Here is a 461373-nt window from a genome sequence, read left to right on the forward strand (position 1 = left end):
CTCCTCATGCAGACGACGGGTGGCGTGTTGGTCGATGTCAATCATGATAGCATCAGCCTGGCAGAAGTTGTTCTCTCCCCAAAAGTTGCAGTTGGAGACGCTGCATTTGACAATTGGTTTGTCTTGGCTCATTTTTTTATCACCTCGACTACTATTGTCTCCCCGCCACAAACCCGATATTCTCCGCTAAAATGCCAGATGATGACATGATCCCTCCCCGTTAATTTCTGACTGAAAACACAAAAAAACCGCCACAAGGGCGGTTTCGTTCAATATCATATTAAAATTCAAACGTTAGTTAAGCGTGATTCCGTTGATTTTGCATACGGCGCTGAGTCAGGTAATCACTTTCGTAGTATGCCAGATCATCGCGCAATTCTTCGTACGTTTTGGAAACCTCAAGAATGACATCCCGCACTGCACGAATTGGCTTGTCACGAAAACGAATGGCATCTTGTCCTGTGTAAGCGTATCTTCCGTCTTCCGAATAACATTCATTTTTGGGATAGAAAAAGCTGTTTACGCATTGGTGATACGTATTATAAAGAGCCTTTTCGGCAAAATCGACATCAAAGTTGGCACGACGCAGCACAACGCCAAGTTTTTCGTAAGAAACTTCAGAAAAAACGAGTAAATGACGGAGATCTGAAAGAAATCCTTTGTAGAAGACTGTTGATTCTTCCGTCTGATTCTGATCCAGTTCAGGCAAAGCATTCTCATTCAAAAATTTTTCAATCCGATCGATAGCCGGTTTTAACTTTTCCCTAGTTGACTCACATGTTTTCTGTACATTGGCTGCTGACATAAAGGTAGCTCCCCCTTAAATAAGTCCTTACATATAGGTCGGCCAACGGTGGTTTTCCCCTGACCTTTGAATTCTCAGCTATAATCCTACCATAAAAAGTTGACGAGCGGTATCCCTTAATCATGCTTTCCGTTTCTGCCATTGAACATGCCTATTATACGCAGTCAGACTCGAACTTGTTTGCATAAAACGTTCCACTTTTTCTAACGATAGATATAACCAGTGACAACGATGAAGCACTGTTAATGACTGTCCAAAAATGAACGAAGGAGGATCCATCCGCCATGGCCAGACCGAAATGGATTAACTGGGCCCTTGCAGCTGGTGCGGGAGCACTCGCCCTGACACTTTTGCTTCCAACATCAAATCGTACCGAGCCCAAACCTAGTGCCCTGTCCGATTCTGCTCATGAAGAGCACACGAGTAAACAGCGTCTGAAAGTGCAGGATGTCAAAGCAACCGATCTTCTGACCCGCATGGATGCCAAGCAACATCTCAGTATCATGTTGGAGAAAACCGCCACAATGAATGCCGCGCAGGTGAATCGATATGTGAATGATCTCCAAGGCTCACATGAACATATCAGATCCATTCATCTGATGAATATCAATGGCTCTTTTGACAAACCGTTAGATAAGGCTTCCACACTAGGAAGCAAGCTGGAACAACAGAAGCTTCAACATGCACTGAACCTTGCCAAAAAAGCGGTAAACAAACGTCAAAGTTTCGAATCCTCTTCTTTTCCTTTGGGAAAAGAAAAATATTTTGTTATGGGGCAACCCTCCAAAGATGGCAAACGAGCTGTAGTTGCCTTGTTCAGCCAGAATGTATTAAATGCAGTTGAACAACATCAACGCAAAAATCTGCGTATGATCCCTTATCCGCGTGAGGGTAAATTCAAGATTGAGTCTGTTCACCCGGATACACTTAACGAAATCACAGTGAAAACCGGACATGATAACGCCAATGCCAGTCATTTTTACGAAAATGAAATCGTTATCCGATTCCGCCAGGATCCCAGTGAACGGGATATGCGTATCATTAAATCTGATCTAAGAATGCAATCTGCGCGCAAGCTGGGATACACGTATGTTTTTCGGTCAGAAGACATGAGTTACAAGCAATTGCATAGCTATTTCGAAAGCAAATGGAATCCACTTTATATGGAACCCCACTACATGTATTTAACCAATGATACCGTAACTGAACAAACCGATGTTACGATACCCAATGACATTTTGTTCTCCGATTATCAGTGGAACCTGCCTGCGATTGAGACAAACAGAGGTTGGAATATTACCAGGGGAAACAAAGATGTCATCGTTGCAGTCGTTGACACGGGGGTTGATATGAATCACCCTGACCTAAAGGGCAAACTCCTCGAAGGTTATAATGTGGTCGAGCCGGGAAGCAAACCGATGGATGATGTGGGACATGGCACACATGTCGCAGGCATTATCGGTGCTATTGTCAACAATAATGAAGGCGTGGCAGGCATGAGCTGGTATAACAAGGTACTACCGGTTAAAGTACTCGACAACTCGGGTTCAGGTACCACGTATGCCGTTGCCGAAGGTATCATCTGGGCAGCCGATCATGGAGCCAAAGTGATCAACATGAGTCTGGGCAATTATGCTGATGCACAATTTCTTCATGATGCCGTTAAATATGCTTTTGATCGGGATATCGTCCTGATTGCAGCCACGGGAAATGATAATACAGAACGTCCAGGATACCCTGCTGCTTATCCGGAAGTATTTGCCGTATCAGCTACCGACCCGGATATGAGCAAAGCTTCCTACTCCAACTATGGGGATTATGTGGATGTGATGGCTCCGGGTTCGAGTATCGCCAGTACCTATCCAAACAATCAGTATGCGGCCTTGTCCGGAACGTCCATGGCTAGCCCCCATGTAGCCGCACTTGCAGGTTTGATTCGTTCGTTAAACCCGGATTTGACCAACACAGAAGTGATGGATTTGATGCGTCAAAGTGTTATTGACCTCGGTGATCCGGGTCACGATAAGTATTTTGGATATGGGCAAATCGATGTCTATAAGGCATTGCAAGCCGCATCAGGCAACAGCGCTCCTTTGCAGTTCTGGCCGCAACATGTCAGACAACAAATGGATAATACAATGAAGAAGTATACCCATTAACCGTAATAACACTAATCAGTAAAAAACAAAAGCAGCTGCGCCCCGGGGCGTACGCTGCTCTTTGATTTATATTCAATTCCCCGGGGCACCCGCTGCAATTAGCGCTTGCGTGAAGATGTGCGGGCTTTACTTGATTTTTTCACGGATTTTTTCTTCGCATTGTGACTGGATACATAGCAAGGATCTTCTTCTTTGACAACAACAGGATACATGTGGTGATGAATCGGAACACAGTGATGTTTTTTGATTACTTCGATCGGGTGGATTACAGGCACGATTTGTGGGATGTAGTAATCCTCAACAACCTGGATTGGGTCACAGACAATCGGGCAAAGCGGTGGACAGTAATGGTTCATTTCAAAACCAACTCCCTTTCTGGTGATACTATAACCTATTGCAGCAGGTCGAAAGTGGATTGGATGTATGTCCATACTCCGAAAAATTATATGAGCGGTAGCCTGTCCGCCACTGCCCCACCCTGCCCAGGTGTCACACTAGCAATGACTCCGCACAGTACACGAAGACCCTCACACAAAAGCTCCACACTCGTAACCGTGAAGCAGATGCGCAGACTTGGTGTATCCATCTCCCCTACATAACAGGCGGAACCCGGCAGGAAAGAGACCCCTGCAGCCAAGGACTGATGATGCAGCTCACGCATATCCAGGTTGCTCGGAAGTTGGAGCCACAGATTGAGTCCTCCCTCTGGCAAACGCCATTGCATTCCCATAGGAGCATGCTCTTCCAGCACTTCAGATGCGGCACGCAAACGAGAATACAATTCATCCCTCAATCGGGATACATAGGCACCGTACTGATTCTGAATGAAAGATTGCAATGCCTTTTGTGTAAGCAACGGACTACCCAGATCCGCCGTTGACTTCGCAGCCACAAGCCGGGTCAGTACACTTCCATCAGCGATAGCACAGGCTATGCGGCAACCGGGAGAGAGCACCTTGCTGAAGCTTTTGATATATACGACATGGCCTGACCCATCCATCGATTTAATGGAAGCTGGCGGAGGGTCCCGAAAATAAAGATCTGCAAATGGATCATCCTCCAGGATGAGGCAGTGGTAGCTTTGCGCGAGATTCAGAAGCTGTGCCCGCCTTCTCGCACTCATCGTAATACCTGTTGGATTATGATAAGTCGGGATCGTATAGATGAGTTTGGGCGGATAGGTATCACATAATCGGGTCAACAGATCGATACGCATGCCTTCGTCATCCATCGGGACCGTAATGATCTTCGCACCTCTACTCGTAAATACATCAATGGCTCCGGTATAGCTTGGCGCCTCCATATATACAACATCCCCAGGTCCAATAAAAGTCCGGGCCACAAGATCAATCCCCTGCTGAGCACCACTTGTGATTAGCATGCGTTCAGGTACTACCTGTAGTCCACGTTCGGCAAAATGTTCGGCGAAGATCTGTCTGAGCTCCCGATCTCCCTGAAAAGATCCGTACGCCGCCATACGCTCTGCATGGTCAGAGGAGAGCCGGTAGGCACTGTCAATAATCTCGCGTGTAGGCAGCAGTTCAGGCTGAATCGCTGACATATGTAGTTCATACCGTACTTGAGGGGACGTATCGAAATGTCTCCAGAGCTGCGCTCGGGGTAAATAATCCACAAGTGCCATCTGCCAATTCCATGACGTACCGGATTCACTGTTAAGATGATTACGCTTGGCTCGATCCACATCCTCCATCGAATCCGCGTTTAGAGTACCTCTTACATAACAACCTTTCCCCTGAGAGCAGGTGATCAGTTGAATCGCTTCGAGTTCAGCATACGCTTTGGATACAGTGACCAGGCTAACACCCAAATCTGTGGTCATTTTGCGAACAGAAGGAAGTCGGGTTCCGGGTTCAATGAGTCCTGATCTGATACGATCGGCAATTGTTAGTGCAATCTGCACGTACAATTTGGTACTGCTTCCCCGCTTTAATTCAATATGCATGGTTGCGCCCCCAACTGTTATGATCTTCATTTTACTGTTATAGTGCAGTCCGTCTATTATAGTTTATAATATCAGTATAACAGTGAATAACAGGAGATGAGAATAACATGAGTATCCCATGGTCCAAAATGGCACAAAATACCCCGTCCTCTGTCGTTCGCGACATGCTCCAGGCCGCTCAGGCACCTGGAATGATCTCGCTAGCCGGTGGATTACCAGCCCAGACTTCTTTTCCGCTGGAAGCCATTCGTGTTGCGTATGAAAAAGTATTTATGAGCGGAGCAGCCGCTCTTCAATATGCAGAGACTGAGGGCTACCGTCCTCTTCGCGCCAAAATCGCCGAACGTCTCGAATCCAAGGGCATTCCCGCTTCACCTGATCATATGCTTCTCACTACGGGTTCACAGCAATCTATTGACTTGGTCTGCCGCATCCTTCTTGACCCGGGTGACCGCGTATTAGTTGAATCACCAACCTACCTCGCTGCTCTGCAAGTCATCCATTCCTATCAAGCTGAATCTCACGGCGTAGCCTGTGATGATCACGGCATGTTGCCTGAGTCTCTGGAGGAACAGCTCCAGTTGCATCGTCCAAAACTGGTCTATATTAACCCCACGTTCTCCAATCCTACGGGAAAAGTATGGTCTCGAGAAAGAAGAAAGCAGGCTGTGGATCTGTGCCGCAAGTACGGCGTACTTATTTTGGAAGATGACCCCTATGGTGAAATCCGGTTCAATCCAGAGCAATTGGATGTCCCTGCTCTCGCAGAACTGGATGCCGTATCCTATGATGGCCCTTCCAATGTTATCTACACAAGTACATTCTCCAAAACGGTAGCACCAGGCCTTCGTACGGGCTGGATACTGGCTGCTCCCGATATTGTTAAAATGGCAGCACGCGCCAAACAAGGCGCCGACTTGCATTCCAGCAGCATTGACCAAAGAGCGCTTCATGCGCTGCTTGAATCTTTCGATCTGGATGCGCATATTCGTCATATTTCAAAGGATTATGAACAACGGATGAAAACACTGACCACTCTCATGGCAGCCAAGTCATGGGAAGGCATCTCATGGAATTCACCACAAGGTGGCATGTTCTTGTGGCTGCAACTACCAGAAGGCATGCTGGCAAGCAATCTATTCACTTACGGTATCCAGGAGAAAGTGTGCATTGTTCCGGGTGATTCCTTCTATGCAGGTACACCAGAGTTAAACCGCATGCGAATCAACTTTACTCATACAGACCCTGAGCTTCTTCCTGAAGCCGTGGAAAGAATGGATCGCGCCATCCAACGCTGGCACGCTTCGTTAACATCGGACAGTGTTGTTACACTGTAATGAACTGTCATAAACGTTGCCCTATATTTTGCGTATGACATTGATTAGGACGTGTCTGAAAACACCAGGCACGTCCAAAACTTGATATGAGCAACAAAAAAAAGGCGGCAGGCCCGAGAATATCGGAACTGCCACCTTTTTTTATAGTATAGAACCTGTCATCAACAGGAATTATGTTTATCCAGATATGCATGGGTCCTTCTGATCAGTCAGGCCATCGGTGAATCACACGGATTGTCCTCGACTGATAGGTGGACTACACTGTAATACTGTTGTTGCAGTTAGGAAAGCTTACCGTAAGCCGGGTTCTGTGCTCTTCGTGGTTCATACGGGAACTACCCTCCCACCAGAAGCGACAATCATCTATCTAGGCCATACATTGCTGCACAGCTCAAGCGACCAACCTAGACACACCTCGGGCTAAGGCTGCCTCCTCCGAAGAGGCGACTGTGTCCCATTAGGTCTTGCTCCAGATGGGGTTTACCAGGAACGAAGTCACCAGCGTTCCTCGGGGTCTCTTACACCTCGGTTCCATCCTTGCCTGTGCCGGAAAATCCGGCCATCGGCGGTCCATTTCTGTGGCACTATCCTTCAACTCGCGCTGACTGGACGTTATCCAGCATCCTGCCCTGTGGAGCCCGGACTTTCCTCTCGTGGCAACAAAGGCCACCAGCGATTGTCTGTCAAGCTTTCCGAACAACATTACATAGTATACAGGCATTTGGGTTCCCAGACAAGCTTAATATTACTGGGAATCACACAGCAACTGTCTTTTTAGATAAACTGGAATACCTCCGTATTGACCTCTGAAGCTGTAACTTGCGTATCATATCGTTTCTCTTCCAAACGGGAACGAAGCCAATCAGCCGTTTTTGGTTTCATAATCTTCTCGGAATTATGACCTGGGTCGATGATACACATGCCTGCCATTAACGCATCATGAGCCGTGTGATAATCAATATCTCCGGTCACAATAACATCCGCACCTTTGAAGCGGGCAGTGAGCGCGTAACGGCTGCCCGAACCGCCAAGAACCGCTGCTTTTTTGATCTGCTTGTTCAGATCTCCGACAACACGTACATGAGGCACATTGAATTGGGTCTTCACGACCTCCACAAGCTCACCTAATGTCTTAGGCTCCCTAAGGGGTCCCAAGCGCCCCAGACCAAGCGTACGGCCCTTTAAATCCATTGCATAGAGATCGTAGGCCACTTCCTCATACGGATGAGCCTTAAGCATCGCCTGAACGACCTTACTTCTCAGACTTTGGGGTACGATGGTCTCAATCCGCATTTCTTCCACACGTTCCATCTGCCCTTGGGTTCCGATAAACGGCTCAGTCCCTTCACCAGGTACAAACGTTCCTGTACCTTCCGTGTTGAAGCTGCACTTGTTGTATTGGCCGATACTCCCCGCTCCGGCTTCAAGAACCGCTTGAAGCACCTGTTCATGATGCGTACGTGGGACAAATACAGCCAGCTTGTACAGATGATCTGTGTGTACATCTTCCAACGATTCTTTACTGTCGATGCCAAGTGCCTCGGCCATCCAGTCATTCATACCACCCTCGGCCACATCCAGGTTCGTATGACTGATATAAACAGCAATATCATGCTTAATCAGCTTTTCATACAATTTACCCATAGGTGTATCTGTACTCAGTGACTTAACTGGTCTGAAAATGATGGCGTGATGCGCGATAATCAGGTTGGCACCGATGCGAATCGCTTCATCCACTACTTCATTCGTTACATCCAATGCAACTAACACATGGCTGATTTCTTTTTGCAAACTGCCGAGCTGTAGACCAATCCGGTCATCCGGTACAGCCAGATGTTTGGGAGCGAGCTGCTCCATCAGTTGAATTACAGTTTGACCTTTGGCAAACATGCCAAAACCTCCTTCAAGTTTGCGATAAGACGCTCTACCTCAGCCGCCTTGTCCCGAGAAGAATCCTGATCGGATTTGGAGATGGAGTTTACAACCCCTTGCAATTTGATGATCTCACTTTCCCATTTCGCAAAAAATACATCCGTTGGACGATCCACCAAATAGGGTCCCATCCGCAGCAGCAAATCTTCCGTCAATTCTGCCCCGCCTTGAAGCGGACGTGCACGATACACTTCTTCATTTGCAATCGGGCTTACGGATTGTGGCATCGCCGTTATAATCTCGTAGATCTTGCCATCTTCTTCGAGCAACTGTTCTGCTACAACCACCCAGTGATGCTCCAGCAACCAGCGTCTGAGAATATCCTCTCCCACATTCGGTTGCAAAATAAGTAACTGCACTCCATCCAGTTTGGATAAACCTCGGTCCAAAATGGAGGCAATGAGAGCACCACCCATACCTGCAATGGTGATGACATCCACTTCTCCCGCAGAGATCACATCCAATCCGTCTCCACGGCGTACCGTTATTTTTTCTTTCAGGCCAGCATCACTGACTTGTTTGCATGCAGCATCATAAGGGCCAGGATTAACTTCCCCGGCTACTGCACTCGCGGCTTTCCCACTGCGGATTGCGGCTACTGGCAGCAGCGCGTGGTCTGAACCGATATCAGCCATGCGGCTACCATCGGGAATTTGATCATGTATTCGCTGTAATCGATTCGAAAGTTTCATGAAGCACCTACACCATTCATTTAATTTATTGATTTGCATTGAACAAGGAAAAGCGATAAAATAAAATCCAATCAAACATTTCAAGGATGAATTTCCAAAACCAAGAAATCAAGACGTTCAAATTAAAAATAAAGGAGACCCCGCCGCCGCTAATGCGTCTTGCGGAAAGTCTCCCGTAGTTCAATTATTCGAGGAAATCCTTGAGTCGTTTACTACGACTCGGGTGACGCAATTTACGAAGAGCCTTGGCTTCGATCTGACGGATACGCTCACGCGTAACACCAAACACCTTGCCGACTTCCTCCAGTGTTCTCGTCCGTCCATCGTCCAGACCAAAACGTAGACGAAGCACGTTCTCTTCACGTTCAGTCAGTGTATCCAACACATCTTCGAGCTGTTCTTTCAGCAACTCATACGCAGCAGCATCCGCCGGAGCAAGTGCTTCCTGATCCTCAATGAAGTCACCCAGATGGGAATCATCTTCCTCACCGATCGGTGTTTCCAGAGAAACCGGTTCCTGTGCAATCTTCGTAATTTCACGAACTTTCTCCACACTCAGATCCATCTCAGCAGCGATTTCTTCCGGTGTCGGTTCACGCCCAAGTTCCTGCAACAGCTGACGGGATACCCGGATCAGCTTATTAATCGTCTCCACCATATGCACAGGGATACGAATGGTACGCGCCTGGTCAGCAATAGCACGAGTAATGGCTTGACGGATCCACCATGTGGCATACGTACTGAACTTATATCCTTTTTTGTGGTCGAACTTCTCAACCGCTTTGATCAGGCCCATATTACCTTCCTGGATCAAATCAAGGAATAACATTCCACGTCCAACGTAACGCTTGGCGATACTGACTACGAGTCGAAGGTTCGCTTCAGCCAGACGACGCTTGGCTTCTTCATCCCCGTTCTCAATCCGTTTAGCCAGTTGTACTTCGTCATCTGCCGACAACAATGGCACACGACCAATTTCCTTGAGATACATACGGACAGGGTCATTGATTTTGATTCCTGGCGGCAAGCTCAGATCATCATCAAAGTGGAATTCGTCCTCTCCCTCTCTGGTGTTGTTTTCGGAATCTTCACTAGGACGAAGTGTAACCTCTTCATCGTTTTCATTCACTACATCAATACCCAGATCGCTCAGTTGCTCGTAGAACTCATCCATTTGCTCTGCATCCTGCTCAAAAGGAGAGAGTTTCTCTATAATTTCCTTGTAATTCAGCGAAGCTCTTTTCTTACCTGATTCAATCAATTGATCTTTAACCTGATCCAGTGTCAATTCTGTTTCTAGTTCAGTATGCTGATCATTCGCCATAACTCGACTCCCTCCTCCCTAGAAACATCTAATCATCAGACGTTCACTGTCTCTCTAGGGCAATCATTTCAATTGCGATCTGTGCCGCGCGTACAGAATCACCTGCCCGCTCTGCAGCAATCATTTCTTCTTTTTTCAAATCGTACTCTTTCTTACGTGGATACTTCAGCACTTCCCTGATGCAATCATCGAGCATTTGAATACTCCATTCACCTGGACCATCCATCATCGAGATTGAACTGACCGTTTTTTCCAAACGATCGTCATGCAGTGAAGACATAAAACGACTTGTATCCGACGGTTTGCCTTGCGCATAGTAGGCATATAGATAAGCAGCAATAGCTGCATGATCATCCAAGTTAAAAGCTTCACCAAGATGCTCATTCACGTACTGGGCAGCCTCATCATCCTGTAACATCCAGGCAATCAGTTTGCGTTCAGCAGCGTGATAAGCCGGCAACAGATTAGGTGTAGGCACCTGCCTATTTTGTTGCCTACCATTATTCCACCTTTTCGGGTTATTATCCCCATACTGTAGGTTATTTTTCATCGCCTCCCGTTCTTCATTACACTCCTGCTTCAATGTTTCGAACGATACGTCCACTTCTGCAGCCAGTTCACGAAGATACACTTCCCTCTCTGTTGGAGAAGGCAAGGGGGCAATCAATTTTACTGCTTCTTTCGAATAGGCGATTTGTCCGCCACCCTCTAGCAGTATATGGCTTTTTTTTAAGTTTATAAGTTTAAATTTTGTAGTTGTCACGGCACCGTCCACAATCTGGTTTCGGAACCGTTCACCACCATGCTTCCGGATAAAGTCATCCGGGTCAAGTCCCTCGGGTATGAGAGCCACTTTGACCTGCAATCCGGCTTCCTCAAGAATGGGGAAGTTTTTCAGTGCAGCAGCCTGTCCTGCTTTGTCGCCGTCATAACATATGATGACTTCGTCGCACATGCCTTTGAGCATCAGTGCCTGATTCTCGGTTAGCGCAGTACCCATTGCAGCTACACCATTCTGGATGTCCTGATCCCATGCGGAGATGACATCACCATATCCCTCGAACAAAATGGCTTGTCTTTGTTTGCGAATTGCATTTTTGGCCTGATGCAGATTATAGAGAACACGGCTTTTGTTAAATAACCGGGTTTCCGGTGAATTTAGATATTTCGGTTGCCCATCTCCCAATATGCGTCCTGCAAATGCAATTGGCTTACCGCTCCTGCCATTAATCGGGAACATGATCCGGTCTCGGAATCGGTCCACATATCCCTGACCTTCATTTCGCGGAGATAGAAGTCCACCCTTTTCCATTTCTTCGAGCGGATAATTACGTTTTTCAAGAAATTGTACCAGTGTGTCCCAACGATTTGGTGCGAAACCAATCTGGAACTGGTCAATCAACTTGTCGCCAAAACCTCTGGAGCGTAAATATTCCATGGCTGACTTGCCGTGCTCTGTATTTTTCAACAAAAAATGATACAGCTTCGCGGTAAGCTCATAAGCCTCCAACAGACGTTCAGTCTCCGGATTCACATGAGCAGATTCACGCCCTTGCCAGTCCCCCATAGAGATGTGACTTTCTTCCGCCATCGTTTTGACAGCCTCGGGAAAGGATAACCCTTCGATTTCCATCCTGAATTTGATGGCATTTCCACCCGTGCCGCAACCGTAGCAGTAGAAAATTTGTTTCTCAGGTGTAACGGTGAACGAAGGCGTCTTCTCGGAATGAAAAGGACAGAGGCCTTTCATATACTTCCCCTGCTTGGTCAGATGCACAAATCGGCTCACCGTATCGACAATATCATTCTGCTGCAACACCGATTCAATAATACTTTCGGGTATACCGCCTTGTCCGGTACTCATCTCTGGCCACCTTCATCTCTTCAACACGTAAATATAATTCGATAAACTTACACATTCTCCTGCAAATCTTTTAAAAGTTTTGTCAGTTTATGTTGAAAAATTTCACGATCCTGCTCTGTGAAAGGCTTTGGGCCTTTCCCGTAGTGGCCTCTTTTTCGTGCTTTGGCCGCAGTATGACGAGAATCCAACATGAAATCAATGTCACGGTCGTTAAACTCACGACCACGAAAGGATAAAACATAACAACGTTTGCCGAGCGCAAGTGCCGCAAGTCCATAGTCCTGAGTGATAACCACATCATATGGCTTAATATGATTAGCAATATAGAGATCTGCGCTCTGATCACTGCGATCCACTTGCACGGTACGCACCCCTTCTCCCCCTTGAAGCAAATGATCAAATGAAGAGACTAACAGTACAGGGATGTTGAAAAGGCGAGCGGTTTGCGCAATCTCGGTTTTGACCGGGCAAGCATCACCATCCACAACAATATGACGTACATTCAACTCACTCAAACTCAGACCACCCGGTTTCATAAAATAGCTGCATATTGTAATATACGACCCCGGCCAGGCAAAATCCTTCTGCCACAACAAGGGAAATCAAAGGCTAAAATACGGAGCGGTTGTCAAAAATACATTTCACAACCCGTTCCGTATATTTATACCCTCATATATCCTTCTTTAATACTGAATTTTAGCTTTGCTCCAAGTCTGTTGAAATACGCCCAATTACCAAACCAACTTGGAAAAATCAGCAAATCCTTTCAAGTCGCGATCAATAGCCGCAAGCAAGGCAAGTCGATTCGCACGGACAGCCTCATCTTCAGCCATAACCATGACCGAATCGAAGAATGAGGTAATCCCATCTTTCCAAGCTGATGCAATAGCCAGTGCTTCAGCAGCATCATGCTGAGTCAATGCCTGACGATATTCTGCATTCGTTCTACTCCATGACTCGTGTAGCTGACGCTCTCCATCTTCTGTGAACAGTTCTGGATGTACAGAAGCAGTGGATGCTTTGGCAGCCAGGTTACCCACACGGTTGAACGATTCAACCGTTGTTTTGAATGCGTCTCCTGTCAGAACAGCAGCCATCAACGCTTCACCTTTTGGAACTACAGCACTAATATCATCGAATCCGGAAGAGATTACGGCATCCACTACGTCGTAACGAACGGTTTCAGACAACAATTTTTTCACACGAAGACCAAAGAAGTCTTGCAAGTCTTTACGCACCTCTTCATCTGCACGTTTCAACAGGTTCATCTGTGCATGTACTTGAAGTGCTACTCCGAATACGTCTGACAATGTCAGCGGAAGCTTGTGATCCAGCAAAATCTGTACAATACCTGCAGCCTGACGGCGCAGTGCATACGGATCTTGAGATCCCGTTGGAATGATGTTAATGGAGAAACAACCCACGATTGTATCCATTTTGTCCGCAGCACTCACAATGGCACCGACAAGAGACGCAGGGGATTGATCTCCAGCGAAACGTGGCTGATAGTGTTCAAATACCGCTTTGGCCACTTCTTCTTTTTCACCGGATTTACGAGCGTAATCCTCACCCATCACACCTTGCAGTTCCGGGAATTCACCCACCATCAGTGTCACCAGATCGAATTTGCAGATATCTGCTGAGCGGCTGACCGACTCGGCAACATCAGCGGATACTTGCAATTTAGCAGCAATCCCATCAGCAATTTTGCGAATACGGCGCACTTTATCTCCAACCGTTCCCAGCTCTTCCTGGAAGACGATACTTTCCAGCTTCGACAATGCATCCTTAATCTGTAACTTCTGGTCTTCCTCATAGAAGAACTTGGCATCAGACAGACGTGCACGCAGTACTTTCTCATTCCCTTTTGCAATAACATCCAGTGAATCACTTCCACCGTTACGTACTGTCACGAAGAATGGCAACAATTGTCCTTCATTGTCCAGTACAGGGAAATAACGCTGATGCTCACGCATGGAAGTAATCAATACTTCTTGCGGAATATTCAAGAATGAAGAATCGAATGTCCCGAACAATACGGTAGGTGTTTCCACCAGGAACAGGACTTCCTCTAACAAATCTTCCTTAATCGCAATATCCCATTTCTTCTCACTAGCCAGTGCTTGAATCTGGGATACAATCATCTGTTCACGTTCCTGAATATCTGCAATGACATGCTCTGAACGCAGCACTTCAACGTATGAAGACGGAGTGGAGATCACGGCCTCCTTACCGAGGAAACGATGTCCGCGAGTTACATTACCCGACTTCACACCTGTCACTTCCAGATCGATGACATCACTGCCCAGCATAGCCACAATCCAGCGGATTGGACGTACAAATTTGAAATCATAGGAAGCCCAACGCATGAATTTCGGGAACGTCATGGCATGCAATACAGAAAGCAATCCTTCGCCAATCACAGAAGCCGTCTCCACACCTTTACTGGACTTCATTGCATAGATATATTCGACACCGTTCAGTTCCTTGAATGTGAACTGGTCCGGTTCAACACCTTGACTGCGCGCGAAACCGAGTGCAGCCTTGCTCCAATTGCCACTGTCGTCCAGGGCAATTTTGCGTGAAGGACCTTTTACTTCTTCCTCTATATCTTCCTGCTTATCAGCCACATTCTGGATCAAAACAGCCAGTCGGCGAGGTGTAGCATACGCATTCACTTCACCATAAGCAATGCGGGATGCATCAAGCCATTTCACGACACGCTCTTGCAGCTGTGCAATCGCTGCGCGCATGAAACGTGCGGGTACTTCTTCCAGTCCGATTTCAAACAACAGATCCTTAGACATGCTCGGCTCCCCCTTTCTTGATCAGCGGGAAGCCTAGCTTCTCACGCTCTTCCATATATGTTGCAGCGACTTGGCGAGCCAGATTACGGACACGTGTGATGTAACCCGTACGTTCCGTTACACTGATGGCTCCACGTGCATCCAACAGATTAAATGTGTGGGAACATTTCAACACATAGTCATATGCCGGGAACACCAGATGCTGTGCCATAGCCTTGTTTGCTTCTTCTTCATGCATGTTGAAGAGTGTAAACAGCATTTTGACATCAGATACTTCAAACGTATATTTAGAGTGTTCGAATTCTGGCTGACGGAATACATCACCATAAGTGATACCTTCCACCCACTCCAGATCAAACACATTTTCTTTATCCTGAATGTAAGAAGCCAAACGCTCCATACCATACGTAATTTCAACAGCTACCGGATTTGTCTCAATTCCACCAACCTGTTGGAAATACGTAAATTGCGTAATTTCCATTCCGTCCAACCAAACTTCCCAACCAAGACCTGCACAACCAAGGGAAGGATTCTCCCAGTTATCTTCGACAAACCGAATATCATGTTTGAGCGGATCAATACCCAGGCGCTTCAGACTTTCCAAGTAAATTTCCTGAATATTGTCTGGAGAAGGCTTGATGATTACCTGGAACTGGTGATGCTGGTACAGCCGGTTAGGGTTCTCGCCATAACGTCCGTCCGAAGGACGACGGGAAGGCTCCACATAGGCCACTTTCCAAGGTTCGGGTCCAAGCGAACGCAAAAAGGTCATCGGGTTCATCGTACCTGCCCCTTTTTCCGTATCGTATGGCTGGACAATAATACAGTTATGCTCGGCCCAGAATTGTTGCAGCGTTAGAATCATCTGCTGAAAATTCATAATCATGCTCCTTTTCGATGGTTTGTTGGCAAGCTTAGAACGGTGCAGACAACAATAAATAGCCCCCGTCCTACGCCTGTTGTACAGACGTAGGGACGAGAGCTATTCCCGCGGTTCCACCCTACTTGGCTTGGATCAAACAAGATGATCCTGTTCGTTCCAGCCCACTTTTCCGTGTCCATTCATGCTCCCGAGTGCCGTTTCAAAGACCGATTCAGCCAGGCTTCCACCATCCCCGGCTCGCTCATCCATGATTGCAAGTGTCATACAACGACTTGTCTCCATAAATGCAATAAATCCAGACTTCTACTCTCTCGTTCAATGCATGTCTCATAAAGAGAAATTATATTTCATAATATATAAAATCTAGTATGAAGTCAAGATATAGTTTCACTCCCACAAAAACGCCTCAAATCCCGTACTTCTCCATCTGATCGAGGAAAGAACGGGATTTAAGATTCAGACCAAGCTGATGATCCATAAAAGCACGCATCAGCTTTTTGATCTCATCACGGGTAGACTCACTCACTGATATATTTCCCAAACGCTGCAGATCCAACTGTGCGAACAAACGTAACAATTTCAGAGCCTTTGGACTGACTGACATCGCTGGAGGATCGAAATGTTTGCATGCACGACACAGGACACCACCAAGTCTTGGACTTACAAACAACTGCTCATCCGGTCGCTCCTGATTGCAGGAGATGCACTCGTCAAACTGCGGACCATAACCGGCTGCCTGTAATATCTTCATTTCGTACAGACTTGTTATGACAATCGGATCTTTCTCCTCCTTCAACGCTTGCAAGCACGCCTTCAACTGCTTGAACCAAAAAGCACCTGTCTCTTCATCCTGAAGTACACGATCCAATAGTTCACACGCATAAGAAGCATAAGAGGCCTTGACCAGATCTTCACGCAACTCATGATAGGATTCAACAATTTCTCCAGCGTTCAGTGTGCCTAGACCTGTATTGCGAAAATATACATATTGACCATACGTAAACGGCTGCACCAGTGCAGCATGTCGGCTCTTGGGCTTTTTGGCACCGCGGACGAGTACCCCTACTTTCCCGCCGCTTTCGGTGCAAAGCGTAATGATTTTGTTCCCTTCGCCGTAGTCCATGCTGCGGATGACAATCCCTTCCACCCTGTATAGCATGCCTCGTCACCTAACCATTCCCGAATCAGCCAATTATCCTTCGGCTTCTTCATCTTCAATCACTTCCCTTGCATGATCCGACTCCTGTCCTAACGAGTTACACGCCTCGGTATATAACAAATAGGACTCTACATCCCCCGTCATCGCAAAAACCTTCCACGAAAAATCTCGCATCGGAATTTCATCCTCTCTTCGGAAATGACGTCTGCATCTACCAAATAGGATGGAGTCTTGCAAGGTAAACTATGTGTTGCAATTACTGGATACAAATCCGGTGATTATTCGCGGCCAAAGCCAAGATCACGCAGAACTCGATCCTGATTTCTCCAGTCTTTTTTCACTTTAACCCACAGATCCATGAAAATTTTGGAGCCGAGCAAATTTTGGATATCATGACGAGCTCGTTTACCCACTTCTTTCAAAAGGGCACCCTGCTTCCCGATGATGATTCCTTTTTGCGAATCCCGTTCCACAAAAATGACGGCTGAGATATAAACGACACCGTTATCTTGTACTTTCATATCCTCAATCGTTACCGCGATGGAGTGTGGTACTTCTTCGCGAGTCATCTGCAAAATTTTCTCACGAATCAATTCCGCACATACAAACTGCTCTGGATGGTCAGTAACCTGGTCATCCGGATAGTACTGTGGACCTTCTGGCAAATACTTGCCGAGCTGTTCCAATAAGGTGCTTACATTACTGCCGAGCATGGCAGAAACAGGCACGATTTCAGCGAAATCATGTAACTTGCGATACTCCTCGATAAGAGGAAGCAGCGCTTCCGGCTCGATTTTGTCAATTTTATTCATGACAAGAATGACCGGTGTACGGATATTTTTCAACTGTTCCGCAATATAACGGTCACCGCCACCCATACCTTCCGAAGCGTCAATCAGGAATAGTGCTGCTTCCACTTCTCCAAGCGTGTTCAGAGCAGTCTGATTCATGTAATCGCCCAGTTTGGATTGACGTTTGTGAATCCCCGGGGTATCGAGGAATACGATTTGCTGATGTTCGGATGTGTACACACCATGAATTTTATTACGAGTGGTTTGCGGCTTGTCCGACATGATCGCGATTTTCTGTCCGATCACCTGGTTCATCAGTGTGGATTTACCTACGTTCGGACGTCCAATAATAGCTACAAAACCGGATTTAAATGCTTGTTTTTTCATATGTTCCTCCTCAGGCGCCTAGGCCTGGAATATTGGTTTATTTTTTGGCAGAATTTAGATCAGAAGGCCCAAAAGCCCAAGGTAACAGTTCAGCAACGGTGGTCTCTTGCAGATCACCTTTCATATTCCCCAAGATGACTTTCATATCGGGTTCACACAGCTCGTACATCACCTGACGACATACACCACATGGAGCAATCGGACCATCCGTATCTCCCACAATGGCAATCGCTTTGAAGCTGCGAGGTTTCTGCCCACCTGCGATGGCACTGAACATCGCTGTACGTTCAGCACAGTTGCCTGGAGTATACGCAGCATTCTCAATATTACAACCATGATGCACATGTCCTTCACTGTCAAGCAAAGCTGCACCTACACCAAAATGGGAGTAAGGCGTATATGCCTTCGTACGCGCCTTAATTGCCTCCTGCATGAGCAAATCATTATCCATTAATATTCTCTCCCTTAGGGTGCAATATAAAGTTACTACCTACGAATTAAGTTCAACCAAAGCCAATGTTACACTAGCCACTCCGAGTCCAGAATAACCCTTCGATCGCTGTTATCCCCAGATTTTTTGATTCACTTTTTCAAAGTGAAAATCCGGTGATAAGCATATGCTTCCGATGTAGCTTTCTTTCAGAAAGCTTTTAGGCGAACGCTTCGCTTCTACAGGTTTATTTCTGTCCTCTTCGTTATCGTGTAACGTCTACAAGTTCAACTTAAACAAGGTCTAACTTTATAAAGTTGTGTAGTATTAAAATCACAGAACGAATCAAAATCAGTAAAGACCCAGCCAGCTCATCACCGGCTTAATAAAAACGATACAACCGATGATGACGGCGAATACCGCAGCCAGCAGAACTGCCCCGGCCGCGGTATCCTTCGCCGCTTTTGCCAGCGGATGGATATGGGGATGTGCCAAATCAACTGCAGCCTCTACAGCCGTATTCATCAATTCAGTCACAAGGACCAAAAAGACAGCGGTCAGCACAAACATCCAATCCGTTCTTGAGATTCTGAAAAAAAATCCGGCTACACACATCAAAATAGCCACTCCCGTGTGAACTCTCACATTACGCTGAGTCCGCAACCCATATGCGATTCCTTCCGCAGCATTGCGGAATACCAGACCCCAGGAGCGCCTTTTCATTATCGTGTCAACCCGGCCTGGGCCAATACCGCTTCTTGTTTACCCATCATTTCAGCCTCACTTGCCTCATCCTGATGGTCATATCCGAGAAGGTGTAAAAAACCATGGACAAACAGAAAACCAAGTTCACGTTCAAAAGAGTGTCCATACTCCTCGCTTTGCAGGATGGTCCGTGGTACGGAAATGATGATGTCTCCAAGAACATCCGGCATTTCTTCCATTTCTTCATCTTCGTCAAGCTCATAGATAATATCAAGCTCTTCATCCACCGTTTCGTTCATCGCAAAAGACAATACATCCGTAGGACGGTCAATACCGCGATAATCACGATTCAACTCATGGATCTGTTCATCGTTCACAAAAGTCAGAGCCACTTCCCCGTCTGCAACACCTTCCGCTTCTCCGGCGAGATTCAGCAACTGTTCCAGCATCGCAATCATCGGTTCTGTAATTTCTTTATCCTGTTGTTCATTATTCCATGCCAGATTAAGACTCATTCTTTCATAACTCCTGTCTGCTCAATATTAGAGGTTCTTCAAAAAGTGAAATCAACCCGCTTCGGGTGAAGTCGGCTTTGGTTTCTTAATCTCCTCCGGATATTCTATCCTGGAGTGGAAGATACCCATCACCGTTTCCTTCAATGTTCTGGCGACGATATCCAGTTCGCGCATCGTAAGATCACAATCATTGAATTGATGATCGTCCAATCGTCCTTTAATAATCTTCTCAATCATGGATTCCACTTGCTCCACGGTCGGTTTGCGCAAAGATCTCACAGCAGCCTCCACACTATCGGCAATGCCAACAATAGCAGATTCCTTGGACTGCGCCTTCGGCCCAGGGTAACGGAAATCTTCTTCCGTAAAATCAGGTTCAACTCCCGCTTCTTCCGCCTGACGCAGTGCTTTGTGATAGAAAAAGTGGAGAAAGGTCGTTCCGTGATGCTGTTCCGCAATATCCCGAATAGGTTTAGGCAGCTTGTAATCCTTCTGCATTTCCACCCCATCGCGTGCATGAGCAACAATAATGGATTTGCTCAGTTTTGGATCAATTGAATCATGCGGGTTCTCCATATTGTTCTGATTCTCAATAAAATAGATGGGACGCTTCGTCTTGCCAATATCATGATAATATGAACCCACTCGGCACAGCAATCCGTTAGCTCCAATGGCTTCTGCTGCAGCTTCGGACAGATTCCCCACCATAACGCTGTGATGATAGGTACCCGGTGTCTCCGTAAGCAACTTGCGTAGAAGGGGATGGTTCGGATTAGACAGTTCCACCAGTTTGAGTGCTGACAAGATACCAAACGATGTTTCGAAAAATGGCATCAGCCCAATGACCAGTATGGCTGTCAAAACGCCCCCCGCAAATGCAAACCCAACGCCATACAATGTCGTAGTTCGGTTCCAATCGCCCGAGTCAATCAAAGCCAGGGTGAAGACGGCTATCGACCCGAACAGACAGACCATAATAGCCCCTTTCAGGATCGTAGATCGCTGACTGGCCTTATGGGTAGCGAAAATCGCAACAAACGACACGAGCACGGCGAAGAATCCTAATTCAAAGTCAAAAAGTTGACCCTGATGGGTGTTCAAAATGATGCTGGATAACATACCGATCAAGATCGAACATACAAAGGCAAGTGACGTATCCAGCAGCAGTGCAATTAACATTGCCCCTACCGCAACAGGTGCAAGGAAGCCTACATACGACCTCTCATTGGTTTGAATAATCGCCGTCACATGCATAACCACTATCGTAATAATAAAAATGAGAACAAGCATCAACAGCTGCGCATTATTATATTTGAAATGCGTTCCACTGCATTGCTGAATATACATCAGAATTGCTGCCGACAACAGGCAGGAAAACATAAGAAGACCAAGCTGTGGCCAGTAGTTGACTTCGTTTTTCAGCAAATCATTCTCACCCAGCAAAGTATACATCTCCGGGGTGATCATCTCACCTTTGGCAACTAAGGTGTCCCCTTGCTTGATAAAGACGGTTTGCGTGTTCTCACGTGCCTGAACCTTCGCTTCCTTGGTTCCCTCTTCATCGTAGAAGCGGTTAGCGGTCACTACGAGGCGGGCAAGCTCTTGCACTACCTCACGTTGCGTACGCTTACTAAGAGAGCTGACACTTACCATTTCGGCTACTTTGGCACGGGCAGTGGTTGCATCGCTGATCTGATCCGTCATTAACCGGGAAACAATATCCCTCGCAACTGGTTTCATCTCCTGGATATCATCCGATGTCAGGCGCGAGATTTTAATGTAGGTTTCTTCGGGAATACGGTAACTTTGCTCCTGTACCACATTTCTGATCTCTTCCAACAGAGTCTCGGAGTATGTACCGGCTTTCCGATTATTATTGATATAGTTGGTCACAAAGTCCTTATGACGCTGCGGAATTTCATCCCGATAAATATCAATCTTGTCCTGACTTGAAATCTGATCATCCTGATTCAATCGATCTACACGATCAAGCAGGGTTGTCATCAGATTTTCGTTTCGCATCTGCACGATCTGAAATATCGGCTGTACGCGTTCAGCAGCTTCTTCCTGCGCTTTGAGTGTAGCCTTGTTGTTCGGAATCTGCATGGGCGCAGCAATATCCACTTCACTCCGTGTACCTTCCTGAATATCATACCGCTCAGGGAGCAGCTTGGAAGCCAGACTCACGTAGAAAAGAATCACCAGAAACAAAAACAGAAGATAGCGTGCCCACACGCTATACTTCCATCCTGTAGCCTTATTCTGAAAAGATTTGCCTTTTGACGGTTCCTTCGAGGTCACTTTAGACAATCCCTTTCTATGCTTGATTTTCTGCGGCGTGGTTGTAAGCCACGATAATTTTCTGGACGAGAGAATGCCGCACAACATCTTGCTCGGCAAAATGCACAAATCCGATCTCTTCAACTTCGTTCAAGATCGTATTCGCTTCCACAAGCCCGGATTTCTTACCACGCGGTAAATCAATCTGTGTCACGTCTCCGGTAATAACCATTTTGGATCCAAAACCAAGACGGGTCAGAAACATCTTCATCTGTTCCGGCGTTGTGTTCTGTGCTTCATCGAGAATGATGAACGAGTCATCCAAGGTACGCCCCCGCATGTAGGCGAGTGGTGCAATTTCGATTAACCCACGCTCCAGTGCCTTCGCTGTCTGTTCTTGTCCCATAACGTCATACAGGGCATCGTACAGTGGTCGCAGATACGGGTCTACCTTTTCCTGAAGATCACCTGGCAAAAACCCAAGACTCTCGCCCGCTTCAACCGCAGGCCGTGTAAGTACAATGCGTTTGACGCTGCCCTCTTTGATTGCGGCAACAGCCAGTACAACAGCAAGGTAAGTTTTACCCGTACCGGCAGGACCAATGCCAAATACAATATCACGTTTTTTAATTGTAGTTACATAGTGCTTCTGTCCAATGGTTTTGACACGGATTGGTTTACCTCGGTATGTCGTCGTAATCTCGCCCTTGAACAAGTCCAGTAGCTGGTCTGCCCGCATATCCTTGGCAAGTTCAATTGCATACTTCACATCTCTTTCAGTTAACACATATCCGTTGCGTATCAATTGCAGTAACACATCAAATAATTGTTCAAGCGATTCCACCTGCTGTGTGCTGCCAAAAATCACAATTTCCGCTTCGCGGGATGCAATCTGGGCGGGAATCTCGGATTCAATCAGTTTAAGAAAAGTATCTTGGGGTCCAAAAAGAGATTGACCCTCTCCCGCACTCTGGAGCGAGATTTGTATGCTGCGTGTTTGCTCTGACAAATATCCTCATTCTCCTTGACTATGGACTAGCGGAAGTTCCTCCGCAATGCTTTCTTCTACTTCAAATAAGACTTTCATATAAACTTTACCATTCTCTTTCTTCTCATGCAAAATTTTTTCACTTATAATTTTCGTTCCTTTACCGTTTTTGGCAATAATATCGTTCCTTGCTCCTTCTAATCCTTTCGTTCTGGCCCATTCTATCGTCTGCTGCTCCTCATGCTCTCGAGTCTCCAGATCTTTCTCTGTCAGCCAACCCATCGGGAGTGTGAAGGATCGCCACGTCAATGGTCTGTGACTACTCTCGGTATCAAATGAACTGAACGGTGTACTTCCGTACCCCCACAGTTGGATCGCCCATTTTCCCAGTACCATGTAAAAACGTTCTTTGCTCTCACCTGTCATTGTGTTATGTTTTTGCACCAACGGGACCTCTACCTGATACTCACGCCATACCAGACCACGAACTTCGCCTTTGGCAACGATGGTTTTGGTGTTCTCCTCATCCCCGAGAATCCCCGATATTAATACCTGACCCTTTTTGACACGCATGTCCTTCTGAACAACAGGGCGTCCCTGCTCCGCATAGATTTGAGTGACAACAGCATCTGATTTGCTGATCAGATGTCGGGGATTCAGTAATGGCTCGCGCTTGGGTTGCGCCGATTCCACGACCTGAATGGTAATGGTTGTCCCCTCTTTGCTCACGCCAATCCAGGTTACATCCGGAAGAGCGAGCGCAAGCTGTCTGGAGAGCTTGTCTTGGCTTGGCAAGCGGAACCCCCATTGGAAAGGATATATCCCCTCTTTCTTCGCTGCTGCGAGCACCTCGTCCGTAGGAATGGTAACGTTACCCTTGACCTCTACATCCCATACCATGGATGACAACACAAACAAAGCTGCTACAAAAAACAGCATTCCCCCAAGAAAGAACTTCCTGCGTAATAATCGGGCTGCAAAAAAGGGGAAACCGCTGCGGTGGGTCACTTTCACCCTGCAGCCTGTCCGTTTCAACACAGGACGCAGCCTGAAAAAATGCGGCAGCAGAATGTTCATCTCTGCCACGCGTCCATCGTGAGCACGCAGGTTCCACACTTCCAATCCCTGCTCTGCCACCGTGTTGATCAATGTTTCAATGTCTCCCCCAGTGACCGTGATTCGGACTGCTCCCCGCAGTTTATACAGACTGGGCTGCTTCATCCGTTCCCCTCCACTCCATTCATATGAATATCCAGAATCGTTCCTTCAACAGCTACTTCATCCGGCAAAATGTTACGTATCACCAAGGCAGTTCCTTTGATCTCCAATTGGCCTTGGGAAAGAGCCAACACGATGCGATCCGGGGTGAAATGGATGACACCGCGATGATTCTCTATATACAGTTGCTTACTGCCGATCAGGGTTAACCGTGGCATATCATAAAGCACATCCTGCGGCAGATCCAACACTTCACTGGTCCATCTGCGCAGCTTGCGGCTGATCCGGGTCATTCGAAGGTCTTCCCCCTTCCTCTACAGTTCAACTTATGCGCAGATTCATGAATTTATGAAAATTCCGGGGCGTGTTAGATACGAATGTTGAGAAAAATGGAGAGAACACAGAAAAAGCCGTCTCCGGCGGCTTGATGCTCACCAGAGACGGCTCTATTTCCGTCCAACAGTTTAACTTCTTTACAGTTTCCCTCTTGTACCAAACGGTTGCTTGGAACGGGGCGGACCCAATACTTCTGCCCATATGACGCCCTTACGAATATCTTCAGGACGAAGTTGGGAATTTCCCGAATCACTTGTGTCAACTTGATCCCAACTAGAATCAGACACAACTGGTTTGTTCGAAGGAGAAAAGCGATTTAGCCTTTCATGAATCAAACGTTGTTGCTTTTCAAATTCTTTGTTCTGTTGGTCAAGCGAACGTTCCATTGCTCCACTAAAATCTCGACTACCTACCTCATCTAAGGTACGTGAAGAAGTTACAGGTCCCACATTGGGCTGATTGTGAGGAGCTTCATCATACTGGTTTTCATAAGGTTCATCATACTGATTGTCATAGGTTTCATCGTAACGAGTCTCACCTGCCGCCTCAGTCCGCGAAGATTGCTGCTTAGAGGTCTGCGCGGGCGAACGCGGGGAGTTGCCACTGCCACCGAAGGTTGGCATCCCGTTTCCAGGTCGCTTTTTGTTCGGATCGGCCGATTTGGCCGCTTTTCCCAAGAAGGAAAAGAGGGCAAAGCCAATAACAGCTACAATATACAGATTATTAAAAATCCATTCAAATAGGCCCATATGCACTCACCGCCTATCTTCCGTTTTTGGAATCACCCTGATCGTTGGAATTCGAACCTTCACCAGGTTTTCCCAATGTATTACGCATTTGAGTATCCGCTTCAATATTTTTTAGATTCATGTAATCCATAACACCAATTTTCCCACTACGCAAAGCCTCTGCCATTGCTAGTGGTACTGCGGATTCCGATTCAACCACGCGTGCTCTCATTTCTACAACGCGTGCTTTCATCTCTTGCTCTTGTGCTACGGCCATTGCACGACGTTCTTCGGCTTTTGCCTGAGCGATTCGTTTGTCAGCTTCTGCTTGCTCCGTTTGCAAGAATGCACCAATGTTTTTACCTACATCAACGTCCGCAATATCAATAGACAGAATTTCAAACGCAGTCCCTGAATCCAGTCCTTTGGACAAGACCGTACGAGAGATCATATCCGGATTTTCAAGAACGTCTTTGTGAGAGTTGGAGGAACCGTTCGTACTTACGATACCTTCACCAACACGGGCGATAATTGTCTCTTCACCAGCACCACCGACAAGTCGGTCAATATTGGCACGAACTGTAATTCTTGCTCGAACATTAACTTCAATACCATCTTTGGCTACTGCGGAAACGACTGGCGTTTCAATTACTCGAGGATTTACACTCATTTGTACAGCTTGCAATACGTCACGACCTGCGAGGTCAATGGCAGCAGCACGTTCAAATTCCAGTGGAATGTTTGCACGTTGTGCAGCAATTAGGGCGTTTACAACACGGTCAACGTTACCACCCGCCAGAAAGTGACTCTCCAGTTGGTTCATTGACAATTGAAGACCCGCTTTGGTTGCTTTGATCATTGGATTGACAATTCGACTAGGCGTTACACGTCTAAGTCTCATTGCAACCAGGGTAATAATGCTGACACGCACACCGGATGCGATTGCCGAGATCCAGAGCATTACTGGGAAAAAGCTGAAAAATACGCTCAATACGATAATACCTACTACCGCAATGAGCAAAATCGTGATTGTAGAAGTGTCCATGTGATAATTCCTCCATTTGCAATTTGAATTTGATAAAGACAGTCAGAGAAGACATTCATGAGTGCGCTGCTAAATGAAAAAATGATGCACCATCTCGCTGGCAGCTTCAGCTTAAATGGTTATGTACATTGCCGAAGCGTTATTCCGCTTCGGCCATAAAGCGAGTTACACCGGCAAAGCTTGCTGAACCACAATCCGGGTACCTTCCGCTTTAATCACAATAATCGGTGTATCAACTGGAATGAAGTCACCATCGGTCACAACATCAATTCGTTCGCCATCAAACATCGCTGTTCCAGATGGGCGAAGCGGTGTCAGACTGATTCCTTGCAGTCCAATCAACTCTTTGCGTTCCGTAGCAGATGAGTATCCACGTTCCGAAGAGAGACTGTCACTCAGGATAAATCGATTCCATATCCCTCGATCTTTAAACAGCACTGCAATAATAGCAATAACTACCACTGCTGCTCCGAAAGCAATACCCAATGACACAAATGCATCGCTTGTATCATAAGCAGCCCTCACAACACCTGCTACTAGTGCAATGGATCCCAGAATACCAAGAATACCCATGCTTGGGATGAACATCTCTAGAATCATCAGGATGAGTCCGACAGTAAATAGCACCCATGTCTCTGCTCCGGCAAATCCCGCAATGTAATTACCCGAGAAATACAACACGAAACACACGATACCCACAATACCAGGAACTCCAAAACCAGGAACGATCAATTCAATGGCCACACCTGCGATTCCAAGGAATAGAAGTACAGTCATGACAACGGGATTGGTCAGAAAAGATGAGATATTCTCCGCTGTCGTTCGTTCCACCTTAAATACATCATCCTGACTGTATCCGAGCCAAGCTGCTGCTTCTTCCGGTGTGTTGCTGATGTGGTCGGCATAACCAACTTTCAGCGCTTCTTCAGCCGAGAGAGCAATAATCTCACCTTTTTGCTTGGTTTTATTGATCTCTGGCATTTCAACAACGATGTTAACATCCGTCATTCCAGCTGCAATCTTGCCATCACGACCACTGATTTCAGCCGCTCCCTGCATTTTGCTTTTCCAGAATGCAACAAGCTTTGGATCATCAACATGTTTACCCGTACTGTCCACCATGGCTGCCGCACCAATCATACTGCCTGGTGACATTACGATCTTATCTGCATTCAGGGCCAGAAAACTTCCGGCTGAAGCAGCATCTCCACGGACAAATGCAACAGTCTCAATCGGACTGTCCTTGATTAGGATACCCAACGCTTCCGCAGTGTCTACACGACCTCCTGGCGTATTGATATCAAGAACGATCAGGCCAGCGTTCATCTTTTCCGCTTCCTTGAACCCACGTTCCATGAACTTGCCAAGTCCCTGCTCGATTGGTTTATCAACCGGAATAATATATACGGCGCCACTCTTCTCAGCTGCATGCGCTGACGGTGATCCAATCCAGACAGGAAGCAACAGCGTCAGCAGCATTAAGAGCATCAATGGCCCCGTAAGCTTCTTCCGGCGCTTTCCCTTCACAATAGTCCCCCCTTTTCCATTAATGTTATACTGTCCAGCTTATGGTATTTATTACGTGCAATGCAACATTTCGTTTCAAAATCTTAAAATTATATTTGAAAACTTGATCAATTGCAAGAATATAAAACCATAATCATATATATTAACCATTAAAAAGAAATTCGACTTCCTAAGAACATCCTGAATTAAAATAAATGGAAAAAACACCTTCTGACAAGTCAGAAGGTGTTTATTGATTTGCTTTATTGCAGGAATTGTTGAACTGCTTGATTCACCAGTTTGCCGTCCGCTTTGCCTTTAACTTTCGGCATAAGGGCCGCCATAACTTTCCCCATCTCGGCTTTCGAAGAAGCACCGGTTTCCTGGATGGTCTGCTGTACAATAACTTTAATTTCTTCTTCGGAAAGCTGTGCGGGAAGGTACTGGATGAGTACTTCAATTTCCGCTTTTGCATTTGCCGCGAGGTCTTCACGGCCCGCTTTGTCAAATTCTTGGAGGGCATCTTTGCGCTGTTTGATTTCACGACTCAGAATATCAAGCACTTCGTTGTCATCCAAATCTCTTTTCAAATCTATTTCAAGATTCTTGATCGTCGAACGAATCAACCGAATGTTGGAGAGTCTGAACTTGTCCTTACTCTTCATCGCTTGCTTCATATCTTCGTTCAATCGTTCGCTAAGATTCATGTAGTTAAAATCCTCCTAAAACTTTCTCTTACGAGCAGCCTCGGACTTTTTCTTGCGCTTTACGCTTGGCTTCTCATAATGCTTACGTTTCTTCACCTCAGCCAATACGCCATCTTTAGCGATGGAGCGTTTAAAACGACGAAGTGCAGCATCAATAGTCTCGTTTTTGCGAACTTTAGTTTCAGACACCAGTTTTCCCTCCCTCCGACCAGACCGTCCAAGAGCAATAACACGGTTCATCATCTTTCATTATAGGCGAAAGGTAATAAAGGTGTCAACCTCAATGTAATGATCACTTATTTATATGAGCGTTTGGTCACATATCCATGGACTTCATGCATATGACTAAATCCTCAATAGTAGTACCCATTAGCTCGTTATTGGTGAGAATCCGATAGGCTTGTTAACACGCCAAGTCTTGTACCACCCAACAAATGATAATGCAGATGATGAACAGTTTGTTCTCCATCCTTACCACAATTGTTGATTAAGCGATATCCTGTTTCATCCACGCCAAGACGCTTGGCTGCTTCTTGAGCAGCCAGATGGATCTCACCGATCAAAGGCAGATCTTCTGCAGTAACTTCATTCATGGAAGCAATATGTTTCTTCGGAATGACAAGCACATGTGTCGGTGCAGCGGGCTGGATGTCATGAAACACGATAACATGGTCATTCTCCAGTACTTTATTGGAGGGAATGGTGCCCTCTACAATTTTGCAAAATAAGCAATCCATAGTTCATACCCTCCTTTGTATCCCAATGTATGTATTCCCTTCTATCATACTAGAAGTACAAACTCACGTCCAATGTCCAGTCACACAATCAGGTGATCTATGTCAACTCTGCATCTCCTATAAATGTCGGCAAGAATTGGGGCTCACGGATGGTTTGACTCGTATCTCATTTGGATCGAGGTTGTTGAGGATTTACTTGAGGATCTGAAACTTGCATTAAGTTAAGGGCGTTCTGCAGTCCATGCTGAGCTGATACTCGCGTATGGAAATTGACCATTTTCTAAGGAACACAGAACCTCTTAATTGGGGCTCAGGCTCTCATTTCAAAATTATAAGGAACATCAGACACGTTATTTCCCAAAATAACCTCACAACAATGCTGGAAATGGCTGTTTATCCGGTTATAGCGTGTCCCAGATTCTTTAGATTGCTGCTGACGCTTCAAAACCTTGTAGAAGATGCCTCAGATTCTTTAGTGCTCACATCATGCTCTTCTCCTCCAACCGTAAGGCATGAGAACAGCATCAATTTCACCCGAAACGAAGCTTCTTATTGGAATAGAGTATTAAATAGAGAATTAAAGCCATGCGGTGTCTTGATTGTTGCTCACACATGGGTACATTCTCGCTTTTCGCATATTCAGAATACGATTCGCCGTTTGCTGCTACGAACACGTGAAGGCTCGCTTCTGCTTTCAGCAGGTTAACTACACGGTATATGCCATTCCACTTATCATCGACCTTTCCCTAATTAGGATCCAAAAAAAGGTCATGCCTTACAGAAGTTCGCTTCTGCAAAAGCATGACCTTTGGGATGTTCGGTATGTTGCCAGTTGTATTGCAATGACAGGTCGCGATACATCAGGCTGAGACTCCGTATGTGATAAAACCGCTCTATTTCATACTGCATGGTAGTTTCTTTCCACGAATGAAACATATTCATCCTGAGCTGTTCTTTTTCAAAGGCGTTAAGGAACATGAAAATGACTCACTGTTCGTATGCCTTTATTTCTTAATTTCAATAGTACGGTAAAAGGGTTAACGCCGTAAGCGCAAATAACGGAAGCACCAGACGGTTAAAACGTCTGCGGCCATAACCATAATATGGATAAGGCGTAGGGTAGCCGTAACCTGGATAAAATCCGCGAGTATGACCTATTGGATAGTTCCCTCCAGGCATGGCATTTGGAGCCCAGTTCGCATGATTCATCATGGCTTCCGGTCCAACGGGAACAGCCAGGTAGATCATTTCGTCATCCACATTTTCCATAATGCCATCGTAGTGCATACCGTCATTCATCTGTACACATACGTAACGGTGCATGTGTTCCTTGCATAATTTCTTCGCTTCCACTTTTTCCACTTGCCAACGCCTCCCTGATTCTGCTCTTGATCACCTTTTCATGGTATTCAGAACTGGGCGAATTGACACTACCGACGAGAAAACACAAAAAAAGAAGCACCCCGTGAGCGGCTTCCTTAGAAGTCTGCTGCGCGGACATCTATTCAGGATACGTCCTGATCAGATGTCCGCCGGGGTACTTAAATAAGGTTTGTCGGCTTAACTGTAGTATAACAGCGGGATGAACCTGTATCTGTGATGAAACTCACTCCGTTATGTCATACAAGCAAGAAAATTATTCGGTAATAGTGCGTGTTCAAAAGGTCTTTTTAGCACCAAAAAGATGGGATAAAGCCAGAAATGTCGTAAGGAGCGTAAAAAGCTACGTGAGCAACTGCAATGTTTCCCCAGGCATCAATATAAGCCCCTACTTATTTCGGCTATACTTCATATTCGATGTTGAGGATGATGCTGCCGCCAGACACCCTTCGTAATCAAGAGCGGACTTTTTGAACAACCTCAGGCTTGGACTATAAGAAGCGCTTCTATCCGTGATATTGCTTACATCGTTTCCCGCTACAGGGTCTCCAAGACCACCCGTGAGCCGTTTCCGGCCTCACCTGCCGGAATCACCACAAGCTTGCGCGGCAAGCGTGCACGCAGTTCAGGCACGTGACTGATAACACCAACAGCTAATCGGTCGTCATGCAATTTTTCCAGAGACGTAATGACAGTATCCAACAGCTCAGGGTCAAGTGTACCGAACCCTTCATCCAGGAAGAAGAATTGAAGCGGGTACTGACCTCGCAGCTGAATCTGGGCCGACAGCGCCAAGGCCAGTGACAACGAAGTCAAAAACGTCTCGCCACCGGATAACGTCGATACCGGTCGTTTGACTCCTCCGTTGGCATCATCACAGATCACAAAACCACCACCGGAATCCACCTCCAGTGAATAACGTTGTTTGGTCAGGAAGCGCAGACGCTGAGATGCCGCATGACTGACCTGCATCAGTTGTTCCTCTGCAATATATTCAACAAATGCATTACCTCTGAATGCGGATTGAAGTTTGCTGAGCAGTTCGCCTTGACGGCTGACCTCCAACCTCTTGTTCTCCAGTTCGGTCCAGCGAACATGTCGCTGCTCCACATCCTCCAGATCACGTTCTGCACGTGCTTTCGCACGTAGGGCAGCCTCATCCTGAGCCCGGACCTGCTGCAAACGTTCAGTGCAGGCTAACCACTGCTCCTCCGATACAACTGCACCACCCAGCTTTTGTTCCAGTTCACGCAATTGGGATGCCAGTTCACGCTCACGTTCACGGTGCTGCTGGATCTCGCCCGCCAGTTGTTCCGCTTCCTGGGAAGGCATCGCCGCGGACACAACGGCATCATCCGAGTCGAAAGGGGATTGTTCCAGCAATTGATTCCACCGTTCCTGTGCTTGTTGCAGATGCTCTGTTGCCGAGGCGGCAGCCTGCTGAGCCATGACATCTTTCTTGGCTGATTCCTGCTTCAGATGATCCGCTTCTTTGAAGCGTTGTGCTGACTCCGCAGCTTCTTTGCGCAGTCCATCCAGACGAGCCTGAGCCGCAGCAATCAGGTCTTCTACCCGCTGCTCCCCAACCCACTGGCGCAAGCGTTCTTCTTTCTCAGCGAGCAGTTTGTTATTGCCCTGCCACTGCGTTTGCCACTGGATCAGTTGTTTGTCCAATTCCACCAACTTCTGCTGAAGCGATTGAATGATCTGATCTTTTTCCTCAAGGAAGGTCACGCTTTTATTCAGACGTTCCTTGATGTCTTCGGCGCGCGCATCGCGCTCCTGCATCGCCTGATAGAGGGCCTTGGCCTCCTCCTGAGCGATGCCCGGCAGTTCCGCGGTCCAGCGGCCCTGCAAGGCAGCCGCTGCAGCCTCGCTCTCGGCCAGCTTGCGCTCCGCCTGGGCGAGCCCGGCACGACCGGCCTCTTGCGCAGCTGCCGCTTCCATGCGGCGCTGCTGCGCGCCCACAGCCGCCTGCTGCAACGCGGCGGCTTCGGCCTGGAGCGGCGCTGCTGCGGTAGCCAGCGCCTGCGCGGCTTCGCGCAGCGCAGCGGCACGCGATGCCCAGCTTGCCGGGGAGCGCCCGTATTCGGGCGACCCGGCGGGCTCGGGCTCCGCTGCCGCAGGCGCGGCCTCGGCTGCGGCAGGAGCTTCGCCGGCCGCAGCGCCAAGCTGCGGCAGCAGGCTGCGACGTTCGTGCAGCTGCTGGCGCAGCCCAAAGCGCAGCTCCTGCAGCTCCGCGTGCAGGCTGCGCAGCAGTTCCAGGTCCGCATCGCCTGCGTGCGGACCTTCTCCCGGCGGCGCAGCCGGGAGCGGGTGATGCGGCGAGCCGCACACCGGGCACGGCTCGCCATCGCGCAGCTCGGCGCGCAAGGCGGAGGACAGCTGGTGCAGCTCTTGCTCGCGCATCGTGCCACGCAGCTGTTCCTCCGCAAGGGCCAGCAGGCGCTGTTCGCGGCTGATGTCCTGCTCACAGGCAAGCAAGGCCTCAAGACCCGCTGACGCCTGTTCCACGAGATGCTGACGCTGATCACTCAGGCGTCTCTCTTCCTCAGCCGCCGCCTTCAGCTTGTCGGCTCCCTGACCTGCCGACTGCTTATAGGCTTGCATGTCAGCCTTGTTTTGCTGCAATTGCTCCGCAGCAGTATCCACACGATGCTTCAGTTCAAGCGCCGCCTGAAGAAGCCTGCGTTCCTCTGACTTCACTTCATTCGGCGTGAGGCTCTCCTGTAGTTCCTCACGCCGTTTGCGCCCGCGCTGCTGCAGCTCCTTTTCCTTTTCAAGTTGCTGTCCCAGCGCGGTCTGTTCGCCCTGCCCCTGTTCCAGAAACTGAGCAAGGCGCGAGCAATCGGCTTGAAGCCCATCCCGTTCCCGTTGCAGCTCTTTCGCTTGTTCGAGCTGCTCCAGGCGCAGCATAAGTTTCGGTTCTTCCTCAGTCAATTGCTTACGTGACGTCTCGGCCTTCTCCGATTCCTGAATAGCCACACGTTCATGTTCCAGAGCTTGCTGATGAGCCGTCTCGGCAATATCCTGCCGCTGCTTCTGTGTAGCTGTAGCATCTCGAACCGTCTGCAACGCAGGCAGTATGGCATCTGCCGCAACGGATTGTTTCAGCCGTTGTTCGCCCGCCTCAACCTGTGGCTCCAGAGCCTTCAGCTTCTGCTGTTCATCTGTACGAGCCTGCCGTTCGTGACTTAACTCACGAATTTTACCCAGTTGTTCGGCTTCCTTTGCAGCTTCATCCAGCGCTTTGCGGGACAATTCAGACTGCTGAACAGCAGCTTGAAGAAGACGTTTCGTCTCATCCAATGTTTCCTTGCTGGCATTGCCAAGTCCCTGTTGCTCCGCAGCAAGGGATTGGTGAACCATATCATTATCCTTGACCCGCCGACTTAATTTGATGGCCAACTGGTCCCCATACTTCTCCAAATGGAATAATCGTTGCAGCATCTGGCGACGCTCACTGCCTTTGAGTGACAAAAACTCGGCAAACTTCCCTTGCGGAAGCACCACTGCCCGTGTAAAATCATCCATCTTCAAACCAATTACATCTTCAACACAGCGATTCACATCTGCCAATTTGTCGGCAAGTACCTGCTCTTCGCCATTGACCGTCTCTATGAATTTGCTGATCGTGTTACTTACCGACACTTCATTATTTCGTTTGAAACGTCGCTCTACCTGGAACCTTCGCGTGCCTTCAGTCGACATCAATTCAAATGTAAAAGCAACCGACAACGAATCCTCTGCATGATTCATAATGCCCTGCGTCCCATTCACCGCACGTTCCACTTTGCCATACATGGCGAGTGTGATGGCATCAAGCAAGGAAGATTTACCACTGCCCGTTGGACCGAAAATACCGAATAGACCCGTCTCCGTCAGCACGGTAAAATCAATCTCCTGCATCTCCCGATAACTTTGAAGTCCGGCAACTTTCAGTAGAATTGGCTTCATCTTTCCTCGACCTCCTCACGCAGACCCGGCTCGTCTTCATCCACAAGTTCAAGGAAAAGCTGTACCAGGCTGTCTTCCGGCTGTGCGCCGCCTGTCTGACGCTGATAGAATTTACGGAATAGTTCATGTACCGGCAGCTCGGATCGTTGCTCCAAAAGTCCTGCTGCAGCCATCTCGGGATACACCGGGCGAATATGAATGATCCCTTCATGTGATTTTCGCAGCTGTTGAATCTCCTTCAGAGACATTGCCTCGTCCAGCCATACTTCCATGTCAATAAAAGCCTGCGGATCACGTCCCTCTTCCAGCCAGCGATATACTTCTGCCAGACCGCCACGTGCCTTCCAGCGAACAAGCGGACGCCCGGACGTCAACAAAACTTCTTCTACCTGTGCAGCTCCGCCCGGGGCCAGATCAACCATCGTGACAGACTTGCTCTGTCCAGCTTCCGAGAAGCTGTAGGCCAGAGGCGAACCGCTATATCGAATTACACCGTCACCTTTGACAGCCTGAGCACGATGAAGATGCCCAAGCGCCGTGTATTGTGCACCAGTCGATAAAGACGAAGGGTCCACCGTGTAGGCCCCACCGATCTGAATCGGACGTTCCGAATCACTCTCAAGTCCGCCGAGCACATAGATATGGCTCATGGCCAAGTTCACGGTATCCGGGCGGAAGGAAGCTGCCAGACGCTGCATTAACATACCCACCCGGTGACTATATGCCTGGCGAAGCACATTTTCGTCCCCATCCGTTGTCAGCAATTCATTCAATCTGGCTTCAGAAGGATAAGGTAATGCCGCAATCTGTCCAGTCTCTCCGGTACGCTTGGCATGGATGGTCACTGCTTCTGAAGTAGGCATACCTACGAGTGTAATGCCCTGCCTGTTCACAAGTGGCGTAACAGAAGCTACACGTTCTGGCTGATCATGATTGCCTGCAATGACCACGAGAGGTCTTCCATGCTCCGTCAGACGCGCTGCAGCTTCATAAAAAAGCTGCTCCGCCGCTGCGGGAGGATTCACCGAATCATACACATCTCCAGCCATCAATATGGCATCCGCCTGCTGCTCATCCGCCAGTCTGACGAGTTCATCAACGAAATCCTCCTGTTCACGCAGTCGGCTTCGTCCTTCCAGCGTTTTTCCCAAATGCCAGTCCCCTGTGTGCAAAATACGCATCGTCCGTTCCACCCCTCTCCCATGTGATATCCATGGTTCTGATTCCGATCAAGTTCTTTTACAGTTTCACTGCATGTCCACCATCAAAAAAGTACAGCCATTTCCGGTCAACTTTCCGACCTAATATATCTTCAATCGCCCGTCCATACAGATCGAGCTGGAAGCGATAGTTTTTGGTGAGTTCACCCAAACCACCACGATGCTCCAACACCCGATCTGTCTTGTAATCGAGCAAAACAAGCTCACCGTCAACCTCATACAGACAATCGATAATTCCCTGTACAAGCACTGTTTCATTTTCAATCGTTGCCTTCATTTTGCTATCTATATTTAGTGCCTGCATATCTGAATTCGATGCCCGTTCATGTAACCATTCCACAGGAGACTGATGTGCCGGAAGCCCATATACAAAAGGGATCTCCCGTTTTACCCAATCTGCACGCAATAATTCTTCCCCGGGTTCTGTATTGAAAAATCCGGTCAGTTCTTCGGGTTCGATCGCCTCAACATGATGGGGCAGCAGAATCTGAAGCTTAATCAACCGCTCAATGGTCTGTTCAACAACCTGTGAGTCAATGGTTGTTGATCCATCCACAGGAAGATGCTGCATCAACGTATGATACACGTTCCCCCGTTCTGCCCCTGTCAGTTGGTTCTCACCCATAAATTTTGGACGACGAAGATGCAATTTGAATGACGTACCCAAAGATCCCGCATCCGAAACGTTCATCGTACCGTCTGAACCTGACCCCAACCCAATCCCATGCTCGTTCAATTCACTGGATAAGCCATGTAGTGCATGGCCTGCTTCATCGTTGGTGTAATGGTTTCCCGGGTTGTTCTGATCCAATAATGTCTCCGACTGTTCTCCCAGTTCCTCCATTACCTCTACAGACTGGATGTCCTGCATCGAAAGCAACGTTTTCAACTCCGTGACAGATGTACTGGCTGCCACTTGAGTTGCCGCTTCATAGGCATATGTCCACGAAAGGCGTTGATCAACCTCGTGAATCAGCCGTGTCTCTTCTTGTTGCAGAGCTACCGTATCTGCACCTGTATCTGCAATGTTTTGGTTCACCGTATCTTGTGCATTCATCGTGAGCTCTTCTACAGTTGAGGATGTAACCAATTTCACGGGCTGAACCGCTTTTAGCGCAGCAATTCGTTCTTTCCGCACCACCGTCATCCCGTCTTCTTCTCCCAGAGTCTGATCCACCACATGATCACGGGATACCTGATCGGCGGAAATAATAGAAATTGCCCATCGTGATTGATCATCTGCAAGACAGGACGAGAACGAATCATTGCTTCCAGCAAGTTCACGCAGCACAGCCGCATCTGGATGCCTCATTAAGGATGGTCCAATCCAGTCCAAGTAACTCCGTCCAGCAGCCAGCAGGTAGTCTGGCAATGCCAGTTCAGTACTGTCCTTGACCTGAGACCACGCCAACGCTTTTTTCGCCGCATCTTTTACAGTACCCAGCAAAATCATTTTCTCTTTAGGACGGGTCAACGCAACGTACAACACACGCATCTCTTCAGCAAGCAATTCAAATTGCGCGCGACGACGAATCGCCAGATTGGCTAGTGTAGGATAGGCAACCCGGTTCTCACGATCCACAAACCTCGGACCAAATCCCAGTTCCTTATGCATGAGAAACGGTGCGTTCAGATCCTGTTGATTGAACATCTTGGATATGCCACCGACAAAAACGATCGGAAACTCCAGACCCTTACTCCGGTGAATCGTCATGATACGTACAGCGTTGTCCTGCTCACCGGAACTACCCGCTACAGTCCCCAGGTCTCCTCCGTTGTCCCGCAATCTTGAGACATAGGTCAGGAAACGGAACAAGCCGCGATTTGCAGTTGATTCCTCATATTGTCGTGCGCGATCGTACAATGCCTTAAGATTACTTTGACGTTGCAATCCTCCGGGAAGACCACCAACCCAGTCCAAATACCCGGTTTCTCGGTACATACGCCAGATCAGTTCACTCAGACTGCCTTGTCTTGCCTCAAGTCTCCACTGCTGCAATTGACGCAAAAAGAGAATTAACTTTTGCTGCAACGCCGAGCCTGAAATCTCCGTAACGCCCATATCCTCGCTTGCATGTCCAGTAAAACCAGCATCTTGAATTCCTTCTGTATGCACATCGAATTCATATCCATGGTCAAGAATCTCTGCTTCGACAGAAGCGGCTGTCTCCCGCTGTCCTTGTTCCATCTCTGACCAGGCTTCCGGCCACTGCAACTGGACGATATTGGAATCAGGATGATTTTCCTGCCGGGATTGTTGTACGTCATTAGTGGAAGAATCGCCCCATTCCCCAGCAGCCGTTATAACTGCATCATAGAATGACTGTCTTTTGTCACCGAGCCGAATCTGTGCCAGTTCTTCTTCATCCAATCCAACAATCGGGGAACGAAGCACGGAAGCGAGCGGAATATCCTGCCTTGGATTATCAACAAGCTGAAGCATAGACATCATGATTTCCACTTCCGTGGCCTGGAAGTACCCCTTGCTCTGTTCTCCTCCAGCAGGAATTCCCTGCTGTCTGAACTCCTCAATCATGAGCGGAGCCCACATCAAGGTTGAACGCAGCAAGATGACCATGTCACCGTAACGTGCCGGGCGCATCGTTTGCAGGGCTTTGTCGTACACATGGAGGGCAGGTTGGTCCGTATCTCCAACCATCTCACGAATACGCCTTGCGATTGCCCGTGCTTCCAAATGGGCTGTCTCAAGTTCGGCACTTTCCAGTTCTGCGGAGACCGCTGCATCCCCGTTCTCATCCGTACTCTCTGTCAGATCAGGACCGCCGCCCTGACGATCAATCAGCATAAGTTCAGGTGTATACGCCTCATCGCCAAGCGTTTCTGACGGGAACGTAGCCCCATATGCCAGTTGAGCACGTTCATCGTAAGCAATCTCTGCCACACCTTCGTTCATGAGTTGCCGGAATATCATATTGACCGAATGCACGACTTCCGCACGACTGCGGAAATTACGTGCCAGATCAATACGTTGACCTGTACGATTCGGGCGATCTTCACCATTTCTGTCCTCATGCGTGTTCGCTCCGTACTGACGATACTTGTTCATAAACAGACCTGGCTCAGCCAACCGGAACCGGTAGATACTCTGTTTGACATCACCTACCATGAATCGGTTACCCGGGTTTTCTCTGGAGATCAGTTTCACGATATCTTCCTGAACCGTATTGGTATCCTGATATTCATCAAGCAACACCTCATCGAATCGCGAACGATATTCCATAGCCGCATCGGAAGGCATCGAGAGTTCAGGCGTTGAATCCTCATGTCGCAAAATGTGAAGACAATAATGCTCCAGATCACTGAAGTCCACTTGCCCACGTTCCTGTTTGGCCTGCCGATAACGTTCTCCAAATGTACTCACCAACCTCGACAACTCCTGCATGAGTGGTGCCGCCTGCTCCAGCTCCTGCCAGAACGAAAACGCACTTCTTCCGAACAATGAGCCTTTCAGGTCGGAAACTGCCTTTTTCGCAGCCTCTCGGAGTTCCTTCACTTGATCCTGTAAAACCGGGTCCGTTTGATCCTTTTTGCAGGGTTTCAATTTGCCAAATGCCGCGGGTTGAAACACTTCGGGCAACTTTTCCCACGGCATTACCTGGGTCGCAGACAGCAGCTCCTCCACCATCACCAGATCTTCTTTTAACGTATCTGCATACGGTGCAGGGCCTTCAGGCTGCATGGAAATATGGATGCCTTGGCGGAGCAGTCCTGCAGCACCACTTAAAGCAAGAGCAGCATCACGCATAATACTCTGAACCCATGCTGAATGCCCCAGCTCCTCCACACTCTCCACCTGAAAAGCGGATGCCATCTCTGAGAGCCAATGATCCGGCCAGGAATGGCTGCGGGAGAAATCATACAAGCGTTGCACCAGTCGATGCATGGCATCATCGTTTCGTTCTCCACTGAACCAGTCCACTAATTCACGGAATGTACTGCCTTCATCTTCTTCGCCATACTTTTCCTCAAAGAGTTCTTCCAGCAGTTCTTGCCGCATGATTTCAGCTTCATTTTCATTCAGGATACGGAAAGCCGGGTTCAACGGAATCTGCTGGTAGTACCGGCGAATGACTTCCATACAGAATGAATGCAATGTGGTAATGGATGCCCGCCCAAGCAGGGACAGTTGCTTACGCAGATGTTCTTCTCCAGGCTGTTCTTCAAGCGCACGTTCCAACGCTTCCCGAATCCGTTGTTTCATCTCGGCGGCGGCGGCTTTGGTAAACGTAGCTACAAGCAACCGATCCACACTAAATCCTTGGGAGGGATCAGCGATCTTGCGAATAATACGTTCAACCAATACGGCTGTTTTGCCCGATCCCGCCGCAGCAGCAACCAGAATATCTTCTCCGCTTTCCGAGATCGCACTCCACTGATCGTCACTCCAGAAGCTTCCTTCCGGTTTAGGCATATTCGTCATGATGTTTCCCCTCCCTTGGTGTGAGATAACATATCCCAGATTTGCTGTTTGCCCGGTTTGGCAAGCAGATTATATTCATTTCCTTCTATATTCTCATCAAACTGACAAACAGGCTTATATGGACAGAACGTGCATGCCACTTCCTGCTGAATACGATAAGGCTCAATCGCCACATCCCCATCCGTAATCCGGGTACCAATCTCGCGGATGTTACTGCGAACTGAAGCAAGCAGCGTATCCCATTGCTCTGGCGTAGCTACAGCGGCGCTGCTATAAAAGCTGCCATCTGCTTTAAGAGCAACCGGAATTATGGCCGAATATCCCTTATCCAGGGTATTGTCCATTTGCGTGATAGCATCCCGGTCCGCCAGCAGCAGACCTTTCATTTTGAACCGTTTCAGCAGTTCTTGTCCGGCTTGCTCCGATGTCATACCGTTTGCGGATTGCAACAGCGGGTTATGCACATGGAAATACAGCGTTCCTCCAGGCATCGCCGTTTCTCCAAGCCATTCCTCGGCAGCACTAAGCAGCACCTCCAGATAGGTGAGCATCTGCAATGACAGACCATAGTACACTTCATGCAGCTTGAGGTCCGTCTGGCTTGATTTATAGTCAATGACACGGAGGAGCAGACCATTCTCGCCTTCTGCCACATCCACACGGTCAATCCGACCCACAATCTCCATCACACAGCCGTTCTCCAGTTCAAAACGCAGAGGCGGCAGTGTTTTATCCGGTCCAAAATCAAGCTCCAGCCCAATCGGTTCAAAACTTCCACGTCTGGACTGTTCACCCAGAATAACGGAAGCCCGGCTAACAATATCCTTCAATTTGCGGAAAATATAACCGTATCGCTTAGTGCTTAGCAAAATCTCCCCTTGCAGCTGTGGTGCAATCTGCTCCACCGTTTGCTCGGCTTCCTTACGACATTGGTCTGGGGTCAAGCTGCCCCAACTACGATTTTCTTCACGCAAACGCATAGCCAGCTGACTTAGTGCAGCATGAAATAATTGTCCGATATCAGGAGCCTGAAGGCGGTACAATTGCCGTTCTTTGAGGCGCAGCCCATGCGAAGCAAAATGCGAGAATGGACAAGCTACGAACCGCTCCATTCGCGAGACACTCGTCCTTACCTCTGTGCCATACAGTCTGCGACTGGTGGCTGTACGTAGTGGCAATGCCCGATTACGATAAAAGATTGATCCCATCAACCGTTCCAGCTGAGGTCTGCTTGTCTCCTGAGATACATGCCAATTGTAGACCGCCCACCACATTTCAGGGATGTCTTCTCCGCGACGCCATTTACGCAATTGTCCAATGAGCGCAGACAGACTCTGACCCGGATGGGTGACATACGACCAATGGAATTCTTCCGAGTTCACAACCGGTGGTTGGGCAAGCAATGGCTGTTCTTGTAGACCAAACATTTTCCGTACATGGCGGACAATCTCGGAAGGAAGCAGTGCTTTTCCCTCATCATCAGCAACCGGGTAACTCAACCACAATTGGTTGCTTGCCGCTGTAAGTGCCGTATAGATCAGAAAACGTTCATCCAACATTTGCCTCGTTGCACCTGGTCCAAGCGCTACACCTCTTTCCGTCAGTAACGCTCTCTCCAGTTCCGTTAATACGCCATCATCCTGAGGTACAGCTGGCAATTCACCATCAACTGCACCAAGGATAAATACGTATTTGATGTCCTGAAGACGTGTACGGTCCATGGAACCAACCAATACCTGATCAAGTGCGGGTGGTACCAGACCCAGCTTCAGTTCCGTTAATCCGGTCTCAATCATCCCGGCAAACAGAGTGATATCCAACCGTTCATTGCCCATCATATCTACCATCTGATCCAATAGATCCAGCACAGCTCCCCACATCTGCCGATGTTCTCTCGACCGTTCTGGGTCACCTTGAGTCTTAGCTTCAGCAGACATCTGTTCCAGCTTCCATGGAATCTCGGCCTCTTCCAGCAGTCTGTATAGTGCCTCGCATTGAGCTTTGGCTGTCTTTGCTTTTTTCATCCGTTTCTCAAAAGCACCCAAGGCATCTGTAATGACCGCTCGACAACGCTCCATTAAAGAAAGCATTTGGTCCCGTCCACGACTACGGCCATCCTGACCATTGTCTTCCAGCGACAGGCTGGGTACATACTTCCACGGCTTGCCGTCAGTCCAGCGATACCCATGAATACCACAAGCCAGCACATAATTCTCAAGCTGGTCCATATCTTCACGAGTGATGGAACCATCACGCGGAAGCAGCAGATCCGTTTTGACACAGCGAAATACATCCTCGTAACGCCAGTGGCGCCGAACAATATCCAGTGCGGAACGGATAAATTCGGATAATGGGTGATGAAGTTCATTTCTTCTGCGGTCCAGAAAGACAGGTACACCATAGTCCCTGAATAACGGTTCAGCTATATCAGCGTAGGTATCCAACTGACGAACAAGTACTGCCATATCCCGATAACGCGCACCTTCGTTTTGCGCCAGACGCCGCATCTCACGGAGTGCTCCCTCCATCTCAGCTCGTCGGTTCTCCGCTGCAACTAGGCGGATTCCTGAATCAGTACCATCACCTTTCCAACGAATTCGGCGGTCAAAACCAGCCTCCAGATGAGCAAGTCCCGGACGATCCTTGTATCTAGGTGGAATCTCCGAATCTAGCACGGTGATATCGCTCGGTGCACCCAGTTCTTCAGCCATCCCTTTCAAACGCGCATAGGCACTTGCCGTTGGATAGAACAGTTCCAGTTCTCCAGGCAGTGCGCCGTGATCATATGGACGATCCAATGTCAGTGCAATCGTCACGGAAGAGCACTGCAACATCAGGCGACCGATCACACTCATCTCCTGTGGCGTGAATCCCTGAAAACCATCAATCCAGATCTGAGCATCCTGCAGTAATGTACTTTCCGACAAACGATCTGTCAGCTCGGTCAACGTGTCTTCATCATCAATATATAAATTGGTCAGTTCCTGTTCATAGTCACGATAGATCAGATTCAAGTCATGCAACTTGTCCTCCAGAATTGGCGAAGAGGATGAGGTATACCCTCCAGACAACCCTTCTTCCAGCAAAGATGGATCAACTTCATAACGTTTAAACTCACTATATAAGTCATTTAATTCGCCTATAAAACCCAGCTGGCTGCCGGATGCACCAAACAGCTTCAATTCTTCCTTACGACGCTGGATGACCTTATAGAGCAGCATCTTTTTGCCTTCGGCTCCGATTGGAATACGAGCAGAACCGCCTGCTTCCTGCATTATGCGGTAAGCTAATCGGCGAAAGCCGAGCACTTCTGCACGCATGGTACCTTTAATTGCTCCAGAAGACACCAATGCCTGCTCTGTTCGAAAGGAACTCTGTTCGGGAACGAGTAAAATCAAAGGTTTACCTTGCGGCTCCTTTTGAAGCAAGGATGTAATTTCCCGGGTAATCAGCGAGCTTTTGCCGCTGCCTGCCCGGCCAATAAGAAAACGAACGGACATGTCTAATCCTCCAAACCACACGTACAAGATTTTAATTCCCAGTATAACATATCTGACTTGGTTCGGAACATACGTTTGCCACTATCCGGTAAAACCGGAGACTCTCTCCGTTAACACGGCAAAAAGCCCGCAGCTGTTCACACTGTGGACTTTTAACCGAAAGTATCATTCATTTAAACTTCACTTTATCTCACGAAGAATTAAAAAAAGTAAAAAGAGACTTCTCTAATTCTTTTTGCTGCGCACCTCGAAAATAGCAAATTTGAGGTAATGTCCTTCATCCACGCCCAAAATTTGCGGGTGGTCCTTACCGGCTGCCTTCCAGTCGATCAGACGAAGCACTTTGCCAGCATCTTCCGCTGCATCAGCAATCGTATCCAGGAAGAGGTCTGGACGCATGTGGTATGAACAGCTGGCGGTTACCAAATATCCGCCCTCATTGACCAGTTTCATTCCTTGCAGGTTGATATCCTTATATCCACGGCATGCGCCTTTGACTGCTGATTTCGTCTTGGCAAACGCTGGGGGATCGAGGATCACTACATCAAACGTTTTACCGCCAGCTGCAAGCGCTTTGGAAGTATCTACTTTTTGTTCGCCAGCACGCGCACGTGCAGTACGTTCATCCAGTCCTTTCACTTGTTCACGCAAGTACTGGAATGCATCGGCAACTACGAATTCGACACGGTCGGTGAAACCATTCAGTTCGACATTCGTTCGTGCACTTTCAATGGCATGCTCCGATATATCAAGACAAGTCACTTTCTTGGCTCCATATTTGCAAGCATTTAACGTGAAGCTGCCCGTGTGTGAGAAGCACTCCAGTACGGTGGCACCATCCCAATAAGGGAATGTAACTACCTTACCGCTTTTATTCACAGGCAAGAGCTGCTCTGTGCCGTCCTGCTCAGTCGTTTGGAGTGTGATTCCACTCTTATAGCCCCAACCCTTCATAAGCGGTTCGATCGCTGCACGATTCTCACGTTGGTCGAAGAAGTAACCTGTCTTCTGTCCTTCCACGATATCGACTTTAATGAGTAGTCCATTCTCGGTAACGGTGACATGTCTTGGGCATTCTCCATACAGTGGACCTTTGGTCTGCTCCAAACCTTCCAGTTCACGAATTGAGACGTCACTGCGCTCATATATGCCTTCAGGCTGCATCACTTCAATGAGTGCTTGAACGATGGCTTCACGGCAACGATCCATGCCAAGTGTAAGCAACTGTACAACGAGGATGCTACCGAATCGGTCAACGATCAATCCGGGCAGAAAATCAGCTTCCCCATAAACGAGACGGTACGCTTCTCCATCCTGGATAAAACGTTCCCGATGACGCAAGCAATCGCGAAAACGCGCTACAAAGAATGCCGTATCCATCTGTTCGGACTCCAGGGGTTGATAAGCTACAACCCTTACCGTGATCTGAGATGCGGGATTGTAATAACCTGTCGCCAGATAGCGACCTTGATGATTCAATACATTGACTAGATCTCCCGGCTCCGGGTTTCCGTCAACCGAGGCAATTTCGTTGTTAAAAATCCATGGATGTGCATGTTCAAGCCGCTTTTTGCGACTGCGTTCGAGTGTAACTGATGGCAAGGTAGATCCACTTCTTTCATAGTTAGTTGAAAAGATAGGTTTGGTGCAAAGGAGACGCTACGGCGACGAATTGTTCCTCTGATCGCTGTTATCCCCAGATTTTTCGATTCCCTTTCTTTAAAAAGGAAAATCCGGGGATAAAGGCGAGCGCTTCGCTTCTTCGGTAACAATTTCGTCTTCTTCGCTACGTTTGCACGAATCACCGTATCTTTCGAATTGGGGTGCAGCAATTAGGTGGCGTTTCGGTTACGAATCGATCTTCCGATCGCTGTTGTCTCCAGATTTTTTTGATTCCCTTCTTTAAAGGGAAAATCCGGAGACAGCATATGCTTTCGATGTAGCTTTCTTTCAGAAAGCTTTTAGGCGCACGCTTCGCTTCTTCAGATTCGATTTCGTCCCCTCCACTACACTTGCACAAAGCACCGTATCTTTCGAATTGGGGTGCAGCAATTGAAATACTTGAATTGTGGGAGGCTGGCTTCCCTCTGAATTCCTTTAGGCTTGTCATGGTTGTCTCTATTTACTCATAGGATGAGGTAAGGAACCGGACGGAAGGAATGATGTTTCTATGTTTAGAGATGTAATATTGCCCCTACTCTATGGGCTTATTATCTTTTTTGGTGGCATGAAGCTGATGGAGACGGCATTGCAGCGCATGGCAGGGCCCATGTTGGCAGGTTGGCTCAATCGTGCCACCTCTGCTCCGTGGAAAGGCATGGCCTTCAGTGCAGGTGCAACGGCCTTGTTACAGAGCAGTACGGCTGTCACCGTACTCACCATTGGACTGGCGAATGCCCGATTAATCACCTATGGACGCACACTCGGCATCATCCTCGGCACCAACATCGGGACATGTCTGACGACGGAGCTGGTGGGACTGCAGATCGGACGCGCTTCCCTGCCATTGCTTGTCCTGTCGCTGACGGGCTGGGCCATGTTTGTTGTGCTTGGAGAACGCAATCTGGCCGCGCCTGAGCGCACACGCCGGACTTTGTTTAACATCCAGTACAGCTTCCTGGCAGCTGCGGGATTTGCACTTGTCATGACAGGCATACAGGTGATGCAATCCATTGCCTTACCCTTGCGGAGCATGGGTGTATTTCAATGGTTTCTCGACCGCTCGGCCGACAGCTTGTGGTGGGGCTTCCTGGCAGGTGCCTGTCTTACGGCGCTCATTCACAGCAGCGCAGCTGTCATTAGCATGGCGATTACGCTCGCAGCCACAGGGGTATTGCCTGTGGAGATCGGCATCGCCATTGTGATCGGGTCCAACGTGGGGACCTGCATCACCGCTGTGATCGCTGCCGCGGGCGGCGCATCCGCGGGCAAATTTGTCGCAACCTCCCATGTTGTATTAAACATTGCGGGAGCGCTGCTCTTTATGCCGCTGATCGGCCAGCTGCATGCAGCTTCGGCCTGGCTGTCAGCGGACAACGGGGCACAGATTGCGCATGCCCAGACCCTTTTTAACATCACCAGTTCACTGCTTGCTTTGCCATTCTGTTACTTGCCCATCTGGCACAAAAAACCACCGGTTCACGCCCCTGCGGCGAAGTCACCCGGGGCTTGATGATCAAACTGTCCATGCCCACAGATCGCGCGGCTAACTAACCAGAATTATGATGCGTTATACGTTAACGCCTAACTTGTTCAGGGCTACACGCAAGATATCATCGTTATTATCATATCCGCTCTGCTGCTGTCTGGACCATGCTTCTTCCGGAGCATACCAATCCACACCTTTGATTTCTTCAATCTGAGGCTGTAGATCACCACTCTCGGCTTCTACGAGATAATAATGAACTTCCTTGTCCACCGGGCCAAAGTCTGCATGTTGGTACGTATATGCAATGATATCAACTGGCTCTACAATACGACCCACCATACCTGTCTCTTCCAAAATCTCGCGCAGTGCCGTCTGTTCGATTGTTTCTCCATCTTCCATTTTGCCCTTGGCGAGAGTTGTTTTACCATAACGATCTACGATAAGCTGAATTTGAAGACGTCCGTCTTCCCCTTTTCTATACACAACTCCGCCTGCTGAAATTTCTTTTTTGTTCATCGTACTCTCCCCCATCGACTTCAATATCTTATTTTTTGCAAAAGAAGGACCTCATCTCCCCGGGTAAGCTCCCCAAGGAAATGAAATCCTTGTTTCTGACGCCTCGATCACATCGCGGCGGACTTCAGATTATCTTCCAACACCCGTACCAGCGTAGCCTGACTCTCGTTGACACCAGCTTCAACGACTTTGACTCGGCACACTTTACCGACCATATCCATGGTTCCGTCAAAGACCAGTTGAATGTAGTTGTCGCTATAACCGTGCAGCTTGCCACTTCCCTCACGACCCTTGGCTTCACCTTCGGGAATAACATCAAGTACCTGTCCAACAAACTGCTTAGCGTACTCCAGCTGCATCTGCTCAGACAACTCAATCAGTTCATGCACACGTGCATTTTTGACCTCTTCGTCCACCTGATCTTCCATTCGTGCTGCTGGCGTACCCGTACGCTTGGAATAAGGGAATACGTGCATTTCGGAGAAACCGATCTTCCGCATCAGCTCATAGCCATTCCGATACATCTCATCGGTCTCACCTGGAAATCCAACAATAATGTCTGTTGTAATCGCCACATCCGGCATCGCTTCCCGAATGCGAAGCATCTTGTTGTAAAACTCTTCTGTCGTATATTTGCGGCGCATGCGTTTCAACACCGTATCATCCCCCGCTTGCAGCGGAATATGGAAGTGACGAACGAGTTTATCCGAACGTTGGATCACGTCGAGCATGCGGTCATCGATCTGACTAGCTTCAATCGAGCTGATTCGAATACGCTCCAAACCTTCCACCTTGTCCAGATCCCACAGCAGATCGGTGAGATCATAATTCTCCATGTCATCGCCATAACCACCTGTATGAATACCCGTCAGAACAATCTCCTTGTATCCGGCGTGTACGAGTTGATGCGCCTGTTGAATAATGCTGCTTGCCTCACGGCTGCGTGAAAGCCCCCGAGACCACGGAATAATGCAGAATGTACAGAAGTTATTGCAACCATCCTGAATCTTCAGGAATGCGCGGGTACGGTCAGCAAAATCCGGTACGTCCATTTCTTCAAACACACGGGTTTTCATAATATTACGCACCGCGTTAACCGGTTGACGGGACTCCTGAATTTCATTAACATATGGCAAAATCTTGTCACGGTCCTGTGTACCGATAACCAGATCCACCCCAGGGATGTCCAGAATCTCTGCCGGAGAAGTCTGCGCATAGCAGCCTGTAACAGCCACGATCGCCTCCGGGTTGCGCCGAATGGCACGACGAATAATTTGACGGCTCTTTTTGTCGCCGGTATTGGTTACTGTACAAGTATTAATCAAGTATACGTCCGCTGTCTGTTCATCAAAGTCCACTTGATCGTAACCTTCGTTTTTGAACAATTGCCAAATCGCCTCTGTATCATAGAAATTAACTTTGCAGCCTAAGGTGTAAAACGCCACGGATGGCATAATTACATTCCTCCCATTTCTCCGGATTCATATAGCACGCAAGTTAGTGCTGCCATTCCAGCTGTCTCAGCACGCAAAATGCGTTTGCCCAGTCCAACAGATACAGCACCTGCCTGATCAGCCTCTGCCGTCTCCTTCTCAGAAAATCCACCTTCCGGTCCAACAACGATCAGTACTTCTGCACTTGCATCAGGCGCAAGCTGCTCAACAAACGGTTTCAATGCATCTCTCAGCTGTTTACCGTTTTCTTTCTCATAACAATAACATACCAGACTATAGCCCTCAAAAGAAGATAACAGCCCTTTCCAGGAAAGCGGCTGCTCGACGGATGGAATGCGATTCCGATGACTCTGTTCGGCAGCTTCCTTGGCAATTTTTCGCCACCGCTCCAACCGTTTGCCTTCTTTCTTGGCATCATATTGCACAATCGTACGTTCTGATAGGAAAGGTACAAAGGATACCGCTCCGATCTCAGTACATCTCTGGATAACTGTTTCCATCTTGTCGCCCTTGGGCAGACTCTGTGCCACAGTTACTCGAATCCGTGCTTCACGGTCCATCTCGAGAGGTTCCACAATATTCGCTGTCACTTGGCCAACTTCAATGGTCTCAATTTCGACGAGTGCTTCTCTGGAGTTTCCGTCACTGACAATCAGTTTATCTCCAGGTTTACCACGCATGACCCTACCAATATGGCGTGCATCATCACCTGTGATGATCACATCGTGTTCATTAAACTGTTCTGCAGATACAAAATATCGCTGCATTAGTCAATCCACCCATTCTGTCCTGTTATGACTGGAATTCACCCCGCCTTAAGACAGGCATGAATCCAATCGCCACAGATGATCATACAACTTTTACGTGTTTCTGACCAGTATTCCGGTCCAATACAAGATGCGCTTTTAGCGATATAATTCAATAATCACCTTTGCCAGATCCACATACATTGTTTGCGCAAACTCATACAAAGGTTGAATCGTCACATTTTGCAACGGAGGAATAACAAGAATTAATAAGAAAATAAAAATGGACCATTGCTCCACCCCTTGCAGCTTGCGGCTGAGTGAAGGTGGCAGTACATCTTCTAGAATCCGATAACCATCCAGAGGTGGCAACGGAATCAAGTTAAACAGGAACAAGAAAAAGTTGGTTAAGTTAAAAATAGCGAAGAACGTCGTGATTGCTGTCAGCAACCGCTCATTATCTATACCGCCGAGTGCTCCCGAACCAACCAATGACGCATAGATGATTGTACCGATGATTGCCAGCAACAGATTACTCAGAGGCCCTGCTGCGGATACGATGATGCCCATCAACCTTGGCTTGTCGAAGTTAGCCCGGTTAACCGGAACCGGACGAGCCCAACCGAAGCCGGCAATAATGAGCAACAGCACCCCAAACAAGTCAAAATGTACAACCGGATTCAGTGTGACCCGACCCAATAGCTTGGCTGTCGGATCACCGAATTTGTTGGCAAAATACGCATGCGAGAATTCATGCACCGTAAATGCGATCAGGATCGTCAGCAGGAAAAACGGAAGCTGATCAATCGGATAACGAAAGAACGAATTCCAAAAGTCCATACGTTACCCCTTTCTGGCTACATACGCCAGCCAATCCTCATCACGGTGGATCGCACTCACTTCAAACCCGGAGGCTACCAACGCATCATGCACCACTTGTTCTTTGTTCTTCCAGATGCCCGACACAATATAGGTGCCACCCGACTCAAGCGCATTGTACACATCGTCCACGAACAACAAAATGATCTCAGCCAGAATGTTCGCCACAACAACCTTAACTGGCAGTTGCACGCCAAGCGCAGGGTCTTGACTCCCAAGGACGGACAACAGATCACTTTCTTTAACCGTAATTTGTTGCTCCAACCCGTTCAGTTCCACATTCTCCCTGGCGCTGATTACCGCAACCGGATCAAGATCGAGCGCCAGCACATGTTTTGCCCCGAGTTTAATCGCGCCTATAGCCAAGATGCCAGAACCTGTACCTACGTCAATGACTTCCTCACCGCCCTGAATAACCGTTTCCAGTGTGCGCAAGCAGAGAGAGGTTGTTGGGTGTGTTCCTGTACCAAAAGCCATGCCGGGATCAAGCTCAATGATTTTCTCATCCGGACTTTCTGGCGTATACTCTTCCCACGTTGGTTTAATCGTCAGACGTTCCGATACACGTACCGGCTTGAAATATTGCTTCCAGGCTGTTGCCCAGTCATTTTCATCCACTGTACGCGTCTCATAGCGAACCTCACCTGTATCAATTCCGAATTCAGAGAGTTCCTCAATTCTAGGATTAACTTCTGACTGTAGTGCAACCATATCCGTACCTTCGGAGAAGTACCCTTTGATGACCGCAAAGCCTTCAGGAATATCATTCAAAGGAACATCGTATAACTCACCATATGTGGTGTCCCGTTTTTTATTTAAAGTACCGGACTCTTCTATCGAAACCCCTCCAGCACCCGCTTCATGTAAAAAATTCGAAATCATCTCCACAGCTTCTTCTGTGGTATGTATTGTTAGTTCATGCCATAACATACTTGGTTTTTCCTCCTCATTTTTCAAACATCCCAACTATTGTACTACACAAGCGAGCCGGAGTACAAAGCCGCACCAGTAAAAGAAAAACAAAACAGGATATCCGCAGTCTGACTGCTCGAATATCCTGTCGTCTAATATACATATCTGATTCATTTACTTCAGCATATTGCAACATTCAAATCTGATTTAGCAAAAGCGTCCACCATTCTGCGTGATCATCTCTGCGGCTTGCGGGAGCGAATCGTTCGAAACGGACACGGTTAACAAAATTTCTTGTTTAAACCTGTTTGCCGAATCCTCTTCAGGCGTATCATACACCTGACCATTGGACAACATTTCCGTGTCATCACTAATCAGAGCAAGTACATTCAGTTCACCACTGAATCCGCCGACAATGGCTGTAGGAGAATTATCAGAGCCCGTAACATCGTGTGAGTCCAATGCAGACGTTTCATTGCCAAGGCTCTCGATACTCAATTGGTTCGGGTGCAACAATGTCAGGGCTCTGCGTGCAGACTCGGCCTCCGTCCAGCTTGTAAAAACAGCTTCGAGGGTCACTGCCGAGCGATCTTCAGTCATGAAGCTCCCGTCCCTGACGTCGATCAGCCGCTTCACTGCGGCGTAGTGCTTCTATATCTTCATGATCCGCAGCTTCAGCGCTGAATTCCACGTCTTCATTTTTCGCGGATTGCATCCGTTTCATTTTTTCCGTTTTTGTTAGAATCTTGCCCGGACGTTCATGTTCTGCCATTGTAATGCTCCTCCTTCAAATTAAAATGAACTAAGAAGTGATACACTGTAACACTCCGATTGTAGTACCATACCTCCGATCGCTGTTATCCCCAGATTTCTTCAACTCCCTTCTTAAAGGGAGAAATCCGGAGATAAAGGCGAACGCTTCGCTTCTTCAGATTGGTTCTACACTCTCCATTAAAGTGTAATTCACTGTTCATCTTTAAACATTTCTTAAAACTAGATCATTCCACCGGCTTGTTCGATTATAGACATCGCGCGGTGATGTACCGATTCATCAACGATCACAGTAAGTAATACATCCCTTCCTGTAGGTCCACCTTGTCCACCATCACTCATGCCGCTCGCAGAAGGGTCTGCTGCAGCCATGATTCCAGCACTGGCATTCGTTTGCATCGAATCGGGCACCCATGATGAAAAACTGCCGGAAACGCCCGGCTTGTAGGAAGCCCCGCTTGGTCCTACACCCGCATATCGGCTGAATCGATTAATGGACAGGTCCTCCACTCGCAATGCCTCCAGTTTTTTGGCCGCCCCTTGGGCCTGCTCCGGGCTGTGAAAGTACGCCAAAATATTTTTCTCGGTCATCCGCTTCACCTGCTTCCCTAATTTCTCGCATATCAGCTATCAGCTATGCATATCATTCTCGCCATGCTATCTTTCCGCAAGTTCGCGCAGAATATACCGAAATGCTCCCACAAATTGCTGTTGCTCTTCATAGCATATATCCATGGATTTTGCCAAAACGGCTGAACCACTAAAAAAAGGCGTACAAAAAAAGGACACCCTGCGGTAAAAAACCGCTGTGGTGTCCTTTTGGACTTGCTATATTTTATTCTCAGTCGCCGCGAAATGCACGTTTCACTCGATCAAAGAAAGATTGTTCATGCTCATGTGTTTGCTCTCCATCCAGCGCAGCAATTTGGCGAAGCAGATCTTTCTGCTCGTCATTCAGCTTACTAGGTGTAACCACAACCACTTTCACATGCTGATCCCCTTGCCCCATACCGCGCAAGCGTGGTACGCCCTTGCCTTTGAGACGGAAATACGTACCCGTTTGTGTACCCGCTGGTACTTTCAGTTTCACTTTCTCGGTCAACGTCGGGATCTCAACTTCATCTCCCAGAGCTGCCTGAGCAAAGGTAAGTGGGATTTCGCAATAAATATCGTCGCCTTCACGCTCGAAGAAATCATGTGATTTCACGCGAATGACAATATACAGATCTCCGGCTGGTCCGCCACGCAGGCCTCCCTCGCCCTCACCTGTCATACGCAGTTGCGCTCCGTCATCCACACCCGCTGGAATGCGAACATGAATTTTGCGTTGCTTGCGGACTTTCCCGCTGCCACTGCACGTTGTACATTTTTCTTTGATAATTTGGCCCGAACCGCTACAGTTCGAACATGCACGACGATTCACCATACGACCAAACGGTGTATTTTGCACAACTTCCTGCTGACCGCTACCATGGCAGACCGAGCAGGTTTCCGGTTTCGTTCCAGGTTTGGCACCTGAACCATGACAGGTATCACAGCCTTCAGTACGCGGAATTGTAATATCGGTTTCTTTACCGAATACCGCTTCCTTGAACTCAATTGTCATGGTGTACTGCAGATCATTCCCCCGTTGCGGAGCATTTGGATCACGTCGTCCACCGCCACCACCGCCAAAGAACATGTCGAAGATGTCGCCAAATCCGCCGCCGCCAAAATCACCGCCACCACCGAATCCACCCTGATTCGGATCGACATGACCATATTGATCATATTGTGCACGCTTCTGACTATCACTCACTACGTCATAAGCTTCTTTGACTTCTTTAAATTTAGCTTCCGCATCAGCAGCCTTGTTTACGTCAGGGTGATACTGACGGGCAAGCTTACGGTAAGCCTTTTTAATCTCATCGTCGTTAGCTGTTTTACTAACGCCAAGCACCTCATAATAATCACGCTTTTCAGCCACTCTTCCACCCCCATATCATTCACCATATCGCACATCGTGACAAAAGGAAAGCCAAAGCGCGGGAGCCCCGGCTATGACTTTCCCTCTAATTCGAACGTCACCGATGTTTAATTCGCGTAGAACTACGAATTAGTTTTGTTTTTTATCTTCATCCACAACTTCGTAATCAGCGTCTACGACGTTATCACGTTTAGCGGAACCTTGTTGCTCTTCAGCACCTTGCGCTTCTTGCTCTTGCGCCTGAGCTTGCTCATACAGTTTCACGGACAGTTGTTGAACGATCTCTGTCAGTTCTTCTGTAGCCGCTTTGATATCTTCCAGGTTGTCGGAAGCCAGAACACCTTGCAGTTTTTCTTTAGCAGTATTCGCTTTTTCAACTTCGCCAGCATCTGCTTTTTCGCCAAGATCTTTGATCGTTTTGTCAACAGAGTAGATCAGTTGATCTGCACTGTTTTTCGCTTCAACGAGTTCTCTGCGTTTTTTATCTTCTTCAGCGTGCAACTCAGCATCTTTCATCATTTGCTCAACTTCTTCATCGCTCAAACCGCTGGAAGAAGTGATTGTGATTTTTTGAGTTTTGTTCGTACCTTTATCTGTTGCAGATACGTTAACGATACCGTTGGCATCAATATCGAAGCTAACTTCGATCTGTGGAACGCCACGTGGAGCTGGTGGAATATCACCCAACATGAAACGTCCAAGCGATTTGTTACCCGCTGCCATCTCACGCTCACCTTGCAGAACATGAATCTCAACACTTGGTTGATTGTCTGCATACGTGGAGAATACTTGAGATTTGCTTGTAGGGATCGTTGTGTTACGCTCGATCATTTTAGTGAACACGCCGCCTGCTGTTTCGATACCCAGGGACAATGGAGTTACGTCGAGCAATACAACGTCTTTCACGTCACCTGTCAGTACGCCCGCTTGTACAGCGGCACCCAAGGCTACAACCTCATCCGGGTTAACGCCTTTGTGAGGCTCTTTACCAGTGAGTTTTTTGATCGCTTCTTGTACTGCAGGAATACGTGTGGAACCACCAACCAATACGATCTTGTCGATATCGTTAGCTGTCATACCCGCATCGTTCAATGCACGACGAGTTGGTTCAAGCGTACGCTCAACCAGACCTGCAGAGATTTCTTCGAATTTCGCACGGCTCAGGTTCAACTCCAAATGCTGAGGAACGCCATCAGCTACCGTGATGAACGGCAAGGAGATCGTTGTAGTCAATACGCCGGAAAGTTCTTTTTTCGCTTTTTCCGCTGCATCTTTCAAACGTTGAACCGCCGCTTTATCTTTACTCAAGTCAATGCCTTGATCTTTTTTGAATTCACTTACGAGATAATCAATGATCACTTGGTCAAAGTCATCGCCACCCAGTTGGTTGTCCCCGCTAGTTGCTTTAACTTCGAAGAAGCCGTCACCCAGTTCAAGAATGGATACGTCGAACGTACCACCACCCAGGTCATATACGAGAATCGTTTGGTCTTCGGATTTCTCCATACCGTATGCCAAAGCTGCTGCTGTAGGCTCGTTGACGATACGCAGAACTTCCAAACCTGCAATTTTACCCGCATCTTTAGTCGCTTGACGCTGACTGTCGTTGAAGTAAGCTGGTACAGTGATAACGGCTTGAGTTACCGTTTGACCCAGATAAGCTTCAGCATCGGATTTCAATTTTTGCAGGATGATTGCAGAGATCTCTTGTGCAGAGTAGTCTTTGCCATCGATTGTTTCCTTGTGGGAAGTACCCATGTGACGTTTGATCGACATGATCGTACGATCCGGATTGGTAATCGCTTGACGTTTTGCTGTTTCACCGACAACGCGCTCTCCATCTTTTTTGAAACCGACTACGGATGGAGTTGTGCGTGCGCCCTCCGGATTAGGAATTACGACAGCCTCGCCGCCTTCCATTACTGCTACGCATGAGTTTGTTGTTCCTAAGTCAATACCAATTACTTTGCTCATCCGAAAATTTCCTCCTCAACAATTTAAAATGAATGGGTCTGATCTGGCCCTTATTTAGATGTTCATGTTGCTAATCGTGCTCTATGTGTACAAACCTTTATATTAAACTTCGCCCACATTGTTCAACCAAGGAGCCGACTCATACCTTCCCATGAGGAAATTATGAGCTGACTTTAACCATAGCTGGACGAAGCACTTTATCTTTCAGCATGTAGCCTTTTTGGACTTCCTCAACAACGATACCTTCTTCATACTCGTCGCTCTCCACTTGCATAATCGCTTGGTGGAATTCAGGATTGAACGGTTGTCCTACCGATTCCATAGCCGTCAGACCTTCGTTATTCATCACCGTTTCCAATTGACGGAAGATCATTTGCATGCCCTTGGAGAAAGATTCGACCTCTGCTCCTTCCGGTACAGTAGCCATGGCGCGCTCGAAGTTATCAATAACCGGTACCAGTTCGGTGACCAGCTTCATCGAAGCATATTTAGCCAATTCTTCTTTTTCCTTCTGCGTACGACGACGGAAGTTATCAAAATCAGCCTGTGCACGGACATAACGCTGCTGTTGCTCTTCAGCTTCAGCCTTCAGACGCGCAAGCTCATCCTGCTCCTGATCAGCGATCTCCTCAGCTTGTGCTTCTGCAGCGCCAGCTTCATTAATAGGCTCCTGCTCAGCTGCTGTTACCTCTTGTTCTTCTGTAAATGATTGCTCCTCTTTCAAGATGTTCACCTCCTTATACGAATGAAATGGTTCATTCCCGAATCTTATTTGAACCGATGCGTCAGCATCGCCGTCAAGTCACGGGATAGTGTATTTAGAATATGAATGACACGTGCATAATCCATTCGCGTGGGTCCGAGAATACCAATCGAACCCAAAGCCTCACCGTCCAATGAATAGGAGGCTGTAATCAGGCTGCAGTTGGCAAAGGCTTCATGATCATTCTCAGTGCCGATTCGCACTTGAATACCAGATCCACCCGGCACAGGCATCATCAATTTCATGAGTGTTGGTGTCTCTTCCAGCAGGTCAAGAATATCTTTTACCTTTTCGATATCTTTAAACTCCGGTTGAGTCAACATATTGGTGGCACCACTGAGGAACAGACGATTATCATGTTCATTGTCAAAGGCACTGTTCAGCACCTGCATAACTTCCTCGTAACGTGTAATATGCCGCTCCATCTCTTGCCCAAGTTCGGTATAAAGACGGGATTTTAATTTGTAGATGGGTACGCCCACAAGCTTGGTATTTAACAAACGAACCACATTTTCCATCTCGGCAACCGAGATTTCTGGTGGAATCTGGACGGTCTTGTTCTCTACCTGACCTGTATTGGTCACAATGATTGCCACAGCTTCACTCTCGTTCAGCGGAAGCAATTGGAAGTGACGCAGGGACGTATGGAATACTTCAGGCCCAAGCAGGATTGAAGTATAATTGGTCATATGTGACAAAATATTAGATGCATGCTGAATAACTTGTTCCATGACGTTCAGCTTTTCAGCGAAGAACGACTTCAGATCATCCAACTCCTGAGGCTCCACCTGATTCCAGGGAACCAAATGATCGACATAATATCGATAGCCTTTATGGGATGGAATGCGTCCAGCCGATGTATGCGGCTGTTCCAGAAAGCCCATATCTTCAAGATCCGCCATTTCATTACGGATCGTCGCCGGACTGTATCCAACAACTCCCCTTTTGGAAATGCTCCGGGACCCTACGGGCTCAGCTGAACGGATATAGTCATCCACTATAGCGTTCAGAATCATTCGTTGACGCTCTGTTAACATGGTGAGTATTCCCTCCTTCTGACTGTACTGTCCCATGTCGTTAGCACTCCGGTTAGATGAGTGCTAAGCGGTAATACAAAAATACCAAACTGACGTGAACATTGTCAAGTGAGTTTGATGAGTGGGCTCATCTATTTATAGTATAGACCAATGTCGACGAGTCCTAACATACTTTATTGAGCATACTTTGAAGTCAAAAAAGACTGCATGTAGGGCAGAGGCTGACTCGGCTCGATCCATGCAGTCCATTCAATTGTTAAGCTGAAACGTTAAGCTCTTTCAATACCGCGATCTCGTCACAACAATCCTGCTTGCTGCAATGAACACAGTCCGTCCATACTTTCTCGGGGAAAATTTCTTTTTCCACCACGGCAAAGCCGTTTTTGAGGAAGAAGGATACTTCATATGTCAACGCCATCACCTTGGGAATCTGTTGTTTCTCCGCCTCTTCTACCAATCGATCCAACAATCGGGAGCCAATACCAAGCCCTTTGTGCCCTTCCGAGATACCGAGTGATCTGACTTCTACCAGATCATTCCCCAGACGACAAAGCGATCCGCAACCCACCACTTCACCATCAACTTCGGCTACAACAAAGTGCTCCAGCTGCCGGTGCAGTATTTCCCGTGATCGCGGAAGCATGATCCCACGCTCTGCATAGCCCTTAATCATTTCATACAGTGGTTCAACATCTTCCGGCACGGCTTTTCTGCATATTACCGACATCCTGCTCTCCTCCTATTACCAAGCTTTCCAGAGGAAAGCTGACTTCGTAGTTGTTAAATTAACACGCTCTGTAAAATCAATATGAATAAATATACAACAGAGCGTATAGAATTTCAAGCTACGAATTCAGCGATATGGACCCGATAAACTCCGCAAAAACGTCATTTCCGAACAGGATACCCTGCTCGCTCAGTCGGAAGCCGTCTGCCGTACGCTCAAGCAACCCTGCGTTCAACATTTTACCCAAAGGCTTCGCAAACACTTCTTCCATGGACTCTCCAAACTGTTCGCTAAACCGTGAGGCTGAAGCCCCCTCCAGCATTCTCAGTCCAACCATCAGATAATCTTCCATAGCCTCCGGGCGAGCAATCTCAAAATGATCCAGACGAGGCAATCCTGCTCGTGAAGCTTCAACATAAGGGTTTATACCTTTAATATTCATATGACGTTCGCGGCCTACATATCCATGTGCACCTGCACCCAGACCGTAGTAGTCCTCATTGCGCCAGTACGTAATATTGTGACGACTCTCGAAGCCTGACTTGGCAAAATTACTGATTTCGTATTGTCCATAGCCTGCTTCTTTCATACGTCTCATTAATAGAAGATACATCTCAAGCTCATCATCTTCATGAGGAAGAGGGAGTTGGTTCTTCTGATACAGTGTATGGAAAAGGGTATTCTCTTCCACTTTCAGGCTGTAGATGGAGTAATGCGGCAGATCCAGTTCCAGCGCTTTGTCGATACTCTCATTCAACATCCCTACAGTTTGGTTCGGCAATCCGAACATCAGGTCAATGGACAGATTAGTCAGTCCCGCTTTTCGAGCGTTCTCCAGACTCCGATATACATCATCTGTATTATGAATACGGCCAATGCCTGTCAGCAGATCATTCTGAAAAGCCTGAACGCCAAAGCTGACACGGTTTACGCCGCCTTCTTTCATTGCAGCGAGCTTCTCCGCATCGGTTGTCCCCGGGTTCGCTTCCATCGAAAATTCAATATCGTCGGCCCAATTGGGGAAATACGTCTTCACTGAACGAAGGAATACGGCCATTTCATCCGGTTTCAGAGCTGTTGGCGTACCACCACCTACAAATATGGTCTTGATCTCACCCGGTGGATTTGCCTTAACTGTATGTTCCATCTCCCGTTCCAGCGCTTCGAGATATTGCATCACGGGCTGCTCTTTCAGAACGTAGGAGTTAAAGTCGCAATAAAAACACTTATTCGTGCAAAAGGGAATGTGTAGATACACCGCTTGGGGCGCACCTGTCTTCCGGCTGTGTGCTGCCAATGTCATGGCAAGTCCCCCTCTATTTGAAAAAAGGAAAGCCATCCGGCTTCCCTTTCAGCTTCGTTATTTAATATTCTGTGTTGTACCTGAGAAAAGATATCGTTTATCCTTTCATACACAAATTATTGATGTACCGAAAGGATTCACGTGACGTTTGCAAGCAAACGTCTTAATCATCAATTTTCAGTACCGCCATAAATGCCTCTTGCGGCACCTCAACGTTACCAACCTGCTTCATCCGCTTCTTACCTTCCTTCTGCTTCTCAAGCAGTTTCCGTTTCCGCGAGATGTCACCACCATAACACTTGGCAAGTACGTTTTTACGCATGGCTTTTACCGTTTCACGGGCAACGACCTTGGTACCTACAGATGCTTGAATCGGCACCTCGAACATTTGCCGTGGAATCAGCTCGCGCAGCTTCTCACAGACAATGCGTCCGCGGTTATAGGCACGGTCACGGTGAACGATGAAGGACAGGGCATCAACCTGCTCGCCATTAAGTACAATATCCATTTTCGCCAGATTGGACTGACGGTAACCGGACAGCTCATAATCCAGAGACGCATATCCTTTGGTACCGGATTTCAACTGGTCGAAGAAGTCATATACAATCTCGGACAACGGAATTTCATAGGTAATGGTAACCCGGGTCGTGTCCAGATATTCCATATTCACATATTCACCGCGTTTATTCTGACACAGTTCCATAATGGTACCTACATAATCATTCGGTACGATGATATCTGCCTTAACATATGGTTCCTCGACGTAATCAATCCGTCCCACCTCAGGATAGTTGGATGGGTTGTCGATTTTCATCACTTCACCATTCGTTAAAGTGACGTGGTAGATTACACTTGGTGCCGTTGTAATCAACGGAATGTTGAACTCCCGCTCGATCCGCTCCTGAATAACGTCCATGTGAAGCAGTCCAAGGAATCCACAACGGAATCCAAAACCGAGTGCACTGGATGTTTCCGGTTCAAAGCTCAGAGACGCATCGTTCAACTGCAATTTCTCCAATGCTTCACGCAGATCAACATAGTCGGAGGTTTCGATCGGATAGAGACCACAGTACACCATTGGGTTAATTTTACGATAACCCGGCAAAGGCTCTGGTGTTGGATTTTTGGCATCCGTTACGGTATCCCCGACTTGTGTATCGCCAACATGCCGAATACCTGCAACGATAAATCCAACATCACCCACGTTCAGCTCGTCCACGATGGTCATGCGAGGTTTGAACGCACCAACTTCAATGACTTCAAATGATTTACCTGTTGCCATCATTTTGATTTTGGAACCGGATTTGATTTTGCCGTCGACAACACGTACATATACGATTACACCTTTGTACGGGTCATAGTGCGAATCAAAAATCAGCGCTTTCAAAGGTTGGTCAGGATCACCGGTTGGTGCAGGAACACTTTGCACCACTTGCTCCAAAATTTCTTTGATTCCGATGCCTGATTTGGCCGAAGCCAAAACCGCATTACTTGTGTCCAAACCAATAACATCTTCCACTTCCTGCTTCACCCGTTCAGGATCAGCACTTGGAAGGTCAATTTTGTTGATAACTGGTAGAATTTCAAGGTTGTTATCCAGTGCCAGATACACATTGGCAAGTGTTTGGGCTTCAATTCCCTGAGCCGCATCCACAACCAACAGAGCACCTTCACATGCAGCAAGACTGCGTGATACTTCATATGTGAAGTCTACGTGTCCTGGTGTATCAATCAGATTCAATAAATACTCTTCACCGTCATCCGCTTTGTAAGTCAAAGCTACTGCTTGTAGCTTGATTGTTATTCCACGTTCGCGTTCAAGGTCCATCTTATCCAGAACCTGTTCCTGCATTTCACGCGAAGTGAGCGCACCTGTGTGCTCCAAGATCCGGTCCGCAAGTGTTGATTTGCCGTGATCTATATGTGCAATAATAGAAAAGTTACGAATTTTACGTTGTCTTGCCCGAATGTCAGTCATTCCTTACCCCCAGAAACAGCCTAGTGTCAATCACTTCATTATAACAGTTGAAGCACAGTGCATCAATCCCGTGATGTCTCAACTTTACAATAAAGTGTGATCATACACTCCTAGAGGTTATATTGTACCTTTAATCCATGGTATTTTATTCAGCAACGCCGCTAAAAAGAGAGACCACCCACTTGATTCCACTATGTGAGAGATTTTGCAATAGTCCTGCCGTTTTGTCTGCCAACACATCGACCGGAGCCTTACTCTGATCTGCCCCAAGCACTTGGCTTGGCGACTGAACAGGTACAAATGGGGGTTCTTTGATTTCCTTTTGCACAGGTGCAGCTGGAACAGATTCGGTAACCGGGGAAGTTGGCTCAGTTGTTACCACGTTTGACGTGTCTCCTGATGGATTGCCAGTCTGAAAGTTGCCGCCAGCCAGCTGCATTCCAAACAGAACACCCAACAACATTAATACAGCCATGGATAATAGTCTTTTACCGAATCTGGACATATGCTTAGCCTCCTGTCACTCTCTACTATTTTCATCTTCTTACATATATAATCCCTACCCACCCTGCGACGAGGTTTCCGCACTTGCTTTGTCCACCTTCTGATCTTCCCAATACACTTGGGCAATCATATCTGCGAGGATCTTTGATGTCCGTTGTAACTCAGCTCCTGTATTGTCAATGCCGCCTATCTCGATCAAAATACTGTTGGGTGAAAGTGTTTGGTTATACTCTCCATTGTTGGCGCCTCCGCCATCCTTACCCCACACACCACGGGATACTCCCGGGTACTTGGCTTCCAGCTTCTTATGGATTTTCGCTGCAAAGGCTTCATTCTGCCGCCAATTTGGATTTTCATGTCCAATAATGAAATACACTTTGGCGTAGCCCAAGTCATTAATTGTCGTTGTTGTTTTGCCATGACGCTGTGAATCGCGGTGAATGTCTATGAGATACGTCAGATCATCATTTTGAGCAAGTGCCGCTTTTACCGTTTGACGAGAATATTTATAGGAATAGTTCCAGTTATAATCCTTTACTTTAGTCGGGTAATCATCCTTGGCGTGCTCTACGCCGATTCCCAGCTTCTCCAGACTGTCTGAGAGATAGGTGCCCACTTGAAACACATTGCCGGTTGATTTGCCTGATGATGGATTATCACTTTTGGTACCTAGCAATGGATTGTATCCTTCCCGTGGATGGGAATGATAGATAAGAATTGATTTTTTGCCTGTTGTCGGGGAGCCTGAATTATCTTTCTCTCCATTCTTCGCTGGGGGATCTGCCTTGCCTTCTCCATCCCCAGGCTCGCTCGAATCAGGCGGATCCGTATTGTCCTGACCTGGTGGAACATGCAGTTCACTACCGGGTTTCCCTCCACCTGCGGAAGCTGTATCCGTAAGACCAGGACCGGGCTGATAATCTTCGGGAGCCTCTGCCTTTTCGTTACCAGATCCAGGACGGAGCAGAACAGGTTGGTTGGAACCCATGCCCGGCATTTCTCTCGCAATCAGGCTCTTGGGATCTTGAGGATTTACATTCGTTAGTAATTGGAAAACAAATGAAGTGAGATTCTCACCGGATATGGCAGAGGTCTGTTCTTTCTGGGTGAGATGGGGCATCTCCATACCGAGCATATCGACGAAAAAGCGGCTTGATACAGCACTCGCAAATCCTTTCATCGAAGAAACGGGGGAATTATTCAAGCGTTTCTCTGCCATGCCCCCAAGACCAAGTACGACAAAAAACAAGGCAGATATGATCATAAGCAACAACAACGTACGGCCCATGGCCAGCACGTGCAGACATCTTTTTTTCCACTTTCCAATATTCCAGGCCAATATCTTGTTCATTCTGCTGTCTCCTTCCCTGCTGGACAACTCTTATACTTCAACTCTATGAGCCCGCCCAATCTGATAGAACAGGAAAATGAAAGATTCCAGAAACAAAAAAAAGAAAGTCCGATAGATTCGGACCTTCTTCTCAGTTTTAAGTTTTAAGTTTTAATGTGTATAAGCAGCTACGTTATCAGGATTCACTGCATCATGGAGTGCGGCATTAAGTCCCGTGGCGATGACGTTGGCAATGCCCTCAATAAACTCATCGATTTCCTTCGGAGTAACAATGAGGTCATGACCCAGCGGCTCCAGTACCTCTTTGACCAGACTTAAGCGATCTTGCTCACCAATGTCGTCCAGCATGCCCATGATCTGTTTTGTCTGATCCGTTTCCTGGCGGAAGTGTGAGCGCATCATCTCAATCACATTGTTCACAATGGTGGACGCATAACATACGGTAGGCACTCCGATGGCGATGCATGGCACGCCTAATATCTCACGAGTCAGGCCACGCCGTTTGTTTCCAATACCGGAACCAGGATGGATACCAATATCGGCTACCTGAATGGTTGTATTTACACGTTCCAGAGAACGGGAGGCCAGGGCATCAATTGCAATAATAGCATCTGGCTTGGTCCGGTCTACAATCCCCTGTACGATGTCACTGGATTCAATGCCCGTTGTCCCTAACACACCAGGAGCAATTGCGCTGACCTCCCGATATCCTGGCGCAACCTGATCGGGCACCAATTCGAAATACTGACGGGTTACCATCAGATTTTCCACAACAAGTGGACCGAGTGAATCCGGGGTGACATTCAAGTTGCCCAGACCAACAATCAAGACCTTGGATGTTTTGTTGATTCCGGCCTTGATCATAAAATCTTCCATCTCGCGTGTGAACTCGGCAGCAACACGTTCCTGTAAATCCGTATCCCCATTCCGTAGTGAGGGGACTTCCAACGTGACATAATGACCTTTCACCCGACCAATGGCTGTGGCTGCTTCATCATTAAGTACATCAATACGTGTAATTGTAATGCCCTCTTTTTTTTCCACATCTTCCCGCAATCCGGGAATCGTCTGTTTCTGTCCACCTTGCGCCATTTCCTTGGAGTCGATGGCCAAATCGGTACGAACTGTATAGTTTTGCAAATCCAGTGTCATTCTGTCCCTGCCTCCCTTACCGCATTTGAGCATATTGTGTGGGAAAAAGAGTTTCTTTATGCAGCATGTCGAACATCGTAGGAATATCTGTTGCATTTTACATGCTAGCGTGATAGAATATTTTAAGTTGTGAAACGTTTGTATTCATGCAAATGCCTTACAGGAGGTGAATGTAATGCCAAACATCAAATCCGCTGTTAAACGCGTAAAAACGAGCGACAAGCGCCGCGCACTCAACGCTTCCCAGAAGTCTGCACTCCGTACAGCTGTTAAAGCTGCTGATGCTGCTCTGGTAAGTAACGAAGTTGATACTGCAAAAGCTGCGATTCAAGCTGCTTCCAAAAAGCTGGACAAGGCTGTAACTAAAGGTCTGGTTCATAAAAATGCTGCAGCACGCAAAAAGTCTCGCTTGGCGAAAAAACTGAACGCTCTTTCCGCACAAGCGTAAGAAGCGTTACTTATACGATCCAATGGAAAAATCCTGAACAGCATAGGCTTTCAGGATTTTTTAGTATCTGATTCGATAAGTATAAGACACAGACAAAGCGACCTTTATTCCGATGATCTAACCATCATGGAGCAAAGGTCGCTTTGTTTGTTATTTACACTAGTAATCTATTACGGTACCTATTTTTTACGCACCAAGTCTTAATAAGAACAGCTCCAGACCAAGTACTTTATCCACCGCTCCTGTTTTCATCTGGTAATCCAGTTCGCTGAGGTGACTCAAGATCATTCTCAGACGATCCGCCTGAAACTTGCGAGCTTGTTCTCCAGCAATCTTAACGGCATATGGATGCAGGCCAAGCTGACTGGCGATCTGCTGTTGGGAGTAGCTTTGTTGGCCCAACTCTTTAACTTGAATCATGATCCGAAACTGCCGAGCGATCAAAGCCGCAATTTTAATCGGTTCTTCCCGCTGCTTCAGCAACTCATAGAACAGAGCCAATGCCTTCTCCAGTCGCAAATTAGCCAGTTCTTCCACCAGTGAAAATACATTCTGCTCTGTACTGCGGGCAACCAGCGATTCAATATCAGCACGCTTAATAGTCCCACCATTACCCGCAAACAAACATAACTTGTCTACTTCAGCAGACAGGGTCTGAAGACCTGTTCCTGCATAGTTGATTAATGTTTCCGCCGCTCCTGTCTCCAAGGAAACATCCCGCTGCTTCGCCAGTTTCACGATCCAATTCAACAGCTCATCTCCACTTAGTGGAGCAAAAGCAAGAACGACTGCCTGTTTCTTGACAGCCTTCACCAGTTTCTTGCGCTCATCCAGCTTATCCCCTTGGGCCAGGAAAACAATCGTACTGTAATCTGCCGGATTTTCCATATATGTAAGCAGACGATCAACCTGATGTTCAATCTTGGATTCTTTACCTGCAGTGAACAGGCTCGCGTCCCTTACAATAATTAATTTGCGTGGAACGAGAAAAGGTACGGTCTCTGCTTCTTCAATAACGACCTCCACAGCCGTCTCAGACAAATCATATGGAATAATCGCAAAATCACGATGTTCTTCTTCAATAACCTGTTCTTTTAACATATCCGTAAATTGCTGTATCTGGTACTTCTCCGTTCCGTACAGCACATAGATCGGTGCCGTTTCTCCATTACGTATTGCCTTTGTTGCACTTTTTACATCCATTCACGGCGCCTCCTTATCCCTCTTATCCTACCAGAAAAAGCGCAAGACAACAAAGGGACCTTACATCCAGTTGCGGATGAAGGTCCCCTGTCCTACATCTATATAAACGCAGACACCAGCCATTCTAGAAAAAGCCAGCGCGCGGTCATACGACGTCAGTTGTTTGAACTGAGATAGGACTTTTTGTTACTTCCATTATATGCTTGTCATACTGAAAATGTTCTTTCGTTTGAGGAGTGAACTTCCCAATCTTAATTATTTCGCAGAAGCTCCACCTGAAACGGCAGGTACATTAAACGAATTCTTCGCCGTTGTTCCGTCCTTGTCCGTTTCGTAATTAAATAGGGTACCATCCTTAGACCAACTCGCTGACTTCAGTGTGCCCTCTATACTGCGTTGTTCAACCAAATTTAGAACATCCGGTTCGCCCACAGGTTTCGAGTATATGCTGATTTGATCACCAATAAGCATAACTACATAAGAGCCGTCAGGTGATTTCCATTCTTTTGGTGCTGCCGTTGTACTCATCTCCTGATCCGGTCCTGCTGCGAATCCTTGGCTTCCTCCAGAGGCGTCTGTACCTGCAGCGGATGTAGCGGAATCAGGAGCAGAATTACCTTCTATCGGAGCATCTTCATTTACATTCGGTACGATTGTCTGAGAAGTGAAGGAATCTCCATTGTCTGTTTCAGTTACTCCATTCTCTTCCCCATCTGCAGGAGTTCTGGGCGCACTTCCTGAATCTGGATTTTTCTGCTCGGAATCTTGATCCTGAACTTGATTCCTTTGATTATCGGTCGTAGGTGTTTTGGACGAATTGTCTTGTGTTCCTTTATTTGAAGAAGGCGTTGATTCAGTAGCCGGTTGTTGAGGAGTCGGATCTGACCGAACCTCAGGCTCCTGCACCTTTTCTCCACCATTCTCTTCGGGAGTTGTTTCTGTTCCCAGGTTATCCCCTTCCGTTGAGGAAGTATTCGAATTATCCACAAATACATCGTTGCTGCTTGGTGTGGAAGAAGCTGCTGGATCATTATTCTCAATATTCTTGCTCAATGGATTCTCATCCACATTGCCACTCTCTTGAGAAGCTCCAGAGCTCAGCATCATGGAATCGGCATTCTCAATCTGTTCAGGCTGATATCCCCAGATGGCAAATCCCAATACAACTGCCGCAGCCGCTGCCCCCATGGACATACGTCCTGCCATCGAGTTGAGCCATTTTTGCTTCGTTTTCCGCTCACTTGAACGTTGTAAATTCTCAAATGTAGCAGGGACAGGATTCATTTCCTGTATGGTGCTGCTTTGTTCCTTCCGCGCTTCGTCAATGGCATCAAGTTGTGGCATAATTGCATCAACCAGACTGAATCTCGGGCTTACTTGCGGTAATTCTTCCAGTTCTCTGGAAAGAGCTCTGAGTAAACTAAAATTCTCGGCACACTCCGGACACTTCGCCACATGCTGTAGCATCTGCGCGGTTTCCGCCTCGCCCAGATCATGATCCAGATAGCGGTGCATCCATTCCACCACCTCTTCGCATTTCATCCTGTCACACCACCTTTCTGATATTCCTGTAGTAGATTCTGTAATTGCTGCCTGGCTCTAAATAAATAAGATTTCACCGTATTCAATGGAAGATCGAGACAATCCGCAATTTCATTGTAGGATAAGTCCTGCAAATATCTTAGAACAATAACGGTCCGATGATGCTCGGGAAGCTTGTTGATCGCATCCTGAATGTCTTGGGCCACATATGTAGACATGACCTCGTACTCCACATCCTGATTATCCTGAAAAACCATGTCATGTTCGTCAATGGAGACGGATGGTTTGGTTCTTCTGAATTTATCAATACAGATGTTCGTGACGATGCGTTGTACCCAGGTTTTAAATTGGGCTTTTTCTTCGTATGAGTTGATTTTGGTGTAAATTCGGATCAATGCTTCCTGAGCAGCATCCAAAGCGTCCTGTTCATTATTTAGAATGTAATATGCGGTCCGATAGACATGTTGTTCAATCTCCCGCAATAGGGTAATTAGAGCGTCGCGATCGCCCGATTGAGCGGCTCTGATGAGTTCCGGCTCTACCACAAAGGATCCCCCTCTCCCTGCAACCTTACAGACGTGATCATCAATAAAATTGTTGCAAAGTTAAGTATTTTTTAATTTGCCATAACAAAATAACGGCGTATGTATTTGGGCCGCTGAAATCTTCTCTTAGAATAACAGAAATTGCATAACGAGTCACCAAACGTATCCAAAAGGGATTCCATTACTTACACGACTCAATTCAAATGCAATGGCATACATTATAGCTAAGCACTTTTTGGTTCTGAAAATAAAAAAAAGTCGAAATTTGTCCAAATTTAAGCTGATTTTAATGCAATTTTCATGAAAATGGTGTATTGTAAATTTACATTCATAAAACACGAGGTGATGAGCATGCCAGCTCTAGCGAAAATTCAAGCTTTAAAAGAACAAATGCCCAAAGAATACCAAAGTATTTCCCACTTTGTGGAACATGCACTGGAGTCCATTGATACTCTGGTTGAGGAACATCGTAAGTATGTAGCTGCACAGGCATTATACGGCGATAAAATCGTTGGATCGGAAGAACGCTTGTACAGAGAAACCGTACTTGATGTCAGAGCACAGCTGTTGATGACTCTTGAAAAAACGGTAGAAGATCTGTTGCACAAGGGTGACAAACATTGGAACAAACACTTTAAGGATGGCGTGGAGTAGTTCTTATATTTCTTCTACATTTTGAAAAAATGGCCCGTTTTCCGATATTCTCCTTCGTGGAGTGTAACGGAAAGCGGGCTTTTTTTGTGTGCTGTGCTATAACTCGCGATCAAATGAAGTGATGAATTAATAGCGCATGGACGTCTTCTTTCTCAGCCTGTATATGTTAAAATATAGTAAATCTCAAGTCTACTCGTTGTTGAATATAGTTTTTTAAGATGGAGGTCAATATTTGAAATGACAAAAACTCATAGAATCCATAGGCCGCGCGGAAAAATACTTGCAGCTATATTAACTGCAATTGTAATTTCACTTGTAATGGGGTTATATCACTACGTTCCCTTGGATGAAAGAATAGAGAATGCCCACTATTATTCATTCGGATATACATTTGCGGTTGGATTATTGATTAACCTCGCTATTTTACTTTTCTTAATTATGCCACTTTCCATATTGGTGGATGGATTACTTTTATACAGAAGAAAAGATAATACGTATATGAGATTGCTTGTTGCTATTGCGGCATATGGTCTATTAGGCTTCATAGGTGGAATTATCTACTCGATATTTACACTTAACTTCATTACTTTTTCTGGTCAGACTATCCACATTATTATAAGTTCTCTTATCTTTTTTGCCTTACAGTTGGTATTAAATCGGAGCTTTTTTCACTTATCTTCACACCGATAGTACGACTTAACCCATAAGGTTTCCATTTAGTAAACTTAGGCTTCCAATAGTGATGTCACTTCAGTATCATCACAAACCAATGGATAACTCAACGAAACATTAAGAACAGTCTAGAAAACTACAGACTGTTCTTAATGTTTCAACTAACGTTCCTTCTTAGCTTAATATATCAGGCTCAAAGTTTCATTTATTATAGAACATTTTCATTTTCTAATTCATCATTCCAATGATTATCGGTATACCCACGGCTGTTGTTCCATTCTGCTAACATTTTTCTTTGTCTCAATTCTAAATCTCTGTAAGGGGCTGCTACAAACTCGATGTCGTGGAACAAATCATTATATATAGGCAATTCGCTATTTAATTCCTTGAATTTTTTAAATGCACCTATATCCTTATCATTTGCAGCCCAAACCACTTTTTTAATCAAAGACAACACGATCGTACCTGTGCACATGGGACAAGGCTCACAGGTAGTATATAGGGTAAGTTCATTTTTAGGAATAAATTTCTTGCTCTCAAGATGAAGTATCATATTTCCAGCTTTTCTTATAGCGTCCACTTCGGCGTGTGCTGTAGAATCACAGCTTGAAAAAACTCTGTTCCTACCTCGGCTTACAACTAAACCATCTGCATCAATAATAATTGCACCGATAGGAAAAGTACCCTCATCTCTAGCCTTTTCTGCTTCTTCAAAAGCTAAAAGAAGGTTTTCGTAATGCTTGTCCAAATTATACACATCCCATCTCAGTCATTCCCAACAATAATATATTCCAGAAATATACCGCTACTCCTTCTCCCATAAAGCTACTTTTTTCACGGCTACGCTACCCTGCCCGTTTATACAGCTCATGTAAAATCCATCACTCATCTGCAACCAACTTGTACCGGATATCAATCTTTCCATCTTTCACTTTCATCTGTACCTCACCCATCTGATCGGTCCGATAAATCTCTGACACGGTAGCTTCCAGACGTTCCATCACTCCCGGATTGGGATGCCCATATGTATTGTTAACACCAGCAGAAATCACGGCGGTTTTGGCGTTCCAGTATTGAAGCCAGGCTTCGGTTGACGACGTTTTACTCCCATGATGAGCGACCTTTAACACGTCAATGGAGACAGATGCTGGTGGAGCAATATTTGAATTTTCCGGCAACAGGCCTGTAAGTCCCCTTTGTACAACTCCCTTTGTAACTCCAATATCTGCACCTTTCTGTTCAAACTGGGCAGCCAATGAGCCGTCCTGAATCATATAGAGCAGGTCCTGCTCGGCTGCTGCATCCATGTCCCCGGTGAACAGCATGGAAGTGCCAGCCATGTCCAGCAAAAAGACAACCGAATCATGATTCTGGTGTTCCGACACAGGCAAATTGCCTAATGCATTTACATCCATATGCGCCAGATCTGGAGCTATAAAACGTAAACTTGTCTCTTTATCAGCCTTATAAGTCATACCCTGCTGAATAGCGTAAAGAGGAATTTTTCGTTCCATGGCTGTATTCAGTAACTTATCAAAGTTCTCCTTACCGCTGGTCGTTCCATTAAACATGAACCGTTTAACCGGAATCTGTTCCAGCACAGCCTGTAGCCCTCCGGCATGATCCTGATCGGCATGTGTTACAATGACAGCGTCCAGTTGGTGGATGCCTCTCTTTTTCAATAAAGGAACAACCACCTTGGCTCCGACCTCATACGGATCACGTCTTGTTTTCCACGATTGCTCGGTGTTCCCAAAGTTAACTGTTCCCCCGCCATCCACCAAAATGTGTTTGCCTTCCGGGGTTGTGATCAACGTACCGTCCCCTTGTCCAATATCCAAAAACTGCACAATGCCGGTTCCAGCAGGCTTGGGAGTCTGATATGCCCACCACAAGCCAGCAACAAAGCTGAGCGCGAGCAAACCGCACAACCATTGCTGAGCTTTACTCATTCGTTCATGTGCATAATAACCTGCACCTCGTGCGGTAAATGCACTTGTATACTCCGGCCAGGCAATACTGGCTCCTAATATGGTTAACGAAGTTTCTTTTCCATCTATACGTTTCTTACCTTGATCCTGATCCTGTGCCACGTTAGACATCGAAGAGCGAATGCCCCTATTCCCCATGGAAACTATATGTTGTCGCCTCACAAGAGGAGCTGTATCCTCCTCAATAAACGCCGTTTCCCGCTGTTCACCATTGCCACGATGCAACAAGTAGAGTAAGGCATACAACACGGTATAATATGCGGCTATCCACAACAGGGAAGGTGTTGCCCAGATCAACACAAAACCTGGCAGGCTGTTCATCCACTCTACGCTTACAAATGTCAGCTGATTCAGTTGAATCGCAATCCATGCGAGAGGTCTCGCCAAGGGAACCCATATGAATGACAATAGCATGGCGACCGTCCCCAGAGGTAATATAATGGCGCTAATCAGAGAAACCAGTAGAAAGTTGGCCACAAATGAGAGCAATGAGAATTGGTTGAAATACAAGATGGTTACTGGAAAAGAAATCAGCTGAGCGGTCACCGTAACCGATGCTGTTGCAGCAAGAGATTTCGGCCAACTGCCGAACAGTCGGCTAATCAACGGCATGTAGATCATCAAACCTGCGGTTACGAGAAAGGATAACTGGAAGCTCACACTTAGCAAAAAGTACGGGTCCCACCACATCATCAGCAAAGCTGCTGCACTAATCATCTGGAGACCGTCTCTGGCGAGACCACGGCGTGCCATATACAAACCAATCATGGACATAATCCCTGCCCGAATGACTGAAGGTGAACCACCGGATAACAGTACATAAGCTGGCACCAGGATCAGAACAATCGTGAGTGCCGTCTCTCTGGTAAGCTTTAACCAGGATAGAATAAGGAGAAGAGAAGCTACATATACAGCGACATGAGTTCCGGAGATCGCCAGGATATGCGTTAGACCCAGTTGTGAAAACTGACCATAAGTTCCTGGATCAATATCATTAGCCATCCCGATGATCAAGCCCTTCATATAGCCTGCATGGGGCTCAGGAAATAACTGCTCTATCGCCGAACCCAACCTATGCCTCGTCCAATCCGTCCACCGTAGTACGTTAAATTGTCCAATGCCCTCAGGAGGCGTAGCTGTGACCGAGCCGACTCCCTTCACTTTGAACAACCAATGGATATGGAGGGTTCGCAAATAACTGCGATAATCAAACCCACCAAAGTTCCTCGCTTCGCCCGGAAGGGCAAATGAACCATCAAGTGTGATTAAATCACCCCGCTTCCAGCCCGCTGCTACTTGTTGTTCTTCTTCCTCCAACAGTCTGACTTGTACCATCAATTGTTCATCTATTTTGAATGCAGATGATGTTGCCAGACTTGTATCTGTTGATGAATCCGATAAGGGCATTATTGAAGACATCTGTATCTTAAAGTCAGCCCGATCTCCATCAATACGTACATCCGACACAAGCTCACCCTGAATTTCGGCTACCGAACCGTCAAGCTCTTTAGTAGCGATATGAGTAGTCTCGGACAGGCTACTGTGATTGCGTGCGTCATTCCATTCCCAATGTGTAGCACCTCCAATAAGGGCAACGAGTAAAAAGAAAATGGACCATCCACGTACATCTATGAAACGAAGCAGAAGTGGCAGACACGCCAGCGCTCCAATCATTCCCCAGATTAACGTCCAACCGGTTAACACACATGCCATCCCGCTACCGCATAACCAGCACATCGTAAAAGTCAGCAAAGGTCTGCCTTTCATGCGTCTCCCTCCTTCACGTCACGCGTTGAACGCAGAAAAACCCCCGAAAAGCCAATTCAGGCTTGCCGGAGGTTCTCCCTCGCATATTCGACCATATTCACATTAATTGCTCACAGTCATCATCGTTTCCCGCGGGGGCTGGTAATTCTCCAGCCTGCGGAACGTTATGCCCTTCTGTTCCATCATATTCGTAACCTTACGCGTATCTTTAGGATAAGAGCGATGAAACACGATTTCTGTAATACCACTGTTCGCAAGCATATTGGCACATGTCCAGCAAGGTTCGTCGGTCACATACACAGACGAGCCTTCGCGGTCGATTCGATCTGTGAATAAAAGCAAATTTTGCTCCGCATGGATTGTGCGAATGCAGCGTTGCTTTTTCACCATTTCTTCCTGACCATCAGTCACAACCAACTCATATTCTTCCGATATCATGCAACCCGCTTCAGAACAGTCCGGAACACCAGTGGGTGCACCATTATAGGCTGTTCCCAGCAGTTTCTTTCCCTGAACTAGCACGGCACCTACATGACGACGCGAACAGCGGGAACGGGTGGAAACCATATACGCGATGTCCATAAAATACGTATCCCAGTCCTTGCGTACCTCTACTGTACTCATGCTGCTTTCCTCCCGCTCAACACATTTTTTATTCTAATATTACCGTATCTGCACATATGGTGCCATCTTCTCCAGCATCTTCATGCCGATTCCTTTGACCTTTGTCAGATCACTAACTTTTGTGAAAGGGCCATGTGCATTTCGATAGTCCACAATGGCCTGAGCTTTCTTCTCTCCGATTCCGGGGAGCTCTGTAAGCTTGGAGACAGGTGCACTATTCACATCAATCTTGCCATTATCGCTTGCTTCCTCACGAACGATAGATGAATTACTACTTGATGCCGTCTCGGAGGTAACCGAAGGATTGGATTTCGTATCTTGCACTACCGGTTCAGTCGAAGCAGCAGTAACCAATGAAATATCGTTCGTCTGAGTTGGAGTTTGGGCTACTGGATCAACTTCAACTGCACCAATCAAGCTTTCTTTAGACTCTCCTACCTTTGCATCATTCCCAGTATGCATCCCATTTGCATCCGTTCCTGAAGATGCCCCTGGTTTGCCCTGAACCGAAGTAGCCGACTGTACAGCAGGAAGTTCCTGCTCTAACGTCGGCTTCTCGGTGCCGAGCTGCAAGGGTTCCCAGCCACTAGGTGGTTGTTCACTTTTGCCCGACCATAATATGAGTATACTTCCAACCACCGCAGCAGCAATGGTCATTCCTTTGTTCCATCTCATTTCTTCCACACCTCTCCCTGAATTCAAAATCATTCATTTCGAACACGGGCGGTGCTTCCGAACCGTTGAACATCCCTGATGAAACAAGTTATGCATTTTTCATGTCATGTGAAACAGGTCCTCACGCATAGAATAGAGGGAATGAACTGCGCCAGTACCGTAAAGCATGAAAGGAGGCCTGAACAATGAAGGTTGGATTTATCGGAACCGGCAGCATGGGCAGCCTGCTGATCTATGCCCTAATTCAATCCGGTGCACTTGAGCCCCGGCAGATCGCGGCCAGCAATCGAACCCCATCCAAAGTACGACAGTTATCCCTCCGTTACCCCGGTCTGCATGAATCCCAGAGCAATCGGGAAACGGTGATCCGAAGTAATATCATCTTCCTGTGCGTGAAGCCGCTTGAATTCAAACATGTCATTGACGACATCCTGCCTGTCGTGAATCCCAATCATATCATTGTCTCGATCACCAGTCCCGTGCAGCTGCGCCATCTGGAATCTTCACTTCCTTGCAAAGTCTCCAAGGTTATTCCCAGCGTCACACACCAGGTTGGCAGCGGCGCGTCCCTGTGTATACACGGCGAACGAATGACTAATGAAGACCGCGCTGTGTTGGAAAGTCTGCTTAGTCATATAGGCAGGCCGTACCAAGTGGACGAAGCCTGTACACGAATCACATCCGACTTCTCCAGTTGCGGACCTGCATTCATATCGTTCTTTTTGGAACAATGGATCGAAAGTGCCGTGAAGCTGACAGGCATCAAAAGAGCAGATGCCTGCGCTCTGGCTGGCGAAATGCTTCTGGGAACAGGCAAGCTGCTTACCGAAGGAGGATACACGCCGCAAGAGCTTCAAGCTCGTGTCGCTGTACCTGGCGGTATTACCGCTCAGGCACTTGCACTGCTGAAGGTTAGTCTCGACGGTGTTTTCGACAGCCTGATCCGCACGACACATGACAAATATGATGAAGATTTGTTAAAGCTGGATGAACTATTCCGAGCCGGTGAGATTAACCGGCAACAATATTAACGAGTTTGCCTGGAACGGCAATGACCTTGCGAATGGTCTTGCCTTCCAGCGCCTGCTTAACAGGTGCCAGCTCCATCGTGAAGTCCTGCATCCCCTGCGCATCCAGATCCTTCGCGATCGTCGCACGAGTTACGATTTTACCGTTTACCTGAACGACGATTTCTACTTCCGCATCCACTGTCATGGACTCGTCATATTCCGGCCAAGCCACGTAAGAGATTCCACCTTCATGACCCAAACGACTCCACAGTTCTTCTGCCATATGCGGTGCCAGTGGTGACAGCAGTTGCACAAAGTTCTCCATCGCTTCACGAGGCAGTGTATCGGCTTTGTATGCATCGTTGATGAAGATCATCAGCTGGCTGATAGATGTGTTAAAGCGCAGATGTTCCAGATCTTCCGTCACTTTTTTGATCGTTTTGTGAGCAGTCCGCTTGAACTCATCCGTTCCACCGTCCACCGTAATCTTGTCATTGATGGCTCCTGTATCTTCGTTAATGAAGAGACGCCATACACGTGACAGGAAGCGGTGCATGCCTTCAACCCCGTTTGCATTCCACGGTTTTGTCGCTTCCAATGGTCCCATGAACATTTCGTACAGACGCAATGTATCCGCACCGAATTCATTCACAATTTCATCCGGGTTAATGACATTACCACGAGATTTACTCATTTTCTCATTGTTCGTGCCTAGGATCATACCTTGGTTCACCAGTTTGTGGAACGGCTCTTTGGTATCCACAACACCCAGATCATACAGCACTTTATGCCAGAAACGAGCATACAGCAAGTGAAGCACCGCGTGCTCCGCTCCGCCAATGTACAGATCAACAGGCAGCCACTGCTGCTGTTTCTCCTTGGAGATCAGTTCCTTGTCATTGTGCGGATCGATAAAGCGCAGGTAATACCAGCAGCTACCCGCCCATTGTGGCATGGTGTTGGTCTCACGACGCGCCTTCATTCCCGTTTCAGGATCTACCGTATTCACCCACTCCGTAACATTCGCCAGTGGTGATTCTCCAGTACCCGAAGGTTTGATCTGATCGATATCAGGCAGCAGCAGTGGAAGTTGATCCTCCGGTACGGTCTTCATCGTTCCGTCTTCCAGATGCAGAATCGGAATTGGCTCACCCCAGTAGCGCTGACGGCTGAACAGCCAATCACGCAGACGATAGGTTACTTTCCCTTGTCCTTTACCGTTCTCTTCCAACCAGGCAATCATCTTGGCAACTGCTTCTTCATTGTTCAGTCCGTTCAGGAAATCGGAATTCACATGTGCGCCATCACCGGAATATGCCTCTTGTGTAACGTCTCCACCTTGAATAACCTCAATGATATCCAGACCGAACTGCTTCGCAAATTCCCAGTCACGCGCATCATGCCCTGGAACAGCCATAACCGCACCTGTACCATAACCTGCAAGAACGTAATCAGCAATCCAGATCGGCAATTTTGCACCATTAACGGGATTGATTGCATATGCACCAGTGAATACACCTGTTTTGTCCTTGGCCAAATCCGTACGTTCCAGATCACTCTTACGAGAAGCCTGCTCCTGATAAGCCTGAATCGCTTCACGTTGGTCATCCGTTGTAATCGCTTCTACCAATTCATGTTCCGGAGCAAGTACTGCAAAGCTCGCACCGAACAATGTGTCCGCACGGGTAGTGAATACCTTAATAACTTCCTCGCGACCTTCAATGGCAAAAACAACTTCTGCACCTGTCGATTTACCGATCCAGTTACGCTGCATATCCTTGATGCTTTCAGACCAATCCAGCTCTTCCAGGTCTTCCAACAGACGCTCTGCATACTCGGTAATTTTCAGTACCCATTGACGCATCGGTTTACGTACAACCGGATGTCCACCGCGTTCACTCTTGCCATCAATAACCTCTTCATTAGCCAGTACCGTTCCAAGTGCTTCGCACCAGTTTACTGCGACTTCGTCCACATAAGCGAGGCCCTTATTGTACAACTGGATAAAGATCCATTGTGTCCATTTATAATACTCAGGGTCCGTTGTGCTGATCTCACGATCCCAGTCATACGAGAAACCGAGTGATTTGATCTGGCGACGGAAGTTGTCAATATTGCGGAATGTAATATGCCGTGGATGTTCACCTGTATCCAATGCATGCTGCTCAGCAGGCAGACCGAAAGCATCCCAACCCATCGGATGTAATACATTGTAACCGCGCATACGTTTGTAACGGGAAACGATATCCGTTGCCGTATATCCTTCAGGGTGACCTACGTGCAGACCTGAACCGGATGGATAAGGGAACATATCCAGTGCATAAAATTTCGGTTTAGCAGGGTCCTCACCCGTTTTAAACGTTTTATTGGCATCCCAGTATTGCTGCCAACTTTTTTCCATGACTTGTGGCTGATAGCCGTGCTTCGGCTGGTTATTCTCACTCATCTATTGTTCCTCCTTCAGGTTACTCGCTTAGCTTTAATTGCAACAAAAAAACCTCAGCATCCCGTAGCGTTTGCAGCGCTAGGGACGAGAGGTTGAATTCCCGTGGTACCACCCTAGTTAGCGGACGAACGTGCTTCGTCATCCACTCCCTTTGGACCTGTAACGGCGGTTAACCGATGCGGATTTCCATTCCTGAATTCCAGCTTATACTTAGCAGATTAGACAGGATGGTGTAATCACCGCATTTCTCCAAGGCGAGTTCGCAATTTACTGTCAACCGGCTTGCACCAACCGCCGGCTCTCTGTGATGTACAGAAATCACTACTAATCCTTATCATCGAAATATGTATACAATATCGGGACCATTATATAAAAAAGCAAGCCCAAAGTCAATATTACACCTTATAATTGCCTTCTTGAAGATCACAGTTTGTATCCTTCATAACGCTGGTGCTGTTCAGGATAACCGAAATCGCTCAATTCCTTCCTCCAGATTATGAATAGTCCAATTCACATGTTCCTGATTGTCATATTGCCGATAAGCGCACTCAATGCGCAGCACCAGATCAAAGTACAAGTCATACAGACTTCTTCTTTTTAGCTCACTTTCAGTCGTAATCGCAAGCCCATAACCTTTCACAAAACCGGGTGTATAGTTAAAATGACTGAAATAATGCTCCATCAGAGGGTCTGCCCACAGTGAACGTTCAAAATCAATAATTGCTGTGATGCGGCCTTTGTCTACTAGAATATTTCCATCCCATAGATCCCAGCTGACAAGAACAGGTTCTTTTACATCGTCCAACACATCCGATTTCTCTTCAATCAAACGTCTCAATTCAGAGTGATCCATCGAAAATGTAATCCCGGCTTCTTCCCCATCGGCAAGAACGTCTTCCATCAGGTTCATAAAGGCTTCTTTCCATGTGGAATAACGCTGTTTTTGCTCCGAGAAATATCCGAACTTCTCGCCCTTGATTTCATTTATTCGACGATTGTAACGCCCCAGTTGTTGTTCAACGGCTTCCTGCTCTTCCGCAGAATACTGATCCTTGACCTGATTATAGGGTGTTCCAGACATGTACTCCATGATAAAATACCGCGCTGAAGCCATGGTTAACGAATCATCATAAACCAGAACTTTGGGTACGGGAACATCCTTCAACTCGCCGATGAGACGCAGTGCCTCGACCTCAGCAATCATCAGATCCTGCTCACAGCGCATCAGATTGGTGGAAGCCGAAGGGGCAATTTTGAGTACCACTTGCTGTTGGTCACTCAATGTAATGAGATATGCATGATTGGCCCAGCCATCCACCATTTCCTTGTAGTCCTGTATTTTCGCAGAGAAATTCTGGTCTATTATGGCATTTATTTGTTCTGACGAGAGTCTTGTTTTATATGTACTTTCCACTTCCACACCTCACCTCGACTATTGGTTTCCATAGAAAACGCTTTCTATCCGACTATTATCGCCTCCTTTACTTTAGCTGGCAATACTTTTTGTCACGCTCTTGGGTCTTTCCAAGCATTTCTTCGCCCGATCACAGAAACATGTCAATCCATCTTTACGAGAAATAAAAAAACTGCCCCCATACAACATAAGGAACAGTTTTTATCTTTTATACTTACTTCACAGCAACGTAGAACAAGCGCTGTGCGCTGTCTCCTGCCTCTTTCCATTCAAAATCCGCATATACCTTCACATCTCTAAAACCTGCCTTGGATAACTCCAGCTTCATCCAGTCCGGGTTATATGCACGTTGGACATGAACTTCTTCAAACCGCTGATATATATCCTTGCTGCCGTCATCCACACGTGAAAAAATACTGAGATGATGCTCAATCTCACAGCGATCCTGGTCCAAATCACAAGTCCAAATATAAGATACGGAGCGCTCATCAAGCACAAAAGGCTGCTCCTCATCATAACGGATAAGCGTATTGGGATGATGCACATCAAACAAAAACGTTCCATCCGGCTTCAGCATCTCATATGTCCGCTGGAATGTTCGAACGACATCTTCTTGTTCAAGCAGATAATTGACGCAATCGCAGAATGATATCACCGAATCCACAGGTTCCGGAACTCGCCAGTCTCGCATATCTTGCTGCACCCAACGTACGCTGCCTTCCCGATACAAGCGATGACCCTGAGGCGTAGCCTCCATCTTGCTGCGCGCAACCGACAGCATATCTGCTGACAGGTCAATGCCTGTAACTTCGAAACCGGAGTTCACGAGCGGGATTGTAATAGAGCCCGTTCCACAGCCAAGTTCAGCGACACTTTTGGGCATTCCATGCTGTTCCCATGCTGTTCTTGCAAACCTTATCCAGTCCGGATAAGGCATATCTTCCATTAATTCATCGTAGACATAGGCAAATTTCCGGTAAGACATGTCAGGCACCGCACTTTCAATTTCATTTTTCAAACGTGGCTAACAAAAGAAAAAGCAGGGGTATCCGGTATTTACCCAGCCTATCCCTGCCTTCTCCGAGTTTCATATTACGAAATATTCAATCAAAAAAATTAATTGTTTTCACTCTGTTCCTTAGGAGCAGATTCGGACAGATACGTCCAGCTTTCCTTTTGGACCACCAATCCGTCCTTCATCAATTTTCCCAAGGCACGCTTGAACGCAGACTTACTGATCCCAAAGCGCTGCTTGATGATATCCGGCGGAGTTGCATCCGAGTAAGGCATGCCGCCCATAGGACGCTCTTTCATAAAGGCGAGAAGCTTGTCTGCATCTTCGTTACGTCCAACTTGTTTGAGCTGAGTCATGGCCAGATTCACACGTCCGTCTTCACGTACCAGTGTCACTCGACACTTCACTTTCTCACCAAGACGCAGCATATGACTACGTTCAGATGAATGAATCATGCCAATTGCGCCAAAGCCAAGTACACCGCCCTCTACAAGTACAAAAGTACCCATCTGCAGTGGCTTGTATACCGTCGCTTCAACCCACTCGTTTAACCATGAAGTTGGCGCATGGAAAGCCAATGGTGAAAGTTCACGTTCCCCGGCCAATTTGGCGCGCAGACGTCCTTGCTTATCATGTTCCATGATTACAAAGACTTCATCCCCCACTTGAGGACGCAGTTCTTCCAGTTCAGGCAATTCACGAATAGGAAGCAGCAATTGCCGTCCAAGTCCCATTTCCAGGAAACAACCCAGTCTTGGGTGAACATCAGCCACAACCAGTCGTGCCATTTCGCCAAGCATGAGATAAGGCTTCTTCATTGTTACAGCCAGACGATCTTCCGTATCAAAGAATACAAAGACCTCAAGTGTCTCACCAATCTTAATATCCCGTGTTAGCTCGGTGTAGTGAAGCAGTACATCTTCCGATCCTGTCGTCAAAAAGAAACCAAACGGAGACACTTCACGTGACACCGACAAAGAGACGACTGTTCCAGCAATCAAACTCATACCATTTCCACCACTTTGGCATCAGACCATAAACGTTCAATGTTGTAGTATTCACGCTCGTCGCGGTGGAAGATATGAACAACTACATCGCCCATGTCCATCAGTACCCAACGTGCGGAATCCATACCTTCGATACCTTTGATCGTCGCTCCAGCTGCATGAGCCTGTTTGCGAATCTCAGTGGCAATGGCCTGTACCTGTGTATCGGAATTCCCGTGACAAATAACAAAATAATCGGCCACCAGGGAAACATTAATCAGATCCAACGCTACAATATTGGATGCCTTTTTGTCGTCAGCGGCAGCAACCGCCATATTCATAAGTTCTTTCGATGATACTGTCATGAACCAACCTCCATAATCTATATTTGTGTGTTCAAAAAGATCCTTTATAATCAAAAGTGAACTTTTTGAACAACTATAATTGAGTAATCAAGTCATTGCGTGACAACACGGTTAACGGATAAATAACACGGCGCTGCGAAATCAGCAAGCTGATCGTCGAATCGAATCCGGCAATTAATCCTTCCTCCAGACTATGTTCAGCCTGTTCGCGAATGTGATCCACTCCAGGGAAATCTCGTCCCGGTTCAATATAATCGGCAAGACATACCACTTTGTCCAACAGGCTCATGCCTACCCGACCCGAGGTATGCCACCGGATGGCATTAATAACTTCGGAATCCTCTACACCGTAATCACGCTCGGCTACAAAAGCACCGACTTCGGAATGCCAGAGCTGTTTGTCATGCTGCAGAAGTTCCTGGTTTAATCCGTTATCACGGATGACCGCTTCCATCTCCGCTACGGGCCAATACTTCGCCACATCATGCAATATCGCTGCCAGATCCGCTTTCACAGGATCAGCACCGTATTTTTCAGCCAACATCACTGACGATTCCATTACACCCAGTGTATGCTTCCAGCGTTTCTCCGGCATTTGTCCGGATACAGCTTGAATCAGTTCATCACGGCTTAGTGCCATATAAACCGCTCCTTACAATGTATTGGTGCACTTCATCAGGAATCATGAAGCGTACCGAATGTCCTTTGGCAAGACGTCTGCGTACGGCTGTCGATGAAATATCCACCAAAGGCATCTCGGCCAGTAGGACCCGATCCTGTAACTCGTCTGGAAGATCATCCAGATGTAACTGGAAGCCTGGTCGACCAACCCCGATAAAGGTTAGGCGTTCTGCAAGTTCTTCAATCTGCTCCCATTTGGGAAGATAGTTCACCATATCCGCCCCGATAATGAAATAGAATTCATGTTCAGGATGGCGACGCCACAGTTCCTTCATCGTATCGATTGTATAAGACACTCCGCCAAGTTCCATCTCGATATCCAGCACCTCATATTGCTCAACACCCCTCACAGCGGCTTCCGTCATATCGAGACGTTGCTGTCCCGAAGCTCCGGCGCCACGTTTGTGAGGTGGAACATGGGAAGGCATGAACCAGATCTCATCCAGTGCATGCGAATCCCTTGCCGCTTCAGCTGCCAGGAGGTGTCCCATGTGGATCGGATCAAACGTACCACCCATGATACCGATCTTCACCCGCGTCACACTCCCTTATCTAGGTAGTTCGATTTGTTTGTTATCGCGCGATTCTTTGTACAGGATGATTGTGTTGCCGATGACTTGTACAAGCTCACTTCCCGTTTCACGGGCAACTTCTTCAGCCATCTCTTTTCTGTCCTCATCATTGTTGTTGAGCACTTGCACTTTCATCAATTCGCGCTTCTCAATCGCATCTTCGATGTGACGGAACAGGTGTTCATTCGTTCCACCTTTACCAATCTGAAATACAGGGGTCAGATGATGTGCCTGTGACCGCAAAAAGCGCTTTTGTTTACCGTTTAACATGAATACTCCATACTCCTTATGTTGAGCAGGCCCTGATCGACAGCACAAAAACTGTCCGGACCTGACCATTCAATTATTATTTTTCACTGGTGAAAATGATCACTGAGACACAAGGTGACTCCGATTGCAGTACCATCTTCCGATCGCTGTTATCCCCAGATTTTTCTGATCCCTTTTCACAAAGGGAAAATCCGGTTATAGCTTATGCTTCCGAAGCAGCTTTCTTGCAGAAAGCTTTTAAGCGACCACTGACCACTCCGTTTCTTCAGATTGGTTCTGCACTCGTCGTCTGCCTGTACTCTTAATATCATTTTCACACTTCAAAACTGTTTAACACCGCTCGTCTCATCGTCTCCACAGGAGCCGGAATGCCGAGCCAATGTTCAAAGGCCACTGCGCCCTGGTATACAAACATACCCAGACCACCGTGCACCGTACATCCACGCATCCGTGACTCCCGAAGAAGACGGGTCTCCAACGGATTGTAGATCAGATCACTTACCGCTGCTCCTTCACGAATCAATGAAGGGTCAACCGGTACGTCATCAACATGCGGATGCATTCCGGCAGACGTTGTGTTAATCACGATATCAGCCGTAGCCAGTACATTCGCAACTTCTTCCATGCCACTGCCCGAGATTTCTCTCAGACCATGGCCCCGTAAATCCGAAGCAAGTGCAATAGCCCTGTCCGCTGTACGGTTCAGAATGTGGATATGCTCAGGCTTTTCCAGTGCAAGGGCGTATATAACGCCCCGCGCTGCTCCACCTGCTCCCAGTACCGCAATACGTTTGCCCGCAAGCTCAGGTACAGCCTCTTCCTTCAGGGATCGGACATAGCCAATACCATCGGTATTATACCCTGTCAGTGTTCCACCCTCATTGACGATGGTATTCACCGCACCAATCAGGCGAGCACTTTCATCAATCACATCCAGATACTGCATGACCTGCTCTTTGTGCGGGATCGTGACATTGACACCACGATAGCCCAGTGCCACAATACCCCGAACTGCCGCTTCCAGTTGATCCGGAAGAACATGCAGTGGCATATATATTCCATTCACTCCTGCAGCCAGCAGAGCCGCATTATGCATTGCCGGAGACTTGGAGTGAGCAATAGGATCACCCATGACACCAAGCAACACGGGAAGTGAAGCGTTGAACTTTTTCTGCTCAGACATAGGTAAGCCTCCGATCCATCTGATGTACAGGTTCTGAGAATTTGTTAGATCAATGATGGACGGATCTGTACACGAATGCCTTTTGGAGCATGAACAGCAACCAGCGCTCCAATATCACCATTGACCTTAATCCAGCCCAGACCAGAGATGAATACATCCGATTGACTGCCGCGTTTGATGCGGAATTCATGTCGGGTCCATTCAGCCATCTCAGCTGCATTCTCACGGGTTGGCGGAGATAACAATTCTCCCAGGTGATCGCGGTACAGGTCGTCTGCACGCTCCAGCTTCGTCCGGTGAATATCAAGCGCAGTGCTGATAAAACACGTGAACGACTGGCGATCACCTTCCACAAAGTCAAATCGAGCCATGCCGCCGAAGAACAGCGTCTGACCGGAATTCAACTGATAGACAGCCGGTTTAAGCGGTTTTTCCGGCATGATGGCAGCGAGATCTTTACGTGAAACAATCTCGCTGAAACGCCATGGATATACGATTCCGGGCGTATCTATAATATATTTCCCATCATCCAGCGGAATGTTCACCATATCCAGCGTTGTTCCCGGATAACGGGATGTGGTCAGTTCCTGCTCCAGATCACTGTAATCACGGATCAGACGGTTAATCAATGTGGATTTACCCACATTGGTACCGCCAACCACGTACACGTCACGATCTTCGCGATACGTTCCCACAAGCTCAAGCAGTCGGTCGAAGCCCTGATTTTGCTTCGCACTGCACAAGACAACATCCACGGTGCGCAGACCTTGTTCTTTGGCTTGCTTCTGCACCCAGTTGCGAACCTTGTTCCAGTTGGTTACTTTTGGAAGCAAGTCCGTTTTGTTCACAGCAAGCAACACCGGATTGTTGCCTACAAAACGTTGCAGACCAGAGATAATACTGCCATCAAAGTCAAACAAATCAACGATATGGATGACAAGTGCATCCTTATCCCCGATTTTGCTAAGCAGCGCCAGGAATTCATCCTGATCCACTGTAACGGATGATGACTCATTGTAATTTTTGATGCGGAAACAGCGCTGGCATATAACCGGTTCACGATCCAGTGCTTTCTCGGGGATGAACCCTGGTAATTCCGAATTTTCTGTTTGCAGATGCACGCCGCATCCGCTGCACCTTACGGCAAGATTGCCGTTATGCGGTTCTGTCATTTCTTCTTTTCCTCCTCAAGCCATAAGCCTTTCCTGCGTAAACTCGTTAGAGCAATCCGTTCCACGCGCCGATTGAAGCGGGTCATAAATCCTTCGTCACCAATGGAGATTGGCAGTACCAGAACGGTGTATAACCCCATCCGGTTCCCTCCATAGACGTCCGTAAGCATCTGATCGCCTACAACAATCGTGTTTTCAGGAGATAACTCCATCATTTTCATTGCTCTACGAAACGGTACATTCGATGGTTTGCGTGCACTATGCACAAACTGGATATCCAGCGGGGTCGCAAACAGGGATACACGATTCAAATTGTTATTGGACACAATCATCAGCTTGAAACCGGCCTCTTTCACACGCGCAAACCATTCAATCAGTTCGGGTGTAGCGTCAGGGGCTTTGGCTCCAACGAGTGTGTTATCCAGATCAGTTATAATTCCACGGTAGCCTTGAGCGTACAGCTCTTCCAGATTAATGTCAAAAACCGTGTCTACACGCAGCTTGGGCATTAACATTTTAAACAAAGAAGTCACCTCAGTTTCATACGACACACTATATCACAAATCCGTCTTTCCTGAAAATGCATACAGCGCCTGATCGCATAGGAAAAAAGGAAAAACGGGACGGGCAACAACTAAGCCCGTTCCGCTTTCAATTCTTTTCTCAGCTTCAAGGCAGTCTGATAGACACCCTTCCAGTCGTCGGCAGTTACGGACGCCGGACTGTAACGAGTCTGTTCAAACTTCGTGAGAAGCTCATACAATGTAGCTTCTGCAGCAGGTTTGGCCTGGCTCCAGCGAGCTACTGATTCACGAAGAGTCTCGTCTCCGCTCCGGGTCAGTCCTTTGCGTTTCACATAATGAATCCAACGCTCGGTCTCCGCCACCACCTTCTGTTCAGGAGTGAGCGGTCCACCTGTCCGTAAACGAAGCAGGAAGAATCGCATGGAGAAGCGATTACGCCAGAACATGTATGCTACCCACAATACGATAACGGCTCCTGCAGCCCAGATGACAAAAGTCGGGATGGCAGACGCGTTCTGCTCAGGTGCAGGGGTCTGCTCTTCCTCTTGTACCGGCTCCTCTTCAGGCTGTTCTTCAGGCTCATCTACAGGCTGTACGTCAGGCTGTTCCGTAAGCAGTGGCATATCAAAGCCCGGTGTTGCTTCAACAGGAATCCAGCCATACTCACCGAAGTAGACCTCAGCCCAGGAGTGTGCATCTGCATTGGTAACGGTGTAGGTCGTCTCAATCTCCGCGCCAGGTTGACGCGGAGCCTGCATGTCCGAATTGAGGGACAGTTGCCCAGGCGCATAACCTTTAACCCACCTTGCAGGAATGCCCTCCGAGCGCGCCATCATCACCAGCGCCGTGGAGAAGTAGTCACAGTAGCCTTCCATAATATCAAACAGGAAACCTTCCACAAAGTCACTGCTTACTTTTCGAGATAAATCCGGATTGTTCGTGTATTCAAAATTAGTTTGTAAATAGTTTTGCAGTAATGCCACTTTTTCATACGGCGTATTCGCAGATGCCGTTATCTCGGCTGCCAGATTCGAGACCCGGTCAGGGAAACGGGATGGTAACTGCAAGTACATATCATCAGCAGGGTTACTGTTATACAGATCTTCAAAAGACTTTGTACGAAGCTCATCTTCCACAATCACAGGGGCTTCAGATACGATGGTGTACGTCTTGGGATACTGTGGTTGCTGACGGTCTGTCACTACATGCAGTTCAGCCTGTTCTGGATTCCACAACATCCGTTCCGTTCTGCCCTCGCCATTAATCGAGCTCACTTCCGAGATCGAATAAGCACCAAAGAGAATTGGATAGACATTATCGTTTAGCATCGTTACGTTCTGAATCACTTGTTTGGTATTCACATTTCCGGATTGATCGTTCTCCAGAGGCTGTCCTGCTTGAACATTCTCTGTTGCACCCCGTCCACGGTCATCCCAGCCTGTGCCTGTATACTCTGCACGTGTCTCACCGCGCCAGTAACTACGTTCATTGGTCGTGACAGACATGACAGGGGTATAGTCGAAGTTGAATCCGCCACCCAGCTGATTGTCTTCCCTGCTGTATCCCGATTCGGTAGCTGCCGGAATATCAAGGTTTCCGTTACCAACCTGGCTTGTGGAACTTCCGGTATAGTTCCGCCACGCTGTATACGGGTCCGTCAAGGTGGGCGGAATCTCTGGCATGTTGACGCTGGCTACAATAATCAAAGAAAAAATAATGGCAATATTGGCCAGGACTTTATAAGGATAACGGATGATTCGTTTCCAACCTTGTGGATACTGGAGCTGATAGTTACGGAAATGTTGACATACGAGCCATCCCATCCCAGCAAACATGACCCAGGCGATTTCAATCCAGAGTGGAATCTGGGTGAACGAATCGAGAATGCCCATCGAAATGATGTTGACACCCAGAAAAACAAGAATGCGACGTGTTGTGGTCACGAGTCGAAGTGCGGCTTCAAGCATCACCCATGCACAGAGGGAGAACCAGATGTACGGCGTCATATGCAATATGAATTGCTCCGCTCGGTCCGTTAAAGAGCCATAAGGGATGTAGACCGTATAATCGATTAGCGTTTTATGCAAAATGTAACCCACGACGACCGCCTTGATCATCGCGCGATACATCGTTTTGAATGGCAGAATGACCTCCAGCACACTGACCGCTGCAAGTGTCCATAACACCAGAGAAGTCGTCTCCGTGTACCACGATTCCTGCGTAAATGAAATCCACTGCATGCCAATCAGGAAAATCCAGAGCAATGACGCTGCATGATACCAGGATCGTTTGCCTGCTACACTTTCATTTCCTTTTGTACTCATACAGAACCTCCCCCCATCACCGTTGGAAGCTCCTGCAAGTGAGAAACCGTGAATGACCTCGTGCCTCTTCCACGCAACATGGCATTCCACTCCGCACTCCGGCGGGATTCACTGGTATCGATCAGAACATGACATGGCGTCATGCCCCGCGTATCAGCCCAGCGCAACAGTTCCAATATTTTTTCATCCTTCTGGGGAGAAATCACAACAAAGTAAGCTCCCTGAGGCAATTGACGTGCGATTCTTTCCACGCCAGGCAACAGATGAGTGTCCTGACCGTTGTATTGAATGTCTACCAGATGATGCATCATCTTCTGTCGTTCCAGCTGACTTTCACTGGGGGCCATGTAAGAGGTCTCGTCTGACAATGTCAACAATCCCATTCCCATCCGTTCCCTCGCACCATACTCCAGCAGTGAGGCAGCTGTGGACACGGCAATTTCAAAAGCATCCCCATGTTCATAACTTGATGCCAGCGCATCCAGAACCAGGATGGTTTTGGGCACAGACTCATGTTCAAACTCCTTGGACTTCCAGTTCCCTGTCTTTGCCGTAGCATTCCAGTGAATGCGGGAAAGTCGATCTCCGTATACGTAGTCACGTACACCATTGATCTGAGTGGTCTCTCTCCGTGAACGGGTTAACGCCGTCTGAGGACCAGATAACCGTGATTTGCGGTCGTAGAGCTGCCAATATGGAATAAATACCGTTCTTGGCAGTACGCGAAACTCACCTTTAGCCTTAAACTTTCCTCGATGTTCAATCAGTCCGAATATGTCCTCACTGGCACATTCCGTTTCTGAGAACACGTACTTCCCCCGCTCAAGTGGCGGTGTCTGGAAAGACAACTCCCCATTACCTCGCATATTGGGAATCAAACTTTCCTTGAACGACCACGATTCTCCATTATGCCGGTGCAGCATTTCACGTACAACCACATAGGGAAGCGGAAGGAATCCCGGAATGGTCAGACTCAACTGTACTTGAACCTGATCACCTGCATGAAGCAGTTCTTCATGGTCCGGACCAGAAGATAGCCTACGCACTCCCTGAGCACGTCGTACACCGCTAAATCCAGCGATAGCAAGATACACACAGAGCAGGGTCACCATCGAAAGTAACATTAGGGATGTCTTCCCGCCCTGGAACAAAACATAAGCCAGACAGCACATCCACACCATTGCGATGCTCCATACGCGTGGGTGGCGCAGCCCTTTATTAACAGTACTCAAAAGCGGCTTCATGAACTATTGCCCCATGGAGACGGGCACGCGTACTTGCTGCAGCACGGCATTCAGAACAGCTTCGGAACTCATACTGTCCAGTCTCGATTCGGGACGAAGCACAATACGATGAGAGATCACATAAGGGGCCATCGTCTTCACATCATCCGGGAGCACATAATCACGTTCCTGCAAGAAAGCAAAGGCTTTTACCGCCATCATGAAGGATATGGCTGCCCGTGGGCTGGCACCCAGCAATACAGATGGGTGGGAGCGGGTTTGACGAACAACATCCAGCAGATAGTCCATGACCGGATCACCGATAAAGACTTCCTTGATCTCCTGCTGGATTGCCGAGATCTGGTCCATATGGGTTACGGATTCGAGACGATCTACAGGCTGGCCCGACTGATGCGTTTTCAGCAGAGTTTTCTCGATCTCTTTATCCGGATAACCAAGGCTTATTTTCAACATAAACCGGTCTAATTGTGCTTCCGGCAACGTGTATGTGCCTTCAAAATCAATCGGATTCTGAGTTGCACAGAGCATGAACGGATGTGGCAGATCATACGTATCGCCATCCACGGTTACACTGCGTTCCTCCATGACTTCAAGCAATGCTGACTGAGTTTTCGTAGTGGCCCGGTTAATCTCATCAGCCAGCAGGATGTTGGTCATCACGGGACCTGGACGGAAATAAAAACGTTCATCCTTCGGATGGAACACGGATACGCCCGTAATATCACTGGGTAAAATATCAGGATTACATTGAATGCGTCGGTACTCTCCGCGCATGGATTTCGATAATGCCTTGATCAACTGCGTTTTGCCAGTTCCCGGTACGTCTTCGATCAGAACGTGCCCGCCTGCAAGCAAAGCTGTAAGTAAAAGTTGAATTTCAAAGGATTTCCCCATAATGCAGGATTCCAGATTCGAACGAACTGCGGATATGATTTGGATCGACTCTTTGCGCACAGGCATGTGGTCTAACCTCCTAAAAAAGCATACAGATTTCCTTTTATTGTACATGATCCACGGGCGTGAGTACACTCGAAGGAACTCACAATTTGTTTCCAACCCGTCAGATTCACCGCAGTTCATGCATGAATACGACAAAAAAGGCCCGGATAGAAGTAATCCGAAGCCTTTGGTGAATCAAAATCAGGTTCAAGTGAATTTGTCATATGAAGTTAGCCTTTTGGACGAACCACCAATGCCGCCAAAAAAGAAAAGATGATCGCTGACGATATTCCCGCCGCTGTCAGATCAAATATCCCGGTGATTACCCCGATCCATCCCTCTTTCTCAAGTTCAGTCAATGCCCCATGTACCAAGGAGTTACCGAAACTTGTTATAGGAACAGAAGCACCTGCACCTGCAAACTTGACCAACGGATCATAAAGACCGAGTGCATCCGCAACCGCCCCTGCCACAACAAGTGTACTCATGGTATGTGCCGGTGTAAGTTTGACACCATCCATTAGAAGCTGTCCTACAACACAGATCAAACCGCCAACGATAAATGCCCACAAGAACTGCATTCCATTTATCCCTCCTTTTCTATGGCTACGGCATGTGCGATACAGGGAATACTTTCACCCTGCTGGTATGAGAGCGGGGACAAGAGTGCTCCAGTAGCAACAACCAGCACCCGCTTAAGTTCACCCTTCTGCATCCGATTCAAAATGTGACCGTAGGTTACGGTGGCAGAACACCCGCAGCCACTTCCTCCTGCAACAACATAAGGCTGTTTCTCCCGATCATAGATCATCAATCCGCAATCATTGAACACTGTCTGTTCCATGGGGAGACCTTCTTTTTGCAAAAGCTCTTTGGTAATCGGCAGACCGACAGAAGCCAGATCCCCAGTCACAATAAGATCGTAATAACCAGGCTCCAGTCCCGTATCCCTGAAATGCGAAATCAGGGTGTCGGCGGCTGCCGGTGCCATCGCTGAACCCATGTTGAAGGGATCTTTGATTCCCAAATCCATGATCCTACCAATGGTAGCCTTGGTCACTACTGGACCATCACCCGTACGGGACACCACACCACACCCTGAACCCGTAACGGTATATTGCGCATAAGGCGGCTTCTGAGAGCCATACTCCGTAGGATAACGAAATTGCTTCTCAACCGTGCAGTTGTGACTGACCGTACCTGCAAGGACATAATCGCCAGCTCCCGAGTCCACAATCATGGATGCCAGCGCCAACGTTTCCATAGAAGTTGAACAAGCTCCGAAGACACCAAGGTAAGGCACACCCAATTTTCTCGCTGAAAATGAACTGCTGATAATCTGATTCATCAGATCTCCACCCACAAAAAAGTGTAGCTCTTCCTTGGTGATGTTTGCATTAATCAAAGCGAGTTGGGAAGCCTGTTCGAGCAGTTTGCGTTCTCCCTTCTCCCACGTCTTCTCACCGATCTCAAGGTTGTCATAAATGTAATCAAAATCTGATGACAAGGGACCTTTGCCTTCATCTGGTCCTACTACTGCCGCCTTGCCGATAATTCGCGGACGATTCTCAAATTGCCACGTTTGGCGACCCAATCGCTTCACAGGTGTCCACCTCCAAATCCCAAAAAGGCGTACACGATGCCTACAACAAATGCTGCCACGACACCAAACACGATAACGGAACCAGCAAGTTTGAACATGTTGGCCCCAACCCCAAGTACCAACCCTTCAGCACGATGTTCAAGTGCAGCAGAGCACATGGAATTGGCAAATCCGGTTACCGGCACAGCCGTTCCTGCTCCTGCCCATTGAGCCATTTTATCGTATATCCCAAGACAAGTCAGAATAACGGATATGAGAATCATGACCGCCACCGTAGGATTGGAAGCTTCCTTCGATGTCATGTCGAAACCGGCCATGAAAGCCTCTTGAATGGCCTGTCCTATCAAACAGACGGTACCTCCAACCAGAAATGCCTTGAGGCAGTTCTTCAGGATTGGACGAGGCGGTTCATGTTTTTTCGCAACTTTTTTGTACTCCTTTTCATCCATGGACAGGGACGACGTTTTTTTTTCGCTTCCAGATGCAGATTGAGCTGGCAAGATGCAAGACCTCCTCTATGTCAAAATGGTTCAAAGCTACGGCTGAATGCCAATGTGTATAATCTTATATTCAGTGTTTGTTAATCATCGGAAGGTTATGTATCCGGCGACAGACAGCATATGTTTCCAACAAGATCATACGGTGGAAACAGGTTGGAGATCCGCCGGATTTGAAGGCTCATAGATACGTTCTATAAATAAAGAAGAACAATCACGAGCAAGATAAAAAGAACGATGAACAGTACTTTTTCCGTGCCCTCTTCCGGAGGCTTCATTGGATAGTTAGCTCCTTCCTGTATGAGACAAGGAAATATTGAGTATAAAAACTTCACAAAATGATGACATCCCCTCTGTATATTCATATTCATTGAAGTAGCTCCAGGTCTGCGGCTACCGCGGATAAAATCATGAAACATGGGTAAGACAAGCGCCCAAAACATGCCTTAAATACGTGACATAAACATGGACAATCACTTGCGCAAGGTTCATACTGTAATGTGACCAGTGGTTAAATAACAAGTCCTCCGCATAATCAGATGCGTGTTCAAAAAAGTCTGATTTTGAACTACATCTAAAAGGACAACAGGCGGGTAGCCGTTCTACTGTGACCTGAAATACATACCAACAGAGGAGTTGTTGACACATGAATGAAAAAACGATGGATATGTTTCGCACGTTGACGGAGTTTCCCTCCGCATCCGGTTTTGAACGTGAGCTTCGCGGCTGGATGAAAGAGCAGCTTTCCGCTTATACGGATGAGTTCGTCCAGGATCGCCTAGGGAGTCTATTTGGTGTTTTACGGGGAGAGGAATCCGGTCCTAAAGTTATGGTTGCCGGACACTTTGACGAAGTTGGTTTCATGACTACGGGCATTACCGAAACAGGTATGATCAAATTCCGTCCACTGGGTGGATGGTGGAGTCAGGCTGTACTTTCTCAACGATTGGAAATCATCACACCTGATCGTCGGATTACCGGAGTTGTAGGTTCCACACCTACACACTTGCTGGACGAGTCCCAGCGGAACAAACCTGTTGATCTGAATTCCATGTATCTCGATATTGGAGCAGACAACCGTGCCGAAGCAGAATCCTGGGGCATTCATCCAGGGATGCAGATTGTGCCAATCTGTGAATTCACGCCGATGGCGAACCCGAAAAAAATCATGGCCAAAGCGTGGGATAATCGTTACGGCGTAGGTCTTGCACTTGAACTGGTTGAAGCGTTACACAAGGAAAAACTGCCAAACACACTTTATGCTGGTGCAACGGTTCAGGAAGAACTGGGGCTTCGCGGTGCACGTACGGCGGCCAATCTGATTCAGCCTGATATCTTCTTCGCACTTGACTGTAGCGCGGCGAATGATATGACAGGTGACAAACAGTCATTTGGACATATTGGAGAAGGAGCATTACTTCGTATTTTTGACCCGGGTATGTTCACTCATCGCGGAATGGTGGAATATGTTCAAGATACGGCTTCATCGAATCAGATCAAAATGCAGTATTTCATCTCACCAGGCGGTACTGATGCAGGCCAAGTTCACCTGAGCGGCATTGGTGTGCCCTCAACAGTGATTGGGATCTGTGCACGTTATATCCATACCTCTTCTTCCATCATTCATACGGATGACTACGATGCGGCCAAAGAATTGATTATAAAACTCGTTAAAGGTCTTGATCGGACAACGATGAATACCATTATTGATAAAGCGTAGTTCAGTTACATGGAAAACACTTAAATAATTATGCCTGAAAGAGATGTCCCGTCAGACCGGGATGTCTCTTTTTTGGTTTAATCAACTAGATTAATAGGTCGAACATTATGGAGAATGCCACATAAGATATACGATAATGGAAGATCAATAACCAAACACCAACCAGTGGGGGACCTGTTATGGCAGTGGGAAGAAACGGAAAATCGAATAAAGGTTCTAACAAAAAACCAAACGCTGCTAATACCCTCCTTAATGGAAACCTCAAGGGAAAAAATCTCGAATTGATTGTAGCAGCGCTATTGGTGAGCGGAAAGTTGAGAGTGGATGCTGTCACGTTGTTTCGTGAGGCTACATTGGTTGTGGAATTGGTTGGTCAATATAAAACACTTCAAAAGGTCACACCCTCCAATTCAGACAAACTGGTACAATTCCTGGATGAAACCGGCGGCGATATGACGCTGAATGATGTTATACAGGCATTTCAACAGAGGATCAATTCCTAATCGCCAAGAAATGAGGTGGACATCATGTCCGAGTTTGACGGAACCGGGTTTGCCGAACTGTTAATTGTGCTTATTCTTGTTGTTTTATTTGTTTATGGCTCTACTGACATCGGAACACTCACTGGCTCACCTACTTCAACCTGATCTTCGTAAGTCCTAACAGTAAAAATCGCAGCATCTGGAGAAAATGAACACATCAAAATGCCAATCCGATTCACCGGACTGGCATTTTATGTATCATTACAGAAATAATGGCGAGAACGCAAACCACGCCAAAATAAGGGTAAGCACAATGCAGACATTCTCTACAACGGCTCCATGTTTGGTTCCTGTACTCATCAGGTTGGCTCGTATGCGCCACTTGAGCGGTGGTAACGGACGAATGCCACGATTGGTTAATGAATCGGCCAACAAGTGCATCGCGTACGCTGTGCCTCCCGCTACCCAGATTTCCGGCCCCTGCTGTTGCGAGGTGCTGTAAAGTAAACCAGCCCAGACCGCAGTTCCATACAAGGTATGCGTTAATCCCCTATGCGTTAGTGTGGTGCACAGCATAAGCAGGCTGCCTGCAATCAGATTCCACGGAGCAAATGCGTGGCCGTAGAACACCAGGCCGAGTCCAATGGTGAACATCAACACTTTGCGAAGAGAACGCGAAGGCAGGAATGACACGAGTGCAATGAGAATTGCAAGCAGCAGGTTCCATGGTTTGGCATGAACATAGAAGTACACAAACACAGCTGTCGGCAAAAGAACGGTCTGTAACAGCCTGATGAGACTGTTAGGCAAGGCTCTCGATACCAGCAGCGAATTCGGCTCATCGATGTCAGGCAATAACGAACCAATCAGAGCAACCGTAACTGCGGGTGCAGTCACCGGCATACCAGCCAACTGAAGTACAGATAGCGAAACGCCTGTCCCGATAATCAGGTGGGATCTTCCCATCATGATGCAAAAACGTCCTTTCGAAGAAATAGGGAACATACATAGCCCACTTTTGATAGTACAACGAAACCAAAACAAGAACAATAGTTCGTATTTCTTATTTATATAAAAATAAATATCACTTTCTGTGATGGGGCTCACACTATTAAATTTATGACTCTTCTATCTTTATTAGTGAATTAAATCACATAAATTATCGTCAACACCTTGTATAATTTCAAATATAAACCACTAAAATTGCAGGTAATGTACAGCGTCTATTCAAGGAGGCATACACACATGAACGGAAAAAAAGAGAAACTCGTTATCATTGGTAACGGTATGGCAGGAATCAGTACCGTCGAACAAATTTTGAAATTAACTACGCGATTTGATATTACCGTTTTTGGCACAGAGCCCTATCCTAACTACAACCGCATTATGTTGTCATATGTACTGGAAGGCAGTAAAACACTGGATGACATCGTGCTGAATGATCTCCACTGGTATGAAGATTATGGTATTACACTCCATACTGGAACAACTGTAGCCCGAATTGATTCGGATACACTTGAGGTCATTACGGAGGATGGAACTCGCTTTCCTTATGACAAAATTATCATTGCAACAGGCTCCAACTCCTTCATTCTCCCCGTACCGGGGCATGACAAAGAAGGTGTCGTTGGTTTCCGTGATATCGCCGATTGTAACGTCATGCTCGACGCTGCTAAACAGTACAAACGAGCGGCCGTGATCGGGGGCGGACTGCTGGGTCTTGAAGCGGCCAAAGGTCTGGTACAACTTGGCATGGAGGTTACCGTAGTACATCTGATGGAAGATCTGATGGAGCGTCAGCTTGATCCGCAAGCTTCAGCCATGTTGAAGGCCGAACTGGAACGTCAAGGAATTCGGTTCAAAATGGGCGCACAGACTTCCGAACTGCTTGGCGGTGAACGGGTTGAAGGCATTCGTTTTGCCGATGATTCCGTGCTGAATGTTGACTTTGTGGTCATGGCTGTAGGGATCAAACCGAATACAGCTGTAGCCCGTGAAAGCGGTATGGAAGTGAACCGGGGTATTGTTGTGAATGACTACATGCAGACTTCACTTGAGAATGTCTATTCGGTTGGGGAATGTACAGAGCACAGAGGGGTATGTTACGGCCTCGTTGCCCCATTGTTCGAGCAAGGCATGATTCTCGCGAAACATATCTGCGGTGTGGAGACCGCTCCGTATGAAGGCTCTGTAGTATCAACGAAATTGAAAATTTCGGGTGTGGACGTCTTTTCAACTGGTGAATTCATCGACAGTCCGGAGCACACCGTCATTTCGCATAAAGACGACTGGAAACGGACCTACAAAAAAATTCTGCTCCGCGATAATAAAATGGTTGGTGCTGTTCTATTCGGTGACATTACGGATTCTGCCGAATTGCAGAAGTTAATTAAACATCAGACTGAAATGACTGAAGAACTGTATAGCTCACTCATGGGTACAGGCTGCGGCGGTCATAAGAAAACAACCTCTGTTGAAACGATGCCGGAAGACGAAATCGTCTGCGGATGTAACGGGGTCACTAAAGGAACGATTGTTGATGTCATTACCAACCAGGGCCTCACTACTGTAGATGAAATCAAAGCCTGTACGGGTGCAACACGCTCTTGCGGTGGATGTAAACCGGTTGTGGAACAGATTCTGCAATATGTACTTGGTGATAACTTCAGCAGTGGAGCCAAACAAGGCATATGTGGATGTACTTCCATGGGACGGGATGAGATTGTAGCCGAGATTCGTGCAAAGGGATTACAAACGACCAAAGAAGTCATGAATGTACTCGGATGGAGTCAGCCTGAAGGTTGTTCCAAATGTCGCCCGGCAATCAACTATTATCTTGGCATGATTGCACCGGACACGCATGAAGACGAGAAGGAATCCCGTTTTGTCAACGAACGCATGAACGCCAATATTCAAAAGGATGGAACGTATACGGTCGTACCGCGGATGTATGGCGGGGTGACTACACCAGCGGATCTCAAACGCATTGCTGACGTTTCAGTCAAATATGATGTGAAAGCAGTTAAAGTTACCGGGGGTCAGCGTCTCGACTTGATTGGTGTCAAAAAAGAAGATCTGACCAAAGTCTGGGCTGAACTGGATATGCCTTCAGGTTATGCATACGCCAAATCGCTGCGCACGGTCAAAACATGTGTCGGCTCCCAATTCTGCCGATTCGGTACACAGGATTCCATGGCGATGGGTGCTCGCATTGAACGGAAATTCGAACGTCTGGATCTGCCTGCCAAGTTCAAATACGCTGTCAATGGCTGTCCACGGAACTGTGCAGAGGCATGTACCAAAGATATTGGTATCGTTGGTAACGACGGCGGCTGGGAAATATTCATCGGTGGTAACGGCGGTATTAAAGCAAGACTGGCTGATTCCCTATGCAAAGTGAAAACAGATGAAGAGTTGATTGAACTGTGCGGAGCTATCATGCAATATTACCGCGAGACAGGTAACTATCTGGAACGGACTTCGGAGTGGGTGGAACGCATGGGTCTGGAGCATATTCGTTCGGTTGTCGTCGATAATCTCGAAGAACGTAAAGCATTGATGGAGCGGATTGAATTCGCACTTGAACATGTAGAAGAACCTTGGCAAAAAGCGATTCGCAATGAGGAAGGCCAAAACAAAATGTTCCACGGCATCGAAGTATCGGCTCGTCCATAAGCAATCCCGCATGATCAACACGATCAGAACGTTAAATAGATAAAAGGAGTGGTTTAAGATGACGACAAAACAATCAGCCACCTACTTCCCTGCCGGAGTAGTTGAAGAATTCCTGCCGCGAATCGGAAGAGTCGTTGAGATTCAGAACCGTCAGCTTGCTGTCTTTCGTGCATCGGATGGTACGATCTTCGCTGCGGATAATCACAACCCCCACCCCAAAGGTGGTCCACTGGCAGAAGGCATCGTGTCAGGACATTATCTGTACGATCCGCTGTATGATTGGAAAATCGACCTCACTACCGGTGTTGTGCAAGCACCGGACAATGGTCAAGTGCAGATGTATCCGGTGAAGGTAGAGAACGGCCAGGTCTGGATTGAGATATAGCTCCATTGAAACGTTCATAGATTGATGCAAAATAATGGGGGAAACCGTAATGTATAAACCAAGTGTTGAGGGAATTATTGAAGCTGCAGTTAAAAAAAGGGATCAGATGAACTCCAACCTTTCACGCTACATGGTTGCCGCCTTAATGGCGGGTGCCTATGTAGGACTTGGCATCGTGCTGATCTTCAGTATCGGTGCTCCGCTCCTTGCAGCACAGTCACCACTGCAAACCATGTTGATGGGCATGTCCTTCGGACTCGCGCTCACGTTAGTCATTTTTGCCGGATCAGAACTGTTTACAGGTAACAACATGTTTTTCACCATGAGCACACTCGCGGGCCGGACCACAGTTAAAGATACACTGAAAAACTGGGGACTCGTCTTCCTCGGCAACTTGTTAGGTGCGATCCTGCTCAGCCTGCTTATTGTAGGCAGCGGCCTGTTCAAAACGGCTGCGCCCGAACATCTGTTATTCGTCGCTTCAGCCAAAAAGATGGCCGCTCCCGTATCGGAGTTGTTCTTCCGCGGCATTCTCTGTAACTGGCTGGTCTGTCTGGCGATCTGGATGGCTGCTCGCACAAAAGAGGATATCGCCAAAATTGCGCTTATCTGGTGGTGTCTGTACGCCTTTATTGCAAGTGGGTATGAGCACAGTGTGGCCAATATGACTTTGCTTTCCCTGTCCTGGCTGTTGCCAAACCACCCGGATACCATTACACTGGCAGGCTGGTTCCACAACATGATTCCGGTAACGCTTGGTAATATCATCGGCGGCGCCCTCTTTGTCGGAATGGCTTACTGGTATACTTCACCGGTACGTAAAAAATCATAATTCTTCATTCAACTGCCACGATGGATGCCGAACTTACGTTCAGTCACATCGTGGCTTTTAAGATTTATCGATAAGCTGCGTACTCTCTCGTATGGTTCCCCTTTCATGCTCTCGTCCTTCTATAAAATAATTAAAACTGCATTTTACCTTCGTCGCTATCCGCTTTAATCCACAGTTGACATAACTGGTGTATAGTCGATGGATACTCACACTTATACTCAATCAAGCAAAGGATGATCGCTTATATGGGAATCCATACGTACTTCAGGTCTCTGAATGATCTTGAACGTATTATTCGTACACCTGGCAAATTCAAATTCGAAGAACACAGCGTCTCCGCTCATTCTTGGAAAGTGGTACAATACGCCAAAACACTTGCAGATATTGAGGAGCAGCATGGCGTCACCATTGATTGGAAGAAGTTATACGAAATTACGAGCAGTCATGATTATGGCGAAATTTTTATCGGTGATATCAAGACACCCGTCAAACATTATTCTTTGGAACTGCGATCGATGCTGCAAAAAGTTGAAGAAGGCATGGTTGAACATTTTATCAATGAAAATATTCCTGAAGAGTTCCAGCCTATTTTCCGCAGACAGCTGCGTGAGGGCAAAGACCAATCGGTCGAAGGACTGATTCTGGAAGTCGCAGACAAGATGGATCAGGTATACGAAGCTTTTGCCGAACTCCAACGTGGAAATACGGAGAAAGAATTTATCGTCATGTACCGTTATGCCTTGGTCAAAATCAAAAATATCGACCTCCACTGTGTGCAATATTTCCTGGAACAGATTCTCCCCGACATGATTGAAGAAGGCATTCGCTCCCCGTTTGATATTCGTAAAATAACCGAAGAAGCTCTGGCCCAGTAATCAGCTCAGGTCAACATGGTTCTCCTCATCCATGGACAGGGCTTTTTTGCGTTTCTGCAATTGCAGTCGGTACTCACTGGGGTACATGCCTGTTTTGTTTTTGAAGATCCGGCTGAAATAGTGGGAATCACTATACCCTACCGCTCCACCAATCGTCTTGATATCCATATTCTCATGGGTGACGAGCATACGTTTCGCTTCATTAATCCGCAGACCTGTCATATATTTCAGCGGAGTCTCCCCCGTTACTTTCTTAAAACACTTTCCTAGATAGTCCACACTAAAATGCATCTGTCCCGCCATGTCCTGAAGTGTAATCTCATGCATATAATTCTGCTTCAAATACAGCTTAACAGCCTCTGCGATATCCTCCGGCTTCACCTGCTCATCCAGCACGGCACTGACATGGGCAAGCGAATCCACAGCGCTCCCAAGCTTCAATTCCATCGCATCCAGCAGTGAACGAAGTTGTTCTTCGGACAATGGCTTGAGGAGATAATCCTCCACCTTGTAGCTGATCGCCTGCCGGGCATATTCAAACTCATGATATCCACTCAAAATGACAATTTTCACATGTGGATAAGCAAAGTACAGATGTTTGGCGAGTTCCAATCCATTCATCACGGGCATCTGTATATCCGTTATAACCAGATCAGGTACGGAATGTTCAATGAGCTGTAACGCTTCCTGACCATTCCTCGCTTCACCAATCACCTCGAACCGGGTGTCCAGCTCTCTGAATTTGCGCGAGACATTCCGGCGAATCAGGGCTTCATCTTCCACAATAATCGTTCTATATTTGATTGTCATGGTTAGCCATGCTCCTTTCTAATGGAACCACCTATTGTAATCTGGACACCGCCGGAAGGCTTGTTCGTAATCTGCATGTAGGCTGCCGGGCCATACCATAATTTCAATCGGACCCATATATTCTTAAGTCCCATTCCGTTAATTTCGAGTTCCGGCATACGCTCCCACTCCTGTGACTGTTCGATGTACTGCATGATCTTGGCAAGTGCCTCAGGTTCCATGCCAGGCCCGTTGTCTTCCACATGGATCTGCCAGGTCTGCTGTACTGCATCCATATCCCCAGTAATATTCAGTTGCCATGGAGGGGTATCACCCAGTCCATATTTCATGGCATTTTCCAATAGTGGTTGTACCATCAGCATCGGAACCTGAATATGCTGCATCTCTTCCGGAATATGAAACTCGTAGTGCAGATCATCTTCAAACCGAATCTTCATACACTCCAGGTATCGCTCACAATAATCCAGTTCTTGAGACAGTGGAACCCCGTTTTTACCAGGAGTAGAGATATAACGAAGCATGGACGCGATATGACCACAGAACGCGACAATCTGCTTATTCATACCTTCCTCCGCCATGATGCTGATATTCGTGATGTTGTTGTAGAGAAAATGCGGGTTCATCTGGGACTGAAGCGCGAGTAATCTTGCCTCTGTCTCTTGGGATTTCATTGCCAGTCTGTCCTGAAAAGATTGCACAAGCTGTTGATTCAACCGAATAAACGTATCATTCAGCTCATCCATCTCCCGGATGGAACCCGGATGCTCCAGCTTGAACAAATGCGCCGAATCCTGACCGGATATCAGATCGTTCTCACCCGTTTTCTGAATAATGCGCTGCAAGCGATGCAAAGGTAAAGTGACCCTTTTGGAAATCAGATACGAGAGAACCAGAATCAGCATCAACGTAGCTAACGTGGCACCAATAAACATCACAGCCATCCGGTTGAGACTCGCAAAAAGGGACTGTTTGGACTGCATGACAACAACGGTCCATCCTGTCTCCTGTGACGTCATGTACGTCATCATCTGTTTGGAATGATTCAAAGGGTCGGTGATCTCCTGCATCGTATCCGGAGGAAATGAAAGCTTCTGAATCAAGTCCACATCATCGAAGTGGACTGCCTGTGAATCATCACCATCCGAAGTAAGTGGATACAGCCGTGTATTTTGCTCATCTATCACATAAATGCGAAGATTTTCGTTACTCGCCTGCAAATCATTCAAATGCTGGAACAGGGTTCCGGCATCCTGCAAAATCTCAACGACGCCCTGGCTAACATAATTGCCATCTTTGTATACCCGGGTAAGGGAAATGTACGGTTGATCTGATTTCCCCTGACCTGTTGGCATGGGCAAAGCTCCCCCCTGTAACAATTGGATCACCCGCCAGCCACTCCGCTCCCAGGTTTCCTTGTACCACGGTCGCTGAGTCAGGTCCATCGATAGTTGACCGTTGAATGCCCCCGCTCCCAGCATCTTGCCGTTCACATCATAGATATTGGCCTGCTTGGCGGTATTGGAGCTGCTGATAATCGCCAGAATGACATCAATTAGTGTGGTTGTATCCTTATACAATGCCGGATCACTCGTCAGTGTCTGCTCACTGTCTTCCGCTGGTGCCAAGTAGTGACTGAAGTGTTCTTTGACCAGATTGGAGTACACAATATTCATGGAAAAGTTGTTCATTTTCACGACTTCCTGATCCAGATTACTGACGATTGATACCCCCAGTTGTCGCTGCTGTTCTTCACTTCGATGACGGATGTCACTCGCAAGAAAAACATACAGGAGTCCTGCCACAATGAGCGAAAAGACAATAAATACCGCAGAGTAATAGGCAAACAGACTTTGCTGAAGCGTTCCAAATCGATACCGCAATCCTCACACACCTCGTCCTATGATGATATCTGTCACACCATTCGAAAATGTCCACCCAACAGAACGCTTTTGTCTATTGAGCGTATTCGCTGTTCACAGTAAAGTTATCCACATAAGAATACGCTTACATAAAGCGTTTCGGCAAGTAATAATTTTCTTTATATTTCGGGAGGTTCAATGATGAGAAAACGATTTCTTTTTTCGCTCGCAAGTGTGCTCCTGCTCTCCACTCTGCTGCTTGCCGGGTGCAACTCAGGTAAAAGTACGGAAGGTTCGGGTAAGGTTACACTTACGTTTGGAACCAGCCAATCCGGTATTCCGCGTACAGGCATCATGCAGACGATGGCCAAGGAATATGAGCAGGAGACCGGTGTCAAAATTGACTTTCAGGTCGTACCTGACGCACAATGGCGTGACCTGATCAAGGTGAAGCTGGCCTCTGGCGAAGCACCTGACATTTTCAATGTCGATGTGGACCCACTGAGTATGCCGGCTAACGTAAGACCGGAGGAAAATGCCATTGACCTCACCAATGAGGAATTCACAGGTCGGATGTCCGAAGAGATTTTGCCAACCGTCAGTCACAATGAGAAGGTGTACGGGGTTTCTTTTGCGCCAACGAAAATCTGGTATGTGTACTATAACAAACGTATCTTCCAAGAGCTCGGTATAGAGCCTCCTACATCCTATGCCGAATTCAAGGAGATCAGCCAGAAAATTAAGGATAAAGACATTATTCCGTTCTATCAGGCACCCGCCAGCGGGTGGTATCAGGTTCTGCCTTTGTTCGAAACAGGGCCTAACTATGAGCAAACGACAGCGGGAACCTACGAAAAACTAAACAACAATGAGATGAAAGTCGCAGATATGACGCAACTCAAGACGGTCATTGAACAATTGAAGGAATTTGCGGATCTCGGCTATTTCGGCAAAGACTTCCTGTCCAATACGGTGGAAGCGGGAATTGAAGCGTTTGGTCAGGAGAAAGCAGCGATGTTGCTGCGGGTTCCAGGAACAGAAAAGGAAGTCTCCGAAGCGTATCCGGCAATGAAAGATAATATGGGGTTCTTCGTCATGCCTTGGGGAGATAATCAGACGATTGGTGTGAATCCGGGCGGTTCAGCTGCAATGTTCGGTAACAAAAACAGTAAACATCCCGAAGAAGTGCTGAAATTCTTCCGCTGGATTACCGAGCATGATCATCTGCAACGTGTGTTTGATGAAGGTGAAGGTAACCTGACCATTTGCTGGCCGGAAATCGAACCAAAGCTGACACAGGATTATATTGATTATGAGAAAAATCATGAAAAAGGTACAGTCATGCAGGCCGCTGTGAAATATATCGATCCACAATGGATGGATATTGGCAAAGACTTGTCGGGCATGTTCGCCGGAGCCATGACACCGGATCAGATTCTGCAAAACATTGATAAACGCCGTGCTGAACAAGCCAAAGTGCTGAAAGATGAGAAGTGGCAGTAACAGCACATATTGCAGATAAACATACATGCTGAACAGTGTTACATGCAGCGGGCATTTGCCCGCTCATGTATTTTGTTTTGGCAGGAAGGAAAGGTGTTACCGGTTATGAATGCGAACAAAATCTATCCCTGGTATTTCTCATCTGGAGCGATTGTATTATATCTGCTGTTCATCGTTGCTCCCGCCCTGCTGGGCATCTATTATTCCTTCACCGACTGGAACAGTTATAGTTCGGAGAAGAACTTTATCGGTCTGGAGCACTTCCGTACCATTCTGGCGGGTGATCCTACATATCTTCTTTTTATCAAAAACACCGTTCTCTTCACCCTCGTGACGTCCATCGCCAAGACCGTTCTGGGATTGTTCCTGGCTCTGCTCCTAGTCAGCGGTGTAAAGGCCCCCAATCTGCATCGGATGATCATTTTCTCCCCGCAGGTGCTTTCATTTCTCATTGTTGGGCTTGTGTTCAAAAGTCTGCTTGATCCCAACAATGGATTCGTGAATGTGACCCTGCGTTCCATGGGACTGGACGTTCTGGCCCAGAACTGGCTGGGCTCCTTGACCTGGGCCATGCCATCCATCATGGCAGTGGATACGTGGAAAGGCATGGGGTACATTATGGTGCTGTTCATCGCCGGACTGCTCGCCATTCCACGGGATTACTACGAAGCAGCATCCATTGATGGCGCAGGCTTCGGGCAGAAGCTGTTCCGAATTACTATTCCAATGCTCATGCCTACCATTACCATCGCCACGGTGCTTAATATTACGTATGGGCTAAGAGTATTCGATGCCGTATACGTGCTGACCAATGGTGGCCCTGGTAACGCGACAGATGTCATTAACACGGCGGTCTATTCCTCTTTTGCCAAAGGATATTGGGGGCTGGGGAGTGCGCTATCTACCATTCTGTTTGTCATCATGGCGATCATCTCCTTCTTCATCATTCGTTTGATGAACCGAAAGGTGGAATACTAACATGCGATTGAGAAAAAGACTCGCTTCCATCGGATTAAATGTACTCGCCTGGCTGCTTAGCCTGGTGGTCTTGATTCCTTTTGTCGTCATTGTACTGAATTCATTCAAGTCGGACGCCGAGGCCAAGGTGCTTAAACTGACGCTGCCCGAGAAGTTTATCTTCGAAAATTACAAAATCGTCTATGAACAGGGACACTTGGGAGGTTCCTTTTTCAACAGTTTGCTTCACTCCGGGGCCTCTTCCCTGCTGCTGGTATTTGTTGTGGCGTTCTCGGCCTTCACGTTATCCCGTAATCATTCAAAGCTCAGCAAGTTTCTGTACTTCTTCCTGATTCTCGGCATTACACTGCCTCTCAACTACATTCCGCTTATGGAAGTCATGAAGTCGATGGGCATGATCAATTCACATCTCGGCATGATTCTGCTGTATACGGCCATGGGCATTCCGATCTCGCTGTTCATTACGTATGCGTTTGTGTCCAACATCCCGAAAGAGCTGGATGAAGCCGCGATCATGGACGGATGTAACGGAATCAAGCTGTTCCTGAGAATCATTGTGCCTCTGCTCACGTCCGTGCTTGTAACGGTATTTGTTCTTAATTTCCTAAGTGTCTGGAATGAGTTTACTGCTCCACTCTATATGCTGAATACGGTCGAGATGTGGCCGATGACGCTTGCTGTATATAACTTCTTCGGGCAATTCAGTGCCCAGTGGAATCTGGTCAGCGCCGATATTGTGCTCACGTCATTGCCTGTATTAATTGTGTTCCTGATTGGGCAAAAGTATATAGTAGGGGGACTGACTTCTGGGGCAGTGAAGGGGTAAAAGTTATAGTTGACAACAGATCCTTTTGTAACTATTATAGTTACAACGGTGGTGATCATTCCATGAGACAAATCAGCAGTCGCTTCTCCATTGCGGTTCATACCCTGTCCTTGATCGCTGTTATGCCCAATGAATGCACCGGAGATGTGATCGCACAGAGTGTGAATACCAATCCCGTGATTATTCGGCGGATCATGTCCAAGCTGAAACAGGCCGGTCTGATCGACGTCAGACCTGGTGTGGGCGGTGCTTCCTTGTTGAAAGATCCGGCGGACATTACCCTTCTCGATGTATATCGAGCGCTTGAGGTGGTGGAGGATGGGGAATTGTTTAACTTTCACAAACATCCGAATCCGAAATGTCCGGTCGGCAACATGATTGAACACACCTTGCGTGCGGAACTCATTGAGGCTCAGACAGCCATGGAACAGCGCTTGAATCGTGTAACCATACAGCAGATGATGGATCGGATTCATGTCTCTGAATAAAAAAAGCTCATTGCGAGCTTTTTTTAACCCTTTCGTTGTAATCACACCTGTTATAACATTTTTGATTACATCCATATGCTAGCAAACACATACCCTAGGAGGAATAGAAGATGAAAATTTTGGTTACTGGCGCAACAGGTCAATTGGGTTCACTGGTTGTAGAGGCATTGTTAAAAAACGATTCTGCCAAGGATTTGGCTGTAAGTGTACGTAATCCAGAAAAAGCGGAAGCACTCCGCGCTCAAGGCGTTGACGTGCGTCAGGGTGATTTCGATCAACCGGAGACGTTGGAGAAAGCTTTTGCCGGTGTAGACCGTCTGTTGCTTATCTCTACTGATGGTGACAATGAAACGCGTATTCGCCAACATCAGACTGCCGTGGACGCTGCCAAAAAAGCAGGCGTAGGCTTCATCGCTTATACAAGCGTTGTAAATGCGGAGAAAAACACACTATCCCTGGCGGAAGTTCACCGCGCTACAGAAAAAGCGATTCGTGAATCCGGCATTTCGTATTCCTTCCTGCGCAACAACTGGTACCTGGAAAATGAAGCAGGCAGTATGCAAGCCGCTACGCAAGGCGCACCTTGGGTTCATGCCACCAATGACAGCCAAGTCGGCTGGGCTACGCGCAGTGACTATGCCCATGCTGCTGCAGCTGTACTCGCAGGTGAAGGACATGAAAATACCGTGTATGAATTGTCCGGCAAACTGCGTACGCAAGCTGAACTGGCTGCCATTGTTGGTGAAGTGCTTGGACAGGAAATTAACGTGCAAAACGTGGACGATGCCGCTTACGCTGACATCATGAAAGGTGCAGGTCTACCAGACTTTGTCGTATCCATGCTCGTTGATATGCAAAGTGCTATTCGTGAAGGTGCATTGGCGGTAGAGAGTGATACATTAGAGAAATTGCTTGGCCGTCCGGCTCAGCCTCTTAGCGAAGGTATTAAAGCGATTGTAGGCAAGTAAGTTTTGGATAGGAGAAAGGGACACACCAACAAATGTTGGATGCGTCCCTTTTTTGGTGTAGCTAAGGATCAATACAATGATATACCCTTTGAACGAACGGATGACTGCACACTCAACCCATTCACTGCGACTGCTGTAATTCGATGTGGGTGTTTATGAGTTTCACACCAGTTCATCACTCATTCTTCATGCATCATGGCTTAAGAATATAACGCGCGGGAACATGATCGGCCAGCCAGATATTTTCGTTTCCATGATAAAAGAGGATTCCATCTATGGACGCTTGTGCAGCGTCGATTCTCAAAATGACAGGCTGATCATCTCGTCTTCGACCCACTTGATTGGCCGTATCGATATCTGCGGACAGATGTACATATTGCCTTTGCCGCGGCTGTAAGCCATGTTCCATAATCGAATTCACAGCACGTGCGGGTGTCCCATGATAAAGGGTTTCCGGTGGCTCAGCAGCGATCTTGGATATCTTATGTGGCGTCGAATGTCCATACAATGCCCGAATGCGGCCGGAATGGATTTCATGTCTCTTTTTCTCCGAGGCTTGAATCATCTGCTCCAGATCGGCTTGTGTGACTTCCTTCCACTGCGGACTTTCATGTAAAGCCACCAGCAATTGCGAGATTTCCACCCAACCCTCTTCGTCCAGCTCCAACTCATATTCCCATGGTGCATGTCGCAGCGCGTATGAGAGTTCCTTGCTTAATTTCATCAGATCCATTGTGATCATCTCCCACATCTAATCAAACTCGTTTATTACTGCGATTGAACCGCTGTTAAAATCTCCTGTATGTTACGTTGTAGTCCTTCGTCATCTTCCTGATTGAACTGGCGGTGTCCATCAATGCCACGTTGGATAATGGTATTCATCACCGGATGAACCTCACGATCGGAAGCCACCCGGATCAGATCATCCGCAAAATCAACAGCCTGCTGCTCACTATAATTAAACGGTTTGATCAGCATTCGAATGCTCAAGGCATGGGCCTGTGGCTCTGCCAGCTGATCCCGATGAGTGATGCCATATACCGCGCCAAAACCAAAAGCAGCCATGACCTGACGCTCCAGTTCACTCGTTTGTTCCAAAGGTGTGCCCATCAGCTCACACATTTTGTCCACCATCTGCTCCAGTTCATTTGCCGCCGCACCCAGAATTACGTCATTAATATCGTCAGCGTTGATAAATTCAGTCATATTGGTTTTCTCCATTTCTGTACTGTATTTGATCCATTCTCTCAGACTCTATGAGAACATTGTATCGGAGGTAGGGTGTTCCTTTCAAATTCATCATAAAAAACCAAATCTCCTCATTTACAAGTCGACTTGGTTTAATTAGATGTAGAACTATGCTCATTAAACATTCCCATTTATAGATGTTATGTTATAACTCAAGCCGTTTCATGTTGCTTTTTCGACTCCACTTCATAGACCTGCGTATGTTCATTCTCGGCTAAAGACCATTCCACTGTACCTGGCTTGCGCACTTTCCACACCCAGGCTTGAACTCGCAGCGAGCTTCTGACCCAGGCCAGGGAAGCACAGCGTTTCTCGGAACGAACCGTCAGACCCCAATGAATAACACGAGCGAGCCACGGATTCACATACTCATTATGTGAGCGAACAGATGGCAATTCATCCTGGAACAACCGCTGTTTCACATCCATAGGGGGTTGCCCGCAAGTCCAATAATGGAGCAGAGCCGCCAGGCTATAGATGTCCGACATTGGCCCCTGACTGGATTTCTCCGAATAGAATTCCAGCGGAGAATAACCTGCCGATGTAAATATCACCTGTTTCTCTCCGGATTGCATAGGCCAACGGGTAGCCGAGCCGAAGTCCAGAAGCTTGGGTGTACCATCCTCCATGACCATAATGTTGGAAGGTTTCACATCCCGGTGAAGAATGCCTTGCTTATGTATGTAATCCAATGTATCCACCAGTGGAAGCAATGTCTCCGTTATGAAGGCAGCATCAAGCGCATGATTGTGTTCATTCAAATATTCGGTCAATGTGATTCCCGTGCAGTATTCCATAACCAGATATCCTGTATCATTCGCTTCAAAATGATCCAAATACGACACAATATGAGGATGATCCAGTTTCGATAACAATTCACCTTCGAGCATAAATGCAGCCAGTAACTCCTGATATTGCCCACCGTATCCTCGTGAAGAGCAGAACACCTTGCGCTTGTCTACCTGACGTTCAGCCATTCTCTGCGGGAAGAATTCCTTAATGGCTACTTTGGCACCCGTGTCACGATCCCGCCCTGCATATACAATAGCCAACTCACTGCTGGCCAATACCTGTCTTACCTGATATGTATCATTTATAATCACATTGCGCTGCAATGCCATTTTGCAATTGTCTTTTCTCATAACAGACCTCTTTTCAACCTTGTCGATCGGAAGACTTTCCGCGTAAGTGCATCATTTGGTTCAACCAGTAAGCAATTCATCGCCAACCAATTATATAAACCAAATGATGCAATTTGAAACACCTAAACGCGAAATAGTTAATTATTTTTTTATATCAAACTTACTACAATTTGTTCCTAATCGAGATTCTTATTCTTCTATTGAAGAAAAGCACACTTATATACTCTATCGACAGATAAGGGGAATTACTTAATTAAACTGGATAAAAACATTCCTGAGTCCATTTTTATCAACCTTTTTAATAATTTTTCTGTAAAAATTGCCCGATTTCCTCGTTCATCTGAACCAATACGTCCTGGGAAGGAAAATGTCCGGTATCATACTTAATGGCTTGCACATTCGTAATAATCTTTTGAGCACGTTCAATACACTTATCCGCAGGGAAAAAGACATCCTTCTCCCCCACCAATAACAGGGTTGGAGACGTATAGTTAACGAGCTCTTCCCGCTCTGTGAGTTTGGGCAGATCCTGATCTATGCTGACATATTTGAAAAGTTTGCCGATAATGTTTTTATCCATTTCTTTCATGCAGTTGCACGACATGGTGTCCGTAATTTTTTGCAAGGAAGATGGTGAAGACGTCATACGATACTTGACGAGCGGCAGCGTGATATCCTGAGCTGTTTTAATTTTGGAGTTGACCGCAAGACCCGCAGGAGCAACCAATACGGCACACGAGATACGTTCGGGAATATAGGTAGCCAATCTGAGAATGATGCCTCCTCCAAATGATGGGCCGATAAACGCGCTCTTTTCAATCTCATAGTGGTCAAGCAGATCCGACACCCATAATGCCAAACTATCAAATCGTGTCGAGATGCTCGCTTCCTCGCTATAACCTGGGTGACCAATCGTATCCGGAGCAATAATCCGGTATTCTTTAAATAAAGAAGAGAACCATGACAAGGTCATCGGGTTCACACAATTACCGCCCTGGAGAATAAATAACGGCTTGCCATCCAGAGGGCCTGTCAGTAGAACATGTGTCTTTCCAAAACGTGTCTCCACATACTCCCGAGTAAACGCCTCACCCAACTCGTTCAAATAAATCTCATACTCTTCAAGTATGCTGCTCTTGCCTTCTTCACTTCTATAAATGGAACTCATGTCTGCCTCCTGCAATATATACTCAAAATAACTGATTCTAACAAATGGACTTGCTAACCAATGGACCAAAAAGATAAAGAGGGCCTGCAGATGACAGGCTCCTCCATATGTTTAACTAATCATATTCAGATGATTATAGAGCGGAAACTGGAAATTGTAAATAACGATTCTAATAGACCAGAAATAAAGGAAGCATCCTTTGTATGAATACTTACTTCCGGCCGTAGTCGGCCTTGATTTCGCCCCACTGTTTGGTCTGCCATTTGAGCACTTTATTGCTGTACGTATTCGTCTGGAGCCATTGTTCCGCACGGTCAATCATCAGCCAGATCTCTTCCGTGGAGTTGTCTCTTGGTAACGTCGTGGCTACTTTTTTCTGCTTCAGCCATTTCATGGCATTGACCGAGTCGGTATATACCGTTTTGTTACTTCCTTCTTTTTTCAGATATGCTAGGGCATGTACAATGGCCAGGAATTCGCCCAGATTGTTCGTGCCTTTGGAGATCGGTCCAACAGAGAAAATAGTCTCACCGGTGCGGGTGTCTACCCCTTTGTATTCTACAGGTCCGGGGTTACCACGTGTACCCACATCAACAGAGATACTGTCGTAATCCACTTCCTCCGACGTTTCCATGCCTGCGCTTCTTCCACTACCCGTTGACTTCTTCTTCGATGCTCCGCCGGCACTTGAACCCCAATTTCCTTTCCACCCGGCACGATACGCTTCTTCTGCAGCCGCTTTGGATTCATACGATTTATATTTAGCTCCGGTATACTGATCTGTCTGCGCTTTGCATTCTGCCCATGTACTGTACACGCCTGGCTTCTTGCCTTCCCAGACAACATAGTATTTCTGTTTTGCCACGTTGACCCGCTCCTTTGTTTACTTCATCAATATCCTATTGTAAACGATTGGGAGGGTTGAATGAAAGCTATGGAATTCAGCCAACTGCATAATTTCTCCAACTCCAGAACAGCCTAAGCAAAGAGCATATTGAAATAGAAAGGAATATACTTATGGACTGGATATGGAAATCGGTTTTACTTGTACTTATCGGCATGATTCTGCTGCGAATTGCAGGACGCAAGTCGATCTCGCAGATGAGTGTTGCCACAACGGTCATCATGATCTCCATCGGAACAACGATTGTACAGCCCATCGCGAATCATGAGCTTGGCAAAGCGATTGGATCAGCATCAATATTCATTGTGACATTACTTGTGGTGGAACAACTTCAATTGAAATTTAATATTTTTGAACGGTTAATGAGTGGCAGTTCCAAAATGGTGGTCGAGGACGGGAAAGTCATTATTCCGAATCTGAAACGTATGCGTTATACGATGGACCAGCTCGAGATGCATATGCGGCAGAACGGAATTACGAGTGTAGATGACCTGGAGTCAGCAACGGTGGAACCTAATGGTCAACTCGGTTATGTCCTGAAACGACATGCTCGTCCTGTGACGATTGGAGATCTGGAGGAGATCCTGCGAAGTTATGCGATGACAGGTAGTAGTTCAGCAACGGCAGAACCCAAACAACAACAAAACAACAGCAGCAACTCTTCAACGCATAATAATAACTCCACAGATATTTTCCAAGAAGTCAGCAACGGTGCTCATGCTCATCCCGTTGATCCTAAGCTTCAATAGACGCGCCTAGACCTGACCAAAAAAGACCTACCCGCGAGCAATTAACAACTTCGCTCCAACAGGTACGGTCTATTTTCACTTTGGATTGGTACCTCCATGGCTCACATAAAACCCAAGGATTTGGTGCCCAATTTGCCGTCCGGATCACCGTGTACTCAGGTAAGCAATACCCAGACCACCCGTCACCGGATTTGTATAGATTTCACAGTCTACATCGAACACCTCACCAATCATCTCGCGAGTCAGAATATCAGCCGGTTTGCCATGGACCACAATCTGGCCCTTCTTCACCACATAGAGATAATCGCAATATTCTGCGGCGAGTTCGAGATCATGCAGCGCTGCCAATATGCCAATGCCGAGTCCACGGACAATATTCAGAATTTGAAGTTGGTATTTGATGTCCAGATGGTTCGTCGGCTCGTCCAGGATCAGGAATTCAGGCTGTTGTGCCAGGACACGTGCTAATACGACACGCTGTTTCTCTCCACCAGACAATGACACATAATTGCGGTCTGCATGTCCAGTCAGATGTACTTTTTCCAAAGCCTGCTCCACAATTTCGTGGTCACGTTCATTATCCGTCTCCAGCATTTTTTTGTGCGGGGTACGCCCCATCATGACCATCTCGCGCACCGTAAAATCAAAGCTCAATTCATTAAACTGGCCGACAACACCCATATGTCTGGATACAACCTTTGGGCTGGATTTGAGAATATCGGTATGGTCGAGAAAAACCTTGCCTTGCTGCGGTTTGATCACTTTATAGATGCTCTTGAGTAACGTTGACTTGCCGCAACCATTCGGTCCAATCAGTCCGACGAACTGTTTGCCGTCCACCTGTAATGAAATGTCCTTGATGATGTCCGTGTTCAGCACAGAGATGGATACATTTTCTACGTTCAGCTTCATGTTAATTTCCTCCAAAACCGTAGCCTTTTTTGACCAGCATATACATAAACATGGGTGCACCAATCATGGCCGTAATAATACCGATTGGCAACTCCACGCTGGATATGAGGGATCGTGCAATAACATCCGTCCAGATGAGGAAAATGGCTCCAAACAGCACGGACACAGGCATTACTTTACGATGGTCGGAACCCACCAGACCTCTGACGATATGCGGAATAATGAGTCCCACGAAACCAATCATGCCACAGCTCGCCACCATGACACCTGTCACCAAAGCGGTTAACAGCATATACACCCTGCGGTACACACTCAGATTAATGCCCAGTGTGACGGCTGCTTCATCTCCCAATAACATCGTATTGAGAACTCTGGACTGTAAAAGAAAGAATAGAATCGCCACCAGCACGACGATACCCACGAGTGGAAGCTTGTTCCATCCGGAAGATGCCAGACTGCCCATGGTCCAGAATGTCACCGTTTTGATGCCTTCAGCATTGTTGGCAAAATAAATAATAAAGTTCGAAAATGCGCTGCACAGCGCGTTAATTACCATTCCGGCAAGGACTAGCTTGACCGATGTCATTTTCCCCCGAATCCCTGCCAAAGTCAGGACCAGTAAGGACGCACCCATCGCTCCGGCAAAGGCCCAGAAAGCAACTCCGGTCTGACCAAGCCAGCCAATCGCACCAAAGCCAATGAGAATGGCAAAAGTTGCTCCAAGTGAAGCGCCTGAGGATATACCCAGTATGTATGGATCTGCCAACGGATTCTGCACAGCAGCCTGCATAACAGCACCGCACAAGGCCAAGCCTGCACCAATAAACATCGCCATCAGCACACGCGGGAAACGAATCTGCCAGATGATATCGGTAAAGGAACCTGCCTCAATGGGTGTTGTCCCCCACTGAAATCCCGTTAATTTGTACAAAAGAATACGATATGACTCCGCCAGTGGAATGTGTACCTGTCCAATGGAAACTGCAATACCTACAGAAATAACTGTAATCATGATTAAAACTGCAATCAGTAAAGCAAACCCGGATTTACTATGAATCAGAGACTCTCTTTTCCCCATACGCTGCGTCTGAATCTGAACCGTCTGTGCCATCTCTTCCCCCATCAATTCATGTAAAATATAGAACATATTTAATTTAGCTATTTACAAAGCATTTTATCGGATTATAATTGAGAATGATTATCTTTGTCAATTTAAAACACATCGAAAAGGGGTTCATCATTTCATGAAATTTACATCCAGAACGATTGGCATTGCTGCTCTAAGTCTCCTGTTGCTGCTGCTTGCAGCCTGTTCGAATGTTTCAACTTCCTCCACTGCCGAAGAAACAACTTCAACCACGAACACGACAGAAACTTCAACTTCTGCTCAGAATACAAATAAAACGACATACCCGCTCACCATTGAGAATTTCACGATCTCGGGTGAGGGTGGTGAATGGAAACCAAAAGTGCAAGTATTCGACAAAGCACCGGAACGTGTGGTTGCGAATACCCAATCTGCGGCAGAGATGCTCATCAAGTTGGGTCTGACCGATAAAATGGTCGGCGTTGCTGCTCTATACGGTTCCGTTACACCGGATGTGGCTGATGATTTCGCCAAAATTCCGGTATTGTCCAAGGATTACGTAGGTAAAGAACTGGTTGTAGGTGCAAGCCCGGATCTGGTACTCGGACGGGGTGACCTGTTCGCTGATGCAGACTGGGGTGTGGGTACCGTCGATGGATTGAATGACATGAATATCCGTACATTCCTGCAAACGACGAATCACAAAGGCACACTCGAAAGCCTCTATAGTGATATCGCACAACTTGGGCAGATCTTCGACGTTCAAGAAAATGCCGCAACATTCACCGAAAGTCTGAAGACTCGTGTTGAAGCCATTAAGGCAAGTGTAGCCGATCAGCCTGAACATTCTTTTGCCTACATCGTACCTGCTACGGAAGACACCATTACGGTAAGCAGCATGCAGAACGATACGTATCAGCTTGATGCGCTGAGCCTGTTGAAGCTGAAAAACACGTTTGATGGTGTGCAAGGTGAGGTTAGTGTCGAACAGTTGATCACAGCGAACCCGGACTACCTGCTCTTGTCCGCGTACGCCGGTTCACCGGATATCGACAAGCTGATTGAAAATCTGTATGCCAACCCTGCCCTGCAAAGTATGAACGCAATCAAGAATAAACAGATCTATGTCACAGATTTCAGCCAGTTCTGGGGTTATGGATATCAGATTCTGGATGGTATTGAGAAAATGGGACAGGAAATGAAAGCTAATCCAATCAAGTAATCGCTGGAGCAAAGGAGCAGGAGAAGAAGTTCTCACTGCTCTTTTGCTATACTCCGCAAGTAATACAACATGATCAAAGCTTGACATTAGTTTGATAACAAACTATATTACACATATGAAAACAAGAGACGCTATTTCACTCATATCCAAAATTAAAGAGAAGGTCAACCGCTTCATCCTGGCCGAGATGGCTGAGCAAGGAATCCAGGATCTCGCCACGTCCCATGGGGATATTATCTATGCCCTGTACAACAATCACAGGATGACCATGGCTGAAATCGCCAAAAAAATTGGCAAGGATAAATCCACTGTAACTGCACTTGTGGACAAATTGGTGCGGACAGGATACGTCGTCAAAGAGCGTGATGCAACCGATTCACGCGTTGTTCATGTGGCTTTGACTGCGAAAGGCGAAGAATTAAAGCCGGCCTTTGAAGTGATATCGCAGCGCATGCTGGACGTGTTTTATACGGACGTTACGGAAGCGGAGAAAAAAGAACTGCTGCGAATTTTAATGAAAATTCATGGCAACTTCTAATTTTTTTTGGAGAAATAGTTTGATATCAAACCAATATCTCGGAGGAGGTTTTTAGCATGACAGATTACACAAAATTATTACCGCAACATGAGGTCAAGAAGATCGGAGAACATGATTTACACTTGGAAATTTTCGAAGGAACCCTACCTCATGATACCGAAACAGTGACCAAGAAGCCCCCTCTGCTGTTCCTTCACGGTGCCTACACAGGCAGCTGGATGTGTAGCAAATATATCCCCCATTTTGTCCAGCACGGTTGGACCTGTTATGTCATGAACTTGAGAAGTCATTACATGAGTCGGGTCATGGACATGACTAAGATTACGTTTGACGATTATTTGGAGGATATTCGGGAAGTGTTAGCCGGGATCAACGAACCTCCCATTCTTATTGGCTTCAGCATGGGCGGGATTCTCAGTCAAAAGATTGCAGAAACCGCTACTCTCGCAGGCCTGGTTGTCATTGATGCCAGTATAAGCAAAGAGGTCCATGACGCCGTACCTTATCCTGAAACAGATCGAGCGACCGTATCGGACATCATCATGCCTGCACCTGTCCGTGATGAACTGAGCAGTATAGATGAGACGGCAGAAGACATTGCTTTTCAGCGTAAGTATCTGCAAACGGAGTCTGCGAAGGCATTTGCTACCTTTTCAGCCCTGTGTGGAGCCGATGGAATATCCATTAATGGCGACCTGATCCATTGCCCCAGCTTGGTGATCAAGGCTGTTTCCTGTGAAGACGAAGATCAGAGAGGCCAATTAACTGCCAAGCAGCTGGGCGCTGCATATGCCGGACTGTGGGATACGACCCATACGGGTTTGCTGGTAGGCCAACGGTACTTGGAACCTGTCGAACTCATTCTTGAATGGTTGAACAGACAGCATCCTTTTGAATTAACGGAAAAACTCACAAAATAAAGTAAATACCATGTTAAGAACTCCTTCTTACCTTTAATTCTGTATGCAAAAGTTTGATTTTTTTAGATAAGCTTATATGCATAGTTCTGGATAGGATTAAATGATAAGAAAAGAGGTTTTAATTCATGGCCATTCACACATCCCTCCCCAAGGAAAGGGAGCTGCCTTCCATATCTTCAGAACGCCTTCCGTGGGCGGGGCTACTTGCTTTAGCCATGGCTGGATTCATTTGCATCCTCACTGAAAGTCTGCCTGCGGGACTGTTGCCACAGATTGCAAAAGACTTAGGGGTCACTGAAGCCCTCACCGGACAGTTGGTGACTCTTTATGCCATTGGATCACTTATTGCTGCCATTCCTTTGACTGCTGCCACACGTGGATGGCGACGCCGACCTCTTCTGCTAGTATGCATCGGCGGCTTTCTTGTCTTTAACACCGTTACCGCCTTATCCTCAGATTATATCCTGACACTTGCTGCTCGTTTTATGGCCGGGGTCTCTGCGGGTGTGTTATGGGGAATGACAGCAGGTTATGCTCGTCGGATGGTCCCTGATTCGTTAAAAGGCAAGGCCATGGCCGTGGCTATGGTCGGCACTCCGGTGGCGTTAGCCCTGGGTGTCCCCATCGGTAGTTTTCTCAGTTCTTATATCGGCTGGCGCCTCATCTTCGGGATTGTATCGCTTCTGACCGCAGCTTTAATCGCATGGGTTCTCTGGAAAATGCCAGATTTTGCAGGAGAACCGGCCGGGGAACGTCTTCCCCTGCATAAAGTATTTGTAATTCCCGGAGTCAGACCCATTCTGTTTGTTGTTCTGGCCTGGATGCTGGCCCATAATATCCTTTACACCTATATTTCCCCCTACCTTACCCAGACCGTATTTGCAAACAGAGTAGACTTGATTTTACTCATTTTCGGTATCACTTCCATTGTGGGAATTTGGTTAACCGGAATGCTCATTGACCGATTTTTGCGTAGATTAGTGATTATCAGTCTGGCAGCATTCGCTCTGGGATCTGTCGTGATGGGAATCGGTACTGATCAACCTGTGATGATTATCCTTGGCATCATAATCTGGGGAATTACGTTTGGCGGGGCTGCCACGCTACTGCAAACTGCCATTGCTCAAGCCGGAGGAAAAAGTACAGATGTCGCCCAATCGATGCTGGTTACAGCATGGAATCTGGCCATTGGCGGAGGAGGCATCATCGGGGGCATCCTTCTTGAAGTACTGGGAGCAGGATACCTTGCCGGGTCGTTGTTTATCTTGCTCATTCCTGCATTGCTCGTAGCTATGAGGGCTTATACATATGGCTTCCCCAAAGCTAAATAACAGGAAGGCATTTTGCATGAGATACCATGAGTTACACAAAGAACCAAAGAGGAGTTCACTTGATGTGAACTCCTCTTCTGTATTTCATTTTATAGACTGCGGTCTTATTCTGTCTGTGCCAGCAAATTCGGTCCTTGCATCAGATTTTTATGTGCAATCGGAGAAGACATCGTAATCAAGGTCATGTAAGTCCCGTATGGGTCACACTTGTTCTGGAACTCTTCAAGTCCCTGGATCGTGTCTGTAAGGATTTTCAGCAAGTAGTTATACTCCCCGCTAATCCGATAACATTCCACGACTTCAGGTGACGCACGGCAGAAATCCAGGAAGGGATAACAATCCCGTGTACGAAAGAGAACATATGCCGTGCTCTGCTTGCCCAATTTGGATGGGGAGATCACCGTACGATATTCCTCGATAACCCCCTTTTCTTCCATTCGTTTGACGCGTTCAGTCACAGCTGGTTGAGATAATCCGACTAATTTTCCTAATTCGGTCATGGATAATCTCGCCTGATTCTCCAAGTGAAACAGAATATGCTGATCTATTTCGTCCATGTAATACACCCCTTTAAATACATAAGATATAGGCTGGAATAACCTTAAGTATATCCGATAAATCACTATAATACCTTTAGTAATCCATGTAATACAACATTAATCATTTATATAATAAGCACAGTCACAATAATGAATCAATCACATCCGTGGAGGAGAGGAAGATTAGAATGATAAAAGAACACATAACCACATTGCATACTTATGTGGATGAGGCAATTGATCTCGCTATAAGCGAAAAAAGAATCGTGGGAACGGTTGTACAGATTGCATTAGGAGGAGAACTGATATACAGCCGGGCTGCCGGTTTAGCAGACAGGGAGCAAAAGCGTACCATGGCAGAAAACGCTCTGTTTCGACTGGCTTCCGTAAGCAAACCCATCGTGTCCACAGCAGCTCTGGCATTGGTCTCACAAGGACAACTGAGTCTGCATGATCCGGTGACTCGCTGGCTACCTGCATTCCGGCCCAAGCTTGCCAATGGTCAGGACACCCAAATAACCATTCAGCAATTGATGACACACACTGCCGGCTTGACCTATCGGTTTTTCCAAGAAGAGCAAGGAACCTATGAACGTGCAGGTATCTCGGATGGAATGGATTTATCTGAATTAAGTCTGGAAGAGAATCTCCAAAGGCTTGCTTCTGTTCCTCTTATATATGAGCCAGGACACATGTGGAGGTATTCCATCGCGACAGATGTACTCGGAGCTGTTATTGAAAAGGTAACCGGAATGTCATTAAGAGAAGCTGTTCAATTGCTGGTTACTCGTCCACTTCACATGAAGGACACTGATTTTGTTGCGGTGGATTCGGATCGGTTGACCGCTGCATACGCTGATGGTTCTGAAGAACCGCGTCTTCTCCATAATCAATTGGAGCAGGTCCCTTTTATTGAAGGTACTGCCGGTTTCCGGCTTGCCCCCAATCGTGCAAATCAACCTTCGGCTTATGCATCAGGCGGAGCGGGAATGGTTGGAAGCACCGGAGATTTTCTCACTTTACTTGAGACATTGCGGCAAGGGGGACAGCCCATTCTTACCGAAGCTGTTGCCTCTAAGATGTCCACGAATCAAATCGGTGAACTCGACATGCCGTATTGGCCAGGAAGAGGGTTCGGCCTTGGATTTACAATACTTAAAGACCCTGTTGCAGCTGGTACACCGGAATCCCCGGGAACGTGGCGGATGGGCGGAACCTACGGTCACTCCTGGTTTGTCGATCCAAAAGAAGAACTTAGTGTTGTCGCATTCACCAATACGGCACTTGAAGGGATGTCGGGAAAGTATACTACCGATATCTGTGATGCCATCTACGCAGGCATTCGCGAAAGCAACGAGGCTGCAAGAATTTAAATACGAATAACCGCCCAATTGAATTGGGCGGGTCTGCTTATTAACAAAGCCAAGTTCTACTATCTATCACTGCTCAAGTTTCTCTTTTTAAAAAGGTAAATCCCTGCAACCAGGATAAACCACACCGGCGTGACAAATAACGCCACTCGCGTGTCTTCAGCCAATGCCAATACCACCAGCACAAACGCGAGAAAAGCCAAAATCAAGTAGTTCGAGAACGGATAAAGTGGCAGTTTGAAGCGGCTGCGACTCGCAAGTTCCGGCTGAGTACGACGATATCGGAGATGACAGATCACCATGATGCCCCAGACAAAGATAAAGCACACGGTAGACACACTTGTGATCAGCGTAAATACGCCCTCCGGCATGATGTAATTCAGAACAATCGCGATCAAAATAACAATCGTGGAGAAAAACAGCGCGTTGGAAGGAACCTTCCTGTTATTCAGACGTGCAAATGACTCGGGTGCGTTGCGATCCTTTGCCATCGAGAACACCATACGGCTTGTACTGAAAATGGCACTGTTACAAGCCGAAGCTGCGGAAGTCAGTACCACGAAATTCACAATTCCTGCGGCAGCCGCAATTCCCACAGCGGCAAACACCTGTACAAACGGACTTTCAGTCGGCACAATGGCGTTCCACGGGTAGATACTCATAATAATCAGCAATGCTCCAACGTAGAAAAGCAATACCCGGATCGGGATCTGGTTAATTGCTCTCGGAATAACCTTCTCCGGGTTCTCCGTCTCTCCAGCTGTGAGTCCCACCAGTTCCATGCCTACAAAGGCGAACACCACCATCTGGAACGATATGATGAAGCCATGCAGTCCATTCGGGAACCATCCCCCATGACTCCACAGATTGGTGAAGCTTGCAGGACCCTGATCCGTTGTAAAACCTTTGAATATCATATATAAACCAACCACAATAAGTGCCAGAATAGCCACCACTTTAATCAGGGCAAACCAGAATTCCATCTCACCAAACAACTTGACCGTTGCCAAGTTCATAATTAGCAAAATGACTAACGCAATTAACCCTGGCATCCACTGCGGTACATTCGGAAACCAAAACTGCGTATATAAACCAACGGCGGTAATATCGGCCATGGCAATGGAAATCCAACAGAACCAATAGGTCCAGCCTGTAATAAATGCCGCCATATTTCCCAGGTAATCACGCACAAAATCAACAAAGGAATGATACTGCAAGTTGCTTAAGAGCAGCTCCCCCAATGCACGCATGATCAGGAACAACACAACTCCCGTAATAATGTAGGCAAGCAAGATGGATGGTCCTGTCAGTTGGATCGTTTTGCCTGCTCCCAGAAACAGACCTGTCCCGATCGCACCTCCGATCGCCATCAATTGCACATGTCGGTTCTTTAATCCCCTTGTTAACGTTTCTTGCTGCATGATCAACCACCACTCTCTTTCTGCACATGCTCTCTACGATGAAAAATAATATTAATCATCATATAATAATCTGCCCAGAATACATATCCCTCTTTATATATTTTTTTTGCACAGCAAAAAGCATGTCCCATAAGTCATGGATATGACGAGGGACACGCTCTTTGCTGTGTTATTTTGTTTTAATGAACCTGACACACATTATTCGCTCCCATTGGCCCTGATCTGAGATCTAACGAATCACAGAGACGCTATTTCGTGGATTCACTGGATTTTTAAGGTTTGGAAGCCCTTTTGTGACGAAATAGCGTTACTGAGGTTCGTTAAATATCGAAAGCTTTGATGATCTGCCAATTAAGATGCGGTAGGTTCGTTAGCCATTTACCATACATATCTAAGGAAATATATTAAAATATAAACCAAACATAGAACGGAAACGAATAAGAAGGCAATCGCTAATGGTCGATCGTTTTTCCAAATTCGAATCGCATTAGCAACATTAATTATGATTAACGCAAAAAAGTTGATAACACTGGAATACCATTGAAACGAGTTGAACACGATCATCATAAATCCTATGATCCAGATGAACCAAAACCAAAGTGGAATTTTCAGAAAAAGCTGCTTCATTATGTTGTACTCCTTATATATTAAATCGGTCTATGTAGAAGATATTCTTCAACGCAGATATAAATTCCTTTATTTAGGTTATAATCCCAAATAATCAATACGATTTAGACCCAAACTTTAAAGATATCAACAGTAAAAAGGACTCCCGCTAAGGAGCCCTCTTGTCTGTTTAGTAATTTCTTTGCTTATCCAATCTGTTCTGAGGATATCGATCAGTGTAATTTCATTCCCCTCTATGTCGTACCAATTTCAGAGAGCGCTGTGTATCAAATTTTCGATCTTCATGCATCCAGCTACACCAGCAACTATTTTTGCTTATAAAACTCATGATATAGCTTCATTAACGCCCGCTTCTCAATCCGTGATACATAAGAACGTGAGATGCCCAGTTCCTTTGCAATTTCGCGTTGAGTTCGTTCTTCCCCGCCTGCTTCCAGACCAAATCGACCGATGACAACTTCCTTCTCCCGATCATCCAGGATATCTAGATTGCGATAAATTTTGCTTTTTTCAATCTTGAGCTGTACCCGATCTACGACATCATCAGCTTCTGTGCCAAGGATATCGATCAATGTAATTTCATTGCCTTCTTTATCTGTACCAATGGGGTCGTGCAAGGATACGTCTTTGCGTGTTTTCTTCAGGGAACGGAGATGCATAAGTATCTCGTTTTCAATACATCTCGCCGCAAATGTGGCAAGCTTCGTGCCCTTGCCTTGTTGAAAACTTTCGATGGCTTTGATCAAACCGATGGTTCCGATGGAAATCAGGTCTTCCTGATCTTCACCCGTGTTGTCAAACTTCTTGACGATATGCGCGACGAGGCGCAGATTGTGTTCAATGAGCAGATTGCGAGAGTGAGCATTGCCTTCAGCCATAAGGCGTAAATGTTTGGCTTCATCATCCTCAGCCAGTGGCTGGGGGAACGCATTATTTTTGACATACGAGACGAGTAACGTTAACTCTTTAATGAATAGAGCAATTGCGGTAAACAATCCGGGCACAGATGACACCTCCTGCAGTTTTACAACGATCTGGCCTGAGCACATGTGGGAACAGGGTCGATTTATTGTATGTAGGCAGAGGCCCAGAAGTGCATGTACGGGGAAATAGGTACGGGCTATAAAGCTTTAAAAAATATTATTTTATGTAAATGGAGTGTGCAGCATATGCAACCTTTTAATATCGCCATTCTCCTTCCTTAATGAAGCATCAACTTCATGAAGTTACGATAAAAGAAATTTATTCCATTAAAGATGTAAACATGCCAACATAATAAAATGCTACTTTTTGACTACGAATTAGTACATAAGACTCAGGAGGATGTTATGGGAACCGTATCACAACAGAAGGCGAAAAAGGAAATTAAGAAAGTAGACAGACTTGGCAGAGCAGTAGTATCCTTTATATTTAGTTTTATTGGATTAGCCTCCCTCGGTTTATTCCATATGGCAATGGAAGCAAATAAAAGCTACAATACAAATGGAAACGGAATAATGATCACAATGGCATTGGTTCTATTAATTAACGCAACTAGTTTTTTTCTTGGCATAAGTGCTCGACGTTCAACATCGGGAAGAGGGTTGGCTATTGCGGCAATTACTATAAGCTCAATTCCACTGGCTCTTATGCTTCTATTAATAATAGGTACAATGCTTGCCATGTTTTTAATGAACTAAGCCCTAACTGGGCTTTTTTTATTTCATCAGTGCTAATGTCAAGTGGATAGATCCCCCTTCAATCTAAATGTGTATTTTCAAGAAAACTAAAAAAAGGTGACACCCCAGGGCCACCTGACACTAAGTAAATGATTATAAGACCTTACGAAGATTTCACAGGCTCACAGAAACAATGGAACCAACCCGCTGAAGCAGGAGATATTCTTTCTCCACACTTTCGATAAAATACTTCTTTTCACCAAATAGGACAACATCATTCTGGGCTAATGAAACATCGCTTTTAAAATAGATCACATTGTCCGTTTCACGGAACGCACCTTTGTAATAAAACATCATATTCCTCTCCTTCATCACAGTACCTATACCTATGTAATAATAAATTAAACCAATCTCTACAATCTCATTAACCCCATTTCCAAAATTAATAATACCCTATATACTCCATTCAAATGACTTGATTCATCATAAAGGCACAAAAACCCCAGCTCTGTACGTAACAGAACTGAGGCAGCGGCCATTCAATATAATTCCCAGTACATATCCTTAAAACTCTAAACCCCTAAGAGTGCCGGTTAATTACTTGAAGATTCGTTGTGAGAACTGATACAGGCCGCTGTTCCAGACAGATGGCTCGTGTCCACCTACATCCAGATAAAACGTATGCGGAATATTCATGCTGCTCAAGCCGTTTTTGAAATTCTGGCTGACCCATAACAGACCATCACTCGATCCGCAGGAGATCCACAACAATTTCAGTTGGCTAGCAACTTGTCCCGGGTTGGACACCAGCTGCGATACAGATTGCGTATTCGGTGCAGCCGAGAAGGCCCCTACCCAAGCGAAGGTATTCAGATTTTTCAATCCGAAGTTAAGTGACTGCCCACCACCCATGGACAGACCGGCCAGCGCACGACTATTCTTGTCTTTGTACACCGGATAATTAGCCTCGATGTGAGGAATCAGATCCTTGAGCAGGTCTTGTTCAAACCGTTCAAACGCAGCCACTTTGTCCGGAGCAAAGATGTCACCCACTGGACGGTCGTCCTTCATGGCACGGCCATTCGGCATAACAACGATCATATCTGACAGTTTGCCTTCGGAATACAAGTTGTCCAGAATATTCTTCGGTTTCATAGCGTTAACCCACTCATACTCATCCCCGCCGATGCCGTGCAAGAGATACAGAACGTTATACTTTTTATTCGGAGAATATCCTGGCGGTGTATACACCGTCGCTTTCCGTGTATTTCCTACCGTTGTGGAATAATAGGAGATCAGATTGGTATTGCCGTGCGGAATATTGTTGCGATAGGCATCATAACCTGGCGGTGCAGGCACAACCGGAGTGTTAGCCAGCGCATTTTGCCCGGAATTATCCAGGGTCCCGGTCGTTCCCTGATCTACCACCGCCTGAATGGGGCTAGGGGCTGCGGTTTCCTGCATATCGGCTGCAGACGCCATTGTAGGTACAAGGAGTGCTGCTGTGATGGAGAGACTCAGAATCTTGGACAGACCTTTTTTCATCAGTATCAATCTCCTTTGGAATATGATTTTAAATCGTGTACGAACCTCATAACAGGTCTTTCAGATATACAACCCCCAAATTGAAAGCCCTTACATTTTAGAGTGAAGTCCCTCCTTCCTACGCACGAATACGTCTTGCTGTTCTTCACCTTTCCTAATACAGATGCCAACATTCACTATCCATAATTTACAAACAATTCCAATTACATTTTCATTATATCACCTTACATGTCTTGTACATCATCAAAAAACTTAAATATCTATACCTTCTACTTAAAAAAGTATACTTCTGCACGCCACCAGACCGTCTATTCACTCCCAACTCCGGATTCATCATGACATAAAAAACACCTCAATTCTCCATGTTCAATGGAAGAATTGAGGTGAACGGATTTTATGTTCAGCTTGCCGACACGGCCTCTGCAACCTCGACTACCTCTGGTCCATGATGTTTACGCCCCATGAACAGACTGTAGAGCAGTCCCAGCAAACCCAATCCGGCAATAACTGCTGCATATAAAGGAACGGATATAAGTCCAGTATGGGTAATTGCATACCCGCCCAGATAGGCACCTCCTGCATTCCCCAGGTTAAATGCAGAGTGACTTGATGTCGTCGCCAGCAGTGGCGCTTCGCGGGTCATATTCATGATGCGAATCTGTAATCCCGGCATAATACCAAAAGCGGCAACCCCCCACAAGAATATCGTGATTACAGCAAGATAAGGATTCTCCAGCGTAAGCGTAAGTGCAGCCAGAAGCACCGCCAGTATTCCAAAGTTGACGATCAATGAAGGCATTAGCTTCCAATCCGCGAGACGGCCGCCAACCATGTTGCCCAACGTAACACCGAATCCAAACAGCACCAAAATCCAGGTCACACTTTGCTCGGCAAAACCACTAATGTCCACAAGCATCGGCGTGATATACGTAAATACGGCAAACAGACTTCCACAGCCCATTGCTCCCACGAGCAGAACCAATAATACTTGGGGACGGACCAGATTCCGAAATTGCTGCCCGAGGTTTGCTGGTGCGCCTTGCGGGAGAACGGGAATGAAACGAATGATGCCAATCAACGAAATGATGCCCAAGATCGTAATTGCTCCAAAAGATGACCGCCATCCAAGCTGTTGCCCGATAAACGTACCAAACGGAACGCCAATGATGTTGGCAATCGTTAGCCCCGCGAGAACAACTGATACCGCTCCTGCCCTTCTCTCGGGTGCAACAAGCCGCGTTGCCATGATCGAACCTACACCGAGGAACGTACCATGTGCAAATGCCGTTAATATCCGCGCTGAAATTAACAACCCGTATGTCGGGGCAATGACAGACAATGCGTTCCCGATAATGAAAATGCACATGAGCAACACCAGCAGTTTCTTCTGTGGAATCTTGTGGGTGAACACGGTTAAGATCGGCGCACCTACCGCTACACCAAGCGCATATCCCGTGATGAGTTGTCCTGCCTGTGGAATGCTTACATTCAAGTCTGTTGCCACATTGGGCAGCAGGCCCATAATGATGAATTCAGTCATACCAATCGCAAAAGCTCCAATCGTCAGACATAACAGGGACAATGGAAATGCCCCTCGTTTACCAGACTGCGAAGCCTCTAATTCTGTTTTGTGTCCAGTCGTGCTCATAGATGTTCTCTTCTCCTATCTCTTTATCAACGAGTTTCTGTCGCCTTCAACCACAGGGCTTCTGTTAGTTGTTCGAACGTTTCACGCATAGCCAGCTTGTCCCGCCAGTGTGCCGGAATACCACTCAGTCCATAATAAGCACCAGCGATCTGTCCGTACACCGCGCCCGTAGTGTCCGCATCATCACCCAGATTAACAGCTAACAATGCGCCTTCTTCAAAACTTGCCGACTTATGGAACGCCCATAGTGCTGCCTCAAGTGAACGAACCACATAACCACTACCCTTAATGTCGGGCGGCTCTTTACTCTGATAGGAACCCATGACAACCTCTTCAATAGCAGGTGAAAATACAGTCTCTTCCCTCCACTGTCGGCATGTCTCCGGCATTAGCATGACGTCCTTGTCCGCTCCGTGCAGTCCAGCAACAAGTATGGCAGCCAATACCTCACATGCCTCTACGCTTTCCGCTGCGGCATGTGTTGTGCGAGAACTCAACCCGGCATAGCGGACTGCCTCGTTTGGTTGATTTGCGTAGGCCAACGCGACAGGAGCAAGCCTCATAATAGAGCCGTTGCCCGCCGTCATCGGGTCAGCTGATCCGCTGAAGGCTTCTCCAGTGATCTCAAACCTCTCCAGAGCACTTCGCGTCGCCCCGCCGATATCGAAGCAATCACCTGTGCTGCTCATATATCCGACCCTGTACCAATTCGTGTATCTGCGCATCTGATCCGCAGGATCGAAGTTTGCCTTACGTACCAGACTTTCTGCCAAACATAGAGCCATGGATGTATCATCTGTCCACTGTCCAGGTTCCAGCCTGAATACGCCGCCTCCCACGATATCCGTTACAGGTTCAAATGTGCCCGGACTGCTGAATTCCACGGTAGTCCCGAGCGCATCGCCCACTGCAAGCCCGATGAAGCAGCCATTGAAATGGTCTCTTAGCAGCATGCTTGTCTTCCTCCCTTACTCCATATACTTTCAGAATCTTTCTTCTATTTTCCCACAGGGTTTAATCCGGCGTAAAGCTAATATTCCTGATAACAGGAACACGATTTCTTCTATTATAAAAGTGTCGAAAGCTGTTGAAGGATCAGAAAAGCCCATTTTCATAAAAATTCTTTTATTTTATTAAGCTGAAAAAACAGTTTATTCAGTACACCGCTTACATGTAAAGGGCTTAACGGTTTGCAAGGTTCATCACTTTTTGAAAATACGTCATTCATGTGAAAATTTTCAATGTAAACATTCATAACACACTTGACCCCCAAGTTTGTCCTATGTTACGGTTTTATTAGCTTTTAACGCATATTTTTTCCCAATTTAATATCCATTAACGATAAACTGCGTCAGATAACATTCCGCAGGTTAATGAATATACGGAAATGAATTTGCAGAAAACTTTCATTTTATTTTATCCCAAACTAATTCTGAAACAGGAGGAACAAATTTATGATTAAGGCACTGGTGTTTGATTTCGACGGAACGATTATTGATACAGAGACAGCATGGTATATTGCTTTTCGTGATGCTTACAAGGAACACGGCGTAGATCTAACCCTGGAGATGTACTCACAATGCATCGGGACCAGTCTGAAAACATTTAATCCGTATGAGTACCTCATCACAGATTTGAATCTTCCGATCGATCGGGAAGCGTTCAGGGAGTCCGTTCAGTTGCAGCACGCTGCTTTGATGAACAAGGAGAAGGTACGTCCTGGTATTCAGGAATATCTTGAACAAGCACGTGAAGCCGGATTGAAACTCGCTGTAGCCTCCAGCTCCAAACGGGAGTGGGTTGAACAGCATCTGGAACAACTGAAACTGAAAGATTATTTTGAAGTCATTCGTACGGCAGATGATGTAGCGAATGTAAAGCCTGACCCGGAACTCTACAATCAAGCGCTTGAAGCCCTTGGAGTAACTGCAGACGAAGCCGTAGCGATTGAGGATTCACCTAACGGCGCGCGTGCAGCTGCTGCGGCTGGTATGCACTGCGTAGTCATCTCGAATACCATCACCGGAACACTGGAATTCGATATGCCTCACCAACGGCTTTCTTGCTTGACTGACCTTGCATTTAACGATTTGATTTCGAAGCCACTCGTCACTACCGTCTAAGGTCTGCACGAATTTCGCAATTTAATCCTTAAAGGGGGAGTTCACACATGAAAGCTGTACATTTTGGTGCGGGCAATATAGGCCGCGGTTTTATCGGTCATATGTTGTCCGCTTCCGACTACGAAGTCTGCTTTGTCGCACGTAACCCGAAGAAAATCTCCATGCTTCAAGAGAGACAGGAATACCCGATTACACTTGCCAATAGCGAACAGGATACAACGATTGTCAACAACGTGACGGCGATCAACGTGAATGAGCAAAATCTGGTTGCTGAAGAGATCGCTTCAGCTGATGTGATTACAACTGCGGTGGGTGTATCTGCACTCGGAGATATCGCAGAGCCAATCGCCAAAGGCATTCAACTTCGCATGAAAAACAATAATCAGGCGCCACTGCATATCATTGCTTGCGAGAATGCCATCGGTGGCAGCACCCGGCTGAAGAAACGCATCTATCCATTCCTGGATGAACAGACTCGCAATAAAGCCGAACGTTATGTTTCTTTCCCCAATGCAGCTGTGGATCGGATTGTTCCGGCCCAAAACCACAAAGACCCGCTGCAGGTCACGGTTGAACCTTTTTACGAATGGGTCGTTCATCGTCCAGCACTTCTGGATGGTTTTAAAGAAATTGACGGTGTTCACTATGTGGATTCCCTTGAACCTTATATCGAACGTAAAATGTTTACGGTGAATACAGGCCACTGTGTCGCCGCATACTTCGGATATCTTGAAGGATTCAAGACAATCCGGCAGGTTATGAGCAACTCCACCCTGCGGTCCAAGGTACGGCAGGTTATGGAAGAGACCGGTGAGATGCTCATCCAGAAGCACGGATTTAACGCTCAGAAGCATAACAAATATATCGACACCATACTGGAACGCTTTGCTAACCCCAACCTGACAGATCAGGTCACTCGGGTCGGACGTTCCCCCCTTCGCAAGCTCTCGCCACATGATCGGCTTGTTCGCCCAGCGATGCAGGCCAGTGAATTCGGAATCAAAATTCCTCATTTAACTTCTGCTATGGCGGCCGCAATGCTATTCAATGACAAACGCGACGAGGAAGCCATGAAGCTACAACACATGATTCGCGAAGATGGCGTCTCCGCCTTCATCCGTGAACGCATGGGAATTCCCGACGAACATCCCGTTCATCAGAATGTAATCGCCAGCTATCAGGAACTCAGAGGGCGTAAGAAATCGACTATATTAACCTGATTATGCCTATTAGTCCTATCCAGGCTATTGGTTCGATTCTGCTAACTGAATATTAATACGGTGAAGAAGCCGGGAGGAACCTATGCATGGGCATCGTTCCTTCCGGCTCTTTGTCTTTGCATAGCCCGGTACACTCTATAGTGTAGGGACCCTCAACAAAAACAGCGTATCTCCTCTCTCAAGGAAACACGCTGTTTAGGGAATCTTTTTTTCTACTCATTCATGATGGAATTAAGGGATGCATATGCCATGGGCAGGAAACCTTCAGACGGTTCCCCAATCGGTGCATGAATATGGAAAACGAAGCCATTACCGTCCAGTTCTTTCACAATAAAGTACTCTGTTTTCTTATCATTCTGGGACATCATGTACAATTTTGCATCCTTCATCGGCCCATTACTGAGTTGTTCAGCCGTCAATTGCTTCACTTCTCCGGTCTCGGACAACTCTTCCTTGGCGTCCATCTTTAGCACATCCAGATTGTAATCCGCCGGCAGCTTTTCAATCTCTACCTCATAGTCGGGATCAATCTTCATGGTCAATTCCTGATCTTCCGCGTCAAAAGCCATCGGTTCAAACACATAAAGTGAATAACCTTTTGCTTGTGCCAGTGTCACTGGTCGCTTCTCGGTCATGCCTTCTACCGTCACTTCCAGCTCTGCTGTCTTCGGACGATCGGAGGTTACAGTGCCACCTCCATTGGAACCATTATTATCATCACTCGATTCAATCTTAGCAATCTCTGTAAGTACAAGCTGTTTCGTTGTTGCATCAATGGTTTTCTCTACATATTTGAAACGAACGGAATCTTCGTCATCGATATCATCCAAAGACTTCTGCAGGTCTTCGCCCACCTGGAAAGACATCGGCTTGTCATTCACACGAATCTCGACGGTGTGCGGATCAGCCCATCCGGTGAGAATCCCTTCCGATTCTATTACAGCACTTTCATTCGGTTGTTGCTCTGGTGCTGGTGACTGTTCTTCCGTATTATTCACCGGTGGCTGTGCTGCAGGATTACTGTTCCCACAGGCCACAAGCGAGAATCCCATAAGTAAAACCAGGAGTGATGCACTGACTTTCATTGTATTTCCTTTTCGCATATGAACACCTCCGTTAGCTTATACGCAATGATGCTTGTCCATGTTGCTTCTCATCCATTGGCTTGGCTGTATACTAGTACTTACACGGGAGAAAGGCAGCTCAATCATGCAAAATATCTGAACGATTATCAGGGACCCCAGCCTAGCTGGCCTGATCCATCTGAACCAGTTTGGCATTGGCTACGTTAAATGCTTTGGTCTGGAGGTTAAATTGCTTACGGAATTCAGCAAGCTTCGCATATTCGCTATTTCGTGACCGAATGGCTCGCTTGATCTTAACCAGATTAGGTTCTGCACTTTCTCTCATCAGATCATACAACTGCTCATCGGCACTCAGACTTAGCTGATACGAGGCAATAAAATTTTCCAATGCACGCGCTCTTGCTTCATACTGATCCAGCACCTTTTCAGCCTGTGCCAACGTTTCTTCGTTTTCAAATGATAGTTCTTTCAATGAACTGCGCAGGGCTACCGCCCTCTCGTTGGTCTGTTTCATGGCCTCTTCCGCCTCTTTCAACAACGCGCTTCGTTCATCAATATGATCTGCCGCCTGATCCAGCAGTGCTTCGAGATCACTATTTTTGTTCTTGCCTTTGTCTAAAATGGACTTGTATAACTTCATATCTTCCTGCTCGTGACTGGTCAAATTGTTCAAACTCTGATCAATCTTCTGACCACTGAGCACCAGTTGGTTCACCTGATTTGCCGCAGGCTCCTGCGGATCTCCACAACCACTCGCCAGCAGAATTAGCAATACACTAACTGCTGCGAGCGCCACTTTTTTACTCGTTAGCACCTAAGTCCTTCCTCTCTTGCTCCATCTTGTTGTTCTCTTACAAGCGGGTATCTCCGCTAAAATTCGCTATCCAATGTGCATCCGGATCGTATACTTCGAACTCGTAACCTCGATCTTCGAGCAACTTCAGAATACGCGGCAAAGCCTGAACCGTTTGCTCTCGCTCATGCATCAGAATCACTTCCTTATCCCGATGTACACTTTTGCTCACGCGGGCCACAATCTTATCCGGCTGACCGGGAAGATTCCAATCCAGTGAATCTGTCGTCCAGTCCCACATTTTGAACCCGGCCGCCGCAATGTCACCTCTGAATTTTTCACCAATCTGTGGACTACTGCCATAAGGCGCGCGAATAAGATGAGGCGTAAAACCAATCAGGTCCTGCACCATCTTCTGTTCTTTTTTGAACTCTTTCACAAAGTTTGCAGAGCTGCCGCTCTTATACAGCTTTTTATAGTTATGCGTTATGCTGTGGAGTCCAGGGTAACTGCCTTCCTTCAACAGCCGTTTCACAGCATCTGGATGCTGATTCAACTGTCGTCCGATCATGAAAAAGGTAGCCTTCGCCTCGTGCTGCTTCAAAATATCCAGCAGTTGTTCCGTATACTCCGTTGGGCCATCATCAAACGTTATGTATGCCAATTTGCGAACCTGGCCCTGGAACCGTACCGGCTCCTCCTTCGCATCTGGAGTAATTTGTATCATGCCGAGCTTGGCGGGCTGTTCGATTACAGTCATCGGAGGCGGTGCCACAACGCTTTTGATCCAATGTGTCATGCCAAGGAATATATATGTTACACCGGTAACGAACAGTACCAGGAGCATTAGAGCTATGCTGATCCTTCCATACCGAATTTTTCTTCTTTTATGTGTTTTCTTGCGGCTTGTGTTGTGCGGAATACTGCCACGTTCTCCCGCTCTCTCTTGTTGGACTCTCACTGTCATGCCACTTCCTTACTTTCATTTTTTCCCGATTATTGGTATATTATCTCGTTTCATGTCTCTATATAGAAGATTAATAGAAAAATGATTCGGGAGAATGACAGAATAGTTACAAGCCCGGTTACAATCTACTTATCTCTTTATTCTCTTGATCTTTCCTACGGTTACCTTCTCCTGTATAATGAAGTGATTTACGCCATCAGACTTCAAGAAGGAGCTACACCCATGACAAGCTTGAACCGTGCCGGCAGATTCATTTATCTGTTATTCTTTGTCGGCATTATCGCCATTTCTTTTTCTTCGATATTTGTACGTTGGTCTAACGCAGATGTTGCGGTCATTGCCATGTACCGTCTATTTCTGACCAATCTGTTAATGCTCCCGTTTGTCTGGAAATACAGACACGAGATGATGCGTCTGAGCTTACGCCAGTGGGGCTTGCTGCTTGCATCCGGTGTGATGCTGGCCCTTCACTTTCTGCTCTGGATGGGTTCGCTTCGACTCACCAGTGTCGCCAGTTCCACCGTTATTCTCGCACTGGAGCCTATACTGATTCTTGCAGGTTCGGTATGGCTGTTCAAAGCCAAAATTAACCGCATGATGATCATAGGCATGGGCATCGCCCTGTTTGGGTCAATCGTCATTGGTGCAGGAGATTTCCAGTTGGCAGGTACTGCCCTGCAAGGTGACATCCTCTCTTTGCTTGGCACAATTGCAGTCGCTGTCCATATGCTGCTGGGTCAATTTTTGCGAGCGGGGCTTAGTGCATTCTCGTATAACTTCTGGGTATTCTTCGTGGCTGCCTGCACGCTGGCGGTATATAATCTGATCATGGGCCATCCGTTCGGAGGTTACGCTGCATCAGAGTGGGGGATCTTCCTATTGCTCGCCATTGTGCCAACGATCTTCGGACATTATCTCTTCAACTGGCTGCTTCAATATATGAATGCCACGACGGTATCCATGGGTGTACTTGGGGAACCCGTATTCTCTTCATTGCTGGCCTGGATGCTGCTCGGTGAATCCCTCAGTGCGTTACAGATGTCTGCCGGGGTCGTCATTATATTCGGGGTATGGATCTTCATTCGATACGGCAAAACCAAACCTCAACCCATTCCTGCTGATGCTCCGATTGCTGGCAAAGGGCCTGTTGAGCCTACTACGGTATAACAAACTTGCTCGTTCATAATGCGTAGTTTTAAACGACTCTACCACTCTCATAAGGCGGTGTATTTTAATGAAAAATATTGTATCCATGCGCTGGCTGCTCGCCAGAATGTATGAACCGGATGTGGTCATTGCCGATTGCCGATTCTTGCTCGGTCAGCCGGAGGCTGGAAGACAAGCCTATGACGCCGGGCATATTCCAGGAGCTGTCTATCTCGATTTGGAAAAAGATCTGTCATCTCCTGTCTCTGCACACGGAGGACGCCACCCGCTCCCTGACCCGGCTGTGATAGCGAATCGTCTCGCCAAAGCTGGTATTGGCTCCAATAGTCGAATTGTTGCTTATGACGATCAAGGCGGCATGAATGCTTCACGGTTATGGTGGCTGCTTCGCTATATGGGACATGAGCAGGTATACATCATGGACGAAGGTTTCTCCGCTTGGCAAAATGCCAAGTTCCCGGTGACTCAGGATGTGCCTGTGCAGATCCCGTCTTCCTTTGAGGTGAACGTACAGCCGCAGATGCTGGCTAGTGTTGAGGATGCTCAGCAAGCTTCGGCAAGCGGTAGCGCCATGTTGATCGATTCTCGCGATGCCCGCCGCTATGCAGGTCTGGAGGAACCCATTGATGCCAAGGCCGGACATATACCGGGTGCGTTGAACTATTTTTGGAAAGATGTGTTGGATTGGGATGGACGTTGGACAGATACTGGGGTGTTAGAAGAGCGTTTCAGTAAGCTGGACAAGGATGGGGCGATTATCGTGTACTGCGGCTCTGGCGTCTCGGCTTGCCCGAATGTGATTGCTCTGGAGGAAGCGGGATTCTCGAATGTGAAATTGTATTCCGGGAGCTGGAGCGACTGGATTAGTTATGAGGAGAATCCGGTGGCTATAGGTGATGCGGAAGCGGATAAAGACGTATAGCAGTGTATCGGTGTTGAATACATCGCCAGGTGGCTTATCTGCCCCGGCGATGTATTTTTCTTTGTTTGGATTTATGATACTAAAAAACCGTGATGGACATCTGTCCACCACGGTTGAATCATGAAATCGATTATTACTTTTTACTTAACGATACATTTGCTGTTAACGTCTTGTCGATCGTCGTCCAGTTTACATAAGCACCTAGTATTTCATTAATAACAGCAACCGGAACGACAGTTTCGCCATTTAAAAGCTTTGGTACTTTACTATTGAACACCAGTTTATCGTTGATTGAATACACATCTGAACCAATTTGAGCACTTATATTTTTCGTGCCTAAATTGATTTGCGTGGTACGCTTCTTATGATCCCATTCTACTGTGCCGCCCAATAGCTCCGAAATGGTTCGAATCGGTACGTAGAACTCATCGTTATGAACAACCGGTTTGATCGTCGTACCACCTACATTCATGGCAACGTCAACATATTCAAGGAAATCGGTCTTTCGAATGAGTCCATGAACCCCTTTTGTTCGGTCCACGACCTGAGATACTTCGTAATCCGTTGCGGCCGACAGGTACGCATAAGCTACACTTCTATCCATATCAAGCTTATCGGATAAAAATTGAATCGATTCACGTACTGATTCTTTCATCGCTTCATCCAAATCAGGGTCCAGTCCAATGGGAATCCAATAATCCTCTGTCTCAGCAAAGGGTTGCGTGAATTCTCCACTATGCGGTAGTGATGGATCACCTTTCTTCAACACCGTTAACCGAACTGTTCCCCTCAAGGAAGCTTCCAATGCAGTTAACGCTACTTCTCCATCCCCTTGAGCAAAGTGCGGATCTCCAGTGTAAAATAGCCCGCCTTTAACTTGGATCGGATAATAAATAGTTGCACCAACACCCAACTCATTAATATCCATATTCCCTCCTGTTTCAATAGGTGGGATAGAACTCACAACTTCGCTGGTATTTGGCGCAACCCCCATAACACCTAAAAACGGGTTAATTGGGAAACGTACCTTCTTGCCAGCTTTTGTTGGTAACAAACCATACCAATTACCGTTGATTTCTTCAATAGGTGTAAATATAGATACATTATTATATAATTCCGGTTTTGTTGCGCTAGCTCCCTCTTGCGGGCCTGTATTTTCCGGAAATTCGTTAGGAAGGGCACCTTTACCATGGCGGTTAGAAATAACACCATAGGGAACTCGCGTTTGCAACGAAAGGACTTCTACTTTAAGCACATCTCCCGGTTCTGCTCCCTCAACCGCTACTGGCCCAGTGATAATATGAGGTCCGTCTTTTACAAAATCATGCTTAATCTCAGAAGCTGTAATTGCCTTCGCATCATCCAACACGCCATCGGATGAGATACCGAATTTGCCGAAGTACTCCACTGGATTTCTCCCTTGATCCTCCATCAGTCCCTCATGCGATACCGTATCAAATGTTACAGCACTTCCCGATGGTACAGTAAGAATTGGAGAGCTGTCCCGATTAGGCAGTGATCCCCAGCGAATGTTCTCAATCGCAGATGTTACATAATAATCACCTTCTACCTTATCCAGGGTTGTTGGTTGCAACGGCATACTAAAGCCCACTGAAGGTATAGCAAATGCAAACATACTCAGAATCCCTACTGAAACTCCCAATCTCCTAATCGTTCGGTTAATAAACATCTCGCTCCCCCTCTTTACTATGTAATATTACCTTACACAAACAAACGTTAACATATAAATACATTTGCAACAATATTTTTTTGTTATAAAACATAACATTATTGAGTTAAATATAAAGAATTAACTTAAAAATACAAATAACATGTAAAAATACTTACCATATGTTCAGAGGTTTGAACAATCGGAAATTATATTATAGGAAAATTGTGTCTTTCTGTCTTTCTTTCATGTATCTGATCCCTCCGCAGGAATACTACTGCAACTCCGGTTCAGGCATATTCACCTGTCCGCACGTGATTGCGCTGGAAGAAAGGGGATTATCAAATGTGAAGTTGTATTCTGGAAGCTGGAGTGAATAGATTAGCTATGAGGAGAATCCGGTGCGACGAAGAACGTGTCGGGACGGAGCACAAGTCTGCAGGATCTCAACGACAAATACACCGCCATGCAGGCTGATGCCTGTTGCGGTGTATTTGCAGCGCCTCAGTGTCAACCGGGAATACGTGAGAGATAGAGGCATGGATGCACGGAAACACTGATCCAAACAGATCCTATCCCTCTAATGAAACAAAATCTGCAGAAGAAAATGAGGAGAAGCATTCATGAGTCCATGAATCAGGATAATCACCCATATTTTACGATAGCGGGACCATAGATAACCAAGAAAGAGACCCGTAACCCCATGATTTGCAATCACAGTTGCCATATCCATATCCCACTGACCACTTCCTTGAATGGCGACATGCCAGATGGACCATAGAATTGAAACTAGTAATATGGCGGGCCATCTTCCAAGCAAAGTCTCCAACCTCGTTTGCAGCCACACTCGATAAAAAACTTCCTCCAATACGCTATTGATCATAAAACCGATCAACACCAAGAAAAGTAATTCTGACATATTGGTTGCTTCGATTGCTCCTTCTGGTTGTGCAATCGGGGAATAGAACTTTAGATAACACCAAATCACAATAACGATCAGTGGTGCAATGACGTGTCCGCGAGAGCGAGGCTTTTTCGAGATCATGTCTTGTTGCCCGCCAGTTATTTTGCGATAAATCAGCAATAAAATCAGCGGAATGAACAATAGTGTCGTCAACTTGAATGCCAAATAATATAGCTGAAAATGTAATCCTTGCGGGTCTATCGTTATCAGAGAAACCGTAAATAAAACGCCTGACAGCAATAATGCACTCGATTGAACGACCAAGCGATTTTTCTCCATTTGTTGATAAGACGAGGGATCTTGACTTTGACTTTCATAAGGAATCATACGGATTAGGAAAATGCCAAAGAATGCCGGGAATATACTATGCCATATTGGAATCACTTCCTCACGGTCGGCTGTGTACCTTATATTCAAGTTTCCGGTCCATACCAACCACAATACAGCAGCAAATATAATTATCATGCACAATAGGCCGATTGCCTTTCCCCATCCTGGAAACATTACTTTGAATTGCTGATTCATTCCAATTATCCTCCTTGAGTGGTATGTTGCTTTGCCTCTTTTTTTAATTCAGTTGAGTTAAATAAACTCTAGCACATCCCATCTTCTTCGTCTATTTATTTCAGTTGAGTTAAATAATATGATATTCTGTGTGTATGCCAAAAATCGTGGACCATGAGAAAATGAAGAATATTATTGCTGAAGCAACTTGGAAAATCATTAGTGAGCAGGGCATTCATCATGCAACGTCAAGAACAATTGCGAAGGAAGCCGGATTATCACAAGGAGCCTTAAGACATTATTTTTCCAAACAAGAGAGCCTGCTAGCATTTGCAATGGAGTTAGTTAAAGAAAAGGTACTTGCTCGGCTAAAGAATCTGAATACAAAAGAACTGGCGCCTCAAGAAAGAATTGTTGAATACTTGCTTGAGCTAGTGCCGACTGATGAACAGACATTATTGGAAATGGAGGTTTGGTTTGCATTTGTAAGCTATGGAAAAACGCAAAAAGGGTTCGATGCCAACTATGAGGACCTGCAAAGCGCAATAAGGAACTGCATTACGTACTTGAAAAATGAAGGTCTTCTACGCACTACCGATGAAGAGAAGGAACAGGAAAAGCTGTATGCCTTTATGAATGGGATGGCTCTCAATTTGTATCTCGAGCCGGATAAAATCAATCGAACACGAAGCAAAGAAATGATACAAGACTACATCCATTGGATTATCCGTTGAAGGAAAGCATGACACATAGATCGGGGAGTAAAGTTAGCTTGCCAAAGCCCAGCAGAATCCAATCTGCAGCAGGAGCGGCTGAATAAGTTATGAGGAGAATCCGGGGGCTACCGGGGAAAAATAAAGATTAAGAACCCGCGTCTAACGCGGGCTTCTTTGTGCTTTCTATGCATTGATGTCCATGCATTTCAGGAGCTTACCTCTCCGACTTCTGTAACGTTTAGATTCAGCTTATGTTTTCGGCATACTTCGTAAAAACCTTTTGAAACAATGGGTTTGAAGATATGGATATAATCCAGCATAAAAAATTCATGCTCACCAATTCGCTCTTCATGAAGGCAGATTCGAGATACAACTTTGACGATCTTACGTGGAGGCTGTTCTACAGATGCAGCAATGACTGCTTTGCGCCCATATTCGGAACGTTCATAATCGAAAACATCCAAACGATCCAGCTGATGTGCAGTCCAATAGGTTTCTTCCACCATACGACCGTTGTGATAACATACCGTTGTCGGAATAAACTGTGCGTTTGTATTGGCTTCCTCCAACAGCTTTTTAAAACGATCTGATACATGTCTCGTTCCTGTGATCGTCTCAAAATAATCTACATTCATCTTGCGCACTGAAGACAATAACTCAACCTCTGCGGTTGTCCCCTCTGGCAACGGATTCTCTACCGCCACATAATTCATCTCTAATTGAGGAGTGAAAATCGTTCCACCACTAATAAACCCTCTACGTGGATATTGAGATTCCAGAAAATAATAGTTCAAAGAGTGATGTATCCTTTCCAAATGAAGTGCTTTTAAATCTTTACGGTTGTCTACTCGTGCGTGAAGTAATGCTCTAAACGAGATTTTGTTTCTGGATGAGGCATATAAATCATGATTCGCTGATCTGGTTCATTGGGAAATTGTAGGGTAACATGCTCAAACTCAACAACTCCAAAAGTGGGGTGCACAAGCTTCTTGTAACCGTCAAGGGAGCTTGGCACCTCGTGATACTGCCACATCCTCGTAAAATCAGCACTTGTCCTCTTCAAATCTTCGATTAACTTGTCGAATGAATCATCGTTAAGATAGCGTGCTCTTGACGTTCTAAACTCGGCAATCATTCTCTGCGAGACACTCTCCCAATCCTCCGATCCCTCTTTCCACACAGGATCCGTAAATTGGCGCCATATCAAATTATAATCATGCGGAGGTGATATCCTATTAATCGTAAATACAGCATCTGCCGCTTTATTCCAAGCAAGAAAATCCCACTTTTTCCCGATGACATAGGCCGGATTCGGATTCAATTCATTCAGCATGTCCTGAATGGATGAGCTGATTTTCTCTTCAATAATAGTCGATTGAGGAGGCAGTGATTCTCCAGCAAGCAGAAAGAGATGTCTTCGCTCATTGGGTGTCAGCTTGAGTGCCGAAGCCAAGCTTTCCAGTACACTTACCGACGGACGGATATCACGCCCTTGCTCAAGGCGTGTATACCATGATAGTCCTATGTTCGCGATCCCGGCGACTTCCTCTCGCCGCAAACCTCGTATTCGACGACGATTCCCAGGCAAAAGGCCGACATCAAGGGGAGATAGAGAGGAGCGTAAATCTCTTAAGAAATTACCTAGCGCTAACCGGCGCTCACTGTCGTTCAAGTAAAAGCTCCCCCCTTATCCTATCACTCGTAAACCCACCATCAAGCAGGTTCTCGTGACCATTTAATAGTCAAAGTATACTTAAGCCAGTTGATGAGATCAACAATACCAGGCAAGGAGAATGAATATGACAACCATTACAGGACAAATGTTGGCGAGCAAGATCGTGATGATTACAGGTGCGGGGCGAGGCATTGGAGCTGAGGCAGCAAGGCTGTTTGCACAACAAGGAGCTTCTGTGATGCTCGTCGCAAGAACAGAGACTGAGTTGCGCAAAGTCAGGGATGAGATTGTGACGTCGGGCGGAGATGCAGCATATTTTACAGCCGATCTGTCAGATGTAAGCAACGTTGAAGAAGCTGTTAAGGCTACAGTGGAACGATATGGCCGTCTGGATGCTGCTTTTAATAATGCAGGCATCGGAGTCACGGTATCATCGCTGGTGGATGAAAGAGAAGAAGATTTCGACCTGATTCAGTCCGTAAATTATAAAGGAGTCTGGCTATGCATGAAAGCCCAGATTAAAGCTATGATGGAGACTTCAGGGTCAGGTTCTATCGTTAACACCAGCAGCGTGGGTAGTCTAAAGGGGAATCCGGGATTGGGAGCTTACGGGGCATCTAAACGAGCGGTAAACAGTCTAACTCAAACGGCTGCGGTCGAATATGGGCCAGCAGGTATCCGTGTTAATGCCATTGCTCCGGGAACCACAATGACGGATATGATTCAGCAATGGGTTTCTATTAACCCTGACATTGTTGAACAAATTAGTGCTAAAACACCTCTCAGGCGTCCGGCTGAACCTGCTGAGATCGCGAACGCAGCCGCTTGGTTGCTTAGTGATTATTCCTCTTTTGTTACCGGGGTCGTTTTGCCTGTAGATGGTGGACTTAGTGTATAGAATCGGTGGTTACATTCGAAGTGTCTAAGTTGATGTCAATACAGTGTTAACTTGCATGCAAAATGCAAAATAGGGGCCGGGTTACTCATGAATATGAGTGCCCTGCCCCTTGCTTTGATATACATATGAAATATGAATATACAGACCTTAAGCAACACTTTAACAGATCGAAAAGAAACAGTCTATATTTTTGGAAAAATGTTCTATATATTTAGATTGCTGGCCGGCAACTACAGATGAAACGGAGTATAAATCAATGATGTCCAACAACCATCTTACTCATGAAGAATTACAGGATTATGTGTACAATGTATTTGGTAACGGTTACCACTTGACGCAGTGTGCAAGAGTTCATGGAGGCGCACAAAAAGTCATTTACAAAATGGACTTCAAGAATGGGTTCACTTGCCTGTTGTACGTTTGGGATATTTCCAGCAACTATTTTCAGGAAGAGATCTTGAATGAACCCAAGTTCCATAGTGCCTATGGCAGCGAACTTTTTTCTTTGAACACTCGCTTTCTCGCTCAACATGGAATTCGAACGCCAGCCTTGTATGATCTGAATAACGATAGAGGCCGGTACGGTTATGATTTTGCTCTTGTTGAGTATGTGGATGGACAGAAGGCCGAAGCCTATTTCCAGCATAACAATCCCAAAGATCGGGATGCGTTGTTTCAACGGATCAGGGATATGTTGACTCATATGCATAACATTCAAAGAAACGTTTATGGAAACGCCAACGATAACCAAAAAAAGGCTGAGCCTTGCTACAAAGTCAAGCGGTTCGATGCGGAAACAGCCTTATCCTATGCATCCAGGCACATGACCGATATTAGAGAAAATGAAGAAAGGCTGCTTGAGAAACTATCCGAATTGGAAGCAGCAATTCAGCCCAGAGACCTCTATAGTTTCATTCATGGAGAGCTAGGTCCGGATCATATATGGATAGATTCTGCGATGCAACCATGTCTTATTGATATTGAGGGCGCAGGATTCTTCGATCTCGAACATGAGCATAGTTTTCTGGAGTTTCGATTTGGAGACTTTTATCAGCACTTAAAAAATAATGATCTCGACCCGGAGCGGATGACATTTTACCGATTTTGCCATCATTTGTCCCTGATATCAGGAGGACTGAAACTGCTTCATAGACAGTTCCCCGATCAGCAATTCGCTAGAGGTCTCGCGGAGTATCATGCCAGATGCGCAGTTCAGATGCTTATGTGATAAGAACCATACACAGGAATATGGATATAACTCTGGAAGGAGATTTGAGGATGGAATTTATTTACGAAGATGAACGACTTGCCGTGAGCGTTATTCAGGCCATTCATACTGGAGATATCCCATCGTTACAGCAACTGCTGGCAGAGAATCCGGGATTGGAAAATATAAGAATCTTGGAAAGAAAGCCTAACAACATAGACTCGGATTCTAGTATCTCTCGAACGCTGCTGCACGTGGTTACGGATTGGCCGGGGCACTTCCCTCATGGAGCGGATACGGTGCGATTATTAACCAAGTTTGGAGCGAACTTGAATGCTCCTTTTGTCGGTCCACATATCGAGACACCTTTGCATTGGGCTGCAAGCTCCAATGACGTTCAAGTGCTCGATGCCCTTCTGGATGCTGGCGCAGACATTGAAGCGCCTGGCGCGGTGATCGCCGGTGGTACACCGCTGGACGATGCTATTGCATTCGCGCAATGGGATGCAGCACTACGCTTGGTTGAGCGCGGGGCGACCTTTGCCCTTTGGCATGCGGCAGCCCTTGGAAATATTCACGCCATACAAGATCATTTCAAAGGCGTCCAACTCTCGGAACGTTATCCTTGGGGAGCAAGCACCTCCTCTTCCCCACCCGATGTAGTAACCGTTGCCTTCTGGTGTGCTTGCCATGGAGGTCGTAGAGAAACAGCCGAATACTTGCTTAACCGAGGCGCCGAACTGAACTGGATAGCCACCTGGGATGGAATGACTCCACTGGACACAGCCAAACGACATAGATGGGTTGAACTGATCCCTTGGCTTGAGAATCAAGGTGCCAAATCTGCTGGCGAGATTCACAGATAGATGATTGACTGGAAAGAAAAAGCCCGCAATCTTTGCGGGCTTTTTGGCGTGTGATTTGTATGGAACCGAGACGTTTACTGCAAGGAATCGACTTTTTGAAGATCGGATTCGTTTGCCCCTGCCTCGGCTCCTTTACCGTAGAGCTTATCCATATGCTGCATATGCCCTACTCCCCAGTCGCTCATTGTCTGAAGCACAGGTTTCATGAGCTGTCCATACTCCGTAATCGAGTATTCAACCTTTGGAGGAACCTGCGCATACACTTCGCGATGCACAATATCATGATACTCCAGTTCTTTCAACTGCTGGGCTAACATCTTTTTCGAAATATCGGGAATGGCTTTTTGTAATTCGCTGAACCGCATTGTGCTATTGCTTAGCAGGCGTAGAAGAATTAAAGATTTCCATTTGCCCGTAAGAATATCCAGCGCCGTTCCAAATTTGCAATACACCGTCATCTGAATTCCTCACTTTCTAGTCATACGAGGGTATACTTTTGGTTACCTGGTTAGGTTTAAGTGCCTACTTCCTGATTGGACTTTCTCACTTTAGTATAGAGGCAGACATCAAAATTGAACAAGTGAGGGGTAAAGAAACGATGGATATAACGTTATGGATCGTACAAATCATATTAGCGGCAGGTTTCGTATATTCGGGATGGATGAAAACTATTCGTATCGAGTCATCAAGAAAGATGTGGGCCTGGGTCGATGATGTGCCAAAAAGTCTGGTTGTGCTGATCGGAATCGCGGAGCTGCTCGGAGCGCTGGGCCTCGTTTTGCCGTGGGCGCTGAACATAGCTCCGCTGCTTACGCCGATCGCCGCAATGGCTCTGGCAGCGGTCGCATTTCTTGGGATGTTGTTTCATATTCGGCGCAGTGAGTATCGGGAGCTTGGCGTGAATATCCTTTTTATGGTTCTGGCATTAATCGTAACCTTTGGAAGACTATGAACACGGCGCTCATCAGACTTATCTGTTCTCCCACCCAACCCAATTTTATATACGTATCCTTGGGGTAGGTTAAGAGTGAAGGACTGTTTTCAACCTGTCCTAAAAAGCGGTCATAATAATCTATGATAGCATTTTATAGCTATCCTGTTACCGATGTGCTCACATATAAACAGGGACCTCTCGCCATACTGGCAAGGGCCCCTGTCTAACAACTTGATATATAATTTTCCGTTAAGTGATGGTCAGACCGCCGCTTGCATATCCGGCCACGGTTGTAGCTACATCAAGACCGGCTGTTACTGATGCCGAGAAGACCATAAGCAGGCGGTCACCTGCGGCCACCGGAATGCTCAGTCCTGTAGTCAATCCGCTGGATATTGTGCCCAGTGCCAGAATTCCGGTGAGTGGGGGAGCCAAAGTGACCAATGCACCAGGTACAGCTGTAAAGGAGTTATTCGGTGTAGTGGAGCGGAATAATTGTGCAGTTATGGTTACTGTAGATCCAACCAAGCTCAGTCCGGCTGTCGTGCTGAAATATGCAGCCAGTGAAGTAATCGTTCCGGTACGCGATGCGGAGAAAGCGAAGTTAAGCAAAGTGCCAGCAGCGCCTGTGAGATCAATAACTCCGCCACTAACACTGATGCCTGTAGTACTGTTGCCAAAACCTACTAAACTGGAGGTATTCAGAAGGCCGCCCAATACCGTAGTCAACGCAACCGGAAGTCCTGATGCATAAGGAATAATTGCTCCAGAACCTGTCGCACCAGTAGCTCCAGTTGTACCTGCTGTGCCCGTTGCACCAGTAGCTCCGGTTGTACCTGCTGTACCTGTCACTCCAGTAGCTCCGGTTACGCCTGCTGTACCTGTTGCTCCTGTTGCTCCTGTTGCTCCAGTCGTACCTGCGGTGCCTGTCGCTCCAGTAGCCCCGGTTGTACCGGCGGTGCCTGTCGCTCCGGTTGCTCCAGTCGTACCTGCGGTGCCTGTTGCTCCGGTAGCTCCGGTTACGCCTGCTGTACCTGTTGCTCCTGTGGCTCCGGTTACACCTACGGTGCCTGTCGCTCCTGTGGCTCCGGTTACACCTACGGTGCCTGTCGCTCCTGTGGCTCCGGTTGTACCGGCGGTGCCCGTTGCTCCTGTTGCTCCAGTTGTACCTGCTGTACCTGTCGCTCCAGTAGCTCCGGTTGTACCGGCGGTGCCTGTCGCTCCTGTTGCTCCAGTCGTACCTGCGGTGCCTGTCGCTCCTGTTGCTCCAGTCGTACCTGCGGTGCCCGTTGCTCCTGTTGCTCCGGTTGCCCCAGTAATGCTCGGGATTTCGCCTAGCAATTCAGAAGAAACCAAACGGTGGGCTGTTACCAAAGAGCCTGTGCTGCTCTTACCCCATACGGATACTTGAACAGGATCATTAATCGTCGCTGTTGTTGTAAAAGTAAACTCGAAGGCATCCAGATTGGCAAAGTAGTTGTTAGTTATTACCTGATTGGGTGCAAGGTCAAAAGTCTCACTGATATACAGAACTCTCATTCCACCACTCATGTAATACCCTTGTATTTGTATGGTTGAGGTAGCCACATTACTGCGGTTATCGATCTTGACTGTAACTGTCTGAGTCGGTCTTACACCACTAACCGCATTATTTTCTATCGGCCCTGTTGATAAAAAGCTCATCGCTACATCTCCTCTTCATGGGATTGGGATATCTTTTTTCCTAAGTGTTTTGAACTGTTTCCTCGTGCTCCACCACCCGGTGTGCATCAACCAATTGTCCGGAAGCTTGTTTGCCCCACACGGAAATCCCCACTTCCTCCACACCTGCCACATCCGTTCCAAAAACAAACTCAAACGCATCTAAATCTGCAAAATAATCTCTCGTCACTGCTTCGTTAGGGGCTACACTAATCACTTCACTTACATACAGTGTTCTGGTTGTGCTTAGCACATAACCCTGAATGGATACTGTTACAGAATCCACATCAGTCTGACTTACCAATCGAATCGTTACCCGTTGTGTCGGTCTAAGTCCAGAAACCGGGTTGTTTTCTATCGGACCTGTTGATAAAATAGACATTTTTCCCCATCCCACCTTTTTATGAACCTCATACTCTAGCAGGTTTTGGCATAAGCTCACTTGATAGTAATATTCAAGAACAAAACCAACGGTGTGGACAAAACACAGGGGGCAAGTTCACCATTGTCAATAAACAACAACCCTGTACAACCCGTGATTCTATGCAATGAATGAACAGGCACAACAGCAAACGATTGATACTCGTAAAAGTCGAGCAACAAGTGGGCGAGTCTTTGGTCTGATAACCCAACTCGATTCCAGCAAAAAAACGACCGACTCCCCATTCATTGACAGGGAAACGGCCGCTGCTTAAGACGTGTCTATATAATCTGTGTTTATTTCATGAGATTATGAACTCATTTAAAGCTTATCCATCCGTTTTAATTCTAGCGAGAGAGTAATGTTCTTCTTCATCCTCTACTTCAACATAGAAAAAGATTGTATTATCTTAAAATTGTGATATGATATCGTCAAGTTAATAAACATTTAAAAGAAAATATGAAAAATAATTACATTTAAATGTGGTCAAATCTCTTTTTTCGCCAAATTCCAGTTCTAACCCATTTTATTGAAAGCGATTACAAAAAGAAACCTGACAGATTATAGCACTTCTAATCCCACACACAGATGCAGGCTTACTTTGGGTTATAGCCATTCCCTTATCCCCGTGACCACGCACACGGTGTACAGGTCGCTTGGCTTAAACCATATATAACAGCATGACATAACCTAACAACTATTCAAAAAGGGGGTGACATGAGGGACATCTCTTCATTTTTTCAGCATTTCATCATCTCTGCTATTCTAACTTTCGATCACCACTAATCCAATCTCATGGAGGCGAAATGTATGATCCGTAAACCGCTAGTTTTATTGTTGGCGTGTCTGCTAATCTTTGTCACCCTACCCGTTGAATCAAGCCATGCAGCCAATGCAGCTGTAGCCAAACTTCCTGGAAATTCCAATCCTCTCATCGATCACAAACTTGGAGCTGACCCTTATGTGCTCGTCCATAACAATCGCGTCTATGTCTACATGACAGGTGATGCATATCTGTACAACAGTGACGGTTCTGTCAGAGAGAACCAGTACAGCACCATCGGGAAAATTAACGTCATCTCTTCAGCTGACATGGTGAACTGGACAGACCATGGTTCCATCCCTGTAGCGGGTGCGAATAATGCCAATAATGGACAAGGTATTGCCAAATGGGCTACCCAATCCTGGGCTCCTGCCATGGCGAAGAAAACTATTGCTGGCAAAGAGAAATTTTTCCTGTATTTTGCCAACTCGGGCGGAGGTATTGGGGTACTCACAGCGGATTCCCCCATCGGTCCTTGGTCCGACCCAATCGGACGTGCCCTCTTGACGCACGGAACACCAGGTATGTCAGGTGTAACCTGGCTCTTTGATCCGGCTGTACTTGTCGATGATGATGGCTCTGCTTACCTGTATGCTGGAGGGGGTATTCCGAACGATACCAATGCTGCTTCCATTGCCAATCCCAAAACAGCTCGGGTCATTCGTCTCGGTGCCGACATGATCAGCGTGGTGGGCAGTGCCGTTACGATTGATTCTCCTTATATGTTCGAAGATTCCGGTATTCATAAGTATAACGGCAAATATTACTACTCCTACTGCATCAACTTCGCGGGAACACATCCCGCTGCATATCCAAAAGGTGAGATCGGATACATGGTCAGCGACAGCCCAATGGGCCCTTTTACGTATAAAGGCCACTTTCTGAAAAATCCCGGTACGTTCTTCGGTGTAGGCGGCAATAACCACCATGCCGTATTCCAGTTCAACAACGAATGGTATGTGGCATACCATGCACAAACAGTAAGTAAGGCATTCCTCGGGGATGGCAAAGGGTACCGTTCCACCCACATTAACAAGCTGACCCACAACGCGGATGGCACCATCCAGGAAGTGCAGGGTAACATGACTGGTGTATCCCAAACGACCAACCTCAACCCGTATGTCCGGGTGGAAGCGGAAACCATTGGCTGGCAAGCAGGCATTAACACTGAGCCGAGTCAAGCGAGCGGTGGACCTGTAGCCAATCAGAATGTCACTAATATTCATAATGGAGATTGGATCGCGGTCGGCAATGTGGATTTTGGATCAGCTGGAGCCTCCAAATTCAAGGCTAATGTCGCTTCTACCGGAAATGGCAACATCGAGGTACGACTGGACAGTCCGACAGGTCCTCTGGTTGGAACACTTAATGTAAGCTCAACCGGCGGTGCGCAAACGTGGCGCGAGATGGAGACCAATGTAACCAACGCTACGGGCGTACATCGTTTGTATCTGGTGTTTACAGGCTCAGGTAATGGAAACCTGTTCAAACTGGATTACTGGCAGTTTACATCCGGTTCGGGTGGCAACCCCAACCCCAATCCTAACCCGTCCGTTACTCGCATCGAAACGGAAAGCATGACACTTGGCGGTCAATATGCCGGTGTGATCAGCTCCCCTTTTAATGGAGTAGCACTCTACGCCAACAATGATTATGCAGCATACAATCAATATTATGCTTTCCCAACCCATCATTTCTCTGTCCGCGGTGCTTCCAACAACAATGAGACGGCACGTGTGGATCTTGTCATCGGGGGTGTAACGGCGGGTTCATTCTACTTTACCGGTACACAACCGACCGTACAGACCCTGTCGAACATCACACATGCTACAGGCAATCAGGAAGTCAAGCTGGTCGTAACAACGGATAATGGCACGTGGGATGCTTATATTGATTATCTTGAACACTCTCAATAACACAAAGGTCAAGATAGACTGGGGAGGACAAGTTATGTGGAAAAAAATCTGTACGCTTCTGCTCTCTCTTCCGTTACTTGTGGCATCGCTGTCAACGACAAGTCCTACCGCTTCCGCATCAACGTTCAGCAATCCGGTCATTTATGCGGATGTTCCTGACAGTGATGTCATCCGGGTGGGCAATGCCTTCTATATGACCAGCACAACGATGCATATGAATCCGGGTGTACCTGTGATGAAGTCTTATGATCTGGTCAACTGGAGCATCGTAAACTATGTGTATGATACGCTTGGAAACGGGGATATACAAAATCTGAACAACGGACAAAACGAGTATGGGCGCGGTTCCTGGGCAAGCAGCTTGCGGTACAACAATGGGATATATTATGTGGCTTTTGGCTCACTTTCCACGGGCAAGACATATATTTATCAGACCAGCAATATCGAAACAGGCCCATGGACACCTTACACACTGAACAGTTATTACCATGACCCCTCCCTCTTGTTTGACGGGAATCGAACCTTTCTTGTTCATGGCAGTGATAACATCAGTATCATTGAGCTGACACCTGATGCGAAGGCCGTCAAGGCCGGAGGGCTGAATCAGGTTCTGATTCCAAACGCGAGCAGTATAGCTGGTTCTAACATGATTGTAAAGGCAGAAGGAGCACATATTCAGAAGATCAACGGCATGTACTATGTATTCCTGATTGCCTGGCCTTCGGGTGATGGTCGCATTCAGCTTTCCTATCGTGCAAACACATTGACAGGGCCATACACAGGTAAAGTTGTACTACGAGACTCGGGCATTGCCCAAGGAGGCATCGTGGATACCGCATCCGGTGCATGGTACGGCTTGCTGTTCAGAGATAGCGGGGCTGTTGGACGCATTCCCTATCTGGTGCCGGTGACATGGTCGGATAACTGGCCTGTGTTTGGGGTGAACGGTAAGGTTCCTCTTAACATGAATATGCCCGTTGAAGGTCAGCCTGCTGCCAAAATCTACGGGTCGGATGAGTTCAACGCAACCACATCAGGTACACCCTCAGTAACGCAACTGTTAGTGAACGGCGGCTTTGAGGACAGCACCATTCAGCCGTGGACCAGCAACAATACAGCAACCATCAGCTTAACGAATGCCGAAGCGTTTAGCGGTACCAAAAGCCTGCTCGTCAGCGGCAGACAGCAGACAGCAGGCGGTGCCAAACAGATGGTTACAGGTAAGCTGTTACCAGGGGAAACGTACTCTTTTTCGGCTAAGATCAAATACACCGCTGGTCCCGCAACCAAAACGTTCAATCTTAGCATCCAGAACGGTGCAAGTTATACCGGAATTAGCATTATGGGCAGTGCAACGCTAACCCGCGGACAATGGGGCACCCTTCAGGGTACGTATACTGTTCCATCGAACGCAGACCTGTCCCAAAGCTTTATTTTTGTGGAAACACCGTATAACTCGAATCCGGACCCGACCAATGATCTGATGGCATTTTATGTAGATGACGTCTCACTGACAAGCAATTCATCTACCGGCACATCCAGTCTGGCTCCATACTGGCAATGGAATCATAACCCCGATGCTGCCAATTGGTCCCTGCTCCAGCGACCCGGTTTCATGCGTCTAACCGCAGGCAAAATCAGCAAAAACCTGTTGGAAGCCCGCAACACACTGACACAACGAACCTTTGGTCCAAAAAGCACGGGCATTACCGCTTTGGATACAGCAGGCATGAAGGATGGTGATTATGCTGGACTCGCTGCTTTTCAGGCCAGATACGGCTTTGTCGGCGTAAAGATGACGGGCAGCACCAAATCCATCGTTATGGCCAATGCCAGTTCCGGCACCATGACCGAGGTAGCAACGGTGCCATTGAACCAGAACAGAATCTATCTCCGCGTCATCTGTGATTTTACGAACCAGACAGACAAAGCCTACTTTGCTTATAGTCTGGATGGCAACAACTGGATATCCCTTGGCAATACACTTCAAATGTCTTACACACTGCCACACTTTATGGGATACCGGTTTGCACTATTCAATTATGCAACGAAGTCTACCGGAGGGTATGCAGATTTCGATTATTTCCGCGTAGAATAAATGTGATTTTATTCAGTTATCGATCAGGACCTGGAACTCCATCATGTGTGGAGCCAGGTTCTTTTCAATACATTTCTTATGAGAATATTCACCTTTTAAATTCAAAAAGTCCGGTGCTGTTTTATATAACGCATGTATCCTTCAGCACTTCGGTTAATCTCTTCATCGGAGGCCTGGAATGAGGCACCATAGACTGCATATTGTGGCACCGCCTGAGCCCCTACATGATTCATGCTTGCTATGAAAGGTGCAACAAGTTCCTCAACGCTGTAACCGATAGAACCATCTTTCGCATAATTCTCCTGTTTATCCCCTATGGAGATCGCCAGTCCCATTCGCTTTCCCTTCAATCGATTCCCTTTCGATCCGTACGCCCATCCATGGGTGAACACATCATCAAACCATTTTTTCAACAGCGGTGGGTAACTGTACCAATATAACGGGAACTGCAACACAATAAGATCATGCGTCTCCAGCAACTCTTGTTCTTGGGCTACATCAATCTTCCAATCGGGGTAGGTCGTATATAATTCGTGAAGAGCAATATCATCTGTATACTGCAGCAACTCCTCCTTCCAGCGACGATTGACTCTCGAACTTTTCATATCGGGATGTGCCAGAATAACAAGTGTTTTCATCATAAGTTCCTCTCTTCCCTTCCAGGGTGTTGGTTTCTATACTTGAATATGGACCATTATCGGCCACATCCAGTCAAAAGAAAATACACACAATGAAGTAAGGTACTTACCTCAAAGTGTGTATGGACTTCCGTGTCAGAACCGTGAGAAAATAAATAGTTACACCCTATAAAACACGTAAAAAACTGAGGTGAATCAGGATGAAGCAATACAATCTGGGCATTGAAGCAACGCTCGAAATTATAGGCGGCAAGTGGAAAGCCTTGATCATCTGTTTGTTGATGTCCGGGGTAAAGAGAACGGGCGAATTAGAGCGAAGCATCCCCGGCATTTCGCAAAAAGTGTTAATTCAACAATTGCGCGAGCTGGAACGGGACGGCCTTGTCACCAGACATGTCTACCAGCAGATGCCTCCCAAAGTGGAATATGGACTTACAGAGTACGGCGTTACCGCCAATACCATCGTGGATGTCATGTGTACTTGGGGAAGGGACAATATTGCTCTCAGACAGCAGCGGGGCGAAGACGTTGTATTATTGGAAAACAACCAGCCCGAGTCTTGATTTCACAGTTGCACATTCCCCATACATTATGTAGGACATATGTCTCCTTTTCCACGAAAACGATTAAAAAACCTTTATATTCCAGACCAAATGATCGATATACACATTGGGGCACCTGAATATCCCGTGTTGAGCATTGGATTCACATCTCACAAATGCAACACGGGAGAACAGAATGATACATACGGTAGCGAGTAAGGGAAAAAGATAAGCTCTATCTGGTGAGATGGAAAGGGCTAACAAAGGAGAAGGAGAGTCATATGAAGGTAAGAACGAGTCAAAAAGGAAACACACGCCACAGCTACATCAACTTGATGTTATCTGTTCTGTTATTGATTAGCAGCATCCCGCTGTGGCCAATCTCAAAAGTGCACGCCGCAGATGAGGAACATCATCTGTTATCCCTGAACCGGCCGGTGTACAGTTCCTCATCTCTGGGCGGCAATACGGCAGACCATGTGGTTGACGGCAACAAAAACACCCGCTGGGAAAGCATATGGCAGCAAGATCCGCAGTGGATCTATGTTGACTTAGGCGCGGTGGCCTCCATCTCGGGCATCTCCATCGAGTGGGAAAATGCGTATGCTTCCAGCTTTGATCTGGAAGTATCCAACGACGAAGTCCATTGGCAGTCTGTTTACTCCACAACAAAGGGGCAAGGCGGCCTGAACGAAATTGAGGTCACAGCAGAGGCACGATATGTGCGCTTGTTCAGCCATCAAAGAGCACAGCAAGCCTATGGCATCTCTGTATACGAATTCAATGTATACGGGACGGGCGGAGCAAATCCACCTCCCAAACCAGCAGCCATGAACCTTGCACTTGGACAACCGGTTACAGCGTCTTCGGAAGAAATTGATGAGCCTAGCCGTTCAGCCGAGGATAAAGCCAAAATGGAAAAAAAGAATTACGAAGCTCGGAATGTAACGGATGGCAATCCAGATACACGCTGGTCTTCCATCTACAAGGATCAGGAATGGATTGTTGTAGACCTTGGACTGATCCGGGAAATCGGGAACGTATCCCTGCAATGGGAAAACGCTTTCGGACGTGCATATGATATTCAAGTATCCAATGACGCACAGCAATGGACTACATTGTACCGGGAATTGCACAGCAACGGTGGACGGGATGAAATTCCGGTATACGCCGAAGCACGGTATGTGAAATTGGCCGGACTTGGCAGAGGAACAACCAATGGATACTCCCTGTACGCATTTGATGTCTACGAGTATATCGAAGGTGATGCCAAACCTGTGCATACCATTCCGAATATCCCTGAACCGTCATCCGTACAGATGGGTTCCGGCAGTTACGCTGTAAATGACATCACGATGCTGCAGCCGAAAAATCCGAAAAATCGTACGGCTGATATTACGGCGCCTCTCCCTTCCAATGACTGGTGGCAGTCTATTCTTGTATCTGATCTGGGGGATGGCAACAGTCTGGTCACACTCCCACTCAAAAGCAGATATACCAAACAAGGACTTCAACTTCTGAACCCCGGAGCTGGTTACGTTTCGGCTGATGGCGGTTCTATGGACGCTGACGGGGAACCGGATCTGATCATGACCACCAGCAATATGAATCCGGCGGAGGTCAATACCAAGGTGGCGGGATATGGAGATTATTCCGCAACGATCATCATGAGTGATGACGAAACGGCCAAAATGAACACCACGTTTGTGAAGGGTTCCCCTTTCCTGTACAACACCTTCGATAACCCAGATACCATTATTGTTCGTTCGCCCAACATCACACGTCTCTTCGATGATCAGAACCGTGAAATTGTTCTGAAGGATGGAGAATCACTGACGGCCGATCATATCGGCGTTGAAATAACCAATCAGGACAGAGCGCCCAAGCCTCAGACCTTTAAAAGAAATTACGGGATCTTTGCACCTGAAGGAACCGTATTTATGAAACTTGGTAATACGATCAAGATCAAGCTGGGCCAGAGCGAAAACTATCTTTCACTGGCTACCCTGCCGTCCGCGGCAGAGCTGCCTTATTATTACCAGCACGCCTACGCCTTTGTTACCGATACCCAAGTGGACTACAATTATAACGAGAGCACTTCACTGGTAACGACTACCTTCAACTCGGTAACCCAGACGAAACGGGCAGGCTTTTCCTCCGAGACACTCATGGCCTTGTTCCCGCACCAATGGAAACTGGCGACTACTCCGTTAACGGAGCTTGCTTACCCTTCCATTCGCGGCATGATGAAAGTAAGTGAAGGCAATACGTTTACGACACAGGATCGATTCTATGGCATTATTCCGCAGTTTGTAGAGCCGGATGATCCGACCTACTCGCGTGCACAATTAATCAGCTATCTGGATCAGCTTGACGCGGATACGGCAGGCAATCTGATGAGCGAGGATCCTTACTGGCAAGGGAAAAAGCTTCATCCGCTTGCGCTGGGTGTACTCATCAGCGACCAGATCGGAGATACGGTAAGGCGAGACCACTATCTGTCCCTGCTTCGAAACATTTTGACAGATTGGTATACTTATTCGCCGGATGAACCTTTGCACTCGTATTATTTTTATTATTCGGATGAGTGGGGAACCATTTTCCCTTACGGTAGTGGATTTGGTGTTAATACCGGATTGACAGATCATCATTTTACCTACGGCTATTACGTTTTTGCATCGGCTGTACTGGCCACATATGACCAAGCATTTTTGCAAGATTACGGCGACATGGTTGACCTTCTGATTCGGGACTATGCCAATCCTTCACGGACAGATGATCAGTTTCCAAGGCTTCGCAATTTTGATGCGTACGCAGGTCACTCCTGGGCGGGTGGTTACGCCGATAATCGCAGCGGGAATAACCAGGAGGCGGCAGGTGAAGCCCTCTTTAGTTGGGTCGGACAATATATGTGGGGTGAGGTGACAGGCAACAAAGCCTACCGCGACACCGGAATCTGGGGTTTCGTAACTGAAGAAAAGGCTGCCGAGCAATACTGGTTTAATTATGACGGGGATAACTGGCTGGAGGATTACCAACATGCTACGGTAGGTCATGTGTACGGCAGTGCCTACCTGTATGGAACGTACTTCTCGAATGAAGCCGAGCACATTTACGGTATTCACTGGCTGCCGCCAGCGGAATGGATGACCTATTATGGACGTGATCCGCAGAATACCAAGGCTCTCTACAATGGTCTCATCAAGGATCTGGGCGGTCAGCAGGAGCGCACATGGCAACATATTATCTGGCCGTTCCAGTCCATTGGAGACCCGCAAGGTGCTCTAGCCAAATGGAATACGAGCGAGATGCAGCAAAATGAAGTCTTTAACGCGTACTGGTTCATGCACAGCATGGCTTCTACAGGAACACGCACGATGGAAATCTGGGCAGATGATCCGGCAGCAACCGTGTACGAAAAAGACGGCGTCTATACAGCGCAAATCTGGAATCCGTCCGACACTGTCAAAACAGTGCATTTCTACAATGCCAATGGCGCTTTGGGTTCGGCTACCGTTTATGCCAAAGCGCAAGTAAAGGTTAACCCGCTGGAACATTCCGTTGTTAAACAGCCGGATGCCTCTCAGGGTGTAGTCTATCTCGATCGGAGCCAATGGACCATTACGGCATCCTCCAGTTCAGAGCCGGTAGAGCGCATGGTCGACGGTGATCTGACTACACGCTGGTCATCCGGACAGATCCAGCAGCCCGGCGATTGGCTGCATATTGATCTGGGAAGCGAACAGTCTATGGATACGGTATTCATGAACTCCGGCAACAACGGCGGTGATTATGCTCACGGGTACGAAATCTACGTATCCAAAGATAACGAGAACTGGGCCCAGCCTATCGCAGAGGGCGCTGGAACATCTCCAAGTCTGTCCGTGGAATTGGGCATGCAAACCGCCCGTTATGTCAAGATCGTATTGACTTCCTCTGCGGACAGCTGGTGGTCTATCTCTGAACTCAAGCTTGCCCGATTTGGTAAACTTGAAGCAACACCGGACCTCCCACAGCCTGTATCGCTTCCAGATCGCTCTTCATGGATCGTAACCGCCTCCTCTACTCAAGGAGCAGATGTGACGGCCAATATGCTGGACGGAAGTTCAAATACCCTATGGACCAATGGGAGGAAACAAATCGAAGGACAATGGATTACCATTGATCTTGGCCAAAAGAGTTCTTTCGATGCCATAGAATTGGACCCGGGTCATGCGAAAGACGACTATCCGAGACAGTATCGGATCTATGTCTCGGATGACGGCGAACACTGGGGCACGTCCATTGCAGGCGGCGAAGGCACGCCTGGACGCATGTCCATCACCTTCCCTGAACAGCAGGCACGTTATGTGAAGGTGGTACAGATCGGGAATTCCGATCAATGGTGGTCTATCTCCGAGTTGTTTATTCATCATAATGGAACGGGCAAACAAAAGCGGTTGCTGCCAGACGGCTGGTCCGTGACCACTTCTTCCGGAGACGATGCAGCGGCTATACTCGACGGCTCGGACCAAACACGCTGGACCTCCGGTCAGACTCAAACAGGCGGCGAATGGATTCAGATTGATCTGGGGGCCTCGCAGCCAGTGAATCGGATTGTGCTGGACAGCGCGCACAGCCGGGAAGACTTTGCTCGCGGTTATGAAGTATTTACTTCCCTGGATGGAGAGCAATGGGGGGAAGCCCTGGCTTCGGGTGAAGGATCATATCCGCTGCTTTCTATCCCCTTTGCATCACATAAAGCACGTTATATTAAGGTCGTACAGACGGGTACTGATTCTCATTGGTGGTCCGTAGCTGAATTAGAGGTCTATACTGCTGATCAGACACCCTGGATATCCGGGGAACTGGATCATCTGCTACCTGCTGAACTGGATCGAACATCATGGACAGCGACTGCCTCCACCTCTGGAGATGTTGTGGCGATGCTCGACGACGATCTGAATTCACGCTGGACCTCTTCATCTGGTCAACATGCCGATCAATGGGTCCAGATTGATCTGGGAAGCAAGCAGAGCTTCAGCCGCTTGACCATGGATTCGGGGAGCAGCAGTAACGATTATGCTCGCAGTTTCCAGTTATTCACTTCTGATGATGGCGAGCACTGGAATGGAGTTACGGAAGTCCTGGGAACAGAACCCGTCATTTCACATACGTTCTCCAAACAAACCGCGCGATACATCAAAATGGTTTTGACCGCGGACACTCCCGAGTGGTGGTGGTCCATTGCCGAGTTAAAACTTTACCATTAATGTCATCACGATCTGTTCAACCACCTCTCTCCCGTTCTTGCGGGACAGGGGTGGTTTTTCCTATGCCAAGGATGAAGCATACCTCATTCAAACTTCATGTTCCATACATCACCTCTATAGTAAGATATAGATTAATGTATATTCACTAAATGCTATTCAACAAGGAGTGTTCCGTATGAAAAATATAATTGTTTTTGGTGCAAGCAAGGGATTGGGTGACGCATTCGTTAGAGGTGTGCCACAGTCCGGTGATAAAGTCTGGGTGGTTTCCCGCAGCAAACCGGAAAGTCTGAACGTAGAGGATGGCGTCCAGCGAATATGGATTCAGGCCGATCTTTCCGAACTTCAGGCCGCGGAGCATATTGCCAACCAGCTTCAAGGCGAGACGTTGGATGTGCTTATTTATAACGTGGGGATCTGGGAGAAGGAAGGATTTGAAGAGCACTATACGTTTGATCGGGATGAACCCGCAGATATCAGTCAACTTATTCATGTGAATGTGACCTCAACGATTGTATGTATACAGGCTTTACTGCCTCATCTTCGCCAGTCAGAGGCAGGCAAGATCATCCTGATCGGTTCAACAGCCGGTTTGAGCAATGCAGGCAACAGCCAGGTTTCATTTGTCGCCTCCAAATTTGCCATACGGGGTGTTACGGAAGCTCTAAGAGAGCATACGAGAGAGGACCGCATCGCGGTGACATGTATCAATCCGGGAGAACTGGCGGCAGAGATTCCTTATGAAGACGGAATGGAACGTGCACTCGCCGAGTATGACGGGACCCGTATTCCCTTACAGGATATGGTCGCCGTCGTTCGATGTATTATCAGCTTATCCAAGGCGGCCTGTGTGAAAGAGATCAACATACCCGCATTAACGGATACGAACACTTAGATAACACGGATATGAACACTTAGATAGCGATGACATCTGCCCGCACAACCGGTTCGTTCAATGCGGGTTCGCTATGTATGCATACGCTGGACTGAAGACCGTCTACATTAATACATGCGACAAGTGTGCAATGCCTATGGAATTCATGCGTTCATGCTCAGGAATATTTTCATATAACAAATTCGACTTTCCTGCCTTGGCCAGGTGATCACGCATAGCGGCAATCCGTCCTTTGTTCACACCAATATAACGAAAATCGATTTGGCGCAAGTGCTCCAGCTCGGTCAGTCCAGCAAAAGAATTCGCCTTGAGCGCCGTATTTATCTCCTTTAGTTCAATAGATTCCAAAGTGCCGGCTGTCCATAGATGTTCGGTATCCCGCAACGATTTCATATAGTCCAGTTCGAGCTGTCTGAGGCAGGGCATCTGGGAAAAGTCGCATAATTGCTCCAGCTTGGGCAAGGACAGATGCAGATACTCCAGCCCATGCATCTGTTCGAGTCCCTGAACACTCGTCAGCTTGCGAACAGAGCTTAGCTTCAACATCGAGATAGTTGACTCTGTCAATACATCCAGTCCACCTTTTAACTCGCCATGATCCAGGGACAGATATTGAAGCATGGGCAGTTCAGCCAACACATCGAGTGATTCAATAGAGCAGTTCAGAATGATGGTGTTGAGACTTAGGCATGTTGCAATGGAAGCAAAATCTTTGAATTTGCCGCGGAGTTCAAGAAAGGTTAGTTGGTTGTAGTGTTCAATAAAATTGAGCCGGGTTGCCTTAGCAGGTGAATTCAACCTTAGAAACTGCAGTTGCTTCATCGCACCCAAAATCGTCAAATCCTGTGCCTGCGAAAGATCAAGCTGCAAGGCAGACACATGCTTTAATTGGGCAAGTCGCCCCAAAAATCCTGATGAATATCCCCCTTTAGGGTCCACATGCGATATGTGTAGAATTAGATCTGGGCGGGCAAAGAACACTTTGGCATCTAGCTCGGCAAGGTCCTCGTATGTATCCGCGTCGACGCGGAAATGAACCGTTGCTCTGCGGCGCAACAGATGCACCGCCTGGTGCATCTTTTCGGCATTCCATGGAGCCCCTTGTATCGAAGCGTGCCATACTTCACTCACAGATAATCCCCCTTTTTACACCCCTATAGTTCCAATTCATTCCATTATAAACAACATTACCTGGATGAACCACTACTGAACCCGGTTTTTCATTCCTATTCTCTTTTCAACCCTTCCTTTCATTTTCCTCATCTTCAAGTCCCTTTCCTTCCTGTTGCTTTCAATATTAATCGACAGAAATCTACATAAAACTATAGGATATACCGACATATAACTTAGGCGTTTTGAGCTTTTTATTACTCATCTGGGGAGATGGAATATGTCGAACATGTTGAATAAGTGGGGTAAAAAGGGAGCACGGACATCCAGTATGGCAAATACGTTGTCCATTGTGCTGCTCGTCATCATCGTAGTCGTCTTTTCCGTGCTGGGAACTTTTATGTTCGCAAGCACACGAAACATTCTGGTAAAGCAGCAGGAATCCATGCTCCAGACCAAGACACAGGCTATTGTTAGTGAATTTGATGCGCTATTCAAAGAAAAGGGCGCGCTGGTCAAACAAATGTCCACCAACACATTATTTAAGCAATACATAGAAACAACCACATCTGCAGCAGATGCGGCAAGTTCAACCTACGCTGCTGAAGCACAGGCGACACTAGCTGAAATTGTTAAGGCAGAGCCTTCATTTGCCGATGCTTGGGTCGCGGGTCTGGATGGAAAAGGTTTTTGGATTCAAAATGATGGTGTTGTCTCTGCACCGGACTTTGATATCCAGTCACGTCCATACTACAAGCCTGTTACCGGTGCAGACGGGCTTTATTTCTCCGATCCGTACATTGACGTTGCAGCAGGCGACGTACTTATGGGGATCTTTTACCCCATCAAAGACGACAACAATAACATGATCGGCTTCGCTGCAGCGGATATTGCGTTTAAGGATATTCCAGCCATCATGGAGAGTTATTCGCTTGGTAGCACGGGCTATTCCATGCTGCTGTCCAAGAGCGGGGAAATTCTGTACCATCCTGACCAAGAGAAGGTGCTGAAGGAGAACATCCTGGACAGTACGGGGGACATGGGGGAGATCGGCAAGAAAATGCTTGCCGGCGAACACGGCATACAGCTTATGAATGACAATGGGGAACGTCGCTATATCGGCTACGCTACCAGCAAGGATACGGGATGGTCCGTTGGTCTGACGATAACAGAGAAAGAAGTACTGGGTGAATTAAAAACGTTCACGTGGATTACGCTTGGCGGTTTTGCTGCAGCCACTCTTCTGCTTGTGATTATCTGTTATATTACCCTTCGCCGTCTGTTACGCTCCATACCACAACTGCTGGCCAAGATCAAACAGATTGAACAAGGTGACCTCACCGTCATACTGGATATCAAATCCAATAATGAAATTGGACAGATCGCCACAGGTTTGAATTCCATGGTACAAAAAATTCAAGGTATGCTGCAAATGGTCGGCAGCTCAGCGCAAATTCTGAACCAGTCGTCCAATGATCTGCAAGCCATCTCCTCACGAACGGCTGTGACCATGAATGACACATCGACAGCGATTAACGAGATTGCCAATGCCACGAATTATCAGTCCATTGAAACGGAAAATATCTTACGCAAAACAGGCTCGTTATCCAGCCAAATCGATGAAATTGCCACCGATACACAGGCTATGGGGGCGGTCGTACAGACATCTGCCGATCAAAGCAGCCAAGGACTTGCGGTCGTGGAGCAATTATCGAAATGGTCGGAGGAAAATCATCAGTCCACCCAAGCGGTATCCTCTATTATTCAGGAGATTGATCTGAGCCGGAATGAAATATCCAGTTTTGTAGATACGGTTAAACAGATTGCCTCTCAGACGAACCTGCTCGCCTTGAATGCCTCCATTGAAGCCGCACGTGCTGGCGAACATGGAAGAGGATTTGCCGTTGTTGCCGAAGAGGTTCGCAAACTTGCAGAACAGACCGCTCAGGCAACAGAGGAAATTAACAAAAAAGTGAATATGATTGAAGAGAAAACAACCCTGTCGGTTGAACATACTATGCGCGGTATGAAGATTGCGGAGGAAAATGCCAAATCCGTCGAAGATACCAAGCATGTATTCTTCAGCATTAACCAAGACCTGAAAGATCTACAGCAGCGTATGATGCAGATTACCAACAACACCTCCAATGTACACAAACACAAAGATGAGATATTCCAGGCACTGGAGATTATTTCTTCCACCACAGAAGAGAACTCGGCATCAACGGAAGAAGTAAGCGCCAGCACGCAGGAGCAGCTGGATAGTATTGAACAGGTAGCTGATCTGTCGAAACAGTTGAACCAGCTATCTGGCAAACTGCAAGAAGAATTGAGCCAGTTTAAAGTGAAGTCATGATCCACAGGCGTTCCCCTGCTCTTCTCTTTTCGTCGCTGTCCATTTATTATTAATGAATATGTGTACGAAGAGGATTGGAGGCTGAATCATCATCATGAACTTTGCCAGACGAATGGATCATTTCAACGAAGGAATTTTCACACGGCTACTGGAGATCAAACGCCGCAGACTGGAGAACGGACAGCCGGTTATTGATCTCAGTGTGGGCACGCCAAATATCCCACCTGCGCAGCATATTATAACTGCACTATGCGAGGCCGCAGCTGATCCGGCTAATTATATATATGCAGTGAATGATCAGAGTGAGTTGCTGCAAGCTGCTAGCGATTGGTACAAGCAGCGCTATCAGGTCGAGCTGGACCCGGCATCACAGATCTGTTCCTTGCTCGGTTCACAGGAAGGGCTGGCACATATATCCCTCTCCATTGTAGATGAAGGTGATCTGGTGCTGGTTCCTGACCCCTGCTATCCCGTCTTCGCGGATGGACCGCTACTGGCAGGTGCTGAACTGTATTATATGTCGCAAAAAGAAGAAAACGGGTATGTTATTCAACTTCAGGATATACCGGAAGATATCGCCCATCGTGCGAAATTCATGCTGGTCTCCTATCCTAACAATCCAACAACCGCAATGGCACCGGATCAGTTCTATCTGGACCTGATTGCCTTCGCCAAAAAGTATGATATTATCGTGCTTCACGATAATGCTTACAGTGAACTCGTATTTGATGGAAAGTCTTGCGGAAGCTTCCTCGCGTTCCCTGGCGCCATGGACGTTGGTGTGGAATTCAATTCCTTATCCAAGACCTATGGCCTGGCCGGAGCTCGAATCGGCTTCTGTGTGGGCAATACAACCATGGTTTCCATGTTGAAAAAGCTAAAATCCAATATGGATTACGGGATGTTTCTGCCGATCCAAAAAGCAGCAATTGCTGCCATTACCGGCGATCAATCCGAGGTTGAACGGGTCAGAGCGATATACGAACAGCGCCGAGACATCCTCTGTGAAGGCTTCAGCCAACTCGGTTGGCCTATTGCCAAACCGGAAGCAACCATGTTTGTCTGGAGTCGCATTCCGGCTCACTACGACAGCTCAGAGCAATTTGCCATGGATCTGGTCACACATGCGGGTGTCATTGCAACCCCAGGCAGTGCCTTTGGTCCTTCAGGCGAAGGTTACGTTCGATTCGCGCTTGTTCAGGAGGTTGAAGTACTGCAGCAAGCTGTGGAATCCGTCAATCACAGCGGGATTTTGAAATCCAGCTAACAGGAACATCGTTAACATGTGCTCAACCATCAATCCCCTCATGGTCTACAGAGAGTATGAGCTTCACGTTTGATACGTGATCTCAACTTCTTGAAGACCTGAGGGGATTTTGTCATTTGGTGCGGGACCAGACATTCATTGGATGGATGCTACTTGTGTGTGCCTTCCAGGGTCCGACAAACCATTATTGATGAAAATAAGTTATCAGTTCAACGGGATTCTAAGCTGGCAGCTAAATGTTGCCAAGGGATAGCCAAAAGCCTGCTCGGGGAGCAGGCTTTTGGTTTCAATCATTTATACAGACTTTCGCCAGTTAGAACGATACATGAGATACAGGAAGTACGGTGTTCCAATGATCGCAATGAGTATGCCTGATGGAATCTCTGTCGGTGCCATGACGGTTCTGCCGATAGTATCGGCGAGCACCAACATGACTGCACCCGCTAATGCGGATAGGAACATGGATCGTCTTAACTTATTTCCTGTCAGTAACCGAACCATATGGGGTGCAATCAAACCGATGAAACCGACGGTTCCTACACAAGCAACAGCCCCTGCTGCAAGTAAAACACCAACCGCCATGGCCAATAATCGTGTACGACGTACACCCAGACCAAGTCCGGATGCACTATTATCGTCAAATACCAGCAGTTCGAATCTGCGTGCCAGCCACCAAGCCACCGGTACCAGAATCACCAAAAATAATCCGATAACCTTTACCTGATCCCAGGTACGAGCGTAGGTACTGCCTGTCAGCCAGATATATCCACTGCTACCGTATACCGCACCTCGTACAATGAGGATTTGAATACCTGCTCCAGCAATGGCAGACATCGCAATCCCCAGCAACACCACTGCAGATGGGTTTAGCCCTTTCTTCCAGGCAAGTGAAAACACAACCACTGCGGCAATGGCTGCACCGATGATTGCTGCAATCGGCAGCAAGTAACTTGGAAGACCTGGCCATAAAATAATAACCATCATTGCTCCGAGACCTGCACCAGAGGAAACACCCACAATTGAAGCATCCGCCAGCGGGTTCCGAACCGCCATTTGAATCAGCACACCGCTAATGGCCAGTGCTGCACCCGCACCTGCGGCAACAAGGGTACGTGGAATCCGAAGCTGAACCAAGGCGGAGAACAGTCCATCCGACTGGAACAGACTCGGCAACAGATCAGCCAGTGGAATCCGCATCCCGCCAAACATTGTACTGAGTAAGATAAGTCCGACAGTAATGACTGAAAATAAGACGGCCACGGGGCCGAATGCAAAGCGACGCGAAGTTGCTCCCGTGCTCATGGAAGTGGACATGCCTGATCCATTCGCAGCCTTCATTCGTTTGAGCACAAGCCAGATGAGCCACGGTGCACCAATAATCGCCATAACGGCACCTGTTGGCAATTCCATACTGGAGTTATGCACCATCTTGGCAAGGACGTCTGCCCCAACCAGAAGCGCTGCTCCCCATATAAACACACCGGGTAACAGTAATCGGTTGGAACGTACCCCACTCAATCGTACCAGATGGGGTGCAACCAATCCCACGAAGCCAATCGGTCCAATCACACTGACAATAACTGCAGCCAGCAATACGGCGAGAATTAAACCACCCGTACGAGCCAATCCAACCTTTTGTCCCAAAGAAGAAGCCGTTGATTCATCCAGCTCCAGCATATCCCACTGTCTGGACATGATTAACGCTAGAAGGGTGATGCCAATCACCCAAGGCCACGCATAAGACACACCACTCCAGTCATTCTGGACAAGTGTTCCGGAGCCCCAAAGAAATAACCCTTGTGTCTCCATGGAGAAAAATATATGTAATGCACTTGTAAATGAACCAAGCACCATCGATACAATCATACCTGACAATGCCAGTCGAACCGGACTTGATGTTCGTCCGCCGCCCATGAAATAAGCTGCAAAAGCGGCCAGTAAACCACCAAAAGCTGCGAAAAGAAAAGGAGACTGACTTAACAAACTCGGAAAAGCGATAGCTCCCAACACCACCACAAAGTACGCTCCTGCATTAATGCCCAGCGTATCCGAAGCAGCCAGTGGATTACGTGTAATCGTCTGAAGCAAAGCGCCTGCTACAGCCAGTGCACCGCCTGCAAGAATACCAATCACCGTACGCGGCATCCGCAAATCCCAGACCATATTATGCTCTAATGAATCCTGTCTGCCTGTGAGCGAGTCCCAAACGACATGCAAAGGAATGGATGCCTCTCCATAAATTAGACTTACAAAAAAAAGCACGATGAGAGCGGTTAAACCGCCCCCATATATGCTTATTGTGCGCCAATTCATCGTTGGCTTGGATCTTTGAACCGAACTCATTTAGTAATCGCCTCAACAACACCGTCAACCAATACTTTGGAGGAGATCGGTCCACCAAAAGTCCATGTGGTGCTATCCAGTTGATAAGTGCGTTTGTCCTTCACGAAGTTCAGTCCGTTCCAAACCGAGTTATCTTTCATGGCTGTGCCAAAAACGTCATCGTCTGGTTGAGTGATGTAAATGAAGTTACTGTCCTTAACAGCGGTCAACGACTCAATGCCTACTGTCGAGAAACCGTAGTTCTCCAGTTTTTCCGGCTTCCAATCATTCACCAGACCAATTTTGTCCAATGTACCGATAACAACCGAATTATCCGTAAACATACGCAGGCTGACTGCATTTTGATACGTGAATGCTTGTGTCAGTGCAAAGTTGAAATTCTCTTTACCCGCAGCAGCCAGTTTTTCTTTGGCTTCTACATAGTGCTGATCGAGATCACTAAGAACTTGCTTTGCTTTGTCTTCTTTACCGAGAGCTGTTGCAATGGTATTAAAGATTTCTGTCATTTTGTCATAATTATAGCCATCGCCATCATACGGATCGAATTCAATGGTTGGTGCAATAGCATTAAGCTGATCGTAGACCGCATTATTGTTATCTGCGTTAGCAATGATCAGATCCGGCTTCAATGCAGCGATAGCTTCCAGGTTCGGCTCACCGCGTGTACCGATATCCGTTACACTGTCATCCAGTGCTGCTTCGGATGTTACCCACACTTTATAGTTAGCGTTATCTGCATTACCTACTGGCTGAACCCCCAGGGCAACAACATCTTCCGTATATGTCCATTCAAGTGTAACGACACGTTCTGCTGGCTTGTCCAACTTAAGCTCTCCACGTTTATGCTTCACCGTAACAGGACCTGCTGTCTCTTCAGCGGGAGCACTGCCCGTATTAGTACCTTGACTTGTATCTGTTGTAGTCGTGGTTTTACCACAACCCGCCAATATCAGCACAAATGCCAGCATGATCAACAGTCCGTTTAACCCTTTTTTCATATCTTGATCTCCCCTGTTTATATGTATTTATATGATAACAATTATCATTATCACTATTGGATTATGCCGTAGGAATGAATTTTTGTCAATGAAAAGTACTTTATTCCAACTCTTTTATAAAATAAAAAAAAGGAAAGGGATTGCTCAACGGCCATCCTTCCCCTTCTATTGCTTGTCTATTGGCGTTAACTCAACTGCATCGTAGTGATACAAGTATTATCATTTTCGTATGTAGACAATTGCGCTTCTGCAACCTTTCCATCTTGAACAATACGAATCAGATAGGTTCTGTCTCTTGGCACCCAAAAGTCCATGAATCCGTTCGCACCAGACTTGATCACTTCGTCTTTCATAAACGTGTTGCCTTGGGAATCGTGAATGGTAACACTGAATTCCTTATTGCTCATTTCCCCCTGACAACCAGTTAAGCTATGAATGGCACAGGGATGGGTCTGATCCACATAGGGTGCAATGGAAAGGAAAAATTCATTTTCAGGCAAATTATATGTAGTCGTATGTTTATCTTGATCGGTGACAATTAACTGTTTGGCATTAATGGAGGCTGATTCCGGCGTCTCTTTTCCTGTGCTGATCTCTTCCACCAATTTTCTGATGTTAGGCGCATTGGCTGTACCTGCCTCTTCCTTGCCCGTATTACTTGCGATCAGGTATGTTCCGATCACAATGACAATTGCAACACTTGCAATGATCCACATTTGTTTTTTCATCTGGAGTCCATCTCCTCGTCCGTTTTCATTAAGTATAATGGAGAACATACCATCATGGACCTATACAGCGAGGAATTCACCAGATATTCACATATATGGTTGGTTGATTACCTCATAATCCGCTCTGCCATTTCTTCGGCTTGCAGCACCGCCGACAACGGGTCGGACAGAAAATATCTATTCCAATCAAGGTTAATAATCCGGCAGTGCTCTGTCTCGATCGATTTCTGCCATGATTTGACTGAAGATGGATCATCAGCCCCATGTCTTGGACCATTATCCAACACCAACAGGTAGTCCTCCAGATACCCACCTACCGCACTCCGCGCAATATCCAGAGATTCCAGACCCGGCTCTAGCAACTCCTGACGAACCTTGCCTGCCGGCTTCAAGTTCAGTAATCCGTAGGCCGCCTTACCTCCACGTGTTCCCGTATCTCCCACAAGGGTAATATGTTCTCCCCAATTCGGATCGATGAGGGTAAATGTCTTCTCAGAAGAAACCTTGCTCGTGATCGTTTGCTGCAAAGTATGTACCCTCCGCATGTATTCCTTAATCCATGCTTCAGCTTCTGTATGTCGGTTCAGAATACGCCCCATCTGACGGATCCCCTCCGGGACAGGGCCGTATCCACCCCCTCCATAGACTACTGTAGGCGCAATCCGGGCATAGGAAGCATAGGCAGCAGGATTCCACGTGATAATGAGATCCGGTTCCAGTTCAAGCACCTTTTCAAGGGAGATAAAATTATGATTGCCGATATCCTGTACTTGGTCGCAGATATAAGGCTCCAGCATTTGGTTGCTTTCAATGAGTGAATGCGGCGCTCCGAGAGGTGTCACTCCCAATGCCAGTACTTCTCCCAAATTCCAGTCCACAACAACACGACTAGGCTTGTTCGGTATCGTAATCTCGCCCATGCTTGTGGCAAACATCCGAGTTCCGGCTCTTGGCATTACCGGCGCCGTGGACTTGCTCACTTGGACTCCGTTCAAAGCTATAATATCCTGTTCTGACATGGTCTGGTCAGCTTCAAGTATGGGTATCTTTCGCTCACTCCATTCCGGATAATGACTCTCCAGAGAGGCGTGTGGTTGGAATGTTTGCAGGGCTAGATCTGGAACATTGCTTTCTCGACGCTTCCTATAATACTCAGGAGAACCCCCATAGTGTTTCTTGAAGTAGCGACTTAGTGTATAGCCGTTCTCATAGCCTACTCTCTCGGCGATTTCCTGCAAGGTCCCTTTCGTGCTTACCAGTAGTTTCATTGCATGTTCCATCCGAATCTGTAACAGCACACGACCGGGACTTGTGTTCAATTGAAGCCGAAACAACTGGTTCAGATACCTTGGACTGCAATCCAGCATATCAGCTACCTGTTCCATCTTGAGTGGTTCCGCGTAGTGACGGTGCAGATATCGCACTGCTTGATCTACCCGGTCCAGCTTCGTACGTTTCTTCCTCTGCTCTTGCAATTGTTTCAGCATCTCGGCGAGCCATTGGTAGAATAATGCCTTGGTTTGAATCCGGCCTGCTGACTGTAGTTCATTCCACTGTCTGTATATCCATTGCATAATCTCAATCAAAGGCATTGGATACCTTGGTTCAAATCCATAATTTACTTGCAGAGAATCTGACCCGGAACTGGTTAGGGAACTTCCCATATTGGCCCTCTCTGGCTTTGGTGACGAATAAGACAACATATATATTTCAATCTGCTTCTTAGCAAGACAATTCAGATGCGTTCCTTTGGAGGCGTGCAGAACATAAGCTCCTTTAATCTGATGCATCGCTTGCCCAAGCCAGATCTTCCCCTTGCCATTCGTAACCATTAAAAAAGCATTCGAGGGAAGCGTCCACGTATCAGGGTCTTCACTGATGTTAACAGTCATGATTTGAATATCCAGTAATCGAATGGTTATATGCTCCCATAATGCCCCGTATTCTTCTATGTTCATCGTCATGGACCTTTCTATTATTTCTCGTTACCACATCCATAGCTTTGCCTCATCATATATGATAATCATTCTCAACTCAACCTGCGACGGAGTTCTGAAATGGGTATGCTTTCACTTCCGAATCGGTTATTGTGCAATCGCAAGTTTCCCTCTAGAGTTGTATTAAATGAAAATCATTATCAATTAGAAAGAGGGTTCTTCATGTTGTTTACGAAAGCTTGGTATCGTATGTCCCTGCCTGTTTTACTGATTATGGCCATATTCTTAAGTGGTTGTGCCCAGAACGGGAAAGTGGAGCCTGCCGCGACAGAAACAGAAAACACCGTACCACAGACAAGAACACTTTCCACGATGATGGGAGACATTACCGTCCCCCTCACCCCGGAGCGGGTTGTTGTCGACTGGAATATAGGACATGTTCTGGCTGTCGGCGTAACACCTGTTGGTGTGCCGAGCAGCCTGCTGGATTATGGCATGTTCCTGCGTGACAAACTTGTGGATAGCGCGGATTTGGGCAACCATAGTGAGGTTTCACTTGAGAAAATGGTAGAGTTGGAACCGGATCTGATTATCACATGGGATCAGGAGAAATTTCAGACCTATTCCAAAATCGCTCCGACTGTCGTATTCGTGCCCGATCAGTATGATTCCATGGAAGACGAGGTAACCGCCATGGGCGAGATTCTGAATCGCGAAGCAGAAGCCATCGCGTGGAACGAATCCTTTAAACAACGGATCGCAGCGGCTCAGGCCAAATTCAAAGGCGTGATTCCGGACGATGCCACCTTCACGGTTGCCGATTTCAACTTCTTGAAAAATCCCGCCATTATCGGCAACAGTGCCAATCGTGGTGGAAGAGCAGCCTATGAATTGCTTGGACTGACTCCAGCACCCAAGGTGAAGTCAGATCTACTGGACCAAGGTAAAGAAAACTTGGAAGCCAGCGCAGAGGTATTTGGAGAGTACGTGGGTGATTACCTGCTGATGATGGTTACAGAAGGCACGAAGGATCACTCCCTGTTGCCTAACGTCTGGGATAACCTGCCTGCGGTGCAGAACAATCGTATCTTCAAACTGGATATCCATAAATATTTCACCGCTGATCCCTATACCTCCATTCTACAAGCTGAAGAGATCGCAGATCGACTCGCAAGTGGACAGACGGAGCTGAACTAGAGGAGTCTATAATCTATTGAAAACCAGCGAAGAATGCGAACACTGGAAAGCCTGTGAAACTTAACGTGTCTGTCTGGAGCAGTCAAGCGTACTGAATCCCGAATGTGTGAGAACACACCCTTCAAGTGAGAGTAAGCGATGGAGGCGTCGTAAAAGTAGATTTCCCCCTTCCCAATGAAAAGCTACGCTTCGGGCAAGACTCTGGGCGAGATTCAGGATCGTCCTCCGGGCTAGCCACCGGTTGGATCAAAACATTGAGCGAGCATAATGAGTTTGGTGCATCAAGATACTCAGCCGTGCGGCCATGTTTACGTGCTAACGAATCTGAGGCGTCTTATTCAACGATTTGAAGCCACTGCGGAAAACTAAAGAACTTGAGACACGCTATATCTGGGAAAAAAGCTGTTTTCAATCTGTTTATCAGAGAATTTTGGTAGATAACGTGTCTGAGGTCTCTTAGAATTTGAAAAGGGGACCTGAGGGCGAATTAAGATGTCCTGAGTTCCTTAGAAAATCATCTATCCATCCTTAGGTAATCTTCTATCCATTCGCCAAGATTGGCAGTCTGGGATTCAAGACTTTTTATCCAGTTCAAAAGAGGAGTAAACAAACAGCGCACACCAGAATGATTCAGGTGGCGCTTTTGTTTGCCTTAAATATGTTGCTATTATCAATATGGATATGCAAAAAGCCCGACGCAATTTTGAGGCAATCTCGAAATTGTGCCGGGCTCTTCAGATTGAGTTCCATCCGTACTAACTCAACTACATATTGGAGAGGGCTTTGTTTTTCTCATAGAACCTGGCATTGTGAGAAGATACACCTGCCATATCCGAGGCACCAGGTTCCAGATACATCTTGGCACTGTTGACCGCAAGCACCGCATCGTTAAAAGCACCTGCAATTAGCCTGACTTTACTTCCATAGGTGATGAAATCACCTGCTCCGAATATGCCTGGAATATTGGTACGCATACGCTGATCAACGGAGACGCCGTAGTCTTCCCGCGCTAGACCCCATTGCACGAGGTTGCCAAAGTCACGATCATACCCATGGCTCACGACGACTTCATCCACCTCAACAGGTATGATCTCACCGGTCTCCACATGGACCAACTCGACACGATCGATTTGATCACCTGTACCGTATAAGCGAGAGATGGTATAGGGTGTCATGACTTTGGATTGAGCTTTCATCTGGGCAACAGGTGACTCATGTCCGCTGAAATCATGGCGTCTGTGTACTACCGTAACTTCACTTGCGATCTTGCCCATTTCATTCGCCCAGTCGACTGCGGAATCGCCGCCACCCGAGATCAGAACTCGCTTCCCGGCAAAACGGGACAGATCGGTTATCGTATAATGAAGATTCGTCAGTTCATACCGATTGGCACCCTCGATATCCAGCTTTTGCACCTGAGTCATGCCTCTGCCCGCACATAACAGGATGGTACGTGTGTAATGATGCTCTCCTGTCTTGGAAATGAGTTCAAATACACCATCCTCACGTCGTTCAAGCTCGGCTATTTCCTGTCCAAACACAATCGTTGGATCGAATGTCCTCGCTTGCCTTTCCAGTGAATCAATCAACTTCTCACAGCGAATCGGATCAACCCCACCCACATCCCAGATCAGCTTCTCCGGATAAGTTCGCATGAATCCGCCCAGTTCCTGCTTGGCCTCAATGATCTTGGTACGCATGGCTCTCATGCCACTGTAAAATGAGGCATACATGCCAGCAGGCCCACCACCAATGATCGTAATGTCATAGATATCCATGTGTGTCTCCTTCGTCATCATCTATGGCACCAACTTTTCAACAACGTAGTCCATCAGTTTTACAGAACCGATGGGACCTACACCGGATACGAATTGGCTTGTCTTCAATGGGAAGACATGATCGTTCTTCACAGCCTCCAGATTTGACCATACCTGGCTTGCTTTCAGATCTTCCATGGATTTCTTCGTGTCATAACCCACGAGGGTTCTGTCTTCCAGGAAAATATAATCCGGATTCATCTCAGGCAAGAATTCCAGTGAGAACTGGCTAAACCAATCTGTAGAATCTTTGATAGCCTCTGGGCTATTCAGACCCAAGATATCATAGAAGAAAACACTGCTGCTTCCTCCTTTGGGACCCATGAACCGGTATCGATTGTGCTCTACCCGGAGAACCAATACGGTCTTGTCTCCCAAGGCTGCCGCAATCTTCTCTTTCGCTTGTGAGGCTTTCTTGTCGAATTCAGCCAGTATTTTGGCAGATTCTTCAGTCTTATCGAATAGGACAGCCAACTTCGGCATGGCACGCTTCATTTCACTGTTGGCATCCAGTGCCACCGTTGGAGCAATTTTGGATAACTCGTCATATACACCCTGTTCCATGCCTTCGCCCGCTGTAAGGATCATATCCGGTGACAACGCCAGCAACTGCTCATAGTTATATTGGTATTGCTCCACTTCGATAACCTGAACACCATGTTCTTTAAAATAAGCAGGGCGGTATTCCGCTTCAACTTCGGGAGTTAACAAAACCATTTGGGGTGTAACCCCCATCTCAATCAGATACTCGGCATAGATCGAATCAAACACAATTAAATTTTGAGGATGGGCAGGAATCGTTACTTCCCCAAACTGATCCTGCACCACTTTAGTTCCGTTAGCATCCTCTGCTTCGTCTGTTGGACTCGCTGCTCCTTCAGTTGTAGCACCAGCTGTTTCGGCTGCAGCGTTTTCTTTACCAGTTCCATTGGAACATGCCGCCAGCATCATACAGACCACCAACATCAAGATGGCCAATCCTTTGAATCTTCGTGACATGATATACTTCGCCCCTTATTTATAATGATAATGATAATTATTATCAAATGGTATCAAATAAGAAGTGCCGCTTCCATAGTATATCGTGCGTATTCAGTTGGATTATTGTGCTCTCTCATGATGAGATTCCGTAAGATGGCGAACGATCTGATTAAGTATCAATGCATGTCCCGTAATTCCGTGACCGTCCACCCACAGGTTGGTATCCACATAAAATACACGATTATTTTTTACAGCCTGCAGGTCATTCCATTGCGGACTCTCCCATAGTTTGCTCATATTCTCTTCAGCACTAAAGTGCTGCATCATCCGTTTCTCCACAAAAAGGTAGTCAGGATTGGCTTGCGTGAGCAGTTCAAGTGAACAAGGATTAAACCAGGCTGCACCTGAATCCAATGCTTGCGGCAGTGCTAATCCAAGCTGTTTATATAACAAATTCGATACCCCGTGGGAATGCCCACCCAGATATCGATAACCAAATGCTTCAACCCTTAGAAGCATGACTGTCGATGCGGATTGAATGATGGGGTGCAACTGTCGCTTGGCTGCATTGACCTCGTGTTTCATCAGCAGAAGCAGTCTATGGACCTCTTCTTCTTTGAGAAACCAGCCTGCCAATTGATTGAGCATTGGTTCCACATCTTGATGAAGTCCGGTTAGAATCGGTGCAATTGTGCGCAGCTCCCTTTTGACCTCCTCTGTTAATATGTTTCCAATCAACATCTCCGGCTGGACTTGGCGAACAAGTTCGATCTCCACCTCATACTGTGTAACCTCCAGCATCTTCACTCCATGTGCTATAAATTGTTCCCGATGATGTGCGGACAACAGGAGCGGAGTGACCACTACGGCATGGGGGATGACACCCAGATGAATCATGATTTCACCACAGATAGGAGACAGTGACACAATCTTTCGCTGCGTCATCGTCTGCCTATATTTTTTAGGAGATATGCCCGTTAATTGTTTGAAGCGCCGGCTGAAATAATGGGCATCTTCAAATCCAGACTTCTTGGCAATATCCTGAGAGGTTGCTCTAGTTAATAACAATTCTTCCTGCGCGCGATAGATCCGGTAATGTGCCAGATAATCCAGAGGTGGCTTACCATATCGCTCACTAAATTTGCGGGAATAATGCCACGGGCTCATACCTGAAATCTGGGCTAATTGCTTGCGTGTGATCACCTGATCATGATGCTGCTGCATGTAATGAACGGATCGACGCAGGCTCTCTTCTGTCGTATGCATCTCGTCCGGCTGAGCTTGGTACAGATGGTCCAACAACTCATGAATCAGATGTTGTCTGCGAACCCATACTGCATGTGGATTTTGAGACACCTCCCCGCTTACCCGCTGGCTAAGTCTGCCTAAGCTCCCACCCGTCAGTTGTACCTTCTGGTATCCAGTGTCGTGAGGAACATGCCAATAATGCTTCACGATCTCTCGTTGGTTCTGAGGCATTGTGTACGTATGGAATTGAATATGCCACCCTGCCAGATCCTGAAGCCCTCCCTCCATCACTTCAATCACGACATTTTCTTCTACCGCAATAAGTTGTCCATAAGAAACTTCGACTGGATGCCCATTTATTTTCCAAATGGCTTTTCCATCCATAAGGAGGATAAAGGAGGGACTCGAAAAATAATGCACCCTGCCCGCAGTCATCCAGACTGGGGTTAAAGGTTCGGATGATAGCCACTGCGCCACCCATGCTACATTGTTCGTCATAAGATTAATCCTTTCCACGCGCTATCTAACGTTGTACGTTCTTTCATTCATTTGACTTTCTATCATTGTACCATTTTGCATTCCTAGCATAAGATGGGGACTATCAAAACCCAAAAAAGAAGCAAGCGCATCACACATGTGTGGTCGGCTTGCTTCTTCTCATGGTCTGTTTTTGTTCCTCAGCAGGAAACAGAATGATTGCGGAAAAGGGGGATTACTTCGCGGCGGTGGTGGTGTTCACTCGCAATTGTTCATTCAATTTCAGCACATTTTCAAATTTCGAAATGCGGTTGCCATTCTTGGATCCGTATATGCCTGGGTACACAGGTATCATAGACATGCTCACCTCCTTTCCTGATCATCCGTTGAAAGATTGCGAAATCGATTGCACAATTTCAATTACACCAATGTTTTTATTTTCAGATAAGCCAGAAGGGTATCCAGTTCCGCCGTATAGACATGCTCTGTTCTTCCATTTCGTACCTGACTATCCGTCCGTTTGGCGAACTTGCTGTAAAGCCTGTTAATATAATGGTTATCTGCAATGGCATGGAACTGTAGCGCTTGAATATATGGGTTCTCCTCACAGATCCATAACACCACATCCCGAAGTCCTGCAAAAAACACTCTGCTGCTGCGATATTTTTCAGCCAAGATGGCTGAATCAATGAATGCCGTGTGCCTGTCTTCCGTATATCGATACTGAATGAATGCACTCAACTGCCCCTGCTCATCGTCGAATAAAAGCAAATGTGCTTGCTGTACCGTACTTATCAGATGGAGCAAAGCATCATGCAGCATATATTGCTCATCGAACTCATCACTGTTTGTCAGATAAAACCGGGCAAAAAGGGCATAATCCTCGTCTTTTAATGTATCGTGGGCCTTGAGTTGCAGCATCAAGACGACTCCACCTTTCCATGTTTCTCCTTCATCCTTGAGTCTCGCTCAAAAGAAGCGAGGTATGAACGAAGCTCTGCAAGCTGCACAACGTAAGCATTTAGCTCACCTTCTTCACCGATCATGCTTGTAACTTGCTTCGCAATTTTGGAGAATAACCTGTGGTTGGCTTCTTCACTGAGAGCCCAGAACCTAATTTCCTGCACAGGTTCCTCATCCGCATATTCATCCAAGTGTTCCACCAAGAACTGAAGACCCTCGATAAAAATCCTGCTTCGGCGTTGCTCATGTACAATGAAAGCCACCTGAAGCTGAATCACATGTCGATCCTCATAATCATGCTCTCCCGTGCCATGAATATATCCAAACGCACCTGCCACCTCATCCTCATCATCAAAGCATAACATCGCCCCCCCAGCCATAAGCAGTGGGCTAGAAATATAGCTGAGTGTCGTCGGAAAGGAATAGGGCAGCTTCAATTCAAGATAATGAGCCAGTAGAAAGTCCATATATCTATGCTGGTACATATAGGTTGAACATTTAGCAAAGTAGTGACTCATACGTATGTTCCCTTTCTATTACCGGGTCTTTATCCCTACAAGTTATGTGGTCCATTGTACTCACGTTAGTTTAAGTTTTGTTTAAGTCCGGGAAATTTCGTCAAAAATCTTCTTTCTGCAAACCCGGGAACCATCTATAATAAAAAAATATACGATCTTACCCTGGCCGGAGGTCACCCTAGATGAAGCTTATCCCATCGGCTCGCAGTCTCATCCGCAAACGAACTTTTCTTCTGAGAAGCCTGTTCCTGCTTGTGATTGCTACCGGAATTCTGATGATATATATATCAAAAACAGCCCCATTAACAGCAGTTACAGACCACGCGCTAATCTCCGCAGAACACGGAGTCCTGGATATGTCTGATCGTTCTGACTCCATCTTGCCCAATGTGACTTTGGATGGCGAATGGGAGTTTTACTGGCGTCAACTGTTGGAACCGATTGATTTTCAAGCTGCTGCCCCACCTGTCCCTGCCTTTGAACAAGTACCCGAGCCCTGGATATCGTACCAACAGGACAATGATTCATTTCTACCCAATGAAGGCTATGCAACCTACAGACTGCGAATTCTCCTTCCGGATGAGCGATCAAGCAGTTCAACACTTGCCCTTTATTCCAAGAGCATCGCCTCGGCTTACCGAATCTGGATTAATGGTCAACTGCAAGGTGGCAATGGTACTGTTGGCAAGGATCATTTCTCCGAGAGTCCAAAAAGTTATCCCAAAGTCATCTATTTCGAATCGCATCCTGGATGGAACGAAATTGTCATTCAAGTGTCCAACTTCTCGCAGCGAAATTCAGGCATCTGGCAGAGCATGGAGCTTGGAACAGCAGAGAATATCTCCTGGCTACGGATTCTTCATATCGCCGCACAGTCAGGTATTGTCGGGATTTTTGGTGTGATGGCATTATATTACGGACTGGTCTACCTAAACCGCAGAAAAGAATTTTCCGCTCTGCTGTACAGTCTGCTCTGTCTGTCTGTGGGTGTACGTACGGTGGTACTTGGTGAATCGACAGCGTTATATCTTCTGCCTGATCTCCCATGGGAGTGGGCGGTCAAAGCCGAATACATATCCGTCGCCCTGACGGCATTATTGCTCATTTTGTTTATTAACAGGGAATATCCCAAGGAATCTGTATCCTGGGTGTCTAAAGTCGGCGGACTTGTTCTGCCGGTTTTTATCCTGTTATTCCTGCTCACACCGGCTCGTGTATATACCTATGTTCTGACACCTTTTACATGGGGAGTGCTGTTTCCTTCACTGATCTATACACTCTATATGTATGTCCGATCTGCCTTCAGACGGAGAAAGGGTGCTGGCACCAGTATGATCGGTTTTGTGTTTTTCATGGCCTTTGCCCTGAATGATATGCTCTTCTACACGGTCCATTTACCCACGGAGGACATGCTCTCCATCGGGTTGCTTATTTTTCTGTTAACCCAGGCGTATAATCTGTCTTCCCGCTTCTCGCGAGCATTACGGCAAAAGGAACAACTGTCCCTACAGCTTCAACGAACGAACCAAAGGCTGGAACGAACCGTGGAGGAGCGAACCCGTTCATTGCGGCAAAGCAATGCAGAGCTTCAGGAAGCTAACCAGAAGATGGCTGAATTCGAGTTGTTCCGTGTTCGGCTCCTGTCTAACATCTCTCATGAGCTGAGCACACCGATCACATCCATTAAGGGTTTCGCCAAAGCGTTGCGAGATGGCATTATTACGACCGAAGCACCTAAGTATGTGAACCGGATTTACACACGTTCCCTCCTACTCGAACGAATGATCCATGATCTGATTGAGCTTACGAAGCTGGAGACCAACCAGGTGCAGTTTCAGATGCAGGACCTTCATTTGCTCTCATTCGTGCAGGAATTGTTCCAAAAATATGAAGCAGACGTAGAGACGCAAGGTATCCATTACCGTCTGAATCTGCCTGTGGAATCAAACTTCGGGGACATGGACTCCGGTGGTTGGATCGTGAAACTGGATCCCATTCGAATCGAACAGGTGCTGTCCAATCTGATCTCGAATGCACTGCGATTCACGCCTCAGTCCGGTACGATCTGTGTGCGTCTTCATCTTGAGGAAACACCCCTAACAGAAACAGGATGGACCGCCTGCATCTGTGTTGAGGATACGGGCACGGGCATTCCGCCGGAGTGGCAGGAACGAATCTTTGAACGTTTTGAACAAGCCAGTCAGCAGCTTGGAGCTGAACACAGAGGTTCAGGGCTGGGGCTCGCCATCTGCAAAGAAATTATGTATTATCACAATGGAGAGATTGGGGTAACCAGTGAGCCAGGTTCAGGCAGTCAGTTCTGTTTTCGGTTACCCGCCTGGAGAGGAAGGTTGCCGGAAGATGACATACACTGAGGAGCGCCGACGCATTCTAATTGTGGAGGATGATATTGATATCGCAGATCTGGTCACGATCTATCTGCATAATCAGAACTACATAACTCATGTAGCGCATACGCTTGAAGAAGCTACGAAGCTGCTGGAACAGCGACGCCCTGATCTCATTTTGTGTGATATCATGCTGCCTGACGGAACAGGCACCGACTGGATACGAGGGCTTCGGAAGAGTGCTGATCTGCCTGTCATTTTTCTCAGCAGCCGGCAGGAAACCGAGGATATCGTTCAAGGGCTGGAACTGGGGGATGATTATATAACCAAACCGTTCGATCCGGATATTATGGTCGCCAGGGTCAAAAAAAGACTACGACCTGCACCCTCCACATCTGAAAACATGGTTGCCTCTGGTGAGAACGTATGGCGTGACGGCTGGCTCGATCTGCATTTTGACCGCTTTGAAGTCCGGGTCAACGGCAAAGAGATTAGCTTACCTGCTAAAGAACTGCAACTACTGTTCCTCATGGCAAGTCGTCCAGGGCACGTTTTTAGTACAGACTACCTTTTTGAACGCATATGGGGGCTAGATAACTGGAGTGATGTTCGCACGGTCATGGTGCACCTTCATCACCTGAGACGCAAAATTGAGGATACCTCCAGTACCCATCGCTACATTATCACCGTTCGAGGGATCGGCTACAAATTCCAGGCACGGTAAGATGGAGCGTAGCAGCCCTATGTATTTCACTTAATAGACCTGCTACATCCGTTAAACGAGAACAGAGGGCTACCCTATAAAGTCATGTTATGACTTTGTAGGGTAGCCCTCTTCACCTTTCCAAGTTTCACATGGCAAATAATCCATTACCAGGCCCACTAAGACCCCTCGCCCCAAATTCCAATGAACTTAACTTATGATAATGCCAACATCGCGTTCATATCTTCTTCTGCCGTTGTAATTAACTTCAGACCAAACATATCCACGAGTACATCCAAGACCCCTTCGGATATGAATTCAGGCGGTTTCGGTCCAATCCGAATATCCTGAATGCCGAGGCTAAACAGGCCGAGCAGGATCGCAACTGCTTTTTGCTCAAACCAGGACAGCACGATGCTGACCGGTAATTCGTTGACGGTACAGCCAAAAGCATCCGCCAAAGCCAATGCAATTTTCACCGTAGAACCGGAATTATTGCATTGACCCAGATCGATATAACGCGGGATACCCGTGTCTCCGACCGTACCGTAATCCACATCGTTGAAGCGGAACTTGCCACAAGACGTGGTCAGAATCACAGTATCATTCGGTAATGATGTCGCGAGTTCACGATAGTAGTTGCCGCCTTTACCGGGTGCATCACAGCCTGCAATGACAAAGAATCGACGGATATGGCCGTCTTTCACCGCTTGAATGATCTCAGGCGCAAGCCCGATCACGGTTTCATGGTGGTATCCTGTCGTTAAGACTTGCTCCGACTGTACATCAGCCGCAGGCAGTGACAATGCACGCTCAATCAGAGGTGAGAAGTCATCATCCATAATCTTGGCCACACCCTCCAGACCCGCCACTTCATACGAGAAAAAGCGGTCTGCATATGTGCCTTTGATCGGCATGACACAGTTGGTCGTTGCGAGAATAGCACCCGGGAATTGTTCAAAGAGTCTTCTTTGATCGTACCAGGCTTTACCGATATTGCCCTTCAGATGTGCATACTTCTTCAGTGCCGGATAACCGTGCGCAGGTAACATTTCCGAGTGGGTATAGATGTTGATTCCTTTCCCTTCGGTTTGACGAAGCAGCTCCTCCAATGCATACAGATTATGTCCCGTCACCACGATACACTGTCCTTCGATCTGGTTCTGGCTAACCGTAATCGGTTGCGGTACACCAAAGCGGTCCGTATGCGCACGATCCAGCACGTCCATAATGCGGATTGCTACATTACCTACCTTCATCGCCATATCCAGATGTTCCTGCACATTAAAATTCGAGTTCGTTAATGTCATATATAATGCCTCATGTGTAATTCGATCCACCTCAGGATCAGAATATCCCAACTGGCGTGCGTGTGTCGCATAAGCAGCGATTCCTTTTAACGCAAAGATCATCGTATCCTGCAAACTTGCGATTGTTTCGTTTTTGCCGCAAACCCCTACCACGGTACACCCGCCACTCGGCGTCTGTTCGCATTGATAACAAAACATATGGATTCCCCTCCAAACTTAGATTAAAACGCTCTTCGTTATGTAATAACGTAACAGACCCTGATATGTGCTAGTGTGATGGTGCACACAGTTTTTGCTCTAAATCTATATTGGTTTTCAAGACCATCATGCACACTGGAAATAATAATATTCGAAAAAAGGCATATCTCGGATCATTATGAAAAATACTGTGTACAGCTAAAAATCGTATATCATCCATAATCTTAAAAAAATACGGAAACGAAACGATTCTAGATTTTGTCCGTAAGGGTAATACACAGAGAGAAATCTACTTTTCAAGGAGCTGGTCAATTGCAACATTATAGACACAGTGCGGAGGAAACCCTTCAGGATGTACAGAGTTCCTCCAAGGGACTCACTACCTCCGAAGCTGCAAAGAGACTTGAAACCGAAGGATATAACGAATTAAAAGGGAAAGATGCAACACCTGTCTGGAAATTGTTCCTTGAAAATTTCAAAGATCCGATGGTCATCGTGCTGCTGATTGCAGCTGCTGTACAAGTTGTACTTGGACACCTGATTGAATCGTTGATCATATTCCTGGTTATTTTGCTTAACGCGGTAATCAGTGTAGTTCAGACCAAAAAAGCCGAGAGTTCGCTTGACGCGTTAAAACAAATGTCTGCGCCTGAAGCCAAAGTCATTCGTGACGGGCAGAAAAAAACCATTCCGGCGAGGGAACTCGTTCCCGGTGATATTGTTATGCTGGATGCAGGTGATTATGTCCCGGCTGACGGGCGTATCCTGGAGTCAGGAAGTCTGAAAATCAACGAGGGTATGCTGACCGGAGAATCCGAAGCTGCGGAAAAACACGCGGACACCATCCCGGATGAAGCTCCAATCGGAGATCGTCGCAATATGGCCTTCAGTGGTTCACTGGTCGTATATGGACGAGGCATGCTCGTTATTACAGGTACGGCTCTCAAGACGGAAATTGGTAAAATTGCCGAACTGATCGAAAATGCCGAAGCCAAGAACACGCCGTTACAGCGCAAGTTGGAATCATTCAGCAAAAAACTGGGCTTTTTCATCCTGGGGTTGTCGATTCTCATCTTTGGCATAGAAGCCGGTCGTGTATGGTTGACCGAAGGTACGGAGAATATCGGGCCATCCATCGTAAATGCACTGATGTTTGCTGTAGCTGTTGCGGTTGCTGCCATTCCTGAGGCACTTTCCTCCATTGTGACGATCGTATTGTCACTCGGAACCAATAAGATGGCCAAACAACATGCGATCATTCGCAGACTGCCTGCCGTGGAAGCACTCGGTTCTGCCAGCATCATCTGTACGGATAAAACAGGAACACTAACTCAGAATAAGATGACTGTTGTGGATTATTACATTCCCCATGGCACCAAGGAAGAATTCCCCGATGATCCCGATCAGTGGTCGGAGGAGGAACGACGTCTGTTACATATTGCAGTGCTCTGCAATGATTCGAATATTAACCAGGAAGGCAAGGAACTCGGTGATCCAACCGAAGTGGCACTTATTGCCTTCAGCAACCGGGTGAACAAGGATTACAATGAAATCCGTGACCAGTTCCCGCGTGAAGCCGAGCTTCCTTTTGACTCGGATCGAAAGCTCATGAGTACCGTTCATACCTTTGAGGGACAGACGGCTTTGCTGACCAAAGGTGGACCAGATGTGCTGTTCAGCCGCTGTAGTCATGTGTTTATCAACGGCGAAGTTCAGCCCCTCACACCCGAGATTCGCACACAATTTGAAGAGAAAAATGAGGCCTTCTCCAAACGTGCCTTCCGCGTACTGGCCTATGCGTACAAAAAATTTGATGACAAAAACCAGGTCACTATTGATGACGAGCATGATCTGACACTGGTTGGTCTGACAGCGATGATTGACCCGCCGCGTGAAGCGGTATACGGGTCGATTGAAGAGTCCAAAAAAGCCGGCATTCGCACCATCATGATCACCGGAGATCACAAAACGACGGCTCAGGCCATCGGTGTGGATATCGGCCTTGCCGAACCGGATGATCTCGCCATTACCGGCGCCGAACTGGACAAAATGTCCGATGAAGAGCTGGATCAACAACTTGAACATATCTCGGTATACGCCAGAGTATCACCTGAGAATAAAATCCGGATCGTGCGTGCATGGCAGCGCAAGGGCAAGGTTGCAGCGATGACCGGAGATGGAGTCAATGACGCACCTGCGCTGAAACAGGCCGACATCGGCGTAGCGATGGGTAGCGGAACGGATGTCGCCAAGGATGCCGCTGCCATGATTCTGACGGATGATAACTTTGTCTCCATTGTGAATGCAGTCAGTGTTGGGCGGATGGTATTTGATAATATCAAAAAAGCGATCGCTTACCTGTTCGCGGGTAATCTCGGTGCTATTATCGCGATTTTGTTTGCTCTGGTCGTCGGCTGGGTGAATCCGTTCACGGCCCTTCAACTGCTGTTCATCAATCTGGTGAACGACTCCCTGCCTGCCATCGCTTTGGGCACAGAGAAGCCCGAGCCAGATGTCATGCGGCGTAAACCACGCGATATTAACGAAGGCATCTTCGCAGGTGGAACCCTGCAAGCGGTCATTACGCGTGGTGTCCTGATTGGTGCGGCTGTAATCGTATCTCAATATATCGGGCTTGGCATCTCGGAGGAAATCAGCGTAGCTATGGCCTTCACCACCTTGATTCTGGCACGCAGTCTGCAAACTTTTGCAGCACGTTCCAATACACAAACCATCTTCCAGGTGGGCTTCATGACCAATAAATTTGTGCTTGGTTCCATTCTGGTATGTCTCTGTCTCTATGCAATCACACTGATTCCAGGTGTTCGCGGCGTCTTCGCTATCCCGGATACATTCGGTTGGAATGAGTTCCTGATTGCAGGCGGACTCGCTCTTGTTGCCGTCATTCTGATGGATGTCATCAAGTGGGTTCGCAATCGCGGCAAACAAGTTACTGCGGCATAAGCTCTGCAGATATCGTACGTATGCACAAACAGGCGCCCGTGATCGGAGCGCCTGTTTCTGTATCAAATTCACCCCTGTTTGATGCCAAAAGCGATCCATCGTCCATCAATATCCTCGATCACAAACTCTTTGTTATTATAGTCTGTATGATTGAGGGCACGTACGATCTTCACATCTGCGTTGATCAATTCCTGTTGAAGCTCTTCCTGATTCTTGGTAATAAAATAGGCATCATATCCGTAACCATATAATTCTCTGTTGGGTATTACCTTTTGTCCATTGCTTTGGGTTAAAATAATCTCGGTAAGATCACGATAAAGACAGATATGAGGTTCGGCTGCATTGAGATATTCGACCACACGAAAGCCCATCTTTTTTTCATAAAATTGTGCTGTTCGCTTCATATCCAACGTCGGAAATACGCTGTGGGACATTAATAGTAAGTGATCCATACTGTAAACTCCTTATAAAATAATCAATCTAGTTATGTATTCCAACCATCATTTTACCCAATTTCAGGGAAATAGTCTATAAATTAAAACTCTGCATTACATAAATTCAACTGATATTCAGTATGACATTATTGCCATATAATAAAATGAAGTGTAAAATGATATATTGCTTTTCATCACATTTTCATCCATGCTCAATCCGAATTCACATTCATAGATAAGACAGGAATGGTCACGTGAAAGATAAAATTGTCATGCCACTCTGGACGTGCTGCTTGTTCATCGTTGTGATGAACACCACCATGTTCAATGTTTCATTGCCCGTCATTATTCATGATCTACAGATTACCTCAGACCTGGGTTCCTGGGTCATCTCAAGTTATTCCATTGGTTACGCCCTGTCAACGGTGATATACAGTCGATTATCAGACCGAATTCCGGTACGCAAACTGCTCACGGTCGGGCTTCTGATCCTGGGGTTATCTTCATTGCTGGGGTTGTTCGCACATAACTTCGCAATCCTGTTGCTCACACGCATTCTGCAATCTGCAGGTGCAGGGGTGATGGCTGGTCTGGGTCTCGTCATCGCGAGTCGTTACATCCCGGTGGAACGGCGTGGAGCTGCCATCGCACTCATCTCATCAGGCAGCGCCATGGCTTTTGGACTTGGCCCCATTGTCGGCGGACTTATTAGTGAGTACTGGGGCTGGAACGGACTTTTTGCCATAACCGTGCTTGTCCTGCTAGCCCTGCCTGTCCTGCTCTATTTTCTACCACCTGAATCCGTCAAAACGGATCAGCCGTTTGATGTTATTGGTGCCATACTAACCGTCATTAATGCAACTACACTTCTCGTCGCGATCACCCAGCAGTCCTGGTTATGGTTAGCTATTGGCGTTATTTCACTTGTAGCACACCTCCTGTATATTCGGAAAGCGAGTCTTCCGTTTGTGAATCCACAAGTGTTTCGAACACCAGGATACACCCGCTTAATTCTTATAGGATTCTGCGTGCTGGTCGTGAATCTGGGCAATCTGTTCTTGATGCCGCTTGTGCTCGCAGATCTCTATGGACGCTCATCGCTCGCCATCGGTTTGCTGATTGCTCCAGGAGCCATTGTTGCAGCATTCTGCACCCGTTTCGTCGGCCGCTGGATCGACCGTTATGGCAATATGCGGTTTATGATCATCGGACACATCCTGCTCGCAGCGGTACTTGCCTTATTCATGCTCGGACTGGATCAATCCGCCCTGATCATTACCAGTGGTTATCTCTTTTTCTCACCGGCACTCTCGGCATCTATGGCTTCATTGAATAATGAAGCTTCACGTGTGCTGCCCAAATCACAGATTGGTTCAGGAATGGGCATGTTACAATTGATTCAGTTCTTCGGTGGATCGGTATCTGTAGCGGTATGCGGGTTGCTGTTGCACAGCATTCCGGGAGTATCAGTAGAGGAAGCTTATCATGTGGTATACGCTTGTCTGTTGCTCGTCTGCGTTGTTTCACTGGGTCTGGCCGTCTGGCATAGCAGAGCTTCACGCTCAGGCATTGAACCTCTTGCGTTGGAAGATTAATATTTGATGTTTAAAGTTCAGAACAAAAAGGCCCGCATCAAGCGCGAGCCTTTTTAAATCTGGAACAGAAATGTCGTTTTTTTAAAGTGAATCACTCAATGAACTTGAACTTACCGATTACTTTCCTTATTTCACCTTACAGCAGCGCTAACTATTTCCCGTCCAGTGCTGACTTCCAGGCCTCCATGATGCTAATTGGGGATTTGCGGCTGCTCTCGCCGCCACCTTCCTTCGTCCAAAGTGGTGGATAATATGCGAATACTTGTCCTGTCTGAAGCTGTGCCATATCATCCTGCCAACCTTTCCAGCGAAACGTCTGATAGAACTGCCCCAGATCGCCATCCGCCAGCCAGTTAATGAACTCTGAATATGTCAGTTCTGTCGATTCCCATTCAAGTGTATCCGGTGCAAAATAATAGATATGTCCCGTACGGCCATACTTGCCTGTATCCAGTCCGAAGAAACCACCTGCCGCATCATATGCGACGATCATCATACCTTCCAGAACATCTACCCAAGGTTGCTCACTCACACCATTCCAACTGGTGAGGCTTCCATATGTACTGTCACCACCCGCACCAAGCAGCGTGATCCAGCCATGGTCAAGTACGATACCTTCTGTCTCATAAGCAACAACTCCCAAATAGGATTTCGTACTTATTTGCAGACGATAGAGGGTATCCTCTCCCGCCTCCTGCTTTGCTGGAACATACACATATGTATTTTGCCCGCTATCCAGAAGTTCCTTGAGTTCTTCCCATGCGTGATTCTCCCGATCTACTAATTCAGCTACAGTTAATGTATTCATGAGCAGTCTCCTCCCTGATTTGATAAAAAGCATATCATGGCTTATTAACCCGTTCAAATCTGCTATAATCTAGCTTCGCAGGTAAATATAAAGGAGGAACAACTTTGATTCGTACAGTTTTGCTGATTATGCCGATTCTACTGTTATTCGCATCTGGTTGTCAGGACCGTACCCAGTCCATGAAGACACCCGTTTCTGTTCAAAAGTTGGATCCTCAGGTCATCCATTACATATCCCCCCATGGAAACGACGCGAATAAAGGAACCCTTCAATCTCCGTGGAAAACGTTACAGCACGCAGCCGACCATGCTTCGCCAGGAAGTACGATCTATTTGCGTGAAGGTGTCTATCATCAGAAAGTCAAAATCACCCGGAGCGGCCATTCCTCCGGTAATCCGACCCTATTTGCCAGCTATCCGCAAGAGAATGTCGTCATTGATGGAGAAGGCCTCGCTGTTCGAGGCATCGAAGGACTGATTGAAATTGATAATGCCAGTTATATCACCATTCAAAACCTCGAAATTCGTAACTTCACGACCACTCTGGGGGGCCAGGTTCCAACCGGGATCTATGTCCACGGGGCAGGTGAGCATATTCAGTTGTTGGGTAACACCATACACGCGATCGCTAGTTACGCACCTCCTGAGGGTCCCAATTTGAGGGGCAGGGATGCCCACGGTATTGCCCTATATGGTACAGAGCACCCTCAAGCATTACGCGATATCATCATTAAGGATAATGAATTGTATGATCTTACCCTTGGTTCCAGTGAGTCACTTGCAGTCAACGGCAATGTCGATACCTTTGCCATACAGAACAATATCATCCATGATTCCGACAACATTGGTATTGATCTGATCGGGTATGAGGGTACGTCCGAAGACGACACGTACGATCAGGCTCGGAACGGCATTGTACGAGGCAACGAAGTATACGATATTACGTCCAATAACAATCCTTCCTATGGAACAGACCTGCCCAATGATAGCAACTCGGCGGGTGGCATCTATGTCGATGGCGGGAAAGATCATATCATCGACCAGAACCGGGTATACCGGAGCGACATCGGAATTGAGATAGCCTCAGAGCATGCCGGGCGTTCAACCAGCAACATTACCGTGCGGGATAACCTGATCTATTCCAACCGATTGACGGGCATTGCCATGGGAGGTTATGACGATGAACGTGGAGCTACCGAGGATAGCAAGATTATGTACAATACGCTTGTAGGGAATGACACCCTGAATGCAGGCAATGGACAGTTATTCATGCAGTCACGGACGAAGAACAATACGTTCATGCGCAATATTCTCGTATCGGGCAGCTCGGAAGTCCTGATATACAATGAATATACAAGCAATACCGGCAATATGTTTGACTATAATGTCTATTACTCACCAGGAGAGCAGGAAGATGCCCTGTGGGTTTGGAAAAATAAGGCCTACTCCGGCATCGCCGCCTACCTAAAGGGATCTGGTAACGATGCACACTCCATATATGTGGATCCGGCATTTATGAATGAACCGAGCGAAGATTTCCGCCTTCATGCGAATTCTCCAGCGAAGTCGTATGGCTATCTTGCTCCGCGGTAACGTTAATCTGATGCTATTCCAGTGGAATCAGCCCTGCCTATTTCCACACCAATTAAAGAAGCCTGTGTTGTGTGGGATCACTTCCCCATATGCACAGGCTTCTTTTCGTTTCTTTTGATACAATCCAGCCCTTAACTTCTTACCATATAGGCTGAATCTCACCTGCACCAAAAAAATCATGTTTGCATATCGAAACACACTTTACAATCTGACCATCGTCAGGTAAAATCATTTCAACATGTCGGCCGACAGATATCAATATACATGGAGGATCCTATGAGCACTTCGACTACCAGCCCTACACCTCAGCAACTCTGGGGAAGATCATTTATTTTCATCATGTTAGCCAACGCACTATTGTTTATGGCCTTTGAAATGTTACTCCCCACCTTGCCTTTGTTTGTCTCAAGTCTTGGTGGCGAAGCCTCCCAAATTGGGCTTGTTACCGGCGTATTTATGTTTTCCGCCATCTTGATTCGCCCCTTCACATCTGTTTTGGCAGCTCGAATAGATAAAAAATATCTGTTGATTATCGGTATCACTATCTGTGCATTAATGACAGGTGCATACTACCTATCGTCAGGTATTTGGATGATTCTTCTATTTCGAGTGATCCACGGATTCGGATTTGGTTTGGCAACGACATATTTTGCAACGATTGCCACTGAAAACATACCAAGAGATCGTCGGGGAGAAGGTATGGGCTATTTTGGCGTAGGCGAGACCGTCGCCATATCCATCGGTCCCTTGATTGGTACCAGTCTGTTGTTTAAGTATGACTATCAGAGCCTGTTTATGGGAGGCATGTGCATTTTGCTGCTAGCTCTCCTGATGGCCGTGTTTGTTTCCAGAAAGCCCAAGGGGTTACCTAATCACGAAAACGTCAAACTTCCAGCTGCAACCGTCAAGTTGATCGAAAAGAAAGTACTGTTCCCTTCGCTGCTGATCATGCTGGTTGGCATTGCAGCCGGCTCCATCATGTCCTTTGTGGCTTTATTTGCCGCCGAGAGAGGATTCAACAATGTCGCCTGGTTTTTCTTTATCGTTGCTATCGCCAGTTTCACTGTTCGGTTGTTCTCTGGGAAAATGTTTGATCGACACGGTCCAGGCTCCGTGTTGTTGCCTTCTGCGGTGTTTGCAATCGCAGGACTGTTGGTTCTAATTATCGCCCAACATGATGTGCAATTCCTGATCGCTGGCGCGTTATACGGATTTGGCTTCGGTGCCATATTCCCGGCGATTCAGACCTGGTGTGTGAACCTTGTGGAGGAACATGAGCATGAAAATGCGATGGCTTCCTTCTTTAATTTTTTTGACCTCGGGATTGGCGCTGGTTCGTTGATCCTTGGCGTGGTGGCTTCTGTATTTTCCTATACAGTGGTGTACGCTATCGCTATAGGCATTTTTGTGGTATATATCTTGTTATATTTGGTATACTCCCAAAAACAGCAGAGGTATACCGCTCGCCAACTGGAGGTAGACATTGAGTAAAAAACGAATCAAGGAAATTGCCATTCAACATTTTAATCGTCTGGGTTATGAGGGGACCAAGATGGCGCAGATTGCCGAAGAGGCAGGCATTCGCAAGCAATCTCTGGCCTATCACTATTCATCCAAAAAAGCGTTATTGCTGGAGTTATACGAGGAAGTTGTGCAGGAGGAACAGCAGTTTGTACGCCAATTTTTCAGTGACTCTGTTACCCAAACTCTGGATCAGCAGCTGTACGCCTTTTTGCATGAACACAAAAATCGTTTCCTGACCCATCCAAACGTGGCTTTTATGTATATCCTGTCGTTCATCACACCACTGGAGGTACATGATTTTGTGTTGGCCCAATATCGAACGTATCTCGGGACATTGAAGGAAGAGTTAGCAGCCGTCTTTACCAAACATCCGGATATACGCCTCAGTTCGGAAGAAGCCACCGTGGCCTTTGTGACCATGATGGATGGATTGGACGTACAGCTCGTATATGAGACACGGCAATCTTATGAACAAGCGCTGGCGATTACCTGGAATGTCTTCTGGTCAGGCATCCAGCGCTAACCAATGGATACGATGAAACTACACAAGTAGGAGGAATCAGACAACATGCAACAACTGGATGCGGCCTTAAGCCGTTTTGTGGAACAGCAGGATTTATATAATGTAGCTTACGGGCTTTTCAAAAATCATGATCTTCGTCCGCGCAAACACCATCACCAGCCGGAAGTAGATACACGAATACCGCTTTCACCGGAACTTCAATACCTGTACAGTCATTATGAAATGATGGATGCAGACGCTGAAGGTACACTCAAAATGAAAAATGCCGCCGTCGAGATCGGTGATGCCGCATTGATCTTCTTTGTTGCACCTGAACATCTGCTTCGTCAGCAACTGGGGTTCCGCTGGATTGGCATGAATGAACCTTATGAGGAGTCCTCCACTTGGCCAAAAAATCATGTCGTCATCGCAAACTTTAACGATGATCCTTTAATTGTGGATGTGGAAGCACCGCACTCTCCCGTATATGCCGCTTTTACAGGTGGAGAACCAAACCGTGTTGCCGATTCGCTGTCTGACTTTTTCAATGCACTAGCCATTCTCATTGAAGCGGCACGGAGCTATGCCGGAGAATTGAAAGATGAAGAAACCTATGAGACCAAGCCAGAGGTTCTGGAACAAGTGGAGCCTTTATTGCAGGATCTGTTGGGAGAAGAATATACTGCTCATCTCTTCGAGTATCTGTCATTTTGTTAAACCGTTGAATTGAAGAAATTGGAGGGGCATCCCTATGATCTATGTAGCCTTGCTGCGAGGTATTAATGTAGGCGGGAACAATAAAATGAACATGAAACAGCTAAAAGAAACGTTTGAACAAGCTGGCATGCTGGATGTCGTTACATACATCAACTCTGGCAATATTATTTTTGCTGATCATCAAGAACGTGCTGATGCGAATAGGGAGATATCCCTTACGTTGGAACAGGCCATCGCCGCTGATTTCGGCTTACAGATCAAGGTGATGGTGCGGAATATGGATGAAATCCAAAGCGTTATCGAAGCGCTCCCAGCGGAATGGGTTAATGACGACACGGCCAAAAGTGATGTGATGTTCCTCTGGGATGAGATCAACGAGCCCTCCGTGCTGGATCAACTGCCCATCAAACCCGAAATCGGCACACTGATGTATGTTCCCGGTGCCATTTTGTATTCAGTCAGCAGAGAGGATGCATCCAAAAGTGGCATGAACAAGCTTGTGGGTTCCAAAGTCTATGCTTATATGACCGTAAGAAACGTGAATACCACACGTAAGATATATGCGCTCATGCAGGCAGCAACCGAGAAATAAATTGGAATCAGCAAAATGGATATTCAATCTGATGTTCAACGATCCCTCTTCTAATTCAGTCTAAATTAAAACATGCAGAAAACATCCTTATGGATGTCTCCTGCATGTTTTTCATCATATAAGGAAACAATTGATTTCAATTCTCTATGGTTTAGTCAATTTGAATGCGTCTGCGAGATGAATCATCACCAGGGCGTTTTGGAATCTCAAGCTTCAGCACACCATCTTCCAATCTGGCCTTGATATGCTCCTCATCAATATGATCTACATAGAAACGCCGGATAAATTCGCCTGAACGACGCTCCTGCCGAATGATCCGATTGGAGTCATCCTTCTGTTCCACCAGCTCATTACGTTTGGCACGAATAATCAATTCTTTACCTTCAACTTGAATGTCTATATTCTCTTTGGCAATGCCCGGAAGCTCGGCTTCTACCCAATATTTGTCTTCATCCTCACGAATGTCGGTGCGAAATGGCTGCGAGCCAGTCCCAAACGGGGAGAGAAATGAGTTCTCAACCATGTCATTGAAGGATTTCAACATGTGTCCGAACGGGTCTTCATTTCGTTTACGAAACGGAATCAGATCAAACATGAAAATCAGCTCCTTTTGTGTGGTTGGTTTATTGGTGTTGCTTACATTGATTATTATAATACTCGTGCAAACAAGGCTCAAAGTCCGTAAAAGACGAAAAAAACCGATCTTCTTTCACCATGGTTCATTATTATAAAATAGATCCTTTTTTCTTTTATTTTGACCTTCTTTGACTTTCTGACTTTGTCTGACTATAGCATATGAATGTTTTACATAACTTGCTGGCTTCTCTTATTTCTTTTTAACATTTCACCCCTATACTAGGCCATGTCTGAAAACAATTGCACACACCATCACAACACGAAACGATAAAGGGGATCTGGAACATTGAAAAAGAGAAATCAATGGCTTGCCGTTCTGTCGATGACCGCCATTCTTAGCGCAGGAGCAACCAGCTACACATCCATGATTCATGCCGCTGATGCAACTAAACCTGCCAACGATCAAGTTGCACTGCGTACAGCCATCCAAAATATGCAAGGTACGGTCACCTGGAACGGAAACAGTCGCAGTGTTGATATCCAGGTCGCAGATACTAAAGTCCAACTTCCTATAGGAACGTCCTCAGCAACCATTAACGGGGTAAAAACGCCTTTGGACAGTAAAAGCTACATCACCAAAGGTACAACGTATGTATCTTCCCAAACGCTAAAATTAATTACGGATCAACTGATCCTGAAACAAAATAAAACCGGTTTTGAACGAACCGCATCGTTTCAGATGCCCGGTGGCAAAGCAGAAATATCAGCCTCTACGCCAGATGGACAGCGCCTGCTCGTAACCGAAGCGGACAATGGCAGCATTTCTGTATTGGACATTGCTGACTTGAAAAATATCAGCGTATTGAAAACAGTCAGCTTCCATGAGCTCTCTGCCAAAGCTGAAGTCACCAGTGTAACCGTGTCCAAAGACGGCAAATACGGTCTGGCTGTTATTCGTACCGGGGATACGGACAGTGAAGCAAACAAAGGATTGCTTGCCATAGTGGATCTGACAACCTACAAAACTGTAAAAACATATGAACTCGGTATTGGTCCTGACTCGATTGCCCTGTCTCCTGACGGTCTGCATGCCGTGATTGCCATAGAAGACGAAGAGCTGAATAAAGCTGCCGATGAAATTGACTATGCCAACGCCAAACGTCCGGGTAGCATTATGGTTGTATCTTTTGCTGGTGGGAACGTATTGGAAGGTGAAATCACGAACTTGCCAGTATCTCTGGACCATGTTGAAGGCGCCATCTATCCGCATGATCCACAACCGGAGTATGTTGCCATTAGTCCGGATAGCAAAACTGCAGCCATCACGCTACAGGAGAACAACGTCGTTGCCATCGTAGATTTGGAGACCAAAAAGATCAGCTCCATCTTCGCTCTCGGTACCACCTCACATCAAGCGGATCTGAAAGATGATGGCTTGGTTCAGTTTAAAGAAACATTGACAGCTCGTTATGAACCGGATGGGATTGCTTTCTCAGCAGATGGTAAATACCTGCTGACAGCGAATGAAGGAGATTTGGGCAAGAATGAATTTGAGGATGGGGTAAAAGCAGGCGGACGTAATATTGCTGTCTGGGATCTGCAAGGCAAGCGGATGTACGATAGCCAAAACCTCATTGACACGGCAACCGCCATGGTTGGTTTGTACCCGGATGATCGCAGTCCCAACAAAGGCAGCGAAGTGGAGAATCTGACCGTGGCTACGGTGGACGACACAACGTATGCAGCGGTCGCTTCCGAACGGGCAGATGCCATTCTGTTCTTCGATCTTGCTGATCCGGTCAATCCGAACTATCTGGGTCTGATTCCTACAGCCGGAGAGTCACCAGAAGGCATTCATCGGGTTAACGGACGCAGCCTGTTTGTGAGTGCTGATGAAAGCACCGGAACACTTAGTTTTTTTGCCAAGAAATAGATGACGCATACGTGGCCCGCTAAGGCTGAAATAAACAGTTTCAGGCTGTATTGAGTAGGAAGGGGCAAAGAGCCCCTATCCTCTCTTACTATTGAACACGCTAATCCACGTATCTAGATATAGTACGTACAGACGGTTAACGAGACTTTATACTCTCCAATTCCCGCCTGTTCCGCTCTACTTCCTCTTGTAACACTCGCACTTCCATCCTTAATGCGGATACTTCCTCTTTCACGCCAGACCGCTTCATCACAAGATAGAAGATCAGATATAATACAAGACCCATCATGATAAAGAAAATTAATAGCGTTATAATCCCAGCAATTCCTATAGAGCTAGCTCCATCCATAATGTACACGTCTCCCCTCTCGATGTTATTAATTTATATTTACAACAATACCATATTTAAGCATGACGAACAGTACAAAAAGCCAAGAGAATAGGCTCCCTTGGCTTTCAATTTATCTATATACCTTTTATCTATATATCCCTTCCTACCCGGTGATCCTTATTCCCAGAAGAAACGGCCTGCAAACACTTTTTCCGTCAACAGTTTGTATGTTTCTTCAGACAATTCTTTTTTCATCTTCGCCATTACGGCTTCTTTGCCTTGATTATATTGTGTGGACATGCCAATCTCTGCCGTTGTATTACTTGCATCCAGACGCATGATCGGTGCTTGTGCATCTTTCGTCCAAGGTGTCCATGCCGCAAGATTAGGGGAACCACCCGTACCTGGATTGCCTGTGTACAGGAACTGCTTCAGGTATGCTGCCATCGCGATGGACAACTCATCACGTCCTGGTTTGTTCGTCTCGCTAAAGTATCCCTCAGGGAAATAGGCAGCAATGCCATCGGCGTGCCCTGTATAGAAGTCCATATCCGCACCATGTGGTGCGCCCAGTAACGTGAGCAAACGCTCAGAGATGACCCCAGGTTGTGTACCCCAAGCAAAACGATAAGCATATACCGGCGGCTGACCGGCTTCACTGGTCAATTGCTCCGCGACACGCTCTGCATTAAAGCCTGCATAAGCTTCACTACCGTATTTCAGAGCAGCAGCATATTGCTCCGCCTTGGTTTCATCGGTGAACAGCGTTCCATCCGCAATAGCTGGAGCGAAGTTTGGATCACCAAAGGCAAATCCGGAGAACTCCGTTTCCAGGCTGCCCAGTAATACAGGAACTTTCGTGTAATTGCCGTTCTGGATGGCTTCAAAGCCTTCTTTTGGAATCACGGTGCCGTCCCGGAACAGATGCGGGAATGGCTCCATACGGATTGCGGTTGCACCAAACGCTGTGACCAGCTTGTCCGCCGGCAGTGCACGCAGGTAGCTCTCCAGCTGTGCCGGAGATTGCTTGCTTATCCAGGCTTTTGCCTCTTCTGCATTAGCCGCTTTCCCCTCTTGTACAAGCAGCTTCACGAGTACATCCTGGGATTTTTGCTCACCTTCTCCCGGTGATGCTGTCGTCAATCCTCCGCTGAAAGCAACTGCTTTTTGATACAGCCCTTTGCTAAGCGGAGAGATCAGTGTTGCCAGCACATCACGCGCACCAGCAGATTGTCCGGCTAATGTAACTTTGCTTGTATCTCCGCCAAACCCTGCAATATTATCCTGTACCCACTCCAGTGCACGGAATGCGTCGAGCAGACCATAGTTACCGGAGTCATCCAGGGCATTGCCGGTTTTCAGCGCTGCATTCTCGAAGAATCCGAGGGCCCCCAGACGGTAGTTCACGGAGATGATGATACTGTTGGTGCTCCGCGCAAGCTGTTCACCCTGAAAATCTTTACCTGATCCGGTCATATTCCCGCCACCGTGCAGGAACACCATCACCGGAAGTTTAGAACTGGTTGTGTCAGGACGCCAGATATTGAGGTACAGTGAATCCTCACTGCCTACTGTATTCTTGCCGGAGATCTGCAAGCTGTTCGCTGCAAATTCCTTAGCCGATCTAGTTCCTGCCCAAGCTTCAGGTTCTTGTGGAGCTTTCCAACGCAGTTCACCTACCGGAGGTGCGGCGTATGGAACACCGAGCCAGCCGAGCGTGCCATATTGCTCATATTTTTTGCCCTCAATCGCACCATATTTGGTCTGTTGCAACGTTTGAGGTTTGAACGCGCCAGCTTCTTTATGTTTCAACCAGCTCTGCTCCAAGGTTCCATTGCCGTTCTTAAGCTGTGTTTGCAAAGCCTGTGCAGTTGCTTCGGCCATCAGTCGATTGGTAAGCTCACTCGCTCCCTTCCCTTGAAGTGCCTTGATTCCTTTCCCAGCCGCATAGGTGGAAGCCGCCCCTTGCTCATAATCCGTACCTACTTCATATCCAAGCACCTTCAACAGCATTGTGGCATAATCTTCCGCTGTAAGGGGTGCATTAGGCTCAAATTTCTCCGTTCCCGTTACGATCTCAGCCACATACGGATGCTGCTTCAAGTAGCCAACGACCGGTTGCAATACTTTTCCTGCCTGAGCCGCATCGTCATACGTTACCGATCCCTGATAGGTGAGTGCTTCTTTCTCCAATCCGGACAAACGCAAGTACAGTACTGCGGCTTGAATGCGTGTAGCTTTTTTATTCAAATAAGCCGCATTAACACCTTGACCGCTGCCACGAATAAGCTCCGATTGGATCAGCTTGTCCATCGCTGCTGAAGAAGAGGTTGCTGTATTTCCTGCTGCATATGCCGGTAACCCGGATACACATAAACCCAGAATGGTTGCTATGGCAATCGAACGTTTAATGCTTTTCATGTCAACAATCTCCTCGCTGTCAAATAGTGTGTGATGGGATAATTGCATTGGAAATGTGCATCTTTGAATCAGTATTCCAATGTCTGGATGAGTCTATTTCTCTATTTCAGAAAACTTAATCTGCCGCACTCCTTTCTGCTCGAAATATCCGCAACTGCGCTTGCGGTCATGCCTTCAGGCATTTTTTGTATAAAAAAACCTGAACCGAAGGCAAACAGACATCGCTTTAGCGTGATCTGCTGCCCTCAATTCAGGTTTTGCCTGCAATCAGTAACAACCCTGAGGAATGAGGCTCATTCCATATGATAATGTAAACGCAATCATTCATCTGATGAACAAAGAACCAACGAATGAACTGACACAGGTATTGCCCTTAACACGGTTACAATCCTGTTGTTATGGTGATGTTAGCACATAATGTAAGCGTTCGCAATATCTTTTTTATCATCTTCTTATTCTCCATACAAGGGCTAACCAGAAAAACCCGCACTTTTCATGCGGGCCTGAACTTAGCTTCCATCCTGATGATCCAGACAGCTAACTCCTAGTCATGAATATCGACCATCCTAGAGATCTGTTGTTTGCAGGGTACGTGCCAATTTCTCCAGCAGTTCCACCGCAGGGGCCAATACCGCTTCATCAATATCAAATTCGGGATGATGATGCGGGGCAGGTAACTCGCTGCCAACAATCATATACGTGGCTTTGCCACCTTGCTCTTGGACTCGCCGGATCATATAACTGGCATCCTCGCTGCCGAGAGCAGCACTATCCGAAATAGCCTCCGCATGGGTGAAACCAGCGATGCCTTCCGCTTGCTGAACCGCAAGCTCTGCAAGTTCCATATCACATCGAATCGGGATGGCACTTCCAACCACTTCAACGGAAGCGGTTAGTTCGTGCATGGCTGCGCTATGCTCAATGATGTTCCGCACGCGGCGCTCCAGCTCTCGATTCGTTTCTTCACTGGTCGAACGTGTCTCAATAACCATGCGGGCATGCTCAGCAATAATATTGGCCCCTGTTCCACCTTCCAGAATGCCTACATTAATCCGGGTATCTGCTGAGCTGAAGCGGGGAAGTGCATGAATGTTGAGCATGGCGGTCGCTGCGCCCAGCAGCGCGTTCCGGCCTTCCTCCGGTGTAGCCCCTGCATGGGAAGATACACCGGTGAAATGTGCTTCCAGCTTGGTCGTTGCCAGGAATCCGGCAGACGCACCTCTAATATGACCGGATGGCACACCGGTACCCAAGTGCATACAGAACAGGCGATCCACCTGTTCCAGCATTCCTTTTTCAACCATGGCATATGCTCCGCGCACACCTTCTTCGGCAGGTTGGAATAACAGCCGAATCTTGCCGGCAAACTTCCGGTTACTCAACCGTTCTGCAAGCGCCAGTCCGATCGTTGTATGCCCATCGTGTGCACAGGCATGCATAATGCCTTCATGACGGGAACGAAATTGTGCTGCTTGCGGTGCATGTTGTTCCAACTTGCTCTCACGGATCGGCAATGCATCCATATCGAAGCGGAACGCTGTCGTTGGCCCCTCCTGCTCCCCTTGAATTTCAGCAACTACGGCGGTGAATCCTCCTCGCATCTGTTCCACGATCACCGGATCTGCACCTTCACGGAGGGCACGCTGATATGCATCTTCCAAGACTTCGGGCTTCGGCAACCCGCGCCGTGATGTGTCATCAATTGCATCTTTTCCGTAAGTGACGCTATACCCCAGTTCCGTCAGGATTTGCACCACTTTGGTCGCCGTACGAAATTCCGTAAATCCCAGTTCAGGATGTGCATGCAGGTCCCGGCGAAGTGCGATAATATCCATCATATGTTATTTCCCCTCTCTCCAACCTCTATCTATTTGATCGTGTATTCAGACCTACACGACTCATTCAACGTTATACGTCACTAAGCTTGCTCTGCTGATCCCCTACAATCTTGCGTTTACTCCCGGACCAAGTGGCAAGTTGAAGGCGTACCATAGAATGACCATAACCACCCACACCGAGAAGAATGCAATCGAATATGGCAAAATCAGTGAATAATACGTTCCCAGCTTCGCATCTTTACGGTACTCCTGCAGAAATCCTACGAACAGCGGTACAAAAGGCGATACCGGAGCCAATGGAATAACGACCGAATCCGATACCCGAAAAATAACCTGAGTGAATGCCGGATGGAATCCAAGCAGCATCATCATTGGAATAAATACCGGGGCAAGAATGGACCAGATCGCTGATCCACTTGCGATGAACATCGTCAGCAATGCCGACAGGAAAATCAATCCGATCACCACCGGAATGCCATTAATGCCTGTCTTTTCTAGCAAATCGGTAATTGTAAGTGCCAGAAATTTGCCCATGTTGCTCCAGTTGAACATCGCCACGAATTGGGACAACGGGAACACCATCACGATAAAACCAGCCATCGTTTTGATCGGTTCAATGAGCAGTTTTGGCAGATCGTTCTGATTTTGGATCACTTTCAGTTTAATGCCGTAAGTCAGCGCTACGGTAAAGAAGAACAGTAAAATGACAGGAACAATCCCGGCCAGGAAAGGCGAACCCATGACACTTCCCGTTTCCGGGTTACGAAGAACGCCATTCGAAGGGATCACCAGGAATGAAATGACTGCGATAAAAAGCAATGCAGCAATCCCCGATGCACGTAATGCCCGGTTTTCTTCAGGTGTCGGTGCTTCGAGCTTATACACTCGCTCCCCTTCGTAACGGCCCAGACGTGGTTCAAGGAATCTGTCCGTCATGAACCCGGCAACGAGAGTCAGCACAATAACCGAAGCGGACATAAAGTACCAGTTATCCAGAACCGTAACGCCCACATTGGGATCTACAGAGGTTGCAATCTCAGTACTAATACCTGACAGCAATACATCGGTGGTCACAATGAGCATATTGGCTGTAAAACCTGCGCCAACCCCTGCAATGGCGGCAATCAATCCGGCAACCGGATGTCTGCCTACCGCGAGAAAGATCAGCGCTCCAAGCGGAGGCATGATCACAAGCGCCGCATCCGAGGACACATGGCTGAAAAAAGCGATGAAAATGACGAGATAACTGGCGTAACGCGCAGGTACCCGAACAGCCATTTTACGCATAACCGCTTCGAGAAGACCCACCTTCTCCGCCAGACCAATGCCCAGCACCAGAGCCAGGATGGAAGTCAGTGGTTTGAAATCAGCAAAGTTCTTGACCACATTCGGCAACAGCCACTGAATTCCCTCCCTGCTCAGCAAGTTCTTAACATGTACCTGTTCCCCATCAATCGGGTTATGTGCCATCGCATTAAAGAGCGATAACACCAGTGTGGCAACCATCAGGGCGACAATGAGATAGATAAACAATAAAAACGGATTGGGAAGCTTGTTCCCTACTTTCTCTACCCAACCAAAAAGTCCTGTGTTCTCCTGTCTGTCCGCTTTGACCATGCAAACAACCCCCTGACTGTGTTGGAACTGCCTCTGGATAGACTGAACAAGTCTGATGAAGGTCTTGTCCCCGTTAGCAGATCATTAACGTACATTTAACGAAAATGTCGTAATTTTAGGACATTATATAATTATCCCTGCACAAAGTTCAATACCTGTGTTATGTATTTTAACACTTGAAATAAAAAAACCGCTGAGCCGGCCTTGTCATCTTGTCCTCTCCACACGGACAAGAGACATAAGGTTGCATCATCGGTTTTAGTAATTTGTTCTATGTTCGCTAACCTAACGCAAGAGACGATAACGGTTACTAGGCCTTCCGCGCCTTGTATTCAGCTCATTGCCAGCAATTTCGGCCAGTGCAAAAGCAGTAAGACTGCCCATAATACGTTGTACGTGCCTGATGGTCATGGAGAGCCCTGAAGCCAACTCACCGGCTGTAAATTCTTCTTTGCCCATTCGGCGTATGTAGGCCTTTATTTTCTGGAATGTACGAATACTGACGCCTGCCTTGTTCAATTGTTCCAGCAATTCAATATCACTTGAATAAGTTTCGTAGGATAATTCGTGGTCTTCTCCTGCCGCCTCGACAATGGTTCCATCCGTCTCATAGATAATAATCCGTCCAGCCTCATCATCCTTGGCGTACTGAATAGCTTTACGTGCATGTCGTTCGGCATCAAATGCCGTCTCCCCGAACCCAATCCCGCCGAAGGAAGGCAAGTCTGTATCCAGCTCCAACTGTTGCATGGTCGAATGCAGTGAATCCATACTACGGGCCATCACACCTCTCGAACCATACATCAGGTACCTTCCGGTGCCGTCCTGATGAAGTGATCCATCAATTTGTTCACAGTGTCGCAGCAGCACTCCCTTGATCTTCAGCTCCATATACTGCAACTGATACCGCTCCGTCGACAGTTCTCCCGCTTCATGTAATCGATCAATCTCAATCATGAGCACACCTATCTGACTATCCTTGAACGCTGAACTGCGAATCTGTTCTATTAACATACGTACGGCTTGAACCGTTTCCTGCTTGGTTGAATCAATTTTGAAGACGGGTACCCCGCGTTCCACCAGACCTTCATACACCGCGTACAGACAGGTAATCGCTGCTTTGGTAATCCCCTCTTGCCAATGCCGCACGTGAAACCCGATCATTTCTTCCACATCGTAATCGATGGAAAACACGTATTTACGTAATTGCTCCTGTGAGATATTCAGCTCTTCCAGACTGTCCATCAACCCCCAGCTCTCGTTGTCCGTCATATCAATGGAGATATCTTTCACCGGACTGTCCAAGGTGTAAATGGCCTGAAGCATCGCCTTATACAAGCTGGCCCCAGTAGGAGGGCAGTATATCGCATGTTCTTTTTCCGAAAGTTCAGCCTGAGCACTCAGATAAGGAATCGGCCCCGTAAATACCCATCCGTGTACATTCTCCCGATTTCGTCTAATGATGTCTCCCGTTTCTCTTGCATGTTCATAGGCATATGGCTCGTAGCTCGCCCCCAGATCGTGTCCCTGCAACGCACGCATGGTTCGCTCAATGGATGGCCTCGGCCCTACGATTCCGATTCGATACATCTACACCCCTCCTTCTCTCACACCACAATTCAACATAGATCATATCGCTCCGAATGTTCCGTGGGTTATAAGTTTTAATTATATACAGAACCGACGATATAACAAAACAGATTACAGTTCGCTTAAAATCTATCTTTTTTCATTTAATCGTAAATTTTACATATAGTTAATCCATTTCATACATTGGTTTAGCATTGGTTGTATACACTGGGCTCAGGATACAAAACAAACTATACATATATTCTAGGAGGATGCATTCATGTTAAACCGTTTTAATGTCCGTGCAGCCAAAATGATGCTCGCGGTGACAACAATTGTTACAGCTACACTCGGAGGAGGAAGTGCAGCGTGGGCTGTGGAAGACACCACCTCAACGACATCAGCATCACCGATTAAAAATGTGATTATTCTCATTCCCGACGGCATGGCTAACGATGCCACTGCTCTGGCTCGTTGGTATAAGGGCTCGTCCCTGACGCTGGATTCCATGGCAAGCGGCATGGTTCGTACACACTCTGCAGATGCGCCGATTGCGGACTCGGCTCCTGCTGGAACTGCTTTTGCAACAGGCTACAAATCGCATACCGGATTCGTCGGTGTACTGCCGGACAAAGCTACGATGCCTGGGCAAAAGGCGATTGCGCCTGGAGACGCAAGAAAACCGGTCGCTTCTGTACTGGAGGCTTCCAAACTAGCTGGCAAAGCAACCGGTATTATATCCACATCCGAGATTATGCACGCCACACCCGCGGACTTCTCTGCTCACTACCCGGATCGGAAAAACTATGATGCCCTCAGTAAACAACAAGTCTATAATGGCATGGATGTTGTGTTGGGCGGAGGTAGCAAATACCTTGAGCCTGCGGGTCGCCAAGACGGCGAGAATCTGGTTTCGTCCATCAAAGCACTGGGTTACGATTACGTCACTACACCGGCTGCAATGAAAGCATCCGATTCGAACAAGCTGTGGGGGATGTTCGCACCAGCGGGCATGGCTTACAATATGGACCGTGATCCAGCGAAGCAACCAAGTCTTGCTGAGATGACATCCAAAGCGATTGAAGTTCTGTCCAAAGACGAAGACGGCTTCTTTCTGATGGTTGAAGGTAGTAAAGTAGACTGGGCAGCTCATGCCAATGATCCGATTGGTATTATCAGTGATGTGCTGGCTTTTGATGATGCCGTAAAAGTAGCCATGGATTTTGCCAAAACGGACGGAGAGACTGCGGTTGTGGCTGTAACTGACCACCAGAACGGTGGACTCACAATCGGTAATACCTCCACAACTGGAACATATGATAAAGAGCCGTTGTCCACATTTATCGGACCTTTGAAAAAGGCCAAACTGACAGGTGAGGGTGTTGAAGCGAAGCTGAATGCCAAGCGTACAAACATCAAAGCAGTGATGAAACAATACTATGGCATTACCGATCTGACTTCCGAGGAGATTGCCACAATTAAAACGGCTGAGCCGGGTAGTCTTAACTATGCAATCGGTCCAATGATCAGCAAACGCGCAGGGATTGGTTGGACAACCGGTGGTCATACAGGTGGAGATGTCGTACTTTACACGTATGCTCCCAACAATGACCGTCCATTCGGGGTAATCGACAACACGGATGTCGCCAAATATATGGCACGTGTACTGGATCTCGATCTGGACAGCGTGAACAAACAATTGTTTGTACCTGCCAAACAGGCATTTACAGCCAAAGGCGCAACATATAAGCTGGATCTCACTGACGCCAAAAATCCAAAGATCCTCGTTACCAAAGGCAACACCAAGCTGGAACTGCAAATCTATAAAAATATTGCACTGGTGAACGGCAAAAAGAAAGCTTTGGAAGGTGTCATTGTCTATAACGGTGTAGAGGCATTTGTACCACAAGGTGCAGTGGATCTCATTCAATAATTGATAGAACCAACGGAACGAACGGAGATTACACGATTTGGCTGCCGAATATCTCGGCAGCTATTTTATTGTTTACTGATAAGGAGTAGGTTCCTGGTAGCACCTATCGTATAATGAACGTAACCAAAATACATATCATGCAAGAAAAAGGAGAAATTCACCCATGTTGATCAAATTAAACTGGATCACGCTGAGGGTCAGTAGTTTGGAAGCTTCGCTCAGGTTCTATCACGACATGCTCGGACTTCCCATTCAGCGCAGATTCGAAAGCCGCGGAAGGCAGATTGCCATGCTCGGCATGGAGAATGAAACCAAGCTGGAACTGATTGAGAGCAGTGAATCCGTTCTTAAACCAGAGGCTGGCGTGTCGATCGGGTATGAGGTGAACTCGCTGGATGAAGCGATGGAACGACTGGCAGAGCTAAATATTCCGATTGTACGCGGCCCCATCCAGCCCCATCCGCATCTACGGTTTATTTACATTACAGATCCAGATGGCTTCGAGGTGCAACTCGCAGAGCATGTCTAATTTAGGCGATTGTGATAGGAGTGTGCGTATCACGATAACCAGTTGTTTGTACATGTGTGCAGTCAAACCTGTATGCCCCCCTCCTAGGGCAGCGTAAAACGTTATTGTGTCTGTTTACAGCTTCATGCGGCGCATCAGCGGCACACCTATGCGATTCAGCAACCGATCAAGCAGCATCCAGCACCAGCGTCTGCCCCATGGAAGGTGGCGCTCATACACAGCCGAATACTCAAAATCCGCCACAGCACCCCGATTGCGCTTAAACTGAGCTGCTCCCGCGCTCTCATGCAACAGATGGCCGTTCTCCCGAGCCTGTCTGATCAGACAGGCGGATAACATGCGGTATAGTCCGACGGACTGGGACACCGCTGTATCGTAACCGAACAACGGTGTTGTCATGATTCCATTTCGGCAGAAATAACCCATGACCGCGTCCAAGCGCCCCTCCTTTCGCAGTCCATACAGCCTGAGTGTTCCTGATGCCATCGCAGCAGCAATGAACCGTTCGGTGAACTGCGGATTGTGATAGGAGTATTTTTCGAGATATAACCGCTTGTACAACTCCACGATTCGCGGAATATCTGCATCTGTCATTTCTACTTCGGAAACAAATTCATACTCGTGCTTGGCCAACAATTCGTAATCCCTCTTCAAGAGCCAGCGTGATTTTGAGTTACCAAAATTCGGATCATTCGCTTGGTACAGATAGATCTGTCGGCTCGGAATCAGTCGACACCCCACTTCGGTTAGCCTCGCCGTCAGATCGGGATGAAGTCCCGGACACAAGGAGCGAAATACAATGACGTGCTCCGGGTATCTCTCTTGTACTACTGCAAGCAAACATTCTGCCTGTTCACCGGACAGGGCTGGATAGAGATTGGTGGACAACAGCCAGTTGTTCACATGCACGACTTTGTTAATCTGTGATTGCTTCATTCCCCAACCGATTAGACTGAGCAGCGCACTAAGGCCTTTTTCCAACACGGGTTTCTGCAACATGCTCAATTCCTGCTTCGCGTAACTCACGTAATGCGTATATGGCGAACAGACGTAAGCATTATCATACTCTGCATCATTCACCGTCAGTGGAATAACGAGATCGTCGATCCGGGCGAGCAGCACTGTGGTCTCCACGTTGGACATATAACTCCGGGACCCTTGCTGCATGATGGGTTCCAGATAAGCTCTGGCATATCTGCCGTCCTCCGTATCGGGCCAGTCCATGTCTTTGAACGAATGCTGATCATAGAGACGCACACGTTCGATGCAATTGTCATTCCTAACGAATATGTATGTACATCGCAACCCGATCTGTCGTTCCCTGCTTTATTCTTCAACCTTTTACTCCCCCATAAGGTAACATCATCTGTACACAAACCATATAGCTATTCATACTCCTTTTCGGTCGACAGAGCTGCTTCCCACTCTCAATCATATAGAAATGTTCGATACTTCCAGCCTGCAACTGATCCACTCTGGCTCTCTGGCTTATATACCTTTTACTCCATTGAATTCACTACTCAACCTTGGATTCTCTCATCTAGCCTCTTTGGGATAATCGCTCTGCCAGCTGACGATAAGCCAGACCATCTTCTCTCTCGTTGACTTCATCTTCATCCATCTTAAGCCAGTAGTCCGCATCCAGCAGTTCTGCCATGTCTAACCGCGTAATCTCTGCACATTCGGAATGTTCACACACTGCAATCATCGGCTCAGGACTGTCGTCCCAGTTGTACCCGTTCACGATGGCATGAAGGAGTACAGCTGAATTCAGTGCACGGATTTGGGCAGCCGCCTTGTCTGGAGACTCCTCGTACAAAATTTCATCGACAACACTTTGTTCCGCCTGGGTCAGCTTGAGTCTGACTGCTCCTTGAGTGTCCAGTAACATGTCTGCGATATCCGGGTTACGTCTGGCTGCGTTCCAGGCACTAGCCTGAATTCCATGGGGAGCATCCAGTTTGACTCCATGTTCAATCAATAACGGAATGGCTTCAAGCTGCTTGAACTTCACCGCTTTTTTCAGCGCGGTATCCCCAAGTTTGTCCTCTAGTTCCAAGTCAGGACCTGTTTCGAGAAGACAACGGATCGCTTCAATCGGCATACGATTTGTCAAAAAGAGCATCAGCGGTGTACGCCCGCGATCATCCTGTTCGTTGATATCCAAGACACCGACAGCTTCTCTGACTTGCTCCACATCTTTGGATTTGCTAATCTCCACCCAATTCATAGTTCGTTCTCCACCATCCTCTTCACACTCTACACAACACTGTATCGGAAAAAATTGTCGGCATCAACTTATACTCCAGATGAAAAAAGCCCGTCCAGCACGATAAATACGCACAGACGAACTTTCAACAATCTGGTATTAAAGTTTATTCTCCACGGAAGATGCCTGATGATCCGAGACTAACTCATTCAGATTCACAATCAGCTGCTCCAGTTCTCCGAAGCTCTCCACCATCTTCTGTGTTAAGTTACGCTGTTCTTCCATGCTCGCCAGGATCTCTTCTGCCGCTGCACTGGATTGCTCCGTTACACTCGAAATCTCGGAAACCTCATTCACTACTCTAGTAGAAGATTCCTTCATTGTTGCCGAACTCGTCTCAATATCTGTCGCTTGATTCAACACATGCTGAGAGTTGCTGTTGATCGTACGGAACACTTCGTCTGCCGTCTGAACGCTGTCTCTACCTTGTTGTAAGGATAGACGAATACGTTCGAAGCGATCTGTCAGTGCCTGCGTTTGTCCTTTTAACCGAGACAGGATGGTTGAAATATCACTCGCGGATTGACCCGAGCTCTCGGCCAGCTTGCGCACTTCCTCGGATACAACCGCAAATCCGCGTCCATGCTCGCCTGCACGAGCCGCTTCAATGGCTGCATTGAGCGCAAGCAGGTTGGTCTGAGTTGCGATATCCGCTATACTGTTCAGCATAAGCGTCATGGATTCACTTTCCTCATTGAACTTTTGCATGTCACTCGCCGTTTGATTGATCGTTTTATATAAGTCTTGCATCTGACTGTTCAGTTGGTTCAGATGTTCGCTTCCTGTTTGCGTGCTCGTTGCCATACTTGCAGACACCTCTTTCATCTGCTGGGAATACAGCGCAACATCCTTAATATGCTGATCCGATACGGATAAGGATTCCGAAATTTCCGCCACACTGGTCGCCTGGAACTCCACACCCTTGGCAACCTCACTGAATCCCAGGGTCACTTCATGGGTAATGGAACCTGTTGAATCCACCTTTTGCTTCAATTGATCTGTATAACGAGACAGCCCGCCAACAGACTCCTTGACCCGTTCAAGCATCGTTTCCACCCGGGTCCGCGACGCTTCGACCTCGCTCCATCTTTTTTCACTTTCATGAAAGAGCTTTTGGTTCAGATAGGACACCATCAACAAGATTCCACCCGCAACGGCGAATAGTCCTACATTAATTGCATTAGTTACGAACTGATCCTGAGTTGTTGTAGGAATAATCCAAAGTTGAAAAATATTGTTCGCGAGCATAACCGAAAATCCGATGATAAACCATTTTTTGTTTGGATAAATAAGCAAGATTGAAGAGATAAGCATAGCAAGCAGCGGTTCAACGCTTCCCCATCCGGCGAATACCCCGCACAACGAGATGAGCACCGTGTTCACCCAAGGAATGAGATGAATATGCTTCTTTTTGGCGTTTGCGTATGCGAGCCAGATTCCATACAAGATCACAATACCGTTGGAAATAAATAATTTGGGCTCAATTAAAGCTACTGAAAATCCTACAATTAACACAACCCACAAAATGATGCTGATGATCTTGTTCCGTTTCCATATAATTTCGTCAATACGATTCATGCATACCCCGTCCTTTAGATAAAATAAGTTTACGATTGTAGGGCATACTCGCACTCACATCGGCCTCTTAATGGTTTGCTTCCGTGCATATTTCAACGCAACGCTCAGGCCACCGCCATAGTACAATGTTACTTCACAAATATGAAAGCAGCGCTACATTATGTATATCGGTATTCCGAATACAAAATTAAATATTAACTTTTATTTAATACGCTTCCGTATAAAAAAAACATAAAAAGCCCCTCTTATACGCTGTTACGTACAAGAAAGGCTTCTTGGTTAATCGCTAATTAATTATCAAGATAATTTCTTATTTACCGAACACAAGTGTCGTATTGGAAGAGCCTGCATACTTGGTGACGAACTCACGCGCGTAGCTGGCGCTCTCTACCTGATAACTGTAATTGGAGCTTGGTCTCCAGTTCGTTTTAGGAGAAATCGGACTTGTCAGGGCTGGCGTACTGCCGCTATCCGTGAACTCCCCATTTCCCTTGTCATCCAGGATGCCGCCCTTTTCAGCGCCTGCACCAAAGTAGTTGTTTTCGGAATAAATCCGTGCTTTTTCACCAATGGTGATGGACTGATTAAAGTTGTTGGCATAGTTGTTTTTGAGATGGAAGTAACCGTATCTTAAAAGTCCAGGACCACGTACATACAAGTTTTCGAAGTAATTGTTGGACATCGTCACATGAGGGACGCCATTGTAACTGCTGTTACCATCATTCGGATGACCGAGGATAACGCCATACTTATGGTTTGCAAATTTGGAATTGCTAATCGTAATATAATCGGCGCGGTCACCGATATACAGCAGTTTGTCCAGATCACTACCGCCAGAGCTGTAGCTGTGACCAGCAAACGTTACATGATCGATCCAGTAATTGGAGCCTGAAGTGATATACATCTGGATATCATCATTGGCATTAATATTGGAAGCGTGTTCAAAAGTCAGATTCTGAAAAATTACATTGCTTGAACTGCTTGTGGATCTGAAATGAATATTCGTTAATGTATGTTTGCCAAAGGAACCTACCAGTGTCTTGTTCGCTCCAAACTCAACCTTTTGCAACGTAGAAGAGGAAATATTCTGTTCAACGACGACAATTTTGGCCGTAGAGCCCGCCATGTGTGTTCTCAGGTCATTGAGATTACTAACATAAACCACCTGACCGTTTTTACCACCTGTCGTAGCTGACTTGGATACACCATTTTCATTCTTGGCACTGCCTGCAAAACCAGTCAATCCGTTTGTACCTGTGTTTGGATAACTGGCCGCACCATATGTAGACGGGGCTGTGAAGACAGTTATCAACAATAGAGTTATAGCGAGTAACAGCATCGAAAATTTCTTCAAAATTTCACCATCCTTTATAATATTATCCTCAAAGACAAATCGATTATATCGTGTAACTTCGGCTGTGACAATACAAAAACTGCAAAAAGACAACAATTCTCACTTTTATGCAACAGCAGATCAGATATCGTGAAAAAACAAAAAAATGAGATGAAGTCATAACCATTGCCATGACTTCATCTCAACCATCGATCCTATTTTATTTATTTGATTTTGATCTCCAGTTCATCCTTCTGGGCTTCCTGTAAATCATCATAGACCTTATCTGGTTTGCCACGAATTTTTAAAACCATTGACTCCGGATTATCCAGAAAATTGCTGCTGAAAGAATACATCATTCCGTCTTCCGTTCCACTCCCGAATGTCGTGGATAAGTTGGTCTGCTTCCCGTCTTTAGCGGTAGTTACAATCTCGATAGGCTGGACGACCTCACTGATCAACAATTTCGTTTTGTAATCGATCTCTTGATCAGGTGCATAAACAAGCCTGACCCGAGTTAGAAGTGGAGATACTTCAACCTCGGACAACATGACCTCATAACCTCCAAGCGCAAAAGTCCGATTAACGTTAATGATTTCCGTTTTGGGGATAGAAAACTTGGGATCCAGTGGAAAAGAAAGATTCATTTTTTTGGAAAATTGATATTTTCGTTCTTTCTCCCCGTTGTCTGCATGATTCACCACATCTGGTACAACTGAGGACAACTGGAATTGTAGATTTACTTGCTTAGGTAATGGTTTGTCTCGATCTCGATCAATTGTACTTCGGCCATACACGATATGTTTATCCTTCGAAAAATACACACCACCTGAGCTGCCGTTGTCAAGCAAAACACCTGTCGATGCGTCCGTCATCTTCATATTGACAGTCGAATACATTTCCTGTGAAGCATCCGTTTGGGCAGTATACAATACCGTTATTCGATTCTCATCCGCCATAACTGCATTCACCGTAAACGTATATATGCCCGATGTAACCGTCTGATCTACAAGTTGCACATAACCGTTATTGAGCGTTGAAGTAATCGTAGCACTGTCCATATCCGAATTTAGCAGGCCACGAAAGGGTTCAAGTACGCCCCAGTTGGCTATAGGCTCAGTATATGTTGCCTGTTCTTGCCCATAACTCCCAAGCGGCCCCACAAGAAACCATCCTGCTACCAGGACCGTAACCAGAGCTCCCGTAATCCATTGGATACGAACGCTCCGACCTGATCGTCTGGTTCTGGCCTTCGCGAGACCACGTTGAATTGCCGCAGTTGTATCCGCCGAATTCCAGTGCTGTTTCTCTCTTTTCACCTGATATGCGTCTGCAAGAAGTGCTTTCTCCTCCGGGTTAGTGGTCATGCCAATCCCTCCTGTTCTTCATCAACTTGCGCAACTGCTGGAGTCCCTTGTGCTGCCAGGTCTTGATTGTCCCTTCCGGTTTGCCTAGGATGGAGGCAATGTCTGTCAGTGTCATGTCGTTATAATATTTCAGCAATAATACATGGCGATATTTGGGTTTCACCTTTTGCAAAAGAGATTCCATCGCAATTCGATTATCATCAACACTGATCATCCAAGAGGCCGGAATGCTGTCCTCCAGTTCCTCCTTGGCGAGAGGTGTCGCCCGCTTGCGGCGCCTCTGTTCATCGATGCAGACATAGATCAGTATCCGAATGATCCACGACTTGAACGCCTTCTCATTGTTCAGCGTACGACGTTTAACCCAAGCACGGCACGTCATCTCCTGCACAGCTTCCAGCGCATCTTGCCGATTACGCAGGTAACTGTAGGCAATGGAAATGAGCGTATCTTGATGTTCCATAATGGATTGCACAAATACCGTCTCATCTTCGGTCTGTACATAGATCCTCTGGTTCAGCTCTGCTTTTGTTTCCACCCCGCATCCCTCCTTCTCTCTCTTTCTATGGTATAAGACGGGTGAGTGAAGCAAACGGTTTTATTATTGGCTCATCAAAAAAAGCTCCGCCATCACCTGAGGGAGCTTTTTACATAAGAGTTTCAACGTCTAAATACCGAATGATGTACACGTATGAACAATACAAACAAGATTAACTCTTTTACAAATTACCGATTATGTATAAAGGGGATAATACAAATCCCACATTTCGCTGCGGACCCCGATACGGATAGATGAGCGATTGTTTAGCCATAGGATCACGCCTGTTCATGCAATTTCACTACTAATTAGACTTCAAACCAGGTTAAACCGCCATCTACCTGCCTGGTTTCTCGCTCCATCTGTTGCATCCAGCTCCGTGCCTCTTGGCCCCACACATGAAACAAACAGTAGATATACGACTCCCCGTCCGCAACCTCTTCCAACCCGGATGCCTCTTCTATCCACACTTCAAGGGCTGTAGGCCAGGACGAATCTTCACGTTTCAACACAAAGCCGTTGATTTGGTGTTCCAAACTATATACTTCGGTAAACGTTAGTGCACTTGCCAGACGTTCCACAACTTCAGGTAAAATCGCAGGTTCCGTTGTTCTTATCCCATATTCCCAGCCCATATGTACAACCTCCTTCAGACTTCGTTTGCTCCAGATGATTGCTTTTGTTCGTGCATTTGCTGGATCGAACGATCCAACCACAACTCGTACCAGTCCAGAAAATGCAGTCGATTCGTATTGCCCCAATACTGATCAGGATAAATTCCATTGCGGTTAGCCCGGTCATCAACCCAGATCTCTCCGTAGGAGGCTCCCTTAACGATCAGATTCATGGAGATGCCACAACCAAAATCACTGATGCGCAGCATGCCTGCCGACCATTTTGGATCAAAATATTCGTGTTCCAGAGCATACCATTCCTCTTCTTCCTTGCTGTCATCGAACCAGTCATAGTTCCAGTTCCATGCTTCCGTGAATTGAAAAGGGTCCGAGATCGCATTCAGCTCATCATCATAACCAAGCATAGCGTATACACCGTCATCCGGGTTCTCCAGACCATAATAAGGCCCTGCACCACTCGTCCCCATATGTAGAAGCCATACCTTATAGTCCTCCGGCAATTTAATTCGCCATTTCTGCTCGAACTGTGCAATATCCTCCTGTGTCCATACAGCTGACATCTCATATGCATGGCTCTCTGCGCCGAACAAGTCCAAATCCGAATCCAGACTTCGGAGATTGATTAACTTTTCACGCATACGTTCTAACTGTTCAGTGTACACGGCCTACCTACCTCCTTTGCTACTCCATCACGTTCGTTCCACGCCATACCCGCGGTGCTGCAACTCATCCAGTGCGGCTGCCACATTTCGTTCAGGACACAACTGCTTAATCAGGCTGGCAGTCACCGGTTTTTCTTCATATATCTCAGCTACAGCTTCCAACGGTAGGTCTGGCATATCATAGTACCCTTTGGCCCAATCCACGTAATCTTCCGAGTCTTTATTCAAGTACTCCAGCAAAAATTCTGCACCACCTCTAGCGTCCGCTTCACCTTCCTCGGCTATCGCCATCCGAATCCAGTTACCAACCTTCCATGACAAGTCGTCCCCTTCCTGCCATAGGCAAAAGGTCACATTCTCCAGATCCAATGTCTCCTCATGATCCCGCAGAACAGTCATCAATGTCTTCGGCGCTTCATCGTACATGCCCGGGTAGATCTCTCCATCCTCACGAGCATGCGGACTTAAAGGTGACTCATGATCAAATCCCTTGATCAATGTGCCTGAATTCGTAAATAATACATGCAGATGATCACCTGCGCCATTATCGATGCTTCCCCATGCCACACCTGGCTGAAGTTCTTTTTCATAATGATGTACACGCAGCCAGTCTTCCTCCGAAAATATGATATCCAGTGCGGCAAGTATTCTCATCCGTTGACGCAGGGTATCTGTGTCCAATAAGGGTGTCTCGTTCCAAACCTGCATATGAATCCCTCCTGTTCACCTATGTACATTAAATCCGGATTAATTCAGCCAACGTGTTCTTCCCCTGAATACTTGGAGTCATGACAATTGCGATCCGACTGGCTTCTCTGGAGATGATACAAGCATAGTTTCCGGGATTTAGCTGAAACATGACCCCTTCACACGTCTCATCCGGCTCCAGTTCCCCGCCAGTAACATCATCAGCCGCTCCCAGATAGACGTGCCCAGACGGAACTTGCAGATGATATACCTTTTCCCGTTTCGCTACGTCATCTGAATCTGATTCCACCTGTGCATCCTCCAAGCTCCACTCCACCTCATACACTCCATCCGCACCCAGATTCAGGAACAGACAATGGCCTGCATTCACCTCACTCAGCTCATCTTCCGGTATGGACCACCAATCCGAAGTATCCTCGAAACGGTGCTTTAACGCTGCCAGATCATACAGGCACAATGTTGCCGTATCTGTAACCATTTGAAATGTTCCTCTCATATTCCCCGTCCCTTCTGTGAGATTAAGACCTAACCTCAGAAATATATTCCATCATTATATCAAGCCTGATACACGTGTAAAAGGAACCTTGGACCATCTCTGCTTTCGCAACTCTTCATTTCTCGCTCCAAACGGTCGATATAAGCATAACTGACTTTTTTGAACTTGATGGAGGAAGCCAAGCCATGTCGATGAATAATAGAAAAGAACCCTTTCGCTACACACTAAAGGAACCAATCAACTTTGAGATCTATATTCTCAGCATCAACGGGGTCACTGCACCACCGAAACCCATTCAAGCTGAGTTATGTGATATCAGTCGGTCCGGCTGTCAGCTATCATTTCCACTATCCCTTCCTGTCGAGAATAACGATATTCGGATTGGCATGAATATGCTGCTATTCGAAGACCCTCTATATATGGAAGGCACTCTCCGCTGGGGTCAAGAAAAAAATACCTCATGGCACTACGGTGTCCAACTCGAAATGCAGGACGGTAACCAGGACCGACTCTCCCGAGAGATGCGAATGCTTGCAGGACAAGGCAAAATTATTGTGAAATAGCGAGTGGCCATATAGGTTGGTAACCAAAACAAAAAAACAGCCCAATCAAATTGGACTGTTACGAGATAAAACACATTATGCCGCTTTACTGACTGTCACTGGTTGTTCCATTTTGGACCAGTTCACGGTTTTTTCGAGAAGTAATGATACCACTACACCAATAACGAGACCATTGCTTATAATCGGAACTAGATACATGGGCAAGTTTTGAAAGGCTTCAGCAGGAATATTCATTACAGCAACTCCAGTGAGTACCGGTAACGCTACACGATAGATCGTTTTAGAGTTAAATGTCGTGCCCTCAAGTGTTCTTAATGCTGTACCGAACATCTGCAGATAGGCTACAAACAGAACAGCACTGCCTACGCTTGGTGGTATTTGTGCAAAAAAGGCAGTAACCGAAGGTGTAAGCCCCATCATACATAACAACCCCGCTCCAATAATAAAGGCAGCACGACGCAGAATGCGAGTGCTCTCCAGGAAGCCGATCGATGATGCAAATAAACCAAATGGCAGCACACCTACACAGGCCGACAACATCGAGAACAGACCCGTTAGCACGTATGAGCGTCGGTACTGCTGACGGGTCGTCTCTGCCTGATAAAGTTTCTCGACCGTGCTTAATGTGGTAATCGAATTCGTCATATTCACCAGTCCCACAAAAAATGCAGTAATGACGATTCCCGGTTCCCATCTTGGTGCTCCCCATGGAAACAGCGTTAGGCCTCCTACTATGTGGTTGGGCTGTCCACCATGTTGTCCCGGAAACAATAGACTATAGGCAATCCAGCCTGCCACAATTCCAATTAAGATCGCGTAGTTCCCCAGTTTCCCCTTACCCTTTAATTGAATCCATGCCACCAGAAATGCAATGACAACGGATAACGCGGCAACTGGCAGATCGAAGCGACCAAACTCCGTATATCCAATCATACCTTTAAAAAAGTTCATGGTTAATTGAATGGTCATCAGAAACAGCATGGCACTCTTCACCATCGGTGTAAACAGCTTCTGCAGCACTTGCGCCGCGCCTAGCCAGCCCAATATCATCATCGTCAGACCCGCTAACAGAAAACCTGCAGCCAGGCCACCACCAATGCGCTCCAGGCTCATACCTGCTGAGGAAGCCGATACAGTCAAGCTCAGCGTCAATCCCCACCATAGTCCTGAAGGACCATCCATGACTGCATAGCGGTGACCAAATACTGCTTGAAGAATACACACCGCTCCAGTAAGGATAAATGCGTGCTGCATGGTGGCAGCAATGGCATCCGGGGACAGATGAAAATTATGTCCGATAGATAGCGGAACCACAACAGTATTGGTAAACAGGAAGAAAAACCACTGTATGCCCGCTAAAATCATTGAAGATACGTCTTTCATATTCTTTTGTAAAAAATGCTCTTGATGTCTATTCATTTGTTAGCAATATCCTTTCACTCTTCTGTATCATAAACACATAAGTGCTTTTAGACTTCGGTTAATAACCGTTCCATCTCCGCATATTGATGCTGACGCGCATGTACGAGCGGTGTAATTCCGTCCCGATCCGCGATCTTTGGATCTGCACCATATTGCAAAAGCAAGGCAACAATCTGCTGATGTCGTGGACCGCCATCTCCCAAAATGACTGCTTCCAGCAAGGCTGTCCATCCCAGATTGTTGATATGGTTCACATCTACATCACTGCGTGTCAGCAGAAGCTCCACAATGTGCACATGGCCCCGATCAGCTGCTGGAATAAGGGCGGTACCGCCAAAACGATTTGTTAACCTTGTATCTGCACCTGCTTCAATGGCCAGTTCAACCATGTCATACATGCCCTCGGCACTCGCGTATAACAGCGGATTATCCAATCGTCTATCCTGGAGATTAATGTCTGCTCCGGCGTCCACTAGCATTCTTGCCGTGTCTATCTTATTACCGTGCACGGCAGCCATCAGAGTTGATCGCCCCAATGCATCCCGTTCATTCAACTGGCTACCCTGGGTGATAAACCGAATGACCTCATCGGTATGCCCTGCTTGAGCGGCGTCATGTATTGTTCTAACCACGTTATTTCATCCTCCAATTCAACGTCTTCTCATGCAGTAACTTTCATAGAAAAACCAAGCACTTTAGTCAGGTGTGCAAATCTAATGTATGTTAACATAAGAACGTAGTATATTAAAAATACATGTTTTGTTGGCTTTCCATACGAATTACATATAGTTTGAAGGCAAAGGAGACAACCACTTGGATATCAAACAATGTCGCTATTTCATTGCCATTGCTGAGGAGAAACAGATTACAGCAGCAGCCCGAAGACTTCACATGGCTCAGCCCCCCTTAAGCCAGCAGCTTAAGTTAATGGAAGAAGAGCTAGGCGTGATGTTGTTTGAACGCAAAGGGCGCATGATGGAACTAACGCAGGCTGGCCGTAGCTTCTACGATTATGCAGTCACCTTGACCAAATATATGGAGGAAGCTGTAATGGAGATGCAAAGTTTCCAGCACGGCATACGGGGTAAACTCGCCATCGGCATCAATACCATATCAGATCGCCTGATCCCGCAAGCACTACAGCAGTTCCGTACTACCCATCCACAGGTGACCTATAAAATTCAGCAAAATGAATCGGCACAATTATGCCGATTGCTGGAAGATGGCAAAGTTGAGCTTGCCTGTGTACGCATGCCTGTCCAGACCGCACGCTATGAGGTGCTGCACCTGCCACAGGAGCCCCTTTTCTATATCTCTGCAACACCGCTAGTTAACTCGACAGACCTGCTACCAGAAGCGGAGATGGGGACTTGTTTTGAGCAGCTCACAGGAATTCCTCTTTTACTTCCAAGTACAGAGGGACTCGGTATGTTCGAGTTAATTTTGGACAAATTCCGTGAGCATCAAGTCACCCCCTCCATCATGGGCGAGTGCTCAGACATTAATATGTTGCTGGAGCTGGTCCGACTCGGCTTCGCCAGTTCCATCGTGCCTCATACCGTTCTTCAGTTATACCAAGAGCACCCTTTCCATGTATACCGCCTTCAGGATCAGCATTCAACTGTCGGATCAGCGCTGGTCTGGTTGCAGAACCGTTATCTGTCCAAGCCTGCACAACACTTTGTGCAATTGGTACAGGGTATGCTTCCTGTGGTGTAACACAAGTAGAACAAAAAAAAAGCAGCAACTTCCCGGGTTTGAATCCGGCAAAGTTGCTGCTTTATTCTTTTGATTAAGCTTTCGCTGTGAACAACAAGTCTTTTTCTTTGATCGTCGTGCGACCAGCAGACTCAATGGACTCATATTGATGCATGTTTGTAATAATAACGGGTGTGATCGTTGTATAACCGGCTTTTTCGATCTGTTCCCGGTCGAACTCCATCAGGACATCACCTACAGCAACCTTTGCACCTGCTTGAACTTTAGGCGAGAAGAATTGACCTTTCAGCTTCACCGTATCAATCCCAATATGAATCAACATCTCTGCGCCTGTATCACTTACCAGACCAATAGCATGTCCGCTCTTTGATAACGAGAACACAGTACCGTTAATTGGAGAAACCACACGTCCTTCAGATGGTTGAATCGCAAATCCTTTACCCATAATCTCTTCAGAGAATGCAGGGTCCGGCACTTCGCTCAGCGGTTTAACTTCACCCGTGATTGGGCTGAAGATTTGCTCATCTTGTGCTTTTGCGTCTTCAGTTACACCAGCAGAAGTTGTTGCTGCTGTTGCAGGCTCAGCTACTGGTGCAGCTGGCTCCGATGCATTTTCTTCTTCGAATCCAAGAATATATGTCAGAACTGCCGCAGCTATGATAGCAATCAGACCACCAGCCAGTGCATAGAGCAGTGTGCTAATTGCCGGACTGATAAATGCTGCGATACTTGGCAGACCCACTAGACCTGTAAGTACATATGCTTTAACATTGACGATCCCCATGAATCCGCCTGCGATAGCTCCACCAATAAGAGCTGCAATAAACGGTTTTTTGAACTTCATGTTGATACCATACATCGCTGGTTCCGTAATCCCCATAATAGCCGTAAGACCTGTGGAATAGGCAAGGGATTTGGTTTTGCTATTTCTCGATCTGAGACCTACACCAAATGCTGCACCACCTTGTGCCAGGTTAGCTGCAAACATCAGTGGAATAATAAAGTCGTAACCCAGTGTTGTCATTGAACCGACAATGATTGGCAACAGTGCATAGTGCATACCTGTGATGATCAGCAGTGACATCGTACCACCAATCAGGATACTTGCGAAGATGGACATATTGTCGAACAACCATGAAATACCACCGGACAAACCATTACCAAGAACCGTACCCAATGGTCCAACAGTCATCAACGTCAGTGGAACCATAATCAACAGGGTAACCGTCGGAACAATCAGAAGTTTCAATGAAGCATGTGTAACACGATCAACAGCTTTCTCGACATAAGAAGCAATCCAGATGGCGAGAATGATCGGAATTACCGTAGAAGAATATGTCGCTGCTATAACCTTAATTCCCACAAATGTGGTGTCACCATTGGCAAGCAATGCTGTAATCGTCGGATGCATAATACCCGCTGCGAGCGCTGCAGCAATATACATATTACTACCCAGCTTACGTGCAGCACTAATTGCTAGAATGATTGGCAGGAAGTAGAAGGCACCATCCCCGATTGCAGACAAGATGATATAGGTTGAGCTGGTATCAGACAACCAGCCCAGGGCTACAAGGATCGCCACGATCCCTTTGATCATACCTGCACCCGTAATGGCTGGCAGGATTGGAGTAAATACTCCTGAGATGAAGTCGAACAGCGCACTTATTGGATTTCTCTTTTTCTTTTCTCCAGTTGAAGCAGCTGATGATGCATTATCTGCGGTTGGTGATTTGGACATGTTGCCAACAAGTGCGTTATACACGACAGGTACATCGTTACCGATGATAACCTGGAACTGTCCGCCGTTCTCCATCACGCCCATCACGCCTGGTGTATTTTTTAGCGTCGCTTTGTCCGCTTTTTGGTTGTCATTCAGGTTAAATCTGAGTCTTGTCATACAGTGAGTGACTTGATCGATATTCTCTTCGCCACCAACAAGCTTCAAAATATCCTTGGACAATTGTTGTTTATCCATTGTGTTTTGCTCCTTTTATGTGTAATGAAGGTTAAAAAAAAACCTAAACACTGAATAATGACAAAGCAGAAGAGCTTATCATTATTCAACGTTTAGGTTTTGCCTTTTTAGCAGTAACAATCCTAATTTTATTCAATTGTTTGTTCATTTCTGACAATTCGTTCAATATGAATGGTCAGATACAGTATTTCTTCCTTGGACAACACCCGATTATAGATCTTACGCGTATAGTCACTGATCCGTACTGCACATGCGTGTGCTTCGGGATACTGCTTGCTCACCAAGTCATGAAGCGGATTATCTTCTTCTTTATCTTCAATTGCCGTCCCTTGTAACACACGTTGGGCAAAGAACTTCAGATGAGTTAAAAATCGATAATAACTCAATGAATCTTCATCAAGTTCAATCACAAAGCTGCGTCTTACGATATTAAGAATGTCCTTAACGATGTTTGTAATACTGATCGTTTCCCTCATCTCACCGTTCATCTGGGCATTAACCAGATGCATCGCAATGAATGCGCATTCGTCTTCGGGAAGCAGGACACCTAATGTTTCCTCAATGATCTGTAGCGCCTTGAGTCCAATGGCATATTCCTTCCGGTACATGCGCTTGATCTCCCAGAACAATGCGTTACGGATCTGCAATCCTTGACGATGTCGATCAATGGCAAAATGAATATGATCCGTCAGTGAAATGTAGATGCTCTCATGCAGCTTCTCACCTAACACCGTCTCGGCATAACGGATAATCTCATCCGAGCACTCGACATATTCAACCGGGATATCTGACAGAAGCGTTTTAAGTTTCTGTGATACTTCCTTACTTTCAAGCGAGAATATTTTTTCGACGAGACTCTCGTCTATCGATTCACCAGTATGCTTTTTGAAGGCAATTCCACGCCCCATAACGACCAGTTCGTTTCCTCCCGGATCAATTACGGTAACTACGTTGTTGTTCAGCACCTTCTCAATTTTCATTTCTTCACATCACCTTGCACCGTCAAAGTAGTAAAAGGCAAAACCAAAGCAGGTCACGAAATATGCCCCGCCTCTGGTTTTGCCTGATTGAACAGTAACAATCCAGTATTCATTAGCCTTAGGCCCATCTTACCATATAATTATCCATCTGACAATGTTTTTGTGAAAGCGGTTAATGTGCATTAATATGACATAAGAAGGTGCATAACAACCCTGCCTTAAGAACTACTATTTACTTATTGTTACGTTTAAGACTTGCGCCATTTGTACCAATAACTTCTTTGTACCAGTGGAAAGATTTTTTCTTGTATCGATCCAGAGTTCCTGAACCATCATTGTTGCGATCGACATAGATGAAACCATATCGTTTCTTCATCTCTGCTGTTGAAGCACTCACCAGGTCAATACAGCCCCATGACGTATAACCCATCACTTCCACGCCATCCTCAAGAGCTTCACCCACTTGTACCAAGTGGTCATTCAAGTATTGAATACGGTAATCATCGTTCACCGTTTTATTGCCATTTTCGTCGGTGATCAGCTCATCTACTGCGCCCAGACCATTTTCGACAATAAACAATGGTTTTTGATATCGGTCCCAGTATTTGTTCAAGGTTACGCGTAGTCCTTGCGGATCGATCTGCCAGCCCCACTCGCTCGCTTGGAGATAAGGGTTTTGTACCCCTGCAAACAAGTTGCCTTTTCCTTCAATACGTTTCTGGGGATCACCTGTCTCACAGATACTTACATAATAGCTGAACGAGATAAAGTCTACGGTATGCTTCAGAATTTCAGCGTCGCCGTCTTCAAACTTGATATTGATATTATTTGCTTTGAAATAACGATTAATGTATTTCGGATAGTAACCACGCGCATGGATATCAGCAAAGATATCATTGCGCTGTTCAGCATGCATCGCTGCAACCACATCATCCGGATTCGGAGTCAGCGGATACGTAGGCATGCTCAGTACCATACAGCCAATTTTGGCTTCAGGCATAATTTCATGTCCCAGTTTCACTGCTAACGCACTGGCTACCAATTCATGATGGATTGCTTGATACAGATCCTGTTTGGACAGTTCTGCTTTTGGCGTATAGATCCCGCCGCTCATGAATGGCTCCTCCAGAATGGAGTTAATTTCGTTGAACGTCAGCCAGTATTTCACTTTGCCTTTGAAACGGTTGAAGAGCACCGTTACATAACGCTCGTAGAACTCAATCATTTTACGGTTAACCCATCCATCATAAGTTTTGGACAAATGTAGCGGTGTCTCATAGTGAGAGATGGTTACGAGGGGTTCAATGCCGTACTTATGGCACTCATCGAACAGATCATCATAGAATTGCAGACCCTTCTCATTTGGTTCCAATTCATCACCTTTAGGAAAGATACGGGACCAGGCGATAGATGTACGGAACACTTTGAATCCCATTTCAGCAAACAGCTTAACATCTTCTTTGTAACGGTTATAAAAGTCAATCCCGATCAGTTTCAGGTTATCCTCAGTAGGTCCTTCCGTTCTGGGCGTTGTAATCCCGTGCGGCATTACGTCTTGAACAGAAAGGCCCTTGCCATCTGTATTATAAGCTCCTTCAAGTTGGTTGGCTGCTACAGCTCCGCCCCATAGGAAATCCTTCGGAAATGGTGTTGTCATGTCAATCCTTCCTCTCTAAGTAACGGTATTTTCATTCTTTGTTTAAATGCTTACCTCTATCCTTTTCCGACAGGAAAAAGCGGACAATCTCCAACCAAAAGGGCTGACAGGGACATTGGATTCCCTGCTTGCCAACTTTCGTGTTAGGTTTTGCCCGCTTCCTGTGCGGTAACAATCCTGTGAACGAGCGAGTTACAGTTGCTCACCATTGCTGGAGATTACGTTTTTGTACCAGTCGAATGAATCCTTCTTGGAACGTTTCAGTGTTCCGTTACCTTCGTCGTCCAGATCCACGTAGATGAAACCATAACGTTTGGACATTTCGGAAGTGGACATGCTCACCAGGTCAATCGGACCCCATGCTGTAAATCCAATCAGATCCACACCATCTTTGATGGCTTCTTTCATTTGTTCGATGTGTTTTTTCAGGTAATCCACACGATAGGAGTCATGGATCGAACCATCTTCTTCAACTTTATCATAGGCACCCAAACCATTTTCCACGATGAACAATGGTTTCTGGTAACGATCCCAGAAGTTGTTCAGGGTTACGCGCAGACCGATCGGATCGATCTCCCAGCCCCAGTCGGACGCTTCCAGATAAGGGTTTTTCACGCCACCAGTCAAGTTGCCGGATGTCTCTGCTTCGTTGGCAGAAGCCGATTTGGTCACGGACATGTAGTAACTGAAGGAGATGAAATCAACTGTATTGTTGAGCAGAATTTCATCATCGCCCGCTTCTTTTTGAATGACAATGTTGTTCTCTTCAAAATAACGAGCCATATAGTTCGGGTACTTACCACGAGCATGCATGTCCGTGAAGAAGAGGTTAATCTGATTCTCATGCTGAGCCAAACGAACATCTACCGGATTACATGTGGCTGCATAAGTTTCCATACGAGCAAGCATACAGCCGACTTGGGAACCAGGGATAATTTCGTGTGCAAGCTTCGTTACCATGGCACTTGCTACAAATTGATGATGAAGCGCTTGATACGTCGTCTGCAACTTGTTGTCCACTTTATCGATCAGAATGCCGCCACCAGTGTACGGGCTGAACAACATTACGTTAATTTCATTGAACGTCAGCCAGTATTTCACTTTATTTTTATAACGGTTGAACACCGTTTCTGCATATCTAACATAGTGCTGAATTACTTCACGACCAGCCCAGCCATTATATTTTTGCGTCAAGCCAAGCGGAGTCTCGTAGTGAGACAATGTAACGAGTGGCTCGATACCGTATTTCAACAATTCGTCGAATACTTCATCGTAGAATTTCAAACCTGCTTCATTTGGCTCTTGATCATAACCGTTCGGGAAAATGCGTGCCCAGTGAATGGATAAGCGGAATACTTTGAAGCCCATTTCAGCGAACAATGCAATATCTTCTCTAAAGTGATGGTAAAAATCAATACCAAAACGTTTCGGGAAACGTTCTTCAATTTTGCCGGAGAGAATCTCTTCAATTCGGGAAGAGGAAATTTCCATGGCATGTCCGCCTGTACGCTTCTCTTTGGGAACATGAGCAATCATGTCCGCTGTGGAGAGGCCTTTGCCGTCCTTATCGAATGCACCCTCCAATTGATTGGCAGCTGTAGCGCCGCCCCATAGGAAGTTTTCGGGGAATCCTTTTTTTGCCGTGGTCATGAACAACAACCTCTTTTCGAAATTTATTTTGGTTTTTCCAGATGAAAAATGGTGTGATTTAGAGCAGAAAACAAGAAAAACCTAAACTCAAGGTAAAATAGCACCAAAAAAAGGGGCCTTCATTTCACCATCAGTTTAGGTTTTGCCTGTCTTCACAGTTACAATCCATCAAAAGATGTTATTGCATATTCTGTTGTGTTTGCTCTTGTAATGTAAGCGTAACATATCTATTTTGCAAAATCAACTTCACTGGATCATAGGATCGCTCACCCATTCTTTCCATAACAAAAATTAACGTGGCATATGCATAATGGCTGCCCTTAATGCCTGCGCTCCCTCCTCGGTTTCCAGGTATGTAGCAGGACTTTGGTCCCCTAAAGCCGGGATATCTTTCATGATCCATTCAAAAGTGTACTCCCCCATTTCATACAAAAGTACCCGACTTATGTCCGCCGGAATCCCATGTATTCGCGCACGTTTTACCCACGCAGGGTCCAGTTTATTTTCAAATTCTTCAAACAGTTCGGAAAATGAGTCCCAGCTTGCCTGCTTAAACTCTCTGAAATACATATCTTTCATACTCATGTAAATTCACTCTCTGGATTGCTATTAATAACACCGAAGTCCTATCTGACACAATTCATCCTTAAGCCGCTTGAATCCGTTTCTGTAACAGGTAGACTTAATTTTAAATGTTTTTCGGGGGAAAGACTAGTACAGGAGGATTCAACAAATGACTTATGAAGAAAACACATCCGGTTGGGATGCAATTGATAAAACCATCGGTGAGCTATACGGTGAACAGGAGCCGCACCATTATGGAACATCCATTCCTTACATGCTCGGAGGTCCGGACCCTCTCGATGGCATCAGTGTTTATGCAGTGAATACACCCATGCCCCACTGGCATTTTGTCACATATGGTTTCTCTGAATTATATGAAAAAGAGATGCAGGATGCATCCAAAAGCGGGTATGGTTTTGAACTCACATTTCGCCTTACACGCAGTGAAGGAGAGACTTCTCCGCCAGCCTGGGCGCTGAATCTGCTTCAAAATGTAGGACGTTACGTGTTCACTAGCGGAAATATCTTTCAGCCAGGAGATTACATGGACGCCAATGGACCCATCTGTCTGGAGTCCGATACTTTGTTGACTGCTCTCTCATTTATTGAAGATCCGGATCTACCGGCGATCTCTACGCCTAACGGTTCCGTGCAGTTTATTCAGATGGTTGGTATTACAGGTCGGGAGCTGGAAATGATTCAAACATGGAATGCGCGCGGCTTCCTCTCGGCCTGCTCCAATTTCATGCCCAAATACGTGACCGATCTGATGAGAAATTCGTACGCAGATATTCCTTCTGTTGTACAAGCGGTTGAGCATGGAATGGAACAGGACGGATCGAGCACAGCATTTTTATTCATACAACAACTGGGCTGGGAGTCCCCGCGTAAAAAAATGCTGATAAAGACTGTTCCGGGCAAACTCCAGCTTGGAGCCAAACAGGCTATATTAGTCGGAACCATCCTTCGTAGCCGAATTTCGAAAGGCGAATCTCTGTCCTTGATCGGACCTGAGACCAATATTCTATTCGAAGCTGGAGAAGCTCCAGCAGTCGTGGAATCCGACAAACAAGTTACCCTGACGGTGAACACACAGATTGTTGAAGAGCTGGTGCAGAATCTTCGTCCGGTTGAAGGCACATTCGAGATCGCTTCATTGGATCATATGCTTGTTCAGATTGTTAAAACAGAAATTAAAAACCAGGAAGGGCACGTTATCAAAACGATTGGATGACGCACCTCAGATTCAATCAGATCCTACGCTTACTAGCGACTGTGCAGGAAGGAGGAATCAAACATGCCTGCCATTACACTTGCCTCACGGCACAAGGAGCCCGCCATGTGCAAGCATCTAACAGAAACGGCTCCGTTCGATTATTTACCTAAATCTCAACTGGACAGGCTTCGCAAAAACAATCATTTCCTGATTCATGCATTCCAGAACAGCCTCTCACATATTAAAGAGAATTTAACGGGCACTTATCTTTTTCTACTCACAGATATGGACGGTGTGCTTCTCTCCATGGATTATAGTCCAGATCTGGAAACGGTAGTAGAAGGTTCTCCCATTCGTCCGGGCATGATCTTCACTGCACAGAGCTGTGGAGTCAACGCCATTTCTGTAACGATGGACAGCAATGAACCTGTGCTTCTGTTGCCCGAGCAGCATGAAAGCCCCTATTTTCAAAGCTGGCATTGCTACGCTGCCCCTCTATCCATGGAATCGCAGCATTTCGGCTATCTGGATGTGTCCACCATTAACGCGGATATGCAGGGCGAGCTTATTGCTATTGCCAAGCTGATTCCTGCATATATGCAGAACAGTTACCAAAATCAGCAGGCTACTGAAGCTTGTGACAAACCAGCGGTGGAGTTCACAGCGCGTCAGTTAACCATTCTGGAAATGATCGCGAAAGGGTTCACTGTGAAAGCTATTGCTTTGAAATTGAAAATCAAGGAATGCACTGTGAATCATCATAAAAAAGTGATTTTCAACAAATTAGGTGTGCAATCCAGCACGGAAGCTGTTTCAATTGCCAGCCGATTGTCTTATTTATAAAGGACCCCTATAGATTCCTATAGGTAGTAAATGGGAACGTTTGTGCTACAATTTAGGAAACAAGCAAGATGTAGAGAGAGAAAACACACACACACATTTCAGGAGGGTAATATGACAATTCCAAAGAAAGCTTCTTTATTCGCAATGCTCATGATGATTATGCTGGTTGCAGCCGCTTGCGGTGACAAGGCAGATAACACAGCCGCAACAAAAGAGCCTGCCGCAACTGAAACAACGACTGGCACTGATTCTGAGACAGCCAATACAGAAGAAACAGAGAACACTGAACCTGCAAGCGAAGAGTCCAAGGAAACGGATAATTCCCAAGACGTTGAGCTGGGGACTACACAAAAAGGCTCTTACACCAATGACTATTTCGGCGTATCTCTGAAATTCCCGGAAGCTTGGGAGTTCCAGGATGCTGCGGGTATGAATGAACTGACAAGCGCATCATCCGAAGCGATTGCTGGTGATGATGAAACGAAGAAAAAACAAATTGAACTGTCTCAAACCAAAACATTGAATCTGCTTATGGCTTCACAGTATCCATTGGACGGAGGTCAAGTTGGTCCTTCCGCTATGGCCATTGCTGAGAAAGTAAGCTTGTTGCAAGGCATTCGTACAGGTAAAGACTACCTGGAAGCAACCAAAAAATTCATGGTGGATAGCCAGTTCCCTTATGATTATAAAGAGATGACAACGGAAACCATCGGTGGTAAAGAGATGGATCTGATGCAAATTACGATGGATGCAGGTGACGGTTCAACGATTACTCAGGACTACTACAGCACCATTATTGAAGGATATGCTTTTAACTTCATCTTCACTTACATGGATGATGCAACCAAAGCAGAGATTGATACCATCAAGAAATCCGTTCAATTCAAATAATCGCTTTTGAGTATTGCCATCATATTAATAAAATCAAGTACATCCAACACAACCCCGACAACGATCTATAGTGATCATTGTCGGGGTTCTTTTTAGCTAAATTGAGTCACATCACTCTAGCTTGACATGGCCACCCAGTGGCCTTCCTTAACTTCTACCCACTTGGAATGTTCCAGATTATAACGGTCCTCTGCTTCAACAGGTGTTTCTTTGACAACATGCCTCTTTTTCTTCGCTTCGATCGCCGGATCAGGCACAGGAATAGCTGATAGCAATGCCTTGGTGTAGGCATGTTGCGGGTTGGAATACAGTTCTTCACTCTCAGCCAGCTCCACAATTTTCCCGTTATACATCACAGCCACCCGATCACTGATATGTTTAACCATGGACAAGTCATGCGCGATGAACAGATACGTCAATCCGAGTCGCTGCTGCAACTCTTCAAGCAATTGTACGATCTGAGCCTGGATCGATACATCCAGTGCAGACAATGGTTCGTCACATACGATGAATTCAGGCTCCACAGCAAGAGCTCGCGCTATACCGATCCGCTGTCGCTGTCCTCCCGAGAATTCATGTGGATAACGCTGCGCATGGGCAGGATCAAGACCCACCATCTCCAGCAATTCCTCCACCCGTTTCTCCCGCTGAGCGGCATTGCCTGCAAGTTGATGGATATCAAGCGCTTCTCCAATGATATCCATTATCCTCATTTTGGGATTCAGAGATGCATAGGGGTCCTGGAAAATAATCTGCATATGTCTGCGCATCGTTTTCATCTCCGAAGCGGACAGACGATTGAGCGGAACTCCCTTAAACAGCACATCCCCACCTGTTGGCTCATGCAATCGAAGAATGGCGCGCCCCGTGGTCGATTTACCACTGCCGGATTCTCCCACAACGCCGAGTGTCTCTCCTTGCCGAATATGGAAACTGATATCATTCACAGCCTTTAAAGTGTTGCCTTTGCCCAGATTAAAATGTTGTTTGAGCGACTTCACCTCAAGCAATGGCTGATCGTCTTCCAGATCTCTCGGAACCATGGATACCCGTTTTGGCTTTTTCTTCTGATCCAAACGTGGTAATGCATTCAGAAGCCTGATCGTATACGGGTGTTTGGGATTAGCAAAAATCTCCGCCGTCGTCCCAGTTTCCACAATCTGTCCTTCTTTCATCACAACAACCCGATCACACATGCCCGCTACTACGCCCAAGTCATGCGTGATCAGGATAATCGATGTGCCCAGTTGCTCTTGCATATCTTTCATCAAATTCAATATCTGTGCCTGAATCGTAACGTCCAGAGCAGTTGTCGGTTCATCGGCAATGAGTAATTCAGGACGACAAGCGAGTGCAATACCGATCATGACCCGCTGACGCATGCCTCCGGAGAATTCGTGCGGATACTGGTTGTAGCGTATTTCGCTGCGAGTTATCCCCACCCGCTCCATCATGGCAATCGCCTGCTTCTTGGCTTCCCTTTTGGACACCTTCTGGTGTTTGATTAGACTCTCAGAGATCTGTTTCCCCACTTTAATTGTCGGATTAAGGGAACTCATCGGATCTTGAAAGATCATACCAATATCACGTCCACGGATGCTCTCCATCTCTTTCTGCGTTTTATTGGCGAGGTCGACACCCTTAAATAGAATTTCTCCCTTTTTCATCTGTGAAGGAGGCGATGCAAGCAGTCTCATAATGGAACGTGCGGTTACACTTTTTCCACTTCCCGATTCTCCTACAATGCCTAGTGTCTCCCCTTTTCGCACTTCAAAACTTACTTCTCGCACTGCCTGAAACTCACTCTCTCCGGAGTGAAAAGAGACAGATAACTCATTAACTTTCAGTAAAGGTTCCATGCAATCACCAGCTCTCATCCGTTTTTCTCATTCACTCATATGTATACCATTTAATTCCTTGACAATTGTTTAGACCCTAAATAATATATACTATATCAATCGGAATAATGCAATTTAAACCTGAATGAAAGGAGGTACCTTGGTTTGAATCTTGCAGATGGCAGTAGAATCTCACGGTTGGTACACAATTTAAGCTTTATTTATGGCAAAATGCTGCTTTATCCTTCCTATCGATACGTTCTGTTCATTCTTGGATTACCGATCAATTTAGTCGTGTTTCTAATATGGCGTTCACATCGAAAAAATGACGGCTGGGTAGCTGCCAGACAGGCCGCTGAGCAAGAACTGCTCACTTCTTCCTACCGGAACAGACTAAAGTTGGAAGTGGAAGAACAACTGCGTCGCAAACATCGTTTTTTCCAGCAGCAGGTCAGTGAGGGAGAATTCAAACGTCAGACCGAGGAATGGTTGGAGGAGAGCGTTCAGACGGAATTGAAGGAGCGGACATCCCGCATACTTCAGGAACAAGGAAATCAACGTCTTACAATGGCCGATACGTTCCACTCATTGATCGATAAACCATGGTTTTTCGCGATATCCATTATTCCAGGCTGTCTCATGTATAGCATCCTGTTCTTGTATGGTAATCCTTATCTAAAGTACATATTTGAAAGAATACTGATGACGGTATTTGTCATTCTGGGCGTAGCTACACTCGTATTTACAATTTTGTATCTGTCTCCGTTCAACCCGGCAGCTAACATTCTGGGAGAGACAGCAACGCAGGAACAGATTGCCGCGTTCAATCAGGTGTATGGCTTGGATCAGCCTTATCTTACACAGCTTTGGAACAATATCAAGGGCGTCGCCTTCTTCGATCTTGGCAAATCTTTTGCAGGAAATGAAGACGTAACAGCCACGATTGCAAGGAAGTTTCCCATTACCTTGACGCTTGCGGTCATTTCCCTGCTGTTAGCACTTGTCATTGCATTACCCATTGGCATTATCTCAGCAATTAAGCCTAATTCGTGGTTCGACTACACCTTCATGTTTATTGCTCTGATTGGATTATCCATCCCGAATTTCTGGCAAGGGCTTATTTTCATTCTGAACTTTTCGATCAAAATGCAGTGGCTTCCCGCCACCTTCAACCCGCAGAACTGGCTGTCGATCATTATGCCGACCATTGTGCTGGGTACGGGTCTCACGGCCGCGGTGGCTCGGATGACCCGCTCTTCTACACTGGAAGTCATTCATGAGGATTATGTCATGACCGCCCGTGCCAAAGGATTAAGCGAACGCCAAGTCATGCTGAAACATGCTGTGCGCAATGCATTAATTCCCATCGTAACGGTAGTTGGACTTCAATTCGGAGCCATGTTGGGCGGAGCAGCGGTAACGGAGAAAGTGTTTAATATCAGCGGTCTCGGCAGCTACATCGTGGATAAACAATTCATCCCTGATATTCCGAGTATCATGGGCGGAGTAATCTACACAGCCATTACAATCTCCATTATTAATGTAGCGGTTGATCTGCTGTATGCTTTTATTGATCCAAGAGTGCGCTCCAAGATGAAACAATATTAAAGCAGGTGTACTATGACAAACTCGTCCTTAACACAAGAAATGCGTTTCCGGCTTAAGTCTTCTCGCGAATACAGCCAGGCGAGCTTCGCCTGGGTCACGTCTCTTCTCTTGACTGCATTGCTGCTGTTCAACAGTTATGACTGGAGCGAGCAGACGTTCAAACCATTTCTGCTAACGATCCTTGGGATCTACGTATTCTTCACACTAGTGCAAACTGTCATCACGTTTCGGATTCGAAAAGACTTGATCCGCACCGGTACAGTCTCTGCTCTGACTCGCAGGCTTGCCTGGGTTCAACTACTTGCTATCATTTCAGGCAATATATTTATCGTAACGGCAGCCTTTCATCTGATTCGAAAATCCAGGAACGTGGAGTATACCTTTGCGGTGTACATGTTGTTAACCCAACTGTTCGTGATCGGTGTATCCGCATTAAATATCTTCAAACCTTATGTGGCTGACAACTTCCTGCCTGCCATGGCGGTGCTGATCTTTATTCTGGTCATCGACCTGGTCGTTCTAATTATCGTATCCCGTTATAACGCGACCTCAATCCTCCCTCGCTGGATGATCGGTGTAAGTGTGGTACTGATTCTGACCTCGATCACAGGTAATGTATTCGCACTATTGCTCGGCATTTCCATTATTGGACGCATTCGCAGACAGGGGAAACAAAAATCAAACTTCTGGAACGATCTGTGGGAGCGCCTTGCTCCGAATATGACTGCGATGTCCGGTTTGTTTTTTATCATTTTTCTGTTCTCGATATCGATCTGCAGCTTCTTTACCTTTGATTACGGCATGGCTGTGGAGAATAACTATTCCGCTCTGCTTCAATCCCCTTCCCTGGCGTATCCCTTGGGAACGGATGACTTCGGACGATGTTTATTTTCCCGGATTGTATTCGGTGCCCGGATCTCCTTGATCGTAGGTTGCATGTCGACGATCATTCCTGTGTTAATCGGTGGAGTCCTTGGAGCGCTCTCTGGCTTCTACGGTAGGCATACGGATAACATCATCATGCGACTGCTTGATATTCTCTATGCCATTCCGGGCATTCTGCTTGCCATTGCCATTATTGCGGCGTTCGGAGCGAATACGGTCAATCTTATTCTGGCGCTTAGTCTGGGTTCCATTCCAACGTACGCCCGTACGATGAGAGCCAGTGTACTCTATGTATCTACATTTGAATTTGTGGAAGCTGCACGTGCACTGGGGTACAACAATCGTACGATTATTTTCAAACACATTATTCCCAACTCCCTTGCGCCCATGATTATCAAGTCTACTCTCACGATTGGTGGAGCCGTTATTGCTACCAGCAGTCTGAGTTATCTGGGACTCGGCGTGGAGCCGCATATTCCGGAATGGGGTAACATCCTGAAGCTAGGCAGTACATACCTGGAGACTCACTCTTATCTGGCGATTTATCCAGGCTTGGCTATTATTCTGCTGGTTCTTTCTTTTAACTTTCTCGGTGATGGTCTGCGTGATGCGCTCGATCCCAAGCTGGAAAAGGCCTAAATGATTCGTTGAAATGAATGATATAGAAAAAAAAAATCACACATCACACATTCAAGATATGGAGGGTAATCCCATGAAAAAACGGACACTGATCTCATTGCTATTAATTCTCGTCATTGTGATTTCCGGCTGCAGTGTAAAAACGAAAACCGAATCCCAGGCGGAGACCGCACCAGCGGACACCACAGAAACTGCACAAAAACCGGCAGACATTGAGCTGCTCGCCATGAGTTCTTCCGAAAATGATGTAAACATTGTCCGTGACCAGCTGACCAAAAACGGCTTCAATGTGAAGCTGAACCTGCAGCCAGATTACGGCAGCTTCAAATCCCAGCAGGATGCAGGGAATTATGACATGGCCTTGTCCAGCTGGACAACGGTAACGGGAAATCCCGATTATGCCGTACGTTCTCTTTTCAAAACAGGTGGAGATTACAGTATCCTCGCAGATGGGGAGATTGATAAGCTTATCGATCAGGCAGCTACCCAAACACCAGACCAATACAAAGATACGTACAAACAATTGGAAGATCGCTTGGTAACGGATCAGGCTTATATCGCTCCTCTATACATTTCCCTGAAAAGTCAGGCTGTGAACAAAGACATTCTGAATGTCGAAACCGTGCGTCTCTCCAAATCCCGCGCGATGGCTTGGGAACCGATTGAGTTCAAGGACAGCTCCAAAAATGCCAAAGATCCGTTGATTCTGACGCAGAGCGCATCCGTACTGACTTCCCTTGATCCAATCAAAGGAAACGACGGTTCCATCAACCAGTTGAACACCAATATGTATGTACGTCTCGTTAACTTGACGGATGACGATCAGCTGACAGCAGAAGGATCATTGTCTCATAATTTCAGCATTGCTGAAGGTAATTCGGACTATTACTTCATTCTCAGAGACGACATCAACTTTGCGAAGATTGATAACAAAAAAGCGGTAGATACAGGCGAACGTGTGGGTGCAGATGATGTCATTTTCTCCCTGGACCGTGCGAAAAACAAAGATTCTGTTCCGGATCACCGGACATACAGTCTGCATGAACACATCAAAGACGCTGAGGTTGTAACGGATCTGAATGCTTTGCAATCCATTAAACAATCCAGCGGTAATGGTACAATCCTTGAAGCATTGGAACAAGGACTTGGCAGCAAAATTACAGAACTCGTGACTGACAAAACCAAAGCAGATAATAGTGCAGGTAAATATCAGGTCGTTAAATTGACAACAACGGAACCTTTCCCGCAAGTACTGAACTACCTGGCTCACCAATCAGCCGGGATCGTCTCCAAAAAACAGGTGGAGAGCATCAACACTTATGATGTAGCTTCTTTTGACGTCAACAAAGATATTCCTTACGGTGATCAGAACACGGTGACTGAAGGCGCATCATACAATAACACCCTGTATACGAGCGGACCTTATATTTTGTCTTATAAAAATGACTATGAAGCTGTATTCTTGCAAAATCCGGGATACCGCAAAGGCACTGAATATGCACCGAAAATTGCTCAGGTCAATGTCCGGTTCATCGCGGATGCAGACAGCGCCCTCTCTGCTCTTCGCAGCAGTGAAATTCATCTATATTACGGTGTGCCTGAAACCAAGTATGACATCATCAAAAATGACAGCAAATTGCATCTGCAAAGCATTCCGAGCAACGCTGTTTCTTATCTCTTGTTCAACACGGCCAACCGTGATGTGGCCAAGAGCAGTGATTTGAGAAAAGCCGTACTGTACTCCATTAATCAGGATGAAATTTTGAGCTTCTACAAGAATAACAAACTCAAAGCATACTCCACAGTAAGCCCGCTCGTTCCGACCGGGAATGAATTGAAAGCTGATCCTGCAAAAGTAAAAGAATTCTTGAGCAACTATAACGCCTCCAAATAAACGTATACCAAAAAAGCTGTCACTGGATCATCTACCGATCTTGGTGACAGCTTTTTTTATTCTTCCAGCACACGGCAATCTGCCAAAACATCGGGATAATTGAGCATACTGTCTGCTTCAGTAATTTTGCGAATCACCTTACACGGAACGCCTGCTGCAAATGAATGCGGTGCAATATCACGAGTCACAACACTCCCAGCCCCAATGACACATCCATCTCCAATGGTTACACCTCCGCACACCGTGACGTTCGCCGAGATCCATACATCGTTTCCAATCGTGACAGGTTTGGCATAACATAGCGACTTCACATCACCGTTCTGATCCACCATCTGTCTCCGCTCGCTGGCAATCATGGGATGAATGGGAGTAACAATCGTAACGTTGGGACCAAAACTGGTATAGTCCCCGATCGTCACTGGTGCATCGTCTTGTATCGTCAGATTGTAATTACCGAAGAAGTGATCGCCTATCCGGGTATGCACACCATAATGAAAGAAGATGGGGCCTTGCAGGAATCCACCTTTACCGATCTGCCCCAATAGCTGTTGCAATATTTGTTCCCTTTCCTGCGTCTGTTCCTCAAATGTCTGACTGTAACGCTGACTGAGATTATGGGCCCGCCTTTTGATAGTCTTTAATTCCGGATCACTTGGACTAAACAATATGCCCTTCATGATTCTCTCTTCTTCACGCATGATGAATCCTCCTCTTCAACGCCTTAAGAACCATTCCCCTTAACCCAGCATCAAAATCATGTTGAAACGAGTCCTGATGTACGATCTCGGGCAATGCCGGCATGGGATGCTGCTCCCCGTACTGTTTCCACGCCAAGTCCAGTTCTTCTCTCTCCACACGTTCCTGATAAATGACAATCTGGTGCGGGGCGACGACGGCATTGATCGTTTGCAGAATATGACATACCTGCAATACAAAGTCGTTTTTGCTCATGTCACGTCTCCAATCTGGTGAATAAGGAAGATACTTAACCTCACCAAACATCCCGTTTTTCCCGCGGATCATCTGTCCATTCAACATCATGCCCATACCCGGCGGGTATCGGTTAGGAAAATAAATTCCTGCTACACTCTGTTCTTTCAGATCAGCATGCTGTGCACAGTACCCGCTAATCGCTGCATTCACATCATTCTCCACAAGAACGTTCAGCTGGAACTCGCTCTCGATCTCCCGTATCAGATGGGAATGAATAAGCTCTTCATGACTGCTCACCGTGATATTCCCGTCCACGGCTTGTCCTGGAATTCCGATGCCAATCATATCAATGGAGGGGTACTCCGCAACGAAACGCGCAATAAGTTGCAGCACATGTTGTTTATCAAAAGCAGGCAGGATGCTCTCTTCCTTCAACACAACCTTATTCTCCAGATTCATGACCGTTGCCGAAATCAACTCTTGGCCTTTCATCTCTTTGATGTAAAGAACCAAAGCAAGCTTGTAATTATAATTATATCGATATGCCTGAGCAGGACGCCCGCCATTCGAGGGAACCACTTTATCCTGGAACAACTCTCCGCCATCACATAATTCCTGGATCAGCGCATTGATCGTAACCACACTAAGATTGGTTAATGAGGCTAATTGCGGTTTGGTTGCCGTCTCGATCTGCTGCATGACTTCACGCACATTATTCAAATTGATGTATTTCATCATTGTAGCATTGGCTTTTTTCATAACCCTCTCGTTTCCACTCTGGTTCAATGGAGCCAAAGCAATGGTATGGATGTCATTTCACTCCATATCATAGCACAACGTAATACCTTACTCGAACCCACGAGTTCCTTCGTGCTCGCCAATAATCGGAATCGCCAAAGTTGCTCTGTTCACTCAAACAAATCATCCATCGACTTCACAGGTTTTACTTCAATCGGCTGTTTTGACAAGACCATATTTGCATAGGCACCAGCCCAAATTATAATTGCCATAATAACGTATACCATCCATGCACACCTCCCTGTTTCCTGCAAATTATGATTTTGCGATATTCATACATATGCTTATTCCTCATTAATAAATATACTTTATAAAGTTTATTACGTAAGTATGCGAGGATATCCGTTCTTTGTCAACTACAACAACATGTTTCCGCTCGAGGCCCATAACAAATAGCCGGCGAAAAAATCATTCAACGATTCTTTCGACAGCCGTTTGTTCCATATACAAGCAGTTTATTTCGAATATGTTCGCTGTACAGAAGGTAATAAAGTCACAACTTGAATACCCACTCCCCATGCAAAATAGACCAAGTGAATGATAGAGACATCCTGAATCCAATACACCTGCGCCATAATCCAGATGATGAGGGCAAACCCCGTGTATAAGGAAAAAGTCCAGGCCCAGTAGCGGTCAGGATAGAGATTCAGCCTTTCACCCAGCGCCCAAGGAGTGCAGCGTATGAGTGCAATAGCAATCATTATAGGCATCACACCAAGAACCAGCAATAGGATGATTCCCGGAAACAAAAAACTGGAAAACGGAGAATTCAGCAACAAAGATTCAGGCAAATTCACCATATTTCCAGTTGGGTTGATGATTAACATGCTTCCTCCAACGATCGCCCCAACCCCCAGAATTCCATGCATCAAAATGAGTAACCACGATCTACCTTCACTTTGCTTCATCATGAATTGCTCCTTTCTTCCTCTCGTTTCTCAGCCTCATACAGTCAATCTTAGAAGGATGATGATCGCCCCCTCTAGTACCATTCTCACACATGCCGTGCATTGTTCCTGCGCTTCTTTTCACTATATTGATCTCGAACATCATTCATAATGGTAAAACTTGATAAAAGAACGTACGTTCGGTATAATGAAATTATCCTGAATAAGCGAGAGGCAGATATGGACGACAAATTTATTAAAGAATTACGCGAGATTGGTCGGGATGACAGACGAAGATCGGAATTTATGATTCAAGGCTTGAAGGAGACACTGCAAGAACGCAAAGAAGAAGGTGTACTCAAACGCTGGATACGGCGTAAGAAAACAGAGAAGAAAATCTCTCAAAGATTTAATCAAGATCCTCATTCGGATCAAAAGTAACAACATAAAAAAGGAGGCGTATTGCGCCTCCCATGCTACTTACATATGTGGATCAGTTAATCTAGTTAATACCTGATTGATCTATTAGTGCGCGTTCAAAATGGTCGGTTTTCAGTATCAAGAAGATGGAATGATGCTTGGATCTACCCCGTTTCACGGTAGAATAGCAAAGGATCGAACCGGGAAGCCGGAGGCTTTCTCCGCCTTGGGTACAATATTGAAGATGACCGCGCCTTTAGCTGGCACCTGATCCAGATTCGTTAACAGCTCAACCTGGTATGTATCCTGAGCAAGCACATAATATTCTGCCAGGAGTGCCCCATTCTTCTGATAATCTACGGCTGAATCCGTGTCAAAGGTTTCGTGCCCAATGGCCTTTATTTTTCGTTCCTCAAATAAGAACATAAGTGCACTCACCGACCATCCAGGTGCATGACTGTTGCCCTCATCATCCTTGTTATCAAATGCTTCATGACTCGGCCAACGTTTGCTCCAATCCGTACGTAAAGCTACGAAGCTTCCTGCTTCAATCATGCCATGTTCTCTTTCAAATTCATGAATATGCTCTACATCCAGTGTAAAATCCGGGTTATTCGCCACTTCGGCTGACTGGTCAATGACGATAAGCGGGAGCACAAGCTCCTTCAAACCTAGTTCATCCAGATACCGGGTATCCCGAACAAAGTGAATCGGGGCATCAAGATGTGTACCATACTGACCAGGGAACTTGAAGCTCTGAGCAAAGAAACCTTGATCGTGATTAAACAGCGTATCAAATTGGGCTTCTTCAAAAGCTGAGAAATGTGGGGATTCCGGTCCAAATGTATGGGTCAGATCCACCCATTTCTTTTCTTTTAACAATTGAATGGCTTGAATGAGTTCGTTGGACATCCGTATCACCTCATGCACAGAATGGAATAAATTTCCCCTATTATATCTTATTACACCAGAAAATAAATGATTGATTAATCTCTGAGGTGAAATTAATGTCTAAGCTGGATAATATGTTGGCCATCCTATGGCTGCTTAACTCAGGCCGAAAAATTACAGCCCATCAAATATCTGAAAAATTAGAAATGAATATACGAACCGTTTACCGTTATATGGATGCACTTTGCGCCAGTGGTGTACCGATAATATCTGACACGGGTCATCATGGCGGGTATACTCTCTTGAATCAATTCATTAAAAGTCCTCTTCTTTTGGATGTAGGAGAGAAAACGACATTACTTCATGCTGCCATATTCGCCAAAGAAGCTGGGTATTTTTTAGGAGAGGCATTAGATAGCGCAACTTCAAAGCTTATGATGCACTCCAATCAAGAACAGGAGAATATGATAAAGCAACAATTTGAAGGGGTTGAAGTGATCGGTTCCCTTGGGAAGCCAAGAATAGAGCCCAGTACTGAGATCATATTAAAGACATTAGAGCAAAGTGTACTCCAAAAGTCGTCTGTAGAAATCGATTACCTAACCAGTCACGAAGAGCAATCCAAGTGTAGAATCGTGGACCCCTATGGAATAATCTATTGGAATCATCATTGGTATGTTATAGCCTTTTGTCATTTTCGGAATGACATTCGCAGTTTTAGAGTGGATCGAATCATTTGTGCTAACCAGACAGAAATGATGTTCAACCGACCACCTCATTTTTCGGCAAGTGAATTTTTCAGAGGCAGCCTCCTTCCGGAAGCACAAAATCCGACATCATTTATTCCTCTGGTGCTTACAGGTAAATCAAGCACACTGGATGGCCTATGCCTGCATTGGTTTTTGGGACACCATCTCCAAGAACGGACTGCTGAAAAAGCAACATTCTCACTCGACAAAGAAGACATCCTTCAATATGTTCCTATCTTGCTTTTATCCTATGGCAGATCTGTTCAGGTCATTGAACCTATAAGTTTGAAGCAAAGAATGGTTGAAGTTCTGCATGATCTCATTGATCATTATCAGGTTTGAAAACTTCACTGACGGTAAATGTCAGTGAAGTTTTTTTATAATACAAGAGTAATCCAACCAATCATGAATAACAAAAGGGGTGTGTATGATGCAAAAGAAGAACATATATCTTTATGTATTTAATACGATGTCAGACTGGGAGGTAGGTTATTTAACTGCGGAACTGAATTCGGGAAGATATTTTAAGAAAGATATTGAGCCTTTACAGGTTGTAACCGTAGGTGTAGATCAACATCCGGTAACTACCATGGGCGGATTGAACATCCTTCCCCATATTTCGATTGATGAATGTACGTTGAATGGTAACGACGTCATCATTCTTCCGGGAGGAAATACCTGGATGGACACCATCCATGATCCCCTATTAAAAAAAGTTACTGACGCTATAGAAAAAGGTACGGTTGTTGCGGCCATTTGTGGTGCCACAGTTAGACTCGCAAAGATGGGGTTACTGGACTCCATACAGCATACAAGCAATGATCTGCAATACCTGAAGATGATATGTCCAGATTATACCGGAGAAACTTATTATCAAACGGAGCCAGCAGTAACCGATGGAAATGTAGTTACTGCATCTGGAATAGCTCCGTTAGAATTTACGATGCATGTACTGAAGAAGCTGGATGTCTTCACACCAGAAACTTTACAGGCCTGGTACAATCTGAATCGGACTCAAGAGTCCACATACTTCTATGAGTTAATGAACTCTATTGCACCTGAATAACGAGTTTTCCACGCGTATGATGGGATTCACTTTTCTCGTGTGCTTCCCTTAATCCCTGCTCAGTTAACGGGTAGGTTCCATCAATAACCGATTTGAGTTTGCCTTCCGCAGCCAGTTCAGCCAACTGATCCAGTTGATCCCCTTTGGGCTCCATCATGAAGACGTTGGCCGTCACTCCAGCTTCCTTGGCAAGCTTCTCATCCGGTTGTTCCACCAAGGATACCAGATGCCCGCCGGACTTCAACACCTTGAAGCTGTCGCGCTGAATATCACCACCCATGGTGTCCAGTACAACATCATAACCGGAGAGAATCTCCGAGAAATCTTCTTTTTTATAGTTGATAAAATGATCCACACCTAGCGATCGAAGTAACGCTTCGTTTGAATCACTGGCCGTAGAAGCCACTTCAGCGCCGAGGGACTTGGCAATCTGAATGGCATACGTTCCCACACCACCTGACCCAGCATGGATGAGTACCTTCTGCCCTTTACCTAGACGTCCATGATCTACAAGAGCTTGCCAAGCCGTCATCGCTGCCAGCGGGATCGCTGCCGCTTCCTCGAAGCTTAAATTCTCCGGTATACGGGCAATAATGTCTGCATCAACTGCAACATATTCTGCATAGGTTCCGAATTCGCGCGGACGTGCAAATACCCTGTCACCTTCTCTGAACCTTGTAACATTTGAGCCTACTTCAGCCACAGTACCCGCAACATCTCCGCCCAGAATCAACGGAAAATTATCCGCTGCTTCTTTCATATAGCCTTGCCTAATCTTAAAATCCACCGGATTGACCGACGTGGCATGCGTTCGGATCAACACCTGATTCACTCCACATGCTGGCTTGGCTACTTCTTGTTCCTTCAATTGTTCCGCTCCACCAAATTCCTCAATCACAATTGCTTTCATTAGAGATCCCAGCCTTTCCATTGGATTATCTTTATGCTCTCTCTCCCTTCATTACCCTTTCCCAGCAGTCACTTGACCTATTCATTCAAAAAATCACAGCAATCAAGGGATTCACTATCCAGTTCAACAATCATGATATAATGTCGATTATCGATTATGTTAGTCCTTAATCCAATACTTGAACAAGTGAGGTAACAATATGGAAGTTGAAGTAAGTACATTACATGCATTTTCGGACAAGGCTCTTGGCGGAAACCCCGCAGGTGTTGTTTTACAAGCAGCGCATTTGTCTGAATCCCAGATGCAGGAGATTGCCAGACAAGTCGGTTTTTCAGAAACTGCATTTGTTATGCCATCGGAACAGGCTGATTTCAAAGTACGTTTCTTCACTCCAAGTGATGAAGTTGATCTCTGCGGGCATGCCACAATTGCATTATTTTATCTAATGAAAACACAACATCTCGTTGATGTTGGTACATATACACTGGAGACACTGGCCGGAATTCTTACAGTCGTTATTGAAGTCAATGGAGAAGTCTATCTGGCACAGACATTGCCGGAGTTTGGGGAGATCGTGGATCGTCAGCAGATTGCCGATTCATTACGTATTTCTACGGAGGATTTACATTCCGAACTTCCTGTACAGATTGTGTCTACCGGACTACCTGATATCATGATAGCTGTTAAAGATGTTGATGTTCTGACCAAAATTGATCCTGACTTCCAGCGTATCACGGAAATAAGCAAGGCTCATCATGCCATAGGTTATCACGTGTTTACACTCGAATCAGATGTTATGGACGTTCTGACCGAATGTCGTAATTTTGCACCACTGTATGATATACCGGAAGAGAGTGCAACGGGTACCTCCAATGGTGCCATGCTCTGTTATTTACACCATTACAACCAGCTTACAGATCCTCATCATCACACGTATACGATCAGACAAGGGTATACCATGAACCGCCCCTCCGAAATCCGAGCCAGATTAACTTTGGACAGCTCCAATGAAATTATACAGATTCAGGTTGGCGGTCGTGCAATTCATATCAAAAACATTCAAATTCACCTCCCTTAATGGGAGGTGTTTTCTATATTAAAGATATGAGAACTATGTATTTTAGAAGCCATATCATGACCTTATATCATTGGATTATTGAATCTCTTGTAAAAATCGTAACACCGCTACCTCCAACTGCTTCAGTCCTGGCTGTTCTATAGGAAAATGGCCTGCACCCTCCAAAATGATGCATTCCTTATCTACCACCAAACGATCAAAAAAAGGTTGGCTGAACCTGATCGGTGTCATGGGGTCCAATTCGGGGTGAACCAACAGGACCGGACACTGGCTGAACTGTTCGTCAATGAACATACTTCTTTTTATAACACCTTCGTATATCTGTCAATCCGAAAACTGGACATTGCCCGGTACGATGTACGCACCACCCGATCCATCATTAGGTAGAGCTGGGATCGTGTCATTTATTACCTGACCGCGAATATCGGTCATACGAACGTTTAGTTTTTCTTTGCCCAGTCCGGTTCCGAGGAAATGATTATAGTCCTGCTTTTCAAGATTGAGCCACGTACCATCCTTCTGTTTCACTTCGAACTTCAGCACCGGATACTTATGGTTGCGGACCTGAATGGCTGCCCACCACTGACTGCTGCCTTCCTTGATCCGATAGGAGACATTGCCTTGGGTGGGAGCTTTGACTACTTTCCAGCTGATATTGATTTTGCCTGCCTTTGGGTCACCAATCAGGTTAAAGGCATTTGGCGATAGATCGAGCGCTCCACTGGCACCCTCCGGATAGAGGTCTGTTACATAGACCGTTGTTTTGCCTTTCGGACCTTGGACTTCGAGGTAGGCTCCCGCTAGAGCAGCTTTGACACCGTTATAATTGAGCTAGATCGGATTAAGTGCAGTAATTTTCATGTCCGAAGGGATGGGATCAAGCAACAGCGCACCTCCCGAGTAACCTGAGCCCGTATACGTCGCATAACCCTCATATGTATCATTCCACGCGGCAGATGCAGGTAGAGCAAATAATACGAGACTGAGCAAAATCCCTGTACTGGCCCATTTTAACCGCTGAAATCTACTTTTCTTGTTCATGAGCTATTCCCCCTCTACATTCTCATGTAAATGGTACGTTCAACTGCTAGAATCAAATATAACATTATTTTACATAATAACTTTTTACTTTCAATCCATTTCTGCCAAATCACATCCAAAGTCCTGCCTCTGAATTTGAACATTCACGACCACGCACAAGATATGGATACATACGATAAATTGGTGTGTTAAGCATGATTTCAAGCCGATATTCGGTCCATTTCTATTAATAAAAAAACGCCACACCCCGGAGTGATTTCTCACTCCAACCGTGTGACGCTTATTAGGCCTTGCGGTCAGAATTCTCTGACTGTCCAAGGACAGCTACACCGCCTCATCCTGCCTCCCTTCGTTTCACCCGCTTCCTTAGTCGCTCATACTGTGCGTAGATACGCGGAGATTCTTTCGTTAGGATAGGCCCCAGCACAGCCAGAATTAACACATACAATACGGCAAAAGATTGAATGGATACCATCAGCCCTCCGGCCTTGCCGATGTTCGCCATGATAATGGAGAATTCGCCCCGGGAGACCAGGGTAAAGCCCACATTCAAGGAGGCCTTAGGACTCATTCCAGCCAATCTGCCAGCGATCATGCCTGCACCATAGTTACTGGCGATCGTCAGAATAACGGCAATGATCGTCATGCCAATTGCTCCGCCAAGTGAAGACGGCTCGATGGTCAGACCAAAACTGAAGAAGAAAATGGCACCAAAAAAATCTTTGAAAGGCATGATCTGGTGCTCAATCCGACTGACATGTCTTGATTCGCCCAGCACAAGACCCATCATCAATGCTCCAATGGCTTCCGCTACATGCAATGTTTCCGAGAAACCAGCTACCAGGAAGAGCAGTGTCATGACGGTAAGCAGGAACAACTCTGATGACTTGATATTCAGTGCCTTATCAATATATTTGATGCTTTTCCTGCCAATAATCAGGAACAGCACAATAAACAGCAGGGCAGACAGGGATACCAGCAGAACACTTAAGAATGAAGTTGCCCCGCTGAGCACAAGCCCGGTCAGGATTGAGATATGAATCGCGATGAACAAGTCATCGAACATGATCATGCCCATAATAATCTCTGTTTCGGGGTTTGCCGTGCGTTTCAGATCAACGAGCACTTTGGCTACAATGGCTGTAGAAGAGCTCGTCATGATCCCACAGACGACGAGAGTCTCCTGAAGGGGCAGATCCATGAACCACCCCAACAGTAATCCAGAGACAAAATTAAGCCCTACATAGAACATGCCTCCGGTCAGAATGGCTTTACCAGACTTTAATAGACGGGAGACAGAGAACTCCAGACCCAGGTAGAATAGCAAAAACAAAATGCCAAGCCTGCCCATAAATTCAATAAAGGTCGAACTTTCAATAAAACGCAAATCCACTATGCCGATCTGTGGTGCATGTGGTCCAACAGCCATACCAATCAGAATATAGAAAGGAATGACTGAAAATCGTAATCGTGAAGATATCAGCCCAGTAAGTGTAATCAGCGCAACGGCAATTCCCACTTCGAATATGAGCATATCCATAGGCTAAGTCCGTCCATCAGTCAACAATTGTTTAAGGTGTTTAATCTGATTCCGTTCACCGGCAACGACAACTGTAGCTCCCGCGGTAAAAGCATAATCCGGACCTGGATTAAAATGTTTCTCCTTCTCCTTGGTCACCACAGCAAGAATAACAGCGCCCGTAGCCTGACGGATATCCAGTTCACCAATCGTCATGCCTACGCTTGATGCGTGAGGTTCAATTCGTAGCCATTCGATTAACAACCCTTCAAGCATGACTTCACGCTCATCTTGAAACTTCGGTTTATAGGTCATACCCCCAACGATGGCGGCTACCGCCCGGGCTTCATCATCGTCAAGGGTGACAAGAGATACCATATCCCCCATCTCTTCAGGTGTATCCCCTGACTCCATATGGAACAGGTCACGCCTTTCGTCATTATGAATCACAATGACCAAGTGCTCACCACTACGGGTATGCAGCCAGTATTTACGTCCAATCCCTGGTAAGTCTGTCTCTTTAAAGTGCATGATCTGCACCTCCCAAGGCCGACTCGTTTAAGGTTTCGCCCCGCAGCTCAATGCCTGTGATGCGTATTCTCATGGAACCTGATGGTGTATGGACAGACCTAACTTCCCCTTTGCGGCCAAGCAGCAATTGACTCCCCACTGGAGAGAGGAAGGAAATGCGACCCTCATCCGGATCCGTATCTTCTGGCATGACAATCATGAATGAATCTGACGTATGAAAATCGATATATTCGAAATCAATATGACTGCCGATCAATACAGCCGAGTCCAGATCTTCATCAGGGCCCAGTAGCAGTTTTTCCACATATTCCGTATAGGCCAGCAGTTGTTTTTCCATTTGTATTCGCTCTGGATCACGCACGTCGAAATAGGCGTCGAGAAATGTTCTTTTCTCTTCACCGAATGTAAATAGCTGGCTCACCAGCTTCTCTCTGCAATTATGGCGGGAAGTCCTATGGTTCATAATAGATTTCACCCCCTATACAAGCCTTGTTCTCCATGTTGATTGGCATGTTTCTCTTCATCATCTTGTTGTCCTCCTTCTGATTGTTAAAAGGCCTCAGGATACGAGACCTTCTTACCATCTTACCAAAACTAATATTTTAATCCAGTATATTCGTCTAACTCGCTTTTATATTATCATTTGTGGTCATATCTTCCATTTAATAACTCCATTCTTCACATCATGTGGTAGATCCATAGAACATTTTAATTACTGCATAAAAAACATTTTATGAATTTATATCTCGTATTTTTATTTGCTTTACTGTATATTTAACTACAAACTTTTATTCAATTTATGCAAATAGGTATTCAAAGACTTTAACACGATAAAGGAGTGCATCGAAAAAGTGTCCACGATAACAAAAGAAACTACAGAGTCCGTTCAAGTTACTGCCGCAGAATATGTTCATTCCGTCTATGAGTCGGTTGTCGCCAGAAATCCGCATGAAGACGAGTTCCATCAAGCTGTCAAAGAAATTCTGGATTCCCTTATTCCAGTTATTGAAGCACACCCGAAATATCGGAACCATAGTCTGCTGGAACAGCTTGTCGAGCCCGAACGTGTAATCACATTCCGTGTCCCATGGGTAGATGATCAGGGCAAAGTTCAGGTTAACCGTGGATTCCGGGTGCAATTCAACAGTGCCATTGGTCCTTACAAAGGCGGACTTCGCTTCCACCCTTCTGTATACTCGGGCATTATTAAGTTCCTCGGCTTCGAACAGATCTTCAAAAATGCCTTGACCGGTCTGCCTATCGGCGGTGGTAAAGGCGGTTCTGACTTCGATCCGAAAGGAAAATCGGATCTGGAAGTTATGCGTTTCACGCAAAGCTTCATGACAGAGCTGTACAAATATATCGGCTCAGATACCGATGTACCGGCAGGTGACATTGGTGTAGGCGCAAGGGAAATCGGTTACATGTTCGGCCAATACAAACGTATCCATGGTGGGCATGAAGCAGGCGTATTGACAGGTAAAGGTCTGCTGTACGGAGGAAGCTTGGCACGTAAGGAAGCCACTGGCTTCGGATGTGTGTACTTCGTGAAGGAGATGCTGCAATCCAAAGACCTCAGTTTCCAAGACAGCACAGTCGTAGTCTCTGGGTCTGGTAATGTATCCATCTATGCTATTCAAAAAGCCCAGGAACTTGGAGCCAAAGTCGTGGCATGCAGTGACTCAGGTGGCTACATATACGATCCACAAGGCATCAACCTGGATACCGTGAAACGTCTGAAAGAGGTTGATCGTCTTCGCATCAGCGAATACATCAAAGAACATCCGCATGCTACATATACCGAAGGCTGTGAAGGAATCTGGTCTATCCCTTGTGATATCGCTCTTCCGTGTGCGACGCAAAATGAGATCGATGAAGAAGCTGCTGCCCTTCTGGTTAAAGGTGGCGTGAAAGCCATTGGCGAAGGCGCAAATATGCCTTCCACCCTGGCTGCCATTGATGTCTTCCACGGCGCGGGCGTACTGTTTGGTCCAGCCAAAGCGGCTAATGCTGGTGGTGTAGCCGTGTCTGCTCTTGAAATGTCACAGAACAGCATGCGGTTGTCCTGGTCATTTGAAGAAGTAGACGCCAAGCTTCATGACATCATGAAGAACATCTACAACAGCTGTGTGGAAGCTGCTGAAGAGTATGGCTGTGAAGGTAACCTCGTAGCCGGAGCGAATATCGCCGGTTTCCTCAAGGTCGCTGATTCCATGATCGCTCAAGGTGTAGTTTAATTTGAATACGTGATTCTCCACGATTAAAAGGCGTTCCCATCTTATTTGGGTAAACGTCTTTTTTTCATTGTCTCTAATTGCTCTAATCGCAGGGCAATGGTAAAGTGGTACAGACGTAATTCCATTTATTTGTACTCGTATAAGGAAGTGTTTACATTGTCTAACCAACCATTTGTCAGTACTGCGAGTCCTCATCTGAGTGCAGACTGCGAGCGATGTTTTGGCCTGTGCTGTGTTGCCTTGCCCTATGGCAAGTCATCTGATTTTGCTTTTGAAAAGGCCAGCGGCACACCCTGTCCCAATCTGCGCACGGACAATCGCTGCGGTATCCATACCCAGCTTCGGCAGAAAGGGTTCAAAGGCTGTACGGTATATGACTGTTTCGGAGCTGGACAGAAGCTGTCTCAAGTAACCTACGCGGGCAAGGATTGGCGTGATCATCCGGAGTCTGCAAAGGAGATGTTTGATTGTCTGCCTGCATTGCGACAAATTCACGAGTTGCTCAGTTATATGAAGGAAATGATGATGAGACCGGAGACATCAGCCCTTCACTCGGCATTCGGTGAGTTATATGAGGAGATCGAGCGCTTGAGCAATCTGGAGCCTGCGGCTCTCCTGCGTCTGGACATCGTTCATTATCGTTCCTCGGTGAATCAACTCTTGGTTCAGGCCAGTGAAATGATACGTGCGAATGTGCCAGCCGCCGCTCATGGACAAGGGAAGTCGAAGAAGAATAAAAAACGTACCGGAAGTGACTTTTTTGGTGCCAACTTAAAAGGGGCTGACCTGCGGGGCGCAAGCTTCCGAGGGGCTTTAATGATCGCAGCCAACCTCCAAAATGCAGATATACGAAATGCCGATTGGATTGGTGCGGACTTACGGGATACGGATCTCGGCGGTGCAGACCTGAGAGGTGGCATCTTCCTCACGCAATCGCAGATTAATGCAGCCAAAGGTAATGTTAATACCAAGTTACCTGATCATCTCAACATTCCCTCACACTGGGTGTAACACAACACAAAAAACAGCTCGTCCTATACATCTAGGGACGAGCTGTTTTTTATTGAAACTACAGAAATGAAGCAGAATTATAACAAGTCGCGGCGAAGATCTTCAGCCGATTTCGGGGACAGGTGACCGAGCGGAATATCAAATACCGTTTTCGCTCCCTTATGTCCTTCCACGCTCAAACGTTGTGCGGCTCTCGCATACGCTACAAGTACACTCGCTGTAAATTCAGGATTGCTGTCGAGTTTCAGACCGAATTCAATAATTTGCTTTTGACCGGCACCTGTAACACCACTGCGAATTACAAATCCACCATGCGGCATACCTTCATGCTCGGATTTTAATTCTTCTTCAGTAATGAACGTTACAGTAGTATCGTAATCCGCAAAGTAGTTAGGCATCGATACAATCGTCTCACGGATCTCATCCTGATTGGCGCCATCTTCAGCTACCACATAACATTGACGCAGATGTTTCTCACGTGTAGACAGCTCTGGTGTCTCTCCTGCACGAATACGGTTGATAACCTCTTCCACAGGTACAGTATACTGTACACCCGCCTTAACACCTGGAACACGACGAATAGCATCCGAGTGACCTTGGCTAACACCTTTGCCCCAGAACGTATACTCTTTTCCTTCTGGCAAGATGGACTGTGCAAGCAGACGGTTCATGGAGAACAAGCCTGGGTCCCAACCTGTGGAAATGACGCTTACATGACCGCCTTGCTCTGCCGCAGCATTCACTTCCTTGTAGAATTCAGGAATCTTGGCATGTGTATCGAAGCTGTCTACTGTATTGAACAACTTGGCGATGGCTGGTGTTTGCTCCGGAAGGTCCGTTGCCGAGCCACCACAGAGGATCATAACATCGATCTTGCCTATGTATTGCTCCGCTGCAGAGATATGCTCAAAGCGAACTTCTGTGCTTTCAGCGACCATCTGCTCCGGATTACGACGTGTAAACACAGCAATCAGTTCAAGATCCTCATTCTGGGAAATGGCTTTCTCTACCCCTTTACCCAAGTTACCGTAACCAACAATACCCACTCTAATCATGTTCAATCCTCTCCTGTCTTCTTCTATAGTTGTCTATTAATCTATTATAATGATATAACATACCATGTAACCTGTCAGGTTTCCAGTTCGAAATAAAAATACCTTGCAGCGGTGCAGCAATAATGCGGCTCCGCATGCAAGGTATTTTGGCGTTGATTCGTTATTATAGGAGGAAAGAAAGCAGAAGAGGACAATAGTCTTATATTCTCCCTATGATTCTGACCAGGTCAATGTCAGTTCAATGACGCCTTCCTGTGACGCTAATGCCCCTCCAATTAAGGACCAGGCATCCTGCGTTTCCGGGTCAGTTCCCTGAATAATAATATTTTTGTCATCAATCGTCTGACCCGCATCCGTCAACTTTTTGGCATCGAAGTAATCTTTGTACAGCTTGGATATGGTCTTCATATCTTGTTCCGTGGTGAAGATCACCATGGCCGATTGCTTGCCTTCATTCTCACCGGAATTGGCTAAACGAATGGTTGCATCTTCCGGCAGGGGAAAGTCACTTGGCAAATTCCCTGGCAACTCATTCGTTCCAGCAGTGACCTCCTCACCGCTATCTGAATCCGATTCGGCTGGCTCAGTTGTACCCTCCGTCTCTGTCACTCCACTTGTTGTTGCTTCGCTCACTTCTTCATTGGTCGCTTGTTCACCCGTTCCGGAGGAAACTTCGGTGTCCACCTTCTCTGCATCACCTGTCGGTTCTTCTGCTGCACTGCTGCAAGCACTCAAGGCCACCATCATCGCCAGTGCCGCACAGGCCAATATATACTTCCTTCTCTTCACCATCCCGATACCACTCCTTATTATTCGTTTTATGTGCTAATCCCGCTCAAACGACTCAATTACAGGTACCGCATGAACGTTATTCTTGACCCATATCACAGATACAGATAATACACTTAAAGACAACAGACAACTGGCTATGAGAATGGACAGGAAACGGGTGATCACTTTAAACTTTTTCATCCATCCCTCCTCCTCATCCTGTTCTTCATGTATTTGTGGAATCATGTTACTCATAGGTCAATCGACGTTGTTACTAATTTCATGATTTCGGCAGCGACAAGATCCGGCTGACTGTTATGAATATAATGCTCGGCGTCAGGAACAAGCCGCTGGTTTCCTTGTTTGGACCATGAAGCAAATTTTGCTTGATCTGCTTGCCATGCCCGGCTCCCCTTACTTGGTTGATCTGATCCGGCCGTCAGGATTGTCAGTGGAAAAGAAAATTGCTTTTTGTTCTCCAGCACACGTGATGCATTGATCTTGGCGTGACGCATCTCATCCATGACGTTATCATTGTAAGCATGCTTCAGTGTAGAAATGGTGGCGGCTTTTTTCATTGGGGTAGAAACCAACTTCGGGTCAATGACCAGCGTTGCCATCATCCGATCCGAATGAAGCAGTGTACGCGCTACGCCTGTTTTCACCAGGAATCGAGCTGAAGCAAAATACCATTCGGGCGTATCCATCTCCACCGTACTGTAATATTCAGGACTGCCTCCATCGATCATGACCATGCCAGCCACCTCATCAGGGTATCTTTGCGCAAACCGGAGTGTCTCCAAGGAACCCAGAGAGTGACCTACCATGATGTAAGGTGGACGTTGTCCGGATGTTCGCAGCAATTGGTGGATCTCTTCCGAGATCGTATCGACATCACGAGGTTCATTCGTATAGTCGCTGTATCCGTACCCAAACCGATCGTATACCGCAATTTTCACCTTGGATTTCAACTTGTCATACAACGGACTGAAATCCACGTACGGATTGGGTGTACCCCAGCCTGAGGCAAAAACCACCGTAACTTCTCCTCTGCCAGCGGTGTAGAGATGCATGTTGCGACCACTCACTTCATAATACTTGCCTGGCGGGGGATAAGACTTCATATCCTGCGTGGATTGATACGCTTCATACGCTGTACCTGCCAGCAGTATAAGTCCTGTGGCAAGCATCATGCCTCCCAGCACCTTTAACCCTCTCCGTAACCCCTTCTTCATCTTCTCTACCCCTTATCCCAAAGGTTCATCTATATATGTATGCTTCAATCGTACCCAAGAAATAGCAGGATTGAAACAATCCAGAGTCCAGTCCTTTCCCCAACCAAAGTCCAGTTTCAATCCCCTACCCGTAACGCCAAAAAAACTGCAAATCTCCCATCTAGGAAACTTGCAGTCATCTAACCTTGTATTCTAAAATTCATACCTCATCCATCTCACGCTAATTCTTACCTATAGTTGCAATGTAAGACCCACGGGGCAATGATCACTGCCCATCACATGGCAGTCGATATGTGCATCCGCCACCTTGGGTGCCAATTGATTGGATACGAGAAAATAATCAATGCGCCAGCCCACGTTCCGTTCTCTGACTTTCGGCATATAAGACCACCAACTGTACACATCCGTACGATCCGGATACAGATGCCGGAAGCTGTCCACATACCCGGAAGCAAGCAAATCGGTCATCTTGCCACGCTCTTCAAGGGTAAAGCCGGAATTGCCCAGATTGGGCTTCGGATTCTTCAGATCGATCTCCTGATGAGCCACATTCAGGTCACCACAGACGATAACCGGTTTGATCTGCTCCAGTTGCAGAATATAACCCCGGAATCGGTCCTCCCATTCCAGACGATAGGGCAGCCGGGTGAGATCCCGCTTGGCATTTGGTGTATACACGTTCACCAGATAAAACTCATCGTACTCCAGCGTAATCATCCGGCCTTCTGGCTCGCTGTCCTCCTCCATCCCGTAACGAACGGATATCGGCTTGATTCGGCTAAATACGGCCGTACCGGAATAACCTTTTTTAATCGCATAATTCCAATATTGATAAACGTCTTCCCCCAGGTCCATCTCAATCTGTCCGGCTTGTAATTTGGTCTCCTGAAGGCAGAAAATATCCGCCTGACTCTCCTGATAATAATCCATAAATCCTTTGGTCACACATGCCCTTAAACCATTCACATTCCAGGACACCAGCTTCATATCCTCATCTCCTCACATCTCTCCAATATAGCACGGGCTCATTCAGAGGGACAAGCCTTACGGCTCTGGAATGAGATGGTGTCATTGGAATCCTTGTGGGCTATCTTGCCTATATTTCGCTTCGTAACTTGGAGAACACCGCAAGGTCAATATATCTGCCTTTCTCGAACTCATGCTGCCGAAGCAAACCTTCCTTCTGAAAACCAAGCTTGTGTAGCAAGAGAATTGATGCCTCGTTCTCCGGTTCAACCTTAGCTTCGATCTTATTGAGTTGCATATGCGTGAATCCAAAATGTAACACGGCATGGGCTACTTCTGTCATCACACCCCGGCCCCAGAAAGAAGAACACAAGTCGTATCCGATCTCTGCACGATTATGTACATCTTCATAGTTCAGGAACCCACAGGTTCCGATCACTTTACGAGTTTCACGGTCTTCAATCATCCAACGTAAGCCCGTGTGTTCCTTAAAAATCTTCATATACCATTTCATCTCACCCTGTGCATCCTCCAAGGATTCAAAAGGAGTAAATGGCATATATTGAACCACAGCTTCATCCGAATATAACGCGAGCAGATCATGGTTGTCCCTAGCCTCTGCCGACCGGAGGATGAATCGTTCTGTCTGAATTAATGGAAATAGATCAAAACTGAATTGCTCACTCATACTTGGTCTCCTTTGCAACATCCATTGTAGAAGTCCATTTTACTACACTTGCCACCATCTAGCTTTTACGATTAATATATTCTATTAAGGCATTACTGTAGAAAAGGATACATAGGAGAGGACGTGCCATCATCACATCATCATATGACGTTATTATCGTTGGAGCCGGTTCCATGGGCATGAGTGCAGGATACTATCTATCGCGCAGTGGATGCAAAACCCTATTAATAGATGCCTTTGATCCTCCGCATACGGAAGGAAGTCATCACGGAGATACAAGACTGATGCGCCATGTGTATAGTGGTGGGCCTGACTATATCGCTATGGCATTGCTTGCGCAGAAGTTATGGCATGAGCTGGAGGAAACGACTGGCGATCCACTGTTTGTTCCATCGGGTGTACTGAATATGGTTGATCCGGAGATTCATTCCTTCCACAACCGGTTGAGCCATGCAGATGATGCAGGCATTCGTTATGAAATATTGCATGCAGCCGAGGTGATGAAACGCTGGCCAGGGATTACCGTACCTGAACATTACGAGGGCATGTATGAGCCTGATGCAGGTTATTTATATAGTGAACCCTGTATTCGTGCCTTTCGCAAGGCAGCCGAGTCTCATGGTGCAACCTTGTTAACGCATACTCGCGTAGAACATATTGAATGCGGACCACATTCCGTTGCAGTTCAAACTTCGAGTGGTGAGACATACCATGCAAATCACATCATCCTAAGCGCTGGTGCCTGGTTCCAGACGTTGAAGCCCTTCGTGGATCTCCCGATTCAGGCTGTACGTAAAACGGTTGGATGGTTTGATGCACCTGAAGCCTTGTATGGCGAAGCACACTTCCCCAGTTTTACACTGGCAGGAAAAGAAGGTATATATTATGGATTCCCAAGCATTGGCGGATCAGGACTGAAGATGGGGCGTCATGATACGGGTCAGGTGTGGACACCTGGAAGTACAATGGCACCTTTTGGTACGGAAGAAACGGATGAGGGTGATCTTCGAAGATTGCTTGAGCTTCATATGCCGCAAGCAGCTGGGGAGTTGAAGCGTGGCAGTGTATGCAAGTATGAATTCACTTCGGATGAAGATTTTATAATCGACCGACACCCTGCCCATGAACATGTGTGGCTGGCCGGCGGTTTCTCCGGTCATGGCTTTAAGTTCGCAAGTGCCATTGGGCAAATATTATCCGATTTGGTGCAAACGGGGCACACGGATCAGGATATCAGCAGGTTCGCCCTATCCCGCTTTCGTTAAATACAAGTCAGGTGAATGAACATATATATGTATAAACTAGCTACTTTCCTGGAGGATACAGTGTTACTTAGGACACTGCACCTCCAAGAAAGAAGGATACATAAGAACGTTATTTCATGACCACAAGTCTAATTCACTTTGACGAGTCTCCATTGCTGATTGGCTCCGCCATTGTCGGCCCACTGAATGGTAGAGGCACCTGCGGTCAGAGACCCTTGATTGATATCCACCGTCAGGCCGCTGTTACGATTCGCAAGCACCACATATCCTCCCACATCAATGGGCAGCCATTGCTGATTGTTGCCCCCGTTATCCTGCCACTGAATCAGAGCGGCTCCACCTTGTGTGGAACTCGAATTCACGTCTAACAAGAGCCCGCTGCCTACATTACGGATGTTGTAATATCCATTACCAGCTGACTCCAGCTTCCATTGTTGGTTGACTGCTCCGTTATCATTCCACTGAATGATCGTTGCCCCACCCGTAGTAGAAGCACCGTTTACATCAAGTGCAAGTCCGCTGTTGCGGTTGATTAATTTGTAGATGGCGCCGGCTTCATATCCTGTACCCCCATTATAAGATGCATTGGAAATGACGTAAGTTGTGACCGAGTTAGCCTTGGCCGTAGCCGTAAAGGTTTTGTTTTGCACCGAAATATTGGTCAGTTGCTGCAACTTCTCAGTCGAAGAGGTCCGATATACCTGAGCAGACGTGCCTGTGTTCGTAAAACGACTGAGATCATAGGTTACCGTTGTATCCGTCGATTCCGAATTGGTCGTGACCAACACGACTTTGCCGGAAGCTGCATCATAAGCCGCAAGGGTGTTGGCATCACTCATGCCGATAATCTTGTATCCGGGACGAATAAATTTGCTGTAGTTGCCCATGACATAATATTTTTGGTTCACGGTGTAGCTGGTCGTTTGCGTATTGTTCAACACGTTCTTGAAGAATCCCCATCCGTCGGCACTATCCACGGCTTGCCAATATACCCATCCACTTGCGCCCATATTGCGAATATCCTTGAGAATGGTACGTGACATCGTAAGTCCACTTGCATCCCCATCGCCATATTCCGAGGTCCACAGATGTTTGCCCGCAGAAGTCGCTGTGTTGCGCAAAGCCGTACGATTGCTTCCACCATACGTATGGGTATTGATTTGAGTAATCGCTGATTTAACCGCATTGCTGTAGCTGTTGAACGACACATTGGTATCATCGATACTGTATTCTTCCGGTGCGCTCAGCTTCGTGGACAGGCCCTTCGCATTCAACGAGGCTTGTACCTGACTCAGAATGGTGTTCTGATCCGCCCGGTCAAAGTGCATGCCCTCCTGGTCGTTGCCCTGCTTCCACCACGTCGAGATCGGTTCATTCAGTGGAGTTACACTATCAAATGTGATTCCCCAGTTATCCCGAAAATGCTTCACAACCTCGGTTAAGTAATCGGCAAAATCATCGTAGTAATCGGGCTTAAGGTTATTCCCACCACTCGCCGAACCGGACACATTGCCGCTGATCGTCATCCAGTAAGGTGCGGAATTGGCAAAAGCTTCGATGATATTTACACCTTGCGCTTTGGCAGCCTGCAGCATATATCGTTGGTTTGCATCTGCATTCCAGTCATACACGCCGGGAGAAGGCTGATAACCAGGAACGGCTTTGCGATATTCAAGGACATTGGAAGATGGATTATCCCCGCCTCCAATGTTATACCGCAGGATGTTCAGCCCCAGTCCGGTATTCGCGTTGAACATTTTCTCTACATACTCATCCCGATTGGAATATTCTCCAACCACTTTGCCCCACCACGCGAGGGATGTTCCCCATCCTTCCATCGTCTGATATTGCTTCGATGGATCGGCAACAGCCGTGTAAGCTCCAGCAGCAGACACTTCTGAACCCAGTCCCAGACTACTTGTTAGCAGACTTCCTGCCAGCAGCAGCGAACCCATTCGTTTTAACCATTTCATCCACTTCACTCCTTGTGATTTACACTTGCACTCCGATGTCAGAACAACTTTCCGATCGCTGTTATCCCCAGATTTTTAATTATTCTTTAAAGGGAAAATCCGGGGATAGCGTATGCTTCCGATGCAGCTTTCTTTCAGAAAGCTTTTAGGCGCACGCTTCGCTTCTTCAAGTTATTTCTGCCCTCTCCGTTGTCGTGTAAATGTATAGTTTAACTTAGAAAACGAAGACCTATTATTGTGCGACCTCTCGGAAGGTCGCGTCTGACTTATCGAGGGCAGTAACGACAGCTTCTAATTTCAGCACATTGTTGTAATGTCTCAGATACAGGTTCGGGTTACTAAACGAGGCATACGATGTCCAACTGGTGTTAGCAAGTCCATTGACACGTTTGAACGTGGCGTCATTTCGGAAGGTAACGCTGCCGTCATTTTTCACGAGTGTAATGTTGCCATTAGTATTGCGCAGGAAATAACCCGGATAATTCATGGACTCAAACGAAATGCCTGTTGCATTCGCCAGCCCGGGAACAATACGGAATTGTGCATCTTCCGCCGGACTCACATTGGCGTCGATTCGCGCCTGATAGTTGTAATGACGAATGAAGCTTCCCGGTACATTGAATGACTCCAACTTGCGGATATCACCCGGCTGTCCGGACTCTTTCAATACGGTCATATGCCGGACCAGTCCGGTAAGACCCGCAATCTCTTGCTTGGTACTCCAAGTCTGGAAATTGTCAGCAGAGTCGCTGTAGTAATATTTTTGTGTCGCATAGCCGTCAAAGTAGATTCGCCAGGAGCCATTATCCAGCTGAACAAGCGCGGGGCCTTCAACCCAAGATCCCCAACCTGCCCAATCTCCTGTACCTTTGAAAGTATAAGGACCCTTTAGCGAAGTGGAAGTCGCATATTCGATGTATTTGGTGGTCTCATTTTTGGTAAAAGCATGATAGGTAGAACCTGTCTTCACAATAAAAGTGTCGATATAATTAGGAGCAATGCCTGCCAGTTCAGTAGGTGCAGACCATGCGGTAGATGTTAAATTGCTGCCTGAAGCGGTAATGACATAAGGTTTGAAATTCTCATAGTTGCCTGGTGAGAGGGACACGATAACGTTCAGACTGCCGTTGCTGTCTTTGAACCATTCCGGTGCCCAGGTGTGTGCGATTGTGGCAGGTGTGGATAAGTTAATGTTACGAACAAATGTCCAGTTCACTTTATCGGGGCTGGAAGCGATGCCTATGGTGTTACCCGACCAATTCGTGGTGTAGACGACGTAATACAGACCATCGGTGTGTTTCATGATGCTGGGATCGCGAATCAGATCGGACGGAGGTGTATAGGCTGGCCCTTTTAGCAAACCGTAATGTGTTGCATTATAGGATTCATAGATATACATATTGGACTCACTTGTGTTCGTGAAGGCGGATATCGTATAGACACTTGTCGCCGCTCTCGCTGTATTGGGGAATAACATCGTTAATAGAAGCAATGTTCCAAGCAGAAGGATCATTCCAGCCTTGAAAACGCTGGGTCCTCTTGCTCTGTCTTTCCTCTTCGTTAACATCAGGTCATCTCCTTATCCATGATCGAATGAAATAATGAATTAGACTTAACAACCTTACGGACTACTGTTCAAATTCCAATTACATGAAGCATCACTCCCTTCACAGATCATGGATGAACAATCATTTTATATGTAAACGGTTACAAAATTAAAGTTGCAATGTTTATCTCGCTTATTGTAAAAATCTGATAACCATAGTTCCCCGATTCCCTTAGCCTAATTCACTCAGAGGACTGAATCAGATGACTCACAAACTCAGGTAAATTGGGCTAAGAAAATGAGGTGGTATGGTTGCGATAAAAAGGTAAACTTATGCGGTATGTGATGCTGCTTTCTCGACCTAATTTACTTCTCTAAAAAATGCTCCAACTTGAACTCTCCCGGTTCAATTATCGTTCCCCGCCATAGTTGGATATGGGTAAGCCATCTACCGACTAATACATGAGCTAGTTCACGACAACCCACGGATAACGGGATAATGCATCCAGCAGGAAACGTACATGTGTTGGTGTTCTGCCTTCTTCATCGAACAAAAGCAATTCATTCTCTTCCTGTAACCAAGCTACCGGGATCTTGTAATCCTCTTGTGGACCAATCTGCCAGTAACGGCCCAGATGATGTCCATTCAGGTGAATGGTTCCTTTGCTCATTCCGGTCAGACGAAGCATCAAGTTCACCTTATGATGCTCGGATACTACGGGCTTGGTGAAATGCCAGCGGTACCAGACAGGCTGACCATGCAAGCCTTGTGCTTGAGGAGCATTAGATGTGGGCTGAGATTTCTCGCTCACCGCAGCACTTGAGCCTCCACCGTCTGAGGTATAGGTCACCGGGTTGGCATTCCCATTGCCACTTTTGGCGACACCAGACTGTGCCGTACGCAGGATGGACCCCTGTACGCTACGTTGAGCCAGTTCTTGCCCTGTTTCAGTGCGCTCCCATTGTTCCGGAAGTAAAGCATCCGTTCCTGCCATACGCCAATCTTTCAGTTCTCCCTGACTTGGATACGTGATCAGTTCCAGTCGGTTCAGTGAGGAACGGCTATACAGCATTTCCAGTGTATTCGTCTCTCCGGGCTTGATATACAAGGAAATGTCTAGTGTCTGGAAGGCAAACCAATCCTGATATCCCTCCATCGGAACTTCAATGCCATTGATACGAAGGCCTTTACTCAAGGCACCCACCAGTATCGCCCGATCCCTACCATCCAGCGTAAAGCTTCTGCTCAGAAGTGGCGCCCCATGTATAGCGTTCACCTCATCGAGATGCACAAGTCTACTCTCCGTATGCCAATCCCGACGAATATCCTGAACCTGGCCATCCAGATACACAGCACCAGCCAGACCTTTGCTCTCACCCAAATACGGAGAGAAGTTCAATCTGCCCATATGCTGCACCAGAATCTGAAGTGTGTTCTTCCCTTGGACTACTTGCAACTGTACTCCTGCGGCACCTACCTGACGAACCAGTACCTGTTGTACTCCATTGACAATAATCCTGGCGGTATCCTGAATATCTGGCAAAATGAGACTGGTCATCCCTTCGGTTGCACTCTCGAAATCGCATTCGTACAATAGATAACCAAAATCTTGTCCATACCGGGAAAAGTCTTCCGGTTGTCCACTCGCCGAGCGTTGCATCGCAGTTAACGTAATACGAGACAGCTCAGGCGAAGCAGATAACGTCGGCGCACTCGGTGATCTCCACGCAAGCTGCTGCTGTATATCTGCAATAGACTCCTCGCTGGCAAAGAATTCGTGACCTGTTAATGTCCGTTCTCCATCTGTCCAGTCACCAAGCAGCGTAATCGTGCGATCCGGATCCGTGATCATGCCCTTCACCTGACCCGATGGTAACACGTCCACGTCATCGAACCCGATTGCATAACGTAGTCCCTTCTGATTGGTTGCTTCCAATCGCCATGTTCGATTCATCATCTCTTGATCCAGAATGACGAAACGGATCGGTGTGCCGTTTGCTTCCAGTTGGATCATTCCCGGCTCCTGGAAATGGAACAGGTCGAAGCGGTGTACGTTCCTTGCTGAATCATGCTCGACCAGCACTTGCACCGAACTGTCCATGACGTTCAAGTCCACCGCTTCCAATTCAACTATGGAACGCTGGCCTGCTGGGGCCACGATGAACAGGTTCAATTCTCCGTTGATCATTTCATTGCCTGTAATCATCGTGCCCGCAGTCAGGTATACCTGGTCCGCAATCTGTACTCGATCCAGCAATGGAACAATCTGTCCCGGATTCAGCGATACGGGAAGAGTACGCCCTTCTTCAAGCGTAATGTGCATCGTCTCGCGTTCATCCTTGTGACTCTCCAAGAACCAAATCTTCTGGTTGTCCGCCTGTCTGCCTCGTACAGATAAGCCTTCAGGATGACGTACAACGATCTGTTCTTCTGGAATTTCCTCTGTTTCCATCAGAAAGGCCCCGAAAGCATGGACGAAGTAAGACAGATTTTTGGTTACCGCATATTTCGGTGTCACCCGACCATATTCGTTTAGCGGTGCATCATAGTCATAAGACGTAATCATGAAAATGTCACTGCTACCCATCGTTCTTCCGCCATATCCACCAAAGTTCGTGCCGCCGTAGAACATGTAATAGCTGATTCCGGTATACCCGGCACGCAGAATCTCCATGATGCGTCGCTCCAGCAAAGGCGCCGTCTTCTGAATAGCCGAAGGCCCTCCCCAATTCTCGAACCATCCGGTCCAGAATTCCGTGACCATCTTCGGGGTGTCCGGCTGTTTGGCTCGAAGTTTCTCATAATGCCCGTCAGCACCCGACCAGAAATTAGCCCCTTCAATCGTGCCTTCCGCCCCGCCAACGCATGTAATCAGCGTAGCGTCAATGCCACGTTGCAACAATCCATCCCTCAGCGTAATCATATGTTCACTTGCGGCGGCGTCATCCATCAGGTACTCATACTCATTCTCCACTTGAACGAGAATGACCGTGCCCCCGGCAGATAACTGGCGCTCCCGAATAATCGGCACAATCCGGTCAAAATACAAATTCACATAGTGCAGATACGTCTCATTATTCTCCCGGAATTTCACGCCGTCCTTCGTACAAAGCCAGTATGGAAAACCGCCAAAATCCCATTCCGCACAGATAAACGGACCCGGACGCGCGATGACCCACATGCCCAGTTCTGCGCACAGATCCAGAAAAGCCCCACAATCGTTGTCCCCTTCAAAGGACCACTGTCCTTCTTCCGGTTCATGTACGTTCCACGCAAAGTAGGTGTCGATACAGTTCATGCCTGCCAGCTTCGCCTTCAGCAGAACCTCACGCCATTCCTCCTTCGGCATACGGAAATAATGGATCGTGGCACTGTTCAGAAATACACGCTCTCCGTTCAGGAAAAAACTGCGTGCATCATATGTTAATTCGGATTGAACACCATTCTCAGCCCTGGCGATGTTCTTCTCCTGTTCCTCAAGCAAAAGGGATGTGTTCTCTGTCAAAGATATCCCCTCCTTCTCTGTATTTTATATAAATTGAACTAAAGCTTATTTACACTGCGCCCTTCGATGACAGAATAACCTTCCGATCGCTGTTATCCTCAGATTTTTTGATTTTCTTTTCTCAAAGGGGAAAATCCGGGGATAGCGTATGCTTCCGATGTAGCTTTCTTGCAGAAAGCTTGTAGGCGAGCGCTTCGCTTCTTCAGGTTTTTTCTGTCCTCTCCGTTTGGTGTAACTGTTTAATTCAATTTATATAGTTTCATATGTCCCATGACTTTTTTAAAAATATAAGGCAAAACAAATCCGTTGAACTAAATGACCATTTACACTGGGACTACGATGACAGAATAACCTTCTGATCGCTGTTATTACTTCGCCTGCAACGTCACGCCTTCCAGTACTACGGTTGTAATGGAATTGTCTGCCGTAGGCACTTCAAGTCCGTTGGCATACACCGGAATGTCTTCAAGCTGTCCCATGTTCCGATCCGGCGAAGTCTGATACACCTGCGCGGTGGATGATTTTCCATACGCATACCCTTTCAGTTCAAACGCCGTTGTTCCAGCTGACAATTCATTACGAATCACCAGCACCAGTCGTTGACGTTCTGCGTCATAGGCAGCCAACGTGCGACCATCATCCGTTGGAATAATCGTTGCGCCAGGACGAATAAACTTCGTAAACTGGGCCATGCCATAGTACTGTTTGGTCATCTCATACTGCTCTTCTCCGTTAAAATTGGCGTGAATGAAGCCCCAGTTATTATTGGCGCCTTCATCTTCAACGGCCTGCCAGTATACCCAGGCGGATGGCTGCATGATTTTCAGATCGAACATGATCCGCTCTGCGAGTTCCTGCACTGAGGTCATGTCCTCATGACTGTGCGGCTCGCTGCCGCCTGTTCCGTACTCGGACATCCACAGCTTCTTGCCATGGCCTTCTGCCAGCGTGCGCAGCTCTTCCATTTTGCTACCATTATAGGAATGGGTATTGATCTGCTGGATTACGTCCAGTGTGTCCTGGTCATAGAGATTGAAATTGAACACCGTCTCATCAATGCTGTTATCGTCTGCGGCACTAATGACGGTTCCATCCAGCCCTTTGCTCTTCAACGATGCAGCGACTTTCTTAATAATCTCGGCCTGCTTCTCATTGGTAAAATGACTGCCTTCCTGCATATTGCCTTTCTTCCACCAGTCGGAGGAAGGTTCATTGAGCGGATTCAGGGTGCGGAAAGTAATCCCCCACTCATCCCGATAATGTTTCACAACTTCCGTCAGATAATCGGCGAACGCATCATACTGGTCGTCACGCAGGTTATTGCCGCCATCCACGGCTCCAGTGACCGATCCACTAATCGTCATCCAGTAGGGTGGTGAATTGGAGAATGCTTCGGCAATGTTGACCCCGCGCTCCATCGAGCCTTGTAATACAGCACGCTGGCCTGCATCGGCCTCCCAGTCCCACTCTCCAGGTTCAGGCTGGAAGCCGGGTACGTCCCCACCGGGACGAAGGGCTTTCATCTCCGGATTTTCCTCACCGCCAATATTGTAACGAACGATGTTCAGACCTAATCCTTTCTCCGGGTCAAAGACCAGATCCATCACTTCACTAACCTTCTCCTGATCCTTCCATCCGCCAAGATCGTTGGCCCACCAGGCAAGTGATGTGCCCCAGCCTTCAAAATGATTGTAGGACTGATCCAGCTTCAGACGTACCGGTTCCTCTTGGAATACAAGTGTTTTGGATGATTCATTGGCAAAATGATTGATAACAATTCCTCCTCCTGCCAGCAGGGCAATCAGGGCTACACCCATGAGGATGTAACTCCGTTTGCTCCTGCTGCGTTGTTCTTTATGCGCCATGGGCTAAACAATCCTTTCTCCATGTACGTTAATGACTTCATTCGCCTTGAACAAAAGGTTCAAGGCATACACACTACACACCTTCTGTTACTTGATTCCGCTGCTTCCGCCGCTAATGTTCGCTTCATAGACATAACGCTGTCCGAACAGATACACCAGTACCATCGGAATGGTGAGGAACAGGGAGGCAATCATCACGAGGTTCCATGGCGGCATCTGTCCGCCACCTACTGTAGTCAACAGCTGCACACCGAGTGCAAGCGGCATTTTCTCCGGGTCATTGATATAGATGAGCGGCCCCATGAAGTTCCCCCAGTTATAGGAGAATGAGAAGATCGCAATGGCCGCCAGAATCGGATAAGTCAGTGGCATAATAATCTTCCAATAGATCCCCGGATGTCCCATGCCGTCAATCATGGCGGCTTCATCCAGTGATTTGGGGATACTCATGACAAACTGCCGAATCAGGAATACGTTGAACGCTCCGGCGAAGAAGCTCGGTACGATCAGCGGGTAGAATGTATTAATCCAGTCCAGATGACGGAAGATGATGAACTGCGGTACCATCGTCACCTCACCCGGAATCATCATCGTACTGAGCAACACGATAAACAGGAAACGGCTGCCTTTCGCTTTGATTCGGGCAAAGCCGTAAGACACGATGGAAGCTGACAATACCGATCCAACAATCGTAAAGATGGTAATAATGACTGAGTTTTTGAGATACGTTCCGAGATTGTTATTCGTGAAAATCGTATAAAAGTTCGACCACTGGAACTCCATTGGAACGAAGGTAAAAGCTGATTTGACGGTTGTTGCGTCACTTGCCAGTGCAATGGAGATCATGTACAGGAAAGGTGAAGCAAGCAGCACCCCGACCAGAATCAGAAAAATATAGGATATCGTCTTCTCCACAGTCGATGGATTACTCATTGGCTTTTCCCTCCTCGTAGTGCACCCATAGCGCCGATGAACGGAATACAACCAGTGTCAACGCCATGATGATGATGAATAGTACCCAGGCAATCGCCGATGCATATCCCATTTTGTAGAACTGGAATGCATTCTGGAACAGGTAAGGAACGACCATCTGACTTGAATTATCAGGTCCCCCGGCAGTGACGATGAAGACCTGCGCGAAGGTCTGGAGCGCCCCGATCATGCCGGTCACGAGATTGAAGAAAATAACGGGAGTCAGCATCGGGAATGTAATATGGAAGAACGATTGTGTGCTTTTCGCACCATCGATGGCTGCGGCCTCGTACAGTTCCTGCGGAATGCCTTTCATCCCTGCAAGCAGCAATACCACGCCTCCTCCTACACCCCATAAGGACATGAGAATCAATGCAGGCTTAACCCAGTTGGGATCAAGAAGCCAGGCAGGACCCTCAATACCAAAGATCGCGAGTGCCTGGTTGATCAATCCTTCCGTCGGTGCAAGCAAGTGAATGAAGAGTAATGAACTTGCAACCACCGGAACGACGGAAGGCAGGTAGAATAGAATCCGGAAGAAAGTAATCCCTTTGATCTTCTTGTTCAGGTAATATGCAATCCAGAGCGAGATCGACATGCCCAGTGGAATGGATATCAGCGCATAGAAGAATGTATTGCCGACGGATTTCCAGAAGATCGGATCATCGGTCAGCAACGTTTTGTAATTGTCGATACCGATGAATTCAGGGGACTGGAACAGATCCCAATTTGTGAAGCTCATATAGATGGAAAACAGGATCGGACCCAGGGTCAGCCCCAGGAACCCGATCAGCCAAGGCGAGATGAAGATGTAGAACCATTTCCCGTCCTTTTTTCTCACGTTAAGCCCTCCCATGACGCAGAGAGCAGATGGAACCCGCAATCATGCCGAATTCCACCTGTCCTCCTGTCGATGCTATTTGAACAACCTCTATTTGTAGAGTCTTTCCAGTCCACTTTGGATTTCAGTAACGGTATCATCAAGTGAAGCTTTGTTGTTGAAGTACACACCCAGCTTGTCGTTAATCAGCTTCATCATTTCGTTCCATTGCGGATTGAACGGTTCTGCATAGATCGTTGATTCACTGAACGCAGCCATGTTGATTTTCTTGCCGCCATATTCAGCATTCAGGAATTCATCACTGGACAGACCGGCTTTGGTTGCGGGAGCATCCTGACCGGCTTTGACCATTGGCATCTGTGCTTCTGGTGTCGTCAGTGCTTCAATGACTTTGAATGCCTCTTCCTTGTGTTTGGAAGCGTTGGTAATCGTTAAACCGTTGAAGAATGCGTTCGTTTCGCCCCATACCGGTGAGATATCCCAGTTGATGCCTTCGACCTTAGCGAGTGAACCAATGTTCCAGAAACCGGTTGTTTCCATGGCGATCTTGCCTTGTGCAAATAGCGGATCGGCTCCGATATTCCCCATGTCGGCAATCTCAGTTGGCGTTGGTCCTGCACCGTGGGTGAAGGTCAGATCATTCATGAATTGCAGTGCTTTACGCACTGGCTCCGTATCGAAAGTTGGTTTGCCACTCTCATCAAACAACGAACCACCATTCTGGTAGATGAGCTGCATCCATTGTGGCCACCAGCTACCTGGATAGTAGCCCCACTGAACTGTTTTGCCATTCTCTTTCACCGTCAGCTTCTGAGCCGCTGCCATCAGATCGTCCTGCGTCCAATCTTTGGTTGGGTATTCCACCCCGGCTTTGTCAAACAGATCTTTGTTATAAAAGAGGACCATCGCGCCTGCACGATCCGGCAAACCGAATTGCTTGCCATCATACTTCATCAGGTTCGCAATATCATCGGAATAACGCTCTGACATGTTCACATTGTTCGCCTTGATCATGTCATCCAGCGGTATAATCTGATTCTTGGAGGCGTAGGCCTGATAGTTCTCGGCAATCATCATAATGTCAGGTGCCGTTCCTCCGGCGATCATGGTCTGTACCTTCTGGTCATAATCTCCTGCAACCACGTTGAGTTTCACATTAATATCGGGATACGTCTGCTTCACAATATCGAGTCGTTCCTGATAAATTTTCTTCTCATCCTCCGAACCCCAGATCGTCATACTCAAATCTACCTTGCCACCGGACTCGCCGGAGGAACCACTTTTACTGCTACAGGCTGTCAGACCCATTACCATGACCAACATCAATAACGAAATGACCTTTAGACTTCTTCTCATACGTTACGCCCCCTTGAACTAATGAATGGATGACCACACTGAAACCCGTTTCATGAAATGGGTTTCATTAAGCTGAAACATAAAACCCGTTCCACTTTATGAAAGGGGTTTCATTCACGCACTCATTATATTTCACCCTTCGAGGAAATGTCAACGCTTTCTTTTCCAATTACAGGCCCTTTATCTTGCAGCAGGTCCTGTACTTTGACGCACTATTAGCTCCGGTCGCAGAATAATCTGCTTCTTCGGTTTGCCTTGGTTAATCAGCTCATGCAGCACGTCCACAGCCTGTTTGCCAAGCTGATATGTGTTCTGGGATACGGTCGTCAGTTCCGGTATAACCGCACTGGCGAGAGGTGTATCATCAAAACCCACAATGGATATATCCTTCGGAATGGAGAGCCCGTGCTCAATCGTCGACTTGATCGCACCAATGGCTGTGTTGTCATTCACACATATGACTGCAGTTGGCGGATTGTCTCGATCCAGCAGTTTGGACATTTCCCTTTTGCCATCGTCGATGGAGAAACTTCCGAGCAGCTGCCGTTCTTTCGGTATTTCGAGCCCATGCTCCCGAAGTTTCTTCTGCACCGCTCTGACCTTGACCATGGTGGTGGATAACTCTTTCAGCCCGCCGACAAAGGCGATATCACGATGCCCCAGTTCAAGCAAATGCTCAGCTGCAAGGGCCGCCCCTGCTCCTTCATCGGTATATACCCGGTGGAACCCGCCTTTGGCAATATTGCCATTGACCAGCACGATCGGCATGCGTTTGCCCATATCAATCAATTCCTGCGCCATGTCATCCGGACAGACTTGCATGTTGATTCGCCCGCCGAGAAAAATAATCCCGTCTACCCGCTTTTCTCGCAAGATGGACAAATATTCAGATTCCCTGTTGTAGTCGCCTGCGGTATTGCAGAGAAAGAACGTGTACCCTAACCCGCGAGCTTCATTCTCCGCGCCCCAGAAGACTTCCGGGAAAAAGGGATTCGTAATGTCCGGCAGGATGATGGCGATGGTACCCGTCTCTTTCTTAATCAGACTGCGCGCCTGCGCATTGGGCTGAAACTGGTGTTTTTCGATGATGGACATAATCTTCTCTCGGGTGCTTGCACGCACAGGTGCCGTATCATTCAGCACCCGGGAGACTGTCGCTACAGATACGTTTGCTTCTTTGGCGATGTCGTATATGGTGATCGGTGTCATAGCGGAACCTTCCTTTTTCTCTAATTTTCCCTATTTTCCCTGCTTATCATACCAGATAAGGAATGGCGATGAAATGGGTTCCATTGAGGGGCGAATGATTTTATACTGGACCATTAGCAGTTCGGGATATGACATTATGTGTGAGTTGTTGAATGCGTTACGCTTTAGCGTCATTATTTTTACAGGACATGTTTGCTTTTCTTTAATTCACCTTCTAATCTGCTTTTATGGCCCATATATTAAAATGTAAGCGAATTCAATGGGGATTAGAGGAGTGTGAACGACGTCATGATCATTCAAGTCAGTCCGCTGGCAGAAGCAAGACTTACTGAAAGGCTGGGAGATCGACCAGGCTATTTCAAATTGTTTTATGATACCGATGGATGCGGTTGTGACGGAATTGCGGTACTTCTGATCTTAAACGAACCGGATAGCGATGATGTTACCGTAGAAGCGGGTTCGCTTCCATTTGTCATCAACAAACAGCAGCAGATTTACTTCGAACCCTGTCTGCGTCTACAATCCGAGCACAGTTTCCCTTCGTTCCGACTTAGTAGCGATTCCATGATCTACGGCAGCAACGTCAAAGTCCATGATTTACGAGATACCGCAGACGTAACCCCTCAACCCACCGGATGGTTTATACGATAAACGTTGAATTAGCGCTATAATCAAAACCTCCCGATCCCATATACTCCGTGGGACGGGAGGTTTTTTATGAATTACGAATTCAGAATTTGGAATAAACTACTATTTTCGTAGACATTTCGTTTTGAGTTGACCTTCTCAATCCGTTCGATATTACCAAAATTACTTCACAAGAATTTCAATTGGATCCATGGTTAATTCGATATCCGCGGTCATATCCACATAGAGATTTTTTTTCCCTTTTTTGCTCACCATGAATTCATCTTCGACCTCAATCACTTGACCTGTCTTAAACTCAGTATAGTACCCCACATCCGCATAGCTGCGTTCCTCCTCACTACCGGAAAAGAAAAAACGAATGATTGGTTTTCCATGGGTAACTTCAACGGGTTTGATACCTGTATATTCTAAAGTCCCTTTTACTTTCATTGTCTCACCCGTGCCTATAACAGTTGGTGTTGTGACTTCGAGAACAAAATCAGATGCGACTACACGTTTAGTAACTGTATCTTCAAGTTTCTCTGTTGATGAACAACCGGATAACACCATGAATACCACTGAGACCAACATTAAGATGCTATTACTCATTTTATTAATAGTAATCACCCCTCTCATACTCTAACGAATGATATATGGAGAGGGTTGCTCAATACGTTCATTGATTTCCCTGCAATATTGCTTACTCTTAGTTCAATCATGTATCACACGAATTCAATTAACTTCCTATCTATTTCTGCGATATCACCAATCTCGGATGTGCCATCCCAAAGGATTATTGAAGAAGCTTCATCGTTTTCAACAAAATCTTCAAGTCGGCACAGTTCACCCATGAACAGAGCTCCATACTCTGTCCTTTCCGGTCCATGAAAACTTGGCTGGAGTCTAAACTTCATTAGCCCTTTGAATTCAGCTGTATCCAGAATTTGATTGGTTTCCTCATACAATTCTCTAATTACACATTGCTCCGCATGCTCTCCAGCTTCAATAATCCCCCCCTGGAAGTTCCCAGTTTTTTCTCCACTTATTATGCATGAATAGATACTTTCCTTGGCACTTTACCACAATTAGAGCATGTGTTAGTGGAGCATCCAGTTTACTTGTAATGACCTTATCGTACTCGATACGAATAAATCCCAAAAAAATGTTACCTCTTGAATCTGTCATGATTGCCATTTACATTCCTCCATTTCTTGTGAACAAAAATAAAAAAACGCGCTAGACCTAAGTCCTGCGCGTTCATAACACAGGATGGGAAGCGCGAATAGCATTAGACCATTCTCTTAATCATCGATATATGGGAATAATACCCACTATTACACTTTAGAGTCAAGTATATAATTTTGCTCATTTACCTATATCATAACTCTTGGATAATCGCATCGTTTAGCGAAAATCCAAAAAAGCGACTTTCGATAAACCTAGGCTTAACAACATCCCGGGTCAAAGTTACAGGTATTTGTCTCATAAACGGGATGAATTACTAGAATACGTTTTTTTCATGTAACCTTTCATCTACCTACTCGATCTAATATATAAGTAACGTTACGAACATTCTAATACTTTTAGTAAGAAAGCAGGTGAACCCTTGCATACAGATTCTATTGTCGTCAAAGCCAAAGCTGGGGATCCTGAAGCATTCGTGCAGTTAATGTTAGAGATGGAATTACCTTTATATAGAACTGCAAGGTCCATCGTCAACAATGACGAAGATTGTGCAGATGCCCTGCAGGAGACAATGCTTAAAGCCTTTAAGTCCATCCACACACTCAGAGAGCCCGCTTTTTTCAAAACATGGATCTTCCGGATTCTGATTAATGAATGCAACAGAATGGTCAAAAGCAGCTCCAGAACGCTTCCTTACGGAGAGCTTCCCGAAGTCACTTCCAATTCCAAGGATTATGAGAAAATCGAATTATGGGATGCCGTTCAACATCTGGAGGAAAATCTGCGGACTGTGATTCTCCTTCATTACCTACAGGACATGCCGATCAGCCAAATTTCCGACATTCTCGAAATTTCTAAGGTAGCCGTGAAGACCCGGCTGCATCGCGCCCGTAAAAAGCTAAAACATTCATCTCTAATCAATCAAGAAAAAGGAGTTGCGACATCGTGAACACTAAGTTAGAAGAACAATTAAAGAGCTGCCAAAGCCTACTTCCCAATCAGTTATCGGATGTTGCCCGCTCCAAGATGAATGAGACTTACCAAATCATCAGAGAAACCAATAATTCCGTTTCCTCGATTGAGCGAAAAACAAATGGTTCAAGAACTTTTAATAAATGGTGGGTTTCCACTGCAGCCGCTGCATTCCTTGGAGTGACACTCATCGCTTCCGGCTTTGTATCGCCCGCAATGGCTGATGCTCTCAAGCAAATTCCGGTCCTAGGACAAATCTATTCATTATGGGGAAAAAACAACTTAGATCCTGGTCTTCAACAAGCTGATGATTTCATCACTAAGGTCAACCAAAGCGTGACCCATGGCAACGTGACTATGAATATTCCAACGTTGTTATTTGACGGAACCCGCATTCTTATGAACGTAACCACTCCTGGAAATCACCTGGATTCGGAGCCCAATTCGCTGTTTTCTGATGCCAATAGAGGGGCAGTGGATACGTTAGAGGTTCTCTATAAAGGCCAGCCTCTGAGCTGGAATTCCGATTTTATGGATGGTAAGGATGCTTCCAGCTTAATCGTTCAGGTTACCAACACTACTGTCACAGACCAGAATGTCCAGTTCCCTGATCAGTTTGACTTGAGTGTAAATGTAACGTTAAAGGGTTACGATGTCCCGTTCCAATTCGTTCTGCCTGTTACAAAAACTACGCCCGTTACCGTTCTCACTTCAAAGGAGACCAAGCATCATGATAACATTAACTTGCAGATCAGTAAGCTGGAAATTACCCCTATCACAACGCAGTTATTCGTTGAGTACAAAACCAATCCGGGCCAGAGCATAGAAAAGATGCTCGCTTCTATCCCTTCGGAATACAAGGGTGCTAACGGGGGAATCATCGCTCTTCAATATGATATTGTGGATGAACATGGCGTTCAACTGAAGCCCATCGGTTCTCACCCCATTAGCGAATCTTATAATATTCGCTTTGAACCCTTCAAGACGCTACCGCGTACCGTAACCATTAAACCTTACTTAGTCGTATCCGAAGGTCAAGCCCCAACTGGGGTTATAGGACAGTGGGAAGACAAAAGTATGGTGAAGAAATACATCCCTGAGCTAGAGACTGTACTTTCTGTGCAATAGTGCAGCTGTAAAAAGAACCTTTTTATCTAGGATTAAAAAGGGTTTGCAAACCCACAAAAGACGAAGCCGTAAATGGTTTCGTCTTTTTATTTAAATGAATTTAACCCTTGTTTGATTACTTTTATACTATGCTGCACTAACCTGTCCGTTATTTCAAAAAAAAGCAGCCGATCACATGGATCAGCTACTTTTTATGTGTTAATAGTTAGACTAATTTAGAATCTCACCTTTATCTATTTTCGCCAGGCGTTTATGCCAAACTGCGAGTTGTTCAGGCGTTTGTCGCACCCAATCTTTCACTTCGCCAACAACTTTTAGTGGGGCTTTGCTGCGATATGATCGCGTCGGATTACCTGGGAATTTCTTATCCGTCACATTTGGGTCATTCTCCCATTCCCCTGTTGGTTCAACAAGATACACGCGCGGTTCACCACCGCCTTTTGCCAACTCCGCAGCTAACCCAGCCCCATCACGTAAAGCTGTAAAATAAATGTGATTCATCACAACATCCGGATTGTAATTTGAGCGAAAGCCAGCTGTGAGCAAGTCACCAATCTGCAAATCTGCTCGTGTCCCATGATAAAAAGGACCTTTGTCAAGAATTTCAGCCATCTCGCCACCACCCCCAAATTTAGTAAGATACTCTATTTTATCACGAACCTGCCTCTTAGATTTTTCTCGTGTAATACATCCATAGTGCCAAAAATACGATTAAAACAAATAATAAACAAGTTAGTAAGGTGTAAAATATCATGGGATTAAAGAAACCGGCAATCATGGAGGCTATGCCCAGACTAATAAGAATAATTGCTACGCTAAGTGTGCCTGCATTCTGGAGTATTGTAACACTCCGCTCGTCATTCTCCTCAATAAACTGCTTCTTCAGCTCGGCTTCATTTTTGCTGGCTTTTATATACCTGACGAGAAAATAAGTGACGGCCACTTCAACCCCGATAAAAGCTCCTGTATGAAATCCCTTTATAAAACTAGGCAGAGCGGGCAGTCCACCTCTGTAAAATATAAGTCCTACATAGATCAATATCGTAGCAGCAGCTACCAGTGACAGTGCGTTTTTGCGAGTTTCTACTTTAATCTTGAACTTGTCCACTTATATCTCCTCCACTTCGCTGAAATCAAAAACTTCTTCAATAGCGAGTCCAAAAAAATTCGAAATTTTGTAAGCAAGAATGAGGGAAGCCGTATACTTTCCCCTTTCTAGAGAAGTGATGGTTTGCCGGGTAACACCTACAATTTGTCCCAACTCTTCCTGTGACAGTTTATGCTGCTTACGCAGTTCTGCAATTCTTGTCTTCATGTAATCACGTCCTTGCAATGTTTACTTTGCATTTTTAGCATAGTTGACTTTGCATTTTGTGTCAAGTTAACTTTGCATTCCATATGAATTAACCCGCCCTTTATTTGAAAAAAATAAAAATAAACAGCTGATCACATGGATCAGCTGCTTCCTGACATTTAAGGAGTGCTAATATGTTGTATTCTAATGTCTCTATTTTACACAGTGAAAAATAAAGGATCGACTTTTAGAATTTGCGTGTTTAAATTCCCAATCGCCATATGTTTCAATTTTCGAAAACCCTGTTTGTTTCAGCGACTCATCCAATTCTTCTTGATTTCGAAATCTGATCTGCATTTTTTCATGAACTAGGACTTCGTCTGTTTTTGTATTTTTCACAGTTTCATAAAAAGTATAGATATCTCCCTCAAACCCTTCATATTCTGTAGAGATTTCAAGAGGGTCTCCACTTCGCATATCTTTAGCTAAGTCCGGCGTCCCGTCCTTCTCCCACTCTTCCCACACTTTAACCAAAGGGTTTCTAATATCAAAAATAAAGTGGCCGCCAACGTTTAGGGATCGAAATACGTCTGAGATTACTTTCTTCCAACTATCATCAGTAAGAAATACCTGTGCCACATTGGCAGTCATAATAACCGCGTCATTGGTATTGGTTTGTAAATTTGAACTATCTCCTACAATCCAATTCACTTTGCCTGCATTATCTTTAATTCTCGCTACTTCAATTGCTTCTTCATGGGGATCAATAGCTGTAATTTTATAACCGTACTGAACAAGATGAGTCGTCCATCTTCCTGTTCCGCAGCCTAAGTCAACGATAGACTCTACTTTTAATTTATTTAGTAAGGCAAGGAAAAACTCATCGTCTTTTCCCCAATGGTTAATCTGGTCATATACTAATGGAATCATAGATGTTGTTCCCACTTTCTGTAGCATTTTTACTAGTTCATCAGATAAGAAAGGGTTTAGTCAATTAGTGTATTGCCCGTCACCTGAACAAAAGCAGCCGATTAGGTTAATCGGCTACTTTCTGTGGTTTATTGAGCTATCGTATTCCCTTAGTGTAACAAATGACGACTGGGACTGATATCATTAACAATTCAGTATCTTTTGAAACCGAAATGCTTTTCAACTTCTAATAACATCTGCTCTTTATTGGACTGAGATGTTCTCATAAACCATTTTAATTGATATTGCTCTGCTTGTTGCAGGTAATGATTCGATGCTCTAACCACTGTGTTTAATGTTTCGTCCCGTGCACGTTGTGGATCTGATAAATTAGGAAACAAACCCTCCATGCCTCTCAGATGATCTCGATCTAAATAATCCGCTCGAATGAGGTCATCTTCTGCAAACATATAAATAACTCGGTTGGGGTCAGCAATCTCCCTTAGATAAGCAGGTTCCATAAAAGTATCTACTACGATTGGCTTCTCTTTCCCCATCTGTAACAAATCCAAGATGATAAATTCCACACTCTCGTCAAACACGGAATTTAACCAGTGATTTCTATCATTCCCTCGCCCTAAAAAGAACCATTCCCAATCAATGAAATGTCGCAAAATTGCTGGATGATCCTGTGCATTAGCCTTTTTTTGATAATCGAACGTGTGGTCATCTGAAGAATAATAATTCATATTCCATTTTGAAGAAAGCAAATTAGTCATCGTGCTTTTTCCGCCGCAAGGGCCTCCACATATCCAATAAACATGATCTAAATATTGTCTTAATAGTCGGTCTGAAATTTTCATAGTATGAACATCTCCTAGTATAAGATTATTTTCTTATAAGAGAGAATGTCTCTTGTCCTATTTGCACTAAATGTCCAAGTAGCTGGCATTTTTACACCGCCTTTTAATTTCCATTTTCTCACAAAGTTAACCAATTGTGAATCTTAGCTTATGTACCAGAGTCATAGTTCACGCAAACACACCTAATCCACCTCAGCATTTTGTACAATCTGCTTAAAAAATCAATATCATTTAGCCTCTTTATCCAAACTTTTCTTTACGCCCACCTCACTTAATGTTAGATTTTATAACATATAATAACGAAAGCGAGTGGGTTGAAGATGGATCTGCAACAGTTATTGACTATCCCCATCCTATCCAAAGCGAAGGTAATTGCCGGACATCGCGGACTAGATCGTTTGGTGCAATCGATTAATATTATGGATGCCCCAGATATTGTACAATTCCTGAAACCCGGAGATATGCTGCTGACCAACGGTTATATTCTGAAAGACCGCCCCGATGCTCATCTTGGATTCATTACCGACATGCATGCGATCGGTTGTGCAGCGCTTGCGGTCAAGACACAGCGCTTCTCTCTTGAATTATCTCCGCAACTGCTTGAGACAGCCGACAGGCTGGGCTTCCCAATCATCGAGCTGTCGGAGATCGACAATACACTCGGTGAAATATTTCAACAATCGATTAGCGCCATCCTTCAGAACAAAACCCATGAGCTTCACTACGCGTTATCTATTCACAAACAATTTTCCACGATGATTATGCAAGGAAAAGGTATACCCAACATCGTAGATACGTTGTCTCAGTTACTCTCTTCACCCGTTCTTCTGCTTGGTTCCAAGAAACAGATTACGGCAAGCTCCCATTATGCACAACAGATGGATGACCAGTCTCTCGCAGGGCCCTTACTGTCATTTATAGATGAGCACCCTTCCTTCCATACCGCAATCTTGATCTGCCTGCTTACTGCTGATACATATCGACACGCCGAGCTTCATCCCATCTTCACGGATCGGCACGAGGGCTATTTGATCGCACGATACGATAGTTCCGCAAGTTCTAAACTCTCCACTCTGGCACTGGAGCAAGCCGTCAATGTAATCGGTCTGGAGTTAACCAAGAAGCAAGCCGTCAAGGAACGCTCCCGCCGTTACAAAAATGAATATTTCTCCGATCTCATTCAAGGCTTCATTCGTTCGGAACAAGAAGCGTTGCATCGCGGCAAGAAATACGGGCTGCATGCAAAAGGAAGTTCCGTTCTCATCATCGCCAAGATGGATGAACCTTTACCGAACAAACCTAATCGCATTCTCACTCCCTCAGGAGAAGAGCGGTTCATCTCGGAACGAGACGCTAATTACGAGTTGATTAAGCAGGAGTTCGCCAGACTGGATATCTCCTTCGTCATGTTCACCAAAAACGACCAGTTTGGTATACTCGTCTTTTTGAACGAATCGTCTTGGGACGAACACACCGTTACTCAGCAACTTGAGCGAATCGCAAGCAATCTGTATACGGAGTCGCAACTCAGCTTATCCTTCGGAATAGGCAATCCCTATACGAATGTATTGGATATCGGACTCTCCTATAAGGAAGCAGTCAAGGCGCTTCAATCCGGCTATCAGATGCGAAAGACCCGCTTCGCCCATTCCTATCAGACGATGGATATAAGTCGCCTGCTGCGTATGATTCCCCACGATGAAATGTTGCAGTTCCATCAAGAAACCTTTAAACCCTTCGAAGCCCGAGATCCAAACGAGCGCAGCGAACTTATGAAGACCTTGTCCTCTTTCTATGAGAATCATTGCCAGATCGTCGATACAGCGAAAGAGCTGTTTGTACATCGCAATACAGTGATCTATCGGTTGGAAAAATGCGAGAAACTAACCGGCAGAAACATCAAGGACCCGATGGAGAGCCTTCGCTTCCGACTTGCCTTTGCACTTGAGTCCCTTCTGAAGCTTAATCCACCTCCCAGTGAAGTTAATCATACGTCTTGAACCCAGAACGTGTCATATATAATGACACGTTCTTTTGTTTTTCTTTTCATATCCAATCTTCAATTGTTCATTTTAACTGATTTAATTGTATTTTTATGTTCAAAGTAACTAATGACAACAGAACCCACAGTCTATATGATTATGAATATATTCATGAATGTCACGTTAATTAACATCAGTTCACATCAAGAACCGAACAACCATCAGGCTGTAGGAAAGGGGCTACCTATCATGGCTATACAGATACAAGGCGTATCCAAGTCATTTGTCAGTGCAACCGGCGAAGATATTCAAGTACTCGCTGAGGTTTCGATGCAAATCAAGAAGCAGGAGTTCTTCAGTATCGTGGGACCGAGCGGATGTGGCAAGAGTACGATCTTCAATATTATCGCGGGTCTGCTTAAACCAACGAATGGCAAGGTTATCGTCTGTGGCGAAGAGATTGATCAGACCACCGGGCATGTCGGCTATATGATGCAAAAGGATCTGCTGCTGCCTTGGAGAAGCATCTTGGACAATGTCACGCTAGGTTTGGAAGTGAAGGGCATGTCCAAAAAAGATCGCGGCGATATTGCCATGGATTATCTGGATCGTTATGGCCTAGCTTCATTCGCAGAAGCCTATCCCTCCACACTATCAGGCGGTATGCGCCAACGTGTAGCCCTCATACGTACCCTCGTTACCCAGCCCGATATTATATTACTGGACGAACCCTTCTCCGCACTTGATTATCAGACCAGACTCATTCTGGAAGATGAGATCTTGTCTATCCTGAAATCCGAGGGCAAGACAGGCGTGCTTATCACGCATGACATTGAGGAAGCCATCGCCATCTCCGACCGCATTGCTGTCATGAGCAAACGACCAACGACCGTGAAGCAGGTGTATGAGATTGGTCTCGCCTCGCAATACGGTTCAGCACTGAAAGCCCGCTCCGACCAGAAGTTTAAACAGTATTTTGAATCGATCTGGGCAGAGCTTGATATCCAAATGGGGAGGATCAGCTAATGAAGAGCACATCACCTGAAATTACCCTTGCCGGAAAGCCTGCTGGAGTTGTGAAGAGCAAACGCAGACACTCCACCTTCTCCAAAGAATGGCTCATAACGATGCTGTGGCGGTTCATTATTGTAGCGGTCATCCTGGTGATCTGGGAATCCGCCGTTCGTCTGAAACTGGTTAACGGATTCCTCATGGGATCACCAAGCGCCATTCTTGATGCCGCCATCACGATGGCCAGCTCAGGGCAACTGCTTACAGACGCTTTTGCAACGGTGAATGCCACTGTTATCGGCTTCGTAGCAGGGAGCTTAATCGGCTCATTGGCAGGACTGCTCATGTGGTATTCCAAGTCCGTTGCCCGTGTGCTCGATCCGTTCATTGTAGCGATGAACGGTATTCCAAAGATCGCACTCGCCCCCATGATTATCATCTGGTTCGGTTCAGGCATCTTCTCCAAGATTGCTCTTGCCTCTGTCGCAACGTTTATCGTAGCGCTATTATCCGCCTACCAAGCGACGCATCAGATCGACGAATCCCAGATTAATCTGATGAAATCCTTCGGTGCGAAGAAATCACAGATTTTCCGCAAAATTATCGTTCCTTCCTCTCTGCCATGGATCATCTCGGCCTTCCGGATCAATATCGGTTTGGCATTGGTGTCTGTCGTAGGTGGAGAATTCATCTCTTCTGACAAAGGACTCGGACACATGGTGTTCGTCGAAGGCAACCTGTTCAACCTTCCGGCCGTATGGGTCGGCGTGTTCATGCTTATGCTGGTCGCCATGCTACTCTACACCTGTGTCGGTTATATCGAATCCCGACTTCTTCCATGGAACGACAACAAGACCAGCAGCAAAACCACATCTGTCTAAACTGACCCGCAACGACTAACTTAACTACAACCATTAAAGGGGCCTGGTGACTAATGCGTACATTCAAAAAGATAGCTATTCTGGCAACGATGACGATGATTTTGACCACACTGCTCAGCGCATGCGGAAGCAATGCCGCAACACCTGCAAGTGGCGGTGGTGCATCCAGTAATGAGGGGCAAGATACTGCGAAGGTGGATAAAATCATGGTGTCCGAGGTGTATCACAATTTGCTCTACCTTCCGCTCTATGTAGCCAATAACCAAGGATTCTTAGAGGAGAATCGCATTGAGCTATCCTCCATCCGTGCTGCAGGAAGTGGACCAACAGCATTGTCATCGGTCATCTCAGGCGAGTCAGCGTTCTCATTTCATGGTCCTGAGCATGTCGCATTCGCGAATGCCAAGGGCGGTGATGCTCGCTCATTGGTCCTTCTGTCCGGCAGTGCTCCTGTATGGGCGGTTGCACGAGAAGGAGTAACGGTGGACACAACAGCGGATTTCAAAGGTAAAACCATTGTTGTAGGTTTGGCACCTACAAGCTCCAACAGTTTACTGCGGAAGCTTTTCGCCGACAATAACATCGATATCGACAAAGATGTGACGATCACCGAGGTTCAGAATGGCTCCGAACTTGGTGCTGTATTAGCCGGCAAAGCTGATATTGCTATCGTTTACGAACCCCAACTGGATCAAGGCGTTGCTGAGGGGCTGCACATTGTCCATGATTTCACGAAAGATTATCCTGACTTCGCCTTTGCAACGATGAATACAACCGCAAGCTTCATTGAGGAGAATCCTGATCTCACCCAGCGCTTCGTCACCTCTATCGAGCAAGCCCTGGACTATATTCAAACCAATCCTGATGGTGCCAAAGCAGTCGCTGTAAAAGAGTTCCCCAATCTGGACAAAGAAGTCGTGGAACAAGCCGTACAACGTATGATTGACAGCAAGGTATACCCTGCTGAGGGGCTCATCAACGAATCAGCTTTTAACACCGCAATCGATATGCAGCGCTTCATCGGCAATCTGAAGGAAGACCTCGCTTACGAGGACATTATCGATTCAAGCTTCACCAAATAGAGAGAGAAAGGGTGATTACTCTGAAACAGGACGACTATCTCACACACCGCCGTACGGAAAGTGCGAAATACACGAACGGAGTTATTACGAGTGAGGAGCTTGCTCTATTTACAGCCGACTTGGAACTGATTCGAGGTTTCAAGTTGTCAGAAGAAGTCGGCCCCAATGCGCCGCATAGGAGGGTACCTCTGCGATGATTACAAAACCACTAAACGAACTAACGATTATGGAAGCTGCAACATGGATTAAAAACAAGACGATATCTCCTGTTGAGCTTACAGAGTCCTATTTGACTCGCATTGAGCGCGTAGAGCCTGCTGTGCAAGCCTTTGTTACGGTCACCGCGGAACAAGCCTTGCAGGCCGCAAGAGAGTCTGAACGCAAGCTAATGAATGGCAACTATCTCGGCCCTCTGCATGGCATTCCTTATGGAGCGAAAGACATTATCCATACCGCTGGCATACCCACCTCGGCCGGATCTAGTACCTACCCTGACTTCATACCAGAGACGAATGCTACTGTCATTGATAAGTTGCAGGCTGCGGGCGCTATCCTGCTCGGCAAGACAACAACGACGGAATACGCTTTTCAGGGAGGAGAACCCCCAACCCGCAACCCGTGGAATCTGGCGCACACCCCAGGTGGTTCCAGTTCAGGCTCCGCGGCTGCTGTAGCGGCTGGTATGGCCTCCTTCACACTCGGAACGCAGACCTTTGGATCTCTGCTCAGACCCGCAGCTTACAACGGATTAACCTGTATGAAGCCAACTTACGGCAGGGTTAGCCGTAACGGTGTCATCACAGCCAGTTGGAGTCTGGATCATATTGGCGCCTTCACTCGATCCGCACAAGATAACGCAATCGTTCTGGAAGTGATGGCCGGGCAGGATGAGATGGACTCCTTCACACTGCCTCACGGCAAGCCAGACTTAACAAGCGCTCTTGAGCATCCTGTTTCAGGAATGGTGATCGGGCTACCAAGCAACTTCTTCCAGACTGATGAACCGGCGATCTTGTTAGCGGTAGAGTCGGCACTCGCTGTACTTGAGAAGCTGGGCATGCAATGGAAGAAAGTTGTTCTGCCTTCGTATATGGAAGAGACCATTGCTGCTCATCGTACAGTTATGCGGGCAGAAGCTGCTGCCTTCCATCAGGAACGCTTCGCGGAAGCCTCCGATCGCTACGGTCACACGATGCGGGAGCAGCTTGAACTCGGCTTCCAAACGAGTGCTGTTGATTATTTGCAGGCACAGCGCATTCGAACGATATTCCGCAGCGAGATGATGATGCTTTTCGATGAAGTAGATGTGTTATTGACTCCATCAACGCCGTATGTGGCCCCCTATGGCTACAAGACCGGTAGTCCGATTTTCAACGGGCCTTTTACTAATACAGGACTACCTTCCATTACCGTTCCCATCGGATTTGATACTTCCTCAGGGAAGCAACTACCAATCGGCATGCAGCTTGCTGGTCCACTCATGCGAGAAGACCGCTTGTTGTCCATCGCCCATCAATATCAGCAGGCTACAAACTGGCATCAGTTAACAACCAATATACACCCTCACTAAGAAAGGAATGATAACTTCTATGTCTACCATCATACATGCGAGTACAGCACCCAAGTTCCCACTTCCTTTCTCCCACGCTGTCCGTGCAGGAGATATGGTCTACGTTGCAGGTCAGGTAGGCGTTGATCCACAGACCCTTGAGCCTATCGGCGGTATTAAGGAGCAGACTGAACAATGTATTCGTAATATTGAAGTGATCCTGCAAGAAGCCGGACTTACACTGGATCATATCGTGAAGGTAACGACTCATCTGGCACGAGTGGAGGATCAGCCCGCATACAACGAAGTCTATGCACGAATGATTAAGCAGCCCTATCCCGCCCGCATGACCGTATTCAGTGGGTTAGGCCCTTATTTAATTGAGATGGAAGTGCTAGCATATGCACCATCCGTTCGAGGAGAGTAGCGCATCACACACAAAAGCACCTGTACCCTTAGATGGGTACAGATGCTCACATTGTCGGAGAAACCCAGTTCTCTTATGAGGAATGGGTTTCTTTCGTATTCATTCAACTGTGTAAACTGAAGAAATTCTACGCTGTGTCTCACAGACTAGCTATACTACTTCTCACTACGCAGGCTGCTATGCTACTTTATTTTGAAGCGGGATGATTCTTCGGCAAGTTGTTTGCTCAGTCCATCAATTCTCTGCACCATATCTGCCAGATGTTCTGTCATACCGGACTGCTCCTGCATCGTCGCTGTGACTTCTTCCACAGACGCGGATACTTCTTCCCCGGAAGCGGACAGATTCTGTGCAGCTCCAATGACGTCATCCTTATCACGTTCAATGGATTGGATCTCCGTGGCAATGGCCTGGACCTGGCTCATCATCTCATTCATATTCTGGGTGACGAAATTGAATGTCTCCTTGGTCTGGCTTACACTGCTCTTATGCTGTTCCGCAATCTCCTCAATGGCCTGAACACTTCGGTTATTCTGTTCCACGTGATTAATGGTCTGCATGACAATTCGATTGATATCCTCCGATTGCACTGTCGTCTGCTCTGCCAGCTTGCGAATCTCGGAAGCAACCACGGCGAAGCCGCGCCCTTGCTCGCCCGCTCTTGCAGCCTCAATGGAAGCATTCAGCGCAAGTAATTTCGTCTGATTCGCAATTTCGGCAATCGTACCTGTGATCTGGTGAATGCCCGAGGAGCTTTCAGCAAGTTGCACTGTAATTTTGGAGATGTTGCCAACTTCAATCTCGTTCTGCCCGTTCACCGCAATGAGCGCATCAATAACTTCATGATTATTTTTGAATGCATCCGTAATTTCATCTGCCTTGAGCATAACGGACTGCGACATCTCATTTACGTTCTCAATCTTGTTACCAACATTCATGAATTTGTCTACTATGGCTTCCGTATCATTCGCCTGGGACTCCATAGCTCGTGAAATCTCAAATGCTGTTGTCGTTGTTTCGGCAATCGTGGTCGAGGTTTGCTGAGTGGAATTTTCCAGCTCCGTCGTACTTGTCTTCAGGATGCCAATGGAATGGTTCATGCTGGAGATCAACTGTTTGTTCCCTTCGGCCATCGTGTTAAAGCTGTCTGCCAGTTCTTTGAACTCTCCGGTATATTTGCCTTGTGCCTGTACAGTCAGGTCTCCGCCGGCCAACTGTTTGAACAACAGTGTAATTCGGCTAATCGGTCTGGTTACCAGTTGCGAGATCAGGATGCCTGCAATGATCGACACCACAATAGCACTGAACAGAACAATGTACATTTGATTCGCCATACCTGTCAGCGGCTTCTTCACATCTTCATACGTATCCTCCACAATGACAGTCCAATCAGACTTCGGAATTTTGGAGTAGAACACCACTTTTTCCTCCGTGCTCGCCTCCCCTTGTTGCAACTGCTCATTGGCAGGCAGATCAATCAGCGACTGATACTCAGAGGAATCCATCTTCTGACCAATCATTTTCTCATCTGCTGAATTAAAAATAACCAGACCTAAACGATCCAGTATAATAACTTTTCCTTCTTCGTTAATCTTGACGTTCTGTAACTGGTTGACGAAAAATGAGGTCGAGGCAGTCGTCGCAAGCACGCCTTTCACTTCCTTGTTATCACCGTAGATCGGCATTGCAAAGACGGTCCCCAGCGTTCCCAGAGATTCGGAGATCACACCTTCGCTGACATAGTTTTTCCCTTGAAGTGCCTGCTGAAAATACGTGCGTGTGGCACGTTCCCCGCCGACCACTTCGGGATTGTTTGCTGCAACCACAACGCCTTCCCGATCCAGGAGAATTAGAACGCTACTGCCCTCCATTCCTGTCAGGCTGTCTGCCAATATGCCATTGGCCTTGTTCACCAGTTCGCTATTTTCCGAAAAAAACGCGTCATCACTCTGTCCTGCTGTATCTCGAATCTCCAGTAAGTCTTGGAATGTCCGATGTGTTGTGATCAGAAACGTGGACTGCTCCTCCAGACTTAGTGAAGTAAATAAACCTGCTCCAATCCGGTCAGAAGTCGACTGGATCTCATCTTTGCTTTTGTCCAATGTGATCTCCTCTGCCACTTTGTAACACAGTACTGCCGTCACGGCCAGTACGATGCAGACCAGAATACTGATCATCATTGGCAATTTGAACCGAAAAGACATGTTGGTCAAGCGTTGCCTCGCTTTTGCAAATAACATGAATACATTCACCATCCATCCTCATTCTTGTTGTGTCCCATATAATATAGGTTAACTTTATATCGGTTGTTATTAAATAAACGTCCAGTATAGAAAACGCTTTCAAAAATATTTACTTATTCTTTGGAAGCGGATAACTGTAGGTACAGGATCGGTGTTGACGATTGGAAAATGTAGACTTTGGGTTAATACAAAATATGACATCCCCATCATCGGTTAATGTATGAAATACATATCGTGAAAGAAAAGGACGATTCATTGAAGGGGAATAGGAATAGGAGTACAATCCATCATATGGGTTCGAAGTAGAAGAGGAGAAGTGATATGGTAAAACCAGCTTTACCCACACTTTTAAATGTCGTGCGCATTTTATTAAGTGTAAAATTGATCTACGTGATGGTGTCCTTTATTGTGTTCCTCATCGATTTTAACCAGAACATGGAGGCCTATCTTGCTTTCTCACGCAAAGGGGATGATCTGGCTTACGCCTCTGGCGTAATCGTAGGCAGAATGTTGTTTATGATTGGACCAAGCCTGCTCGCCGTTATATTCATCACCAAGAGAAAGTTCAAGCTCACCGTGACATTTCTAAGTTTGGCGCTACTTGTTGCTATTCCCAATGAAAGTAACCTGTTTATCCTGATTCATCTCTTCGCCTTGCTCATCGTGCTCTTGCACCGTCCAAGCAAGTTGTATCTGAAACGGATGTATACTGGTGGGAATGATGAAACGGTTGAACAAGCTTAAAGTGCTCGCAAGATATGATCTGGAATATGCCGTTGAACGTACAATAGATGGTGCTAAAATAAAAACAAGGACTTTCCTCAGTCGTACAGGAAGGTCCTTGTTTATTACATTCACTATATAAGTGAATTTTAATTACAGTGCAGCTTGATAGATTTGCACGACATCTTCACGCTGCAATTTCTGGAAGAATCCGAACGGGCCGAATCGCATTGCTTTATCAGCCATCGCGTCAATCTGACTGTCGTCGATGTCATAGTCAGCCAGACGGCTAGGAGCACCAATCGAAGTCCAGAAATTACGCAGGGCTTCGATGCCTTCTTCAGCCACTTGTTTGTCTGATTTTCCATTAGGATTAATATCAAATACATTAACGGCCATACGTTTGAATCGACTTACATCCACATCCAGATTATGCTTCATCCAGTGCGGGAACAGAATGGCAAGGCCACCCCCATGAGGAATGTCATACACGGCCGACACGGCATGTTCAATGTTGTGAGATGCCCAGTCTCCAGCAAGCCCCATATTCAGAACATCATTAAGCGCCATGGTTCCGCAGTAGAGAATGGTTTCGCGCAGTTCATAGTTTTCCGGATCTTTGATCAGGCGAGGGGCAGTATCGATGACAGTACGAAGAATCGTCTCACAGAATCCAAGCTGAACCGGTGTGTTCGTATCCAGATGGAAATAATGTTCAAACACATGCGACATCATGTCCACCATGCCGTATACAGTCTGATCCAGAGGTACCGTAAATGTGTTTACCGGATCAAGAATCGAGAACGCTGGGAATGAATACTCGCTGAACCATGCCCATTTCTCCTGTGTATCTTGATTCGTAATCACTGAACCGTTATTCATCTCGGAACCTGTCGCTGCCATCGTCAGAATTGTACCCAGTGGAAGTCCGCCCTGCGGAGTTGCTTCGCGCACAACAACATCCCACATATCCCCATCGTATTTGGCCCCTACGGCGATGGCCTTAGCGCAATCAAGTACACTGCCGCCGCCAACCGCAAGAACCAGATCAATGTGATGTGTTCTGCATAGTTCTACGCCCTTATGAACTGTAGATAGACGGGGGTTCGGTTCTACACCAGCGAGTTCCGTCACCTCTGCTCCAATCTCATTCAACTGGCCGATCACCTGGTCGTACAGGCCGCTGCGCTTGATACTTCCACCACCATATACAAGCAAAATACGCTTTCCGTATTTTGGAACTTCGGTTTGCAGTGCTTGAAGCTGCCCTTTGCCAAAAATCAGCCGGGTCGGATTATAAAACTGAAAAGATCTCATTACGTATGTTCCTCCAAAAAAGTCTTAAATTTTGTGCATCCACCATTATAGTTCTCTTTATTCGTAAAAACAAATACAGGCAAAAAGGAGATAACAGATGAACATGGAGTCTCTCAGGAATAAATTCAGTTTTCCTGAATCCAAACAGCTCCTGCCAGCAAAGTGGCAGGAGCTTTTACGGCAGGAATTCAGCGTGAACATCGCATGCTTTTTTGAATGACCTACACGGATGATATTCCCTCAAATATTAAAGTTTCATTATTTACGCTCTAACCCAGATCGGCAATCCTCTGTTCAATCCGTGGAAATAGTCCAAAGGCATTCTCGTAGAACACCTTATCATGATGCTGCTCCGGTACAAGTCGGCGGACAAATTCGGCATACAGGTCGATAGGCGCAAGCGGCCAGTCGGTACCGAACAGCATTTTCTCGTAATGATCCGAATAGACCAAGGCCCGGCGGAAATGATCCATGAACAGAGGTTCATTCATGAACCGTTCAAAATGAGGCCGATCCCCCACCACCAGACCAGACAGATCCGCATACACGTTCGGATTCTTCGCCACCACTTCAGCAGCATCCATCACCCAGGGATCACCCAAATGACAGATCATGAAGTTCACACCGCGTTGCTGCAAGGCCAATTCATCCACCGTCAGTGGATGCGAATACTTGAGCAGCCCGTTCATGGAGTACGTGTCTCCTGTATGAATCACGACAGGCAGGTTGTACTTGGCTGCGAGTTCATAAACCGGGGTATAGATTTTGTCGTACACATAGTGATGGTAGTACCCTGCGTAGAGTTTGATTCCGGCTACTTCCGGGGATTGCAGTCTAGCTTCAATCCGGTCCAGCTCGTCCTGAGCATGTTTATCATCTAACGCATTCGGATTGATCCCCACGCATTCCATCAGGAATGATGGGACCTTCTCTTCCAGGTCAAGCCCCATCGGGTTGGGAGAACTGGAATCCGGGAACGCTCCCTTCGTCTGCTCCGTAACCCCCATTCCGATGCCCAGAATGACGTCGTTTTTATCAAACTCCGCTTTAAGACCTGCGGCTGAGTAATCCACTTTGGACAGATCGATTGCTGTTCGGTGAAAGCTCTCGATGTCCGACAGATGAATGTGAATATCAATGATCGGCATGTGAAGCCTCCTTTTTATCGGTAGAAGTTACAAAATTCAGTTTCAGAAGGTCATGCACATCCGCTGAACTCAGCGGGATGGATCCCAGAACCAGATAGGTCGGCTCCGTCCAGACCGTCTCCCCGTGATGAAGTGTCAGATGATGATTCACGTGCAGACCCGTCACCTGATTGTTGGCAAAAGCCCATGCACTCTGATTGGGGTAACGATGGACCGCATGCAGCATGTTCTCACGCGAAACCGATCCCACTCGCAAAAGGTCTTCCAGCGGCAGGCCCACATCTACCTTGCCTAATGGGAATCGATCTTTACCCGGTTGCTCTATCCATCCTTCCGCAAATACAGATGAAGGCTGGAGGAAACGTTCCTCCGCAAGCGAGTAATCCGTCAGCGTCAGGCCACTTTCGTTTGTCACCGCAAGCAGCGTGCAGAGCACAGGAACACCCGGCAGCATCAGATAATGCTGGTGAATTGTGATTCCCCGATTCGCTTCATGCTTCTCAATCCGGGTGGTCAGTTTAATGCCCTTCCAGACGTTGCCGTATTGATCCTTCTGCTCTGTCCAGGAAGCGACTCTCTGTTCCAACTGGCGGCTGAAACCATTCATGCCCGGGATTGCCACTCCCAACCCGCCGTACCACGGATTCCACCATGAGCGTGGAGCCGGTTCAGGGTACGAGCTGTCCAGCCATTCTTCGCCTGCAACTTTCAGTGAGTGTACGACACTGCCGAATTCTGGAGCAACGGCGATCGACAATACGCCATTGTCTACAGTGTATACAGGTCCCGAAGAACCTTCTTCAATCTTCTGCTTCACCTCTATTCCGGTCTGCGGGAACCAAAGCGCCGTTCGCACCTGAATCCGATCTTCGCCCCGGTATAGCCCACGAACTTTCCAACCACTCACGTGCTGTTGGCGATCCACTTCGTCCGGTGAAAATGTCAGTTTGGCGGAGTTTAGATTCTGCTCCGGATTGAATTCCTTCGCTTTTGCCATAACCTCCGGTTCGCTACCCTGCTGCACATACAGCTCCAGGTTGCCCGCAAGCGGAACCAGTTTATGTTCAGTCAACGTTGCTTGCAGCACATCCGGGGCAAATGGATTCCCCTCACTGAGTGTCAGATCCAGATGACTGTCTAGCAAAGGAATGACCGGGTTACGCTGCTTCCGGGCAAATGCACGGAAATCATGCCATTTGGCAAACGTGTTCAGAGCAAACACCGTTTCCTTGGTTCGTGCTACAGCCCCTGCCTCCAAACGACCCAGTTCATGCTGCAACCCCAGCGTGTATTCCGGACGAAGAAGCTTCAGGGAAGGGTCCCAATAGATGCCGCACGCGCCATACTCTTCTTTGCAGAACAGCCAGTTCTCCGTAATCTGTGAGCTATTCCAATGGTTCGGATCACCCGCATAATCATCGCCCATATCCACGAAGCGCCCCTGATAAGGAAGGATCAACCTGTTACCATAGAACCCGAAGTTATTCATTAGATACAGATCCTCTTCCCAGGCAGTATCTCGTGTATTTTCAACTTCGTGGTGGAATTCGGCGATTCCATTCGCAGACAGCTTGACCACGGACTTAATCTGTAAGCCAGGGAAATCCTCCGAGTCATACAGCGCTTCAAGAACCTGACGGTCCCCTTCGGGATAAATATTCACTTCTTTGGCTTGTTTCTTGGATAACTCTTCAGCAAACGGCTTACCCAGCTTCGGATAAGTCCACCAGAATGAATGACGGGAACCGGGATATTCAATCCACATGACGTTATCATGCTTGTTCATATGGAGCGAGAATGCGCCATTGACGGCCACCCATTGATCCTCAATTTGCCCGCCATATTTGCCCTCGATTCCCTTCATCAGGACAGAAATTTTGCTTGTAAAAGAGATCGCATGGTTCCCCACGGGGACAGCCGTCACTTCTACTTCTTGGAAATATAGACCATATGAACGCAAGGTGAAGCGTACTGGCACAGACACTTTGCCTTTGGCAGGCACCGTAAAGCGTATCGAACGCTCCGCCCATTCAAGGAATTCATCCTCAGGCAGGTTCAGGCTGAACTCTGTTTCTGCATCCACATTATTTTCCACATTCAGAATTAACTCTGCCGGGATACCTGGATAGAGCTCTTTTACGGGCAAGACGGTCTTGATCTTGGCCGGGAATTTCGGGGCAATACCTAACCTGAACTCCGCTTTCTTACCACCGATCAACCATGTGCTGGCAACAACGGGATGGGTTTTATTGTTATTCTGTTCCTCTGTAATCGGATCAAGGTGAAACTCACCTTCCACGGTAATGGTTTCTCCTGGAGCGACTGTTCGGGCAACGTCCAGCGCAAATCGAATGTTTTTGTTATCCTGACCCTTGATTTCGATCGCCAGTTCAGACGCGGAAGTGTTCTTAATTCGATAGCGAACCTTATAGCTGGAACCGAAAACCAAATCATGATCATCGACCTCTGTAGCGATTTCGTAATCCGGTGTTTCGAGGGCAGTCAGCCCGCGACCCGACTTTTCAAATTCAGCCCGCAGGGAGACATCTCCCTTTTTCCACGTATAGTCAAAGAAATCAAAACCACGTTCCCGTCGGCCATCCGGCTCGACGACGAGTTCACGCGTGCTGTCTGCATACCAATCCAGCTCCTCGAAATATGTAGCGAGTGCTTCCGTCTGCAAAATGGTGGGAATGAAATTCATCAGATGCACATTCTCATCTTTTTTCTCCCAGAAGAATCCGCATTTCTTGTACATCGGCACAGCCTTCGTATTGCCTGCCCATGTGAACAGATCCAGACGGGGCCATCCGGCCTCTACGGTCTTGCGCACAGCATTCAGGATCAGGTTGCGTCCGACCTTATACCCGTGATAGTCGGGGCGTACGTTAAGCAACGGTACATATAACGCTCTCTCGTCATAGCGGTAATGAGCAAAACTGCAGAAGCCAACTACCTCTTTCCCATGAACGGCTAGAAATGCATGAAGATTGGACGAACTCTCCATCTCGCGGCGAACCGTTTCCTCTGTTCTAAGGTTGGTGCCACCTCCCCAGCTCTCATTGCTGCGGTTCCACATATCCGCGAGTGCGGCAGCATAAGAGGGATCGTACTCAATAATCTGAATTTGATCGATAATCGAAGTTACGTTCATGTTCGGATCTCCTTCTCTTTATGTACAGGATGGTGAAGAAGCTAGTGATAGTCTTATCATACTATATTTGGAAGCATTTTCAGAGGATTAAAAATCTTTCTTATCAACTTATAAGTGCCTTTCGGAAGCTCTTATTCGAAGCGTCAAGGATGGATGAAGCTACTTAGATATGAAAGAAAAAATCCACGTCTTTTAGTTAGACGTGGATTTAGGAATATGATCAGCTACTAATTTTCAATTATGCCAATATAGAACGGACATTGCGTAGAACTGATTTCATAAATTCAGAGGTTGGTTCGGCATGTCCCGCAATTTGGATACGTCGTTGCCGCACATCAAGACTCTTCAACTGATCTGTCAAAACAACACCTGAAAATGGCAGGTCTTCTGGTAGTGTAACTTCAAAAGGATAATCCTTGGCTTGGCTCGTTATGGGACTTACAACGGCAAAACCCGTTATTTCATTGAATTCAAGTTCCGATAGAACAATAGCCGGTCGTCTCCCGGCTTGCTCATGACCCGCTTGAGGATCAAAGTCAAGCCATATCAGATCGCCTCGCTTGGGAATAATCAAAGTAACTCGTTCCCTTCAGTGCCAAAGTCTATTTCTTCATGTCTTGTATCCTGTTTCACTTTAGAGAGCAAAGTCTTTAGATGGTTACGTAGTTCCTCATTGGACTCTACAGGCTTGATTTTTGGACGCAACAACAATTCATTATCTTCTGTCACCAAAATCTCGATTTCCGAGCCTTCTTCCAGATTAAGACGCTTAAGCAATTGATTAGGAATACGAATTGCACTGCTATTTCCCCATTTGCTAAGTGTGGCTGTAGTCATGGCAATCCCACGCCTTTCGTTTGATTGATGCTCCAATTATACCTCACCTCCCTACAGTTGTATATCTATATGATATACATGAAACAATAAAAGGATACATTGTATTCAACCATAATATGGATCTGGTCGATAATCGAAGTTTCGGTCATGTTCTGATCTCCTTCTCTTTATGTACAGGATGGTGAAGAAGCTAGTGATAGTTTTATCACGCTATATTTGGAAACATTTTCAGAGTGTTATATTGGTGTTAGGGGCAGGGTGATATGGAGTTCATCTTGTTCGAAGACCGACCGCCTGCTCAACGCATGTCGAATGAGATATCGCTTATGTATGACCTAACATATCCCGCCGTGACGGGCTTAATCGGATATGCGTGTGAGTTTTGACAAGCTCTATTCGCTATTGTTACTCTTGGTATAGGAGTGTTTCTAAACTATAAAAAATAGATAGATTTGTGGAGGGAAAGCATGACGGAGTGGATCACGCAATTTATACTTTTTTTCAAAGATTTGTCGTACGCAGGTCTCGTTATTGCCTTGTCGTTTGAATTCGTACCCGCTGAACTCGTGCTGCCCATGGCGGGATATTGGGTGTACCTTGGAGATATGAAACTGTGGCTGGCTATACTGGCGGGTACCGTAGGTGGAACGTTTGGCCCTCTGACGTTATATGCCCTGGGACGGTACGGCGGCAGACCTATGGTCGAAAAATACGGCAAGTATTTCTTGATTAAACCTCATCATCTGGACGCCTCCGATACGTTCTTCGAGAAATATGGCAGCGGGGTCGCTTTCTATGGCCGTTTTGTACCTGGCATTCGGACCGTGATCTCCATCCCTTGCGGAATGGCGAAGATGAATGTGTTCAAATTCAGTCTCTTTACATTCTTGGCCATGCTTCCGATCACCTCATTATACATCTACTTAGGCTTCAAATTAGGCTCTCAATGGGAGCACGTGGATGAGATTGTTAAACCTTATATTGTTCCGGCAGCGGTGGTTTTCTTGGGTGCTTTTGGATTGTATGTGCTTCTGAAACGTTGGAAAAGAAGAGCGGCTTTGAACAAGTCATAGGAGAGAGTTAAGATACTAGTGATAGATGATATACCGTACTAATCTACTTATATATTCATATGCAAAGCCCCACCGATCATGGAGATCAGTGGGGCTTTTATCTTTGCAATTGATTTCTAAATCAATTCCTGCCTTCTTTTTAAATACACATACAACACTACGCCAGATGCCGCACAGATCACCGCACATAATCCAATGAATCCATATCCCGCCTGAAGTCCGCGCAGTAACCCCAACTGAGTCGTTGGACCGTACATATTCTTCACACCTTCAATGACCCAGCCAATCACATAGTTACCGATGACACTGCCGACCCCCATCAGGGTAACTGTGAACGTAATCGCCGTGTCACTGCCGTTTGGATATCTGCGTGCGATAAACGCCATAACGGTTGGATAGATCATCGCTATACCTGCACCCGAGATGGCAAAGAAGATGGCGAGACCCTCTCCTCCGGCAAGCGCAATAAACGTACAAATGGCCGAGAACGCAGAGAAGATTATCAGCGACAGTACAAATCCGATCCGGTCCGTTAGAGGACCCAGCAGCAGACGACCTAGCGAGAACGTAAGGAAGAATGCTGACAGTAGCCCCGAAGCTTTCACCGTGTCCCACGTGTAGGCTTTCTCCAGAAAGTTAACGAGCCAACCCCCAACCGCTAGTTCCGATACCACGCCAAAAGAAAGAATGAGCACCATCAGCCAGATAGCTGGATCACGTGTTAACGTCTTAAGCGAGGTCCGATCTTCATGAGGAAGATCATCCCCCGGAAATTTGCTGCGCAGCGCCGCAATGATCGGCAGCAGACAGAGCGACAACATCACGAGATACATGCCGCGCCAGTCCAGTACGTGTCCGAACACGCTCAAGGACATCACCCCTGTCGCCAGCAAAGGCGCCACCGTTGAACTTAACCCATAGAAGAAATGGGACAGGTTCATCATCGTACCTGTGTTTTTCACAAAGATCCGCGCACCCAGAATCGCCAAAGCAATCTCCAGCATGCCGTTACCGATGTACATGAAGAAGTATGATGAAGCAAAGAGAGGATAGTTATGAGACATGTAAATGAACACACCCGAAAGGATCATCGATGCAAATGAAATGATGCTGACGGCCTTGATGCCCCATTTGCGAACCAAAATAGCCGTAAAGGAGCAGGCGATCAGGTACCCCAGTGCATTCAGGGACAATAACGTCCCGAGCTGTTTCTCATCCAGATTAAAATCGAATTGAATGCGCGGAATGGCCGGCCCCTTAATATTTTCCGATATCCCAAATACGATAAATCCGAGAAAGATCGTTGCCAGCTGCATGGCGTACAGCTTGTTGAACTTTCGTTTGTTGCCTTGTGTACCTGCTTGCTGATTCAAAATAAGTTCCTCCAGTGTGTTCAGAAAAATGAATGCACGTTATAACTACGATTGCAGTACCATCTTCCGACCGCTGTTATCCCTGTATTTTTTTGAATCGTTCCTAAAGGTGAAAATACAGTGATAAAGGCGTTCTTCAGATTGGTTCTGCCCTCTCCGTTGTCGTGTCAAAAATTTTGCTTAACTCCAATTCACAATAAGTAGTTCCTACCACTGCTTCTCAACCACCTGAATGCGGTAGGTTAGGCTCTCCAGTGTAACAGCGACTAGTCCCGTCACATATTCGCGCCGAGTGTCTCTTTGGATGATTAACTCCGGCATATGCTCCTGTGGAATCAGGTGATCCAGACAGCCTTGTAACAGGTCATCCCGCATAGCCGGGTCCATTGTATCGCCCGTAACGACAATCGCTGCCGGGTTGATAATCGCAATGATGGATATCAGCGTCTTTGTGACGAGTTCCTGCAACCCTTCCGTCGTTTTCAACATGCACAGCTGCTCTTCCCGTGACACGCCAAAAGGTAAAAAGGACACCTCGCCCCCAAATTGCGTGTTCCCCGTCAGCGGACGACCATCAATGATAAAGCCTGCACCCGGAAAATGATTCTCCGGAAACGTCACCACCGCGAAGTTCTTCTCTTCCTCAAATTGCTGCTGGTTGTAAAGTCCGTAAACTGTCAGGTTCATGTCGTTGCCAATAACCACTTCCACGTCTTCATATTGCTCCTTAAGCCTTGGCCCGAGCGGCTGATACATCAGCTCCGGTACATCGCAAATCCCAATCACGCCGTTGTGCGCCACACCAGGTATGCCGATACCAATCGCCTGCACATTGTGGTGTTGTTCGATCAGATTTGCAATCAGATCCTCTACCACCGTTACATTAATTTCTTCCAAAATGAGCGTCTGTTCGTCCGCCATATCTCCGTTCAGATTGGCATATGTATGTGTGATTGAGTGAATGCCGCCCTCTGTCCGAATAATCAGACACAGCACACTGGCGTAGTCCGCATTGAACTGATACCGACTTGCAGGTCTTCCCCCACTCGATTCGTCTGGACCTAGATCGATAATTTCACCTGTTTGGAGTAATTCATTCAGGATTGTGCCGCATGTCGCAACGCTGAGTTTCGTCAAATTCGCAATGGAAGCTTTCGTGCCAACTCCCATGGATCTGAGTGTGTTCTTTACCAATTCAACGTTAATGCGCTTAACCTGTTGGGTGTTGTGTGATGTGGGTAACATCGTTAGTTATATGCCTCCTTTCGATCATTTCGAACTATTCAATGAAAGTTTTTAAAAGTATTTTAATAATTGAAGTGTAGGGGGATTTGGGAGGAAAGTCAATGCTTAATTGAGAGCGAAAAAAGTTTGGATAAGAAGGCAAAAAGACAGTTCAAGATCATCTTGTCTGATCCTGTACTGTCCTTTAGTTAAGGTGACTTTATGTAGACTGGCTTATTTGATTTGCCAAGATGCTCTTCTCCAGTCGGACTTTAAATAACTTTCGGTTCAGATCCTGTTCCATGGCGTGCAAGTGATATGCTGCTTGTTTCACTGTGTCCATGTGTAGTACCCCTGCTCGCTTGGCGATAATGTCCATGGCGTCTAGGATGAGTTTATTGCATGTAACCAGTTGGTCGACGTAATCATCTTCTTTTTGGATGAGTTGTGCGTACTGCGAAGCCATATCTTCGCTGTTGGTACTTGTCATGTCACCACTCCTAAAATTGGTACGCATAAGAGTACCAGATATACAAAAAGTATATGGTACGCTCATGCGTAACGTCAAGACCATATGGGAAATTTAGGAGTGATACTCATGGCTAAAAAAGTTGTCGTCAATATTCATAAACTCACGGAAAAACATAATATCTCGCTGCGCGAACTGGCCCGATTGTCTGATATCCGTCACGCTGCGTTGAGTGAATTGCAGTCTGGGAAACGTGAGAATATCAACTTTGCTCATATCGAGCGGATTGCAGAAGCGTTGGATATTGATGATATACGGGAGATTATTGAGATAAAAGAAGATTAATTTTCTAGCCTTATACAGTTTTTATATAATTTTTATATACATTCTCTTCTCCAAACAGATATCTAGCTTTTTCTAAGCTTTTTTCAGATAACTTTGACATAACTATAATAGCTAAATTAAGTTTAGCTCGTGAGCAGATAACATAAAATAGATTTCTGGTTCTATTATGCTTAGTAGAACTAGTATCTTGTTCACTAAGATATTCATCAATACTATATTGGTTCCAATCGGAATCATTTATAAAACAGATTACACTTTCAAACTCAGCACCTTTTGTTCCGTGATTTGTGGAATATGGTGAAGTATCTTTTACTGTATGATAAAGTCGTTTAAATTGAACATACTCGAGCTCCATTAAATTATAAAAAAATGCATCTTTTTTATCTTCCCTTTTCCATATCAGTTCTAACTTTTCGGAGAATTTTAGTATTTTATTATTCGTTACAAATGCAAATACTTCTGCAATTTTTTCGCTTTCCGACCTCAATATTAACTCTCCCATTAATTTATTCAGATTAATTTTACCCTGAAGATTATTTAATGGGTATGATGTTTTTTTTAGTAATTGTTGTATTTTATTATTTTGGTAAAGTTCAATAATTTCCTCTATATCAAACAAAAAATTAGCAAATGGACAATCCTTATTATTTGAATTTCTCAAAATCATATCTTTGTTCTTTAACCTTTTATCTTTAGATGTATCATACCTTAAAAATTCAACTGGGAAATGCAGTTCAAGTAACTTCCGATTTATTTCATCATATTTTAAACCTTGATTTGCGAGTTGACTAGCATCTCTACTAAAGACATCTATCTCGTTAAATTTTTTATTTTTAATAATATTTTTATTCATTTCTTCAATGAAATCTTCGTTGTCATTAATTTGATCGTTGTTATTAATTGATTCTTTTATATTCTGTGGCAGTAATTCATAGATAACTTTAGCCACTTCGTTTTGTTCTCTATTCTCTAGCATTAACATGTGGGAGAAACTTGGTTTAATTTGCCCTACTCTAAAATTTGGACTTGTTCTCTCGTCGTATAATTCATGTAATTTTAGGTAATCATTTTGTTTTGCTATTGCTTTTGTGACTAAGTAGAGTTTTTTTAATTGACTGTTTGTATTTAAAGTAAATTCATCCATTATATTATCCACTATAAATTGCTCCATATCTAACACTTCATTATCTACATAAAAAAACGAACATTTTCCACGTTGTTCATTATTCCTTTTTGATTCTTGTTCTAAGCCGTCATCTCTTATCTTATTTAAGAGATCAACAATCCCCTTTTCGCTTCTATAGTTTTCTTTCTTTCTAATCACTCTAAGTTCATTTTTTTCGGGATCGATTCGACCAATACTACCATTATATATCTGCTGGTGAAAATCTCCGAAAAAACCAAAAACAATTGATGTTTCAGGTTTTAAATAATCCATAATGACAGCTGCAATTTCCTTTTTGGTATCCTGATATTCATCTATAAATATCACGGGATAACTATCTTGTATTATCTTTTTGATCACTTTACTTTTGGTTATAATATTCTTGCTAAGCTCTAACATTAAATCATGAGAAATAATCCCTTTCTTGTAGTTAGCATTATCACTATATTTTATTCTTATATTAGGTTTTTGTAGTGCAGATATTCTCTCTTGGTTTTTTTTACTGGACTCTTCTGCATTTTTGTAAATTTGTGTTGTTTTTTTAGTTGCCTTCTCCATTGTCTCTAAATCTTTTTTTAACTTATCCTCAAGGGAGGTTAGAAATTCGTTCTTAAGCTCTTTCTGAAAAGGTTCAACAATACTCCACAGAAATTCATGTATTGTTTTTACATTAACTAACTTATTCCCGTTAACTCTATTTACTATCTCTTCTTTAGCTACATTTGTGTAAGTAATGCATGCAATTTTTTGATTATTCTTCGAATAGTTCACTTCATTTTTTGCAATCACATATTTTAAAGCTTGTACTAAAGTCCACGTTTTGCCACTCCCAGCCCCAGCTTCAATGATAAAACTTTCTCTATTATCAATATATCTAAATATTTCCTTTTCTACTTCGCTAACCATACTAATCCCTCCTTAATATACAAGGGCACTATCCAGTCAGTTACGTACATTAGATCAAAAGCAAAATTTGACTTTTTATCATTCTTATCAATATATGTGTATACAGAATATGAATCTTCTAAAATCTCATTTGAATTAGAATATTTTCCAATAAATTTGCCGATACTACTAATATCATTTCTGTTATTAAAAATAAAGTCCTTATTCTCAATCAAAAAAGCTTCTTCAAATGTCCTTCCACACTTTATTGCTCCACTATCAGTTGAACCTGTTTGATAGGTTACTCCAATATTCTTATATTTTTTTTCATTCTCCGATGCGAAAATTAGGTCTTTAATAGATTTCTTCGCCGGTAACCATTCTTTTAAAGTTGGATTGGTGGTGAAGAGATCTTCTATCCATTCTTCTCTAATTTCACATTTTTTTGAGCTTTTCCTTTGAGTACCGTCTTTATTTTCTTTTGGCTTTTGATTTTCATCAAGTACCACTTCCTGTTTACAGGAATCAATATCTGTAATAATAAGAGTTTTAACTCCTAAGAAATCTAAGAATTCTTTAAATTTATGCATATATGCACCACTAACTTCTATAAGTGATATGTACTGTTCTGTTAGAGGCTTAATAGAGCTGGCTTCATCAACTTTGCTTATTGAAAGAATTACCTCATCAACTTTCTTAATGAATAAGGGCATTAAAAGTCTTTCACAAAGACCCTCAATTAAAATTATTTTATCAGCAAAAAACATATCGCACTTCACCAATGTTATATATCTTTTTAAGAATTGAAGTGTATCTACACTGTAAATTGTCTCATCATTAACTCCATCTTCAACTTTAATATCTGTGTTTTCATTTACTGAGAACTTCATCATATCTCTTATCGATACAGTTTTATTATTCTTGAAAAAATATCTAATACTTTCAAATGAAGAATTAGACACAATATGAGATGAATGCGTTGTTATTATAATCTGTGCATTAATTTTATTTTCTTCTAAAAAAGCGGTAATCCTTTGAATAAGGACAGACTGCAATTGGGGATGCATGTGAGCTTCGGGTTCTTCTATAAAAATAATATTTAAATCTGTTCCATTCTCCTCTATGAATGATTTAAATATCAGAATCTCAGAGATTATATATATTAGATTGCTATATCCAAGACCATTATATTTTTCGGGTAATAAATGTTCATTGTCTTTATAAAATAATTTTATTCCTTGAAATAGATTAGGAATTGTCATGTCAGACTTTAAAATTAAAGTTGTTTCATCCATATTCGGATAACCAAATCTGGAGTAGGATTTAATAAACTCAGAAAAAAAAGCATCTAGTTTTGTTTCAATGCCTATATTGGCTCTTAACATTTCATCTGCTAAGGCTTCTAACTCGTTATTTGAGTCCTCAGAATCTTCATCTACTCTATTTTTGTTTGACCTATTCTTATACTCTTTCTGAAAAATACTAGATAATTTAGAACTACCTCTAGAATTCCCATCATCAACTTCTCTTTGGGCTGCTATAAAACATGTACCTATTAATTTATTTATATCTGCTAAGGTAACCTGTATAGTTTCGTTATTTTCAGAATGTGGTTTAATCACAATTTTGAAATAATCATTATGTATTTTACTTACATATTCAATTATATTTAAATTATTCTTTCTAAGATATTCCTTATATAATTTTTCGAAAAATAATTCTGCATATTCTAATGAATAAGAGAATGATATTTTGAGTAAATTAGAATCGTCTAAGGATGTTAACAAAGGTCTGATATTGCTCCAATTATCTGTATCATTATATTCAAGAGTCAACAGCATTTCTATATTTGGGACGCTTTTATAGCAAATTTCCAACAAATCAGAATTTTTTTCAGCTTTGGCATTAATGAAATCTTGAAATAAATCTTTAAACTTAATATGTGATTCGACAGAAAAATCTTCCCATTTGAATTTCCCACCTGTAAGAAACAATTCAAATAGATGAGAAAAAGAGGTTTTACCTGAATTATTCTTCCCCACAATAAGTGTTGTCTCTTTGTCAATATTTACATTATTACCTTCAGTTAAATTATTCAGGAGTCTGTAATTTCTAATTTCAACGCTCTTTAATTTCATTAAATTGTCCCCCATTATCAAGTAATTCATTTTAATAAAAAAAATGATTTTGTTTGCTAATATAGATAAGCCATGCTTCAAATAGAATTTATATAACAATGCATTTTGGGTTAATCAAAAGAAGTTTTACAAACACATTTACTTACTTTAACGTCCCAATAAGCATCCACATACTATTTACTTAACACGTCACTACTTTTTATGAATAAAATTAAATGATTATTTCTTGTTTAATATTGCATTAAAAATTTTCATGCCATAGTTCCTACGCACTATAGACTATAATACTATAATTTGAAAATTATTAAAGTGTTTTGATATTTTGGAATAAAATTTTCTTAGGAATTATTTAGCATTATCCACTTGTTTCCTAACAAATCTTCCATTTGACACCCCCCTCAAAAAAGCCTATCCTAATAACGAACCACCCATTCACTATTAAGGAGTCGTTCCCGATGGTGCAAGCCAAGAAAGACGAAGTCAGGAAAGAGATTGAATACGCGGCACTCAAAGTCTTTTTTGAAAAAGGCTATGTGGATGCCAAGATGAGCGATATCGCGGATGAAATCAATATTTCCGTGGGCAATATCTATACTTATTTTAAGAATAAGAAAGAATTATTCTACGCTGTCGTCCCGCCGGATCTGGTGGATTATCTGAAAAATGTGCTGGTGGAGACGATCCACTTTGATAATCAGACCTTGTTCGAGGAAACGGATAGTGAGCGAAAGTCGGCACTATTGCAGGAACAGGTGGACGTATTACGTAAATACCGGAATCAGATTGTGATCATCTTCGAAAAGAATAAAGGAACGATCTACACCAACGCCAAGAATGAGCTTGTCGAGCTGATGATCGAAACCAAGAAGGCATATCTCAAGAATCAATATAAACGGTATGAGATCGGTACAAAGGAGAATTTGATCTTACTGAACATCCTCGCACACAACGTGATCGACATGAACCTGGATCTATTGAAGCGGGATATGAGCGAGGACAGCCGGAAGCAAATATTCGAAGCACTGTATGTATACAGACTGTACGGTATGAAGAGTCTCAACGAATAACGCTTCTTCTCATCACTTATACCGGGTAGATAAAGCGTGCAGATCAGGTCATTTTCACTTGGTTTGCACGCAAAAAATATCTAACATTAAGCAGCTCTATTTTTTTGATCCAAAAATGAATTAATTATTCATTTTTAAGTTGGATATTTACCATTTACCAAACTACTCACCTCACCCACATTCTAAGGAGGAACACAACATGAACACCGCTTACGCATTAAAAAACGTCAATCTGATCCACGGAGATGCCAACAGCAATCTGCAAAAAAACATGACAATTCTCGTCAATGAACAAGGACTTATTCAGGATATCGGCCGAGATCATGAACTTATTATCCCAAGTCATTACAGAACAATCGACCTCTCAGGAAAATACGTAATGCCAGGACTGATCAACGCCCACGTGCACCTCTTTGCAGATGGTAAACCATTCAGTCTCTCGGTCAGCGAAGGTATGTTGAAGTTCGCATATGATCGAATCCTGAATACGAAATTCGGCAGAAACATATTGAAAAAACGCATGAAACGCAACGCGCTGACCGCACTCCATGCGGGTGTAACAACGATGCGCAGCGTGGGAGAATTCTTTTACACCGACGTCCAGCTGCGGGATGAGATTAATAACGGTGACTTTGTCGGTCCTAATCTGCTTGTCTCCGGGTTTTTCCTAAGTGTCACAGGCGGACACGGCGCTCCATTCCTGGCTCTGGTGGGCGATTCCCCGTGGGAAGCCAGAAAAAATGTACGCATCAATGTGAAACACAGTGTGGATCTGATCAAAATCTGTGTGACGGGCGGCGTGACGGATGCGAAAATGGTGGGCGAAGCTGGTCGTTTACAGATGACGGTGGAGGAAGTTGCGGCGATCTGTGACGAAGCGCATAAGATTGGCCTGCGGGTAGCAGCCCATGTGGAAAGCACGGAAGGTGTACGTGTTGCGTTACAAGGTGGCGTGGATACCATTGAGCATGGTTCGGAGATGGATGACGAAATCATTCGTTTGTACAAAAATAATCCCAATGCCCTGAATGGCTATACCGCACTCATCCCCACCCTGCAAGCCGCCTATCCAGCCGCCTCACTGGATACCAGCGTAACGAAGGTAAGTGCAACGGTAAAAGAAAATTCCAGACTCGTCTACGATTCCATGCTCAAAGGTGTGAAGCAAGCGATCGAAAACGACATTACCATCGGGATTGGCACCGATGCCGCCATGCCTTACGTAACTCACTATGATATGTGGAGAGAGATGGACCACTACATGAGACAGGCCAACCTGAACAACAAACAGGTCATCGACATGGTAACTCGAACCAATGCGAAGATCCTCGGTGTTGACGATGTTACAGGGACGGTGGATATCGGGAAACATGCCGATCTGATTATCATGGAGCAAAATCCGCTGGAACATATCGAGGCCTTGTCGGACATCTCTATGGTCATGGTCAAAGGAAATCTAATTCAAACACCATCTGTCACAAGAATCAAAGAAGTCGACGATGTTCTAAACTCAGTTTGGTGAATTCAGAATTAAAAATAGGATCAGGAATGAAATCATGCTTGGTATATTTTCAATTGTTTTTCATTATATGCGGAAGTACCCGTGGGGCCCTCTCCAAGAGTTCATGAATGACGGATACAAGTCCATACTCAATCAAGTGATTGGAATCAGCGCGCTCATCATAGGCACGAGTACAACCATGAACAGCATATCCAACAGTCAATATCAGATTATGTTTATCATTTTCCTCACCATAGACGGGATCATTGGGCAACTGATTAATTTCGAGAACATCTTGTCCAACATCATAAATGATATTACTATGATTGGCGGCATCTTGGTGCTTTGTACAAGGTTAAATATTTTGAAGATTACGAAGATCAAGGTATTGAATCAACTGCCTGCCTTATTTGTCCCGATCTCTTATGCTTAAGTTCGGGTTGAAAATGAGATGTAAGAACAAAATTAACTCATTCGTGTCTATAGCTTAAGACAAACTATCACAGAAACATATAAAAAGTTGACAACACTTAATTGTCGACTTTTTACGATAATTTGATTGGGTAATTCCATTGTATGAATGCTTATTAATGCAGTTAATGGTGACTTTCCCGTTCTCAATATGAATATATTTGGCTAAAACAGCTACTTTGGTTTCCCTATTTAAGGTATTCCAATAAAAATCAAGAGTTTCGGTTGATATCGTCAAAGACACTGACTATAAACGGCTCGCCCTCAAGGAAGGAATGGGGTCTCCATTTGTCGCATAGGTTGTTATACAATGGCCAAGCCCATTCAAAAAAGCTAATTTAGCCTCATTCAACTTCTTAATATTATACAGATCAATTTCCAACTCTTTTGTATAACCACCCTCAAATCGAGAACTAACGAAACTTACTAAACGATGTTGCCTGATAAATTGCATGACTCCCATTTTGTCCGTTTGAGGTAAAAGATTCGAGATAGCCTCCTTTATTTGTTCCACAGACTTAACCTCCTGCACCTTGATATTTATTCACGCTGAGCATCCACAGACGGTAACCAAGCAAATAAACCAGAGGACCTATCACAGGTACAATCCACATCGTCCATGATGACAACAGCGCGGTGCCTTTGGTAAGCAAGAATGCAGCAGGATAGAAATTGATGAACGCAAATGGAATGACAAACGTTAAAAGTACTTGTATGAATGTACCGAATACAGGGAGTGGATACGATATGAATTCCTTAAATTTGAAAAATAAGGTGAACAAAAAATTCGTTCTAATCCAAACAAAGGATACGGCTCCGATTACCGACATGAATCCAGCCTGAATCATGGCCCCGCCAATGATACAGAGAATAAGGTACAGCACTTCAGCCCCGGATAAATTCAGGTTTAACTTAAAGAGTGCCCAGAGCAGCACAGACCCTGATATCGCCACATGTGCAAGGTATCCCAAGTTGAATCCCCTGCATACCAAGTATAGGTATGGATTCACGGGTTTGATCAATATTGAATCAAATGTCCCATTCTTCACTTGATTCTCAAGGTCCCGCATTTGCACAAATGAAAAAGAGGCTCCTAGTGCGTAAGTGAACAGCCCCAGACTGTACAACAACGCAATTTCAGGCCAGGACCAACCGGCCAGAGTATCAAACTTTCTTAGAAACAGCCAAATAATAATATAATCTCCGGTATAATTAATGATTTGAGCAATAACTGCAAGGAAGAAGTCCCCGCGATATTCCATTCTTTCTTTAGTTAACAAAAAGACTAATTTCCCAAAAAGTTTCAATGTCATTTAGATCAGCCTCTCTACAGCTACATTATCCACCTTGGACCACCAGACGCTTGATCGCCCTATTCCATAACCAGCACACAAGAAGAGTCAGCCCCGCAGTCCATACTAGACCTGTAATAATAAAAGTTCCTATCTCCTGAATCGTGACCGCTCCCAAATAGATTGCAGCAGGAAGATATCCCAGGTACAGGAAAGGAAGCATTTTGGTTATGGTCACCCACGAATCCGGAAAAAACCATAAGGGTAAAAAGGAACCTGAAAAAATCGTGATGAATCCGCCCAACATCCAATTTAATGCAAAGTGATTCATGAGCCAAAAAGCCAATAAAGATATAAGGTACCCCAACAAAAACGAAATGGCCAATGCCAGGATTAAAGCAATCAAAAAAAACAGAAAATGAATTGCCGAAGCTGGAGGAAGAAAACCAAAGAAAAACCATGCGATGAATAAAGAAGGAATAGAAGTAAACACCAACTGATAGAATGAATTCCCTAGTCCCTCAGATAATAGATGTAGAGGATAAGAAAGAGGTTTAATAAGTTCCGAAGCGATTGAACCTGTTTTTAGACTGTTATCCACTTTTGCACTAATTCCGGTAAGTAGCAGGGCAGCAAGCAACGTGTTGATAATGCTATATGTAATCATTTGCTCTACACCTATGCCTTCAATCTCTCCATTCCCTAGAACTGCTCTCCAGATCTCAGTCAGAATCAAAATAGCCACAAAATTCCCGAGCAATCTTAGCCAAACTTCAGAACGATATGAAAGTTGATTCGAGAATGTTTTTACACCAAACATAATATACGTTTTCAACCCAGGCCCTCCTTTCACAACTCATTTGCTCTATCTTCTTCGTCCAATTTTCTATAGAGTTTCCGAATGACCGAATCTATGTCTGCGCTTTCAATAGAAGCATCTTCAACTGCATGTTCACTAGCGATCTGATTCACACAATCAAATACGGTCCTGTCGCTTTTTTCAAATAAGTACGTTTTTCTTAACCCTTCGTCCTTTATTAGTTTAATCCCGGGTATATCAATCACGCCTGGCTCTTCCCGGAAGTAAATGATAACCTGGCGCTGATCACCCAACGTTGTTCGAAGTTGTTCGACAGATCCGTCATAAACCATATTGCCTTTGTTCACAACAATCATTCGTTGGCAAATTTCCTCAATATCCTTCATGTCATGAGTCGTCAAAACAATGGAGACTTTCTTCTCACGATTAATCATCCTTAGAAATTCCCTAATCTGTTCTTTGGCTATGACATCCAGACCAATCGTTGGTTCGTCTAGAAATAAAATTTTGGGATCATGCAGTAAGGCTATTGCGATTTCCACTCGCATTCTTTGACCCAAACTTAATTGTCTAACAGGCTTTTCAATAAATGAGGATAACGCTAGGAGGTCGGAATAGTAGTTCAGATTTTTTTGATATGTGGAGTCTGAGAGCTTATATATGTATTTATGAAGATCAAAAGAATCACGAACCGGAAGATCCCACCATAAATTACTCCTTTGTCCAAACACAACGCCAATATTTTGAGAATTGCTCTGCCTTGCTTCATGTGGGATCGAACCAAGAACCCTTAGCTGGCCAGAAGTCGGAACCAATATTCCCGTCATCATCTTAATCATGGTGGATTTGCCCGCACCGTTTGGACCTAGATAACCTACTGCTTCTCCTTCCTTTATCGAAAAAGTGATATCACGTACCGCTACTTCCTCCGTATACTGCCTAGTAACTAGACTTCTCAGAGAGCCAACCAATCCCGAAAATCTTTTGTATTGCCGATAAACCTTTGTGATACCGTTTACATCAATGATGCTCATAAATCACACCTCGTCCACTTCAGTTAATGTTACACAACTCAATTTATTACAATTTCCACCATTCTTTTTAACATATTACCTTTTTGTAAAATGAAAAAATACCATGTTTATTAGATTATTTTTCATATTATAATTAGGTATTTTTTCATGCTGCAATTCTTAGTATCAATAATATATATATATCTACTCACTTTTTGTAATATCCTTCAACTCAAATCGCGTTAACCTTTATCAAAGTCATCTCGGTAAAGCTAATAACGCTATAAGGTGGAAGTTCATCAAGAAATCCCCCTTGACGCCCCCTCCAAAAAGGGTTGTTTTAATAACGTACCAGCCATTAACTATTAAGGAATCGTTTCCTATGGTATGCCTGGCCTGATTAATGCTCACGCGCACCTCTTTGCAGATGGTAAACCATTCAGTCTGTCGGTCAGCGAAGGTATGTTGAAGTTCGCATATGATCGAATCCTGAATACGAAATTCGGCAGAAACATATTGAAAAAACGAATGAAACGCAACGCGCTGACCGCTCTCCATGCGGGTGTAACAACGATGCGCAGTGTGGGGGAATTCTTTTACACCGACGTCCAGCTGCGGGATGAGATTAATAACGGCGACTTTGTCGGCCCTAATCTGCTTGTCTCCGGGTTTTTCCTAAGTGTAACGGGGGGACATGGTGCTCCATTCCTGGCTCTTGTGGGCGACTCTCCGTGGGAAGCCAGAAAGAATGTGCGCATCAATGTGAAACACGGCGTGGATTTGATCAAAATCTGTGTGACGGGTGGCGTGACGGATGCAAAGATGGTTGGCGAAGCTGGACGTTTACAGATGACAGTGGACGAAGTTGCGGCGATCTGTGACGAAGCGCATAAGATTGGCCTGCGGGTAGCAGCCCATGTGGAAAGCACGGAAGGTGTATGTGTTGCGTTACAAGGTGGCGTCGATACCATCGAACACGGTTCGGAGATGGACGACGAAATCATTCGTTTGTTCAAAAATAATCCCAATGCCCTGAATGGCTACACCGCACTCATCCCCACCCTGCAAGCCGCCTATCCATCCGCTTCACTGGATACTAGCGTAACGAAGGTAAGTGCAACGGTAAAAGAGAATTCCAGACTCGTCTACGATTCCATGCTCAAAGGTGTACAACAAGCGATCGAAAACGACATCATCATCGGGATCGGTAATGATGCCGCCATGCCTTACGTGACTCACTATGATATGTGGAGGGAGATGGACCACTACATGAGACAGACCAACCTGAACAACAAACAGGTCATCGACATGGTGACTCGAACCAATGCAAAGATCCTGGGTGTTGATGATGTTACAGGGACAGTGGATATCGGGAAACATGCCGATCTGATCATCATGGAGCAAAATCCGTTGGAACATATTGAGGCCTTGTCCGACATCTCTATGGTCATGGTCAAAGGAAATCTAATTCAAACACCATCTGTCACAAGAATCAAAGAAGTCGACGATGTTCTAAACTCAGTTTGGCGAATTCAGGAGTGAAATCATGCTTGGTATACTGATCAATTGTTTTTCCATTATATGCGGAAGTACCCTTGGCGGCCTTGGTCCTGTTCATCAGGACTGAGGCCCTTTTATGTCCAACCTGAGACGGAGAACAGATTCAATCTGGCGTACGATTTGAATCCATGACGAATCACGTAAGATAGAGTTATGAGTTTATGAAAAATAATCACTTCAAGACATTGAACCAGAGGAGACATGACCTATGAACAAAATGAAGAAAACAGGTTTGTGGCTTGGTGTTACGACTCTAACCCTATCACTCGCAGTTCTTTACTTTCCAACATGGACACCAAAAATAAAAGCAACAAACCCTATTCATGTATTGGAACAAGTTAAAATCAATGGTACCGGACATGAAATTATGATCAGAGGACAGGATCTGGACAACCCCGTTATCCTGTATTTACACGGTGGACCGGGGGCATCTGAACTTCCGTACGCGAAAAAGGTCCAAGATTTGTTAGAATCTCAGTTTACGATTGTGAACTATGATCAGAGAGCAAGCGGCAAATCCTATCATTTTTTCGAGGACTATTCCAATCTCTCAGCTGATGTGCTAGTTGAAGATGCACTGGCTGTCACGGATTATATTACTCAACGTCTGGGGAAGAAAAAGGTAATCCTGATGGGCCATTCGTTCGGAACATACATAGGGACTCTTGCTGCGCATCGAGCACCCGATAAATATGAAGCCTACATTGGGATCGGTCAGATGGCAGATACACAACAGAGCGAGATGGACGGATGGAATTACGTTATGGAGCAAGCTCAACTGGCTGATAATTATGAAGACATAAACCAGTTGGAGCAGATCTATGAACCGATCCAACAAGGACAGGCATTCACGCCGCGAGATATTGTTAAACGTTATGGAGGCACATCAAGGTTGATGGACAGCCCTGACACCAGCTTTCTGGGAATGACGTTCAGCCAAGAATATAATATGCTGGATGCCATTCGTTTTAATAAAGGGATCAATTATTCGCAAGAAATACTGATAAGTGAAGCCCTGAGCCGTCCTTTGCCATCCTTGATCACGAAGCTGAACCTGCCCTTTTATTTTGTCATGGGAGATTACGACTTAATGACTTCATCCCATGCCGCCAAGATGTTTTTTGACCAGATTGAAGGAAATCAAAAGGAATTCATTGCCTATAAAAACTCGGCTCATTACCCACATTATGAAGAGAAACAAAGATTCTTTGATTGGATGGTAGATACCTTTATCAAGCAAAGACCTTAATCATTCAATCCTTTGCCCTCCAGGATCGGCTGCATGTACTTCTCAATTCGTGACACTTTTGTTTTGGATTGCTTCGGTTGTGAGAAATAATAGAGATAGGCCCGCTGCCGTCCGGGTGTGAGTGCTTCAAATGCATCTCGGAAAGCAGGATTTTCATCGAACTGCTGCTGAAGTTCCTCAGGAACGCTATATTCGGCAGTCTTTTTCATCTCCACTTGCAGTCCGGCCTGTTCCACTTCAATCGCTTGCTGAATATAGGCTTTGATCATAGCCTCCTGCTCCACAATCTGCTCCAGACTGGTGAAGCGAAGCTGGCGCTCTGCCTGTACATTCTCCGTTTGCTGAACCAAAATGCCGTGTGTATCCTTCAGCAGAGCACCTTTGAAGAACAGAATGGCGACGTACTCTTTGAATCCATGGATGAGAACGATGTTTTTTCCATCAAGCATATAACAAGGATGCATCCATTTCATATCCTCTGTCAGGTCAAAATCTCGAATAATCTCTCTCAGCTTCGCGGACTCTTCCTTCCACGTTTTGAGTTTCTTTAGATAGCCGTCAACTTTGCGATTCCCACTTGTATCCGTCATGGAGAAATACCTCTCTTTATCTCATGTTCTTATAGGTTCAATTGTACTGGTTTTCAGTGGATTGTACAGCGTTGCTTACAGAGCTTTTATTGACCTTTCCACTTGAATTTAAACCTTAATAACAACAAAGGCCAGCGTCTTTGTAAATGTAATATCAACAGTGGGGGATATGATTATCCATAAATCAAAAAGGTCCATAGGCAATCTATGGGCCTTTTGGTTTGGTTAACATTTCTGGCTTGAGCTAATATCCAGTAGTGATTGTGTCTCACCTTCCAACATGAAGGAAGCTATCATCATGAAGTCTTCAGCCCCAATCTCAAAGTGACCTTTACGAAATGGGAACCCCCAATTGCGATTTCCGCGCGTAAAACTGAGTTGGTCTAACAACGTTGCGATCTTTACTTCTCGGCATGGAAGATAACGGAGATCTCGGCGAAAGGGTACAAATGATTCCGACATCTGATATTGGTAAACCCTGTCGTCGATAATCTGACCAATGGCGGTAAACGCCTGAAGTGGCTTCCCTGTTGATATCTCTGTACGTGGAGAATAGTATATCATCCAGTCACCTGGGGACATCTGTCTCAACATTGCGGACTTGCCATGGCACAGCTGCGCAAACCCTCCCTCTACGGCTACATTCACATGAGAAGCAGATACAACACCAATCCAATATCTGCTGTCCTTATTTGGTTTCATAGATACATCCCATCCCCTTCTCTCGGTTACATCTCCAGATTCGATTTCAATCGATCCAATTGTAAAAAATGATGTCTGTAGTGCATTTCTATCAATAAAAACCACTCCTTAGCGTTTAGAGCGCCAAGCCTTGGATGACCTATTTTGTTGTTTACCGATGCTTGGTATACAAGAGGTTCTGTACTCCTCATCCGCTCCACGACCATGTGAAAACCATCTATCAACGAATCCTTGCTCTCGGGTGGTTGCGGGGTATACTGAGGGGAAGCAGGAACCTTTACGGGAACGGGAGGGAAGTGTCCTGATTCAAACACTTGGCTACCCAGTTCTGTTTTTTCCTCATCCGAGTTTAACGCCGAATCCTTGCTGCTCAAACACTGCTCAACATTATGAAGATGCATGAAAAGCGCTGATTGAATCAAATGTACATACATCTGTCCAATGGACCATTCCTCCTCACTCTGTTTTTTATGTAAGCTATCCATATCCAATTTGTTCAGTTCTGCCAAATATCGTTCTACTGCAGTTTCCAATGATTTCAATGCTTCCGTTGTACTTCTCATCCTTCAACCAACTCCAATTCCTCTTGATCTGTGACATATCAAAGTATAAAAAAACACTACTGACAGGTGTATGTCAGTAGTGTTTTAAGATGTTTTTGGCTACTTCCTGCATTCGAAAGCGTAAAGATTCCGGCTCCAAGACCTCGATATCCCCACCCCAGCCAAGCAAATAATGTAATATTTCCTCCGGATGGCGGACACGAAAATGAAAAATCACACCATCTTCTTCCTCCTCAAATGCATCCATATAGAAATGAAGGGCCTCCATAATTTTGTCAGCAATCTCAGGTTTAGCCCGAATGAATACTTGTTCGTTACGGTCGTCAGGAGGTCGATAACTGTTTAGATCAAAATCCGGCGGCAAAAGGAATTGATCCTCCAGCACGGAAAGTTCAGTCATGCGCGACAAACGAAAATGACGAATGTCTTGCCTTAGATCACAACGTGCAATCAATACCCAATTCTCCTGGACAAGCGAAAGTCCATAGGGGGAAACCTCACGCATGTTATACCGAGTGCCATCCGCTCCCGGCATTTTCTTCAGGTACATAAAGCTGATCTTACGTTGCTCCAGAATGGCATTACGAATCTGTTTAAGGTATGTCTTCACCCTCACTCGGGTTAAGGGTTCAAGCGTATGAAGCGTTCGCATCGTTTCCCGGACACGTGTGGACTCGTTACGAACGGATTCAGGTAAGATGGCTTCAATTTTCCGTTGAGCCGATTTAGCCTGCATCGCGTATTCCGTATCCAATCTCTGTTCAATAAAATCAGCTCCCATAAGCAGGGATACCGCTTCTTCTGCGCTGAAGCTTACCGGGGGCAGAAAATATCCTTCCATCAAGGAATACCCATGACCCGGGGCTCCCATGATCGGAACGCCAGCTTCACTTAATGCCTGGATATCTCGATATATCGTACGTACACTTGTCTCGAATTGAGCCGCTAAATCTTCTGCTCTTAACATCTTTCTTCGCTGCAATTCAAGCGTAATTGCAAGCTGCCGCTCCGTTTTGTTCACGTTCCAAGCCCCCACCGTTTCATCATCCAGATAACTTATTCTATCACAATAACTTGTCCTCTTGACTTCTGCTGAGAACTGGCAGAATTAAAGATAGCGAAAACACAAAAAATCACAAATTTCCGTTCCTGCTCAACATTAAGCCCGTACTTCCTCATAATTTTTTTCGCCCCCAATATATTGATTAGAGTGAATTTATAATAAAGGATGTGAAATACAGTGGCTTTCATTGAAAGATACGTAATCAATGATACCGGGGCTATAACTTTTACAGGAAATACGCTGGGGCTAAGCCGGTCCAATACGGTGGGTGTTCCCGGTACGGTGGACAGTATTGGAGGGTACATCATCACGGATACCAACGTGCAGTTCGGCTCCTATCCACCTGGAACCACCAACGTATTTCAGAACAACAGCTCAGCTGCTGTTCTCAATCTACCAGTGGGAAGTACTGTTCTCTATGCGGAACTAATCTGGGGTGGAACATTCATTGATAATCAGGAGAACAATTCGGCTTTTATTAACAAAGACGTCATTCTGACCACACCCGTCGGTGTAACCACCGTCTCTCCCGATCCAGCCACAGCTAGAGAAGTTCTACTTTCGACGGCATCTGGATTTCCAAGAACCTTCGCTTACGTAAGATCATCGGACGTAACGGATTTAATTCGAGCTAGTGGGGCAGGTACATATGTGACAGGTGGCGTAGTCGGGACGTTGTCCATTCCTGATCCGACGTCGAATCATGCAGGCTGGACACTTGGCGTGGTTTACCGCAATCCAGCCTTGCCCCTGCGAAACCTTTCGATTCGGGTAGGTGCCGAGGTCATCCTTTCGACATCAGGTCCGGTTACTACACCGATTGAGGGCTTTGCAACACCATTTTCTGGCCCTCTGGCTGGCAGAGCCTTACTCGGAGCTCAAGAGGGAGATGCGAACAAAACGGGAGATCAGGCTTTGTTTGGTCCCACCGTATCCAATCTAAGGGCATTATCCGGTCCGAACAATTTCGCAACGAATTTCTTCGCCTCCCAGATTAACGGAGATACCGGCTCATTGGACACCACAGGCACCTTCGGCAACCGGAATCAGATCAACGGGACGCCTGGGACGAATATTGTGGGCGGACGACAAGGATGGGACATTACTAACGTGGATGTCAGTACTACACTTGTGAACACCCAAACTTCCGCTTTACTGCGTTTAACAACTTCGGGCGACGGATACTTGGTTGATTCCTTTGCCCTGCAGATCAATATTAATACCCCTGTGATTACTGCCACGAAGACCGCGAGTGAACAGAATGCAATTGTCGGAGATACGATTACGTATTCGGTGCTTGTGGAAAATACTTCCGTTTCGGACGCTACGGATGTGGTGGTGTTCGACAACATTCCTGCGGGAAGCTCCTTTATACCCGACACAGTTACCATTAATGAGGTATCACAGCCGGGAACGGAGCCCCTAACCGGAATTTTTGTCGGCTCACTTCCGGCCGGCAGCTCGGTTATCGTTACATTTCAGGTGCAGGTAACCTCATTGCCTACACCACCTCGTCTGTTTGACCAAGCAAAAGTCGGTTATACAGCACCTACTGTTCCGGATGGCCCCATCATCTCCAATGAGGCTCCGTCCAATGCGGTCACTGTCCCTGTCTTTCAACCGGACATCACGATTGAGAAAAGCGCAGATACAGCCAATGCTCTAGTTGGCAGCACGGTGACATATACACTGGTCGTAACAAATGTCGGAAATATTGATGCCATCAGCACCGTAACGGACCCGATTCCGGAAGGTTCCAGCTTTGTACCAGGGAGTGTTACGGTTAATGGCACTGTACAGCCGACAGATGATCCCGTTTCTGGTATCAATGTTGGAAATGTCGCCATTGGTGATACGGTAACTGTCACATTCCAGGTACTGGTGTCTGGGCTGTTTCGGGGATTTGACTTAACGAATCAGGGGACTGTGAACTATACCTCCCAACTGCCTGATGGGCGTGTGATCACAGACACATCTGTTTCCAACATCGTAACCGTGACTGTATCCACTCCGCTGGTCAGTGTTACCAAAACAGCAAGTGCCACTGATGCTGTTATAGGAGATACACTAACCTACACCGTAGTTATCACCAATTCAGATACTGATCCAATTGACAACGTTGTATTTGCAGATGCCATTCCAATTGGATCGGCATTTATCCCCGGCAGTGTAACCATAGACGGGATTGTACAGCCCACAGCTGATCCGGTTACAGGGGTTAGTATTGGAACCATTGGTCCCGGCGTGTCTGTGACCGTCACATTCAGCACTAATGTTATTTTTTTACCCGATCCGCCCGAGCTTGCTGATCAGGCACAGGTTACGTTTACGAGCGGCCCGTTCGAGCAAGCATCTTTCTCGGATCCTTTAATCATACCCGTATATCAGCCTATCATTACAACAACCAAAAGCTCCGATCCTACCTTTGCAGCCGTTGGTCAAACGTTAACGTTCCAATTCAATGTCACGAATTCCGGCAATATCGCTGCAGACGCGACACTGACGGATATAATCCCGCCAGATGCCGCCTTTGTACCGGGGACCGTGATATCCAATGGCATTCCATTGCCTGCGGCTGATCCGAATGTAGGTATTCCTTTAGGAACGCTGGCTCCGGGGGAATCCCTATTTGTTACATTTCAGATTATCGTGAATACACTGCCTGCCAATCAGCAACTAGTGAATCAGGCAACGACGGACTATACATTTAGTCCACCGGATGGGCGTGTCATTCCGGGAAGCTCCCCTTCCAATGAAATCAACATACCGATATCGTCTCCAGACCCGATTGTAACCAAAAGCGCTGATGTGATTGATACTGTGGACGGAGATGTGATCACTTACACCATCGTTATCGATAATATTGAAAGCTTCACGGTTAATGACATCCTCTTTACGGACTCGATCTCGGCCGGCTCCGAGCTTGTTCCAGATAGTGTAACCTTGAATGGGACGGTCATTCCGGGAGCCGATCCTTCTGTTGGTATTAATGTCGGCAGCATTCCTGGCAATAGTCAGGTTATCATTACCTTCCAGGTCAGCGTTACCGATCTACCCGTACCTCTGCCCAATCCTTTTTACTTGACAGATCAGGCAACCATCCAATTTACTGTCGGAACAACCACTTTAGAGAACTTGTCCAATATAGTAACTATCCCCGTATATAGTCCAATTATAAATATCGAGAAATCCGCCTCCGAATCAATTGCGGTTGTGGGAGACACCATTACGTACTCTCTACTCATCACTAATACGGGGAATCTGAACGCAGATGTCATATTGTTTGACCCTCTCCCGCCGGGAGAGACGTTTGTGCAGAACAGTGTATTCATTAACGGGAATCGATGGAGCGGGACCAATCCAGTGTCAGGCGTTATTCTGGGCACGATATCTCGTGAATTCCCTGTAAATGTCACATTTCAGGCTGCAGTCACTTCGCTTCCCGATCCGCCTGTACTGAACAATCAAACCAGAGCTGACTATATTGCCATTCTGCCAGATGGTCGCATTCTCAGTGACAGCGTATTATCCAATATCGTCTCCATCCCGGTTACGGCTGAGAATATTATATCCGTATTGAAATCAACACCTGCCCAGCATGTTCAGATAGGGGAAACAATCACTTATACAATTTTGATCGAAAATAATGTATCGACACCCATTACCGATGTTGTGCTTACGGATCCGATCCCGCTCGGTACCACATTTGTTCCAGGAAGTGTTACTGTAGATGGCACCGTTAGCCCTGACGCCAATCCGTCTACAGGCATAACGATCAGTTCGATCATGCAAAATGATTCAGTAGCCGTCACTTTTCAAGTCATAGTTAATGACAGTGTTATTAACGAGCCTATGCCTGTCCTTGTAACCAATCAGGCGCAAGTCGTATTCACCACAGGAGATTTCACAGATACCGTGGAGTCCAATGCAGTGACAACACCTGTAGATCTCCCGATCATCACCATAGTCAAAGCGGCAAGCACTCAAAATGTACAGATTGGTGATACGGTTCAGTACCTGTTTACTGTCCGTAATTCAGGTCCAGTTCCAGCCCAAGTGACCTTGTTCGATATATTGTCAGCCAATACGACCTTTGTGCAGGGAAGTGTCGTATCCAATGGCAACCCTTTACCCTCAGCCAACCCTGTTACTGGCATTCCATTGGGAACGATTGCTCCGGGGCAGCAAATGGAAGTCGCATTCTCGGTGACCCTTACCTCCATACCTCCAAGTTTGGAGATTATAAATCAAGCGACTGCAAGCTTTACTTTCCTTACCGCAGACGGACGAACACTAACGGACAACTCACAATCGAATTCCATTATCCTTTATGTAAACAATCCCAATGTATCTATTAACAAAACGGCGAACAGACCTGATGCCTTACCTGGTGATATCATTACCTATAGCATTCTTATACGCAATAATAACCGATCACTCATAAGTTCGGTTGTATTAACCGATCCTGTTCCTCAAGGAACATCATTGGTAACGGGCAGTGTAGTCGTTAACGGAGTAGCGGCACCGTTGGGAAACCCTGCGACCGGAATCAATCTCGGCATTATTCCGCCAGGAGGCACCGCCGTGTTGTCCTTCCAAGTCAGAGTAAACGCAAACACTACGCTTTCACTAATTACAAATCAGGCGAACCTTCGCTATACGTTGGGACAGACGATTTTCACACTCCAATCCAATCCCGTCAACGTACTCGTAACTTCCACTTCGCCAACACAGATTACCCTTCAAAAAACAGCTGATAAAACTTCAGTTGTTGTGGGCGACACCATCACATACCAGATCGTCGTTACCAATACGGGAAAACCAATCGTTCAGGTTACGATTACCGACCCAATTCCGACTGGAACCCGATTCGTTGAGGGTAGTGTAAGATTGGACGGACAACTGGTTGCTGGAGCTCATCCAGCCGCGGGTATTTTCATTGCATCCCTTCAGCCGGCGCATAGCGCAAGTATTACGTTTGAGGTTATCGTCATTAACCAGCCCGTAAACGGAAGTATCCTTAATCAGTTTACAGCCAAATTTCAAGCTCAGGGTCAAGCAACAGTTGGGTCACTCCAATCCGAAACAGTGGTTATTCCGAGTCGTTTGCCACAGCTCACCATTGTCAAAAGTACAAACAAATCTGAGGTCGAAGTCCATTCTCATCTCCGTTACAAAATTTTGATTCATAACGCAAGCTCATTGCCAGCGATAGATGTCATTCTGAAAGATGTACTCCAAGCGGAGTCCACCTTTATTGCTGGCAGCGTGGTGGTTAACGGACAGCTCCTACCCGATGGAGACGTTGTGAAGGGACTTTCACTGGGGACAATCGCCCCAGGAGGGACGGTAGACATTCAATTTAATGTGCTGGTGCACAGCATACCTGAACACTGTCGATTGCTTAATCAGGCTTTATTACATTTTAACATTGCACTGCCCGATGGCAGTCTGCTTCCTTCTTTCCTAGCCTCCAATAAAACCGATGTGGAGATTATAGAACAGGAAGAATAAGCTGCGCTGGGAGCAGACTCTTCATAACCTGCCCACATGCAAAATAAACAAAGGCCATCCTTGTCAGGATGACCTTCGTTTATTTTCATTAAATACTTTGCAGTTACACGTGAAGCGCCAAAAGCAGTTTGTAGATCATCGTCACAGCTTCCGCTCGAGTCGTTTCACTGCCTGCACGAACCGTATGGTCCGTATATCCGCTAACAATCTTCGCCTGCACCGCTGCATCCAGTGCTTCCTGTGCCCAAGACGGCGTCTGCGATGCATCATTAAAACTTGGTTTAACGGATGTATTGCCAGACATTCCGGCTTGTGCCTCCGAACTTGCTGTTAGTGCATTCGCCATCATGACTGCCATCTCAGCACGGGTAATCGTCCGATCGGGCTTGAATGTATTATCGCCGTAACCTTTCACGATTCCAGCTTGCATGGCTGCGGCTATGTCTCTTTTCGCCCAGTCGGGCAGATTACCTTGATCTGCAAACGTTGTATCCGACTCGACAGACTTCAATGCCAGCGCCTTACTGAGCAACGTAACAAACTCTGCCCGGGTAATCTTCTTCGAAGGTTGGAATGTTCCATCTGTGTAACCTTGAATCACGTTCATGCCCAGCAAACGGTCTGCGTAGTCGGCAGCCCAGTGTCCACTCAGGTCAGACAGATTCAAGGGTGCATAGCTTGACACAACGAATGTGCCCAGATGATTCACATTGGCCGTTATGCTTCCTGCTGCATTCGTCTTGCCACCGATGAATACCCAGCTCTGACGAGCTTCATTATAATAGTAGATTGCAGGTTGGGTGCCATTCGGCAGTTCTGTCGAATCCACTTTCAAGCTCAATACGGCCTGATCGTTCAATGTTCTTCCGCCACTGCGGCTAATCTGTACAGCTTGTCCAAGTACATTCAGGGAAGCTGTATTCTGTAACTTGTTCTTGGCAACCACAGACACTTGCAACGTATCCTTGGAACCGATGGCTCCCGCCGGAGCGTTGAATTGTACGATGTCTTTCAGACCCGTTTGGACCGGCTGATTCGCTTCCACCTCAACCTTCACTTCAGTGGATGAATCTGCCCCCGTTTCCGGGCTCGTTGGTGTGGTTGGAACGGTTGGCGTTGTTGGCACACTTGGTATGCTTCCTCCTGAATTCCCACCAGAGTTGCCTCCATTTCCCCCACCTGAACCCCCGCCACTATTGCCTGAGCGGGCTTGTACAGTCACGGTACGGATAACTTCCTGTGCTGCATTACCAGCGATATCCTTCACGTTATACCGAAGGGTGTAGATTCCTGCTGCTTGTGTGTTCACCGTGCCATCCACATGCACGGAACCACGGATGCCGACATTATCAGAAGCCTGTGCTCCAGGCTCATTGTACGTGTCTCCCACATTCACCGTCATCTGGCTGCTACCTTGCAAGCTGATGACGGGAATCTCACGGTCCATTTTAATGACCTGAGGTAAAGTATACGTTTGTTCCAGATCATCGGTTGCCCGGAATAAAAGGTTGTGCTCTCCCGGCTCCGTTACCTCCAAAGGCGTATTCTCTTCATATGGTTCGTATGTCTGCCCTCCGTCACGAGACAACTCGATGATCGCAGAAGTAGCAGGTGCGTATACTGCGCCGGTTACACTAACTGTTACGGACTGGTTCGTCCATGTATCCGTGTAATATGGCTGACCGTCAGCGGTAGTCATGTTGCTTTTCAACACCAGCGCCTGATTATTCGTACCTTCCACAATGACAGTGAACGTTTTGTTTTGAGATTCCGTTCCACGCTGCACAGTTGCCGTCAGTTCCAATCGCTCATTATTGTCAGGTTGTGTTAGCAGCTTGCCTTCGTTATTCATTCGTTCCGGGTTGGAGCTGGACCAACTAATGGTTGCACCATGCTTTCCTTCATCAGGAAGGGTAAGGTCGGAAGTGACCGCGCTCAGATCACCCAAATCGATTGCTTGAATTGTATCGGTTACCGCCTGTGCATCACTATAAGGTGTGGCACTCATGAAAATTGGGTTGGAGTAGAACCACAGGTCGCGGTAGTTGCTATCATTAATTTGATTAAAACGGGTGGTTGCATCCGCAGTCGTATTTTTCGGATCAAGCTGCGGTTCGCCATTGACAGTCTCACCTGTCACGTTCATGCCCAGATTCGTCCCGCGCAGGCGGAAATACTTGTCCTGGTCTGTAGCTTGGATCTTGTACGTGATGACATTATAGCCTTCGGCATCTGTCGTCCAATCGTTGGACGTGAAAGTAGCCAGTACTCTGGTAGAGTCATTGGTGTCTTTGGTATATGCGGCTGTACCCTTCTCGGCCTTGGCTGTAACATCTCCGGCGATGAGATCAACGTGATCCACAATGGGTACTTGTCCGGCGGACGCACCACTGTTGATTGGATTTTCATAGTTGTTACTCGTCGCGGGACTTTTGAAGCGAATCTTCAGCTCTACTTCATCACCTTGGGTAACATTAAGGTCTCCGCCCATCTCAACCTGATTACCCGCTCCGGATGCCGTGAAGTCCAGTGCATTGATCAGGTCACCGAATACGGAAAATGATTTCCCCGAACGCAGTCCATCCAGAACAGCCTGCATCCCTGTACCCTCAACCCAGGAATACGTCTTGGCATATTCGCCCGGAAAATAACCACTGGAATTCGTGCCAATCGTCTTGAAATGGTAGTCCGAATTGCCATAGTTCCAGAAATGACGTCCTTCTCCAAGCAATGCATCCCATAATCCGCCAACCTTGGCGACCATGTAGTCTACGCCGCCGTATGTACGGTATTTGTATCCATCATCAGCGGTCGGATTAGCTACATTGTAGCTTGTGTTGTACCCACCACGATCCGGTTCCATCTGATTGCCGAGCATGCCTTCGATACCGAATACCACTTGTGGAGCCAAATCGTTGAAATCACGGAAGTCCGCGATGGTATATTTGTTTTTGCCCCGTGAAGGGTGGTTGATCATCGCATAACTTGTCATTGGATAGTTGGTCGCGAGCCAATTGATGGCGGTTAAGGCATCCTGATGAGTCGTGTAGGCACGCCCCCCGTTCTGATCCCAATTCGCTACGTCTGCCGCATTAAACAGGTTCGCTGCGCGATTCGTGAAACGATACTCGAATTCCTTGGCAGCGTTCAGCGCTTCGGTTGAGTTCGGCTCATCCGTAAGAATCCCCACTCCAACGTGTTCATGTGTAGGCATGTCCCATTCGAAACCGGAAAAGATCGTTTTACCTGTGTATTTGCCTGCATCCTGAAGTGCCTTGATCTGTGGTACCTGATATTCATTCATTCCTTGGGACATGGGTATTGGTCCATCCGAAATGTCGTTCCCATTGTGATCTCGCTTGGATAACCGCAAGTGATCCGTAAGCGCGATCCAGTCCAGCCCATATTTGGTTAAACCCGCATCAAGCACGTCCTCCAGTGAAACCTGTGCATCATCGGACTCAAATGTATGTACGTGCAAATCTCCCGTTTGCCAAGAACCTGTTGCCGAGTTGTTGACTGGCGAGCCATCACCCGCATCTGCATAGGATACAGCCGCAGGAAAAGCACCCATGACCATCCCAGTCGCCAAGGGTATAAGTGTAAGCATAGCGAGCATTTTCTTGCCTTTATTAGTGAACAAAATCGTCCCACCACCCGTTCTGAGTTGTTGTGTCGGGAGTAAATATAAGAGACTTATGGGGGCAGGGTCAACGGCCTAGAAGCATGTATTTAAAATTTTACATATACCTGCATTCCTTCATATTCCGTTAAAGGTTTCTCAAGCTTTTTCTAACAGAGTCATGCTCTGCGCTGCTCCATATAGGGGGAGTGAATCTGGGGAGAATGCGGCAATTAGAGGATGATACAACAATTCATAGATTGTTCACGATTCAGGAAAGTTCCACCACTTCTGTGCATCATTAGGAGGAGAATTGACATAGGCGGAATCATCAAGCGGAGAACATAGTGGTTTTTGTAAAAAGATCAGGGTTACGCATACGCCGAGTATAGAAAAAGCACCCACGAACCACAGGCATGATATGTCCTGAAGCCGCAGGTACTTTGGGTGAGCGGGATTTTGTTGCAGCCTTTACATCTTTACTTTTGTGAACTGGGTGCAAGTTATTTGTAAGATTTAAGATGTGATTGATGAACCTACTTCCATTATTAAATTGCCTACGGTAAGTGTTTGCTCATATCATGGATAAAACCATCATTACCATAGATGGCTACAACAAGGTATTTTTGTTGAATGGGTATTGGAATAACAAGCGCTTGCTTTCCATTAAAATAATAACGGTCCTTCCTCTCGATCCAATTTTCGTCCGTGTATATAATATTCACAAAATCCATATCATGAGGCACTGCTCTATCGTGAATAACAACACAGAGATAATCCCCTAATTTCTGGACTGAAATCCCTTCCTCATCTTCTTTCCATACATACTGATTTGGTTGCATGACAAGCTTGTTCTTGGGTGATTTGGTAAGTACGGACGCTTTGGCCTCTTCCCCTTTTACACTAACCAAAAGTGCCGATTGATCATTCACGATTTTGATTTCTGCGTATTTCAGATGATGCATTTTGAGATAACTATGAATTTCTTCTTTGGTAATCGGTTCACCACTTGCGCCATTCGTTAACAGAAGCATGGATAACATTAATTCAAATAAAAATTTCATCTTATGTACTCCTTATCTACTAAAAACTTCGTATTATGCTGTTGACCAATGTAACTGATAATATCAAAAATATGGAATTCTAACAATTGAATCACAGTATAACAAAAATCATTCTTAGTTCATTTTCCGTGTTTCAACCGGATACATACGTCTGTAAAAACAGCAAAAAGTCTTTCAGATCAGATCTGAAAGACTTTCACACTTCTCAACGATAAAAAATTCAACCAAACCGGCCACTAATATAATCCTGTGTACGTACATCCGCTGGCTCAGCGAACATGCTTTGGGAAGCGGAACACTCCACCACTTCGCCATTTAGGAAGAACACGGTCTGCTGGGATAATCGAGCGCCTTGCTGCAATGGTATAACGCGCTCCTTCAATTCGTGCGTCAGCTCCTCAATCTTGAAGGTAGAGAGGGGATCCATGCTGTTTGGGGCCAAAGGTCACGTGATCATAGATGGATTTGGGAAAAAGGTTCGGTTGCTGGAAGACCATGCCGATCTTCTTACCAAGGGTCTCCACATGAACTTCACCACTGTAGATATCGGTGCCTCCTACGGCAACTTTACCCTCAATCCGTGTGTCGGGTATCCGGTCATTCATGCCGTGCCTGTTGTCTAATATGCTGCATGTATCATCCATATGAGAGCTTGTCTGCCTCATCCCCCCCAAAGTTCCACGTTCATAGTAAAAATAACCTATTACGTTGTAATTATAGGTGCGAATTGCAAACGGGAAATCCTGGGATTTTTAGCACATTGTCAATGTTTTCATATAAACAAAAAACATGGGCTGGAAGACATTCTCCAAGACAATTTTTTTGGGAATTTCAGATCATCATGCATACGTTGAATCATTGCAGCTACTCCTTAACACTTCAAGCTTTAATCTGCTCATATAATCGTGTGCTCACTGAAGAAGGACGAATATGCAACTCACTTAAACGTTCTTCAAGATCGCGATAGATACGTAAGACATGGTCATGATTGCCCATGGACAAATATGCTTGCATGGCACAACGATACGCTTCTTCTTCATAAGGGGAATGCCGCATGGCACGTTCCGCTGCTTCTGCTGCCTTCTTGTCGTTATGCAGTTCCAGGTACTTCTCGGACAGCTTCAGCATCAGTTCCAATGCACCGCGCTCGATCTTCTGGCTAAGTTCAGACATCCAGAAATAATCTTCCTGCGGAAGCAGTTCATCCTGATACATATGTAAAGTCCGCTCCATTTGAGCCAGTGGAACATCCTCCTCGCGTTGCATCCGAAGTACAAGTTCCAGTACATCATATACATCAGCACGGATTCGCTTTTTGTCCAGCATGTAATGTTCATTCCTGTAGCTGACCATCTGCTCCATTCCCAACTTCTTCAGGTTTTTCCTCAGCAGACTCACACAGGTATGCATATAGATTTTGGCCTTTTCGTAACGCTCATCAGGCCACAGATGGTCAATAATGCGATCCCGGTGAACAACACCGGTGATCGGGTCATGCAATAGCAAATATGCAAACAGTTCCTTCTCCTTCGCTGTACGCCACATGACCATTTCACCATTCGTAGGCGTGACACGAAAATTCCCCAACATTTGTACAAATAATTGATTTGACTCATTGCTGTTCCCCGAAGATTGCCGTGCTGGTTCCGCTGCAGTTGACTTAGCCGCATTTCCCTTATCCTTCAGCAGTCTGTCAATGGTTTTGGACAATCGGCCCATCTCAATCGGTTTGAGCAGGTAATCCAGAGCCTCATGTTCAAAAGCAGAGACAGCATAATGATCATAAGCCGTTGTAAATACAATGACGGCATCCGGTTCGACTTCATGGATATTCGCTGCAAGCTCCAATCCGCTCATGCCCGGCATCTCAATATCGAGGAACCAGATATCCGGTCGTGTATGCTGAAGTGCCTCCAGTGCCTCGAATCCATTCACCGAACGCCCAGCAATGGCGACTTCTCCCGTTCGAGTTAGAAACATCTCCAGCATATTCAGCGCATGCGGCTCATCGTCCACCAAATAGGCCTGCAACACGGTCTCTCCCCCTCTGTATTATTGATATGGAAATTTAATGGTAACCTTGGTGCCCAGACCTTGTTCACTCTGAATCACAGGTGCTTGTCCGTTCATATGTTTCAATCGTCTCTGTACATTTTGCAGGCCAATACCTTGTTCTGTATGACTTCTATTCATAATAAAGGCAACCTGCTTACCAGACATGCCCACACCATCATCCTCAACCACCACTTGAACGCTATCCTCATATCTTCGAATGGTCAAGCGAACGGTTCCGCCGTCAATCTTCTTGGATACGCCATGCCGAATGGCGTTTTCCACCAGCGGTTCAATCAGGAGCGGCATGACTTTACAGGAATATAACGAGCTGTCCACGTCCAGTTTAACCTGAAGCCGTGAACCGAATCGCTCCTGCTCTATCTCCACATAGGCTCGAATTAACTCCATCTCTTTACTAAGCGGAATCAACTCCTCCGTGTTATCCAGATGGAAGAGTATACGCAGATAACGACTGAAACTGCCTAGCAATTCTCCGGCTCTCGGCCCATCCGTAAAACATAACGACATAATGGTGCCTAACGCATTATACAGAAAATGCGGCTTGATCTGTGAACGCAAAAAGGCCATCTCGTTATTGGCTGCTTCTTTTACGAGTTGCTTCATGCCAAGTAATGTATGTATCCGCACAAGAATTTCGCCAGCATCCAGTGGACGGGTTATAAAATCATTACCGCCGGCCTGAATGCATGCCTCAATATCTGCTGGTGTACTGCGCATGTTAATAAACAGAATTGGTAAATCTACCTGACTGAACTCCATCCGTACCTGCTTGCACAGCTCATACCCGGTCACCTCAGGCAACATCGCGTCGACAATCACAAGATCGGGCAACTTCCCACCAGCCAGAGCAGTCCGAACCTTGACATCAGAGTCAGCGAAGCTCAGATGAAAGCCTTCTGTAGCAAGCAATGTATTCAATTGTTCCATATCCACAAGATCAGATGTCGCAATTAATACGTGGGCTGAAATCACGCTTCCCACCTTTTTCTCCTCCTTCACATCAGTCTCCTGCGTTGCGGCTACCTCGGCCAAATCGGGCTTGTTGGTGCTAACTGCGTGAGGAAGCTCAATCATGATTGATGCTGCTTCATCGTTCACCACGAGTTTCCCTCTCATTGCACTGACCATTTCCGCTGCAACAGCAACCCCCGCAGCAATCTCATCCCCTTGCTGTAGACCAGGGTCTGCACCCTGACCTTGCAGAGTACTCCAATCCGAATCAGCTTCCAGATAAAGAGTAATTCGCACATGATCCAGATGCCTTTCGCACGCCAGTACCAGCTTCCCATTATGATGTTGTCCCATCATGTGGTAGACCAGGTTATACAGCACTTGAAGCAGCCGACTCTCATCCGCCATGACATAGCGTGCTTCAGGCTCCAGTCTGCGAATCATAACAATTCCTTTGCCAGAAGCCAAAAATCCCAGCACTTCCGTAACCAGTGAAAGGCAGGATACCAGATCAACGCTTCCCATGGAGAGTTTTATGCTGCCATCCCTGAATCGTGATATATCAATCAGATCATTGACCAGATTGGACATTCGGTACGCCGTATTGCGAATAAGCTGAAGCTTGCCCTGAATTTCCAATTCATTAGTGCGTCTCAGTGACGTTGTGAGAAGGGAGCGGGACAGATGAATAATGCTATGGAGCGGCGAATTTAACTCATGCGAAGTCAGAAGCAAGAACTCATCCTTGGCTTTGTCCGACAGTTGAAGTTGATGGGTAAGTTGCTGCATCGAATCATATGCCTGCGTGTATTGATAGATCAGTAACATGGCAAAGGCACACAAAATCACAAGCGTTGTACAGTTCAGCAGCACCTGACTGATCGGGTACCATGTCACAATGATTCCAAGCACATAGTTGATCAGCATAAGCCAGATGCAGATGATAAGCAATTGCGCCTGGGAGCGACTCCGGTTACCGTACCTTGCCCGAACATACTGATGTATAATAACCATGAATGCCAATGCATAGGCACACAGATTAATAGCGTACATACTCTCCTGAATATAGGAATAGACACGAAATGGTGCCAGCGCAATAAATGCCAGATAGACAGTCAGTACCATGCTGGGTACCTGAAGCCACCTTTTTAACACGGGCGCGAGATTGGGAGTAAGTCTCCAGGTAATCATGCTGACAATCACAGACACTCCGTATACCGACATGTATTTCAATTTATACGCCAACTCAAAAGGAATGTCCGGCAGCAACTGTAACATCAAACGCTCCCCGTTGGTCACAACCGTCAATGCAAAACCGATGAAGAACAGCGCATACAACAGCTGATTTCCATCCCGATGCAGACGGATATACAGATACAGAAACAACAATCCAAAAATTACCACAATCCCTATAATCAATAGCTCAAGTCCGGATTGAATGATCGTTCTTGTTTCCATGTAACTGCCTGGTCCCAGATCCATTGAGTTATAGATGCCACCACTGCGGAAATCAAAATTGGCTACTTGCAGCACAACTTCAATCTCTGTACGTTCAGGGTGAAAATAGATCGTATAAGGTTCATTGCGCGGGACGTACGAGGTGGCAGAGGTTCCCGGCTGACCGGAACGACTCATCAACTTGCCATCCACATACATTGCATCTGCAAAACGAACATAACGTTTGGCAATGGCCAGCAGCTCACCTTGCGGCACGTTTTGCACAATCAAGCGGTAGGTTCCATAACTTTTGCCTTTCATCGGATAGCCCTGGTTGTTTCTCTCGTCGTCCCAATTACCTGGCACTTGCATCATGACAGGTTTATCATGCATACTATGAATCTGCTGTGGGGAGAGCAACTGTTCCGGATAGAACTCCCACTCTCCATCCAGTGGAATGACGGATTGGCTCGTCCACTTCATACCCGCCAAGTCCAGAATGCCCTGTCTGGCCACGGGCTTTTCGTGTCCACCTGAGATCTGCCATGTTACCACTAGCGCAAGCAGCAGGGTCATGAGTCCGATCCCTAACATAAATCGATCCGTTCTGATGACTGTCATCTCTCTTTCTCCAGTAAACGTCTATCTTGCATAGCGTTATTTTCCCACTCGCACCTGAAGCTGTCCATCCTTTTTGATAACTACCATATAACGATGAAAAAAAGGCATCCGCAGATGCCTCCTGGATTTCATCTGATGCTGCTCTTCCCCAACTGAAGACAGGGACAAGCAGGATCAGCAATCTACTTTTTAATTCTGGGATGCAGCCTGAATCGCGCCGTAAGCCCAGTGATCTGCAGATACATCCTTCCATCTCGATGCACCGGACAGATCAGGCTCGATCTTCACCAAACGATTCAGCAACGTGACGGCCTCTGCTCGCGTCACAGCATCGTTCGGGCGGAATGCTCCGTCTTGCGACACACGCATGACTCCCGTTGCCAATACATGTTGAACCGCCTCTCGGGCCCAGTGCGGTGTAATATCCGTAGCTTCGCTTGGCAAAGCTGCTGTTGCTTCAGATGCTTCTGTATTGACATCGGCAGCTGACTCTTGAATTGTCAAAATCCGCTCGATGATGACAGCCATCTCGGCACGTGTGATAGAGCGCCCTGGCATGAAATCACCCGCAGCATTACCACGCATATAACCTGCTGCTGTCGCCTTTGTAATGGCATCGCGGGCCCACTCCGCAACAGGCATATCCCGATACGATGAACTGAGCGTAGCTTCCTCGCTGTCTGAAGGTAATACGCGAGATAGCAATGCAGCCATTTCGGCACGTTGAACCGCCTGATTCGGTCTGAATGTACCGTCGGCATAACCTTGAATGTACGCTGAGGATTGGCTGCCATTCATGAGAATAATGGAAAATGTGCTGAACTTGGTGACTTCAAACTCAATTCCCGGTTGGTCTGTTCCATTAAACTTAACAAGTTTACCCTTAACGAGTTCCTTGGTCCCATCGCTATGTTCAATAAATACTTGCAGCTTGTGCAGTTCCTTCTGTGTCAGGTTCGTATCCCTGATCGGTAGCACTACTGTCACCGGACGACTGCTCATATTTGTCTCAATGGTCATTGGACGACCTATTAAACGGAAGTCGGAGGTATTGATTGGCTGTTCTACAATTAATGGATCCTTCTTAATTCGCTGCTCTACTACCTCACGCCCTGCGGCATCCTTGATCGGAACAAGGTGGAAAAATACGTCCGAGTCCAGTCCTTGCAAAGATTTCGCCGGAAGTTGCAGAGATGCGTTATCCGTTTCAATATACAGATTCATCTTCTCGTCTGCCATTAGTGCAGTAGACTTGGCAGGCAGCTTCACGTTCAGTTCAGATACCTCGTCCTTCTCATCCGGAATCATGATCCGGGCAATAGTCGAACCTGCCTTCTTCAGGGTTTCAATTGCACGAGAAGTCTGCTCGGCCGTCAGATTCACCTCGTCTTTTTTGCGTCCATCTGCCCCTGTTGTTCTTTCAATAATCGTTTCTGAAACAACGGCATTCGTGTTCCGTTCATTGGTCACATTAACGGTAATCTTCTCGGAAGTGCTTGCAGACGGTGATGGTGTTGACGAACCACCGGATGAACTTCCTGAACCGGACGAACCCGGATTGGATGGGGTTGTTGGTGTAACCGGTGAGCCCACGACTGTGATTTTGCCTGGTACAATCTGCTTGTTCATCTCAATTGCATCAGCATCCGTCACCGTAAAGTGTTCAGGCAGGGCCGTGTCGACAACCTGGACCGGATACTCTCCTGCAATAACATCGGAAGCCATCGTGAATTCGATGTTAAACAACTCCTGCGGGCTCTCGGATGCCGGAATGGGACTGAGCCCGCCATCCTCATCACTCCAGCCTACGATGAGTGATCCTGTTTCATTATTCACGTTATACTGTATTCCCGTTCTGTTACCTGTAACATCAGTAACCCGCATGGCTGCGGGATTGAACTTCAATCGTACCCCGTAAGAGCCGATTGGTTGATCAAGTGACACCGTATCGACCGATAGCGTTACCTTTTCACCTGCTTTTCCTTGTGCTGATCCAATGCCAACAGTTCCATTCCCGACTGGCTTTACATCTTCAAGCACAATGACTTGTCCAACTTGCCCGGTCACTTGAACCGGATCAATATCCCCTGTCCATACGCCCGTTTGCAGGGTTACTAAGCTTGGACCGATAACCGCATTTTCCTTAATCTTAAAATGAAGGGAATACAACTCCGTAGATTCATCGATGAATTGTTGAGTCATCATAGACACTTCAATGTAACCGGAAGCAGAGGTATCTTTGGTTAAATTTAATCCCTGATATTTTTCATAAGCCTGCTGGTTTACAACCTCGTCCCCTTCCACGAGTTCAAGCACAGCTGAATCGTAGGCAAAGGACAGCTCAGAGTGATAAAAAGCAAATGCTGAGCCTTTCGAATCATAAGACACAGGCACTTCGACGATATCTCCTGGTTTGCCAGATACTTCTCCGATATGAATGACAGGATCTACACTGGCCTGTGCCTGAGGAAGCCACGAAAAGATCATGGAAACCGTGAGCAGCATAGTCAGAAGCGCCTTCATGGATCGTTTGGATTTTGTAAATATTAAATGCCCCTTTTGGTTTGGCAAAATAGTCACTCCCTTCTGATATTATGAATTAATCCCCAAGTAAACGCCCATAATCAGCGCTGAATCCTTCGCATCCAGGACACCATCATCATTCATGTCCAACGCTTCAATCTGACCTGGTGTTAACGTGATTAAACCTTTGATATATTTATTGACCAATAAGGCGTCTGCCGGTGTGATTACACCGTCTCCATTGGCATCCCCTTTGATTCGCAACATGATCGTGACATCCACGCTATCCGAAAAGACAGTTCCATTCTTGGCCTGCCAGCCAAATGTTGTCTTGATCCCTGTAAAAGCTGAACCAGGAACAAAGGCCAATGTGTTCAACTCCGCAACAGGAATAACCTGATCCTTCACGACATCAACGCCGTTCAGCTGCAATTTGCCGTTGTCAGGCAAAGAGGAGATACGAATATCAGTCATGGGCCGATTCTCTGGATCAGCATAATTACTTTCAAAATCGGTGGATGTAAAGGTTACAGGCAGCCCTTGTTTAACCGTTTTGGAAAATGCACCAGCAGCCGGTTTAGGCGTATTATTCTGGCTGAGACCTAGAGTACGAGCAGAGGTTCCGTCTGCACTGAATACAACAATCCGGTCTCTCGCCGTATCAGCCATATATACTTCGTCTTCCGGTCCGAAGGCAATTTGATTATTGAGGTCAATCGGATATGACTCGTTCCCACTCACCCACGTACTCAGTACAGGGCGATCGGGATAAACAAAACCTTCGTAACCTGCATGCATGATCTGGTTCTCACTCACGACGTATACTTGTTTGTTCACTGAATCTAACGTAAGGTCTCCAAGCTTGTCTGTTGAATTTATTATACTGATGAAGGGGTAGAGATTAACTCCGCTCATATGTGTATACCATTTCTGATTTCCATCTCCAAGAATTACGCTAGAGTATTCGGTGTATCCCCCACTCGAACTTCCTGTCCATCTCAAGGTATCCAACGAAATGCTACTTAATATGACAGATCTCGTTGGAGTACTGTAGAGGCTATACATCAGTTCCACATAAGAATAAGCGTCCCTTTTGTACATAATTATATTTCGGATATAAGGTTGCTTATCCGCATCTGAATATCCGCTATATAGGGAAAGTGTACGCATAACATCTATAGCGGGCGCGTGTACGGTACCATCAGGATTAAAAATATGCACTTGTGCTGTTGCGCCTGATGCAGCAGCATAGATCAGTCCGTCGCTTCCCATAGTGACTGCCGTCAGATGCGGGACATCCATGGTCGACAGCACTTCGCCTTCCGCTGTAGCCCGAAGAACCCGATTGTTGCCGCTGTCTGCGATCAGCATCTCTGTTTCACCATCAGCCGTCTTATAGAACTCAATGTCTGTAGGTTGACTTACTGAAATGGACTCTGTTGCAGCAAGGGCTGATGAAGATGGAAAAGTCATGCTCGTGAGTAATGTAATGACAAGAGCAAGCACACTCCATCGTTTTCTGTTGACTCTTGCACCCCTTTTAGTGTGTGGACTCAAACCGTCTCCTCCTTAAAACTTCTGATTATGTTCATTAGCAATATAACAAGCAGCTCTTAACAATCACTGAACAGAAACATGTATGGATATCAAAAACAGGCATACCAAAAAACGACCAGACCAAACGGATGCCCGTTTAATCCCGTCGTTCTCTTTCAATCCTTTTCTCTCAGCATGATTTAGAAATCTGCAAATACCTGCTCAAAGCCTGCTTTCGACTTGGCAAACCGCGCCTCTACATCCATTTCTGATGCAGGTGCCAACACCTCCTGAGCCACGACACCGTTGTAGCCAATAACCATCAGATTTGTCAGAAAACCTTTCAGATCTATTACACCTTCTCCAGGATACAAGCGTTCTCCATCCTTCAATTGCTCGATCGGCAAATCATAGGCATCGTTGATATGCACATGAACAATCTGCTCTTTCTTCAGCTTCAACAGATCTTCCATGGGTAGACCATTCGTATGCCAGTGATAGGAATCTACGAGCAAACCTACGTTAGGCGCATGAATGGTTTCAATCCAATCCAGCGTATCCTCCACACGCCAGATAAACGGATTCTTCCATTGCGTCCGCAAGTGATGGCAACCAACAAACTCTAGCCCTAACTTAATCCCGTAAGCGTCCAGAATATCTGCGCAGAGTCTCAAGCGTTTCGTAGCTGCCGCCATAAATTGCGCTGCTGGCTGATCCGTTGAGGGTAAAATATACGTACAACAGCTGTAACAATTCAGCGAAGCAGAAGCTTCAGCCATGGCAACCAAAGATTGCAATCCCTCACGAAATTGCTCATCTGTTGTCCGCCACTCCACCGTTAGACCCGATGAACCGATAATGACCTGATTGCTATCCAGTAGTTGTTGCGCCCGCTCCTTACCATACGTTTCAATCAATGAGAGCGGATTCAAATCGACAGATCCGAAACCATACTTGGCCGCCTCTATGATATATTGTTCATCAGACTCGATGTTGCCCAGTCCCGCATTCGTTAACCCTCTAATCATGCCAATCTCCTCCTGTGACTCGTCTGGAATTACAGCTTGTTTATCATTTTATAATAACAGTACTCTCTCAAAAAGAAACCATCAAAAAGAGCGGCAACACGTTAAATTAACGTCATTACCGCTCTATCTTTTCTATCTTACACTTTCTAACGTATACCGGTTACGCGGAATCTCAAGTCCCAGATTCTCCCTTAGCGTCTCATGCTCATACTCCGTGCGGAACAGCCCTCGTTTTTGCAGAACCGGAACAACTAGCTCCACGAAATCTTCCAAGCCATTGGGCACCACGGTACGAACATTGAATCCGTCTGCCGCTTCGCCTTCAAACCATTCCTGAATCTGATCTGCGATCTGATCCGGTGTACCAATGAACGATGTACGCGGGGTAGACGCCAGCAATGCTACTTGACGCAAGGTCAGCTCCTGTTCGCGTGCCTGCTGCTTAATCTTTTCTGTTGTACTGCGGAAGCTGTTGCTGCCGATCTCCCCAATCTCGGGGAAAGGTTCGTCCAACGGAAACTGGGAGAAGTCGTAATGATCGAAGTAACGCCCCAGATAATTCAGCGCCTGATCCATACTCACCAGTTCGGCAATTTCCTGATACTTCTGCTCAGCTTCTTCCTCTGTTCTACCCACAATGGGACCGATGCCCGGGAAGATCAGGATATCCGTTGCCTGACGTCCATACGCCACTGCTCTTGCCTTCACATCCCGGTAGAACTCCCTTGCCTCCTCCAGCGTCTCATGTCCTGTATAGACGGCATCTGCCGAGCGGGCAGCCAGATCTTTACCAGATTCGGATGAGCCCGCCTGGAAAATCACCGGATGACCCTGCTTCGAACGCCCCACATTCAGGGGGCCCTGTACGGTGAAGTGCTTTCCTTTGTGATTCAGCGTATGCAGCTTGGCAGGATCGAAGAATACGCCCTGTTCCTTGTCCCCAACAAAGGCATCGTCCTCCCAGGAATCCCAGAGACCTTTGACCACATTCAGATGTTCTTCCGCAATTTCGTAGCGCAGCGCATGGTTTGGATGTTCGCCTTTCCAAAGTTCTGTGCCGATCCTTCCAAAGGTGAAGTAACCACGTTCCATCCAGCCCTCCCGCCGCTCAATTGATCCAGCGAAGCAAATTGCCGCGCAACCGTGAACGGTTCACTATAGGAAGTAGACAATGTAGCAACCAGCCCAATATGGGAAGTGGCCCCGGCGAGTGCGGACAGAAGTGTCATAGGTTCAAAGCGATTGAGAAAATGAGGATTGGACTTCTCGTTGATGAAGAGGCCATCTGCAATAAAGAGCAGATCGAACTTCCCTTTTTCCGCGATACGCACCTGCTTCTTGTAGAATTCCAGACTAACGCTCGCATTAATGGGAATATCCGGATGACGCCAAAAGGAGATACTGTTACCCACTCCGTTCAGATTAGCTCCCAATTTCAATTGTCGTTGCGACATATATATTCCTCCCTAAGTTGTAGTGATGACCATTCCGTTCGAATATCCTTTTATCTCATAGAGTTGTTTCGTTGTTTCGTCGTTTGGTCATTTCTTTATGCTGTTTCCGCCCGCTTCTGCTGTTGTCATGCTTAATCCGGGTTTACTCGCCTGTTTCACATCACTAACCCTGACTGTCCAAGCCGCTCCCAGCAATACAATCCCAGTAAATAGAAAAATAAACGGAATGCCGATCCATCCACCAAGGAAACCACCAATTAACGGTCCAAGCACGATACCGAATTGACTCGCCGTCTGACTCAGGCTGACAGCCCTCCCACGAAAATCATGGTCAGCATACTTGATAATCAGCGCATTAAGCGCCGGATAGACCGCGGCAAAGAACAGACCATACACAAATCGCAGGCTGCCAAAATAAATCAGATTCGTAGCTGTCATCTGCAGCAGACTGCCAATTCCGCCGCCGATCAGACCGATAAACAGTGTTTTCTCGTATCCGATCCTGCCACCAATCTTGCCCCAACGGGGTCCCATAATGACGGTTGCTACACCAATCGCCGAGAAGACAATGCCCGCACTAAGTGTTGCACTGCCGATATCTCCTCCAATCTGGACGACATAGAGTGTCAGCACCGGTTCAATGATGAGTACAGACGTTGAAACCAGCAGAATCAAACCGTAGATCCGCATCAGCCCGGGTGTGGAAGCTGCTCTTTTCAAGTCCCCTATGATCTTCGTCGGAACGATTGTACGAGCTTGTCGTGACTCCTTAACACCCAGGACCATTAGAGCCGCGATCAATGTAATCACAGCCGATGCAATGAAGCATCCTCGCAGTCCGATCCAGTGACTCAACACACCACCGGCAAGAGGACCAAGAATCCCGCCCGCAGCGCTGGCCGTGGAAATCACGCCAAGTGCGTAACCCACATGTTTCTCCGGAGTATTGGTGCCGATCAGTGTAATCGAGGCGGGATGAAAACCAGCCATGAGTCCCTGAAAGACCCTCACCGCGATAAACGTATATGGATCGTAAACAAAGAAGTTAGCCAGATGTGCAATGCCTAGCCCAACCCCTGAACGGACGAGCATCAGTTTGCTACCATATTTATCAGCCAGTGATCCCCAAAAGGGTGCGCATAATCCACTGATCAGAAAGCTGATAGAGATCGAAATACCGGACCAAGCCTCCAGGCCGCTCTGGATACCGAGATCATTTTGCAGGAATATAGGAAAGAACGGAACGGACAGCGAGTACGCCATATGATTGAAAAACAGGCCGAACCACAGAATATACAGATTTCGCTTCCATTGTGGCATCATGGCATTCTCCATACTATATAATTCCTATATAAAAAGTAGGTTATTATCCATATTAGGGTAACGTCATCGGAAAGTATAATAGAAAAGTTCAATAGACCCATTCAAGAATTAAATGAATGGGCTCTTCCTTTGTTTCGTATGGATTTTCGGGAACACCCATGGACTTTCACATCATCGGCGTAAACAAAATCCTCTCGTTAAGTGGTATGTTTTTCACTTCCCCTTCTGGTGAAACGTTTTTGTGGAATGAAGGTAGTTCGTACGAACATGGGAAATTTATGTTGAAACAACAAGTCAGTTCGTATAATATAAAATAAATAACTAGTTCTATAAATATAGAACTAAATACAGGAAGGAACTAAACTCTTATGAACTACACAGTAGAAGTTGATTTTGCACCAATTTATGAATGCGTAAGCACCCTGAGCGCTTTTATAAGTAAACAAAATCATACTAACCTGGATGCCGGGAAGCGATGGGTTCGTGATGTACAGGATCAATTCTCACCAGCCAAACTTCAACAAATGCGAGATACGATGAAAGCAACAGACAATTTCAGCCTTGCGCCATATATATGGAGCTGTTCAGGGGAACGTTCGGTGAATCACTTTTTGAATTGGCTTGAAGATTTGTCCTCAGGCCAATTGTATGACATCGCCGCTCGCTTTAAGTTATCTGTCCCCTCCAATCTGCCCGAATTGCGCAGTCGGACATCCGAAGTGCTACGAGAATGGGATGCTCAGTATTTTGGGCAGATTGATCCGGCAATTATGGAGGGACTCTTTTTGGAAGCTGAATCGAGACGTTCCGGTCTGAACGGGACGAATAACCAAGAAGTATACGAACAAGCTACACAGGGCATGAGGATATATCCCAACGATATGCTAAAACAAATAATCCTCATCCCTCAATATCATGCTCGTCCATTTGTCACCTCAGTGATCTTTGACGAGATGATCTTTACTAATTATTCTTGCGATATTCTGCCAACAGAACCGGGACGACCAGACCCTGGGTTACTGCGTCTAACGCGGGCCCTGTCCGATGAAACCAGACTGTTCATCTTACGACTACTGGCTGGTAAACAGCTGACCTTCACTGAAATTGTCCGTGAGGTTGGACTGTCCAAGAGCACGGTGCATTACCATCTAATAGCCTTGCGAGCAGCCGGACTGATTATCGTGCATTATGATTTCAAAAACACCGAATATAGCCTGCGCTTGGAAGCTCTGAACAACCTTCCACTGCAGATTGGAGCTTATATTGAAGGTTGAATTCATGCATTTCCTTCACCACAAATTGCACTATTCTATCATACGGAGGAATCATAATGCTGAAGCGAAGTTACTACGGTTTATTGGCTACTGTTACTCTTAGTTCTCTCGGTGATGTATTTGGTCTTTTGGCCATGGAATGGCTTGTTTATGAATTAACTGCCTCTAAGCTAGCCATGGGTGCTATGGCAATAAGCTTCAGCATTCCCGAGGTAGCTTTCCGGCTACTCGGATCACCGCTGTCCGACCGACTGCATCGTGGACGGTTCATGGCTGGACTGGCTACAGTACGATTGCTGGCTCTTTTGTTGCCACTAAGTATGGGTATTGCGGGCCAATTACAACTTTGGCATCTATTTCTCGCTGCATCACTTAGCGGAACTTGCTCCTCCCTATTTATGCCAACGGCCATGGCTGTTGTACCTGGCGTAGCTGGTAAACACAAACTGCTGCGGGCATTCGCAGTGATCGACGGCTGTCGAAATGCCGCTGCTTTGCTGGGACCAGCCTTTGCGGGAGCTCTAACGGCTGCATCCGGAGCGTTACCGACACTTGGCATCAATGCTATTTGCTACATTGCAGCCATCACCGCACTGCTCTATCTGCCCACAATGCAGAAACCAGCAGCTCAAGCATCTTTTTCTCGCAAAGCTTATATCCGAGATATTGGAGAGGGCTTCTCTTTTTATCGGCGATTCCCAGCCATGTTCTCGATTATGGTAATGGTTTCGATCAGCAATATGTCCTCTATAGCCATCTGGACCATGATGATTCCTTTTGTCCGCGAAGTGTTGAACCGGGATGCCGCAGCCATGGGCACTCTGACCACCGCTTCTGCATTTGGTACACTAGCAGGACTAGCTATTATCTCTTGGATGGGTGAAATCAAGAGACGACGCATGGTCATGCTGTGCAGCTTAGCTGCGATTGGGCTGTTTAACGCTTTGTTGGGGCTATTTCCGAGTTACCCATTTGCACTTATTGCCTTATGTGCCGCAGGAGCAGCAGGGCCTTTCTTCAGTTCTCTAAGCTCTTCGTTACATGGTACGCTTGTGCCTAGTTCTCTACAAGGCCGGGTTAATTCAATACGATTCCTGATTAGTGGAGGATTACAGCCCGTAGGCGCTTTTGCAGGTGCAGCGGTTGCAGAAGTCTATGGTCTTCCCTTCCTATTTCTGTCTTTAGGTCTTCTTCCTTTCATCTGTTCGATAGCTGCCTCATTTCTCCCGAACCTGAAAGATTTGAATGGCGATCTCGATACTCTACTACATAAGCCATCCAATAAAGTTCATACTACAAGCAGTTAATAACACTAAAAGCGCCGTCCCTTTTTATTGGAACGACGCTTTTGATGTGTGACAACGATAGCAGTTACCTCAAACATGCCATGATACAACATCTGTCCTCCACATTCCAAACATGCGGGATCGGTATCCTGACATAGATAATTATGAGATAAAAGCCCACTCTTCGCTTCTTAAGATTTTTTTCTATACTCTCCATTATTGCGTACATATGAAGTGAACTTGATTAAGCATGGTAATCATATTATTACTGCACTTGAACCGACATGAATAGATCAACCTCATCTTCACTTTCCAGCATAAATCCAAATCGTTCATACAATCGACGAGCAGGGCTTCCCTGCAATACATTTAAAGTAATCCGTTTCCCCTGAACTTCATCCTGTTCCAGCAACATATTCAGCACCTGAGTTCCTATTCTCTGACCTTGATAATCAGGATGTATGTAGAAATGTTCCAATAGGTATACCTCATCCTTGGGCTTCAATGCTACGCAACCTACCATTGATCCCTCCACTTCAATAATCCGCGTATGGACAGGATCAAATGTATTTCGGAAACGTTCACGCACTTTCACATCATCGTACCTTCCCAACCTGGTTAGATCATCGTATAATACCAACGCCCGTAAATCAGCGAGTTGCTCTTGGTCTGCCTGTACAGCTTGACGTATCGTTATTGGGTTCATTGATTGGATTCCTTTCCATTGAAGACACGCTAAATTTTGAATGTCCTATCGCACGATAGGGATAGACACTCAAAATCATACCTTTGGCAGCTGACTTGAGCAACAACGGATTTTAGAATGTATTATATTTTTCAAACTTAATTAACTCCTCAAAAAAATAAAAAAAGCCCAAAAAGGACCGTGCAGTCTTGCTTATACAAATAAGCAAATCAACAACCGTCCCTTTCGGAATGTACATTATTTAATAAAACTAAGAAGCATGTGAAACTTGTGCCGCATGTTGCACTGCTTCCAGACCCAATGCGAGCGCACCACACAGACCTGCATGTTGGCCTAATCCGGGCTGGACGATATATTGGTCCATATGTTGTGTGATTTGGGCTGCATTCACATAACCATTGAGATTCCGGATAACCCTCTCCCGGATCAGTGGAAACAGATGATCTTGCTGCATTACACCACCACCCAAGATGATCTTCTGCGGCGAATGAAGCAGGATGGCCGTGGTGATCGACTCCGCAATGTAAAAGGATTCGATCTCCCACGCCGGATGATTTGCCGGCAGTTCACTGCCAGGGATCTGCCAGCGTGCCTCAATGGCCGGCCCTGCCGCCATTCCCTCCAGGCAATCGCCATGATACGGGCAACATCCGGCAAAGTGATCGTCCGGATGGCGTCTTGTGCGAATATGTCCACCCTCGGGGTGTAACAATCCGTGTACTCGTTGGCCCCCTGCCACAATTCCGACACCAACGCCTGTGCCAATCGTGTAATATACACAGTTGTCCAGTCCTTGCGCCGCCCCCCACGTCACTTCACCCAGCGCGGCAGCATTCACATCCGTATCCCATCCGATAGGAACCGGAAATTCATGCTTCAAGGTTCCAACCACATTACAGTTCTCCCACCCTGGCTTAGGTGTTGTTGTAATATAACCATAGGTGGGACTATCCGGTTGCATATCAATCGGACCAAAGGAGCCAATCCCCATGGCTTCCACACCTTTATCCCTGAAATAGTCGATTACCTTGGCCAGAGTTGTCTCCGGGTGTTCTGTTGGAAAGCTGATCCGATCTTCTATGTGTCCATGCTCATTCCCTACACCACATATGAACTTCGTTCCACCTGCTTCTATGGCTCCGATACGCATCGTTCTGGGCTCCTTTCCTTCATTACAATTCACCTTTAACCTTGGTCGGTGAGACCTCATAGAGTTGAAGTGAAGAGAATACCAGCTCCGTATTTTCGGCATGAGCAGAGATGCCCTTGGAATCCACATCAGGATAGATCAGATCCGTAATAACCGCCTGACCATCATTTGCAAATACCTCCACAGATGAATGATCTACAAAGATACGCAAAGAGTGATTCCCGCTCACCGCTTTTAACTCAGCTGTATGGCGGCCCAGGAAATGTTCATGAAACTCGCCGCTGCCCGATCGACTACGGTCAACATATACTTCACCTCGGATCGAGTCTACACCAACGACGGTCTCGTGATCTGCGCCGCTTCTTAGCGCAAAATGGAACGACTGATCCTGAGCCCACTCTGCATGGATCTCATAGTTCACTAGTTGCAAAGCGTTCAACTGCTCACTCACTTGCTGAATCGAAGCATCCTGTAGGGACAATACTGGCGTACGGGCTTGCTCAAGTTCACGTACAGGACGTTGAATCAGTATTACTTCTCCTGCTCTTGTCTCAAGTGTAAGCTCCCGGGCAATGGTCATGGCTCCACGGTAATCTTCGGTTGGCGTCTGGTTGGCATACATCCAGTTGCTCATCCAACCCATGAACAAGCGTCTGCCATCTTCAGCCGGAATGTCGGACCAACTCACGCCCGCGTAGTTATCCCGGCCATGGTCAATCCAACGAATCATGTGGGATGCCTCATCTGGGACAAATGTACTTCCATCAAAATCCCCGGTGAAATATTGCGTTCTGGAGCCTTCTATACAAGCAGGATCTGCACCAATGCTGACGAGCATTACCCACTTCTCCTGCCCAATTTCTCCATCCACTGCAAGTGGGAACAGGTCCGGACATTCCCACACACCATCGTGTGAACCGATCCCGGCGCCAAATTCACTTCCAAGTTTCCAATCCTTCAGATTGGGAGAACGATACAGACATACCGTTTGACCACATGCGATTATCATAATCCATTCCTTGGTCTGCTCATGCCAGAACACTTTGGGATCACGGAAATCAACAAAGGACTCATGCTTTAATACCGGATTACCCTCATACTTGGTCCAGGTTCTGCCACTGTCTTTGCTATACGCCAGACTCTGACGCTGAACAGGATGCTCATTCGGCACTTCCAGATGATGTGTGAAAATGGCAACCAACCCCGGCTCATCTTCGAAGAGTCCGGAAGTATTGTTCCAGTCCACCACCGCGCTGCCGGAGAAGATCATGCCATGTTCATCCGGTGCCAGAGCTACAGGAAGCTCCTCCCAAGTGACGAGATCTCGGGTTACGGCGTGCCCCCAATGCATCGGTCCCCATGTGGTACCAAACGGATGATACTGATAGAACAAGTGATACTCTCCATTGAAAAACACCATGCCGTTCGGGTCGTTCATCCACTTCTCTTTCGGTGAAAAATGGTATTCATTGCGGTAATCTTGTTGTAGAATCGTCGACATTATGGTTTCTCCTCCGTACTTTTCTTTATTGGTTATTACGGTCATATCCTGCTTGTTTAATCTGCAGCCATTCTTGCAATCCAAGGCGATCCAGCTCTTTCAGATAAGCATCCCATTCCTGATCTACTTTCCCGTTCTGATACCATTCTGTACGCAGACGCAGCACATAGGCGAACAGATCCGTCTCAATGGTGGAAAGGCGGTCGAGCTCATCGATTGAGAAGAACACGCTTGGATAGACGTTATCTGCTTTCATGTGTGGAACCATATATTTATCGAGCAGTTCCATACGCCATGCAGCATCTTCCGGTTTGGTGGTGTATTTGTCATAATAACTGTCGAGAATGGCCAATGGCCCCGCGATACTTGTCTTTTGTCTGAGTTCCACAGGTGCAGAGCCTTCCAGCGGAAGATGCTTCAACATGCCCTTGGCTTCATCGAATTCAAATATATTTTGCTGACTCTCGTCTCCATACGTACCCCAGTTGTTCTGCACAGATTGGAGCGGATCGTACAATTGGTCTACCCACTTCGCTGTGGATTCCAAATTTTTATTGCTGCTGGTAATGACCATGCGACCACGATCAAGACCGATGCCATTTGTTCTTGTGACATTAATCTCTCCATCAGGTCCGGCAATTGGAGGCAGAACATCATACGTATCATTCATGCCTGTAATGTTGGCTTTATCCCATGTGAAGTACATACCGTACTTGTTGTCCTTACCTTTTGCCAGATACGTGTTCCAATCCTGCTGATACGATTCCACATCCACGAGACCTTCCTGAACCAGTTCATGAATGTACTTAACCGCTTCCTTGTAACCTGCATCGGCTGCTGTAAAGACTACTTTCCCTTCATTCGTTACTACGGTATGATCCCAGTTCTCCCCGAGTCCAAATGCCGCAAAGAGAAATGTCAGATCTTCTCCACCTGGCTTGTTAATAAAAGACAATGGAATTTCGTCGGCCTTGCCGTTGCCGTTGGGATCTTGGGTTTTGAACGCGATCAGCACTTCTTTCAACTCTTCGGTTGTCGTTGGCATCTTCAGTCCGAGCTTGTTCAGCCATTCCACATTAATCCAGGGCATGTTATCCACTGCCTGAATTCGTTGTTTGCCACTTCCGAGTTCTTCAATCCATGGGAATGAATAGATATGTCCGTCCGGAGCTGTAATCATGCTCTTGTATTCGGGGGCTTCCTCCAGCACCTTTTGCAGATTGGGCATATATTGTTCAATCATGTCCTCAAGTGGAATGATCGCCCCGTCCTTCGCCAGTTTCAGGAGATCATAATCTCCATAACCTGCATCAAATATAGCATCCGGCAAATCACCGCTGGCTACCGCCAGATTTCTTTTCTCCGCAAACACATCACTCGTATAGTTCTTCCAGTTGATATGCACATTGGTTTTCTCTTCGAGTCGCTTGTTAATCAGCTTATCATTTGGATCAGCGGGAGCCAGCGGAGAGCTCTGTGTGATAAAATTCAATGTCACTTTGCCATCAGGTGATTGCGCCTCACTTGCCGCGCCGCCTCCACCCCCGCCACACGCGGTTAGAAAGAGCATTGCAGATAACATGGAAATGGATGCCGTTGTAACGGCTTTTCTGGACTTGTTCACTTTTTTCATAATAATGACCTCCATGAGTTGGATTGGATCAACTTACTGTATCGCAGGCTGTTCACTATTTGAGGGAACCGACCATGACACCTTTTTCGAAATACTTCTGGAAGAACGGGTACATGATGATGAGGGGCAGACTCGAAATGACAATAGCTGAATATTTAATCATCTCGGAGAGCCTTTTCAGTTCCGCCATCGCGAGTTGGTCACTGATCATGCCCGGCGCAGCCTGATTCTGAATCAGAATGGAACGCAGAACGAGCTGTAACGGATGGAGGTTCGGATTATCCAGATAAATCATCGCGTCAAAATAGGAATTCCACTGCCCAACGAACGCATAGAGGGCGAGTACAAATATGATGGGCTTCGACAACGGAATGACGATCTGGAAGAAAATCTTCATCTCGGAGGCACCATCCACGTTCGCAGCTTCCTTTAGTTCCCGAGGGACTCCTTTGAAGAAGGTTCTGGACAGGATGATGTTCCAGACGTTAACGGCTCCAGGAATGATGATTGCCCACACCGTATCCAGCATGCCGAGATTACGTATAAGTAGATAGGTCGGGATTAATCCCCCGCCGAAAAACATCGTAATGATAAAGATAATCATGAAAAAACCACGTCCTGCGAGCCTTTCATCCGACAATGCATAGCCTGCAAATATGGATACGGTCACAGTGATCAGCGCAAAGGAAACCGAGTACAGTACCGCATTAGCAAACCCCCGGATCATGGCTGGATTGGACAAAATCATCTGATAACCGTCCAGACTCCAATCCGATACATTGAAGGACAGTCCACGATTCAGTAGCACAGTGGGGTCCATGAATGAGGCGATAACAATATAAATCAGGGGAACCACCACAACCAATACAGCACAAGTGAGAAAAATGGCATTGAGTGTGAGGATCAATCGATCCATCCCCGTGTGTTTAACAACCATGGATCATACTCCTTTCCTAATAGAGGCCTTCGCCTTCATTCAATTTCTTCACGATCAGATTCACCGTCACCAGCAGAATCACATTGATCACCGAGTTGAATAATCCCACTGCCGCAGAATAAGCGTAATCTCCAGACTGTAACCCCACCTTGTAGACATACGTGGCAATAATCTCGGAGGAAGGCAGGTTCATGGATGTCTGCATCAGGTAGGCCTTCTCAAATCCAATGGACATAATGCCACCAGCTGCAAGGATAAAAACGATGGCCATAATCGGACGAATCGTTGGAAGGTCAATGTGGCGAATACGCTGAAGGAGGTTGGCTCCATCCAAATTGGCCGCATTGTGAAGCTCCGGATCAACATTGGCCAAAGCCGCGACATATATGATGGATGCCCAGCCCGCTCCGGTCCAGATATCGGACAAAATGTAGATCCAGCGGAAATATTCCGGTTCAGACATGAACATGATCGGCTGACCTGTAATCCATGTGGCGAATTGATTAATCGGTCCTGTCGGTGAGAGGAAGATGAATAACATACCCACAACAACAACAACCGAGATGAAATTGGGTGCATACAAAAAAAGCTGAATATTTTTCTTCACGCCAGCTTTACGTACCTGATTCAGCATGAGTGCCAGCAAAATGGGCACCGGGAAACTGAATATCAATCCCAAAAAGCTGAGTTTAAGCGTATTCATTAAAATGATATCGAAATTGGGTGAGGCTATAAATTTTTCGAAATGCTTTAATCCCACCCAATCACTGCCCATAATGCCTTTGATCGGACTGAAATCCTTAAACGCAATGATGGCTCCGTACATCGGAATGTACTTGAAGATAAGAGTCAAAATTAAGGCTGGTGCGAGCAATATATATAAAAAGTAATTCTTTTTAAGCTGCTGCAACCTGTGGCCATTGGCCGTCCTCACTTTCACTACCCTTCCTCTGCCCTTTTTGGTGTCCACTATGTTATCCAACATGTTACCTCCGTTCCATTCTTGAAGTTGACAATTGTTTTCGGTAAGGGCTTTCAATATTTACAATTGCCTATTTGATAATTTACAATTTAGCAGGTACTCAAGGATTTAGTCAATACATTTTGTAAAAAAACATTTGTGCATTTGATTATTTATTCTTTGCATAAATGTAAATAAAACATGCTAAAACTGCATATAATCAGCACCAATTCGGTGATATCAACATAAATATTTCTTCATAATCGCTGATATTCATCCAATCACATTACACTTGTAAAAAAATTTTGGAACAATTATAAAAATGAAATTTGCGTTTCAAATCGCAAACAAAATTGTGCATTTGTAAAGTAAAGATTGCTATTTGTTCCGTTCTATTATACATTTGACGTAGAGAAGAATATGGATGACTAATGATTAGTAGAGGTGAAGCATTAGATGGCAAAAGAAAAAATCACGATACAAGACATCGCTGATGCTTTGGGGATCTCCAGGAATACGGCTTCCAAAGCATTGAACGATAGCGGAAACATCCCAGATGACACTAGAAACCGTGTAATTAAAAAAGCAATTGAACTTAAATATAAACAGTTCGCCTATATGGAAAATGAGCATGTTCTAACCAAAGCCCCGGGCAATATCGCCTTGTTGACTGAAAACCTGCCTAATACATCTCACTTTGGTTCGTTGTTAATCAGCGGTTTGGAGAAAAGAATAAGTGCGGAGGGATATAATCTCTCGATTCATATTGTGCGTGAAGACGATCAAGATACGCTTACACTGCCCAATAACTTTGATATCGCCAAAGTAGACGGCATCATTTGCATTGAATTATTTGATCTGGAATACACTCAGCTGATTACCGATCTGGGCATCCCCACGATCTTTATCGATTGCGCTTCCAACGTATGTTATCCCGAATTCCATGCAGATCTGCTCCTTATGGAAAATGAACATAGCATCTATCATATAACCAAAAAATTAATTGAGAGCGGCTACACGAGTATTGGATTCGTCGGAGATTACAATCACTGCAAGAGTTTTAATGAACGATGGGTTGGATATCATCGGGCTATGCTCGAATCTGGGTTGCAGGTAGACCTATCCCATTGCATCCTGGATAATGATCGGCTCTGCTTCTCCAAGCCAGGATGGTTAAACCAGCGGGTCGCAGAGTTGAATTCCCTACCTTCCGCTTATGTGTGTGCCAACGATTTTCTTGCCGTCGATCTGATCCGTGCTTTGAAAGCCAGAAATGTTTCCGTTCCACAGGATGTTGCGATATGCGGATTCGACAATGCACCTCAATCCCGAATTATTGAGCCTGCATTAACGACGGTTCACATTTACAGCAATGAGATGGGCATTAAAGCTGCGGAAATGCTGTTATCCCGGATTAATAATCCAAAACAGCCCTATCAGGTCTCGCATATTATGACCACCCCCATCATCAGGGAGTCTACGCCAGCAATCATGGCCGATCCTTCTCAGATGGTTCATAGTTCTGCAAAATAAAAAAACGTATGTCTCACGAGCAACAACTCGTGAAGCATACGTTTTTTTGTTGGTTTCGACTTGGCTGGATGGAAACTCTATCCTATCCAGCGCGGCCTAGAATAGAAATCATCTCGCGATTAGATTTCTTTCAAGATGCCTTTTACCAAACCAATAAAGGTTGTTTTCACTTGGGCAGCCACTTCAATGACTTCGTCATGACTTAACGGCTGATCCAGAATGCCACAGGCCATATTGGTCAGACAGGAGATGCCCAGTACCTTCATACCGCCATGGATGGCAACGATGGCTTCAGGTACCGTAGACATCCCCACTGCATCCGCACCCATCGTACGAATCATGCGAATCTCTGCTGGTGTCTCATATGCCGGACCACTCCACCATGCATAGACACCTTGCTGCAGACCAACATTTTGCTCTTCTGCAACCTTAAGCGCAATGCTGCGAAGCTCGCGATTGTATACCTGTGATACGTCCGGGAAGCGCACACCCAGTTCAGCATTATTCGGTCCCATCAACGGGTTGTTGCCCACCAAGTTAATATGATCTGTAATCAGCATCAGTTGTCCCGGCTCAAAGCTTGTGTTGATGGCTCCGCAGGCATTCGTGATAATCACTTGTTCAACACCCAACGCTTTCATAATGCGCACCGGGAATGTCACTTCGTCCAATGTAAAACCTTCATAATAATGAAGGCGGCCTTTCATCGCTACAACCGTTTTGCCCATCAGTTCACCAATAACCAATTCATTGGCATGACCGATGGCTTCCGATTGCGCGAAATACGGAATATCTGTATACGGAATAACGGTCGCATTTTCAATCTCGTCCGCGAGCGCTCCCAATCCTGAACCCAGAATCATGCCTACGGCAGGTTTGGTATGGATTCGGTTTAATATGTAATCTCTTGCTTCCTGAATATGTGCGGATTGATGCATAATGATATCCTCCTGATGATCTGAATTGAGTTAATGAGGTCTTACTTATCAAGTGTAATGAACAATGGTCCTGATGTAAATGGAAGCTGTTCTATCTACAATAAAAAAACGAGCCTGTGCTCCAGAATCGCGTAAACCCTTGGTCATATCCTATTCCAATGTATATTTGTTTTTACTTTTCATGTAATCGATTGTCATGATCAGCAACAGCATGAATGTAGCAAACATCAACGGTTTGGCAAAAGTGCCCTCTTCAAAGATATAATAACTAAATGTAAAGTTTCCGGCAAAAGTAATTAAATAGTTACGGATGTAATCCATCTTCTCATCTCATTTCAGGACAGAATTTGGTCGCCATTTCTTACCTTACCCTATCATATATTTCCATATAAAACCATATTTTGATTTAGCTACGAATATGGTGTTCAATCACGCACGAGATAGCCTTACTGTATAATCTATATTGAGTACAGCAAAAAATCGGCCACATCGTGACCGATTCTCTCCACTTACCTGATGTTCAGGACATAGGATTAATGATGCGCCAAAATGATTCCTTAGGCTGCAACTGTTGATCAAATACAAAAGGCCAGTTTTTGCGTCCACGTACCGGAAAATGGTCCAACCAGGTGTAATTGTCCGCTACTCCCCAGAACGTCACTGAGGTAATGGATGATTTATACTCACGGAACAGCTTGAAGATCTCTTCATAACGACGCTCCTGTAGCTCAGCCATCTCCGAAGTTGGTGCAGTGAGGTCCGTTCGACGATCCTCGTAAGGAAACACGGATAGATCCAGCTCGGTAACATGCAGCTGCACATCCAGTGAAGCATAGCGCTCAATCGCCATTCGGATATCCTCAATTGAAGGGCCTTGAATATTCCAATGCCCCTGCAACCCAATCCCGTGTACAGGCGCTCCCTTATCCAATAAAGACCGAACCAGATTGTATATTTTCTCCCGTTTGACCGGATCTATCTCGTTATAATCATTATAGAAAAGCAGAGCATTTGGATCAGCTTCATGAGCCATGCTGAATGCTTGCAGCAAATAATCGTCTCCCACTAGCTGCAACCACTTTGTGTCCCGCATGAATAAGTCGGTTTTGTCTTCAATTGCTTCATTGACAACATCCCACGCATATATTTGCCCTTTATATCGACCTACTACCGTATCAATATGTTGCTTCAAGCGGGATAATAACAATTCTCTGGAAGCGGGAGCACCCGAACTATCCTCGAAAACCCATTTCGATGTCTGATTATGCCAGACCAAAGTATGTCCCCGAACCGCAATTCCGTGGGCAACGGCAAAATCAACAAGTTGATCCGCAGCCTCAAATGTATAACGATCCTCTTCTGGATGAATCTCTTCGAATTTCATCTGGTTTTCAGCTGTAATGCTATTGAAGTGTTTGGTGATAAATTCCCCTTCGGACTGCAACATTCCGGTATGTACAGCAGCACCTATTTTGAACGCATTCGCGTACGCAGCATGTAGCGATGGAATTTCTGTTGGCATTTACAATTCCTCCCTGCCCGTTTTTATCCATCATACCGTCTATTGAATACGCTTACAATGAACAAATTATACTTCTTCCCCCTCATATTTAACTATTTATCGTCACGGGCCCTGTTCTTTCGCAAAACAAAAACACCTCCACGTTTGTTCCACTGCTCACTGCAACAGAACTCTTCTTGGAAGGTGCTATGTGATCGTAATGTTCATTTAAATTCAACTGGTATAGGAAGTAGTATGAAAAGTTACAGCTTGTCCACCTGTAACAAGGTCACCTGTTTCACTGTACATGCCGGGTTAATTTGCTCCTCAGAGAGAATGTTCAGTTTGATGAGACTTTTCAGCTTATGGCTGTCCACCTTGGACAACAATCGCCAGATATCCGGGTCAGGAAGAGAAGCATACAACTTCTGATCATCGTATTCCTTCCGGTGCTGAAGCACCGTTTTCACCGTGTAACCACCAACCTGCGTCTCATAAACCCCTTGTTCTGCACAATATGCAACGATCTCATCTCGTAGTACAGACAACTGTTGCTCAATATCTTTTTGCTGCTGTTTCAATTCAAAATAGGTTTGTACTTTCTGTTCCATAACGATCACGCTCCTCTGTTATCATAGGTATGCGTGGATCGCTAATTTAGGACAGGCTGTTTATTTTATTTGCAAAAAAATGAGCTGATTCTCATGAAATGGCATACTGTCGTCACCGATATTCCTTGACTATGATTACAGCAGATGTTCATTCAAATATGGATTATGGACAGCCATGCTGTAAACCCTTTCCATGACATCTGGCCCCATGGGCACATCCCCAACGCGCCTTAATAGAATCCAGCGCAGACAAGCTATTGCTCCAAAAATCTGTTCCTCTTCCAGCGTGTACACATCACTCGCAGCACGTGCAAATTGAGCGCGATACATCTCGCCGTAACTTTCCCCATTATAGATGGTGATAAGAAAAACAGACCATGCGATGTCATACCTTGAGTCGCCGTACTGCCCATTGGTCCAATCAATAATGGTGTAATTGCCGTCCATTTCAAGAATGTTTCCCAGATTATAATCGCCATGAATCAGACATTCCTGTCTGATCTGAGCATGCTGAATCAAGTTTGTGAGATGCTCATGAATATCTTCATGTAATTCGATCTGAGGAAAGAAGTATTGAACAAAATCAGTCCTGGATATGTATTCTCCATCTTCTCCAACACCCACTTCATTCACCGGATAACGATGGACCTCCATTAATCGCTCAGCCAAATGTGTCAGTTTGGTTTGTGTTAATTGGGTTACTGGCTCTCCATCATAGCTCGTGAGCAGCACTTGATTCTGTTGATCGTCCAATCCCCAACCATACGGCTTAGATACACGAATTCCACTTTGATAAAGCTTGGACAATAATCGATATTGTTTGGCGATACCTGGCTTGGAATCCTTGTCCCAGACCTTCAATACATACCGCTGATCATCTATTTCGAATCTCATCACAGTCGCTTCCATTCCCGGTGCCAAAGGAACGAACTGAACCTCCTGATCAGTCACCTGCTGGACACACTCATCAAGATGTATCCAATCCACTTGGGCAAGTTGGATCGTCAACGGTTCCCCCTCCTTCATGGTATGACCACCTCTCAGTTTATTCAGGTACAATCAGGCCTTTGCCAATGACATTGGCGGATACCGGCTGCTTGCCCAATTCTCTGGCCCATACCGATAGCTGCCCCATATGGTGAATCTCATGGGCGATCACATGTTGCATGACTTCTCCCCATGAATATGTATCAGGCTTTCCTGCCGAGCGAGAATCGATATAAGCTCTTTTTCCAATACTCGGCTCCCATGCTGTAACAAATGCCTCCACATCCGGACGTAATCTGCGATCCAATTGTCTTACCGCCTCAAGGTTCTGGTAGTTTGCAAAATTTTCGGCATCATCCGGTTTACCCTGAAGTAACTGAAGCCAGCTCCACTCTACATCAATGATATGAAACAACGTTTGTAATATGTTACCTACTCCGCCCGTACGAGCCCGAAGCAATTCTTCTTGCGGTACATCTTCACACCAGGCATACCATTGCTCACGCACGATCCAGTTGTAACGAAAGAAAGTTTCCATTGGTATATTCCCCTTTTCATTTGTGCTTTCAGAGAGATTTGATCAATTCTGTATTGGCAAAGGTATCATTAGAATGTTCAAGATCACCATAAATTCCGCTGATCTGATTGAATCCGGATTTGATCCAGAAGCGTAATGCAGGCCAATTTTTGAGCGCCACGTTAATTCGAATTTCCTTGTAACTTAGCTCGGAACAATGGAGAGTCAGTGCCTGAATTAATTCTTGTCCGTATCCCTTCTTCTGGATCTCACTCTGAATATACAGAAACTCAAGATATAGCGAATCGTCAGAAGGATAACCGTGGTACACACTTAACAAACCAATGTTGCGATCATCCTCAGCCTTACGAATGGTTTGAATTCGATAGTTCTCCATTCTCCCTTCTGGAGGAAGGTGGCCTTCTTGAAAACATTTTTTCACATAATCCAGATCATGCTCTCGTCCATCCCATTGATGCATGTATCGACTGGTATCATAAATCGACTGAAGTTCAGGAATGTCGGACTCTTTCACGTCTGAAATCATGAGCCTGTCTGAGTTCCATTCTACTGGAAGTTGTTTCATCGTCATCACTCCATCTTTACGTTCTAGCAAATTTCTTTTTTATATACAAGATTACATGAATACCTGCATAAATAAACAGGACATTGAACAAATATAGAAGTACATTTAAATGAATGCCAGATATAAACCAGATTGTTCCGTCCGAGTTGGCATAATGATAATCCGTAAAGAATCGGATCGGGAAACCATACTCTGTTCGGAGCGGTCCATCATCTGTATATAAAGTTCCAGGAATACATATGATGGCTAATACAGCAAGCCAGGCTGATAGATTCATTATTCTTTTGTTAATCGCCAATACTTCTCCTCCTGACGAATCAATTTAATTCAACTCTTTCTTCTTCGCAACTTTAACAAAACTTCCAATCCCATATCAATCAATACAAATAGAATGGCAGCAAGAATGCCAAATAAGGTCATGCCTGACGTCTCTTTGAAATTCAGTATTTCTTCTCCTGCGCCCATGACCACATAATAAATATACATACCTAGAACTCCAGCACATGCATAACCCAATATCCTCGTACTTAGATACAACACATGATTGACGAATTTTATTCGGAGGAGCAGATCGTCCAGCAATATCGATAAAGGTAACCCGATCAATAGGATCAGCAGAGTTGCGTATACCAGATAAATAATAATGTAAAAATCAAAACTGTAGGATTCATTCATTGATATGAGACTTGCAGCCAAAGTAAAACAAATGATGGTTAGAACGGTTGTTATCAGCTTTCTTTCCATGCTCATGTGATCACTCCAATAGAGTTATCTCTATTCATTGGATGTGCTCATGCATCAGATTTTGCCGGTTGCCATCCAATTTCTTGAGACCAAATATGCGCTTTCTGTAATATGCTCCACACCGTCGGTCCTTTTCCTTCAACATACTTGGGACGCTGATCTTTATACAATGACATGAGTCTGTGCTTTTCTTCCGCATATTCCAGACAATCTTCTGGATGCTCCCTTAAATAGTCTCTGAACAGCAAGGTCATTTGCTCCGAGAAACTGCCTGCCTGTCTAACGTGTACATGTGTCCTTCTGCTTCCAGGTTCTTCACGAAAGTAACGTTTAGTCTGATCCTGATTTTCTGCTCTGAATACAAATCCGACGCTTTCGATCTCACGCTGGTAGTCCAACAGATTTTCAACATTGGAAACAGATACCTGTATATCGATAATGGGTTTAGCGTCCATTCCGACAATTGAAGTGGACCCCACATGATCAATCCGTACAGCCTTTTCGCCTAACGCTGCTCTTAATTTCGAACCCGTTTCCAGAAACAAATCACGCCATGCCGGATCATACTTTGCAATTCTCCATTGATCCTCCATACAACGCCTCCTTGGTTATCCAATCAAGCTTTATAATTAAATAACACGTTCTTTCAACTTTTTGTTACATGTAAATTATTTAGCGATACCATATAGAGATCATGCAAAATCATCATTGTTTATCCCCAGTTCGATTTGTTTCCTGGATTCAATCATGTATTCGTACACATCATCAATTTCTGCTATACCTGTAATATTCTCTTTTAGCAGTTTAATAATTAGATTATTATCACACTCTCTCATCCTTATATCTTTCAAATAGTTATCATTATAGTCGTTTATAAAATCTGATTTATGCTTATAAAATTGAAATCTTTCCAAAATATATATTTCCTTAAGATTAATAAATAATGCTACAAAATCCTTAAAGTTTCTGGCCACTAAAGTTACTTGATTACCAAACGCCGTAGGTTGGATAAAGATAACTGGAGCTTCTTCCAAATCACTAATGGATCTATTAAACGTAAAAAAAGCAAAATGGTCACCATCTGCCCCTGTTCTTCCAAATATGATGGCATCATCTGGCGTACAATAGTATCTATCATCGTCATTGTTAAAACTAATATAAAAACCCATATAATCTTGAAGGGTTCCATCATGTTTTTTACGTAATTCTTTATCTATTCGAACGATGCCTTCTAAGGATTCTGGCATTTTATAATGTACTTCCATGTTTACATACCTCTCTTCTATTGGCATTTATTAATAGATCTATTTCTATATTTTGACACAAATTAAAAAAAAGAGAAGGACCCTAGGGCCCTCCTCTTCACTTCTTAGTGATATTCACACTTGAAATTGGTAAACTCCGCTGAAGCTTCTTCACCCGTCGCGTACAATCCAATAAGTACGCCTGTAAAACCTCCAGCCACTTCCGAGGATAGGTATCTCGTCTGTGCCGTGCCTAGCAGAATCTCTTCACCATCTGCTAGAAACAGGAAACTATATCGTTCCTGACTTGAGCGGATCAACAGCGTTGCATGCTGTTTATTTCCCAGATCCACTTCATGTTCAATCGATTTGATATCCCCGATATTCAGACGCTCGATCACCCTATAGCCATCCTGCTCCTGACGAATAGCCACTTCATAATGATGATTTTCATCCATATAGATGGTGATACCGGCTTCTCGACTTGTTAGACTAACATCGACTGAAATCGTGGCATTAAAGTCTTTCTGGCGTAACCCGATGAACGTCGGAGATGCCGGAATGTCCAGCGTTACATCGGTTCCTGTTAGCGTAAGCTTGTCACATTCAAGCTGATAATGCTCTGTATTCGGATGACGAAGGTAACACCAGTCGAGGCTCCAGTCGGTATTTTCAAACGTATAATGCTTCTTATCCTGCTGGATCACTGTGTCCGGGATACGTTTAGTCTCAAAACTCGTCAGTGTTGTACCCTCATGCCCGGCTGTAAACCATCCATCTTCATCAAACGTAATCGGAGTCAGAAATACTTCTCGGCCCAGATGATGGTACGTAGCCCATCTGCCAATCTGTCGGAATCCCAGGTGAAAGAGCCACCAGTTCCCCCGATCATCCTGAACCAGATCACCATGCCCCACACCCTGGAGCTCATAACCGCCCAGATTGCGATTGGTTAGAACCGGATTGTGCTTATAAGCCTCGAATGGACCTGAAGAAGAAGTACCCCGAGCATACGTAACCATATGCCCATATTCGGTGCCACCTTCGGCTGCAAGCAGATAATAGTAGCCGTTCATTTTATACAGATGCGGACTTTCCAGATATCGTCCACCTGTTCCGTTCCAGATGGTCCGACCTGGCGTCAATTTCCGGCCAGTTTCAATTTCAATCTCACACTGGACAATTCCTCCAACGCCTTGATCATCAACCCCGTTACTCATAAACAAGGTCTTTTCATCTTCAAAATACAAATCCGGATCAATTCCACCTTGATCCACATAGATAGGTTCAGACCACTCTCCGTAGATATCGTCTGTCCATACATAAAAATTCTGATGCGTCGTATCGTTGGTTGTCACCATATAAAATCGTCCGTTATTGTACCTAATGGTGGGTGCAAATACCCCGCCGGAACTGTTCACGGTGTCCAACTGAATTTGGCTTTTACGAGTGAGGCAATGACCAATCTGCTTCCAATTCAGCAAATCCTTGCTTTCAAAGAGCGGTACGCCCGGAAAGTATTGAAAAGAACTGCACACCATGTAGTACGTGTCGTGCACCTTAATCACACTAGGGTCTGGATAGAAACCTTTTACAACAGGGTTATTGTATCTCATTACTCCACTCCATCTCTTATTTAAAATTCACAAATATAAGAATCCAACTTCGTAGCAACTAAAAAAATTAAACACTATTGGCGATTAACTTGCAATGAATCTGGATTGCATCTTCGGACTAATTTCATTAAATTAATATATATGTGATTTTAGTAGATTGAGAGTAGGGAGTTGTTGTACAGATGATCAAAGCAAATGGAGAGCCTCGGTTCATTCCTTTATATGAGGCGCTGGCAAGCGAAGTCAGATGGAGAATCATGGATATGATTGCAGATCGTGAAATGAATGTGAAGGATATTGCCGCAGCATTAGAGCTTAGCCCCTCCATTGTCACGATGCACATTCGTAAATTGGAGGATGCGGGGCTCATTGGGAGCAGACGCGTTCGGATCAACGGAGGGACACACAAGTTATGTTACCTCAAGCAAAATCAGATTGAGATCGAGCTGCCATCCGCTAGTCGGACTTCACGAACCAGAGAGCAGACGATATCCGTCGGGCACTATACTGCTTTTGATATCCAGCCTACTTGTGGGCTAGGGACACTTGAGAAAGAGATTGGCGTGTGGGACGATCCCCGCTACTTCCTGGATCCTGAGCGGGTACACGCTGCAATTTTGTGGTTTGGAAAAGGTTATGTTGAATATAAAACATCTAATTTTGTTCTTCCGGACGAGAATACAGATGCGATAGAGATCTCGATGGAACTGGCATCTGAAGCCCCGGGATTACGGGATCATTGGCTGTCAGATATTCAATTCACCTTTAACGGTGTTGCGCTTGGAACGTGGACGAGCCCTGCCGACTTCGGCAGGGCAGCGCGCGGCAAGTATACGCCAGAATGGTGGCATCGCAATGTGAATCAGTATGGATTATTGAAGACCATCCGCATTGATACCTCCGGTACTTACATGGATGGAGAGCGGATGTCTGACATTACACTTGCAGATATTAAGCTGGACGAGCCGTTCTGGACGCTTCGATTTACAGTTGACGAGAAGAGCCCCAACGTTGGGGGATTAACGATCTATGGTGCCGGTTTTGGTAATCACGATCAAGATATTGTTATTCGTGTATTGGGTTGATTTTTTTCACCTAATCGATTAACTTGATTTTCTCAAAAACATTATATTTCTCCAGATCTGAAGTAATTGCATAAGGCAGGTAATGATATAATTCAGATCTGGTTGCCCACTTGTATTCAATATGTTCTTCTGAAAGATTCACTTGATGATCTTTGGTTCTGCACAAATACATTTGAAGAATGAGCTGTCGATGAGGATGGGTAAAGAACGTACTAGTATCAGTTTATGTTTGGAACCATTTCCTCAATTGATTAATATGAGCTTGATGATAACGGTTATGGTCAGCCATGTGCCATAATCCCCAACGGATCGTAGCTTGCTTTTCGTTCTGATGTCCAAAAGTAACGACTCGGTCTAGATCAGCATCCGCTAAATGTGCGCATGTCTCTTTTAGAAGGGTTAGTACACTCTCATGTTGAGAGATAAGTGTGTCACGTGCCACACCTTGAACCAGCGGGAGTCTATTATTCGCATCGATCATAGGGCCATATTGCTCTATTAAACGCTGAGGAAGGACTGCTCCCTTTATTCTATAAACCCAATTTATATCAACGAACGTAATATGTCGGATTAATTGAGCTGTACTATTAAACTGGTTGTGTTCCCCTCTGTAATCTACCTCTTCTTGCGACATACCTTCTGTAATTGATTTAAGTCGTTGGCTATTTTCTGTTACAGCGGATAATAACATCCCCACAACAGGTGCCATATTGGCTTCCCCTTGTAAATCATAAATCATACACATCCCCCTCCTTTACCTTCGCTCTTTCAATAAGTCCTTTATTTCTCTTAACTCTGATAATATTTCTTTTGTATGCTGACTATTTTTTGAGTTATCCATTCCAACTTTCACAACATAAATACCGAGGAACAGATAAACTACCAACATAATGATCATTCCCATGTGCATTTCTCCTTCCCAAAGTAGCAGCACATTGCTATGAACGATGACTACCGTCTATATTTTCTCTTTCCAACTGATTCCCGTGAAATGCCTTCAAAATAAAAGCCCGATCCGGAACGTTCAACCGTTCATACGACTGCAGATACTCTCTGTTGTCATATGGAACGCCAATGAATTTCACATCAATCTTCCCCTCTTGGAGATCCACGACTCCGTATCTGGCAATGGCAAGATCATTACAGCCTAAAGCTCCCGGGTTCATATAGATTCGTTGATCTGTCTTGTAATAATGAAGAATGTGATGATGACCAAAACAAACCAAATCATGGGCCGTCCCCTGATACTTCGCGTCCAATTTGGTTCCAGATGATTCTTTATCGATGGCATCCAGCTTGTCATTGCTCATATGATAGTGAGTCAAAAGGAACTGACGTCCTTCGACCTCTTTTTCAACAAATTTTGGTAGAGCCTGAATTCTCTTGATCGACTCTGCATTTAGATGTTGACCTATCCATTCATGGTGTTCAGCCATGCCTTTGTGCCCTTCTAATGGTCCCTTATTTTGGAGCAAACTCAATACGGCCTCTTCGTGATTCCCTGAAATCGCTATCATATTTTTGCGGCTGTACAACATCTCAATCACTTCATTAGAGTAAGGGCCAATGCCGATCATATCTCCCAAACAAAATGTATGCTCTATGTCTCCTCTGGAATCCATATCAGCCAATACCGCTTGAAGCGCAGGAACATTGCCATGAATATCGGTTAAGATGGCCACCTTCATTGAGACTCCTCCTCTGGAATGTACATCGTCTGAATCTCCTGTACTCCCGGAATAAAGCCCAGATTCAGATACACGGACTCCGCATCATTTCCTTGCATCACATACAATCGCAGCACGGGATATCTACCCTTAAGCTCATTCAAAGCTCTCTGTAACATCAGTGTAGCAAGCCCTCTGCCTCTATACGCCGGTCGAACCCCTATACTATATACGGCAGCCTGATTATCCTGCAAACAAAGACGACAGTTGGCAATAAGCTGCCCCGTCTCCTTATCGTATACAAGTGTAGAGGCCTGAGTTAGGATCTCATTCGTATAATTAGGGTCATCGCTTGGGATAAAATCTGCAAGAGTGGTATGTTTTCTTCGTGTAGCTTCAAGACTTCCTGCAAAACTCTCCAGGTCACATTGGGCAATTTCATCTTCATTCACATATGTTCTGGTGCCGGTTTCACTTTCAATAATTTCTGGATTCTTCACCGTTACCCTGCTGTCCCATTCGATGTCAAAATGATCTGTAGGCCGCTGCATCCAGCGACATCTGAACTCCACTGGCCAGAATCCGGCTCTTGCGTATAGATCGACTTGGTCTGGAAGAATCTCAAAGGTCAGAATTCGTTTCGTGCGATCCGACCACTGTACTAATGTATGCTTCAGCAGTTTCAATACCTCAAAGCACTGCTGGAATGGCGGGATAAAAAACAAATGATACATCCGGTTAGGCTCCATTCTCACGCCACCTATTTTGCTTTCCCCCTTGTAAATCCAGTACGCACTGATCTTGGAAGAGCTGAACTCTTCTTCTCTGAAAAATCCGACATAACGCATATCATAATAAACCGTGCAAAATAATCCCCATTCGGCAAAATCAGCTCTGCGAATCGAATATTCATCTGACAGATCATATTGAAGTATATCTATGGACCATTCCGTTAAACTCATATGTCATTCCTCCTCAATTCTAATTACATGTACAGCAATTAAAGAACCTTTCTATATGCCACCCCGTGAACATGAATTAACAAATGCTCCGCTTCCAAACGTTCGAATAAATCCAACATGTCCTTAAACGCATTCTCGAAATACGAAGTCAGGTATGCAAGCTCTGGCGTTGTTTTGATAAAATTGTAAAAAAAGTAGGGGTCCATGTTGCCCACATCCGCTGGACTACCAAGGAAAACCTCCAATGTCTGCCCTGTTTCGGTATTCTTGAACATACAGTGCTCGCCATGAACATCAAAATACCAGTTGCCCGTTAATTCTTCTTCTCCATGGATTACATCTGCGTTGGTCAGCATATCGTAAGCACCTGCAAGAATTGCCGCCCGATCTGGCTGATCCGTTTCCAATATCAGTTGGTCGATCAATTGCCGCGCAATTCTCTTGTACATATCCATTGCCATTAATAATTCTTCCGTAATTTCCTGTGTTATTGATTTCATCATTTCAGATCCTTTGCCCTTTCCAATGGGAATTAACTGCTCGACCTTGAGGTTAGCAAAGATACGATAACGTATCCAAAAAGTTGAACCGTAAATACAATAGCGACAAACTCAACCATCATGCTGTTCGCTGCATTGAAATCATTCACAAGATCCACAAAGATCTTTCCCGGTCTGGATAATACATCCCATGAATTCCAACGATTAAATCTGCCAATGTAGACCCCTATACTGCTTAATAGCAGAATAACGCCTACAATTATCATGCTAATGTACTTATTTATTAATTTATTTAACATGCCTTGGATTTGAATGATCGAACATGTCGAGAGCAGCAATCCGATGATCGCTACGACAAACGTCAGGGTGAGTCCATACCAAAAATCAATATTAACCCAAAATCTGACCTCCCCTTGAGCATCAAAATATCGGAATGAGTGCAGGATCTCTGTAAAAAGGTAGGCCGCATTGGGCAGAAAAAAGAGCCAAACTGCACACATCAACCACATACATATAACACTCGTTGTGGTTACTTTCTTATGAAATATGTATCTAATGCAGGATGAGATAATGAATGGCACCCATGCCAGGAGCATATCCCAACTTAAAAAGCGATACATATTCGTATCTGTTTGGGCCCGTAAATACATCACAACACCTAAACAACAACAAGTAGCCACAAGCAAGGTAACGATGAATCGGGGATCTTGCACCGGATGTTTGTTATCTTTCATTTCTTTGCTTCTACGTCCTTTTCCTTGATGATGTTATACGTTATAAATACTTTTTAAATGCCTTGCTGGATTCTCCGTCGTACCCCAATTTCGTATAAAAGTGATGTGCTTCATGTCTGGATGATCCACTAGTAAGAAATACCTTCATACAATTTTTCTGCACACATATGTTTTCCACATACTTCATCAATTCAGATCCATATCCCTTGCTCTGCACATGTTCCGTAACAATAACCCGCTCAACGACGCCGAATGGTCTATTTTCCACCAAAGCATCCAAACAAATATGTAAATGAGCCGTGCCGATCACCTGATTACCCAGTTCATACACGAACAAGAAACTGTTGGGATTATTCCGAACTTCTTCAATACGCTCTGCAAGCACCTTCGTGTTCAGGTTGTTCGGCAATAATTCTCTATACAGTCTCTCGATAACCTCTGCATCCCTAGCCTCTGCCTCTCTAATCATCAGAGCTTGCCTCCCCGTTACCTCACTTGATAACTTAAAATGATATCCCCGTTGTCCTCGAATTCACCCGTGTCCTGAAATCCGCAACGCTTATACAGCGCATTAGCCGCGATGTTATGAGGAACATGGGATACCCTGATTTGCTGGCAATCACTTCTATCTTGCAACATACGAATCACTTCCTGAATAGCAAGTTTACCGTAGCCCTTCCCCTGATACTTCTCATCAATCATGAAGCGCAGAATCCAGTAATACCCGTCATTGTAGACCTCATTATCAAATAAAATAAAACCGACCATCTGATCCTCTGCGAAAATGCCATATGGTTTGGACGTAATTTCCTTTGTCGCATGAATCAATGAATCCGCATTGCTAGCTACCAAATCCAGCTGATCTTCCCGTGGTTTAAGGTGCATGCACTCGAGTTCATTATCTTTGGTTATAGGTTGTAACTTCACTCGCTCCATACCTACCATCCTCTCTCCTTGAAGCTTATCACTAGATTTTCTTGATCAATATAATCTCCAAAGGTTGTGTATCCAGCAACAGAGCCCCTGCGTCAACATACCCCAGCTTTCGATAGAAATGTTGGGCATGTTCGTCTGACTGCGTTGAAGTCATTACGGTATCGAAGCCTTGTTGCTTCATTAGATTTTCCCAGTGATGCACCACTTTTTTGCCAATTCCGCCGTTTCGATAGGGCTCATCAATCCAGATCATATTCATGAAGGGAAGGTTGTCCCAAAAGTAACCGTACCTCATCCATCCAATTCTTGATCCCTCGTCCTCGTTCCAGAGGATGAATATTTCTTTTTCATGAATCTTCGTTTTCACAAGTGCCTGATGGATATGCCGATCTCGATCCATGATATAGTCGAAGTCAGCTTCCGTTGCATATTCAATCTTCATTCGTTTTGCTCCCTTCATTAACTACGTCCATCATAACCCAAAATGTGGTAGTTGCGAACAGTTCCTTCCTCTTTTTTTCCCATGCCAAAAAACCACGGTTTCCCGTGGTTACACCCGCTCTATTTTTCTCAATCCGATGTCGATCCGCTCACCAATTGTCCCTTGTACCATACGGCCTGCCGCGCAGATCGCCGCGCAACGGCTTCCGCCGAACAACTTGCATGCACCAATACAAAACTTGCTGTGTCACCCACCTTCGGCCATACGTGTTCCCCTTGTGAATCCAGCGGTGTCACACCGCCTGTTACGAACGCCAAAGATTGAGACAAGGACAATTCATCACTATATCCGTACAGTTCTGCGAAGCGACCCGCTTTCTCAAGCAGATCTCCATTGCCAAAAGGAGACCAATGATCTGTCAGGCTGTCTGTGGCCAGCTTCACGTTCACGCCCATACGATGGAGCATGGGAAGAGGCATCATCGTTCTGCCAATAGGCACCGTGGAAGCAATGCTCATCCCGAGCGAAGCCATTCGCTGCGCCATATCTTCTGCTTCCTGCTGCTCCGCGCGAGCGAACCAGAACGCATGACTTACCGTAACTTTACCCTGAAGCCCTGCTGCTTCGGTCAGACTCGCAAGTTCCAGCAACGTTTGTTTGCCGGCCTGCCCGCCATCATGCAGATGAATATCGATGCCCGCCTGATGCTGAACAGCCAGTTCGACCATGGCATTCAGTGATTTCTCGATGTCTTCGTCCACAGTATGGGGATCGAGTCCACCCACATGCGTTGCACCTTCCTGCATCGCTTGGCCCATAAGCTCCACTGAATGGGAGCGAAGCAGTCCATGCTGCGGGAAAGCTACAATCTCCGAAGAGATTTTGCCCGAAAATGATTCCAGAGCCTGCCGCGTTGCTTCCAGTCTTTTCAATCCACTGACGGGTTCGATATTGCAATGACTACGTACATGGGTGGAGCCGTACCCCTGAATCAAGGTTAGAATACTCTCCGCTTGACGCTTGGCATCTGGTAGCAGCTTGGGCAACAGAACCTTCTCTTCTTCAATACGTTCGAAAATACTGGAGATCCGTTTGACGGCTGTCCATGGTCCATCGTAGTAGGTTTTATCCAGATGAATATGTGCCTCCTCGAACGAAGGCAGCAATAAAAGTCCCTTGCCATCTACTTGTGGCAGATCGTTAGACAGCGGGTTGCTTCCTTCCACAATCGCCGCAATCCGTCCATCTTCAATCCGCAGATGAGCGAGGCTTGTCCGTGTCCCTGTCACCTGTTCCCCTTCCCAAACATAACGCTGTTCCAAAGTCACATTGGTTAACCAATAGGCCTGCTTCATTATGTCATCCCTCTTTTCTTACCCGGCATTACGTCCCCCGGATACCGATTGATCTATGATCTATGATCCATGTTACCATACGGTTTCACAGGGCAAAAATACGTAAAACGTTGGTGTTCCATATGCGGAACGTTTGTATTACTCTACCTTGATTCATGCCAAAAAACAGGCACAATACGTGCCTGTCCTGTCCACTCACCTTATTCTCCTTAATTACGTGAATATATTAAAAATAAAACCGTGCATGCCCTCCATCGGTCACGCCTTCAATCTGTTCGATATCCAGCAGTCTGCGCTTCATCTCCAACCCTCCACGGAACCCGGTCAGCTTGCGATTAGCCCCAATAATACGGTGGCATGGTAACAGAACCGGAATCGGATTGGCTCCATTTGCAGCCCCAACCGCTCGCACAGCCGAAGGTCTTCCAATCGATGCGGCAATGTCACCATAGGTCCGAATTTCACCGTAGGGGACGCGGCCCAGTTCTCTCCATACCTCCTGCTGGAAGTTCGTTCCGATCAAGTCCAGTGGAATTTCATCGGTATAAGCCATCGGTTCCCCTGCAAAATAGGACTGTAACCAATCCATCATGCCTGTTTGTTTCAGCGCATGCTCATTCTCTTCCAATTCCACGCCAGGTGCAACTTTCTGCATCCAGCCGTTCCAGTCCTCCAGTGTTTCGTTGGGCATGACCACTCGGCACAATCCCTGTTCTGTAGCGAGCAACACCCATGGACGACCGTCCAGTTGCATCGTGGTATACATTAACTTTTTTCTCATTCGTTTATCGCCCTCTCCCTGGTGGAATGCTTCATGCTAGGACTATGAGGAAATTCGCTTCTTCACCTTACGTTTCATACTGCGGATCATCTGCTTGCTCTCCGGATCAACGCGATACGATTCCGTGATTTTCTGAAGTGCCTTATTATACGTGAAATCGTCCAGGGTATTATGGTTCAGATAACGCATAGTAACCTCAGGTTGTTTCACATAAGCCATCGAGATGGCCCACGCGACCGCCATTTTCACATAATAAGCTTCGTGCCTGATCCGATCCAATGCGATTAGAACCCGATCAATATATCTCTCATCCAGATAAAAATTCAACAGCATCACCACGCCAAACCGAATCTCATATTCCTGCTCTGATCTCAGATACGGCTGCAAGAATGCCCACACCGGCTCCGAATGCACCTTCGTATATTTTAGTCCCGCACAGAAGCTGTCACATACCGACCAGTTATCGATCTTGGGTACAAATGCTTCAATGACCTTCAGCAGCTCGTCCAGATCAGCCTGGACATGTCCAATGACCATGGCTTGCAGCATCACTTCTTCAAAGTATTCATCATCTGCCGTCTCCAGATAAGTGCGCCAGTCCCCGGCGGCGATCTGTTTGGCAATCTTTCGTAAGGCTGGCAATCTCACGCCTAACACATTTGTGATGTTGGGAATAAGCGCAGCCGAGAATTTCTGATACTCCGGCTCGGCCAGACTGAGCAATTGTGTTCTAATATTTTCTGCTTCCACCGCACACGTCCTCCTCGTCTGTCGCTGTACAACAAGTATATCCTTGCAACGCCCGTTTGTAAGCCCATATCGAATGTTTGAGCAAGATTACAATATCATTTTGGGTACTCTCTTTTCCTCCATTTGTTTAACTGCCAACCCATTTCGTTTAAAAATATGAAGCTGACCGTTTAGAAAGGAGTGTCGATATGAACGGACCTCATACCAAGAAAGATTTCTCCGTGGAGGAGATCACCGAACAACTCGTGCAACATGTGCAATCCCGGAACCTTCCCGATTTCTATAAATTGGTGAAAGAACTGCATCCCTACGACCTCTCACTCGTATATAAAAAGTTTCCTGAAGAAGAAACCAATCGGTTTCTGCTCCTGTTCAAACCCGATGCTCTGGCGGATCTCGCCGAGACCCTGAAGCTGCACGAACAGATTCAACTGTTTGAACGACTCGGGCCGGAACGAACGCTTGAAGTCATGCAGCAGATGGACAAAAGTGATCTGATCCGGTTCATGCACGATTTGCCTGCCAAACGAAGAGAAGAATTGCTGTCCACCATGAATCTGGACCACTCTGCCATTATCCGGTCCCTGCTTAATTATCCGCCGGAGACGGCTGGACGCATCATGACAGATCGATATCGAACCCTGCTTGCCCATGAGACAGCCAAGGAAGCCTTGCGACAATCGCAAGGCACCATGCATATCTCCGCCTCCAGTTACCTTTATGTGACGGATGATGAAGGTAAACTGGTCGGAGTAGTGAGTTATCGATCCCTTGCCTTGGCTGACGACAAGACCCAGGTTGAAGAACTGATGACCCGACGGGTGATCCACGCAACGGTAGATATGGACCAGGAAGAAGCAGCGCAGCTTCTGCAACGCTATGAGTTTATGGCGCTTCCAGTAGTAGATGAGAATCACAGGTTATGCGGGATTATCCAAATGGATGATGTCATCGATATTATTATGGATGAAGCCAGTGAAGATTTGGCCAAGATGGGTGGGGGCGGCAAGGATATCGACTTTGATACCAAACCACTCGTTGCCGTCAGACGCAGACTCCCTTGGCTCATTCTATTGCTGCTAATTGGCCTGATCTCGGGAAGCATCGTGGATTTTTTCGAGGATACATTGAATCAGGTTGTCGCACTGGCATTCTTTATGCCGATGATCGCGGGTATGACTGGTAACACAGGAACGCAATCTCTGGCTGTCGTGGTACGAGGACTAATCGGACGCAAACTCGACAAATCCACTGTACTCGCACTGATTGGTCGGGAGATCAAAGTGGGCATCATGATTGGATTGGTCTGTGGATTGCTGATCACCGTCATTGCTTATGTCTGGCAAGGGGACTGGCTGCTCGGCGCCATTATCGGGGTTTCTCTATTCTTCACTCTGGTGATCGGTACACTGACCGGCACATGCATTCCGCTTCTGCTTAGTCGTTTCAAGGTTGACCCAGCTGTCGCTTCGGGTCCGTTAATCACCACATTGAATGATATCTTATCCCTGTTTATCTATTTTGGGATCGCCACACGTTTCCTCGATGCATTGATGTAAACAAGTGGTGTATACAGCAAAACAGACCTGATCCTGAGATCAAGGTCTGTTTTGCATTTTATCCAGTTTTACGCCGATCTTTTATTTTTATTATAAATATCAAACGCCACAGCAAGCAGCAGTACCAATCCCTTAATTCCCTGCTGCCAGTCAATACCGAGACCAATCAAGGACATCCCGTTATTCAGCACACCCATAACCAAACCACCAATGATGGCTCCAAATACCGTACCTATGCCCCCTGAAGCGGAAGCACCTCCGATGAAGCAGGCCGCAATGGCATCCAGCTCAAAGTTGGTACCCGCCCTTGGCGTAGCGGCATTAAGACGTGCGGCGAAGATCAACCCGGATACCGCGGCAAGCGTACCCATATTCACGAAAACCCAGAAGGTTACTTTTTTTGTTTTCACTCCGGACAGTCCCGCGGCCTTCTCATTACCTCCAAGCGCATACACATGCCGGCCCATAACGGTACGGTTCATCACGAAGGAGTATACGATGATCAGGACAAACAACAGAACCAGGATGTTCGGAATCCCCGCGTAACTTGCGAGTACAAATGTAAACAGATTTGTCACGGCAGCCACCACAATCAGCTTGAGCAGAAATAGCCCCTGTGACACCACCTCGAAGCCATATTTTCGCTGGGAACGACGTTCCCGCAGTTCATTAACAATGTACCAGACGGTGAGTACAAGCCCCACAATAATGGATACCAGACCGAAGCCTGAGAAGTGAATGTCCGGCAGGAAACCCGAGCTTATTTTCTGGAACCCACCCGGAAAAGGAGAGATCGACTGTCCCTCCAGCACAATCATCGTCAAACCGCGGAACAGAAGCATTCCTGCCAGCGTCACGATAAATGCCGGAATACGCACATATGCGATCCAGAAGCCTTGCCATGCCCCGATCAAAGCGCCTACCAGCAAGGATGCGATGACCGCAAGCCAGGCCGGAAGCTGCCAATCTACCATCATAATTGCGGCAACAGCACCAACAAAGGCTGCAATGGAACCAACAGACAAGTCAATATGTCCGGTAATGATGACCAGCACCATCCCGATCGCCAGCACCAAAATGTAGCTGTTCTGCAAGATCAGATTCGTTATATTAATCGGCTTGAGTAATAGTCCACCTGTCAGTACCTCGAACAAAAGCATAATTACAACCAGGGCAATAATCATACCGTATTGACGAATATTATTTTTAAACAGTTTTGTTATCATTTCCATGCTTGCCGCCTCCAGACTTGGTCATATATCTCATCAACGTTTCCTGCGATGCTTGCTCGCGGCTGACTTCGCCGGTGATTCGCCCGGCATTCATCACATAGATCCGGTCACACAGGCCAAGAACCTCCGGCAACTCGGATGAGATTACCAGTACACCCTTGCCCTCAGCGGCAAGCCGATGAATGATGGTATAGATTTCGAATTTCGCTCCCACATCAATCCCGCGTGTAGGTTCATCAAGGATAAGAATATCCGGTCCAGCAAAAATCCATTTACTCAGCACCACTTTTTGCTGGTTGCCCCCGCTCAGATTACCGGTCTTCTGCAAAATACTTGGGGCTTTGATGTTCATGCTTTTCTTCATCTCTTCCGCTACCAGCACTTCTTCGCGCTCGTTCACTACTGCGTTTCGCGTCAGCTTGCTGAGACCCGTCAGTGAAATATTGCGCTTGATGTCATCCATTAGAATAAGTCCGTATTCCTTACGGTCCTCTGTCACATAAGCGAATCCATTCTGAATGGCCTCCGTGACCGTATTGTTTTGAATGGGTTTACCATTCTTGATGAGCTGTCCCGAAATATTTCGGCCATAGGATTTGCCAAAGATACTCATGGCAAGCTCGGTGCGCCCAGCTCCCATCAGCCCGGCAATACCCACAATCTCACCACGTCGGATATTCATATGGATCTGATCCAGTACTTTCCGCTCGGCATGATGTTCGTGATATACCGTCCAGTCCTTCACCTCAAGGATGATTTCACCTATGGTGGCATGACGCTCCGGGTAACGACTGGTGAGATCACGTCCTACCATCCCGCTGATAATCCGGTCCTCAGTCACTTTCTCCTTCTTCATATCCAACGTCTCAATTGTCTTGCCGTCCCGTAAAATGGTCACGGAATCAGACACCTTGGATACCTCATTCAGCTTGTGCGAGATCAGGATACAGGCGATGCCCTGCTTCTTGAATTCCAGCATCAATTGCAGCAGATTTTCACTATCATCCTCATTCAGCGCAGCGGTTGGCTCATCCAGAATGAGGAGCCGTACCTTTTTGGAGAGCGCTTTCGCAATTTCGACCAGTTGCTGTTTGCCTACCCCGATACTGGATACGAGTGTATTCGGATTTTCGCTCAGCCCTACCTTCGAGAGCAGCTCCCGTGTACCCACAAATGTTTCTTTCCAGTCCACAATGCCTCTGTTGGCACGTTCATTGCCCAGATATATATTTTCCGCGATTGAAAGGTAGGGAATCAGGGCCAACTCCTGATGGATAATGACAATTCCCAGATCCTCGCTCTGCTTGATATCCTTGAACTCACATTTTTTGCCCTGAAATAAAATGTCGCCTTCATACGTGCCATGTGGATATACTCCGCTTAACACTTTCATCAACGTAGATTTACCTGCACCATTTTCACCACATATGGAATGAATTTCGCCTTCACGGACTTTCAGATTGACATTTTCCAGTGCTTTAACGCCAGGAAAGGTCTTGGTGATGTTCTTCATTTCCAGAATGATTCCGGCCATGGGATGTGCTCCTTTCATTTATTATTTCAGTCCGATTTCTTCCTTCGTGTAATACTGGGTACCCACGATATCCTGTTCCACATTGGTACGATCCACGGAGACAGGATCCAGGAGATATGCTGGAATAACCTTAATTCCGTTGTTATATGATGTTTCATCATTAACTTCCGCCTGTTTACCTTGCAAGATACTATTGGCCATCTCTACCGTCTTCTCGGCTAGCTTGCGCGTATCCTTGAATACGGTCTGCGTCTGTTCCCCGGCCACAATCGACTTGATTGAGGCAAGTTCGGCATCCTGTCCTGTAATAACGGGCAGCGGCTTGTTCGAAGTACCGTAACCGATCCCTTTCAAAGATGAGATGATACCAATACTGATTCCATCATAAGGAGATAACACGGCATCCAGATGATCACCTGAGTAATAAGCACTCAGCAAGTTATCCATCCGAGACTGGGCCAGTGCACCATCCCAGCGCAAGGTCGCAATCTGAGACATCGTCATCTGCTTGCTGCGTACAACCAGTTTGCCGGAATCAATGTACGGCTTAAGCACAGACATCGCGCCGTCGAAGAAGAAATAGGCATTATTGTCATCTGGAGAGCCGCCAAACAATTCAATGTTATACGGTCCTTTTCCATCCTTGAGTCCAAGCTTTTGTTCGATGTAGGAGGCCTGAAGCACACCCACCTTAAAATTGTCGAACGTGGCATAATAGGTCAAATAAGGCGTATTGCGAATGAGCCGATCATACGAGATCACTTGGATTCCTTCGTCATGGGCCTTCTTGATGACATCCGTTAGTGTGTTGCCATCCACAGATGCGATGACCATCACATCCACACCTTTGGTGATCATGTTCTCAATCTGTGAAATCTGATTCTCGACCACATCCTCAGCATACTGGAGATCGGTTTTGTACCCCTGCTCCTGAAAGAGACGGACCATATTCTCCCCATCTCCCACCCATCGCTCTGATGATTTGGTTGGCATCGAAATACCGACATATCCCTTTTCCTTGCTGCCTGCACCACTCTCTGCCAGATTGCAGGCCGAGAGCATCAGAGTCATCACCAGAAGCCAGATGAGCACTGCTCCTTTTTTCATATGAAGTTCCCCTTTCCTCACGTCATACGGTTCTAAATGAGTTATAAGATAACGCTTACAATGCATGTAGTGCATCCTGTTCCTTGCTGTCCCTGTCTGAGATCAATGGTAGCATTGCACGAGCCTCAAGGTCTTTGCACGTTTTGAACCTTTTTTATAAAAATTTAACTTTTGATGGAAACTTCCGTTGTGAGCCTGGTCCATCAAAAATCAGATTAAGATCAAAAAAAAAGGACATGCTCCGCTTCGCTTCACACGAAGTAGAGCACATCCATCTCATGTACTACATGGCTGAATGAACAACTGTACAACCATAATCAATTCGCCGAAGGACGATAAGCCGTTCCTCCGTTCTTTCGATACTGTACTGGCGAAATGCCCATTGTTTTTTTGAACGCGGTGCTGAAATAATGCTGGGTGTCGTAACCTACACGTTCGGCTATGGTGTGCATCGGCAATGTTGTGGAGTCCAACAACTGTATGGCCTTGCGAATGCGAGCGTGCGTGACAAGCGTCACGAAAGAATCATTCAGCTCTTTCTTCAGCACACGGCTAAGATATACGGCAGATACTTGCAGGCGGGAAGCAAGCGATTCCAACGTTAGTTCCCGCTCGGCATACTCTTCTTGAATAAGTTGTTTTGCCCGGCGAACAAGAGGGGACAACTGCACTTCTTCGTATACCTGTTCACGGCAATGACGGTACGTATCCGGCGTTTGTTCCAGTGTCCCTGCATGTATCTCCAGATGAGCATGAATGGCAATATTCAGGCATGAACTGATCTGCTGTTCCAGAAGGGACTCTATTTCTTCGGGAGCTTCTTGCCACAGACATATGCCAATCAATCCGCTTACGTCCCGAAACAGAACATGTGGCAGATCTGCCAGCAGTTCACTGATTATATTTTCCACTGCAAACAGAAACAACTGACGATCATTCTCTCTCAGTATCGTCTGACGAGCTTCGGCGGCAGGCCATCGCACAATCCCGATCTGCACAGGTGGAACCGCGGGTAGACGCAAAAACTCAAGCTGTTCCATCAGATCTTTCCCTGCAGCCTGCCCTTCCAGCCACTCCAGCATAAATCGCTGGCGAAGCAGAGGGATATTGCGTTCAATCTGATGGGCTGCCTGTTGTACATAAGCCGTCCTCTGGTGCTCTTCCGTAAGTCGCTGATGTAATCGCTCAAGCGCAGCATGTAATTGTTCTGATTGTACAGGTTTTAAGATGTAATCCTCTACGCCAAGCCGAACCGCCTCCTGCGCATATGCAAATTCATCATGCCCCGAAATGATTAGGTAACGACAGTCCGGGCACTTCTGCTGTAGAGCACGTATGAGTTCGATTCCGTTCAGGAATGGCATATTCATATCGACCAGAACAATATCCACGCCCAAGTCAGCAGCCCGTTCCAGTGCTTCCTCACCGTCTTCCGCTTCACCCACAACCTCCATCCCGAGTATCTCCCAGTCAATTGCATCCCGGATTCCCTCACGAATGATTGGCTCATCATCAGCGATGAGCACGCGATACTTCTTCGTGACGTGGCTATCCGGTGTAAGCTCCATTACCGTGTTTGATGCGGCTGTCCCATCTACCCCAGTGGAAGTTGTCGCGTTCGATTTTATGAATTTTCCCATTCACTCTCCTGCCTCTCTTTGTTATTGATTTGCGGGATGGGTGGCAGCTCTCGCATCAACGGATGAATGATGGTCACGCGAGTTCCTTGACCCTCCTCGCTCTCCAGCAGAATACCGTAATCATCGCCAAAGGACAGACGGAGACGGGCTTGCACGTTCAACATCCCATAACTTTTGCCTGTGATCCCAGGCGAAGACGCTTCCAGACTTGCCAAAGGAGCTTCGAGCAGATGCAGCATTTCGGCAAGCCGTTCGTTGGACATCCCTGCTCCATCATCCTGAACGGTCAGCAGCAGTCTGCCATGTTCCAATCTGGCCTCCACCCGAATGTGTCCCGGCCCACGCCTGCCCTTGATTCCATGATAGATTGCATTTTCTATCAAGGGTTGAAGCAGCAGCTTTAACACGAAAAGGTCCCGCAGTTCCTCTGGAATATTCAATGTATACTGAAGCCGGTCGCGGTATCGTGTCTGCTGAATTTGCAGATAACTGGTCATATGCTCAAGCTCAGAGTGCAGCGGAATGTAATCTTGTCCTTTACTAAGCCCGATCCGAAATAATCGAGATAACGCGCCAACCATGCCGGATACATCGTCTGCACCCTCTTTGCGTGCCATCCAATGAATTGTATCCAGGGTATTGTACAAAAAGTGAGGTTTGATATGCTCCTGCAAGCTTCGCATTTCAGCATCGCGCTTCTGCCGTTCTCGCAATTCATTCAGCGATATCAGTTCTTGAATCTGTGCCAGCATTCGGTTATAACTGTTGCCAAGCATTCCAATCTCATCCGCCCGATCGCTCCACCGGCCTGGTCTGAGATTACCCGTCTCCGCCCTGCGCATATAGGACATGAGTCGGAAAATCGGTTGGGCAATGGAACGCGAGAACCATAAAGAGGCGCTAAGTCCGAATAAACACACCACAAATACAAAGCTAACCACATAAAACTGGATTTGGCGTACTTCGGATATCGAGTCTCTTGTGGGAAATACCCCTACCGTTCTCCAACCCGTAAAGGTGGACGACTGATACATGAATAATAACGCTCCACCCTTGGTTTCGGCGGTAAACGTGCCACTCTCCCCGGAGGGAAACCACTCTGCGGGGATGTGTTCGATTAACGGATGCTCCGGCTTGTATACACTTTGACCTTCGGCATCCGTCACCATCACATAACCAGATTTACCCAAGGTCACATTGCGGGCAGCCTGAGAGACGGACCTTAGTTTAAGATCAATCATAATAACGCCTCGCACACGTCCTGACGCTTCATCCGTGATGGAACGTGCAACCGATACAATCTCATCATCCTTATACCGTACATGTGTCGTGAGATTACGCTCTTTGGGCTGACCCAACACCATGAATATGCCCGGATTGGCCGCGGCTTCTTGGTACCAATTTTCCTGGATCAAGCTCTGCTCTGCTCGGGGATACATCTCGTTGCTAATATAGTCACCACTTCCATTGACGAGAACAATCCCGGCGATCTCAGGATACAACGTTGTGAACCCCTGCAAGGTTTGCTTGATGCCATACAACTGATTTTGCTCCGTTTCGGCAATTGCGCCTTTATTCATCCGTTCACCGCTTGCATCATCATTCAACGACATATTGTCGTCCATAAAAGCATCAATATCCGGGTCAAATGCAATCAGATACGTCATATTTTGCAGATTCTCCATCTTGCTGTTCAGGGCTTCATTCACTTTACCAATCAGTTGCATCGTATGCCCTTCAACCTGTCGCTCAACAACCCGCTCCACTGTCCAATTGACAAGCAGGCCGAGTCCTACAGAGGGCACAATGGCGAATAGCAAAAAAAGCAGCATTAGCTGGTAGCGAAGGGGCATATTACGCAAGCGCAAACGCCGAATCCCGTTCCTGAAAGTTGAGAGAATCGCTCTTCTGCCCCAAAACCTCTCACTCTTCAAATGCTCCTTGTTATTTGGCATAGTAATCATCCACATTTGAACGTGTCACGACAGAGATCCCCGTGTCCACCAACACGGGAAGCGGTGCATTTTCACCGGATGACGATGGAGCAGGAACCGTCAACTGGTGATGCAGATGGAACAAATATTGGAGTGACCAATACCCCATATTCCAGGTTCCCTGTGCAATTGTAGCCGAGATCGTCCCGTTCTTGATCATATCCAATGTAGCCTTATTCGTATCAAATGAAATAATCTGCATAGGATGTCTGCTGCCCCCGGCAGTTTGAACCGCTTCTCCCGCTCCTGCTCCTCCGGTGGCTTCAGTCACAAAAATACCCGCCAGTTCCGGACGTTCCTTCATCATTCTCAGTGTTTCGTCTCTGGACACCATCGCATCACCGTGCCCATCTGCAACTTCAACGACCTGCATGGAAGGATATCTCTCCTCGATCGTATCGCGGAAGCCTTTCGTTCGTTCTTCATGATTCTGTTGTCCAGGCAAGGTTAATACCGCAACCTCTCCTTCACGCCCCAGCAGTTCAGCCATTTTATCAGCGGCCATTACACCGGACTTGTAGTTATCTGTCCCCAGAAATGAATAGGCCTGGCTATCGGGTGCATCCGCATCAAATAATACAACAGGGATATCTGCATCGACTGCCTTGTTAATCGCTGGAACTAGCGATTGGGGATCGATCGCAGATATGGCAATTCCCGCGGGTTTACGAGCGATGGCCTGCTCGATCACCATCGTCTGCTCCTTCGCATCATACCGGGTAGCTCCGCGATATTCTACGGTCACTCCAAGCGCATCCGCGGCATCCTCGAATCCTTTAAGCGGGCTCTTCCAATACTCCAGCCCGGACTGGAATGTAATCATGATATACGTCTCTCCGATATCACCGCGCAGCCCCCGGTCCTCCCATGAACTGTTAACCTGACTGGTATATTCGAATCTCAACACATACAGCGCAAATGCCGAGATTAGCAAAATATAGACTAGCAGCATTTTCTTCATTACGTTCACTTCCTCAAGTGGTCTGATCATCCTATGCTCCGTCTAAATTGTAAACGCAATCATTCAAAAAGAAAACTCCCCCGTATCTTTTAAACGGAAGCCCGTGCTGCTATCCATGTACCTGCTGCAATAATGTACTATATGGTTTTTCCCTCTGGACGTATGATCATGGAACTAGACTACAACCAGAGGAGCGCTTCGTCATGAATATTGCATCTTTTTTAATCTATTGCATCGTCGTCACCTTTACCCCCGGGCCTAGCAATATCGTCATTCTATCGTCCACCCAGAAGGTAGGCGCGCGACAAACGATGAATTATGTGTGGGGAGCTACGCTGGCATTTGGCCTGCTGCTTACGGCATCAGCTTTCCTTAATCACCTTCTTGCCGATGTTTTGCCTGGAATTCTGAAGGTGATGCAGATTGTCGGCGGCATCTATATGGTATATCTGGCGTATCAGATCTACAAGATGGGTACCACTGAGGATGCACCAACCCAAGTTACCGGATTTGGGAACGGTTTTATTATGCAATTTGTCAATCCCAAGGTGGTCTTGTTTACGTTCACGGTCCTTCCAAGCTATGTATTGCCCTTTTACCACAGCTCATTTTCATCGTTCCTGTTCGTATTGCTCATTACCTTCATAGGTTTTCTGGCCTACTCCAGTTGGGTTGTTTTTGGCACGGTTTTCAGAACGTTGCTGAATCGCCACCAAAAATTACTGAGTATTCTCATGGCCCTTTTTTTGTTATACTCAGCCATTATAGTATCCGGATTGATCTAAAGCTTGGGAGGTGTGCTGCATGGAACGGTTCAACTATAAAAAGTCACAAGACGTGCTGGCACTATCTGCCAGCTTTACTGATTTTGCATACAAAAAACATTGCCACGAAGAGTACGCGGTTGGCGTAACCCTGCGCGGCATTCAACAATACAACCTGGACGGACAATATCAGGCATCTCACCAAAATGGTGTCATGTTGTTCAATCGTGAGCAGTCCCATGATGGTAGCTCCTATGATAGAGAAGGCATTGATTACGTGATGCTGTATCTGAAGCCGGATTTGGTAGAGGAGATTATAGGCAAAAAGGAATTGCGTTTTGGAAGTCCCATCGTCTATGATCCCGAGCTTGCACGGAAGATCCTGATGCTGAACGATGCCGTTCAGCACAGACAGGACGAAGCCGAGTGCAGCGAACGGGTCTTCGATCTGGTTCACCTTCTGGCTCAGAAGGAGATGCATCCCAAGCTCTGGGTGCCTCAGGACAGCCTGGTTCGAAAAGCTAAGGAAATGATGTTTTGCAGCACCGAAGATGTGCTCAAGCTGGACAACCTGAGCGCCGAATTTGGCATGTCCAAGTTTCAATTTATCCGTGAATTCAAGTCACAAGCAGGTATTTCTCCCTACCAGTTTTTCTTAAACTGCAAGGTGGAGCGTGCCCGTCAGTCCATCGAAATGCAGAAGGACGTCTACGCTGCTGTTGCTGATTGTGGATTCGTGGATCTGACCCATCTGAACCGGCATTTCAAACGGGTATTTGGCGTCACAGCTTATGAATACATGTTGCAGTTAAACTATAAAAATTGAACTACAGAATATTTACACTGGCCACTCCGATGACAGAGTAACCTTCTGATCACTGTTATCCCCAGATTTTTTGATCCCTTATTATAAAGGTAAAATCCAGGGATAGCGTACGCTTTCGATGCAGCTTTCTTTCAGAAAACTTTTAGGCGAACGCTTCGCTTCTTCAGGTTCTTTCCGTCCTTGGGCAATCAGATTCTTTTCTTTCGTCTCCAAAACCACAAAACTGCCAATGCTGCTAATAAAATGACTGTACCGTATAAGATAAGATAGACAGGTCCACTTCGCCAGCCATCACTGGTTTCTCCAAAATCTTCTTTACTTACAACCTTGCCTGCGCCCAGCAATTTCAAGTCATCTCCGGCTTGTTCCACAAGAACGTTGCGACTGCACAGATTCGTATGCAGCTTTTGATCCAGTTCAGATTGATACGCATAGATCAGGTAGGACTGATTCTTTTCGAATTGAATACCACATGATTCAGACCCACCGTCACTCGCGATGATTTTCATCTTTTTGGCGTTAACCCCCTTCCATGCCGTATCTACATCAAAGGTATACTCTCTTAACATGCCATCATTCTTCGATTGCTGCGATGGTCCTTTCTTTACCACTTCTCCTGTAAATACCGTTGTGTTTGTCTTCAATCTCTCTTGGACACCACTCTCCACACAACTGCAAGCATACACTTTCTCTCCGGAAAATAGAGCTAACCCCGACGTAACCAACAGTAAGACCAACATGCACATCACCAACCGTTGTTTCATTCCGACCGCTCCCCTCCTACATTCTCTGCTTGAACAAACGTTGTAAAGGTTACATATTTTTATTGCTGCTATAATTATTGTAAAATTATAGCACAATACAAATATCGTTATGTCCAACATACGCAAGGAGCCCACATACGAAATTAACGTTCACGGAGGATCTCAACATTTGATGCACAACTGGAAAAAGAACTTCTCATTCCCGCTGCTCGTTGCAGCGTTATGCATGATCGCCTTTATAAGCATCGCCCTATCCATCAGCGATAACCAGATTCATCGATTTGATGATACGCTGATCGGCTGGATTCAGGGGTTGGAATCCCCTGGCATGACACAATTCATGCAGTTTTTCACCTGGATCGGCAGTGAAATGCCTGTAGTTTTCATTACAATCATTGCCATGATTGTGTTATACGTTTGGCTGCGACACAAACGCGAACTACTCTTCCTCGCTTGTGTGCTCGCCGGTTCAACCCTTTTAAATGCATTGCTCAAGCTGGTATTCCAACGTGCCAGACCTACCATTAACCGAATTATTGAAGTGAGCGGCTACAGCTTCCCCAGTGGACATTCCATGGCTGCATTTAGCCTGTATGGTGGACTGGCCTTTCTCATCTGGAAACATGTACCCACCGTCACCGGACGTGTACTGATGATCATGGCCAGTGCCGCCTTTATACTGACCATTGGCATAAGTCGTATCTACTTGGGTGTGCATTATCCAAGTGATATCGTCGGTGGATATTTCTTGAGTGGTTGCTGGCTCTCCGCTTGCATATGGTTTTACCAGCGGCATCTGGAGCGTATGTCCCAACTGCATAGCAGAAAACTGGCATAGTCTCTACGAGCGCATGCATATGGAAATACCCGGCTTTCCTTAACTCAAGGATTGCCGGGTATTTTTATATTCTTATATTTGATCCTGAATCCATCCTGAACGAATTCAGAAACCACAAGAACCCGCCTGTCCTATTTCAAGGAACAAGCGGGTATTGATTTTATATCAAATTACAACTCTTCACCATTGGATTCGATAACTTTTTTGTACCAGTGGAAGCTCTTCTTCGGTGTTCTGCTCAAATCTCCGTTACCGTCGTTGTCCTTGTTGACATGAATGAAGCCATAACGCTTCTTCATCTCTCCAGTGGACGCACTAACCAGGTCAATACATCCCCACATGGTGTAGGCAATCAGATCCACGCCATCCGCTACCGCTTCTTTCATCTGTTCAATGTGACCTTTCAGATAATCAATACGATAGTCATCCTGAATGGAACCATCTTCCTCTACCACATCGACAGCACCCAATCCGTTCTCAACGACCATCAGTGGAATCTGGTAACGGTCATACAGATGATTCAGCGTATAACGCAATCCTTTTGGATCGATCTGCCATCCCCAGTCAGAAGCTTCGAGATATGGATTTTTGATACCCCCTAGCAGATTGCCTTCAGCTCTCTCCAGGGACTCATCCGCACTTTCTACCAGAGACATGTAATAACTGAAGGAGTAGAAGTCTACGCAACCTTCACGCAGTGTCTGCTCGTCTCCTGGTTGCATTTCGATTTTAATGCCCTCTTCGGCGAAGAAACGTTTGGCGAATCCAGGATACGCTCCACGAACTTGTACGTCACCACAGATCATGTTGGACAGTTGGTCTTTCTTCTGTGCAAGCAGCATGTCGTCCGGGTTACATGTGTTTGGATAGGTGGTCATGAACGCAACCATACAGCCAATCTGGAAATCAGGATTGATCTCGTGTCCCAGCTTCACCGCTTTGGCACTCGCAACGAATTGATGATGTAATGCCTGGAATCGAGTCTGTGGATCATCCACTCCATCGACCAACGTCTCTTTGCCTTCAAACAGAAGACCTCCAGCCATATAAGCACCCAACGGCATCGTCAGACAGTTGATCTCGTTAAATGTCAGCCAGTATTTCACTTGATCTTTGTAGCGGTTGAAGAGAGTTGTACAATAACGAATATAACAATCGATGACTTCACGGGAAGCCCAGCCGTTATACTTCTGTGTCAGACCAAATGGCGTTTCGTAATGGGAGATCGTTACGAGCGGCTCAATATTGTACTTTTTCAACTCGGCAAAGACATTATCGTAGAACTGCAATCCCTCTTCGTTCGGCTCCAGTTCGTCACCGTTCGGATAGATCCGGGACCAGTTGATGGACATGCGGAACATTTTGAAACCCATCTCTGCCATCATGGCAATATCTTCTTTGTAATGTCCGTAAAAATCAACCGCTTCATGGCTCGGATAATACGTGCCCTCTTCCAATACAGGTGTAATCCGGCGTGGAATCGTGTGGGTTCCCCCTGTCATCATGTCAGATGTGCTTGGCCCTTTGCCACCCTGGTTCCATCCACCCTCGAATTGATTGGCAGCCGTTGCGCCACCCCAGTAAAATCCTTCTTTCATTGTCATGACCAGTTCCTCCTTCATATTTAACTCAATTCGATATAAAATACTTGATATTATGCGAGTAGCCGTTCCGGTCACGAATCGTTCTTCTGATCGCTGTTATCCTCGGATGATGAAGGCGAACACTTCTTTTCGTCAGAATCGATATCGTCCCCTTCACTACTTCGCAATAAATGAAGAACAAGTTATAAGACTGAGTCAAAATGTCTTCGTAAGACTATGTAACCAGTGTACCACCCATACCCTGACACCTATTGTCATGGTATAATCAGAGCATGGAAAATAACCGATTATTTCGAATGTTGCTTTTGTTATTGGAGAAAAAGAAAGCCACTGCACCCGAACTCGCCCGTATGTTCGAGATTTCGGTACGTACGGTGTACCGTGATATCGACCGGCTAAGCGCTGCGGGCATCCCCGTCTATACGACGACCGGCAAGCATGGCGGCATTCATCTCATGGACAACTATGTCATGGACAAGTCGCTGCTGTCGGAAGAAGACCAGAACGAAATTTTGATGGGACTATACAGTATCAGTGCAATCCCACACCTGAATAGTGCTCATATGCTGCAACGGCTGACCGCCCTGTTTGATCACAAGCTGGATTGGATCGAGTTCAATTTCTCACCATGGGGCAGCATTCCCCTGCAAGAGAGAGAACTTTTCAATCAAGTGAAACAAGCCATATTAACCAATCAACTGATTACGTTCCACTATGTTAATTCGGATGGAGAGAAGAGTGTTCCAACAGTGGAACCTCAGAAGCTTATATTCAAGAACAGTACATGGTACTTCAGAGGATATATTCATGATGATCCTGAACGGAAAGAATTCGAGACATTCAAAATGAAACGGATCACCCATTTGACCTTTCTAACGAGAAAACTCGATCATCCTGTTGATGTGGGGTCAGCCCACCCTGAATCAGAGGCAGCTCCTGTCCTGACTCCTCTAACGCTCTCGTTCTCCAGTAATATTGCCTACCGGGTGTATGATTTTTTCGAACCGTCCCTCATTAAAAAAGAGCCTGATGGCAGGCTCCGTGTGTCTCTCGAATTAAATGTAGGGGAATGGCTCTACTCCTTCCTGCTATCGTTCGGTTCGGAGCTAACCGTAATCGAGCCTGTTCATGTTGGACAGGAATTGCTCAGACGTCATATCCAAGCCGTTGAACATTTACAGCATGTCATGAACAACCTTCCCAACAATGAATGATATAATATAGGCCTATACGACTTTGAACACAGCTGACTCTCCGTCAACCATCTGACCGAAGGAGGTTTATCCATGCAAGACATTAGACGCAACAATGTGGAACGTTTCAAAGGTTTTGGTACGTTATACGATCAGAACCGACCAGCTGCTCCCACTGAAGTGGTGGATATTCTAACGACATATCTTGGAAGCACACCGCGCATGGTCGCAGATGTTGGCTGTGGCACCGGCTTATCTTCGTGGATCTGGCTGAATCAGGCAGAACGCATCATCGGCTTCGAACCCAGCGATGACATGAGGTCTGTAGCAGAATCCAAGTGGGAATCTGCCGGGAAGCCGGATAACCTGCGGTTTGTGTCCGGCTTGTCTCACGACCTTGGATTACCAGATGGCAGTGTGGATGTGCTGACCTGCTCCCAATCATTTCACTGGATGGAGCCGCAACCTACACTACGCGAGTTTGCACGTGTACTTCGTACAGGCGGCATATTTGCTGCCTATGATTGTGACTGGCCGCCAATGTTAGACTGGCAGTTAGAACAAGCTTATCTGAAGCTGAATAAGGAAGCAGATCAACGGGCAGCCAGTCTGGCTCCCCGGAATAGTCAGGCACACAAATGGAGCAAGGATGGGCATTTACAGCAAATTCAGGAGTCGGGTCTGTTCCGATATGTGCGGGAAATCGTGTTTCATCACCACGAGACCTTTGATGCAGACCGATACGTGAACCTGGCCTTGAGCCAAGGCGGCTTGCAAACGGCGTTGAAACTTGGAGCGGATGAACTATTAACAGCTGCCGATGAGTTCAGAGCGCTGGCTAATCGTGTATTTGACGGACAATCCAGAACAGTACTCTTTTCTTATCGCATGCGCCTTGGTATTGTCTGAAAGCAGTACGTTGTTTGCATCCCTTCTACATACCAAATGTAATAAGGAGGTCGTACAGGTCATGGTTATGACGTGTACGACCTCCTTATTATCTATATTCTCAGGATGAGAATAAGTCACTTAATTGTCGCTCCTGTACATTCAATGCCAACACCAATTTTGTCGGATCTTGTCTTGAATAAATGACGTTAATGATATGGCCCTGCTGCACCTGCGGCAGCGCAGTAGATAAAATTTCTTTTTGCGTTGTCACAGTGAACGTTTCACCATTCGTCTTGGTTATGCTGAGTTTGAGTTGAAGCTTGATCTTATTACTGCCTCCATTGCCAAGTGGAGTGACATCGAGAATCTTGGCCATTGCTTTTTCGCCTGTTCGTGCAATATCCATCATCTCAGGGGATACCCCTTGTTGTACCATCTTTTCATCCAACAGTTGCTGCATATCCTCCTGTGATAACTGTCCTTTCATATCAAGCCCTACCTTGCGTTCATCCTTCACAGAGACCACTAACGGAATGAAGCTGCCCGGCTGAAACTGAGCCATGGATGTCAGGGGAATAACAGTTTTCATCTCGGTATTGTATTTCTCACGCCCCTTACGCGACACCGTCAGACCCAATCGAACCTCCGGCTGTTCATTAATATACGTGCCAGTCTGTTGTATGCTCTTAATGACACCCACTGCCGGTAAACCTGTCTTGACTCGACCTACGCCGAAAATATTACTCAAAATCGCAGGAACAAAGATCAATCCGAACCCGGCAAAGATCGCCGGTTTATACCACCAGGCTTGCATGATGATAAATGGATCATCCCACATCTTCTGTGCCAGAAATGGGGAGAACCCCACTCCAAACACAGTTAATACGCCAATCAATCTCAGAAAACCTACCATATGGCCCACCCTCTCTTCATCCTTCTCTTCATATCTCTATCCAAACCTCTAACGTTATGTCTGTAATCAGTTGTTATACGTATTTAATAAATGGAGTATCACTGTCCTACAAGCAAAACCTTCTAGATGGAAACTAGTCCCATATAGATCAGTTCCGTCGGATTCGCTGGATTCTGACCCAATCCTATCCGATCTCCAACTCGTGGAATCTGCATTTTGGACACCAGTGTCTCCAAGGTTCGCTGATACTGGTTACCGTTTGTCTCTGTCACATCCAATACAAGCACAACAATCGGATCAAAGTTGATCAGTTTGCCCGTATCGGTGATTGACACCACCGTTGCTGTTGCCGTTAATGGAAGCGAACCACTCGCAGCCAATTGTGCCTGTTTTGCCGAATCCAGACTTTGGTTGATTGCCTCCCGATGTTCCTTGGATACGAAACCTTTCATCATCATGCCAGTGAGCCCTTTATTCATCATTTTATCTGCTTTCGCAATCGCATCTTCCTGTTTGTTCTTTCTACCGAACCAGCCCATAGTAAGCACCTCATTTGTTATATTTTATTTATAATTAAATTATAAACACCACGGCTTGTCTTTGAATACCCTTCTGGCGGCATACAAAAAAAACGAAAAATCCGGTAATCGAATTACCGGATAATCATCTCTTTGGTAAGGCATTATGCCAATTCCGCAAAAAAGCAACTGCTAATGCGATCCTCATTTTACGTTTGGCAGATATTATTTGTGGTTAAAGTGGTGGCATTGCACCAAATCATATTCAATATACTCATTTTTAAATGTGTGTCCATACTATAATCATCAATCTAACTCATTGCGGTTAACACTACGGCAATCGTATTAAACGCACCGTGAACAATCATGCCAGGCACGACCGATCCTGTCCGTTCATACGTCCATGCAAACACAACGCCACTAATAAAATTCACGGGCATGGCATTAATCGTTGGAAAGTGAGCAAGAGTAAAGATTAGAGCACTAATCACAATCGCCCATTTCATCCTGATACGAGTCCGTAGCCAGCGATATATGAACCCGCGGTAAAAGATCTCCTCATAGAGAGGTGACACGAATCCAGCCGAAACGATACCGATAACGATAGTAAAAAGAGTGACATTTTGCTGAAGACTCTCTGTTTTGCTGTTGTCTACCGTATTTCCAAGAAAACTGGTAAGATATACTGCCATCACACTTAAAATGATGAGAAGCAGGAGCCACAGTACAATTCTCCACCAATCCCTTACGGAGAATCCCTTCACGCCCACCTCTCTCCACGACAGCTTCTTCGGTCGCAAACCAACCAAGTACAGTCCCGTCAAAAGTGTAATTGCGATGGTAAGCCCTGTGAGCGTCCCAGAATAAAGGGTATTATCCAACCACTCCTCATATCCGGACTGTATCGGGTATTTAATCACGAATATTACAAATACAAATTCCAGCGTTAGCAATACTAGTAACTCACGCCATGTCCACTGATCCGTCTTTTTCCACATTACCGCTCTAGTCATTCTCGATCCCTCAATCCTCTATTATATATTATAATGATATTAGGTGACGTAACGTCACCTGCAAGCACTTTTTGGGAGGAAAAAACATGCAGAGATGGACAACAGGACAAGTATCCAAACAGAGAGATATTTCCGTGAGAACACTACGTTATTATGATCAGATCGGTCTACTACAACCGAGTCATAAGGAAGACAACGGTCGCCGTTATTATTCAGAGGAAGATTTATTTGCGCTTGAAAAAATCACGTTGCTCAAATCACTATCATTATCGCTTGAAGACATACAAACTGTAATGAACAAACTATCTTATCGTCATATTCTGATCGCACATCATAATCATCTTCAGGAGCAATTAACTTCGATTCAGGGCAGTATTGAAAATACTACGTCTTTGATCAATATGATTGATCTGGAAGGTATACTTTCCTGGGATCGGGTTTCACATCTGGTCCAAAACGTACAGCCCGTTGCTAAACAGTGGATGGATTACTTCAATGCTGAGGAAGTTGCCTTTCTACAGAAAGCATTACCGAAACTTAATAATAATGATAAGATTACTCAGCAATATGTCTCCTTGATACGCCGGATTGAGTGGTGCATACAACAATCTGTTCCTCCCCAATCGGATGAAGGCTATAACATTGCCTGTGAATTAATGAAGTTATCTCACGATACTTTTAATGGTGATGAGACATTGATCGAAAAGTTTTGGGAAGTGAGGAAGCTTCCTGCTACAGAGTCAGGACTATATCCCGTATCTGACGAAGTTCTGAACTTTGTGGAGCTTAGTACGGCTTATGCTCTTGAAATGGAATCAAATTTATAGTGGAATGAGAAAGAAAGCCGACTTGTCAGCCGGCTGTATCCAGGAAATATCCTTATATGGGACCCGTAGTGATCCATCTTTTCCAAACGGATGATATTATGCTACCGCTCTATTTTTTGCGTAACAAATATACCAGCTTCCGATAATACATCGCCGCTTCCTTGTATTTGCGCTGATCCTCAGACACCACGGCCAATCCTTCGTATAATGGTTCAAGGCGCACGACATGCTGCGCGGATTCAAAATAAGGCAGACAGGCAAGCGCACGCTCCATGAAAACTTCGCGATCTCCATGCGCAAGAGCCAGCTGGCTCTGGTAGAAGGTTCCGCTCATCTGATGGTCCTGGGTTGTTGCACATTTCAAGAGTTGATCTACACTTTGTGCAAGTACGCCCCAGTTCTTCCGCGCCAGAGCCACTTCGCATTGATATATACAGACGAGCGGCCGCATCGCGAGCTGTGTTTCTTCCGTTTCCTGCTGCAATAGTGACTCAAATCGTTCAATCTCCGCCTGTGCCTGATCCAATTCACCTGTCATCGTTAACATAACAATCCGATTGTTGGCAATTGCGGTCACCAGATCGCCTTGGTTCCCCGCATATACGAGGTTCGCCTCCGCCATGGTTAATGCCGAGAGTGCCTCCTGAACCAGTCCCATTGCGAAACAATAACCACTATATGCCACATATAACCCGGACAATCGATGGAACAGCCGCTGATCATATACATGACGCATCGTAAGCTCGAATACCTGTTTCGCCTCTTCATACTGTTTAACCTGGATGTAGGCTTCCATCTTGATATTTTGCACAGACAGCCAGAATTCACTGCCAGGAAGCGCCAGCTCACTGAGCCTGGTTGCATGAGTTAGTACATCTACAAAGGCCATTTTGGAGCGATAATATTGTATTTTATAGAATAAAAGTGCCTTGACTAACGGGCGCGGCAGATCAATATCGTCTGGGCGACCATACTTCTCCAGGTAAAAATTAAGATAGGACGTATGTATATATTCATGTGCCGTTGCATCATTTAACTGTTGATAATATACCGCCTTCATCAAAGCCGTTGTCAGTTCAACAGTCAGTGTGTCATCCCGATCTGACAGCGCATGCACCGTCTCTTCGGATATCGACGACGCTGGAACAGACATTTGTTCGAAGATGACTTCTGCCCGTTCGAGTGTTTCCTCGTCCTGAGCCGCAGCCTTTAGAATATAAGAAGGGGATACCCCCAGACGTCCGGCGATAGCTTCTGCCAAATCCTCAGGGAGCGGATAACGATCCGCCAGAATATTGGCAAAGTGGGCCTGCGTGACCAGACCTTCCACAAGGTCTTTACGGGAGATTTGTTTTCTTTTGCTTAGCAGTTCAATGCGTTCCTTCAGCATGGCATTCCTGTCCTTTCTACCCTAACAAGCGAGTACATTATATGCACATCATCGCAAAATTAGAGATATAACGCCACCCTTCCGGCGAAATCAAACGAAACGGTTTCCGTTTCCGAGGTAATTGTTTTACAATAAGAAGGTATGTATACGAGCATTTGATCGAAATGCTGAAACATGAGCTGAATATGAAAGGATGCAAATAAATGATTATTAAACCAAGAACACGTGGTTTTATTTGTACCACTTCCCACCCTGTAGGTTGCGCTGCGCAAGTGCAGGAACAGATTGATTATGTGAAATCACAGCCGGAGCTCAAAGGCCCCCGTAATGTGCTCGTAATCGGCGCTTCCACCGGATACGGTCTGGCGTCACGCGTTGTATCCGCTTTTGGAGCGGGAGCGAATACGATCGGTATTTACCGTCCGAGCAGTTCCACAGAAAAACGTACAGCCTCCGCAGGCTGGTACAACTCCGCTGCATTCGAAAAAGCCGCTGAAGAAGCAGGCCTCAAATCGTACAGCATCACAGGTGATGCATTCGCAAACGAAACACGGGACAAAGCCGTTGAACTGATTCGCAGTGAACTCGGTCAAGTGGATCTGGTCGTATACAGCGTAGCCTCGGCCCGCCGTACCGATCCAAACACGGGTGAAGTGTTCAATTCTGTGCTGAAGCCTATCGGACAATCCTACACGAATAAAACAGTAAACTTCCACACAGGCGAAATCAGCTCCGTTACGCTGGAGCCGGCAACGGAAGAGGAAATTCGTCAGACCGTAACCGTAATGGGTGGAGACGATTGGGAACTGTGGATGGATGCCCTGCAACAAGGCGGCGTACTTGCGGATGATGCAACAACGATCGCTTTCTCCTACATCGGACCTGAACTTACCCATGCCATCTATCGTGATGGTTCCATCGGTCAGGCCAAGAATCATCTGGAAGCGACTGCAATCAAGTTGAATGATCGTCTAAGTGCCAAGGGTGGACGTGCTTATGTAACTGTCGCCAAAGCGCTGGTGACTCAATCCAGCTCCGCAATTCCAGTCGTGCCGCTGTACATCTCAGCATTGTACAAAGTCATGAAAGAAAAAGGCTTGCATGAGGGATGTGTCGAGCAATTGCAGCGTCTGTTCGCTGATCGCCTGTATGCAGGAGGAGAAGTTCCAACAGATGCAGAAGGTCGCATTCGTATCGACGATTGGGAGATGAGAGATGACGTTCAGCAAGAAGTCGCGAAGCTCTGGAATGAATTGACTACAGAGAACATCTATGATCTGTCCGATCTGGAAGGTTATCGTCGCGAATTCTTCCAACTGTTTGGTTTTGAAACCGACGGTGTGGATTATGAAGCAGACGTTGATCCAAACGTTGAAGTGCCCCATCTGGTGAACTAAAAAAGTTTTGGCGAGTACGCAAACTTAGATTTTCGTTAGCACTTCTAATGCCATGTTAAAGATCTGATTGTACAATTAATGAAGGGGAACCACCGGGTTCTCCCCTTTTTTGTCTATTTTTTAGATCCTTTCATCCTAGATTCTTTCTACGCCATTTTAATTTCATATCCTTACATTCTTTCGTGTATCCCCTGATCAAATCGATTTAAGCTGTTTTTTCAACTCTTTCGGTACCGTCTTCTCAATAGTGATTGAATGCGCTCCATGCATGGACGCAAAGAATTGAAGGCCCTCCCGAAAATCCGCAATCCATTCCTCCACAGGTGGAGCAGTCTCTTCCATTGATAACAAACGAACGGTAAGCACTCCAGTTTTGCGATCAAGTCGCGGGTCCATACGTCCGATTAACCGATCACCATGAAGAATCGGCATGGCATAATAACCGTAGGTTCTTTTCACCTCTGGCGTATAGATCTCCCATTTATAATGAAAATCGAATAAATCGACAATACGTTCTCTTCTCCATAACAGATTGTCCAGTGGCGGCAGGAAACGGACCGGGCCTGATGGATCATAGTGTGGCTCTTCCCTCTCCATGTGCAATAACAAATCCTCGTCTTCAGCTCGAATATAATAAGGCGTCGCCACGTCCTCCACCTTAAGCGGGATCATTCGCCCATCTGACACACGGGCAGCAATATCGGCGCGTCGTTCAGCCGCTGTAGATTTTAGCCAACCCAGACGGGGATCACGGGCATCTATAACGCGATACGCATGAATGTATTTATCCAGCAGAGCCTGCTTCTGGGCTAACACATCCATATCTTCTTTCATCGGAAGTCCCTGTTGCTGCAATCCGGATTCGGTTATATGAAAATAACGTTCATTCCCTTGCCTCGCCACCACACGAATCACAGCAGAGTCTAACAGTAGATTCAGAGCAAGTGTGGTATCCTTCGTCTTTGGCACATCTGCACTGTCCCAATAACCACTTACCCGTTCAACAGCACGGAAGGCTCTTGAAGGTAAAGGTCCTTCCTCCTTCAAACGCTGTAAAACATGCTGCACTGTTTTCTCCAGACCTTGTAAGGATGGAGCCAGACGCTCCCTTAATCGGGCACGCACAGGTTCAAAGAGAGCATAATCCTCGATTGGAATGACACAGGCAGCATTTGCAAAATATTCAAACACCTTATGATCACTCAGCAGCGAATTTAAGCTGTCAGCCGTATAACCCGGGTCACGGGCACCCAGCACCAGATGCTGGTTTCCGGTTACAGCAGCTACAGGATCGATCTGCACGCAACCAAGGGAGCGAATCAAACTCAGAACTTGATCGGGTCCCGATGGTAAGGAAACTGCGGGCCAACGTTCCAGTAAAGCTTGCGTTTGCAACAAGAAACGCCGAACGATTTTTTTATTCATGTGCAGCTCTGTTGTCATATGTTTAGGTTCTCCCCTTCATTATATGTACAGAATTTATAGCCAATTTATAAGATTGATTTTAACAGTCCACATGATTACTTTCCAACCAAAGAAAGGATTATAATCGTCTTACTTATCCAGCAATCCGTTTCTCATAGACAAAATAAAAAGAAGCACCACCATCCTGGATGATCTGCTTCTTGTGTTTGACCTTTTGCAATTTTTCCTGCTTCGTAGGCATGAGACGTACATGCTGGGATAATGCACCATAATCTCCGTTAACTCGTCGGCTCTGTTCCGAGCACCACTTGCCTGACCGCTCTGCTTTGCGTAATGCTTTTTGTGTTTGTGTACGTGCCATAATGGATTACACACTCCTTTGGTTGATATACACTCAATATATCATGTGCAGCTACGCAAGTGAAGGTGCTTCCTGCTGGAATGGGCATATACATATTTTAAGAAGGCTTCCACCGTGTACTTAGCGGGATTGCCGCTTTCGCCGAGACTGCCACGTTTCGATTGGTTCATGATCATCTTCTTCGATCAGTTCCAATGCTTCCTCCACTCTTCTCGCCTTGAATAAAAGGATTAATTCCATCAGGTCTTCCCGGTCCAGCAACTTCACTCCATTGACTGCCGCAAGCGTCCGGCAAGCTTCCGTGTAACGAGCGGACGTTAATACAATCGACCGGTCAGCTTCATAATAACGCATGGATGTATAGATCTCCTGCACTGCGCTTAATCCTACCGGATGATTCGCACCGTATCGCTTCGCTTGTATAACACTCCGCCGGCCGAGTCGATCCACAAATACAAGATCCGCACCGAAATCCCGGCTGCTCGTCGTTTTATAAACCTCATCGTACCCGAGTTCTTCGAATAGATGATAAAGATATAATTCAAATTCCGAACCATCCTCCATCTTGTCGATGTCCTTTATCGTAATCTTCCTGGGATTGGCTTCACTTCGTATCCGCTGACCGCGCCCGATAATACGCCGAATAATCCAGGCCAGCAGTAGTAATATGACAATAATTCCGATGACCCATAGGGTCACATTTTCACTCCAGTTCATAGCTCTTCTCCTTGTTCTTTTCCCTATGTTCTATCCAACGTCTTAATCAGATATGGCTTATCACCGCACTAAATATATCAGACTTCCACCTTGATCGAAAGAAGATGAATTCCCTGTAACCCTCACACTTCTCCAAACATAGTTATTTCGACAAATCCATGATAAAAGGTTACAGTGTGTTCGGTTGAATTGCACTTCACTTCAATGGTAAAATTCAACAATCGGTTCTCTTTTGAACCGAAGAAGAAAGGTGGTTTATCACTTGCATACATTGACCAAACACAAGTCCAAAACATGGGCTGCCCTCATTTTTAGCGGCATGCTCCTCTTCACCATGAATACAACAAGTTACGCTGCTGCCTCAACCGAATCCATGCCCAAACCAGCGTGGACGTCATCTTCCCTGATGTTATCTGAGGCCAATACCGAAAAAGATGTCCTGATCAAGGCAATCCATGCCGTGCCATCCAAAAATCTTGTATATGTACATGCCTCCCAGCCCGTAACAAAAACAAGCAGCAAAACTACACTCGACTGGCAACTGGACTCTCTCCAAGCATTCGATGCTACAACTGGGCAATTGAAGTGGAATACGATATTCCATGAGAAAAGCGGTCCTTACACCACATACTCCGATTCGGTATATGCCAGCAACGGTACAGCTTATGTGTATATGGAATATTCGGACAAAACCAAAAAATTGTACTCATTCAATACATCTGGTAAGACCAACTGGATCAAATCCGTGAACTCACCTGCAAACATATCCCTATTGGATAACGATACGCTGATGGTTGCTTCAAGTCAGGGCGTGCAGTCAAATGGTTCCGTTCGCTCAGCCATCTCGTTATATGACAAAAAGGGCAAATTAATTACCGAAAAGACCATTAACGGCAGCGTGCTCAAGGCTGATCATGGTCGAATTGTAGTGGATGCCAGCAAACAAACCAAGGTAGGCAACTTCTGGCAGCAAGCTGCGAATCCCAAGGTGGAGATCTATGATCGTACGTTGAATCGTCTGTCCTTCTACCAATTCCCTGCCAATGCCAATACACTGGGAGATGGCGGCGGTGAATCGCTGGCCATTCTGGACGATGGTTCCATTATTATGCGTGCCAATTTCGAGAATACGGGTAACCGACTGATGGGCTTTGGCACCGACGGCAAGCTTGCATGGGGACGTGCTATTGCCGGTGATGCCTACATCCAAACGGCTGGCAACGGCTATACGGTCCTTACAGGGCAGAAGCTGGAACTGTATACGATGAAAGGCAAAGTGACTGAGCGTACATTCAAGGACGCACAGCCTGCATTAATGCATGTTGACCAGACACAGGATGGTCAGTACCAGCTTGATTTTGCCAAAACAGGATACATTCTTGATCCGCAGACACTGGAAGACGTGCATATCTACACGACCAGTGCCTCCGTTCCTTCATTAGAAGGTGTCTCTACCTATGTCGATGATGTCATCTATTCGATGAACGATGAGACATTGTCCAAATATGTATTAAAGGCTGCTGCAAAATAATGAACGGAGCGCTTCTGTATGACCGTCTAAACGGTTGACAGGGCGCTCTTTTATTTCAAATTCGCCTGGCTCCCCTTACTTGTCATTTCTTCTCATCCTGTTATACTAGTAACGTTCTCTTGCTTCACCCTAATCTTGATAGGCAAAAGGAGCTTAACCTTCCTATGATAATTCAGTTCATTCGATATAGATAACTTGGGGCATAGCCATAAACCTCTTTTTTTGAATTTCGTGCAGAGGTTTATTTGTTATGCCCTTTTCTTCAGTTATCCAAATCTGAATGAATGGGGTGTTATTCCATGTCAGTCCATCGCAGAGAACGTAGCGCTGCGCTTATTAATCCATACAACCATATGTTGAACTGTCCCATCTGTCATAGCCCTATGGCAACCATTAACTCAGGGAGCATTCAATGTGTGTCCAGGCATAGCTTTGATTTTGCAAGACAAGGCTATATCAATTTCATGACACGTTTTTTCAAGGGCAACTATGACAAACGTTTATTTACTGCCAAAAGGAATATCTTATCGGAAACCGGGATTTATGCTCCTTTGACCGAAGTACTACGCAGGTGGATCTCACGTTATTCGGTTGACATCAGCTATCCCGTGCATATTCTGGATGCCGGCACAGGAGAGGGAACATTTCTGCAGCAGATTACGCAGGATACTCCAGCCGTTGGCTGGGGCATCGACATTGCCAAAGAAGGCATTGCCATGGCTTCCTCTGCCTACAACCAGCAAATTTGGTTTGTCGGCGATCTGGCATGCAGTCCGTTTGCAGAAGGTCAGCTGGACATCATCCTGAATATATTCTCTCCTTCCAATTATGGAGAGTTTGGACGAATTCTGAAAGATGGGGGATGGATCATCAAAGTCATCCCCCGTGAACGATATTTAATTGAACTAAGAGAAATGCTGTTCCTGAATCGACCTGATCGAGCAGACGGCCGGGAACTTACGCTGGACCGATTCCGCAAACATCATCATCTCATCGCCAGCATTCCGCTGACCTACACGCTGCCCGTCACCGCAAACATGCTGGATTCACTCGTTCATATGACACCACTTTCCTGGCATCGGTCGGGATCATCCCTGGTGAGCATTCAAACTTCCTTGTCGAAGATTACCATTGACGTAGAAATACTGGTGGGAACAATCAGATAACCGTTATGGCTGATTTCAGCCTCCATACAGCCAAAAAGCCGGGCGAGTTCCAACTGGAACTCGCCCGGCTTTTCATGTGATCTGATGCATTATTTCCAGTTCTGGTCGATAAATTCGTCCCGTCCGGATAACGCACGGTCTTCCTTATAATGCTTCTCGTTTTTCTTGTGGTAATCCTGATGATAGTCTTCAGCCGGATAGAACACGACGGCATCCCGAATTTCCGTAACAATCGGTTGAGTGAATCGTCCGCTGGCTGCCAGTTCCTGTTTAGACTGTTCAGCAAGCTCACGTTGACGTTCATTATGCACAAAGATTGCCGTACGATACTGTGTCCCCCGATCCTGGAACTGTCCTCCGTCATCTGTCGGGTCAATCTGAGGCCAGTATAGCTCTAGCAGTCGTTCATAAAGGAATACTTCCGGATCAAATGTAATCTCAACCACTTCGACATGACCGGTCTCCCCGGTTTTGACCTGCTCATATGTTGGATTCTCGACGTGACCGCCAGTATAACCCGATATAATCCCATGAATGCCCGGTTGTTCTTCGAACGGTGTAACCATACACCAGAAACATCCGCCGGCGAATGTAGCTTTTTCCATTCCGTTCATCCCCTCTTATCTAAACTACGTATGAATATAGATAGCCATTACGCATACCTTCTTATATTCTAAAACAACAAGAGGTTGATTGAAAGCCATCGTTATGGCTCTCAATCAACCTCTTCATTGGTAATTTATTTTATTCATTAGGTAATGCAATGTAGCAACAACTTATTCAAGAACTGATCTTGAATGAGTTACCCGCGACTACGTCCCATCGAACGGAAGATCAAGCTTACGATGGCTACAAGAACGATCGCACCAATCAATGCAGGTACAATGTAGAATCCGCCCATCTCAGGACCCATATCACCCAAGATTACTCCACCTAACCATCCACCGATGAAACCCGCAACGATGTTACCGATAACACCACCTGGAATGTCACGACCAACGATCAAACCTGCCAACCAACCAATGATACCACCGATAATTAATGACCATAACCAACCCATATCATTCACCTCTAATTAAAGTTTTTGTTGTTGTCTGTCTACTATTAACCGCTACAGAAGCATTTAAACAATTGGCATAAAAATTTTTGCATATTACCGTTTGTCCCATGCATTCTTCTCTGCAAAATAGGCTGTGGCCCAGTATGAAACAGATCACGTCACTTTCCGGCATCTCACCAGCTCAGGGCTGCGTTATGTACCTCCCGAAAGTCATTGTATGTTAGAGCAGACAAGGTTAGTATCACCAATTGAGGTAGGATTATTTATAAATTTGCGTCATATTATAGGATTGATGGGTTAGATCTGATCAATAAAAGCCTGCACGGCCCTTACCTGGCTGCGCCAGCCACGTATGTTTGTGACTCTTATCCAGCTCGCCACGCATCGACTGAATGACTTTTACAATGTCGGTCTGTCCATTCTGATGCCATTCCAGCGCAGCGCTCACATACAACTCACCTAGCTGCGCAAGAGAAAACGTGTCGGTCAGACGAGCTGCTTCTACCGTGCCCTCTTCACCCGCGAATACGGTGAAGCCACGTTGGCGTAAATATTGCAGGCGCAGTGCTTCATCTGGCAACGGAATTTCGTAAGCCCGGTCAAACCGTCCAGCACGGTTCATAAGGCCAGGATCGATTTTCTCAGGATAATTCGTTGTCCCGATCAGGAAAATGCCTTCTTTCGACGTAGCTCCATCCAATGTATTCAGGAAAAAGGAACGAACTTCATCCGGCATCGAATCGATGTCCTCAATGATCAGTACCATCGGTGCAAGTCGCTTGGCAGCCTCGAACACTTCACGCACCGATTCACTGTTGGTATACTCCGTTATCTGCCAATACGCAGCCGGTCCCGGGATACTTCCTGCAATGGATTTCACCAATGTGGTCTTACCGTTTCCGGGGTGTCCATACAATAGAATGCCCCGTTTGTATGGGATATCGTAATCTCTGTAAAAGGAACGATCCGCTTCGAAGAACTGATCCAGCGAGCGGAAAATATCCTGTTTAATCTTTGCAGAGAGAACAACATCCTCTCTTCCCACGGAGCGAGTAATCGATTCGACATGACGGTCGCTGCCATTGCGGGCATCGGTATACACCGTCACTTTTTTCATATTTTGCTGACGTTCCCGTTCCCGGACACTTCCCAGAAACTGCTTCATCTGATCATCCCCGACAGCAAATACAAAGTCTTCGCTATAGATCCCGTTCTCTCGGAAAAATGGAACCCGCACAAGTGCAACGCCCCATTTTGGATAGGCAAATACGTTGTTGCGGATGGAGTAGTGCACACCATACGTGGGCACATCACCATCATCATCGTAATGCAACGTCTGAAGCTCCAGATCCTCGAAAATGCGGGCTACCAATTCCACTTCGGTACTTCCATTTTGCAAGTCTTCCCGGAGTAACTCCCAATATTCATTGTTCGGGTCAGAACTGGCATACAGTTTGTATTCAATCCCATATCGCTGATGTAGCGCCTCGCTGATGCCACGAATCAGCCTTGAATAGATGGCGTACCCTTCCACTCGAATTCGGGTATCATGTTGTTCATCGTAGCTATAGATTGCCCGGGTAGGATCTACTTGTTGTTCGTGTATTGTCATTATTTCGCTCCCTTTACCGCGGCAAGCGGTTTGCATTTGGCTACAACTTGAGCCAAGCCTGCGCCGGTTACACTGTCTATGATTTCGTCTACATTTTTATAAGCCTGTGGTGATTCATCAATAATGGATTCAAGTGAGCGCTGGTTTACCACGATCTCATCTTCTGTGCCGACGCCAAGTGCCGTAGCAAAATCCTCTACAGTAACCAATCGTTTCGTTGCTGTTCGTGAACGTATGCGACCCGCGCCGTGACATATGGAATAATAATTATCAGCGCCCTGTGGCTGACCGACCATGATATATGAAGCAGTTCCCATCGAACCGGGAATAAGCGCCGGATGTCCAGTTGCCAGATAAGGCTTGGGATTGTCCGGGTGACCCGCCGGCAACGCACGTGTCGCTCCTTTTCGATGTACAAAAACGGAGTCTTGGTCTGCATGGGATTCCTCCCAGGCGTAGTTGTGCATCAGGTCGTATAACGTACGAAATTCACATTTGGGGCCAAACACTTCCCGGAATGCTTCGCGAATAGCATACGCAATCAGGTGACGATTGACAACAGCGTAATTCAATGCAGAATACATCATGTTCACATAATGACGACCTTCTGCATGCTCCAGCGGCGCAAATACCAGTCTTGGATCAGATGTGCCCAGGTTAAGACGCTGCATGACTTTCGCAATCGCAGAAGAACTCGTCTGACTGACATATCCGCCCCATGCACGAGAGCCGGAATGAATCATGACCACGATCTGTCCATCGTACAATCCCCAAGCTTCGGCGATTCCACGATTCTCTTCGGCGATCTCAATCGCCTGAATCTCGGCAAAATGGTTCCCTCCGCCCAGTGTACCGAGCTGACGATGCGAACGATGCCACGTCATATCAGGAATGTGATTTAACACATCCTCATCGTAACTGAATTTGCTGCTTTCCACATGAGTTATCGAGGTTGATTTTTTCGGTGTATAGCTGTCAGGGATATATTTTTTGGGTAAACCATGCAGCCCTTTACGAACAATGTGCTCCAGTCTTATATCCGAGTAATGACCTCGCTGGTTCGCCTCCATTGGCAATACTTTCTCTATGGCTTTGACAAGTTTACGGCGAAGCTCGATGTCTTTCAATTCGTCCTTGTGCAAGTTCGTCATGTGCACTCGCATGCCACAGCCAATGTCACTGCCAACGATGGAGGGAGAAACGTATCCGCTCTGCGCATCCCAGACGGCTGTTGTTCCAATGCATGTACCTACACCGACATGCACGTCAGGTGTGTAACTCATATAAGAGATTCCCGGAATCTGCAGATTATTGTTCGCCATCTCGAATACCTTGTAATCGAGCGAGGAAAAGAGTTGTTGTGCTGCATATACGGTTAGGTCGCCCGCGGGCAATTTCACTTCATGGCGATAGCCACCTGCGTTTTCATTTGGATCATTAAATAAATTAAAGTCTGTATTCATAAAAGTGTATTATTCCTTCCTGTACGTTCAGCAAATTCGGTTTGCTGATTCATCTATAAAATAAAACTAAAAAAAGCCATAGGCTAGTCGCCCATGACTTCTACTGAATGACAATAACGGAGAACAGAACAGCTTAAATATGCTTGTGTGTCTGTTATCCATCGCTATGATATAAGCGAAGAACGCATATCGATTATAAAACCCGCTAAACGATATGCCTATCCCCTATGTCGACCGTATGAGGCCAATGAGACGATGAGCCTGATATGCAGTTGTATCCACCTTGCGCCCTGTTAGATTCAGATCATAACCAAGCATCATGTCTCTCGGCCTCCCTTCGTTAATGTTAAGTCTTATAATAAAGGGACTGAAATTCATGTGTCAACCCTTTTCTTGGAAATAGGTCCATGGTGCAGACTTTATGTATAAACCATAAGAGGGGACTGTCCTAGGACAGTCCCCTCTTTTCTTAATAATAATGATGTTGTTAGCGTAACATGATTATTACAGACCTGCTTGTTTTTCCAACTCATCAACCGGATTTTCGTCTTCTTTTTCAGGAACTTTGGAAGACAGGAACCAACCACATACCGCAATGGTGATCAGTACAATATAGAATCCGAATTTCCAAATTTTATTTTCCGGGAAATGCTCATCCAGAACCCCCAATGAAGGGTGTGCAAGTGTAATAACTGCCAGTTTAACCCCTACCCAACCTACGATCACAAAAGCCGCAACTTCAAGCCCTGGGCGGGAATGAAGCAACTTCACAAAATATGAGGCTGCAAAACGCATAATTACAAGCCCGATGAATCCACCGAGGAAAATAACGATAAACTGTCCTCCGTCAAGTCCCCCGATTGCAGGCAATCCACTTGGTGGCAACGCTACAGCCAAGGCAACTGCAGCCAGAATGGAATCGACTGCAAATGCGATATCGGCTACTTCGACTTTGAATACGGTCATCCAGAAACCAGATTGTTTTTTCGGTTTCTTTGGCGTCGAATCAGCAGCTTCATCTGTTTTATTGCGATTACCCAGTATCTTTTTAACAATGTGGTTAATCGAAATGTATAGAAGATACAGGGCACCGATCGCTTGTACTTGCCAAACATCGACGAGGAAAGAGATCAGGAACAATGAACCTAAACGGAAAACAAATGCGCCCATCAGACCATAGAACAACGCTTTTTTGCGCTTCTCTTCAGGTAGATGCTTAACCATAATTGCGAGTACCAATGCATTATCTGCTGCAAGTAATCCTTCTAGAACTACTAAGACAGCCAACACCCACCCATATTCCAATAATAATGAAACTTCCAACGTTGACTCCTCCTTAATATCCTTATGATGTACAAAAAAAAGGACCTTTACCATCGCTGGTAAGGTCCTTTTATATCCACAAAAAGAGACCTTTACCGAGCATGAAAACTTGGTAAAGGTCTCGCTAACAACAAATTTGCTGCCAATAAAGCCGGGGATACGATCCCGAATTGACGACTTTACTGTAAAAGCTACTCCCCTTTAACAGGAATATGTAGTTTTAGTTGGAACGGGTTGTTAAACCTGTATTCATCATATTTCATAATCTTAAATAAAGTCAAGCTTTATTTCGTTGACGGTACAGCTTACGGAATACGACAATATCGTAAATCATATTCCCCAGTGGAATGAAAGAAATGAAGAAGAGGGCAATTGGACGACGCAGACGCCACTTCTGTGAGGTGTACATGCTCACCATAAATAACAAGTACATTAAAAATAAAAAACCGTACAAATTTCCAAACCAAGTGACAGCCTGCGGCATAACTCCGGCATCTCTCAACGGAAAAGCAACAAACAGTAACAATACATACGAAATTCCCTGCAACCACAACATCAGCCGGAAGCGTCCCAGCATAGAATGTAACATTATTTTCCTCCTGCTTTTATACATGTAACGAATTCAATTGTTCCCGTACAGTATATCACAAAAGCTGAAAATCTCCGCTTCATTCCACGCAGCAGATTATTCCTGCACGCTTATATGGGTGTTCCCCTGCCTTTTTGCAGGAGCCAAATACCTCAGCTTCTCATAAGATATACGACGAAGATTGTTACCCATGTCGGACAAGGAGGAGCCAGTTAATGAAAATTGCTATGGTTGCACCCGAGAAATTACCTTTGCCCGGTAATGGTTCCGTGGAAATCTGTATATTGGGGATTGCCCGCGAACTTGCACACCGCCATCAGGTGACTATCATAACTCGTCAAATGGAAGGTCTCTCTGCCACAGAACAGATCGATGGCATCACCATTCAACGTGTCCCTGCATCGAGTCCTGTCAGATACACCAAAGCCGTCATACGTCAGTTATCCAAACAACCCTACGATGTAATTCAAGTGGACAACAGGCCACGAAGTATGGCGAACATCAAACAAGCTTTTCCACGCACTCCCGTTGTACTCTATCTTCACTCGTTAACCTTTGCTCAGCCCGGAACTTCCAGACTCACATTGATGAAAAAAGCGGATTGGATTGCCGTTAACAGCCGATCCCTGCGACAAAGGCTAGGCCGCAGATTTCCGTTGGTAAAACGCCGGATGAGTGTGGTTCCATTGGGTGCGGATCTAAGCCGCTTCAGGCCTGCTGAATCCAGCGAAGAACAGATTCAACTGCGTACACAATTTGGAGTGACTAAACCATTCTCTATTTTGTATGTCGGCAGGCTCATCCCTGGAAAAGGCGTAGACGTATTAATTCGTGCGACTGCCCTCCTTCAGCGACAGATGCCTGTCCAACTGGTCGTTGCAGGCAAAGGCCCTCCGCATTACATGCGTAAACTTCGCGAACTTGCCCATAAACAAAAAGTGCATGTATCCTTTCGTGGCCAGATAAACCATGAGCATATCGATCAGTTGTATCGGGCCGTCGATTGTCTGGTGTGTCCCTCCCAAGAACATGAAGCTTTTGGTCTGGTCAATGTTGAGGCCATGGCTTCAGGATTACCTGTCATTGCTTCTGATAACGGAGGCATTCGTGAGATTATTGAATCAGGTATTAATGGATACCTTGTCACTGATTATAAGCGTCCCCAACGTTTCACCTCCTGCCTGTACAAACTTGCAAGCAACCCCACGTTTGCCGAGATGTTAGGGAAGGCTGGCCGAGACAGCGCAAAGGCACATTTCAGTTGGGCCAGAACAGCCATGCATCTGGAAGCCACCTATACCAGGCTCATCCGTCAATGAGCCTTCTTCTGTTATGAGCTTTTGCCCCATGTAAACCTGCTCTTTAAGATGATCAAGCTTTTTCACGAAATTGCCATCCCGCAATCAAAGAATCCATCTGTGGAACAGGAATGTGACTCATCTCAATTAACTCCATAATAACCATATCTCTCATCATGAATCGTACTTTGGCACACGTTAGTTGATGAAATACATCGTAGAATGCCTTCCCGGTCCAACATCCATGAGGTACGACAAGCGGATCATTAACGATATAGCCTACCGCTCCAATCGGTGGAATAACGACCTTAATTGCTTGTTGATCCAATCGATTGTCTGGATCTTTGACGAGATACACGGTATCCCCCACATGTAAAACCTGTACTCCATGATAGTGGTCCATCCCATACATAGCTGCGAATAATTTAGTGCTCATACGACCTGCTCCTTCTCTTGTATTTGTCCATAATTAAAATTCACAAAGATACATCAGTCTCATAATGTTCCAACCACTCGACAAGTTGCCTGCGTATCTCTCTACGAAACTCCCGTGGTTCAAGTACCTCTGCCTCGGGTCCAAATTGATACAACCATTTCAAAAATTCTCGGCTGCTATTCAGTGTCACTTCAAATAACAATCCCCCATCCGACATATTCGTCATTCGCGGGCGAACAAACATCTCTTCTTCTTTTATGTAGGGGGCTATTTTCTCAGAGAATCTTACCTTGAAATGGATATGCTCGTCTCCACGGTCAATAGACCATGTGTTCTTCATATACTGTGTTATGTTGAAGTCACCCTTGTCGAAACCGGCATTGGTTCGTGTTACATCCAAAAAACGGCTAATTCGGAACAATCGAACTTTTTGCAGCAAATGACAGTAGCCGATCAGATAAAAACGTTGATCACGCGGAATGAGATAATAAGGATCGATATCGCGAACTGTAATCTCATTTCTTGTCAGCGTATGATATTGAGTACGAATAGTTTGCTGGCTTAGAATAGCTTCGATGATGGGAATCAGCAGATTAGGGTCTTTTCCTTCCTCACGATAAGCTGGCGTGCCCATACGAATAATTCCCGCAATATTCTCTACAATGTCACTGTTTCTTGATTTTAATTTGGTATGAGCCGACATGACCTTGTCAAAAGCCGAATCGAACTCAGCAGGTAACTTGGAGGTATCAACTACGGACGGAAGCATGGAGAAGACCATTGCCTCCTGTTCAGTAAAATCTAATGGATACATGGCAAACTCACCAATAAATCGGTAACCTTTGCCATATCCTTCGTTCATAATCGGGGCAACCCTGTCCAAAATCCGGAGATCACGATATATCGTGCGTACAGTCGTACCGCATTTCAGCGCCAACTCTTTGGCCGAAATTCCAGGATTTGCTTGTATAGCCTGAAGTATACGCAGCAGACGAATTAATTTCTCTGTCATGTAGTTTCTCCCCTTCGATATTTTATCGGCAAGGAAAACTAGTTCCTTTAGTACAGAACTAAATCTTTAGTCCCAATATTATTTTTCGCAATTTCACCATTTCAGTATAGTCCAATTGCACTCTTACCCCCTTTTAATATACATTCTCTTACTTGCTTGCGTAAAACATTAACCCCAATGACCTTAAACCTAAGCCTGAAAGCCTACACAAGCTTTTAAAAAAATGCAAAAAAAAAGCCTAATCTCACCAAAGAGACAAGGCTTTCTTGGAATTATTGGTTATGCAACAACTCTAATAATTGATTCATCACATTCACCATATGCTCACATAGTTCAGGAATATCTCCCATCTGGTCTTCATTCACACTACGGTCAAAGTATACATGAGCCATGACGTTGTATGTGATTGGCTCTTCATCAAAGATATAGCGGATGTTCAGGCACATCCGCTGGTCAGGCCAGCCCATCTGCAATAATGAACGAATAGCCGAGCACTGTGTCTCGGTCTCCTTCACATCCATACCAAACCGCAGTTCCAATCGGCAACCCGGATGCGCTCCAGGCTTCTCCAATATCTCTGCTGCAAGTTCCTCAAGGGAACTGCTTAATATGACTTCTCCTGTTACTTCCGGACGATCCCTGAGACAGAACTGTATTGTGAACTCTCTGGACATCACTGCCATCTCCAGCCGATCTTTACGCCCCGTAATCTGAATACGTTCATCCAGGTTATCCATATCATAGAGATAATTCTCAAACCCTACTTTCAGATTGTCATACACCGTTGGATCAAACATTGAAATATACCTACTTTCTTGCCCTTTAACATGTATTGTAGTACATTCTTTTCCTTCATGCGACTATCATAACTTCTCATCCGGGAAATATAAAAAGCCCAGTCCGGGGACTGGGCTTCGGCTAAGCATGGGGTCTGATGAGATCACCAAGCTTGGCTTATTCTTCTTCAGCTTTTTCTTCAGCTGCTGGTTCAGCGGCTTCATCAGCAGAAGCTGTTGGCTCTTCCTCAGCCGCTTGTGGCGGCATGACGGACGCAATGATTGATTCAGGAGATGTTACGAGTGTCAAACCTTTATCCAGTTTGACGTCCGCTGCAGTCAAGCGATCACCAATATCCAATCCGCTAACATCAACTTCAATGGACGTTGGCAGATCCGCAGGCAATCCTTCTACCTCCAGCTGTGTCTCCTGTGTCTGGAATACACCACCCGCTTTTGAACCGGCTGCTGTACCCTGGAAGTCGATCGATACACTTACGCTGATTGGCTTGTTCTTGGAAATCTGCAAAAAGTCTACATGCAGCAAACGTCCATTACGCTCTTGCTGATCCTTGATCAGTACAGGAATCGTTTTACCACCCTCAACATTCAGGTTGAACATTTCGGAGCGGCCTGTGCGTGCCACTTTCAGCATCTCTTTTTCATCTACATGTATTGAAGCACCTTCAAGTCCCGGGCCGTAAACGACTGCAGGAACTCGTCCGCCTTGTCTTAACAAGCGCAGTGCTGCACCTTTCTTTTCCGTTCTTGGCGTTGCTGTAAGTTGAGCCATTTTTCCGTTGGATTTCATGATTGAACATCCTCCTTCAAGGGATCACTACATTATATTTGTTGGAAAGCGTTAAAGCTTCGCTATAGACCATAATGGTCTTTTTTTCGTTGGCCGAATCGTGGGCCATATCTATATTTACCCCAATGATAGAGGATCTCAAACACGAAACAGGACAATTCTTTATTTTCGGCTAAGCTATTCTCCGTATATTCAGACCAAAAAAGCAGTCGGAATCTCTTCCAACTGCTGGTTTAGCAAGGGTTTGACGAACTACGTTCAAAGTTATAAATAAAGAAACTATGCGCTATCACGATCTTCCGTTTTTTCGCTTTCGCGAATGATCTGCATCTCGTCTGACCCGCTACGGACAATAATGTGCACGTCCCCATCTTCAGGTACAATGTCCACGTAACGGTCTCCGCACGTATCTTTGGCTTCCCATTCGTTCAATCGGATGATCAATCCCAGGTGATGCAGACCCGGAGCAACGCGGAAGCGGGCTTCTGCGGCATTACCGACTTGTTCCAACCTTACTGCTCCGTCTTCCATACCTGTGCCCCACACCCAGACATCCCAACCTTCATAATGCTGGTCATCCCGTTCATATCGAAGCGTGACGGTTCGCGAAATCTGTTTATGAATCGTCACGGCAAGAGATGCCCTTATTCCTCCAGCTTCAGCAATAATACGGGTTACTCCAGATGTTATCGCACGGACGATTCCTGCTGCACTCACCGCTGCAAATTCTGGATGAGAAGAGCTCCAGCGTATATGCGAATCCTGAAGTGGCTGACCAAATTGATCAAGGACCAAGGCACGGAAGCGACTGATGCGGGTCATGTACATGACGGGTTCGCCCACAATTTCGATTCGTTCAGCATGACGGTAATCCACTTGTAACATACAACTTGCCGTTATGTCCCCACAGTGGACTGTAATCGAAGCTTCCCCTCGTTCCAGTGCATGGATTGTTCCATCAGGCTGGATCTGAATAATATCCGGATCTGAAGAAGTCCAGGTAACCGGGGCTTTTTCTACCACATTGCCAATGCTGTCCCGTACGATTGCTCGCAGTTGCGTGGTCTCCTTCGGACTATATACCTGGCGAGGAAAACTAATCTCCACTGTTGACGGCTCAGCGCCTCCAGCACGCTCTGTGTCATACAGTACCATCAATGACCATCGTTCTATCTGCACAGTACCACGAACAGTCTCAATCCGATCTGTACCTGCCTGATGAGCATTGACTACGACATGCCAGTCCCCTTCTCCCAGGTCCACATGCTGTTCATGTTCCGTTCCGTTATAAATGACCATTATCTGATTCCAGGTGTCCTGATTCGCACCATCCTGAAGGATAAAGGCAACTACATTGCCATCCGCACGAATTACACGAAGGTGATTTCGTACCTGTTCAGCATCAATCATACGAAAAGCGGGATGTGTGCGACGCAGGTGAATAAGACCACGATAGTAGTCAAACACCGGTCTGAACCGTGATTTGTTGGCCCATGTGATGGCGTTCACCGCATCCCCGCTCCGATAACTGTTATGATCACCGGCTTTGGACCTGAGCAACTCATCCCCTGAATGCAGGAACGGAATGCCTTGAGAAGTCAGCAGAATGCCGGAAGACAGTAACGAGCGTCGAACCATCTCATCATCCAAAACATTATCTGCATCCACATACCGATAAGGATCTGCTGCTTTTACAGCGGACTCAGCACTTCCACCACCCACGGGCTGTCCGTCCTTCCATACGGGAAATCCTAATTCATGTCTTAGGTTCATGGTTGTTGCAATTTTATCCCACAGATTGAGGTTGTCGTGGGCAGTTACATAATTGACAACTTCCACAGGTGAAGATGTGAAATCATCCAGTGCCCCGGCTAATCCTCTGAGAATCTCATATTCCTGTCCTCCGGCACCCGTGACAAACCCTCTGCCACTTCCATCACTATCCCCCTTGATTGCGCTGCGAAAATGATCATTAAATACTGCAAATCCCTGACCTCGCTGGGTTCCTTTTAATGTTTTGCGGTCCAAAGGCGAATCTCCACCCGTCCAAGGTTCCCCATAGATCAGAAATGCCGGATCGATCTGTTCCCGCAATTCGCGTGTCAATTCATTCATCGTTTCCGTATCTATTAGAGCCATAAGGTCAAATCGAAATCCATCCACATGATATTCTTCTGCCCAATATCGGAGAGAATCCACAATATATTTTCGCACCATTGGACGCTCAGTCGCCAGTTCATTGCCTACACCGGAACCATCACTGAGGGTGCCATCCTCCCGATAACGGTAATAATAGCCGGGTACGATCCGTTCAAACGGTCCCTCTTCCACGCTGTACGTATGATTATAGACAACATCAAGTACAACACGAATACCTTGTCGGTGCAGAGATTGTACGAGTGATTTGAGCTCCCGAATTCGAACTGCCGGATCACGAGGGTCGGTAGCGTAGGAACCTTCGGGAACGTTATAATGTTGCGGATCATATCCCCAGTTGTATGGTGCTCGGACATTGGAACCAACGTCAGCTGTAGCGAGTTCATTCACCGTCTGATAATCCGCCACAGGCAGAAGATGTACATGAGTGACTCCCAGTTCGGCAAGATGGTCTACACCAATGCTATTGCCTGCTCTATCCGTCAGACCGGATGCTGTGAATGCCAGATATTTTCCCTTATACGGAATATCGGCATGTGGGTCTGAGGAGAAATCACGGACATGCAACTCATATAACACGGCATCGACAGGACGCAGAAAAGCAGGTTTGACATCCAGTTCCCAATCGACCGGATTGGTGGTGTCAGGATCTATAATAGCCGTTCGTTGCCCATTGGCCGTTACCGCTCTCGCGTAAGGATCAACAACGACTTCAATCCGCTGATCATTATGAGTGATACGGTACATATAATAATAACCTGCCCAATCGCCTGTAAGCTCTAAAGTCCATATTCCATCCGCATCACGTGTCAAGGAATGTTCCCTTTCACCCTTATGCTCTTGCACCTTACCTTCCTCGTTGTAATGCCCTTCATCTTCAAAAATCAATATATCAACCTGTTGTGCCGTAGGTGCCCACAATTTAAAAGTACTTGCAGCACGAGTATATGTTAAGCCAAGATCGTTGCCTTCGTAACGAAAAGAAGTCCATTCCGGCATCGTTCCCACCGCCTTTATATCCATTGTTTTCGTGTTGTCCCGATGTTACGGAGCGGGACGGGATTTGTCAACCCGGGGTTGTCTGTACTCATCATATCGGTTCAATTTGTGTATTCAATTAGCAATCGCTTTCAAAATATAGGATATGAAAACAAGTGCTATAGATTGACAGCATATGTACCTGTCCTGACAAAAAAAGTTTGAAAAATACAAGAATAAATTACAGGATGTCATCTGCTTTCCAAACAAATCTATACTTAGCTACGCATTGAACTGGCGGATGTTTTAGTATTTCCGAGTATAACAAACTCCTGTTTATGGTCGAGCCATCGCTCTTTAACTCGACAAAAAATCGCCCTTCCGATTGGAAGGACGACTCATTTTCATTTTTCACCCGATCTACAGGACAATTGAACATGTCCTTATTTAAGCACGCTCCCTTTTACTAGCACACTACATTCTCTTGCTTGGAGATTAAGGTCGATTAGGAATTGGAATACATCACCGTTATGGATAGCCCGTACACATTTACCTGTCCGTCCTGTACGGTACGTATCGTATCAACGCCGGCTTGTCCTTTCTCAACAATTACATTCCATGTCCCTGCGGGAACAGAGAGGCCTCGGTTTTCCTTTGCCGAGTTATAGATGACGACAATACGTTCCCAAGGATCGCTGGCTGCTGTACCGTTCAGTCCATACGCCAGTAGCCCATTATCTTTTTCGATTAGACGAACATGCTTCTCGATCTCTTCCCGTGTACGAAGCCGAAATACGGGATGCTCTCGCCGAAGAAGAATCAGCCCACGGTAATAGTCAAACACTGGCTTGAACAGCTGCTTTTGCTCCCAATGTATGGCGTTGACTGCGTCTCCACTCTGGTGGCTGTTGGCATCCCCATATTTGCTGCGAAGCAGCTCATCTCCAGCGGCGATCAAGGGTACACCCTGGGAGGTTAGAACAATACCGTTGGCAAGCAAACAACGCCTAACGGTCTCATTCTCCAGAATGTGTTCCGGATCAATCTGCAGGTAAGGCTCAGCCTTCTCTACAGCCTCTTCCACACTTTCGCAACCGCGAATACACCCATCCTCGTCATAGGTGAGGAAATTCAAGGTATCGTGGAGTCCTTGTGTACGTGCGACTTTGTCCCACAGGTTGAGATTATCATGCACCGTTACATAATTGATCGTCTCGGATGGACCATCCGTAAAATCCTGAACGGCTCCCCGGACGCCAATCCACAATTCGTCTTCTTTCCCGTCCGCCCCCGTCGCAAATCCCGTACCCACTCCATCGCTGTCTCCCTTGATCACGCCGCGGAAATTATCGTTAAACACAGCAAAACCCGCCCCGCGTTGCGTTCCTTTTAGGGTCATATCATCCCCAAGAGGCGAATCCAGTGCGCCCCATGGTTCACCATATAACAATATAGAAGGTGACACTTCGGTATGCAATTCCGCTGCAAGCTGTTTCATCGTAGTGGTGTCGATCAGGCCCATCAGATCAAAGCGAAAACCGTCCACATGGTACTCCTCTGCCCAGTAGCGGACCGAGTCGATGATAAACTTGCGAACCATGGCGCGTTCAGTAGCCACCTCATTACCCGTACCTGAACCATTGCTATAGGTCCCATCGGCGTTTTCACGATAGTAGTACCCTGGTACAAGTTTTTCAAAAGAGCTGCCTTCCGTATCAAACGTATGATTATACACCACATCCATAATGACACCTATTCCCTTGTTATGAAGGGCAAGCACCATGGATTTGAACTCACGAATTCGTGTCTCCGGGTCGTCTGCACGTGATGCATAGGAACCTTCCGGCACATTATAATGGAGCGGGTCATATCCCCAGTTATAGTTGGAGGCATCCGTCGTATCACCATCTACTCTGGATTCATCCACCGTCGCAAAATCAAATACGGGTAGCAAATGCACATGGGTAATCCCGAGTTCAACCAAATGATCGATCCCTAGTGTGTTGCCCTTCGAATCACGCAGATCTGTCTCGGTAAAAGCCAAGTACTTGCCTTTATTCGTTATTCCCGACGAAGGGTGAATGGAGAAATCACGGACATGCAGTTCGTACAGGACTGCATCTACAGGACTGGTCAATTCGGGGCGTATATCCTCACTCCATCCGTTCGGATGTGTCTGCTCCAGTCTGACAATTACACCCATTTCTCCATTCATGGTCACGGCTCGTGCGTAAGGATCTACAGCATTGGTCGAATGTCCATCTTCGAAAGTAGGCTTGTACATGTAACGGTAGCCGCTTAAATCGCCCTCCAGTTCCAGAAACCATGTGCCTTGTTCTTTCTTTTGCATAGGTATCGCCTGCTGTTTCCGTTGATTGGGCTCTTCCTCAGGGTTCCCTCCTGTCAAAGGCGGGTACAGAAGTAGTTCCATCTGAACGGCTAACGGTGACCAGACTTTGAAGCGACAGGCTTGTGCTTCTAAGGTGACACCTAAATCTCTTCCTCTGTATGTATCATCTGAAATCAATAGTTCCTGCTTATCCTCTTCAATCATATGTGTTGTTCCCCTCTCGTTGAGAAAATTATGAATATGGATAGAACGAGCGCTCCTTACCCTTTATACCCGTTCTGCTGCCCAACCATAATCCCAATTACACAAAAGAAGACAAACGTCATGTAGATTCACATAACGTCTGCCTTCTTAATGGATCGATAACCTCTCTCTAATGCGGTACCTGGGATTGGAAATCATTACGGCTGGATTGATCGGCGTGGTACCAAACCACGTCCCCATCTTGCATCGGCCAGCTTCTCCCCTGACTATCTACCGGGCTGTAATCGAAACCTTCCATTTGCCATTGATTCATCAACGGTGCATGAATATATTGCAGATGGGGTGCATTCGTATTGCCACTGCGCAACGTTTCGATGTTGAAGTTCACTACAATGTAACCGTCCCTCAGAAATACCTTTGACTTGTCATCCAACTGGTTTTGTCTGGCAAGGGATTCGAGATCGGTTCCTTTGGGCGCTGCATATACATCGGCTGGCAAGCTATACTCCCCATACCAGCGCTGAATCGCTGCATTCGCCCGATCCACATTAACACTGGCGGGAATATCTGTTTTTGGGCCAATAAGTGTGCGGATCTGTGAAGGGAGAATCATCCAGTTATACCGACCTACCCACGTTTTATAATGAGAGGTCTGATCCACGAAACGAACCATATGTTCGGCGAGTGACCCTTGAATACGTTCTTCCTCCGACAGTTCATAGGTATACTGGTAGCGCGCCGTATCCCCCAACTCCGTACCGGGTACATTCCGCAACCGTGAGTTCAGCACAACAAAGCGTTTCTCTAAATCCTGTGCCGATCCGATACGAATAAGTCGTTCCTGTCCCCGATGGTAGTATAAATCCACTTCTTGCCGGGTGGTGCCATCTTTGCTCACAAAAAAGAACGTTGGCGTGATTCGGATACCATCCTGTTTCCCAAACATATTACCTTTGGTCTTCAGATCAAACTTGAAATGGTAACCCGTCTTCACCGCTGCATTTCGGAAGCCTTGTACCGGATGACTGCCGGGACGAATAGGCAGGACATAAGGAGCCAAATTACCTCGGGGATCTCCGTCGATACTATTTCCACCGATCCAGTAGCTCACACCCGTTGGTTCGGGGCTGCCCATCCGCTTGCGGAACACATTCTCCCAGTTGTAGTCTGAAATATCCGTGATGTGAAAATCATACAATCGTCCGATAACCTCTACAGCAACGGTATCTGCTGCAACATGATGGGTCAGATTTGTGTTGGCATCCTGTTGTTCTGTAAAGTTTGCAGGTGCATTTTCGGCAATATTACGAAACTCTATCTGATAGTTCCCTTCATCTACCCATACAGGGAGATAAAAAGGGGTATCTAATTGATTTACCGGAATATCCACCCAAGTCATGGCCGGGATGAACTGGCTTCTGGCTTCATTATAAACATCGAATGGGAAACGAACCTGTTTGATCCGAAAATATTTTGCATAATCATGGTTTCCATAACCAGGGTAACTCCCTATATCCAAATGTTGACCTGAAGTTGGAATTCGTACAACAAATGGACGCTCTAGAATAAGTGCAGCTCTGGTCGGATCAGGCGTAGTCTTCTGGTTATGCGGCTGATCATCGGATACCCAGGCATAGTTCACAACTGGAGTATGCACTGTCACCGAGTTGATGCCCAGAATGGGGAACTTCTGATCCTGCCCACCGTTAACATTGCCAGGGAGCAAATCGTAAGAAATTTCACCAGTGGTCGGCTGGTTGGCTTTGTTCACCAATGTGTTCTTGATCGTCAGTCGGTTCTGGTATAGAACAAGATCCCCAATCATGCCCGGCTGGGGGATCGTTCCCGGTTGCCGAGCTGATTTTGCTACTGGAGCGGGGTCCATAATCGTCGCCCCATTAAAGGTTACCTTGTCGTTATTGACCGTGTTCTCTCTAACCTTCGCTTCAGCTTCAGATTGAAACAATGACGTTTCATCTGGCGTAGGCGGTTCATCGGAACCACCTGGAACCCCTTGGATGCCAAGATCAATTTCTTGACATGGCGCAGGTTTCACATGAGTGTTAACCACAGTATCCATAGCCGATTGCAAAGTCGGTGGAGTATATGCATTGGGCGTCAGGGTCACGGTGTCACCATAACCACCTAGCGCATAGTTAGATACCTTTGCCTCATTTAACTTGTATACCTCCAGATTATCGATCTGCCAATAGCTATATGTCCTTGTTACTTGCATGATTTTATCTCCAGGGACGTCAAGTTCTCTGGGCTCAGGAGGTGTTCCTGGATCCCCCTCACCACTAGAAGCTCTTCCCGGAATCGTCCAGGTTTTATGATAAACCCTTTTCACAGGAACCTTGTAAGTCACCGTTCCTGTCATGTTAACCCAACGGTGCTGAAACAGATATTCCTTGGCCAAGACATTGGCATAGAGATCTTCCGAGGTCGGAATACCACGGGTAACATCGAACTTCTCAGATCCCCGATCGTCCGCCTTCAACACACCTCGAACAGACGGGTCCATAACCGATGCTTCAATAACCGTTCCTCTACTAGGTGGGCTGATGGTCACAGGGCAAGCATTCACAGGATCTCCTCCATTATCCGTGCAGTCCTTCACCTCAAGTACCTGAGTCCCTTGTTCATCCAGTTGTTGGGCAGAATCGAGAAAATGGGCTTTAATGGTAGTGCTACCCACGATCCCTTTTGTTGTAATTTTGCCGTCTGCGCCGATCGTTGCCACAGTTGGATTCGAACTCTGCCACGTCAGTTTGGGATGAGCCGTCAGTTTATGAACAGTGCGATCCGGTTTGGTTAGAACGGCTTCTGCCTGTAGAGCTATCGTATTGGCTTTACAAGCATTCGGCAGATTCACAACGAGTCCTGGCTCCGACGTGACTGTTATGGTCGCAGTATCCGAGATCAGATATGTACCATTGTTCCAGATCGCACGCACAGTGACTGTGCCCGGACTTTCGGCTTTCAACATTCCGGTTTTCAACTCTATACTTGCAATCGACTCGTCAGAAGAAAACCATTTGATCTCCGCTTCTCTTCGTGACACGTCGATGCCCTCACCAAAGGCTGTCGCACCATAGCCCTTAGTCTTCACCAAGGCTTCCATCTGCTGGGTTTGACCTAGGGTAAGAGTTTTATCTGGAGTTACATCGATTTCTTTCTCTTCGTGAATCTTACCTTCCCAGAAGATGCTAACAGGGGTGTGGTATACCATCTTATATTTGGGTTTATTACCTGGCCTAGTCCCATAAGGTTCTCTTTCAAAGAACTCAAACCCTTTGCCAGTATATGTTCTAAGATCCGCATTTTTTTCACTTGTAACTCTTGGACTACCTATTCCTTCATAACTATTTACCTGCTGATATTTTACGCCATCAGGATCGTTCTTTAGCTTAATATCAGTTACCATTTCCTTATCAATTCCTATTCCTCTATATGGCTTCCAACTTAGTGGCGGCCATTTACTCATATCAACATTATCAGGAATTTCTGTTTTCACAGGGTATGCATCATAGTCAGTTCCTCCGTTATCCACATCTTTGTGTGTGCCTTGATATTCTGCCCTAAATTCTCCTGAATCAAGTTGATACCAGTAAACTCCCGGTGTTCCTTGAGTTGGGTTTGCATCAACTGTTACTGCTGGCCCTTTCATGGATTTGGGACCATATTGTTCTTCTAAGGCATTAGCTTTAGGAGTATCAGAAATGCAGTAATAGACTGGTATCATCATTAGTATTATTACTAAGACTCTAAATAAATTTCTTAAGCCATCTAATAGATAACGTTTAATATTAAATTTAAACACCACCAAAAGTTCTATTGATAGATTTGAACTTCTTTACCAGCATCATTCTTCAACATATATCCGCCTTTCACAGGATCCAGAGTATGTGATGACCAAAACTTGGTAGGCACTCCTTGCTTCAACATTGCATTCGAATCGTCTGGTAAAGTAATAAACCCTTTTTCTTTCAAATAGCTCACATTAAATAATCGTTGAATTGGAATAGCTATATTATCATTCGCTCTAGCAATAGTTAAAAGATTTGACTTATCAAATTTAGAAGTAAACGTTATCTCGGCGTAGGTAGAGAAGCGACCTCCTTGTGCCCTAGTCAAGTTCTTTGGATCTATAAATAGCGAGGCGTACAGTCCCAAGGGCTTAGTCCCTCGAGTATCCACTACGATAAATCTATGGTACCTTACGACCCCCACATTATTTTTCAAGGTGTAATCTGTGTTAACTATATCTCCGAAGTTACCCTTGATATATTTGTAATTTGTTACTGTCGTTAAATTCGTACCCGTCGTGCCGACCTCTCTCATTTCATTCAGGTCACTATACTTCCCTGCATCCGTTCCCTCTACGTCCATATAACGCAGCAAAATGGCCGATACTTCTGCACGTGTGGTGGAATCCGCGGGTTTTAATGTGCCATCCTGAAAGCCACCGACAATGCCTGTCCCGCGAACAAGGGCAAGATACGGAATCTGCTCGGCACGAATTTTGCCACGGTTCACTTCCGGTGTGGGAAGCAGCGTGTTTTTCGTATCGTTAAAAGCATCTTGGAAGCTGCTGCCGGACTTGATCAATCCATTGGCAATCCATTTCATCAGCTCGTAACGAGTTAGCTCCGCATTCGGATTGAAGCCTTTGGGATAATCGCCAACGTTAATGAATCCTTGTCCGACAAGCTGGCTAACCGCCGCTTCAGACCAATGTCCCTTGAGATCAGAGAACGGGTTCTGCCCTTTGACCTTCTCTAATCCAGTCGCGCGGGCGAGTATTGTCGCATATTCCCCGCGCGTGATTTTGCCATTGGGACGAAACGTTCCGTCTTGATAACCAGAGATCAGATTTTTTTCATAAGCTTTGGCAATAGTGGCTTGAGCCCAATGCCCCTTGATATCCTTGAACTTGCTAAGGGCAGTATCACTTGTTACCGACGCCGCATTCGCTATTGACGTCAAATGTACGGGGCCAATCGGTAATAGTGTTGCTGCCAATACAGCTGTCGTTAACAACCCGACGATCCAACCGTTCCTTTTTTTCTTCTCGTGTCCTTCAATCTGCTTCTTCAATCTACTCACGCTCCTATGTACCTTAGTATGGGGATGCTTTACTTGGTCAACCTAGTCACTTCTCTTCATAACCAAAACCTAAATTTGCCATAATAATCAATATTCTACCATGTTGTACTAGGCTATTGGTATTATTTTTCGTCCATCCCCATCACTTCAAGGCTTGCAACGCTCCTTCCATAGACCCACTTGATTCGCTTAAAACAAAAAAAGGCCATGAATCCGCAGATTCATAGCCTTATGCTTTAAGGGTGTGGTCTTTCTTATGCTATTGGAAAAATAAACTCACTCATAGAATAAACCATATCATTCCATTTGATCAACCTTTTTTTATTTCACACAGCTTTATTTTCCGTTCAATTCCTTATAGGATGCTTCCAATTCCGTGATCAATTGATCACCACCGGCTTTTCTCCAGCTTGCAATTTCCTGCTCCCAACCTGCATCATCGATTTTACCCATAATGTACTTGGTCTGCGCATCCCAGATCATCTGATCCAGCTCCTGACCACGCTCGGTATAGATCGCCGAAGACAAGGTGAGTGCCGGATTGGCAATAGCGTACTGCTCATTCTCACGCGCCATCTTTGTACCTTTCATACCAATCGGAACATCGACCAGTTCAGCCACGTTATAACCTTCAATGCTTAACAAATTATCCCGATATGGCTTCACTTCACGCTGATAAGCATCGAAATCCTTGAGTTCGGTTTTTCCATCCGCAGTCTTGGTATAGTGCACATCGAGTAATCCACGGAGCTGCAACGTGCTCAGTTCCTCATCCATCAACTGATCCAGGAACGTAAGGACCTTCTTCAGTTGCTCCTCATCTGTAACGGATGCTTTCGGAATGACAAGCATTCCGTAGTTTCCAGGCTCTCCGGCGATGCGAATACCATCGGGTCCCTGGAACGGAGCTACATCAATCTCTCCATCCGGAGCATTTGGCGTAAGCCGTTGCTGAGAAGATTTTCCGTTCTGAGCCACACCGTTCAGCTTCATGCCAACGAGGCCCGAATCCATTTTTTTGTCTGCATCCGAAGGATCAAGGGCAGGGAAGTCACTGTTAATCAGTCCCTCGCTGAATAATCGCTTGAAGAGTTTCATCGTATCCACATATTCCGGAGTCAAGAACTCCGGGGTCAGTTTCCCAGCATCATCCACACCCCATTTGTTGACACCGCCAATACTTACAGCAATACGCGTCAGTGGCGAAGAGACTCCCTCGTTATATTTCTTAAATAACAGTGCACCGTACGTATCTTCCTTACCATTCCCGTCTGGATCATCCTTACGAATAGAGCGCATCACTTCATACCAGTCATCCAGCGTTTTGGGTATATCCAGCTTCAATGTATCGAACCAGTCCTTGCGATATACGATCGCAGTCCGTCCAATATCCCGGAAGTTCGGAATACCGTAGATCTTGCCTTCAATTTTGATATTGTTAAAATAAGCCTCGGATTGGGCAGACAGGTTCTTATAATCCTTCAAGTAAGGCCCCAGTTCCCAGAACAGTCCCGTTTTGGCGGCATTAAACGTTGTAGGTACATAATTCACACGCATAATGGTCGGCATCTCGCCCGATGCAACCATAACGTTCACTTTATCATCAAAAGCAGACTGCGGAATCCACTGTACATTGACATCCGTATTGGTATATACCTCAATCTTCTGTTCAATCCCATTCTCCTTGGCCGGTATATCACCTACCTGCATTAAAGAGATGGAAATGGGAAGTTTACCTTCCCCTGCAGCAGGCGCTTTTTCTCCCCCGCAACCTGCAAGCAATCCAGCGGACATTGCACCAATTACAACGATTCCGCCTAAACGGGACATTGGACCTTTTGGACTCATGAACCATCTCTCCTTTTGGTTAGCCAATTTGTTCAGCAAACTTGCCTCATTGTATGCGCTATCATAAATAATTTAGAGAGAAGAACCAGCATTACGCCAGTTCAATCTCCACCCCTGCCAAAATGAACGGAGCAACCGATTTCGGATCATTGATCCGAATGGACTCGGTCACATAATACTCATAGGACCCGTCACGATATGGGCTTCCTCCAAGACCGGCTCCGCCATTACACTGCGTCAAGGACAGTACGCCTTCACGATCCGTTTGCAGCAGATGCTGCAGCAGACCCTGATACCCTTTTTCCGCAACCGCTTTGAACTTGCCGCTCAGATATCCTTTACGCACACCCTTGGCCAATGCATAGACAAACATTGAGGTGCCTGAAGCCTCCAGATAGTTCCGCTCTCTTCCCGGCTGATCCAGCAGATGTGGCCATAGTCCGGTCTGTTGATCCTGAACATGTACTAATGCGTTTGCTACCCGTTCGAAGATGCCCACGATCTGCCCTCGCTGCGGATGATCTACCGGCAGATGATCCAGTGTATCCACAACCGCCATCACATACCAGCCCATCGCCCGGCTCCAGACATGTGGAGAACATCCCGTCTCCCCCGAACTCCAACGCTGCTCTTTGCTCTCATCCCAGGCATGGTACAAAAGACCACTACGCGGATCACGTGTACGTTGCTCCACCAGCAAGAGCTGCAGAGCCGCCTTGTCGAACCACTTCTCTTCACCCGTTACCGCGCCATACTGGGTGAGATATGGAGTAGCCATATACAAACCATCCAGCCACATCTGGAAAGGGTAAATCTTTTTGTGCCAGAATCCGCCTTCACTCGTATGTGGCTGTCCCTTGAGCTGAGTCATAAGCAAATCCGCAGCTTTGCGGTACTTTTCTTCACCCGTTTTCTCATGCAGCAGGAACAGTGATTTTCCCTGATTGATCTGATCCAGGTTATATTCCTCAACCGTATAGGAACGAATCGAGCCATCTTCCTGAACAAAATGATCCATTAGCTCAAGGATGTAGTCAAAATACTTTTGCTCCCCGGTGTGCGTGTACAGCTCCTCGAGTGCTTTCAGAAAGCAGCCATTCTCATAATGCCAAGTGGAGTACAGCTCATGGTTGCGATAACTTTCCATGAATTGCTGTGCCATGCGCACCGATGTGAGTTGCAATGTTTCCTTCATGATCAAGCCTCCGCTTCCGGCTCTTTATTGAGCCTGTTTTTTATAATCTTCGGCATATTCCTCACGAATCTTGTTTCCACCCGCATTGCCCCAATTCTCAATTTCCTTTTCCCAGCCACTTTGATCGATCTTGCCCATGATATATTTGGTTTGTGCATCTGCAATCACCTGATCCAGATCCGCCCCGCGGTCACCATATGTTGGGGAATATAACGTTAGCGCAGGGTTTGGCACAGCGTGCTCCGCCAGTTCCTTGGCAAGTGCTGTACCTTTTTCACCCAGTTCCGTATCCTTCAACTTTGGTACGTTATACCCTTCCACATAAGGAAGGTTGTCACGGTAAGGCTTCACTTCACGCTGGAATGCATCGAAGTCACTCATCTCCACCTGATCTTCGCCCACTTTGGTGTAATGTTTATCTTCCATGCCACGCATCAACAGGGTAGCCATCTCAGGGTCCATCAGTTTATCCAGAAAGGAGAGCAGGTTCTTGAGTTCTTCTTCCGATTTCACCGTCGATTTAGGGAATGCCAGAATGCCCGAGTTACCCGTCTGTCCTGCAACACGATCTCCATTGGGTCCGAGCAAACCAGCGATGTCTACCACACCATCCGGATTGTTTTTGGACAGACGCTCTTGCTGACTTTTTCCATTCTGAGCAACACCTACACGGATACCCACAACGCCAGAATCATACTTTTTCTCCGCTTCCGTAGAATCGAATACGGCAAAGTCCTGGTTCAGCAGTTTCTCATCATACAACCGTTTCAGCAGATCCAGCACCTGCATATATTCCGGCGTCATGAATTCAGGCGTGAAGCTGCCATCCTCCTCAACTTTCCACTTGTTAGGTGCACCAAAACTTACGCCCAGGCGCGTCGTGAACGAATATTGGTCCTCATTATATTTTTTGAAAAGCATCAACCCAAACGTATTATCCTGACCATCTCCATCAGGATCGGAGGTTGCCAGTGTTTTAATCGTTTCATACCATTCATCCGGTGTGGTTGGCACCTTAAGATTCAGCTTCTCGAACCAGTCCTTGCGATAAATCACCGTGGCCCGCGCGATATCCGAGAAAACTGGAACTCCGTAGATTTTGCCCTCTACCTTGATGTTGTCAAAAAAACGCTCGTTCTGAGCAGACAGATTTTTGTAGTCTTTCAGCAAAGGCCCCACTTCCCAGAACACATCATTACGCATAGCGCTGGTCACGGTCGGATTATACTGCACCTTCACAATTTTTGGCATATCGCTTGAAGCGATCATCACGTTAATTTTGTCATTATAGGCCGAAGCCGGTATCCACTGGATATCCAGCTTGGTATTGGTATACTCTTCAATCTTTTGCTGAACTTCATTGCCTTTGCTTGGCACATCACCCACCTGTGCAATGGCTATGGATACATTTTGTACGCCGCCCTCGGCAGCCTGACCCTCGTCTGATCCGCATCCTGCCAGCAACCCTGTCACCAGTGCCAGTGTGCTCAAGACAGCTACGGCTTTCTTTTTTGTTGCTTTCATAACATGAAAACCTCCCTTTTTTATGCAGTTAAATTGTCATCTTGAACTGAATTTGAAGCATGTGAAGACTCAACCTTTCACCGAACCAAGCATTACTCCTTTTGCAAAGTGCTTTTGCAGGAATGGGTACACCAGCATAATCGGGATCGTGGAGAATACGATAACCGCCATGCGAATGGTAAGCGGCTGGATCTCGGTCTCTTCGATACTCGTGTCTCCGATTCGGCTCTGTGCCAGAATGACAATCTCACGCAGCCAGACTTGGACAGGCCATTTCTCACTATCGTTGATATAGATTACAGCGCTGAAGAAACTGTTCCAGTGGGCCACTGCATAAAAAAGTGAAAATGTCGCCATGGCTGGCATGGACAACGGCAGTACAATCCGGAACAATACGCCGACATCGTTACATCCATCAATTTTGGCTGCATCCTCCAGTTCATCGGGAATAGCCTGGAAGAAGTTTTTCAGTACAATCAAGTTAAACGCACTAATAGCGGTAGGCAGCATCAGCGACCATAACGTATCCGTCAGGTGCAAAGATTTCACGACAAAGTACGTTGGAATCATCCCGCCGCTGAAGAGCATCGTGAACAATACACCCAGCAAAATGGGCTGGCGTCCACGCAAATATCTTCTGGAGAGCGGATACGCCATAAGTGACGTAAACAACAGGTTAATAAAGGTACCAATCACCGTAATGTAGACCGATACACCCAGACTGCGAATCAAGGTATCCGTTGAGAAAATGTAGCGGTATGCAGCCAGAGAGAACTCTTTTGGAAAAAGAATAAATCCTCCCTTGGCCACTTCATGTGGACTGGTAAACGATACGGCCAAAATATAAATGAACGGTATGACCGTCACGATACCAATCAACAGCAGCAAGCCGTGATTGAGAAAATCAAAGATCCGGTTGCCCCACGTTTTATCCTGTTGCATCTTCATGTTCACTCCTGTCTAGTGAAGAACGTCTGCTCCCGAGGGTTAGTAGACGCCTTCCTCCCCGAATTTTTTGGCCAGCGTATTGGCACCAAGGACAAGCGCCAGCCCGACAACCGATTTGAACAACCCGACAGCAGCACTATAACTGTACTGTGCCTGGGTGAGCCCCTTCGTGTACACGTAGGTATCAAATACCTCGCCCACATCCCGGTTCGTCGGAGTCAGCATCAGGAAGATCTGTTCAAAGCCTGTATCCAGGAAATTGCCCAGACGCAGAATAAGCAAAATGACGATTGTACTGCGAATGGCCGGCAACGTAATGTGCCAGGTTTGGCGCCAGCGATTGGCACCATCAATCCGTGCAGCTTCATAGAGTTGTGTATCAACACCGGAAAGTGCAGCAAGGAAGATAATCGTGCCCCAACCGACTTCTTTCCAGATGGATTGTCCAACAATCATCGTACGGAACCATCCGGGTTCAAGCAGGAACGCCACTTTTTGTCCAGTCAGGTTATAGAGCAATTCATTAATCGCACCGCCCTCGGTTGTGAACAGCATGTAGAACACACCGACAACAACAACCCAGGAAACAAAGTGCGGAACATAAACAAGCGTTTGTACAAATCGTTTGAAGCGTTCACGGCGAACCTCATTCATCATGAGTGCCAGTACAATCGGCAGCGGGAAAAAGAACACAATGTTATAAATGGCGAGTAAAAACGTATTTCGAAACAATGTCCAGAACTGGGGTTCTCCGAAGAAACGCTGGAAATGTTTGAACCCTACCCAGTCACTTCCCAAGATGCCCTTGTAAGGCGTGTAATCTTGAAAAGCCATCGTGATGCCATACATGGGTATGTATTTGAAAATAACAAAGTAAAGCACACCCGGTATTAACATGATATACAGCCACCGGTTTTTGATAATGTCCCTCCACAGCAGGTTTTTGTCACTGCGGGTAGCGGGCCGTGTTCGAGCCGCCGTTTCGGCTTTCATAGTGTCTTCCTCCCCACATTGGAAACGATTACAAAAGATCACTTCCTGAATTCATATCTTCATTGTGGAGGATAAACCTATGACTGGCTATCGTCTCGTTTTAGCCTTTTGTTATTCCTTATGCAGCAAGGGTTTATCTGATTTCATTCACAGAAATGAAAGGCGCAATGAACTGCTTTTAACCTCCATATTCCTGTCTTAACTTCATGGATAAGTGTGGCCTTTTCCCTACACCTGAACATGAAAAAGCCTGCCTCCATGGCAGGCAGAACAGGCTTGTTTTATCGCTGCTGCTCCCGGTACTTGCCGGGGGTAGTTCCTGTGATTTTGCGAAACGTACGGATAAATGCGGTCGGATTGGTATAGTTTAATTTCTCTGCAATCTCCGATATTTTAAGATTGGTTGTTTGCAGCCAAGTCTTCGCTTTTTCCATACGATACTCTGCGAGATATTCCGTAAAATTGACTCCTGCTTCCTTCTTGAATACTCGACTCAGGTAGACAGGGTGAAAATTAAGCTCAGCGGCACAGGCCTCCAGCGACAATTCACGATCATAACGTTCCTCGATCAAACGAATCATGCGCCTTGCAATATTCATGTATTGAGATTCTTCCTGCTCTCGCCAAAAACGGATGACGGGCTGGAACAGCCGCTTGCGGAACCAATTGGTCATTTCGTCCAATGTGGACAACTTTAGCAGATGTGACATGGATGCTTTTTCACCCAGTACTTCAGCCACATCTCCACCTTGCTCCTGAACAAGCTGATATACACGAGACAATAGCTGAACCATAATGACGGGGTATTCACTGAAATGAAGCTTCTTATCGGCAAGCAACCCCAAATATTGCGTAAAATAGGCGTCTGTCTTCTCTTCATCTCCTTGCTTGAGCGCGGAAGCGAGCTGATCTTCAATCATCCGTAACTGGGTATACAACGCAGCCTCCATCTGACCACGTGGCTGTATATCCTCGTAATGCAAAATAATACGGCTGCCCAGACTTACCCGGCCTTGCAGAGCCTCGCGGCTCTCCTGGACCGCTCTTGGCGTATCACCAATACAAGTGTACGAACGACTGATGCCAATACTTACGGGCAGATTCAGATAGGTCACGACACGTTCGCGAATCCAGTCTGCCTGGGTGTGCATCCATTCCTTCAGCTTCACCTCATCCGTGAGTTCAGAGGCAAGTACGGTGACTTGGGCATCATCCAGCATGACCGGGGTGAACCGAACTGCAGAAGGAAGGAGTTCACCTACCATATTGTTGACAGCAAACAGCAGCAGGTCCCGATCCTGTTCCTCATATCGGGTTCCTTCCAACGTATCCATCTGGAGCATGAGTACGCCAAGGCTTGCCCACCCGGTCGGGAAGTCATACAATTCTCCCTGATATCTGAAATCTTCTTCCGAGATTTTGCCTGTTAGCAGTTTGGTCATAAAAAACTCTTGGAGATGTACATGCTGCCCCTTCATCTGCTCACGCATCGTTTTCTCCGAACTGAACAAGGTTGACAATTGCTCCTCAATATAGATAAATTCATCCTGACGGCGTGCTGATGGAATAACTGGGGAATCCAGCCCTTTCGTAAATTGCAGCAGTCTGGAGATCGGTGAATACATCCGCCGACTGCCGTATATGGCGACCAATCCCGTTACACATAACATGACCAGTGTAGCGACACCGGTAACCAATGCAATTTTCTGTGATTGGGCCGTGATCTGCCCAAGGGATACAACGGACACGTATAACCAGCCATTAAGTGGAGATTGCCTATAGCTAACCGCCACTTGGTTACCTTCCACCTCCGAGCTAAAGAACCCCTCTGGCTGGCCTGTCGTTTGCACCATTTCATCAATTTCCTTATTGAGCATGTCATATTTCCCATCTTGCTGCACATCGTTTAGAAAATACTTCTGCTCCCGATCCAGAACGTACATATCTCCGGAATTCGCATTTCGGCTCAAAAATGTACTTATTTCCGTATCGGCGATATCAATCACAAGAAATCCCTTTGGTTTCACATTCGTTGGCATCATCGGGATTTTGAATACCATACTGACCACATTATCCGATGAAATGAGAGTAGGTGCCTGTTCGGGTGTCAGTTCCCCCATGCCAGCTGACACGGGTACACTTTCTTTGGCTGAACTGGCATTTTGAGTGACCCAGAACAGGCTGTTAGTGTAGGTCAGATAAGAACCAATCCGGTCCCGAATGCTGAAATCATCCAATTTGCCAAAAGAACGCATCGAAACAACCCAATCTTCGTCCAGATTAACCAGATAGGCTTGGTCAATGTTCGTAACCGCTTGCAAGTTGTTAAAGCCCGACGTCAGGTCACGAATCTCCTGAAAATCGCTGCTGTCCAGCGGTTTCTTCATCGCCTGAAGTACCAGGGGTGAATTGACATACTGAATGGATGATAATTGCAGGCTGCGCAGAACTTGTTCTACCCGCATTTGGGTCTGATGCAATATCTGAAGGTTGCTTTCACGCACTTTCTGCTCAATGTCACGTGATGCAATCGTGTACGAGACCGAACCAATAACAATAACGGGAAGGGCTCCGAGGATCAGGGTAAAGCAGAGCAAACGCAGTAAATACTTAGGCAAAAAGAGCATCCTCCTTTAATATGTATGTTTATTATATTAAATCGCTTTCATTGGATTATTTTACTATTGTTATTTTAAAACCCATTCTTATTCAAGTCCACTCATTTATTCTAAGGTTGACTTCAAACCAATTTCCAGTTTATATTGGTTGCATATTCCTCAATCAAAGGAGAGATTTTTAATGTCGGTGAATGTTCTTAACTAACCAAGTTTCATATTCAGGAGTTTGGCCTTTCATTGCGCTTGTGCCCACATGGCATACGTGTATTTCATGATGCGCCAGATCCCTGTACTTAGTTAAGAACAGCGGATATCATAAATCGCCTCCGGGATTGTCATTGTCCGGGTCTATTTCCGCGCTGAGTTCAGCGCGGATTTTTTAATATAGACCTGTAGCGGACTTTGCTTTCCCATATATTTAGGGCGGAGAATGACGTTTGTTCATTCTCCGCCCTTTTTGCGTTTTCCAGGAATATGTTTCGCGTGTCAACTGCAATCCCAATTCAAATTCAAGGAGAGATTACGCATGAATGAGAGCACATTAAACAGTCTGGGTTATCCACAAATTCAAAAAAATGTTGCAGACTGCGCCCTGTCTTATCTGGGCAAACGTTATGCCAGAGAACTAAAACCGATGGTAGATGCTCGCCTGATCCAGCTGCGCCTGGAAGAAACAGCAGAAGCGGCTGCGTTGATTCGTTTCGGGGCCAGTATCCCCCTCCCTTCACTCGACGGAATGGAAACGATTATGGATCTGCTTGGCACCGGTTATCTATTCAGTGAACGTGACTTCAGTCATCTTGCTCAGTTCCTGCGGAGCTGTGCACAACTCATGAAGTACATGGAGGGCAAATCTGACGCCGCTCCCACCGTTAGTCGCTATGCAGCATCCATGATTCTGATCGAACCTTTGCTGCGTGAGATCGAGCGCTGCATCCATAGTGGACGCATTCAGGATCAAGCAAGCAAGGAGCTGACTCGTATTCGCAAAAAAATGACGGTGAATGAGGAGCGTATGAAACGAAAGATTGATTCTCTGGTGAGTAAACATCGTTCCATTATGCAGGAGCATGTCATCAGCCAACGCGGAGGAAGAACCGTTCTGCCTATTAAGAAAGAGTTCCGCAAACAGGTGAAAGGCAGTGTGCTGGATGAATCCGGAAGCGGGCAAACCGTATATATTGAACCTGTTGAGTTAGTAAGTCTGCAGATGGAATTGGCCGCTCTACAAGCGGAGGAGTCCCGAGAGGAGATGAGAATTCTCGGTGATTTAACCTCTCTGGCCGAATCGTATAACCGTGAAATCGCACTGAACACCGAAACGGTTGGTGTATTGGACTTCCTGTTTGCCAAAGCCAAATATGCGGCCACCATGGACGGACGTACCGTTCAAGTCAATACTCAGGGCCACATCAGCCTTCAACGTGCACGTCATCCGTTCATGGGTTCTTCCATGGTTCCGCTTGATTTTGCCATTGGCAGGACGTACTCGTCACTCATTATTACGGGCCCGAATACCGGGGGTAAAACGGTCGCACTCAAAACCCTTGGTTTGTTAACCCTGATGATGCAATCCGGTTTGCTTATTCCGGTGGAGGAAGGTGGCGAGATGGCTGTTTATAACGAGGTAGCGGTTGATATTGGTGACGGGCAGAGTCTGGAACAGGCGCTCAGTACATTCTCAGCACACATTCGCAATATGATTGGCATACTGGAACAGGCCAATACGTCAACCTTGGTGCTTATTGATGAGATGGCTTCCGGCACAGATCCCGGTGAAGGTGTCGGACTGTCCATTGCCATGCTGGAGGTGTTGCACAGCCGCGGAGCAACCGTTGTGGCGACAACCCATTTTGGTGAAATCAAACATTTTGCTGCGGCCACGCCAGGATTCGAAAATGCCCGTATGGAATTTGACACCGTTACTCTCCAGCCGCTGTATCGATTGCGTATCGGAGAAGCTGGTGAGAGCTATGCTTATTCCATCGCATTAAAGCTAGGCATGCCACAGCGAATTATCGAGCGTTCCAAGTCCCTGTCAGATCAAAGTATTTCGAAAGATCGTACAATGGTGTTCACGTCACCTCCTATGGAAACTCCGATCCTGACGCCGGAGCGTTCCGCTAAGGAGGCAGACGACCCGACAGAGTTATCCAAGCTGAATCAGTTGAATCAGACGAAGCAATCCAAAGATTCAATCGGTCTCCACAAACAGAGAACAACCAGAGAGTCGAATTCTCTTGCTCCTGCCAAAACGTTTCGCAAAGGGGATCGGGTGTATGCGGCCTATCTGAATCAGTCGGGAATCGTATGTGATGTGGAGGATAGCCGTGGAAATATCGGGGTCATGCTACGTGGACGCAAAGTCAAAATCCATAAAAAACGCCTGACCCTGCATATATCTGCCGATGAGTTATATCCGGGTGACGATTATGATCTGGACATTGTGCTGGAGACAAAAGAAAACCGCAAGAAACGCAAATTAATGGGACGTAAACATGTGGATGGCCTGCAGATTGAACTACCGCCTGAAGAATGAATAACCCCTGGGAGAAACAGATGTGGTGGTAAACTGGAAGTCATATATACACAGTGAATTCCATAATCACTGACGCATTTCTGTTATACTGGGAGCAGTATGTTCAACTTCAGCTCGTAGCTATTCCACAGGGAGGGAAGAACTGTATGTCTGCAGAACAAGACGATCAAGAGCACATCCCTATCGATGTTCTTGTCTGCCCATTATGCGGTGAAGCTAATCGCTGTTCTTATGCCGCAGGACATCCTCATTCGGAATGCTGGTGTAACCGGGCTACTTTCCCGGAGGGTGTATTTGACCGCATTCCGGCAGAACAGCGCCGAAAATCGTGTATATGTCAGCGCTGTTTGGATGACTATGCCGATAAACATCAACCAAAAGAAGAGCCACACAGTTAACAACTGTTTGGCTCTTCTTCATTATGCCTAATCTATATTGTTAGCTGGCTACCGCTGCTCTTACATTTGGTTATACTGGGCAACAGCCTGTTCAAGCACCGGATGATGCTCATCCATCGACGTGTAATGGTGGAGCGCAGCTGTAATTCCCTTCTGGCGAATCATGTCCTGTAGTTCCACTGCTTCCGGATCGTCGGAGACATCGAACTTGCAGGCTGCTGCCATGCCCATAGCCAGATAGATCGTTTCGGTTCCATCCGCATATGCCTGAAGGGCAGGGCGAACCAGACGATCATTCGGAGACAATTTGCGCAGCGGGGAACGACCAACACGAGTAACCTCATCAGTGAGATACGGGTTGACGAACCGTCCCAATATTTTGACAATATACTGCTCATGCTCTTCCGGGTTGAATGCAAAACGCTTCACCAATACTTTTCCGGTTTCCTGCAAAGCACCGTATACAATCGATTTCACTTTCTCGTCGGCAATAGCCTTCTGAATCGTGTCATACCCGTGTACATGACCGATATATGCTGCAACGCAGTGTCCTGTATTAACCGTGAACAGCTTCCGTTCGATATAAGGCTCCAGATCATCAACGTATAGAATGCCCTCAACCGGTTTGAATGCCGGGGCCATCTGGGAACGATCCACCACCCACTCGTAAAAAGGCTCCACCTGTACATGCAGAGGATCTTCATGATGCTGGATAGGCACGATCCGGTCTACGGCCGAATCTGGAAAATACACATACTGATCCGCAAGGGAACGTGTCTCATCATTGAGCAGAGCATATACATGCTCTTTCAATTGTGTACTGGCTCCAATTGCGTTCTCGCAAGCAATAATGTGAAGAGGGTTTTGTGCAGGACCAGAATTCAGTCTTTTTTTAAGTCCCTTCGCAATACCTGGTGCAATATGTTTCAGTACGCCCACGCCCACTGCGGTTGTGATCAGATCAGCTTCCACAACGGTTTGGGCAACCGTCTCCAGCTGAGTTCCATCGATCGCATTTACGCCTGTCACGGTCTCCTGATCCTTGCTCTCGTTAGCCAGTTCCACCGTATACTGACCCCGTTGCTGGAGAGTGGTTACCAATGTCTGATTCACGTCTGAAAAAATCACCTCATACCCTGCCCGGGAGAGGATTAATCCGATAAAACCGCGTCCAATGTTACCTGCGCCAAAGTGTAGGGCCTTCATAGCTCCATTTCACTTTCCAGAATAGCGATAACTTCTTCGGCTGTTTTCGCGAGACGCAGGGCCTCCATGTTCTCATCCTCAGCACAGATCACCGCAATGCTAGTCAAGATCTCCATATGTTCCCCGCCTTGAGCCGCGATACCAATGACCATATAAGCCTTCTCATCGCCAAAATCAACACCCTGTGGGTACTGAATAACGGAAATGCCTGTGGATAAAATGAATGCTTTGGATTCCTTCGTACCGTGCGGAATCGCAAGTCCGTTCCCTACATAGGTTGAGACAATCTCTTCACGTTCAATCATCTTCTCAATGTAATCAGCGGTAATATGTCCCGCATCCTTCAGAATCTGTCCTGCCATACGAATCGCTTCGTATTTGTCCTGAGCCGTCGCATTCATGATGACTTTATCTGTTGTTAACATACTCATAGTGGTTGACCTCCAATTTCGGTTTTACTGCGATAGAATCCAACGAGTTCCTGGGAAAGGTAATGAATGAGTTCATCCCTGATTCCCTTTTCCAGCAATGTAATCATTTCTTCCTGCAATAACAGGGCGCTAATCTCACTGAGAACCTCCAGGCTTTCCTTGGATAATTCTCTCGGACCGAGCATCAAAAGAACATGGGTAACTCCTGCCGGATCATCCGGCGTACGAAGAAGTGGTTCCGTGAGCTGAAACAAGCTAATGGACGGCCTGTATATTCCCTCACTTCGTGTATGAAACAGAGCAAGTCTTGTGCCGGGAATCTTCTGACTCCCCACTGCTTCACGTGCCTCCAGCCGTTTTGCGATCTCCTCTGGCTCCTTCAACACGCCCGTTCCATGGAGCACGTTGCACATCGCATACACCGTTTTATAGAACCCGATATCCTGATTATCCAGCGGGTACACCTGAAACTTGCCGATAATTCGGACGATTTCAACTAAAATAGCTTCCATTCCATCAGGGTCTGAGTAACGACTTGTTGTCTGAACCTCTGCTTCACGGGGCTTATTATGCTGTCGTTGTAATGTTGTTGTTCGGATAAAATGACGCAGACGTTCGCTCTCTTCTGCCGTAAGCAGTGGACTCACTTTGTAATACTGATGCTCATCCATCGGCAGATCGACCGTCGATAACACCAGATCATACTGATCTGTAGGTATCCGGGCAGCTTCATACCAGGACACGCTATCCATGATTCGAATCTCGGGAATCTCCTTGGACAATCGGCTGGATAGCATGCGCGATGATCCAATTCCGCTTGTACACACGATGATCGCCCTGATCTCCCGTTTCAATGTACGCAACCTCTCGATGGAAGCCCCAAAGTGCATGACCAAGAAACCAATTTCCTCATCCGGAACGTCTGTGCCTGGCCAAGCTTGCCCAACAGATTGTTTGACCTCTTCGAACAGGGAGTCATAATCTTTGCGAATCTGCTGCAGTAGCGGATTACGTATCATCTGTTGCCCTTCAATTCGCTCCATTACAGGTTGCATATGACCAAGCAGACCTTCACGAAGCAATCGATCCTCATGAAAGGTGTAATGCGTTCTTGCCTGCATCTGATCAATCAGTGAATGTACCCTGTCCAGTAAAATCAAGTCGTCGATTGGCAACAGCCGCGAAGAGTGAATTCGCTGCTCTGTCTCAACTAATAATCTGTGAAAATAAGCTTGCTCATCCTGGGAGAATGTCAGCCCCAGTTGAGTGGATAACACACCGCATAAGCGGGAAGCCATATAAGGTGGAACCTTCATCTCATCCTGCTCTGCAGTTGCATCTTCCATGTTCTCTCGCGGAGAAATACGGCCAATGCCAAAGCCTTTACGAATACGTACAACTGCGACGGATAATTGAATCAGCAGCTTCATGTATTGGCGTTCCGGGATGTTCTCCAGCCATTCGATATCTGGTTGCCATAACGCATTTTCGATCGTAAGCACATCACCGTGTCCAATCATATCCAGCAATTTTTGGTTTACGATGGAGCCACCTTGTTCAGGTTGTCTTCCGAACAGGTCGGATTCATCCAGAAATTCCAAAGCAAGTGCAGCTATGGCTGTGCGATGAATCGTCTCACTCCCGTTAATCTTGACGCCATATCCACGTCTGCGAACCAGCTTCAGTCCCGCCTGACGAATCCGTGACTCCAGATCATCCAGATCTGTGGTTACGGTGGATACGGTCACTTTCAAATCCGAAGCCAGAGCGAGTAATTTCACAGGCTCCGCTTCATCAAGCAGGATGCAAAGCATGAAGAGCTTACGCTCTTCCGGCGTAAACTCTACATATTCTTTACCCTCCAGTTGCTGGCGCAATACAGCCAGATCATCGGAACTGGCATCAATTCGGATACCGGTTCCTGATTTTTTTTCCAGCCTCATGCCCAAAGGTTCAAGCCATTGTTCAATCATTTGCAGCTCCCGGTGAACCGTTCGGGTACTAACCTTTACTTCAACGGCAATTTCACCGGCAGTGACTTCATGTGGATGCTCCAGCAGAAACTCCACGATTTCACGTTGTCTTTTGGTAATACTCATATCTCAGCCTCCGGCTCAGGGAAAACGATTGCGCGCAATTACTTCAGACGTTCAACAAGCGCATCGTATTCCGGGCTTTTTAGGAAGTTGTCGATGGATATATGTTCTGCGTTCGGCGCAACGGAGCGGGCACGATCGGTTAATATTTGTTGTGTGATTACCACATCTGCATCCGGCGGGATATCACTGATGGCCGTATTGGTCACCGTAACGTCAATCCCCTCTGCCTTCATCTTCTTGCGGAGAATGGAAGCACCCATGGCACTCGACCCCATGCCTGCATCACAGGAGAAGACAATCTTCTTCACATCTGTTTTCACTGTAGAAGAAGCCTTATCTGAAGCTCTGTCTGCTTCACGATGATTATTAGCCGTAATGCCCGCGTTTGGCACGGTTCCTTGACTCTTCATGTCTTTCATCCGACTGGATGCGGACTCCAAATCTTCGTCCTTTTGTTTACCCGTTTTCAGCAACACTGCTGCAATCAAGAATGAAACGACTGCTGCTACAAGCACCCCTGCGAGCATTGGCAGGTATCCACCTTTTGGTGTTAACAGGAAATACGCGATAATACTACCCGGTGATGGTGCCGAAACAAGTCCTGCTCCGGTGAGCATGAATGTTAATGTACCTGCGACGCCACCCGCGATTGCGGCAAGAATCAGAATCGGTCTCATCAGAATATAAGGGAAGTAGATCTCATGAATTCCCCCGAAGAAATGAATGATAACGGCACCTGGTGCAGAAGATTTGGCCATTCCGCGTCCGAAGAAGCAGTAAGCAAGCAAGATACCAAGTCCCGGACCCGGGTTGGATTCAAGCATGTATAGAACAGATTGTCCTAATTCTCTTGCCTGATCTGTTGCAATTGGTGTCAGAATACCGTGGTTGATTGCATTGTTCAGGAACAACACTTTACCTGGTTCGATAATCAGGTTGACCAGCGGTAGCAAGCCCAGATTCATCAGACCTTGCACACCGGCAGACAATACTTTGCTAATCGCTTCTACAGCTGGCCCAATACCCAGTAGAGCAAAAATCCCCAAGATCCCGCCAATAATACCGGCTGAGAAGTTGTTAACCAGCATTTCGAATCCGGCTTTAACTTTACCTTCGATTGATTTATCGAACTTTTTGATGATCCATGCTGCCAGTGGTCCGGCAATCATGGCACCGAGGAACATCGGAATATCACTACCCACGATGACCCCGATGGTCATAATGGCACCTACGACACCACCACGCTGACCATGCACCATCGTACCCCCGGTGTAACCAATTAACAGTGGCAGCAAATATTTAATCATCGGATCGACTAGCTGTGCTAGTGTCTCGTTAGGGAACCAGCCTGTTGGAATGAACATGGCCGTAATTAATCCCCAGGCAATGAACGCTCCCATATTCGGCATGACCATACCACTCAGGAATCGGCCAAAACGCTGCACACCTACCCGTAGTCCACCTTTGGAATTGGACGATTGGTCCAAATTACTCATTGTATTATCCTCCTTGGATCAAGTGATTATGATTTATGAAAAGGGTATCATTTCTCCCCTGCTGTAATCCTAAGCGAGAATGCTCTCCTGTTCAATGAAATGAAAGCGTACTTTCGTCATGAACAATGATGACAACATTAGGTTATGTAATCGTTTTAACCGATGCATAATGGCTGAACCCATTGGTACACAAGGTTTTTCTTGCCTATGACTTTTGTCATTTCCAAAATCATTTTCTAACCTATAGTTTGGTCCAAGCAGGTGATTTACATCCCCAATCTGCCTCGATCCCTATTCAAAACTATTCCTCGAAAGCACAAAAAACCTGTGCAAGCATCCGGCTCACACAGGTCGAAACAATATGAAGCTTATTTCATTTTTTTATAAAGTATATGTTAATAAGTACAAGCTCGTTGACCCTATTCTTCCGTATGTTTACGATACGCATCTGCATTCATCAATGTAGACAATGCTTCTGTAAGATCTCCCTCAACACGGATCTCAATCATCCAGCCTTCCTCGTAAGGAGAACTGTTCACAAGTTCAGGTGAGTCCTGCAACGAATCATTCACTGCAATAATTGAACCTGTGACGGGAGAGAACAAGTCCGACACCGTTTTGACCGATTCAATCGTTCCAATGCTGTCTTCTGCTTTTACATTGGATTCAAGGTCAGGCAATTCCACAAACACAATGTCACCCAGCTGATGCTGCGCGAACTCGGTAATGCCAATACGTACAGTATCCTCCCCTACGGTTTGCACCCATTCGTGCTCTTCACTGTACAGGAAATCACTTTTCAATTCGCTCATCGATATCCGCCTCGCTTTTCATTAATGAGTGCATGCGTTCTTTGACCTTAACCTTTTTCCCAGAACATAGCGTATGATATTTCGGATTCAAATGTCAAGATACCTCACAATTTATTTGATAACGGCCTCTCCAAACCGTAACCTAAATACACTCTTTCTACATATACTGGTGAAAACTAGAATAGTAAGCGCAGTCTTTTTAAATACACGAACAATATAATTTAAAATACAATAAATATTCGGTTTTAATTCAATATCAATGATATCGTTCTTGACATCAGTAGTGGATTCACGTTTTAATGAGGAGAGTAAATGTGTTTATTGGACTATGTTATACCCGCGGATGAATGTAAAGGGAGAGATTACCCGTGACACCCGATTCGGGATGTACATGAGGTAACGCCGAAGGAGTAAACCACCGATAAGCGGGGGTGAATCTCTCAGGCAAAAGGACTTTTACGGGACGCAACTCTGGAGAGCATCTATTCGCCCTGTACGGGCGTTATGATCACCCAAGGGGAAACCTGTTGTACAATACAGCGGGGTAACTCTCAGGTACAAGGGACAGAGCCTTAGAATACAGCGTGCTACTTGGCATGCCGATTCTTTGGCCTGTCCTTTTCCTTTTTCCCAAAAAAACGAAAAACAGGATTTCAATCGGCGCTGCCATAGCTGCCTTACCATACTTATCTACGAATGACCTCTAGCTGAAAAATTAAAAAATACCCTGGTTCATTGATCCACGATTGCATATTCGGCCGTTTGACGGCCCATGACGAGGTGATTTGATGTCCGATTTGCTTAGAACACCACTCTTTCCCCTGTATCAGCAATACGAAGGCGTACGGTGCATTGATTTTGGAGGCTGGGAGCTTCCGGTGCAATTCAGCGGAATCCAGAAAGAACATGAAGCGGTACGTGAGCGTGCTGGACTGTTTGATGTATCCCATATGGGCGAATTCACTGTACAGGGTGAGCAGGCTGAAGTTTTTTTGCAACAAATGACAACCAATGATGTAACCACGCTGGTTCCCGGTCAAGCCCAGTACACCCTGATGTGTTATCCAGATGGTGGTGTGGTGGATGATCTGCTCGTGTATAAGCTGGAAGATCAGCATTATATGCTCGTCGTTAACGCCTCCAATATCGACAAGGACTGGGCTTGGCTGCAAGAGCACTTGATCCCTGGCGTAAACATGACCAACGATTCGGAGCAGACGGCGCTACTCGCCCTGCAAGGTCCACTGGCTGTGGATATTATCGGAAAAGTTACCGAAACGGATGTATCCACGATTGAACCGTTTCGTTTTGTGCAGGATGCCGAAGTCTGTGGAGTAAAATTGCTGTTGTCCCGTACCGGTTATACCGGTGAAGATGGCTTTGAACTATATATTCCAGCAGATCAGGCCGCTACCGTCTGGAACGGATTAATGCAAGCCGGCGAAGGTCACGGACTGGTGCCAACCGGACTTGGTGCAAGGGATACGCTGCGTTTTGAAGCCAAGCTGCCTCTGTATGGGCAGGAATTATCTGCAACGATCTCTCCGCTAGAAGCTGGCGTTGGTATGTTTGTGAAACTGAATGCTGGACCTTTTATCGGACACGAAGCCTTGTTACAGCAAAAAAATGACGGGCCCGCCCGCAAACTGGTTGGCATCGAAGTGCTGGAGCGCGGTATTCCTCGCCCCCACTATCCGATTTACGCCGAAGGCGTACAGATCGGTGAAGTGACAACAGGCACGCAATCACCTACATTGAAGCGTAATCTGGGGCTTGCCCTCATCGACAGCAAATACGCTGCGCTGGGAACCCCGCTTGAGATTGAGATCCGAGGGAAGAAACTGAAAGCCGAGGTCGTAAAGACCCCTTTTCATAAACGGACACGTACGTCAAAGACACTTACTCAAGGAGCTGATCAATCATGAGCAAGCACCGCTACATTCCCATGACAGAACAGGATCAGAGTGCCATGCTCGCAACCATCGGTGTGGATACGCTGGAGGAACTGTTTCAGGACATTCCTCAGGAGATTCGTTATCAGGGCGAGCTGCCCGTATCCTCCAAACTTGATGAATATGCGCTGACACGGCACATGTCCAAACAAGCTGGTGCCAACGCCAATTTCGAAACACACGCCAGCTTCCTCGGCGCAGGCATATACGATCATCATGTTCCTTCCGTCATCAATCATGTCATTTCACGTTCCGAGTTCTACACTGCCTACACACCTTATCAGCCTGAGATCAGTCAAGGTGAACTACAGGCCATTTTCGAATTTCAATCCTACATTTGTGAATTAACCGGTATGGCTGTAGCCAATGCCAGTATGTATGACGGCGCAACCGCCTTTGCTGAAGCAGGTAATCTGGCCGCAGCGGCAACTCGTCGCAAACAGCTTATCGTATCCCGTACCGTTCATCCGGAAGCCCGTCAGGTATTGCAGGCGTATGCGCACGGACTCCGTCTGGAGATTATCGAGATCGGTTATAAGGATGGGGTCACGGACTGGGATGCCCTGCAAGCCGCCATATCGGATGATACCGCAGCTGTCATGATCCAGAGCCCGAACTTCTTTGGTGCCGTGGAAAATGTAAAACAAGCGGCTGACCTTGTGCATGCGCACAAGGGCCTGCTCGTCGTAAGTGCTAACCCGCTATCGCTGGGTCTGCTGGAAGCCCCAGGCAAGCTGGGTGCCGACATCGTCGTTGGCGATGCACAGCCCCTCGGCATCGCCGCTTCACTCGGCGGCCCGACATGCGGATATTTCGCCGTATCCCAGCCTCACATGCGCCGAATTCCTGGCCGAATTGTAGGCCAGACAACGGATCGCAACGGCAAACGTGGATTTGTACTCACACTGCAAGCGCGTGAACAGCACATTCGCCGCGAAAAAGCGACATCCAACATCTGTTCCAACCAGGCTTTGCTTGCGCTCAGCGCATCTGTATATATGTCCATCATGGGTAAACAAGGCATGATCGATGTCGCGGATCTGAATCTGCAAAAGAGTCATTACACCTTAAATACATTAACTGCGATTCCCGGCGTTAGCCTGACGTTTAAGGCGCCAACATTTAATGAATTTGTGATTAAGCTGCCTGAAGGAACTGACATCGATGCCCTTCAACTAAAACTGCTGGATGCGGGCTTTATTGGCGGCTATGAACTTGGACGTGATTATCCGGAGCTTGCCGGACATATGCTTATTGCTGTTACCGAACGACGTAGCAAAGAAGAGATCGACGAATTTGCACGAGTATTGGAGGGATCGCTGTGACTCAGGAAACGACAACAACGACAACATCGATAAAAGGACAAGGACAATCTGAAATGGGTGCCTCTGTCTCCACTCCGGCTCAATCTGAGACAGCTACAACATTCAGCGCACAGACCTTATCTCCTGCTCCGGAACAATCATTGATCTTTGAACTCAGCAGCCCTGGACGTGTCGCTTATTCCCTGCCGGAATGTGACGTTCCTCGTCAGGCTGTTGATACGTTGATTCCCCGGGAAATGCTCCGTTCGGAAGCAGCGGCACTGCCAGAAGTATTTGAGGTAGATGTTATCAGACACTATACTGCGCTGTCCCGTCGTAATTTCGGCGTAGATAACGGATTTTATCCGCTGGGTTCTTGTACGATGAAATACAATCCGAAGATTAATGAGGATGTTGCACGTTACAATGGTTTCGCCAAAATCCACCCTTATCAGCATGAATCCAGCATTCAAGGTGCACTTGAACTGTTATATACATTGCAAAATGACCTTGCGGGGCTGACAGGTATGGATGCGGTAACCCTACAACCAGCCGCTGGTGCCCATGGAGAATGGACTGGACTTATGATGATTCGTGCGTACCACGAAGGTCGTGGTGAACAACGTACCAAAGTCATCGTGCCCGATTCATCTCACGGGACCAACCCGGCAAGTGCAACCGTTGCAGGATTTGAGACCGTGACGATTCCATCCCGCGCAGATGGACTGGTTGATCTGGACGCACTCCGTGCAGCCGTTGGTACAGATACAGCCGCATTGATGTTAACGAACCCGAATACACTGGGTTTGTTCGAGAAAGACATTCAGGAGATTGCATCCATCGTACATCAGGCTGGTGGCTTGCTGTATTACGATGGCGCGAACTCCAATGCCATTATGGGGATTACCCGTCCGGGTGATATGGGCTTTGACGTGGTGCATCTGAACTTGCACAAAACGATGAGCACGCCTCATGGCGGTGGTGGACCTGGTGCCGGACCCGTCGGGGTGAAGAGCCGTCTGATCCCGTTCCTACCTAAACCGATGGTGATCAAGAATGATGATGGTGTGTATTCACTGGACCGTGAAGGAGATCAATCCATTGGCCGGGTCAAAGCGTACTATGGCAACTTCGGTATTTTGGTACGTGCCTATGCCTACATTCGCACCTATGGACCGGAAGGCTTACGCCGGGTATCTGAGTGTGCGGTACTGAATGCCAACTATATGATGGCCCGTCTCGCACCTTACTACGAGATTCCGTATCCAGGGGTATGTAAACATGAATTCGTCATGTCTGGTCGGGGATTGAAGCAGTATGGTGTGCGTACACTGGATGTTGCCAAACGATTACTTGATTTTGGATATCATCCGCCAACGGTGTACTTCCCGCTCAACGTTGAGGAATGCATCATGATCGAGCCAACAGAAACCGAAAGCAAAGAAACACTGGATGGGTTTATTGATACGATGATACGGATTGCCAAAGAAGCGGAAGAGACACCAGAGTTGGTACTCAACGCACCTTACGGAACACCGGTCACTCGTCTGGATGAAACAACAGCAGCTCGTAAACCTGTACTGAACTGCGCTTGCAGTTAATCCAATCATTGTTCTCACAGAAGCTCTTGCTGACATTCCAATCAGCAAGAGCTTTTCTAATGTCTTCCCTCCGAATCAGATTATCCCGCTCATAACAAAAAAAGCCGATATCCACAATGAATCGCGGATATCGGCAAAATTGCTGCACGACTGCAGCTTTTTATCGGAAAAAGAAACCCTTAAAATCGGGTGGAAACCCCTTAAAATTACATTATGCTTGAATGCTTTGAACCAATTCAACGACTTGTTCAGCCGTTTGCATATCCAGAGCTTTAGCAGCCAGTTCTTGCATATCCGCACGGGACAGCTTGGTGATCTGACTACGAGCTGGCAGAATGGATGTTGCGCTCATGCTGAACTCATCCAATCCAAGGCCGAGCAGCAATGGAATTGCTGTTTCGTCTCCTGCCATCTCACCGCACATGCCCACCCATTTGCCTTCACGATGCGCTGCATCGATAACCATTTTAACCAAACGCAAAATGGCTGGGTTGTAAGGTTGGTACAGATACGATACACGTTCGTTCATACGGTCTGCAGCCATAGTGTATTGAATCAGATCGTTCGTTCCGATACTGAAGAAATCCACTTCTTTGGCAAACTGATCCGCGAGAACTGCAGTCGAAGGAATTTCGACCATGATTCCGAGTTGAATGCTGTCAGAAACAGCAATACCTTCAGCAACCAGCTTCTCTTTCTCTTCGAGCAAGACAGCTTTTGCTTCACGGAATTCACCCAGTGTTGCGATCATTGGGAACATGACACGCAGGTTTCCATGTACGCTTGCCCGCAGCAATGCACGCAATTGTGTACGGAAGATATCCAGACGGTCCAGACACAGACGAACTGCGCGGAAACCGAGGAATGGATTCATTTCTTTTGGCAGATCCAGATATGGAAGTTCTTTGTCTCCACCGATGTCGAGTGTACGAACAACAACAGGTTTGCCTTCCATTTTTTCCAGTACCGCTTTGTAAGCATTATACTGAATGTCTTCGGAAGGAAGCTTGTCTCTACCCATGTACAGGAACTCGGTACGGTACAGGCCTACAGCCTCGCCGCCATTCTCCAGAACACCCGTTACATCATTTGGTGTACCGATATTGGCTGCAAGTTCAACATGAACGTTGTCCACGGTTACTGTTGGCTCATCACGCAGTTTTCTCCACTCTGCACGTTGTGCATCATACTGTTCCTGTTTGGTACGGTATTCAGCAATAACTTCATCAGTAGGGTTAACCAGTACGTGACCATCCAGACCATCAACAATGATCATATCGCCTTGTTTTGCTTGAGCCAAGATGTCCTTGGTTCCAACAACAGCTGGAATTTCAAGAGAGCGAGCCATGATTGCTGAGTGAGAAGTACGTCCACCAATGTTAGTTGCGAAACCTTTAACAAATTGGCGATTCAATTGAGCCGTATCGGAAGGCGTCAGATCCTCCGCAAGCACGATCACTTCTTCATTGATCTCAGCCGGACTCATGAAGTCGATACCAAGCAAGTGATTTAGCACACGTTTGGTAACGTCACGCATATCTGCTGCACGTTCCTGCAGGTAGGCACTCTTCATGTTCTCAAACATGGAGATAAATTGCGATGCCGTTTCATTCAAAGCATATTCTGCATTGATCATGTTATCAGCAATACTCGCTTTAACCGGATCAATCAATTCCGGGTCATTCAAAATGAGCAAATGCGAAGCAAAAATCTCTGCTTTTTTCTCGCCAAGCTCTTGTAAAGTACGCTCTTTGATCGCCTCAAGCTCAGCCTGGGACTTGCCCAGTGCTGAGTCGAGTTTTGCGATCTCTGCGTCAACGTCGTTAATTTGGCGTTTTTCTACAGAGTAGTCAGGATGCTCCAAGATAAACGCCTTGGCGATAGCAATACCCGCCGAAGCCGCGATCCCGGAGACATTAAGCATTAATTTCGCCCAACCCTTCGTTAACCATAACGTCAGTCAAAGCTTGAAGAGCTTCAGCTTCGCCTTCGCCTTCAACGATAATGCTGATGGTGTCGCCTTGTTCCAATCCGAGGGAAAGAACACCCAAGATGGATTTCAACGTTACTTTTTTACCGTTAGCTTCTGCAAAGGATTCTGCACCTTTGAATTTGTTTGCTGTATTAACCAGGGCTGTCGCCGGACGTGCGTGGATACCATCTTCGTCTGTAATTCTGAATGTTTGTTGCATTACAATCATCTCACTTTCAGTAGTTTGGTTTAGGCATTGCATATATTTACACTTGCTTGCCATCGTCGTAACACTTCTTATTTTATCTCAATGATTGGCTGATCGCCAACTTTGAGCACTCCACTCTTCTTCAGGGTTACTGTGGAGCCCTCTGGCAGGTTGGTGAAAATAACTGGCGAAATGATCGATGGAGCGTTTGCTTTCACATACTCCAGATCCACTTCCATAATCGGCTGACCCGCCGATACCAGATCACCTTCCTGTACCAGTACGTTAAAGCCTTGACCCTTCAGCTTCACCGTATTGACACCTATATGAACAAGCACTTCCTTGCCTCCGTCGGACATGATGCCCACGGCGTGTTTGCTTGGAAATACATTAAACACCTTACCATACACAGGAGAAGTTATTGTACCATCATGTGGCAAAATTGCGAATCCATCACCTGTCATTTTCTCAGCAAAGACTGGATCAGGTACATTCGTAATGTCCATCAACTCACCATTGACTGGCATGACGATGTCCTCAGCAACGATACGCTCGCCTTGCTCACCTTGTGCCTTCTCCTCTTCTGGAGTTGGTTTGGCTGCTACTGGCGTTGGTGCTGGTGTTCGTCCTGCAATAATATCCTGCATTTGAGATTTGATCGTGTCGGAACGTGTTCCGAAGATGGCTTGAACATTATTACCCACTTCAAGCACACCAGATGCACCCAATTGTTTCAAACGATCTTTTTTCACATTGGATTTCTCATTAACTTCAATCCGCAAACGAGTAATACAAGCGTCCAGATGTTTGATATTTTCCTTGCCACCGAAAGCTTCGAGAATATTATGGGGCAGATCATCCGTTGAACCGGACCCTCCACCAGATTCGGTTTCAGGCGTTGCATCTTCACGTCCTGGTGTTTTGAGATTGAATTTGCGGATGATAAACCGGAAACCGAAGTAATAGATTACCGCGAGAATCAATCCGACAATAATAACGTCCCACCATGGTGTACGGTTTGGAATAATACCAAAGATCAGGAAGTCAATGAACCCACCGGAGAAGGTCATACCGATCTTCACACCCAGAATTTGCATGGTCATGAAAGACAAACCTGCAAAAATACAGTGTACTGCAAACAGGATTGGTGCTACAAACAGGAACGAGAATTCAAGTGGTTCTGTAATCCCTGTCAGGAACGAGGTCAGCGCAGCTGAACCCATGATACCTGCAACATACTTTTTGTGTTCCGGTCTTGCTTCATGGTACATCGCAAGAGCGGCCGCTGGCAAACCAAACATCATGAACGGGAATTTACCAACTTGGAATGTTCCCGCTGTGAGGTTAACACCATCACGCAATTGATTGAAGAAGATTTGCTGGTCACCACGAATGACATCTCCAGCTTTGTTCACATACTCACCGAATTCAAACCAGAATGGGGAGTAGAAAATGTGGTGAAGACCAAACGGAATTAATGACCGTTCCACGACACCGAAGATAAATGCCGACAATGTCGGGCTTGTATCGACCATGAAGTGAGACACAGCATTCAATCCATTTTGAATTGGTGGCCAGATAATCACCAGAACTAACCCCAACAAGAGGGAAACAACCGAAGTGACAATCGGAACAAATCGTTTACCTGCAAAGAAACCCAGGTAGGACGGCAGTTCAATTTTGAAAAATCGATTGTAACAGAGCGCGGCGGCAATACCTATGATAATACCTCCGAACACGCCTGTACTCAATGTTGGGATACCCAGAATGCTGGCATAACCCGGTACTTCGCCGATCATTGCTGGTGTAACCCCTACGGCTGTACCCAGTGTGACGTTCATGACCAGATAACCGATGATGGCTGCAAGACCCGCAACCCCTTCGCCACCAGCCAATCCGACGGCTACACCGACGGCGAACAGCAATGCCAGATTGTCGAATACGATCTGCCCTGCGTTCATCATAATTGTTGCGATCGAGTTCACCCAAGGGGTGTCGAGCGCCGTTACATATTGCAAGAAATCTGGATTAACCAGCATGTTACCGATTCCAAGCAGCAATCCTGCCGCAGGTAGAATGGCTACAGGCAACATAAGAGCTTTACCTACTCTTTGCAATACACCAAAAAGCTTTTTAAACATCGCGTCGTATCTCCCTTTCGTCTAAGTTATATGTCGTGATGCAAGCAAGGAAACACAAAAAAAGGCATGAATTAATAAAGTGAACTGTGCCAACCTTCGGGTATAGCATACCCTGTATAAGGTAAGAACAATCACACTCAAATTAACTCATGCCTGATCGAGTCAGTAACACGTCGCTTATGTTTATTCAGTTGCTTGATTACGGACACCATTGTAGCACCAGTTCTAATCTATTGCAAGCCTTTACACCAAAAAAATCAATCCGTCATTCCATCACTGGTCACTTATCCTCTTCTTCTTTCCGTTGATTCAGCCGTTGCAGGTGAATGGTTAGATAACCTACCTCTGCAGGATAAACAGGCAGATTCAGTCTTTTCTCCATCACTTTGGTCAGTTTCCATGCAAGCGAGTACATTTCGGGATACTCCAACTTCAGCAGGGAATCCAACTTATGAAGCTCTTCCACTTTGTCTCCACGGCGAACACGCTCAAGAGCGAAACGAAGATGAGTCAGCAAACGAGAGTAATCAAGCGATTCCGTTTCAAACGAATAATCGAGTTGATTAGACACCAGGTTCACCAAATCAGTGATCAATTGAGAATGCTCACGTACTTGGGATATATTTTGATTGGTCATTGCACTATAGATATGGAGCGCAACAAAACCAATCTCGTCCATCCCGAGATCTACACCCATTCTCTCTTTGATCAGACGAACCGCGTAATCTGCCATTCGATATTCTTCCGGATAAATCTCGCGAGTCTCATATAAAAATGGATTTTGTATGACAATACCCTGCTCTTTGCGTTTTAACGCGAAAGAAATGTGATCGGTTAATGCAATATGGATATGTTCATTCAGAGGAACATCTGTACGCTCTGCAATATACGTAATAACTTCGTTAATAATCTCGATCAGCGCTTCATCCACCTGTGGAAGAAGCTGTTTGTACTGCTCTTGCTCCTGCTGGTTTTTCAGAATAAACATTTTTTCCACAGCCATCAATGGAATGTGATCACTTGGTTTTCGGTTAAAGCCAATGCCTTTTCCAATAACAACGACTTCCCCGTGTTCAGGATGCTGTGCAATGATTACATTATTATTTAGCGCTTTATCTACATGCAGGCTGCTCATTGTTTGCACCTCTTTTTTCACACCATCTTAGGTGCGATTAAGTCACACCCTGTTACGAACGAAAAGACACCCGGAGCGGGCAATCCGCGCCGGACGTCTCGCTTAAAAAGTAACAAAAATTCGCCTTAAGGTCAATAGAGCAACCATGCAAGATTTGAAGTACTTCTTACTCGTCAACCCCAGCTCTCTCCACAATCTTGTCGATTATAGAAGGAGTTGTAACAGCCTCGCTCTGTTGAATGGCAACTGGAGCAGGTGTTTTGGACTTGGTAAGGCCTTTAATCAGCTGCTCTACATCGATGCCGGATACACTCTTCAGCATCTCTGGAGCCGTCGCCATAAGTTCGGTAACATAATTACTCACTCGCGCTGCACCTTCACCTTTACCTGTATCTACCACCGTCAGTTTATCAATAGATGCAATTGGCTCTGCAATTTTGCCAGCCAGTTCAGGCAGCATTTTGACAATGATATCGAGTACAGCCGCTTCGCCAAACTTCTGGAACGCCTCGGCCAGTTTTTCCTTCGCTTCGGCTTCAGCAAGACCACGCAAACGAATAACTTCTGCATCCGCTGTACCTTTGGCAAGTTCTGCATCCGCCATGGCCTGACCTTCGAGTCGCTTCTGTTCAGCTGTTGCTTTGGCATGTGTTTCAATGGAATACTGCACAGCATCGGCTTCCCGCATTCTTTTGGCTTTATCCGCCTCGGCAGCCTGCTCCACCGCATAACGATCCGCTTCTGCCTTTTTCTTCACTTCAGCATCATATTGCTTCTCACGTACGACAATTTCTTTTTCCTGGAGATCGATCTCACGTTCTTTACGAACGAGTTCAACTTTCATTTCTTCTTCCACTACGGTTTGTCTAGCACGTGCTTCATGGATATGGTATGCCTGATCAGCTTCCGCTTTGGCTGTATCCTGATCCCGCTTAAATGTGGCTACTTTCAGTTCCTTCTCTTTGGCTGCCTCGGCGATATTGGTATCACGCAGCAACTCTGCTTTTTGACCCTGCTCTTCTGCATTGGCCTTTTGAATACGTGCATCACGCATCGCTTCCGCTTCGGCAATTTCTGCATCACGCTTCACAGCAGCAATTCTCGGTTTACCGAGGGCATCTAGGTAGCCCTGTTTATCACGTACGTCCTTGATGGTAAATGAAACAATTTGCAGTCCCATTTTCTTCAGATCTCTAGCGGCTACGCCTTGAACCTCTTGCGCAAACCGATCCCGGTTCCGATATACTTCTTCTACCGTCATTGTACCGAGGATGGCCCGCAAATGCCCCTCCAGTACCTCCTGTGCTTCGCTTCTCAGCGCTTCTACAGGTTTACCGATGAATTGCTCAGCTGCCGTAGCAACGTCTTCTACAGCGCCTCCAACCTTGATAATAGCTACACCGTCAGCAATAACCGGAACCCCTTGCTCCGTGTACACTTCAGGTGTAGAGACATCCAGCTTGTGGGACAACAAAGAGATGAACTCCGATTGCTGGAACACGGGCAGGATAAATGCACCGCCACCACGAACAATTTTAATTTTTCGGCCAGAATCATCATCGGAGATATTCTTGCTACCCAGGAAAGACCCCGTAACGATCATCGCTTCATCCGGTCCAACCGTTTTGTATCTCGCCCAGAAAGCCAAGCCCAGAATCAGTATTACAGCAACCACAACTATAGGAATCAACAATACATCCCAATTCAAATTCAAACTATCCATTCCACATCTCTCCCCTTATTCATTCATGATGAGTGCTTAAAACTACTTAGGTGACAAGAATACTTTATAAATCTTTAAGTACATTTTCATCCCATTCCGACACACGCAGTACGCCATCTACGACATCCACAACAACAACACGGGCTCCCGCCGCAATGGGGAGGTGTTCAAAACTGGATGCCGTTTGAATCGTACTGCCGGATGCAAAGCGGATCATTACTTCACCAAACCCTTTTTCCGGCACAGGAATGGTAATTTCCCCAATTTTACCAGATAACTCTTTCATTGAAAATGCAATCGAGACATCGCTGTTACGCATCGGCTTGATATATGCGAAGAATACCAGCATGGCTGCAGCAATACCTATAAGCAGGGATAATATTAGACCCGACATCACACTTAATGAACTGTAACGTGTCAGCATAATGCCTGCCCCACCGAAGGTTGTAATGGAACCAGCTAACACAACGGGTTTGAAAAAATCAAGACCTGGCATCTCAAAAGCCCCGTCCAGCAAGCCGTCAATCAAGTCACCCAGCACCAGGCTGACAACCGCAAATATGGCCCCTCCGATCAGACACCCCCAATAGATCGTCTCCATCCCCTGTTCCTCCTCTCTCTGCCGCAAATTCATCCTAACTGGGCATTCCACATGTAAATAAATACGTAGCTAACATCAAAATGTTTCAAAATCTTTCCTCAAATGTATTCTGGAGCCGATAATGGGTATTATCACGACATTCTTTACTTCATGCTTCAAGATCCTCCATCATTCGCGTACGCATCCAACACATAGAAAAACCGCAAGCCCCCATAAAGGAGACTTGCGGCTATTGGACCTCAGGATGTGTCCGTTCACTTGTCAGTGATTATAGAATTACAGAGAAGCCTTGTAGATGGATACAACATCTTCCCGTTGCAGTTTCTTGAAGTTACCAAATGGACCAAACAACATAGCTTTATCAGCCATAACATCGATCTGGCTATCATCGATATCGTAATCAGCCAAACGGTTAGGGGCACCGATGGATGTCCAGAATTGGCTCAGCGCATCGATACCTTCTTCGGCAATCTGTCTGTCCGACTTGCCTTCAGGATTTACTTCGAATACATTAATTGCCAGACGTTTGAATCGATCCACATTGACATCCAGGTTATGTTTCATCCAGTGCGGGAACAAGATCGCCAGTCCGCCACCATGCGGGATATCATACACTGCGGATACCGCGTGTTCGATATTATGTGTTGCCCAGTCTCCTGCGAGACCCATATTCAGCACACCATTCAATGCCATCGTTCCGCAATACAGAATCGTTTCGCGCAGTTCATAGTTCTCCAAATCCTCAACCAGACGAGGTGCTGCTTCCATTACCGTACGCAGAATCGTTTCACAGAAACCGAGTTGAACCGGTGTGTTGGCATCCAGATGGAAATAATGCTCCAATACGTGGGACATCATATCCACCATACCATATACTGTTTGGTCCAGTGGAACAGTGTATGTATTCACCGGATCCAGGATGGAGAATGCAGGGAATGAGTATGCACTACCCCAGCCCAGTTTTTCTTGTGTATCCTGATTTGTAATAACCGAACCGGAGTTCATCTCTGAACCCGTTGCTGCCATCGTTAATACGGTACCAAGCGGAAGAGCGTCTTGTGCAACGGCTTTGCGCTGAGCAAAATCCCACATGTCGCCATCATATTTAGCACCTACAGCAATCGCTTTGGAGCAGTCCAGTACACTACCGCCACCTACAGCGAGAATCAGGTCAATGTTATTCGTTTTGCAAAGGTCTACCCCTTTATGCACTGTAGAAAGACGTGGGTTAGGTTCAACGCCTGCCAGTTCAGTCACTTCTGCTCCAGCTTCCTTAAGCAATCCGATCACTTGATCGTACAGCCCACTGCGTTTGATACTGCCGCCACCATATACAAGCAGAACCCGTTTACCGTATTTCGGCACTTCTGTCTTTAATGCTTCCAGTTGTCCTTTACCGAATATCAAACGGGTTGGATTATAGAATTGGAATGATCTCATATCTATTGTCGCCTCCAATGGAGTTTAGAATTTTTTGTGCAACTCCAATTATAGTACCCCGTTTATAGAAAAACAAATCGATAGTCACTCACTTTATAACAATCCGTTAATCTCCAAATGTGCTCTAAACATCTCGCTCGTTGAAGGCAAATCCTCAGCGTCCACCCATGTTTCATGGGCCCATAACCCAGCCTGTTTGAATGCTCGTGGACAATGAATAAAGCACTCTTCCACATCCACAATGACAGCTGCACCTATGGTTTTACCACTCCATCCCATGCTCGCAATGAATTCCTCATCCTTGGTGATGGAAGCTGTACCATTGATACGCAGCACTTCATTCATTCCCGGAATCAGAAAGAGCATACCGATACCTGGGTCAGACAGGATGTTCAACAAGGAGTCTATCCTTCGATTGCCTGGGCGTTCTGGATAAACGAGTCGATATGTATCATACACTTTTACGAATCCTGCTCCATCGCCCCGTGGAGATACATCACTTTTACCATTATGATCGGACGTGGAGAGGAAAAATAATGGTGACATGGATAAAAAATTCTGAACATGTGAATCCACAAATGAAATTGCCTTATTACGCACATGTTCATGCGGTTCACCCACCATGCCTTGCAGTTCCTCAGCATCTGTAATCAACGAAATATCCAATGCCTGCTTTTCCAAGATATTAACCCCATTTCCTCAATTCATTGTGGTACTCTAGGACTTCACTCCATTATAACTGGCTCGGAAGTTCATTCCAATGCACACAAATATCAAGAAAGACAAGAACACCCGCTCATGATTGGGCGGGTGTTCTTGGGTTATGTTAATTATGTTGATTCCTATTCCGTGTATCCCATGCTGCTTACAAAACGACGGAAAGCCTGGCGTCCTGCTTCATCATATTTGTAGACACCTGCATGTTCGAGAATCTCGGCAAATTTCAAGCCGACTTCCTGCTGTACGATGGAAATGGCTTGTTCTTTGTCCAGGTTAGGCCCAAATCGTTCAACCAACTCTTCGGCCCAGCCCAGATGTTTGTTCAACACATGATCAGAAGCTTTGGCTGCTTCAGCAAGTTTGGCATCTCCAGCGAGAATATCCGCGATACTGTCCAGCTCTTCCTTCAAACGGCCCGGCAGGATGGCAAGTCCCATCACTTCGATCAGACCAATGTTTTCTTTCTTCAGATGGTGCATCTCACGGTGAGGATGGAAAATCCCTTCAGGATGCACATCATTTGTGCGATTGTTACGCAAGACGAGATCCATCTCGTAGCCACCGTCTGCACTGCGGCGAACGATTGGTGTTACCGTATTGTGTGGTACCTGTTCACCGTCTACTTCACTGAATGCTTCGATATCCACAGCCGAATCACTGTAAACCTTCCACGCTTCATATACAGCGTTACCGGCTTCAAGCAGCTCTGCAGGATCGTGTGAAGCCAGACGCATGACGGACATTGGCCATTTCACAAGACTCAAAGTAAGTCCAGGTGCATCCGCATGGCGGAAGACTGCCTCTGGCTGTGCATTTTGAATGGCAAACGTATGACGTCCACCCTGGAAATGGTCATGTGTAAGGATAGAACCGCCAACGATCGGTAGATCTGCATTAGACCCGATAAAGTAATGCGGGTACTCCCCAACAAAAGCAAGCAGCCTGCGCAGCGTATCTTTGGTCAGTTTCATCGGCACATGGTCATGATGGAAAATGATACAGTGCTCGTTGTAGTACACATATGGCGAGTACTGGAACAACCAAGGCTCGTTGTTAAGCTCCAGCGGAATGACTCTCAAATTCTGACGGGCTGGGTGATTTACTCGACCCGCATAGCCTACATTTTCACGACACAGTTGGCATTTTGGATATACCGGTGGCGGAAGCAATTTCGCCATGGCAATTTCCTTCGGGCTTTTCTCCGGCTTGGAGAGGTTAATGGTAATCTCCATCTCCCCATAAGCCGTATCCTGCGTCCAATAGACGTTCTTCGAGATGCGATCCATCCGAATGTAGTTGGAGTTAATCGACAAGTCATAAAATTGAGATGTGGCCGCCTCAATGCCTTCCGTCTGCTCGGTGTGGCGGAATGCGCGTACCACTTCCGATGGGCGTGCCATCAAATGACCCATGATTTTGGCATCCAGCAAATCACGGAACGTATCGCTATTTTCAGGAATGAGTCCAATGGTAAATCCATAATCGATCAACGTATCCAGCATCGCCTGTGGACCATCGGGCACTGTTGTGTCCAACTCGCCGGCATAAGGCTCCGAGAATCCGAATTGTTCCAGCAAGAGGTTGCGGCTGTAATCCCAATCCGCTTCCTCAATTAATTGTTTCTGCAAGGCAAATGCAACCAGACGTTCAATGGCATGCAGTGCTTCCTGCTGCTCCGGTGTCCGCTCTGTGGCACCTGCTGCAATATGAGTCTGTGACATAAGGTGTTCGCCTCCTAGTTTTTTCCGTAGCCGTCAGGACGTGATTGGTGCCAGCTCCAAGCGCTTTGAATGACATCTTCCAGATTGGTCCATTTTGGATTCCAGCCCAGAACGGATCTCGCTTTTGCAGATGAAGCTACTAGCACTGCCGGGTCACCCGCACGACGTGGTTCCTGTACAACCGGGATATCGAGGCCAGTCACTTTTTTAGCTGTTTCGATCACTTGTTTTACCGAGAATCCTGTGCCGTTACCCAGGTTAAACACGTTACTGTTCTCACCTTTACGCAGGTAATCCACTGCACGCAGATGTGCATCAGCCAAGTCGCTCACGTGGATGTAGTCACGGATACATGTTCCATCTTCGGTTGCATAGTCGTCACCAAACACAGCGATATGCGAGCGTTGTTTCAAAGCCGTTTGCAGTACGAGGGGGATCAGGTGACTCTCTGGCTGGTGATCTTCACCAATTTTGCCGCTCTCATGCGCACCGGCTGCATTGAAGTAACGCAGGGAAACGTACTTGATATCCTGAACTTTATCGAACCATGACATCATGCGTTCCATCATCAATTTCGTTTCACCATATACGTTGGTCGGCTCTGTACGATCGCTTTCTTCGATTGGCACTTTCTCAGGCTCACCGTAGGTCGCTGCCGTGGAAGAGAAGACGATGCGACGTACATTTGCTGCATTCATCGCTTCCAACAGACACAGTGTACCAAACACGTTGTTGTCATAATATTTAACCGGGTCTTTCATACTTTCGCCTACGAGTGAGTTGGCTGCGAAGTGAATAACCGCATCAATTGAATTTTCAGCGAATAGCTTCGCCAGAATTTCTTTGTCACGAAGATCTCCTTCATACAATTTACCGCCCAGCAGCGCCTCACGATGCCCTGTCTGCAAGTTATCCAGTACAACAACCTCTTCTCCACGTTCCAACAAAGCCGCTACCGTATGAGATCCAATATACCCTGCTCCACCTGTCACCAAAATTGCCATTTTACTTCGCCTCCTTCAATTCTTTAACACCGTCACCTACGCCGCATACATAAAAATCACCTTTGAGAGTGGTACGTGCTTCATATGCAGCGCCCACTTCGCTTACAAAACGCTCGACATCATTTTCATGCACCAGCGATACGGTGCAACCGCCAAATCCTGCGCCAGTCATTCGGGCACCAAGTGTGCCAGGAATCCGCTGAGCTTCTTCAACCATAACATCCAGCTCATCACAGCTTACTTCGTACAAGTCGCGAAGCGATTCATGAGAAGCGTTCATCAATTGGCCGAAGGTTTCCAGATCATTACGCTGCAATGCTTCGACTGATGCGAGCACACGCGCGTTCTCTTCCACAACATGTTGTGCACGCTGTCTAACTTTCTCATCCTTGATCTGGTCCTGTAGTGTTACGAACTGCTCTGGCGTCAATTGAGCCAGGTAATTCAGTGCAGGCAGCTGTTCCTTCAAGATGGCAAGTGCCTGCTCGCATTGGGAGCGACGTTCATTGTACGCCGAATCCACCAGCCCGCGGCGTTTGTTTGTGTTCCCGATGACCAATTTGTAAGAGCCTGTACGGAAAGGAACCTTTTCGTACTCCAGTGTGTCACACATCAGCAGAATCGCGTGATCCTGCGCACCGTTTGCAACAGCGAACTGATCCATGATTCCACAGTTGACGCCTACGAACTCATTTTCCGCTTTCTGGGACAGAAGTGCCAGTTGAACCGTATCAATATCCGACACGCCCTCCAGAGACTGAATCGCGAATCCGGTAAGTACCTCCAGAGATGCAGATGATGAAAGTCCTGCCCCGTTCGGAATCTCCCCGTGGTACAGGAAGTCGTACCCTTTCGTTACATTCACACCTTTGCCTTGCAATTCAACCATGACACCAACAGGATAGTCGGTCCATTCACCCGTTTTCTCCTTACCAATAGTGGAAGTATCCAGTGCTCCTTCATAAGACATGTTCGTGGAAGCCAGTTGCAACTTGTTGTCCTGACGCTCACGGATTATTAATGTTGTTCCAAATTCAAGTGCTGCCGGAAGCACGTATCCACCATTATAGTCAATGTGCTCACCGATCAGATTCACACGACCAGGGGCATGAAATACACGGATGTCCGCTCCACTCTCTCCGTACTTCTCAATAAACTTTTGTTTCAATTCAGTTACGTTCACTGCTTCTGCACCTCGCCTCGTTGTTGTGGTTTTCTTAATGTTATTATATAAGAAAGCGGTGCCTCATGTAATGCAACCATGTGTGTTTCATATGGATAAATGTGACCTTTAGGCGTATAATGATCAGAGCATCCCGGAAAGAAGGAAACAACTATGGCAGATCAATCCAACGCCAAGAAAGACCCGCTTGCATCTTCAATAGAAAAAATACAGGAATCACCTTCCGGTAAAAGTGGAGCACTCAGTTATTCGGTCGCCTCCAATCCAGTCTATTATGAGCAAGGCGCACTGCATGTCCTGTTTGCCGGAGCAAGTCAGACCCTTCCGGGTCACGCCCTCGGCCCTAAATTGTTTGATTATTATCTGCTGCATTATGTAGAAAAAGGGGCGGGTACGTTCCGTACCGAACTGCACACCTACGAATTATCCGCAGGTGATTGTTTCCTCATTCACCCCGGGCAGCTGGTGAGCTACCAGTCACATGCCCGTAACCCATGGCAATACCGCTGGATCGCCTTTACCGGCAGCCAGGCTGCCCAGCATGCCGAGGAAGCAGGGTTTCGCCCGGAGAAGTCCGTTTTTCATGCCGGACCTTCCTGTGGAATATCCGATTGGTTATCCGTGATGCAGGATGCTTTTGCCGAGCGCAAAGAAAGCTCCCATTTCACATCACTGGGTACGTTATATATGATTCTAGCCGAAGCACAGAATCACCTTTCGCAGGGTCAAACCTTAATTCCAGGTGAGTCATCCATCCGACGTACGGTTAAACAGATGATTCAATATATGGCCACCCAATATGCTTATCCGGTCTCCATTGAACAAATGTCTGCGAGTCTCGGGTATAATCGTGCGTATCTTTCCCGTATTTTCAAACAGGAAACCAGACTTTCGCCAGTCACTTATCTGCTAAAACTGCGGATCGACAAGTCGCGCCAACTCCTAAGAGAACGCCCGGATCTGTCCATCGAACAGGTATCTGCATCGGTCGGACTGCCAGACGCGCTGTATTTCTCCAAACAGTTCAAACGATTCCACGGTGAAGCGCCCAGCTTGTATCGAGAGAAAATCCTCTCGCGTCCACGACATCAGGGGTTACAGAAGAATGCTCAACCTAACAAACGGTGATCAACATAATGGACCAAGAATCATATACGACAAAAAAGGTGCATTCCGCCATTATGGCTAAGATGCACCTTTTGCACGTTAATTATTTGTCATCAGACTTGGGTGACAGAATGGACTCAATCCGTTCCAATTCCTCTGTAGAGAAATCCAATTGGCTGAGTGCAGCCACATTCTCTTCAATCTGGGAAGGACGGCTTGCGCCAATCAGCGCAGATGTTACCCTGCCATTACGTAGAACCCATGAAAGTGCAAATTGGGCCAAGCTCTGACCACGGGCTGCTGCAATCTGGTTGAGCGCACGCACTTTGCGGAGCGTCTCCGGAGAGATGTTGCTCTCATTCAGGAATACCGACGGTCCTTTGGCACGTGAGTCTTCCGGGATACCATTCAAGTATTTGTTCGTAAGTACACCTTGTGCCAGTGGACAGAATGCAATACTGCCTGTTCCATATTCATCCAGCACGTCCTGCAAACCATCTTCAATCCAGCGATCCAGCATCGAGTACTTTGGTTGATGGATCAACAGCGGCGTACCCAAACTTTTGAGAATCTCAGCGGCCTCTCTCGTCTGGTCTGCGGGATAGTTGGAGATTCCTACATAGAGGGCTTTACCCGAGCGAACAATATGATCCAGTGCCATCATCGTTTCTTCCAAAGGCGTTTCGGGATCATAACGGTGGGAATAGAAAATATCCACGTAATCAAGGCCCATACGCTTCAAGCTCTGATTCAGACTGGATACCAGGTTTTTGCGTGAGCCCCACTCGCCATACGGGCCGGGCCACATATAATATCCTGCTTTGGTGGAGATCACAAGTTCATCCCGATAAGGTTTCAGATCCTGGGCAAGCACCTGTCCAAACAACTGTTCTGCCGAACCTGCCGGTGGACCATAATTGTTGGCAAGGTCAAAATGGGTAATACCCAGATCAAATGATCGGGTGATCATATTTCGTCCATTCTCAGCGTTATTGATACCGCCAAAATTATGCCACAGCCCCAGTGAAATCGCTGGCAGTTTCAACCCTGAACGTCCAACGCGGTTGTATTTCATCGTTTCATAGCGAGTATCGCTTGCTACGTAGACCATCATGAATCCCTTCTTTCCCCAGGTTCCGCCTCCTGATCCGGTCAACACCGGAGAATGCGGTTATTCAGTCCATACGTTTAACCAAGAAGCTGGTCCACATCATTCATTACCTCACCAATCGGCTCTGTAATCAGCAAATCCGCCCTGCTGTCGTAAGCGGTAGGTGTAGCATTGAGCAGAACGGTATGTTTTCCCTGAAAATACGTAATTAACTGGGCTGCTGGATATACCGTCAGTGACGTGCCGCCCACGAGTAACAGGTCTGCGGAAGACAATGCATCAATAGAGCGATACAATGTTGTCTGATCCAGCTCCTCCTCGTACAGCACCACATCCGGCTTGATCACACCACCGCATGCGGTACAGCGAGGTACGATATCTTGGGATTGTATAATATCATTCAGTGCATAAAACTGCTTGCAATCCATACAGGCATTACGATGAATTGAGCCGTGTAGCTCCAGGACATTGCTGCTGCCTGCCTTCTGATGCAATCCATCGATATTTTGCGTGATCACTGCCTCAAGTTTTCCCTCCTGCTCCAGACGGGCTAACAGTCGATGGCACCCATTCGGCTCCGCATCTGGATGAAGCATTTTGCCTCGATAAAAATCATAAAAAATATTGGCATGCTGATCAAAAAAATGCCGGCTTAACAACTCTTCCGGTGGATAAGGGGAATGCTGCTCCGTCTGATACAGACCCGCAGCCGAACGGAAGTCGGGAATCCCGCTTTCCGTTGAAGTCCCGGCCCCTCCGAAAAAAACAATACGGGAGCTTTCCTGAATCCAGGCAGCCAGTTGTTCTGTTGCGTTCATCCTCTCTCCTCCTTTTATATACAATATAAATTGAACTAAAGAATATTTACACTGACCACTCCGATAACAGAACAACCTTCCGATCGCTGTTATCCCCAGATTTTTTGATTCCTTCTATGAAGGGTAAATCCGGGGATAGCATATGCTTCCGATGTAGCTTTATTCTAAAAAGCTTTTAGACGAACGTTCCACTTCTTCAGGTTAATTCTGCCCTCTCCGTTTTGTGTAAATGATTAGTTCAATTTATATAGTTCAATCTGGCCAGAGCAACTTATATAATCACACTTAGCTCATTATAATGGCGAATAATGGCATGGGCATCAACCAGGTGTGATCCTTGATCTAACTGCGGACAGTAACCCAGCGTATAGGATACCTCTGCATGCCGTCCCATCTGCATATCCCCATTACTGTCTCCAATGACAACGGCCATCGCAGGATCGATATGTAATTCCCGGCAAGCCAAAAGTGCTGCTTCTCCATCCGGTTTGCCCTGGGTCACCCGATCACAGCCTACAATGGATGTAAAAAAGGAACGGATTCCCATCCAATGCAGATGTGTCTCTGCTGCTGCTGTACTGTCTGAAGTGACAACCGCCAGAGGTATGTCCGCTGCCCGGCAACTCTGCAAGAAATCCAGCAATCCTGGGATCGGTTCAGCCGATTTGCGCTCTCGTACCGATCTCATGGCTACACTTGAGAATTGCCGTATCGTTGTGATCGCTTCATTCCATGGCATGCCTGCTGCATATAGCTGCCCGGCAAGCAATCCCGTGCACTCATCCACAGTTGCAATCGCGAGGGGACCTTGCGGATCATAACCGACAATATGCCCCTCTGCATTATGGGTGGTGCCCAGAACGTGCTCCAGTTCAACCGTAAATGAAGCACCAAGTTCGTTCATACGTGATTGTAACTGATTCAGTAACGTCTCTGCCCACGGCCCCCATAACTGGAGGAATTCCAGCAGTGTTCCATCTTTATCGAACAGGATACCTTTACATGGGATCTGCGCTCCATTCACTTGAAGCATGGCCACCCGTATCACCTCCATCAAGTTATGCTATAAATGCATACAGTCCTCAATGCAGACAGATTAATCTAGATCACTTAATGGTACTTAACCAACCCAGGACTGTCTTGACGGTCTGATTCAGCTGTTCTTCTCCACTCACTTCCGGCTCGCCATCCCCTTTTTGATGACCATAATCACCAAACTGGGCGTGGTTTCCACCTTCAATGGTGTAATATACCGTATCTTCCGGAAGATAAATCCGTCCACTCTGATACTTCGTAGCATTCACGACCTCATCTTTGGTACCCAGAATAGATAAAGCAGGTATTCCGAGTGACTTTACGCTTCCTTTTTCATCCGGGTAAGATGCCAGGAAGAAGATGCCCTGTAGTGCATCAGGATGCGATGCTACATAACGTGCAGCCATGGACCCACCAAGAGAATGCCCACCCATGACGAATTGTTCATCTGGATATGCGGCCAGAATCTCATCTGCCAGGTTTGGCTTGAGCACTGCCAGGTTAACTGGCATCTTGGCAATAATCGTGTGATGACCAGCAGCAGCCAGCTCATGGGCAAGTGGTGCATAACTTTCCGGTTTTACCAGTCCGCCGGGGTAGAAAAGAACACTCTTACCCGCCGGTTTGTCTGGCGCAAAATCAATCCAGTTCTCTTGTTCGCTCACCGTCACCTGATTGACTGTTTCCATGGCCGTTTGAGCTGTTTCCTGTGGACCGTATGGTGTGAATAATTTCCACGCAACAAATCCACATCCAATAACAATGAGCGCCAGAAGTACGAGCAGGAATTTCCCGATGCCCCTCTTCTTGCGCCCTGTATTATACCGATTTCTCAACGTTAATCACCTTTCTTCACTTCCGCAGGTGCCGCGGCTCACAGAATTGGGAGCCTTCGTTAATCAGGCTCCCCTCTCCGGATTGAAAAAATATTATTCAGCCTTGGCCTTGCGGTAAGCATCCATATATTGTTCCGCTTTGCGACGGACATGACTCAGGTCACCCGTCTTCACAGCTTCCGATGTCAAGTCGGAGCCGATCCCTACAGCCACCGCTCCACCCTTGATCCAATCCCCCAGATTAGATAAGGATACTCCACCAGTTGGCATAAAATTCGCCTGCGGCATAGGACCTTTCATCGTTTTGATAATCGAAGGATCGTACAGATTACCCGGGAACAACTTCACAATGTCCACACCAAGTTCCAAGGCGCGTTGAACATCAGCAATCGTCATCACACCAGGCAGGATCGGAATTCGATACAGGTTGCAGATCTGAACGGTATCCGGATTCAGGGAAGGACCGACGACAAACTCGGCACCCGACATGATGGCCGCTCTTGCCGTTTGCGGTTCTAGCACCGTTCCCGCACCAATAATCGCGAACTTCTCTGGATCTTGTGTGTTCCAATGGTATACACGGCTTAATTTTTCAATGGCTTTGAGTGCACTGGGTACGGTCATCGTAATCTCGATAACTTTAATGCCACCCGCAATCGCTTGCTCGGCCATGGCAATGACCTGATCCGCAGAATCTGCACGCAGAACTGCCACAACCCCATTGTCCGTAATCTTTTGCAACAGCTGAAGCTTCTTCATTTCATTCTCTCCCTTGTCAATGTGGTGGTTGTGTATACAAGCCTTACATTTGAAGAACGAAGATGAGCCATATATGATTTCAGCAGCGACTAGCGCTCAACATGGGCAACGTTGTTCAGCTTGGCCTCGACCTGCCCCCACGTCGGGAGCGCCTCCCAATCGCCAACAGCCTGTATAACCATGGAACCGGTCAAATTGCCGAGACGAGTTGCTTCCTGCGGGGAGTATCCTTTTAATAGACCTGATAAAAATCCCGCGCAGAATCCGTCTCCTGCTCCTACCGTATCCAGAACATGATCCGCCTTAAAGTACGGAACTTCCGTTAGGGTACCATTCGCCAATACGTAGGTCAAATCAGGGCCACCCTTCACGATGCACACAGCATTCATGGCAGATAAACGCTCAAGTACTTTTTGATCATTTTCTTCGTTGTATAGAAGTTTCATCTCATCCAGACCCGGTAAAAAGTAGTCCGCCAGTTCAGCCAGACGCAGTAAAACCGGACGGGCCTCATCCGCTGACCACAGTTTGAGACGCAGATTTGGATCAAAGCTTACTTTCACACCTGCCTGTTTGGCAATATGTATGGCAGCTTCTACCGTTTCAAGTCCAGACGAACTAATGGCGGCTGTAATACCTGTAACGTGCAATATCTTAGCTCCGGCAATATATGCGGGATCTAGATCATCTGGTGTAATCGCACTTGCTGCCGATAGCTTCCTATAATAATGTACCGAGGCTTTCCCGGAAGCGTTCTCACGAATCATCAAACCAGTGGGCTCGTGATCACTTAACCTTGCACGTGATACATCTACACCTTCACCGCGAATGGCTTTCAGAATCATGTTGCCGATCGGATCATTGCCCAAACGTCCAAACCAGCCACTGGTATGCCCAAGCCGGGATACACCAATAGCCAGATTGCTCTCGGCACCCCCAAACGACTTGTCCAGTGTGGCTGCATATTCCAGCCCTCTTGTATCTTTGGCAGTCAGCAAACCCATACTCTCCCCAAACGTAATAATTTCCGGGCTTGGATTGGGACTCGTTGACATGATTTCTTCCCTCCTTATCGTTACATTTCCTCATCTTCTGTTACTATTGTCATCCTCTATGCAACCGTTGTCAATCCCGGAGCGTTCATTTTGTTGTCACAGCTTTGAGAAAAGATAACGCTTACTAATGTGAATTAAATCACAATAGATAATGTACATCCGTATTACCCTTATTACAGATGCAAATGACCTTGCAGCTAGGGTCTATAAGGGGGCTACACCATGAAAAATCAGACACTGATCCGGGATGATCAGGAATCTTTCTTTTACAATCTGCGCTTTATGCTTATCGTCTGTGTCCTTGCCGGTAATGCACTGGAACCACTCATCACACGCTTTGCAGGAGCAGAAGCTCTGTTCTTGTGGATATATACGTTTCACATGCCACTCTTTGTATGGGTGACCGGGTATTTTGCGACACACTCACTTCAAGGGGCCTCGGGGCGAAACGTCCTGAAACAGATTGCCTTGCAATATGTGCTATTTCAGTCCTTATACGCATTGATGGACTTTAGTGTGTTCCACACACCTCATATGCGGCTATCCTTCTTTGCACCTTATTTGCTGTTATGGTTTCTCGCGAGTCATTTCTGTTGGCGACTGTTGCTTCGTCTGACGATTTCATGGAAACCGATATATCGGCTGATTGGATCGCTTGCGCTCGGTGTCATTGCCGGGTATTTGCCCATCGACGGATTCTGGCTCAGCTTCAGCCGTACGTTTGTGTTCCTGCCGTTCTTTGTCATCGGTTATGACTATGGGGCATCCATCCGTTCTCGTTTATTATCCGGTTGGGGGCGAAGAACCGCAGCCGTCCTCTCCGCTGCATTGTTGGTATGGATCGGGTATGGCGGTTTAAATATTACATCGGGATGGTTACTCGGCAGCATGACATACGCCGAATTGGGCCACCACGAATGGTATGCAGGCATCTTCCGACTTGGCATCTATTTGCTGGAAATCGGATCGGCAGCACTATTCTTGGCCTGGGTACCCTCCTTGACTTCCAGACTGACGGACCTTGGAAAACGCACACTCTATGTATTCCTGCTGCATGGTTTTCTCGTTCGTCTCGCAATCTGGTCTGGAGTCTACAGTTATATGGGAAGCTCGGCGTATATTCCAGTCATACTTGTCATCGCCTTACTCTTCGCAGTCACATTGGCTCTGCCGGCTGTTCGTCACACGTTCAAACCCTTGATTGAACCGGATATATCCCGCTTTTCTTTCAATCGACATGAGGTGTTTAAACGGTCGGCCTAATTCTCTGACGGATTTTCTTCGCCATCGATTCTCACTTGTTTTTTGTTTCAGGCTGGAAATGATGTGGTAATTTAGGGATACGCGCTACAAAAAACAACTTATTGTTGTAAGGAGTGATTTGTAATGGCACGTCAACCGACGTCAGAACGCAAGATGAGCCGTGAGGAAGCCGGTAGATTAGGTGGGAGAGCCACCTCCAAGAACCATGATCGAAGCTTCTATCAGATGATTGGAAAAAAAGGTGGAGAAGCGACTTCAGATGCCCATGACACTGACTTTTACAAGCAGATTGGCCGCAAGGGCGGCGAAGCAACCTCCGAAACCCATAATAAGGAATTCTATCGTGAGATTGGACGCAAAGGCGGAAGCAACTAATGATTTCCGCTCCCACATCGAAACATGATCATAGTTTTCCCGCAAATCAAGAAGTCTGATTCCATGAAAATGGTTTGAGGCTTCTTTCTATTGATTGTAGAAATATGACGATGGTTGTGATAGACTCAATAGAAAAACCGGGTGTTCACGGGTTTAAAGCAGCAAAGAATTTCACAAACTACGGGGAGCTCGACACCGGCAAACCGATCTTTTTTTTAGAGTACGGATGAAATTAAACGACAGACACTGCCATTTACTTTTCCATTCATGTTGCTCAATATTATATATTTGGGGGGAAACACACCATGTCAGCCAAGAAGATGCGTTCCGATATGATCAAAAAAGGTTTTGACCGTGCACCGCACCGGAGTTTGCTCCGCGCAGCGGGCGTTAAAGAAGAGGATTTCGGCAAGCCATTTATTGCCGTATGTAACTCTTACATCGATATCGTGCCCGGCCACGTCCACCTTCAGGAATTCGGTAAAATTGTAAAGGATGCTATTCGTGAAGCCGGTGGCGTTCCATTCGAATTTAACACCATCGGGGTAGATGACGGAATTGCCATGGGACACATTGGTATGCGTTACTCGCTGCCAAGCCGTGACATTATCGCGGACTCCGTGGAAACCGTTGTATCTGCTCACTGGTTCGACGGCATGGTATGTATCCCGAACTGCGATAAAATTACACCCGGCATGATGATGGGTGCACTCCGCTGTAATATCCCTACCGTGTTTGTCAGCGGTGGACCGATGAAAGCCGGTCGCGACAGCAATGGTAAAGCTCTTTCCCTGACTTCCGTATTTGAAGGCGTAGGTGCTTACCAAGCAGGTAAAATCGATGATAAGAGCTTGCTTGAACTTGAACAGTTCGGTTGTCCAACTTG

The 461373-nt window shown here is 46.4% G+C and carries 395 protein-coding genes, 1 other RNA gene, 5 pseudogenes, 1 riboswitch and 1 other annotated feature (2 of these 403 running past the window's edge); of the genes and pseudogenes, 112 read left to right on the forward strand and 289 right to left on the reverse strand.

Annotated elements, in window-relative coordinates:
• Both MKY85_RS21140 and MKY85_RS21145 read right to left on the reverse strand, forming a co-directional pair.
• On the reverse strand, window positions 1-132 hold the 5' portion of the coding sequence (locus tag MKY85_RS21140; RefSeq protein WP_076211597.1) for a DUF1540 domain-containing protein. The gene continues 87 nt to the left of window position 1, outside the view; only the first 132 of its 219 coding nucleotides appear in the window; its start codon is at window positions 130-132; the stop codon falls past the left edge of the window.
• 166 nt (window positions 133-298) lie between these two features.
• Window positions 299-805: a YpuI family protein gene (locus MKY85_RS21145; protein WP_091014020.1), complete on the reverse strand. Its 507-nt coding sequence runs from the start codon at window positions 803-805 to the stop codon at window positions 299-301.
• Between the two features lie 284 nt (window positions 806-1089).
• Between MKY85_RS21145 and MKY85_RS21150 the strand changes: the two genes are divergently transcribed.
• Window positions 1090-2964 (forward strand): S8 family peptidase, encoded by a 1875-nt coding sequence (locus MKY85_RS21150; protein ID WP_339256461.1) that lies wholly within the window; start codon window positions 1090-1092, stop codon window positions 2962-2964.
• A gap of 98 nt (window positions 2965-3062) precedes the next feature.
• Here the strand turns inward: MKY85_RS21150 and MKY85_RS21155 are convergent, their stop codons facing one another.
• Window positions 3063-3320, reverse strand: a complete 258-nt coding sequence (locus MKY85_RS21155; RefSeq protein WP_339235994.1) for a hypothetical protein — start codon at window positions 3318-3320, stop codon at window positions 3063-3065.
• Between the two features lie 86 nt (window positions 3321-3406).
• The gene (locus tag MKY85_RS21160) at window positions 3407-4927 is read right to left on the reverse strand and encodes a PLP-dependent aminotransferase family protein (protein WP_342570685.1); all 1521 of its coding nucleotides are present in this window, start codon (window positions 4925-4927) and stop codon (window positions 3407-3409) included.
• 107 nt (window positions 4928-5034) lie between these two features.
• Between MKY85_RS21160 and MKY85_RS21165 the strand changes: the two genes are divergently transcribed.
• The gene (locus MKY85_RS21165; RefSeq protein WP_339235999.1) at window positions 5035-6264 is read left to right on the forward strand and encodes a PLP-dependent aminotransferase family protein; all 1230 of its coding nucleotides are present in this window, start codon (window positions 5035-5037) and stop codon (window positions 6262-6264) included.
• A gap of 282 nt (window positions 6265-6546) precedes the next feature.
• On the opposite strand, the gene rnpB is transcribed toward MKY85_RS21165, so the two are convergent.
• The 31 genes from rnpB to MKY85_RS21320 all read right to left on the reverse strand — a co-directional run bounded on the left by rnpB (window position 6547) and on the right by MKY85_RS21320 (window position 45398).
• Window positions 6547-6956, reverse strand: an RNA gene (gene rnpB / locus MKY85_RS21170) — RNase P RNA component class A.
• 82 nt (window positions 6957-7038) lie between these two features.
• Window positions 7039-8154, reverse strand: a complete 1116-nt coding sequence (locus tag MKY85_RS21175) for a Nif3-like dinuclear metal center hexameric protein (RefSeq protein ID WP_339236001.1) — start codon at window positions 8152-8154, stop codon at window positions 7039-7041.
• Entirely contained in the window at window positions 8130-8888 is a 759-nt protein-coding gene (locus MKY85_RS21180; protein WP_339236004.1) for a class I SAM-dependent methyltransferase, read from the reverse strand. Before MKY85_RS21180 ends, MKY85_RS21175 begins: the two co-directional genes overlap by 25 nt.
• A gap of 184 nt (window positions 8889-9072) precedes the next feature.
• On the reverse strand, window positions 9073-10212 hold the full coding sequence (gene rpoD, locus MKY85_RS21185; RefSeq protein ID WP_062835490.1) for an RNA polymerase sigma factor RpoD: 1140 nt from the start codon (window positions 10210-10212) through the stop codon (window positions 9073-9075).
• Window positions 10213-10255: 43 nt separating this feature from the next.
• Complete coding sequence (gene dnaG / locus MKY85_RS21190; protein ID WP_339236006.1) at window positions 10256-12076, reverse strand: DNA primase; 1821 nt, start codon at window positions 12074-12076, stop codon at window positions 10256-10258.
• 47 nt (window positions 12077-12123) lie between these two features.
• On the reverse strand, window positions 12124-12612 hold the full coding sequence (locus MKY85_RS21195) for a DUF188 domain-containing protein (RefSeq protein ID WP_339236009.1): 489 nt from the start codon (window positions 12610-12612) through the stop codon (window positions 12124-12126).
• Between the two features lie 195 nt (window positions 12613-12807).
• Window positions 12808-14883 carry a glycine--tRNA ligase subunit beta gene (glyS, locus tag MKY85_RS21200; protein WP_342570686.1) on the reverse strand — a complete coding sequence of 692 codons (2076 nt, stop codon included), beginning with the start codon at window positions 14881-14883 and terminating at the stop codon, window positions 12808-12810.
• On the reverse strand, window positions 14876-15763 hold the full coding sequence (gene glyQ, locus MKY85_RS21205) for a glycine--tRNA ligase subunit alpha (RefSeq protein WP_017687252.1): 888 nt from the start codon (window positions 15761-15763) through the stop codon (window positions 14876-14878). The genes glyS and glyQ overlap by 8 nt, the downstream gene beginning before the upstream one ends.
• A 135-nt stretch (window positions 15764-15898) precedes the next feature.
• Window positions 15899-16030 (reverse strand): hypothetical protein, encoded by a 132-nt coding sequence (locus tag MKY85_RS21210; protein ID WP_339236014.1) that lies wholly within the window; start codon window positions 16028-16030, stop codon window positions 15899-15901.
• A 142-nt stretch (window positions 16031-16172) separates the two neighbouring features.
• The gene (gene recO / locus MKY85_RS21215) at window positions 16173-16925 is read right to left on the reverse strand and encodes a DNA repair protein RecO (protein ID WP_339236016.1); all 753 of its coding nucleotides are present in this window, start codon (window positions 16923-16925) and stop codon (window positions 16173-16175) included.
• A 33-nt stretch (window positions 16926-16958) separates the two neighbouring features.
• Window positions 16959-17099: a YqzL family protein gene (locus MKY85_RS21220; protein WP_091013993.1), complete on the reverse strand. Its 141-nt coding sequence runs from the start codon at window positions 17097-17099 to the stop codon at window positions 16959-16961.
• Window positions 17100-17203: 104 nt separating this feature from the next.
• Window positions 17204-18103: a GTPase Era gene (gene era, locus MKY85_RS21225; protein WP_145151051.1), complete on the reverse strand. Its 900-nt coding sequence runs from the start codon at window positions 18101-18103 to the stop codon at window positions 17204-17206.
• Between the two features lie 37 nt (window positions 18104-18140).
• Entirely contained in the window at window positions 18141-18554 is a 414-nt protein-coding gene (locus MKY85_RS21230; protein ID WP_339236019.1) for a cytidine deaminase, read from the reverse strand.
• 330 nt (window positions 18555-18884) lie between these two features.
• Entirely contained in the window at window positions 18885-19256 is a 372-nt protein-coding gene (locus tag MKY85_RS21235) for a diacylglycerol kinase family protein (protein WP_017687246.1), read from the reverse strand.
• Complete coding sequence (gene ybeY, locus MKY85_RS21240) at window positions 19256-19753, reverse strand: rRNA maturation RNase YbeY (protein ID WP_036674804.1); 498 nt, start codon at window positions 19751-19753, stop codon at window positions 19256-19258. Before ybeY ends, MKY85_RS21235 begins: the two co-directional genes overlap by 1 nt.
• A 51-nt stretch (window positions 19754-19804) precedes the next feature.
• Window positions 19805-22054, reverse strand: a complete 2250-nt coding sequence (locus tag MKY85_RS21245) for an HDIG domain-containing metalloprotein (protein WP_339236022.1) — start codon at window positions 22052-22054, stop codon at window positions 19805-19807.
• 16 nt (window positions 22055-22070) lie between these two features.
• On the reverse strand, window positions 22071-23042 hold the full coding sequence (locus tag MKY85_RS21250; protein ID WP_339236024.1) for a PhoH family protein: 972 nt from the start codon (window positions 23040-23042) through the stop codon (window positions 22071-22073).
• A 6-nt stretch (window positions 23043-23048) separates the two neighbouring features.
• Window positions 23049-24242, reverse strand: a complete 1194-nt coding sequence (gene yqfD / locus MKY85_RS21255) for a sporulation protein YqfD (RefSeq protein ID WP_342570687.1) — start codon at window positions 24240-24242, stop codon at window positions 23049-23051.
• On the reverse strand, window positions 24239-24532 hold the full coding sequence (yqfC, locus tag MKY85_RS21260; RefSeq protein ID WP_017687241.1) for a sporulation protein YqfC: 294 nt from the start codon (window positions 24530-24532) through the stop codon (window positions 24239-24241). The genes yqfD and yqfC overlap by 4 nt, the downstream gene beginning before the upstream one ends.
• A 180-nt stretch (window positions 24533-24712) precedes the next feature.
• Window positions 24713-25324: a hypothetical protein gene (locus tag MKY85_RS21265; RefSeq protein WP_342570688.1), complete on the reverse strand. Its 612-nt coding sequence runs from the start codon at window positions 25322-25324 to the stop codon at window positions 24713-24715.
• A 13-nt stretch (window positions 25325-25337) separates the two neighbouring features.
• Complete coding sequence (floA, locus tag MKY85_RS21270) at window positions 25338-26348, reverse strand: flotillin-like protein FloA (RefSeq protein WP_342570689.1); 1011 nt, start codon at window positions 26346-26348, stop codon at window positions 25338-25340.
• A 165-nt stretch (window positions 26349-26513) separates the two neighbouring features.
• Window positions 26514-27836, reverse strand: coding sequence for an NfeD family protein (locus MKY85_RS21275; RefSeq protein WP_342573449.1), 1323 nt, complete (start codon window positions 27834-27836; stop codon window positions 26514-26516).
• 281 nt (window positions 27837-28117) lie between these two features.
• Window positions 28118-28561 carry a GatB/YqeY domain-containing protein gene (locus tag MKY85_RS21280; protein ID WP_062835503.1) on the reverse strand — a complete coding sequence of 148 codons (444 nt, stop codon included), beginning with the start codon at window positions 28559-28561 and terminating at the stop codon, window positions 28118-28120.
• A 15-nt stretch (window positions 28562-28576) separates the two neighbouring features.
• Window positions 28577-28750, reverse strand: a complete 174-nt coding sequence (gene rpsU, locus MKY85_RS21285) for a 30S ribosomal protein S21 (protein WP_005547957.1) — start codon at window positions 28748-28750, stop codon at window positions 28577-28579.
• A gap of 188 nt (window positions 28751-28938) precedes the next feature.
• Window positions 28939-29298 carry a histidine triad nucleotide-binding protein gene (locus MKY85_RS21290; protein ID WP_339236033.1) on the reverse strand — a complete coding sequence of 120 codons (360 nt, stop codon included), beginning with the start codon at window positions 29296-29298 and terminating at the stop codon, window positions 28939-28941.
• Between the two features lie 1017 nt (window positions 29299-30315).
• Window positions 30316-30621 carry a hypothetical protein gene (locus tag MKY85_RS21295; RefSeq protein ID WP_339243151.1) on the reverse strand — a complete coding sequence of 102 codons (306 nt, stop codon included), beginning with the start codon at window positions 30619-30621 and terminating at the stop codon, window positions 30316-30318.
• 594 nt (window positions 30622-31215) lie between these two features.
• Window positions 31216-34635 (reverse strand): SMC family ATPase, encoded by a 3420-nt coding sequence (locus MKY85_RS21300; protein WP_342570690.1) that lies wholly within the window; start codon window positions 34633-34635, stop codon window positions 31216-31218.
• Complete coding sequence (locus MKY85_RS21305) at window positions 34632-35816, reverse strand: exonuclease SbcCD subunit D (RefSeq protein WP_339236037.1); 1185 nt, start codon at window positions 35814-35816, stop codon at window positions 34632-34634. Before MKY85_RS21305 ends, MKY85_RS21300 begins: the two co-directional genes overlap by 4 nt.
• A 58-nt stretch (window positions 35817-35874) precedes the next feature.
• Window positions 35875-40296 carry a helicase-exonuclease AddAB subunit AddA gene (gene addA / locus MKY85_RS21310; RefSeq protein ID WP_342570691.1) on the reverse strand — a complete coding sequence of 1474 codons (4422 nt, stop codon included), beginning with the start codon at window positions 40294-40296 and terminating at the stop codon, window positions 35875-35877.
• Entirely contained in the window at window positions 40293-43796 is a 3504-nt protein-coding gene (gene addB, locus MKY85_RS21315) for a helicase-exonuclease AddAB subunit AddB (protein ID WP_342570692.1), read from the reverse strand. The genes addA and addB overlap by 4 nt, the downstream gene beginning before the upstream one ends.
• Before the next feature lie 225 nt (window positions 43797-44021).
• Window positions 44022-45398 (reverse strand): class I SAM-dependent rRNA methyltransferase, encoded by a 1377-nt coding sequence (locus tag MKY85_RS21320; RefSeq protein WP_339236047.1) that lies wholly within the window; start codon window positions 45396-45398, stop codon window positions 44022-44024.
• A gap of 568 nt (window positions 45399-45966) precedes the next feature.
• On the opposite strand from MKY85_RS21320, the gene MKY85_RS21325 reads away from it, so the two are divergent.
• Window positions 45967-46968, forward strand: a complete 1002-nt coding sequence (locus MKY85_RS21325; protein ID WP_342570693.1) for a Na/Pi symporter — start codon at window positions 45967-45969, stop codon at window positions 46966-46968.
• 57 nt (window positions 46969-47025) lie between these two features.
• On the opposite strand, the gene MKY85_RS21330 is transcribed toward MKY85_RS21325, so the two are convergent.
• From MKY85_RS21330 to gpr, 18 genes are all read right to left on the reverse strand, one after another.
• Window positions 47026-47460, reverse strand: a complete 435-nt coding sequence (locus MKY85_RS21330; RefSeq protein WP_339306694.1) for an NUDIX domain-containing protein — start codon at window positions 47458-47460, stop codon at window positions 47026-47028.
• Window positions 47461-47567: 107 nt separating this feature from the next.
• Window positions 47568-48914: a tRNA (N(6)-L-threonylcarbamoyladenosine(37)-C(2))-methylthiotransferase MtaB gene (gene mtaB, locus MKY85_RS21335; RefSeq protein WP_342570694.1), complete on the reverse strand. Its 1347-nt coding sequence runs from the start codon at window positions 48912-48914 to the stop codon at window positions 47568-47570.
• A gap of 2 nt (window positions 48915-48916) precedes the next feature.
• Window positions 48917-49681 (reverse strand): 16S rRNA (uracil(1498)-N(3))-methyltransferase, encoded by a 765-nt coding sequence (locus tag MKY85_RS21340; RefSeq protein WP_339236059.1) that lies wholly within the window; start codon window positions 49679-49681, stop codon window positions 48917-48919.
• Between the two features lie 138 nt (window positions 49682-49819).
• On the reverse strand, window positions 49820-50500 hold the full coding sequence (locus MKY85_RS21345) for a site-2 protease family protein (protein ID WP_339236061.1): 681 nt from the start codon (window positions 50498-50500) through the stop codon (window positions 49820-49822).
• Window positions 50501-50503: 3 nt separating this feature from the next.
• The gene (gene prmA, locus MKY85_RS21350) at window positions 50504-51469 is read right to left on the reverse strand and encodes a 50S ribosomal protein L11 methyltransferase (protein ID WP_339236063.1); all 966 of its coding nucleotides are present in this window, start codon (window positions 51467-51469) and stop codon (window positions 50504-50506) included.
• 189 nt (window positions 51470-51658) lie between these two features.
• Window positions 51659-52051, reverse strand: coding sequence for a hypothetical protein (locus MKY85_RS21355; protein WP_339256488.1), 393 nt, complete (start codon window positions 52049-52051; stop codon window positions 51659-51661).
• Complete coding sequence (locus tag MKY85_RS21360; RefSeq protein ID WP_017687220.1) at window positions 52044-52223, reverse strand: YfhD family protein; 180 nt, start codon at window positions 52221-52223, stop codon at window positions 52044-52046. Before MKY85_RS21360 ends, MKY85_RS21355 begins: the two co-directional genes overlap by 8 nt.
• A gap of 221 nt (window positions 52224-52444) precedes the next feature.
• A complete protein-coding gene (locus tag MKY85_RS21365) occupies window positions 52445-52813 on the reverse strand; it encodes a hypothetical protein (protein ID WP_017687219.1) in 369 nt (122 codons plus the stop codon).
• Between the two features lie 250 nt (window positions 52814-53063).
• On the reverse strand, window positions 53064-54188 hold the full coding sequence (gene dnaJ / locus MKY85_RS21370) for a molecular chaperone DnaJ (protein WP_339236068.1): 1125 nt from the start codon (window positions 54186-54188) through the stop codon (window positions 53064-53066).
• A 129-nt stretch (window positions 54189-54317) separates the two neighbouring features.
• Entirely contained in the window at window positions 54318-56162 is a 1845-nt protein-coding gene (gene dnaK, locus MKY85_RS21375; RefSeq protein WP_342570695.1) for a molecular chaperone DnaK, read from the reverse strand.
• A gap of 160 nt (window positions 56163-56322) precedes the next feature.
• Complete coding sequence (grpE, locus tag MKY85_RS21380) at window positions 56323-56886, reverse strand: nucleotide exchange factor GrpE (RefSeq protein WP_339236072.1); 564 nt, start codon at window positions 56884-56886, stop codon at window positions 56323-56325.
• Between the two features lie 44 nt (window positions 56887-56930).
• Window positions 56931-57962, reverse strand: coding sequence for a heat-inducible transcriptional repressor HrcA (gene hrcA / locus MKY85_RS21385; protein ID WP_342570696.1), 1032 nt, complete (start codon window positions 57960-57962; stop codon window positions 56931-56933).
• 256 nt (window positions 57963-58218) lie between these two features.
• Window positions 58219-58689, reverse strand: coding sequence for an N-acetyltransferase (locus MKY85_RS21390; RefSeq protein ID WP_017687214.1), 471 nt, complete (start codon window positions 58687-58689; stop codon window positions 58219-58221).
• Between the two features lie 118 nt (window positions 58690-58807).
• A complete protein-coding gene (gene hemW, locus MKY85_RS21395) occupies window positions 58808-59992 on the reverse strand; it encodes a radical SAM family heme chaperone HemW (RefSeq protein WP_342570697.1) in 1185 nt (394 codons plus the stop codon).
• A gap of 163 nt (window positions 59993-60155) precedes the next feature.
• A complete protein-coding gene (lepA, locus tag MKY85_RS21400) occupies window positions 60156-61970 on the reverse strand; it encodes a translation elongation factor 4 (protein WP_076332291.1) in 1815 nt (604 codons plus the stop codon).
• A gap of 145 nt (window positions 61971-62115) precedes the next feature.
• Window positions 62116-62475: a hypothetical protein gene (locus tag MKY85_RS21405; protein ID WP_339256494.1), complete on the reverse strand. Its 360-nt coding sequence runs from the start codon at window positions 62473-62475 to the stop codon at window positions 62116-62118.
• 54 nt (window positions 62476-62529) lie between these two features.
• A complete protein-coding gene (locus MKY85_RS21410) occupies window positions 62530-63825 on the reverse strand; it encodes a stage II sporulation protein P (protein WP_339256496.1) in 1296 nt (431 codons plus the stop codon).
• Between the two features lie 150 nt (window positions 63826-63975).
• A complete protein-coding gene (gpr, locus tag MKY85_RS21415) occupies window positions 63976-64977 on the reverse strand; it encodes a GPR endopeptidase (RefSeq protein WP_253439436.1) in 1002 nt (333 codons plus the stop codon).
• A gap of 175 nt (window positions 64978-65152) precedes the next feature.
• Here gpr and rpsT point away from each other — a divergent pair, with 175 nt between their 5' ends.
• Complete coding sequence (gene rpsT / locus MKY85_RS21420) at window positions 65153-65425, forward strand: 30S ribosomal protein S20 (protein WP_024628504.1); 273 nt, start codon at window positions 65153-65155, stop codon at window positions 65423-65425.
• 186 nt (window positions 65426-65611) lie between these two features.
• Here the strand turns inward: rpsT and holA are convergent, their stop codons facing one another.
• The 3 genes from holA to MKY85_RS21435 all read right to left on the reverse strand — a co-directional run bounded on the left by holA (window position 65612) and on the right by MKY85_RS21435 (window position 68715).
• Window positions 65612-66628 (reverse strand): DNA polymerase III subunit delta, encoded by a 1017-nt coding sequence (gene holA, locus MKY85_RS21425; RefSeq protein ID WP_339236086.1) that lies wholly within the window; start codon window positions 66626-66628, stop codon window positions 65612-65614.
• A 255-nt stretch (window positions 66629-66883) separates the two neighbouring features.
• Window positions 66884-68170: a zf-HC2 domain-containing protein gene (locus MKY85_RS21430; protein ID WP_342570698.1), complete on the reverse strand. Its 1287-nt coding sequence runs from the start codon at window positions 68168-68170 to the stop codon at window positions 66884-66886.
• Window positions 68167-68715: a sigma-70 family RNA polymerase sigma factor gene (locus tag MKY85_RS21435; RefSeq protein WP_017687205.1), complete on the reverse strand. Its 549-nt coding sequence runs from the start codon at window positions 68713-68715 to the stop codon at window positions 68167-68169. The genes MKY85_RS21430 and MKY85_RS21435 overlap by 4 nt, the downstream gene beginning before the upstream one ends.
• Window positions 68716-69066: 351 nt before the next feature.
• On the opposite strand from MKY85_RS21435, the gene MKY85_RS21440 reads away from it, so the two are divergent.
• Window positions 69067-69369 carry a hypothetical protein gene (locus MKY85_RS21440; protein WP_062835531.1) on the forward strand — a complete coding sequence of 101 codons (303 nt, stop codon included), beginning with the start codon at window positions 69067-69069 and terminating at the stop codon, window positions 69367-69369.
• 880 nt (window positions 69370-70249) lie between these two features.
• Here MKY85_RS21440 and MKY85_RS21445 read toward each other — a convergent pair.
• The 4 genes from MKY85_RS21445 to MKY85_RS21460 form a co-directional block, all read right to left on the reverse strand.
• The gene (locus tag MKY85_RS21445) at window positions 70250-70789 is read right to left on the reverse strand and encodes a nucleoside deaminase (RefSeq protein ID WP_339236093.1); all 540 of its coding nucleotides are present in this window, start codon (window positions 70787-70789) and stop codon (window positions 70250-70252) included.
• Window positions 70790-70922: 133 nt separating this feature from the next.
• Window positions 70923-73799 carry a ComEC/Rec2 family competence protein gene (locus MKY85_RS21450; protein ID WP_342570699.1) on the reverse strand — a complete coding sequence of 959 codons (2877 nt, stop codon included), beginning with the start codon at window positions 73797-73799 and terminating at the stop codon, window positions 70923-70925.
• Window positions 73800-73901: 102 nt separating this feature from the next.
• Window positions 73902-74423, reverse strand: coding sequence for a deaminase (locus tag MKY85_RS21455; protein ID WP_339236098.1), 522 nt, complete (start codon window positions 74421-74423; stop codon window positions 73902-73904).
• A 39-nt stretch (window positions 74424-74462) separates the two neighbouring features.
• Window positions 74463-75098: a helix-hairpin-helix domain-containing protein gene (locus MKY85_RS21460; protein WP_342570700.1), complete on the reverse strand. Its 636-nt coding sequence runs from the start codon at window positions 75096-75098 to the stop codon at window positions 74463-74465.
• Window positions 75099-75283: 185 nt separating this feature from the next.
• Here MKY85_RS21460 and comER point away from each other — a divergent pair, with 185 nt between their 5' ends.
• Window positions 75284-76129, forward strand: coding sequence for a late competence protein ComER (gene comER, locus MKY85_RS21465; protein ID WP_339236103.1), 846 nt, complete (start codon window positions 75284-75286; stop codon window positions 76127-76129).
• On the opposite strand, the gene leuS is transcribed toward comER, so the two are convergent.
• The 17 genes from leuS to spoVAC all read right to left on the reverse strand — a co-directional run bounded on the left by leuS (window position 76110) and on the right by spoVAC (window position 93295).
• Complete coding sequence (leuS, locus tag MKY85_RS21470) at window positions 76110-78554, reverse strand: leucine--tRNA ligase (protein ID WP_339236105.1); 2445 nt, start codon at window positions 78552-78554, stop codon at window positions 76110-76112. The genes comER and leuS overlap by 20 nt on opposite strands.
• A gap of 77 nt (window positions 78555-78631) precedes the next feature.
• Window positions 78632-78901: a binding site (T-box leader), on the reverse strand.
• 110 nt (window positions 78902-79011) lie between these two features.
• Entirely contained in the window at window positions 79012-79968 is a 957-nt protein-coding gene (locus MKY85_RS21475) for an aminoglycoside phosphotransferase family protein (protein WP_342570701.1), read from the reverse strand.
• A 214-nt stretch (window positions 79969-80182) separates the two neighbouring features.
• Complete coding sequence (locus tag MKY85_RS21480) at window positions 80183-80953, reverse strand: class I SAM-dependent methyltransferase (protein ID WP_342570702.1); 771 nt, start codon at window positions 80951-80953, stop codon at window positions 80183-80185.
• A 131-nt stretch (window positions 80954-81084) separates the two neighbouring features.
• Entirely contained in the window at window positions 81085-81990 is a 906-nt protein-coding gene (locus tag MKY85_RS21485) for a S1-like domain-containing RNA-binding protein (RefSeq protein WP_342570703.1), read from the reverse strand.
• Window positions 81987-82334, reverse strand: coding sequence for a ribosome silencing factor (gene rsfS / locus MKY85_RS21490; RefSeq protein ID WP_253439462.1), 348 nt, complete (start codon window positions 82332-82334; stop codon window positions 81987-81989). Before rsfS ends, MKY85_RS21485 begins: the two co-directional genes overlap by 4 nt.
• 73 nt (window positions 82335-82407) lie before the next feature.
• Entirely contained in the window at window positions 82408-82974 is a 567-nt protein-coding gene (gene yqeK, locus MKY85_RS21495) for a bis(5'-nucleosyl)-tetraphosphatase (symmetrical) YqeK (protein WP_339236117.1), read from the reverse strand.
• On the reverse strand, window positions 82958-83548 hold the full coding sequence (locus MKY85_RS21500; RefSeq protein ID WP_339256515.1) for a nicotinate-nucleotide adenylyltransferase: 591 nt from the start codon (window positions 83546-83548) through the stop codon (window positions 82958-82960). The genes yqeK and MKY85_RS21500 overlap by 17 nt, the downstream gene beginning before the upstream one ends.
• 15 nt (window positions 83549-83563) lie before the next feature.
• Window positions 83564-83857, reverse strand: coding sequence for a ribosome assembly RNA-binding protein YhbY (gene yhbY, locus MKY85_RS21505; RefSeq protein WP_063567269.1), 294 nt, complete (start codon window positions 83855-83857; stop codon window positions 83564-83566).
• Between the two features lie 313 nt (window positions 83858-84170).
• The gene (aroE, locus tag MKY85_RS21510) at window positions 84171-85040 is read right to left on the reverse strand and encodes a shikimate dehydrogenase (protein ID WP_342570704.1); all 870 of its coding nucleotides are present in this window, start codon (window positions 85038-85040) and stop codon (window positions 84171-84173) included.
• Window positions 85041-85084: 44 nt separating this feature from the next.
• The gene (gene yqeH, locus MKY85_RS21515; protein ID WP_249912122.1) at window positions 85085-86212 is read right to left on the reverse strand and encodes a ribosome biogenesis GTPase YqeH; all 1128 of its coding nucleotides are present in this window, start codon (window positions 86210-86212) and stop codon (window positions 85085-85087) included.
• Window positions 86209-86736 (reverse strand): YqeG family HAD IIIA-type phosphatase, encoded by a 528-nt coding sequence (locus MKY85_RS21520; RefSeq protein ID WP_036615148.1) that lies wholly within the window; start codon window positions 86734-86736, stop codon window positions 86209-86211. The genes yqeH and MKY85_RS21520 overlap by 4 nt, the downstream gene beginning before the upstream one ends.
• Before the next feature lie 110 nt (window positions 86737-86846).
• The gene (locus MKY85_RS21525) at window positions 86847-89060 is read right to left on the reverse strand and encodes a transglutaminase domain-containing protein (RefSeq protein ID WP_342570705.1); all 2214 of its coding nucleotides are present in this window, start codon (window positions 89058-89060) and stop codon (window positions 86847-86849) included.
• Window positions 89057-90304, reverse strand: a complete 1248-nt coding sequence (locus MKY85_RS21530; RefSeq protein WP_342570706.1) for a DUF58 domain-containing protein — start codon at window positions 90302-90304, stop codon at window positions 89057-89059. Before MKY85_RS21530 ends, MKY85_RS21525 begins: the two co-directional genes overlap by 4 nt.
• A gap of 3 nt (window positions 90305-90307) precedes the next feature.
• Window positions 90308-91264: a MoxR family ATPase gene (locus tag MKY85_RS21535; RefSeq protein WP_253439472.1), complete on the reverse strand. Its 957-nt coding sequence runs from the start codon at window positions 91262-91264 to the stop codon at window positions 90308-90310.
• A 209-nt stretch (window positions 91265-91473) separates the two neighbouring features.
• A complete protein-coding gene (gene spoVAE / locus MKY85_RS21540) occupies window positions 91474-91824 on the reverse strand; it encodes a stage V sporulation protein AE (protein WP_091028336.1) in 351 nt (116 codons plus the stop codon).
• 5 nt (window positions 91825-91829) lie between these two features.
• Window positions 91830-92846, reverse strand: coding sequence for a stage V sporulation protein AD (gene spoVAD, locus MKY85_RS21545; protein WP_342570707.1), 1017 nt, complete (start codon window positions 92844-92846; stop codon window positions 91830-91832).
• Complete coding sequence (gene spoVAC, locus MKY85_RS21550; protein WP_342573452.1) at window positions 92843-93295, reverse strand: stage V sporulation protein AC; 453 nt, start codon at window positions 93293-93295, stop codon at window positions 92843-92845. The genes spoVAD and spoVAC overlap by 4 nt, the downstream gene beginning before the upstream one ends.
• 694 nt (window positions 93296-93989) lie before the next feature.
• Here spoVAC and MKY85_RS21555 point away from each other — a divergent pair.
• Window positions 93990-95063, forward strand: coding sequence for a M42 family metallopeptidase (locus tag MKY85_RS21555; RefSeq protein ID WP_342570708.1), 1074 nt, complete (start codon window positions 93990-93992; stop codon window positions 95061-95063).
• Window positions 95064-95242: 179 nt separating this feature from the next.
• Window positions 95243-95566, forward strand: a complete 324-nt coding sequence (locus tag MKY85_RS21560; protein ID WP_339236139.1) for a hypothetical protein — start codon at window positions 95243-95245, stop codon at window positions 95564-95566.
• Between the two features lie 240 nt (window positions 95567-95806).
• Here MKY85_RS21560 and MKY85_RS21565 read toward each other — a convergent pair whose 3' ends face one another.
• Window positions 95807-96514, reverse strand: a complete 708-nt coding sequence (locus tag MKY85_RS21565) for a metal-dependent hydrolase (RefSeq protein WP_339236141.1) — start codon at window positions 96512-96514, stop codon at window positions 95807-95809.
• Between the two features lie 276 nt (window positions 96515-96790).
• On the opposite strand from MKY85_RS21565, the gene nirB reads away from it, so the two are divergent.
• The 4 genes from nirB to MKY85_RS21585 all read left to right on the forward strand — a co-directional run bounded on the left by nirB (window position 96791) and on the right by MKY85_RS21585 (window position 101312).
• Window positions 96791-99220, forward strand: a complete 2430-nt coding sequence (nirB, locus tag MKY85_RS21570; protein ID WP_342570709.1) for a nitrite reductase large subunit NirB — start codon at window positions 96791-96793, stop codon at window positions 99218-99220.
• 58 nt (window positions 99221-99278) lie between these two features.
• Entirely contained in the window at window positions 99279-99605 is a 327-nt protein-coding gene (nirD, locus tag MKY85_RS21575) for a nitrite reductase small subunit NirD (protein WP_339236145.1), read from the forward strand.
• Window positions 99606-99654: 49 nt separating this feature from the next.
• Window positions 99655-100437, forward strand: coding sequence for a formate/nitrite transporter family protein (locus MKY85_RS21580; protein WP_342570710.1), 783 nt, complete (start codon window positions 99655-99657; stop codon window positions 100435-100437).
• Between the two features lie 245 nt (window positions 100438-100682).
• Complete coding sequence (locus MKY85_RS21585; RefSeq protein WP_133385582.1) at window positions 100683-101312, forward strand: YfbR-like 5'-deoxynucleotidase; 630 nt, start codon at window positions 100683-100685, stop codon at window positions 101310-101312.
• Here the strand turns inward: MKY85_RS21585 and MKY85_RS21590 are convergent, their stop codons facing one another.
• Both MKY85_RS21590 and MKY85_RS21595 read right to left on the reverse strand, forming a co-directional pair.
• On the reverse strand, window positions 101313-102122 hold the full coding sequence (locus tag MKY85_RS21590) for a response regulator (protein WP_342570711.1): 810 nt from the start codon (window positions 102120-102122) through the stop codon (window positions 101313-101315).
• 2 nt (window positions 102123-102124) lie between these two features.
• Window positions 102125-104002: a histidine kinase gene (locus MKY85_RS21595; RefSeq protein ID WP_342570712.1), complete on the reverse strand. Its 1878-nt coding sequence runs from the start codon at window positions 104000-104002 to the stop codon at window positions 102125-102127.
• A gap of 177 nt (window positions 104003-104179) precedes the next feature.
• Between MKY85_RS21595 and MKY85_RS21600 the strand changes: the two genes are divergently transcribed.
• The 5 genes from MKY85_RS21600 (at window position 104180) to MKY85_RS21620 (ending at window position 108744) form a co-directional block, all read left to right on the forward strand.
• Window positions 104180-105484: an ABC transporter substrate-binding protein gene (locus MKY85_RS21600; RefSeq protein ID WP_339306639.1), complete on the forward strand. Its 1305-nt coding sequence runs from the start codon at window positions 104180-104182 to the stop codon at window positions 105482-105484.
• Window positions 105485-105589: 105 nt separating this feature from the next.
• The gene (locus MKY85_RS21605; protein ID WP_342570713.1) at window positions 105590-106462 is read left to right on the forward strand and encodes a sugar ABC transporter permease; all 873 of its coding nucleotides are present in this window, start codon (window positions 105590-105592) and stop codon (window positions 106460-106462) included.
• A gap of 1 nt (window position 106463) precedes the next feature.
• Window positions 106464-107288, forward strand: a complete 825-nt coding sequence (locus MKY85_RS21610; protein WP_339236162.1) for a carbohydrate ABC transporter permease — start codon at window positions 106464-106466, stop codon at window positions 107286-107288.
• A gap of 62 nt (window positions 107289-107350) precedes the next feature.
• On the forward strand, window positions 107351-107776 hold the full coding sequence (locus MKY85_RS21615) for an Rrf2 family transcriptional regulator (RefSeq protein ID WP_339236164.1): 426 nt from the start codon (window positions 107351-107353) through the stop codon (window positions 107774-107776).
• Between the two features lie 110 nt (window positions 107777-107886).
• On the forward strand, window positions 107887-108744 hold the full coding sequence (locus MKY85_RS21620) for an SDR family oxidoreductase (RefSeq protein ID WP_342570714.1): 858 nt from the start codon (window positions 107887-107889) through the stop codon (window positions 108742-108744).
• A gap of 193 nt (window positions 108745-108937) precedes the next feature.
• Here MKY85_RS21620 and MKY85_RS21625 read toward each other — a convergent pair whose 3' ends face one another.
• The 5 genes from MKY85_RS21625 to MKY85_RS21645 all read right to left on the reverse strand — a co-directional run bounded on the left by MKY85_RS21625 (window position 108938) and on the right by MKY85_RS21645 (window position 113167).
• Window positions 108938-109477, reverse strand: a complete 540-nt coding sequence (locus MKY85_RS21625) for an RNA 2'-phosphotransferase (RefSeq protein WP_339236169.1) — start codon at window positions 109475-109477, stop codon at window positions 108938-108940.
• Between the two features lie 35 nt (window positions 109478-109512).
• Complete coding sequence (gene imm48, locus MKY85_RS21630; RefSeq protein ID WP_339256540.1) at window positions 109513-109950, reverse strand: Imm48 family immunity protein; 438 nt, start codon at window positions 109948-109950, stop codon at window positions 109513-109515.
• A 194-nt stretch (window positions 109951-110144) separates the two neighbouring features.
• Window positions 110145-111134 (reverse strand): serine/threonine-protein kinase, encoded by a 990-nt coding sequence (locus MKY85_RS21635; RefSeq protein WP_342570715.1) that lies wholly within the window; start codon window positions 111132-111134, stop codon window positions 110145-110147.
• 298 nt (window positions 111135-111432) lie between these two features.
• Window positions 111433-112302: an alpha/beta hydrolase gene (locus MKY85_RS21640; protein ID WP_342570716.1), complete on the reverse strand. Its 870-nt coding sequence runs from the start codon at window positions 112300-112302 to the stop codon at window positions 111433-111435.
• Between the two features lie 211 nt (window positions 112303-112513).
• Window positions 112514-113167: a ribonuclease H family protein gene (locus MKY85_RS21645; protein ID WP_342570717.1), complete on the reverse strand. Its 654-nt coding sequence runs from the start codon at window positions 113165-113167 to the stop codon at window positions 112514-112516.
• 152 nt (window positions 113168-113319) lie between these two features.
• Between MKY85_RS21645 and MKY85_RS21650 the strand changes: the two genes are divergently transcribed.
• Window positions 113320-113955, forward strand: coding sequence for a DUF421 domain-containing protein (locus MKY85_RS21650; RefSeq protein WP_339236180.1), 636 nt, complete (start codon window positions 113320-113322; stop codon window positions 113953-113955).
• Between the two features lie 144 nt (window positions 113956-114099).
• Here the strand turns inward: MKY85_RS21650 and MKY85_RS21655 are convergent, their stop codons facing one another.
• Together MKY85_RS21655 and MKY85_RS21660 are read right to left on the reverse strand one after the other, a co-directional pair.
• Complete coding sequence (locus tag MKY85_RS21655; RefSeq protein ID WP_339256546.1) at window positions 114100-114867, reverse strand: ABC transporter ATP-binding protein; 768 nt, start codon at window positions 114865-114867, stop codon at window positions 114100-114102.
• A gap of 1 nt (window position 114868) precedes the next feature.
• The gene (locus MKY85_RS21660; RefSeq protein WP_342573453.1) at window positions 114869-115945 is read right to left on the reverse strand and encodes an iron ABC transporter permease; all 1077 of its coding nucleotides are present in this window, start codon (window positions 115943-115945) and stop codon (window positions 114869-114871) included.
• A gap of 166 nt (window positions 115946-116111) precedes the next feature.
• Here MKY85_RS21660 and MKY85_RS21665 point away from each other — a divergent pair, with 166 nt between their 5' ends.
• The 4 genes from MKY85_RS21665 to MKY85_RS21680 all read left to right on the forward strand — a co-directional run bounded on the left by MKY85_RS21665 (window position 116112) and on the right by MKY85_RS21680 (window position 119965).
• Entirely contained in the window at window positions 116112-117176 is a 1065-nt protein-coding gene (locus tag MKY85_RS21665) for an ABC transporter substrate-binding protein (RefSeq protein ID WP_342570718.1), read from the forward strand.
• A 91-nt stretch (window positions 117177-117267) separates the two neighbouring features.
• The gene (locus MKY85_RS21670) at window positions 117268-117714 is read left to right on the forward strand and encodes a MarR family transcriptional regulator (protein ID WP_342570719.1); all 447 of its coding nucleotides are present in this window, start codon (window positions 117268-117270) and stop codon (window positions 117712-117714) included.
• Window positions 117715-117770: 56 nt separating this feature from the next.
• Window positions 117771-118634: an alpha/beta hydrolase family protein gene (locus MKY85_RS21675; protein WP_342570720.1), complete on the forward strand. Its 864-nt coding sequence runs from the start codon at window positions 117771-117773 to the stop codon at window positions 118632-118634.
• A 125-nt stretch (window positions 118635-118759) separates the two neighbouring features.
• The gene (locus MKY85_RS21680) at window positions 118760-119965 is read left to right on the forward strand and encodes an MFS transporter (RefSeq protein ID WP_342570721.1); all 1206 of its coding nucleotides are present in this window, start codon (window positions 118760-118762) and stop codon (window positions 119963-119965) included.
• Window positions 119966-120069: 104 nt separating this feature from the next.
• Here MKY85_RS21680 and MKY85_RS21685 read toward each other — a convergent pair whose 3' ends face one another.
• Window positions 120070-120522, reverse strand: coding sequence for an Lrp/AsnC family transcriptional regulator (locus MKY85_RS21685; protein WP_339236197.1), 453 nt, complete (start codon window positions 120520-120522; stop codon window positions 120070-120072).
• Window positions 120523-120692: 170 nt separating this feature from the next.
• Between MKY85_RS21685 and MKY85_RS21690 the strand changes: the two genes are divergently transcribed.
• Window positions 120693-121877 carry a serine hydrolase domain-containing protein gene (locus MKY85_RS21690; protein ID WP_342570722.1) on the forward strand — a complete coding sequence of 395 codons (1185 nt, stop codon included), beginning with the start codon at window positions 120693-120695 and terminating at the stop codon, window positions 121875-121877.
• A gap of 59 nt (window positions 121878-121936) precedes the next feature.
• Here the strand turns inward: MKY85_RS21690 and MKY85_RS21695 are convergent, their stop codons facing one another.
• Window positions 121937-123295 carry an amino acid permease gene (locus MKY85_RS21695; RefSeq protein ID WP_342570723.1) on the reverse strand — a complete coding sequence of 453 codons (1359 nt, stop codon included), beginning with the start codon at window positions 123293-123295 and terminating at the stop codon, window positions 121937-121939.
• Between the two features lie 932 nt (window positions 123296-124227).
• Entirely contained in the window at window positions 124228-124926 is a 699-nt protein-coding gene (gene sigK / locus MKY85_RS21700) for an RNA polymerase sporulation sigma factor SigK (RefSeq protein WP_090915017.1), read from the reverse strand.
• Window positions 124927-125250: 324 nt separating this feature from the next.
• Between sigK and MKY85_RS21705 the strand changes: the two genes are divergently transcribed.
• A complete protein-coding gene (locus MKY85_RS21705) occupies window positions 125251-125601 on the forward strand; it encodes a hypothetical protein (protein ID WP_342570724.1) in 351 nt (116 codons plus the stop codon).
• A 153-nt stretch (window positions 125602-125754) separates the two neighbouring features.
• Here MKY85_RS21705 and MKY85_RS21710 read toward each other — a convergent pair whose 3' ends face one another.
• The 4 genes from MKY85_RS21710 to MKY85_RS21725 form a co-directional block, all read right to left on the reverse strand.
• Window positions 125755-125937, reverse strand: a complete 183-nt coding sequence (locus tag MKY85_RS21710; protein WP_342570725.1) for a hypothetical protein — start codon at window positions 125935-125937, stop codon at window positions 125755-125757.
• A gap of 240 nt (window positions 125938-126177) precedes the next feature.
• The gene (locus MKY85_RS21715) at window positions 126178-127125 is read right to left on the reverse strand and encodes an alpha/beta hydrolase-fold protein (protein WP_339236318.1); all 948 of its coding nucleotides are present in this window, start codon (window positions 127123-127125) and stop codon (window positions 126178-126180) included.
• A gap of 400 nt (window positions 127126-127525) precedes the next feature.
• Complete coding sequence (locus tag MKY85_RS21720) at window positions 127526-128773, reverse strand: MFS transporter (protein WP_339256564.1); 1248 nt, start codon at window positions 128771-128773, stop codon at window positions 127526-127528.
• Window positions 128774-128799: 26 nt separating this feature from the next.
• Complete coding sequence (locus MKY85_RS21725; RefSeq protein WP_342570726.1) at window positions 128800-129726, reverse strand: ADP-ribosylglycohydrolase family protein; 927 nt, start codon at window positions 129724-129726, stop codon at window positions 128800-128802.
• Window positions 129727-130227: 501 nt separating this feature from the next.
• On the opposite strand from MKY85_RS21725, the gene MKY85_RS21730 reads away from it, so the two are divergent.
• Complete coding sequence (locus tag MKY85_RS21730; protein WP_253439552.1) at window positions 130228-130896, forward strand: HAD family hydrolase; 669 nt, start codon at window positions 130228-130230, stop codon at window positions 130894-130896.
• Between the two features lie 47 nt (window positions 130897-130943).
• Window positions 130944-132116: a mannitol-1-phosphate 5-dehydrogenase gene (locus MKY85_RS21735; protein WP_342570727.1), complete on the forward strand. Its 1173-nt coding sequence runs from the start codon at window positions 130944-130946 to the stop codon at window positions 132114-132116.
• Window positions 132117-132328: 212 nt separating this feature from the next.
• Here the strand turns inward: MKY85_RS21735 and MKY85_RS21740 are convergent, their stop codons facing one another.
• From MKY85_RS21740 to MKY85_RS21750, 3 genes are all read right to left on the reverse strand, one after another.
• Complete coding sequence (locus MKY85_RS21740; protein ID WP_342570728.1) at window positions 132329-133219, reverse strand: hypothetical protein; 891 nt, start codon at window positions 133217-133219, stop codon at window positions 132329-132331.
• 142 nt (window positions 133220-133361) lie between these two features.
• Window positions 133362-134015: a YkyA family protein gene (locus tag MKY85_RS21745; RefSeq protein WP_342570729.1), complete on the reverse strand. Its 654-nt coding sequence runs from the start codon at window positions 134013-134015 to the stop codon at window positions 133362-133364.
• A 37-nt stretch (window positions 134016-134052) separates the two neighbouring features.
• On the reverse strand, window positions 134053-134961 hold the full coding sequence (locus tag MKY85_RS21750; protein WP_342570730.1) for a polysaccharide deacetylase family protein: 909 nt from the start codon (window positions 134959-134961) through the stop codon (window positions 134053-134055).
• A gap of 222 nt (window positions 134962-135183) precedes the next feature.
• Here MKY85_RS21750 and MKY85_RS21755 point away from each other — a divergent pair, with 222 nt between their 5' ends.
• Together MKY85_RS21755 and MKY85_RS21760 are read left to right on the forward strand one after the other, a co-directional pair.
• Window positions 135184-136128 carry a DMT family transporter gene (locus tag MKY85_RS21755; RefSeq protein WP_339236334.1) on the forward strand — a complete coding sequence of 315 codons (945 nt, stop codon included), beginning with the start codon at window positions 135184-135186 and terminating at the stop codon, window positions 136126-136128.
• Window positions 136129-136195: 67 nt separating this feature from the next.
• On the forward strand, window positions 136196-137050 hold the full coding sequence (locus tag MKY85_RS21760) for a sulfurtransferase (RefSeq protein WP_342570731.1): 855 nt from the start codon (window positions 136196-136198) through the stop codon (window positions 137048-137050).
• A gap of 133 nt (window positions 137051-137183) precedes the next feature.
• Here MKY85_RS21760 and MKY85_RS21765 read toward each other — a convergent pair whose 3' ends face one another.
• A complete protein-coding gene (locus MKY85_RS21765) occupies window positions 137184-138740 on the reverse strand; it encodes an acetamidase/formamidase family protein (protein WP_342570732.1) in 1557 nt (518 codons plus the stop codon).
• Between the two features lie 266 nt (window positions 138741-139006).
• Here MKY85_RS21765 and MKY85_RS21770 point away from each other — a divergent pair.
• Window positions 139007-139099 (forward strand): annotated as a pseudogene (locus MKY85_RS21770) (sulfurtransferase); the annotation flags it as partial.
• Window positions 139100-139299: 200 nt separating this feature from the next.
• Here MKY85_RS21770 and MKY85_RS21775 read toward each other — a convergent pair.
• Entirely contained in the window at window positions 139300-140208 is a 909-nt protein-coding gene (locus MKY85_RS21775) for a CPBP family intramembrane glutamic endopeptidase (RefSeq protein ID WP_342570733.1), read from the reverse strand.
• A 134-nt stretch (window positions 140209-140342) separates the two neighbouring features.
• Here MKY85_RS21775 and MKY85_RS21780 point away from each other — a divergent pair, with 134 nt between their 5' ends.
• Window positions 140343-140921 carry a TetR/AcrR family transcriptional regulator gene (locus MKY85_RS21780; protein WP_339236361.1) on the forward strand — a complete coding sequence of 193 codons (579 nt, stop codon included), beginning with the start codon at window positions 140343-140345 and terminating at the stop codon, window positions 140919-140921.
• A 188-nt stretch (window positions 140922-141109) separates the two neighbouring features.
• On the opposite strand, the gene MKY85_RS21785 is transcribed toward MKY85_RS21780, so the two are convergent.
• The gene (locus tag MKY85_RS21785; protein WP_342570734.1) at window positions 141110-141697 is read right to left on the reverse strand and encodes a DUF1629 domain-containing protein; all 588 of its coding nucleotides are present in this window, start codon (window positions 141695-141697) and stop codon (window positions 141110-141112) included.
• Between the two features lie 50 nt (window positions 141698-141747).
• On the reverse strand, window positions 141748-142575 hold the full coding sequence (locus MKY85_RS21790; protein ID WP_339236366.1) for a helix-turn-helix transcriptional regulator: 828 nt from the start codon (window positions 142573-142575) through the stop codon (window positions 141748-141750).
• 127 nt (window positions 142576-142702) lie between these two features.
• On the opposite strand from MKY85_RS21790, the gene MKY85_RS21795 reads away from it, so the two are divergent.
• From MKY85_RS21795 to MKY85_RS21805, 3 genes are all read left to right on the forward strand, one after another.
• Window positions 142703-143476 (forward strand): SDR family NAD(P)-dependent oxidoreductase, encoded by a 774-nt coding sequence (locus tag MKY85_RS21795; protein ID WP_339236368.1) that lies wholly within the window; start codon window positions 142703-142705, stop codon window positions 143474-143476.
• Between the two features lie 256 nt (window positions 143477-143732).
• Complete coding sequence (locus tag MKY85_RS21800) at window positions 143733-144704, forward strand: aminoglycoside phosphotransferase family protein (protein WP_339236371.1); 972 nt, start codon at window positions 143733-143735, stop codon at window positions 144702-144704.
• A gap of 50 nt (window positions 144705-144754) precedes the next feature.
• A complete protein-coding gene (locus MKY85_RS21805) occupies window positions 144755-145549 on the forward strand; it encodes an ankyrin repeat domain-containing protein (RefSeq protein WP_339236374.1) in 795 nt (264 codons plus the stop codon).
• A gap of 74 nt (window positions 145550-145623) precedes the next feature.
• Here MKY85_RS21805 and MKY85_RS21810 read toward each other — a convergent pair whose 3' ends face one another.
• On the reverse strand, window positions 145624-146007 hold the full coding sequence (locus tag MKY85_RS21810; RefSeq protein ID WP_339236375.1) for a helix-turn-helix domain-containing protein: 384 nt from the start codon (window positions 146005-146007) through the stop codon (window positions 145624-145626).
• A 38-nt stretch (window positions 146008-146045) separates the two neighbouring features.
• Between MKY85_RS21810 and MKY85_RS21815 the strand changes: the two genes are divergently transcribed.
• Window positions 146046-146501, forward strand: a complete 456-nt coding sequence (locus MKY85_RS21815) for a DoxX family protein (RefSeq protein WP_339236377.1) — start codon at window positions 146046-146048, stop codon at window positions 146499-146501.
• Window positions 146502-146732: 231 nt separating this feature from the next.
• Here MKY85_RS21815 and MKY85_RS21820 read toward each other — a convergent pair whose 3' ends face one another.
• Both MKY85_RS21820 and MKY85_RS21825 read right to left on the reverse strand, forming a co-directional pair.
• Window positions 146733-148166 (reverse strand): exosporium glycoprotein BclB-related protein, encoded by a 1434-nt coding sequence (locus MKY85_RS21820; RefSeq protein WP_342570735.1) that lies wholly within the window; start codon window positions 148164-148166, stop codon window positions 146733-146735.
• A 40-nt stretch (window positions 148167-148206) separates the two neighbouring features.
• Window positions 148207-148566: a hypothetical protein gene (locus MKY85_RS21825; RefSeq protein WP_342570736.1), complete on the reverse strand. Its 360-nt coding sequence runs from the start codon at window positions 148564-148566 to the stop codon at window positions 148207-148209.
• 849 nt (window positions 148567-149415) lie between these two features.
• Between MKY85_RS21825 and MKY85_RS21830 the strand changes: the two genes are divergently transcribed.
• Both MKY85_RS21830 and MKY85_RS21835 read left to right on the forward strand, forming a co-directional pair.
• Window positions 149416-151344, forward strand: coding sequence for a carbohydrate-binding protein (locus MKY85_RS21830; RefSeq protein ID WP_342570737.1), 1929 nt, complete (start codon window positions 149416-149418; stop codon window positions 151342-151344).
• Window positions 151345-151378: 34 nt separating this feature from the next.
• Window positions 151379-153442: a family 43 glycosylhydrolase gene (locus tag MKY85_RS21835; protein WP_342570738.1), complete on the forward strand. Its 2064-nt coding sequence runs from the start codon at window positions 151379-151381 to the stop codon at window positions 153440-153442.
• A 101-nt stretch (window positions 153443-153543) separates the two neighbouring features.
• Here the strand turns inward: MKY85_RS21835 and MKY85_RS21840 are convergent, their stop codons facing one another.
• On the reverse strand, window positions 153544-154080 hold the full coding sequence (locus MKY85_RS21840; RefSeq protein ID WP_342573454.1) for an NAD(P)H-dependent oxidoreductase: 537 nt from the start codon (window positions 154078-154080) through the stop codon (window positions 153544-153546).
• Between the two features lie 200 nt (window positions 154081-154280).
• On the opposite strand from MKY85_RS21840, the gene MKY85_RS21845 reads away from it, so the two are divergent.
• From MKY85_RS21845 to MKY85_RS21855, 3 genes are all read left to right on the forward strand, one after another.
• A complete protein-coding gene (locus tag MKY85_RS21845; protein ID WP_091013671.1) occupies window positions 154281-154643 on the forward strand; it encodes a helix-turn-helix domain-containing protein in 363 nt (120 codons plus the stop codon).
• Window positions 154644-154903: 260 nt separating this feature from the next.
• Entirely contained in the window at window positions 154904-159874 is a 4971-nt protein-coding gene (locus MKY85_RS21850) for a discoidin domain-containing protein (protein WP_342570739.1), read from the forward strand.
• Between the two features lie 175 nt (window positions 159875-160049).
• The gene (locus tag MKY85_RS21855; protein ID WP_342570740.1) at window positions 160050-160769 is read left to right on the forward strand and encodes an SDR family NAD(P)-dependent oxidoreductase; all 720 of its coding nucleotides are present in this window, start codon (window positions 160050-160052) and stop codon (window positions 160767-160769) included.
• 102 nt (window positions 160770-160871) lie between these two features.
• Here MKY85_RS21855 and MKY85_RS21860 read toward each other — a convergent pair whose 3' ends face one another.
• A complete protein-coding gene (locus MKY85_RS21860; RefSeq protein WP_342570741.1) occupies window positions 160872-161900 on the reverse strand; it encodes a hypothetical protein in 1029 nt (342 codons plus the stop codon).
• Between the two features lie 259 nt (window positions 161901-162159).
• Here MKY85_RS21860 and MKY85_RS21865 point away from each other — a divergent pair, with 259 nt between their 5' ends.
• Window positions 162160-164235: a methyl-accepting chemotaxis protein gene (locus tag MKY85_RS21865; protein ID WP_342570742.1), complete on the forward strand. Its 2076-nt coding sequence runs from the start codon at window positions 162160-162162 to the stop codon at window positions 164233-164235.
• A 94-nt stretch (window positions 164236-164329) separates the two neighbouring features.
• Window positions 164330-165502 carry an aminotransferase class I/II-fold pyridoxal phosphate-dependent enzyme gene (locus MKY85_RS21870; RefSeq protein WP_339236402.1) on the forward strand — a complete coding sequence of 391 codons (1173 nt, stop codon included), beginning with the start codon at window positions 164330-164332 and terminating at the stop codon, window positions 165500-165502.
• A gap of 294 nt (window positions 165503-165796) precedes the next feature.
• Here the strand turns inward: MKY85_RS21870 and MKY85_RS21875 are convergent, their stop codons facing one another.
• From MKY85_RS21875 to MKY85_RS21890, 4 genes are all read right to left on the reverse strand, one after another.
• Window positions 165797-167845: an iron ABC transporter permease gene (locus MKY85_RS21875; protein WP_342570743.1), complete on the reverse strand. Its 2049-nt coding sequence runs from the start codon at window positions 167843-167845 to the stop codon at window positions 165797-165799.
• Complete coding sequence (locus MKY85_RS21880; protein WP_339236407.1) at window positions 167842-168843, reverse strand: iron-siderophore ABC transporter substrate-binding protein; 1002 nt, start codon at window positions 168841-168843, stop codon at window positions 167842-167844. The genes MKY85_RS21875 and MKY85_RS21880 overlap by 4 nt, the downstream gene beginning before the upstream one ends.
• A 185-nt stretch (window positions 168844-169028) precedes the next feature.
• Entirely contained in the window at window positions 169029-169571 is a 543-nt protein-coding gene (locus MKY85_RS21885; RefSeq protein WP_339236409.1) for a CueP family metal-binding protein, read from the reverse strand.
• 107 nt (window positions 169572-169678) lie between these two features.
• Window positions 169679-171529 (reverse strand): AraC family transcriptional regulator, encoded by a 1851-nt coding sequence (locus MKY85_RS21890; RefSeq protein ID WP_342570744.1) that lies wholly within the window; start codon window positions 171527-171529, stop codon window positions 169679-169681.
• Between the two features lie 201 nt (window positions 171530-171730).
• On the opposite strand from MKY85_RS21890, the gene MKY85_RS21895 reads away from it, so the two are divergent.
• Window positions 171731-172705 (forward strand): ABC transporter substrate-binding protein, encoded by a 975-nt coding sequence (locus tag MKY85_RS21895; RefSeq protein ID WP_342570745.1) that lies wholly within the window; start codon window positions 171731-171733, stop codon window positions 172703-172705.
• Window positions 172706-173469: 764 nt separating this feature from the next.
• Here the strand turns inward: MKY85_RS21895 and MKY85_RS21900 are convergent.
• From MKY85_RS21900 to MKY85_RS21925, 6 genes are all read right to left on the reverse strand, one after another.
• Window positions 173470-174501, reverse strand: a complete 1032-nt coding sequence (locus MKY85_RS21900; RefSeq protein WP_342573455.1) for an NAD(P)/FAD-dependent oxidoreductase — start codon at window positions 174499-174501, stop codon at window positions 173470-173472.
• A gap of 3 nt (window positions 174502-174504) precedes the next feature.
• A complete protein-coding gene (locus tag MKY85_RS21905) occupies window positions 174505-175521 on the reverse strand; it encodes an ABC transporter substrate-binding protein (protein ID WP_342570746.1) in 1017 nt (338 codons plus the stop codon).
• A 102-nt stretch (window positions 175522-175623) separates the two neighbouring features.
• Window positions 175624-177249, reverse strand: a complete 1626-nt coding sequence (locus tag MKY85_RS21910) for a helix-turn-helix domain-containing protein (protein ID WP_342570747.1) — start codon at window positions 177247-177249, stop codon at window positions 175624-175626.
• Window positions 177250-177463: 214 nt separating this feature from the next.
• Entirely contained in the window at window positions 177464-177589 is a 126-nt protein-coding gene (locus MKY85_RS21915; protein ID WP_339256624.1) for a hypothetical protein, read from the reverse strand.
• A 59-nt stretch (window positions 177590-177648) separates the two neighbouring features.
• Window positions 177649-178149: a hypothetical protein gene (locus MKY85_RS21920; protein ID WP_339256626.1), complete on the reverse strand. Its 501-nt coding sequence runs from the start codon at window positions 178147-178149 to the stop codon at window positions 177649-177651.
• Entirely contained in the window at window positions 178149-178709 is a 561-nt protein-coding gene (locus MKY85_RS21925; RefSeq protein WP_342570748.1) for a hypothetical protein, read from the reverse strand. Before MKY85_RS21925 ends, MKY85_RS21920 begins: the two co-directional genes overlap by 1 nt.
• 182 nt (window positions 178710-178891) lie before the next feature.
• Here MKY85_RS21925 and MKY85_RS21930 point away from each other — a divergent pair, with 182 nt between their 5' ends.
• Window positions 178892-181084, forward strand: a complete 2193-nt coding sequence (locus MKY85_RS21930; protein ID WP_342570749.1) for an ATP-binding protein — start codon at window positions 178892-178894, stop codon at window positions 181082-181084.
• A complete protein-coding gene (locus MKY85_RS21935; protein ID WP_342570750.1) occupies window positions 181071-181781 on the forward strand; it encodes a response regulator transcription factor in 711 nt (236 codons plus the stop codon). The genes MKY85_RS21930 and MKY85_RS21935 overlap by 14 nt, the downstream gene beginning before the upstream one ends.
• Window positions 181782-181975: 194 nt before the next feature.
• Here the strand turns inward: MKY85_RS21935 and hcp are convergent, their stop codons facing one another.
• The gene (hcp, locus tag MKY85_RS21940) at window positions 181976-183268 is read right to left on the reverse strand and encodes a hydroxylamine reductase (protein ID WP_342570751.1); all 1293 of its coding nucleotides are present in this window, start codon (window positions 183266-183268) and stop codon (window positions 181976-181978) included.
• Between the two features lie 312 nt (window positions 183269-183580).
• On the opposite strand from hcp, the gene MKY85_RS21945 reads away from it, so the two are divergent.
• Window positions 183581-186232, forward strand: coding sequence for a cation-translocating P-type ATPase (locus MKY85_RS21945; RefSeq protein ID WP_342570752.1), 2652 nt, complete (start codon window positions 183581-183583; stop codon window positions 186230-186232).
• A gap of 68 nt (window positions 186233-186300) precedes the next feature.
• Here MKY85_RS21945 and MKY85_RS21950 read toward each other — a convergent pair whose 3' ends face one another.
• A complete protein-coding gene (locus MKY85_RS21950; RefSeq protein WP_339236440.1) occupies window positions 186301-186684 on the reverse strand; it encodes a VOC family protein in 384 nt (127 codons plus the stop codon).
• Window positions 186685-186920: 236 nt separating this feature from the next.
• Between MKY85_RS21950 and MKY85_RS21955 the strand changes: the two genes are divergently transcribed.
• Window positions 186921-188261 (forward strand): MFS transporter, encoded by a 1341-nt coding sequence (locus tag MKY85_RS21955; RefSeq protein WP_342570753.1) that lies wholly within the window; start codon window positions 186921-186923, stop codon window positions 188259-188261.
• A 151-nt stretch (window positions 188262-188412) separates the two neighbouring features.
• Here the strand turns inward: MKY85_RS21955 and MKY85_RS21960 are convergent, their stop codons facing one another.
• Entirely contained in the window at window positions 188413-189069 is a 657-nt protein-coding gene (locus MKY85_RS21960) for a DUF2625 family protein (RefSeq protein WP_342570754.1), read from the reverse strand.
• 104 nt (window positions 189070-189173) lie between these two features.
• Between MKY85_RS21960 and MKY85_RS21965 the strand changes: the two genes are divergently transcribed.
• From MKY85_RS21965 to MKY85_RS21985, 5 genes are all read left to right on the forward strand, one after another.
• Entirely contained in the window at window positions 189174-190661 is a 1488-nt protein-coding gene (locus MKY85_RS21965) for a right-handed parallel beta-helix repeat-containing protein (protein ID WP_342570755.1), read from the forward strand.
• Window positions 190662-190937: 276 nt separating this feature from the next.
• Window positions 190938-192152: an MFS transporter gene (locus tag MKY85_RS21970; RefSeq protein ID WP_342570756.1), complete on the forward strand. Its 1215-nt coding sequence runs from the start codon at window positions 190938-190940 to the stop codon at window positions 192150-192152.
• A complete protein-coding gene (locus MKY85_RS21975) occupies window positions 192145-192708 on the forward strand; it encodes a TetR/AcrR family transcriptional regulator (protein WP_342570757.1) in 564 nt (187 codons plus the stop codon). Before MKY85_RS21970 ends, MKY85_RS21975 begins: the two co-directional genes overlap by 8 nt.
• A 45-nt stretch (window positions 192709-192753) precedes the next feature.
• Window positions 192754-193404 (forward strand): hypothetical protein, encoded by a 651-nt coding sequence (locus MKY85_RS21980; RefSeq protein ID WP_342570758.1) that lies wholly within the window; start codon window positions 192754-192756, stop codon window positions 193402-193404.
• Between the two features lie 34 nt (window positions 193405-193438).
• Window positions 193439-193996 carry a DUF1697 domain-containing protein gene (locus tag MKY85_RS21985; RefSeq protein ID WP_339256643.1) on the forward strand — a complete coding sequence of 186 codons (558 nt, stop codon included), beginning with the start codon at window positions 193439-193441 and terminating at the stop codon, window positions 193994-193996.
• A 151-nt stretch (window positions 193997-194147) separates the two neighbouring features.
• On the opposite strand, the gene MKY85_RS21990 is transcribed toward MKY85_RS21985, so the two are convergent.
• Window positions 194148-194591, reverse strand: coding sequence for an Hsp20/alpha crystallin family protein (locus MKY85_RS21990; RefSeq protein ID WP_339256644.1), 444 nt, complete (start codon window positions 194589-194591; stop codon window positions 194148-194150).
• Between the two features lie 327 nt (window positions 194592-194918).
• Here MKY85_RS21990 and MKY85_RS21995 point away from each other — a divergent pair, with 327 nt between their 5' ends.
• On the forward strand, window positions 194919-196505 hold the full coding sequence (locus MKY85_RS21995; RefSeq protein WP_339256645.1) for a stalk domain-containing protein: 1587 nt from the start codon (window positions 194919-194921) through the stop codon (window positions 196503-196505).
• 136 nt (window positions 196506-196641) lie between these two features.
• On the opposite strand, the gene MKY85_RS22000 is transcribed toward MKY85_RS21995, so the two are convergent.
• The 5 genes from MKY85_RS22000 to MKY85_RS22020 form a co-directional block, all read right to left on the reverse strand.
• Entirely contained in the window at window positions 196642-196854 is a 213-nt protein-coding gene (locus MKY85_RS22000) for a hypothetical protein (protein WP_339236462.1), read from the reverse strand.
• Between the two features lie 159 nt (window positions 196855-197013).
• Window positions 197014-199257, reverse strand: a complete 2244-nt coding sequence (locus MKY85_RS22005) for a carboxylesterase family protein (RefSeq protein ID WP_339256647.1) — start codon at window positions 199255-199257, stop codon at window positions 197014-197016.
• Window positions 199258-199823: 566 nt separating this feature from the next.
• Entirely contained in the window at window positions 199824-201095 is a 1272-nt protein-coding gene (locus MKY85_RS22010) for an amidohydrolase (protein ID WP_339236468.1), read from the reverse strand.
• 102 nt (window positions 201096-201197) lie between these two features.
• Window positions 201198-202712 carry an AbgT family transporter gene (locus MKY85_RS22015; RefSeq protein ID WP_342570759.1) on the reverse strand — a complete coding sequence of 505 codons (1515 nt, stop codon included), beginning with the start codon at window positions 202710-202712 and terminating at the stop codon, window positions 201198-201200.
• 285 nt (window positions 202713-202997) lie between these two features.
• Window positions 202998-204302, reverse strand: a complete 1305-nt coding sequence (locus MKY85_RS22020) for a hypothetical protein (RefSeq protein ID WP_339256651.1) — start codon at window positions 204300-204302, stop codon at window positions 202998-203000.
• A 292-nt stretch (window positions 204303-204594) separates the two neighbouring features.
• Between MKY85_RS22020 and MKY85_RS22025 the strand changes: the two genes are divergently transcribed.
• Both MKY85_RS22025 and MKY85_RS22030 read left to right on the forward strand, forming a co-directional pair.
• Window positions 204595-206214, forward strand: a complete 1620-nt coding sequence (locus MKY85_RS22025) for an alkaline phosphatase (protein ID WP_339261486.1) — start codon at window positions 204595-204597, stop codon at window positions 206212-206214.
• A gap of 163 nt (window positions 206215-206377) precedes the next feature.
• Window positions 206378-206743, forward strand: coding sequence for a VOC family protein (locus MKY85_RS22030; protein WP_339256653.1), 366 nt, complete (start codon window positions 206378-206380; stop codon window positions 206741-206743).
• Between the two features lie 114 nt (window positions 206744-206857).
• On the opposite strand, the gene MKY85_RS22035 is transcribed toward MKY85_RS22030, so the two are convergent.
• The 10 genes from MKY85_RS22035 to MKY85_RS22080 form a co-directional block, all read right to left on the reverse strand.
• Window positions 206858-207967 (reverse strand): GNAT family N-acetyltransferase, encoded by a 1110-nt coding sequence (locus MKY85_RS22035; RefSeq protein ID WP_342570760.1) that lies wholly within the window; start codon window positions 207965-207967, stop codon window positions 206858-206860.
• Between the two features lie 316 nt (window positions 207968-208283).
• Window positions 208284-208973 carry a DUF4274 domain-containing protein gene (locus MKY85_RS22040; protein ID WP_339256657.1) on the reverse strand — a complete coding sequence of 230 codons (690 nt, stop codon included), beginning with the start codon at window positions 208971-208973 and terminating at the stop codon, window positions 208284-208286.
• 138 nt (window positions 208974-209111) lie between these two features.
• A complete protein-coding gene (locus MKY85_RS22045; protein WP_339256658.1) occupies window positions 209112-210590 on the reverse strand; it encodes a methyl-accepting chemotaxis protein in 1479 nt (492 codons plus the stop codon).
• Between the two features lie 310 nt (window positions 210591-210900).
• The gene (locus tag MKY85_RS22050; RefSeq protein ID WP_339261487.1) at window positions 210901-211929 is read right to left on the reverse strand and encodes a pectate lyase; all 1029 of its coding nucleotides are present in this window, start codon (window positions 211927-211929) and stop codon (window positions 210901-210903) included.
• 218 nt (window positions 211930-212147) lie between these two features.
• Window positions 212148-213290: a DUF4179 domain-containing protein gene (locus tag MKY85_RS22055; protein ID WP_339256659.1), complete on the reverse strand. Its 1143-nt coding sequence runs from the start codon at window positions 213288-213290 to the stop codon at window positions 212148-212150.
• A complete protein-coding gene (locus tag MKY85_RS22060) occupies window positions 213280-213828 on the reverse strand; it encodes a sigma-70 family RNA polymerase sigma factor (RefSeq protein WP_339256661.1) in 549 nt (182 codons plus the stop codon). The genes MKY85_RS22055 and MKY85_RS22060 overlap by 11 nt, the downstream gene beginning before the upstream one ends.
• Before the next feature lie 308 nt (window positions 213829-214136).
• Window positions 214137-214463, reverse strand: a complete 327-nt coding sequence (locus MKY85_RS22065) for a hypothetical protein (RefSeq protein ID WP_339256663.1) — start codon at window positions 214461-214463, stop codon at window positions 214137-214139.
• 14 nt (window positions 214464-214477) lie between these two features.
• Complete coding sequence (locus tag MKY85_RS22070; protein ID WP_339256665.1) at window positions 214478-215125, reverse strand: SMI1/KNR4 family protein; 648 nt, start codon at window positions 215123-215125, stop codon at window positions 214478-214480.
• A gap of 27 nt (window positions 215126-215152) precedes the next feature.
• On the reverse strand, window positions 215153-215833 hold the full coding sequence (locus MKY85_RS22075) for a hypothetical protein (protein ID WP_339256667.1): 681 nt from the start codon (window positions 215831-215833) through the stop codon (window positions 215153-215155).
• 28 nt (window positions 215834-215861) lie between these two features.
• The gene (locus tag MKY85_RS22080; RefSeq protein ID WP_339256669.1) at window positions 215862-216329 is read right to left on the reverse strand and encodes a DUF6386 family protein; all 468 of its coding nucleotides are present in this window, start codon (window positions 216327-216329) and stop codon (window positions 215862-215864) included.
• A 185-nt stretch (window positions 216330-216514) separates the two neighbouring features.
• Here MKY85_RS22080 and MKY85_RS22085 point away from each other — a divergent pair, with 185 nt between their 5' ends.
• Window positions 216515-216892 (forward strand): PilZ domain-containing protein, encoded by a 378-nt coding sequence (locus tag MKY85_RS22085; RefSeq protein WP_339236504.1) that lies wholly within the window; start codon window positions 216515-216517, stop codon window positions 216890-216892.
• Between the two features lie 75 nt (window positions 216893-216967).
• Here the strand turns inward: MKY85_RS22085 and MKY85_RS22090 are convergent, their stop codons facing one another.
• Together MKY85_RS22090 and MKY85_RS22095 are read right to left on the reverse strand one after the other, a co-directional pair.
• Window positions 216968-218311, reverse strand: a complete 1344-nt coding sequence (locus tag MKY85_RS22090) for a uracil/xanthine transporter (RefSeq protein ID WP_339256671.1) — start codon at window positions 218309-218311, stop codon at window positions 216968-216970.
• A 50-nt stretch (window positions 218312-218361) separates the two neighbouring features.
• Entirely contained in the window at window positions 218362-218946 is a 585-nt protein-coding gene (locus MKY85_RS22095) for an ankyrin repeat domain-containing protein (protein WP_339256672.1), read from the reverse strand.
• A 181-nt stretch (window positions 218947-219127) separates the two neighbouring features.
• Here MKY85_RS22095 and MKY85_RS22100 point away from each other — a divergent pair, with 181 nt between their 5' ends.
• Window positions 219128-220033: a LysR family transcriptional regulator gene (locus MKY85_RS22100; protein WP_339256674.1), complete on the forward strand. Its 906-nt coding sequence runs from the start codon at window positions 219128-219130 to the stop codon at window positions 220031-220033.
• Between the two features lie 73 nt (window positions 220034-220106).
• Here MKY85_RS22100 and MKY85_RS22105 read toward each other — a convergent pair whose 3' ends face one another.
• The 5 genes from MKY85_RS22105 to MKY85_RS22125 form a co-directional block, all read right to left on the reverse strand.
• Complete coding sequence (locus tag MKY85_RS22105) at window positions 220107-222008, reverse strand: beta-glucoside-specific PTS transporter subunit IIABC (protein ID WP_339256676.1); 1902 nt, start codon at window positions 222006-222008, stop codon at window positions 220107-220109.
• A gap of 128 nt (window positions 222009-222136) precedes the next feature.
• Window positions 222137-222988 carry a PRD domain-containing protein gene (locus tag MKY85_RS22110; RefSeq protein ID WP_253439676.1) on the reverse strand — a complete coding sequence of 284 codons (852 nt, stop codon included), beginning with the start codon at window positions 222986-222988 and terminating at the stop codon, window positions 222137-222139.
• A 232-nt stretch (window positions 222989-223220) separates the two neighbouring features.
• Window positions 223221-224651, reverse strand: a complete 1431-nt coding sequence (locus tag MKY85_RS22115; RefSeq protein ID WP_339261488.1) for a glycoside hydrolase family 1 protein — start codon at window positions 224649-224651, stop codon at window positions 223221-223223.
• Window positions 224652-224837: 186 nt separating this feature from the next.
• On the reverse strand, window positions 224838-226295 hold the full coding sequence (locus tag MKY85_RS22120) for a glycoside hydrolase family 1 protein (protein ID WP_339256678.1): 1458 nt from the start codon (window positions 226293-226295) through the stop codon (window positions 224838-224840).
• Between the two features lie 291 nt (window positions 226296-226586).
• Window positions 226587-226880: a hypothetical protein gene (locus tag MKY85_RS22125; RefSeq protein ID WP_339236520.1), complete on the reverse strand. Its 294-nt coding sequence runs from the start codon at window positions 226878-226880 to the stop codon at window positions 226587-226589.
• 148 nt (window positions 226881-227028) lie between these two features.
• Between MKY85_RS22125 and MKY85_RS22130 the strand changes: the two genes are divergently transcribed.
• The 3 genes from MKY85_RS22130 (at window position 227029) to MKY85_RS22140 (ending at window position 229809) form a co-directional block, all read left to right on the forward strand.
• Window positions 227029-228093 carry a suppressor of fused domain protein gene (locus MKY85_RS22130; RefSeq protein WP_339256679.1) on the forward strand — a complete coding sequence of 355 codons (1065 nt, stop codon included), beginning with the start codon at window positions 227029-227031 and terminating at the stop codon, window positions 228091-228093.
• Between the two features lie 63 nt (window positions 228094-228156).
• Complete coding sequence (locus MKY85_RS22135; RefSeq protein ID WP_342570761.1) at window positions 228157-228918, forward strand: LuxR C-terminal-related transcriptional regulator; 762 nt, start codon at window positions 228157-228159, stop codon at window positions 228916-228918.
• A gap of 111 nt (window positions 228919-229029) precedes the next feature.
• Window positions 229030-229809 (forward strand): hypothetical protein, encoded by a 780-nt coding sequence (locus tag MKY85_RS22140; RefSeq protein WP_339256683.1) that lies wholly within the window; start codon window positions 229030-229032, stop codon window positions 229807-229809.
• 116 nt (window positions 229810-229925) lie between these two features.
• Here the strand turns inward: MKY85_RS22140 and MKY85_RS22145 are convergent, their stop codons facing one another.
• Window positions 229926-231668 carry an ABC transporter ATP-binding protein gene (locus MKY85_RS22145; protein WP_339256685.1) on the reverse strand — a complete coding sequence of 581 codons (1743 nt, stop codon included), beginning with the start codon at window positions 231666-231668 and terminating at the stop codon, window positions 229926-229928.
• Window positions 231669-231812: 144 nt separating this feature from the next.
• On the opposite strand from MKY85_RS22145, the gene MKY85_RS22150 reads away from it, so the two are divergent.
• From MKY85_RS22150 to MKY85_RS22160, 3 genes are all read left to right on the forward strand, one after another.
• Complete coding sequence (locus MKY85_RS22150; RefSeq protein ID WP_342570762.1) at window positions 231813-233255, forward strand: ABC transporter permease subunit; 1443 nt, start codon at window positions 231813-231815, stop codon at window positions 233253-233255.
• Window positions 233256-233267: 12 nt separating this feature from the next.
• Entirely contained in the window at window positions 233268-234779 is a 1512-nt protein-coding gene (locus MKY85_RS22155; RefSeq protein ID WP_342570763.1) for an ABC transporter permease, read from the forward strand.
• A gap of 73 nt (window positions 234780-234852) precedes the next feature.
• Window positions 234853-236673, forward strand: coding sequence for an ABC transporter substrate-binding protein (locus MKY85_RS22160; RefSeq protein WP_342570764.1), 1821 nt, complete (start codon window positions 234853-234855; stop codon window positions 236671-236673).
• Between the two features lie 56 nt (window positions 236674-236729).
• Here MKY85_RS22160 and MKY85_RS22165 read toward each other — a convergent pair whose 3' ends face one another.
• The 3 genes from MKY85_RS22165 to MKY85_RS22175 form a co-directional block, all read right to left on the reverse strand.
• Window positions 236730-237371: a sugar O-acetyltransferase gene (locus MKY85_RS22165; RefSeq protein ID WP_339236540.1), complete on the reverse strand. Its 642-nt coding sequence runs from the start codon at window positions 237369-237371 to the stop codon at window positions 236730-236732.
• Window positions 237364-238365, reverse strand: a complete 1002-nt coding sequence (locus MKY85_RS22170) for an ROK family protein (RefSeq protein ID WP_339256695.1) — start codon at window positions 238363-238365, stop codon at window positions 237364-237366. The genes MKY85_RS22165 and MKY85_RS22170 overlap by 8 nt, the downstream gene beginning before the upstream one ends.
• Window positions 238366-238859: 494 nt before the next feature.
• The gene (locus MKY85_RS22175) at window positions 238860-239315 is read right to left on the reverse strand and encodes a hypothetical protein (RefSeq protein WP_339256697.1); all 456 of its coding nucleotides are present in this window, start codon (window positions 239313-239315) and stop codon (window positions 238860-238862) included.
• Window positions 239316-239531: 216 nt separating this feature from the next.
• Here MKY85_RS22175 and MKY85_RS22180 point away from each other — a divergent pair, with 216 nt between their 5' ends.
• Window positions 239532-239732 carry a hypothetical protein gene (locus MKY85_RS22180; RefSeq protein WP_339236546.1) on the forward strand — a complete coding sequence of 67 codons (201 nt, stop codon included), beginning with the start codon at window positions 239532-239534 and terminating at the stop codon, window positions 239730-239732.
• Between the two features lie 153 nt (window positions 239733-239885).
• Here the strand turns inward: MKY85_RS22180 and MKY85_RS22185 are convergent, their stop codons facing one another.
• The gene (locus MKY85_RS22185) at window positions 239886-240623 is read right to left on the reverse strand and encodes a cyclase family protein (RefSeq protein WP_253439702.1); all 738 of its coding nucleotides are present in this window, start codon (window positions 240621-240623) and stop codon (window positions 239886-239888) included.
• 95 nt (window positions 240624-240718) lie between these two features.
• Between MKY85_RS22185 and MKY85_RS22190 the strand changes: the two genes are divergently transcribed.
• Together MKY85_RS22190 and MKY85_RS22195 are read left to right on the forward strand one after the other, a co-directional pair.
• Window positions 240719-241693, forward strand: a complete 975-nt coding sequence (locus MKY85_RS22190) for a YafY family protein (RefSeq protein WP_339236549.1) — start codon at window positions 240719-240721, stop codon at window positions 241691-241693.
• An 88-nt stretch (window positions 241694-241781) separates the two neighbouring features.
• The gene (locus tag MKY85_RS22195; RefSeq protein ID WP_339261490.1) at window positions 241782-242417 is read left to right on the forward strand and encodes a type 1 glutamine amidotransferase family protein; all 636 of its coding nucleotides are present in this window, start codon (window positions 241782-241784) and stop codon (window positions 242415-242417) included.
• On the opposite strand, the gene MKY85_RS22200 is transcribed toward MKY85_RS22195, so the two are convergent.
• A complete protein-coding gene (locus MKY85_RS22200; protein WP_339256700.1) occupies window positions 242401-243327 on the reverse strand; it encodes an NADP-dependent oxidoreductase in 927 nt (308 codons plus the stop codon). The genes MKY85_RS22195 and MKY85_RS22200 overlap by 17 nt on opposite strands.
• Window positions 243328-243526: 199 nt before the next feature.
• On the opposite strand from MKY85_RS22200, the gene MKY85_RS22205 reads away from it, so the two are divergent.
• The gene (locus MKY85_RS22205; RefSeq protein ID WP_339256702.1) at window positions 243527-244405 is read left to right on the forward strand and encodes a PhzF family phenazine biosynthesis protein; all 879 of its coding nucleotides are present in this window, start codon (window positions 243527-243529) and stop codon (window positions 244403-244405) included.
• 75 nt (window positions 244406-244480) lie between these two features.
• Here MKY85_RS22205 and MKY85_RS22210 read toward each other — a convergent pair whose 3' ends face one another.
• The 5 genes and pseudogenes from MKY85_RS22210 to MKY85_RS22230 form a co-directional block, all read right to left on the reverse strand.
• On the reverse strand, window positions 244481-244699 hold the full coding sequence (locus MKY85_RS22210) for an alpha/beta hydrolase (protein WP_339256703.1): 219 nt from the start codon (window positions 244697-244699) through the stop codon (window positions 244481-244483).
• 30 nt (window positions 244700-244729) lie between these two features.
• Window positions 244730-245446, reverse strand: a pseudogene (locus MKY85_RS22215) (expansin EXLX1 family cellulose-binding protein).
• A 334-nt stretch (window positions 245447-245780) separates the two neighbouring features.
• Window positions 245781-246986, reverse strand: a complete 1206-nt coding sequence (locus tag MKY85_RS22220; RefSeq protein WP_339256705.1) for a cation:proton antiporter — start codon at window positions 246984-246986, stop codon at window positions 245781-245783.
• Window positions 246987-246989: 3 nt separating this feature from the next.
• Window positions 246990-247496, reverse strand: coding sequence for a cation:proton antiporter regulatory subunit (locus MKY85_RS22225; RefSeq protein ID WP_339256707.1), 507 nt, complete (start codon window positions 247494-247496; stop codon window positions 246990-246992).
• Window positions 247486-247959, reverse strand: coding sequence for a GreA/GreB family elongation factor (locus MKY85_RS22230; protein WP_339236567.1), 474 nt, complete (start codon window positions 247957-247959; stop codon window positions 247486-247488). Before MKY85_RS22230 ends, MKY85_RS22225 begins: the two co-directional genes overlap by 11 nt.
• 388 nt (window positions 247960-248347) lie before the next feature.
• On the opposite strand from MKY85_RS22230, the gene gdhA reads away from it, so the two are divergent.
• Together gdhA and MKY85_RS22240 are read left to right on the forward strand one after the other, a co-directional pair.
• On the forward strand, window positions 248348-249733 hold the full coding sequence (gdhA, locus tag MKY85_RS22235) for an NADP-specific glutamate dehydrogenase (protein ID WP_339236569.1): 1386 nt from the start codon (window positions 248348-248350) through the stop codon (window positions 249731-249733).
• A gap of 156 nt (window positions 249734-249889) precedes the next feature.
• Window positions 249890-250744, forward strand: coding sequence for a pentapeptide repeat-containing protein (locus MKY85_RS22240; protein ID WP_339256709.1), 855 nt, complete (start codon window positions 249890-249892; stop codon window positions 250742-250744).
• Between the two features lie 77 nt (window positions 250745-250821).
• Here MKY85_RS22240 and MKY85_RS22245 read toward each other — a convergent pair whose 3' ends face one another.
• The 6 genes from MKY85_RS22245 to MKY85_RS22270 form a co-directional block, all read right to left on the reverse strand.
• On the reverse strand, window positions 250822-251805 hold the full coding sequence (locus MKY85_RS22245) for a diaminopimelate dehydrogenase (protein ID WP_133385759.1): 984 nt from the start codon (window positions 251803-251805) through the stop codon (window positions 250822-250824).
• Between the two features lie 204 nt (window positions 251806-252009).
• On the reverse strand, window positions 252010-252591 hold the full coding sequence (locus MKY85_RS22250; RefSeq protein WP_339236575.1) for a hypothetical protein: 582 nt from the start codon (window positions 252589-252591) through the stop codon (window positions 252010-252012).
• Between the two features lie 33 nt (window positions 252592-252624).
• The gene (locus MKY85_RS22255) at window positions 252625-252771 is read right to left on the reverse strand and encodes a hypothetical protein (protein ID WP_339236578.1); all 147 of its coding nucleotides are present in this window, start codon (window positions 252769-252771) and stop codon (window positions 252625-252627) included.
• A 50-nt stretch (window positions 252772-252821) separates the two neighbouring features.
• Window positions 252822-253805, reverse strand: coding sequence for an alpha/beta hydrolase (locus MKY85_RS22260; protein ID WP_342570765.1), 984 nt, complete (start codon window positions 253803-253805; stop codon window positions 252822-252824).
• 231 nt (window positions 253806-254036) lie between these two features.
• Window positions 254037-254792 carry an exodeoxyribonuclease III gene (locus tag MKY85_RS22265; RefSeq protein ID WP_339236583.1) on the reverse strand — a complete coding sequence of 252 codons (756 nt, stop codon included), beginning with the start codon at window positions 254790-254792 and terminating at the stop codon, window positions 254037-254039.
• A gap of 109 nt (window positions 254793-254901) precedes the next feature.
• Window positions 254902-255459, reverse strand: a complete 558-nt coding sequence (locus MKY85_RS22270; RefSeq protein ID WP_342570766.1) for a GNAT family protein — start codon at window positions 255457-255459, stop codon at window positions 254902-254904.
• A gap of 131 nt (window positions 255460-255590) precedes the next feature.
• Between MKY85_RS22270 and solA the strand changes: the two genes are divergently transcribed.
• Window positions 255591-256724, forward strand: a complete 1134-nt coding sequence (solA, locus tag MKY85_RS22275; RefSeq protein ID WP_342573459.1) for an N-methyl-L-tryptophan oxidase — start codon at window positions 255591-255593, stop codon at window positions 256722-256724.
• Between the two features lie 128 nt (window positions 256725-256852).
• On the opposite strand, the gene MKY85_RS22280 is transcribed toward solA, so the two are convergent.
• The 8 genes from MKY85_RS22280 to MKY85_RS22315 form a co-directional block, all read right to left on the reverse strand.
• A complete protein-coding gene (locus MKY85_RS22280; protein ID WP_342570767.1) occupies window positions 256853-258697 on the reverse strand; it encodes an RICIN domain-containing protein in 1845 nt (614 codons plus the stop codon).
• 232 nt (window positions 258698-258929) lie between these two features.
• Window positions 258930-260264 carry a glycoside hydrolase family 43 protein gene (locus tag MKY85_RS22285; protein ID WP_342570768.1) on the reverse strand — a complete coding sequence of 445 codons (1335 nt, stop codon included), beginning with the start codon at window positions 260262-260264 and terminating at the stop codon, window positions 258930-258932.
• 446 nt (window positions 260265-260710) lie between these two features.
• A complete protein-coding gene (locus MKY85_RS22290; RefSeq protein WP_342570769.1) occupies window positions 260711-263749 on the reverse strand; it encodes a beta-galactosidase in 3039 nt (1012 codons plus the stop codon).
• 368 nt (window positions 263750-264117) lie between these two features.
• Window positions 264118-265614, reverse strand: coding sequence for a glycoside hydrolase (locus tag MKY85_RS22295; RefSeq protein WP_342570770.1), 1497 nt, complete (start codon window positions 265612-265614; stop codon window positions 264118-264120).
• 87 nt (window positions 265615-265701) lie between these two features.
• A complete protein-coding gene (locus MKY85_RS22300) occupies window positions 265702-266547 on the reverse strand; it encodes a carbohydrate ABC transporter permease (protein ID WP_036617294.1) in 846 nt (281 codons plus the stop codon).
• A complete protein-coding gene (locus MKY85_RS22305; RefSeq protein WP_307542940.1) occupies window positions 266540-267427 on the reverse strand; it encodes a sugar ABC transporter permease in 888 nt (295 codons plus the stop codon). Before MKY85_RS22305 ends, MKY85_RS22300 begins: the two co-directional genes overlap by 8 nt.
• Before the next feature lie 90 nt (window positions 267428-267517).
• Window positions 267518-268783: a sugar ABC transporter substrate-binding protein gene (locus MKY85_RS22310; RefSeq protein WP_339236598.1), complete on the reverse strand. Its 1266-nt coding sequence runs from the start codon at window positions 268781-268783 to the stop codon at window positions 267518-267520.
• Window positions 268784-268963: 180 nt separating this feature from the next.
• Window positions 268964-269992, reverse strand: a complete 1029-nt coding sequence (locus tag MKY85_RS22315) for a LacI family DNA-binding transcriptional regulator (RefSeq protein WP_339256731.1) — start codon at window positions 269990-269992, stop codon at window positions 268964-268966.
• Between the two features lie 288 nt (window positions 269993-270280).
• Between MKY85_RS22315 and MKY85_RS22320 the strand changes: the two genes are divergently transcribed.
• Window positions 270281-270643, forward strand: a complete 363-nt coding sequence (locus tag MKY85_RS22320; RefSeq protein WP_342570771.1) for an iron-sulfur cluster biosynthesis family protein — start codon at window positions 270281-270283, stop codon at window positions 270641-270643.
• Between the two features lie 159 nt (window positions 270644-270802).
• On the opposite strand, the gene MKY85_RS22325 is transcribed toward MKY85_RS22320, so the two are convergent.
• A complete protein-coding gene (locus tag MKY85_RS22325) occupies window positions 270803-271246 on the reverse strand; it encodes a hypothetical protein (RefSeq protein WP_342570772.1) in 444 nt (147 codons plus the stop codon).
• 979 nt (window positions 271247-272225) lie between these two features.
• Between MKY85_RS22325 and MKY85_RS22330 the strand changes: the two genes are divergently transcribed.
• Window positions 272226-272753, forward strand: a complete 528-nt coding sequence (locus MKY85_RS22330) for a sigma-70 family RNA polymerase sigma factor (RefSeq protein WP_339256739.1) — start codon at window positions 272226-272228, stop codon at window positions 272751-272753.
• Window positions 272750-273904: a DUF4179 domain-containing protein gene (locus tag MKY85_RS22335; protein WP_339256741.1), complete on the forward strand. Its 1155-nt coding sequence runs from the start codon at window positions 272750-272752 to the stop codon at window positions 273902-273904. The genes MKY85_RS22330 and MKY85_RS22335 overlap by 4 nt, the downstream gene beginning before the upstream one ends.
• A gap of 210 nt (window positions 273905-274114) precedes the next feature.
• Here the strand turns inward: MKY85_RS22335 and arr are convergent, their stop codons facing one another.
• The 5 genes from arr to MKY85_RS22360 all read right to left on the reverse strand — a co-directional run bounded on the left by arr (window position 274115) and on the right by MKY85_RS22360 (window position 276970).
• Window positions 274115-274516 carry an NAD(+)--rifampin ADP-ribosyltransferase gene (arr, locus tag MKY85_RS22340; protein WP_339236610.1) on the reverse strand — a complete coding sequence of 134 codons (402 nt, stop codon included), beginning with the start codon at window positions 274514-274516 and terminating at the stop codon, window positions 274115-274117.
• A gap of 55 nt (window positions 274517-274571) precedes the next feature.
• Window positions 274572-275012: a hypothetical protein gene (locus tag MKY85_RS22345; protein WP_342570773.1), complete on the reverse strand. Its 441-nt coding sequence runs from the start codon at window positions 275010-275012 to the stop codon at window positions 274572-274574.
• Window positions 275013-275219, reverse strand: coding sequence for a helix-turn-helix transcriptional regulator (locus tag MKY85_RS22350; RefSeq protein WP_339236614.1), 207 nt, complete (start codon window positions 275217-275219; stop codon window positions 275013-275015).
• 192 nt (window positions 275220-275411) lie between these two features.
• A complete protein-coding gene (locus MKY85_RS22355; RefSeq protein ID WP_342570774.1) occupies window positions 275412-276128 on the reverse strand; it encodes a class I SAM-dependent methyltransferase in 717 nt (238 codons plus the stop codon).
• A 191-nt stretch (window positions 276129-276319) separates the two neighbouring features.
• Window positions 276320-276970: a hypothetical protein gene (locus MKY85_RS22360; protein WP_342570775.1), complete on the reverse strand. Its 651-nt coding sequence runs from the start codon at window positions 276968-276970 to the stop codon at window positions 276320-276322.
• 320 nt (window positions 276971-277290) lie between these two features.
• On the opposite strand from MKY85_RS22360, the gene MKY85_RS22365 reads away from it, so the two are divergent.
• The 7 genes from MKY85_RS22365 (at window position 277291) to MKY85_RS22395 (ending at window position 283902) form a co-directional block, all read left to right on the forward strand.
• Window positions 277291-278970 carry a PucR family transcriptional regulator ligand-binding domain-containing protein gene (locus MKY85_RS22365; RefSeq protein WP_342570776.1) on the forward strand — a complete coding sequence of 560 codons (1680 nt, stop codon included), beginning with the start codon at window positions 277291-277293 and terminating at the stop codon, window positions 278968-278970.
• 231 nt (window positions 278971-279201) lie between these two features.
• Window positions 279202-279978, forward strand: a complete 777-nt coding sequence (locus MKY85_RS22370; RefSeq protein ID WP_339236628.1) for an ABC transporter ATP-binding protein — start codon at window positions 279202-279204, stop codon at window positions 279976-279978.
• Complete coding sequence (locus MKY85_RS22375; RefSeq protein WP_342570777.1) at window positions 279978-280844, forward strand: ABC transporter permease; 867 nt, start codon at window positions 279978-279980, stop codon at window positions 280842-280844. Before MKY85_RS22370 ends, MKY85_RS22375 begins: the two co-directional genes overlap by 1 nt.
• A 53-nt stretch (window positions 280845-280897) precedes the next feature.
• A complete protein-coding gene (locus tag MKY85_RS22380) occupies window positions 280898-281926 on the forward strand; it encodes an ABC transporter substrate-binding protein (protein WP_339256753.1) in 1029 nt (342 codons plus the stop codon).
• Between the two features lie 11 nt (window positions 281927-281937).
• The gene (locus MKY85_RS22385) at window positions 281938-282123 is read left to right on the forward strand and encodes a hypothetical protein (RefSeq protein ID WP_339236635.1); all 186 of its coding nucleotides are present in this window, start codon (window positions 281938-281940) and stop codon (window positions 282121-282123) included.
• A complete protein-coding gene (locus tag MKY85_RS22390; protein ID WP_342570778.1) occupies window positions 282120-283496 on the forward strand; it encodes an amidase in 1377 nt (458 codons plus the stop codon). Before MKY85_RS22385 ends, MKY85_RS22390 begins: the two co-directional genes overlap by 4 nt.
• Before the next feature lie 19 nt (window positions 283497-283515).
• Window positions 283516-283902 carry a Rid family hydrolase gene (locus tag MKY85_RS22395; RefSeq protein WP_339236640.1) on the forward strand — a complete coding sequence of 129 codons (387 nt, stop codon included), beginning with the start codon at window positions 283516-283518 and terminating at the stop codon, window positions 283900-283902.
• A gap of 182 nt (window positions 283903-284084) precedes the next feature.
• Here the strand turns inward: MKY85_RS22395 and MKY85_RS22400 are convergent, their stop codons facing one another.
• Window positions 284085-286142: a methyl-accepting chemotaxis protein gene (locus MKY85_RS22400; protein WP_342570779.1), complete on the reverse strand. Its 2058-nt coding sequence runs from the start codon at window positions 286140-286142 to the stop codon at window positions 284085-284087.
• Between the two features lie 324 nt (window positions 286143-286466).
• On the opposite strand from MKY85_RS22400, the gene MKY85_RS22405 reads away from it, so the two are divergent.
• The gene (locus tag MKY85_RS22405) at window positions 286467-286889 is read left to right on the forward strand and encodes a hypothetical protein (RefSeq protein WP_339236645.1); all 423 of its coding nucleotides are present in this window, start codon (window positions 286467-286469) and stop codon (window positions 286887-286889) included.
• Window positions 286890-287021: 132 nt separating this feature from the next.
• Here the strand turns inward: MKY85_RS22405 and MKY85_RS22410 are convergent, their stop codons facing one another.
• From MKY85_RS22410 to MKY85_RS22430, 5 genes are all read right to left on the reverse strand, one after another.
• Complete coding sequence (locus MKY85_RS22410) at window positions 287022-288185, reverse strand: iron-containing alcohol dehydrogenase (RefSeq protein ID WP_339236648.1); 1164 nt, start codon at window positions 288183-288185, stop codon at window positions 287022-287024.
• Between the two features lie 269 nt (window positions 288186-288454).
• Window positions 288455-289333: a TatD family hydrolase gene (locus MKY85_RS22415; protein ID WP_342570780.1), complete on the reverse strand. Its 879-nt coding sequence runs from the start codon at window positions 289331-289333 to the stop codon at window positions 288455-288457.
• A complete protein-coding gene (locus tag MKY85_RS22420; RefSeq protein WP_342570781.1) occupies window positions 289320-292487 on the reverse strand; it encodes a GNAT family N-acetyltransferase in 3168 nt (1055 codons plus the stop codon). The genes MKY85_RS22415 and MKY85_RS22420 overlap by 14 nt, the downstream gene beginning before the upstream one ends.
• A 238-nt stretch (window positions 292488-292725) precedes the next feature.
• Complete coding sequence (locus MKY85_RS22425) at window positions 292726-293061, reverse strand: type II toxin-antitoxin system PemK/MazF family toxin (RefSeq protein ID WP_339256770.1); 336 nt, start codon at window positions 293059-293061, stop codon at window positions 292726-292728.
• The gene (locus MKY85_RS22430; protein ID WP_278298676.1) at window positions 293058-293360 is read right to left on the reverse strand and encodes an AbrB/MazE/SpoVT family DNA-binding domain-containing protein; all 303 of its coding nucleotides are present in this window, start codon (window positions 293358-293360) and stop codon (window positions 293058-293060) included. Before MKY85_RS22430 ends, MKY85_RS22425 begins: the two co-directional genes overlap by 4 nt.
• Before the next feature lie 431 nt (window positions 293361-293791).
• Between MKY85_RS22430 and MKY85_RS22435 the strand changes: the two genes are divergently transcribed.
• Entirely contained in the window at window positions 293792-294397 is a 606-nt protein-coding gene (locus tag MKY85_RS22435; RefSeq protein ID WP_192133401.1) for a DedA family protein, read from the forward strand.
• A gap of 116 nt (window positions 294398-294513) precedes the next feature.
• Here MKY85_RS22435 and MKY85_RS22440 read toward each other — a convergent pair whose 3' ends face one another.
• The 3 genes from MKY85_RS22440 to MKY85_RS22450 form a co-directional block, all read right to left on the reverse strand.
• Window positions 294514-295713: an MFS transporter gene (locus MKY85_RS22440; RefSeq protein WP_342573461.1), complete on the reverse strand. Its 1200-nt coding sequence runs from the start codon at window positions 295711-295713 to the stop codon at window positions 294514-294516.
• Window positions 295714-295977: 264 nt separating this feature from the next.
• Window positions 295978-297015, reverse strand: a complete 1038-nt coding sequence (locus tag MKY85_RS22445; protein ID WP_342570782.1) for an ROK family protein — start codon at window positions 297013-297015, stop codon at window positions 295978-295980.
• Between the two features lie 199 nt (window positions 297016-297214).
• On the reverse strand, window positions 297215-297484 hold the full coding sequence (locus MKY85_RS22450) for a hypothetical protein (RefSeq protein WP_342570783.1): 270 nt from the start codon (window positions 297482-297484) through the stop codon (window positions 297215-297217).
• Window positions 297485-297592: 108 nt separating this feature from the next.
• On the opposite strand from MKY85_RS22450, the gene MKY85_RS22455 reads away from it, so the two are divergent.
• Window positions 297593-297808, forward strand: coding sequence for a helix-turn-helix transcriptional regulator (locus MKY85_RS22455; protein WP_342570784.1), 216 nt, complete (start codon window positions 297593-297595; stop codon window positions 297806-297808).
• A gap of 10 nt (window positions 297809-297818) precedes the next feature.
• On the opposite strand, the gene MKY85_RS22460 is transcribed toward MKY85_RS22455, so the two are convergent.
• Both MKY85_RS22460 and MKY85_RS22465 read right to left on the reverse strand, forming a co-directional pair.
• Window positions 297819-299879, reverse strand: coding sequence for a UvrD-helicase domain-containing protein (locus tag MKY85_RS22460; RefSeq protein ID WP_342570785.1), 2061 nt, complete (start codon window positions 299877-299879; stop codon window positions 297819-297821).
• Window positions 299864-301996 carry an AAA family ATPase gene (locus MKY85_RS22465; protein ID WP_342570786.1) on the reverse strand — a complete coding sequence of 711 codons (2133 nt, stop codon included), beginning with the start codon at window positions 301994-301996 and terminating at the stop codon, window positions 299864-299866. Before MKY85_RS22465 ends, MKY85_RS22460 begins: the two co-directional genes overlap by 16 nt.
• 455 nt (window positions 301997-302451) lie before the next feature.
• Here MKY85_RS22465 and MKY85_RS22470 point away from each other — a divergent pair, with 455 nt between their 5' ends.
• The 3 genes from MKY85_RS22470 (at window position 302452) to MKY85_RS22480 (ending at window position 304997) form a co-directional block, all read left to right on the forward strand.
• Window positions 302452-303063 (forward strand): TetR/AcrR family transcriptional regulator, encoded by a 612-nt coding sequence (locus tag MKY85_RS22470; RefSeq protein ID WP_342570787.1) that lies wholly within the window; start codon window positions 302452-302454, stop codon window positions 303061-303063.
• 199 nt (window positions 303064-303262) lie between these two features.
• Entirely contained in the window at window positions 303263-304585 is a 1323-nt protein-coding gene (locus MKY85_RS22475) for an amidohydrolase family protein (RefSeq protein ID WP_342570788.1), read from the forward strand.
• Window positions 304586-304619: 34 nt separating this feature from the next.
• On the forward strand, window positions 304620-304997 hold the full coding sequence (locus MKY85_RS22480) for a DUF554 family protein (RefSeq protein WP_339256787.1): 378 nt from the start codon (window positions 304620-304622) through the stop codon (window positions 304995-304997).
• Window positions 304998-305282: 285 nt separating this feature from the next.
• Here MKY85_RS22480 and MKY85_RS22485 read toward each other — a convergent pair whose 3' ends face one another.
• Genes MKY85_RS22485 through MKY85_RS22500 form a run of 4 tightly spaced genes read right to left on the reverse strand, consistent with a single transcriptional unit; the run spans window position 305283 to window position 308181 of the window.
• The gene (locus tag MKY85_RS22485) at window positions 305283-305549 is read right to left on the reverse strand and encodes a hypothetical protein (RefSeq protein ID WP_339236679.1); all 267 of its coding nucleotides are present in this window, start codon (window positions 305547-305549) and stop codon (window positions 305283-305285) included.
• A 4-nt stretch (window positions 305550-305553) separates the two neighbouring features.
• On the reverse strand, window positions 305554-306348 hold the full coding sequence (locus MKY85_RS22490; protein ID WP_150365926.1) for an ABC-2 family transporter protein: 795 nt from the start codon (window positions 306346-306348) through the stop codon (window positions 305554-305556).
• Between the two features lie 25 nt (window positions 306349-306373).
• The gene (locus MKY85_RS22495) at window positions 306374-307162 is read right to left on the reverse strand and encodes an ABC-2 family transporter protein (RefSeq protein WP_124115778.1); all 789 of its coding nucleotides are present in this window, start codon (window positions 307160-307162) and stop codon (window positions 306374-306376) included.
• Between the two features lie 14 nt (window positions 307163-307176).
• A complete protein-coding gene (locus MKY85_RS22500) occupies window positions 307177-308181 on the reverse strand; it encodes an ATP-binding cassette domain-containing protein (protein ID WP_342570789.1) in 1005 nt (334 codons plus the stop codon).
• A gap of 366 nt (window positions 308182-308547) precedes the next feature.
• Between MKY85_RS22500 and MKY85_RS22505 the strand changes: the two genes are divergently transcribed.
• A complete protein-coding gene (locus MKY85_RS22505; protein WP_342570790.1) occupies window positions 308548-309702 on the forward strand; it encodes an amidohydrolase family protein in 1155 nt (384 codons plus the stop codon).
• 226 nt (window positions 309703-309928) lie between these two features.
• On the forward strand, window positions 309929-310969 hold the full coding sequence (locus MKY85_RS22510) for an alpha/beta hydrolase (protein WP_342570791.1): 1041 nt from the start codon (window positions 309929-309931) through the stop codon (window positions 310967-310969).
• On the opposite strand, the gene MKY85_RS22515 is transcribed toward MKY85_RS22510, so the two are convergent.
• From MKY85_RS22515 to MKY85_RS22530, 4 genes are all read right to left on the reverse strand, one after another.
• Complete coding sequence (locus tag MKY85_RS22515) at window positions 310966-311559, reverse strand: YdeI family protein (RefSeq protein ID WP_339297702.1); 594 nt, start codon at window positions 311557-311559, stop codon at window positions 310966-310968. The genes MKY85_RS22510 and MKY85_RS22515 overlap by 4 nt on opposite strands.
• Before the next feature lie 225 nt (window positions 311560-311784).
• On the reverse strand, window positions 311785-312261 hold the full coding sequence (locus tag MKY85_RS22520) for an EVE domain-containing protein (RefSeq protein ID WP_342570792.1): 477 nt from the start codon (window positions 312259-312261) through the stop codon (window positions 311785-311787).
• A 26-nt stretch (window positions 312262-312287) separates the two neighbouring features.
• Window positions 312288-312824 carry a DinB family protein gene (locus tag MKY85_RS22525; protein ID WP_342570793.1) on the reverse strand — a complete coding sequence of 179 codons (537 nt, stop codon included), beginning with the start codon at window positions 312822-312824 and terminating at the stop codon, window positions 312288-312290.
• A 73-nt stretch (window positions 312825-312897) separates the two neighbouring features.
• Window positions 312898-313845, reverse strand: coding sequence for a YafY family protein (locus tag MKY85_RS22530; protein ID WP_342570794.1), 948 nt, complete (start codon window positions 313843-313845; stop codon window positions 312898-312900).
• A gap of 219 nt (window positions 313846-314064) precedes the next feature.
• On the opposite strand from MKY85_RS22530, the gene MKY85_RS22535 reads away from it, so the two are divergent.
• Window positions 314065-319401, forward strand: coding sequence for a hypothetical protein (locus MKY85_RS22535; protein WP_342570795.1), 5337 nt, complete (start codon window positions 314065-314067; stop codon window positions 319399-319401).
• Between the two features lie 103 nt (window positions 319402-319504).
• Here MKY85_RS22535 and MKY85_RS22540 read toward each other — a convergent pair whose 3' ends face one another.
• The 10 genes and pseudogenes from MKY85_RS22540 to MKY85_RS22585 form a co-directional block, all read right to left on the reverse strand.
• Window positions 319505-323044 (reverse strand): S-layer homology domain-containing protein, encoded by a 3540-nt coding sequence (locus tag MKY85_RS22540; protein ID WP_342570796.1) that lies wholly within the window; start codon window positions 323042-323044, stop codon window positions 319505-319507.
• A 536-nt stretch (window positions 323045-323580) separates the two neighbouring features.
• Entirely contained in the window at window positions 323581-324087 is a 507-nt protein-coding gene (locus tag MKY85_RS22545; RefSeq protein WP_339236707.1) for a hypothetical protein, read from the reverse strand.
• 220 nt (window positions 324088-324307) lie between these two features.
• A pseudogene (locus MKY85_RS22550) lies at window positions 324308-324716 on the reverse strand (hypothetical protein); the annotation flags it as partial.
• A gap of 250 nt (window positions 324717-324966) precedes the next feature.
• On the reverse strand, window positions 324967-326121 hold the full coding sequence (locus tag MKY85_RS22555) for a response regulator (protein WP_339236709.1): 1155 nt from the start codon (window positions 326119-326121) through the stop codon (window positions 324967-324969).
• An 18-nt stretch (window positions 326122-326139) separates the two neighbouring features.
• A complete protein-coding gene (locus tag MKY85_RS22560) occupies window positions 326140-329172 on the reverse strand; it encodes a histidine kinase (protein WP_342570797.1) in 3033 nt (1010 codons plus the stop codon).
• 189 nt (window positions 329173-329361) lie between these two features.
• Window positions 329362-331743, reverse strand: coding sequence for an S-layer homology domain-containing protein (locus tag MKY85_RS22565; RefSeq protein ID WP_342570798.1), 2382 nt, complete (start codon window positions 331741-331743; stop codon window positions 329362-329364).
• A gap of 21 nt (window positions 331744-331764) precedes the next feature.
• Window positions 331765-333252 (reverse strand): dockerin type I domain-containing protein, encoded by a 1488-nt coding sequence (locus tag MKY85_RS22570; RefSeq protein WP_342570799.1) that lies wholly within the window; start codon window positions 333250-333252, stop codon window positions 331765-331767.
• 179 nt (window positions 333253-333431) lie between these two features.
• Window positions 333432-334259, reverse strand: coding sequence for a sugar phosphate isomerase/epimerase family protein (locus MKY85_RS22575; protein ID WP_342570800.1), 828 nt, complete (start codon window positions 334257-334259; stop codon window positions 333432-333434).
• Window positions 334260-334391: 132 nt separating this feature from the next.
• Window positions 334392-335713: pseudogene (locus MKY85_RS22580) on the reverse strand (LLM class flavin-dependent oxidoreductase).
• 87 nt (window positions 335714-335800) lie between these two features.
• Complete coding sequence (locus MKY85_RS22585; RefSeq protein WP_342570801.1) at window positions 335801-337036, reverse strand: MFS transporter; 1236 nt, start codon at window positions 337034-337036, stop codon at window positions 335801-335803.
• Between the two features lie 368 nt (window positions 337037-337404).
• Here MKY85_RS22585 and MKY85_RS22590 point away from each other — a divergent pair, with 368 nt between their 5' ends.
• Window positions 337405-338310: a winged helix-turn-helix domain-containing protein gene (locus MKY85_RS22590; protein WP_342570802.1), complete on the forward strand. Its 906-nt coding sequence runs from the start codon at window positions 337405-337407 to the stop codon at window positions 338308-338310.
• Between the two features lie 56 nt (window positions 338311-338366).
• Window positions 338367-339617, forward strand: coding sequence for an MFS transporter (locus MKY85_RS22595; RefSeq protein ID WP_342570803.1), 1251 nt, complete (start codon window positions 338367-338369; stop codon window positions 339615-339617).
• A 244-nt stretch (window positions 339618-339861) separates the two neighbouring features.
• Here MKY85_RS22595 and MKY85_RS22600 read toward each other — a convergent pair whose 3' ends face one another.
• The 6 genes from MKY85_RS22600 to MKY85_RS22625 all read right to left on the reverse strand — a co-directional run bounded on the left by MKY85_RS22600 (window position 339862) and on the right by MKY85_RS22625 (window position 346508).
• Window positions 339862-340302, reverse strand: a complete 441-nt coding sequence (locus tag MKY85_RS22600) for a GNAT family N-acetyltransferase (protein WP_342570804.1) — start codon at window positions 340300-340302, stop codon at window positions 339862-339864.
• A gap of 250 nt (window positions 340303-340552) precedes the next feature.
• Window positions 340553-341452, reverse strand: a complete 900-nt coding sequence (locus tag MKY85_RS22605; protein ID WP_342570805.1) for an ROK family protein — start codon at window positions 341450-341452, stop codon at window positions 340553-340555.
• Window positions 341453-341474: 22 nt separating this feature from the next.
• Complete coding sequence (locus tag MKY85_RS22610; protein WP_342570806.1) at window positions 341475-342953, reverse strand: glycoside hydrolase family 32 protein; 1479 nt, start codon at window positions 342951-342953, stop codon at window positions 341475-341477.
• 25 nt (window positions 342954-342978) lie between these two features.
• A complete protein-coding gene (locus MKY85_RS22615) occupies window positions 342979-344586 on the reverse strand; it encodes an ABC transporter substrate-binding protein (RefSeq protein WP_342570807.1) in 1608 nt (535 codons plus the stop codon).
• Between the two features lie 55 nt (window positions 344587-344641).
• Window positions 344642-345523 (reverse strand): carbohydrate ABC transporter permease, encoded by an 882-nt coding sequence (locus tag MKY85_RS22620; RefSeq protein WP_215076232.1) that lies wholly within the window; start codon window positions 345521-345523, stop codon window positions 344642-344644.
• A 16-nt stretch (window positions 345524-345539) separates the two neighbouring features.
• Window positions 345540-346508 (reverse strand): ABC transporter permease subunit, encoded by a 969-nt coding sequence (locus MKY85_RS22625; RefSeq protein ID WP_342570809.1) that lies wholly within the window; start codon window positions 346506-346508, stop codon window positions 345540-345542.
• 432 nt (window positions 346509-346940) lie between these two features.
• On the opposite strand from MKY85_RS22625, the gene MKY85_RS22630 reads away from it, so the two are divergent.
• Window positions 346941-348017, forward strand: coding sequence for a LacI family DNA-binding transcriptional regulator (locus MKY85_RS22630; RefSeq protein ID WP_342570810.1), 1077 nt, complete (start codon window positions 346941-346943; stop codon window positions 348015-348017).
• 119 nt (window positions 348018-348136) lie between these two features.
• Here the strand turns inward: MKY85_RS22630 and MKY85_RS22635 are convergent, their stop codons facing one another.
• The 12 genes from MKY85_RS22635 to MKY85_RS22690 form a co-directional block, all read right to left on the reverse strand.
• A complete protein-coding gene (locus tag MKY85_RS22635) occupies window positions 348137-348955 on the reverse strand; it encodes a purine-nucleoside phosphorylase (RefSeq protein ID WP_342570811.1) in 819 nt (272 codons plus the stop codon).
• A 150-nt stretch (window positions 348956-349105) separates the two neighbouring features.
• Window positions 349106-349276 carry a hypothetical protein gene (locus MKY85_RS22640; protein WP_342570812.1) on the reverse strand — a complete coding sequence of 57 codons (171 nt, stop codon included), beginning with the start codon at window positions 349274-349276 and terminating at the stop codon, window positions 349106-349108.
• Between the two features lie 199 nt (window positions 349277-349475).
• Window positions 349476-350477, reverse strand: coding sequence for an endo-1,4-beta-xylanase (locus tag MKY85_RS22645; protein WP_342570813.1), 1002 nt, complete (start codon window positions 350475-350477; stop codon window positions 349476-349478).
• Between the two features lie 242 nt (window positions 350478-350719).
• Entirely contained in the window at window positions 350720-351067 is a 348-nt protein-coding gene (locus tag MKY85_RS22650; RefSeq protein WP_342570814.1) for a hypothetical protein, read from the reverse strand.
• A 135-nt stretch (window positions 351068-351202) separates the two neighbouring features.
• Window positions 351203-352093 (reverse strand): aminoglycoside phosphotransferase family protein, encoded by an 891-nt coding sequence (locus MKY85_RS22655; RefSeq protein WP_342570815.1) that lies wholly within the window; start codon window positions 352091-352093, stop codon window positions 351203-351205.
• Between the two features lie 19 nt (window positions 352094-352112).
• Window positions 352113-352592, reverse strand: coding sequence for a DinB family protein (locus MKY85_RS22660; protein WP_342570816.1), 480 nt, complete (start codon window positions 352590-352592; stop codon window positions 352113-352115).
• Between the two features lie 28 nt (window positions 352593-352620).
• A complete protein-coding gene (locus tag MKY85_RS22665) occupies window positions 352621-353157 on the reverse strand; it encodes a GNAT family N-acetyltransferase (protein ID WP_342570817.1) in 537 nt (178 codons plus the stop codon).
• A 16-nt stretch (window positions 353158-353173) separates the two neighbouring features.
• Window positions 353174-353455 (reverse strand): hypothetical protein, encoded by a 282-nt coding sequence (locus MKY85_RS22670; RefSeq protein WP_339236757.1) that lies wholly within the window; start codon window positions 353453-353455, stop codon window positions 353174-353176.
• Between the two features lie 29 nt (window positions 353456-353484).
• A complete protein-coding gene (locus tag MKY85_RS22675) occupies window positions 353485-353907 on the reverse strand; it encodes a hypothetical protein (RefSeq protein ID WP_342570818.1) in 423 nt (140 codons plus the stop codon).
• Window positions 353908-353948: 41 nt separating this feature from the next.
• Entirely contained in the window at window positions 353949-354494 is a 546-nt protein-coding gene (locus MKY85_RS22680) for a GrpB family protein (RefSeq protein WP_342570819.1), read from the reverse strand.
• A gap of 99 nt (window positions 354495-354593) precedes the next feature.
• On the reverse strand, window positions 354594-355166 hold the full coding sequence (locus tag MKY85_RS22685; RefSeq protein ID WP_339256853.1) for a hypothetical protein: 573 nt from the start codon (window positions 355164-355166) through the stop codon (window positions 354594-354596).
• A gap of 104 nt (window positions 355167-355270) precedes the next feature.
• Window positions 355271-356761: a glycoside hydrolase family 43 protein gene (locus MKY85_RS22690; RefSeq protein ID WP_342570820.1), complete on the reverse strand. Its 1491-nt coding sequence runs from the start codon at window positions 356759-356761 to the stop codon at window positions 355271-355273.
• Window positions 356762-356943: 182 nt separating this feature from the next.
• Here MKY85_RS22690 and MKY85_RS22695 point away from each other — a divergent pair, with 182 nt between their 5' ends.
• On the forward strand, window positions 356944-357846 hold the full coding sequence (locus MKY85_RS22695; RefSeq protein ID WP_342570821.1) for an ArsR family transcriptional regulator: 903 nt from the start codon (window positions 356944-356946) through the stop codon (window positions 357844-357846).
• A gap of 223 nt (window positions 357847-358069) precedes the next feature.
• Here the strand turns inward: MKY85_RS22695 and MKY85_RS22700 are convergent, their stop codons facing one another.
• From MKY85_RS22700 to MKY85_RS22755, 12 genes are all read right to left on the reverse strand, one after another.
• Window positions 358070-358585: a DinB family protein gene (locus MKY85_RS22700; protein WP_342570822.1), complete on the reverse strand. Its 516-nt coding sequence runs from the start codon at window positions 358583-358585 to the stop codon at window positions 358070-358072.
• 15 nt (window positions 358586-358600) lie between these two features.
• The gene (locus MKY85_RS22705) at window positions 358601-358750 is read right to left on the reverse strand and encodes a hypothetical protein (RefSeq protein ID WP_339236771.1); all 150 of its coding nucleotides are present in this window, start codon (window positions 358748-358750) and stop codon (window positions 358601-358603) included.
• A gap of 34 nt (window positions 358751-358784) precedes the next feature.
• The gene (locus MKY85_RS22710) at window positions 358785-359534 is read right to left on the reverse strand and encodes a metallophosphoesterase family protein (protein ID WP_342570823.1); all 750 of its coding nucleotides are present in this window, start codon (window positions 359532-359534) and stop codon (window positions 358785-358787) included.
• Entirely contained in the window at window positions 359531-360475 is a 945-nt protein-coding gene (locus tag MKY85_RS22715; RefSeq protein WP_342570824.1) for a GNAT family N-acetyltransferase, read from the reverse strand. Before MKY85_RS22715 ends, MKY85_RS22710 begins: the two co-directional genes overlap by 4 nt.
• Before the next feature lie 38 nt (window positions 360476-360513).
• Window positions 360514-360978, reverse strand: a complete 465-nt coding sequence (locus MKY85_RS22720) for a hypothetical protein (protein ID WP_342570825.1) — start codon at window positions 360976-360978, stop codon at window positions 360514-360516.
• Between the two features lie 29 nt (window positions 360979-361007).
• Window positions 361008-361709, reverse strand: a complete 702-nt coding sequence (locus MKY85_RS22725) for a DUF1361 domain-containing protein (protein WP_342570826.1) — start codon at window positions 361707-361709, stop codon at window positions 361008-361010.
• A gap of 40 nt (window positions 361710-361749) precedes the next feature.
• On the reverse strand, window positions 361750-362178 hold the full coding sequence (locus tag MKY85_RS22730; protein WP_342570827.1) for a GNAT family N-acetyltransferase: 429 nt from the start codon (window positions 362176-362178) through the stop codon (window positions 361750-361752).
• Between the two features lie 17 nt (window positions 362179-362195).
• Window positions 362196-362645 carry a GNAT family N-acetyltransferase gene (locus MKY85_RS22735; RefSeq protein WP_342570828.1) on the reverse strand — a complete coding sequence of 150 codons (450 nt, stop codon included), beginning with the start codon at window positions 362643-362645 and terminating at the stop codon, window positions 362196-362198.
• A gap of 31 nt (window positions 362646-362676) precedes the next feature.
• Window positions 362677-363087 (reverse strand): GNAT family N-acetyltransferase, encoded by a 411-nt coding sequence (locus MKY85_RS22740; RefSeq protein WP_339256870.1) that lies wholly within the window; start codon window positions 363085-363087, stop codon window positions 362677-362679.
• Window positions 363088-363215: 128 nt separating this feature from the next.
• Window positions 363216-364442, reverse strand: coding sequence for an amidohydrolase (locus tag MKY85_RS22745; RefSeq protein WP_342570829.1), 1227 nt, complete (start codon window positions 364440-364442; stop codon window positions 363216-363218).
• A gap of 226 nt (window positions 364443-364668) precedes the next feature.
• Window positions 364669-365223, reverse strand: coding sequence for a methylated-DNA--[protein]-cysteine S-methyltransferase (locus MKY85_RS22750; protein WP_339236790.1), 555 nt, complete (start codon window positions 365221-365223; stop codon window positions 364669-364671).
• Between the two features lie 42 nt (window positions 365224-365265).
• Window positions 365266-365973, reverse strand: coding sequence for a DNA alkylation repair protein (locus tag MKY85_RS22755; protein ID WP_342570830.1), 708 nt, complete (start codon window positions 365971-365973; stop codon window positions 365266-365268).
• A gap of 188 nt (window positions 365974-366161) precedes the next feature.
• On the opposite strand from MKY85_RS22755, the gene mgtE reads away from it, so the two are divergent.
• Window positions 366162-367532 carry a magnesium transporter gene (gene mgtE, locus MKY85_RS22760; RefSeq protein WP_342570831.1) on the forward strand — a complete coding sequence of 457 codons (1371 nt, stop codon included), beginning with the start codon at window positions 366162-366164 and terminating at the stop codon, window positions 367530-367532.
• A gap of 68 nt (window positions 367533-367600) precedes the next feature.
• Here the strand turns inward: mgtE and mmsB are convergent, their stop codons facing one another.
• The 6 genes from mmsB to MKY85_RS22790 form a co-directional block, all read right to left on the reverse strand.
• Window positions 367601-368764: a multiple monosaccharide ABC transporter permease gene (mmsB, locus tag MKY85_RS22765; protein WP_253439968.1), complete on the reverse strand. Its 1164-nt coding sequence runs from the start codon at window positions 368762-368764 to the stop codon at window positions 367601-367603.
• Window positions 368739-370298: a multiple monosaccharide ABC transporter ATP-binding protein gene (gene mmsA, locus MKY85_RS22770; RefSeq protein ID WP_339256881.1), complete on the reverse strand. Its 1560-nt coding sequence runs from the start codon at window positions 370296-370298 to the stop codon at window positions 368739-368741. Before mmsA ends, mmsB begins: the two co-directional genes overlap by 26 nt.
• A 21-nt stretch (window positions 370299-370319) precedes the next feature.
• Window positions 370320-371405 carry a multiple monosaccharide ABC transporter substrate-binding protein gene (chvE, locus tag MKY85_RS22775; protein ID WP_339256883.1) on the reverse strand — a complete coding sequence of 362 codons (1086 nt, stop codon included), beginning with the start codon at window positions 371403-371405 and terminating at the stop codon, window positions 370320-370322.
• Window positions 371406-371722: 317 nt separating this feature from the next.
• A complete protein-coding gene (locus tag MKY85_RS22780; protein WP_339261494.1) occupies window positions 371723-372973 on the reverse strand; it encodes a response regulator in 1251 nt (416 codons plus the stop codon).
• Window positions 372974-373029: 56 nt separating this feature from the next.
• Window positions 373030-374898, reverse strand: a complete 1869-nt coding sequence (locus tag MKY85_RS22785) for a sensor histidine kinase (RefSeq protein ID WP_342573463.1) — start codon at window positions 374896-374898, stop codon at window positions 373030-373032.
• Window positions 374899-374989: 91 nt separating this feature from the next.
• Entirely contained in the window at window positions 374990-376000 is a 1011-nt protein-coding gene (locus MKY85_RS22790) for a substrate-binding domain-containing protein (protein WP_342573465.1), read from the reverse strand.
• Window positions 376001-376203: 203 nt separating this feature from the next.
• Between MKY85_RS22790 and MKY85_RS22795 the strand changes: the two genes are divergently transcribed.
• Together MKY85_RS22795 and MKY85_RS22800 are read left to right on the forward strand one after the other, a co-directional pair.
• Window positions 376204-376785 carry a LysE family transporter gene (locus MKY85_RS22795; protein ID WP_339236803.1) on the forward strand — a complete coding sequence of 194 codons (582 nt, stop codon included), beginning with the start codon at window positions 376204-376206 and terminating at the stop codon, window positions 376783-376785.
• 19 nt (window positions 376786-376804) lie between these two features.
• Window positions 376805-377590, forward strand: coding sequence for an AraC family transcriptional regulator (locus tag MKY85_RS22800; RefSeq protein WP_342570832.1), 786 nt, complete (start codon window positions 376805-376807; stop codon window positions 377588-377590).
• A 188-nt stretch (window positions 377591-377778) separates the two neighbouring features.
• Here MKY85_RS22800 and MKY85_RS22805 read toward each other — a convergent pair whose 3' ends face one another.
• A complete protein-coding gene (locus MKY85_RS22805) occupies window positions 377779-378354 on the reverse strand; it encodes a hypothetical protein (protein WP_339256889.1) in 576 nt (191 codons plus the stop codon).
• 172 nt (window positions 378355-378526) lie between these two features.
• On the opposite strand from MKY85_RS22805, the gene MKY85_RS22810 reads away from it, so the two are divergent.
• Window positions 378527-379192 carry a phosphatase PAP2 family protein gene (locus MKY85_RS22810; protein WP_339261499.1) on the forward strand — a complete coding sequence of 222 codons (666 nt, stop codon included), beginning with the start codon at window positions 378527-378529 and terminating at the stop codon, window positions 379190-379192.
• A gap of 170 nt (window positions 379193-379362) precedes the next feature.
• Here MKY85_RS22810 and MKY85_RS22815 read toward each other — a convergent pair whose 3' ends face one another.
• Window positions 379363-380796, reverse strand: coding sequence for a glycoside hydrolase family 1 protein (locus MKY85_RS22815; RefSeq protein ID WP_342570833.1), 1434 nt, complete (start codon window positions 380794-380796; stop codon window positions 379363-379365).
• 272 nt (window positions 380797-381068) lie between these two features.
• On the opposite strand from MKY85_RS22815, the gene MKY85_RS22820 reads away from it, so the two are divergent.
• A complete protein-coding gene (locus MKY85_RS22820) occupies window positions 381069-382010 on the forward strand; it encodes a YafY family protein (protein WP_342570834.1) in 942 nt (313 codons plus the stop codon).
• Between the two features lie 72 nt (window positions 382011-382082).
• Window positions 382083-382898 (forward strand): class I SAM-dependent methyltransferase, encoded by an 816-nt coding sequence (locus tag MKY85_RS22825; protein WP_342570835.1) that lies wholly within the window; start codon window positions 382083-382085, stop codon window positions 382896-382898.
• Window positions 382899-382998: 100 nt separating this feature from the next.
• On the opposite strand, the gene MKY85_RS22830 is transcribed toward MKY85_RS22825, so the two are convergent.
• The 3 genes from MKY85_RS22830 to MKY85_RS22840 all read right to left on the reverse strand — a co-directional run bounded on the left by MKY85_RS22830 (window position 382999) and on the right by MKY85_RS22840 (window position 385324).
• Complete coding sequence (locus MKY85_RS22830; RefSeq protein ID WP_342573466.1) at window positions 382999-383793, reverse strand: hypothetical protein; 795 nt, start codon at window positions 383791-383793, stop codon at window positions 382999-383001.
• 122 nt (window positions 383794-383915) lie between these two features.
• The gene (locus MKY85_RS22835; RefSeq protein WP_342570836.1) at window positions 383916-384332 is read right to left on the reverse strand and encodes a hypothetical protein; all 417 of its coding nucleotides are present in this window, start codon (window positions 384330-384332) and stop codon (window positions 383916-383918) included.
• 290 nt (window positions 384333-384622) lie between these two features.
• Window positions 384623-385324 carry a type II CAAX endopeptidase family protein gene (locus tag MKY85_RS22840; RefSeq protein WP_342570837.1) on the reverse strand — a complete coding sequence of 234 codons (702 nt, stop codon included), beginning with the start codon at window positions 385322-385324 and terminating at the stop codon, window positions 384623-384625.
• Window positions 385325-385410: 86 nt separating this feature from the next.
• On the opposite strand from MKY85_RS22840, the gene MKY85_RS22845 reads away from it, so the two are divergent.
• On the forward strand, window positions 385411-386151 hold the full coding sequence (locus MKY85_RS22845; RefSeq protein WP_339256895.1) for a MerR family transcriptional regulator: 741 nt from the start codon (window positions 385411-385413) through the stop codon (window positions 386149-386151).
• Between the two features lie 109 nt (window positions 386152-386260).
• Here MKY85_RS22845 and MKY85_RS22850 read toward each other — a convergent pair whose 3' ends face one another.
• On the reverse strand, window positions 386261-387541 hold the full coding sequence (locus tag MKY85_RS22850) for an XRE family transcriptional regulator (protein ID WP_342570838.1): 1281 nt from the start codon (window positions 387539-387541) through the stop codon (window positions 386261-386263).
• A gap of 203 nt (window positions 387542-387744) precedes the next feature.
• Between MKY85_RS22850 and fabV the strand changes: the two genes are divergently transcribed.
• On the forward strand, window positions 387745-388938 hold the full coding sequence (gene fabV, locus MKY85_RS22855) for an enoyl-ACP reductase FabV (RefSeq protein ID WP_342570839.1): 1194 nt from the start codon (window positions 387745-387747) through the stop codon (window positions 388936-388938).
• Between the two features lie 195 nt (window positions 388939-389133).
• Here the strand turns inward: fabV and MKY85_RS22860 are convergent, their stop codons facing one another.
• From MKY85_RS22860 to MKY85_RS22870, 3 genes are all read right to left on the reverse strand, one after another.
• Window positions 389134-390381 carry a crosslink repair DNA glycosylase YcaQ family protein gene (locus tag MKY85_RS22860; RefSeq protein ID WP_342570840.1) on the reverse strand — a complete coding sequence of 416 codons (1248 nt, stop codon included), beginning with the start codon at window positions 390379-390381 and terminating at the stop codon, window positions 389134-389136.
• A 115-nt stretch (window positions 390382-390496) separates the two neighbouring features.
• Window positions 390497-390724, reverse strand: a complete 228-nt coding sequence (locus MKY85_RS22865) for a hypothetical protein (RefSeq protein ID WP_339236837.1) — start codon at window positions 390722-390724, stop codon at window positions 390497-390499.
• 120 nt (window positions 390725-390844) lie between these two features.
• Entirely contained in the window at window positions 390845-391441 is a 597-nt protein-coding gene (locus tag MKY85_RS22870) for a restriction endonuclease (RefSeq protein WP_342570841.1), read from the reverse strand.
• Window positions 391442-391703: 262 nt separating this feature from the next.
• On the opposite strand from MKY85_RS22870, the gene MKY85_RS22875 reads away from it, so the two are divergent.
• The gene (locus MKY85_RS22875) at window positions 391704-392972 is read left to right on the forward strand and encodes a hypothetical protein (protein WP_342570842.1); all 1269 of its coding nucleotides are present in this window, start codon (window positions 391704-391706) and stop codon (window positions 392970-392972) included.
• 353 nt (window positions 392973-393325) lie between these two features.
• On the forward strand, window positions 393326-394138 hold the full coding sequence (locus MKY85_RS22880; RefSeq protein WP_339261500.1) for a putative RNA methyltransferase: 813 nt from the start codon (window positions 393326-393328) through the stop codon (window positions 394136-394138).
• 89 nt (window positions 394139-394227) lie between these two features.
• Here MKY85_RS22880 and msrA read toward each other — a convergent pair whose 3' ends face one another.
• From msrA to MKY85_RS22910, 6 genes are all read right to left on the reverse strand, one after another.
• A complete protein-coding gene (msrA, locus tag MKY85_RS22885; protein ID WP_339236845.1) occupies window positions 394228-394743 on the reverse strand; it encodes a peptide-methionine (S)-S-oxide reductase MsrA in 516 nt (171 codons plus the stop codon).
• Between the two features lie 197 nt (window positions 394744-394940).
• Complete coding sequence (locus tag MKY85_RS22890; RefSeq protein WP_315938471.1) at window positions 394941-395198, reverse strand: GlsB/YeaQ/YmgE family stress response membrane protein; 258 nt, start codon at window positions 395196-395198, stop codon at window positions 394941-394943.
• Between the two features lie 307 nt (window positions 395199-395505).
• Window positions 395506-396810, reverse strand: coding sequence for an AAA family ATPase (locus MKY85_RS22895; protein WP_342570843.1), 1305 nt, complete (start codon window positions 396808-396810; stop codon window positions 395506-395508).
• Window positions 396810-398273, reverse strand: a complete 1464-nt coding sequence (locus MKY85_RS22900) for an RtcB family protein (RefSeq protein ID WP_342570844.1) — start codon at window positions 398271-398273, stop codon at window positions 396810-396812. The genes MKY85_RS22895 and MKY85_RS22900 overlap by 1 nt, the downstream gene beginning before the upstream one ends.
• 504 nt (window positions 398274-398777) lie before the next feature.
• Complete coding sequence (locus tag MKY85_RS22905; RefSeq protein ID WP_339256909.1) at window positions 398778-399596, reverse strand: TerC family protein; 819 nt, start codon at window positions 399594-399596, stop codon at window positions 398778-398780.
• A 277-nt stretch (window positions 399597-399873) separates the two neighbouring features.
• Entirely contained in the window at window positions 399874-400185 is a 312-nt protein-coding gene (locus MKY85_RS22910; protein WP_342570845.1) for a DUF3817 domain-containing protein, read from the reverse strand.
• Window positions 400186-400400: 215 nt separating this feature from the next.
• Between MKY85_RS22910 and MKY85_RS22915 the strand changes: the two genes are divergently transcribed.
• Complete coding sequence (locus tag MKY85_RS22915; RefSeq protein WP_342570846.1) at window positions 400401-401504, forward strand: glycosyltransferase family 4 protein; 1104 nt, start codon at window positions 400401-400403, stop codon at window positions 401502-401504.
• Window positions 401505-401556: 52 nt separating this feature from the next.
• On the opposite strand, the gene MKY85_RS22920 is transcribed toward MKY85_RS22915, so the two are convergent.
• The 14 genes from MKY85_RS22920 to MKY85_RS22985 all read right to left on the reverse strand — a co-directional run bounded on the left by MKY85_RS22920 (window position 401557) and on the right by MKY85_RS22985 (window position 424442).
• Window positions 401557-401919, reverse strand: a complete 363-nt coding sequence (locus MKY85_RS22920) for an HIRAN domain-containing protein (RefSeq protein ID WP_339236862.1) — start codon at window positions 401917-401919, stop codon at window positions 401557-401559.
• Window positions 401920-401959: 40 nt separating this feature from the next.
• Complete coding sequence (locus tag MKY85_RS22925) at window positions 401960-402931, reverse strand: WYL domain-containing protein (RefSeq protein ID WP_339236864.1); 972 nt, start codon at window positions 402929-402931, stop codon at window positions 401960-401962.
• 272 nt (window positions 402932-403203) lie between these two features.
• Window positions 403204-403728: a hypothetical protein gene (locus MKY85_RS22930; RefSeq protein ID WP_339236866.1), complete on the reverse strand. Its 525-nt coding sequence runs from the start codon at window positions 403726-403728 to the stop codon at window positions 403204-403206.
• Window positions 403729-403885: 157 nt separating this feature from the next.
• Window positions 403886-404518 carry a 50S ribosomal protein L25 gene (locus MKY85_RS22935; RefSeq protein ID WP_339236868.1) on the reverse strand — a complete coding sequence of 211 codons (633 nt, stop codon included), beginning with the start codon at window positions 404516-404518 and terminating at the stop codon, window positions 403886-403888.
• A gap of 279 nt (window positions 404519-404797) precedes the next feature.
• Window positions 404798-407674: a type I pullulanase gene (gene pulA / locus MKY85_RS22940; RefSeq protein WP_342570847.1), complete on the reverse strand. Its 2877-nt coding sequence runs from the start codon at window positions 407672-407674 to the stop codon at window positions 404798-404800.
• A 484-nt stretch (window positions 407675-408158) separates the two neighbouring features.
• Window positions 408159-410207, reverse strand: coding sequence for a type I pullulanase (gene pulA, locus MKY85_RS22945; RefSeq protein ID WP_342570848.1), 2049 nt, complete (start codon window positions 410205-410207; stop codon window positions 408159-408161).
• Between the two features lie 169 nt (window positions 410208-410376).
• The gene (locus tag MKY85_RS22950; protein ID WP_342570849.1) at window positions 410377-413955 is read right to left on the reverse strand and encodes a DUF5704 domain-containing protein; all 3579 of its coding nucleotides are present in this window, start codon (window positions 413953-413955) and stop codon (window positions 410377-410379) included.
• Between the two features lie 86 nt (window positions 413956-414041).
• Complete coding sequence (locus MKY85_RS22955) at window positions 414042-415307, reverse strand: S-layer homology domain-containing protein (RefSeq protein ID WP_342570850.1); 1266 nt, start codon at window positions 415305-415307, stop codon at window positions 414042-414044.
• 345 nt (window positions 415308-415652) lie between these two features.
• The gene (locus MKY85_RS22960) at window positions 415653-417164 is read right to left on the reverse strand and encodes an extracellular solute-binding protein (RefSeq protein ID WP_342570851.1); all 1512 of its coding nucleotides are present in this window, start codon (window positions 417162-417164) and stop codon (window positions 415653-415655) included.
• Window positions 417165-417255: 91 nt separating this feature from the next.
• Complete coding sequence (locus MKY85_RS22965) at window positions 417256-418359, reverse strand: glycoside hydrolase family 88 protein (RefSeq protein WP_342570852.1); 1104 nt, start codon at window positions 418357-418359, stop codon at window positions 417256-417258.
• 24 nt (window positions 418360-418383) lie between these two features.
• The gene (locus MKY85_RS22970; RefSeq protein WP_342570853.1) at window positions 418384-419883 is read right to left on the reverse strand and encodes an extracellular solute-binding protein; all 1500 of its coding nucleotides are present in this window, start codon (window positions 419881-419883) and stop codon (window positions 418384-418386) included.
• A 69-nt stretch (window positions 419884-419952) separates the two neighbouring features.
• The gene (locus tag MKY85_RS22975) at window positions 419953-420825 is read right to left on the reverse strand and encodes a carbohydrate ABC transporter permease (RefSeq protein WP_124115652.1); all 873 of its coding nucleotides are present in this window, start codon (window positions 420823-420825) and stop codon (window positions 419953-419955) included.
• Between the two features lie 45 nt (window positions 420826-420870).
• The gene (locus MKY85_RS22980) at window positions 420871-421824 is read right to left on the reverse strand and encodes a sugar ABC transporter permease (protein ID WP_017686861.1); all 954 of its coding nucleotides are present in this window, start codon (window positions 421822-421824) and stop codon (window positions 420871-420873) included.
• Window positions 421825-422105: 281 nt separating this feature from the next.
• On the reverse strand, window positions 422106-424442 hold the full coding sequence (locus tag MKY85_RS22985; protein ID WP_342570854.1) for a helix-turn-helix domain-containing protein: 2337 nt from the start codon (window positions 424440-424442) through the stop codon (window positions 422106-422108).
• A 526-nt stretch (window positions 424443-424968) separates the two neighbouring features.
• Here MKY85_RS22985 and MKY85_RS22990 point away from each other — a divergent pair.
• Entirely contained in the window at window positions 424969-426981 is a 2013-nt protein-coding gene (locus tag MKY85_RS22990) for a DNA mismatch repair protein MutS (protein WP_342570855.1), read from the forward strand.
• Between the two features lie 146 nt (window positions 426982-427127).
• Complete coding sequence (locus tag MKY85_RS22995; RefSeq protein WP_339236887.1) at window positions 427128-427379, forward strand: cysteine-rich CWC family protein; 252 nt, start codon at window positions 427128-427130, stop codon at window positions 427377-427379.
• A gap of 60 nt (window positions 427380-427439) precedes the next feature.
• On the opposite strand, the gene MKY85_RS23000 is transcribed toward MKY85_RS22995, so the two are convergent.
• The 5 genes from MKY85_RS23000 to gcvH all read right to left on the reverse strand — a co-directional run bounded on the left by MKY85_RS23000 (window position 427440) and on the right by gcvH (window position 433423).
• Window positions 427440-428585, reverse strand: coding sequence for a mannitol-1-phosphate 5-dehydrogenase (locus tag MKY85_RS23000; protein ID WP_342570856.1), 1146 nt, complete (start codon window positions 428583-428585; stop codon window positions 427440-427442).
• Window positions 428582-429016, reverse strand: coding sequence for a PTS sugar transporter subunit IIA (locus tag MKY85_RS23005; RefSeq protein ID WP_339236891.1), 435 nt, complete (start codon window positions 429014-429016; stop codon window positions 428582-428584). The genes MKY85_RS23000 and MKY85_RS23005 overlap by 4 nt, the downstream gene beginning before the upstream one ends.
• Window positions 429013-431115, reverse strand: a complete 2103-nt coding sequence (locus MKY85_RS23010; RefSeq protein ID WP_342570857.1) for a BglG family transcription antiterminator — start codon at window positions 431113-431115, stop codon at window positions 429013-429015. Before MKY85_RS23010 ends, MKY85_RS23005 begins: the two co-directional genes overlap by 4 nt.
• A gap of 38 nt (window positions 431116-431153) precedes the next feature.
• Window positions 431154-432611: a PTS mannitol transporter subunit IICB gene (locus tag MKY85_RS23015; protein WP_339236896.1), complete on the reverse strand. Its 1458-nt coding sequence runs from the start codon at window positions 432609-432611 to the stop codon at window positions 431154-431156.
• A gap of 419 nt (window positions 432612-433030) precedes the next feature.
• Window positions 433031-433423 carry a glycine cleavage system protein GcvH gene (gene gcvH, locus MKY85_RS23020; protein ID WP_342570858.1) on the reverse strand — a complete coding sequence of 131 codons (393 nt, stop codon included), beginning with the start codon at window positions 433421-433423 and terminating at the stop codon, window positions 433031-433033.
• Between the two features lie 343 nt (window positions 433424-433766).
• Window positions 433767-433889, forward strand: a riboswitch (glycine riboswitch).
• Window positions 433890-434211: 322 nt separating this feature from the next.
• On the opposite strand from gcvH, the gene gcvT reads away from it, so the two are divergent.
• From gcvT to gcvPB, 3 genes are read left to right on the forward strand one after another with little or no spacing between them, the layout of a single operon-like run.
• A complete protein-coding gene (gcvT, locus tag MKY85_RS23025; protein ID WP_342570859.1) occupies window positions 434212-435348 on the forward strand; it encodes a glycine cleavage system aminomethyltransferase GcvT in 1137 nt (378 codons plus the stop codon).
• Window positions 435345-436700, forward strand: coding sequence for an aminomethyl-transferring glycine dehydrogenase subunit GcvPA (gene gcvPA / locus MKY85_RS23030; RefSeq protein WP_339256941.1), 1356 nt, complete (start codon window positions 435345-435347; stop codon window positions 436698-436700). Before gcvT ends, gcvPA begins: the two co-directional genes overlap by 4 nt.
• Window positions 436697-438280 (forward strand): aminomethyl-transferring glycine dehydrogenase subunit GcvPB, encoded by a 1584-nt coding sequence (gcvPB, locus tag MKY85_RS23035; RefSeq protein ID WP_342570860.1) that lies wholly within the window; start codon window positions 436697-436699, stop codon window positions 438278-438280. The genes gcvPA and gcvPB overlap by 4 nt, the downstream gene beginning before the upstream one ends.
• 211 nt (window positions 438281-438491) lie before the next feature.
• Here gcvPB and ptsP read toward each other — a convergent pair whose 3' ends face one another.
• From ptsP to MKY85_RS23090, 11 genes are all read right to left on the reverse strand, one after another.
• Entirely contained in the window at window positions 438492-440204 is a 1713-nt protein-coding gene (gene ptsP, locus MKY85_RS23040; RefSeq protein WP_339236905.1) for a phosphoenolpyruvate--protein phosphotransferase, read from the reverse strand.
• A complete protein-coding gene (locus MKY85_RS23045; RefSeq protein WP_036617010.1) occupies window positions 440197-440472 on the reverse strand; it encodes an HPr family phosphocarrier protein in 276 nt (91 codons plus the stop codon). Before MKY85_RS23045 ends, ptsP begins: the two co-directional genes overlap by 8 nt.
• Window positions 440473-440549: 77 nt before the next feature.
• Window positions 440550-442601 carry a glucose-specific PTS transporter subunit IIBC gene (gene ptsG, locus MKY85_RS23050; protein WP_253440114.1) on the reverse strand — a complete coding sequence of 684 codons (2052 nt, stop codon included), beginning with the start codon at window positions 442599-442601 and terminating at the stop codon, window positions 440550-440552.
• Window positions 442602-442881: 280 nt separating this feature from the next.
• Complete coding sequence (locus tag MKY85_RS23055; RefSeq protein ID WP_342570861.1) at window positions 442882-443736, reverse strand: PRD domain-containing protein; 855 nt, start codon at window positions 443734-443736, stop codon at window positions 442882-442884.
• A gap of 166 nt (window positions 443737-443902) precedes the next feature.
• Window positions 443903-445459 (reverse strand): flotillin family protein, encoded by a 1557-nt coding sequence (locus MKY85_RS23060; RefSeq protein ID WP_339256947.1) that lies wholly within the window; start codon window positions 445457-445459, stop codon window positions 443903-443905.
• Between the two features lie 64 nt (window positions 445460-445523).
• A complete protein-coding gene (locus MKY85_RS23065; RefSeq protein WP_342570862.1) occupies window positions 445524-446060 on the reverse strand; it encodes a protease in 537 nt (178 codons plus the stop codon).
• Between the two features lie 276 nt (window positions 446061-446336).
• Entirely contained in the window at window positions 446337-447500 is a 1164-nt protein-coding gene (locus tag MKY85_RS23070) for an iron-containing alcohol dehydrogenase (protein ID WP_339236914.1), read from the reverse strand.
• A gap of 93 nt (window positions 447501-447593) precedes the next feature.
• A complete protein-coding gene (locus tag MKY85_RS23075) occupies window positions 447594-448181 on the reverse strand; it encodes an MSMEG_1061 family FMN-dependent PPOX-type flavoprotein (protein WP_342570863.1) in 588 nt (195 codons plus the stop codon).
• 161 nt (window positions 448182-448342) lie between these two features.
• Window positions 448343-449941 (reverse strand): UDP-glucose--hexose-1-phosphate uridylyltransferase, encoded by a 1599-nt coding sequence (locus tag MKY85_RS23080; protein WP_339236918.1) that lies wholly within the window; start codon window positions 449939-449941, stop codon window positions 448343-448345.
• Between the two features lie 14 nt (window positions 449942-449955).
• Window positions 449956-450945 carry a UDP-glucose 4-epimerase GalE gene (gene galE, locus MKY85_RS23085; protein WP_091020409.1) on the reverse strand — a complete coding sequence of 330 codons (990 nt, stop codon included), beginning with the start codon at window positions 450943-450945 and terminating at the stop codon, window positions 449956-449958.
• A 1-nt stretch (window position 450946) separates the two neighbouring features.
• Complete coding sequence (locus tag MKY85_RS23090; RefSeq protein WP_253440133.1) at window positions 450947-452128, reverse strand: galactokinase; 1182 nt, start codon at window positions 452126-452128, stop codon at window positions 450947-450949.
• 153 nt (window positions 452129-452281) lie between these two features.
• On the opposite strand from MKY85_RS23090, the gene MKY85_RS23095 reads away from it, so the two are divergent.
• On the forward strand, window positions 452282-453256 hold the full coding sequence (locus MKY85_RS23095) for an AraC family transcriptional regulator (protein WP_342570864.1): 975 nt from the start codon (window positions 452282-452284) through the stop codon (window positions 453254-453256).
• An 82-nt stretch (window positions 453257-453338) separates the two neighbouring features.
• Here MKY85_RS23095 and mgrA read toward each other — a convergent pair whose 3' ends face one another.
• The 6 genes from mgrA to MKY85_RS23125 all read right to left on the reverse strand — a co-directional run bounded on the left by mgrA (window position 453339) and on the right by MKY85_RS23125 (window position 458849).
• A complete protein-coding gene (gene mgrA / locus MKY85_RS23100) occupies window positions 453339-454346 on the reverse strand; it encodes an L-glyceraldehyde 3-phosphate reductase (RefSeq protein WP_339243184.1) in 1008 nt (335 codons plus the stop codon).
• 77 nt (window positions 454347-454423) lie between these two features.
• Complete coding sequence (locus MKY85_RS23105; protein WP_339236926.1) at window positions 454424-455164, reverse strand: NAD-dependent protein deacylase; 741 nt, start codon at window positions 455162-455164, stop codon at window positions 454424-454426.
• A 271-nt stretch (window positions 455165-455435) separates the two neighbouring features.
• Window positions 455436-456203 carry an HAD family hydrolase gene (locus tag MKY85_RS23110; protein WP_342570865.1) on the reverse strand — a complete coding sequence of 256 codons (768 nt, stop codon included), beginning with the start codon at window positions 456201-456203 and terminating at the stop codon, window positions 455436-455438.
• A gap of 67 nt (window positions 456204-456270) precedes the next feature.
• On the reverse strand, window positions 456271-457035 hold the full coding sequence (locus MKY85_RS23115; protein ID WP_342570866.1) for an alpha/beta fold hydrolase: 765 nt from the start codon (window positions 457033-457035) through the stop codon (window positions 456271-456273).
• 93 nt (window positions 457036-457128) lie between these two features.
• Complete coding sequence (locus tag MKY85_RS23120) at window positions 457129-457794, reverse strand: bifunctional 2-keto-4-hydroxyglutarate aldolase/2-keto-3-deoxy-6-phosphogluconate aldolase (RefSeq protein ID WP_017686833.1); 666 nt, start codon at window positions 457792-457794, stop codon at window positions 457129-457131.
• Between the two features lie 89 nt (window positions 457795-457883).
• The gene (locus MKY85_RS23125; protein ID WP_339256961.1) at window positions 457884-458849 is read right to left on the reverse strand and encodes a sugar kinase; all 966 of its coding nucleotides are present in this window, start codon (window positions 458847-458849) and stop codon (window positions 457884-457886) included.
• 222 nt (window positions 458850-459071) lie between these two features.
• Here MKY85_RS23125 and MKY85_RS23130 point away from each other — a divergent pair, with 222 nt between their 5' ends.
• The 3 genes and pseudogenes from MKY85_RS23130 to ilvD all read left to right on the forward strand — a co-directional run.
• On the forward strand, window positions 459072-460112 hold the full coding sequence (locus MKY85_RS23130) for a fucose 4-O-acetylase (RefSeq protein WP_342570867.1): 1041 nt from the start codon (window positions 459072-459074) through the stop codon (window positions 460110-460112).
• A 123-nt stretch (window positions 460113-460235) separates the two neighbouring features.
• Window positions 460236-460478, forward strand: a pseudogene (locus tag MKY85_RS23135) (general stress protein); the annotation flags it as partial.
• 314 nt (window positions 460479-460792) lie between these two features.
• On the forward strand, window positions 460793-461373 hold the 5' end (the start) of the coding sequence (ilvD, locus tag MKY85_RS23140) for a dihydroxy-acid dehydratase (RefSeq protein WP_074096200.1). The gene runs 1105 nt beyond the window's last position; the window shows 581 of its 1686 coding nt (coding positions 1-581); its start codon is at window positions 460793-460795; its stop codon lies off the right edge, out of view.

Source organism: Paenibacillus sp. FSL R5-0749 (assembly GCF_038595085.1).
Lineage (GTDB): Bacteria > Bacillota > Bacilli > Paenibacillales > Paenibacillaceae > Paenibacillus.

Bases quoted from the DNA above. Each gene is read 5' to 3' on its own strand.
- MKY85_RS21145 (WP_091014020.1), bottom strand. From the start codon at position 805: ATGTCAGCAGCCAATGTACAGAAAACATGTGAGTCAACTAGGGAAAAG.
- MKY85_RS21150 (WP_339256461.1), top strand. From the start codon at position 1,090: ATGGCCAGACCGAAATGGATTAACTGGGCCCTTGCAGCTGGTGCGGGA.
- MKY85_RS21155 (WP_339235994.1), bottom strand. From the start codon at position 3,320: ATGAACCATTACTGTCCACCGCTTTGCCCGATTGTCTGTGACCCAATC.
- MKY85_RS21160 (WP_342570685.1), bottom strand. From the start codon at position 4,927: ATGCATATTGAATTAAAGCGGGGAAGCAGTACCAAATTGTACGTGCAG.
- MKY85_RS21165 (WP_339235999.1), top strand. From the start codon at position 5,035: ATGAGTATCCCATGGTCCAAAATGGCACAAAATACCCCGTCCTCTGTC.
- MKY85_RS21175 (WP_339236001.1), bottom strand. From the start codon at position 8,154: ATGTTTGCCAAAGGTCAAACTGTAATTCAACTGATGGAGCAGCTCGCT.
- MKY85_RS21180 (WP_339236004.1), bottom strand. From the start codon at position 8,888: ATGAAACTTTCGAATCGATTACAGCGAATACATGATCAAATTCCCGAT.
- rpoD (WP_062835490.1), bottom strand. From the start codon at position 10,212: ATGGCGAATGATCAGCATACTGAACTAGAAACAGAATTGACACTGGAT.
- dnaG (WP_339236006.1), bottom strand. From the start codon at position 12,076: ATGAGTACCGGACAAGGCGGTATACCCGAAAGTATTATTGAATCGGTG.
- MKY85_RS21195 (WP_339236009.1), bottom strand. From the start codon at position 12,612: ATGAAACCGGGTGGTCTGAGTTTGAGTGAGTTGAATGTACGTCATATT.
- glyS (WP_342570686.1), bottom strand. From the start codon at position 14,883: ATGTCTAAGGATCTGTTGTTTGAAATCGGACTGGAAGAAGTACCCGCA.
- glyQ (WP_017687252.1), bottom strand. From the start codon at position 15,763: ATGAATTTTCAGCAGATGATTCTAACGCTGCAACAATTCTGGGCCGAG.
- MKY85_RS21210 (WP_339236014.1), bottom strand. From the start codon at position 16,030: ATGACACTTGCAATCATGGATGAGCGAGCCGGGGATGGTGGAAGCCTG.
- recO (WP_339236016.1), bottom strand. From the start codon at position 16,925: ATGCTATACAGGGTGGAAGGGATTGTCATCCGCAGCATGGACTACGGC.
- MKY85_RS21220 (WP_091013993.1), bottom strand. From the start codon at position 17,099: ATGCGAGATTTTTCGTGGAAGGTTTTTGCGATGACGGGGGATGTAGAG.
- era (WP_145151051.1), bottom strand. From the start codon at position 18,103: ATGAAAAAACAAGCATTTAAATCCGGTTTTGTAGCTATTATTGGACGT.
- MKY85_RS21230 (WP_339236019.1), bottom strand. From the start codon at position 18,554: ATGGATAATGATTTGCTCATGCAGGAGGCAATTAAGGCGCGTACGAAG.
- MKY85_RS21235 (WP_017687246.1), bottom strand. From the start codon at position 19,256: ATGAAAAGGCGCTCCTGGGGTCTGGTATTCCGCAATGCTGCGGAAGGA.
- ybeY (WP_036674804.1), bottom strand. From the start codon at position 19,753: ATGAGTCTTAATCTGGCATGGAATAATGAACAACAGGATAAAGAAATT.
- yqfD (WP_342570687.1), bottom strand. From the start codon at position 24,242: ATGAAGCAGCCCAGTCTGTATAAACTGCGGGGAGCAGTCCGAATCACG.
- yqfC (WP_017687241.1), bottom strand. From the start codon at position 24,532: ATGACCCGGATCAGCCGCAAGCTGCGCAGATGGACCAGTGAAGTGTTG.
- MKY85_RS21265 (WP_342570688.1), bottom strand. From the start codon at position 25,324: ATGGGCCTATTTGAATGGATTTTTAATAATCTGTATATTGTAGCTGTT.
- floA (WP_342570689.1), bottom strand. From the start codon at position 26,348: ATGGACACTTCTACAATCACGATTTTGCTCATTGCGGTAGTAGGTATT.
- MKY85_RS21275 (WP_342573449.1), bottom strand. From the start codon at position 27,836: ATGCTCTTAATGCTGCTGACGCTGTTGCTTCCTGTCTGGATTGGATCA.
- MKY85_RS21280 (WP_062835503.1), bottom strand. From the start codon at position 28,561: ATGAATCTTAGCGAACGATTGAACGAAGATATGAAGCAAGCGATGAAG.
- MKY85_RS21290 (WP_339236033.1), bottom strand. From the start codon at position 29,298: ATGGATTGCTTATTTTGCAAAATTGTAGAGGGCACCATTCCCTCCAAT.
- MKY85_RS21295 (WP_339243151.1), bottom strand. From the start codon at position 30,621: ATGCACCGTTACGTATGTGTACAGATGAATGACGGTATGCACTACGAT.
- MKY85_RS21300 (WP_342570690.1), bottom strand. From the start codon at position 34,635: ATGAAGCCAATTCTACTGAAAGTTGCCGGACTTCAAAGTTATCGGGAG.
- MKY85_RS21305 (WP_339236037.1), bottom strand. From the start codon at position 35,816: ATGCGTATTTTGCACACAGGGGACTGGCATTTGGGAAAAACGCTGGAA.
- addA (WP_342570691.1), bottom strand. From the start codon at position 40,296: ATGACGAATATGCCTAAACCGGAAGGAAGCTTCTGGAGTGACGATCAG.
- addB (WP_342570692.1), bottom strand. From the start codon at position 43,796: ATGTCCGTTCGTTTTCTTATTGGCCGGGCAGGCAGCGGCAAAAGCTCG.
- MKY85_RS21325 (WP_342570693.1), top strand. From the start codon at position 45,967: ATGTTTAGAGATGTAATATTGCCCCTACTCTATGGGCTTATTATCTTT.
- MKY85_RS21330 (WP_339306694.1), bottom strand. From the start codon at position 47,460: ATGAACAAAAAAGAAATTTCAGCAGGCGGAGTTGTGTATAGAAAAGGG.
- mtaB (WP_342570694.1), bottom strand. From the start codon at position 48,914: ATGCCATCCGTGGCGTTTTACACCTTAGGCTGCAAAGTTAATTTCTAT.
- MKY85_RS21340 (WP_339236059.1), bottom strand. From the start codon at position 49,681: ATGCAGCGATATTTTGTATCTGCAGAACAGTTTAATGAACACGATGTG.
- MKY85_RS21345 (WP_339236061.1), bottom strand. From the start codon at position 50,500: ATGGACTTTTGGAATTCGTTCTTTCGTTATCCGATTGATCAGCTTCCG.
- prmA (WP_339236063.1), bottom strand. From the start codon at position 51,469: ATGTTATGGCATGAACTAACAATACATACCACAGAAGAAGCTGTGGAG.
- MKY85_RS21355 (WP_339256488.1), bottom strand. From the start codon at position 52,051: ATGACTGAAGATCGCTCGGCAGTGACCCTCGAAGCTGTTTTTACAAGC.
- MKY85_RS21360 (WP_017687220.1), bottom strand. From the start codon at position 52,223: ATGGCAGAACATGAACGTCCGGGCAAGATTCTAACAAAAACGGAAAAA.
- MKY85_RS21365 (WP_017687219.1), bottom strand. From the start codon at position 52,813: ATGACCGAGAAAAATATTTTGGCGTACTTTCACAGCCCGGAGCAGGCC.
- dnaK (WP_342570695.1), bottom strand. From the start codon at position 56,162: ATGAGCAAAGTAATTGGTATTGACTTAGGAACAACAAACTCATGCGTA.
- hrcA (WP_342570696.1), bottom strand. From the start codon at position 57,962: ATGTTAACAGAGCGTCAACGAATGATTCTGAACGCTATAGTGGATGAC.
- MKY85_RS21390 (WP_017687214.1), bottom strand. From the start codon at position 58,689: ATGTCGGTAATATGCAGAAAAGCCGTGCCGGAAGATGTTGAACCACTG.
- hemW (WP_342570697.1), bottom strand. From the start codon at position 59,992: ATGACATTGGCAGCACACAGCCGGAAGACAGGTGCGCCCCAAGCGGTG.
- lepA (WP_076332291.1), bottom strand. From the start codon at position 61,970: ATGACTGACATTCGGGCAAGACAACGTAAAATTCGTAACTTTTCTATT.
- MKY85_RS21405 (WP_339256494.1), bottom strand. From the start codon at position 62,475: ATGTCCAGATTCGGTAAAAGACTATTATCCATGGCTGTATTAATGTTG.
- MKY85_RS21410 (WP_339256496.1), bottom strand. From the start codon at position 63,825: ATGAACAAGATATTGGCCTGGAATATTGGAAAGTGGAAAAAAAGATGT.
- gpr (WP_253439436.1), bottom strand. From the start codon at position 64,977: ATGACACTGGATTTGCAAAACTATACAGTTCGTACCGATTTGGCCATC.
- rpsT (WP_024628504.1), top strand. From the start codon at position 65,153: ATGCCAAACATCAAATCCGCTGTTAAACGCGTAAAAACGAGCGACAAG.
- holA (WP_339236086.1), bottom strand. From the start codon at position 66,628: ATGGATGTAAAAAGTGCAACAAAGGCAATACGTAATGGAGAAACGGCA.
- MKY85_RS21430 (WP_342570698.1), bottom strand. From the start codon at position 68,170: ATGAAATGCGAAGAGGTGGTGGAATGGATGCACCGCTATCTGGATCAT.
- MKY85_RS21440 (WP_062835531.1), top strand. From the start codon at position 69,067: ATGCCAGCTCTAGCGAAAATTCAAGCTTTAAAAGAACAAATGCCCAAA.
- MKY85_RS21450 (WP_342570699.1), bottom strand. From the start codon at position 73,799: ATGAAAGGCAGACCTTTGCTGACTTTTACGATGTGCTGGTTATGCGGT.
- MKY85_RS21455 (WP_339236098.1), bottom strand. From the start codon at position 74,423: ATGAGTACAGTAGAGGTACGCAAGGACTGGGATACGTATTTTATGGAC.
- MKY85_RS21460 (WP_342570700.1), bottom strand. From the start codon at position 75,098: ATGAGATGGAACAAAGGAATGACCATTGCTGCTGCGGTGGTTGGAAGT.
- comER (WP_339236103.1), top strand. From the start codon at position 75,284: ATGAAGGTTGGATTTATCGGAACCGGCAGCATGGGCAGCCTGCTGATC.
- leuS (WP_339236105.1), bottom strand. From the start codon at position 78,554: ATGAGTGAGAATAACCAGCCGAAGCACGGCTATCAGCCACAAGTCATG.
- MKY85_RS21480 (WP_342570702.1), bottom strand. From the start codon at position 80,953: ATGTCTTACCGGAAATTTGCCTATGTCTACGATGAATTAATGGAAGAT.
- MKY85_RS21485 (WP_342570703.1), bottom strand. From the start codon at position 81,990: ATGAGTTTGATTGCTGGAACAGTCGTCTCTTTGTCGGTGTCACGTGAA.
- rsfS (WP_253439462.1), bottom strand. From the start codon at position 82,334: ATGACAGTATCATCGAAAGAACTTATGAATATGGCGGTTGCTGCCGCT.
- yqeK (WP_339236117.1), bottom strand. From the start codon at position 82,974: ATGGCACTAAGCCGTGATGAACTGATTCAAGCTGTATCCGGACAAATG.
- yhbY (WP_063567269.1), bottom strand. From the start codon at position 83,857: ATGTTAAACGGTAAACAAAAGCGCTTTTTGCGGTCACAGGCACATCAT.
- aroE (WP_342570704.1), bottom strand. From the start codon at position 85,040: ATGTCTGAGCAGAAAAAGTTCAACGCTTCACTTCCCGTGTTGCTTGGT.
- yqeH (WP_249912122.1), bottom strand. From the start codon at position 86,212: ATGACAGAACCGCATAACGGCAATCTTGCCGTAAGGTGCAGCGGATGC.
- MKY85_RS21525 (WP_342570705.1), bottom strand. From the start codon at position 89,060: ATGAGTACAAAAGGAAATGAAAGTGTAGCAGGCAAACGATCCTGGTAT.
- MKY85_RS21530 (WP_342570706.1), bottom strand. From the start codon at position 90,304: ATGAAGCCGCTTTTGAGTACTGTTAATAAAGGGCTGCGCCACCCACGC.
- MKY85_RS21535 (WP_253439472.1), bottom strand. From the start codon at position 91,264: ATGCCTGTGCGCAAAGAGTCGATCCAAATCATATCCGCAGTTCGTTCG.
- spoVAE (WP_091028336.1), bottom strand. From the start codon at position 91,824: ATGCAGTTCTTGTGGGCATTTATCGTTGGCGGTTTGATCTGTGTTGTA.
- spoVAC (WP_342573452.1), bottom strand. From the start codon at position 93,295: ATGGATGAAAAGGAGTACAAAAAAGTTGCGAAAAAACATGAACCGCCT.
- MKY85_RS21555 (WP_342570708.1), top strand. From the start codon at position 93,990: ATGAATGAAAAAACGATGGATATGTTTCGCACGTTGACGGAGTTTCCC.
- MKY85_RS21560 (WP_339236139.1), top strand. From the start codon at position 95,243: ATGGCAGTGGGAAGAAACGGAAAATCGAATAAAGGTTCTAACAAAAAA.
- MKY85_RS21565 (WP_339236141.1), bottom strand. From the start codon at position 96,514: ATGATGGGAAGATCCCACCTGATTATCGGGACAGGCGTTTCGCTATCT.
- nirB (WP_342570709.1), top strand. From the start codon at position 96,791: ATGAACGGAAAAAAAGAGAAACTCGTTATCATTGGTAACGGTATGGCA.
- nirD (WP_339236145.1), top strand. From the start codon at position 99,279: ATGACGACAAAACAATCAGCCACCTACTTCCCTGCCGGAGTAGTTGAA.
- MKY85_RS21580 (WP_342570710.1), top strand. From the start codon at position 99,655: ATGTATAAACCAAGTGTTGAGGGAATTATTGAAGCTGCAGTTAAAAAA.
- MKY85_RS21585 (WP_133385582.1), top strand. From the start codon at position 100,683: ATGGGAATCCATACGTACTTCAGGTCTCTGAATGATCTTGAACGTATT.
- MKY85_RS21590 (WP_342570711.1), bottom strand. From the start codon at position 102,122: ATGACAATCAAATATAGAACGATTATTGTGGAAGATGAAGCCCTGATT.
- MKY85_RS21600 (WP_339306639.1), top strand. From the start codon at position 104,180: ATGATGAGAAAACGATTTCTTTTTTCGCTCGCAAGTGTGCTCCTGCTC.
- MKY85_RS21605 (WP_342570713.1), top strand. From the start codon at position 105,590: ATGAATGCGAACAAAATCTATCCCTGGTATTTCTCATCTGGAGCGATT.
- MKY85_RS21610 (WP_339236162.1), top strand. From the start codon at position 106,464: ATGCGATTGAGAAAAAGACTCGCTTCCATCGGATTAAATGTACTCGCC.
- MKY85_RS21615 (WP_339236164.1), top strand. From the start codon at position 107,351: ATGAGACAAATCAGCAGTCGCTTCTCCATTGCGGTTCATACCCTGTCC.
- MKY85_RS21620 (WP_342570714.1), top strand. From the start codon at position 107,887: ATGAAAATTTTGGTTACTGGCGCAACAGGTCAATTGGGTTCACTGGTT.
- MKY85_RS21625 (WP_339236169.1), bottom strand. From the start codon at position 109,477: ATGGATCTGATGAAATTAAGCAAGGAACTCTCATACGCGCTGCGACAT.
- imm48 (WP_339256540.1), bottom strand. From the start codon at position 109,950: ATGACTGAATTTATCAACGCTGACGATATTAATGACGTAATTCTGGGT.
- MKY85_RS21635 (WP_342570715.1), bottom strand. From the start codon at position 111,134: ATGAGAAAAGACAATTGCAAAATGGCATTGCAGCGCAATGTGATTATA.
- MKY85_RS21640 (WP_342570716.1), bottom strand. From the start codon at position 112,302: ATGAGTTCCATTTATAGAAGTGAAGAAGGCAAGAGCAGCATACTTGAA.
- MKY85_RS21650 (WP_339236180.1), top strand. From the start codon at position 113,320: ATGGACTGGATATGGAAATCGGTTTTACTTGTACTTATCGGCATGATT.
- MKY85_RS21655 (WP_339256546.1), bottom strand. From the start codon at position 114,867: ATGAAGCTGAACGTAGAAAATGTATCCATCTCTGTGCTGAACACGGAC.
- MKY85_RS21660 (WP_342573453.1), bottom strand. From the start codon at position 115,945: ATGGGGAAAAGAGAGTCTCTGATTCATAGTAAATCCGGGTTTGCTTTA.
- MKY85_RS21665 (WP_342570718.1), top strand. From the start codon at position 116,112: ATGAAATTTACATCCAGAACGATTGGCATTGCTGCTCTAAGTCTCCTG.
- MKY85_RS21675 (WP_342570720.1), top strand. From the start codon at position 117,771: ATGACAGATTACACAAAATTATTACCGCAACATGAGGTCAAGAAGATC.
- MKY85_RS21680 (WP_342570721.1), top strand. From the start codon at position 118,760: ATGGCCATTCACACATCCCTCCCCAAGGAAAGGGAGCTGCCTTCCATA.
- MKY85_RS21685 (WP_339236197.1), bottom strand. From the start codon at position 120,522: ATGGACGAAATAGATCAGCATATTCTGTTTCACTTGGAGAATCAGGCG.
- MKY85_RS21690 (WP_342570722.1), top strand. From the start codon at position 120,693: ATGATAAAAGAACACATAACCACATTGCATACTTATGTGGATGAGGCA.
- MKY85_RS21695 (WP_342570723.1), bottom strand. From the start codon at position 123,295: ATGCAGCAAGAAACGTTAACAAGGGGATTAAAGAACCGACATGTGCAA.
- MKY85_RS21705 (WP_342570724.1), top strand. From the start codon at position 125,251: ATGGGAACCGTATCACAACAGAAGGCGAAAAAGGAAATTAAGAAAGTA.
- MKY85_RS21710 (WP_342570725.1), bottom strand. From the start codon at position 125,937: ATGATGTTTTATTACAAAGGTGCGTTCCGTGAAACGGACAATGTGATC.
- MKY85_RS21715 (WP_339236318.1), bottom strand. From the start codon at position 127,125: ATGAAAAAAGGTCTGTCCAAGATTCTGAGTCTCTCCATCACAGCAGCA.
- MKY85_RS21720 (WP_339256564.1), bottom strand. From the start codon at position 128,773: ATGAGCACGACTGGACACAAAACAGAATTAGAGGCTTCGCAGTCTGGT.
- MKY85_RS21725 (WP_342570726.1), bottom strand. From the start codon at position 129,726: ATGCTGCTAAGAGACCATTTCAATGGCTGCTTCATCGGGCTTGCAGTG.
- MKY85_RS21730 (WP_253439552.1), top strand. From the start codon at position 130,228: ATGATTAAGGCACTGGTGTTTGATTTCGACGGAACGATTATTGATACA.
- MKY85_RS21735 (WP_342570727.1), top strand. From the start codon at position 130,944: ATGAAAGCTGTACATTTTGGTGCGGGCAATATAGGCCGCGGTTTTATC.
- MKY85_RS21740 (WP_342570728.1), bottom strand. From the start codon at position 133,219: ATGCGAAAAGGAAATACAATGAAAGTCAGTGCATCACTCCTGGTTTTA.
- MKY85_RS21750 (WP_342570730.1), bottom strand. From the start codon at position 134,961: ATGACAGTGAGAGTCCAACAAGAGAGAGCGGGAGAACGTGGCAGTATT.
- MKY85_RS21755 (WP_339236334.1), top strand. From the start codon at position 135,184: ATGACAAGCTTGAACCGTGCCGGCAGATTCATTTATCTGTTATTCTTT.
- MKY85_RS21760 (WP_342570731.1), top strand. From the start codon at position 136,196: ATGAAAAATATTGTATCCATGCGCTGGCTGCTCGCCAGAATGTATGAA.
- MKY85_RS21765 (WP_342570732.1), bottom strand. From the start codon at position 138,740: ATGTTTATTAACCGAACGATTAGGAGATTGGGAGTTTCAGTAGGGATT.
- MKY85_RS21775 (WP_342570733.1), bottom strand. From the start codon at position 140,208: ATGAATCAGCAATTCAAAGTAATGTTTCCAGGATGGGGAAAGGCAATC.
- MKY85_RS21780 (WP_339236361.1), top strand. From the start codon at position 140,343: ATGCCAAAAATCGTGGACCATGAGAAAATGAAGAATATTATTGCTGAA.
- MKY85_RS21795 (WP_339236368.1), top strand. From the start codon at position 142,703: ATGACAACCATTACAGGACAAATGTTGGCGAGCAAGATCGTGATGATT.
- MKY85_RS21800 (WP_339236371.1), top strand. From the start codon at position 143,733: ATGATGTCCAACAACCATCTTACTCATGAAGAATTACAGGATTATGTG.
- MKY85_RS21805 (WP_339236374.1), top strand. From the start codon at position 144,755: ATGGAATTTATTTACGAAGATGAACGACTTGCCGTGAGCGTTATTCAG.
- MKY85_RS21810 (WP_339236375.1), bottom strand. From the start codon at position 146,007: ATGACGGTGTATTGCAAATTTGGAACGGCGCTGGATATTCTTACGGGC.
- MKY85_RS21820 (WP_342570735.1), bottom strand. From the start codon at position 148,166: ATGAGCTTTTTATCAACAGGGCCGATAGAAAATAATGCGGTTAGTGGT.
- MKY85_RS21825 (WP_342570736.1), bottom strand. From the start codon at position 148,566: ATGTCTATTTTATCAACAGGTCCGATAGAAAACAACCCGGTTTCTGGA.
- MKY85_RS21830 (WP_342570737.1), top strand. From the start codon at position 149,416: ATGATCCGTAAACCGCTAGTTTTATTGTTGGCGTGTCTGCTAATCTTT.
- MKY85_RS21835 (WP_342570738.1), top strand. From the start codon at position 151,379: ATGTGGAAAAAAATCTGTACGCTTCTGCTCTCTCTTCCGTTACTTGTG.
- MKY85_RS21840 (WP_342573454.1), bottom strand. From the start codon at position 154,080: ATGAAAACACTTGTTATTCTGGCACATCCCGATATGAAAAGTTCGAGA.
- MKY85_RS21845 (WP_091013671.1), top strand. From the start codon at position 154,281: ATGAAGCAATACAATCTGGGCATTGAAGCAACGCTCGAAATTATAGGC.
- MKY85_RS21850 (WP_342570739.1), top strand. From the start codon at position 154,904: ATGAAGGTAAGAACGAGTCAAAAAGGAAACACACGCCACAGCTACATC.
- MKY85_RS21855 (WP_342570740.1), top strand. From the start codon at position 160,050: ATGAAAAATATAATTGTTTTTGGTGCAAGCAAGGGATTGGGTGACGCA.
- MKY85_RS21865 (WP_342570742.1), top strand. From the start codon at position 162,160: ATGTCGAACATGTTGAATAAGTGGGGTAAAAAGGGAGCACGGACATCC.
- MKY85_RS21870 (WP_339236402.1), top strand. From the start codon at position 164,330: ATGAACTTTGCCAGACGAATGGATCATTTCAACGAAGGAATTTTCACA.
- MKY85_RS21875 (WP_342570743.1), bottom strand. From the start codon at position 167,845: ATGAGTTCGGTTCAAAGATCCAAGCCAACGATGAATTGGCGCACAATA.
- MKY85_RS21880 (WP_339236407.1), bottom strand. From the start codon at position 168,843: ATGAAAAAAGGGTTAAACGGACTGTTGATCATGCTGGCATTTGTGCTG.
- MKY85_RS21885 (WP_339236409.1), bottom strand. From the start codon at position 169,571: ATGAAAAAACAAATGTGGATCATTGCAAGTGTTGCAATTGTCATTGTG.
- MKY85_RS21890 (WP_342570744.1), bottom strand. From the start codon at position 171,529: ATGAACATAGAAGAATACGGGGCATTATGGGAGCATATAACCATTCGA.
- MKY85_RS21895 (WP_342570745.1), top strand. From the start codon at position 171,731: ATGTTGTTTACGAAAGCTTGGTATCGTATGTCCCTGCCTGTTTTACTG.
- MKY85_RS21900 (WP_342573455.1), bottom strand. From the start codon at position 174,501: ATGACGAAGGAGACACACATGGATATCTATGACATTACGATCATTGGT.
- MKY85_RS21905 (WP_342570746.1), bottom strand. From the start codon at position 175,521: ATGTCACGAAGATTCAAAGGATTGGCCATCTTGATGTTGGTGGTCTGT.
- MKY85_RS21910 (WP_342570747.1), bottom strand. From the start codon at position 177,249: ATGACGAACAATGTAGCATGGGTGGCGCAGTGGCTATCATCCGAACCT.
- MKY85_RS21915 (WP_339256624.1), bottom strand. From the start codon at position 177,589: ATGTCTATGATACCTGTGTACCCAGGCATATACGGATCCAAGAATGGC.
- MKY85_RS21920 (WP_339256626.1), bottom strand. From the start codon at position 178,149: ATGCTGCAACTCAAGGCCCACGATACATTAAAAGACGAGGATTATGCC.
- MKY85_RS21925 (WP_342570748.1), bottom strand. From the start codon at position 178,709: ATGAGTCACTACTTTGCTAAATGTTCAACCTATATGTACCAGCATAGA.
- MKY85_RS21930 (WP_342570749.1), top strand. From the start codon at position 178,892: ATGAAGCTTATCCCATCGGCTCGCAGTCTCATCCGCAAACGAACTTTT.
- MKY85_RS21935 (WP_342570750.1), top strand. From the start codon at position 181,071: ATGACATACACTGAGGAGCGCCGACGCATTCTAATTGTGGAGGATGAT.
- hcp (WP_342570751.1), bottom strand. From the start codon at position 183,268: ATGTTTTGTTATCAATGCGAACAGACGCCGAGTGGCGGGTGTACCGTG.
- MKY85_RS21950 (WP_339236440.1), bottom strand. From the start codon at position 186,684: ATGGATCACTTACTATTAATGTCCCACAGCGTATTTCCGACGTTGGAT.
- MKY85_RS21960 (WP_342570754.1), bottom strand. From the start codon at position 189,069: ATGAATACATTAACTGTAGCTGAATTAGTAGATCGGGAGAATCACGCA.
- MKY85_RS21970 (WP_342570756.1), top strand. From the start codon at position 190,938: ATGAGCACTTCGACTACCAGCCCTACACCTCAGCAACTCTGGGGAAGA.
- MKY85_RS21980 (WP_342570758.1), top strand. From the start codon at position 192,754: ATGCAACAACTGGATGCGGCCTTAAGCCGTTTTGTGGAACAGCAGGAT.
- MKY85_RS21985 (WP_339256643.1), top strand. From the start codon at position 193,439: ATGATCTATGTAGCCTTGCTGCGAGGTATTAATGTAGGCGGGAACAAT.
- MKY85_RS21990 (WP_339256644.1), bottom strand. From the start codon at position 194,591: ATGTTTGATCTGATTCCGTTTCGTAAACGAAATGAAGACCCGTTCGGA.
- MKY85_RS22000 (WP_339236462.1), bottom strand. From the start codon at position 196,854: ATGGATGGAGCTAGCTCTATAGGAATTGCTGGGATTATAACGCTATTA.
- MKY85_RS22005 (WP_339256647.1), bottom strand. From the start codon at position 199,257: ATGAAAAGCATTAAACGTTCGATTGCCATAGCAACCATTCTGGGTTTA.
- MKY85_RS22010 (WP_339236468.1), bottom strand. From the start codon at position 201,095: ATGATGGATATTATCGCACTTCGCCGGGACCTGCATGCACATCCTGAA.
- MKY85_RS22015 (WP_342570759.1), bottom strand. From the start codon at position 202,712: ATGGTCAAAGCGGACAGACAGGAGAACACAGGACTTTTTGGTTGGGTA.
- MKY85_RS22020 (WP_339256651.1), bottom strand. From the start codon at position 204,302: ATGTATCGAATCGGAATCGTAGGGCCGAGGCCATCCATTGAGCGAACC.
- MKY85_RS22025 (WP_339261486.1), top strand. From the start codon at position 204,595: ATGATGCTCGCGGTGACAACAATTGTTACAGCTACACTCGGAGGAGGA.
- MKY85_RS22030 (WP_339256653.1), top strand. From the start codon at position 206,378: ATGTTGATCAAATTAAACTGGATCACGCTGAGGGTCAGTAGTTTGGAA.
- MKY85_RS22035 (WP_342570760.1), bottom strand. From the start codon at position 207,967: ATGGACTGGCCCGATACGGAGGACGGCAGATATGCCAGAGCTTATCTG.
- MKY85_RS22040 (WP_339256657.1), bottom strand. From the start codon at position 208,973: ATGAATTGGGTGGAGATTAGCAAATCCAAAGATGTGGAGCAAGTCAGA.
- MKY85_RS22045 (WP_339256658.1), bottom strand. From the start codon at position 210,590: ATGAATCGTATTGACGAAATTATATGGAAACGGAACAAGATCATCAGC.
- MKY85_RS22050 (WP_339261487.1), bottom strand. From the start codon at position 211,929: ATGCTGTTACTCGCTATAACTCTATTGTTGATAACTGTCTTCACAGCC.
- MKY85_RS22055 (WP_339256659.1), bottom strand. From the start codon at position 213,290: ATGACCACTAACCCGGAGGAGAAAGCACTTCTTGCAGACGCATATCAG.
- MKY85_RS22065 (WP_339256663.1), bottom strand. From the start codon at position 214,463: ATGGGCTGGGAATATGGGATAAGAACAACGGAACCTGCGATTTTACCT.
- MKY85_RS22075 (WP_339256667.1), bottom strand. From the start codon at position 215,833: ATGCAGGTTTGGAACGAGACACCCTTATTGGACACAGATACCCTGCGT.
- MKY85_RS22080 (WP_339256669.1), bottom strand. From the start codon at position 216,329: ATGAGAGGAACATTTCAAATGGTTACAGATACGGCAACATTGTGCCTG.
- MKY85_RS22085 (WP_339236504.1), top strand. From the start codon at position 216,515: ATGTCGATGAATAATAGAAAAGAACCCTTTCGCTACACACTAAAGGAA.
- MKY85_RS22090 (WP_339256671.1), bottom strand. From the start codon at position 218,311: ATGAATAGACATCAAGAGCATTTTTTACAAAAGAATATGAAAGACGTA.
- MKY85_RS22105 (WP_339256676.1), bottom strand. From the start codon at position 222,008: ATGGATAAACAACAATTGTCCAAGGATATTTTGAAGCTTGTTGGTGGC.
- MKY85_RS22110 (WP_253439676.1), bottom strand. From the start codon at position 222,988: ATGAAAATTGAGAAGGTGCTGAACAACAACGTAGTTACCGTAATTGAT.
- MKY85_RS22120 (WP_339256678.1), bottom strand. From the start codon at position 226,295: ATGACCACGGCAAAAAAAGGATTCCCCGAAAACTTCCTATGGGGCGGC.
- MKY85_RS22125 (WP_339236520.1), bottom strand. From the start codon at position 226,880: ATGAGTATGAAAGATATGTATTTCAGAGAGTTTAAGCAGGCAAGCTGG.
- MKY85_RS22130 (WP_339256679.1), top strand. From the start codon at position 227,029: ATGACTTATGAAGAAAACACATCCGGTTGGGATGCAATTGATAAAACC.
- MKY85_RS22135 (WP_342570761.1), top strand. From the start codon at position 228,157: ATGCCTGCCATTACACTTGCCTCACGGCACAAGGAGCCCGCCATGTGC.
- MKY85_RS22140 (WP_339256683.1), top strand. From the start codon at position 229,030: ATGACAATTCCAAAGAAAGCTTCTTTATTCGCAATGCTCATGATGATT.
- MKY85_RS22145 (WP_339256685.1), bottom strand. From the start codon at position 231,668: ATGGAACCTTTACTGAAAGTTAATGAGTTATCTGTCTCTTTTCACTCC.
- MKY85_RS22155 (WP_342570763.1), top strand. From the start codon at position 233,268: ATGACAAACTCGTCCTTAACACAAGAAATGCGTTTCCGGCTTAAGTCT.
- MKY85_RS22160 (WP_342570764.1), top strand. From the start codon at position 234,853: ATGAAAAAACGGACACTGATCTCATTGCTATTAATTCTCGTCATTGTG.
- MKY85_RS22165 (WP_339236540.1), bottom strand. From the start codon at position 237,371: ATGCGTGAAGAAGAGAGAATCATGAAGGGCATATTGTTTAGTCCAAGT.
- MKY85_RS22170 (WP_339256695.1), bottom strand. From the start codon at position 238,365: ATGAAAAAAGCCAATGCTACAATGATGAAATACATCAATTTGAATAAT.
- MKY85_RS22175 (WP_339256697.1), bottom strand. From the start codon at position 239,315: ATGATGAAGCAAAGTGAAGGTAGATCGTGGTTACTCATTTTGATGCAT.
- MKY85_RS22180 (WP_339236546.1), top strand. From the start codon at position 239,532: ATGGACGACAAATTTATTAAAGAATTACGCGAGATTGGTCGGGATGAC.
- MKY85_RS22185 (WP_253439702.1), bottom strand. From the start codon at position 240,623: ATGTCCAACGAACTCATTCAAGCCATTCAATTGTTAAAAGAAAAGAAA.
- MKY85_RS22190 (WP_339236549.1), top strand. From the start codon at position 240,719: ATGTCTAAGCTGGATAATATGTTGGCCATCCTATGGCTGCTTAACTCA.
- MKY85_RS22195 (WP_339261490.1), top strand. From the start codon at position 241,782: ATGCAAAAGAAGAACATATATCTTTATGTATTTAATACGATGTCAGAC.
- MKY85_RS22200 (WP_339256700.1), bottom strand. From the start codon at position 243,327: ATGAAAGCAATTGTGATTGAGGAATTTGGTGGAGCGGAACAATTGAAG.
- MKY85_RS22205 (WP_339256702.1), top strand. From the start codon at position 243,527: ATGGAAGTTGAAGTAAGTACATTACATGCATTTTCGGACAAGGCTCTT.
- MKY85_RS22210 (WP_339256703.1), bottom strand. From the start codon at position 244,699: ATGTTCATTGACGAACAGTTCAGCCAGTGTCCGGTCCTGTTGGTTCAC.
- MKY85_RS22220 (WP_339256705.1), bottom strand. From the start codon at position 246,986: ATGGATATGCTCATATTCGAAGTGGGAATTGCCGTTGCGCTGATTACA.
- MKY85_RS22225 (WP_339256707.1), bottom strand. From the start codon at position 247,496: ATGCACTTTAAAGAGACAGACTTACCAGGGATTGGACGTAAATACTGG.
- MKY85_RS22230 (WP_339236567.1), bottom strand. From the start codon at position 247,959: ATGAACCATAGGACTTCCCGCCATAATTGCAGAGAGAAGCTGGTGAGC.
- MKY85_RS22250 (WP_339236575.1), bottom strand. From the start codon at position 252,591: ATGGTGAAGAGAAGGAAGTATATATTGGCCTGTGCGGCACTGGCGATG.
- MKY85_RS22255 (WP_339236578.1), bottom strand. From the start codon at position 252,771: ATGAAAAAGTTTAAAGTGATCACCCGTTTCCTGTCCATTCTCATAGCC.
- MKY85_RS22260 (WP_342570765.1), bottom strand. From the start codon at position 253,805: ATGAAGAAGGGGTTACGGAGAGGGTTAAAGGTGCTGGGAGGCATGATG.
- MKY85_RS22265 (WP_339236583.1), bottom strand. From the start codon at position 254,792: ATGAAGCTGGTGTCCTGGAATGTGAATGGTTTAAGGGCATGTGTGACC.
- MKY85_RS22270 (WP_342570766.1), bottom strand. From the start codon at position 255,459: ATGAGTGAGCAATTCAGTTTTGATCTATTTCCATTAATTCAGACAGAA.
- MKY85_RS22280 (WP_342570767.1), bottom strand. From the start codon at position 258,697: ATGAAATGGTTAAAACGAATGGGTTCGCTGCTGCTGGCAGGAAGTCTG.
- MKY85_RS22285 (WP_342570768.1), bottom strand. From the start codon at position 260,264: ATGTTAACGAAGAGGAAAGACAGAGCAAGAGGACCCAGCGTTTTCAAG.
- MKY85_RS22295 (WP_342570770.1), bottom strand. From the start codon at position 265,614: ATGGCGCATAAAGAACAACGCAGCAGGAGCAAACGGAGTTACATCCTC.
- MKY85_RS22300 (WP_036617294.1), bottom strand. From the start codon at position 266,547: ATGAGTAATCCATCGACTGTGGAGAAGACGATATCCTATATTTTTCTG.
- MKY85_RS22310 (WP_339236598.1), bottom strand. From the start codon at position 268,783: ATGAGAAGAAGTCTAAAGGTCATTTCGTTATTGATGTTGGTCATGGTA.
- MKY85_RS22315 (WP_339256731.1), bottom strand. From the start codon at position 269,992: ATGACACCGATCACCATATACGACATCGCCAAAGAAGCAAACGTATCT.
- MKY85_RS22320 (WP_342570771.1), top strand. From the start codon at position 270,281: ATGATCATTCAAGTCAGTCCGCTGGCAGAAGCAAGACTTACTGAAAGG.
- arr (WP_339236610.1), bottom strand. From the start codon at position 274,516: ATGGCTGAAATTCTTGACAAAGGTCCTTTTTATCATGGGACACGAGCA.
- MKY85_RS22350 (WP_339236614.1), bottom strand. From the start codon at position 275,219: ATGAAGACAAGAATTGCAGAACTGCGTAAGCAGCATAAACTGTCACAG.
- MKY85_RS22355 (WP_342570774.1), bottom strand. From the start codon at position 276,128: ATGATTCCATTAGTATATGACCAGATTAACCATTGGGGAAAAGACGAT.
- MKY85_RS22360 (WP_342570775.1), bottom strand. From the start codon at position 276,970: ATGAAAATTTCAGACCGACTATTAAGACAATATTTAGATCATGTTTAT.
- MKY85_RS22365 (WP_342570776.1), top strand. From the start codon at position 277,291: ATGGATCTGCAACAGTTATTGACTATCCCCATCCTATCCAAAGCGAAG.
- MKY85_RS22370 (WP_339236628.1), top strand. From the start codon at position 279,202: ATGGCTATACAGATACAAGGCGTATCCAAGTCATTTGTCAGTGCAACC.
- MKY85_RS22375 (WP_342570777.1), top strand. From the start codon at position 279,978: ATGAAGAGCACATCACCTGAAATTACCCTTGCCGGAAAGCCTGCTGGA.
- MKY85_RS22380 (WP_339256753.1), top strand. From the start codon at position 280,898: ATGCGTACATTCAAAAAGATAGCTATTCTGGCAACGATGACGATGATT.
- MKY85_RS22390 (WP_342570778.1), top strand. From the start codon at position 282,120: ATGATTACAAAACCACTAAACGAACTAACGATTATGGAAGCTGCAACA.
- MKY85_RS22395 (WP_339236640.1), top strand. From the start codon at position 283,516: ATGTCTACCATCATACATGCGAGTACAGCACCCAAGTTCCCACTTCCT.
- MKY85_RS22400 (WP_342570779.1), bottom strand. From the start codon at position 286,142: ATGTTATTTGCAAAAGCGAGGCAACGCTTGACCAACATGTCTTTTCGG.
- MKY85_RS22405 (WP_339236645.1), top strand. From the start codon at position 286,467: ATGGTAAAACCAGCTTTACCCACACTTTTAAATGTCGTGCGCATTTTA.
- MKY85_RS22410 (WP_339236648.1), bottom strand. From the start codon at position 288,185: ATGAGATCTTTTCAGTTTTATAATCCGACCCGGCTGATTTTTGGCAAA.
- MKY85_RS22415 (WP_342570780.1), bottom strand. From the start codon at position 289,333: ATGCCGATCATTGATATTCACATTCATCTGTCGGACATCGAGAGCTTT.
- MKY85_RS22420 (WP_342570781.1), bottom strand. From the start codon at position 292,487: ATGAACGTAACTTCGATTATCGATCAAATTCAGATTATTGAGTACGAT.
- MKY85_RS22435 (WP_192133401.1), top strand. From the start codon at position 293,792: ATGACGGAGTGGATCACGCAATTTATACTTTTTTTCAAAGATTTGTCG.
- MKY85_RS22440 (WP_342573461.1), bottom strand. From the start codon at position 295,713: ATGCAGCTGGCAACGATCTTTCTCGGATTTATCGTATTTGGGATATCG.
- MKY85_RS22445 (WP_342570782.1), bottom strand. From the start codon at position 297,015: ATGTTACCCACATCACACAACACCCAACAGGTTAAGCGCATTAACGTT.
- MKY85_RS22450 (WP_342570783.1), bottom strand. From the start codon at position 297,484: ATGACAAGTACCAACAGCGAAGATATGGCTTCGCAGTACGCACAACTC.
- MKY85_RS22455 (WP_342570784.1), top strand. From the start codon at position 297,593: ATGGCTAAAAAAGTTGTCGTCAATATTCATAAACTCACGGAAAAACAT.
- MKY85_RS22460 (WP_342570785.1), bottom strand. From the start codon at position 299,879: ATGGTTAGCGAAGTAGAAAAGGAAATATTTAGATATATTGATAATAGA.
- MKY85_RS22465 (WP_342570786.1), bottom strand. From the start codon at position 301,996: ATGAAATTAAAGAGCGTTGAAATTAGAAATTACAGACTCCTGAATAAT.
- MKY85_RS22470 (WP_342570787.1), top strand. From the start codon at position 302,452: ATGGTGCAAGCCAAGAAAGACGAAGTCAGGAAAGAGATTGAATACGCG.
- MKY85_RS22475 (WP_342570788.1), top strand. From the start codon at position 303,263: ATGAACACCGCTTACGCATTAAAAAACGTCAATCTGATCCACGGAGAT.
- MKY85_RS22480 (WP_339256787.1), top strand. From the start codon at position 304,620: ATGCTTGGTATATTTTCAATTGTTTTTCATTATATGCGGAAGTACCCG.
- MKY85_RS22490 (WP_150365926.1), bottom strand. From the start codon at position 306,348: ATGACATTGAAACTTTTTGGGAAATTAGTCTTTTTGTTAACTAAAGAA.
- MKY85_RS22500 (WP_342570789.1), bottom strand. From the start codon at position 308,181: ATGAGCATCATTGATGTAAACGGTATCACAAAGGTTTATCGGCAATAC.
- MKY85_RS22505 (WP_342570790.1), top strand. From the start codon at position 308,548: ATGCCTGGCCTGATTAATGCTCACGCGCACCTCTTTGCAGATGGTAAA.
- MKY85_RS22510 (WP_342570791.1), top strand. From the start codon at position 309,929: ATGAACAAAATGAAGAAAACAGGTTTGTGGCTTGGTGTTACGACTCTA.
- MKY85_RS22515 (WP_339297702.1), bottom strand. From the start codon at position 311,559: ATGACGGATACAAGTGGGAATCGCAAAGTTGACGGCTATCTAAAGAAA.
- MKY85_RS22520 (WP_342570792.1), bottom strand. From the start codon at position 312,261: ATGAAACCAAATAAGGACAGCAGATATTGGATTGGTGTTGTATCTGCT.
- MKY85_RS22525 (WP_342570793.1), bottom strand. From the start codon at position 312,824: ATGAGAAGTACAACGGAAGCATTGAAATCATTGGAAACTGCAGTAGAA.
- MKY85_RS22545 (WP_339236707.1), bottom strand. From the start codon at position 324,087: ATGAAATTTTTATTTGAATTAATGTTATCCATGCTTCTGTTAACGAAT.
- MKY85_RS22560 (WP_342570797.1), bottom strand. From the start codon at position 329,172: ATGACAGTCATCAGAACGGATCGATTTATGTTAGGGATCGGACTCATG.
- MKY85_RS22575 (WP_342570800.1), bottom strand. From the start codon at position 334,259: ATGATTAGAGGGTTAACGAATGCGGGACTGGGCAACATCGAGTCTGAT.
- MKY85_RS22585 (WP_342570801.1), bottom strand. From the start codon at position 337,036: ATGATGCCACAATGGAAGCGAAATCTGTATATTCTGTGGTTCGGCCTG.
- MKY85_RS22590 (WP_342570802.1), top strand. From the start codon at position 337,405: ATGAACTACACAGTAGAAGTTGATTTTGCACCAATTTATGAATGCGTA.
- MKY85_RS22595 (WP_342570803.1), top strand. From the start codon at position 338,367: ATGCTGAAGCGAAGTTACTACGGTTTATTGGCTACTGTTACTCTTAGT.
- MKY85_RS22600 (WP_342570804.1), bottom strand. From the start codon at position 340,302: ATGAACCCAATAACGATACGTCAAGCTGTACAGGCAGACCAAGAGCAA.
- MKY85_RS22605 (WP_342570805.1), bottom strand. From the start codon at position 341,452: ATGCGTATCGGAGCCATAGAAGCAGGTGGAACGAAGTTCATATGTGGT.
- MKY85_RS22610 (WP_342570806.1), bottom strand. From the start codon at position 342,953: ATGTCGACGATTCTACAACAAGATTACCGCAATGAATACCATTTTTCA.
- MKY85_RS22615 (WP_342570807.1), bottom strand. From the start codon at position 344,586: ATGAAAAAAGTGAACAAGTCCAGAAAAGCCGTTACAACGGCATCCATT.
- MKY85_RS22620 (WP_215076232.1), bottom strand. From the start codon at position 345,523: ATGGTTGTTAAACACACGGGGATGGATCGATTGATCCTCACACTCAAT.
- MKY85_RS22625 (WP_342570809.1), bottom strand. From the start codon at position 346,508: ATGTTGGATAACATAGTGGACACCAAAAAGGGCAGAGGAAGGGTAGTG.
- MKY85_RS22630 (WP_342570810.1), top strand. From the start codon at position 346,941: ATGGCAAAAGAAAAAATCACGATACAAGACATCGCTGATGCTTTGGGG.
- MKY85_RS22635 (WP_342570811.1), bottom strand. From the start codon at position 348,955: ATGCATCAATCCGCACATATTCAGGAAGCAAGAGATTACATATTAAAC.
- MKY85_RS22640 (WP_342570812.1), bottom strand. From the start codon at position 349,276: ATGGATTACATCCGTAACTATTTAATTACTTTTGCCGGAAACTTTACA.
- MKY85_RS22645 (WP_342570813.1), bottom strand. From the start codon at position 350,477: ATGCCAACAGAAATTCCATCGCTACATGCTGCGTACGCGAATGCGTTC.
- MKY85_RS22650 (WP_342570814.1), bottom strand. From the start codon at position 351,067: ATGGAACAGAAAGTACAAACCTATTTTGAATTGAAACAGCAGCAAAAA.
- MKY85_RS22655 (WP_342570815.1), bottom strand. From the start codon at position 352,093: ATGAAGGAGGGGGAACCGTTGACGATCCAACTTGCCCAAGTGGATTGG.
- MKY85_RS22660 (WP_342570816.1), bottom strand. From the start codon at position 352,592: ATGGAAACTTTCTTTCGTTACAACTGGATCGTGCGTGAGCAATGGTAT.
- MKY85_RS22665 (WP_342570817.1), bottom strand. From the start codon at position 353,157: ATGAAACAACTTCCAGTAGAATGGAACTCAGACAGGCTCATGATTTCA.
- MKY85_RS22675 (WP_342570818.1), bottom strand. From the start codon at position 353,907: ATGAGCATGGAAAGAAAGCTGATAACAACCGTTCTAACCATCATTTGT.
- MKY85_RS22680 (WP_342570819.1), bottom strand. From the start codon at position 354,494: ATGGAGGATCAATGGAGAATTGCAAAGTATGATCCGGCATGGCGTGAT.
- MKY85_RS22685 (WP_339256853.1), bottom strand. From the start codon at position 355,166: ATGGAAGTACATTATAAAATGCCAGAATCCTTAGAAGGCATCGTTCGA.
- MKY85_RS22690 (WP_342570820.1), bottom strand. From the start codon at position 356,761: ATGAGATACAATAACCCTGTTGTAAAAGGTTTCTATCCAGACCCTAGT.
- MKY85_RS22695 (WP_342570821.1), top strand. From the start codon at position 356,944: ATGATCAAAGCAAATGGAGAGCCTCGGTTCATTCCTTTATATGAGGCG.
- MKY85_RS22700 (WP_342570822.1), bottom strand. From the start codon at position 358,585: ATGATTTATGATTTACAAGGGGAAGCCAATATGGCACCTGTTGTGGGG.
- MKY85_RS22705 (WP_339236771.1), bottom strand. From the start codon at position 358,750: ATGGGAATGATCATTATGTTGGTAGTTTATCTGTTCCTCGGTATTTAT.
- MKY85_RS22710 (WP_342570823.1), bottom strand. From the start codon at position 359,534: ATGAAGGTGGCCATCTTAACCGATATTCATGGCAATGTTCCTGCGCTT.
- MKY85_RS22715 (WP_342570824.1), bottom strand. From the start codon at position 360,475: ATGAGTTTAACGGAATGGTCCATAGATATACTTCAATATGATCTGTCA.
- MKY85_RS22720 (WP_342570825.1), bottom strand. From the start codon at position 360,978: ATGATGAAATCAATAACACAGGAAATTACGGAAGAATTATTAATGGCA.
- MKY85_RS22725 (WP_342570826.1), bottom strand. From the start codon at position 361,709: ATGAAAGATAACAAACATCCGGTGCAAGATCCCCGATTCATCGTTACC.
- MKY85_RS22730 (WP_342570827.1), bottom strand. From the start codon at position 362,178: ATGATTAGAGAGGCAGAGGCTAGGGATGCAGAGGTTATCGAGAGACTG.
- MKY85_RS22735 (WP_342570828.1), bottom strand. From the start codon at position 362,645: ATGGAGCGAGTGAAGTTACAACCTATAACCAAAGATAATGAACTCGAG.
- MKY85_RS22740 (WP_339256870.1), bottom strand. From the start codon at position 363,087: ATGAAGATTGAATATGCAACGGAAGCTGACTTCGACTATATCATGGAT.
- MKY85_RS22745 (WP_342570829.1), bottom strand. From the start codon at position 364,442: ATGAAGCAGGCCTATTGGTTAACCAATGTGACTTTGGAACAGCGTTAT.
- MKY85_RS22750 (WP_339236790.1), bottom strand. From the start codon at position 365,223: ATGAGAAAAAAGTTAATGTATACCACGATGCAACTGGACGGTCGTCCA.
- mgtE (WP_342570831.1), top strand. From the start codon at position 366,162: ATGAACGGACCTCATACCAAGAAAGATTTCTCCGTGGAGGAGATCACC.
- mmsB (WP_253439968.1), bottom strand. From the start codon at position 368,764: ATGGAAATGATAACAAAACTGTTTAAAAATAATATTCGTCAATACGGT.
- mmsA (WP_339256881.1), bottom strand. From the start codon at position 370,298: ATGGCCGGAATCATTCTGGAAATGAAGAACATCACCAAGACCTTTCCT.
- chvE (WP_339256883.1), bottom strand. From the start codon at position 371,405: ATGAAAAAAGGAGCAGTGCTCATCTGGCTTCTGGTGATGACTCTGATG.
- MKY85_RS22780 (WP_339261494.1), bottom strand. From the start codon at position 372,973: ATGGAGCTTACACCGGATAGCCACGTCACGAAGAAGTATCGCGTGCTC.
- MKY85_RS22785 (WP_342573463.1), bottom strand. From the start codon at position 374,898: ATGCCCCTTCGCTACCAGCTAATGCTGCTTTTTTTGCTATTCGCCATT.
- MKY85_RS22790 (WP_342573465.1), bottom strand. From the start codon at position 376,000: ATGAAGAAAATGCTGCTAGTCTATATTTTGCTAATCTCGGCATTTGCG.
- MKY85_RS22795 (WP_339236803.1), top strand. From the start codon at position 376,204: ATGAATATTGCATCTTTTTTAATCTATTGCATCGTCGTCACCTTTACC.
- MKY85_RS22800 (WP_342570832.1), top strand. From the start codon at position 376,805: ATGGAACGGTTCAACTATAAAAAGTCACAAGACGTGCTGGCACTATCT.
- MKY85_RS22805 (WP_339256889.1), bottom strand. From the start codon at position 378,354: ATGAAACAACGGTTGGTGATGTGCATGTTGGTCTTACTGTTGGTTACG.
- MKY85_RS22810 (WP_339261499.1), top strand. From the start codon at position 378,527: ATGCACAACTGGAAAAAGAACTTCTCATTCCCGCTGCTCGTTGCAGCG.
- MKY85_RS22815 (WP_342570833.1), bottom strand. From the start codon at position 380,796: ATGACAATGAAAGAAGGATTTTACTGGGGTGGCGCAACGGCTGCCAAT.
- MKY85_RS22820 (WP_342570834.1), top strand. From the start codon at position 381,069: ATGGAAAATAACCGATTATTTCGAATGTTGCTTTTGTTATTGGAGAAA.
- MKY85_RS22825 (WP_342570835.1), top strand. From the start codon at position 382,083: ATGCAAGACATTAGACGCAACAATGTGGAACGTTTCAAAGGTTTTGGT.
- MKY85_RS22830 (WP_342573466.1), bottom strand. From the start codon at position 383,793: ATGGTAGGTTTTCTGAGATTGATTGGCGTATTAACTGTGTTTGGAGTG.
- MKY85_RS22835 (WP_342570836.1), bottom strand. From the start codon at position 384,332: ATGGGCTGGTTCGGTAGAAAGAACAAACAGGAAGATGCGATTGCGAAA.
- MKY85_RS22840 (WP_342570837.1), bottom strand. From the start codon at position 385,324: ATGACTAGAGCGGTAATGTGGAAAAAGACGGATCAGTGGACATGGCGT.
- MKY85_RS22845 (WP_339256895.1), top strand. From the start codon at position 385,411: ATGCAGAGATGGACAACAGGACAAGTATCCAAACAGAGAGATATTTCC.
- MKY85_RS22850 (WP_342570838.1), bottom strand. From the start codon at position 387,541: ATGCTGAAGGAACGCATTGAACTGCTAAGCAAAAGAAAACAAATCTCC.
- fabV (WP_342570839.1), top strand. From the start codon at position 387,745: ATGATTATTAAACCAAGAACACGTGGTTTTATTTGTACCACTTCCCAC.
- MKY85_RS22860 (WP_342570840.1), bottom strand. From the start codon at position 390,381: ATGACAACAGAGCTGCACATGAATAAAAAAATCGTTCGGCGTTTCTTG.
- MKY85_RS22865 (WP_339236837.1), bottom strand. From the start codon at position 390,724: ATGGCACGTACACAAACACAAAAAGCATTACGCAAAGCAGAGCGGTCA.
- MKY85_RS22870 (WP_342570841.1), bottom strand. From the start codon at position 391,441: ATGAACTGGAGTGAAAATGTGACCCTATGGGTCATCGGAATTATTGTC.
- MKY85_RS22880 (WP_339261500.1), top strand. From the start codon at position 393,326: ATGTTGAACTGTCCCATCTGTCATAGCCCTATGGCAACCATTAACTCA.
- msrA (WP_339236845.1), bottom strand. From the start codon at position 394,743: ATGGAAAAAGCTACATTCGCCGGCGGATGTTTCTGGTGTATGGTTACA.
- MKY85_RS22890 (WP_315938471.1), bottom strand. From the start codon at position 395,198: ATGGGTTGGTTATGGTCATTAATTATCGGTGGTATCATTGGTTGGTTG.
- MKY85_RS22895 (WP_342570843.1), bottom strand. From the start codon at position 396,810: ATGACAATACACGAACAACAAGTAGATCCTACCCGGGCAATCTATAGC.
- MKY85_RS22900 (WP_342570844.1), bottom strand. From the start codon at position 398,273: ATGAATACAGACTTTAATTTATTTAATGATCCAAATGAAAACGCAGGT.
- MKY85_RS22910 (WP_342570845.1), bottom strand. From the start codon at position 400,185: ATGTTACATTCTATGCTGGGACGCTTCCGGCTGATGTTGTGGTTGCAG.
- MKY85_RS22915 (WP_342570846.1), top strand. From the start codon at position 400,401: ATGAAAATTGCTATGGTTGCACCCGAGAAATTACCTTTGCCCGGTAAT.
- MKY85_RS22920 (WP_339236862.1), bottom strand. From the start codon at position 401,919: ATGAGCACTAAATTATTCGCAGCTATGTATGGGATGGACCACTATCAT.
- MKY85_RS22925 (WP_339236864.1), bottom strand. From the start codon at position 402,931: ATGACAGAGAAATTAATTCGTCTGCTGCGTATACTTCAGGCTATACAA.
- MKY85_RS22930 (WP_339236866.1), bottom strand. From the start codon at position 403,728: ATGTTTGATCCAACGGTGTATGACAATCTGAAAGTAGGGTTTGAGAAT.
- MKY85_RS22935 (WP_339236868.1), bottom strand. From the start codon at position 404,518: ATGAAATCCAACGGAAAAATGGCTCAACTTACAGCAACGCCAAGAACG.
- pulA (WP_342570847.1), bottom strand. From the start codon at position 407,674: ATGCCGGAATGGACTTCTTTTCGTTACGAAGGCAACGATCTTGGCTTA.
- pulA (WP_342570848.1), bottom strand. From the start codon at position 410,207: ATGATTGAAGAGGATAAGCAGGAACTATTGATTTCAGATGATACATAC.
- MKY85_RS22950 (WP_342570849.1), bottom strand. From the start codon at position 413,955: ATGATGATACCAGTCTATTACTGCATTTCTGATACTCCTAAAGCTAAT.
- MKY85_RS22960 (WP_342570851.1), bottom strand. From the start codon at position 417,164: ATGAGTCCAAAAGGTCCAATGTCCCGTTTAGGCGGAATCGTTGTAATT.
- MKY85_RS22965 (WP_342570852.1), bottom strand. From the start codon at position 418,359: ATGAAGGAAACATTGCAACTCACATCGGTGCGCATGGCACAGCAATTC.
- MKY85_RS22970 (WP_342570853.1), bottom strand. From the start codon at position 419,883: ATGAAAGCAACAAAAAAGAAAGCCGTAGCTGTCTTGAGCACACTGGCA.
- MKY85_RS22975 (WP_124115652.1), bottom strand. From the start codon at position 420,825: ATGCAACAGGATAAAACGTGGGGCAACCGGATCTTTGATTTTCTCAAT.
- MKY85_RS22980 (WP_017686861.1), bottom strand. From the start codon at position 421,824: ATGAAAGCCGAAACGGCGGCTCGAACACGGCCCGCTACCCGCAGTGAC.
- MKY85_RS22990 (WP_342570855.1), top strand. From the start codon at position 424,969: ATGAATGAGAGCACATTAAACAGTCTGGGTTATCCACAAATTCAAAAA.
- MKY85_RS22995 (WP_339236887.1), top strand. From the start codon at position 427,128: ATGTCTGCAGAACAAGACGATCAAGAGCACATCCCTATCGATGTTCTT.
- MKY85_RS23000 (WP_342570856.1), bottom strand. From the start codon at position 428,585: ATGAAGGCCCTACACTTTGGCGCAGGTAACATTGGACGCGGTTTTATC.
- MKY85_RS23005 (WP_339236891.1), bottom strand. From the start codon at position 429,016: ATGAGTATGTTAACAACAGATAAAGTCATCATGAATGCGACGGCTCAG.
- MKY85_RS23010 (WP_342570857.1), bottom strand. From the start codon at position 431,115: ATGAGTATTACCAAAAGACAACGTGAAATCGTGGAGTTTCTGCTGGAG.
- MKY85_RS23015 (WP_339236896.1), bottom strand. From the start codon at position 432,611: ATGAGTAATTTGGACCAATCGTCCAATTCCAAAGGTGGACTACGGGTA.
- gcvH (WP_342570858.1), bottom strand. From the start codon at position 433,423: ATGAGCGAATTGAAAAGTGATTTCCTGTACAGTGAAGAGCACGAATGG.
- gcvT (WP_342570859.1), top strand. From the start codon at position 434,212: ATGTCCGATTTGCTTAGAACACCACTCTTTCCCCTGTATCAGCAATAC.
- gcvPA (WP_339256941.1), top strand. From the start codon at position 435,345: ATGAGCAAGCACCGCTACATTCCCATGACAGAACAGGATCAGAGTGCC.
- ptsP (WP_339236905.1), bottom strand. From the start codon at position 440,204: ATGCTTAATGTCTCCGGGATCGCGGCTTCGGCGGGTATTGCTATCGCC.
- MKY85_RS23045 (WP_036617010.1), bottom strand. From the start codon at position 440,472: ATGCAACAAACATTCAGAATTACAGACGAAGATGGTATCCACGCACGT.
- ptsG (WP_253440114.1), bottom strand. From the start codon at position 442,601: ATGTTTAAAAAGCTTTTTGGTGTATTGCAAAGAGTAGGTAAAGCTCTT.
- MKY85_RS23055 (WP_342570861.1), bottom strand. From the start codon at position 443,736: ATGAGCAGCCTGCATGTAGATAAAGCGCTAAATAATAATGTAATCATT.
- MKY85_RS23060 (WP_339256947.1), bottom strand. From the start codon at position 445,459: ATGGATAGTTTGAATTTGAATTGGGATGTATTGTTGATTCCTATAGTT.
- MKY85_RS23065 (WP_342570862.1), bottom strand. From the start codon at position 446,060: ATGGAGACGATCTATTGGGGGTGTCTGATCGGAGGGGCCATATTTGCG.
- MKY85_RS23070 (WP_339236914.1), bottom strand. From the start codon at position 447,500: ATGAGATCATTCCAATTCTATAATCCAACCCGTTTGATATTCGGTAAA.
- MKY85_RS23080 (WP_339236918.1), bottom strand. From the start codon at position 449,941: ATGTCACAGACTCATATTGCAGCAGGTGCCACAGAGCGGACACCGGAG.
- galE (WP_091020409.1), bottom strand. From the start codon at position 450,945: ATGGCAATTTTGGTGACAGGTGGAGCAGGGTATATTGGATCTCATACG.
- MKY85_RS23095 (WP_342570864.1), top strand. From the start codon at position 452,282: ATGGCAGATCAATCCAACGCCAAGAAAGACCCGCTTGCATCTTCAATA.
- mgrA (WP_339243184.1), bottom strand. From the start codon at position 454,346: ATGGTCTACGTAGCAAGCGATACTCGCTATGAAACGATGAAATACAAC.
- MKY85_RS23105 (WP_339236926.1), bottom strand. From the start codon at position 455,164: ATGAACGCAACAGAACAACTGGCTGCCTGGATTCAGGAAAGCTCCCGT.
- MKY85_RS23120 (WP_017686833.1), bottom strand. From the start codon at position 457,794: ATGAAGAAGCTTCAGCTGTTGCAAAAGATTACGGACAATGGGGTTGTG.
- MKY85_RS23125 (WP_339256961.1), bottom strand. From the start codon at position 458,849: ATGTCAACGAGTCCCAATCCAAGCCCGGAAATTATTACGTTTGGGGAG.
- MKY85_RS23130 (WP_342570867.1), top strand. From the start codon at position 459,072: ATGAAAAATCAGACACTGATCCGGGATGATCAGGAATCTTTCTTTTAC.